This window comes from Mogibacterium diversum (assembly GCF_002998925.1).
Classification (GTDB): Bacteria; Bacillota; Clostridia; order Peptostreptococcales; family Anaerovoracaceae; genus Mogibacterium; species Mogibacterium diversum.
Genome location: NZ_CP027228.1, coordinates 1,095,760 through 1,557,132, shown reverse-complemented (window position 1 = coordinate 1,557,132; position 461,373 = coordinate 1,095,760). Strand labels below are relative to the sequence as shown.

Genomic DNA, 461,373 nt, shown 5'->3' with positions numbered 1-461,373 from the left:
GATCTAATTCTCTCTGGAGCGATTGCCTTATCTGTATCTCTATAGATATCCTTGAGAACTATCTTAGCAAAATCAAGATCTATCTTATTGTTCATAATCTCGGAAAAGCTTATCATGCGGTTCATAGCACCTTCTAGCTCTCTGATATTATACTTGATTTTCTCAGCGATTAGATTGCAAACCTCTTCAATATCACTATCCAGTTCTATATCAGCAAGTTCTATCTTTTTCTTAAGAATCGCTACTCTTGTCTCAAAATCAGCAGGCTGAACATCAGCCGTTATTCCAAATCCAAATCTGGTAGTAAGTCTCTCATCGAGCTTTTGTAGGTTGCTCGGTGGTCTGTCACTAGATATTACAATCTGTTTGTTGTTCTCGTATAGGGTGTTAAATGTATGGAAGAACTCTTCCTGAGTCGCTTCCTTACCTTCTAGGAACTGGATATCATCTATGAGTAGTATATCTATATTTCTGTATTTTTCTTTGAACTGATTGGTATTCTGTGTATTTATCGCCTCGATAAGTTCATTCGTGAAAGTCTCGGATGATATGTACAGAACATTTGAAGTAGGATCATTCTTTATAACCTGAATTCCAATGGCCTGCATGAGGTGAGTCTTACCAAGTCCGGATCCTCCATATAGGAAAAGAGGATTGTAAGCTTCCGCAGGTGACTCGGCAACCGCGAGTGATGCGGCATATGCGAATCTGTTGTTACCTCCAACAACGAAGTTTTCAAAATTAAATTTAGGATTAAAAAGCTTAGAATTATCCTTATAAAGTGACTTTCTTACTTTTTTCTTCTTATCAATTTTGTTGCTTTTATATTCGTCTTTGGATTTTATGACAACTTGAAAATCATCCCCGAGCATTCTCGAGAATATATCTTCGATTTGAACAATGTATTTCTCTCTAAGAAACTTGATAATGCTGATGTCTTCAAGTTGGATATAAATTATCTTATTATCGACATCGAGCTTATAAAGAGATAAATCAGAAAAGAACATATCGAAGCTTAGCTTGCTTGTAGATTTCTTGATTTCCTCTATGAACGAATCCCATATCTTGTTAGTTTCCAAAATACTCCCTCCTAGGTGAATAAACATATTCTACACAAATAAATCCACAACAGCAATAATGCTGAATCCTATAAAATCACTGTATTAGCACTTAATAAAAATAAAGTTATACACATGTTGTGGATAACTTTGTTAATAAGTTAAAGCTACCACTAAATGTAGTATGTGAGAAAATTTTAAAAAAATTTAAATTATTTTTTTCCTAAAGAACACCTTCAAAATGGCGTATACATTGACTTTGTTATGGTTTGAAAGTATAATATCGTGATGTATGTGCCTTTGGAATTTAGAAGACACAACTATATTAGATTATATCAAACGTTGATATGGAAGGAGAAACTAACAATGAAAAGAACTTACCAGCCTAAGAAGAGGCAGAGACTTAAGGAGCACGGCTTCAGAAAGAGAATGGCAACTGCAAGTGGCAGAAAGGTTCTCAAGAGAAGAAGAGCTAGAGGTAGAAAGAGCCTTACAGCTTAATAGCTGATATAAGGTAAAGTGATCATGCTCAAGGAATCAACGCTAAGGAATCAGCTTGACTTTAAGGTTGTATATAACAAAGGCAAATCTAAAGTCTCAAGATTCATGGTAATTATATACAAAAAGAACGGGCTTAAGTATTCGAGATTAGCTTATGTTTCTAGTAAAAAGGTTGGAAACAGCGTTAGACGCAACAGATCGAGAAGACTCATGAGAGAGGCTTATAGATTACTAGGCTGCGAAGTTAAGAACGGGTACGACGTTATTTTTATAGCTAGAAATTCTATCAATGATCACAAGTGTGAAGAAGTTAGAAGGTCAATGTACGGGGTTCTTCGTTCGGAACACCTTCTAGACAAGTAAGGGCTTTTACAATGATAAAGCTTTTAAAGAACATTATTAAACGCATATTGATAATTATCATCAGAGGATATCAGAAATTTATTTCGCCTTTATTCCCTTCAACGTGTAGATTCTATCCTACATGCAGCACGTATTTTATACAGGCGCTCGAGAAGTACGGACCATTTAAGGGAACGTATTTAGGAATAAAGAGAATACTTAGATGTCATCCGGGAAATCCCGGAGGATATGATCCTCTAAGATAAGAAAGGACAGAATATGGGATTTATTGCGGTGCCTTTGGGTTATCTACTAACGTTTATCTACAAATTAGTTGGTAACTACGGTATTTCACTAATAATACTAACGGTACTCGTTAAGCTGCTCCTCTATCCTCTCTACTTCAAACAGATTAAATCGACAGCTTCGATGTCTTCGCTTCAGCCTAAAATGAAGGCTATTCAGGAGAAGTATAAGAACGACAAAGAGAAGATGAACGAAGAGATGGCTAAGCTTTATAAGGAAGAGAATTTTAATCCGATGGGTGGTTGTCTTCCGATGCTTATCCAGTTGCCTATCATTATGGGGCTTTTCACGCTTCTCAGAAATCCTATGAGGTATATAGCTGATGAGAATATGATTTTCGCTGTTCATCAGTCGTTCCTATGGATTAAAGACCTCGGACAGCCTGACCTTTGGATTCTTCCAATTGCTGCAGCTGTTTCAACATACATCTCTTTTGCGATGACACAACAGCTTACAGGCCAGAATGAGATGATGGGTGGCCAGGGAAAATCAATGAACATGATAATGAAGTATTTTTTCCCACTCAGTATCTTATGGCTTGCTAGAGCTTACCCAGCTGGACTTGCTATATATTGGGCAGGTGGACAGTTCATTCAGATTTTCTTGAACATCAGAATGAATAAGTTCCGCGCTAAGCTCAAGGAAGAGCAGGAACTTGAAGAAAAGAGAAGACGCGCTGAGAAACAGCTTGAGAAGATGAAGAAAGCAAGGATGAAAGGATAATGATGAAAGCTTCAGAAAAATGGGGAGTTGATGTCGACACAGCCGTAGAGCTTGCGCTTCAGGAACTCAAACTCACCAGAGATGAAGTCAACGTTGAAATCCTTGAGGAATCGAGCAAAGGTTTCCTCGGTATAGGATCTAAACTTGCTAAAGTGAGAGTTACTCCCAAGAATGACGGTGCTGATAAAGCACATAAAGAAAAAGCAACTTTCGATGATATAGACAGAATCCTCGCTGGTCTTCCTGAGAATAACACTGTTGTTGTTCCTGATGAGATCAGAAAAGACTACGATAAGTACGAAGAGGAAGAGCTTGAGGATGCTCGTGCAAGCGAGCGTGCTAGACAAGGCGAGAAGAGAAAATCTTCTAGACCTAAGAAGAATAGAGAGAGAAGCAAGAAAAATCATGGTAATTTTGAAGCAACTCTACTTCTTGATGTCGATAAGCTAACACCGGTGCAGGATCATCCAGTTGAAGCATTCCTAAAAGAAATCACAAAAGAGATGGGCATTGACCTCGATTTCGAAGTTAAGGAAGGCAAGGATCTTATCTATGTAAATGTTACTGGTGCAGACACTGGTACAATCATCGGCAAGAGAGGACAGACACTCGATGCTGTTCAGTATCTAGCTAGCCTCGTTGTTAACAAGGAAAATGGCGGATACACAAGAGTGGTTATGGACGCTGAGAATTACAGAGCTAAGAGAGAACAGACTCTTGTAAGTCTTGCAAATAGACTAGCTGGTAAGGTGGAGCGTTCCGAGAGAAAGATTACTCTTGAACCAATGAATCCTTACGAGCGTAAGGTTATTCATTCAACACTTCAGAACCATCCAAGTGTAACGACTAGGAGTGAGGGTAAGGACCCTTATAGAAGAGTTATAATCGAGAAGAAATAACACTGAGAGCCCATCTTTGATGGGCTCTTTTCGTCAATAGGAGAATTTATGGCAGATACTATTGCTGCAATTGCAACGCCTCTAGGGGAGGGTGGAGTAGGTATAGTTCGTGTGAGTGGACCTAATTCACTATCCATTATGAAAAGCATATATCGTGAATGTCCTGATGAGGTAATTCCTCGTCACGTTTACTATGGTCATGCTGTCGACAATAAAGGAACAGTTATAGATGACATGGTATCGATATACATGAAAGCTCCTCATACCTTTACAGGTGATGATGTTGTTGAATTTCAGGCGCATGGAAGCAATGTATCTCTAAAGCTTATCCTAAGAAGTGTAATCGCTTCTGGGGCAAGACTTGCAGATCCAGGTGAGTTTACTAAAAACGCTTTTCTTAATGGTAGACTAGACCTATCTCAAGCAGAAGCTGTGATTGATCTCATAAAAGCGAGAAGTGAGAAACCACTTAGCATTGCTTCTGAGCAGCTTAATGGTAGCCTAGGTCAGGAAATCATAGATATTCGTAATCATATTAAAGACGTGCTAGCTCAGATGGCTGTGAATATAGATTTTCCAGATGAAGATATAGAGCAAGTTTCGTATGATGAGTTCTTAGCGGAACTTATGAAGCAACAAGGTAGGTTAGGGAAGCTTATTAAATCTGCTGAATTTGGCAAGCTTGCAAGAGAAGGGATAAAATTAGCGCTCGTTGGTCGTACAAACGTTGGGAAATCATCTCTTATGAATGGATTGTTAGGAGAGGATAGAGCGATAGTAACTAATATACCGGGAACTACGCGCGATACGATTGAGGAGAGTGCAACAATCGGGGGCTATCCGATTGTGATTGTTGATACTGCCGGGATTAGAGACACTGATGACGTGATAGAGCAGATTGGTATCGAAAGATCTAAGAGTCAGATTGATATTGCTGATCTAGTGGTTATGGTTATCGATGGCAGCGGTTGTCTTGAAGACGAGGATTTTGAAATTGCCCAGCATATCGAAGGAAAACAGGTGCTTCTTGTTATAAACAAAGAGGACCTTGGTATTAATATATCCGAGAGTGAGTTTGAGAGAATTAAAAGTATACTTAACTGTAAAGGTGTAGTTTATACCACTGTAAAGACTATCGAGGGAATCGGGAGAGTGCGTGAGGCGATAGAAAATATTTTTACAGAAGGATTTGTTAAGAGTGATGGAGGAAATATCGTCACAAACGAGAGGCATAAAGAAGCTCTCGTAAGAGCAAGTGAATCACTAACTCAGGGTATAGAACTTTTAGAAATGTGTGAACCACTTGAAATTGCTGAAATAGAGGCGCGTGATGCCTTTCAGATATTAGGAGAGATAATAGGAGAAACTGCGAATGAAGAGATTCTCGACACAGTTTTCTCTAAGTTTTGTTTGGGAAAATAAATATGAATTTGCAGGAAATTAAAAATTCAAATAAATATAGTATGATGGGTGAATACGATGTAGTTGTCGTAGGAGCTGGACACGCAGGGTGTGAGGCTGGTCTTGCTGCTGCAAGAATAGGATGTGAGACACTCCTTCTCTCGATGAACCTCGAATCTGTAGCGATGATGCCTTGTAATCCTTCTATTGGAGGAACTGGCAAGGGACACCTCGTGTGTGAGATAGATGCTCTCGGTGGAGAGATGGGGCTTAATATCGATAAGACCTTTATCCAGAGCAAGATGCTCAACACTTCTAAGGGACCAGCTGTTCATTCTCTCCGTGCGCAGGCGGATAAGACGAGATATCATCTCGAGATGAAGAAGACCATCGAGAATGAAGAAAGACTAAGTCTTAAGCAGGCGGAGGTCGTCGACCTTATAATCGATGATGGTGCGGTATGCGGAGTAGTAACGAGAACCAACTCTATTTATTTGTGTAAAGCGGTCATTATGTGTACAGGAACATTCCTGGCTGGCAAGGTATTTATAGGCGAAAGCGCGTATTACAGTGGTCCGAGTGGTCTAGCTCCTTCGATGGAGCTTGCGGATAAGCTGCACGAATATGGTCTCCCGATGCGTAGATTCAAGACTGGGACCCCTGCTCGCATGCTTGCCTCGACACTTGATTATGACAAAATGAAGCAGCAGGATGGAGACGAAGAGATTATTCCGTTTTCATTTATGAATGAAGGAGAAAAACTTGGAAGAAATCAGATATCATGCTGGCTCTCTTATACAAATAGTGATACGCATAGGATTATCCTTGAAAATATAGAGCGTTCGGCGATGTACTCCGGCAACATTGTAGGTGTCGGTCCAAGATATTGTCCTTCTATTGAAGATAAGGTTTCGAGATTTAAGGATAGGGATAGACATCAGTTATTCGTTGAGCCAGAGGGTCTGGATACTGAGGAGATGTATATACAAGGTATGTCTTCTAGTTTACCAGAAGATATTCAGGAAGAGTTTTATCACACTATTCCTGGACTTGAAAATGCTGAAATTGTCAGACCAGCTTATGCCATAGAGTACGATTGTGTTGATCCAACAACTCTGAAGCCTAGTCTTGAGAGCAAGCTTATAGATAATATGTTCTGTGCTGGACAGTTTAATGGAAGCTCTGGATATGAGGAAGCAGCTGCACAAGGTCTTATAGCTGGAATTAACGCTGCTCGCAAGATTAATGGTGAAAATCCTCTAGTGCTCGGAAGAAACGAGGCTTATATTGGCGTTCTAATCGACGATTTAGTGACTAAAGGTACTATGGAGCCTTATAGAATAATGACGTCTAGAGCGGAATTTAGACTTATTCTGAGACAAGACAACGCAGATCGACGTCTGACAGAGATTGGCTATGAGTATGGACTAGTTTCTGATGAGAGATATTCTAAGTTTATCACGAAGAAAAAACTTGTAGATGGAGAGATAGAGAGACTTAGAAATAAGTATGCTGAATTTAGTAAACTTAATGAATTTCTAGCATCTCAAGGTAGTCATGAGGCAACGAATAATAATATTACTTTCTATGATCTTCTAAGAAGACCGGAGATTTCGTATGAAGCATTAAAGGTAATAGATGATGAAACCAGACCAGAGCTTAATAGAGCTGAGAGGTACGAAGTTGAAGTTAGAATTAAGTATGCAGGCTATATCGATAAGCAGCTAGCTCAAGTTGAAAAAATGAAAAAGCTTGAGAATAAAAAGCTTCCAGAAAATATAAATTATAATGTAATCAATGGGCTCAGGCTTGAGGCTAGGCAGAAGCTTTCTGAGATTAATCCAATTAGTATAGGTCAAGCGAGTAGGATTAGCGGAGTTTCTCCGGCGGATATAAATGTACTTCTAATTTATTTAGAGAAAGAAAGAAGAAGTAATGAACGAAGCGAGAGGAATGAGTATGAAGGATAATTTAATCTCAGAACTGAGTGGTAGATATGGGGATGATAAGACTGATAAGCTAGTCAGATACATGCAGAGAATTCGGGATATTAATGAGCATATAAACCTTACGGCAGTTAGGGAAGAGGGTGAATTCCTCGAGAAGCATATTGTGGACTCTCTAGCTTGTAACGATTATGAGGAATTTCAGAGAGCCAAGCTTGTTGTTGATATGGGTACTGGTGGCGGATTTCCTGGCATTCCGCTTGCTGTAACAAATCCAGATAAAAAGTTCATTCTGGTAGATTCCCTCAATAAGCGACTTAAAGTAATCGATCAAGTTGCCGAGGAACTTGGGATTAGAAATATTGAGCTTGTTCATGTGAGAGCTGAAGATATGGGGCACAATGTTAAGTATCGAGAGAAGGTAGATGTGTGCGTATCTCGTGCAGTTGCTTCTCTGGATATATTATCTGAATGGTGTCTTCCACTAGTGAAAAAAGGGGGGTATTTTATTCCGTATAAGGGGGAAAGTGCAGAAGATGAACTTACTTCTGCTGATGCTGCTATTAGGGTTCTTGGTGGCAATGTTGAAAAGATAGAGAATCCCTCGCAGGATAAGAACGCTATATCTGGACATAGGCTTATTTTTATAAGGAAGTGCAATAGTACCCCGAAGAGGTTTCCTCGCAAACCGGGAATTGCAAAAAAGAGCCCTATACGTTAAAAGGGCTTAATCCTATAATGTAATAGATTAAATTGTAGTAGTGGGAAAGTAAAATGTTTCACGTGAAACATTTTGACTACCCACTACATATTGTTTCACGTGAAACATTGAGAAAGTTTTTCACTAAAAACTCACGCAAATATAAGAAGAAATAGATGAGAATTGTGGATAGAAAAGCCATAATATTATATAATTACACTAGTGAAATCTCAAAAAGGAGACTTATATGGGAAAGGCAATAGCAATATTTAATCAAAAGGGTGGAGTTGGCAAAACAACTACCAACATAAACCTAAGTGCCTGCCTCGCTGTACAAGGCAAAAAGGTTCTAGTAATCGATATAGATCCACAGGGCAACACCACTAGTGGAATAGGAATTAAGAAAAGAAAATTAACTGATACATTATACGATGTATTGGTTAATAAAGATTATGATGTCCATAAAGCTATACTTCAAACGAAGACAGCTAATCTGGACATTATTCCTGCGAGTGTAGATTTGGCTGGAGCTGAAATTGAGCTAGTAAATATTGAGGGAAGAGAAAGAAGACTAAAAAAAGCAATCGAGCAGGTTAGAGGAGAATATGATTACATATTCATAGACTGTCCTCCTTCACTTGGATTATTGACAATTAACTCGCTGACAGCAGTAGACAGTGTACTAATCCCAATTCAGTGTGAATTTTACGCATTAGAGGGAGTTAGTCAGCTTATGAGCACTGTTGAGCTTGTGAAAAAGAATATGAATCCAGACCTTCAGATTGAAGGAGTAATACTTAGCATGTTTGACGGTAGAACGAATTTGGCAATCCAGGTAGTACAAGAAGTTAAGAAATACTTTGGAAAATACGTATTTTCAACTGTAATCCCAAGAAACGTAAGGCTCGCAGAGGCACCAAGCTACGGAATGCCTATTGTTAAGTACGATCCTTCGTCGGCGGGTGCAAAAGCATATAACAAATTTGCATTAGAGTTCCTAGATAGAGAAAAGAGGAGAAAGAAGAAAAATGGCTAAAAGAAAAGGTGGTCTAGGAAGAGGGCTCGATGCACTCTTCGCAGATGCAGCTCCTCTGTTCGAAGAAGACTTGGAACAAAATGAGGAAGAGAATACAGACACGAAACTGCTAGACATCATCGATGATGTAACAGGAGATAAGAGCAGAGAACGTTTTGATTCGAAAAGTAAGGCTAAGAGCAACAAAAATCATAAGACAAAATCAGATAGAGACGAAACAAAAGGAAATAATTTAAACAGCACCAAAGAAGACAAGACTCCAAGGGAACATGCTGTTCAGTTGGAAGAAAGAAATATAAAAGATTCAAAGGGTGAAACTTCCCAAACGCAAGTAGATTCAGCGAAAATTGAGGCTGATGAAGACAGGGTTTTATATATCGACATTAACGACATCAAACCTAATAAAGACCAGCCACGAAAGACCTTCAATGAAGAAAAGCTAAAAGACCTTGCGAACTCCATCAAGGAGAATGGGGTAATTCAGCCTCTAATCATCAGAAAGGCACAGAATGGTTACGAGCTTGTTGCTGGTGAAAGAAGATGGCGAGCAGCTAGGATTGCTGAAATCAAAAAGGTTCCTTGTATAATAAGGGATTTTGACGAAAAGCAGAATATGATAGTCGCTATCATAGAAAATATGCAGCGAGAAAATCTCGATCCGATTGAAGAAGCACTTGGTCTTAATGAGATGATCAAACGATTCGAGTTCACACAAGAGCAGGTTTCAAACGCTTTAGGAAAAAGTAGAGCATATATAGCAAACTCGCTTAGGCTATTGAAGCTACCTGAAAAGATACAGAATATGATCATAGAGGGACGCATCTCTGCCGCACACGGAAGAACGATTATCACAATCAAGGATGAAAATAAACAGATAGAAGTTTGCGATAAGATAATTAGAAATGGGCTATCTGTAAGGGCGGCGGAAAGGCTTACTGAAAAGATAAAGGACGATGCAAGACCTGAGCGTAAGAAGAGAAAGCCTGGCGTCAATGCGGAAATTGCAGCAGTAGAAGATGAATTAAGAAAGATATTTGGCACAAAAGTCAACATAAATGGGGAAGCGTCAACTGGAAAGATTGAAATTGAATATTACAGTATAGATGAATTGAACAGGTTGATAGACATGCTTAGGGGCATAGAGTAGCCAAAGATAGGAGCAGAAGATTTATGAACAAAAACGCAGGAAATATAGCAGGCGCAGAGTTTCTGGAGAGCTTGCCAGTGCCGGCGTGTATGGTCAATAAAGAAGGAGCCGTTGTATATGCGAATTCGCTCATAAAGAACGTGTTTGCATATGATGACATAGTGGATGGAAATTTCTTTGCGCTTACGGGAAGTAAGCTTGAAGATCTCGAAGACGCTCGAGATACAGGCACAGAGGTTAAGATAAAGCGCAATGAGCAAATTTTTGTATTAAACACAACTCGTGAGGAGCGAGAAGATGGCATAATAACAGTTTTCTTCAACAATGTAACTGAACGTGAGACACTACGTTCAAACTACAGAGATGAACATGTGTGCCAGATGTACATCAGCCTAGATAACTATGATGAACTGATTTCAAATTCGCCTTCAGACAGCAAGATGACAGTGCCAGCAGAGGTGGATAAGATTCTGAGTAAATGGGCTGAATCTAACAACGCAGCTATAGAAAGTATCAGCGAGGACACGTATCTTGCTACACTTTACAGGCGAGACGTTGATAACTTGATTGAAGGAAGATTTTCGATTTTGGATACAATTAGAGGTATCCAGACCAAAGACGATTTTCCAGTTAGTCTCAGTATAGGCGTTGGAATGGGAGTACGAAACCTGCAGGATGCTACAGAGCTTGCGGAAGCAGCACTTGATCTCGCTATGGGACGTGGCGGAGACCAGGCGGTAGTCAAGAACGGTGATAGAACTCATTACTATGGCGGAAAGCTCCAGTCTATGGAGAAAAACAACAAAGGAAAGTCGAGAATTATCGCACATGCGTTAAAGCAGTTGGTTAGAGAGAGCTCAAATGTAATCGTAATGGGGCATCGTTGGCCGGACATGGACTGCTTTGGCTCTGGAATAGGGGCTTATAAAATTGCAAAGTATATGGAGAAGGATGTTGCGATCGTAATCGAGGAGTACAACGAGGCGCTACAGGCGATTTACAAGCAAGCTGTTGAGACCGATGACTACGAGATTGTAAACAGGGAAAAAGCGATAGAGCTTTGCGAAGAGAAGACCCTTGTAATTGTTGTAGATACACATAGACCGGGAATGGTTGAATGTCCTGAAATCCTTGAGAAGGCTGATAAAATCGTAGTTATCGATCACCACAGATTATCCGATGATTCAATAGACAATGCGATACTATCATACGTTGAGTCATATGCGTCTTCTGCAAGCGAACTCATGACGGAGATTATCCAGTACACTTCTAACAAGAAGATTGTCAACAAGTTTGAAGCGGAAGCGTTATTGGCCGGAATAACGGTGGATACGAATAGGTATTCCATTAAAACTGGGGTGAGGACATTTGAAGCCTCCGCGTGGTTAAGGCGTGTAGGCGCTGACACCACTGAGGTTAAGAGGTTCTTTCAGTCGGAGGTTACATCGTTCCAGATGAGAGCAGAGGCTGTTGCTAATGCTGAATATATGGACGAAGGCGTTGCGCTTTCGATTTCTCAGGGATATTCGACAGATGCACAGATTATCAATGCGCAGGTTGCAGACGAGCTATTAATGGTTAAAGGCGTGAAAGCTTCGTTTGCTGCTGGAAAGAATGATAAGGGCAAGACAGTGATAAGTGCGAGATCTCTCGGAGAAGTTAATGTTCAGGTGATTATGGAGAGGTTCAATGGAGGAGGGCATCTTAATTCAGCAGGTGCTCAAACTGATATGGAGCCAGAAGAAGTAATAGCGGAGCTTAAGAAGATAGTACCAGAGTATCTAGGAACAGATGGCGAAGAGTCGGATGCCTACGGACAGGAGTAAGGGATAGAGCTTCGGAAGTGTCCAAATAGGCGAGGAATGTCTATAAGATTGAAAATGTGTTAGTAAAATAAAAAAGGATTTACAAGAACAACAAGAATCCAAGCGATGGGAATTAGTAAAATAAAGATGATAGGAAATTGCACAGGAGAAATAGGAGGGCAATATGCAGATTATTTTAAAGAAAGACGTTAAAGGAACGGGTAAAGCCGGAGACGTTGTTAAGGTAAGTGACGGTTACGCAAGAAATCGCTTAATTCCAGGTGGATTTGCAATTGAGGCTACTCCTTCAAATCTCACGAAAGTTATGAGAGATAAGGCTAACCGCGAAGAGCAGATTGCACTAGATAAGGCAGAAGCTAATCAGGTGAAAAAGGTACTCGAAGGAGAGGTTATCAAGCTTAAGACTAAGGTTGGTGAAGGCGGCAAGCTATTCGGATCGATTACCTCGATGGATATTGCTAATGCAATCAAGGAGCAGACAAAGCTCGATGTCGACAAGAAGAAAATAGTGCTGATCAAGCCAATTAAGGAAATCGGCGAACATGAAGTTGATATTAAGCTATACACTGAGATTACAGCTCGCATCAAGGTGGCTGTTACTGAGGAATAAACATGCCAAATGAAATAAACAGTCAACTTTCGGAGGCCCTAGAGCCTCCGAAAGACATAGAAGCGGAGAAGGCGGTTCTAGGGTCTATGATGCTAAGCGACGATGCCGTTCAGGATGTCGTGGACATACTTAAACCAGAGGATTTTTACCTCAAGGAACATCAAGAGATATATAAGATGTTCATGAGTATGTTCAGAAGAAGCATAACTATCGATCTTATGACGACGAGAGCGGAGCTTAACAAGGTACATCAACTTGAGCTAGTCGGTGGTATGACATATCTGAGCAGACTGTCAGGTGATACGATAAACCCTTCAAATGCCAAGTTCTATGCGCTCACCGTCGTTGATAAATCGAAGATGCGAAAGCTCATCAAGTCGGCCGACACTATGCGAAAGAATGCATACGATGGAAGCATGGACAGTGAGCAGATTCTCGATGAGGCAGAAAAGGAAATTTTTTCAATAGCACAGGCTTCACAGCGCAAGAACTACTCTCCTATTCAGGAAGTGTTGCAGACCAATATTCTCCAGATAAATGAGCTGGTGAGGAACAAGGGACAGCTTCCTGGTATTACAACTGGATTTAGAGATATTGATAAAATGCTCGGCGGTCTCAAGAAGACCGACCTTGTTGTGCTTGCGGCTAGACCTGGTATGGGAAAGACTGCGTTTGCGCTTAACGTAGCAGAAAATGCGGCGATGGCAGGTCATTCGGTGCTCGTGTTCAGCATGGAGATGTCCAAGGAGCAGCTGGGACAGAGAATGCTCGCCATGTCAGCAAGAGTCGATATGGAGCACATCAAGAATGGAACAATCGAAGACGACGAATGGTTCAGCATCGACACAGCTCAGGAGAAATTCGAGAGCGTGAATCTCAATATCGACGATACAGCGCAGATCTCGATTCTCGAGATGAAGAACAAGTGCCGAAGACTCAAGGAGAAGAGTGGGCTTGACCTCGTAGTCATTGACTACCTGCAGCTCATGTCCCTCGGATATGGCGGAGATAACAGAACTAATGAAATAAGTGCGATTACCAGAAGCATCAAGATTCTTGCAAAAGAACTTGACGTATGCGTAATCCTGTTATCGCAGCTTTCCCGTGCTTCTGAGCAGCGTAAGGATCATCGCCCGATGCTGTCTGACCTCAGAGAGTCTGGTTCAATCGAGCAGGATGCAGATATCGTAGTATTCCTAAAAAGGGATGACTATTATCAAAATGAGGATGAAGAGGCTGATACTTCATCGGGGAACACATGTGAAGTAATTATTGCCAAGCACAGGAGCGGTCCTACGGGAACCGTTAACCTGGCATGGATTGCAAGGTACACGAAGTTCGGAAACCTCGAGTACACAGTATAGATTTGTATAAATAAGTTTTTTCAAGGAGAACCATGAACAACACTGAGTTTGTTATAGAACAGAATAAAGACGTCTACCTGTTTAGTACGGAAGTCGAGAACCTCATGATAAACGAGTTCTTTACCAGTGCGAACGGTGACTATGTAAAAGTGTATTTGCTTGGTTTGATGCGTGCAAAACACGGGATAGTAGAGGACAGAAGTAAGACTGCAAATGTTCTTGGCATCACTCCAGATGAAATCGATGCGGCGTGGGACTACTGGGAAAGCGTTGGCGTTATAAGACGAGACTATATGCCTGACGACTCATATAGAGTGGTTTTTCTGAGCCAGATTTCAAGGTTTTACGGAAACAAGAAAAGTAGAAGCTCTGGAAGTGAGTCAGAAGAACAGGATTCACGCCTTGTAAATCTCGATCTAAAACACCTATATGACACTTACGAGAGTGCGAGCGGAAGAAGCATACCTTCTAGTGATGCCCGCAAGATAGCTGATACTATTGGTACATTCGGGGTTTCGCCGGAGGTGTACGCTTATGCGATAAAATACAGCAGTGATAACGGTCACAACGATGTTCGTTATATAAACAAAGTCGCCATTAATTGGCACAAGGAAGGATGCAATACCGAGGCAGACGTAAAGGCGCTTTTGGATAAGGACGCGAAACGAAGATACCTCTATGGCAGGATATTCAAAGAGATTGGATTTAATCGCCAATGGAATTCCGGGGACTGCGAGATGATGGATCGCTGGTTCGACAAGTTTGGATACAATATAGAGGAAGTTCTTGAGGCTGTGAAGCTCACTGCAGGAAAGCGTGAGCCATCACTTAGATACGTCGATGCCGTCTTGGAAAACAAATATCGCAAAGCTGGAGGGATTGAGCCTAGCTACAAAGCTAATAACCAGAACGGTGCTCAAGGTCCTGGACCTGCGGGCGGCAAGTCGACGCAAGCAGAAAAGGCGAGAAATACAAATTCGGAAGGCAGTGTAAACGTCAGCAAGCGAGTCCTCGAGGAGTACTATAAGTACCTAAGAGAAAAGGCTATACATGATCAGAAGGAAAAACAGCAGAAACTTGAAACAGAAATGCCTGTAATGCAGAAATTTGCAAGCATTGAGGCGGATATCAAAGAAAAGCTACTCGCTGGACTTGGAAGCATAGGTAAGGAAAAGCGGACGGAACTACTGCAGAGACAGAAGGAGCTCATAGAGCAAAAGAAGGAGTTCCTTGCGGTGAACGGGTATCCAGAGGATTATTTAGAAGTTAAATACAAGTGTCCGATATGCAAGGACCACGGAATTATGGACGATGGAATGCGCTGCTCTTGCGTTAAAGAGAGAGCAGATGAGGCTTATAGATGGAACAAAGACAGGCAAACAAAGTAGACAATAAAGAAAATAATTTACAGAATGTAGAGAATATGGAGAAAAAGCAAAAGGCTCCCTCTAAGGCAGAGAGGAAGGCAGCAAAAAAGGCGGTTGACAAACAATCCAAGGAAGCCAAGAGGGAGAAAGCCAAAGCAGCCAAGAAGGCGAAGAAACAAGCTAAGCAGGACAAGGTCAGAGCAATAGAGCAAAAGAAAAGTGAAGCCAGGGCAGAGAGGAAGGCGGCAAGAGCAGCAAAGGGACCTACAGTATGGAATAAAATTGGTTCTGCGATGGCTACGGCAGCGGCTGCACCAATCTATCTGCATGACAGGATCCAAGATGCTTCCGACAAGTTCTTTATCGGCTGTGGCTACAGTCTAGCCACTGAGTATCATGACATGCGTGTCAGATATAAGGGAAGTGGCGCCAAGATGGTGAGTGGGCTTTTTGCTTTAATTATCATGGTCTGTGGTGTGTTACTGACGATGCAGCATTACACAGTCTATGAATATGCATATAACGGGCGTGTACTCGGTTATGTAAAATCTGAGGATAGTGTTGTTGGGCTTTTGGACGTTGCCGGAGACCACATGTCTTCTAATAACAATGGAGCACGCATTAAGTTTATCGCTGGTAACAATGTGACATTTAGGAAGGTTTCAGCAGCAGAAAAGGATTTAGATGATGCTGACACTGTTATGAATAAGCTGACCTATATGACAGACATTGAAGTTTCTGCTTATGGCGTCTATCAGGACGGCAAACTGCTGACGGTTGTAGAGACGAGGGGAACAGCGGACTCTTTAGTTAAGGAAACTCTTGCTCACTATAAAAAACCTGCAAAAGGTATGAAGCTTGAACAGATTAAGTTTGCTAAGAAGGTAGAGGTTAAACAGCTGGATGTAATGCTTACTAGCGTTCAGAGTAAAAAGCAGGCTTCGGAGCAACTCCTTAACGGCGGAAATATTAACATGAGTCACATCATAAAAGAAGGCGAGAGCATAAACAGCGTCGCTAAGAAGTACGATGTAAACGTCAAGGATATGAGTGGCAAGAATAGCGAGCAATCCGTGAATAACCTTAAGCCGGGAGACCTTGTAAACATGGAAAAGAAGGTTTCACCGCTTGAAGTTAGAACCGTTGAAACTGGAAAGATGTCTGAGACAATTCCATATGAAACGGAGAAACAAGAGACAAAGGATCTCTACAAGGGAGAGTCTCTAGTCGCACAGGAAGGTGTTGACGGAAGGCAGATAATCAGCGGAACAATTACTAAAGTAAACGGAAAAGAAGTAAATAGAAATATTAAGCACAAAGAGGTAGTTGTTCAACCGATTAAGAAAATCGTTAAGGTCGGAATCAACGATAAACCTAAAACTGCATCGAGTGGCTCGTATGCAGTGCCTATCAAGAACAATTACGTTATCAACAGCAACGGAAAATTCGGAAGCAGATGGGGTAGAATGCACGAAGGACTAGACTTCTCTTGTCCAACAGGAACACCTATTTATGCTGCCGATGGAGGAACTATTACGAAGGCCGGCACGTTCGGTGGCTACGGAAACTGTGTAATTATCAAGCATGATAATGGACAGGAAACACTCTATGGACACTGCAGCAAGATAAACGTAAGCGTCGGTGATAAGGTATATAAGGGACAAGTAGTTGCAAACGTAGGAAATACAGGTCGAAGCACGGGCTCCCACCTTCACTTCGAGGTTCATGTCGGAGGAAAGGCTGTGGATCCATGGAGCTACATATTCTAATTACAGGGACGACAGATTTTAATGTGCAAAAGCAGAAAGAAGAACAGAGAGCTGAGGTCATCCGATAGGGTGGCCACAGCCTCAACTGAAAGCAGAGAAACTAGGCAGACGACTAGGGAAAAACAGAAAAAGAAGAAATTCGGTACAAGAGGAATTTTTTCAAAACCTGCAAACAGGCGCAATTTGATAATTGTGGCTGTGGTTTTGCTGTTGCTCGCGGCGTCAGTTCGCAATATAGTCAAACTTGAGCTCGAGAATAGAAGGCTTAAGCATAAGCAGAAAGAGCTCATAGAACAGAGAAAAGAACTCAAAATTGAGCTCAGGAATGTAAACAGCAAGGAGTATATAGAGGAACAGGCTCGAAAGCAGCTAAGGCTTGTTGATCCAGATGAAATCCTATTTGTATTTCCTAATGAGAAGGATAAGGATAATGCAAAAGACAAATAATTTGGAGAGAGCGGATAGGCTGATCATAAACGAGGCGATAGTCGTAGAAGGTCGTGACGATGTCGATGCTGTAGCAAAAGCTTGCGATGCGCTAATTATTGCAACGCATGGATTTGGAATAACGAGTGAGACCTGGGGGCTGATCGAGAAAGCATATAACGAAAAAGGTATTATTATCTTGACTGATCCCGACTATTCTGGTGAGGAAATAAGGCGAAAGTTAACGGCAAAATTTCCGAAAGCATTGCATGCATATTTACCAAAATCAGAGGCAATTAGGGACGATGATATCGGAGTTGAAAATGCGGCGCCAGAGGCCATTAGAGATGCGTTAACTAAGGTTCATGGCATCACCAAGAGTGCTAAGCAAGATAACATAACTATGGACGATCTTAATGAACTGGAGCTCGTCGGAGGACAGCAGGCTTCGGTGCTTCGAGAACATGTGGGGGCAGAGCTCGGAATAGGGTATGGAAACGGAAAAGCATTTCTAAGAAAGCTGAACGGATTTGGAATATCTAAAACAGATCTTGAAGCAGCACTTATAAAGGTCAAGGCAGAAAATTTAAATACTAATGCACAAAACTGAGAAATAGAGAGAAAAAATTGGGAAATAAATCGAAACACAAAGGGAAGTATAATACCGGTAGCGGACGGGCACCGCATGGCTTTAAGCACGCGAAGAGTCTCGGACAGAACTTCCTAAATGACCAAAGCGTAATAGACGACATAGTAGAGGGTAGTGAAATAGATGAGCAGACCTTGGTTGTCGAAATCGGGCCGGGTGAAGGTGCTCTTACATCAGAGCTCATAGATGATGCTGGCTACGTTATCGCAATAGAGCTTGATGATAGGCTAATACCTATCCTGCGCACCAAGTTTGCACTGCACGATAACTTTGAAGTTATCCACGAGGATATTCTAAAAGTTGATATCAAATCAATTGTGGACGAAAGCATGAGAGCCCATGGACTTACGAAGACGAGGATAGTCGGAAATCTACCATACTACATAACGACGCCGATAATCACTAAGCTGATTGAGTCGAAGGCGAGATTTGAAAGCCTTACTGTTATGATGCAGAAGGAGGTCGGAGATAGAATTGCGGCCGAGCCGGGAACTAAGCTAGCTGGAGCGATTACATATGCGGTTCATTATAGGTGTACAGTGGATAAGGTTTGCGATGTTTCACGCGAATCATTCTATCCGGTGCCAAAAGTGGATTCGGTGGTACTCAGACTCAATATGAGAGATAAGCTAGCGGTACAAGTTAACGATGAAAACAATTTCTTTAGGTGCATAAAAGCAGGTTTTTCGATGAGGCGCAAGACGCTTCTAAATTCCCTACAAGCACTAGATGATGTTAACAAAGACGTCATAAAGCATGCACTTGAAAGTGCTAATATAGACCCATCGCGCAGGGCGGAAACGCTTACGATGGAAGAATTTGCGGAATTATCCAATTCCATTTGGAAGGAGTAACTTAATATGAAAGTTAAGAATTTCTGTAGAGGGGTTCTGGCAAAGATAAAGGGTGGCGCACACAAGGTGCATGACAAGTACCGTGCGAAATTTCCAAAGAAGGTGCCGAAATTAAATGACGGAAAGCTACATGATCGAAAGTTCATTTTAAAGCTTGCAATTGCATCAATTTTGATGAATTTATACATCGAGACATTCGCACGAATTACGAGTGGGGTCTTCGATGGAGCTATGTTTTTATTCAAGCATCCGATTATTTTCTTATATAACTGTTTGATTATCTTCGCAACGATGTGCCTCGCGCTTATGTTCAGAAAGCGTGGCTTTGCATTCCTGATACTATGTACAGTCTGGGGGATTCTAGGAACTGTCAACGGTGTCATCTTGCTCAAGCGAATGACTCCATTCACACTTTATGATTTGCAAAACACAAAGGACGGCTTCTCGCTGCTAACCACATATTATTCGAAGGCCCAGATAACCCTAGGCGCTGCGATTATTGGTGTTGCACTGCTCATAGTCGTGCTTTATTACATAAATTGCTATAAGTGGACAAACTTAAATTACAAGAAAGAGCTAGGTATAATCGTTGTAGTAATTGCAACATGCTTTGGTGGCACTTTCGGTCTGATTGAGACTAAGGCGCTAAGCACGTTCTTCGGAAATCTCAACTATGCGTATAGAGATTATGGATTTGCGTATTGTTTCTTAAATACCTCTGTAAATAAAGGAATCAGGAAGCCAAACCATTACTCAAAGAAAGAAATTCAATCAATCCTTGAAAATTACACTAAGAATGGTACAAATACCAAACTAGTGCAGAAAAATGATGCAAAGAAATATCCTAATATCATCATCTTGCAGCTTGAGTCGTTCTCTTATGCACAGGATTATAAGAATATCAAGGTTTCAAATGACCCAACGCCGAACTTCACCAATCTAATGAAGAACTACTCTACAGGTTGGTTTAAGGTTCCGGCATGCGGAGCAGGAACGGCCAACACGGAGTTCGAGGTGCTAACAGGTATCAGCTCTAGGTTCTTTGGACCGGGAGAATATCCATATAAGGGCAAGCTTCGCGAGCAATCTCTCGAGAGTCTCGGATATGTGCTAAAGAGTCACGGATATGATACGCACGCAATGCACGACCACAGAGCATTGTTCTATAACCGTAATGAGGTATATGCATCGCTCGGATTTGACAACTTCACATCACTCGAATACATGAACAACATCGTCAAAACGCCAACTGGCTGGGCGAAGGATAAGGTCATGACCGACGATATTATGAATATAATTAAGAGGTCAGATACGAGAGATTTACTTCATATCATCTCAGTACAAGGGCATGGTGCATATCCGACGGAGCGAGTGTTCAAGGATCCATATACAACGGTAACTGCAAAGGATGAAGCTACTAAGTGGAAGTACGAATACTACGTGAATGAACTCCACGAGATGGATGAGTTTACAGGAGACTTGTTAAAGAAGATAGAAGAATCTGGCGAGCCTACCGTCGTGCTAATCTACGGAGACCACATCCCTGCACTCGATATCAAGGAGTCTGAGTACGGCACAGGAGACCTCTACCAGACCAGATATGTAATATGGGACAATATCGGTCTTAAAAAGAAGGACAAGGATATCACGTCATATGAGGTTACTGCGGATATTCTTAAGAATGTCGGGCTAGGTCATCAAGGTGTAATCTTTGATTACGAACAGACTGCGGACAAGAACTCTAAAGACTACGAAAAGAACCTGAAGGCGCTCGCTTATGACATGCTATATGGGAAGAACTATGTATTTGGCGGTAAGAATCCATATAAGCGGACAAAGATGCGCATGGGATACAAGAAAATCAAGATTGATGGCATAATTTCAATCGGCAAGAAATACTACATAAAAGGACAGAATTTCACGGAGCACAGTACAGTCAGCCTAGATGGAAAAGTGCTAAAGACAGTATATCTAAGTCCGACATTACTCGGCCTCAGTGAAAAAATCGACCAAAAGGACGTTAAGAAGCTACGAGTGAGCCAGATTGACTCCAAAGATGAGACAATCTTATCAACGATAGGCGGCAATGAGGAGCTATAGTCCTGGGAGGAACAATGGAAAAAGAAAAGAAAAGCACAGCTAAGGAGTCAGCAGTGGCTACGAAAGCTAAAAAGACCACAAAAAAAACAAAGGAAGCGGAAGCTCGTGAAAGCACTGAAACATATGACTCTGCAGAGGCTTCCTTAGTAGGTGAAGCTTTCGCTTCGAGCGAAACTGAAACGCTAAATGACAAAGCAATTAATTCTGAAGAGGTTGAGGCTGGAGCGAATGAAGAGTCCTCTGATGCCTCAGATGAAACCAAAGTAACAGAAATCGTACAAGAGCGTCCAGAGGTCGAGGGAATCCTCGATATCGCAGAAGCGGGATTTGGATTCCTGAGATTCAACAACTTTCTGACATCCGAGAAGGATATCTATGTGTCACAGACTCAGATTAGAAGGTTCGGTCTCAGAACTGGCGATAAGATTCGCTGTATCTCGAGGCATCCTAATCAGGGTGAGAGATTCGGAGCACTCCTATACGTAAAGGAAGTGAACGGAGAGACGCCGATTAGCGCGAGGAGAAGACCTCATTTTGATAGACTGACACCGATTTTCCCGAATGAGAGAATCGTCCTCGAAGACACCAGCATCAAGCTGGCTATGAGAGCCATGGATTTAGTTGCACCTATCGGCAAGGGACAGAGAGGTCTTATCGTAGCTCAGCCTAAGGCGGGTAAAACGGTTCTGCTCAAACAGATAGCAGCGAGCATAGAGAAGAAATATCCAGAGATTGAGATGATTGTACTCCTCGTAGACGAGAGACCTGAAGAGGTTACGGATATGAAGAGGGCGCTCACTCGTTCTGAGGTAATATATTCGACATTCGACGAACTGCCTGCGCACCACGTAAAGGTTGCTGAGATGGTAATCCAGAGGGCGAAGCGACTAGCCGAAGAGGGTAAAGACGTAGTCATTCTACTGGACAGCATCACAAGGCTCGCTCGCGCATACAATATGGAGACGCCATCGTCGGGAAGAACGCTATCTGGCGGACTTGATCCTGGGGCTCTTCATGCTCCAAAGAAATTTTTTGGTGCGGCACGTAACCTCGAGGAGGGCGGCAGTATAACGATACTCGCAACTGCACTCGTCGACACGGGAAGCAGGATGGACGATGTAATATATGAGGAATTCAAAGGTACAGGTAACATGGAGCTTCACCTCGATAGACAGTTAAGCGAGCGCAGAATATTCCCTGCGATCGACTTGGCAAAGTCCAGCACGAGAAAGGAAGAGCTACTCTTAGATGATAACGAATATCTCGTGATGAACATGATGAGAAGAGAGATGGCTGCGGGAAATCCTGCTGATGTTGCGGAGAAGGTGCTCGACAACCTGAGCCATACCAAGTGCAATAAGGACTTCGTAGATGTGATGCTCAAGGAGCTGAATTTCTAACAGTCGGAGGGAAGATGGATTATAGTAAGATTTTCATCAAGGACGCTAAGCCGACCAAGATTGGCGGTCAGGCGGTAATGGAAGGCGTAATGATGCGCGGTGCGGACAAACAGGCACTTGCGGTCAGACTTCCTAATGGAGATATAAAACTAGAGATAGAGGATATCAAGACACCTTCTAAGGTGACGAAGGTACCGTTTGTGAGAGGAGTGGTGAGTTTTTTCTCATCGCTGATCTCTGGGATGAAGACTCTTATGCGCTCATCCGAAATCCTCGAAGAAGCAATGCCTGAAGAGGAACAAGAAGAGCCTAGTAAGCTCGACCAGTGGCTGGAGAGAAAGTTCAGCCCTAAGACAGTGTGGAATGTTATGCTTGGCATCTCGGTGGCGATATCGCTGCTCATCACAGTTGTCGTGTTCGTAATCATGCCGACTTATAGCGTAAATCTGCTTAAGCACGTGACCAAGAACACGGTACTGCTCAACCTAGCGGAAGGTGTACTGAGGCTAGCTGTTTTCGTGCTGTATGTGCTGGCAATTTCCAAGATGAATGACGTCAAGAGACTGTTTCAGTATCACGGTGCGGAGCACGAGACGATTCACTGCTTTGAGAATGGTCTTGAGCTAACTCCTGCAAATGCCAAGGAGTTTTACACGCTTCATCCTCGCTGCGGGACTAGTTTCCTCATGTTCGTAATGATTATCAGCCTTGTGCTGTTCTCATTTCTCGGATGGCCAAATCTAGCATGGCGAATCATATCTAGGCTTCTTCTGATGCCAGTAATCGCAGGTATCAGCTACGAGCTCCTAAGGTGGGCGGGCAGAAGTGATAATGCGGTCGTTAGGGTGCTAAGCTGGCCAGGCCTCATGATGCAGAAGCTAACAACTAGAGAGCCAGACGAAGAGCAGCTTGAAGTTGCGATAACATCACTTAAGGCTGTGCTTGGTGAACTTGAACCGGGTGTAATCAGCAAACAGGATGAAGATATCAGCGACGACCTAGAGGCGGCAAATGAAGAGGAAGAGCGCGATTCGATTTTCGACAATCTTGAAGATAAGAGGTATAGCGAAGACGAAACGATGGTCAAGAACCTAGTTCGCGCTGGTAGGGCGAAGCTAGGAGAAGCAGGCATCAGCAATCCAAACGGAGATGCGGATGATATATTCTGCTACGTAACTGGATTTACACATAATGAGATAATAACGAGAGACACAGAGCTGCTCGATAGTTCTGACGTAGAAGCATATAGGGAGAGAATCGACCAGCGTGCGGCGGGAGTTCCGCTTCAGTACATCACAAAGGTACAGGAATTCATGGGTCTGCCGTTCTGTGTAAATGAAAATGTCCTCATCCCAAGACTCGACACGGAGGTGCTCGTAGAACAGGTGCTCGGCATCATCAGTGGCATGGAGCTCGAGAGCCCAGAGGTACTCGATATGTGTACAGGTAGCGGTGCGATTGGAATTTCGATTGCGAGCCTAGCTCCAGGTGCTCGTGTCAAGCTTGCGGACATCAGTGAGAAAGCACTAGAGGTCGCAAGAAAGAATGCAGAAATTAACGATGTGCTGGATAGGGTAAGCTTTGCACTCGGCAACATGTTCTCGTCACTTGATACAGATGAGAAGTTCGACCTAATCGTCAGCAACCCACCTTACATCAAGTCAGAGATCATCGAGACGCTCGACCCAGAGGTGAAGGATCACGAACCAAGACTTGCACTGGACGGTGGTGAGGATGGACTTGATGCATATAAGGTTATTGCAAATAACGCTGCTGCCCACCTCAAGGAAGGTGGAGTGCTCGCACTTGAGATCGGATATGATCAGGGTGAGGCTGTTTCATTCCTGCTAGAGAGAACGCACTACTATAAGCCAGCGGCGATTATCAAGGATTTGGCTGGAATGAACAGAGTTGTGATAGCCGAGAAAAAACCGATAGAAGAAAAGTAAATATTTTAAGGCAAGCTACCCGTAGTATAGAACGTGTGCGGATAACTTAGCCATTCACCAGATATGGGAGGTTAATGATGAATATTGCAGTTATATTTGGAGGAAGGTCCGATGAGCATGAGGTGTCGCGAAGTTCAGCGGTAAATGTCATCAAGGGGCTCGATTCTGACCGCTACGAAATTACTAAAATTGGAATAACCAAAGAGGGCAGATGGTATCTGACCGAGGCAAGTACAGGCGAAATCGCTAGCGGTGCTTGGGAAAATAGACCTGATAACAGACAGGCGTGCATCCCTGCGGATCCGACGGTACACGGAATCCTCGTTTTCGACGAAGAGGATAGAGCGACCGCAAAGCGTATAGACTGCATCATACCAGTGCTCCACGGAGACAACGGAGAAGACGGAACAGTACAGGGCCTCTTTGAGCTCGCTGAGATTCCTTACGTTGGTCCTGGCGTAAAGGCTTCTGCAAATGGAATGGATAAATCAGTTACCAAGATCATCGTGGGCGAGACTGGCATCACTCAGGCGAAGTACTGCGTGATTAAGAAGAAGGATTTTGCCGATGACCGTGAGGGCGAAATCATGAATGCTCTTAGCACGAATGACGGAAAGCTACCGCTGTTCGTTAAGCCATCTTCGGCGGGATCCTCGGTTGGAGCTTCCAAAGTCGAGAAGAAGTCGGAGCTCGAAGGGGCTATTGAAAATGCATTTAAGTATGATGACAAAGTCCTCGTCGAAGAGATGATTGTCGGTAGAGAGATGGAAGTTGCGGTTCTCGGCAATCACAATCCGAAGGCTTCTTGCGTGGGTGAGATTCTATCAGCTGGTGAATTCTATGATTACGATGCGAAGTACAACAACCCTGAATCACAGACGAGAGTTGTCGACGATATCCCGATGAGCAAGCAGAAGGAGATTAGAAATAGCGCCGTTGAAATATTCAAGGTGATGGACTGCCGCGGACTATCGAGGGTTGACTTCTTCTATACTGAAGACGGCAGAGTTGTATTTAATGAGATTAATACGCTGCCAGGATTTACGAATATCAGCATGTATCCACAGCTGTGGGAAGCGATGGGCATAGATCAGCCAACCCTGCTAGACAGTTTGATTAAGCTGGCGATTGAAGAGCATACGTATGATGAGAAATATTAATTGAGATGTATAAAGCCTAGGAGTGAGCTCCTGGGCTTTTGTTGTATAAGGAAGACTGCTATACGCATAAAGATCAACGCGCATAGCAATAAAAAGTCATTTATAAATTCTGCTTCGATGTCCTATATCAATGAGCACTAGTACAAGTCGCTCATCCTGTATCTCCGCTAAAATTCTGTAGTCACCTACTCGATAACGCCATTGCCCACTTCTATTCGAAGTCAGTCCCTTGCCATGAATACGTGGGTCTATGCAGTGCATGAGATTTTTATCAATCCAAGCTTTTATAATCTTTTGAGTTTGCCTATCTAGTTTCTTAAAAGCTTTGTCGAATCTGTCAGTTGTAACTAGCTGATAAATCATAAGTCAATTTCATCCCAAAGCTCACTGATTGGATGGGTCTTTAATGTTCCAGCTGCTTTTTCTGCTTCATAATCCGTAAAAACTTGAAGGTCGTATTCTTCCTCAATTCGTTCAAGCAGAGTAGTTCTGATAATTTCCGACAGAGTTTTGTTATTGTGCTGAGCATAGGATTTAAAAATCTTTAGTTCATCTTCCGGAACTCGCAAGCTTACAGTAGACATATCCGTCCTCCTTTCTTGTGTAATACAATCGTATTACACAAGAAAGTGTTTGTCAAATTAAAATAGGAATCATGGACTATACAAGATAACTTGCTAAATGAAGACTAGTTCTCAGAAGCATATCCAATATAAATACTTGATAGTGTACCGTCATATATGATAGAGTGTCACTGAAATTTATATCTAATAAAAATTGGAGAAGTGTGTATCATGATAAAGAAGATTTCATCTATTGTTATTTTAGTCTGCATTATTTTATTTAATATCAAACCGATCGTTATGGCAGCCGACTATGCCGAACTTGGTGATTCATCAGCAGCAAGCGGAAGCTTATCAGAAGAAACAGAACAAGAAGCAAATAACACACCTAGCATGAGTGGTGTGAATGTTTCTGGTGACTTTAATGAGGGTACTCGTGGTCCCGACTATTTTAAGAATATCAAAATTGATTTGATAGGAGAGAATCTTACGGGCGATAACTTCCTAACTGAAGAAGGCCTTAGATGGACGGATAAAACAGAAGTTGAGCTCATATCAGGCACAGAGGTTGGACATCTCAATCGTAGCTCTAATTTTGGCTCTGAGAGACCTAGTATTCCTGTTAAGTTGTATCTAAACTGACAAAGAAGCTGAAAACATTATTTAAAAGGAAGTAGATTAAGCATGAAGAGAAGTAGCATAATAGCGCTAATTATGGGGATATTGTTAATAATTGCTAACCTATACATAGACTACAACCTCAGAAAATATTCCGTTTACTATGCCCACAACATAGTGCATAAGGAGGGTACACATCCAGAGATGGCCATGGTATTAGAAAACTACGATTTAGTATATGAACCTGATATAAAAGGAATAGAGTATCGAACAGATGGCGGACATATGATATACAATCACAAGAATAGCATAGGAAATCTAGTTCCAACAATCACATTTAATAGAACCCATGAGAAAGGACAGTATTCTTACTATGACAATATAAATGCGAATTATGAATTTGATGAATCGTTTACCCTGATTTATTTCCGTGATAAATCAAAGAGCTTGGATCGCATGAATCCCAAAACAATCAATCAAAAAGCTCTGTACAAAGACATATACAAGAATTTCGGTTTCCTCGTTGAAGCCAACGTCAATCGCAAACCTCTAATTAACATGCAGAAAGAGTTTAACAAGAAGTACTACAAGCGGTTCAACTAAAGAAATTGCACTAAGAAAAGGAGTAAACTATGCTCAGCAAGTTGCTAAAGAGGATGCTTATAATTACTTGTTGCTTGCTCGTAGGAGTAGGAGTGGTTTTTGTAAGATGGTATGTAAAAGGAAACCTGACAGAAAACTCGGTTTATTATGCAATGCATATTCAACATTCAAAGGGTACACATCCAGATTTTGCAATGGTGATAGACAATATGAATACTATTAAGCAGCCAAAGGTAGACAAGGTCGTCTACAGACCAGAAAGTGGAAAAGAGGGCGCATTTAGCGGTAGAGTTTATATTTATAACGAAGCCTATTCCGTTGATGGTAAAACGCCGGAGCTCTACATGGGGCATGGTGATGATGATGCCTATATCTATATTGACAATAGAGGGATAAGATATGAATTCGATAAAGCTTTTAAGTTGAGAAGAGCATCTGATTATGATACTTATGATGAAATAGATATACATACGATAGATGAGAAAGCTATCAGTGATGAGCTGTATAAGTATTTCGGATTCCTTATAAAGGCTAATGATAAAAAGCCAAAGGTTAATTTGCAATGGCTTTTTAACAAGAAATACTATAAACGATTCAATTAAAAATTACAGGAGTAAAATAAGAAGGTGCAAACCATGCAAAATGCACAACTTAAGAAGATACTAATCATAACTTGCTGCTTGCTTGTAGGAGTAGGGGTGGTTTTTATAAGATGGTACATCAAAAGTAATATAGATAGGCATTCAGTTTATTATGTGCGGAATATCTCACACGATAGAGATGCGCATCCAGAGTTTGCGATGTTGCTTGATAATATTGATAGTATGGAGCAACCAGATAAACAGAAAGTTAGATATAAACCGGAAAGTGGTGCTTCTGGGGTATTTAGTGATAGATTTTATATTTATAATGGAGCTAATGCGCTTAATGATGAGGAACCTATTTTGTTAAAAGAAGATGATTTTGATGGAGATGCCTACGTCTATCATGACAATAGAGGAAGAATATATACATTCGATAAGACATTCAAGGTAAGAAGCGCATATGACTATAAAAATCATGCTGATATCGATATAAAAACAATAGACCAAAAGGCCCTTTGCGATGAAATATATAAAGATTTTGGCTTCCTTATAAAGGCTAATGACAAGAAGCCAATGATCAATCTACAGTGGCTTTTCAACAAGAAGTACTATAAGCGATTCAACTAATAATTGAATATAGAATTTGAATAAATGCAAAAGAACCCCAGTTAAGTACTGCTAAGCTGGGGTTCTTTAAATATCAACTACTTCTTAAACATATGCAGCCTCTCAGCCCTACGTACATCATTTTCGATAAAATCAGAAGCTGCGAAGGAGCTGTCGTACTCGAGACCTGGTGGTAGCATTGGCGAGCAAGGTCTTGAGATGACTGCTCCGAGCTGGCTTTGTGTCAGCTTGCGGCCGTACTCCGCTTGGTACTCCTGCTCGAGTATGCGAAGGATGTCCCGAGCATTCTCGAGGCAGGTAATCGAATACCTATATACCTTATCCATATCGTTTTCGCCCACGAAGCTAAAAGTCGTATATGGCAGCATCAAGTTAATCGTCCTATGCTCCTTAGAGCCGTCGACTAGCTCGATGCTGTCACCACCAAAGAATGGATAGCTGTCATGCTCATTTATCCAAATCGAGATATCCGGTAGAAAATAAGCTCCGTTGACCGAGATGCCTCGTTCCTTCATAGTATCTAACGCTCTGCCAGTGAGAACTCCGACGATTACCTTGCGAAGGTCAATTCCCTCGTCCTTAATCAGAGGTGCGATGTGGTTTAAACGCTGACCATTATGAAGGAAGTCGTCAACTAATATCACAGGCTTTTCAAAGGACTTGATAGTTTTTATCTGCTCCTGTAGCGGTGCGTAGTTACGGTATTCTCGGATAGTGAATCCTGATAAATCATTCTTAAAGTACTTATCTGTCCTAAGCGCCTTTGTTACGGTATTAGGTATGACCACGTCCGAAAGTGCCTTGCCGTATGGAACCGCCATATAAGGTCCGCGCTTCTTTAGGGGATCGGAAGCTGCAGGCACGCCGTTTTCAGATGTAACCATATTTACGATACGGCTATATACTGCCCTAGGGTTAAAAGTGAGTATCAGCTTGCCAGGGAACAGCTCGTTAAAAGTCCTGAGGAGCTTTGCATGAGCATCATCCGCAGCCTTAATAATCCTAGGGTTCTTATTGAACGGAGCCTTGATACACGCTTCGACATCTCTAAATAGCACGATAGGAGCTTTCATATCCACTGCGTAGATAGGTTCTTCCTCACTACTAGAGATATTGACAAATCCATGGTGGATTAAAAGGTCAATTGTATCCTCGTCCATACCTGCAGGATTTACAGGGCGATAGATTACGTAAGTGTAATCTTCATCGAGGAGTTCCGTCATGATCTCCGTGAGCAGAATCTGCTTAAGGTTGGAGACACCTACAGTTGCATCCTCTTTTGCATAAAATGCACCGATTGAAGCTATCGAGCCAAGCGCACTCTTTCTAATTGTAGAAGCTACTTCACTGCTACCGAATTCCTCGAGCAGGTCATTAGCACGAAGCTTTCTAGCCGATGCAAACGCAGAGAGCACAGGTTCTTCTCGTTCTCCTGGCCTAGCTTCTATCAGGATTGATTTCGTTGCTGGGTCATCAAGGTATTCGCTAAGAACCACGGGGTCGTAGCCAGCCTTCTCCAAATCATCGCTAAGTGGCATGGTGAAGCCTGCATCCATGTGTTCAAAGACGCTGAAGCTGATATCGCTAGCTGTAAGTACTTCCTTATATGCAGGCTCATGCTTATAGAGGTTCATGTCGTATATGTAGTTCTGCACAACTGGGTCGAGCAGCGTGCCGATATCTCGTCCGAGGTCAATATTGTTACGAATCCTGGCGGAGCTTACATCTTCAGAATACTTCTTGAGGTGCAGCTTTATAATCTCGCCCGTGATTGGGTAGCTATCTCCGCTATCTCTATAAGAATCATCGCTCGACTCTCTATCGAACACAATGTGACCTAGCGAGTGAATCGAGTATTCGCTTGGGGCAGCCTTGTAGCAAGCGGCATTTGCAAGAGCATCTGAGCCTGTAACTATGTATAAATCTTTGCCTGCAAAAAGCTCTCTCAGTCTCCGCATATCATCCGAATTAGCGAGGTTAACCTGCATATCGTCTGGGAATAGATTTAAGCCCTCTTCGCTGCTAATGGACATCGCGAGAATGTTCCTGCGCAGTGCATGAGGCAGCATCCTCTTGGTCCAAGAAAGCTCGTCTAGTGCCAGATACACTTCAAATCCCATGTCCCTTATAGTCGTTGCAATTGCTTTGTGTCCAAGAGTGAACGGATCAAACGAGCCAGGGAAGAATGCAATTTTGTCATACTCCGCAAACTCAAATTGCCCAACTTCATCGACGTATGTAGCGATGAATCTGTATATGTAATTTAGCACTGCTGCATTGTTGTAAAACTCTAGCCCAATATCGTCACCAATTAGCGGAATCACAGCAGCTAGTCTCTTGAAGCAGTGAGATGCAGCCCATCCCTTTGACCCTAGAGTCATGACTTCACTGCCAAATATTCTCATCCCAAGCACCCGGAGTGCTTCCTGCGACAGCGCAGTATTGTAATGACTGATAGCCTTGATAATCATGCCGAGAAGTCTCTTCTTGTACTTCTCCGCATTCTTGCTAGCTTCAGGTAACTTGTCGTAGTTCTCTAATAGCACTGCCATAGTGCTTAGTGATGCAGCTGCTGACTTGCTATTCCCCGTATATAACATAGTTTCAAGCGCTTCGATTGCCTCACTCTGTTCGCTGTCAGGCTGATACATCATGAGCTGCCCTAGATAGCCAGGAATGTACTTAAGGAACTGGTAATCGCTTAGCTCTAGACCGTTGAAGAGGTCGATGCAAAGCTCGTTTATCTGGTCGCTAGGCATACGGCTCGCAAGCTCTATCAAGCAGTCGCCAGCATGTTTACGAACTACGATGGCCTCGCTGACTTTGATAAGGTTTACAAAATGCGTTGCGATATGCATAACATTGTATCCCTGCTTTGCTACTTTGAACATGTAATCTATGTTAGCGAGCTTAGACATCCATGATGTGCTAGTCTTTAGATTGTCCAGAAATAATGACGAAGGCACCGATTCAGTAATATCTCTTCCTGCTGATACTCCAAGAATGCTCAGGCGTCTTGCATCTACATCTATGCCTGAGTCAGGGAAGAATCGCTCAATCACAGCGAGTGCAAGGAGATCAGTATCCTGACTGTAGCTGTTAAGGATATCCTTTGTAAAGAACATTAGGCTCTCAAGGAACGATTCCGGCATCAGATCCTTATCGATACTTAGTGCAGTGCTGCATAGAACGATAATTGTCTGCTCATCGAGGTCAGCTACGTGGTAATAGTCCTCGAGGACATCAAAATACTTGCTGCGACACGAAGGTCGGCAGTTTTTAACGACTTCATTTACAAAATCAGGCGTCGCCTCGATGATACGCTTCCTATGAAAATCAGTATGCTTTCTAGATGGCATGAGAATCTTCTCGAGGTAACTAGAAAACTGCGTGATATTAGTGGTGTCGGAATCCCTTGTAGGCACCGACTTAGGTAGCTCCTTCTTATATTCCTCGCGAAATCTTGCGACTATCTGACCCATTATCTGAGCAGCCTGCTCTCTGAGGTCGCTCTCTCTGTTAAAAAGCATGTCGTACATGAAATCGAGGACTATTACCTTCTGATCCTCCGTCATGTAGGATTTGTATTCGCCGAGAATGTTCAAATAAGTTCTGATATTGCTCCACTGAGACTCGCTCCTAGCGCGTTCAAGAAGACTGGAGAACTCAGCTGGACTATTGAAGATCTTCATGAGGCGAATATTGTGCTCGATTGCTCTAAACTTGAGCTGAGAAGTAGCCTCAGATCCACTTAAGAGGGCTAGCTCTCTGACCTTTGGAGCACGCCTAAAGTGCGGGGTCTCTGCCCAATCCTCTGGGAGGTCAGTAGTTACACCGTTTTCGCGCATGAAATCCTCGAAGTCGAGAAGTCTGTTATACACCCTCTCGTATCTGTGGTTCTTGGCTTCGTTTATATTGTCAAATTTATTGAGGACTACATCGAATGCTTCTTCCAATGTAAAGAAGTTTATGGTCTCTTGATCATCCTCGTCCCTTATGCTCCTCACGCGGAAATCGGCGTATATGAGTAGTAGTGACTCTACGGATAGATTATCTAGCTCGAGGTCCCAAGTCGAGTGATTTGCAGCGATGTGCATGATGGTCGGCAGTCCAAATCTAGTCAGGCAGTAGTCCGTGTAATAGTAATGAAGATAAGGCACACGGCGCTCTTCTTCCTTGCGGCAGCCGTATTTACCAATATCGTGAGAAGCTGCAGCGGCAGAAACGAGCCCGAGATCGACGTTAATTCCCGCATCGTAAAGCTGCCTCGCTGTGTACATAGCAACGTAGTGAACTCCGCTTACATGGCCGAGCGTATTAAAAGGTGAAATATCGGAGCTAAGTCTCATGAATTCGTAGACATAATTGCTCTTAACGAGTTTATTAAATCTGAGATACTCATCAGTAAACCCCTTGCTCATAATCTCTTCATCGCTGAGAAGGTGGATGTCATAGCAAGGATCGAAGGGAAGAGTCTTCCTTTCATACTCGTACACGCCACGCATGAGCTGTAGCAAGATGTTTCTACCAGCTTTGAATTTATCTGGGTCTTGTGGTCCATCTAGGTGAGGGAATAGCAAGTTGAGGAGATATAGCCTCGTATGCTCGAGCCAACCTTCACGCGGAGCGACCTCAAGCTCTGGTGTATAGCGTGAGCATATGCTTAGAATTACTTTACTGTCGAACCGTCCGTGATTACCCGAATGGTAATACAGCTCGTACACCATCTCGACGAAATCCTCGCGTGCTGTACGCACCTCCATTACATCGCTATCTAATCCAGCAGCTTCGATGAAGTCGGGGTTCAGTAGAGCTCCCTTGATTGTGTTTATCATTATTGCTTTGTTGTCCATCTCTAATACCGTTTATCAATTTTCAATAACTCGTCTGGCAAAAGCTTCTATCGTACTTAATAGCTTAAATCGGAACTTAAACCTGAACATAAACCGGAATAATACGATTAACCAAGCTTCTGACTAAGTACTTTGGCCTTATCGATAATCGCCATCGCTGTATCGAATTTACTGAGCTTACCCAGCTCTGTCTCGTCATCCTTGGTGATAATAGTAACTATATTGGTGTCCCCACCGAAGCCAGCGCCTGCATCCCTAAGGCTGTTCGCACATATCATGTCGAGACATTTGCGCTCGAGCTTACTGCGGGAGTTTTCAAGCAAGTTTTGAGTTTCCATCGAGAAGCCACAGATTATCTGCTCAGGTTTTCTAATCTTCCTTAGCTCAGCCAAGATATCAGAGGTTCTCCTCAGCTCTATGACCATGTTGCCGTCCTGTTTCTTAATCTTCTCATCAGATGTATAAACTGGCGCATAGTCTGAAACTGCAGCAGCCTTAAATATGTAATCCGCCTTAGGCGCATGCTTTAGCACTTCCTCGCACATTTCGGCAGAAGTAGTAATCTCAATCGTATTCACATAAGGAATTGGCTCTAAATTAGTCTTGCCGGTGATGAGCGTAACCTGCGCTCCCCTGTAAGCGGCAGCTTTAGCTAGGGCATATCCCATGCGCCCGGTCGAATGATTGGTGATATATCTGACTGGGTCAATTGCTTCCTGCGTAGCGCCCGCGGTGACGAGTACCTTCTTGCCAGCGAGGTCTTTTGCGTATGCTAGATCAAATAGGATTTCTTCCAAAATAGCATCTGGCTCAGGCATCTTTCCGACACCCACATCTCCGCAGGCGAGCACTCCGCTCGATGGCTGCATGACTCTGATTCCAACCTTGAAGAGTCTCATGATATTGCCCTGAGTGATAGGGTTAAGGAACATCTGCGTATTCATCGCAGGTACAACCAGCTTAGGGCAGTTCGCAGCGAGGAAAGTAGTTGTGAGCATATCGTCAGCCATTCCGTACGATGCCTTGGCGATAAAATTCGCAGTTGCCGGAGCAACGACAAAGTAATCTGCCGCCTTCGCGATAGATATGTGCGCTACATCGAATTTAAAGTCCCTGTCAAATGTATCAGTCATGCACTTGTTGCCCGTAAGTGTCTCGAAGACCAGCGGCGAGATGAATTCCGTCGCATTTTTAGTCATAATCACGTGCACATCCGCACGCTCCTTCTTGAGAGCGCTGACTAGAGATGCCGTTTTATACGCAGCAATTCCGCCTGTGACACCGACAACAACACATTTATCTTTAAGCATGTGATCCCTCCTGTTATCTACATCTTGTGGTTAAATAATATAATATACTTTCATCTGCGATTTCTCAATCATAAACAAAGTATTAATCGTATCAAAATGGCTAAAATTCAATACTTACTAGAGTTTTCCCTTGCACAAGATGCTCTGCTTTGTTATAATAACAAGGCTATTGGGATAGCACGCGAGTGCGCACGATAGACTTTTAAGAAAAGGAGAGCTAGCATGAAGGAAGGAATCCATCCTGATTATAAGGAATGTAAAGTTACTTGCGCATGTGGTAATACCTTTACTACACTTTCGAACACTGACACTATGAGAGTCGAAGTATGCTCAGAGTGCCACCCATTCTTCACAGGTCAGCAGAAGTTTGCTAACCGTGGTGGACGTGTAGAGAAGTTCAAGAACAAATACAACCTTTAGGGAATCAATATTTAGAGGACGCTGTTTGCAGCGTCCTCATTTTAGAGCGTTTGGAACCACAGGCGGTGGTTTTCCTGACGCTTTTTTCATAGGTGACAAGCAAAGCTGCTCGGAATACTTCGGCGAGTGATAATCGCGGAGCATTTGCAAGGGCTGATAAATATATAAAACTAAGAATCTACAACTTATAAGTAAAGGATGTAATTATGTTTGATAAGCTAGATTTTATACTTGAGAAATACGAGGAGCTATCGAAGAAGGTTTCTGACCCCGATGTTATCGCTAAGCAGAAGGAATGGCAGAAGCTGATGAAGGAGATGAGCGACCTCGAGCCAATCGTCAAGGAATACACTGCGTATAAGAAGGCAAAGGAAGAGCTTGAAGAAGCTAAGGAAATCCTCGATATGGAGGATGACGAAGAGCTGCGTGAGATGGCGCGTGAGGAGCTCAAGGCTAACGAAGCAGCGATTGAGGAGTTCACAGAGAACCTCAAGATTCTGCTTCTTCCAAAGGACCCTAACGATGATAAAAACGTAATCCTAGAGATCAGAGCGGGTACGGGCGGAGATGAGGCTGCGCTATTTGGAAGCGACCTGCTTCGTATGTATCTCAGATATGCTGAGAGAATGCGCTGGAAGACAGAGCTCATAGAGAGCAATGAGACTGAAATCGGCGGTGTTAAAGAAGTTGTTATGCTCGTCAAAGGTAAGGGTGCGTATTCCAGACTCAAGTACGAGAGTGGCGTCCACAGAGTACAGAGAGTTCCAGAGACTGAGTCGGGCGGCAGAGTGCATACATCGGCAGCTTCAGTTGCGGTAATGCCAGAAGTCGATGACGTTGAGGTTAACCTAGACCCTAACGACGTACGTGTAGACGTATATAGAGCATCTGGTAACGGTGGACAGTGTGTAAATACTACGGACTCTGCAGTTAGACTTACTCATATGCCAACTGGTCTCGTGGTAACTTGTCAGGACGAGAAGTCGCAGATTAAGAATAAGGAAAAGGCTTTCAAGGTTCTTAAGTCAAGATTATTCGATCTCATGCAGCAGGAGCAGAACGACAAGATTGCAGCAGAGAGAAAGTCACAGATCGGATCTGGAGACAGGTCAGAGAGAATTAGAACTTATAACTTCCCTCAGAGCAGGATCACGGACCACAGAATCAACCTGACTCTGTACAAGCTTGATTCGTTCCTCGACGGTGACCTCGATGAAGTGATCGATGCACTGATTACCGAGGATCAGGCGGAGAAGATGAGAGATTTCTAAAGCGAGAGAGGCATCCAATGAAGACGAGAATTATCCTTCCTGACACCGATGGAATCTCTGAAGCTGGGGCTATCCTGCGCTCTGGCGGACTCGTGGCCTTTCCGACTGAGACGGTATATGGACTGGGGGCAAATGCCCTAGATGCGACTGCTACAAAGCATATATATGAGGCAAAGGGAAGACCTAGTGATAATCCGATGATCGTCCATGTGGCGAACATAGATATGCTTAACGGAGTAGCTTCAGGAGTAACCGATGCGCAGAAAGCCATTATGAGCAAGCTCTGGCCCGGGCCTATTACTTTCGTGCTTCACAAGAATCCAGCAGTTCCTGATGTTACAACAGGAGGGCTTGATACAGTTGCGGTCAGATGGCCGTCACGGCGCGAGGCTGCTGAGATTATTGAGGCGGCAGGCGTTCCAATTGCTGCGCCGAGTGCCAACCTATCTGGTAAACCGAGCCCGACTACATTCGAAGACGTTGCCGAGGATATGGACGGCAGAATCGATGCGATAGTCAAAGGCGAGAGGACAGCGATAGGTATAGAATCGACAGTTTTAGACCTAACGTCGGAAGTTCCTACAATACTTAGACCAGGATTCATAACGAAGAGCCAGATTGAAGAGGCTGTAGACGGTGAGGTTCAGTATGATCCATCTCTATTCAAAAAGCCTGGAGCAGATGACTTCCATCCGAAGTCACCAGGCATGAAGTATAAGCATTATGCACCGAAGGCTGCAGTTAGAATCGTAGAAGGCAGCAAGAGCGCGGTCTCTGCAGCAATCGCTGAACTAGAGACTGAGGCAGTGTCGAACAACATGAAGACAGCGGTACTTGACTATATGGGGAATGGTGACAAGGCGGCGAATAACTTTTTTGCAGACCTAAGGCAGTGCGACAGAGACGGTGTGGATATAATTTACATCGCTGCGTACGACTGGGATGAAGTCGGGTTTTCCGTTATGAACAGAATGGTCAAGTCGGCAGGTTACGACATCGTGAATGTCTAAAATATTTAGAGCATTTACACACAGAGAGAAGATATAATTTATATTATTTATATGACATATATCGCTATATCATCGGAGTGCATTCTATATATAGCGAAGATATGCGAGGAGGAATTATATGAAGATTGCTATTGGCTGCGATCACGCAGGGTATCCGCTCAAGGTGGCAGTTAAGGACAAGCTGCTCAAGGAAGGGTTCGAAGTAGTTGATTTTGGAACTGATTCGGTAGAGTCTGTTGATTACCCAGGTTATGGAAAAGCTGTTGGAAAAGCAGTCGCTGATGGAGAGGCTGAAAAGGGAATCGTTATCTGTGGCTCTGGCATAGGAATTTCTATCGCAGCGAATAAAGTCAAAGGCGTTAGATGTGCGCTCTGCACTTCCGTAGAGATGGCAGAGATGTCGAGAAGGCACAACGATGCGAACGTACTCGCGATGGGTGCCAGAATGATCGAACAGGACTTGGCATTTAAAATTGTCGATAAGTGGCTGGAGACAGATTTTGAAGGCGGAAAGCACCTTCGTCGTATAAACATGCTTGATGAATAACGTATTTGGTATATACTTAATGATAAGTGAATTGAGATAATCAGGAGGATTATAATGGCTAACAGAGAAGGCAAGGTATATGTGTTTGATCATCCGCTGATTCAGCACAAGACAGCTCTCATGAGAGATGTAAACACTAGTGTAAAGGAGTTCCGCGAGCTCGCTACTGAGGTGGCGATGCTGATGGGCTTCGAAGCGACAAGAGATTTGCCGCTTGAAGAGGTTGATATCGAAACACCTATGTGCAAGACTACAGTTAAGATGCTTGAGGGAGAAGATATTGCAATCGTTCCTATCTTAAGAGCTGGTCTTGGCTTTGTGGACGGAATGCTTGCGCTCGTTCCAAATGCAAAGGTAGGGCACGTTGGATTATACCGCGACCCAGACACACATCTTCCTGTTGAATATTATTGCAAGCTGCCTACAGACATCGAGAAGAGAAAGATTTTCGCTGTGGACCCAATGCTTGCAACTGGTGGAAGTGCTATCGCAGCAATCGATTCTATCAAGAACAGAGGCGGACATGATATAGCGTTCCTGTGCCTGATAGCAGCACCAGAAGGAATTGATGCCCTGCATAAGGCTCATCCTGATATTGACATCTACATTGCAGCAAAGGACGAGAGACTCAACGAAAACGCTTACATCCTCCCAGGACTTGGAGATGCAGGCGACAGACTTTACGGTACAAAGTAATCTCGGCAAGCTAATGATATTAAGCCTGCGGCGAGAGCTGCAGGTTGTTTTTATAGGAGGGACACGATGATACAGATTCCAGATAATGTGAGTAAGTACACCAACGTATATGATGTACTTGAAGAAAGAGGCCTGATTGAGCAGTGCACAGACCCAAAGGCTATGCGCGACCTACTCGGAAGCGAGAAGATCAAGTTCTACGTAGGATTTGACCCAACTGCAGACTGTCTGCATGTTGGACACCTGATTCAGATTATTATATTTGCGTATATGCTCAAATATGGCCATACACCAGTGGCTCTCGTCGGCGGTGGAACTGTAATGATCGGAGATCCTTCTGGCAGAACTGACCTACGCCGCATGATGGACGTTGAAGAAATCGATGCAAACGGCAAGAAGTTCAAAGACCTATTTGACCGCTTCCTACCGTTCGATGACGAGTGGGAGTACACTGGTAACGGTGGTGTAATGAAACCGGGGCACCAGAACAGAGAGCCTAAGCCGGGCCTTGCGGTAAGCGTTAATAACGCGCAATGGCTAAGAAACCTCAACTATATCGAGTTCGCTCGTGAGATTGGCTCGGTATTTAACGTAAACGACATGCTGAGAGCAGAGTGCTATAAGAGAAGACTCAAGGAAGGACTTACTTTCCTAGAGTTCAATTACATGCTAATGCAAGGTTACGACTTCTACGTAATGGCGAGAGACTTCGGACTCAAGGCGCAGTTCGGAGGCAACGACCAGTGGTCCAACATCATCGCTGGTGTCAATATCGCTAAGAAGAAGTCAGACCTAGACGTATACGGTATGACTTTCTCGCTTCTCACCAAGAGCGATGGCGAGAAGATGGGCAAAACTGCAGGCGGTGCGCTCTGGCTCAATGAAGAAAGAGTTTCAGTGTTCGACTTCTTCCAGTACTGGCGAAATGTCGCAGATGCGGACGTTAACAAGTGCCTCCGTATGCTCACATTCCTGCCAATGGATGAGGTAAATAGACTATCTTCCCTCGAGGGCGCAGAGATTAATCAGGCAAAAGAAATTCTCGCTTACGAAGTCACTAAGCTAGTGCACGGCGAGGATAAGGCTAAGAAAGCACTAGAAGATGCTCGTGCGGTATTTGCTAGTGGAGGCACTAATGCAGCGACTATGCCATCCGTTGAACTAGACAAGGCTTCATTTGAAGGTGAAGGCTTCGGCCTAGCTAGCCTACTTAAGGAACTTGGACTAGCCCAGTCTAACGGTGACGCATTTAGAACGATAGAGCAGGGTGGTGCTAGAATCAACGGAGAGCAGGTTACCGACAGAAAGAGAAGAGTAACTCTCGCAGACTTCGAAGATGGAAAGCTTACAATTCAAAAGGGTAAGAAGAAATTCATTGCGGTGACACTGAAGTAGCAAGTTAATAGTGAGTAGCTTGCACTGTGGTGATTAAAGCAAATAAAGGTAAGCGCGCAGCGATGCGCGCTTTGGCTATTGGAGAAATATATATCTGTACATGCATAAAATTATAATATTTATACATTTGGGAGGTACAATATGGTTAAAGAAGTAAATTTTGAAGATGTAAAGCGTGATGTAATACATGCATTCACAAACGGATGCATGTGCTCAGAATCCGTAATTACGATTGCAAACAAGCATTGGGATCTCGGGATGGGAGACGACATAATGGCCATCGCAACTGGCTTCCCATTCGGTTTTGGTGATGGCGGAAATGTATGCGGAGCTGTAGCTGCAGCGACGATGTCGCTCGGAAAAGTATTTGGCAGAGTAATCCCTGGAGATCCAAGCTATGAGAAATGCACATCGCTCGTAAGAGAACTCAATGACGATGTCATAGCGAAGTTTGGCAGTGCACTATGTCCAGACTTACTAGAGGGTTATGAATTTGCAACACCGGTTCGCAAGGAACACTGCACCGAAATAGTGGTAACAGTGCTTGAGTCATTCGCTCGCATAATGGAACGTGAATGTGGGGTTCATGTCTGTTGGTAAATATGATATATTTATGAAGACTAATTAATATTAGATCATACAAGGATTTAAGGTTACGAATATATTACTGTAATCGCAAATATATTGAGTTGAAATAACAGATAATATGTGTAGAAAGAGGCAGTTTATGGCTAAGAAACAATCAAAATACGAGAGGCCGGGTGGCGCTAAAAAGGGCAGAATTGCAGTAGTCATATTTATCATAGTAGCTGCAATTACAGATGCTATTATGATTCGTGCGTACTTCACAGGTGGCAAAAGTGCTATGGTTGGCGCCATGATTATACTGATGACAGCGATGTATGTTTTTATCGCTTATAGCCTAATTAAGCTCGTTAAAATGATGGAAGAACAGATGGTTAAGGATGCTGAGGCAGAGAAGGACGCTGAAGAGAAGGCAAAACACATCGGAAAGGGTGCTGCGTACAAGACTCTCAAGAAAAAGTCCAAGAACTAAAGGGATAGTCTGGTAATGGATAAATAAAGAAAACTCTCAGTGTAAGTTTTAAACTTAGCTACTACTATGAAATAAAATGTAGTACAAATAAGCGTTTGTGAGATGCACAAATGTGATATCGCAAACAACCTTATAGATAATTATTATCGATTGTAAAAATTTGATAACAATAATAATAAATCAAACAGCTACGTAAAAAAGCGAGGACATGCGTCCTCGCTTTCTTTGTATGGATATTCTATGGATGGATTGTGTAATAACAGCGAAGGTATTGAAATAACCTGTGCTGTACCTTTATAATAAACTTGAGAACAAAGCATGTAAAATTAATTAAAATGAGTTAATTGATAAAAATAAATAATTGCGGTCCTCGATGGAGGTATTATGGAAAATCGTAACGTAGCGACCTTTATAAAGGTTGTAGAGATGAATAATTTTACTAGGGCAGCAGAGAGTCTCGGGTACTCTCAGGCAGCCGTAACTGCCCAGATAAAGCAACTCGAGCATGAACTCGGAGCACCTTTATTTGATAGAATCGGCAAGAGGATAAATCTTACTAGAGCGGGAGAGACATTCCTCCCATATGCTTTTCGTCTGCTTAAGGCGGAGGATGAAGCAGTTGCAAGCATCAGAGAGCAGGAAGGTCTCAGCGGAACGCTGACAATCGGAACATCTTCAAGTCTATCGATTGGAGCACTTCCACATATCGCTATTGATTTCATCAAGGAGTATCCTGATGTAAATGTAGTTATCAAGGTATCCGACTTTACTCAGGACCTGAGGGAAAAGCTCATCGCAGGAACTATGGACCTTGTGTTCACTATGGCGGAGAACTCCAATCCGCAGAATTTTCAGCGCATGCTTGAAAAGGATGTGCCGATGGTGTTCGTGGCTCATCCAGATCATCCTCTTATAGGCAAGAAGGTGCCGCTGCGCAAAATTCTCTCTGAACAGCTGATTGTTGCGGATAGAGAGGTTGGATATACATTCTATCTAAATAAATTTGCAAATGATATCGGTATGCAGCTCGAACCTGCACTTGAAGTCGGTTCAGTAGCAGCAATTGTCAATATACTAGAGGGCGGATACGGAGTGTCTTACCTCCCGTGGTTCGTCGTTGAGAAGCCAGTGGCAGATGGTAAGCTGGCGACAATTGATGTTACATGTCCGGATCCAGAGCTCAAGAGCAGCATAATCTGTCATAAGAGCAAGTGGATTGACCCGGTGATTAAGAAGTTCATCGAGTATGTCGATGCCGGTATAAAGTAAGCAGTATAGGGCTTAAAATCTAAGAATGCATAAACGTATAATAGGAGGATATCTAATTATTATCAACTTGTAATTAGATTATTGTTCAAATGATTATGAATAGAATTATTTTAATTGTGGTGCTAATATGTCTTTCTATTTTCAGAGTTTTTCTGTATAAGAATTGGAAAGTGAACAATAAGAAAATTTTTAATATTTCTTATTGTATTGCAATGATTTTAGGGGTTGTCGCGCTATTAATAGATTTGTTATAAGTTATTACTGTTCAAATTTACAAGTTAAAAGCTTATAGATAAATTTAATAGTAGCTATAATTAATATATTTAACTTGCAATAAAAGAAGTTCTAGCTTAACAGCTCCTGCCTTAGATCTTCGCAAATTTCCGCCATCTCGCGCATATCCTCCTCTGGAACGAGTTCAGAAAGGTCATACTCAAGTGGATTCTTCGAAAAGTCGGAAAGAGCTTTATTCAAAAGCTCATAATCATCTGGTGTAGCAATAATATTTATCTTGCGAGAATCTGTATCATATGGCTCTAAGTCGTGTAAATCAACACTGCCATTTACTTTGCATTCTAATAATATCGCAGCAAGGTCGGTTAATATATCAATGGCGAAAGTAAAATCAAGATAGATTCCCATAGAATTAGTAAAACCTAAAGGGGAAGTGGTTCTTCTAAAGTTTCCATCATGTTTGTTAAGGCCTAAAGCTTGCAGTATGTCGGAAAACTCTATCTCGTCGCTACTTTGATCTTCTAAAAAAGCGATAAGGTTAAGACTATCGTCAGTATCTCCGATATAGTTGTTCCAATATTTGTTTTCAATATACATCAAGGATCCTCCGCAAATATCAATTTATCGATTAGTTATTGCAATTATATCATCATGCAATATTATGTCATACCTCAAGTTGATAGTAATTAGAAATTATTACACATAATCTAAAAGGGCTACTCCCATAGGAATAGCCCTTTAGTTATATGTTCGCTCACATTGTCTTAAAAGACTTTTACTTCTCGATTTTTCCTGCTAGAATTGCCGCCCCATACGCTCCAGCATATCGGCCATTAGGAAGCGGAGTGACTGTTCGCCCTAGCTTCTTAGAGAGAAGCTCTGCAAAATAATCATTTCCGCTTAGTCCGCCGGTTATCACGCACTTATCTGCGATAGCTTTCTTTTGACAAAGTGTCACGACCTTAGTCGCAACGCTATCGATTACACCAGCTGCAATCTCTTCCTTAGGGCGACCTTCACCCATGTAGTTGATAACCTCAGATTCTGCGAAAACCGTGCATATTGAGCTAATCGGTATCGGATCACCCCGTTTAGCCTCATCGAATAGTTCTTCGATTGTAAGGCCGAGGCGATTTGCCATAACCTCGATAAATTTGCCCGTTCCAGCGGCACACTTGTCATTCATAAGGAAGTCAACGGCCCTGCCATCTTGAACCAAGATATACTTGGTGTCCTGACCGCCGACATCGATGATAGAGCAATCTTCCTGCCCCGCCATCTCATAGCCACCGCGTCCGTGGCAAGTGATCTCGGTGATTACTTTATCCGCGTAGTCTACTGAGATTCGTCCGTACCCAGTTGCTACAATCTTAGCGCTCTCTAAATCTATGCCGAGCTTCTCAAGGTTTTCCTTGATTATGCCAGCAGTAATCTTGCTGTTCCAGCCCGTAGGTAACACCTCGAAGCGAGGCCTATCATCTTCTCCAATCACGCAGACCTTAGAAGCGGTAGATCCAATATCAATTCCAATTCTAGTCATTTAAAATCCTTCTCATTTTGCCTAATCACATCTGACTTAGAACACGCCAAATCGTCAAGCTTTATCTAACATATTAAGTATATAAAGTATATCAAGTATACCAAGTATGCCAAGCTACAGCTAGTCGTACGTAGCTCTAGACGTACTTGACTGAACTTAGCGAGACCTACCCATATCTATGCCTGCTACTGTTGAATTCGTTATCTAGTCCGTTTATAGATATGTATCTTAGCTGCTGCTCTTCGGCAAGCTCCTTTATAAAAGGCACATCTTCTTCCTTGACCAGTAGCGACACACCGCAGCAAACGCTTAATTCACGCGGAGTCGGGCTAATCTGGGCGTAATGTGAAGTTGCTTTTATAGCACGATACATCTCCATGGCATCCGTGTGATTATCGAACAAAACATAATAGTGGAGCATTTTAGCCTAGCACCTCGATAAATGCCTCGATACGTGTCTTGAGCTGCTGTGCATCGCTGTCAGTGTAGTCTGTCTCGATTCCGAGCACTGGGATTCCAGCTTCCTTGAGTTTGTCCTCAAGCAGGTAACCCTCGATGTCGTATGTCTGGCAGAACTTTAGGTTAACGTCGATTACAGCATCTACGTCGTATTCCTTAGCAAGTCTAATTATATCGTCGAAACGACCTGAATTAGGAGTGAAGCAAGCGCAATTAATCTTCATGTAACGGTCAGCTATATTTGAAACCATCTCGTCGAGATTCTCACCTGATTCATCTACAAAGTTCTCAAAGTAACGAGTTCCAGTACATGTCTCTTCACAGACAACAGCTGCACCAGAGGTCTCAATTAGATTATGCATCTTCCAGTTTGGAATAGCCATAGGAGTTCCAGAAATCATGATGCGCTTAGTTCCTGCAGGAAATACTGAAACGCCATCAGCAACTCTCTTCTCGAGCTCGTCACAGAGTTTGTTAACCATAGTTGTAAATCTCTCAGGGTCATCGTAGTAAGCAATCTGGGAGATGAGAAGCGTGTCAGTTCCGCTGATAGGAACGTTCTTGTTTTTGCGTAGGTCGTACAGTCTCTTGAGAGCAGCACGCTTAGCATTAATCTTCTTGATGTTCTCAGCAAGTTTCTCAGGAGTGATCTTGTTGCCAGTTTCCTTCTCAACCATCTCGAGTAGGTCATGACACTCGTCAGCCCACTTTTCGATATCCTTAGGTCTCTTCATCTGAGGAAGATCCATGATGTGCATCTGAACATCAGTGCCGAGGATTTCGTACGCCTTCTTCTTGCCATCACAGGTGTTCTCGCCTATATAGATGTCTGCGAGTCTATAGAAAGGACATGTTCTGTCAAATCTAGCTCCGAGCATAGCCTTGATGAGCGGACATGTATTTGCTGGCAAATATCTCTCTCCACCTGGAACCCAGAATTGAGAGCCTGCGCAAAGACCAGTAGCTATGCCGTTACCTGCAAAGATAATTTCGTCAGGAACATATGTACAGAATGTTCCGAATACCTTGCCGCCATTCTTCTTAAACTCGACGAGCTCAGCTGGACGTAGGCCGTGAACATCAGCGAGAACCATGTCAAAATAATCCATGGCTTCAGGTCTATTTTCCTGAGATAGAAATACGTCACCAATTGCTCCAGGAAGAACGCTACATAGTAGGTCGTGATTCTCCACGTCCATACCTAGATCTTCCCACATCTTACGATAATCTGCCATTTTCATAACCTCCATAATAATAAGTCAAATATACTGATAAAATTATATCAACTAATGGGTAGATGCACCTATTGAATAAAGTGATAGATTTTGCGCAATGCATAGATAGCGTTAATAATAATTTGACAAAACTATGATAACCGTTGTTAAAGCCTATACTAAAAGGCTAATCCTTATTCAAGTCTATGCAAAGTATGAAGCATAAAGAGTAGGAGATTACACGGAACATGAACTGATAAAGAAACAGAGTATTTTTAAAAAAATATTGACAACGGAATTCAATGTGATACAATTGAATTGTTCAAAAGACATTTAATAAAACTAATTAATATATGAGATATTCATAGGAGGATATGAGATGGCACAGATTTATGATTTTAAGCTAGCTAGACCTGATGGAAGTGAGCTAAACCTAGCTGATAACAAGGGCAAGGTAATGCTCATCGTTAACACTGCAACTGGATGTGGATTCACACCTCAGTACGAGCCACTAGAGGCACTTTACAAGGAGCTACACGAGTCCGGACTAGAGATTATCGATATCCCTTGCAACCAGTTCGGTGGACAGGCACCTGGATCAGATGATGAGATCCATGAGTTCTGCACACTCAATTACAACACTACATTCCCACAGCTTAAGAAGTCAGATGTAAACGGCGAGAATGAGCTTCCGCTTTACACATTCCTCAAGAGCCAGAAGGGCTTTGAGGGCTTCGGAGACTTCCCAGACAGAGAGAAGTTTGAAGAGTTTGTTGCAATGGGCAATCCTGATTTCAGAAACAATGCTAACATCAAGTGGAACTTCACTAAGTTCGTTGTAGATAGAGAAGGAAACGTAGTTGCTAGATTCGAGCCAACAGCTGATATGGGTGAGGTTGCTGCCTTCGTAAAGAGCCTTATCTAATCTATAAGAACTATTTTAAACAATAAATAGCATAAGCACACATATGGACCCAGCAATGGGCTTAGATTAAAGTTATAAGTGTGAAAATGTATAGAGCTAAAAATGGTGTCCGCCGAGTGAATTCGGCGGGCGCTTTTGTTTTGTAGTTTATTGTGCGGGTAGATAGTTATCTAGACTGGATAATGATTAAATGATGATTATTCGGGTGAAAAATGCGTAATTGATTGAATGTTCGTTTAAAAAATGTAAAATTGTCTTATCGGAGTGATATCATGAAATGCGAGATTACGACGGATTAAAGGAAATGATTAAGAAAAATGGAATTAGCCTAAAATTTAATTACCTCATACATATTGGCATAGGATTACTTCTTGCGTCTTCATTTAATGTATGGCTTGTAATTAGTGGGTCAGATATCGGTTTTGTTAAATACCTTACAACTGCAGCTCTTTCATACCTTGTTGCAGTAATATTTGTTAGAGTATTATCTCCTGTCAAATACATCGTGAATAGCCTGATATGGAAATCAAAAGAGAGCAAGCAGTCAGCATATGCCTTCTGGATATTCGTATATCTCAATGGTCGCATTAACCACTCATCGCAGTTATACATGATAAATGAACTCTTTATTCCAGATAAATACCTGCGATGCTCAATGAAGAATCTGAGCTATGAAGAAATAAGATTAGAATTACGAAGAGTGGAGATACTGACGGAAATCGTTATGTTCATTCTGTACAGCTGTATTTCATTTGCAATTTACAGGATTAGCAGCATGCCGCTCTATTTGATTCCGCTTGCTGGAATGGCTATAGATATAGCAAATTCGAATATTGAAATGGAAATATTTAGAGGTAAATTCACTAAACTTCGTGACTCAAAATATTTTGAATACTATATAATTAGAGAGCGGTTGCTCGCGGACTCTAATGATGAAGAAGCGATTAAAAGATTTGTAGAGCTCGAAGCTGAGAACTTTGAAAACAGAGAAAGAATTCACGAGAGGATATCAATCTGGAGCAGGATAGTCGTAGGAAAAGCTCTGAACAGAGAAACTCTTACAGAAGAGATGAAGTTCTTGCTAGAGAGAAAATATCTCGAAGTTATCTGGGAGTTATTTGTAACACATGAGACATTAAATTTGCTGAATCTATATATTACATATGCCGCAATAATAGGTGAATTGAACACAGAGAAGGTCGCATTAAATATCCTAAATAGATGGAAAACTCAGGATATAGGGTCTAGGTTAAAGGCTAAATTTGAATATTCTGAACAGGCCTTTGCTGGAGATAAAGCAAAGTTAGAGGACCTAAGGCTGCGAGCTGGAGAGTTCTATGAGGAGTTTGCCGAATGCAGAAATGATGTTGATGAAGTTAAGATGGCGTATCTCAAATTAATAGAATTGGAAAGTTAATATTACAGTTAAAAGATAAATGAATAAAATGATAAAACTCGTTTGCCGTCAAGCACGGCAAACGAGTTTTACTTTTAGAAATTGTGATAATTGTGATTCGCCTAAACAGCTGATACTATCTAGCCGCTTCTGCAATCGCTTCCACAAATGTTGGGTGTGGATGGATTGTGGAAGCTACATCTTCGAGTGTCAGCTTATTTGAAATAGCTAGCGCCAATTCGCCTACGAGGTCGGTAGCGCGGCCGCACATGAGTTGTGCGCCGAGCAGTATATGGCTGTCTGCGTCGGCAATCAGCTTGATGGTGCCGCGGCCGAGGTCTTCGAGGACTGTCTTGCCATTTGCTCCCATAGCGTACTTCTTAGTGATGATTTCAATACCCTGCTCCTTGGCCTCGTCCGCGGAGATGCCGACGGACGCAATCTCAGGCACCGAGTAGATGCAGGTTGGAACGGTCTCCATGCGAATTGGTGGCTCCTGTCCGTTCATGTGGGCAACTGCATTTCTGCCTTCGGCAGTTGCTGTATGAGCTAGCTCGATGCCGCCGATTGCGTCACCGATGCCATAGATGCTCGGACTCGCCGCCTGGTAGTGCTCATTAACGGCGAGACGGCCGCGCTCTCCTGCAAGATGCTGGAGCTGTTCAGATAACAGACTAGGAACATCAGATCTTCTGCCAACAGCCATGAGAACAGCATCTGCAGGGATTGATTTCTCCTCATCCTTTTCAGTGTAAACAACCGCAAGTCTTCCGTCCGCCTGCTCAATCCTTACAACAGGGCACTTAGTTAGAACATCGATGCCATCTTTCTGCAGGCTCATCTTCAGACTGCGGGCCAGTTCCTTATCAACAGTAGGAATGAGACGGTCTAGAGCCTCAACAACAGTTACGTGTGAGCCAAAACCATTATATACAGTAGCAAACTCAACCCCAATAACGCCGCCGCCGATGATTACGAAATCATCGAAGGGCGTACCGCCCTGCTCGAGGAGCTCGGTCGAGTCCATAACGCCCTCGAGCTCGGCGCCCGGAATAGGCGGAATAAACGGATTGCCACCAGTTGCGATCAGGATAAACTTACCAGTTACCTCATGCGATTCGCCCTCTCTATCAGTGTACGATACAGTGTGCTCATCTTTGACTAGCGCGAGGCCATGTAGTAGATCAATCTTAGCCTTTGCAAGGCCGGTTTCAATGCCCTCGCGTAGGGTATCAAGCACCTCGTCCTTACGAGCTCTAACAGCGTCGAGGTCAACCTTAACATCAGCAGCATTAACGCCGATTTTAGCACCCTCTCTAGCTTCCTTAGCGAGCTCGGACGAGCGCATGATAGTTTTTGTAGGCACACAGCCTCTGTTGAGGCAGGTGCCACCAACTCTATCTTTCTCAATTACAGCAACCTTCATGCCGTACTTAACAGCGTCAAAAGCAGCCTCATAGCCACCAGGGCCAGCACCAATAACAACTAGATCATAATTAAATTCAGCCATATCTTCCTCTTTTCATAACGATAGTGCAGATGCACCAAGATATACCTATATAATGCTACATAATGCCTTCAGCAATCAGATTAATGATGTCACAGCAAATCTGATATTCCTTGCTGTTAGGTGCATATGGCAGAGCACTTTCAACGAGTGTAGCCATTGCGGACTTGCTGTATTTGCAGCCTATTAGCTTTTCCTTTAGAACTCCAAAGACCTCAGTCTCGAGCGAATCAGAGAAGATTCCGCAGTCCTTAATCACGCCACCTTCAACCTGCAGCTCGACATCTACACCACCCCAATCAAGTCTCTCGGAGATCGAAGTTGTGAATGGTATCTTGCGGCCGAATCGCCATTCCTCAGACGAGTACTTGTCGATTAGAGCTTTAAGCTCAGGATCAGACTCAGCAGTAGGGATGTCGAAGCGTTCAACCTCTCCTCCGTAAACCTTTGCAAATGCATCATAGAGTGCTTTCTTGAGCTCCTCAAGTGTAACGTCAGGCTTGTGGTTGATGAGATTAGTGATTCTTGAACGAACTGACTTTACACCTTTTGATTTTAGCTTAGAAGCGGAAACGTTGAGATACTCTCCAAGTGGAGTTGGATCTACATTGAACATAATCGTTCCATGGTGGTAGCAGTAGCCATTGCTCTGGTAGTATGCGTGGCCGGAGAACTTCATGCCATCGATAGTGAGGTCATTTCTTCCAGTTTTTTCAGCATTTATACCTAGCAAACGAACAGCTTCGAGGATTACCTCTGTCTGCTTAGGGATATCGTATTCATCTTCTCTTGCAATGAATGTAAAATTGAGGTTTCCAAGGTCGTGATACACAGCTTCGCCGCCAGAGATTCTTCTAGCTAGCTTGCAGTCTCCTTCTCTCATGGACTCAACTCTGCATTCACGCCAAGGGTTCTGGTTCTTGCCGATTACTACAGTGTTAGCGTTTTGCCATAGGTACATAGTAACTTCGCCTTCAGCTGCGCGGAAAGTCATATATTCCTCAGTAGCGAGGTTGATAAACGGATTGGTACAATCAGTTTCGGTATATCTTAATTTCATGTGTTTGTAGCTCCTTGCTATCAGATTTAAGTTAAATCAAGCCTAGACAGACAGTCGCGTACAACGCAGGCTAAAATCTGTCCAGGCTTTAATTTTTATGTAGCCGGAAGGAATGTCACTCATTAATCAAAAAAGTGATATTCGACTCGTAAGTAGCCGACCTTCCGGCAAGGTTTTATGAAAACTCGTATTTTAGAACTGGCTCTCTCGCTGCCTTAACTTCGTCCAATCTGCGCATTGGAGTAGTAACAGGCGAAGCAGAAACAGAGGCAGGTGAACTGATAATCGAGTCATAAATCTTTCTAAATGCAGCGATTGCATCATCGAGAGTCTCACGCGACTCAGTCTCAGTAGGTTCAACCATGAGAGCTTCGCTTACGATGAGTGGGAAGTACATCGTAGGTGGGTGAATTCCAAAGTCGAGAAGTGCCTTCGCAACGTCAAGTGCGGAGACATTGTTCTCTTTGTGGAATTTCTCGAGGCTCATTACGAACTCGTGCATGCAAGTGCAATCGTAAGCCATTGGGTAGAGATCCTTTAGCTTCTCCATCATGTAGTTAGCATTTAGAACAGCGTTGTGAGCGAGTTCAGGAACTCCGTCACCGCCGATGTATGTGAGGTATACGAGAGCTCTTAAGCTAACGAGGAAGTTACCGTAGAATCCAGTAACGCTACCGATGCTCTTCTCTGCACGAACGTACTTGCCATCCTTAACAGTTAGACCAGGTAGGTATTTTCCGAGGAAATCTTTGCATCCGCAAGGACCGCTTCCTGGACCGCCTCCACCGTGAGGTGTTGAGAATGTCTTATGTAGGTTGAGGTGGATTACATCGAAACCTATATCTCCAGGTCTTACTAGTCCAATTACAGCATTTAGGTTAGCTCCATCGTAGTAGCAGAGACCACCAGCCTCATGAACAAGCTCTGTAATCTCGAAGATGTTTTCGTCAAAGATACCAACCGTGTTAGGGTTTGTGAGCATGAGACCAGCTGTATTCTCGTTAATCTTAGACTTGAAGTCGTCCATATCTATGCTTCCGTGCTCGTTAGACTTAACAACTACAACCTTAAAGCCTGCCATTGCAGCACTTGCAGGGTTTGTTCCGTGAGCAGCGTCCGGGATTAGAATCTCGTTCTTATGTCCGAGGCCCTTGTCACGTAGATAAGCCTTTATGAGAAGAAGTCCTGTGAACTCTCCTTGTGAGCCAGCTGCTGGTTGGAATGTTACATGATCCATACCTGTGATTTCGCATAAATAGGACTCTAGTGTGTCTATCGCCTCTGTGCAGCCTTCTACTGTTTCAGCTGGCTGAAGAGGGTGGATGTTAGTGAATCCTCTGAGCGATGCAATTGCATCATCAATCTTAGGGTTATGCTTCATAGTGCAAGAACCTAGTGGATAGAATCCGTCGTTAACACCGTGAGCTTCCTTAGCAAGAGCTGTGTAGTGACGACCCATTTCGTTCTCAGGAACTTCTGGAAGGTTAGGGGCACTAGCTCTCATCGGAACTTCAGGTAGCGTTACAGGAACGTCGCAAGCAGGGAATAAATCCTGACCTCTGCCAGGGATACTTCTTTCAAATATAAGTTTCATTACTTGCTCACCCCCTTAACGATTTCTATTACTTCATCCATCTGTTCCTTAGTATTGAGCTCTGTAGCGCACCAGAGAATCTCTGTGTCGCTTAGCTTAAGTCCGCCGAGGATGCCCTTGTCGGCAAGTGCCTTAAGGATAGCATCTGAATCAGCGCAAACCGTTACGAACTCATGGAAGAATGGCTTGTCAAATTTTAGCGAAAGTCCTGCGCTTACAAGTCCTTCAGCTAGATAGTGTGCCTTTGATGAGCAAAGCGTTGCAACTTGCTTGATTCCAGCAGGACCAACAGCTGTCATGTATACGCCAGCCTTCAGAGCACAGAGCGCCTGGTTGGAGCAAACGTTGCTGCTAGCCTTTTCTCTACGGATATGCTGTTCTCTAGCCTGTAGAGTTAGTACGAATCCACGCTCGCCGCGGGAGTCAACTGTCTCGCCGACAAGTCTGCCTACAATCTTACGAGTGTTCTTAGCAGTCGTTGCCAGTATTCCTAGGTAAGGGCCACCATATGCGAGGCCAAGTCCGAGTGGCTGACCCTCTCCGCAAACGATGTCTGCACCAATCTCACCAGGAGTCTTCAGGACTCCGAGTGCTATTGGATTAACGCTCATGATAAGCTGTGCACCAGCTTCGTGAACTATTTCAGCAATTTCGTCAGCGTCTTCGACGACACCATAGTAGTTAGGATACTGCATCAGGAAGCAAGCAGCTGACTTGTCCTCTGTAAGAGCAGCCTTAAGCGCTTCTACATCAGTAACGCCGCCGCACTCGCATGCTGGAACAACCTTTACCTCAGTGTCTCTTCCAAAAGAGTATGTCCTTATTACTTCAAGAACTCTAGCATCTACAGTTTCCGATACGTAGATTGTGCTACGCTTACGGTCCTTTGTCATAGCGCATGCTTCTGCAGCTGCCGAAGCACCGTCATAAAGCGAAGCATTCGACACATCCATGCCAGTAAGTTCACATATCATGGTCTGATACTCGAAAATCGACTGAAGTATACCCTGACTAATCTCAGCCTGATAAGGGGTATAAGCAGTGATGAACTCCTCTTTGCTTACTACTGCATTAACTGCAGCCGGGATGTAGTGATTGTAAGCACCAGCACCGCGGAAAATTGAATCATATACCACGTTGCGGTTTGCCATTTTCTCCATAATTTGAGCAGTTTCCAGCTCTGATTTTCCAGCTGGAATGTTGAGCTCACCCTTGATTCTAGCTGCAGCGGGGATGTCCTTAAATAGATCATCCCAATCTTTGTAGCCGATATCGTTTAACATCTGGAGCTGTTCTTCTTTAGTGTTAGGAATAAATGTACCCAATTCGAACCTCCTTGTACGAAAGTGTTAAGGTAAATACGGTTTATGCTTCTTCCGACTCTACAAATGCGTCGTATTCGTCTGAGGTTAGAAGCTCCTCTGTCTCAGCTACGTCCTTAACCTTGATCAGCCAAGAACCGTATGGGTCCTCGTTGATTGTCTCAGGTGCATCAAATAGGCTCTCGTTGATCTCAGCAACGATTCCTGTAACAGGGGATAGCACATCGGATACAGCCTTTACAGACTCGATGTCACCAAATGCATCACCAACTGTTACTTCATCGTCAACCTCAGGGAGGTTGATGAATACGATGTCACCAAGGCTATGCTGAGCATAGTCAGAAATACCGATAACGCATAGACCGTCTTCTTCAGCGATCCACTCATGCGACTTTGAATACTTTAAATCTGCCATTTTATTTCTCCTTTTGTATATATTATTTAGATATAAAATATTATTTTTAACAAGTACAGATTATATTACTGCTCTCTCTTATAGAAAGGAAGCTTTACCATCTCTGCATCAATCTTGCGACCACGAACATCTACCTGAACAGCTGCACCGATTTCACGCTTTGCAGAGTCAACGATAGCCATCCCGTAAGATCCGTTCAGATATGGTAGGAATGTTCCAGAAGTGATATATCCGATCTTCTCGCCATCTCTGTAAACGTCACACTCTTCTCTGATGATTCCGCGACCAGTAACCTTGATTCCAACTCTTCTCTCTTTGAGCGGAGTTGCAGCTTCGATTGCAGCCTTGCCGATGAAATCAGGCTTGTCCATCTTGATTGCAAATCCAAGACCTGCGATCTTAGGTGAAATGTCATCGTTCATATCGTGTCCGTATAGTGGCATTGCAGCTTCCATACGAAGCGTATCACGAGCTCCGAGTCCACAAGGAATCAGACCTTCTTCTTTGCCAGCTTCAATTAGGATTTCCCATACATCTGCAGCCTTATCAGCTGGCATATATATCTCAAATCCATCTTCGCCTGTATAGCCGGTTCTGGAAAGAACGCAAGGAATTCCTTTTATCGAGCCATCGAAATTAGCTGTGTAGTAACCAGCAGGGATGAGCGAAGGATCAGCAACCTTAGCGAGAATAGCATCTGCCTTAGGTCCCTGAAGAGCGAGCTGACCCCAGTCCTCGGAAACGTTTGTGATCTCAACGCCATCAATCTTATGATCAACCATCCAAGCGAAATCCTTCTCTATATTTGCTGCGTTAACAACAACGAAATAGTCGTCCTCGCCACGCTTGTACACGATTAGGTCATCTACAGTTCCGCCGTGCTCGTTGCACATTGGGCTGTATCTTGCCTGACCAACTTTGAGGTCGGTGAAATCATTAGTTAGTACGTAGTTAAGATATTCAACAGACTTAGGTCCGCTTACGACGATTTCTCCCATGTGGGATACATCGAATAGACCACACGCTGTACGAACTGCCATGTGTTCTTGTTTGATACCTGACTCATACTGAATCGGGAGTAAAAATCCGCCAAATGGTACGATTTTACCACCGTATTTAACATGGGTATCATATAGTGGTGTTTTCTTATCCATCAAGACTACCTCCTTGAGTGTTTTCGATTAGATACATTGAATATACTCAAAATATAGCATAGTAAAACATTGCAATCAATGAACAAAAGCACGACATCAAAAGTTTATTTTGTGTCATGCTTTTTCTTATAGAAATATTAAATATATAACCTGCGCATAAAGTAGATTAATGGGTTTGCATCATAAAGGTATCCTGCGATATAAGAGTTGTTTAATTGTTCGTTTAATGTATGAATATACTGCGGTGCAAACAGCGATGTAAGCGGAAACATGAGGGCAAGGAGCAAAAATATGATGATTGCCCCCTTGATAGAACCGAACAGAAGTCCAACACTTGAGTCCACGGTTCCGAGCAAGTTTTTGCTCTTACGTCCACGCATAATCCTTTTTCTTAAGTGCGAAGAAATAATCCATACAACAGACACTATGAGCGAGAAAGAGATAATCGTAATGGAGAGATTTGTAAATCTATTCACGGTCGTAGTAATGCCATCAAGACCAAATGCTTCGAATTTGGTGCGTATCACTTTAGGGATGAACTGTAGTAAATCCATCTCTTGTCCATTGAATCTCTTCGTTAGCTTGCCCTTCATAAAATCATCGATAGGGAGTGTAAAGAGAAGTGATCTAATCCTATCCGTATTCAGGATGCCAATTATGACCCCGCCAGAAACCGCAGCTAGTCTGACAAGGGATTCGAGAAACCCTTGCGACTTGCCACGCAGTGCACATATTAAGAAAATTAATACAATTATAATATCTAATACCATGACTAAATTATCTAACATCTGAGGCATATTATCAATACCACTATTCGTCACCAAAACGGCACAAAAGGGTGCTAGAATGAACTTGTTAAATTATTGCTATTATTTAAGCTTATACATTTTATGGTTAGGGGGCTATTATGACAGCAGCGGCAGAAAGAATTGCTCAGCTAAGAAAGCTTATGGCAGAGCGAGGTATAGACGCATACGTTATCCCGATGGCAGATTTTCATCAGAGCGAGTATGTAGGCGAACATTTTAAAGCGATTAGATTCGTGACAGGGTTTTCCGGTTCATATGCGACTGTGGCTATTACCAAGGACAAGGCTGGTCTATGGACCGATGGCAGGTACTTTACTCAGGTTCTCACAGAATGTGAGGGCAGTGGCATCGAGCTCATGAAGATGTTTGTTGACGATACACCAGGAACTGTTGAGTGGGTTGCACAGCAAGTCTCTGATGGCGGAAAGGTTGCTTTTGACGGAAGAGTGCTATCGATGGGCGATGGGCAGGCATACGAGGAAGCTTTTGCGGGTAGAAATGTAGAAATTGATTACGAACAGGCTCTAGTCGAGGAAATTTGGAAAGACAGACCGAGGTTATCCGAAGAGCCAGCATGGTTCCTAGAAGAAAAGTATAGCGGAGAAAGCACCGGCAGCAAGCTAAATAGAGTTCGTGAGGAGATGAAGAAAGCTGGAGCAAACATCCATCTGGTTGCATCTCTTGATGATGTAGCATGGCTTCTCAATATGCGTGGCAACGATATTGATTTCTTCCCTCTTGTTCTAGCATATGTAATTGTTAGGGAGGATAGTGCGGATTTATATGTTGAAGAGAAAAAATTAAACGACGACCTCCGCAAGATGCTCAAAGAGAACAATGTAAATGTTCATCCATACAATGATATATATGAGGATGCTAAGAAGGTCGACGCTAGTGCAACAGCGCTGATTGACCCTATGAAGATGAATTACGCACTTTATAAGAATCTACCATGTAAGGTCGTTCAAGGGGCAAATCCTACAATACTTATGAAGGCTATCAAGAATGAAACCGAGATTAGGAATGTCAGAAATGCAGAGCTAAAGGACAGCGTAGCGCTCACAAAGTTCATCTACTGGCTCAAGAATAACTACGACAAGATGAAGATTACCGAGCTCAGCGCCTCCGAGAAGCTGACTCAGCTGAGAAGCGAGCAGGAAGGGTATGTTAGGGATTCCTTTGAACCTCTACATGCATTTGGGGCACATGCTGCGATGATGCACTACTCTCCAACACCAGAGTCTGATGTAGAACTAAAAGGCGGACAGATGCTGCTGTCGGATACAGGTGGTGGCTACCTAGAGGGATCGACAGACATCACTAGAACTACGATTCTTGGCTCAATCAGCGATGAGATGAAAAAGTATTACACTGCTGTATATAAATCCATGCAGCACCTATCGGCAGCAAATTTCCTATATGGAAATCACGGATGGTCACTCGACGTACTCGCTAGACAGCCAATCTGGGACTTGAACAAGGATTTTCAGTGCGGAACTGGACACGGCTTTGGCTACCTCGGCAGTATTCACGAGCCACCAACAGGATTCCGCTGGTACATAGTTCCTTCCAAGAATGAGCACCATCAGTTTGAAGAAGGCATGATGGTAACGGACGAACCTGGAATCTATGAAGAGGGTGAGTTCGGAATTCGTATCGAGAACAACTTGCTCACTGTAAAAGGAGAGAAGAATAAGTACGGACAATTTATGCATTTCGAGACATTGAATTTTGTGCCTATTGATCTCGACGGAATAGATCCATCTGAGCTTACTAGATCCGAGAAGGAATGGCTCAACGAATATCACAAGGAGTGCTTTGAAAAGCTTTCACCATATATGAATGATGAAGAGCGCGCTTGGCTCGAGGAGTATACGAGAGAGATTTAGAGCTTTACGTGGAAGAGTAAATTTTACATCTTAACTGATGGGAAAATCTGACAATCGTCAGTAACTTAAGAAATATTTGGGTAATTATTCAGATATTTTGATTAATTTTTGCCAAATGTATATTAAATCATATGGCAGGGATGTATAATAAATGTATATTTGTACATGCATGAATGCACAATAGAAATGGAGGAACATTATGCTTAATAAGTCTAAGCTAGAGAGAGTTGTTGCAAAGATGAAAGAGCAGGATATGCCACAGATGATCATCACTGATCCAGTTAGCATCTTCTATATGCTCGACAAGTGGATTATTCCTGGTGAGAGAATGCTCGCACTATACATCAATGTAAATGGAGATGTACAGCTTGTACTCAACAAGCTCTTCCCACAGACAGAAGACCTTGGTGTACCGCTAACATATTATGACGATATCGAGGAGCCTGTTGGAATTCTAGCTAAGTTCATTGAGAAGGATAAGACTATTGGTATTGATAAGAACTGGCCAGCAAGATTCCTTCTTAAGCTTCAGGATTTAGGTGCTGGAAGCAAGTTCGTAAACGGATCTGTAATCGTTGATAAGGTTAGACAGATTAAGGACGAGCATGAGCGTCAGATCATGAGAGAGTCTGCAAAGATGATTGACGAGGTTATGGATAAGCTTATTCCTTGGGTTGCTAAGGGCCTAACAGAGAGAGAGCTAAATGCTAAGTGTGTTGAGCTCTGCAAGGAAGTTGGATTCCAGGGTCTATCATTCGATCCTATCACAGCATACGGCAAGGGTGGAGCTGATCCACATCACGTAACTGATGATAGCAAGGGTAAGTACGGAGACTCCGTAGTACTTGATATCGGTGGTATGTGGAATAACTACGCATCCGATACTACAAGAACAGTATTTATCGGAGAGATTAACGACAGACAGAGAGAAGTTTATAATGTCGTTCTTGAAGCTAACAAGAGAGGTATCGCTGCTGCTAAGCCTGGCAACAAGATGAGCGATGTCGATAAGGCTGCAAGAGACTATATCACAGAGAAGGGCTTTGGCGAGTACTTCACACATAGAACTGGTCACTCAATCGGACTTGAGGATCACGAGGTTGGTGACGTATCTCTCGTAAATGACGAGATTATCGAGCCAGGACAGTGCTTCTCCGTAGAGCCTGGTATCTATCTATATGATGAGGGAATCGGTGTTCGTATTGAGGACATCCTATACATCACAGAAGATGGATGCGAAGTACTAAACGGATATCCTAAGGAAGAGCCAATCGTTGTTCCTGTGGAGAAATAAAAAATCAATTAAAGGGAGAGATCAATTAATGGCAAAGGTTACAGAAGGTTATATGCCTTTTCTCGGTTTCGAAACTTATTACAGAGTCGTAGGCGAGAGAAAAGACAATGGCAAAGCACCGCTCATCTGTTTGCACGGTGGACCTGGTTCAACACACAACTACTACGAGGTTCTAGACAATCTCGCGGATGATGATGATCGTCAGATCATCATGTACGACCAGATTGGTTGCGGAAATTCATATCTAGATGGTCATAAGGAATTATGGACTCAGGATACATGGCTAGATGAGCTAGAGGCTCTAAGAGAGCACCTAGGACTAGACGAGTGCCATATCATCGGACAGTCATGGGGCGGCATGATGCAGATTGCATATGCTATCGAAAGAAAGCCTAAGGGTGTTAAGTCATTCGTTATTTCCAGTGGACATCCATCAAGCAGCCTCTGGGAGAAAGAAGGTCTAAGACGTATTAAGATGATGCCTCAGAATATGCAGGATGCAATCAATCACGCTCTTGAGACTGGAGATTTCTCTGGAGAGGCTTATGATGAAGCGGTAGCTGAGTATATGCACAGATACTGTGACTACTGGATTGGCGAAGATGCACCAGAGTGCTGTACACGTCCTAAGAAGGCTGGCGGCGAGGCATACCTATACGGATGGGGTCCAAATGAATTCGCCCCTACAGGTTCGCTAAAGGACTTCGAATATGTTGATAGACTAGGCGAGATTAAGATTCCTTCGCTTGTATGCAACGGAATCTCCGATCTCTGCTCACCGCTAATAGCTAAGACTATCGCAGATGGAATTCCAAACTCAGAGTGGATTCTCTGGGAGAACGCAAGACACACATGCTTCGTAGATAGACATGATGATTACTGCAAAGTGCTCATCGAGTGGCTCAACAAGTACGACAAGTAATCGGCAGCCCCGAAACTAGCTGATTAATTTGTAAGCATGCAAATATTGCAAAAGAAAAGGCGCAGCAATCGCTGCGCTTTTCTAGTGGTCAATTATTTGTACGTTTTATCTATATTCATAGTGTCCCGGCACATCGACCTTCCATTCCGGTCTAGTAACCCAGCCTTTAGGCAGATGGTCACCTTTGCACTCGAAGTTAGGATCGGTTTTGCGTTTCTCGGCTATGTACTCATTCCGGTGTGCAGCCTGTTCAGCAGGACTATTAAACTCTCTCCCGCACCTACATTTGAAAACCTTTTTCTGTTCGTAATGACCTTGTTCTGGAACCCAGACCTTGTGCTTAGCTGTTGCTGATGATGAACTGGAAGAGGAACTTGAAGTACTTGAGCTGCTTGAAGAACTTGATTTCTCATTCTTCTTACTCTTATCCTTTTCCTTGTCTTTGCTCTTATCCTTGGAATTCCCTTTATCTGAGCCCTTTTCGGCGCTTGAACTCGATGAACTGTCGGAACTCCCTGAACCCCCTTTGGCATCAGTAGAAGTAGCTTCTGTCTGTTTATGCTTCTTCGCATTAGAGTTCTCTTTGGACGTAGCTGAATCACAACCTGTGAGAGCTACTGCGATAATCAGAAGCATCGACAAGATGAAGGCAATTCCAATTCGCCCACGATTCTTTATTCTCAATTTAGAAATTCTGCCCATAATTTTCTCTATCCCCTATGTATATTTTACTTACCTCATATCATCCAAATGTGTATGTAGATGTGTAGAAAACATACGCGCATACCTGGTAGTAAAATAAAAATATTTGTTATTATAGCATTTAAAATTGCTGATTTATCCCAATAAAGTAGACTATAAGTATTATCAATATAAGCTGTTTAACATATATAAAACTTCAATCTGAATATTTATGCAGGCAGAGAGTAATATCGCTGGATACATTGTAAAATGTACAGATAATATTACATATATACATCTTATATTCATCTCACATTTATTTAATGGAAAAGAAGGACAAAGACATGAAGAAAATTTTGCTTTCGCTCCTATTAGTGGTGACCTTAGCGATTCCACTGCCCGCATTTGCGGGAGCAACAGGAGCAGAATCCCAGGCTGGTGCTGAGGCGCAAACAGAAGCACCTACAAGTAACAGTACGGATTTTGAGAAATGGACTAGTGAGGACTTCACTTATACAGACATGAGCAAGACTATTTACGGGTGCGACTATACCAGAACCGTAAATATCGAAGGAAAGGCGATAAGTGGCTTCTCGGCAAAGGGAGAAGCGAAGTTTGCCAAGAACAAGAAGCTCGTGCTGCCATCAAAGGATGATAAGGGTAATACGCTCGTTGGTGTTGCTAGCAATGCCTTCCAGAAGAAGGGCGTTGAGTCGGTGACTTTCCCGTCGGGCATGCTCGCGTCATACAACGATACAGTTACGCACAAGATTACTCGCAGAGGTAACTTCGTGATTGCAGAGGGAGCTTTTGAGGGGAATAACTTGACCAATGTAAATCTGCCGGACGGCGTGCTTGCAGTTCTTCCAAATGCTTTCATGAATAACAAGATTAAGACCGTGACCCTGCCGAGAACTATCTGGTGGCTCGAGACACAAGCTTTCTCGAACAACCAGATCAGCAAGGTTAATTTTCCGCTGACAACTTATTTCCAGCTGGAAATGCACGGCATGACCTTTGCAAATAACAAGATTAAGTCTGTCAGACTGCCCGACTATACAGCGGTAGTTAACAAGTTTGTATTTGTTGGGAATCCGGGCATGGAAGAGCTTTCGGCAGAGGGCAAGGCTGCGCTCAAAGGCAATTTTGCAAATAGCGGCGTGGTATACATGTACTCCGAGAACTACGATCATAAGAATATGGATAGAATCCATACGACGGACAAGACGACCGCTAATACTAAGTCTTGGGTACAGAAGCTAATCACAAACGAAGGAACTCCGGAAACCACCAACAATGACACTGAGTCGTGGAATGTAAATGACTTTACATTTGACGGGCAGAAGATAACCGGTCTCAGCGAGAGCGGTAAGGCGAAGCGCAAGGTTAACAAGGCTCTCGTGCTCCCTGACTATAATTCGGAGCTGGATAAAGTTACCGAGATTGCGGATACGGATTCGGCAACTGGACTATTTGCAACTGCGGACGAGAAGTTCGATTCTGTAACACTTCCTATGGACCTAGAGAAGGTTGGTAAGAACGCATTCCGCGATTCGGGACTCAAAGAGGTGGCTTTCTCACCAGTCCTCAAGAGCATTGGAGATACTGCGTTCCAGGGTAATGGTATCAAGACTGTAGTTCTGCCTGATACCTTGACGTCGCTAGGCAGGGGCGCATTTGCGACAAATCCTGCTCTTGAGAAAATAGACCTACCTAATGGGCTGACAGAGATTCCTGACAGCGCATTCGGTTGCAGTGATAACAAGAACTGGATGGCAGGACTCACTTCCATTGAGATTCCATCCAGCGTCAAGAAGATAGGTGCTAGAGCGTTTGCAGGAAACAACTTCTCGAGTATCACAGTTCCTAAGGGCGTTACAGAGATTGGCGAATATGCTTTTGCTACCAAGAACTACCTTCTGAAGGATGCTGAGATATGTAAGCTTGAGCTACCAGAGGGACTTACTTCTATCGGTAGATATGCGTTTAGAAATAAGAAAATAGCCGAAGTTAAGCTTCCAGAAACTGTAGAGGCACTGCCAAAGAACGTATTTGCTAAGGAAGTTACTTCCGCATCAGGAAAGACAGAGGCATACAGCCTAGTGACAAAGGTGTATGTTGATGACGTTACAAAGTATACAGATACAAGTAAATTCCCAAAATCTGAATTCCACAAAATACTCTCTGATGACGTAAACGTGTGGAATGCAGAGGATTTCACATACGCAGACATTACTCTAGACAGCAACAATTCACCTGCACCAGCGCAGGATAACATGAACATCATCACTGGAACTATCCACGTTGTAAGCGGTCTCACAGATAGCGGCAAAGCAAAGCTTGCAAACAACAAGAACCTAGTAGTCCCAGCCGTAGATGATGATGGACACAAAGTTCAGGGCGTTGGAAATAGTGCTTTTAAGGGGCTCGGCCTAGAGAGCGTTGAGCTACCTAAGAATGTAAAGGCCCCAAGCAAAGGTCTATGGGATAGTAGCGTGACTACGCGAGGTGACTTCTTTATCGGAGCAAGTGCATTTCAGGGCAACAGCCTGACAGAGCTTACAGTTCCAGAAGGAGTAATCTATATCGGAAGTAACGCATTCAGCAAGAACAAGCTAAAGTCGGCTCGCTTCCCATCGACACTTATGATGATTGGTAATGGGGCATTTTCAAATAATGAGATTGCAAACCTTGATTTCTCTAAGGCTACGGATTATCCGCTCTCTATCGATAACATGGCGTTTGCTATTAACAACATTGAATCTGTTCAGCTACCTGATAAAACCGAAAAGGTGTCGAAGTGGGCATTTCTCAGAAATGCAGGAAAGGCTCCTGTTACAACGGGCAATGCTAACGAGAAAAAGGGCGGCATCGTGTACATGTACATAAACGATCCAGGTTCACTCGTTGAGGATATCGGAAATGGAAAGTCTAACGTACAGCTTCTCAAGGCAAATCAGAACATTCCAAGTGACGAATCTCCTTGGAACAGCGATGATTTCACATATAATGCCGCTGGAACTGTGGTTACAGGACTAACAGAATCCGGCAAAGCTAAGCTCAAGAAGAATGACACACTCGTGATTCCTGAGACCAGCACAAGCGGAGTTAATATAGTTGCAGTTGGAAACGGTGTTAACAATGCGCTTGCTAGTAACGGTCAGATTGGAACATTCGGATTTGCAGATGCGGGTAAGGTGTATGTGCCAAAGGCTGTTAAGCTGCCATCGACAATAAAGCAGATCGGCGACTTTGCATTTGCAGGGACTATCGACAACACGGCTAAGAAGGTATATGGAGTGACTAATGTAAATCTGCCGGATGGACTTGAGTCGATTGGTAATTCTGCATTCCTCAATGCTAGGCTAACATCCATTGTCCTTCCAAATTCAGTTACAAAGCTCGGAACTGGTGCGTTTAACGGAACTGATTTGGCAGAGAAGATAGTTATCTCGAAGTCGCTGAAGGAAATACCTGATGTGGCATTCGGGAGAACTAACGACACAGTGGGGCTTGCTGACAAGGCGGCGGTTACTGACATCGTAATCCCTGAAGGCGTTACAGATATTGGAAGAAGAGCGTTTGTCGGCTGTAAAGCCACTACAGTTAGCCTCCCAGAGAGCCTGAAGAAGATAGGTGACAATGCATTTATGAACAATCAGCTTTCAGAGGTCACTATCCCAGGAGGCGTTACGAGCATAGGAAAATCTGCGTTTGAGAAGACTGCAGAGGCAATCCCAGCTTCGCTGAAATCACTCAAGCTCAAGGAAGGCTTCAATGGAGCTATAGGTTCAAATGCGTTCAGAGGACAGCTTTTGTCATCGGTTGAGCTACCTAAGTCATTCACGAATATTAGCGGAATAGACAAGAGGGCATTTAGAGATAACCCAGTAAAACCAACACTGCTGACAGAAAGCAAGTCGGTAGTGGATGCTTATAACAGCCTCCCTAACAAAGCGGATCTCACATACGTTATAAAGTACGACAATCTAGTTGGCAGCGGCTGGACTAGCGAGGACTTCACATATAGCGCTGACGGAGCGACTATCACGGGGCTTACAGCAAGCGGAATTGCGAAGAGAAACGGTGGAAACCACAACCTGGTTCTTCCAAATGAATCACCATCAGGCGTGGTGATTACGGCTATAGGTGATGCTGCATTTGCGATCCCTGAAGCAGAGGTAACTGTTGGAAAGTACGATTTCACCTCGGAGAACGGATTTGAATCGGTTAAGTTACCTAATAAGCTGAAGTCTATAGGTGCAAGAGCATTCGAATACAACATGCTTAAGGGTGTCGACCTCGAGGCGGCTACAGAGCTAACGAAGATTGGAACCAGCGCATTCCACGGCAATCACATCGTGAAGCTGCACATTCCAGATTCAGTTAATGAGCTCGGCGAGGGAGCTTTCACAGCGAATTCAATCGTTGACCTGAAGCTATCAAGGAACGTTACAAAGATTCCGCAAGCTGCATTCTCGATGAACATTCGTCTTCGTGAGATTGAGATTCCGAATACAGTTACAGAGATCGGTCAGATGGCATTTGCAGGAGCTAGACTTGAATCACTCAATATTCCAGCGTCTGTAAGAAAGATTGGTGAGAAGGCGTTCCACCTCCATCACCTAACCGAGCTGACTATACCTGGAACAGTTAAGGAAATCGGGGACTCTGCATTTGAAGGAACATATAAATCTCTGACGCTGACAAGCCTCAAAATCGAGGAAGGTGTTGAGCACATCGGAAAGTTCGCATTTAAGGAAGGTCTCCTGACAAGCGTTGACCTACCAAAGTCACTCAAGACTTTAGGTAGTGAGCCTTTCATGAACAACACAGGAACTGATGCAAACCACGTCGTAATCTTGAGAACTGTAAATCCGGACCACCTGGCATTCAACACTGGTGCAACAACTCACCGTGTGATGATGTCTAAGGCGATGATCACATTCGATGCAAATGGCGGTACAGTTGAGAAAGGTTACGCTGTACTCGATGACAACGGCAGAGTAGATAGCCTACCAACACCGACAGCTCCGGATGCACTGCATGAATTCGAAGGCTGGTTTACAGAGCGTGAAGGCGGCAAGAAGGCAACTGCATCCGAGAAGTTCGATGATGGAACAAAGCTATATGCTCACTGGAAAGAGAACACTTCCTGGAATGAAAAGGACTTCACTGCTAATGGAGATACGATCACCGGTCTATCAGAGGTAGGAAAGGCAAAGCTCGCTGTAAATCCAAACCTCAAACTTCCTGCGGTAGTAAATGGTACTGCAATTAAGAAGATAGGAACTGGAGCATTTGCTCCTGCTAAGACAGGTGGAAATCCAATCAACTCAGTAGTAATCCCTGAGGGTGTAGCTGAGATTGGACAGGCGGCATTCTCTGGTGCAAATCTAAAGTCACTAGAGCTTCCAAAGTCAGTGAAGACAATCGGCAAAATGGCATTTAGCGGCGCTCCTCTCGAGAACGTTGAGTTCTCCGAGGGTCTTGAAAGTATCGGCGACAATGCATTTGAAGGACACAAGCTCACCAAGGTTAAGCTGCCAGATAGCCTAAAGGCTATCGGCAAGTCTGCATTCAAGAGCAGATCGCCAGAGCGTGCAAGCATCAAGGAAGTTGAGCTCGGTAAGTCGCTGCAGTCGATAGGAAGGGAAGCATTTGCTAACCAGAACATCAAGGAGATAAAGGTACCAGAGACTCTAAAGGATGTTCCCGCTAACGCATTCAAAGGTAACGTTTTGGATGGCAAGGATGCTAAGGTTAAGCTAATATCTTCTAATAAAGATCAGCGCAAGGGTGCTGGTGCTTACGCCAACTTCAAGGTAAAGGATCCAGCGGCAACATTCTATGTACCATATAAGGTGGAGCTTCTATCCAATGACGAAGATGCCAAGACGACAGAACTAACCACAGATGAAAACGGAAAGGTTACGCTAAACGCACTGCCTAACAAGGATGCGTGCACGACATTTAAGGGCTGGTTCACAGCTAAGACTGGTGGCACTAAGGTAGATGGCACAGAGGCGTTTACAGAAGACACTAAGCTATATGCACACTGGCTCGTGAGCCATGACCTCGAGGAGATTGCAGCAACTGAGCCAACAACTGACGCAGATGGAAATATCAGGTACTGGCACTGCAAGAAATGCGATAAATACTACCGTGACAGCGACGCAAAGCATGAGATTAAGAAGTCAGAAACAGTGATTCCAAAGATCACTTATAACTTCGAGACTGGAGACAATGCTCTTTGGACAAAGGGCGATGGCGACCTCCTCTTCGTCGTAAAGCGTAGCGTGGATGATGCGAATACATTTGATAACTACTATAACGATAAGGTTCTTCTCGATGGAAATGAGCTCGTAAAGGATGTTGACTATACAGCTGCAAAGGGGAGCGTAAGAGTTACCCTTAAGAAAGCAGTTCTCGATAGACAGAGCACAGGTAGCCATACCTTGACAGTCGCTTTCAAGGATAAGAGAGGTGGAGCTTCGACAAGCTTTACTATCAGAACTAAGAATCAGCCAATTGTAAATGGCAATACTTCAAGTTCAAATGGTAACAGAAATGCGAGAGCTAAGTATCGCGGATACAGAGTATCCAGAGCAGTGAAAACTGGTGATACAACAGCAATTGCGCTGTATCTGGCTATGATAGCTATTGCATCAGGCTCACTCGCAGTATTCTCAAGGAAGAGGAAGAGTGAAAAATAGTCATTCGGAATAGAAAGCTGCATAAATAAAGGACTATTTATGAGCAAAACAGGCAGGATTTAAAATTTCTGCCTGTTTTTTTATTTTTTTGTAAAAAAGCGAATGCGCAAAGTGACAAAACTACATTATGTCGGTATGGTCACTTTGCGTGATTACTATATATTGTGTCGAAAAAATTTAAACTCCCCAATATATATGATGTCTAAAATCGAATAAACTTGTCGTAAACTGACAAAAAACAAAAATTTTTAAAGCAAATCACCAAATTCCGATAAAAAATTATCAAAAACTGATTTTCTTGAAGTTTGCCTATTTGACATATAAATATCTATAAATGATAATAAATCCAACAGGTTTAGCAGCTCAAATGATATCTAAGGATTGACTGAGCGCATGGAATATATAAGAAAAATACGTTAATCGAGATAATATAGTGAACTAATTATCAAAACCATGCAGACCAAATTACTTGTAAGGAGCTGTTAGTAACAAGCGTAATAAAAATAATAGGGTTATATGAAAGGAAGGTATCATCAATGGAAGGCAAGAAGAAGGTAAAAGCCGTCAGTCTTGAAACATTCGTATTCTTGTTCATATTTATCGGAGGATTCTCATGGCTAGGACATAAGATGGGCGTCGGCAACATGTTTAAGACCATGATGGCAACAGCACATGACCTCCTCCTCTCCACCGTATTTCTAATAATGGCGATGGCTGTACTCGCTGGTGCTATCAGCGGACTGCTTTCGGAGTTCGGTGCAATTGCGCTTATCAATAAGATTTTTGCACCACTAATGAAACCAATATGGGGGCTGCCAGGAGCGAGTATCACGGGAGCAGTCGCTACATATCTATCAGATAACCCAGCAATTATACCGTTTGCAAAGGATCAAACGTTTACTCAGTATTTCCGCAAGTATCAAGTGCCGGCACTTTGTAATCTTGGAACTTCTTTCGGAATGGGGCTTATCGTTACGACATTTATGATTGCGCAAGGTAAACAGTTTATAGCCCCAGCGCTATTAGGCAATGTTGCAGCTATTATAGGGTCGGTTATCAGTGTAAGGCTTATGCTTTGGCAGACTAAAAAATTCTACGGCGATGAAGCTATGGAACCATATGCAAAGCATTTCTCAGTAGAAGATCTCAAGACTGAAGGAGAATACAGACTTATACGTGAAGGAAACATGTTCCAAAGAGTGCTCGACTCATTGCTAGAGGGTGGTAAGAACGGCGTTGAGATGGGGCTTGCGATTATACCAGGAGTTTTAATCGTGTGCACATTCGTAATGATGTTCACATTCGGACCTGGAAAGAGCGGATATACAGGCGCAGCATACGAGGGCATAAAGCTGCTACCGTATCTAGGACAGAAGATTAACTTCATAATCGAGCCACTGTTCGGTTTCCACTCACCAGAAGCTATTTCATTCCCAATCACATCGCTAGGAGCTGTAGGAGCTGCTATCTCTCTAGTGCCTGAATTCATTAAGACAGGCAAGGTTTCGCCTAACGATATCGCAGTATTTACAGCAATGGGTATGTGCTGGTCAGGATATCTCAGCACACATATCGGAATGATGGATGCGCTTAAGTCGAGAGCTCTTGCAGGAAAGGCTATCCTATCTCATACAATTGGAGGTCTCTGCGCTGGTATAGTTGCACATCTACTGTACGTGCTGCTGATTCACTAGCAATGTTGCAGGTTTATAAAAAATTGCGTATTACATTATTTAACACACATGACACAGAAAACTGGCCAGACATATGTCTGGCTTGTTTTCTTGTTGAAAAATGCACGTCTCTATGATAAAGTAAACTGATATGCGAGATAACAATTTCTACATGAAAGAAGCTTTAAAAGAAGCCTATATAGCTGCAGAGCTCGGAGAAGTTCCGGTCGGAGCCATCGTAGTGAAGGACGATGAAATTATCGCCAGAGCTCACAACATGGTGGAAGCATACGCATCTTCATCAGCTCACGCTGAGATGTTGGCGATGGATGCAGCCGAAGCAAAGCTCGGAAGTAAATGGCTGAGCGGATGTGAGCTGTATGTGACACTTGAGCCGTGCTCGATGTGTGCTGGAGCGATGGTGCTCTCAAGGCTGGATAAGCTTTACATAGGAACGATGGATCCTAAGAATGGAGCTGCAGGCTCTATATTTGATATTACTAACGAGGCACAGCTTAACCACAGTATATATGTAGAACGAGGGATACTTGCCGAGAAGTGCGCGGAGGTGTTAACCAGCTTTTTTAGAGAGCTTAGGGTTTCTAAGGCACAGCTTCGCAAGAAGAATATAGATGCAGTCGAAAACGAAGTTGATATATTGGAGGAAAATTAGATGAAAAGAAAAGGGCTAATTGCAGTTCTATCGATGCTTATGGTTGTTCTTAGCACAGCTATGTGCTTCGCAGCAGATGATACTACTTTTGCGCTGAAGTCTTCATACCCTAAGGATGGGCAGAAGAACACTTCAATCGAGAACCTAGGGGTTAAGCTTTACTTTAATCATTCTGTATCAAGTAAGGCAGCGCAGGCCAATAACAAAAATAGTGTCAAAATTGTTGATAAGGACGGTAAAAAGATTCCAATAAAGGTTCTGACTGCTAACGATGATTCCGGACTAGTGCTCGTACTTGGGGACAGCACTAACAAGAAATTCAAGGTTAAGAATAACTCGGAGTACAAGCTCGTAATCGAGAAGGATTTTGTGGACGATAATGGCAATACCCTTGGAAAAGAGACTACTGTAAGCTTTAAGACTTTTAACCAGACTCTGAACACAACTATCAATATGGTTATGATGGTAATAATGTTCGGTGGTATCATGGTTGTGACGATTAGACAGCAGCACAATAAGGATGATGACGATAAGGTTGAGAAGGAGAAATCCGGAGAATCCACATTCAATCCTTATAAAGAGGCGAAGAAGACTGGAAAGTCAGTCGAAGAAGTAATCGCTGAAGAGAAAAAGAGAGTTGCTAAAGCTGAGAGAAGGGCTAAGAGAAAAGGCACAAAAAAGGTTGAGGAGAAACTTGAGATAAGCGAACTTCTACCTAATGTATATAAGGTCCATAAGCCAAGTCCAATCAAAGGCCGTAAAGCAGGGGGCAAAAAATCCTCGAAGTAATTCGAAAAATCACAAATAACATATACATTTATGTATGATAAATAGTACAATATATGCGAGGGTGCACAGCATCCTCGCATTTTTTAGAATCTAAGGCGGGATAAATGAGTAGAGAAGATATGAAGCCTTCTGAAATCGAACTCAAAGCGTACGCGAAAATAAACCTTTCGTTGTATGTGCTATCTAGAAGATCGGACGGCTATCACGATATAAAGTCATTAATGCAAAGTATCAATATTTTCGATGTATTAAAAATAAGAACTAAATTAATAAATAGTTGCGATTATAATTGTTTTTTTGCAGAAACTAACATATACTTATCATCAACAAATAAGAATATTCCATTAACTGCAGACAATCTAGCTGTCAAGGGCGCAATCTCCGTTATAGAGGCAATTTCTAGTCGATATAATCTCACGGAACTTATGGAAGAGAGAGGCGCTGAGTGCATCTCGATCGAGATTGATAAGAAGCTACCCGTAGCAGCTGGGATTGCAGGTGGCAGTGGAAATGCAGCAGTGGTTATGCTCGGCGTGAACCACCTGCTCGGCAGCCCTTTGTCTATGAGGGATCTCATGGCGGTGGGCGTTAAGGTCGGTGCGGATGTGCCTTTTTCTATAATGATGAATGCATTTCTTAATGCTGATGAACTGAAGGGTCTACCACAGCTCGAAGAGGCGAGCTGCGCTGCGATAGTTTCTGGAATAGGCGAAGTGGTTGAAGCAGTTATGCCGAGACCATATTTCGTGATTTTATTTAACCCTGGCATTGCTGTATCTACTAAGGAAGTGTATGAGGCAATTGACAGGAAACTTGAAGGCGCAGAGCTTGCGCAAAGAGAAGCAGATGTTAATCGCTTCTATAATGAACTTGAGCTGTATACACTTACGCATTACCGAGAAGTGCAGAACTTGGTGTCGCGGATACGCGAGCATTTGCACGCTGATGAAGTTTTGATGAGCGGTAGCGGACCCACCGTGGCAGCTTACTATACCGAAGAAACTAGATTCGAAGCTGACTGTGAGGCTTTAGAATCTGCTAGATGGGTTGAACCGACTTGGCGATACTGGAAGACAAAGAGCGGAGGACTTAACTTATGGAGTTAGATTTTCAGATTCAGAAACCATTAAGAGAGCTAGTGTACTTAGAGCTCAAGAGACGAATTCTAACGGGTGAAATAGATGCGCACACAAGGCTCATGGAAATTGACCTGGCGGAGAAGATGAACGTAAGCAGAACACCTATCAGAGAGGCGATTCGTAAACTTGCTAACGAAGGCTTGGTTGTTATCGAGCCACGTCACGGCGCATATGTATCTGAGATTTCCATCAAAGATCTAGAGGACGTCTTTGAGGTGAGAGAAACTCTGGGCGGACTCGCAGCTTCTATTGCCGCAGTTAAGGCGAGCGATGAGGATAAAGCAGCTTTACAGAAGCTTCTCAGGCTAAGTGAGCTCGCGATGGAAAATGGCGAGATGGACGAAATGGTAGAGTACGACGTTAAGCTTCATAGCTATATAGTGCAGTGTAGTGGCAATAAGACTCTCATCCAGATGGTTAAGCAGGTTCAAGAACTATCGATGAGATTCCGTTACGTATACTATGAGAGTCAGAGCAAGTACATGATTCAGCCGATTGAGCATAAGAAGATTGTAGATGCTATCGTAGCTGGCGATTCGGAAGCGGCAAGGAAAGCAGCATCAGATCATATCAATACACTTAGAAAGTTTGTCGTAGAGAAAGACAAAGGAAACGGCATGATATAGTCATCCGATTGAAATGGGTAGCCTAGAGCTACCCGTTTTTTGTGCGCATTTTGTGATGTTCCCGAGAATATACATAGAAAACACCGATATAGGTGCTGAAAGCCTTGAAAATGACCATGAGTTAGGGAAACAAAACAAAAGTTAATGTTGACTAGCGAATTTTATAAGTGATATATTTGATACAATCAATATAATTATGGAAGAATTAAGACTAGGAGGTTTATTATGAAATTTTTAGGTAAGCAGAGCTGTGTTGGTATTGGATGCGTTGCAGCAGGATTCCTCGCTGGAACAGTTGGCAAGCTAATCCTTACAAGCAAGGATGCTAAGAAAGTATATACACACTGCACAGCTGCAGTTCTACGTGGCAAGGATACTCTTATGGAGACAACAACAACTCTAAGAGAGAACTGTGAAGATATCTACGAAGATGCTATGGATATGAATGCTATTCGTTATGCTGAAGAAGAGATGCTAATGGTTGAGAGCGCTAGAGCAATTGTTGAAGCATACGACGAGGATGAAGAAGCTGCTGAGGAGCAGGTAGAAGAAGCTAAGGACGCAGAATAATGCGATTTGTAATACTTCACGAATCGAGCTCTAGGATACGTGTGCGTGTTCCAAAGTACAATATGACTATGGAACAGGCCGATATACTAGAGTACTACCTGAGAAATAAACCCTTCGTCGTGCAAGCGACAGTTCACGATAGAACGAGCGATGCATCGATTAGATATAGAGGTGGCGCAGAGGGAAGAAAGGCTCTTCTCGAGGCACTGAGAGGATTTTCGTTCAGTGACGAGAAGGCTATCGCACTAGTTCCAGAACAGACAAGCAGGGCGCTTGATCATAAGTACCAGGAGAAAATGGTGAGCATGGTCATGTTTAGAACCCTGAGAAATATCTTCCTGCCAATCTGGCTTCGTAATGGCATTACAATCGTTAAGAGCGCAGGATTCATCGCTAAGGGTATAAAATCGCTCTCTAAGGGTAAGTTAGAAGTTGCAACGCTTGATGCTACTGCAATTACGGTGTCGATGCTTAGAAATGACTTTGACACTGCTTCATCCGTAATGTTCCTACTTGACATAGGAGATACGCTAGGCGAGTGGACTCGTCGCAAGTCGGTCACAGATCTAGCAAGCGTGATGTCTCTTAATGTAACAAAGGTATGGAAGAAGACGGAAGACGTCGATGTATTGGTCGATGTAAAAGAAGTAAAGCCAGGAGACAAAATCGTAGTTCGCACATCTAATGTAATTCCGCTAGATGGTAAGGTCGTTGAGGGCTCAGCATCTGTAAATCAGGCGACTATGACTGGTGAATCTATTCCAGTTCGCAAGGAGCCTGGCGGATACGTATATGCTGGAACTGTAGTTGAAGATGGAAGCTGCGTCATAGAGGTTGCTCAGTCTGCAGGTACCGGTAAGTACGACCAGATTGTAAAGATTATCGAGGAGTCGGAGAAGCTCAAGTCAGAAACTGAGGAGAAGGCTTTCCATCTCGCTGATAGACTTGTTCCGTATTCTTTGGCAGGAACTGTAATAACTTATCTCTTGACTAGAAATGCGACAAGAGCGCTATCGTTCCTGATGGTAGATTTCTCTTGTGCTTTAAACCTGTCGATGCCGCTTTCGATGCTTTCTGCAATTAAGGAGGCGAGCAAGTATGATATCTCTGTAAAGGGAGGCAAGTTCCTCGAAGCGACTGCAACTGCAGATACTGTAATATTTGATAAGACAGGGACGCTGACACACGCCACACCGTCCGTAGTAGACATTATTACTTTTGGCGATGCAAAAGAAGAGGAGAGTTTGCGTATTGCGGCTTGCCTCGAAGAGCACTACCCACATTCCGTTGCAAATGCAGTAGTTGAAGAGGCCAAGAAGCGTCATATCTCGCACGAAGAGATGCATTCGAAGGTTGACTACGTGGTTGCTCATGGAATCTCGAGTAATATCGACGGGAAAAATGCGATTATTGGTAGCTACCATTTCGTAGTTGAAGACAGTAAGAGCGTAGTGCCAGATGGCGAAGAGGGTAAGATCGATACACTGCCAACAGAGTATTCGCATCTGTACCTAGCTATCGACGGAGTGCTGCAGGCTGTAATCTGTATATTTGACCCTCTTAGAGAAGAGGCTGCCGATGTGATCAAGGAGCTCTATGAACTCGGAGTGTCAAAGGTATGCATGCTCACGGGAGACAATGAGAGAACGGCTGCTGCAGTGGCTAAGAAGCTCGACCTAACAGAGTATCGCGCAGAGGTGCTTCCGGAAGATAAGCTCGCATTTATAAAAGCTGAGCATGCAGCAGGCCGAAAGGTAATCATGGTTGGAGATGGTGTAAACGATGCACCTGCTCTATCTGAATCAGATGTTGGAATCGCTGTAAATGAAGGTGCTGCGATTGCAAGAGAGATTGCCGATATAACTATTTCATCGGATGACCTGCGCAGAATCGTACTTCTGAGAAGAATAAGCATGCAGCTGATGGAGAGAATAGATAACAACTACAAGTTCATCGTTGCATTCAATGCAGGGCTTATTGGACTAGGAGTTGCAGGAATTTTAAAACCTTCCTCATCTGCGTTATTCCACAACGGATCGACTATACTGAGCGGACTATATAGTACAACACCGCTGTTAAGTGAGTCGGAAGAAGATATCAAGGAGTTGGATTATGAAGAAGCATAAGTTTTTCGCATGGGCAACAGTTTTCTGCTTTGCTATGACGATGGTAACTGGATATAAGAAACGCTAAGCTACGTATTATTGTATCAGGCTAATAATAAAGTTGCTAAAAATTAAGACAGAACCCTTCGGATGATGGGTTCTGTCTTTTTGTGCTTAGTATGCGTAAATCTGCATGATAACCAACATGATATCACAGTTTATTTCTTAATCTCCGCCGAACTCTGCAGCTTCACGGAAATCGTCATCTCTTTGCCGTCTCGTATTATTCCGAGCTTAACTGTTTCGCCTATACGGTGGCTCTGGATGGCTGAAATTACACCTTCTGCAGTGGATACCTTTTCGTTATCTACGGAGATAATCTGGTCGCCCTTCTTTAGACCTGCGGCCTTAGCGTTTGAGCCATTCACCTCAGCGATGAGAACAGCAGCGGTACTCTTGCCCGTAGTCTTATCCTTGACATCGCCGTCATAGATGGAAATTCCGGCCATCGGCTTACCTGTTATCGTGCCATGTTCGATGATGTCATCGATGGATGAAGCGACGGAGTCGATTGGGATTGCGAACCCCAGACCCTCGATGCCGGTTCCTGAACCCTTGGCCACCACTATTCCGACGAGCTCGCCCTTGCTGTTAAATAGCGCGCCGCCAGAGTTGCCCTCGTTGATGGACGCGTCTGTCTGTATAAGCGTACGAGTCCTATTCTCGAGCTCAATCTTACGATCCTTGGCGCTTATGATGCCAGCCGTTACAGTTCCACCGAGCTTTCCGAGTGGGTTACCGATAACGACAGCTAGATCACCTACCGAGAGTTTGCTACTCCTCCCGATTGTAACGGCGTTTAGCTTAGTAGCATCTATCTTGAGGACGGCTATATCAGTCTGTTCATCGTAGCCTACTATACTAGCAGAATAGTTTTTGCCACTATGAAGTCTAACTACGATAGTCGTAGCTCCGTCAATCACGTGGTAATTCGTGACTATGTAGCCATTAGATTTTACGATAACTCCACTTCCTGCCCCTTCGCTAGTACCACCAGAAGTAGTCATGATTTCAACAACCGCATCGGCATTTTTGCTAGCGATCTCATCTATGGTAAGCTTACCGCCTGTAGCACTCTGTAGAGAGGAGGTCGAAAGGTTTTTATAGGAAGGAGTTCTATTTGAGAAGAACACCACAAGCCATGAACTGACTATCGACGTGAGCATCATCGAAATTATAAGCGTGATAACAAAGAACCTCTTTGTAACATACTTAGGATTCCTCTGTGTCGGAGGATTTCCGCCGTTAAAGTCTGTGGCATAAGCGTGTGCTCCCTGTGCTTCGGGACTTCCATTTTGTCCTGCATATTCATTTTGATATGTATAGCCTGTGCCGTTATAAACTCCGTTTTCGGGAGCTGCGTGCTTACCATATGACCCTTCAAATGAGTCATCTGCAGCGTGCTTAGCATAGCTTTCGTAATCACCTCTAGCGAATCTACTTCTCGGTGCAGGGACGTTGCTATTTTCGTCAATCAGAACGAAATTCGGCTCCTCGCCGTCTCTTGGAAGGAAGTCTCCAGCATTCTCTGGTGCGTAGCTACCCCATTCCTTCTTAACTGGAGTGTCTTCGGGAAGCTGCACGTTTTTCACATCATAGATGGAGCCATCATCGCGCCAGTATTCGTTAGAATCCTCGTGAATCTCTTCTACGCCTTGTGTATTAGAACCGGCCTCTGTGCAGCGTGCATCCTGCGCATCAGACCGCTCATCAACCTGATTAGAATTATCATTTTCTGTCGGAATAGCATGATCAAAATCGCTCATAGATATTCTCCTTGAATAATAGTTTAGTCTTGCTGTTATTATATAGTGAAAATAATTTTTTCATAGCAATTTATATGTATTTTATGTGAGAAATTGCCCCAAGTGTGACAATATAAGTTGCTGAACTATATACCAAAGTAGTATAATCTATTGATATGATTTATGCATGATTTGCATTCTAATTTAGTTTACAGGGGGTACAAAATGCATTGCGTTTACAAGGTAACAGATAAGATTTGGTGGATTGGCGGTAACGAGCGTAAGCTTTCAGTCTTCGAAGGAGTTATTCCTATGAACGATGGTATGGCGTACAATTCATATTTTATAGATGACGAGAAGACAGTTGTGCTTGATGCAGTTGATAAATCAGTTTCAGGCGTTTTTTATGAGAATGTTGATCACATGCTTAACGGCAGACCACTCGACTATGTAATTGTGAATCACGTTGAGCCAGATCACAGCGCTTCGCTAGAAGAACTAATTATGAGACATCCAGAGGCGAAGGTAGTCGGCAGCAAGAAGATCAAGGCTATGGTTAAGCAATATGTGACTTGGGATGTTGACAAGTATTTCGAGGAAATCAAGGAAGGCGACGAGCTATGTACGGGGTCGCACACCTTCACATTCTACATGGCGCCTATGGTTCACTGGCCAGAGGTAATGGTTACTTACGAGAAGTCAACAGGTTCACTGTTCTCGGCTGATGCGTTCGGAATCTTTGGCGCACACGATGGAAACATCTTTGCTGACGCTTACGATTTTGAGCTAGAGTGGCTGCCATCAGCACGTAAGTATTACACAACAATTGTTGGTAAATACGGAACTTTCACCGAGAAGCTTCTCGGCAAGGTTGGCGGTCTTGATATCAAGAGGATTTGTCCGCTTCACGGATTCATCATCCGTAAGGATTTTGAGAAATATATAAATGCATACCTAACTTGGGCGCGTTATGAGTCCGAGGAGAATGGCGTTCTCATTCTATATGCTTCACCTTATGGCAACACCAAGAACGCAGCTGAAATTCTAGCTTGTGAGCTTGCCGAAGATGGCGTTACTCGTATGAAGCTGATGGACGTATCGCACTGGGATCCAATGGATGTGCTCCCACAGGCATTTAGATACAACCACATCGTAATTGCTTGTACAACATATAACAATGGAATCTTCGTCAAGATGGAAGAAGCTCTCGGAGAGATGAAGTCTATGGGAGTATGCAACAAGAAGGTAAGCATCATAGAGAATGGTTCGTGGAATCCAGTGAGCGGAAAGCTCATCAAGGCGTTCTTTGAGGATATGAAGGATATCGAATTTGTAGGAGATATCGTAACAATTAAGTCCTCAGTGAAAGAGGATTCCGCACAGGCTGTTGCAGAGCTAGCGAAGGTGATCGCAGCATCTGTACAGGCTCAGGCATAAGAGGGAATTAATGGCAGAGAAGAAAAGTATAAATCTAGTAATCTCAAACAACCAGTATTCTGAGAAGCTCATTCCTACTGGACAAACATATAAGCGTGTACTCATACTGGAAGATAATATCGAAGTGACTACTGAGGGATTCTTATACAACAAAGGGAAATCCATGTACATCACATATGATGAGGTTGCAGATGGTGGACTAGAGAATACCAAGACCATAGTGAAGCTCGAAGGTGAGGACAAGCTCCAGATTAGAAGATACGGTAAGGATGACGGTGCTGGCATGATGGATATGCGTCTTGAAGAGGGCGTGCTTAATATCACGAGGTATGTTATACCTACTGGTAATCTTGAAATGGAGATTTACACCAATAAGATTGAGAACTCGCTTGATGAGGATGGATTTGGGAAGATTTCTGCGGATTATAAGATTAAGATGGAGCCGTACGTCAATCTCAGGAATAAGCTTGAAATTGAGGTTAAGCCTTGCTAATGCATAATATCTAGTGGGGCTTTCGACTATATAGGGTTAATTATTGTTGTTTAATTGGATTTAGAAAGGACCAGAAACAAATGGGAAGTGTCGGTTTTAGTGCGGAGAAGTACATCGAAGAACAGTCAAAGTATATCTTGGAGAGGATTCAGGCTGGAGACGGGAGACTTTACCTCGAATTCGGAGGGAAACTCGTTCAGGATAAGCACGCGATGAGAGTTCTGCCTGGCTTCGATGAGAATGCCAAGATTAAACTTTTGAACCGCATGAAGGACCAGACGGAAATAATCATCTGCATATATGCAGGGGACATAATTTCCAGCAAGACGAGACAGGATTTCGGGATTACGTACGATCTCGAGGTAATGAGGCTCATCGATGCTTTCCGCAGTTATGACCTTGAGATAAATTCGGTTGTCGTGACTAGATACGAGAATAATCCAGCGGTTAATATGTTTATAAACAAGCTGGAAAGAAGAGGCATTCGCACTTACAAGCACAATTATACTAAAGGATATCCGACGGATGTCGACACTATCGTCAGCGACGAGGGATACGGTGCTAACCCTTACATCGAGGTCACTAAGCCTCTAATAGTGGTTACCGGTCCTGGTGGTGGTTCAGGCAAGCTGGCGACCGCTTTATCTCAGGTATATCATGAGTATAGACGCGGAACTAAGGCAAGATATGCTAAGTTTGAGACTTTCCCGATTTGGAGCATTCCACTTAAGCATCCTGTAAATATCGCTTATGAAGCGGCAACAGCAGATCTTAAGGATGTGAACATGATAGACCCATTCCACCTGGAGGCATATGGGGTTACAGCGGTCAACTACAACAGGGATATCGAGGCATTTCCAGTTCTCAAGAGGATTCTCGACAAGATCACAGGCGATGCGAGCGTATACCAGTCTCCAACCGACATGGGCGTTAACCGTGCGGGCTTCGGCATCATCGATGATGATATCTGCCGCGAGGCAGCTAAGCAGGAGATAATCAGAAGGTATCTGCTCGCTGAAGTTTCGTATAAGAAGGGTAAGATTGATGAATCTGTGCTAGAGCGTACAAAGCTTCTCATGGAAGAGGTTGGCGCTACTCGCTACGATAGAAAAGTTGTCGCACCTGCGGAGGAATACGCAGAGATGAAGCGTGCGGAGAATGAGCGCTATGAGAATGTAATCGTGGCAGCCATTGAGCTACCCGATGGTAGAATAGTTACTGGCAGAAGTTCGCACAGGATGGCAGCTTCGGCAGCTATGATTCTCAACGCGGTAAAGACTTTAGCAGGTCTTGCTGATGACATTCCAGTTATCTCAGCGCAGGTACTAGAGAACCTGCAGAAGATGAATGTGGAATTCTTCGGGGATAAATCCTCTCTCAACTGCGAAGAGATTATCATGGCTCTGACTATGTCGACTATGACGAATCCAACGGCAGATTACGCACTCAAAGAGCTGTATAAGCTGCGCGGCTGCAGAGCTCACAGTACAGCAATTTTAAGCGATAGAGATGAGCAGACGCTTAAGTCGCTGGGAATAGACATGACTTCGAACCCAGAGTTTTCGACTAGTGATCTGTACTCGAAGTAATTGATTTATAGAGGGATATATTGGGCAGCAGTTCTATTCAGAGCTGCTGCTTTTTGTCCAAAGAGAAGCAGGAAGGAATAGATATGGCTGCAAAGCGCAGTTTAGATAAGAGCTACGTTGTTCGCAACATCAGGCAGAAACAGAGATTTAAATATATGCTCATACTAGAGGGGATAGCAGTTGGTTCGATTGTCGGACTGGTCATTGCCTTGTTCAGAATTATGATTGTGAAGGCTGATCAGGCTCGTCAGATGGCAGTTCATCTGGTCAAGGTGAAGCCGATATATGCTTTTGCAGTTTTGCTGGTGCTGATTTTAATCGCCTGGATTTTAGATAAGCTCATTAGATTTGAACCGGATATATCGGGGTCTGGCATCCCGCAAATCGAAGGTGAGCTAAAGGGTCTTGAAGATCAGAACTGGCGCAAGGTGCTGATTGCTAAATTTGCGGGATGCGTTCTGGCTATTGGCGGCGGCTTGGCTCTCGGTAGAGAGGGCCCGAGCATTCAGCTGGGTGGCATGATAGGCAAGGGCTTCGCGCGCCGGAAGAATGCACTTCTGACTGAGGAGAGAATGCTGATGAGCTGTGGCGCCGGCGCGGGCCTAGCCGCCGCGTTTGGAGCTCCGCTAGCTGGAGTGCTATTTGCTCTTGAAGAGCTTCACAAGAACTTCTCAGCAGAAGTTCTCGTATCCACGATGGCAGCTAGCGCAGTTGCCGACTATATAGCTGTAAATATAATCGGACTTAGACCTGTGTTTGATTTTGATGTTGAACACAGAATTCCATTACGCCTATACTGGGCCGTAGTACTGCTTGGCGTAATACTTGGAATCCTCGGTGTTCTATACAATAAGCTACTAGACAAGATGCAGGATTTCTTTGATAAGTTCGATAGCAAGTTCATCAGTATCGGAATCATGCTCGTGATTTCATTTCTGATGATGTTCATCTATCCGACTGTGCTCGGCAGTGGAAACAACCTCGTGAAGGTCATAAGTGATGGCAAATTTACACTAATGGCGCTTGCTGTACTGTTCGTAGCAAAGCTGTTCTTCTCGACCGGCAGCTTCGGAACGGGAACTCCCGGCGGCATCTTCTTGCCACTACTCGTCATCGGAGCAATTACGGGAGGACTTTATTCTACGTTTTTAAGCACGGCATTTGGCGTAGAGGAATACTATATCAAAGGCTTCGTAATCATCGCTATGGCAGGCTTCTTCTCAGCTATTGTAAGAGCTCCAATCACAGGGGTTATCCTCATCACAGAGATGACTGGAAATTTCATGACACTACTATCACTCGTGTCAGCATCTCTTGTTGCATATGTAGTGGCTGACCTTCTAGGCGGAGAACCAGTATACGATCAGCTTATGCACAGGAGACAGCGAAAGAAGGTGGAGAGCGGATCAGGCACACCCGACCATGATTATTTGGCGGATGTTTATAGTAAGAGTGACAAGAAGTACGTCAAGAAGCGCATCTCGGTTAGAGAACGCAAGGTCGTAATCGATTCTAGCATTCATATCGGTTCAATGATGGATGGTCACAAGGTCATGGAACTTGGGCTTCCTGAAGGTAGCCTGATTGTCTCAGTCATGAGAGATGGCAAAGAGGTAATTCCTAATGGTTCCACCATTCTAAATGGTGGTGACGACCTAGAGATACTGTGCAGGCTCAAGGACATTGCAGCAACAGAGGCGGTCCTCGATGAGAAGTGCAAGGCGATAGATACAGATTAGATTATCTAACATAGTGGCATAAACCAGACTGCCCTAGAGGTACAAAAAAAGGAGATAAAGGGTCATGAATACAGTAAAAATTAGAAATATTGAAATCGGCTCCGGTCTACCCAAGATTTGTGCACCAATCGTTGGCACAACTAAAGACGATATAATGGCAGAGGCAGAGAACATAGGACGTTTGCCTGTAGATATAGCTGAATGGCGTGTCGATTGGTTTGAGCATGCATGTGATTTCAGTAAGGTAGAAGACGTACTGAAGGATTTAAGAACAGCCCTTGGAGAGACTCCGCTGTTAATGACATTTCGCACATCGAATGAGGGTGGTGAAAAGTCTATTAAATATGATGATTATGCAGAGCTTGTAATAAGGGCTGCAGAGACCGGATACGTTGACATGGTCGATGTGGAAGTTTTTATAGGAACAGATATCGTGAAAGAAATTATAGCTGGTGCTCACAATGCCGGTGTCAAGGTTATCGGATCGAATCACAATTTTAATAAGACTCCAGACAAAGACGAGATTGTAGAAAGGCTCCGCAATATGCAGGAGCTAGGCGTAGATATACCTAAGATTGCAGTTATGCCAAAAGACATGAAGGATGTAATCACACTACTCGCCGCTACAGAGGAGATGCATAGAGAATTTGCCGACCGTCCTATCGTAACGATTTCGATGTCTGAAACAGGAGTGCTATCTAGGATTTATGGTGAAGCTCTCGGGTCAGCGGTTACCTTTGGCGCAGCCAAGAATGTATCGGCGCCCGGTCAGATGGAAGTGAATGATCTCAGTACAGCAATAAAATTGCTGCACGAGTATCTATGATAAATAGGCGATATATAGAGCGTTCTAATTGAAGAAAATCAACTTAAAAGCTCAATCGACAAGGTGCAGTTAACATGGCGCAATTAAGCCAAGACGCATTATAAAAGCAATGCCTTATAGACCAAGACATTGCTATATATCACAATTTATTCTGAACTGCGCAGCTTCCAAGCTGTCATCTACCCTGAACTTGATACTTAGTTCGGGGTACTTTTTTTCAAAATAGTTCTTATTTTCACTGTTATTACCAACGACATTTGAAAACCACTTAGGAGAAGAGAAAACATCGACTTTTACCCGAGATAGCCTCTGCTGATTAAAACTTTCATTTACCAAGTCCCTGCCTTGCAAATGGTTAGCTGTGAGTTCGCCTGACTTCTCGCGACGCTCTCTGATCTCGTCTATAATCCTATCTAGCTGCGGCTCAATCTCATCCCGTGCTATCCGTCCTTCGACTAGCTGCCTGAAAGCAGGGTGATACGTTCCTCCGTTTATCGATCCGCCTTCACCAATTATATCAGTGCTCTTGAGTCCAACTCGCATAATCGTGATACCTGCATCATCGAGTATCTTATACATTGCCGCCGTCCTCGTAACTGCTTCCTCCCTGCTTAGCGGCTGATATTCGCCACGCTCATACATTTCTAGTAGCTCCGTGTCATCAATAACGATGGTCGGGTATAACCTAGTCAGTGAAGGCTTTAGCTTGACGGTCTCTTTTGCCGAATAGATACACGTTTCAAGTGAATCTCCCGGAAGCCCAATCATCAGCTGGATTCCGAATTCAAATCCATATTCTTTAATCAGTGAGACAGCCTCGTATACAGATGCGCTTGTATGTCCGCGATTCGACTTACGAAGCACCTCATCGTCGAAAGACTGAACTCCGAGCTCAATCGTATCAACCGAATATACCTTTAGATTATACAAAATGTCTCTATCTATATAGTCGGGGCGTGTCGACAGATGGATTTTGTCGATGAGGCCTCTATCCTTGTATCCCTTGGCAATGGCGAGGTACGAACTCTGTTCCTCTAGCTCTAGCCCAGTAAAGCTTCCACCGTAAAAAGCAATTTCGACCGTCGGAACTTCTCCGAGTGTCGTAAGCCATGTGTCGATCGTATTTTTTACCTCATCCACAGTCGGGGCAGTCGTGCGAGCAGTGATTTTCCGTTGGTTGCAGAAGACGCAGTCGTTGGGACAACCTCGGTGCGGTATGAATATTGGAATAATAGCGTGTTTCTTCATATATATCCTTAGTCAGCATCAGATTTTGTAACCGTAATTATTGAGCCGATATCCTCGAGCTCGTATGATTCAAACCACTTGCAGCCGAGGCCTCGCTCCTCTATGAAAGCGGTAATTTCCCTAAAGTTTGGATGTACCGAGAGGTCGCCGTTAAATACTATTTCACCGTCTACACGGCCACTTGCACCTCCTATAAACCCAGTATCGGCACCGCGCAGCTTCACGAAGCCTGGTTTGACTAGAAGCACGTTCATGCCTGCTGCTTCACAAGGCTTTGCAATTCCTTTATCGTAAGTGATGATAGAGTTTTCATCTACTATGATAGTACTGCACTTTGTATATCCCTGACGGACATCTATAAGCTGCAGCTCATCTCCGCAGCTCGCCTTTGCGGCATTTAGAAGACCTGCGTCAGTTACATCTAGTTTGTGGATAAAAAACTTTCCAGTACATGCCGCATTGTATCTGCAGTCGCCTGGATAGAGCGGACTTAATTCGTTAGGAGCACCTTCATAGATAGGAGATTCAGGCTTTGCTCCTAGCTTGCACAGCAGTACGTCTGGATGATTTGCAACTAGGCTAGATACCGTGCGGAGTTCGGGGAAATTGTGGATAACATGACCAGCATTTTCAAGATAAGTGCATAGGGCAGGGTGAGCAAGCGATGATAGATATGCTACCTTCATTAGTCTAGCTCTCCGCGCAGGTCGGTCTCTATGAGCCTGCTGATCTCACTGTGCTCTAGGCCTAGGCTGAAGAGGTAGTAGAGCTTAGCAACTGTCGCTTCTGTAGTCATATTTGAACCAGATACCGCACCTGCCTTTGCAAGCTCTGAACTCGTTTCATATGCCCCGAGCCTTACTGTTCCCTGCGAGCACTGCGTGCAGACTACCACTGTAGTGCCATTTTTAATAGCACGAGCGATGAGAGGTGGCAGAGCTTCATCATAATTAGGGATGTTGCCTGTGCCAAAGGTCTCAAGTACAAGAGCATCGAGTCCGCGCGTTACGATTGGGGCAAATAGTTCAAACTGAATTCCCGGGAAAAGCTTGATAACGCCGACCTTTGCTGGCTTGATCGACTGCACGAGAAGATCACCGCGAGGCTTTTGCATAAGGCGAGGCTCGTTATAGTTGATGTCTATGCCCGCTTCAGCAAGCGGTGGATAATTCGGCGAAGAAAAGGCGATAAGTCCATCCGCTGAAGCTTTCATAGCACGGTTTCCGCGTAAGAGTTTGTGCCCAAAGTAAAGCGCAACTTCGTTTACCTTGCCAGAAGCAGCAATCAATATGGAAGTTATGAGGTTATCCTTGCCATCACTTCTTAGCTCACAAAGTGGAATTTGTGACCCGGTAAAAATCACAGGTTTACCGAGATTCTCAAGCATGAAAGAAAGTGCCGAGGTACTGTAAGCCATGGTATCTGTCCCATGTAGCACGACAAATCCATCGTAGTCATCGTAACGGGATGCAATCGACTCGGCAACCATGTTCCACTGCACGTAAGTTATGTTGGAAGAATCGAGGAGTGGCGTGAACTCAACAAGCTCATACTTAGGCATCCCATCAGCACGAAGGTCGTCGATGCGTTCTAGCTCGTGCTGAAAGTGTCCCGCTATTGGTGCGTAACCACTGTCCGTTCTGGACATGCCGATTGTTCCACCTGTATATATGAGGCAAATTTTCTTATCTTCTATTCTCTTTGATTGTTCTGTTCCGGCCATAGGGCACCTCTCAATTCATGCACAACTTTAAATATTCATATACATATGTACATATGCCACGACAATAGTGGCACTCTCTGTGATTGATTATATCACGCAGCAATTTGAAAATGAAAATGCAACATTGATAAGTAAATGATTTTATTATATACTTTATTGGTAACTCCATATGCTGCTGTGGCTCAATGGTAGAGCACTTCACTCGTAATGAAGTGGTTGCGAGTTCGATTCTCGCCAGCAGCTCCAAAAGTAAAAGCCTTGTAAATGCTGTAATTTCAAGCATATATAAGGCTTTTTTATTTAAGCAAAAGACAACAAATGATATGGCTAATGGTCTAAATTGGCACGAATTGACATATGAAGTGTTGCACCCAATGTTGCACCTTATACTTTGCCGTAGTTGAAACAAGAAAAAATATAATATATAATCACCATCGAACGTACATAGATGACCTTTGGGCTCTATGTCTAATTTAGGACTGGGCAGTGTGATGCCCTACCCACATATACCCATGAATATGTGGTTCTGCGCCGCCTAAAAGCTAGCATATACGGCGGTAGCAAGATAATAACGGTAGCTAGGGGCGAGAAATTGCCCACAGCAGACCTTTATTATATAGCGTTTATAGTAGTAGTCGCTGCACTGATCAGCAGGCGGAAGAGGCTATAAACTTAATAGCACCTAGCAATAAGACGCTCGCGGAATGCCAGCGCTGTAAGTCTAGGAAAGGCCAGAGAGAACCGTACTGATTACGGTTGAGAGATGCCGCCGTTGCGGCGGTATCTTTTACTTTATAAAAGTAAAATAAATAGCAAAAGGAGATATGCAGTCATGAAATTAAAAGATAGGATTTCTAGATTCTTCAATAAAAACAAGAAGGTAAGATACTCGACTTCCCACAATAAAGTTGTTAAAAGACTAGATCCGTCTTTAGATGCGAAAAATATCCGCTCTGACTGGGAAAAGGTGGGTAACTCGATAAGCGCAGGGATAAACCAATATAAGAAAGAAATAGACATAGACCTTTCAGGATGCGAAGTAATCGGATATAGAGACAAAGAAGGGTATTTAGTTTTACCAAAAGAATACGATTATTAAAAAGTACACGCACGAGCGTGTACTTTTACTTTGCGTTAATCATATCCCAGCTATCATCTAGACTATCTAATGTTGTATGTGTATAGATATTAGCAGTCATCTTAATATCAGAGTGACCCATCAAGTATTGAGCGGTGCGAATATCAACGCCTTTCTTCTGCAGATTGGTACAATACGTATGCCTGAGTGAATACGTGGATAAATCATCACCGAAAGGATAAGGCGGTATAAGCTGATTCCTGTACATCTTGCAGCCCATCTCTATATTTATATCCCGAACAAGACTTTTCCATGCGAACAATCTCTTTTTATGGGATAAAGTATTATTTTGTGATGTAGTGATTAAATAGCCAGTAGATCCGGTGAGTAAATCACTTAACATATCTGGAAGAGGTACATATCTATCGGCTGCTGCGCTCTTAGTTCCTCGTACGTGAATATATTTACGCTCTTTACTAACAACTATATCTTCATACTTTATCTTTGCTGCCTCGGAAGGGCGGCAGCCACATAGGTAAATTAGCATAAAGTATATAGCGTACTGATGCTTTAAAGCACATTTAACAAATACATCTTGTTCCTCAGCGGTTAGTGAGCGCCTTTTATTCAAGGTGCCTGTAGGTTTAGATATATCTGCAGCCGGATTAGAATTAATCAAACCATTATCTACGGCTTTTCTAAATATAAAATTAAGCTTCTGATACACTTGCCCTATAGTGTATTTACTCATACCCTCATACTTATTAATAAGAGATTGGCACATTATAGGACGTACATCCTTAAGCTTATAATGACCAATCTCACTAACTATATATTTCTCTGTAAAATCTAAATACCTATCACGAGCATCTTCACTAGAACTAGTTTTATATGTTTCAACGCATTTCCTCGCCCAGTCTCCAAGTGTCATATTAGAATTAATAATCACATGGTTAGCCTTAAGATCCTCGAGCTTTTTCTGATATTTCATTCCAAGCTCTAGCTCAGAGTTTGCCCGGATGTAATACCGCTTACCGTCATATGTAAATGTTTTAGTAAATTTATATCTTTTCATCAAGCCCTCGCAGCATAACTATTAATTAAAAAGGAACCAACAGGGAAGCAGGCAAGACCCCCTACTGTTGCAAAAAGTTCATAATTAAAATTAATTAGGTGCCAATATCCAGGAATTATGAAAAGCCCACACACAGGAAATATAAACATATAAAGAAATGGACCTTGCGAATTAAAAAAACCGACAGTGAGCATAGCAAACACAAGATAGTTAGCCGATAAAACATAATATTCCGGCTTAAATATAGCCAAGAACATAAATGCTGTAGGGAATATGTAATCAAATAACGCCCATTTAATTTTCTCTGATGTGCTACCCATTTTAATACCACCTTTCGAATCACGAGTATAAAGAAACAATATAGCCATTGAAATTCAAACATTTAGACAATGAATCGCAATGCCAAATTGCTAAAATCACGAGCAAATCACGAGCAATAACCAATGCGGTGAAGTCGCCGCGATGGTTTGATTGCAAATATAATACGCAGTGTTATTTAAGTTTTTTTATTTCCTTATCAAAGTCCGAAAAGATTTTCTGATTCTTATTGTATATATCAAATTCTTCATTAGCTTTGTTAACAGCTGCCTTGTTTGAAATCCTTCCTTTGTCGTGCAGAATATCATACTTGCGAAATGCAAGAAACGCATTAACGCTATTTACGAACTCTTCCATCGTAAACGTATTTTCACGCTCAATTAAATCTTCTATATAGTCAAAATATCCAGAAACAGTCCTTTCTAACCTTCGTATTTCTTCTTGAGAAAGATAATTTTTTGCAACAGAAACATCTTTTTTTAATATCCGTCCATCCGGAGCGTTTTTCCAAGTAGTAAGTCCCATATAATCCTTCGTATGGTCAGCATTTGAATATATGATTTCAGCTGCGGTTTTACCAGTAATGGCATAATGGAATTTGTTTTGAATCATAGCATAGAAATCATTTGTAGTAGGGGACTGCCTATCGTAGTCTATGCTGCATTCTGCATATATGTCAGTTATTTGCTGATATATTCTTCTTTCGCTGGCACGAATGGAACGAACTCTTTCGAGAAGCTCTTTAAAATAATCCTTACCGAAAGGCTTTCCGTTCTTCAACATATCATCATTTAGTACGAAGCCTTTAGTAATATATTCTTTAAGTGTGGCAGTTGCCCATTGGCGAAAACGAGTAGCTTGCTTTGAATTAACCCTGTATCCCACAGCAATAATAGCGTCGAGATTATAGAAGTTGGTATTGTAATTCTTCCCATCTCTCGCAGTTGTTTCCATTTTGGAAATTACTGAAGATTCGTTTAATTCACCGTCAATGAAAATATTATTCAAATGCTTACTGATTGCAGGAACACCAACTCCAAATAGTTCAGACATAGCCTTTTGAGTTAACCAAAATGTTTCATCTTTAAATGTAACAGAAACAGTCTCTTGGTGATTTTCCATCTCGTATAAAATAATGTTCCCAAAACCTTCCATATAAACCTCCTAATTAATTCCACATCTACACATACTTATGCAACACTCCGATACATCGCCCGATTATTCTCACTTCTTCGTAGTCAGTAACCATTGCATGATACTCAGGATTACAAGGATTAAGTATCAACGTATCGCCATCCTGCGTAACTCTCTTTAGAGAAGCTTCGTTGTAATCTAATCTTTCAATCGCATATATTTGATCTTGAACAAAATCATAAGACTTTGAAATAAAGACGATATCTCCATCATAGATATTGGCACCAATCATACTGTCACCGTGCACCTTCAAACAGTAATCCGCTTTAACATCTATATCTACTATAAACGTACCCTGGTAATCATCTTCGCATACAACACCATCTCCTGCGCATATAGTACCCATAATGGGGAGTTTGTGCGCTGAAGGCAGAATAATGTTAGATGGAAGAGGTCGAGAGGATACTTTCTTTTGTGAACTATCGTCAAACCCCATCAAATAAGAAATAGAGACGTTTAATGCAGATGATAACTTCTCTAATGCGATTTGTTTAGGGAAATACCTTCCAGACAAATAGGAAGATAACGCACCTTTATTTATATTGGCTTTCTCGCAAAGCTCGCTTTGCGAGAGCCCAGAAGCGTGAAAAGCTTCATTTAATCTCTTAGTTCTTATATCCATCGTAAATTCCTTTCTGCTTAAGGTGATACCATTATACACAAGCAGTTTAGAAAATCAAACATTATTTTTTAGAAAATTAAACAAAAGTGTTGACAGACGGAATAATGTGCGATATAGTTTAGAAAACTAAACAAAGGAGAAAGTGATGAATTACGATTATACAAACCTTAAATCACGCATTAAAACCAAGTACACCACGTTCGAAAAGTTTGCGGATGCTTTAGAAATTGGCAGATCTACGCTATCGCTTAAGTTGAACAATAATGCGGAATGGAGCCAGGCTGAAATGAGCAGAGCTATGAAATTGCTAGATATTCCAGAAACAGATATAGATAAATATTTTTTTTGCCACTAGGTTTAGAAAACTAAATCTGTAGACAGATAAAACTGAAGAGGTTTAAGAATGAAACAATCAAAAAAGAAAATAGTTCTTAAAGTAAGAAATATAAAAATTGAATCAGTTAACCCGGGAATTATAGGGTTCGTTGGTGATTTTTTATCCGAAATTCCATTTTGGATACATGGAGGTCTAATGCGTCTCGAAAAATCAAAGCACAAAAACTTAATAGAGTTTTGCATCAGCTGTATTTCGGCAGTAATAGGAAGTCTCTTAGCCCTCCTCATTTTACGAAAAACTGGGTGGCTATAAGAGAAGTTATAAAAGCTACAACAATAGGGGTTGCTACCGATTTAAAAATAAACTCTATAAATTTAGCTAATAGATCCTCTCGATAAAAAAGACCATTACAAGAAATATCGAAATAAGAAGGTAATCCATTCTGATCCATCTTAAGTTCAGAAAGATAATTGTGCTCGTGGAGAGAAATTACTGCTTTTACAACTTTATCTACAGATTTTTTCTCTACTAAATCATTGAGGTCATTGTAACTGTGAGCGTTTTTATTTCGGCAGCGATTCAGAATCGTTCGTCTAATACCTATTAGTAAGTACATGTTAAAACTCCCTTTTTAAAACAAAAATTACACTGAAATTATATCAGAAAGGAAAAGCGAAATGGAATCACCAATTACCAAATTAAGAGCCACAGAAAAAATGCTAGAAGAAACTCGAAACGAACTAGCTCGCACAAGAGAAGAATTACACAATGCCAAAAAAAGAATTGAAGAAGTAACGGCTAATAGGCGTTCTGGATATGTAGGAAAAAATATAACTCTTCCAGATTATGTACTAAAAGAAGCTCAAATTATTACTGAGATACAAGAGTTACTAGCTGATGAAATTAAGGCTCAACTATCAAAGGGTGCGTGTACAAGAGAAGTTGCACAGCTGGTCGAATCATTAGCCAAGCTAAAATAAATAGCTAACAACAGAGGTGAATAAAAATGACAAAAGAAATGAGAAAATCCTTATTTCCATTACTCAGGGAAATTAAGAAATTAAGAAAAATGGGGATAAGGGTTGACTACATAGTTAAATTTTCAAAGGAGAAATAGCCTTGTCATACCGCTGACAAGGCTACAGAAAAACTGTTTATCTGTAGAAGGAGAAAAACATAATGGATACAAACACCACAAGACAAATTATCTGTACAGCAATAAGAGATACCCTACACGCAATGAATGCATGCAAGGACCTCGATATGATAATCGTTACACCAGATAAGGACGAAGTGCTTTTATCATACGGAGATAAGGCGCTGCGCGTAGATATTCAGGATATCCCGGAAGAAGAACTACCGAGATTCTTAATTGCAAAGATTAACTATGAACAAAAAATGACGCTAAATGACTATCAGCACGAAACGCTGAGAACAGGAAAAGAAGTAGGCGTAATCGAATCAGTAATGGGAATGTGCGAAGAGATCGGGGAAGTGGTCGGCAAAATCAATAAGGCTACATTTAGAGGGCATGATGCAGATGTGGGAGAACTAATTGATGAACTAGGAGATGTCCTATGGTACTTATCCATCACCGCATATAACGCAGGTGTACCGCTAGAATCAGTTGCAAAACTCAACCTAGCAAAGCTAAAGCTAAGATACCCAGATGGATTCGACATAGAAAGATCCAAACACGAAGAGGAATAAAAATGGATAGGCAAGCAATATTAAACGATCTTAAAAAAGAATATGGTAGCTTTCCGACTATATCAGATATATCAAGATATCTAAAAATTAGCCGTGCAAGTGTAAGAGACCTGATGAACGGCGTTGAGTGCTTGCCGGACGGAAGAAGCAAGAAATATTTTGCAGGGGATGTAGCAGACAAAATCTACAAGAATAGGAGCATGTAATGAGCAATAAAGAGTTATTCAAAGCTGTATTTTCGGACGAGGAAGGTAACTTCCAGGTAATAAACCTAATCGGAACTATCTGCCTAGCGCTGCTATTCCCTACGCTGCACATATTCCTATATGCGCTAGGGTGCAGATAAAAGCGAGGTTAAACGTGGATAAGTCTAAACCTATTGAACCTTGCATTATCAAAGTGATTAAGCTAGCGCATGAAATGGTCGATAGCGGCACGATTGCAGGAGCGAAAATAACAACATCAGATGGATATGTAAATCTCAAACGCATAGATGGCAAGGTGACTGTACAAAGAGAGGCGCGACATGGATATTGAAAGACGAAGAAAATATTTTAAAGGAATTGTATCTGAATCAGCTATTACTAGAGAGTTCACTGATTATGAAGAACCTAGACTAGAAGTATGCGAAGAAAAAAGTGTGTTGTCAAATATAGAACCTTGGAGCGATGAAGAATTGCAAACAATTACATTCGATTAGGAGACTAGCCAAATGATGGAGTATTACAAAACATGCGCCTATCCAAAGCCGCAGACCAGGAAGAAAAAGAAGAAGCAAAACGGATATAAGGATAAAGCAAGTAGATTCTGCGCGTATTGTGGAAAACCTTATGCTGAAAGGCATGAGGTTTTCGGAGGGTCTAATCGCCAAATAAGTATAGATCTAGGCTTTCAAGTGGACGTGTGCCATGAGCACCACGAAGAGCTACATATGAACTGCAGCAAGTGGGCACAAGAAGAGAACATCAAACTAAGACGCTTTTATCAAAAGAAATACGAAGAAGAAAAGATAGACGAGGGAATGACGCCAGAACAAGCTCGTAATGACTGGATGATCCTTATAGGAAGGAACTATTTATGAATAGATGGAAATCAACGACAACCATCCCAAGTATAAATTTAAATGTAAATCAAATACTACATAAGGCAGATTCAATAGACGACACGTTAACGTATGAGTCTGTGAAAAAAGGGATTGCCTATGTAGCAAATAAGGAAGAATTCTTAATTTTGAGTGCGTCAAATGGCTACCTCAGAATGACTTATGAGGAGCTAGAGGAAGTTAGAAAAGAAATAGCAGGAATCTTAGAGGAAGTAGATCGCAAAAGATGGTAAACGTAGGATGTGTGTGTGACAGGTGCGGACACGAACACGGAACACCAAATGACAACAGGTCGTTTCGTTGGTGCAGGCGAATTAAGGGGACCATCTGTGGTAAATGTTGTAATGAATGCGAATACTGTAATGATTGGCGCTGCACCTACGACCCAGCAGGAAGAGAAAAAATGCGAATGCTGGTATACGCAAACAGGGAAGCCGAAAGAAGAATCTTAAAAAATAAAGACATTATAAAAAAAGTAAGCACCACAACAAGAAGAATGATTGAACAAGTTAACGAAAACCTAAAAGCGGAGATAAACGCTAGAGAAGAAGAATACGACAAACTACGCGCCAGGGAAGGCGAAGAACCAGAAATGTTTTAAGGAGATAAGCATGAGCTACGAAACAAACGACGAAATAACAATGGATGCGTACATTGAAGAAAAATTAAACACAAAGTTACCTAAACTATTTTTTATCTCGCAGCCAATGGCGGGCAAAACGGATGTAGAAATAGCTGCAGAAAGAACAATGATTAAAGAAAGAATTAAGAGAGAAATTAATCCTGCGGCAACCTTTATAGATTCGGTACTAGATAAAAACAAGGTTGAAAAAGAAATCAAAGATAAGAACGTGAAATCGGAATCACTATACTATCTGGCGGAATCATTAAAACTACTATCTACTGCAGATATGGCGGTATTCGCGCATGATTGGCTAGTAGCTAGAGGTTGCCGAATTGAAGAAACAGCAGCTAGACAGTATGGAATTGATGTGCACTACATATAGGAGAAGCAATGAATATAAATTACTGTGAGCTTTGCGGTTGCGGTACCGCAAGAGAGAAGCGAGAAATACTTATACTGGAAAATTCAGACGGAAAGCAAGAAGTACACGTTCTATGTAAGGCGTGCGCTGATGCATTAAAGAGACAGTTAACAAGGAATAGCAAATGGACTACAAAATCATAGAAGAACTAGCCACTCTATCAACAGATAGCAAGGGCAGAAAAAAGAAACTTATAAAAATATCCTGGTATGGAAAAGAACCGGGATATGAAATAAGGACCTTTGATAAAGACGGAACGCCACTTAAAAGAGCAATGCTAACAGAAGATGAATATCAGGAGTTAGCAAAATTCATGATAGGGAACTATTAATTGGAGATGCAGATGACTAATTATGAACTAATCCAAGAAATGGAACCATATCAGCTTGCCGAGTTTTTACGCAAGGTGAGCGATGGCGAAACAGAATTTACGGTTTGTGATAGAGAATGTGAATCCTGTGCTAATGATATAGAAATGTGCGAAGCGCTAATAGAGCGCTGGTTAAAAGAGGATTGCGAGAATCTAATTGCAGAAAAACCAATAGAGCTTGAACCTTGGCGAAAAATAATAACAAGACCACTAAATGACGAGGAAAAGGAAGAATACAAAGAACTCGGGTGGGATTATATATTAGAAAATTTACCAAGTTATGAAGAGGACGTACTTGTTACAGATGGTGACAATGTATGGGTGGATTACTTCGAAAAAGATGAAAACGGATGCGTATATCTTGGTGGAACTGACGAATGTGTAGACGGCGTTGTGGCGTGGATGCCAATTAGGAAGTACGAACTGTAAATTTTGACAACTAAGGAGAAATGCAAAATGAAAACGCTACTTAAGTATCCAGGAGCTAAAAATCGATTAGCACCGTGGATAATAAAGCACATACCATCTCACAAGGTGTACTGCGAACCATTTCTAGGAAGTGGTGCAGTGTTCCTAAACAAAGAGCCTGCGTACAACGAGATTTTGAATGACATTGACGATGATATTTACAACTTTTTTAAGGTTGTTAGAAAAAATTCTGAAGAACTCTGTAGATTGATAGATGCTACGCCATACTCGCGTACCGAATACACAATGGTGTATGTAGAGAGCGAAGAAGAGGCGTTATCTATCGAGCGTGCAAGAAGATTTGCCGTTAAGTGCTGGCAGGGGTTCGGATGTGGCAACAAGTATAAGAACGGTTACAGGCGAGGTATAGGCACTACAAGCCCCAACCCCGCAAAAGCGTGGGCAAAGCTCCCAGAAACGATACAGCTTGCAGCCGAAAGGCTAAAAAATGCACAGATTGAAAATAAGGATGCACTCGAACTTATAACTGACTTATATGGCAAAGACACATTTATCTATATTGACCCACCGTATCTGCAGGACACGCGGAAGAAGTACCTTTACAATCACGAAATGACAGACGAGCAGCACATGAAGCTGCTAAAAATTGCCAAAGAAAGTGACTGTAAGATTATGATTTCTGCGTATGAAAACGAGATTTACAACAACACTCTCGTTGATTGGCGAAAAGAATATAAAACGACAACTGCAGAGTGTTCGAGAAAGCGGACAGAAGTTATATACATGAACTATTAAGGAGCGAACAATGGACGAAAGAAAATTTATAAAGAAGTGCAAAGAATTTGTAAGAAATTATTACAACGACAGAGTGGAATCAACCGACAAGAACGGCAAAATCACAACAGATGATGTATTTGTTGTTTGGTTCTGTAAAACCTTGCAGAACGCAAAGGCTTTAGTTAGCACCAACGTATCAGACGGCATGTATTACGAAATTACATATAACGGAGATAAGAATGAGTGCTATCTTGACGCCTATAAAAAGTGGCAGAACGTTTGTATTGAAATGTAGTAAAAGGAGTACGAAATGGAAGGATTTTGTAGAGATTGTGGGCAACTACATTTAGTTGCAGCAGAAACACAAGAGGAAGCGGATGAAATCGCAACAGCAAGATGCGATTGCGAGAATGAAGAGAAGTGGCACAGGCTCATGAACGCAAATGTTGAGATGCTATGTGGCGAGCAATCGAGGGAAATGCAACTTCAACCGTTGTGCAATTCCGGTATTGAACTTGTGAAGAGAACATGCGAGCTCGTAAGAGCTAATGTGATCGATAAATCGAAAGTTAATATCGCAAACAGCGAAATAACGATAACGAGGAAGAATGACAAAATCGATATCAAGAGAGTGAAAAAGCAAACAAACCAAATGATGATTTAGGGCAGTAGAGCGAAACAAACAACATAAAAATAATATGCTATGTAAGTAGCGGACACCATAAGTTATTTTTATAAGGCAAACAATGATGTAAAAATGATAATCTCTCAAACCAACGTCCGCTACTTCATATATATAGGAGTAAACAATGATCGACTTAATACTTACATTATGGATATTAGGAATTATAGCAGGCGTTAACGCATTGTTATTCACTGCGCTAAACAAAATGGAAAAAGCAAACAAACTATATCTAGCAGCAGATTTACTTATCTCTGCAGGATGCATAGTGATCCTATATTGGATATACATATAACTAAATCGCTATGACGGCGGCGAACATAAAGATCCTTTCTAAAAAATAAATATACATATAAGAGCACAACATAATTAAGTAGTCATATTCGCCGCCTCATATATATAGGAAGAAAAATATAAAAAACGAGAAAACAACCACCAGCCACGAGCTGGTTTAAAAGTTCAATTGAGTATTAACAAGTTAGCGAAAATATAGATATGATTAGAACTAAAAAATATAACTGCGGAAATTATCAAGAAATAGAAATATTTAATGTATCGCCAAGAAAAAGAAAATATGAGAGAGCAAGGAAGGTAAAAGAATCTACACCGGCACAAAAAAATCTCAACTCTAAAAGAGCACAGAGATATTTTGCAAGATTGTGCAATCTTAATTTTAGCGAAGGCGATTACAGCGTAGACGCTACATACGATGATGCACATCTTCCGGCTAACAGAGATGAGGCATTAAGAGACGTTAGAAATTACGCGCGCCGCGTTAGATACGAAATGGCAAAGCGTGGAAAAGAAGATGTTGAATTTGTATATGTAATTTCAAATCACAAAGGAGATGATACAGGTTCAAAAGCAAGATGCCACATCCACATAATTTTTAAAGGGGCAGATAGAGATGTTCTAGAAAAAAAGTGGAAAGCCGGATACTGCAATACAGATAAACTTAGATTTAGCGAAACAGGAATTACAGGAAAAGCCTTGTATATGGCAAGACAAGGAAAAAGCAAAAGATGTTGGGGCGGTTCTTTAGGTTTAAAAAAACCAGAACCGATTGTTTCGGATAGAACATTTACAAGGGGGCAAGTAGAGAGAATCATAAACGATCCCGGAGACGGAAGATTTATTTCAAAGTTAATAAATAAAAATAATAAAACTAAATATGTATTCACAGATTGCATAGTTGAACACGACGGCAGGCAGGTCGGATTCTTTTCAGAAGATCCAGGGGACGGCCTCGGATTTAGCGTGCTAATCAGAATGAGGAGGGAATGATGAGCTATTACATTAAATGCCCCTTCTTTATGGCGCATAAAGAAAACACGATCACGTGTGAAGGTTGCATGCATTTTTTTGACACAAAGAAAAAACACCGAAAACAGATTGAAAAATGTGAAGAAGGGGGAACTGAATGTAGATACGCCAAGAAACTTTTTGAGTGCTACGAAATCTACCAAGATTCCCCAGATTTAGAATTAAGATTGCACGAAGTTTATAGCGATGAAATGAGAAATCAAATATCAACGCTCGTGTGGAGATTAGCTAGAGAAAAGAATAACCAAAAGAAACTCAAAGAAAATTACGAGCGTGCTCTCGAAATCAAAACAAAAGATATAAACAGACTCACTAGGCAGCTAATGCTAGATAGAAAAAAAGTAGCAATCAATGAAAAAACAATCCTAGCGTTAATGCATGAGAACAATCTCAGTATGGCGAACATTAGCGAGCTTGTGGATAAGTATAGAGATAGCGAATTAATTTTTGATGCAAAAAGCGGAAAGGTGGAAAAGAAATGAACGCATTAATGGATGGTATTATATTTATAATGTTAAATGCTCAAGTAGGTATAGAAATAGGCGCTACAGGCTGGAGCTATTTTTAAGCAAGAAAAAACGAGGGGGATCCCCTCGTTTTTATTAAGCCGCCTTTATAATTTCCTGTGGTGTGAATGAGAAGTATAAATCACTGCCAGCTTCCGAACTCTCACGCTCGTATAATACTATTGCCCTATCAGGTGCAGCAGATAGCTTTATCTTTTCAATTGCGCTCTCTTTAGTTTCAAAAGCTCCAATGCGCACACCGTTTTCAAGATCTCCTGCATATGGAACGGATGACACTCCGTCAGAATCTTTCATGAACCAGTAAGCCGTGTAATACTCTTCACCATTTGGTCTAATTCCGTACCAGCAATCTAGCGAGTTCAAATATTCTTTGCAGTTGATTTTCTTTGTAGTTTCGTTTAACATAATTATAGCTCCTTTTAATTATCAGGGGTGGTAATTTTTAGGGTGTTTCGAGCCGTTGCAGCGGCTCGATTTTTTATTTTTTGTTTTTTTGAATCTGCTCAACCAACAGAGATTCTATAAAATTGCTTAGTGTTCTACCTTCCTTTGCTGCTAGTTCTGTGGCAGCTTCTTTAATTCTTGGGGTAGTTTTTAAGTGTATGTGTGCTGTTCGTTTATCCACGTTTTACTCACCTCTTCCTTTAGCTTGTCTAAAGTATATCACCACATTAACACCTTGTCAACACCTTTTCAAAACTTTTTTAAAAAATTTTGAAGCAGGCGAAAAAACGTATATCGATAGGCATAATAAAGCTGGAGGAAATCATGGATTGGAACAAGCTCGAAGTAGAATACATAACAACGAATACATCATATGCGAAACTGGCTGCTAAATACCAAACATCGGCGCGCACCGTTTCAGAATACGCACGCCGTCACGAGTGGAAAGAAAAGCGCAGGAAATATGTATCAGATACTGTCGGAAAAGCTGTAGAGCGCGTATCTAAATTAGAATCTATAGACTTGTCTAAAGAAATAGGCATAGTACATAACTTGTCTAATATAATGAGCGACGCTCTTTTAGATCCAAAGCAGTTCAATAGATATCTGGTTGAAGAAACTGAATACAATTCAGATGGTTTTCCTGTATCAAAGAAAACCGTTGAGAAGAAATATAAGAGAGTAGATTTTAAGCAGGTAAAAGATGCGGCTAATGCACTGCAGGCGATTGAAAAAATGAGGCGGTCAATGGAGACTATCCTCACGTTCCAAGAAAAAGAAAATCTTAAGCTTGCGAAGAAAAGAATTAGACTCGAAGAGAGAAAAGTTAAGCTACTTGAAGCCGAGGCAGAAAACAAAAATATCAGCGTTGAAGAGGCTGAAAGTATCGTACTTGTTAATTTGAGCGATGAAGAGGTTGCGGAGGTAGAAGAATGAAAATAGCATGGGAGCCGCAGCCACGTCAAAAAGTATTTATGAGCCGTCCAGAGTACGAAGTATTATATGGCGGTGCAGCTGGAGGCGGAAAGAGTGACGCTATACTATGCGAGGCACTAAGGCAAGTGCATATATCAAGTTATAAAGGACTAATCTTAAGGCGTACATTTCCGCAGCTCTCGGAGCTTATGGATAGATCCATAAACCTATATTCAAAAGCCTTTCCGAGTGCAAAATTCAACGAGTCTAAATATGTCTGGAAATTCGAAAGTGGAGCAAAAATATATTTTGGAAATCTGCAAAGAGAAACAGATAAATATAACTATCAAGGTAAGGCATATGACTTTATCGCATTCGATGAGCTAACGCATTTTACGCGTACACAGTACATGTATCTAATGTCACGTAATAGACCGACAGCACCGGGAACGAGGGTGTATATAAGAGCTAGCGCAAACCCTGGGGGAGTTGGTCATGGCTGGGTAAAAAAGAGATTTATAACACCTGCGCCGCCTATGACTCGCATTAAGGGAGTATATAAAATCGTTACCCCAACAGGCGAGCTAATAGAGCGCGTACGTAGCCGCATGTTTGTACCATCAACTGTCTTTGATAATAAAAAGCTACTAGAAAACGATCCGTACTACATCGCAAATCTAGCCATGCTCCCGGAGGCAGACAAAAAAGCACTGCTGTACGGAGACTGGAATTCATTTAGCGGACAGGTATTCACAGAATGGAGCGACGAGATAGAGCACTATTTAGACCGTAAGTGGACGCATGTCATAAGTCCGTTCAAGATTCCTGAAACATGGAGAATATTTAGAGGTTTTGACTGGGGATACTCAAAGCCATTTAGTGTAGGTTGGTACGCAGTAGATAACGACAATAGGCTATACAGAATCAACGAACTATACGGCTGTACAGACCAGCCAAACACCGGCGTTAAATGGACTACTGAAAAGATTGCCAAAGCAATAAAGGAAATCGAGGAATCAGATCCGAATTTAAAAGGCAGAACTATAGCAGCAGTTGCAGATCCTGCGATATTCCAGGAAAACGGCGGTAAATCAATAGCCGATTCCTTCATGGAAGCTGGTGTGTACTGGGAGAAGGGAGACCATACACGAATACCCGGTAAAATGCAGTGCCATTATAGATTAGCTTTTGACGAAAACGGAATACCAATGTTCTACTGTTTTTCGAATTGCAAGGACTTCATAAGAACGGTACCAGAATTAATTTACAGTGAAACCAAGGTAGAGGATATCAATACCGAAATGGAAGACCATATATACGACGAATGGAGATACGTATGCATGGAATCACCTATAAATGAGCGACGAGACGCCAGAGCAAAGCTATACGAGGGAACAGACGGAACACACGACCCATTAAATATGATTCCTGCACAGCTAGGACGATACGACTTTTTCAAATACATGTAAGGAGCGAATATGAAAGACAAGAAGAAACTAAAAGAGCAAAACGCTAAAGAAGTTGAGAAGGCTAAACCATTAAGAGATCCTGAACCGATTGAGGATGATGAACCCGAAGAAGATCCGGCGCAAGCCGAGGGAGATAAACAGCTTATGAAGAGGCTAGGAATAAACCCAAAGAAAGCAGCCGAAGAACCTATCGAAGATGAAGAGGAAGAGCCAGACTATATAGAGCAGGAACCAGAACCAACATCACTAGATGCGAAGGAAGAGCCGGAAACGGATTACGGAGCATTTAACGAAGATGAAGGCAAAGAGTGGGACCCGAACTATGGCCGAAAAGGAATCATTGATGAAGAGGTTATAGGAGAGGCAAAGAACACGTATGAAAAGTACAAGCAGAATCTTGAAAAGTTCAAGAAACGCATCGTTGAGAATGAAAAGTGGTGGCAGTTCAAACAGTGGGAAGTTATAGGCGATGCACAAGGTAAAGAAAACGATCCAAAGCCTGAAAGTGCATGGATGTTTAATTCGCTTGCCAACAAACACGCTGACGCTATGGATAACTATCCTATGCCTAACCTACTTCCACGTGAAGAGAGTGACAAAGGTTCTGCATTGTCGTTATCAAAGATTGTGCCATGCATCCTAGACAACTGCGACTTTCAGCAAATATATAGTGATGCGTGGTGGTATAAGTTAAAACAAGGGTTCTGCGTATATGCTACGTACTGGGATAACACAAGAGATAACGGCGCCGGTGATATCGCCGTAAAGCAAATAGATGTTCTAAATCTATTATGGGAGCCAGGAATTAAATATATCCAGGATTCGCCAAACATATTTCTAATAGACGCCGTGGATAACGATATCCTTGTAGGGATGTATCCAGACCTAGAAGGCGTGCTATCAAATTCTGCAGGTGCTGAAATCGTGAAGTATGATACAGAGCGTGACGATTCAGCATCAAACAGGACAGTCGTATATGACTGGTACTACAAGCAGACTGTAGAGGGTAGAACGATAGTACACTACTGCAAATTTATAGACGGTCACGTACTCTTTGCATCTGAAAACTGCGAAGAGTATCTAGAGAGCGGATATTACATTTCAGGCGAATATCCGTTCGTTGTGGATAACCTATTCCCGGTTGAATCTGAAATGCTAGGCTTCGGATATATCGATGTTATGAAATCTCCTCAGATGGTCATAAACAAGATGGATCAGATTGTCGCAAAGAATGCTGCTCTTGTTGGCAAACCAAGATGGGCTATTAACAAGAATTCAGGAGTAAACCCAGAGCAAGTAGCTGATTATTCACAAGACTTCTTTGAGGTAAACGGCAGAATTGAAGAAGGGAATATCAAACAGTTTCAAACAACGCCGCTACCATCGCTTGTTATGAATTACCTCGAGATGAAAAAAGAAGAGCTAAAAGAAACCTCGGGCAATCGCGACTTCTCGCAGGGAAGTACGGCCGCAGGTGTAACGGCGGCTAGCGCCATTGCAGCACTGCAAGAGGCAGGTTCAAAGCTATCTCGTGACATGATAGGTGGCTCGTACAGAGCGTACGTTAGGCTGGTTAAGCAGATTATAGAATTAATCAGACAGTTCTATGATGAGCCTCGTTGTTTCAGAATTGACGGAGAGGGCGGATCATACGAATTCATTAGTTTTGAAAATTCACTGCTCAAGGAAACAACAATAGATGACGTTACAGGACAGCCAGAGATCGTAAAGAAACCTATATTCGATGTTAAAATCTCCGCTGCCAAAAAGAACGCGTTTAATAGAGCATCGCAAAATGAGACGGTCAAAGAGCTGTACGGAATGGGGGTATTCAATCCAAACAACTATGTACAAGCAGGAATGCTGTTAGACGCTATGGACTTTGAAGGAGTGGAAGAACTCCGCAGGAAGGTGGGAGAAAACGGAAATCTAAATGAAAAACTGAATCAGTTAGCTGGCATCGCCATGCAGATGGCAGGAATGCTAGACCAGACAGTTGGAGCAGGCGAATTCACATCTCAGGTACAGCAGGCTCTAGGAATGGAAGTAGCGCCGCAGTTAAACGCTGCCGCATATGAGGCTAGGCGCGGTATAGATAGGCCGGTAAACACTAGAGCGGCAAACATCAGAGATAGAGCAAGTAACCAGGCAAGCGTAGGAGAAGGTCATGACATCAGCAAAACTGACGAGTAAGAGAGATGAACAAGGCAAAATCACGTATGCGCTAGATATCAAAGAGCACGCGGACGAAAGTCACGTGTGCTTTGCAATAAGCACGCTGGTGCATACAGTGTCGGATATGGTCGAAAGATTAGAAAGCTCAATCGATATTAATCCAGGCGATGTAGTAATTAGCTTTACATCGCATCCGGACAACGTAAATGAAATGATATACGCAAGAATCATATATACATTTGCATGCAAAATGTTAACGATTCTTGAAGAGGGATACCCCAAAAACATCAAAGTGATTATGCCGTAGTCGAATAATAAATAATTTTTTTATATCATAAATCCGTAAAGATAAATGCTCGCGGGTAAGCCGCAGGAGGAACAATGACATATAGAGATTTTTACCTCTTCGATGGAGAGGGCGGCGAAGGAACAAGCGGTAATACTGGTGTCGCTACCAGTGGTGAAGAGGGCACAGCCCTTGAAGAAAAGAAAGATGATGATTTGTTTGACGATAGCTATGACGATAGCGAAGAAGCAGACGATGAATCATCAGAGGGCGAAAACGCCGATGAGCCCAAAGACCTATCTGCAGAGTTCGAAGAACTAATCAAAGGAAAGTATAAAGACTTATACGATGCGCGCGTTAAGGACACGCTTTCAAAGAGATTTAAGAACGCAGAAGCAGATAGAAGCCGACTTGGTGAATATGAAGATGCGCTATTTGTACTATATGACAAGTACGATATCGAGCCTGGTAATCTTAACGGACTCAAAGAAGCAATCGCAAAAGATGGCGAATTGCTAGAAGAAAGAGCAGAAAGAGAAGGCTTGTCAGTCGAGCAGTACAAATACCAGAAGAAACTCGAGGCGGAAAACAGAAGGCTTGAAGCAGAACAGAGAAAAAGAGCTGCTAAAGAGCAAGCAGACGCACTGTATGAGCAGTGGGAATCAGAATCCGCTGAACTAAGAAATGTGTATCCACACTTCAACCTTAAGAAAGAGGCTAGCGAGAATCCTGAATTCATGAGCTACCTTGAATCTGGAATGAGTGTAAGAAAAGCTTTTGAAGCAGCACATATACAGGAGCTAATCTCTGGCGCTATTCAGATGGCTACCAAGGAAACCAGGAAGAACACTATTGACACGGTGAGAGCAAGAGGCTTGAGGCCGCGCGAAAACGGCATGCAGTCTAAAGCTCCGCTAAAGGTCAAGAAGAACATTAGCAATCTCAGTAACGAAGATATGGATAGAATCAATAAGCGAGTAGCTAGAGGTGAAACCGTTACCTTCTAACTGAGGAAAAGGGGGAAAAATGAATATCAGAGACTATTTCCTTTTCGGAAATCCAAACACAAATATCACTACAGATAGCAATCTGACGCCGGATATGAAGGAGTACTACGATAAAAATCTTATCAGGCTCACAGGTCCGCAGCTAATTCACGACCAGTTTGCACAGAAGAGACCAATTCCAAAGAATGGCGGTAAGGTTATTAAATTCAGACAGTACAAGCCGTTTCCAAAGGCACTAACACCACTTACAGAGGGTGTAACACCGGACGGAAGAAAGCTCCAGATGACAGAGGTATCTGCAACAATCAAGCAGTACGGCGATTACGTAACTCTATCAGACATGCTGCTTCTCACGGCACTAGATAACAACCTTCTAGAGTCACAGCAGCTACTATCTGACCAGGCAGGAAGAACACTTGATACAGTTACAAGAGAGGTTATGCACTCAGGCACCAACGTACTTTACGCAGGCGGCAAGTCGGCAAGAGCGGCACTAACCAAGGATGACAAACTAACAGTAGATACAGTCAAGAGAGCTGCTAGAATTCTTAAGAATGCTAACGCGCCAAAGATTGACAAGTACTACGTTGCTATCATCAATCCTGATACCTCGTACGACCTACAGTCTGATGAGGCATGGATTGATGCATCGAAGTATGCAGGTTCAACTCAGATCTTCGAGGGAGAGGTTGGAAAGATTGCAGGAGTAAGATTTATCGAGTCTACAGAGGCTAAAATCTTCAACGAGAAGAGCACATCCGGAGCTAGAATCTATGGAACACTATTCCTAGGTGCTAACGCATACGGAACTACCGAGATTGAAGGTGGCGGACTCGAGATGATTGTTAAGCAGAAGGGTTCAGCAGGAACGGCAGATCCACTCAATCAGAGAGCAACTGCTGGATGGAAGGCTGCAAAAACTGCAGAGCTTCTAGTTAGCCCTTACATCGTAAGATGTGAGCACTGCGTAACACTGGAATCTGATCCAAACTAATTCATAAAGCTAGCCTGTAATTCTGCAGGCTAGCAATATTGATATAAGGAGAAAGAATTATGGCAAATATGGCAAAGAAAAATGAAGAGCTAGAAGCTGTTGAAACTATGACAGATGAAGAGGCTACTGAGGCAGTAGAAAATACTGCAGATGAAGAGGTTACTGAAAATACTGCTCCGGTAAGCGATGATTACCTAGAAGAACTTGTTGAGATTATGCTGTTCAAGGATTCAGACAAATACTCTGATGATCTAGTAGTTACACTTAACGGCAAGAACTATCAGATTAAGAGAGGTGTCAAGGTTATGGTACCGAGAAAGGTACAGCTTGTTATTGAGGACTCGATGAAGCAGGCAGGACTTGCCGCTGACTACGAAGAAGAGGCACAGCAGCAGTACAAGGAACTCGAGAATAGGCTATAAGGCAGCTATAACGCTGTGTAAAGCGAGGGCTGAGGCTCTCGCTTAATTTATTAAGGAGACAATATGAAAAGAATCAGCGTAACGGTAGATGTAAACAAAGTGAAGTCCATTATTGTTAATGGCCTGGTACAGTTCGATGACGATGCAGCAATAGATGATATCAAACTGCTTAATGGCAGCAGCTCGTTCGACTTTTCGGAGTATACCGCTGTAACAATCGAAATTATCCGTCCGGACGGAAAAGCTTTTGTTGATTGCATAGGAGACCACTTAACAGTCGAAGATGCAGCACAAGGATTTCTAACATATAAGCCGGTTCCAGAAGTCACAAAACTTGTAGGTTTGTACTTCGTGGATATTTCCATATACACAAACGGCAAGAAGATGACTACATCAAGATTCACATATAACGTATCAGATGGAAACATAGATAATACTGAAATTGAAAAGGAAGAGTATTATCCGGTACTTCTTGCGCTTGTAAAAGAGGTATCAACATACAAGGCGGCCGAAGAAGCAAGGGAACGAGCAGAGAAGTTAAGAGCAAGCGAAACCGCAGGTATCATCGCACAGGCAAATAAGATTCTAGATAACATCCAGGAAAAACAAGGATATCTAGATGACTTGTATAGCGCATTTGTGCAGATAGCTAACGAGATAACCGGCAGTAACTTCGATGTTACATCGCTTATAACAGCATCTAGCCTTGAAACTAGATTAAAGGGTATCTATCCAATCAAGGACGGTAAAGATGGAATTGAAGAAGGACAGCTAGGATTTGATAAGTCAAAAGGCTTACTTTACATAGGCGGTGCAGAAGTTAAGGTATTAAATAAGCCGGAAGTTGCTATATCAGGAACTGAACCAGAAGATAAGAGTTTGCTCTGGCTAGATAGCGTAAGCGGTAAGGTTAAATACTATGCTGGCGGTGCATGGAGTGAGGCTAAATGCTTTGCAGTATATAAGTAGGTGATGATATGGCAACAACTCTATTTAATCAATGGGTGATACATAGTGGACCCAGAATCAGACTTACTGCCACAACAGATTATTATCGTGATGGCGCATATATGTATTACCGTATAAACACATATATCCACGGTTTAGACTATAGGCAGTCGTGGTATGGGTGGTATTTAGATATGGCGGTGTACGTAGACGGACAATATATGGGCACTACGAGGTTAAAACAGAATAAGCCTATAAGATGGTCAGGTATTAGTAATTCGACGCCGTATTATGCTGTTAAACGTGTTTCTGGCAATGCCCATATCAAGATTGTACTAACATCAAACAAACCTAGATACGGACAGAGAGTGTGGGAAAGCGGCGGAGCTTTACCGGCACCGCCATTAAGCACAGCCGGACTATTAACACTAAAAGATATTACTGAATCCGGAATGATAGTTAATATAAGCGGACTACCTACAGGATATGAAAAAGAGCTCCGTTTTTGGCATAAGGCAAAAGGTGAGGCATGGAAACATATTGGAAATAAAACCGTATCTAACAGCAGTAGAGATTGCAGCAGGGCATTTAATGACCTTATAGCTAACACTAGCTATGAAATATCAGTAGAGGAATTCGTAGATGGTTACAAAATAACTTCGTTTGACTCAGTGATTGCACTACCTACCGCAAAAGGAGAGCTGACTACAACTACTACAGAAAGCGAACTAATAGCGGTTGAAGAGGTTAATTCAAACATTTCATACACTAGAACGCTAGAGTGGTATATAAGACCAGCAGGTGCAGGAAATTTTCAGTACATGGGAGAAGAAGAACTACCTGCAGGTGTAAGCACAAAGGCGAGAAAGTTTGAAAAACTCACAACAGGCTGTAGATATGATGTTAGAACGCTTATTAAACGCAAGGACAACGTTTTAAAAGAGACTGTTGTATCCGATTCACTTAAACCAAGTAGCGCAGTTATAAAAGCTGAATCAGATACATATAGTAGCATCCAGGTAAACGTATCTCACATGGTGAATACCGGGTGGGAACGCACTATAAAAGCGAAGTACAAAGCTGCGCAGGAATCAGAATATAGAGAAGAGAGCGTGACAACAGGAAATGAAAGCGCATTTGTAAACCTAAAGAACCTCAAAGCTTTTACTGACTATGAAGTCGTAGTTGAAATCTATAGAGATTCCCAGGTTATAAAGTCATGGGCTGAAACTGTTAAGACAAGAGAAATGGGGTTTGTTGCAATTCCTGTTATCAAAAGCATTGAATCTGTTATCAGAACTAAAGATGCTGTTATCAATTGGCTTGTAAATGATGACAGAGACGAAATGAGCTACGATGTTGAATATAAGATTGGTGAAAGAGAGTGGACGAGGCTTATAACAACTAAGTATAAACCGAAGCTCACAATAACTCTGCCTAGCGGTAATACTGAATACCTAATCAGGATAAAAGGCTATGCTACAGATTCAACAAAGATATCTTATTCTCTAGCGGTACCAGTGTATACATATCATCGCTTCGAGTATGACAGCGTTGTTAATGCGCAAAACGAAATCGACTTAACAAGTACTGAGGTAAACAGACTTATACGCTTTATCAATAAAAAAATTGGTAGCAGCTTAATGTTTATTGAAGAGGACGAACTTATCACGCTTGAAAAGCATAATGAATTAAGAAGGACACTAGCTTTAAACGTAATTTCTGGTGGAGACATTAAAGCTACTGACTGGGTATCGCTCAAAAACAAGGTAAATGAGGGTTAAATATGAATACAGCAGAAGTAATTAAGACGGTTAACGATCGTTGTCCGAACACGTGCACTGACGAAGAAAAGATAGCGTATGTTAACGAGATAGAAAATATAGTTCAGAGAGAGCTGCTAAATCTCGAAGAAAAAGACATGAAGAGGCAGGTAACTAGCGACACGCAAACAGAAGAGCTGCTACTAGAAAAGCCGTTTGATTTAATTTATGTGTACTATGTGGCAGCTATGACTTGTCAAGCGATGGAAGAGTGGGATTCATTTAATGCATGGCTGAGCTTATATAATAGCCGAGCAGTAGACGCACGTAACTATTACATCACAAAAAGCAACAGATACAAGAACTTAAGAATTAAAAACTACTTCTAGGAGGCAATATGCTACTCAAGGAAATACAGCCAAAAATAAACGGCAAACAGTCGGTGTTGCAGTTCAAAGGATATAACGCAAACGCTGTAATAGATGACGGCGAAATGCGAGATATGTATAACTTGTCATCTGATAAGTACCCGGTGTTATCTCAAAGAGCACCAAGGAATATCATAGATATGCCAGTGCAACATCCAAGAGATATCATCGTAAAAAACAATGTGCCATACATCATAGATAGATACGAGGTAGACGGAGAGATAAGGACGTTTATCAAATATTCTAAAGGTGGCACGGATTACCAAAAGCGAATAAACAATATCATGCCTAAAACTATGGTTGCACATAATAACAAAATCTGCATATGGCCAGACAAGGTGTATTTAGATATTACAGATAACACTGTAAAACACATGGACGCATCAGTGCAGGGCACGGCAACAATTAAGCCAGGCAGCATATATTTAGTTGGCGCAGATCTATCTGAATTTTCTGTTGGTGATGCGATTGAAATATCAGGGTGCAAAAAGCAACCAGGCAATAACACGGTAATCGTGATTAAGAGTATAGAAGGTAGCACAATTACCACTTACGAGAATTCATTTAGAATGCCAAGCGATGATGTGACTCAGGAGTCATATGTTGAAGAGGAAGTAAAACTAGCACGAGAGATTCCAGACCTTGATTACGTCATGGAAAGCAATAATAGATTGTGGGGCTGTAGGAGTGAGGACAACACAATCTATGCTAGTAAGTTGGGAGACCCACTTAACTGGAATTACTTCCAGTCGCTAGCAAACGATTCATACGCGCTAGAGGTCGGTTCAGATGGTGAGTTTACAGGGTGTGCTGCATATCCTACGCACCTAATCTTTTTTAAAGAACATCATATGCATAAAGTGTTCGGAAGCATGCCAAGCCAATATCAGCTATACAGCACTGAGTGCTTCGGAATAAGAAAAGGCTCTGATAAATCGGCTGTAATCGTGAATGGTGTATTGTACTATCATTCATTAACAGGCGTAATGGCTTATGATGGCGGAACATATCCGGTAATGATATCCGAAGCGTTCGGAGATTATCGTTTTAAATCTGCTGTCGGTGGCAGCAATGGCAAGAAGTATTATATTTCAATGCTAAATGAAAACGAAAACAAATATAACATCTTTACTTACGATATACTTCGCAGACTATGGCACAAGGAAGATGAAACAAAAGTAACAGCCTTTGCTAATGTGAATAACGAGCTTATATACATAGCAGATGGCAATATTTGGACTACTACAGGAAAGCGCCCAGAAGATGATATTAAGTGGTTTGCTGTATTCGGACCGTTCGATGAATTCGTAGAGAATATGAAGTCCTATAAGAAAATAAATATGAGACTAGATATGCAGCCGGGAGCACAACTAAGGATAAGTACTCAAAGTAGTAACGGTGAATGGGAGCCAATATACGAGTGCGAAACAGAGCGAGGGAAAACGCTTAGTGTTCCAATTATCCCTAATAGGCAAGCGAAACTCTCTATAAAAATTGAGGGAGTGGGAAGAACAGATATTGAATCACTTACAAGATACTATAGAGGTAGGAGTGATAGAACATGATAACTGTACCAAATAGAACAGATATGTCAGATGAAAGCCTTGCACTCAGGACGATAGATGAAAACTTGCGAAAACTCGCAGATGAAGTTCTTATGGAAATCATGAACGTATCAAAAGAACCAAGCAAGAAAAAAGAAACATCTGAAAGCAAGGTGAATAAAGAAGCACCTAGAGTCCATATCGCTTATGCAAGTAGTGGAGATGGCACAGTGGGGTTTAGCACCACGGATAGCACCGGAAGAACATATATAGGAATCTACACAGATTTTAAAGATGTAGCTAGCGCAGATCCTAAAGCGTATAAGTGGACGAAAGTCAAAGGCGATAATGGCGTAAGCGTAAGCTCCTATACTAGGTGGTATTATTTAGCGGTAGAGACCCCAGAGAAACCAGCGCTTAAAGTTCCACCTAGCCCGTGGACTATAACAGAACCTAACTACATAGAAGGGAGTACAAACAATCTATACTATGTGGACCAAAGCGTTTTCTCGGACGGAAGCTTTTACTACTCGGATGTTCAGGTGTCAAGCTCATATGCTGCAGCTAAAAATGCATTTATCAAGACTTTAGAAAATCATCAAAAGACACTAAAGCAACTTGAAGACTTAAGCAGACAGACGAAAAAAGAAATTGCAGATGCAGCGGACAGCATATCTAGGAAAATTAAGACGGAATATTACTCATCAGCCGATATGGACGACAAGATTGCTAATATTGAATCGCAAATAACACAAACGGATAATGCTGTAAATGTTAAGTTTAGCGAAGCTCTCAAAAACATAAATGATCTAAAGTTTGATTCGGATAAAAAGTATAGCGAGATTATAAGTACTATAAGACTAGATAAGAATGGAATATCTATAGGCAAAAGCGGTAACAGAATATCCATGAATCTAGATAATGACAAACTGAGGTTCATGCAAGAAGGAATAGAAGTTGCGTATATGAGCGATAACAAACTGTATATACAAAATGCGGAGGTCCTCAGCAGTATAAAGCTTGGCAAATTTGCGTTCATGCCTGATACCGAAACAGGCAGTTTATCATTTGGAAAGGTAGAAGATTAATGACAAATACATGCATATATGAATTCATCCCGGTAGATAAAAAATACAGCTCTCTTGAAGAGGGATACGGATGCATTATACCAGGATACTCAACGGTAACACCAGTGGTTCATGGCACGCTTACAGATAAAATGAAGCCTTACTATTTGTATGCGTCAACCTACGATGAAGAGGTAAGGCTAAAAACAGTTACTATTTGTGAAAACAAAAAAGTAAACGTGAATGAATTAAAGAGTCCAAATTCATACTTTATAACTGAAAGCGGAGATGAATTAAATTATAGATTTGAACTCCCAGATGTGCTAGTGCCTACTCACTATTTTTCGCCAGCATATCATGAATATGAACCGCTAATAGCATACATCAGCGCTGCAAACGAAAAGAATACATTAAATGAAAGTGGTAAATGCATTACAAAATTAGCACTTTATGGCGAACCAAGAATCACGGTAGTTAAAAATCCTTACGAGTCAAATGCAGATGGAACGGCGAAAAAAGGCGGAAGCTATCGAACTGCACAGGTTCAAGTTGGGTGGTTCCCTATAAACGTGAGTGGCGCTGCAAAGAAAGTAGATAAAATAACCTTATCCGGCAAAATCAAAAGGTCGAATGAATCAGCTTACAAACCGACCAACATCACCACAAAACTAATCAAAACAGATACTGATGAATCTGGGTGGGTTACATCAACATATGATGTAACTGTGGCAGTTAATAAATCGTATACACACAGTTTTGCACTGTATGCATCAGATGGACTAGGTGGTGATGGAGTGAGCCACATGTTTTTTCAATCTGCTTTCAAACTGTTTGATTTCAGAACAACCGGAAGGGGGTTTGCGCTTGGCAAACCATCCGAAAGAGATGCATTTGAATGTGATTTAGATTTAGTTGTATCGAAAGGTGCGGAATTCAAAAAAGAAACAGTGTTCAGAGGTCCTGTTAGAGGGCATAGAAACGGAGTGGTAATTATTGATATAGAAATTGCTAAAAACTCTGTGCTAATGGATTCAACTAGATTCCCTGGAGCGAAATACATATTTGAACTAGCACTACCTAGAGATACGGTAGGAGAACAAATAGATGAGAAATGGCTCCCAGAGCTATATCCTGAAAAGATTTGCCCAGAGCTATATCCTATATGTGCACTAGAGACAAGCACAGAGTCGGGACTGTACGAGCAATCAGCTAACGATATCTACCTTAAGGTATACCTAACGAGAGAGCCTAAAGAAGATATCAGAATCAATTGCAAGTTTACAAAATCTATGAGTTTAGAAGCGCAGGACGCTGCAGGAGGTAATTAATGAGCATAGGTTCAGTACATGGAGCAACGAAAGAAATAAAAACCGTAACCAAAGATGTGGTTGTGGCTACAAACGGCGGAGTAGCAATGAGGTCTGTCCCACAATCAGAACTAGGAATGCCTCCGGACAGCAAAGTAATACTTGCACAAGTTCATCCAAAACACAGAGCTGGAGTAGACGATGTGTGGACTGCGGTATTCTACGGCTATTCTTGGGATGATAAAAAAAGAAGTGTTGAAATTGCAGTAAATGGAAGATTAACAGGGCTGCAGAAACAAGAATTTGAAGTAAATGTTTTATACTACTAGGAGGAAGTTATGATAGGTATAGTACATGGGGGGGGTAGAACAAAAACCCAAGAACGCGTTACACTAGGCGGTACGTGGACTGCGCCGCAGAATGGAACGCTTGTATGCACTGGACGAGCACAAGCTGACTCGGCATATAATTTCATCAAAGACAAAAATATTGATGCATATATCGGAATGCACACTATAGAGCGCAATCAACATTACGGTACGATAACAGTGCCCGTAGTGGCAGGACATGTGTATGAAGTTAGGCGAGGGTCCTGGCAAGCTCAAAGTGATTTATTCATATACGAATCATAATTTTGTTAATCGACTACCACGTTGTAGTAGGATGTACTGGAAACGTCATCAACTGTTAAGTTGGTGGCGTTTTCTGCATTATGAAGAGAGCGAAAAATCATAAATACAAGTGTAATATGTAATAAAAAAGAAAACCAGGAGGAAGGCATGGCAAATAAAGATCCATTTAAAAGCGCATACAGCGAGCAGATTGCAGCGCTTGTACAGAAGGCACAGGATAACACAGCTAATTTCAAGTACGATCCTATGACAGATGCGTCATATCAGGCACTTGCTAAAGAGTATGCAAGGCTAGGTGACAGGGCTAATGAAAATACAATTGCAAACCAAGCAGCATTAACAGGTGGTAGGGCTAGTTCTTATGCGGTAAGTGCAGCGGCACAGGCACAGAATCAGTACAATCAAGCTTTAACAGATAAGATACCAGAGCTTGAACGTTTAGCATATGACAGATTTAATGCAGATAGAAACTACGGACTAAATCTACTTGGAACCATGAAGTCATTAGATGATTCGGCGTTCAATAGATTTACTGATCAGAGGAACTTTAATTATCAGCAGGGAAGAGACAATGTCGCTGATCAACACTGGGATAAAACATTTGATTACCAGAAGTTGCGAGACAGCGTTGCTGATTCACATTGGGACAAGAATTTTGATTACCAAAAACAAAGAGATAATGTATCAGATAGTCACTGGGAAAGAAACTTTAACTATCAGCAAGGAAGAGACAGCGTGAGCGACTCACACTGGGAAAGAGAGTATCAGTTAAAAAAAGACTCAGCCTCTAGAGCAGGTCGGCGCTCTGGGGGCGGTAGACACGGCCGAAAAGGAAGAAGAGGAAGAGGTGGAAGTTATCAAGAGCAATCAACACAAGTTGTATCATATGTTCCTAGTGTTGCTGCTCAAATTGCCCAGAATGCAGTGAAGGGGATTTTAACAGGTAAGGCTAAAAAAAGTAAGTCGGTTAAATCTCAAACGTATAAAAAGGCTGCCAGAATGGGATACGCTCCTATAGCGTTTAGAAGAAATACACCTGCAGAGGCAAGAGCAGCTGCAAGAAAAGCAGTAAAGAGAATTATCTACGGAGATAACAAGCATTATGTAAGCAAAGATCCTGTTAGGCGTGCAAATGATATATTCAACAATACCCAGATGGCAGGTGTAAATAATAATTCGGATAGACGTGCGCTATATGCTCTTAAAGGCTTAGTTGAATCTAAAAAATCTGACCTGCTTAACGCAGCGTGGACTGTTACCTCGACACCTACACTCGATCCTAAGAGTATGCATCAGGATCTAAAGAGGTACAGCGAACTAGGATACATCAAGAACGGAATGCTAGACGCTGACAAGCTGTCAAAAGATGCTAGAGATGCATTTAGTGGATTTTATAAATACGTAGAAAAAACGAGGCAAAAAGCCGAAGCGCTTAACTACATGGCGAAAGAGGCAGGTATTTATAAAACAGAGCTGCAGTACGACACCAAAGCAGGTAAGTTTAAGAGGAAACTATACTTAAAAGATAAAAACGGCAACGAACCAAGAGAGGGCGTAATTGAAAAGCCTAGCGCTGGTCAGAAGTTTGCTATAGATATTGCGCAAGGAACGCTAGGCTTCCTTGCTGATTTAGCTGTAGGTAAATTTACAGGTGTAGGAATACTGCCTGTAATGGGCGTAAACGCGTTCGGACAAGGCGCAGGAGATGCAAGAGCTGCAGGCGCCGGTATATATTCTCAGTGGGGCACAGGATTAACAAACGCAGGAATCAATATCGGAACTGAAAAAATGTGGAGTACATCAAATATCATGAGAAACTCTACAGGTAGAGGACTCTTGGATAACAGCGCGGAAAAGTTTGCTAACAAAATGGCTGCTAGATTTGCAAAGGGAACCGCTGCTGACGAGATAAGATACAAAGCAATTAAGCTTGGTCTTGCTGCATCATCCGAAGGTGTGGAAGAATTCATGAATGCAATTCTGCAGCCTATATCTGATAGGTTCTACGACCCTGATGCGTTTAAGAAAATCGCAGAAAATCCTACAGGCTACCTTGCGGATGCTGTGTACCAGGGGATAGTAGGTACAGCGATAGGTGGTATTGTTGGTGGACCTAGCGGAGTAAATATGGATATTGAACTGTCTGCAGAAGATAAAGAAAAAATACTGCAGGCAGGTCTTGCTATGTCTGAAAAGTCCAGTGCAAACAATTTCGCTAGATCGATTGACAAGAACAGGCTTAAGGGCGGTAAAGTTCTGAATAACGCTATTTTGGATTTAAAACATAAAATTGAATCCGGAAGAGAATTAACAGAACATGATCAGGTGCTCTTAAGCGCTGCAAAGAAATCGCGCATAAGAGGCGCAGAGAATGTATCCGGTAGTTTTATTATCAGATCCGAAGAGGGGCTAAACACTGAATACGATAGAGAAAAGGCATCCGTGCTTTTAACTCAAAAGGTTGCGAATAGAGAAAAGGAAGTAAGGAAGTATCTATATGAAGCAGATACTCCTAAAAAGACTGTTGATGAACTATCATTCCCAGTAGCTAGAATATTAGAGGGAACAGGAAGCAGTGCAGATGTAGAAAATGTACTATTCACAGTGGATAACAATCCAGCTCTTGAATTAATCCAAAACGAGACAACACAGGACTTAAACGTAGGAATGCTGCCTAGAATGAACAATGGAATGATAATGGGCGGTGCTAGAGAAACGCAGCACTTCAAGAAAGAATTAAACTCGTTTATGGGAGCGAGATACGAGAGCAATGTTGAAGAAATATTGCCAAAAGCAAAGGATGCAGCCAAAAAAGAAATGCTAGCATCTATTGGCATGAAAACAAATCCTGAGATAGAAAAACTGTTTGATGAAGGCGCAAAGGATGTTAAGGAAGGCGAAGAGTTTATAAACTATGCACACGCATTTAATTACTTCTACGATTCTGGAAGAAGAGGATTAGACTACAAGAATCTTGACAAGGCTATATTCCAAAGCGAGCTAGTACCTGCAGATATCCGTAAAAAGATATATGAGATAGGGAAAGCTGAGAGAGAAGATAACAACATCATTACAAACAAGTCAAAGCTACCGATAGGATTTAAAGCCGGAAGAGTGACTCTTGGTGAGAATGTGAGTATGAGCAATTCAATGATTAACGCATATAGAACACTCGCTAAATCTTTTGGTGTTGAAATATCTCTCGAAGAGAACATCGAAGATTCAGAAGGTAGCGAAGTAAACGGCTATTACAAAACCGGAACTATTCACATCTCCATGAAATCAGATAGCCCAGTTATTGATGTTCTAAAGCACGAGGTAACACACCATATCCAGGTTAATTCACCTAGGCAGTATGCAGCATTTAAAAAATACGTGCTTGATGAATTCTATAACTCAAATCTTGCTGAGTATGAAAACAAACTCAACAAGTACATGAATGACTATAAGGATATATCGCGTGCCGAAGCAGAAGATGAATTGCTAGCGGATGCTACAGATGTATTCTGGAAAGGCGATGCTGATGCAGAAGCAGCAGTCAAAACACTTGTAGAAAAAAATAAAAGCCTTGGAGAGACAATCCTCAAGGCTATTAAGTCTACGGTAGATAAGCTAAACACATTAAGCAAGAATGTTATAAACGCATTAAAAGGGGAATACCGCGGTAAGTGGCTTGAAGAACTAGGAATCCTGGAAAAAGCACAAGAAATGTGGATAGAAGCTTTAATGAATCCTGAAATAGATAAATTTGAAGAGGCTGTTAACAACGATGATGAAATCAAATTCATGTATAAGGGTAAGGATTCAGAGGGCAGAGATGTATTCTCAATTTCTAGCAAAACGAAAAAACTCACAAAAAAAGAAAAGCGAACAGAATTAACAGAGAGATTTGAAAACGGAGAAGTGTTAAATGTTGAATTCGATAACGGCAAAGGTAGAAAGTATACAGCTAAGCCACACGAGGATTTCGCAGGAAAGAATTTTTACGGTGACAAACAAACAAAATCGATTAATGCATTTAATAAAAAGGTGAATCTATTCTATGAAGGAGATTTATCGAAACTGTTACAGAATTCGGAATACATAAGATCCGGACCTGAAAAGAAGGAACACAAAAATGTAATCAAATGGGAGTACTACAAAAAAGAAATTGTAATAGGAGAAACGCCGTATAAATTATTGATTAATGTGCAAAACCGAACTGATGGGGATTTTATTTACAACATTAAATTCGAAAAAATAAAAAAAGACCAACATTGGCAAGCTATCAATGAAGATAGTAAAAATAACGCCCATGTTGGTATTGATAGTGTAAATCTATCACAAAACGATGAAGAGGTCAAGGAAAAATACCAGAGAAAAAACAGCATCTTCGATATCCCTAACAATCAGCAAGCTGATTCTAACACCATCAGGCAGCTTAACAAGAAAATCGATGCGCTGATTCTAAACCAGACTAAAACAAAAGGAACCATACCTAAAAGGTCATCTGTTATTAGTTATCTGAAAGAACTAATAACAGAGGTCGGTTCAGATGTAAAAGCAGAAGATTTACGTATTGATTATCACAATCTTTATAAAGCAGCTAAATCAGGTGATGATGCAACGAAAGAGAGGTTATTAAACGAAATAACAAGAGAGATTGTTAAGAATACCTATGAGACTAATCGCATATCTCCAGAAATAAGGGATGTACAGAGATACCTCAAAAATATGACTATCTCTATCGATGAAGATTTAGAAGCAGAAATCAAGAATAGATACGGTACATTTGGGAAGTTTAAAGATTATATCGATGGTGCTTTCAAAATAAAACTTAAAAAGAATATCGATAGAATGGAATACGCTGTTCCAGTTGATGACATGCTATCTGAAATGAACGAGCTGTTCGGAGACACTATCAAGGTTGACGGACGAAGTCTAGACGATGTTACAGACTTTGTTACAGCTCTAGCTACAATTGCTGAGTATGCATCGGTAAAAGATAATAAAGTCTATCTTTTTGATGGCGGCGCAAACCTAACTCAGTACACCGAAAAAGAAATTGCTGAATATGAAGATGAGCTTATAAAGGATATCAAAGCCAATATAGAAGCTAGCCTTGGCGAGATTAAGCCTATTGTTACTTATGCAGATAAGCAAGAGGCAAGAATCAGTAAGCTGAAAGCTAGCATGAAAAGAACTGCTATGGATAAGCCGGAGCAGGCGAAATCAAAGAAGCTTATTAACAAGTTGATTAATGATACAGGCTCAAAAATGCCAATAGAAGATGGCATGAGACTTTATGAGGAAGTTTGGACGGCCGTACATCAGGCAACACCAAACGCTAGTGCAGCATATTCTGCAGCTGCAAGGCTGTCGAATGCACTCCTTAATTCGAACGAGAATAATATAAAGGAAAACCTACAAACAAAGAAGCAAGTAATAGAGCTACTCAGCGTAGGTAAAATTTATATCTCTCCAGAATTAGCAAAGAAACTAAATTATCAGGAACTAAAGGCTAGATACGGTCACGCGTTAAGATTTACAACAGATATCAACAGTGAGCATACAATGCCTGCTGAATTGGTGTACGACTTCTTCCAAAATAAACTAGGCGAGAAATATCCTGAACTATTCGCATCAGATGCAGCAGATGCAGAAGAAGCTGTAAAGAATCTATGTAACGCTGTAGATATGGTTGAAACATCTGCAGAGACAGACGGTCTAATTAATGGTGAATATAAAAACGTTGCTAGTGATATCACGGAATTAATACTAGATAATGCAATTTCTATGAAACCAGAAATGACCTATGCAGATAAACAGCAAGAGAAGCTTAAAGCTGCTGTAAAAGAAGCGAGAAACAAAATAAAAGAAAGGGAAACTATAAAGAGACAAAAAGCAGAAAAGAAACATGAAGAGGAAATAGCAGAAAAAGACAAGGCTATAGAAGAACTCGAAAATGCTATTGAAGAAGAAAGGGAGTCAGTAAGCGAGCTAAAGCGAGACTTAAGAAAAGAACGTAGCGAACTGAACAGGAAGAGTAAGGCAATTAATAGCATTAAGTGGTACTCAAATAAGCTATCAAATAAGCTGTTAAAACCTACTAATACGCAGTTTATGCCGGAAGAGTTCAGGAAATCTATCGCAAAGGTTCTTCACGAAATGGATTTCTCTACAGAACGTGGTGATGCGTTCTATGAAACGCACGGATATAACAAGACCTATGAAAACTTCATGGAGTTAAAAAACGAATATCGCAAGGTACTTGAAGAAAAGAACGACGGTGACAGTACGTTTAGTTTTGTTGAAGATGAGGATTTCATGAATCAAATTGATTCAGTTCTAGAAGCATTAAAAGAATCAAGGCTTGTTGATATGGATGCCGATACAATCGAAAACGTGAGAGACGTTATTAGAGGCTTAGATAACATTGTCAACAAGCATAACGATATGCTTAAGTATGACCAGTACAAAACAATCAGCGGAACAGGAAACGCAGTAATTAACGAACTCAGTAAAAAGGCAGAAAAGAATCGCTATGCCGGCGGAGCTAGTGCTGTATCCAAGTTTATATTCTCGAGGAACATTAATCCTGCAGATAGATTTGCTGTGCTGGGCGGTACGCTTAATAAACTGTTTAAAGAAATAACAATTGGCTTTGATGATCACGCTATGAATGTTAAGAGCGCTCAAAATGAATTTCAGAGAATTCAAGATGCTGTAGGAGAAGAAGCATTCAATATCATCTGGGAAGATGCGAAAGTAGAATCCTTCAAGCTAGAGTCTGGAAGAACATTAAATCTAACTCATGGGCAGATGGTAACACTATTCCTTCTCAGCGAAAGAAAGCAGGCGTTAGAACACATTCTTACTGGCGGTATTCAGACTGCAGAAGTTAAACCGAAGAAACTCGGCAAAAACACTGTACTTAGAAAAAGCTCCATGCAGAGAGAAAAGATAACGCATAATGATATTATAAATATCGTTAAGAGCTTATCTCCGGAAGAAATAAAATGCGCAAAAATGATTCAGCACTACCTTAATACAGCGGTGTCTGATTGGGGAAATGAAGTATCTATGAAAGTATGGGGTTATAACAAGTTTACAGAAGAAAACTATTTTCCTATCAAAATTGCAAGAGAAACTGTAGATGCTAATGTTGAAGAGGCAGCGGTAACTAAAATTATCAATCCAGGATTTGCAAAGAAGACGAAACCATCAGCAAAGAATGCGGTTGTATTAGATAACGTATTAAGTGCCGCATCAAATCATATAAGCGCTATGAGTGCGTACCAGGCGCTATCTATGCCGCTACAAGACCTAGAGAACGTGTGGAACTACAGAGCCTATGGAGAAGATGGCGTAATTAAAGGCTCTGTTAGAGAGGCGATTGAGCGTGCATATGGTAGAGAGGCCAACGAATACATAGAGAGATTTTTAAAGGATGTAAACGGCAATATCGCAAAAAGCGAGATGCCTATCACAACTAAGATTATAGGAACAGCAAAGCGTGCTGCAATTGCAGCCAACGGAAGAGTAGCCATGCAGCAGCCTATGTCAATCGTTAGAGCATCCGCCGTGATAAATCCAAAATATCTAGCTAGAAGCAAGTATTCACGCGACGCGGTAAAAGAGATGCAACAACACTCAGGTGTCGCTGTGTGGAAAGACCTAGGCTATTATTCGACGGATGTGGGACCAAGTCTTACCAACGCTATGATTAACAAGGAAAATAAACTAGAGAAAGTAACACTTGATATGTACGGTTTCCTTGATAATATGACATGGGGTAAAATCTGGGGTGCTTGTAAGCTCAAAGTTGAAGACACAATGAACATCCATGAAGGAGACGAAGGATACTGGCAAGCAGTAAATGAACAGTTTAGAGAAGTTGTGTATAGAACTCAGGTATTCGACTCTGTACTATCACGATCTGAACTAATGAGGCAAAAGGATGTAGGGTCATCAGTGCTAACAGCATTCTTATCCGAGCCAACTAAAACGCTGTCGCTGTTCATTACTAATACTCAAATTGCAAAGCAAATGTATGATGAGGGCAATGTATCAGAAGCTAGAAAGCTAGTCGCAAAACAGTTTGGTTGGTTCGTAACGTCGGCGGCAGCAATGGCAGTTATGAAATCTGTTTATGACGCTATGATAAGACACATTGCAGACGATGATAAAAAGGATAAGAATTTTGTCGAACGATTCCTTGATGCGCTTCTAGGGGAAAACAAACTCCATACAGATGGAAATCTGTTTGGGGAACTAAATCCTATAGCTATGCTGCCGGTCGGAAAGGATATCCAGTCAGCGCTACAAGGCTACACACCATCAAGATTAGACATGTCTCTGTTCGTAAAAATTAGCGACGCATACAAGGCATGCGTAGATCCTAAAAATAGTTTAGTTACAAAACTTGAAAAGGTCGCTAATGCTGCAGGTGTATTCTTCGGACTTCCTGTAGATGTAGTTTATAGGGATTTAAAGGGTACATTTGCATATTTGGCATCGATACACGACTTTTTCACCGGTGCAAATACAAAGCAAGATTTACTAATGGACTTCTCAAAAATCGAGAAAACATACGAAGGAAACAAAGGCGCCTTCAAGAAAATTGCGACCGACTCTGAAAAGTACGATAGCGATACTAGGGAAAAAGCAGCTAAATACATTCTTAAAAACGATAAAGAATACACAAGAGAGAGAATCGATAAAGAAACGATTAATCGCATTAAGAGAAATCATAATGATGAAATGGATAACTTTATCAAGAAAGGAAAGAATGAAGAGGCTGAAAAACTCGCAAAGAGTCTTGCAGCAAGAAATAGTATGCTGAATGCAGAGGAATACTTCCAAAGCAGAATTAATAAGGTGAAAACCGATCAGCTCAAAAAGATTGAGAATGCTCTCATGAAAGGCAACACTGAAGAGGCTGAAAAGCTCGCAAACAAATTCAACAAGATGAATATCGAAGTTCAAGGAGAGCGCTATACTTCTGAGGTAGCAATGGAAAAATCGAAAGAGTGGATACGGAAGGAATATCTCAAAGGAGTTATTGATGGTTTAAAAGCTCAAAACAACTTAAAGGTTGAAAAACAACTCGCAAAGATAGAACGTATAGATCCGACGAATGTCGACTTCCAACGCGAAGAGGTGTTATATAGTGCAAAACAAAGTATAAGGTATAGCTACTATCCATATATCAACAAGGCACTTGCTCGCGGAGATGTTGAAACTGCGAGAGTATATGCACAAAAAATAGAAGCTCTATATCCAGGAGATCGCAAGTATACTGCAGATGCTGTTATAAAGAGAAGCTATAAATACGCTACTAGAAACAAGAGGAAGAAGAAAAGAAGGTAAATTGTGAGGCTGTCGAAATGACAGCCTCATTTCTTTTAAAATTATTAAAGTAGAATTTATAGAAAGTGTAGGAGGCACATATGGATAAAAACAAAAGAACTAAATTAAGAGATGGTATTGCAATGATTATCACAGGTGCAGTCGCTGTGCTAATGGTATTCGGAGTCAATGTCCCGGTGATTAGTGACACGAATATAGGTAAAATAGCCTATGTGATTGCATTTGCAATATCGTATGCAGTAAATCACTATTTCAATCACAATTACAGTGAAGAGGCTAAACAGTCGCAAGAGCTGCTAGATTACCTAAAAGAAGCTAAAAAAATAAACGAATACGTACAGCATGTTGATAACTACGTAAATAAACAGCCTACTCTAGAGGCGAACACAAATGAAGAGGTTAGCAATGTGGAAAAGACAAGCGAAGATAATGAGGATGAAGAGGAAAGTGAGGCGAAAGGCTAATGGCAACTAGGCAGCAGTTCGTACAGACGGCAGTTAGTTACCTCGGAGCAGTTAGAGGTTCGGCTAAACACCGCCGCCTTATCGATATTTTTAACCAGCATAAACCAGATGGCTGGCCAATGAACTATGTTGCGCCGTGGTGCGCTGCATCTGTATCCGCCTGGGCGTACGAACTAGGTATTGGTAACCTGATTCCGGCTAGCGCTAATTGCGGTACGATGATATCTAAGGCTAAACAGATGGGGATATGGATTGAGAGCGATTCATACACACCAAGCCCTGGAGATCTAATTCTGTATGATTGGCAGGATTCCGGATACGGCGATAACGCAGGTGGACCAGACCATGTAGGCGTGGTCGTATCTGTTGGCGGTGGAATGATTACCGTTATTGAAGGAAACAAGGGCGCATCGTCCGTTGTGGGATATAGAAGCGTACCTATCAACGGCAGATATATAAGAGGATTCGTGAGACCAAATTTTGACGGCGTGAGCACGGCACCGCCAAGTTCTAGTTCAGGAAATTATGGATTATACAAGGTCAATTCGTCCACAGGCCTTAACGTTAGAAAAGGACCTGGAACAAACTATGCAAGGATAGCTACGCTATCAAATGGAACGCCGCTTCGAATTGTGGAAATGAGCGGTAACTGGGGTAGATCTGTAGGAGCTGGCGGCTGGGTTTGTATGGACTATCTCACGAAAACAGGAGCAACATCAGCGCCTACATACACACCTAGTAGCACAAGCGCATACGCTGCAGGTAGAACATATCAATTAATTTCTGATATGCGTGTAAGAACCGGTCCAGGAACAGGATATAGACAGCGTGCATATTCTGAGCTGACCGCAGACGGCAAGAGACACGCACTCGCTGGAAGCCTAGCTTGCTTGCGCGCAGGTACTCAGGTAACCTGTTTAGAAATGCGAGGAGATTGGATGCGCATTCCGTCCGGATGGATTTGCGCTCGTCAGGGAAGCAAGGTGTATATCAAATGATGATAACAGCATGCAACTCTGCGATGGGTACAATTATTGACTTGATTATCGGAGCTATTGTCGGTATGCTAGGAGGGTACATAAGGTACTTGATAAAGAAACAAAAAGCGGAAGACAGCGTGAGAGAATGCCTTGTAGAGGGCATGATGTGGATTCTCCACGATATCCTAGAACCGATGTGCGATGTAGTTATAAATCGAGGCTTTGTATATCTAGATGAATACGAGAACCTAAAATCAAGGTTTGAAATATACGAAGGATTAGGCGGAAAAAACGGAATCAAGCAAAGAATGGTAATGATAGAGATGCTACCGAAAAAACCAAGAGGATGTGAATTAGAGTGATTTTGATAAAACGTGTTGCAATAATCAATGTAATCATTGAAAAATACACGATTCAAAATTAACTCGTAATGAAGTGGTTGCGAGTTCGATTCTCGCCAGCAGCTCCAAAATTAAAAGCCTTGAAAACGCCTTTTGATTGGCGGATTCGAGGCTTTTTCATTTAAATAAATTTTAGTTATAGGACAGAGTTATAGGACAAAATGTGTATGCATAGTCTTCCACTGTCTAAGCTTGATGTTCACCCAGAATCCATAGATTCCAAGCGTCACAATTGTAAGTAGCAGCCACTTTATCCAGTTTCCAAATAGCTGCACAGCGGTACCATCAAATTCGAGGCGCCTACCCTCTATTACAGTGTGCTTTATCTCCCAGTTGTAAATCATGCAGTATGCCCAAGGCAGACAAATTCCGAGAGTTGCAGTTGTAATAAGGGTGCCAAGTATGCTGTAGCCAATGAGCTGAAATAGTCCGCCATCAAAATAAGATTCTTCGTGATTCATAGTTCTGTTCCTCCTTTAATTCTAATAGTAATTTTGCATGAGTTGTAGATTATCACTTATGAGGGTCTGTGTAAATAGGGTAGATATCATTTTTTATTCCTGTTATTCAATAGAAAATGATGAAAATATATGATAACTAAATTGGAGGCGAGCAAACCTTATTAACCGATAAAATACTTGAAAATACAACATCCGTAATATAAAATTATTCTATTACATGATACATGTTTTTCAAGTGAGAGGTTGAAATGGAAAGAAGGAACTATAACTCTATACTGGCGTTTATATGTAGCAGTCTCGTGTTGCTATTTTTTTTGGCCGTATTTTGTCCAATTTATGTAAACGCAGATGAAGAGAATCCAACATGGGATGCTGAGAGCGATAAGGTATATTATCTATCACTTCCGTCAACAGATGGTTCACATAGTGATTGCACTCTCGTTCAAAGCAACGGTAAGTTCGGTATGATCGATGCGTCAAACCCTAGCGAATATGGACCATATGCTGTTCAGGGTGGTAATGGCAAGACCGTAGCGGAATTTATGAGAAAGCTAGGCGTTAAGCATATTGATTTCGCAGTTGCTACGCATGCGCATTCAGACCACATAGGTGGATTTATAGATTTGGTTGACGAGAAGAATTCCGACGGGAACCCGTTCTTCGACTCAGATACCGTTTATATTCATAAGAAATATTTAAATTGGGATCCTAAGTATGAAGATCCGACATGGCAGACGGCTGAATACTTTAAGGAAGTTACACGAAAGCTAACCGAGGCAAAGGTTACTATGGTCGATATCACCTCCGATGATACGAGCGGACTTTCTAAGATAGGTGCAACGATGACGAAGAAGGGCGACTATAGCGACAATATTAGCTTTAAGTTTGGCAACCTAGATATTGCGCTGTACAACCTAGATAGTATTGTCAACAAAGAGGGTTATACGGAGAACGACAACTCCATAATCACGCAGATTACCAAGGGGCTACACAATGCGGTAGTACTCGGAGATGCATCTGCGATGATCGATTATAAATATGGAGAGGTTATTTATAAGAAGTCTGGCACTATAGACACTCTAAGAACTGGTCATCACGGCATCTCAAGTGCAAATGGTAAGCAGTTACTTGAATTCCTGGAACCTAAGAACTTTGTGCTCTCGTCAAATGGACCACTTCGTCAGCTGTCATATAAGCTATATGCAGACAAGCACAATACCCCAGCTTACAAAGCTATCGAAAATGTAGGGGCTATCGTAGAGGACTTTGATAAGTCATCCGCAGATCTGCAGACTTTTGCCGATGAATCTTGCAGAGCTTTAGTAAAGGCAAAGACTTACCATCCTGTTATCAGGGGGTGGCAGATCTGGGGAGATGCTACCGCGCCAGACGGATGGACTTACGCTTATATTAAGGATGACGGCAAGTACGCTACAGGATGGCAGTATATCGAAGGAGCTTGGTACTGCTTCGATTCAGAAGGCTATAACTTAATGCTACAGGACACTGTGTATTACGACAAAGCAGCAAAAAAGAAATATGTATTAACGAGATCTGGGATCATGGGCACTGGCTGGGTGAAAGCCAAGGATAAGTGGTATTTCGCTGATTCGTCGGGTGCACTCAAGACAGGCTGGGTAACGTACGGAAAAGACTGGTGCTTCATGGATAATGATGGCGCTATGCAGACAGGCTGGGTAGAAGACGGTGGTCACAGATATTTCCTTGATGCAAGTGGATTGATGAAAACTGGCTGGCTACAGGATAATGGCAAGTGGTACCTCCTAAACTCCAGCGGTGCAATGCAGAAGGGTTGGCAGTACACTGGCGGCGCTTGGTACTATCTAGGTAACGACGGAGTTATGCAGACTGGCTGGCTACAGGAAGGTGGCAATAGCTATTATCTAAGCTCTAGCGGTGCGATGAAGACCGGCTGGCTACAGGATAACGGCAAGTGGTATCTCCTAAATTCCAGCGGGGCTATGCTGAAGGGCTGGCAGTACACTGGCGGTGCTTGGTACTATCTAGGTAACGACGGAGTTATGCAGACTGGTTGGATACAGGAAGGTGGCAGCAGCTATTATTTAACCTCCAGCGGTGCGATGAAGACCGGCTGGCTACAGGATAACGGCAAGTGGTTCTACCTGAACTCCAGCGGTGCAATGCACAAAGGATGGTTAAAGCATTATGGCGTATGGTATTACCTAGGACAAGACGGCGTAATGTATACAGGCACACATGTGATTGATAACACAACGTATAATTTTGATACAACAGGGGCACTAGCATAGCAAGGCTAGTGCCTCTTGCTATAACAGTAAACCAAACTATGATTCCAAAGGGGGGTTAGAAAAATGGACCAGATTCAGCTAGCGCAGCAGATATGCCAGGAGGCTCACTACGGACAAGTGGACAAGGCAGGAAAGCCTTACTATCTGCATCCATTTGCAGTCGCAGATATGTGTGAAACTGAAGAGGAAAAGGTTACCGCCTACCTTCACGACGTGCTCGAGGATAGTGAGTATGACGAAATGTATTTGCGCATGTGCGGATTTAGCGATAAGGTGATTGAAGCGGTGAAAACCCTTACAAAAGGCGTAGACGAAGACTACATGCAGTACATAGATAGGATCTCGCAAAATAAGCTGGCGACCTCCGTCAAGCTTGCCGACCTAAGCCACAATATGGACATCAGCCGCATAGAGAATCCTGGTGCGGAAGATTATGCGAGAGTCGATAAGTATAGAGAAGCGATGAAGAGACTTTTGCAGGGGAATTCTCACTAAATGGGGAGAATTCAGACATAAGTCATTAAATAAAAGCTCAAAATAATTGCTATTGAAAATATTAATATTTACCGCTAAGTATTAATATTACTGATTTTAATACAAAATCCTTGTTTGATATACTCATGATGATAAATCGATATTATTTAAACAAGGAGGATACAATGAAAAAAGAAAAAAGTACCCTTATGATCATTACTGGGCTCGTGGTCGGCGCGGCTGCAGTGCTTCTCGTTAAGTATGGCAACCCTGCTAACATGGGCTTTTGTATTGCCTGCTTTTTGAGAGACACTACTGGTGCTCTTAAGCTCCACACTGCTCCAGTTGTGCAGTACGTTCGCCCTGAGATAATCGGACTTATTCTTGGCGCATTTATTATGTCCGTTTGCGGAAAAGAGTTTAAGGTTCGCGGTGGTTCATCTCCGATGACAAGATTCGTACTCTCGTTCTTCGTCATGGTAGGAGCTCTCATGTTCCTCGGCTGCCCACTCAGAATGATTCTCAGAATCGCTGGTGGAGACTGGAACGCAATCATCGGTCTGATTGGATTCTTCTGCGGAATTCTCGGCGGAATCGTATATCTCAAGAAGGGCTTCACGCTCAAGAAGTCAGTTCCACTAGGACCAACAGAAGGCATAGCGATGCCAGCGATAACAGTAGTACTGCTTGTTATCCTATGCGCATTCCCAGCACTTCTCGCATTCAGCAAAGAAGGCCCTGGATCTATGCATGCACCGCTCGCAATCTCGCTAATCGCAGGACTTGTTGTCGGCGTATTAGCACAGCGCACCAGACTGTGCATGGTTGGTGGACTCCGTGATGCAGTGCTATTCAAGGATTTCTATCTACTATCCGGATTTATCGCAATATTTGTTGCAGCCCTCATCGGAAACCTAGCACTAGGCTTCTTCCACGCTGGATTTGACAAGCAGCCGATCGCATTCAATGACTCTCTATGGAACTTCCTAGGAATGGTTCTCGTAGGACTAGGCTCCTGCCTACTCGGTGGCTGCCCACTTCGTCAGGTTGTACTTTCAGGAACTGGAAATGCAGACTCGGGAGTTGCAGTTCTCGGTCTAATCGTAGGTGCAGCTTTCTGCCACAACTTCGCACTAGCATCGACACCAATGGGACCAACTCCAAACGGAAAGATTGCAGTTGTGTTCGGAATTATCGTTACTGTAATTATCGGTCTGATGAATATAAGAAAAGCTAAGGAGGCATAAAATGACTAAGGTAGATGCAAGAGGGTACTCGTGCCCTGAACCAGTGATTATGACTCAGAACGCTGTAAAGGCTGGAACACCTGTTGAAGTTCTCGTAGACAGCATGACACCAGTTAAGAATATCTCTAGATATGCAGCTAACAACAAGCTATCTATGGAATACAGTGAAACGCCAGAAGGCGATTACCTGATTACACTCAAGTAATGTTTATCGCAACTTTCCATACGCATTTTGGAGCACAGCAGTTCCACAAGCAACAGAAAAGCATAGACAAAACCGCAACACTTATGCCGGTGCCTAGAGCTCTTAGCGCAGCCTGCGGGATATGCGTTTCGTTCGAGGTGGATAATGTCTCAGAACTCGTAGCAAATCATCCCGAAGATATCGAGGGAATATATCTGAGTGAAGGTTCGGAGTTCAAGGTTCTGTTCGAGGCTCCAGAAGAATAGCGTGATATACGTGATATACGTGATATAAATAAGCAATTTAATCAGGAACTGAAATGACCAGCCGCGTGGCTGGTCATTTGCTTATAAGCTTACTAATAAAACGATTAACATGTTTTAGAACCTACAGTCCTAGATAATCTGCAAATCTACATCTTCTCTGCAAACAGACCTACCTTCGACTTCAGGTCGATAGGACCGTAATATGAAACGGATACGTATGTGCTGCCTTTTCTGAGGAAGAGCAGTTGGTCACGTTTTGCAGCAGCGTCATTTGTATTCTTCTCATCTACGATATATGCCGCGTAGTCGAGGCCCTTATAATCAAAACGGTACTTGTCAAGAGACTTATTTGATACTTTGATGTCCGACTCTTCAAGTGCATTTTTACTGTTGTATTTCATGAATTCAGATGCGACCTTAGAAGACCTTGCCTTGTAGAGATTAACGCTGTAATAAAGGTCCATCACAGTATCTTCATCATTATTAGTATCTCTATCTACCTCAAGCTCTTCAGATACCATCCTAGGCATCAGTAGAGTTTTATCCTGATTTATATCAAAGGTAATCATATCGCCTTTGCCATCGTTGTAGTACTCGATTTTCTTATATACAGTCCTCCATGTATCAGGGTCAAATTCCGAGAAGCGCACAATCTCGTTCCCCTTGTACTTAAGAGCCTGTGTAAAGTCGCCAGATGATGTGATATCCATTGTCCTAGGGATGTCAATGATGCTCCATAGGGTTAGGACGATTGCAGTTATAATAAACGTCGCATTGACACAATACTTAAGTCTAAATCCCGAAGCCCCATAGAAATCCTTCTTTCTGTTCCTATTCAGTATGCTGATATATGTGAGCATACTTTGGAACCAGAACAAAAGCGCCAACGGTAATCCAATAAAAGTTATCGCCAAAGCGGAAAGCGGTTGATCAGCACTGCTGTAGAGAAGTGCTGAAGGTGATATAGTGAATCCTTGCACACTTCGACTGATGCTAAAAAGGGCTTCTGCAAAAAGAATTAGTATCCAAATAAAATTAGTAATCAAGCTCTTTCTATAGTACTTATGCTGACTCTGCACATCTGTAAATGGCTCTGGAGCATCTGGATCATCCGTGTAGAATATCATCACTGAGCCAGAACCATATATCAGATGCCAACCACAAGAAGCATATAAATCCAGTTCCTCCTGCGTTGTCTTGCTAGGCTTGTATGGCAAGATGCGATACCGCCTATCTCTTGGCTCGTCAACGGTGAATCTGCAAGTAAATAGATTATCGTTAGCGAGCAGCAGACCTTTTCTTGCCTGATATTCAAGCCAGTTCTGCTTATAGAACATATCAACTATGCCAAAAGGGCCATACTTTAACTTCGTTTTCTTATCCATGACACACCTCGTATTAAGCATTGTGCGATAACAACTGAATACAATGTAGCTACATCTTTGCTGCGAACAGTCCCACCTTCGACTTCAGATCGATAGGACCACTATATGCAACAACGACATATTTATTTCCCTTTCTGAGGAAAAGCATCTGCGTACCTAATTCATATGCAAATTCATCCTTTTCAGAAGCCCTGATATATGCCGCATAATCAAGACCATCGTATTTAAACCTCATATCTCGTATGCGTTTCTTCGATACGTCGAAGTTCATTCCTTCTAGCTGATTTTCTATATTAGATGGCATAAAGCGTGCGGCAATTTTTGCTGACTTAGCTTTGTATAGCTGAACATGATACATGAGATTTCCCCCAGATTTATCGCGCGTATATGTTCTAGAAGGCGCAGACAAGTCTTCCGAAGACATCTTTGTCATCATGATATTACGGTCATAGCTTGTTTCGTATGTTATGTCAGGATTATCGATATTTTTATTACCATCTCTGACTATCATATTCGCACGGACCTCATCCCAAGCGGATGGGTCAAATTCGGAAAACCTTACAAGCTCAGCATCCTTATATGCCAAAGCTTCTTTAAAGCTGCTTGTCATGATTCTCTTATCTGGAACGAAGATCACATATATAAAGAGACCCACCAGCAGCACGATAATCGCATTAATTAAAATCATATTTACATAACGTCTAACCTTAAAGCCAGAAGTCCTCTTAAAAGCTTCTCTTTTCAGTTGCCATATTAATCTAGCGTACTTAAAGACAATCGTCAGAGAAAACAAGACTAATAGTGGGCATATCACTAAATACAGGCATATAAATGGAGATAGCTGATCAGCTAGCTGATAATAAAAATCAACTGGATTTAAGACAAAGCCCTTCGAGCTGGGTCTTAGAATCCACAGTATGTAAATCGCAGTAACTATAGATGAAATGAGTGCAGAGAACAATCGCTTAGCATAATACTTCTTCTCTGTAACGGCATCTGTAAAAGGCTCTGGTACATTCTGATCGTCTGTATAGAACACAGTCGATGCATGCGTTCCTCGCACACATGTCCATCCACATGACTCATATATATCCAGCTCTTCCTGTTCGATCTTCTTTCTTTTCTCTGGCAGAATTCGGTACCTTCTCTCAGTTGGCTCGCCATATGCAAAGTCGTATATAAGGTAGCCGGTATATGTGAGAAGGAGTCCCTTTCTAGCCATATCCTCCAGCCAATTCTGTTCCTGATATATGTCAGCAAGATCAAAATAACAAATCTTCTGTTTAATCTTATCGCTCATAACTGCACCTCCGTGCATCACTAAGGCATGCTTCTAATCTTCGGATTTCATCCTGATATAACTGCTCTCCGCGCTCTGTAATGCTGTAAGAAATTCTCCTGCCATCTGGGGGCAGCTTCTTAATCAAATCCTCTGCCTGAAAAAGTGAGAGGAGTGAGTACAGAGTCCCTGGTCCTAGCTTGACCCTTCCGTCCGTGAGATCATTTACATAACTCGATATCTCCGTCCCGCACATATCAGAGCGGTGGAAACAAAGCAGTATGTAGAACATCGGCTCGGTTAATGGTTCTAATGATTTTTTGGCCATGTATAGCACCACCCCTTAATCAAATTTGCTGTAAGACTTCCTAATATCGTTAATCGATATTTCTAGCTAAAATATAATATCGTATTACGATATTGTCAATGAGATATGCAAAAAAAAATAGCATGTACTTTTTTAGTACATGCGGGTCATCTATATAAATGGATTTCATTGTCTCTGTTGCTCGATTTTCGAAGCTAAGCGTAGGGCGATATCACTAGCTATATCTTCAGACTGCCTTAGATAGCCGAGATTTTCATGCTTGAACTTAGAATATGTCCATCCTGCCGCACGAAATACTTTTCCGTATGCAGTCCAGACAGCAAGGGTTGCAGCCCTCATGAGGAGCTGTCTTTGAAGCTTAAGCCATCTACCTTGCTTAAAATCTCCTAGTGTATATGATTGGAAAATTACGTGAGGTATCTCATCGTGAAGCATCTGAGCACAGATTCTCTTTAGTGCTGGTGAGTCAGTAGCATCACTGAGAGCTGAGTAATAAGAGAGTGCGATAATCTCTGCGGTTACGAGGGTTACGACCTCAGGACGGAGATCGCTACGTCTACGGAGGCGGCGAAATGTCCTGTCGAGGAAATTGCTCTTGCGTAGCGGAAGCCCGTGATAGCGCATAAATTCACCCAGGTATGAGGAGTGGAAGTTTTCCTCCCTGATAAATAGCCTCATGACCTCGGGATATGTAGGTTCGGCAAACTTGCTAGCAAACGCCTCTGAGACCTTTATCAGGTGAAGTCCGTCGCTGTGCTCACCGATTTGAAATGCAGAAACAGAAGGCAGTATCAGCGCCTTGATATCGGCAGGTAGAGCGGCCTCCTTCGAGAAATCTATCTCCAGCCTGTGCTTGTCGTTTTCTCGGAAAAACTCCAGCCATTCGTCATAACTGTATTTTACCGATGTATCATTTCTGAGTTCGATCATGTGTGCCTCACTTGTTTGGATTTCCTTAATAATTCTTGTATGAAATATTGCAATATATGTTCGTTATTATAGCAGAAGCAATTAATAACATAAAATCCTGCACTATTATACTGAAAAATAAGCCTTTTTAGTGTTCTCTCATATGTTATCATAATGACAGATTAAGTCTCAAAAATTAGGTGATTGACATGATTACAAAGAAACAGTTTCAAACAAAATATAACTTAACGAAGAGAGAAATAGACGGCATCTGTGAATACTATGGGATAAAGAAGGATAAAGGGCAGTTTCAAATTCCTGACGATACCGAACCTGTTTACATACCCGATAAGAGGTTTGTAAAGAAAGAACTGCGTTTATACTTGTTCGTTTCCGACGCAATTCAGAGGAAGGTAAAGCTGGTACCAGAGCTATTCTACTCGACGGACGATGAAGTGCGAACGGTAGTGAGGGTTATGCGTGATAATGGTCTTCTCGTCAGAATTGAAGGTAGGCCAGAAGATAGCCTAGAGCATCAAGATTATATTCTTGGCCCTGAATTTGCGGACTGGAAGAGAAATGCCACTGAAAATTTCAAGCTGGTTAAGGAAATCCTGGGAATAGCAGTTGAGTCTAGCTCGAAGGGCGTGACTTCTGCGGTGCTTGAACACTATACGAGCATGTAAAAGAATTTTGACAAACAAAAACACCGCAACTCGTTAGAATTGCGGTGTTTTTAAATGGTGTCCCGAAGAGGATTCGAACCTCCGACACCCGCTTTAGGAGTACAGCTTAATAATCAGTAATTTCAACGACTGTAGCACCTGTTATCGCAGCGAGTAACACGGTATCACATTAACGCTGCTGCCTGATTTATAATTTCAAAATCAACATGTGTATATATATTGGCTGTCATTTGAATATCGGCATGTCCCATAAGGTACTGAGCAGTTCGAATATCCACACCTCGTTTTTGTAAATTCGTGCAAAATGTGTGGCGCAATGAATAAGCAGAAATATCTGTAGCTAGTGGGAATGGTGGTAGTAGTTGGTTCCTATATACTTTACATCCCATATCAATATTCATTAACCTGCAGAGGTGTGCCCATGCTCGCCTCTTGTTATCTTTATTCAAAGCCTTTCCATATCTATTTTTACAGAGTAGCTCAAAAGGACTAGCTGAAGAGGGAATAAACTGCGCAAGTCCATCTACAATAGGAACGTATCTGTCTGCAGCTTTTGTCTTTGTTCCGCGTATATGTAAATATCTGACATTCTCACGCATTACGATATCTCTGAATTCAACTGATGAAGCTTCCGATGGTCGACATCCAGCATAGTACATTAATGCAAAATAAAGAGGTTCGTAATGTTTACCTAGCACGTTTAAAAAATGTTTCTCTTCCGAAACTGTGAGTGAACGTCTAGGATTATAATATCCAGTTGGTTTTGCGAGGTGCTCCGTTGGGTCACTGTTGATAAATTTATTGATTTTCGCATACTTAAAAATAAAACGTAGCATTTGGTATGTATCATTTATAGTAGCTTTAGACTTATCAGCCTTAAGATTTAATACCTGCTGGCATACGATAGGTGACACATCCTTGAGAAGCATAGAGCCAATTTCATTAAGAACATATGACTGCATCTTTTGCAAATACTTTTCACGAGTGATAGAGCTTTGCCGTACCTTATATGTCTCAACACACTCAATCGCCCATGATGATACTGTTCGTTTTGCAGGATTAACCAATTCGTCATTCTCAAGAGCTTGACGTTTTAATACAAGCTTTTCAATCGCTTCTCGCTCATTCTTTCCATACACACAATACCGTTTACCATTATATGTGAATGACCTACGAATATAATCCATATCAGCCTCCCAAAATTAGGCACAAAAAGTGCCCTGCTTGTAATACAAAGGCATCGCTGATATACTCTTGTTGGAACTTTGTGTATCTAACAACGATGCCAATTTCTACAACCGTACCTGTTGCAGCAGGTGCGGTTATTTGCTATTAAAGATAGTATCAAATAAAAAACTAATGTTGCAAAAATCTAACATTAATGTATAATTTAGTTAACAAAGATAACTTGTGAAGGATAAACACTGGGTCCCAGAATGGGGTAAGCACGATATGCTGAGCATTCCTATGTGCCTGGGGTTATCTTTTTTTATTTGAGTTTTTTAGGCTCTCTACAAATTTCTTTGGATTCTTCTGAATTTCACATACGATAAATTCTACAAATTGTTGTGAATAAGTATAGTGATCTTGATTACCTATAGTATGTTTATAAGCGTACTTAATTTCGCGTTTTATATCATAAAAGTCAATTATTAAATTTAGTACGTATTGATTAAATCCTTTTTCATAGCCTAGCTTTATGCTTTTTTTCTCTAATTTAGTACGAACTGCTTCTATGACGTTCCCGTAAGAATACTTATGTGTGTCTGAAGGATCTTTAAGTTCTTTCATTATTGAAACATTGTTATCTGAGCCAGTGGCAATGCTTACAATGAAGTCAGCTTCAGCTTTCCTTTTTGTTATAAAAAGTTTTTGTTTTATTGGTATGGCAAATTTATCTGAATCATATGTTTCCGTTAACACATCAATGTCATTTGCTTGTTGAATAAGTTTTTCAGCAATTTCAGGTGGATATTTCAACTTAATATCTTCATTAGTCAAATCTTCATACCTAGCTGTTATAGTTAGAAAACCTTGAGAAATATATCTAGTTATATCTTTGCTATGGAAACGATTCAACTCATTCACATAATTTAAAACACATGCTTGAAATAAGGGTGCATACTTAACTTCATAATCTTCTGTTATAAGATGAGTACTGATATTTCTTAAATCAACAATTTTTTCTAAATTCAATCTTATACGAGTATCTTTATCAGAGTAGATTTTTTTAATCGTATCCGATATGCTGATAGTTCTATCTGGTTTCTTTGCATAATAAATATCCTCGCCTCTATTGAGAAGTTCTGCCTTTAACATTAATTCCCAAGCATTTACTATAAAAAAAGAAAATCCTTCAATTCTGTATTTTATTGTTGGTTTGTTGTAAACCTCTAAAGCTAATAAAAACGCTTCGATACTCTTATTTACAAGTTGTGGAACCATTGACCTTGTCTCAATCAATTCTCTTGATTTTTCGCAACTCATTAACTACTCCTTTCTATAATAGATACTCAAAAATAGAATCTCATCTAGCATGATAAGTACCGATACACTCGCCAACAATTAATGATTATTACATAATCTTTATCAAGTGGCTTACTCATCCTCATATCCTTTCTTGTAGTATGGCGATATTTTTTACTTCTTTACTTTTTCAAGCTTCATCTTTTTTTCTACACCTAGTGCAGATGCTTTATAGGTAATATATTTGCCGTCATAGGAGAACTCTTTTGTATCGTCTTGGGATGCCATCAAGGCGCTTTCGTGCTTTTCTTTATTAGCTGTTGAAGTCCATTTATAAACCTTTGTATATTTTGTTGGCTTTTCATATGTTCCAGACCAATATAGCGCTTTTGTGTCATCGCTCATCCAATAGATCTCAATAGTATCATCTGTAACGGTCGCCTGTTGCCATCCATCTTCGTCTCCGTTGACTTGCTTCCATTCGCCTGTTAGGTTATATGGCTTCTTCGGCTTGGATGCTTTCTGTTTGCTGTTGCAAGCTGTCATTCCAAATACAACGGTTAGCATTACTAATAGAGTGATTAATTTCTTCATAATGTTCTCATCCTTTCTTAATCACAGAGCAGGTCCCAACACTCTATAAACGACAATCAATTATCTAGCATGATAGGTGCCTATGCATTCACCAACGATTAGTACGTCATCTACATCAATAAACGCAGCAGTATAATCCGCATTACATGGTTGGAGCATCATCTTATTATCTACCTTGTATAGTTTCTTTAGTGATGCAGATTCCTCAGCACCATAGCATACTGCGTAGATCTCTCCGTCTATGAAGTCAAAATCTTTCTTGAGGAAAGCAACATCACCATCATATATGTTTGCATCAATCATAGAGTCACCTTTAACTTGTAGACAGTAGTCAGCCTTGATAGATCTATCTACCAAGAAATAGCCTTCAAAGTTCTCCTCGCAGTGAATACCGTTGCCCGCACAAATAGTACCCAGGATAGGAATTTGTCGACCAGCTGGCACCATTATGTTTGATGGAAGGGGACGACCTAAAGCCCTCTTCTCGATATCAGTTTCTACTAACTCGCTAATAGATATGTGAAATATATCAGCCAGTTGCCTCAACACTCCCATATTAGGCTCTGAATCGCCAGTTTCCCACTTCTGAATAGTTGTAAAAGACTTATAACCAACCATTTCTGCGAGTTCTTCTTGAGAAAGATTTCTTTGTTTTCTTAAAAATCTGATATTACTTGAAAAACTCATAAAAACTCCTTATTTTCTAATGATTTATATGTGCATACATTATATCTTAAGTAGAAACAAAATCAAGTAAACTTGATAAAAAAACAAGAAAAGTTGAAATAATTTCAAAAAAGCTATTGACACTTGAAATTATTTCATGTAATGTTGTGACAACAAGAATTGAATTTAAGAAAGGAATGGTAAAAATAGAATGAAATACTCATTAAAGGAGTTAAGAGCCAGGCTCTGCTTAACACAAGCAGAAATGGCTGAAAATCTAGGAGTTTCAACACAGACGTACAACTCGTGGGAGAATGATTTTTCGAAAGTGAAAATGAAGGATGCGCTAAAAATAGCAAAGTTATGTGGGATATCAATAGATGAATTTAAGTTTTAATTTTTTTTAGCAGTTACTTGAAATTATTTCATGTAACACAGAAGGAGAAGACTAAGTGATGAAGAGGGAAAACCAAGGAGGAAAAGAAATGATTGATGGAACAATGATAACACTAGTCGGATTACGAAGTCAGGAAGATGCAAAGCGAATAGCAACAGCATTAAGTGAAATTTATGGAGCAAATGTCACATACACGTATAACGATAAGTATCCACATACGCATATCTTTGTAGAGAAAGAAATTCCATTCCATATAAATCACACAGAAGGTGATTTAGAACGTATTGATGAATACTTAAGAAGAGAACCAATAGTGATGTTGGTAAACGGAGAAAAAGAACTTAAAACCTTAAAGACTGATGCAGAAAAGGAATCTGAAAAAGAAGAGAAATCTCTTTCACACTATTTGCGAAAAGAAGCACGAATTATAACTGAGGTGCAAGAAATTCTGGCTAATGAAATAAAGGCCCGACTGTCATCAGATGGATGCACAATTTCTCTTTTGCAACTGGTCGAGCCTCTAGCCAAACTGAGAATTAAAGGCTAATAAGAGACATTCTGATTTTTAGAAATAACATCCTTGTCAGCCTTAACAACAGCTTCATGGATTGCTGTAAACATTTCTCCGATAACCTTACCGTGTTCTTCGCCTAAAAGGGTAATGGTTGATGCGGATAGTGCTGCAACGGTAATGTCTCTAGCAATCTGCAAAGTTGATTCATAATCACAAGCCATTTCAAAAAACTCCTTTCTAAAAACTCGGCTGTTGGAGCAGCCTGTAAAGGGAGTATATCACAAGGAGGAACACGGAGAGAAATGCAACTAGTAACAGTAATAGCAATAGTATCCATAGCACTAAACATAGCGTTACTGATATGGGGAATGGCACAAAAAATTGGGCTTTACGCAACAACATGGATTCTAGTTGAAAAACAAGTTGAAGTTAATGCAAACGACATGCGAAAAGCCCAAGAAAAGGTGATAAAAAAACTATTTAGAATTAAGACTTAAGCTTCTCAATTATTACTTGTGAAGCTACAGACATAATAGCCTGTACTGATGAAGACCCAAGAAAAGACAGTTTCTGCTTAACGGTTTCCCAAGTCGATTGATTGCGGATGTTTTCAAGAAACTGATGACCTTCATAAGTAAGCTGTTGAATCTCATTAACTATAAAGCCTCTATTTACTGGAAAGTCGAAAATCTTTAAAAAACCTCCTTCTTTCAATTTTAAACAGGTGTAGGTTAATTCGTCCTCAGAATAATTAGGCAATAACGAGATTAAATCGGTCATTGGTAAAGAATCGTTTAATGGTAAATGTTCTTCAACTACAAGAAGAACATCTCTCATACAATCAGGATTTAAACGCATAAAAAACTCCTTTCTAAAACAAATAACTATATAGGAGATTATACAGCACAGAAACTGTATCACAAACAAAAGAAAGTATAAGAGGGAAAAGATAGTGATTAAACATTACATAACAAAGTATGAAGAAGACGGAAAGCTATATGCAGAAGCATGGATACAGATAAACATATTTGGAAGATGCTACTGCATATCTAGAAAGAGACTTGAGATTAAGAGCTGAAGAGGGAGAAGGAAATATGAAAGAAAAAGATAAAGGCGAGCAAATATTTGAAAGCCCATTAGAATTAGTGGCCTGTATATTGGGTTCGCTAGTGGGTACAGCTGTAGGGTTTTGGCTTGCTGACGTTATAGGAAGTATTTTTCTATAAATTTCACCAATAGAGCTACAGAGACAGATGTTAAAACACCAGATATAAAGCCAGAAATAAATCGTTTAGTAACACGGTCAAACCAAAATGCTTTTGCATGTTTTAACTCTGGAGAAATGGAAAATCCAACAGTGCACCACGAGTTAACAGAAGGAATTAAATACCCAGCATTGATAAGTCTATCAAGAGAAGCCTTAATTTCAGACTTATCAATGGGAACGCTGTAACGTTTATCTTCAAACAATATTTCGCTTTCGTCAATATCATAGAAGAACTCTGAATCATAAGAATCAGAAATCTTAAGAATAGTTTTTGAAAGCTTGCGATCAATTCTAATCATAAAACACCTCCATAGGGGGATTGTACATCAAAGCGAGTATAAAAGTCGATAAAAAGAATGATGAAGAGGGAGAAGAATATGCATGAAGTAATTAATTATCTTCCATCGGCACCAGATTGGCCGCAGGCAATTGAAGTGCGATTCTATCTATCACGCCACGATTGGTGTGAACTTCAAAAGAAAGAATATTGGAAGAAGGTAGCTGAATATCTGGCCCAACTGGAAACAAAACATAACCAGACGTAGCAGAAAGAGCGGGTATGTTAATAGGTATTTCCATCGAATAATGCTTTTCTTGATTAGTCACAGTTGAACCAGAGCGGCTAGTTCGAGAGAGCACTATATCAGGAACCTCTAAACAATGAATGGGTTTATCTTCAATGATTAAATTAATAGCTGTTATAGCAACAGGTAGAGTTGATTCATTAGAAAAGCTCATATAGAGAAGAATGAAGTTCGTTCTACTTTTAATTAATTTAGACAATATTCTGATTCTTATATTGAGGCGACTCTTTAGCCACATATAGAACCATGAAGAAAAACCACCGAGAAGCCCAATGATAGAAATAGTTATAGAAATCATATCGAAAGTTGTCATTTGAATCCTCCTTATAAAAATTTTGTTAGGAAGATTATACATCAAAGGAAGGACAAGGACATGGACAAACAAGTAATAGTACGAGACATAAAAAGGGAAGTTGGGAACTGGCCATGCCAGTCTGACATAGCTAGGTATCTAGGAAAATCTAGAGACTACGTAATGACTCTAATGGAGGGGTGTGAATACATCACCGACGGAAAGAAAAAGCAATATCTTGCAGCAGATGTAGCAGAGCGACTGATGAGTAAAAGGAGGAGCAACTAATGAAAAACACTATAGAAGCAATCAAGTTTATATTTTCTAACGAAGATGGAGACATTGAACCAATAGCAGTAGTTGGATCAATTGCAGCTGCACTATTCATACCGATGTTGTGGATATTTCTATACGCGGCAGGTTGTAGGTAAGGAGGTCATAAATGGCAATTATGTGCATGGCATTAATCGGTATAGCAATAATGCTCACCGAGATACATCGATACATGGTGTACAAGGGAGAGATTGAACAGGAGGAAAGAAATGGAAGGTTTATGTAAAAACTGCGGGCAGATGCATTTAGTATCTGCAGAGACTCAGGAAGAAGCGGATAGAATCGCTAGTGAATCGTGCGATTGTGAGAACGAGGCAAAATGGCATCGCATGATGGAAGAGAATGTTGAGATGTTATGCGGAGAGCAGTCGAGGGATCTAAACTTCATACCGCTAGATGATACAAGTCTTAGGTATGTGAAAACAACATGCGAACTGATCCATGCAGGATTTATCAGTAATGCAAAATTCAGCGCGGCCAATAGCGAAATCAAAATTAATGGAGTGTTGGGTAAGGTTGATATCAAGCGTACAAAGAAGCAGACAAACCAGATGACAATTTAGGAGGGTAATGTGGATATTGATAGAAGAAAGCGATATTTCGGAGATATCCTCTCCGAAGAACAACTTACAAGAACGGAGCTTCCAGATATTGAAGATGCAATTGTAGAAGAGCTGGCACTTCCGGTTGTTAGTGCTGAAAACAAGAGTGAAGGTAATTTGGGAAAATCCTTATTCCTGTAGTGTGAAATGAAAAGAGAAATATTAGACGAGTATTACCAAACTTGCCCATTTCCTAAACCAAAGACAACAAAGAAAAAGAAAAAAGTCAATGGATGGAAAAACAAGAAGTACAGGAGATGTAAGTATTGCGGAGAAGGGAATGCAGAAAGACATGAAGTATTCTTTGGAGCTAATAGACAAGCATCTATTGATAACAAGTTCCAGGTAGATGTGTGTCGAAAACACCATGAGGAGCTACATGCTAACAGTACAGAGTGGGCAATAAGCGAAAATAAAAAGCTTAGACAACATTATCAACTCAAGTATGAAATTGAGTTGATAGAGAAAGGCTGTACAGCAGAGCAAGCAAGAAGAGAATGGATGAGGCTAATTGGACGCGATTACTTGTAGGAGGTATCAAAATGAACTGGACAGTAGTAACAGTAACGGCAATCGTTTGTCTAACACTAGCATTCATGGTAGCGGTAGGCGATAAGAGAAAATAATGTTTCGCGTTAAATCAGAATGTGATGTGTGTGGTTTTGAGCATCCGACACAAGGAGACAACCGAGCGTTCAGGTGGTGCCGTAGAATACGCGGCACAGTGTGTGATCAGTGCTGTAAGAAGTGCGAGTATAACGACGACTGGCATTGCAGATTTGATCCTATCGGCAAAGCTCGTATGTACGAACTAACCTACGCTAACAATGATGATGAGAGAAGGATATCGAAGTTTGAAGACCGTCTAAGGCAAACGAAAAACGAATCATCAAGAGAATTAATGAACAATATTATTGAGCAGATTAAAGAAAGAATAGCTGAACGAGATAAAGAATACGAGAGTATTCACAGCGGGGAAGTTATTCTGACAAAGGAGTAAATCATGGATAGAATCAACGAAGCAAGAGCGAAAATCACAGAGGAATCGCTAGAAATAAAAGGTGCGTTAGCTACGTTTATAGAAGAAACGATAAACGAACGCTGCACTACAGAAGAAGTAGCAAACAAGATCCTTGATGGCAAGAAGTCCATCAAGGATTTAATAAACAATATAAGAAACAAAGCGAAAGAAAAAGCTGTTAATAACATGGCTGCAATCTCAGATGAAGAAGTGAGAGATATGGTACTGAAGTATTACGAGATTGACGATACAAAGTCGCAGAGTACAGATGTAGTAGATATCCTAGATCTTATTTAAGGAGTCGGTCATGGAATACATATATCGCAATCTAGAGAACATACCTGTTGATATCGAGTATCCGGATGATTTTGAAAACATAGTTACAGATACACTGTGTAAACCAATCATATATAACAGGTTTAAAAAGGTGGCGCATTGTCCCAAGTTCGGAGAAACGTTTGATTACGTGGACACGATAAGAAAGGGAGACTGGTTGCCATACAGAGGTGAAAATAGAACATTCATGCCGCACACATGCCATCCGCTGTTAAGTGGCCAAACATACGTGTGGATGTTCTATAGAGATGAAACAATCTACTTCGTAGTTGTATATGCTTCCTGGATATATAACGGAGAAGAAGTCGCCGATATGAGGGATGTCACACAGATATATATAGAGCAGATTGTGTGCATATCTCAAGAAGAACAATTCATGTATGCAAATCAAGGAACATATCGAGGCGGATGGACGAGATATCAAGATGGTTCAATTCACCTGATAGATAAAGGCTATGTATATAACCTTGTAAATCAAGAACAGCTACAAGATACGTTCCTTAAGTACATGGATATACATGTTAGATGTGCAGACTACATGATAAAGGAAGCTGCAGTATGTGCAAAGTATCCTCAGGTGGAATTTATAAAAAAGGCTGGACTAGAAGAAATTATTGAACGCAAGGTTGTGAAACTACCATCCTACATTGGTCCAAACTGGAGAGCAAAGTCAATTCCTAAATTTTTAGGAATAACTCACCAGGATATAGAGAAGCTTAAAAGCTGGGGGATGTTCGATGTAGACAACATAGCAACTTACAAAATATTAGCCAGTCAAGGTAAAGTGAAAAAGCACCATATTGGACTAGTGAAAAGGGAATTCCAAACATCGGAGCTATATGAGAATAGGAAAAAAGAAAACTTTGTAAGGCTAGCAACATACTTTGATAAGCAAAAGAAACGAATGAAGGAAGATAGTAACTACATCAATCACAGCATTAAGTGGATGTACAGTGATTACATTAAACAGCTAGAGAAACTCGGATATCCGTTAAATGATTATTACAGATACCCAAAGAATCTTAAAGAATCACATGATCGCATATCAGAAGAATATCTAGCTATGAAGGACAAGATAAGGAAGGAAGCGGATAAAGAACGACAAGAGAAGTTTGAAAAAGAGTTTCTGCCGAGATTAGAAAAAATGTGCTGGAGAGATAGTAGGTACTTGATAAGGCCTCTAAGGAACAGAACAGAGTTCAACAAAGAAGGTCGCAACAATCATAACTGCGTAGCCTCCTACTATGAAACAGCAACAGAAGGAGGAACATCGATATTTGTTCTAAGGAAAATCGAAGCTGAAGAGGAATCCTTTGTAACTGTCGAAATTGACCTGCAAAAAGGAAAGTTAAAGCAGTGCTATGGAAAAGGCAACAGACTGCCAGAAAAAGAAGTTAAAGAATGGGTGGAAAAGTGGCTAGTAAGGATGATGAAAAAATTAAAGTACGCTGATAAAGCCACAATGAAAGGAGCAGCATAATGAACGAGATTACAAATGTTGAGTATGAAGTACAGAAAGAGCTGACAGATAAAACAACTGAGGAACTGCAGATAGAAGTTAATGGACTATATCACCAGATGGAGATGATAGGCAACATCGCAATGATGATTGCGGCAAATGCCGGACAGCGCCTGTTGGTGATTAAGGATAGATTAAATCATGGTGAGTTTGAATCATGGTGTGAATCACATCTAGATTTTTCCAAAAGAAAAGCAGAGATGATGATGTCTCTGGCCAAAAGATGTGAAGAAGAAAATAGCTTATTTTCAAAAACGCAAACGTTTGCGGATTTGAGCATTTCCAAGGTGTTTGCGCTTTTAGCGGCACCTGAAGAGGTAGCTGTAGAGGTGGTAGAAAACAATGATATTTCTGAAATGACTGTTAGAGAACTGAAGGAAGAAATTGCAGACCTTAAATCTCAAAATACAGAGATAGTTGAACTAAAAAGCAGAATTAAAGAGCTGGAACAAGAAAAGGCAGAACCAGGAACAAGCTCTGATGAACTCGAGAAAAGAGATAAAGAGATTGAAGAGCTGAAAGAAAAGCTGAAGAAGGAAAAAGAAAAGGCAAAGCAGATCAAGAGCAAGAATGATGAAGAGGTCAAGAAAGCTCTTGAAGAAGCAAGAGTTGAATTAGACAGGGAGGTTGAAAAGGCAGTCGCTACAGCAAAGGTCCAGGCAAAAGCTGAAAACATGAAAACTGAAGAGGAACTATCAAAGGCTAGAGCTGAGGTTGAAAAGCTCAATGCAGCTGTAGCAAGCGGAGAAGTTTTAACAGCATTTAGGATTAATGTTAACAATCTGCAGACTACATTCAATGAGTGCATGAATCAGCTTAGCCAGATGGATAAGGAATCTGCTGAAAAGTTCAAAGGAGCATTGAAGAAGATTCTTACAACTGAACTCGAAACACTATCTAAATAAAGAGGTAAACATGGAAGATGAAGTAATAATGGAATTTCTAGCAAGTGAATTCATAGCTGAGAAAAAGCGACTGCCAGAAGGAACTGAAGTAGATGCACTGGCAATAGGCTTTTTGGCAGGAACTAAATTAATGAATCAGATAACAGAAGGAGCACTACAGATTTATGAAGATTAAGTGGGTAAAGAAAATAGAAAGAATATCAGACGCAGGAGATGTAAAGGAATCGATTTACAAACCTGAAAACGGTAAAGGCGGCATATCCATAGAAACAGTAAAGAAAGCTATCAGACTACAGAGCGGTAGCAGATGGGAAACAAATTCCATAAAGATACATAAAGATGGAGCGGTTCTCAAAACAAACTATGACACGTTTGAGAAAGCATGTGCAGCTGCAGAAAGGATGATGCATTAATCATGAATATGACAACAAAAGAATTTCTAGAAACTGCTAACAAAGAAATGAGCCGCAAGGTGTGGGAACACTATGGAAAAGAAACACAGAAAAAGAAATTCATTGAAGAACTATCGGAGTTAATAACAGCATTGGCCAAAGAAGATAGAAGAGCTATTGGAGAAGAAATGGCAGATGTAAAAGTTATGATAATGCAGTTTGAAAACGGAATGGAGATAGACACACTTCCAATCATGAATTACAAGCTACATAGACAGTTAGCAAGGATAGAAAACGAAAACAACAATAAATAGTTTATAGAGGTGGTGATTATAAATATAAAGCTCCTTAAGTTATATAGATTGTTCAATGCCATAGCGAATCACCACCTTTATATATAAGGAGAAAAAATGAATCAAGTAATACTGATTGGCAGATTAACAAGAGATCCAGAACTTGTGTATACACCAGGCAATCAAACTGCAGTAACACACTTTAGCATTGCAGTAGATAGACATGGAACACAAGGACGAGAGAAACAGACGGACTTCATTCGAATAACAACATTTGGTAAGCAAGCAGAGAACTGCGATAGATATCTACATAAAGGAAAGCAGGTAGCTGTGAATGGAAGAATACAAACAGGCAGCTATAAGAACAAAGAAGGACAGACGATATATACAACAGATGTAATTGCTAACAATGTAGAGTTCCTGGGTAGTAGTCAGCAAGGAACTCCAAGACAGCCAGACGAAGCATATAGCGATAGTGCACCAAACTATCAAGAAGAGCTGCCGGATGGCTTTGAAGCAACTGAAGAGGATATACCATTCTAGGTAGTAAAGGAGAATAACAAAGAGATGGACAAATTAGAAATACTTCAAAAGTCTGACACAGCAAGCGAAACATTCATAATGATATTGGTTGAACGTCAGATAGAAACTATAGCGAATGAAATTTTGCAAATTGGAGAAACTAAATTTAACAAATACATATGTGAAATTACAGAACACGGATACTGGCTATTACAAGAAAAGAGAAGAGGTCCAATAGGAAAAAATGATATGAAACTGTAGCAACAACTTAATAAGGATAAAGAGCACAAAATAGTAGGTAACTTAACTATACAAGCTACAGATCATATAAATCTGCAGATGGTCGCAAGGCCATCTGCATAACCATAGGAAATAAAAACTACATATATATAGAAGAAAAGAAAAGGCGGTGAGAATCCGCCATGAAGGTTCATCAGAGTATTATCACTAGGTTCATCGGGAGAATAACAATGTTAGAAAGAGTCATTAGAGAAACATGCATAGCCGGAGCAGTTATTGATAGATGCATAAAGGCAAGCTTCCCTCGTGGTGGAAAAAGAAAGAAAAAGGAAAAAGCTACATCGGATGCTGTAAAAAAGAATAATGACATGCTAGCGTTAAAGAATTTAACTAGACTAATTAATTTAAACTTTTATCCTGGTGATTTGCATACAACACTTACCTACGCAGAAGAGCTATCACCTGAAAAGGCTAACAGCGAATTGGAAAAGTGGATAAAGAGAATGAGACGCGAATATAAGAAACTTGATAAGGAGTTTTACTATATCGCAGTAACTGAATTTAAGAACAAGCGAATTCACCATCATGTAGTTATGAACTACATAGATTTTCAAGTAATCAATAGACAGTGGAAGATGGGAAGAATTCGCTGTACTCCATTAGATAAAACACGCAACTACAGAGTGCTTGCTGAATACTTGATTAAGGAAACACAGAAGACATTTCGAGAGCCAGAGAATGCTACAAAGCGTAGATGGAAACCAAGTCGCAACTTAAAGCGCCCAGTTGTAAAGAGAGAATGGGTATCAATAAGTCAATTGTTTCAGAATCTTGATGATATAAAACCTCTAAAGGGATATGAGATTGATAGAGATACATTACGCAAGTATACAAATCCAGTAACAAAACTAGATCATCTTGAGTATCAAATGGTATCCAATGAAGCAGTGCCAAGGCTTAGCGTATGGAGAAAAGGAAAGAAGGTTAATCGAAACGAAACGTATAGAAAGATGGATGAGATGCGTCAAATGGATATGGAACTAGAGGACCATGCAGCAGTCTGGGATGTGCTGTAGGAATTTATAGTGTGTTAAAACATATTGCTGAAGAGGTGAGGTAAACATGATGACAGCAAAAGAATTTATGAATGAGTATCGGAGAATTGGCGAGCGAATAACACAGCTCGATAATCAGATTTTTGATATAGAACAAACGCTGGGAGTTAAGGCAGTAAGCTATGATGGAATGCCGGGCGGTGATAGTATTAGCAAGGTAACAGAGGATACAGCTGTTAAACTAGCAACTTTGAGAGAAAAGCAAAAGAAATTAAGAGACGAACTCTGGAAGCAAAGAGTTAAGATTGAAGAGGCTATCTACAAGCTGTCGAATGCAGATCATGCAGAGGTATTGCGCAGAAGATATATAAGAATGCAGACCTTTGAAACAATCGCGGAAGAAATGTATATGACTGAGAGATGGGTATACATCCTACATGGGAGAGCACTACAAGATATAGCAAACCAACAAAATTACAAAACAGTTCAGTAAAATTCATGGTGCACCCATGCTATAGTGTACGTGGAGATAAACCATGAATGACTCCTTAGATAATATTGTTCAAGCGGTGGCGAAAGCTACCGCATTTATTATGCAATTATGATGACGAACGAAGAGAAAAAGAAAGAAGCTAAGAGAAGATATAGCGACGGTTATTCAATATCAGAAATAGCTGTAGAGCTAGAAATAAATGAGAACACTTTGAGGTCGTGGAAAAGACGTGGCGAATGGAAAGCTAGCGCATCAAAGAAAGTTGTGCAGAAAAAAGAACAGCGAAAGGCTGCAACAAAGACCTTAAAGAAAATGCTCAAAGAAGATTCTGAAAATCTTATGCAAAATAATTTTCTTACATCTAAGCAAAAATTATTTTGCGCATATTACTGCAATTGTTTTAATGCTACACAAGCATATCAAAAGGCATATGGATGTAGTCGTAAAACAGCAGGCACAGCCGGATACAATTTATTAAAAAAATTAGAGATTCAGAAGGTCATTGAAGAAATACAGCAAACGAAACTTGCTACTGCGCTGGCAAAAGACACACATGTTAATGAAGCTCAATACCAGTCGGCGCAAGAGATTAGTGAGTCCAATATGGTAGAGAAACCTGCACGGGGTAGCCTAGGAGTAGGGGTCATGCAAAATATACCCCGCCCTGATAAAAATGGCCCCCATAGGGGGTTGTTCGAGAAGAACAAGAAGAGGGTGTATGCCACCCAGTCAGTGTGTGCAATCTGTGGGCACCCGGTGGACTTCTCCCTTAAGTATCCAGATCCAATGTCAGCATGTATAGATCACATAATTCCAATTGTGAAAGGTGGACATCCGAGTGACATAGACAACTTGCAACTAGCTCATTTGACTTGTAATAGACAGAAATCAGATAAGCTTGTTAGAAGTGATCAAGCTGTACCACAAGAGCAGACAGAATTAGGTAACAGAGTTTTACCTCAAAGCGTGGACTGGAGAACTTTTTAAACAATAAAAATTTTTTTTGGTCTAACTTCACAGGGGGCATGGGACCCTCCCTCCCCCTGCTCGCGACCTTCACGCCGTCACTACGAAAAAAAACACACGCTAACCCCAGACGAGGGGGTGTAATGAAAAATTTTTAGGAGAATCAAATGGCATATAGAGGCATAGGATATTTAAGAAATAAATTATCAATCAAGAGAGGCAGAGTTAAGACAAGATACATGTACTATGCCATGAAGCATAATGTACCAGATTTTGGAATTTCAACTCCGCCAAAGCTAAGGAATATGATGTCAACATTAGGCTGGTGCGGGAAAGCAGTAGATAGTATTGCTGATAGGCTTGTGTTTAGAGAATTTGCTGATGATACCTTTGATATAAATGGCATTTATCAGGCGAATAACAGCGATGTGCTTTTTGACAGCGCAATTTTAGGGGCTTTGATAGCATCATGCTCATTTATTTATATATCGGCAGATGAAGAGGGCTTCCCAAGACTGCAAGTAATTAATGGAGATGATGCAACTGGCATACTAGATCCCGTTACAAATATGCTCACAGAAGGCTATGCAGTGCTGAAGAGGGATGATAGCGGTATCCCTCAAATAGAAGCATATTTCACGGCAGAAAGCACAATCATTTATGACAAGCAATCAGGCGCAGAAGTATATGATAATCCAGCACCGTATCCATTGCTCGTTCCGATAATCTATCGCTCTGATGCAGATAGGCCATTTGGAAGGTCGAGGATAAGCCGGGCATGCATGTCTATCCTTGCATCTGCATCAAGAACTGTTAAACGCTCGGAAATATCAGCAGAGTTTTTCAGCTTCCCACAGAAGTGGGTGACAGGACTCAGTCCTGATACGGAAATACTAGATAAATGGAGTGCGGCAATGTCCGCAATGTTTGCGATAACAAGTTCATCAGGAAGAAACGAAAGTGAACCAAAATTTGGACAGTTCACACAGCAGTCAATGCAGCCGCATAACGACCAGCTCAAAATGTTTGCTTCGTTATTTGCTGGTGAAACAGGTTTGACTATGGATGATCTCGGGTTTGTTACTGACAATCCATCTTCGCAGGAAGCTATTAAGGCATCCCACGAGACGTTGAGACTATATGCGAAAAAGGCGCAAAGAAACTTTGGAACAGGTTTTTTGAACGCTGGATATCTAGCTGCATGTGTAAGAGATAATTTCGCATATAAACGCAGAGCGGTGTATAAAACAACACCTAAGTGGGAACCAGTATTTGAACCAGATGCAGCAATGCTGAGCAGCATTGGAGATGGAGCAATAAAGATTAATCAAGCAGTACCTGATTATCTGGATGCGGAAGTGCTAAGAGATATAACGGGAATAGCAAGTAACAAGTAAGGTGGATTCTATGAATGATATAGGCTTAGAGCTTCAGAAAAGGATAGAAACTGCGTTTAATGAGAGATTGGCGATAGATGTTGTTATAAAGGCGATAAGGCTCAAAGTTGAAAACAGCAAAGCGACTCAAAGAGATATTACAATCCTTTGCAAGAGATTGGGGGAGATTGCTTCTAGAGTGCTGATAGACAATATCAAGCCTGAGATGATGCCAAATGACAAAATGTATTGGAATATTGCCGAAAAGGCAATAAAGCCGCTTATGGTAAATATTCATGGCATTGTGAATAAAGTAGCTGCAGAGGTTGTCATGACTGAACGCAAGGCGAATGGAATACATATCAAGCCAATAGAACTGGCATTTCCAGAAGAAAGAATAGAATCGCTTATAAATAATTTTGTAAATGCATATAACGTAGGAATTGAAGAGTATGATTAAAACTCGAAAAGAAATTGCTGAAGAGGCAATAAATAAATATCTTAATGAGCCAATCAAGAATATAACACAAGCTTATTATGATGAGTTTGTCAAAGAAAATGCTGAAAGCTCTGCTCAGGCTGGACTGAAAACTATAGTAAGTCGTAGGGAAATAGGCAGGTGCTGTGATTGGTGTCATAGTCTTGTGGGAGAGTATGAATATGGAGAACAACCAGCAGACTTTTTTAGAAGACACGATTACTGTAAATGCATAGTGCTATTTAGAAACGAAAAAGGCAGATACACTGATGTATGGAGCAAGAAGGAATATAGATCCGAAAAAGATGCAAGAATAGAAAAGGCTAAAGAATTGGAGTCAGAAGATGTATTTAACAAGATGAGTCGAGAAACTTTAAAAAAATATTGGGATAGTGCTACTCCAGGAAGAGGTGAAATTAAAACTGAAGCCGGGTGGGAAAAAGGGCAGAATGGAGATGCTGAAATAAAGTACGCAAAAATTCTACATGATAAATTTGGTGGAGATATAACTTTACTTAAAAAAAGAAAGAGAATATTCCCTGATTACCTATGGAATGGGAGGTTGTGGGAACACAAAAGTGTTCAATCCGCCAATTCGATTGACAAGCAAGTACAAAAAGGGATACATCAAATTGAAACAAATCCTGGTGGATTGATTATTGAGGTCAGAAAAAAACAACCTAAAACAGAGATATATAACATTATCATGAACAGGCTCGTTAGAAGTACTCCATCCGATGTAAAAAATATAGATGTGTTTGTATTTGAAAACGATGAAATGCTCATGGCAATAAATTACATAAAAAAAAGATGAGAAAGCCCAAGACGGGGGCGGATCTCATCTTGAATTAATCCTAAAGGATTAACTCTTAAATAAAGCTTATCAGATATATGACAAAAAGTCAATATGGTGACTGTAGCCAAGTGGTTAAGGCGTTGGATTGTGGCTCCAATATCGCTGGTTCGATTCCAGTCAGTCACCCCAATAAATTTAGGAGGAGTTATGCCAGAGGTACGAATTGGACGGCAGATCCCTACCGAGTTCGTAACATTGCCCTATTATAAAACAAAAGGGGCTGAGGCAATAAAGCTTTACAACAAAACTGGTAGGACTGCACAAGAGTGGCAGGAGCTGCTCATATATGACATATTGGCACAAAATGAAGAAAAGCTGTGGACTCATACAAAATTTGGATATTCAGTGCCAAGACGAAATGGGAAAAATGAAGTTGTGGCCATACGAGAACTGTGGGGGTTAAAAAATGGCGAACACATCATGCACACAGCGCATAGAACTTCTACAACACATGCAGCTTGGGATAGATTACTAAAACTAGTTACAAAAGCAAAGCTGCAGATTAAATCATCTTACAGAGCTTTTGGAAAGGAACATATTGAACTAGAAAATGGTGGAAAAATTGAATTTAGAACTAGAACTGCAAAAGGTGGACTGGGAGAAGGATTCGATTTACTTGTAATAGACGAGGCACAAGAATATACAGATGATCAGGAATCTGCATTAAAGTATGTTGTATCGGATAGTAACAATCCGCAAACAATATATTGTGGTACACCTCCAACCCCAGTAAGCTCTGGAACAGTTTTCTTAAAACTAAGACAAAATGCCTTAGGCGGTAAAACGGTAAATACTGGATGGGCGGAATGGTCCGTAGACAAGAAAACAGATGTAAGAGATAAAGAAGCATGGTATCAGACAAATCCGTCTCTGGGAACAATCCTTACAGAACGAAAAATACTTGATGAAGTTGGGAACGATGATGACGACTTCAATATACAGAGACTTGGGCTGTGGCTAAGATACAATCAAAAGTCGGCAATAAGCTCTAATGAGTGGGCAGAGCTTCAAGTACAGGCAATGCCTAAACTTGTTGGTGGTTTATTCTTGGGAGTTAAATATAGTAAAGATGGAACAAATGTTGCAATGTCTGTTGCATCTCGCACAGATGATGGACGAATATTTGTTGAATGTATAGATTGCAGGCCAACAAGAGCAGGGAATAGCTGGATGATACCATTCATGATGAACCCAAATGTCTATGACATAGTCGTAGACGGTGCTAATGGACAGCAATTGCTAGAAGAGAACATGAGAGAAATGAAACTCAAATCACCGCTGTTACCAACTGTAAAAGAGATAATAGTGGCGAATGCTGCATTTGAGCAAGGCATATTCAGTAAAGAAATATGTCATGCTGGCCAACCATCATTAGCACAAACAGTAAGCAACAGTGAAAAAAGAGCGATTGGCACCAATGGTGGATTTGGTTATAAGTCATTAGCAGATAACATTGAAATCGCTTTAATGGATAGCACAATATTGGCATATTGGCTATGCTCAGAAACTAAAATACATGAAAAACAAAGAATTAGCTATTAATGCAGCCTGAAGAGGCTGCTTTTTAGATATTTACGGGAACCACCTGGTAAGTGGTAGAAAGGTAAGGTGGAACATGAGTGATTTTACACCGATCACAACACAGGATGAGTTCGATGCAGCAATCAGAGAGAGATTGAATCGAGCAGAACAGAAGTTTGCTCAGAAGTATAGTGATTATGACGAAATTAAATCAAATAACGCTACTCTTGAGGAAACTATCGCAACTCAGACAAAGCAGATTGAAGAATTTACTGAAAAGCAGTCCGGACACGAAAAGGAACTTGCAGAGTTGCACAATCGAATCAGCGTTTATGAAAAGAACGACATGAAGATTAGAGTTGCGCACGAGGCAGGTATTCCATATGAGCTTGCAGGTAAGTTATCAGGTGATGATGAAGATGCTTTGCGAAAGGATGCAGAAACTTTTAAATCTTTTTTAGGTAAGCCAAAAACACCGCCATTGAGGGATACAGAACCATCAGGCGGTGATATGAAAAAGGCTGCACTAAAATCAATGCTAGGTAATTTAAGAAAGGAATAAGAAACAATGGCAGAAACACTACAGATGGGAACAATGTTTGCACCAGAGGTGGTAGCAGATCTATTTAACAAAGTAAAGGGACACTCAACACTTGCTCAGCTATCGGGGCAGATTCCAGTAGCATTTACAGGAAGTGACATCTTCACATTCTCGATGGATAGCGAAGTAAATCTCGTTGGAGAAGGTGGCAAGAAGGGCGCAGGTGGCATTAAAGCTGAACCTGTTAAGATTGTACCGCTTAAGGTTGAGTACGGAGCTAGAGTATCTGATGAATTCATGTATGCATCAGAGGAGAAGCAGCTCGATATCCTAACTGCGTTTAACGACGGTTATTCCAAGAAGATTGCACGTGGCCTTGACATCATGGCAATGCATGGAGTTAATCCTAGAGATAAGCAGGTATCTACGCTAATCGGGACAAAGAGCTTTGATACTGCAACAGGTGTTACAAAGGTAGATTATATAGCTGGAACTGAAGAGGCCGTGCTTGAAACGGCAGCGGCAGCAATCGGCGAGTACGATGTAACAGGATTTGCTCTATCAAAGACATTTGGAAGTGAGCTTGCAAAGATTAAGATAAATGGAGTGCCACAGTATCCAGAGTTTAGATTCGGTGCTAGCCCTGGTGCTCTTGGTGGCACTGCGTGTGATGTAAACAGCACGGTTTCATTTGCAAACAAGGCTGTTGGATACGTAGGAGATTTTGCAAATGGGTTTAAGTGGGGATTTGCTAAGGATATTCCACTAGAAGTTATCCCTTACGGTGATCCAGATCAGACAGGAAAGGACCTCAAGGCGTACAACCAGGTGTACCTCAGAGCTGAGACTTATATCGGCTGGGGAATCCTAGATCCATCCGCGTTTGCTAAGATTATTAAGAAGGACTAGTAACATGAGATACAGAAATACAATAAGTGGAGAAGTTATTGAAGTCGATGCACCAATCAGCGGAGAATACTGGGAAGATGCAGATGAAGCAGAAGCTAGAGAAGCTGCTGAAGAGGCTGAAACTGAGGATTCTGAAGAGGCTGAAACTGAAGATGATGAAGCTGATGAGCCTAACAAAAAGGGCGGAAAGAAGGCTTAGAAATGAGCAACTACGCAACTCTTGAAGATATCAACAAGATGTGGCGAAAATTGTTACCGAACGAGCAGGAGCGTGCAGAAGCGCTCCTGCCTATTGTTTGTGACACGCTTAGACATGAAGCGAGTTTAACTGGAAAAGATTTGGACAAGATGATTGAAGCGTCACCAATTCTAGGGAGCATTGCCAAGTCGGTGACAGTAGATGTAATAACAAGAATGCTACTATCATCTACAAAAAATGAACCAATGACACAATTCTCTCAATCGGCGATGGGATACACAACATCTGGCACATATTTAGTCCCTGGCGGTGGTCTGTTTATTAAAGATGCAGAGCTGTCTAGGCTAGGACTAAAAAGACAGAGATTAGGAGTGATTGACATATATGGAGATTAAAGGAATTACCGTAACACTATATGAAAAGGTTGTTACAGGTAAAGATAAATTTGATACAGACATATATGAAGAGCATGCTGTCAACGTTGAGAATGTGCTTGTTGCACCGGTAACATCTGATGATATCACAACAGAAAGATCAATTATGAGCGATAAGGTTATCTATAAACTAGCAATCCCAAAAGGTGATACACACACCTGGACGGATTGCCTTGTTGAATTTTTTGGAAAGAAATTCAAGGTTGTTGGTGAACCTATCGAAGGGATAGAAGAAATGCTTCCACTATCGTGGAATAAACAAGTGCAGGTGGAATGTTATGACTAAGTTTCAGCTAAACAGAAGTGGTGTAAGAGAGTTATTGAGGTCTGATGAGCTTATGGCAGAGTGTAGTAAACACGCAAAAAGAATCCAAAATAGGTGTGGTGATGGTTATGAAATGACTACGCATGTTGGAAAAAATCGTGTAAATGCATCTGTACATGCAAAAACCATTAAAGCACGGAAAGATAACTCGAAAAACAATACACTTCTTAAAGCTATGAGAGGTTAATGATGATTGAGTTAACAGTTTTTGAATGGATAAAAAGGAATTTGTCTGGCATTGAGGTTCACCTTGAAGAACCTAAAGGCGCAGGAGATAAGTTTGTTTTAGTTGAAAAAACAGGAGGGACTGAATCTATAGGGCTGAACTCTGCAACATTTGCTGTACAAGCATATGGCAAGACACGACATGAAGCTGCAGAGCTGAATGAAAAGGTGAAGGAAGCCATGTATAAGATGGCAGGACCTGATAGTGTTGCAACTAAAGTTGAACTCAATTCAGATTATAATTTCACCGATTTAACGACTAAGAGATATAGATTTCAGTCAGTATACGATATTACTTATTACAATTAGGAGGAATACAAATGGCAACAAATGTAAATGCAGCATATGTTACTGCGGGAAAGCCAAAAGTTGGTGGAGCTATCTGGAGAGCGCCAGTAGGAACACCGATTCCAAGTGATGCAAAAACAGCACTTAATGCAGCGTTTAAGTCACTTGGATATATTAGTGATGATGGTGTTAAAAACGAGAACAAGCTAGATACAGATGATGTTAAAGCTTGGGGTGGAAATACCGTAGCATCTCTGCTTAAGGAGAAGACTGATAAGTTTGAAGTAACACTCATTGAGGCACTTAATGTAGAAGTACTGAAAACTGCATTTGGTAGCAAGAATGTAACAGGAACATTAGATGATAAAGTAGTGATTAAATCAAACTCATCTGAAACAGAAGATGCAATCTATGTTATTGAAACGGTACTTAAGGGAGGCTATATCAAGCGCATTGTAGTACCTGCTGGAACGATTTCTGAAGTAGGTGAAGTTGAGTACAAGGATGATGCAGTAATCGGATATGAACTAACCATTACGGCAAAGCCTGATGGCTCTGAAAACACACATTACGAATATATCGAGAAGGCGTAAGGAGGTAAGTCATGGCAGAAAAGAAATATGTTAGCGGTGAAACTGAAAGTGGTTTTGTTTTCAACATTGAAGTAGAACGCCTGGATAACATGGAACTAATTGATGCACTTGCAGAACTCGAAGATGATCCATTGCAGATATCTACTGTTATCAGATTGCTGTTGGGTAAGGAGGATAAAAAGAGACTGTATGATCATGTTAGGACGGATGAGGGCATGGTTCCTAGCGGACTAATCGAAAAAGAACTAGGTGAAATATTCACGTTATCACAAGAGCTAAAAAACTAATCTGCCTTGCTAGCTTCATTAATGTTGATGAGGATGCATTAATATGTGACTTTGTAGAGACTTATCATATATATGATTATCGTGCTCTCCCGGCAAGACTTGTAGCTAAGTTGGCAGCCGGATTAAAAGACTCAAGCAGAATAAAAACCAAAGTATCGGGACTAGTGGTATCTCCCGATACTTTTTTATTAGCGTCGATATTTGACATTGTAAATCTGCTGTTGTGGTCTCGCACAGAGGACGGAGAAAAGGGAAGAAATCGCCCTGCAAGAATATCAGCCAACATGGTGAGTGAATTTGCTAGTGAAAAGATAAATACTCACGAAACGCTTATATTTGACTCTGCAGAGGAGTTTGAGGCAGCAAGGGAAAGATTCAGGAGGGATAAGTAAATGGCAACAGAATTAGGAAAAGCATATGTGCAGGTTATCCCGTCCGCAAAAGGCATTGGAGGGATGCTTAAAAAGTCGATGGGCGGCGATATGGATAGTGCTGGCACATCGCTTGGAAAAGGATTAGGAAGCAAGATAAAAGCAGCGATAATTGCCGCTGGAATTGGAAAAGTATTAAAAACTGCGATATTCGAGGGAGCGAAACTAGAACAGTCGCTAGGCGGTGTAGAAACACTATTTAAAGGGTCTGCTGGCCGAGTGAAGAAGTATGCGGCAGAAGCATATAGAACTGCTGGGATGTCAGGAAATGAATACATGGAAAATGTTACATCGTTTTCTGCAGCTATGATTAGCTCCTTGGGAGGAAATACCAAGAAAGCTGCCAAACTATCAAACCAGGCAATTACAGATATGTCTGACAATGCAAATAAAATGGGAACTGATCTCAGCATGGTTACTCAGACATATCAGTCATTGGCACGTGGACAGTACCAGATGCTTGATAACCTTAAATTAGGTTATGGGGGCACTAAAGGTGAGATGCAGAGGCTTTTAAATGATGCTGAAAAGCTCACCGGTAAGAAGTACGATATCAGCAGTTTCTCAGATGTAACTCAAGCTATTCATGCTATTCAAACGCAGATGGGGATAACTGGAACAACAGCTAAAGAAGCTGCAAGTACAATATCTGGTTCCTTCAACATGATGAAGTCGGCTGCTAAAGATTTTTTAGGCAACTTGACGCTAGGTAGAGATGTAAGCAAGTCAATGGAGAACCTTGTTACATCAACAGGCACATTCCTCAGTAATCTATTGCCAGCATTAGGGAATATCGCGAAGGGACTTGTAAATGTAATTGGTACTACATTTCCGCAGATGTTCAGTAAGATAGGTAATAGCCTTGGGGCAAGCATGCCAGGACTTATATCAAAGGGATTAACTATGGTTACCCAATTCACAGCAAGCTTAAGAAAAAATGCTGGAAAGTTTGTTAGCGCTGGTATGGAAATGCTCTTGAAACTAGCACAGGGATGGGCAAATTCTATGCCTGTGATGATACAAAAAATCCCACAGATAATAACCAATATTGCGGGCCTTATAAATGATAATGCTCCGAAGATAATGATAACTGGTGGGAAAATTATCATTACGTTAGTCAAGGGGTTAATTAATGCAATCCCTACATTGATAGCAAATATACCTCAAATATTGAGGGCAATGTGGAATGCGTTTACAGCATTCAATTGGATGAGTCTAGGCTCAACTATGATAAGTGGCATAGCAGGAGCATTAAGAAGTGGAATTGGCTCGCTGTTTAGTGCAGCGCAAAGTTTATGTGTAACAATAGTTAACGCATTTATCAACTTACCTACAGTGCTGTTTAATGCAGGTGCAACAGCAATTGTACACTTGATTCAAGGTTTTAGATCCGCTTGGGGAGTAATTACTAGTATTGGCGGTCGTATTGTTGTTGCTGTAATATCGGGACTTGTAAGTCTTGCAAGTCGTATGTGGAGTAGTGCAAAGAGTGCTGCATCAAGAATGCTTAGCGCATTTAGAGCCGTAAGCTGGGGAAGCGTTGGCACACACATCATATCTGGGATAATAAGAGGTATTGCTGGCGCAGCTGGTAAATTATTTTCCTCGATGAAGAATCTTGCCTCGAAGGCGCTTTCAGCAGCTAAAAAGGTGCTGGGGATTAATTCTCCATCAAGAGTATTTGCTGCAGAGGTTGGAAGATGGATTCCTGCAGGTATAGCTGTTGGAGTAACCAAAAATTCAGGAATATTAAGTAGTGTTATGGATGATACTGCAAAGAGTATGACAGCTTCATTTAATCCAAATCTTGTACGTAATGCGCAGATTAGCTGGAGCGGAGCAACACAGAATAATGCTGCAAATCAAACAGGAAATGTTGTGCAGAACATCAACATTTACCAGCCTGTGAAGACTCCTGGAGAGACGGCAGAAGCTATAAAGAATACAGCTAAGTATGCATTTGCGGGGGATTATATATAAATGAGGAATAAAGGATATTGTGTTAGAGCCATCCGTAGTGATGGCTTAACATTTAATTATGAAAATGATGATTGGATGATGACATCGCTTGAGGGAGCAGAGTTTCCTCAAATTGAAGTATTTACCGAGGCTAAAGGAATCGGTGATGGTGATTTAATAACTGGGCGACGTAAAGGATCTAGAACGATAGAAGTTGCCACAGTTCCTAGAAATTATGATGATGGAGATTATCGAGAACTGCGCAGAGCGGCACTGTTCTTTCACAACCCTGCATTTACCTATGATGTTGAAATAACATACATGGGAGATGTCAAAATAGCAAAAGGATGTGCAATTAAAGGACTGACATTCCCAACAGAAAGGTACCGAAAAAATGCATCGCTAAAAGTATCCTATCTATCGCCTTATGGCGAACTTTTTGCCGTTGGAGAAGAGCAATCGAACTTATCTAGTGTAACAGCAAGATGGTCAGTTACAAGAGCTTACACATCAGGTAAGAAAATGTTGTACTCAACCGAAGATAGATCAGATAGTGTATTGATAGAATACGAGGGAACTGCAAAAACAAATCCTGTTATTAAAATCATAGCAGATGGTTATGTAAAAGACTTAGTTGTAAAAGTTGGAGATGTAACATGTGTTGCGGAAGTAACTTTGAAAAAGGGAGATATCGTAAGCATTGATGGTTCCAAAGCATACGCAACACTAAATGGTGAGATGATAAAGAGTCCTGTGGACTATAGAAAATTGAAGCTTGTACCAGGTGCAAATTTGATATCTATAACATCACCGAGTGGTACAGCATTTAAGTCTAAAATCACATATACAGGAAGGTATGATGGCATATGATCAACTTTTATGACAAAGCTATGAATCCACTGGAGCCAATTGAGTTTATCGAAATCACATGGAATAGAAAGTGGAATGAAGCTGGAGATTTTACGATATATACCATTGCAAGTGAATGGAATGACAAAATTAAATATGTAAATATAGATGGTCGTCCAGAAACTGGCATTGTAAAAAAGACTGTTATTGAAGAAAAAATAGAGGGAACCTTTGTTACCATAAAAGGGTATTTTTTAGAAAAACTACTAGACCTTGTACAAGCTAGAGAAGACAGCAACGCATTTGCAAAAGCAGCAGATCATACAGAGTGGGAATTCTGGGTGAGCCTCGAAATAGATGCACACGTTCTAGCCAACAATGTAATTGGGTTAACACATCAACCTAGACCATCATTTCTTGGAGGTATTCACCCGGCAGACGGAAGTCCTTGGCCAGATGAAGTCGACCTTTCTATAAAGCAGGGTGACAACATAGGGGAAGCTCTACGCAATTACTTATTGCTACACAACATGTCTCCGATAATTGAAATCAGGAAGTGGCCACTCGCATCTGAACTAGACAAGTGGCTAAAGAATCCAGATGAACCGCACTTCACTTATCTCATCGGACCTAAAGTAGGACGAGATTTAAGCGATAAAATTATCTTTGGTAAAGGCTATGAAAATGTATCAAGAGTTGAATATCAATATGACGATAGCGATGCTTTTCCGTATTATCAAATACTTCAAACTATGGAGACAACCGGATTCTCAAATGAATCAATAATTACAGATGAAGGTGGAAATAGCAGAGGAAGAATTACCGAATTCTATATTGATGAGAATAACAGACCAATAGATGTAGATTACTACCCTAAGAAGGTAATTGAGGGTAATGTATCTGGAATCGAACTTAAGCCTGCGAACGAAGCGCAGATAAGAGAACAAATGCGACAGCAGGCTAAAGTTGACATGCTTAATCATTATAAGCAAGAAACTATAGTGGCTGATATCATTCAGAATAATATTTATTATCTAGATGATTATGATATCGGTGATTTATGCAGTATCTCTTTTGATGAAATTGAGCAGACATTTAAAGCTCGAATTGTAGAAGTTAACGAAACGTATAGCAAAAACAGACTGGAATTAAAGATTACATTTGGTACTCCTAGAAAAGCTAAGTATATTCCAGTCAACATATAGGAAGGAGGGCATATGATAAGTTATCCATTTATCTCAAAAACCACGCCATCTGATCCATATGGGGATAGAGCAATCGACCATAGGATGGAGCGCACATTTAATAAAATGTGCTGGAGTAATGGTGTATTTATGACAAGTGCAGATGGTAGCAACTTGCAGGTTGTAGCAAACGGAGGAATGACAGTAAGTGTAATGCCTGGAGGCTGTCATATCGAAGGAACAAGAGGATATGAGCAAAACAAAAGGATTATCTCTATCAGTGCTGCACATACCTCACTAAAGAGGATAGATAGAATTGTTGCAAGGATGGATGATTCTGATAGTGTAAGAAGCATTGAGATTTATAAGAAGGAGGGTGTATCATCTACGACTCCAACGGCTCCTGAACTTGTGAGAGAATCAAACTACTACGAGATTGCACTTGCTGACATATACGTTATGCCAGGAGCGACAGAGATAACCAATGCTAACATTGTTGATACAAGGCAGGATAGAGATTTATGTGGAATGGTTATTCCAGCGTTCCCAACACCGATGAATCTAGAGTCGATAACGACACAGTATGTTTCGTTGCTGGAGTCAGCAGTTAACAATACTGCGGCTGGAAATTTGCAGAACAAAATTGAAAAGCTAAGAGTTGACATAGTAAATTCAAACATCAACATGAAAGACATATATATCAACAATCCCGCAGTAGAGTCAGAATTAGTTGCATATTTCGGAACAAGCATAAGAGTATAGGAGGTAGATATGATAAGTCTTAATAACACGCTCACAGCCATCATGGATAAATTTAAGAGTATTGATGCGGCGGACACTGGCATCAGGACAAAGGTTATAACTAAGAATCTCAATGTCAAGAAGGGAATAAATCCTCTAGGCAGCATCGGTATCGAAGTGGACAAAATAGTTTCGATTAGCGGAGCAGTTCGGTACGCGAATTATACGCTGCCTCTATCGTATCCAATGCTTAACTATGGTAGCGGAGGATATATCGAGTGGGGGCTAGCTACAATTGTTAGATCTGGGAATCTTGAGCTTGTATCAGGTGCCGAATGGAACAATTGTAAAGTTAAGGTTGTTATCTCCTATATGGGGGGGGTAAAGCTCTTTAAATTCAAGGCTTTCAAGCGATTTGCAAAATTAATAAAGATGGGAGGTGTCGCATAATGATATCTCTCAACAAGTTTATGTTAGAAGTAAAGAATCGTCTGAAGAGGCTTGAGGAAAAACACAACATTAAAGAAAGCATTTCTTTAACGGGAATATGGACAGCTCCACATGATGGAATTGTCACCTGCAACGGAAGAGCCACTGCTGCAGGTGCTTATTTGTTCTGCAAAGATATGACAGAAAATGAATATGTTGGAATGTGCACTATTGCAAATTACCAGCAATATGGCTCTACTTGTTTCGCTGTAATAAAAGGACATGAATATACTTTTATACAACAAAACTGGGGTGAACAGCGCAACGCATACATTCATCAGAACTAGGAGGAATCAAATTGTTAGACTGGACAAGCATTGTAGTAGCTTGCGTATCGGCACTTGGAGCGGGCGGGGGCTCGCTGTATGGTATTCGCAAATCGAGCTGCTTAACTGATTACAAGATAGACAAGCTGACGGAAGAGGTTAGGAAGCATAACGACTTTGCTTCGAGAATTCCTGTAATCGAGGAAAAGCTCAGAGTTATTAATCATCGCATTGATGATTTAGAAAAAAATAAATAAGTTGGTTAGCCGGGCGAAAGCTCGGCATTTTAATTGTCTGAAAGGAGGACAAAATGAATCTAGATTTTATTTCAAAACTGTTTATCCCAATGGTGCTCGTGTTCTGCCTGTGTATTGGCTACCTGATGAAGAATTACATGCCAGCAGATAACAAGATAATCCCAACAGTGCTATTCGTCATAGGCGCTATATGTGGAGTTATCTGCTTGGGCATTAACTTTGAATCTATTGTGCGAGGCGGATTAACAGGGCTAGCCTCTACTGGCTTACACCAAGCGTTTAAGCAGTTTATAAGTAATCCAAAAGTAGGCGGTGAATTCAACAAAATGAGTAGCGCAGAACTGCATGAGGAATTAGATCCAGTCGATGCACCGCTAGAGAATGCGGAGGGATAAGCTATGGCAACAGGTAATCAGGTAATTAATTATGCTAGGCAGTTTTTAGGCGAAAGCTCTGCAAGATTTAGTGACTGGTACTATGGCTCACAAAAGTATCGTGCCTGGGCATGGTGCAATGTCTTTGTATCATATGTGTTGCAACACTGTGGGGTGAATTTTCAGAAAACTGCGTATGTTCCAGCAGCAGAAAGCTGGATGGACTCACATTATAAGTGGGTCAAGATGAGCGAGGCACAGCCAGGAGATGTAATCATATTCTGTTGGAGTGGTGAAGGTAACAACAGTGGCCGTGGCTCACGAGACCATATAGGCTTTCTTATTGCCAATAATGGCAATGGAACATTTACCACAATAGAGGGTAATACCAGCGGCAGCAGGGTCGCTATCAGGACGAGGTCAGCCAAGAACATCCGTAAGATATTCCGACCAACATATGATGGTGCATCAGCTCCTTCAACTCCCGCACCAGCTCCAGCCCCAGCGCCACAAGTAAGTAATAAGGGGCTAGGACTGTACACAGTAACCGCACCTCTCAATTGTAGAAGTGGTGCGGGCACAGGCTTTCCTGTAATACGTACATATCCAGCAGGCACACCTATTCGAGTGCTCAAGATTGAAAACAACTTCGGGTATAGCTCAGGTGCTGGCGGTTGGCTGTGTATGGACTTCTTAAGACCGCAATCAGGAACAGCAAGTGCACCTGCAGTAAGTAGCTCGGGACGTCCGTTAGGAATGTATCACGTGAATGCAGCTGGCGGACTAAACGTAAGGTCGGGACCAGGTACAGGGTATAGGCGAGTTAATTTTTTAAAGAATGGCACTCCACTCCGCATCCTCAAGGTTAGCGGCGATTGGGGTTATTCAAAGGGCGCAGGTGGCTGGGTACACCTGGGCTACTGCAGAAGAGGGTAAGGCAATGTCGATATTCCAAGATATAGGTGTATTCTTTAGCGAAGGGCATTACGTTGCCATGCTAGACGTTATAGGCTGGATGATGTTATAAGATTGAGAGGGTATATCCCTCTCTTTTTTTATTTATCATACTATTTATATGCATGAAATTGCATAAACAGTTATAAACTATAAAATCGATTTTACACAATTTGTAACACGCTTTGTAACACACCAATAACGATAAATATCGGTAAATATTGACAATAGACACTGCGTCAGCAAAAAAGAAAAACACCGCAACCCAGTAGAATTGCAGTGTTTTGAGGTGGTGTCCCGAAGAGGATTCGAACCTCCGACACCCGCTTTAGGAGAGCGGTGCTCTGTCCCCTGAGCTATCGAGACATGGGTTGGGCGCTTGCGGATGACGCCTCCTGTGAACGTAATCCCGGATAAATCTCTGATTAACTACAATCATCAGCGTCAAATGCAAGCTTAATTATAATATCACTGAATAGCATTTAGTACAAGCTATAAGAGTATAAAGGGGGAACCGATGAGAATAGGAGCGATTGACGTGCAATTAAATTTTTTTCAATTAATTTGCCAAAAATGCTTGACCTGAAGCCATTTTTAGTGTAATTCATTATGTAGTGAAATGTTGTTTCAAATTATTTGTGCACAACATAGTCTCAATAAGTGTTATATAAGTTCAATATTGAAAGGCGCAAAAGGGTAAAATGAAAGAGACAAAGGGATTTATCGCAGAGTTTAAGGCATTCATCGCTCGTGGAAACGTGCTAGACATGGCGGTAGGTATCATCATCGGTTCTGCATTCACAGCAATCGTTACCTCGCTTGTTAATAATATTATCATGCCAATCGTAGGTGTAATTATCGGAGGAATTGATTTCTCAGGACTAAAGGTTACAGTTGGAAGCGCCGCTATTAACTATGGTGTATTCATCCAGGCAATCATCAACTTCCTACTCATCGCGCTAACCGTGTTCATCATCATCAAAGCGCTAAGCAAGGCTAAGAGAAAGCAGGCAGAGGAGCCAGTTGAGGAAGAGCCAGCGCCAACGCCAGAGGTTGAACTCCTGACAGAGATAAGAGATCTTCTGTCTAAGCGCGACTAGTTCTGGTATATAGATACGGTATTCACCCGTCGTTATGGTAGCGAGTGGCTAGGTCTATAAAGGATTTTACAAAGTCAAATCAATCAAAAGCGAAGGACATGGGACCACACACCATGTCCTTTTCTAGTGCGGCAATACTCGAGAATCCGCTATGATTCATGGTGCGTCATCTGCCACTGATTGACAAAAATTACTAGAATTCAACACTGAAAGATAAGCAAATATTAAGATTTGAAGAGACTTGAAGAGGCTTAAATGCTTGAAAAAAAGCCATAAATGGGCTAAAATAACTTTGTCCTTTTGCCACAAAAAAGTTTGCGGTAAATAGTGACAATTTAGGAAAACGGAGGGACAACTATGTACGATATCAGTCAAGTGCAGAGTGAATACAAGACTAAGTTAATCGATGCAGATTTCGCTGCCAGCCTTGTTAAAAGCAACTATAGGCTGCACTTCGGCGTGGGAACAGGGAGCTCCATTTACATGGACAGAGCCCTTGGCAAGCGCCTCAAGACCGATACACTCCTTCGCGGATTAGAGATTCAGACTGAAGTTGCTGTGAGAAATGATCTACTAGAGACTTTCAAGGCGACGAGGGACGTAAACACAGTTAGATTTTATTCATCTCATTATACCGCTATGGACAGGATGATGGCAGATGCAGGCAACTGCTGGTATGTACCGATTCTATTCAATGAAGAACCATTATATTGGGGGCAAGAGGGCAACGGATTCGATATCTGCTGCATTCAGGTTGCACCGATGGATAGGTATGGTAACTTTAATTTTGGACCTACTAATGCTGACCTTCTCGGAATTATCAGAAATTCTAAGATTGTCATCGTTGAGGTTAATGAGAAGATGCCGATTGCGCTCGGATATGAGTCGCACATCAATATATCCGATGTAAACTATATAATCGAGGGAGAGAGTCCAGAACTCGCGGAGTTCAAGGCGGCACCGGCTAGCCCTGAAGATAGAAGGATTGCTGAGTCGATAGTAGACCGAATTAGAAATGAAAGTACGCTGCAGCTCGGTATTGGAGCCGTGCCAAATGCTATAGGTGGTCTGCTTGCAGAGTCCGACATACGCGATCTCGGTGGTCACAGCGAGGTAATCGTAGATTCATTTATGAATCTCTATTACGCTGGTAAGCTGACCAACAAGAAGAAGGTTGATAAGGGACTGACCGTATATACGGCAGCAGTCGGCAGTAAGGCACTATACGATTTTATCGATGACAACCCTATCTGCTGCGCGGCACCTGTTGATTACGTCAATAGCGTGCACACCATTTCACAGATAGATAACTTCATCTCGATTAATAGCTGCGTTGGGGTCGATTTGTATGGGCAGGTTTGTTCAGAGAGCTCAGGCTTTAGGCAGCTTACGGGAACTGGCGGACAGCTAGATTTTGTGCTAGGGGCTTTCTTATCCAAGAATGGTAAGAGCTTCATGTGCACGCATTCGACGAGGACGAAGCCTAACGGTGAGGTTGTATCTCTCATTCACCCTACGCTGCCGAGAGGGTCAATTATCACTACGCCTAGGACGGCAACTCATTATGTAGTGACAGAGTACGGTGCAGTTAATCTAAAGGGTAAGTCGACATGGCAGAGAGCCGAGAGTCTCATCAGCGTGGCACATCCTGATTTTAGGGAAGACCTGATTCAGGAAGCCGAGAAGATGGGAATCTGGCGTAATACAAGTAAGATTGAATATATTTAAGGTATATTTAATTCATATTTAATAATCCTCAAGTACTATTAGTGCTGGGGAAGGGATTTATAGCAAGGCTTTACAGAAGGTCGGTTTGCGATGCGAATCGACGGGGTCATAAAGTCGTGGCAGAGGCGCGGTGGCGCAATGCACAAGGAGGTTTTTATGATCACAGCAGTTGTAGGTGCTAATTGGGGCGATGAAGGTAAGGGTAAGATCACAGACGTACTCGCACAGGAATCCGATTATATCGTGAGATTTCAGGGCGGAAGTAACGCTGGTCACACTATCAAGAATGAGTTTGGTAAATTCGGGCTTCACCTCATGCCATCAGGCATTTTTAACAAAGAAGCTGTAAGTGTTCTCGGAAATGGAGTGGCTGTCAACGCCAAGAAGTTCATCGAAGAACTTGCGTCCATTGAGGAAGCGGGCGTTCCGCATGGCAAAATTATCATTTCAGATAGAGCACAACTAGTAATGTCATATCATATGGCGTTTGACGCTTATGAAGAGGAGAGACTTGCGGGGCACTCGTTTGGTTCGACCAAGGCGGGAATCGCACCGTGCTTCTCCGATAAGTATGCCAAAATCGGTTTTCAGGTTGCGGATCTCTATGCGGACAAGGAAGTCCTGATGGCGAGGATTGAGAACGTATGCACTATCAAGAATGTTCTGTTCGAGAACTTGTATCACAAACCACAGATTAAGCCAGAAGATATCTATGAGGAATTAATGGAATATGCTGAAATACTGAGACCATACGTTGCTCATACTTCGCAGGTGCTAAATGATGCGCTTCGTGAGGGCAAAAAAATCTTATTAGAAGGTCAGCTTGGAGCACTTAAGGATACTGACCACGGCATTTATCCGATGGTAACATCATCGTCGACACTTGCAGGCTTCGGTTCTACTGGAGCTGGACTTCCACCATATGCAATTGAGAGGATAGTTACGGTTGTAAAGGCTTACTCTTCTGCGGTTGGAGCAGGAGCTTTCGTAAGCGAACTATTCGGAGATGAGGCAGATGAGCTTCGTAGGCGCGGCGGAGATGGCGGTGAATTTGGAGTAACTACAGGCAGACCTAGGAGAGTCGGCTGGTTTGATGCTGTTGCTACCAGATATGGCTGCATGATGCAGGGAGCCACAGAGGTTGCAGTTACAGTTGTAGATGTTCTCGGATACCTAGATGAGCTCAAAATCTGTGTAGGCTATGAGATCGATGGCGAGGTGACAAAGGACTTTCCTAACACACCGCTCCTCGAGAAGGCTAAGCCAGTATATGAAACGCTTCCAGGCTGGAAGACTGATATAAGAGGTATCAAGAACTACGATGATCTGCCAAGTGAGTGCAAGGCTTACATCGAGAGGATTGAAAAGGAAATCGGAGTTCGTGTATCCATGGTTTCAAACGGGCCAGCGCGCGAAGAACTGATAATTAGGTAATTTGCGAGGGTATGACTTACAATTTGCAAGGGATAACCTGCAGCTTGCATGAAATCATGCAATTTATAAAATATAACCTACTGACAGAGACAGTTCCTGACGGCCTAGCTGTCAGGAACTAAATACTTAAAGGGGTAAAAAATGTATAAGGAATCAATGCGCCAGACGTGGGTGGAAATCGACCTAGCGGCGCTAGACCACAATATCAAAGAAATTAAAAGAGTAATCGGTAATAATGAGATAATAGGCGTTGTAAAGGCAGATGCGTATGGGCACGGAAGTGTGCGCTGTGCGAAAGTGCTTCGTGATAATGGGGTTAAACGCTTTGCGGTTGCCACGATTGAGGAAGCACTCGAGCTACGCGAGGCTGGTTTTAACGAGAGCATACTTATTCTCGGTTTAGTTCCAGAGGATTGCACCGATATAATAATAGAGCAGAACCTTACGATTGTCGTAGGGAGTCTAGACAGAGCCAAGAAAAAGTCCGAAATTGCGGTTAAGAGAGGTGCAGTGATAGACTGCTTCATCGCAATTGACTCTGGTATGGGTAGAATCGGATACAGGATAGAGACTCCGCTGGAAAAGGAATTTGCGAGAACTGAAATCGAGGAGATTGATGAGCTTGAGGGTCTCCGTATCAACGGTATGGTTTCACACTTTGCGACTTCTGATGAAGCTGATTCGACGTACACGAACAAGCAACTTTCGCTATTTAACGACTTCTATGAGGAACTCGCAGGCTGCGGCATCAATGTTCCGATGCTGTGTATAGCTAATAGCGCTGCGATTATGGACTATCCAAAGACTCATTTCGACGCAGTAAGACCCGGGATAATCCTCTATGGATGCTATCCGTCTGAAGAGGTGGATAAGACGAGACTTGATCTAAAGCCAGTTATGTCTGTAAAAGCATATATTATCCATATTAAAACAGTGCCAGCTGGAACTTCAATCAGTTACGGCAGGAGGTTTATAGCGGATAGAGAGAGCAAGATTGCCACAATCTCTATCGGCTATGCGGATGGTTATTCGAGGACACTCACTGGCAAGGCAGAGGTTCTTGTGCATGGTCATAGAGTTCCGGTCGTAGGAAGCATTTGCATGGATCAGTGCATGATAGATGTGACGGATGTACCAGGGGCAGCGGCAGGAGATGAGGTCGTGATCATGGGACGCTCAGGTGATGATGAAATCTCAGCTGAAGAGATTGCTGGTAAAATTGGAACTATCAACTATGAGATTCTGTGCGATTTCGGCATGAGATTACATAAGATATATATTGATAACACAGATGGCGATGAAAATGTAGCTAATTAAGAGTACAGTAGATGGGAGTTTTAAATGTTAGAGACTATTCGAAATTTCGACGGTTCGCTGCTCATAAAGTTTCAACACCTTGCAGTTCATGACTCATTGACACCAGTTGTTAAGGTCTTCACTCACCTCGGAGATGCTGGCATTATGTGGATTGCGATTGCAGTGCTACTTCTGCTTTTTAAGCGTACTAGGAAATATGGGCTGCTGATGTTTGCATCTCTTATACTCACGTACCTAGTAAATAATCTGCTTCTTAAAGATTTAATAGGCAGGACTAGACCATATGAAGTATTTGACGGTGTTCAGAGGCTTATTGGCAAGCAACACGATGCATCTTTCCCGTCAGGTCACTCGGCCAGTTCGTTTGCAGCTGCGATGTGCATATATCTGAACGGACCTAAGAAGTACGGAATACCGGCTCTTTTACTAGCACTCTTGATTGCGCTTTCGAGACTCTATGTAGGCGTTCACTATCCTGGAGATGTAATTGCAGGAGCGATAATAGGTTCGCTCATGGCGTGGCTAGTGTATAAAGTATACGATGCAAGGCAGGAAGCGCTTCATCCAGCAAAGCATCGCAGAAAGTAATTGTTGCTATAGGAGAAATTATGGGTGCAAAAGGACTTAAAATCGGGAATGAGTGGGATACCATACTCGCTGAAGAGATGGAGAAACCGTACTATAGCGAGCTCGAGAGATTTCTCGACGAAGAATACGAGAACCATACAATATTTCCACCGCGCGATGAGATATTTACAGCTTTCAGATACACCCCGTATGACGATGTAAAGGTTCTGCTCCTCGGACAGGATCCATATCATGAGAAAGGACAAGCTCACGGTATGGCTTTCTCGGTTAAGAAAGGCGTTAAGCAACCGCCGTCTCTGGTAAATATTTTTAAAGAGATAAATTCTGACCTTGGGATTGCTCCGCCAGAGATTGATAACGGCTGCCTAATTCCCTGGGCTCAGTCTGGGGTTTTGCTTCTCAACACAGCGCTCACAGTTAGAGAGCACGAGGCTAATTCGCACCGCGGAAAGGGCTGGGAACAACTGACTGATGCGGTTATAAGAAAATTAAATGAACGAGAGAAACCATTGGTATTTATTTTGTGGGGGTCTAACGCTAAGTCTAAGCTGCAGCTTATCACGAATAAAAAGCACCTAGTAATCGCCGGCGTGCATCCGAGCCCGCTATCAGCGTACAGAGGGTTTTTCGGAGGCAAATACTTCTCTCGTGCTAATGATTTCCTCGAGAGACACGGAATATCTGCGGTTAATTGGGATATAGAGCAGTGATATCGTTTGTGATTAGCATTCACATAACAACCACGCGGAATTCATGATATGATATGGACGGGTATGTTATATTTCAAGAGAATTAATAAATATTTTATAAATTTCATTTAAGGAAAGGTTGGAATCATGAACAACAAGAAGCTTAAGACATCAAAGGTTATTATTGGACTTTACGTATGCACAGGAATCGTTTCTGTATATGCGCTATATGCAATTTTCAATTCAATCACATACCTCAGAAACTACTTCAAGACATATGGATCATCAATTGGAGAGCACTTCGGAGATGCCCTTTCTTATATCCTAAATCAGAGCTTGTCATACATCGTATTTGCTGTTCTTCTATTTGCAGCAGCAGCAGTTCTGCATGAGGTTAGAAAGCTAAATCCTGATAACTACCTTAGTCAGGAAGAACTCGAGGTGCTAGCAGTAGAAAAAGCAGAGAAGGCAGCGAAGGCTGCAGAAGCAAAGGCTGATAAGGCAGCTAAGGCTGCAGAGGCTAAAGCAGTGAAGGAGGCTGAAAAGGTAGCTAAGGAAGCTGCGAAGGCTGAGTCAGCAGTAGAATCAGCGAAGCTTGGAGCAGCAGCAGTAGATGAAGAGGTTGAAGAATTAGCTGAAGAAGTAGTTGAAGACGCTTTTAAGGTTAAATAGTAACTGGATTAGATGAGCAATCTAATCAATGATTTATAATGAGATTTTGAGGGTCGATTAATAGCCCTCTGATGATACTTCACTACTATAATTGGGATTTTACTATGATTAAGGCAGAGATTCGTATAAATAGAACGCTCCCCACAGAGCTGATTAAATTAATGAATAAGTGCGGTGAGCGTAAACGTAGTCCGAAGACAGTCATCAAAGCGCTGCGGGACGGCCTATTCATGGTGGGTCTTTATGTAAATGGCGAGCTTGTAGCGTTTGGTAGAGTGTCGGGAGATGGCGCAATGTATTTCCTGATTACCGATGTCATGGTAGATCCAGCGTATGAAGATAGTGGTGCTGATATGCAGCTCTACAAGGAGATTGATGATTATCTCATCGCCGTAGCACCTAACGATAGTAGAATCCTAGCAATGACTAACAAGAAATACGAATCTGTATTCAGAACCTTCGGGTATGAATACATGGACCCAGATTATCGTACGGTGATGATCCGGGAATAACCGATTGATTGTAAGGAGGTGCTGATATCAAGCCGCTAATTTCAGTGATAATTCCGATATATAACGGAGAGCAGTATATAGATAAATGCCTAGAGTCCATCACTAATCAGTATTACCAAAACCTTGAGATACTGTGCGTCGTCAACGGTAGCACGGATGCCTCCGAGAAAATGATTAGAGCGTGGATGGAGAGAGATGACCGCATCAAGCTGCTTGTTACGGAGATTGCTGACCTAGGTCACGCAGCAAATCTGGGAATCGACAATACATCGGGTGAATATATATCCTTCGTTGATGTCGATGACTGGGTTGATCCAGAGTACATTTCAAAGCTATACGCAGGTATAGAGAAGGGGTACAGCCTATGCAAGGCTAACTGCATAATGTATGATGGCAAGACAAATGCACCAGCATACAAAGGCCGTCACTCTGGGGAAGTTTCCATAAGAAGCGCCATGTGGCTACTGCCATGCCGAACAATTTCGATGTACGATAGAGAGCTTTTTGGCAAAGTTCGCTACCTAGAACACTCATACTACGAAGATCTCTCGTTATGGCCGATATTGGTAGCTTTAGCTGGTTCTGTATACTACATAGACGATGCCCTATACTACTATAATCAGACAAATGAGTCTTCGATAATGACTGTGCGTGACGAGAAGCATCTGGTGCTCGATAAGGTGTTTGCACACATATTTGAGAGCATCACACCTGATATGAATCAGGAGGTTAATCTGCTGATTTCAGCGCTGTTCATACAGTCGTTCTGGAGCTCTAATGTGAAGTATGTGCCTAAGGATAAGGTTGGGGATGAATACTTAGAGAGACTCAAGAAGGTTATTGATGGAAAGCTTGTGGGCTATTACTATCTAGTAGACAGGCTGCCGGTATCAGACGATATGAAGAAGCGGATGATTCACTTCTATCAATCGAATATATAAATGCATAACATAGATAGATAAATGGATATAGACCCACTATTAGTTAATAGTGATATGCACCCTCCTTGCTGGACGACCAGTGAGGAGGTTTTTTAGTGTTCTACGGTTTCGAGTATAAATTAATATTCATTGAGGTGTGCTAGCAAGAGATCATAGCAGGAATTCTATTAATATGCACTACTTGGAGCAGATAGTTTGAAATATTGGCGATAATAATAAAAGGTGGAACAAATATAAGTGAATACAAAATAAGATAGTGCAAAATATAATTGTATTAAAAATAATGCTGTACAAGTGCACCAATAAAGTGTATAATCTCGATAAACTACTAAACGCATAACTATTGGCGCATAAGGAGATTAAAATGACTAAGAGAATTAACAAGCGTAGGAGGAAAATGTTAAAGGCAACAGCCGTAGGTGTGTCTCTAATGATGGCACCTTCTTTGGCTGTTAATGTGTATGCAGATGATGCTGTTACAGCTAATGAGCAATCTGCAATAAATAACTTCGTGGCGACTGAACCTGCAGATGGTGCAACAACTAGTCTAGGTAACTCAACTGTTTCTAATACTACCAGCGGATACAGATTCCCAGGCAAGGACAATTACACATCGGTTTTCGAGTCGCGAGCAAGGAAGGGAAGGCTTACACAGGATTATGATCTAACCGTGGACTCGAGTGATTCGCATTCTGGAAATACTGTAAAGGTTAAGGACTGGAGAAATCTGGATACCTATGTTGTGCACAGCGCTACAGAAGGAAATCCGCAGGATCCACAGACGTATTATGATACTATGTATTACGCTAAGGAAGCTATCCTGATTGATCAGAGCGATAACACTGAATACACTGTGAAGAATATAATTATCGATCCAGGTAGCATGTACGTGTTTTATACTAGAGTGTTACTTGATTTCCCTATTGAGGATGCAGATTCAAGGTTTAAGACGAGAATTGACGATGCAGAGTCAGTTGCATTATTTGAAGGCTCTGGGTACTGGAGTATAACCGCAGAGGTTAAGGAGGAAACTCCATATGAGACTATCGTTAAGATAGATGCAGCTTTAAAGGCAAATCAGGTAATCGTTGATTCCGTAGGTTCAAATGGTAGCAAGGATGCTAAATTCAATATTGATCTAAATTTTATGAATGGAATGAATGATTCAAATTACAGGGATTACACTTCGGATGTCATCTATAATGATGTGAAGGCACTAGTAACAGATAGCGCACAGGTTGGCAGCGAGAATCAATTTGGATGGGGTACAAGTACTCTCGAATCTATTACAACATCTAATGCTGTAAACCGTATAATCCGCGTAGGTATAGATTTTACGCACTATGTTACAGAAGATGGAACGGAGTTAAAACCTACAAAGTTTGGGATACATGGCAGTGAGAATATCGCTGGATATGAGCTTGCATCGACTCGCGAGGAAGCAAATGGAGACAAGGTGTACGTGTACAAGGCTGTAACAACACAGACTACTCCGTCAGTGCCAGCAACGCCATCTACACCAACAACACCATCTACACCATCTACACCATCTGCTACAACACCAGCTGTACCTCAGGCATCAGCTACTACAACTACGCAGTCTAAGCAGGCTCCAGCAGTTAAGACTACACCTGCAAGAAAGCACAATGTTCCAAAGACTGGAGATGCTGACACTATCCTGGCATATGCAGCTACACTATTTATGAGTGTGATTGGTCTTGGAGTAGCGCTATTCGCTAGAAAGAAGAGAGAGCAGTAATATTTAGGAAACTAAATAGCTTAAGCATAGATATCTGAAAATTTCAGATATGATATGAGAAAACAAAACATGATTGATGAGAGAATCTCGTCAATCATGTTTTTTGGGTAATCAAAGTTTTTTCGAGGCTAGTTTTCGGGGCAGATTGTATATGGAAAGCGAGGCAATGTTACGCTTGCCTCGCTTTTCACTTTCTCATAATATGTTTTTGGGTAAACATCACATAGAAGACAACGACCTTGAGCTATTATCTTGCGAAATTCAAGGGTTAAAGAAAATTGTTACTTTTGGAAGTGTATCTACACCCCAATTCTGTCCGAAGTGCTCTTACAAAATGCATTCTCAAGAGATCAAAACTAGGACAATCAATCATCCCGTACTTCAAGATGGATATCAACTAGTAATGCAACTTTAATGAATACCTAACCCTACAGTAATCATAAAATTTAACGATAGAAACATAACCGTCATGTTAGCAGCTTTCTTTTCTTTCTCGTCTTTCTCGAGCATTTTATATGTATATATTAAGACTAATATAATGGATATTGCAGATCCAGTTTTAATAGCAGAATGTAATGGGGATACATCAAACATGTTATATATTCCATAAGCCATAAAGAAAACAGCTTCATAGATATATATTATATTTTTATATAATTTACTCATTTTTTCATAAACCTCATTTTCGTGAAACACCCGCTATTTCGTATGAATATCTAACCAAACGCATTCCAGCTCTATATCTCACATGTCTGTATTTTTTCATTTTTATTATTATTCCATGGTAAGGACTTTTTGATCCAATCCCTAGTTGTATTACTGTAACTATTCCACCGATTATTGATACGACTCCTGCTATTGGATTAGCCGCAGTTATTCCAACATAACCTAGAATTGTTAAAATTGCACCTGCAATTGATGCGGCAGAAGAGGATGATGTTACTAATTTTGAAAGTTGTTTATAGCTTATAAACTGATTTACCGTTCCAACATATCCACTTCTTCCAGCTTTTAATAATCTATTTTGAACTAGTGTTGAATTACTATCTTTTTGAAGCATAGTATCATCATTAAAAAGTTCTTTTATATCAACCGTATTTTTTGTTTCAGAAGAATAGATTTTACCAGTAGCTTTATCTGCAATAAAATAAGAGTTTTTCTCTGGATTCTTTTCACTAACTTTTACAGTTATCTTATTATCTGACTCAACAATAGAAATTAATGCTTCATCTTTTCCATCTATAACTTTCACTTTATTTTTTGAAATTTTTTTAATTATGAGCTTATTATTTGAATCTAATTTAGTCGGTTCTCCTGCAAAAGATATTGTTGGAAATAACGAAATTATAAGCACAACTACTAAAAATATAGATATAATGTTTATAGTATTACTATTTTTCATCGACATATGATTTGCTCCTTTCTTATTTAGTGCTAATTAGATATATCTAACTGGTAAAATTATCACATGCATTCATATCTTTGTCAATATCATTTATGCCTTAACTTTTAAATAGATAATGCAAAAGCTTAAAAGGGGATAGATAGTAATCATAATGACAATTAGCACATTGAAAAACCAGGAGCTGGTACTCCTGGTTTTTCATGCATATATTTTGCCTATGGGCGAACCGAAGTCTATTGTGACCTAGAGACCTGAAAATCGTGTACGTGGTGAGATCTCGAGGCTTGGGTTCTGTGCAATCTGAAGCTGCGTCCGAAATGGATGGTGGCGAGATTAATAAATCTGAGATCTGGTCCAGAGTCCGAAGATTAGGTAATTATAAATGGCCTGGGGCTAACCGAAGGTGAAGCCCATATAAGGAGGGCACTCGCCAGTAGCGGCGCTGTAGATCTCAGCAAGCTCTTCGTAGCTGGCCGAGATCATCCCAAGCGCGGCAGACGTTTCGCTCCCAAATCTGCTAGGCATCATGTAGTCGCATCGCTGAGCGCCGCATCTAGTGGCGAGTGCCTTGGCAATTGCAATCCCGAGCTCCTTATGACCGCCATCTTCACTGAAGGTGAGGAGCTCGGCCGCAGCGAGAGAGTCCGCTCCTGCGGCCTCACACGCTGCGATTGCCAAAGGCTCAGCGCCATCGGAAATTAGCAAGAATCCAGAACCATCAGGTGCTCCTGATTCAGCTTCCCAGCCAGGCGCAGAGCCCGCCCAATCAGCTGATCCAGCATCAAGAGTAGGCAGAGAGCCCGAGGTATAAGGAGCTACCAGCCCAGCTGCGAATCTAAGAGCTCCTTCTGACAGCTTGATATGAACGCGGTTTGTCAAAATCGTTTCTCTATAATTATTATATTCCTGCGGTGTTAGTACCTTAGTCTGAAGATGGGAGAATTCAAAATCAACATGCTCGGATGCCATGACAGAACCCTGCTCGGCATACATGAACTTCTTATATTCTAGAGGTTCATAGAAATTTATTAGGCTAGGTTCAGCTGGTGAGAGCATCGATAGTTTTCTGCTGCTCTCGGCAATCTCTCTGGCATATACGGTTATGTGTGATCCGTAACCTTTTCCTCGTGCCGCAGGGTCGGTGCATATTGCGTAGCTCATCTCTATTGATTTACCAGCTATATCTGAAACTTTGCCCTCAGGAACAACTAATTTTCCCATGTCGAACTGGGTGAGGGATGCCTGAAGCACCTCGCTGCCATCTTGATCCTCGACAATCAGAAAATCCAGATAGTCATCTCGGAAGCAAGCATCAAAGAATTCGATAAACCCCTCATCATCTCCGAAAACTTTTCTGCGTAGTGAGACAAAATCCTTGAGGTCGGAAGCCTCCCTAGGCCTTATTATGTAGTTATTTTTCATAAGCTGTGTATTTCATGAGAAGGACATCAGGATGATAGCTTTCCTTGGCTTTCCTAAGACCTTCAAGCCCCATGTCCTCTTCGCGGTTAATGTATTCTACATCAGGGAATTTCTCGGAGATTGCCCTTACGAATTCACGGTTAATCATAGTATATGCGCCTTCAACACCAGGAAGAGCCTTCTCAAAATGCACATCCATGGTGAGCTGGTCGAGCTGAGTAGCAGCAGTGAAGGCAACAGGTTCACCATTCTGATATAGGAGCCCACCAAAGAAACCGAGCGCCTCATAGTTTTCGAACATCTGCTCGATAGCATCCGCTTCTTTGACAAGGTCAGGATCTCCCTTCTCCTTGTAGAATTCAGCGACGAATGCTCTTGCAGAATCTATATCTTCGCCATTTTCGATGAGCTTAAATTCCCATTCGCCATTTCTCTCAAAATGTTTGATGTGATTGCGCTTCGACGAAAGCTTGCGTCCCCTGAGGTCACGCAGCTTCTCAACTGTGTATATGTAGTCAGCATCTTCACGATTTTCCTCTATGGTGAAACGGTCTCCGTATACAGGCTCAAACTCTTCGAGCGTTTTAGGCGTGAGACCACGCATTATCAGTTTCTGGTCGCGCGAATGTGCGTCTTCTAACAGTTCATCGATAATTGGCTTAACATCCCCGCTTCCCTTAGGATAAGCGAAAATGTATCCATACTTAGGCATTCTTATGATCATACGCTCGCCGATGAAAGCGATTTCTGGCTCGTATGCATGCCTCCAGATATATAAATTAGCGAAACTGTAGTCAGCACCATGACATCCGCTCGAACAGATTACGGTTTTTGCAAAGTCCTGGTCATCTAATCTGACAGGTCTAAATTCTAGCATTAGTCTCTCCCTTTTTAATTTCTTAACCAAATTATACGATTCTATTTTACAAAATTAACATCTCATTATAGCACTAAAAACCAACATGTAAAGTGAATTCCGAGTGAATAAGTAGGAATTTAAAAAGATACTTTATTAGTATTGATTTTATAGCTTCAAAATGTTACTGTTGCAATAGAAAAATATAAATGACATTCGGAAAGGGGATGAAAGATAAATGGCTAAGATTACAAAGGATATGATTATCGGTGATGTTATCAACGAGAATCCAGATTTAATTCAGGTATTCTTCCAGAACGGAATGATGTGCATCGGTTGCCCTGCTTCTCAGGGAGAGTCAATCGGACAGGCTGCTCAGGTTCACGGACTTGATGGAGATCACCTGGTGAACGCTCTTAATGCTGCACTTGACGCATAAACTGCCGACATTCCAGATATGGATTAGGATTTCGTATATCGCAGGGCGTGATTGCCCTGCTTTTACTTTTGGGGGATTGGTATAGATTAGGATGAAGAGAGAATTGAATCACCATTATATAGGTGAATCTTATGGTGGCAATCAGGACTGGTTTCGCACGTTCTGGATGCGCATAGGTGGATGTGGTGCGGAGACTGCGTGTGAGAGCAGTTTGTACTTTGCGCGCGAGTTTGGATTCACGAAGCTATATCCATTTGACGCTGGTGATGTTAAGCGAGAAGAGTACGTAGACTTTGCGCATATGATGGAGGACTATCTATGGCCTAGATTCACCGGAATTAATAAACTTTCGATTTATATAAATGGATATGTCAAATACCTTAGGGATGCCGGCGAGTACCGCGTGGATGTGAGCGAATTTTCGGGAGATCATACTTACGAGGAGGCGGCGGAAAAGGTGAAGGAGCAGATAGATGCAGGGCTACCGATTCCGTTCCTTACGCTCAGGCACAAGGATGCAAGGTACAGCGACTATGTATGGCATTGGTATCTTGTAAATGGATATGATGATACCGAGGACGGATTCAAGGTTAAGGCCGTGACATACAGCGGTTATAAGTGGCTTGATTTTGAGGGATTATGGAATACGGGATGTAAACCGACTGGCGGGATGATTATATATACTGTAAATGAAGAAACTCCAGGGCTTTAATTTGTACTGAAGCACTGCATGCTGAATATGATTATCGCAGTGCTGCGAATAGGCAGGACATAACAGAATAGTGGCACGAAAAAAACGACTGTGAGGCGAAAACGCATTTCTCACAGTCGTTTTTGATTGTAATTATCTATAGCGATAAGCTCTATTAAAGTGCTGTTAAATAAAGCTTAATCATCATATCTTAGAATCTCTTGCGCTTATAAACTACAGCACCTAGAGCTGTAAGCGATGCGCAGAGCACTATTAAGCTTGCCGCTGATGTTGAATCGGATGTCTTAGGAGAGAGGTGTCTCTTCTTAACAACCTTAGCTTTTTTTGCTGGTGTGCTGCTAGCGTTACTGCCCGAAGCATCCCTTGCGGAAACCTTTACCTTAGTGGTGATGGAGATTGTCTTTCCATCAGCTAATCTATAGGTGTATGTGACATGGTATGTGCCAGCAACTGCAGTGTTTACATTCGAAGTAACAGTCAGATCTGAATATGGGATCGGGCTGCCATTAACAGGATTTACTGCAGAAATCAGATTCTGCTCAGCATTAAAGCTATCCCCAACCTTTAAATTCACTACGTCAGGCGCATCTAGTACCTTTATAATCTGTGCGTAGAAGTTAAGGCCGTAATCCGATACGCTTACTGGGCTTCCGCTTGCATCCTTAAGTGTCAAACTACCATTAGTGTAATAAGCGTAGATTGGGAGAAGCGTGTTATCGTTTCTAACTAGCGTTGTGTAACCATCATTATGGATAGCGTTAAATATATCTAGTGTTGAAATCGAGTATGCTGAGTTGCTTGTTAACACTCCGTCAGCTGGTGAATTCTCATACGTGCTTAGAATCTGCATTAGGAAGTTGTTGAACTTCGTATTGCTAGATGTCGCATTAGGCATAAGGTCCTGAACCTTCTTCTCGGCAACCGTGTATGAACCATCGCTGTTTCTATAGGTAGCTAGGATTCTAGTGTTAAGAACAGACGAAACCAGTTCGTTCCTGTTGATGCTCTTGAAGATAAGAGAAGCAGTTCTGTATACTCCTCCAGATGTGTTACCGAAGAGGAATGTATAAGTTGATTTTGCACCAGCCTTCGCAGTCAGCTTAAGTGGAACATTGTACTTAACGCTTTCATTAGGCTGAAGATTTCCAGAGATATTGATTCGTGTCAAATCGCTCCAGGTATAACCAGTTGGAAGCCCGCTTGCGAGAACATTAGCCCTAGTAGTCGTAGTTGTTCCGAGAGCGGTATTTTTGAACTGGTACTCGATATTTATATCTGATCTAGTTGAAGCATCGAAAATATCATTTCCACGCACTCTTGCTGCGTCTACCGACCAATCATCAGCATAGTTGGTTGCAGAAGGTGTGAATCCGTTGTTGTCGAGTCTAAGAGAAACGTTTGCTACAGTAGCAGATGAATTTGTATTGGTGATATTCGCATGTAGCGTTATATCCTTAGAATTAACATCTATAAGGTCACCAGCGTTTGCAACTGTACTATATACATATGTGGAAGCTGGTGTGCTGCCATATGGATTATCTGCTGCCTTGCTGGAATTGCTCGTAACACCGTTAAGGCTTGCGCTAACATATGCATCTATATTGATTCCTCTGCTAGTCTGAGAGTTTCTGCCGGCCTGGTTGAGCTCATTTTGATAAATAGGTTTTATCGTCTGCGAAGTCGCGTTAACTGTCATGGTCGAAGCAAACATAGCGATTAGCAGACTGCATGTCGTTAGACAAGCTAATAGTTTTTTCTTCATAATCCCTCCTTTTTATAACATCATTCATATATACATGATATATAAGAAATGAATAGCACTTATATATGACCGTAAATTAATGATATACCTTTCTATTATACGCTTTGAAAGGGCAGATTTTTCATGAAAATATATAATTAAAGAATAAAAAATTCTATTGAACTGAAACCATTAATTGTTAAAGCCCCATTTACTGTAGACTAGCAAATGGGGCTTTAACAGTGTGAGTACCTGTATATCCATAACTTTATCAAACGTTTTGATAATTGATGAATAGAAGCCTACCTTATAAACTTAGCTCTTCTAATCACCAATTCTGCAACTACGCCGATGGCAACTCCTGCTATCGTTCCAGAGATCATCAGTACCGGTAGGTAGTAGAAGATTCTGATATCATTGATGAGTAATGCCGCAATTGCGAGCTGTCCCATATTATGCAGGAAACCACCTGCCATACTGACACCGGTAATGCTGAAGAGGTCGGTCTTCTTGAGCAAAATCATTCCTATCAAGCTGATCGTCGCACCTGCGAGAGAGTAGAGCATGCCGAACACACCGGTAAAAAGCAGTCCAGCGACTACTATTCTAATGACATTTAACATAACTGCGTATTTGGCAGAGAGCTTATACAGCGCAACAACAGCTACTAAGTTAGCTATCCCTAATTTGATCCCCGGAATGCCTGGAGTATATGGTATAATAGCTTCGACGTACGATAAAATTAGCGCCAGTGAAGCTAGAAGCGCAACTGTTGCAACATTGTTGCTGCGGCCGCGAGGAGTCCTCCGTGAAGGCTCGGTTGAGTGTTTAACTCGAGACTGAGTCATACTTGTGTGCCTCCTTTCCGCTTATCGAAACGACCACTTTATTAGGAAGGCAGATTATGCTTTCCCCGGTCTTGCTTATAGCTTTGTGCTTTACGCACACCTGATTTTCGCATGATGCTTCGGACATGGTCACGTAGCCGTGCTTAATTCTGATTACATTTAGCTTATTCCCCTGCTTTACAGCGATAGTTTTATCCTCGGACAAGCTGTACACTCCGTACTTCTTGCCATCTACTGTCACGGTGACTTTGTCTCCTGAATGACTCGTCGTGCTGAGCCATACCGAGGAGGCGATACCAAGTGAAATGAGGATTATAAAGAGGACGATATCAGCTTTTCTTATAAATCCTTTTAACATTATTCGTTATTCCCTGTAACCCCTTAACTGTGAGGTAATGAATTGATTAAATTTAGCAAACAAACCATAAAACTTTCGTTAATATTCGCAATAATCGCAACGGTTATTATAACACAGACAGCCTGCAAGAACACCAAGGATGTTGAGCCAGTATCAAAGGAGGGCTTCTATCTCGATACAGTGTGCAAGATTTCGATATATGACATGGATGGAGATCTGGACAAGGAGAAGGCAGAGGCTGCAATCAACAAGGCTTATAAAAGATGCCGCGAGCTCGAGAATACCCTCAGCAATACAATCGAGACGAGTGAAGTCAGTCAGATCAACAATGCTGGTGGAAATTGGGTGACTGTTGGAAAGGATACGCTCAAGGTCGTGAAGGCTGGTGTAAAGTATGGTGAGCTATCCGATGGCGATTTTGATATAACTATCGGATCTGTTTCAGGATTATGGGATTTCCAGTCTGAGAACCCAGTAGTTCCAGAGCAGTCTAAGATTACCGAGGCTCTTAAACACGTAAACTATAAGAATATTCAGTTCGATGGAAACAAGATAAGAATCATAGATCCTAAGGCTAAGCTCGACCTCGGCGGTATTGCCAAGGGATATGTTGCTGATGAACTTACGATTCTGCTCGAGAAGGAAGGCGTAACATCTGCTGTAATTAACCTTGGAGGTAACATTTCCACGATAGGGGGTAAACCAGACGGCAGCCCATTTATCATCGGAATAGAGAAGCCATATACTGACAGGACCGAAATCATCGGAACTACGACAGCGGATAACCAGACCGTCGTTACTTCAGGAATATATGAGAGGCAGTTTCAAAAGGATGGTAAGATTTACCACCATGTGCTAAGCAGCAAGACGGGATATCCTGTCGAGACGCAGCTTGAGGCTGTCAGCTTGGTGGCTAAGAAAGGTCGCTCGATGGATGTAGATGCCATGAGTACAATCTGCCTGATGAAGGGTGTAGATGGAGGGAAGGCATTTATCAAGAAGCAGAAGGGAGTTGAGGCTGTCTTCAGCGCACAGGGCAAGGAAGTTGCCAAGACTAAGGGCATGAAGTTCACAGCTGAATAGCTAATTAACGCACGGCTGTCAGATGATTATAATATCAAGCGTAGCAGCATAGCAGGCAGCATACAGATTACAGATATTAAGTAAGTAGGAGGTGTATATTTTGAATAAGAGCAAAATACTAGTCGATATGCACCTACACACCACGGCATCAGATGGGTCATTTAGCCCCTCGGAGGTCGTTCAGAAGGTGAAATCGTCTGGTGTCAAAGTGTTTTCGCTGACTGATCACGATACGACTGCCGGCGTGCACGAAGTCGAAGATGATATACCGGAGGGAATGGAATTTTTCAAGGGCATTGAATTCTCCTGCAAAGCCGGAGACATCAAGTGCCATATCCTCGGCTACTCGTATGACGATAATCACCCTGATTTTATGAAAGCACTCGCCGCTGCAGAGGCGAAGAGAGAAGATAAGCTCGCGATTAGAATTGAACACCTTAGGGAAGTGGATGGCATAGAGCTAACTGCAGACGAGATTGCAGAGTTAGAGGCGATTCCTTCAGCTGGGAAGCCCCATATAGCTAATATCCTCATGCGGAGAGGAATCCCAGGTACCAGAACAGAGGTTATAAACAGATATCTTGAATTTGGAGTGGAAAGCAGGATTCCTGCCGAGCTAGCGATCGGAGCGATTAAGTCATCTGGTGGAGTCGCAATCTGGGCTCATCCTCTCGGTGGGGAGAATGAAATCCATATGAACAGAGAGGAGCTTGAGGAGAAGCTAGGTGTCCTGCAAGGTATAGGAATAGAGGGACTAGAGTGCTTTTATTCTAGGTACGATGAGGACGAGATAGCGATGCTGCTAGATATTGCGGAGAGTCGGGGGCTTCTCGTGAGTGGTGGCAGTGATTTTCATGGCAAGAATAAAAACGTAGAAATCGGTGAACTCGGTGTGAGTAAGAGACCTGTCTTCGATTCAGATCTTAGCCTTATAGCAGAACTCAGGAGGAGAAAGCGATAGAGAGTTGTTCCATATAAAGTGCACCCTTATATCGCATTAATTAAATTATAGTATTGAATGACAGTGCCAGTTTATATATAATACGCAAGTTCGTAAAAACGATAATTTTTTTTATATAAAGTAAAGGGGCAATAACATGAGTGAAAAGACAGCAAAAAAGTTAGGCTGGGCAGGAACATGCATGTCCATTCTAATGTACGTAGCATACATAGCTCAGATAATGAGCAATCTTAACGGGAACAAGGGCAGCTTCATCCAGCCACTAGCAGCAACAATAAACTGCACGCTGTGGGTGACATACGGATTCTGCAAGAAGGACAGAGATTACCCAATTATATGTGCTAATGTGCCAGGTATCTTATTCGGTCTAGGAGCAGTTATAACATCATTTTAAAGATAATATACATGAGCATGAAAATGCCACTCCAGAGTGCTGGAGTGGCATTTTTTATATATGGAAAATTTGACTATAATGTGTTAATTAGAGTGTTTATATATCTGTGTTTTATGAATTCTGCTCACTGATTCTATCAAGAAACTCAAACACCCTCTTATAGTAGTCCTCTAGTATCTCATCAGTTCCATTATATAGCTCGTGCTTAGCGCCTTCGTATATGATGAACTCGGTGTTCGGCGTACTATATGCGAATTTATAGTGGCCTTTTGAATCCACAAGCGCATCGCTTCCAGATGTAAGGAGCAAAACAGGTATATCTATCTTGCCAGCGTCCTTTAGAATTTTAGGAGTGGTGCGGAAACTCGCGTAGCCCCAGCCGTTAGACATCATATTTGTATGATAGTGGTTGTCTTCAAGGCGCTGATTAAATATATACCTGTACCTAGGCTCTGACATTGCACTGCTCTTCTCGTAAGTGGGGATACCATCCCAGCGTTTGCCACCGGGAAACGGCAGCTTCTCCTGACGCAGCAGCTTGATTTTAGCTAGCATGAGGCTGATTAAAAACTTAGGCGTGCCATCAGTTTTTATCTCGAACATGGGGGAACTTAGGATTGCAGCGTCGAATATCCCAGGATGCTGCTCTAAGTATAGAGCACCGATTGCACCTCCCATGGAGTGTGCGAACATGATGCATGTGAGATTCCCGATGCGAGGCTTAGCAATCTCAATCATGAATTGATGGAGATCGCTCGTGTAATCGTTATAGCTATTCACATGGACGATATCATCCTCGTCTATCTGTCTGCCCGAATAGCCGTGACCACGGTGCTCCAGAAAGAAAACCTCGTAGCCAGCTAGCCAGTAATATTCGGCCATCTCATGAAATTTTCCCCAGAAGCCGCAGTAACCGTGGAGCATGACGATGCAGCCCTTCGGAGAACTCTCCTGCGGTGCATGGTAGTACTGAATAGAAATGCCGTCATATGCGGTAAACTGTCCTTCGGTCACATGGTCTTCTCGCCAGCGCTTGTTGGTAGTGACCATATGATCATCGTACTCACTCTCCCTGACGATGGTGATGCCAGCTGGAAGCTTCGCATCGCTCAGATTCTGGGCTTCAGAGGTGTTTACCCTTGTTACCCTTGCTTGCGTATGAACCTTCATATCAGCCTCCTGATTGTTTCAAGTGTTTTATCAGGGTAGTTGGTAATAATGGCGTCGACGCCAGCTCTGCATGACATCTCTATATACTCATCCTGGTCAACCGTCCATACGTTGACAGCAATGCCGCTCTTATGGCACTCTTCCATAAAGCCCGGAAACTGTATGTTGTATAGCGCTGGGTGTAGAGCTTGAACTCCGTATTTTAGCGCATATGCAGGCATACCGATTGTTCCGTCGGCATAGAGGAATCCTAGCTTCGCCTCAGGTGATATTTCTCGCATGTGCTTTATCGTGTAGTGGTTAAAGGACGAATAGATGACCCTATCTGAGAATCCGCATTCGCTGGCCAATTTTAGAAGCTTTTCTGCCATGCCTGGGTAAAAAACAATTCCTGTCTTAAGCTCTATGTTTATCATTATGTCGGCATCATCAAGCAGGTCAAATACCTCGCGCATAGTCGGTATAGTGGTTCCTGAGAAATCTTTTTTGCCATAGGAGAAATCCAGAGCCTTCAATTCTGCGAGCGTTTTGTCCTTAATCCAGCCACTGCCGTTTGAGGTCCTATCTATCGTCTCGTCATGACAAACGACGAGTTCGCCATCTCTGGTCATCTGCACGTCTAACTCAATGCCATCTGCCCCTAGTTCAATTGCTCTCTGAAATGCCGGTAGAGTGTTCTCAGGACAATACCCGCTTGCACCGCGGTGTGCCCACACGAGTGGGCTGTTCTCGGACTTGGAATTTTGCTGCTCTATATGAGCATCAGTATTGGTCATATGTGTTCACCTCTTGTTTTATCATTGTAAGCCAATTCTAGTGATTTACGATCTGATCTTATGTTCGTTTGACGTCTTCCACAAATCCTCGTATTTGAAACCCGTTACACGTTCGAGTATTCGCTTCTCGTCGTCTGATGCGATGCTGCCATCGGTGCCGCGCCTTCTACCTATTTCCTTCTTTACAATATCGAACTCCTTATTTGTTATCGGGAAGATGTATCCGAATATCAGCAGTAATACTACGAGAATAGCTGGTATTACGATGAAAATCATAGCGATTCCGCGCTGCGTTGTTAAAGCTTGACTAACTCCTGAATGCGCGAGTTTAGCATCGTAGCCTACTAGCGATAGTAGGATTCCGATGAACCACACCGATAGGCCTGCAGAGATTTTTCTCGCAAATGTCGCCATCCCGGATACGATGCCTGGACGCCTTGTGGAAGTGATAAGTTCATCTATATCCGCCATATCGGCCAGAATTGCAAATATGCTCGTCAAAGTTGCTGCGTTTCCAATTCCCACTCCGGCGGAGAGTAGAAGGACTGGAACAATTGGGGCACCTGCATACGAAAACGCAAGTAGTCCAAGAGTTGAAGCTAACCTTATAGGAGCACCGATGAGGATGGTGGTGCGCTTTGAGGTTCTGGTCATTATCGGTGTGAAGATTAGCATTCCGATAAGCTGAGATGAGAGAAGCACTCCCATCAGCATGGTCAGGTATCCCTTATCATATCCTCCTAAAACATCGTCGACATAGTAAATGGCCATACCCGAAACGAAGTCCATCGCACACTGACCGGAGAGGTATATGCCGATGAAAATCTTGAAGGAACGGCTTTTGAATACTGACGATGCCTCGGAGAAGCTATCGCGAAGCTTCGTCTTAACTGGTGACTTTACCTTTTCCCAAGTTCCAATAAATGTTACCACTGCTGCAAAGCCGAACAGGATGCCGAAAATGATCGCTACCTTGAGATACATGCTCGTGTTCAAAGTATCTTTTATCATTAACGTTGGAACGAGTCCAGCCAAGATGGCTCCTACAGTAGACCAAATCATCCTGAGACTCGAGAACTTTGAGCGAATATCATAGCTATCAACCATGTCCGGCAGGAGACCGTTGTAAGGGACCATTATGATTGTGAAGCACGTCGAAAATAAGCAGTACATAACTATGTAGTAGATAAACTGCAATGTAGTGCTTCGCGTTGGAATCGTCGTCCAGAGCGATACAAATGCGATAGCAGATAGGATTCCGCCTATCAATATGTATAGCCTCTTAGGTCCAAATCTTGAGGATGTCCTATCGGTGATATTTCCCATCATCGGATCGGTAATGGCATCCCATACCTTTCCTACCATTGGAATAGCGCCAGCGAGTGCAGCGGGCATGCCAAGAGCTTTAGTCAGGAAGACTAAAAAGAAGGTGTTGATGATTACGAAAGCGCCACCTCCGTAGAACTCAGCCATTCCGTACATGAGACCAGCCTTTACTCCTGTGCCGCGGAATTTTCCTGCGATTTTATCGTTCATTATGACCTCCGGTAACAATTGTCATCAATATGTATTGCTGTCATTAATGATAATTAACGACTAACTGCGGTATTTTCATTTACGATTATCCATGCCATTTTACCATATGCTGAGTTACAAAAGGGCTGCAAACGCATAAATAGTTAAATTTTTTTAAATAAATCAAATCCTGATAATGGATGGATACAAAACATCAAATAATTACAAACAAAACAATAAGCCGGGAACTTGCGCTCCCGACTACATGTCGTTAAAACATATGGCTACATGCCTAGCGGATTAACCGCGAATGGCTGAAATTAAATCTCCAAGTAATGGTTCGAACTTTACACCGTACCAGTGCTCTTTGTCATCTATCGTATTCTTGATGCAGCTGAGGACGTATTCGCCAGCAATTCTAGCTGCTTCAGCCTTATCTTTGCCTGCGAGGTAAGATCCTACAAATGCAGATGCGAACACATCACCCGTTCCGTGGCAAGAAATAGGCATCTTCTCGTGCCTTATGTAATTTATGCCGTTTTCGTCTGAAACGAGGATTCCTGTGCTCTCATCATTATAGCTGACACCAGTCATGATGACGGTCTTGGCACCTAGCTCATGCAAGCCCTTTACGAGCTTCTCAGTATACTCTTCGTCGTAGCTTTCCTTGTACTCATTACCTGTTAGAAGTGAAGCCTCCGTTATATTAGGAAGTGTTACGTCAGCTACAGCGACAAGCGACTTCATAACCTCCACGAAGTCCATGTCAAATGCTGGATAGAGCTTGCCGCCATCCGCCATCGCTGGGTCTACTATCCGTAGACCGGACGGAGATACAAGCCTTGCAAATATATCCTTGACATATGCAATCTGCTCGCTGCTTCCGAGGTATCCCGTATATGCTCCATCGAATGTAATTCCCTCGATCTCCCATTGCTTGATGATATCAGGCATATCGCTAGTTAAGTCGCGGCAAGTAAAACCTTTAAATCCACCAGTGTGATTCGAAAGTACGGCTGCTGGTAAAATTGCTGTCTCGTGTCCGCATGCCGAAAGTATAGGTAGTGCGACGGTCAGCGAGCACTGTCCGACGCATGATATATCTTGTACAGATAATATTCTCTTATATTCCATCTATTAACCTCGATTTCTGTAAATGACTTCTGAATGTTCTGTGATTAAAGAGAAGTTCTCTTATAATAGAAGCTTCTTCCTAGTGCCGTCTTGCCTAATGCCACAGAAACTATGATAGCAACAACTGCACCAACAGTTGCCTGTAGGACATTGCCGGGAACATCAGCGAGTGGGGCAGCCCAGTTTCCATATATGAAGCCCTGCGCTGCGTAGTAACCAGATACAGTCCAGAGAACTGCAAGTACGTATGCGAATAGCTCTGAAAAAGGTAGTCCTGCAACCTTAGCTACATGACCTCCGTTTGCCGCACGCTTATTCAGTAGATCAAAGAATAGCTGCACAATCAGCACCATAACGATTTTAATTACCAATGTCCAAGGTGCCCAAACGGCATAACCACCATAGATGTCTGCTAGCCCAGCACCAACACCGCCAGCGAAGCAGGCGTACTTCTTAGGCAAGATGATCGCTGCGAGAAGCACGAATCCGTCACCAAGGTGAATGTATCCCATTGCATTAGGAATCTTGAAGAATGTAGTTGCGATCATAACCATAGCAGTCATCATAGCAGTGGTTACTAGAATTAAAGTCTTATCGCTTCTGTCGGCACGGCTGGTGCCGTTTGTCTGGTTTTTAGTTTCAATCATACTTTTTATCCTCCATATAGCAATCTATAATTCCTTATAGAAATGCTGTTTTTATTATCGAATTGTCGTTGTGCACTCTTTCGACAAGTATTATAATAACAACATAGTGCAATTATAAAAATATACAATTTATGCAAATTTTTAGAATACAGATAGGGGAAAACAGACGATGAGAAGCATTATTTTCGATTTTGCCGATAATAATGAACAAAATCTATATACAGATTTTTGATTACATAAAGGGTAAAATTCTTTCCGGCGAGTTTGAGCTCGGCATGAAGCTGCCATCGCTACGTCAGCTTGCGAAGGAAAATGGTATCAGTGTCACTACTGTTGAGACCGCATACAATCAGCTGCTCGTAGAGGGTTACATAGAGAGCAGACCCAAGTCAGGCTACTATGTCAGTGATGATATATCTGGTGCGGTCGGAAATGGAAGTGCAGATGGAGAACTCACACTGGACGAGCTTCTCCCCCCAGAGAGCACCAAGACTGTTAAGGAGCGCTCGCTCATCTACGACGAGGAGAGTTTCGAGTTCTCGAAGTGGAAGAAGTGCATGAGCAAGGTGTTCAATGAGTATGCCTACGCACTGCAGTCTGAAGCTGATGTACAGGGTGAAGCAGCACTTCGCTACGAAATCGCAAAATATCTATATGCTGGTAGAGGTGTGAAATGTTCGCCAGACCAAGTTGTGATAGGCGCAGGCTCACAGCAGCTCGCAACGCATCTCATACGTATCCTAAGAGAGCTCGGCATCAGCAACGCTGCGATGGAATCTCCGGGGTATGGCCCCGTTCGGGAGATATTCAAGGATGAAGGTGTCAGCCTATCTAATATCCCAGTTCAAGATAATGGAATTGTGATTGAGCGTCTTCCAGTGAATATGCGAAGCCTCGTTTATGTAAATCCGTCAAATCAGTTTCCGTCAGGTGCCGTTATGCCGATTGGCCGTAGATATGAACTGATTAAATGGGCGGAAGCCAACGACAGCTATATCCTAGAGGATGATTACGATAGCGAACTCAGGTACTTTGGGAAACCTATACCAGCCTTACAGGGCCTCGACAGGTCGGGGAGAGTCGTGTATCTTGGGTCGTTCTCGTCGACACTTTTTGCATCGATTAAGATAAGCTACATGGTGCTGCCGAAGGAACTCATGGAGATATTTGACAGAATCAAGAGCAAGTATTCGCAGACGTGTTCCAAGGCGGAGCAGATTTGCTTAGCTCTGTACATGGACAATGGCTATTACTACAGGCATATCAAGAAGTGCAGAAAAAGAAATTCTGAAAAGCTTCACACCACTATGGAGATGTTTAGGGAATATGGAGAAGGACTGATTGAGGCACTTGACTCTAAGTCTGGATTAGCGGTTATGCTGCGCATCAAAGCTCCTGTGCCGGTTGAACAACTATGCAAGGTAGGCAAGGATGTTGGGCTTATGATGAATCCAGTTACAGATCTCTGCACAGAGGACGAACAAGTTTTGTACTTCTATTTCTATAGAGTGTCTGAACCGCTGCTACGGCTGCTTATAAAGATGTTTGTCGGTAATATCAAGAAGGGAATGAGGAATATCAATGCTTAGAATATTAGTTAGCAACGATGATGGAATAGATGCGCACGGAATCCGCACATTGGTACGTTTTCTTTCGCACATGGCAGAGGTATATGTTGTGGCTCCTGACAAGCAGCGGAGTGCTAGCGGGCAGGCGATTACGTTTGGTGGCAAAGTGACTGCTAAGCAGGTAGAGATGGATGGAGCCAAGAAGGCAATTGCCTTATCTGGAACTCCTGCAGACTGCGCTAAGTTCGGTATAGATATGATGAAGGAGGCGGGGACGCCACCAGACTTTGTCATAGGCGGAATCAATCACGGCGGAAATGCTGGTGCAGATATAAACTATTCCGGAACGTTCGCGATTGCAAACGAAGGCGCTTTGAACGGGTATAGTGCGCTTGCACTGTCCGTGACAAACAGAAAAGCGACGCACTTTGAATTCATCTGCGAGATGATACCGGAGCTGCTCGAAGTAGCGAAGAAGCTGCAGCCTGGGAGCATTCTCAATGTAAATGCACCTGACCTTCCTAAGTGGCAGATTAAGGGTGTGAGATATGCCGAGGCTGGCATCTGTGGTTTCAACAACAAATTTGAGAGGGTCATGGAAGAAAACCTAGATAGCGAGGATGAGGAGCACGAAAATAAACCTTTTTCAGAAGGAGAATATAAGTATAACGGTGAGGTGACGGATGGCAGTGTTCAGCCGCCAAATACTGATCTTTACTGCCTGGCAAATGGATATGCGACCATCACTCCATATAAGGTGAACCGCGTGGATAACGGCTTGCTCGCAAAGCTCCGTGGTCTTAGCTCGGATAGTACAATGTGCATAATCATGGATGTCCAGGGGCACACAGTGTCAAAGGTTCGTAAGAGCGAGAAGTTCATGGGGAACATATTAAAGCTAGCAAAATGCCTCAAGATACTGGAGCTTCCAACGCTCCTAACAGAGCAGTTCGGCCACGATACAGAGCCAGTTTTAGGTGAACTTAAGAGTGAGTTACATAGCTTTGAGAAGCTGGATAAGGTTGATTTTGACTGTACATCTTCCCCAGACATGGAGAGCTTGCTACAGTCTCATAAAGGTAAACGCATTGTGCTCGCTGGCCTAGAGGCACATATTGGGATACTGCAGAGCGCTAGGAGCCTTATAGAGAAGGGGTATGATGTTCAGGTCATCAAGGATTGCTGTGCTTCCAAGCAGAAGGATGACCTCGAGGAGGCGATGAAAACACTCAGGGATATCGGATGCACGATTACAACTTTAGAATCATTCATATATGATGAAATCGGTAGTACAACCAACTTCTCATACAGGAAGGTGAAGAAGGTTCTCGAAGCATAAATAAAAAGTTATGTGCCTGATATGATAATAATTGCTAGAAAATACACGTAAAAAATGTTATTATATTTTGCATTGGCGCTCAGCGTAGAGCTATGGAGCGTTAAATTATATAAGCGCTACATAGAGGTAATGGCAGCGCAATTAGGTAAGGACAGGTGGTTTAAGAAATGAATAACAACAAAAGATGGTTGTACCTCGGAATGGCGACTATTTCAACGCTGTTCCTCGGACTTATTTACGCATGGTCACTGTTTAGAACTCCTTTTGCAGAGGTATTCAAGACATGGACAGTAGCACAGATGTCGATGACATTCACTATATCGATGATCATGTTCTGCTTGGGCGGACTCATCGGAGGTCATCTCGGCAAGATTTTCGGTGTAAAGCTCAGAATTCTCATCTCTGGAGCACTGCTTCTCATCGGATTCTTTATGGTTTCGACTTTGAATCCAGCAGATGCATCAGGAAGTCTCACGAAGCTTTATATATTCTACGGCGTATTCGGTGGCGGCGGCGTAGGTGTTGGATATAATGCCGTTATCACCACTATCACTAAGTGGTTCCCAGACAAGGTTGGTCTTGCTTCGGGAATTATGCTCATGGGATTCGGTCTAGGTGGACTTGCCCTAGGAAGTGTTGTAACTAAGTTCATTGCGAAGTATGGAATTTTCTCAACATTCAAGATTCTAGCTATCACAATTTTCGTAGTAATGGTTGTCGCAGCTATTATCATTAAGGCTCCAGAAGCGCCTGCAGCAGGTGCAAGCAAGGCTGCAGCATCTGATGACAAGGTTCATCACTATTCAGCTGCAGAGATGATGAAGACAGGTAGATTCTGGGTGTTCTTCATCTGGGCTGTTGCTCTAAACTCAGCAGGTCTGATGGTTATCAATAGCGCAGCTAATATCTCGCTTGCTTACGGTGGATCTGCGGTACTCGGAATGATCGTTTCGCTGTTTAACGGAGCAGGAAGAATCGTTACAGGTAATAACTTTGATAAGTTTGGCAGAAAGACGACTGCTATTGTAAATAACTTATTCATGTTTATAGCAGGTGTTCTGCTTGTAATCGGCGGCATGAGTCACTCGCTAATCGCAATCGTAGTTGGACTTATCTTCGTAGGTCTAGCTTATGGAGGAACTCCAACTCTAACATCTGCATACATCAATAAGGCGTTCGGTCATAAGTATTTTCCAACTAACTTCAGTATCGCAAACTTCTCTCTAATCCCAGCAGCTATAATCGGACCTAATATCTCTGCTAAGCTGCTCGAGGCTGCAGGTGGAAAGTATGATTCGAACTTCTATGCGCTAATCGTATTTACCTTGGTAGCATTCGTGCTATGGGTTGCACTTAATGTGACAAGTAAGAAGAGCGATAATGAGGGATATAAGTAAGATTTAATTATTGAGAAGATTTATCTGATGAATTAATAGAAAAAGTAAATATAAACCAAAGAATCAGCAATAGAGTAGTAACATATGCATATCATGCATTGCAAAATCTATAATTGCTGATTTTTTTATTTTACTCGATTTTTTAGTATGAAAAAGTGTAAAATCAAGCTAGGGCTAGTAGATATAGTTAATGAAATGATTCGTGTATACATGACTAGAACTATGGAGATACTTATGAAGAGAAGGATTTTGATCGTTGAAGATGATAATAGCCTAGCCGAACTTATAAAGATATATTTAATGGCTGAAGAATGGGAAACAGAAGTTGCACCTACAGGGTGCGATGCAATAACCATGATGCTAGAAGATAAGTTTGATTTAATTTTATTAGACCTACTATTACCAGATATTAGTGGTCTAGAGGTGTGTCTTAAAATTAGAGCGTATTCCACCATACCTATTATAATGGTAACGGCTCTTGAGGGTTCTGCCCATCGAATATATGGCTTAAATATGGGCGCAGATGATTACATAGTAAAACCCTTTGAACCGTATGAACTGATTGCTCGGATAAAATCACAATTTAGAAGGACTTATGAGTATTCTAAAAAAGATAGCGAAAAAAACGATTATGAAAGGGAAATTAGTGACTTAAAGTTAAGTAAAAAGACCCATAAAGCATACTATAAAAAACATAATATAGATTTAACACCAAAGGAATTTGAAATACTATGGCTTCTTATGGAAGACCCTGACAAGATTTATAATATGAATGATATTCATTATGTAATATGGGGGGATCAAGTTCTAGAATCCGAGGTAAATCCTGTGATGGTGCACATTAGACGAATAAGGAGCAAATTTGAAAAATTAGGGGCTGGTTCAATTATTGCCACTGTGTGGGGAGTTGGGTATAAAATAAATGTTTAAAAATAAAGGATATTTTATAGAGACCGTTGTTTATCAAATAATTTGGATTGTTGCAAGTTCTGTTATAAGCATAGTTATATTTGAATGTGTTGATATTGCAGTATACAACAGTCTCTCAAGTAAACGTTTTAATAGCTTACATTCTGCATACTTTAGATTTGGAAGGTATGGCATTATAATCTTTTTTTTATTACTAATGATATGTGGGCTATTTTATATTCAAAAGAGGAGACATGATAAATACAATCGATACATTAGGGCAGGGTTCTTGTATCTAACACGGGAAGGTAATGATTTAATTGATTTTCACGAATCATTAGCACTAGAGAGAGAGATGTTCGTTGAGCTAAAAAATTACAACAATGAATTAATGGATAAATACGAAAGGGAATATCAAGAGAAGACGGATCTTCTAACATACCTTGCCCATGATATTAAAACTCCTATAGCTAATATGGTTGGATACATTACGCTTCTTAATGAAGAAAAGGAAATCTCTGAACAGAGCAAAAGTAAATTCATTAACATTATTTATGAAAATGTTCAATATCTGAACCAATTAACAGAAGAGTTCTTTTCGTATCTAAAATTTAGTTTAAACGATATACCTTTAAACCTAATAACTTTCAATATAGGTATATTCTTTAAACAGTGGGAAGATGAAAAAAGAATTATAATTAAACACCATAAATTAAAGCTCAAAATTGCAGAAAAAGACTGCATCGATGTTAAAATGGATCCTCAGTTGCTCTTAAGGATTCTAGATAATCTAACAACCAATGCGATAAATTATTCTAGTGATGGCTCAGAAATAGAAGTAAATGTGGAGATTGCTAAAGACATACTTAATATAGGGATTATTAATACTATTAAGAGTGATGTGATTATAAATTGGGACATGGTAAAAACTAAGTTTTACAGAGGTGATTTATCAAGGCGAAGAGGAGGAAATGGATCAGGATTAGGTCTTACCATTGTAAATGAGTTAGTGAATCATCTCGGTGGTGATTTTGAAATTAATGAAAGCAGTGGAAAGGTTTTTGCTAATGTAAAGTTGCCATACAAAAAATGAAAAGCAAAGAAAAAGCAAGAAATAAAAAAAGAAAATGTAACCAAACCGAACGAAGGATATCCTAAAAATAAATATAGGATATCCTTTTTAGTTTATTGACAAGAGATGGAGGGCTTAATATGAAAGACGAATTCATTTTAGATTAACTTACTATTAGTGATAGATTACTTTTACATGTATTTTTCAATTATTAACAAAGGAGATAAATTATGAAAAAGAAAGTAATACTGGCGGTAATGATAGTGATTGTTTTATCGTTTTCTGTACCAACATTTGCGACGGAGAACATAGATTTGCCATATGTTGAAAATTTGGGATACGAAGTAGTAATTCCAGATGCAGATTATAGTAAACTGATGCCAGCAAACTATAATAGTGGCTGGAAAAAATTTCTAGGCGGTTCATGGATACATGGTGTTGGTAATAGGTATGTGTGGTCAAAGTATGATCATAAATATAAAGTCCACAAAACAACAGTTCAAGGAGCTGGTGGAAGGCTGTCGTCTTCTGGATGGACCGTTGCTGGAAGGAGGGCTGAGGCATCATGGGAAAGAGCAGTATTCGGTAACAAAGCGTGGGCTACGGTTAAGTAAACGTTATTTTAATATTTGAGATATGGAAACACTGATTCACTTCAGTGTTTCCAATATTTAATAATAAATTATGGAGAAAAGACATGAAGAAGATTATTTGGGGCATAACGGTTTTGCTAATTATGATAATTAGCATTGGTAAATTCTATGAAGAAGATGACGTCTTCTTAAATTATTTTCTTCATGAGTTTGACACTACTATTAACATAACATCAAATGAACATGCAAATAAAAATTCAATTATAAAACTTGAAGGGATAGCCCAAAATAATAATATTAGCTTCATAAAATCTGAACGAAAACCAATGAATGGTACCAGAGAACGCCAAACTTTAAAATTATATATTTATTTAAATGATGTAAACTGGTTTCAGGATAGCTATTGGAATATCAAGATAAATAAAAAGGAGAATAAGCTAAATAAATTCTCTAGTGGAGAAATTAAAAGTTTGCTTACAAGAAAAAAAGTTCAGTTAAAGTCTTTTGAAAAAATGAATGAAGTAAGTTTTAGTGGGGATTATCATGTCAGGGGCACGGAAAAAGAAATAAATGAATTTGTTAAAGAAATTAATAGATCTAAAGAAATGACTGCGGTGATTGATAAAAGCTATGTTGTGACAAGTGGAATCACATGGAACCAAGTGGTTTTATATATGATCCTTGTAGGATGCATTATATCCATATTCGTTGTTTCGTGCATCTTATTTAACAATCTAATTTCGAAAGAATTGGCTGTTGAAGGACTTCTTGGTTACAACTACTTTGGGTTATCAATAAGAAAAACAATTGATATCCTATTACTTCCTAGCTGTATAGGAGTAGTGGGCTCTATAGCAGTTATTATGCTATTAATAAATGAATATATGAATTTTGAATGCGTATTTCTTATGAAAGATATATATGTGGCTATCAGTAAGATAATTGCCGTGCTATTTTTTGCCGAGTGGATTCTGTTATATAGAAAGATAAAATCAATAAATTTAATTAAATGGTTAAAAGGTTACAGAAAATACTCTATCAGAAACTCTAAATTAACGAAAATAATTGTGACTGCTATAACCATATATTTTGCAACTATAAGTGTCATGTCTTATAAAGAATACATAAGTCTGAGAGGGTGTCTTGAAAATTGGAGAGATTCAAAGCATTATACGAATACCGCTTGTACTTGGTCATGGGCTTATGTCGAAGATGATGACAAGTTTAATAATGTAGTTGCCCCTAAACTAAATAAGCTTTGGAATCAGCTTGATAACAAAGGGGGGATACTATTCTTTGCACCTAATCCAGAATATGGAAGCACTGGCTATGATGATAAATATATGAAAGATCAAGCTTTTTATGGGAAATATGCGTATGTAAATGATAATTATTTAAGAACAACAAACATAGTGGACATAAGCGGGAACAAAATAAATAGGAATACAGTAAATGAAAATGAGTGGATTATATATGTGCCAGATGACCTAAAAGTAAGCAAAAAGGATAAAGCAAAAATCCGAGAAGATCATAGATTTCAAAGCCTAAAAAAAGAAAATTTGAAGGAAAAATATATTTTTATAAAATCTAATCAAGAAACATTTTCCTATGATATAAATAAAAGGATTGATAGAGCTAAAGTTAAGGGGTACGTCCTAGTTGCAGTTCGAGGATCGGATATGTCGCCATACGAAGGAGTGAAGTTACCAGTATTAGTAAATGGGCAATTTCATCCATATGTTCTTCATCCAGAAAAGCCATATGATGAAATAAAAAACATTGCTAAAAAAACTCAAGCAGAACAATTTATATTATATTCAAAGTCTGTTTACAACGAAGTTGTGGATATGATTAGCTCGTTTAAAATAGAGTTTATTATATATTTAATAAGTTCAATTTTATTAATGATAATCCTATTCATTTCGCTCAAATTAGATAATGATACTTATTATTATAAAAACAGACAAAAAATTGCTGTATCAAATCTTTTAGGATACCGATTTTATGATGTACATAAAAATAGATTGGCAAGTATCATCAAGGATAATATCGCAAGTTTAATCGTAGTATGTGTATTGATTATGTATCCTAAAATTACAGGGTCATTAGATATTTTTGAGCCACGGGATGGATGGGCTAATTCACAAATTGCTGTAAATATAGTAATTGGAGCACTCTTCATATTGATATGTTCTTGCATTGAACTGATTCTACTTTTAAAAAACGAAAATATGGTTGCAAAAAGGCTAAGGGAGGGTAATTAAATGAATGATTCGACTAATCTGCAAATCTCATTAAAAAATATAGCAAAGAGATATAATAATCATAAGGTTTTAAATAATATTACCCTAGATATATATAAAGGAGATTTTATCTGCATTTACGGTTTGAGTGGAAGTGGAAAATCCACATTACTCAATATTATTGGTGCGCTAGAGGACTTCAATAGTGGTGAATATAAATGTTTTTCTAAACTAAATCCTGCCAGAAAAAAGAAAGATGCAGAACTTTTAAGAAGAGAGAAGATTGCCTATTTGTTTCAGAATTTCGCTCTAGTAGATAAGATGACTGTAAAGGAGAACATGTTATTAGCTACAAGGTATGTTAAAGAGAGAAACAAAGAAGAAATAATAAATTCAGCATTGAATGAATTAGGGGTACTAGATAAAATAAATGCATATGTATATGAACTATCAGGAGGGGAACAGCAACGAGTTGCTATGGCAAGAAATATGGTGAAACCATATGATATATTGTTAGCTGATGAACCTACAGGTTCCTTGGATATAAAAAATAAAAATATTGTCACCAATAAACTCATTGAACTTAATGAAAAAGGTAAAACGATTATAGTTGTGAGCCACGACGCTGATTTTCAAAAAGTTGCCAAAAGAAATTACCTAATAGAAGATGGTATGCTCAAGGGGTTTTGAAGCGGAAATACTAGTAATGAAGAAATTAGAAAAGATAAAACCCTATAGCAACTCTAGATTTAAATAAATATGTATTAAATTAAATAATAAAAGCAAGGTCCGGTACATCATTAATAATGTGCCGGGCCTTTGGTACAAATAATACATTTTATTTTAAAGAAATCATAATAAATACAATCGGATTTCTTATGCCAAATGATATATACTTCTATTACAGACATGACTTAAGGAGGGTATACCGTGAAAATTCTAGTTTGTGACGATGATAGAGAAATCGCTAGAGCTATAGAGATATATCTAAATAATGAAGGCTTTGAGGTTGTGAAAGCCCACGACGGATTCGAAGCGCTTAACGTGGTGAAAAGCGAGGATGTTAAACTCGCCATCATGGACGTTATGATGCCTAAGCTCGATGGAATTCAGGCCACGCAGATGATTAGAAATGAAAAGGATATTCCTATTATCATGCTGTCTGCAAAGTCCGAGGATTATGACAAGATTATCGGGCTCAATATCGGGGCAGATGATTACGTTACCAAGCCTTTTAACCCAATGGAGCTTGTTGCGAGAGTTAAATCGCAGCTTCGCAGGTATACTCAGTTCGGGAATGCAAAGGAGTCAGCTGAAGAAGGTATCTATAGAGTGGGCGGACTCACCGTGGATGATAATAGCAAAAAAGTTACTGTAGACGGACGAAGTGTCACGCTGACAGCTACTGAATTTGGCATATTGAAGCTTTTAGCGCAGAGCCCTGACAGAGTATTTTCAATGGAGCAGATATATGAATCCGTATGGGATGAGCCTGCTTACAACCCTGAGAATACAGTTGCGGTGCATATCAGACACATAAGGGAGAAAATCGAGATAAACCCTAAAGATCCTAGATACATAAAGGTAGTTTGGGGCACAGGATATAAGCTTGAAGGAGATAACTAATGAGGGAACAAGTCGTAAGGGACGAGTTTCGTGGACTTAAATCCAAGTTCGCCACCTTGGTGGCGACTGTGAGCATGGTGTTCCTCATCGTCTCAGCAAATAGAATTATCGTATATGAGGCGTATACGAGCGAATACTTCAACAGATATGTTGACAAGAATAAGCTAGTTGGCATACTGACGACGAATTTCATACTTCTCATAGTGTTTGGTGCTTTTACGATTGCGGGAGTGATATTCGCGATATATTTCGCTGGTAAATATGACAGAAAAGGTAGGGTTCAGTTAAATCTGCTCGATCGAATATTCCCGGAGCTACGAATTCTAGGAATTTTTATAATGGGAGTTGGTGTCGCTACCTCGGAAGAAATATTCTACGTATATATCTCGTCAGGAAAATCGCTTGACCACATACTCAAGACCATTGTAAAGAAAGGATTTTCAGTCAAGGAACTCACCAAGCAAAGTGATATGCTGCTGGGTAGACAGTATTCGACATTTAAACCAGAGTGGGTGCAAGGCTTCGGTTCGTTGGCACTGATGGCTGTGTGCGTGCTATTAGCCATGATTCTGCTCACTTCGCTCGTAAAAAACATCAAGAATGATGATTTCTTTGAACGCTCAATCATCGGAAAAGTTCTGATGGGTATATATAATATATTCGTGTCGAAGGATATCACGATGAAGAGGCTATATCTCCTCATAATTGCGATTTTTGCACCTGTATATATCTGGCATGGATGGATTTTTGTAGCGATGATTCTAATAATCATATTCGTTCCACGGTACTACCATGACTACGCGAGAGTAAGACAAGGTCTAAGAGCTATTAAGGAAGGCGACTTCGATAAGAAAGTTGTCGTTAGACATAGGGGCGAGTTCGAGCGTCTTGCAAATGACATAAATGAAATCGCCAAGGCGGAAGAGATTGCCCTCGAAAATGAACTGCGAAGCCAGAGGCTGCGTAATGAACTCATTTCAAACGTATCGCATGATCTCAAGACACCACTTACATCGATGGTTACTTACATAGATTTACTCAAGATGCAGGGGCTCGATAGTCCAGATGCGATGTCTTACCTCGAGATTATCGATCAGAAGACCAAGAGACTTCAGAAACTGAGCGGTGACCTATTTGAAGCGACTAAGGCATCAAGTGGGGCTATGCCTATCAGCATCGAAGTTATAGATCTAAACGGTATGGCTCAGCAAATCGTCGGGGAGCTTAACGATATCTTCGTAGCTGCAGATGTAGAGGTTCACTGCGAAAAGAACGATGAACATGTATACGTAAATGCCGACGGGAAGATGCTATGGCGTGTAATCGAGAACCTGCTGACCAATGTCAGCAAGTATAGTATGCCTGGGACAAGGGCATACGTGAAGGTAAGAGAGATGGGCAAATTTGCTGCACTCGAGATCAGCAACGTGTCGAGAGATGCTCTCGATATGGAACCAGATGAGCTGATGGAGAGATTTAAGCGAGGTGATAAGTCAAGAAACACTGAGGGCAGTGGACTTGGGCTTGCTATCGCCAGAGACCTAATGCACATGATGGATGGAGATGTCAGACTGGGAATCGACGGAGACCTGTTTAAAGCTAGGGTTCTGATTCCGCGTGTTGGGCAGAGGTAGGAGATGGAGGAGTCCGTGGGAGTATCATATGCAGACAAGTTTATAAGTTTTGAAGGTGCACTAACGGATAGAGATATAAAGACCTTGGTGTCAGAGAGCAGGCGCGATACTATCCTTCAGACGAATTATATGCCACTCGACACAGCTACTCTGCAGGAGCTTAATAGAAGATATTTTGCTAAATTTAGAGATGCAACCTTACGGATTTATTGTTCGCATGACTGTGATATCAAGACTGTTGAGTGTATGAGCGCGGTTAGACATCTAATTGTCGAGTCATCAACAGAAATCTTGAATTTGGATGTCCTATATGAACTTAACAATCTGCGTAGCCTGTGTATAGAGGCTCCGAAGGTTTCTGACAAGGACTTTCTAAAAAGACTTCCTTCAGGCATAAAATCGCTGGATCTTAACATCTCAAGTAAGGCATTTGACTTAAAGAACCTTAATCGCTTCATCGAATTAGAGATACTCAGCCTGCATAAGTGCTGTAAGAACCTAGGAGTTATATCTGAACTTAAACAGCTGCAAGCGTTAAAGCTACACGGAATTACACCGGAGTCGTACGCGTATATAAATAGCCTGCCAAAACTAAAGAGGCTCTCTATTAGTGGAGGAAATGCTGGAGATTTATCAGGATTATACGGAAACGAAATGATTACAGGGCTGTATTTGTTCAGACTTGCGAAATTTGAAAATTTATCGGTACTGGCAGGATTGCCGAACCTTCGCACTGCTGAGATAGGGCAACTAACAAATGTAAAGAACTTGCCTAATCTGTCTGAGTCATATATTGAGAATCTGTGTTTCGAAAACATGAAGGGGCTTCTAGACTTTACATCCTTAGAGGCAGCTCCTCATATCAAAACAGTTACTGAGACTGTCTGCCCTACTACACTTGATGTAGATACGATTTTACCTGTCTTAAGAAATGAAAATCTAGAAAAGTGTGCGTTCTATACTAGCAGCGACAAGCGTAACAAAGCGATTTCGCAAGCGATTGAAGCGCATGGTAAAGTTTGCGAATCAAATGTATATAAAGTCAGGCGGGAATTGTTCCCTGATGGTTGGATGTAGTTAGCATTCGCAATTATGTTCTACTGTTTTAGCGCATCGGCAGTAGATTAATAGGGGTCATTAAAAAAGCGCAAGCAATTGCAAAACGAAATAGAACATCAACTGTCAGAGTTTTAAGAAGTACAAAATTTTCAAGAGAGTTGTGGAGAGGTACAGGTGCAACGCTTATGAATTTCGGTGCATCAGTTCTAGGTGTTGATACTGTAATAAATCAATGCTATTTCTAGATGAAAGAAGGTGATGTTATGTCTAAAAGAATGATGTTAAAATTTGGTATATGTGTATTGTACATCGTATCAATTATATGTGCCATATTATTCAAAAATGAATCAATAAAATATGCCTTTTCAGCAGTGGCGCTTGTAATTATAGGTGGGTATAACACGCTTGACTACAAGTCTTATGGTAAGAAAAGCTCCTTAGCATTCGCAATTATGTTCTACTGCTTTAGCGCGTCGTCGATAGCATTCGCTATAATATCAACTATACTGGCATAGCGGAAACTACATTTAATTAATATCGATTAGGGATTGGCAGTGCCAATCCCTTTTATAATGCAATGCAAAAACTTTAAAAATGCATAAAATACGAACGGTTGTACTCAAACGTTCGGAGATACTTCGGTAAAATACTAAAATTCCGCATAAAAATCTACAATAGACACAATAAAATACGGATTTAGAAAGCCTTGATTGTTGACATTGATGACGCATGTGATAAATTTAAATTACGGTATAAATAGAGATTGTATCCGTGCCGAGGAAGCTGAAAGTATCAGCTGCCAAAGTGTTAAAAGCATATTGATTAAAGGAGAGTAAAAGACTCTCATGTTGATAATTAAAGATGGAGGTAAGAGAATTATGAAAAAAGTAGCAGTAATCATGGGCAGTGACAGCGATCTGCCAGTAGTTGAGAAATGCATCAACGAGCTAAAGAAATACGGGATACCTACAGAAGTACACGTATACTCTGCGCACAGAACGCCAGATGAAGCGATTGGATTTGCAAAGACTGCTGAAGAGAATGGCTTTGGGGTTATAATTTCTGCAGCAGGTAAGGCAGCTCACCTTGGTGGAGTTCTTGCGGCAAATACAGTCCTGCCAGTAGTTGGAATTCCGATTAAGGCTTCCGCGCTTGATGGAATGGATGCACTCTTATCCACTGTCCAGATGCCACCGGGAATCCCTGTTGCATCCATTGCAATAGACGGCGCTAAGAATGCAGCTATATTCGCAGCTGAAATTCTCGCGGTTTCCGATGAACAGCTTAGAATCAAGCTCAGAGAAGAGCGCAAGAAGGCCCACGATGCAGTAATCGAGAAGGATGCGGCAGTATGCGCAAAATTCAACTAAAATTTTCTTAGTTGTGGCAGAATCAGGTGCTGATTAAAATCGCTTAGAATAAACGGATTTCAGCAGGTAAATCAAAAGTATTTAACAGATTATATTAAGGTTAGGAATAGTATGAGTGAGTTAAGAGAAGAATGTGGAGTAGTGGGCGTTTTCTCTCCAAGGGAGACGTATGAGATAGGCAGAACTGTCTATTATGGTCTTTACTCGTTACAGCACCGCGGACAGGAGAGCTGCGGAATCGTGGTTAACGATGATGGTGTATTTGCGAGCCACAAGGATTTGGGCTTGGTAAACGATGTGTTTAACAACAGCACCCTCGATGAGCTAGGGGTTGGAAGCCTCGCTGTCGGTCATGTGCGCTACGGAACTACGGGCAAGAATGAGCGTGCAAATGCTCAGCCTATAGTTGTAAATCACATCAAGGGAAGCATGGCTGTCGCACATAACGGCAATATCGTAAATTCCGGCGATTTGAGAAGAGAGCTTGAGCTTGAGGGTTCTATCTTCCAGACCACAAGTGACACTGAGGTAATCGCATATCTGATCACCAAGGAGAGACTCCGCACAGATTGTATAGAGAATGCAATCAATGCAGCGATGCATAGGTTAAAAGGTGCATATTCGCTGTGTGTGATGTCACCTAATAAGTTAATCGCCGTTCGTGATGATAGGGGCTTTAGACCACTATGTTACGGTCTCACAGAAGACGGCAGATACGTCGTGGCGTCCGAGTCATGTGCACTCGATGCGGTAGGAGCAAAATTCGTCAGAGACATAGAGCCTGGCGAAATAGTTATTTTCAACCATGATGGTATTCGTAGTATCAAGGATCACTGTAACAAGAATCCTAAGTCTATATGTATCTTTGAATACATCTACTTCGCAAGACCTGACTCCAAGATCGACGGTATCAGCGTTCACCGCGCTAGAGTTGAAGCTGGTAGGGCGCTAGCGATTGACTATCCAGTCGATGCGGACATCGTAATCGGAGTACCTGACTCAGGCCTTGATGCAGCTGTAGGATATGCGCGCGAGTCTGGAATTCCTTACGGCATGGGCTTTGTAAAGAACAAGTACATCGGACGAACATTTATCGCACCTGGGCAGGCACAGCGTGAGAAGCTTGTAAACATCAAGCTCAACGTAATCGAAGAGACTGTAAGAGGTAAGAGGGTTGTCATGATCGACGACTCCATCGTTAGAGGAACGACTTCAAGGAATATCGTCGAGAAGCTCAGACATGCAGGAGCAAAAGAAGTACATCTCATGCTGACAGCACCTCCATTCGTTGACGAGTGTTACTATGGCACCGACGTGTCGGACAAGTCACAGCTTATAGCTGCGAACCATACCGTGGATGAGATTTGCACGCTAATCGGCTGCGATTCAATCGGATTCCTCAAGATGGAGAGACTTCACGAGATGATTGGAACAGCGCCTAATGTGGGATACTGCGATGCATGTTTTGGTGGCGAGTACCCTGCAGGCAGAGCTACCACAGGGAAATTCAAATTCGAGACTAAGCTAAGCGAAAGCAAGAAAAAGGAGAACTAAGATGAAGAGCCAGAGCGAGAGCTACAAGGAAGCGGGAGTAGATATCACCAGCGGATATAGAGCGGTAGAGCTCATGAAGGAGCACGTGGGCAAGACCATGAAGTTCGGAAATACAGCTCCTGTAGGTGGCTTCGGCGGACTGCTGCAGCCAGATCTCACAGGCATGAGCGAGCCAATCCTAGTCAGTGGAACCGACGGCGTGGGAACTAAGCTCAAGCTTGCTTTCCTGCAGGACAAGCACGACACGGTGGGCATCGACTGCGTTGCGATGTGTGTTAACGACATCATCTGTGTGGGTGCAAAGCCCCTGTTCTTCCTCGACTATATAGCTTGTGGCAAGAACGTTCCTGAGAAAATAGCATCCATAGTAAAGGGTGTTGCCGATGGCTGTATCCAGTCCGAGTGCTGCCTAATCGGTGGCGAGACGGCTGAGATGCCAGGCTTCTATCCTGAAGACGAGTATGACCTAGCTGGATTTGCGGTTGGAATCGTAGATAAGAGCAAGGTTATCGATATAGAGAAGGTGAGCGAGGGCGATGTCATAATCGGAATCGCATCATCGGGAATTCATTCAAATGGATATTCGCTAGTCAGAAAGGTTTTCGACGTTGAGAACGTAGATCTCACGGCAAAGAGAGACGATCTCGGAGGAAAGTCCCTAGGAGAGGCACTTATCGAGCCAACTAAGATTTACGTGAAGCCGATGACTGAGCTATTCAAGGAGATGACTCCGCACGCAGTAATGCATATCACAGGCGGAGGTTTTTATGAGAACATCCCTCGCGCACTGCCAGAAGGCATGACAGCTAAGATAGACAAGAACAGTCTTGAGATACCAGCGATTTTCAAGGTTCTAGCTGAGACAGGAAACATCCCAGAGCGCGACATGTTCAACACTTACAATATGGGTATTGGCATGACTGTAGTTGTGCCTCGTGAGGACTCTGAGAGGGCACTCGAGATCATAAACGGTGCTGGCGAGAAGGCGTATGTAATCGGAGAAATCGTTAAAGGAGACGAAGGCGTAATTATCGAAGGATAATTAGCCTTGCATATACACGGCAAGGAGTGAAGATGAGTAGTTTTGCAAGGGTCGCAGTTCTAATATCTGGAGGAGGCACCAACCTGCAGGCTATCATAGATAGGTTGGCAGAAGGTGAGCTTCCGCATGTGGAGCTCGCACTGGTAGCTTCGTCTCGCAAGAATGCGGGAGGTCTTGATAGAGCTGAGAGAGCAGGTATAAAGCATGTTTATATCGGCAAGGAGAATTTTGAGCAGGATCTAATAAAACTTCTAGATGAGCATGAGATAGACATCATCGTGCTGGCGGGATTTCTTAAGATCCTTAGCAGCGATTTTGTCAGCAGATACCCAGACAGGATTATCAATGTGCATCCATCACTCATTCCGTCATTTTGTGGCGACGGCTTCTACGGACTTCGCGTTCACGAGGCCGCACTTTCATACGGTGTAAAGGTGACAGGTGCAACTGTTCATTTCGTAAATGAAGTTACGGATGGTGGCAAGATTATCGCTCAGCGTGCAGTAGATGTTAAGGATGGCGACACGCCAGAAATTCTCCAGAGACGAGTTATGGAGGAAGCTGAGTGGAAACTTCTACCGGCGGCAGTCGAAAAGGTCGCAGCAGAGATAGTGGCAAGGAGAGGATAATGAATATTGCAGTAATTGGTGGCGGCGGTAGAGAGCACGCCATAATCAGGAGTCTAAAGCGTAGCAATGATGTATCGCATATCTATGCACTGCCAGGTAACGGCGGTATAGCTGAAGATGCGGAATGCGTGGCGATTGGTGCAAAAGACCTGGATGCGATTGTCGATTTTGCAGTAGAAAAAAAGCTAGACTACGTTGTCGTAGCTCCCGACGATCCGCTAGTTCTTGGACTCGTGGACATGCTCGAAGAAAAGGGAATTCCCTGCTTCGGTCCAAATAAAGCAGCGGCGATTATAGAGGGAAGTAAAGCGTTTTCCAAGAAGCTCATGAAGAAGTATGAAATACCGACTGCTGAGTATGAGATTTTCAGCGATATGAAAGCTGCTCTCGAATACATCGAAACTTGCCCGATTCCGACGGTAATCAAGGCTGATGGGCTTGCGCTAGGTAAGGGTGTAATCATTGCTGAAACTCGCGAAGAGGCTAGAGATGGACTCCGCACAATAATGGAAGACCATAAGTTCGGCGCGAGCGGAGACACTGTAGTCATAGAGGAATTTCTAGAAGGTCCTGAGGTAAGCGTGCTATCGTTCACTGACGGCAAGGTAGTTAGACCGATGGTTTCCTCGATGGACCACAAGAGAGCTCTAGATGGAGACAAGGGACTAAATACTGGAGGCATGGGCACCGTTGCTCCTAACCCTTACTACACAGAGGAGATTAGCGAGCAGTGCATGGAGCAGATATTTAGGCCTACTATTGAAGCTATGGCAGCTGAGGGAAGGGCTTTTAAGGGCTGCCTTTACTTTGGTCTCATGCTCACCAAGGATGGACCGAAGGTCATCGAATACAACAGTAGATTTGGCGATCCTGAGACACAGGTGGTGCTTCCACTCCTAGAGGGAGACCTTCTAGAAATCATGAGGGCGACTACAGACGGCACACTGGCTGATGTGAAGTTCTCATTTAGAGATGAAGCCGCATGCTGCGTAGTAGCTGCCTCAGATGGATACCCTGCATCATATGAAAAGGGATTTGAGATAAAGCTTCCGGAGGAGCATGAGCACATATACATTGCAGGCAGTAAGCTCAAAGATGGCAAGCAGGTGACAAGCGGCGGCAGAGTGCTCGGTGTGGTTGAGACAGCTCCGACACTCGATGAAGCGGTGGATAAAGCCTATGCGAAGCTAGGAGAAGTGCATTTCGATAATATGTATTTTAGAAGAGATATCGGAGCGAAGGCGCTCGCAGCACGAAGATAACGGACGCTTAACTAAGCACTTATATTTAAAACTATAACAATAATAAATGACTGATTAGAGACAGGAGTAATGGCATGGTCAAAGCTTTATACGTAGAGAAGAAGCCGGAATTCGCAAATAGGGCAAATGAGCTTATCAAGGAGTTCAGAGAAAACCTGCAGATTGCGAGCTTGACGAACATCAGAGTGATCAATAGATACCTAATCGAGGACTTATCAGATAAGGCTTTTGAAGAGGCTCGCGGAACGATTTTTTCAGAACCGCCAACTGATACTAGCTACACGGATATGGACTTTCGTAAACAGGTTGTAATCGCTGTAGAGTACCTACCTGGCCAGTTCGACCAGAGAGCGAGCTCAGCAGAGGAGTGCCTACAGTTTATCGCTCCAGACGAGAAGCCGACAGTAAAGTCAGCGGTTATATATATCCTAGAGGGTGAGCTATCCAATAAAGAGCTCGAGAAGATTAAGAACTACCTGATTAATCCAGTTGAGTCGCGCGAAGCTTCGCTTGGAGTTCCTGCTACACTAAAGGCAAAGTATCCTGAGCCAGCACCAGTTGCGACAATCAAGAACTTTACAAATTATACAGACGCAGACCTCGAGACTTACCTCGCGGCAAATTCGCTTGCGATGGACATTGAGGATCTCAAGATGTGCCGTGAGTATTTCAAAGAGGAGGGCAGAGATCCGAGCGTTGCCGAGATTAAGGTTATCGACACGTACTGGTCAGATCACTGCCGTCACACCACTTTCAACACGACCATCAGGGGTGTTGTATTTAAGGATGAGACTATCAATAAGACATTTAGCGAATACCAAGAACTTCGTAAGCAGCTAGGAGTGCACAAGCCTATCAGCCTGATGAACGTTGCGACTATTGCGGTTAAGGCACTCAAGGAGAACGGCAAGATGGTAGATGTCGTGGAGTCGGAGGAAATTAACGCATGCACAGTTGATTTTAAGGCGAATATCGACGGAGAAGAGCAGGATTGGGTTCTGCTGTTCAAGAACGAGACGCACAATCACCCTACGGAAATCGAGCCATTTGGTGGAGCTGCGACTTGTATCGGTGGAGCTATTAGAGACCCACTGTCAGGCAGAAGCTACGTATATGCAGCGATGCGTGTGACGGGCGCGGGGAATCCGCTCACGCCTGAGTCAGAGACGAGACCGGGAAAGCTCTCGCAAAAGAAGATTACGACAACAGCTGCCTCAGGATACAGCTCATACGGAAACCAGATTGGACTCACGACTGGTCTCGTGGATGAGGTGTATCACGAAGGATACGTGGCAAAGAGAATGGAAGTTGGTGCGGTGATTGCGGCTGCTCCAGCAGAGAATATCAGGAGAGAGAGGCCAGAAGCAGGTGACGTTATCATCCTGCTGGGCGGCAGAACTGGTAGAGACGGAATCGGCGGAGCTACAGGCTCATCCAAGTCTCACAGCATGGAATCACTAGAGTCGTGCGAGGCGGAGGTTCAGAAGGGCAACGCTCCTGAGGAGAGAAAGATTCAAAGACTGTTCAGAAACCCAGAGGCGACTACGCTCATTAAGCGCTGCAATGACTTCGGTGCAGGTGGAGTTTCAGTTGCTATCGGCGAGCTAGCAGATGGCCTAGAAGTGACTCTTGACAACGTGCCTAAGAAGTACGACGGACTGGATGGAACTGAACTCGCAATCAGCGAGTCTCAGGAGAGAATGGCTGTTGTAGTTGCAGCATCCGATTCAGATAAATTCAAGAAGCTCGCGGAGAGCGAGAATCTCGAGGCGACGACAGTAGCTACTGTTACAGAAAAGGCTTACCTCACGATGAATTTCAGAGGTCAGCAGATTGTAAATATTTCCAGAGAATTCCTAGACACTAACGGTGCGGAGAAAGAAGCTGACGTCGTAGTTGAGGGTGCTCGAAGATTCGATAAAGAGATACCAAGAGATTTTGAGAAAGGTATGAAGGAACTCGTATCCGACCTCAATGTCTGCTCGAAGAGAGGACTTTCTGAACGTTTTGACTCGACAATCGGCGGAAATACAGTCCTGATGCCTTTTGGCGGAATCAAGCAGAGAACACCTATTCAGGCTATGGTTCACAAGATTCCAATGCTCGAGGGCGAGTGCAGTACCGTATCGATGATGTCGTACGGTTTCAATCCATATATCCTAGAGCAGAGCCCTTACCACGGTGCATATCTTGCAATCGTGGAGAGTGTTGCGAAGCTCGTAGCAACAGGCGCTAGCTATGACCACATATATCTAAGCCTTCAGGAATATTTCGAGAAGCTAGGTGATAACGACAAGTCTTGGGGCAAGGCATTCAGCGCAGTTCTAGGTGCGTTCAGAGCACAGATGGAGCTTGGCATCGGAGCAATCGGTGGTAAGGATTCCATGAGCGGAACTTTCGAGGATATTCACGTTCCACCAACTCTTATTTCTTTTGCAGTAACTACAGATGAACTCTGCAAAGTGGTTTCACCAGAGTTCAAGGGCAGAGGGCACGAAGTCGTGTGGCTTAGACCAGAGCTTGGTGAGGACGGGCTACCAAAGGCTGAATCGCTCATCAAGAACTTTAAGCTAGTTAGAACGCTCGTTGATAACGGGCTGGTTGCAGCATGCTATACGCCTGGATTCGGCGGACCCGCAGAGGCGGTCTTCAAAATGGCAATCGGCAACAACATCGGCTTCGAGTTCGATGAGGGCATATCCATGAGAGAGATGTTCGGTTATGCGTACGGAAGCTTTATCATTGAGACTAGCAAGGATATAGATTTGACAGCGGATATGAAGCTTCTGGGCAAGACAGTTTCCCGCGAATCAATCGGCAGCAAGAAGGGACGCGTGCGCCTACTAGCTCTTAACGCGCTCTACGAGGGCAAGCTAGAGCCTGTGTATAGCTGCAATATCAAGACTTCAGATGAAAGCATCCCTGAGATGATATATAGAACAAGAAGCGATGAGGCTCCAAGAAGCACTGTGGATAAACCAAGGTTCTTAATCCCTGTATTCCCAGGTACGAACTGCGAATACGATACGGCTAGAGCCGTTGAGAAGGCCGGTGGAGAGGCGGAGATATTCGTTGTTAACAACCTCACTGCAGACCATCTAAAGCGCTCTGTAAAGGAGTTTGCAGCAGCACTATCTAAGGCGAACGTCTTATTTATCCCAGGAGGTTTCTCGGGTGCTGACGAGCCAGATGGCTCTGGTAAGTTCATCACTTCGTTCCTAAGAAATGAAGCAATTTCTGTAGAGCTCATGAAGCTGCTAAACGAACGAGATGGACTAGTTGCAGGAATCTGTAACGGATTCCAGGCACTAATCAAGCTCGGATTGCTACCATATGGAGAGATCGGCGTGCAGAAGGAAAACAGCCCAACTCTAACGTTCAATAATATCGGCAGACACCAGTCTAAGCTCGTGAGAACTAAGGTGTGCTCAACAAGGTCACCTTGGCTTAGGAAAGCGAGCGTTGGACAGATACTGACTGTGCCAATCTCACACGGCGAGGGTAGGTTTGTAGCTAACACTAACGATATAGATACAATGCTCGAGAATGGGCAGATCCTGACGCAGTACGTTGATTTTGAAGGAAATCCAACTATGGACATCCAGTTCAATCCAAACGGTTCATCTATGGCTATCGAGGGAATACTCTCGCCAGACGGAAGGATTCTCGGCAAGATGGGACACTCCGAAAGAATAGGAGATGGCCTTTACAAGAACGTACCGGGTGAGTTTGAGCTGGGACTATTTGAGTCGGCGGTTTCGTACTTTAGAGGCGAATAATAGGGATAGTGAAAAAACGTTCAGGTTAGTGCTGACATTGAGGCCTGCGAGTGTGATATACTACTTTTCGTAATACGAAGGTAACGTATGTATAATATATTTAGAAAGGGAAACTGGAAAAATGAGTAAGGAAAGAATTCTTGTGCTTAATCTAGGATCTACATCAAGTAAGATTGCTGTATACGATGATGCTCAGGAGGTTTTTAAGGAAACAATCAGACATACACAGGAGGAGATGGCTCAGTTCGATGATGTGCTTGAGCAGTTTAACTTCCGCAATGAGAAGGTTAGAGAGGCTCTTGAGAGCAACGGTATCGGAGTTGATACACTTACAGCAGTATGCTCGAGAGGTGGAAATATTATCGCTTGCCCTCACGGCGCTATCGGAATTGACCAGGAGATGATCGATTATCTGACGAGACCAGAGGACACAGCGAAGCATGCGTCGCTACTTGGCAGCATGATTGCTTTTGACCTCAAAAAAGAGTTTGGAATCCCTGCGTGCATCTATGATGCAATCGGAACAGATGAGATGCAGGCAGTAGCAAGAGTTTCCGGCGTTCCGGAGATTCCTCGTTACACTGTTGGACACACGTTAAACACGAGAGCGATGGCTATCAAGTGCGCTGATGAAGTGCTCAAGAAGCCATTTGATGAGTGCACATTTATCGTTGCTCACATGGGTGGCGGAAGCTCAATTAGACTTTATCACAATGGTGTAAATATCGACTGCGTAAACGACGATGAAGGAAACTTCTCACCAGAGCGTGGTGGGGCAGTAGGTTGTAAGGATCTTGTAAATTATTGCTTTACATCAGGCAATGATGCAAAGACTGTAATGAAGAAGTTCCACGGTGCAGGCGGACTCAAAGCTCATCTCGGCACTACAGATGCTATAGAGGTGGAGAAGATGATAGATGCAGGCAACGAGTATGCGAAGGTCGTATACGAGGCAATGGCATATGAAATCGCTAAGGATATCGCTAAACTATCTGCTCCAGTGGCTGGCAAGGTTGATAGAATCATCCTCACAGGCGGAGTAGCTTACTCCAAGTTCCTTACAGATATCATCGAGGGCATGGTAAGCTGGATTGCTCCAGTTGAGATGATGCCTGGCGAATACGAGATGGAAGCTTTGGCAGCTGGAGCTTTAAGAGTTCTGAGAGGCGAAGAGAAGCTTCAGGACTTCGGTGAAATCAAGGCTGCGGCAGTTGACAGAATCCGCATCTGCAAAGGTGTAGAGCCTTATACAACTCCAGCGAAGTAAGTCGCAAGACTAAGAAATTAGATGAATATATATCCTTGAGATTAATCTGAAAGACACCGACCATGATATTATGATGGTCAGTGTCTTTTTGGCTGAAAGCTGTTTGCGAAGTATTGAAAAAACAATATATAAATATATCTTCATAAATTTTATCAATGGGGATTTAAATCATCACTGATATATAATCCATAAAAGAGAAGGTGCCTTTGAACTAACGTGAGTCTATTCACTTAGCGTAGGTGTTTCAATTAATCTCATAAGTTATATCTGTTTGATTAAGAAAAGGGACAATTAGTAATGAAGAAAAAAATCTTTGCAGTGACAACTATTTTAGTCTTTGCTCTTTCTATGCTAACGGCATGTGGAAACAAATCCGAAGAGAAAGCAAAACCAGTGTCAGCGCCTGCTGTTAAAGAGAGACAGGTGTACGTAACTCCTAAGTGGGTTAAGAGTGTAATCGACAAAAACCAGAAGGGTTACGAAGATTATGTAGTAGCGGAAGTAGGCTACCCAGCGAAAGCCTCAAAGGATAAAGATTTCGTTAAGGGTCATATAAAAGGATCCATATATGTATCGGATCAGGAAGTTGAAGATGCGACTGGATCTAAGGAAGGTGCATACAACCTACTATCACCTGAGAAGGTAAGAGATAATATGCTTGCGCACGGAATCACTAAGGATACAAAAGTTATCCTTTATGGAAAGGATACTTCCGGTGTTGCAAGAGTGGCATTTGCATATATCTGGTGCGGAGTTTCAGATGTTAAGATTCTAGATGGTGGCATCGCTGCATGGGAAAAGGCAGGATATGAAACTGTTAAGGGTGACCCTGCGAAGCGTAAAAAGGCAACCGACTTTGGTGTAGCGGTTCCAGCACATCCTGAATATTATACAAGCATCCAGGACGTTAGACAGAAGCTTGGTAAGGACCCGAACTTCAAGCTTGTCAGCATCAGATCAAAGAATGAGTGGCTTGGAAAGACAAGTGGATACGACTACATAGATAAGGCTGGAGAGCCAGAAGGTGCAGTTTGGGGTAAAGGTGCAAACAGTGCAGCCGACGTAGCACAGTTCGTTAATAAGGATGGAACTATAAAATCCCTAAAGGGATTCCAGGAAGTATGGAAAGACTGCGACTTTACACTTGATAATCACCTAGCATTCTACTGCGGAACTGGTTGGAGAGCATGCCCACCATTCCTCGTACTATATCAGAATGGATATAATAATATATCAGTTTATGATGGTGGCTGGTATGAGTGGCAGATGCACGACGATTATCCAGTTCAGGTTGGAGATCCTAAGAGCTCAAATGTCAAGCACACAACTGCTGGACAGCTAGAGACTGGTAAAGCTACAAAGAAAAAGTAAGCAAAAATTTAGCTATAAGTCGCTGTTAGATTTTACTGACAGCGGCTTTATTTCATATATAATAGAAACGATAATAGATAATACTCAATTTGAATTTTTGATAAGAGAAAGAGAAAATGAAAATAAGAAAATCACACTTAATAATGGACTTTCTAGCCATCATCATGTTTGTTGGTGCATACTACTGCAAGATGTTCGCAGATACCAAGTTGGGTTTTGTGAGGTGGCTTAATTATAACGGTAGTAAGCTGGCAGCGGCAGTCCCAATTGCTCGTATAAAATTCGTCACTTTCTTGATAATTGCAGTAATCGCTGTACTGGCAATTGGTAGAATTTTAAGAGGGAAAAGGAACTTTCGGATTGTAGATATAGCAATAGCCGTTGCGACACTGATTGTGACATTATTTTACCTATATGCTACGATCACATTCACATATGATTATTCAGAAGCGTACTTCCTATTGCTGCCGCTAATTGCTCTTGGCACACTATTCACTGCGATACGATGCTTAATTAGCAGTAAGGTGCACAAAGATGAAAAATAAAAAGCTGTGGGTATTTGTCGGAACAGTTGTATTAATAGTGCTTATAAATCACTTCTTTGGCATATCTGAATGGTTAGGTGGAGATAAGGGACTGAGCTTTCTAAAAAAGCTCGTTGAAGAAAACCTTATGCTCGCAATATTAATCTACATAGTTGTAACCATAATTAGCTGCGTGGTTTTTGCTCTTCCTGGAGTAACATTTGCAATAGCCGCGAGTGTTCTCTTTGGCCCTATACTTGGAACAATTTGCTGCGTAATAGCGACTACGCTTGGTGCTATGCTTGCTTTCTTGACAGGAAGATATTTTTTAAAGGACAGCATCAAACCGACTGTTCAAAAAAATAAGTATTTAAAAAAGTGGCTGTTCGATGAGTCAGGGCAAAATGAATTCTTCGTTTTGATGATTACCAGGCTAGTACCGATTTTTCCGTACAACCTGCAGAATTTTGCATATGGCATAACGGATATTTCATTTGCATCATACTCTATAGGTACTCTAATTTTTATTTTGCCGGGGACTGCGATGTATACGGTGGGATTCTCTGGTTTCACAGAGACCAGTGGAAATAGATGGGTGTACTTCGCCATATCCATTGCTCTTGCAGTTGTAGTAATCGGTATTTCTATGTGGTTAAAGAAAAGATACGTAGTCAAAGAGACTGGGGCCAGTGACAGAGGCTCGGGGAAAGCACCGTATATAGGAGCTGACAAAGATTCTTCTCTAGATTTGACAAGGTGCATCCATTGTCATAAGTGTCAAAATAACTGCAAGTTTCTTGCAAAACATAGAATAGATATTGGTGATGGTGATAAGCTTAATGATCTAGCATATCACTGCTTTCTATGCGGTGAATGCACGGCGGTATGTCCGATGAAAATTGACGGACGAGAAGTCGTATTGCGTTTTAGGCAGAGTGCGGTCGATGATCTGGCAGGCGAGGAGCAGATTAGCAAAAGATATAAGGGCATGCTGCTTGAAAAGAGGAAGTATATATTTAAAAATTACAGACATGCTGGAAATGGGCACGCGGCCTTCTTCCCTGGATGCAATTTTGTATCTATGTATCCTAAAACCACGAAGCATGTTGTCGCACTTCTTAAAGAAGTAAATATAGGCGTCATTTATGATTGCTGCGGGAAACCAGTAGCAGAGCTCGGGCTTGCTGAAGATGAGCAAAGAATAATAAGTGATATAGATAATAGGTTGAGAGAATTAGGCATAAGCGAGCTTGTTACAGCCTGTCCAAACTGTTATGATTTTCTGGGAGGCAAGCTAGAAGCCAAAGTTGTGAGCATCTATGATAAGCTGGCTGAACTTGGCATTGGAGCAGAAGTCGAGGGTGGCAAAAAGATGTTCATGCCATGCCCAGATAGAAATAAGGGAGAGCTTTTATCTCAGATTGAAGAGAATTTTGCAAAGAAGCCTTTTGAGAAGATTGATGGAGTGCAGTGCTGTGGACTGGGAGGAAGTGCAGGAGCCTGTGAACCTGAGCTTGCAAAGAATATGACCAAAAAGCTTGAGGACGGCATATGGGTATATTGCGCAACATGTGCAGGTAAAATCACTCGTGATGGGCATAAAGATGTAAAGCATGTTCTTCCAGAAATCCTTGGAACGTGTGAAAGTCCAGATACAAAGAAATCATATTTTAACAGGGTGTTTACGAAATTTAAATGAAGCAAAAACTAGACAACATAAAATCAGATAAAGCTGTAATATTGTTCACACGAATTCCAGAGCCTGGCAAAGTAAAGACGCGAATGATGCCTTATTTAAGCCCAAGTGAGTGTGCAGAACTTCAAGAATGCTGTATAAAGGATTCGTTGGAAATGCTTCGAGAAGTAGATGTAGATAAATTCATTTGTTATGAGCCTTCTGGGGACAGGAATTTGCTTGCAGAGCTATGTAAAGAGACAAATTTTATTGTTCAGCGTGGTGATGACATAGGGGCACGAATGAAAAATGGTCTCAGCGATGTGTTCGATATTGGTTACAAGTCAGTCTTGCTCATGGGATCGGACATACCTGAGGTTAAGTCGTCAGATATAACGGATGCATTTTCGCAGCTACAATCATGTGATACCGTCATTGGCCCTTCACAGGATGGTGGCTACTATCTTATAGGCATGAATGACATTAAACCAGAGTTATTTGCTCAATCATCGTATGGGCACGGCAAGGTGCTTGATGAACTCTTGCACATCGCTGCGGATAACAATATTCACGTTACTTTAGTGGCGGAACACCGTGATTTGGATACAAAAGATGATATTTTGTATTTTAGGGAGCATATTCGACATCAACACCATCTTATGGAAAGTGAAGTAGGGAAATTCGTTACAAAGGTACTGCGGGTTTCTGTAATTGTTCCGACTTACAATGAGGAAAAGCGAATTGACAAGCTTATAAAGCAGCTTGATGACATCTGTGATGATGCTGAGATTGTCATAGTAGATGGCGGTAGCACGGACTCTACATTAGCTCATATTCCTGATAGATATCGTATTGTAAAAAGTGATAAGGGAAGAGCTCTTCAGCTAAATGCAGGTGCAAGGGCAGCTAGCGGCGAGGTGCTGTTCTTCATGCACGCTGACAGTGAGCTACCTAACAAGCCAATACATGAAATAAGAGAGGTTATGAAAACCTACAATGCAGGGTGTTTCGGCATAGAGTTTCAATCAGATAATCTGCTGATGAAAATCAACGCAGCCATTTCAAATGACAGAGCATTTCGCAGACAGATAGCTTTCGGAGATCAAGGCATGTTCATGACCCGAGAAGTGTTTGAAGGAGTCGGGGGATTTCCAGAAATTCCCATTATGGAGGACTACCAGTTGTCGCTAACACTTAGGGAAATGGGAATAAGAATAGGTGCTACAAGAGGTAGAATTTGCACCTCTGATAGACGGTACCCGAAAGGAAATATTAAAAAGCTACGACTCATGTTCAAGATGTGGCTTTTGCGCAGAAAATACAGGATGGGGATAGATCCGTATCAAATTGCTAAAGAGTACAAGGATATTAGATAAATGAGCAAATCAACAATCGAAAGTGGACTAAAGCGAATAGCTGCCTCGAAACCATATAGAGAGGCTCTTGGACTCCCTGATGAAGTAACCGAGGAATACAACCTTTTGGCCCAAGGAGAGTACAATATCAACTATATATTTACTCATCCTATAACGGGCAAGAAACTTGTTCTTAGGGTGAATTGCGGGTCCCAGATGCATTTAGAGAATCAGATAACCTATGAATATCGGGCACTAGAATTGCTCGAACAATCTGGTAGAACACCTGCTGTTTATTATGTTGATGATACAAAGCAATTTATAAATAATGGCGTACTTGTAATGGAATATTTATCGGGACACTCGCTTATATATGAGAAAGAGATGGATAAGGCGCTAGCTGTTTTAGCGGATATCCACAGCGTTAATATAGAACCTCAGAATAAAGGTGAGGAGACCGTAAGCATAAGTGGCACAACGCTACTGGCTCCGAGAGAACCTCTCAAAGCTATTCTTGAAGAGTGTGAGCAGATGGCTGCTAAGTTCTTTGATTATGAGCAGGCTGATATCATGATTAAACAAAAAATCAGAAAGCTACTCGACTACGGCTGGAAGAGACTAGGCAGAAGAACCGGGGTCTCTCCGTATAACTGCATTATAAACACAGAATTGAACTCCACAAACTTCCTAATCAATGGACCTGGAGAACAGAGTTACCTTATTGACTGGGAAAAGCCTTTGTTCGGTGACCCAGCTCAGGACCTCGGGCACTTTCTTGCGCCGACTACTACTTTTTGGAAAACTGATACGATTTTTACGCCACAGGAAATTGATTATTATATAGATGAGTATATATATGCAGTTGCAGGCAGGTACATTACAGCAGAATTAAAGGAGAGAACTCACGATTTTGTGCCTATAACGTGTCTCAGGGGTGTAACATGGTGTGCTATGGCATGGGTAGAATACAGACAGCCGGGTAGAGATATTACTAATGAAAGTACAGCGCGGAAGCTGGAACAGTACATCAATCCAGAGTTTTTGGATAGAATTGAAGAGTTAATTGAGGCATAACATGAATATAGAAAAACATGAAACTGTGAGCAAGAAGAGAAAAAACATAATAAAAAAGGCTGTTTTGCTGACGGTACTATTGATATGCATAATATGCTACATAGCCGTTCCAAGTATACACAACACTATTAATAGAGTGTTTGAAATGTTCAAGAGTGGGGATTTTATGGTTGTGAAGGATTTCGTTAAATCATATGGTCCTTACGCCGCAGTTATATCGTTCCTTCTCATGATACTGCAGTCTATCGCAGCACCATTACCTTCATTTCTGATTACTTTTGCAAATGCAAATCTATTTGGTTGGGTGAAAGGCGCAATTCTTTCGTGGACAAGTGCTATGGTGGGGGCGACGCTATGCTTTTACATAGCTAGAATACTAGGGCGTGATGCAGTTGAGAAACTTACTAGCAAAAGAGGATTAGAACAGATTGACGAGTTCTTTCAGAGGCACGGAAGAATGAGCATTTTGATTGCCAGGCTGCTACCTTTTATAAGCTTTGATATCGTAAGCTATGCTGCTGGATTGACGTCGATTTCGTTTCTAGAGTTCATAGTAGCAACAGGACTAGGGCAGTTGCCAGCGACGATAATATATTCATACGTTGGAGGAATGCTTACTGGAGGGGCAAAGCTACTTGTAACAGGTCTGTTTATCCTGTTTGGTGTGTCGGGAATAATTTTCCTCATCAGGCAGGTATACATAGAGAAAAATAAAGAAAAGTAATAGTAATTAGCGCATCACTTATGCGCAAAGGAGGGTAAAATGAATACTTATTATAATCCTGATGATTTGGCAAAATTCCCTACAATTGGTGAAGAAGCACCAGAACTATGGGATGCATTTCTTAAATACTATGGACCAGTAATGGCGGAAGGTGCGCTTACTGCTAGGGAAAAGGCGCTTATAGCGCTTGCAGTTGCGCATTCTGAGATGTGCCCATACTGCATCGATTCATACACACAGACACTTCTTGAGATGGGTGTAGACGAAGAAGAAATGACAGAAGCTGTTCACGTTGCAGCGGCTATGAAAGCTGGAATTACATTGGTTCATGGCGTGCAGATGAAAAACGTTGTTGGAAAGCTAGAGCAGAAATAGGCAACTCAGTTACTGATATGAGCTGCAACATGCGTTGCAGCTCATGCTCTTGGAGAAATACATAGGTATGAAAGATAGATTTAAAGAACTAGATAATGTGCCAGATTTTCAAGCAAATATTGAAAATCCAAAGGTACAAAAAACGGATGATATGAAAGTGCTTCAGATTAATGTTGGCAGATTATGCAATCTTGCATGTAAGCATTGTCATGTTGAGGCTGGGCCAAGCCGCACTGAGATTATGAGCAAAGAAGTTATGGATGCCTGTCTAAAGACTTATAATAAATGGGGATTTGACACGATTGACATCACTGGTGGTGCCCCAGAAATGAATCCTAATTTTAGATGGTTTGTTGAGGAATGTTGCCGAATCAGCAATCATGTAATCGTTAGATCTAGCATGGTTATCATGCTTGAAGAAGGCTATGAGGACTTACCTGAGTTTTATGCACGCAACAAGGTGGAACTTGTGGTTTCACTTCCGCATTACAAAGCGAAGAAGACAAATAAACAACGTGGAGACTCTGTTTTTGAAGGTTCCATTGAGATGCTTAAGAAGCTAAACGCGCTTGGATATGGTACAGATTCAGATCTCGTTCTAAATATGGTGTATAACCCGAGCGGTGCATTCTTTCCTCCTAATCAGCAAGCTATGGAGACAGAGTATAAGGAAAAGCTGGGAAGAGAGTACGGGATATCGTTCAATAATCTGTTTTGTATAACTAACAATCCTATCGGAAGATTTGGGAAATTTCTCGTTCAATCGGGTAATTTTGAAGGATATATGTATAAACTGTACGATGCGTTTAATCCTGAAACACTAGAGAATATGATGTGTAGATATCAGATTTCAGTAGGCTGGGATGGCAAAGTTTATGATTGTGACTTCAACCAAGCAGAAGGGATAGAGATATCTACAAAGCAGACGATTTTTGATATTGCAGACTCAGACTATGAAGTTCGAAATATATGCTTTGACAAACATTGCTATGCATGTACGGCAGGATCTGGTTCTAGTTGCGGTGGTACGACAGAGTAAGGAGGGGCGATAAGATGGATAAGGGAAATATAGCTGAACTATTTGGTAGAGGTCAGGATTGCGGACAGATTGTTGTGGAGCATTTTGCAAATAAGATAGGGGTCTCCAAAGAGGAGGCAAATCGAATGGCTGCGGCATTTGGTGGAGGACTTGGTGTTGGTGAAACATGTGGTGCAGTAATGGGGGCAATGATTGTGCTAGGGCTAAAATATGGCCATAATGGACCTGACGATAATGAAAGAAAAGGTGAAATGAACGAGAAAAGAGCAGAATTTCTTGCTCTATGGAATGAAAAATATGGTAAGGTTCGCTGTGAAGATCTGCTTGGAAATAATATTGGCACACAAGAAGGGCTAACGAAGATACTTGATGAAGGGCTGCTATTCAGTTTCTGTCCTTCGCTAGTTGATGATGCTATTAAAATGCTTGAAAAACTAGCATAGGTGACTGTCATGAAAGCGGATTTTTACGATGCGTCCAACGAGGCGATATTCACACCTGAATCATTTTATGGACCAAGAGGTGATTTTGCAGACATCTGCATTCCTGTTCTGTCATTTGAAATTCATGACTATATATTAAATGCGTTTGAATGTGTAAAGTGTGGACAGCTCATTGCCTGCAACATAAACACACCTATATATGTGTTTGAATACGACAAAAAACGAATTGCATTTTACCAATCCTCGATGGGTTCAGCGATAGCATCACATCAGTTAATAGAAGCAAATTGGATAACAGGTGCAGAAAAATTTGTCATGTTTGGCTCAGCAGGGACACTTGATTTTGAGCAAACTGATGGTAAATACATAGTACCAAGCAAGGCATATAGGGGTGAAGGACTTTCTTTCTACTACTGTCCAGCAGGAGATTATATAGAAGTTAAGTGTTCAGGAGTTGTTTCTGATATCTTTTGTAAAGCAAATATCCCATATACCGAAGGTGCTATATGGACAACTGACTCGATGTATAGAGAAACAAAAGCATTAGTAGATGCCAGAAAGCAAGAAGGGTGCATTGCAGTTGAAATGGAGGTTGCCGGGGTGCAGTCTGTGTGCGACTTCCATAATTGGAAGTTGTACAGCTTCTTGTGTGCAGGTGACGTTATATCAGATGAAAGCTATAGTGTAGGAGAACTGTCTGAAGCAAATCACGGACTAGATAAACTAAATGCAGCATTAACGATAATAGAGGCACTTTAAAAAGGGAGACTTAGTTGGTGTGATAGTCTTAGTGTGTCAGCTAAGTCTAATTAAAATAGTAACATTTTGTGTTGGTGATATAGTATAAAATAAAAGTGTCAAAAGATGCTGATTTGTCATAACTCAGGCAATATTGACAGCATGTATTATTTCGTGTACTATTCTTGTATACGTGCTGTTGTAGCTCAGTTGGTAGAGCACTTCCTTGGTAAGGAAGAGGTTCGGCAGTTCGAGTCTGCTCAACAGCTCCAATTATTTTAAATTTAATCACAATTCTAAGGAGGATATCATGGCAAAGCAGAAGTATGAGAGAACCAAGCCACATATCAACATCGGTACAATCGGCCACGTTGACCACGGCAAGACAACTCTAACAGCAGCAATCACAAAGACTCTTCACAACAGATATGGACTCGGAGCAGACGTAGCATTCGACCAGATCGACAAGGCACCAGAAGAGAAGGCAAGAGGAATCACGATTTCCTCAGCACACGTAGAGTATGAGACACCAAACAGACACTACGCACACGTAGACTGCCCAGGACACGCTGACTATGTAAAGAACATGATTACAGGAGCAGCTCAGATGGACGGAGCTATTCTAGTAGTAGCAGCAACAGATGGACCAATGCCTCAGACAAGAGAGCACATCCTGCTATCTAGACAGGTAGGCGTACCATACATCATCGTATTCCTGAACAAGTGCGATATGGTAGATGACGAGGAGCTACTAGACCTAGTAGAGATGGAAGTAAGAGAGCTACTAGACGAGTATGAGTTCCCAGGAGATGACACACCAATCATCAGAGGATCTGCACTAAAGGCACTAGAGGATCCAAGCGGTGAGTGGGGAGATAAGATTTGTGAGCTAATGGAAGCAGTAGACACATACATTCCAGAGCCACAGAGAGCAAACGATCAGCCATTCCTAATGCCAATCGAGGACGTATTCTCAATCACAGGACGTGGAACAGTAGCAACAGGAAGAGTTGAGAGAGGAACACTCAAGGTAGGAGACGAAGTAGAGCTCGTAGGACTAAGCGACGAGAAGAGAAAGGTAGTTGTAACTGGAGTAGAGATGTTCAAGAAGACTCTTGACGCAGCAGAAACAGGAGACAACATCGGAGCACTACTAAGAGGAATTCAGAGAGACGAAATCGAAAGAGGACAGGTACTCTCGAAGCCAGGCTCAATTCACCCACACACAAAGTTCAAGGGACAGGTATACGTACTAAAGAAGGAAGAGGGTGGAAGACACACACCATTCTTCAATGGATACAGACCACAGTTCTACCTAAGAACAACAGACGTAACAGGAGATCTAAAGCTACCAGAGGGTACAGAGATGTGCATGCCTGGAGATAACGTAGTAATGGAGATCGAACTGATTACACCAGTAGCTATCGAAGAGGGACTACGTTTCGCTATCAGAGAAGGTGGAAGAACAGTAGGATCCGGAGTAGTTACAGAGATCATCGAGTAATCATAGATTACGAGGGAATACCACCAGATAACTAATGACAGGGGCGCATGCGCCCCTGTTTTTAAGTTACTTACTTTGTATAACTGGCATACTAACTTGGATATTATTGATTTCTTTATACTGAATCACTACAATAAATATGTGACAGAAAGTATAATGAATACATTAGTGAAATCAGTATCCAGGCAAATTGTCGGGAGTATAACGAGGTGAAATATGTCTATAGAAAAGATTTACGATTATTTTAGAAGCTACGACAAAGAAACTTATCAGGTTTTCGCATGTGGAGATGACACGCCGTCAGAACAAGATATAGAAGCTTTTGAGAGCGAGTTCAATATAAAGCTGCCGGAGGATTTCAAAGAGTTTACGATGTCTCCGCTTGGTGGTCTATACATGGAAGTAAGAGAAGAAATCTGGCCTATGGCACAGGAGTATGAAGTTGCACCATTTTGGGAATTTTGCCGCGGAATCATGGTTTACGGCATCTCAAGTGAAGTCCCAGAGTACCTAGACTTACGTGCAAATACAAGGGCTTTCCATGAAAGTGGGCTATCTGACTGCATCCCGTTCTTCTCGGTAATAGGTGACGGTGAGCAGATATTCTGTTTCGATAGAGAAGGCAAGATAGTTGTTTTCGATGGCTATGAGATGCATGATGTTGAAGGCGATTTTGAGAGCTTTTTACTTGGTCAAATCGCTGAGCTAGAGGAACGTAAGGATAAGAAGGTCGAGAAGCTGAAGAATAGAGCTGGCAGATAAGAATTCAGATATTATAGCATCGGCGATAAGATGATACTAAAATTCAGCGGCTCTTGACATGTCCTGCTGGACATTTTATATTGGGGCTTTCAACAGAGTCAGCCAATTTCGGCGAGACTCTTCTAATAATTACCATAGAAGGCTAATTACAGAAAAAGTTTCACACACTCCACCCAAGGGCTGGCCTTGGGTGATTCTACTTGAATTATTAAATTTTATAGTTTGCAATACCTATTTACTTAGATTAACACTTATTATTTTCTTTGCCTCTAACAAGAAAGCTTTTATCTTATTTACCGGTAGCTTCGAAAACTCACTGCTCTTAAGCGTCTGCCTATAATACTCTATTCCTGTATCTTTTGCAATGTACTTTGCAATTATGCCCGCCTCTACTAAATCGTCAATATATCCTTCGAATTCGTCCTCGTGAATCCTGTAAAGCTGGACGCATACATCAAATTCATTCATTATTGCTCGCACAATACTTATATAAATTTTATCTCCCTTATATGCTCTATTTTGGGTATACGGAGCCTTAGCACTTGAAGGTATATCATACTGCCCTGTCTTTTCATTCAGCTTTGCCCCTCTAATTAGGTTTTTATCGCACCAAGCTCTAACGGTGCTATCTAAAACGTTTTTTCTAGAGCAAACTCCTTGATTGTCATAGTATATCTCCTATTTTATCTATTTGTAGAAATCGACTTTTGCATCTCCATTTTCAGACCTTACGTTGTAGTACTTTTTATCTTCCTTAAACTCCCTAGAATAATCCGACTCTTCCCCTTTTAGCTTAGCATGTATGTCTCCGTTTTTTGATTCAGCTATTAGACTGCGTAAATCCGCCTTAATTGAAAAATCTCCATTATTTAGATATGTTTCAGCTAAATAGACTTTGACGTCTTCAATAGACACATCACCATTTTCGCTATGCACTGTTATCGCTAAATCTTCATTGTTTATTGATTTGATGGTGCTATCGCCATTATCGTTTAAAACATTAAGTACTAATATGTTTTTGGGAACCTTTACGACAATCTTCTTTGATGAGGTGTTAAAGAGAAAGCCAAAGATTGAGCTTTCGTGTTTGCTTTTATAAACTACTTGACCTAATTCATCCCTAGGTGCATCACTCTTTCCGTTCCCGTAGTATGTTATATGAACTTTGTCATCACTTGATGGCTCAACTATTACATCCCGATTTCCCTCATTTATGTACACTTCTATGGTATCAGGTGATGAGACGAACTCCTGCTTTGATGCGATAGATTTATGTATCAATAGAAAAGCCATTCCTAAAAGTACGAGTACAATTATTATTATTGAAATCACTGGTATAATTACTTTATTTTTCATTGTAGGTATCCTCCGTAAAGATTATTTTATGCTTTTTATTAAATTAATCTTTTGCCTGATTTTAGGTTTTAATTCCCTAACTACATTAGTCTATCTCTTCCCATCCTCCTGCCTGGGCATCATATTTTGCAAACTCACCGGTATCCGTAAATTCAGATGCCGTCATTCCCACTTCAAAAATACAATCAAAGTCATATGAAGTCGAAAAAATATAGAGCTCTGTCCGTCAAAAATGCTTCTCCAAAACTTGCATGTTCAAATATTTTTCCGTCACTGTAATTGCTCATTCTAAAGACAAACTTATTGTTTTTCTTGCAATAAATATACATTATCATACACCCTATAAACATTAGTGTTATTGAGAGTGCTGCCCCTTCCAAGCCAAAGTTTTTATCAAAGACAAAACTGCTTGTCGCGAAATTTATATCCATCATAAAAACGGAATATTTAGCTACTGTTCCACTATTTGGTAGCCCAAATAGAATGTTTTAGGTTCAATATTTCAAACTTGTAAAAAGTAAGCTTAATATCACCGTGTAAAATTGCAACTAATGCACAAAATCCGTTTAATACAAAGCCAATCAAAAAACCTAACATCAATATTTTAAAATTATTGTTAAAATAATTCGGTAAGGGAAATGGATCTATGAGGCTTGAAATAAACTGTCCCACGAATAATAATGCAATCCCTAAAAAAACATATCCATATTAAGTTGTCCCTTAGCAGCTCCCTTATCGATTTCTTCATATGCAAAATGCCATTCTTTATCACTCTATATAATGGTAGCTTCGGTTGCTTTGGATAGCTCGTACAGTTCTTTTCTCAGAGCATTCACCTCTACTGCCATATCCTTGATTTCATCTTCACCCATCATATCACTTAGGTCATATTCTAATGGATTTTGGACAAAATCTGATAGCACCTTGTCCAAAGCATTATATTCTTCCGGTGTAACAATGATGCGGATATTGCGCGATGGCGAATCGTACTCGTCAAGTTCATGAAGATTTACGACTTTGTTCACCTTACACTCAAGCAAGATTGCAGCAAGATCTGTTATCACATCTATGGCGAAGTAAAAATCTATTTCCACACCATTAGAGTGAGTAAAGCCAAGATATTCTACGGTCTGTCGAAAATTCCAGTTCAGCTTATTTAAACCTATCTTGTCAAATATTTCGCTAAGAGAGATTTCTTCTTTCTTCTGATCTTCTAAAAACGCAACCAGATTTAGACTGTCATCAGAACCACCAATATATTCATCCCAGTATTTTTCAATATACATTCCTTATCCTCCGTAAATAATTCAACTTTTGAAATGTCCTATCCTTGTCTTCTGTTTGTGTTTTGGCGAAATAGCTCTGATAGTTCTTTTGTCAGCAAGCCTTCTTCCTCGAGTCGGTTTACAAAATTTTCTTCATATCGCTCAAAATCCTCTGCACAACCTACATTCTCTGCAAGAAGTAACAATGCTTCGGGTAATATCTTTGATTTTTGATTTTTCATAAACTCATTCTCTATACATTTACAAAGCCTATCTAAAATCTCATAGTTTTCCTTGTCCGCCTTTTCAAAATCAGTATCCCAGTCTATCGAATCAATTCTATTTTTAAAATAAATTAAATCTTTGTTATCCATTTCTCTCCAAATCATACTTCTTTGAGTTTTATAATATTATTATATAATATACCATACAAAAATGTATGATAAACTATAGGCGTAAGGGAGGGATTAATGGTGTTTGATACTATTGACTTTAATAATTTTTGGAAAGAAAGCGATTATATAAGTGAGGTTTGCACAGGTGAAAATCTTACAGATGAAATGGTGCAATATGCAGAACAAAAACTCGGATACAAGTTTCCTGAATCGTATATAGTGCTAATGAAAACACGAAACGGTGGCAAACCACTAAATACTGTTTGGTTTGATGACAGAAATCGTTATCGTGTTGATGTAGATGAAATCTTCAGCATATCAGAAGATAAAAAGGATTCCCTATTTGGAACCTATGGCAATGAGTTTTGGTACGAAGAATGGGAATATCCTAGGAATGTTGGTATTATTATAGCTGACACAATATCAGGTGGTCACGAAATGATATATCTGGACTATAGAGGTTGCGGCAAGAATGGAGAACCAAAAGTATCGCTCTGCTCAGCAGAAGACGACCATGAGATAATTGTACTCGCAAACAGCTTTGAGGAATTTATATTGGGGCTTACTCCTTCGGAAGAAATTTATTATCAAAATTTATAAGTCTTTATAAAGGGGCTGTTGCAGAATAGGTGATTCTATTCCGCACCCCCCCCCGCTCGAAAAAGTTTCACACACTCGCCTAAGTTAATGCAAACATTGTCTGTTGTTACAACATTATTTACAGGAATACCTCCATTCTGGTGTTTAATAAGTTCGATATATGACTCAGGAAGCTTATATCCAGTCTCTTTATATAGCCTCCTAATAATTTCACTTGCTAATAATTTAGAATCTCGTCTCTAGTCATACCCACTAGCTCGTTTACCCATAGTCCGAGAATATCCGAAATAATCCCGTCGCATGCAAACTCTTCGTCACCATCTCCGAACTTGCAGGTGAATAGTGGCTCTCTGCTGGCAGCTTCGTAAAATCTCTTCGCGTACTCGGGGAGCTTACCAGGATTATACTCGAGCGATAACTTCTTCGCAATCTCGCCTCTAATCTCGTCGAAATCAGCGCCTTTCTCATTATATGACTTACGTGATTTCTCGATGTAACCGCTGCAAAATGCGGATAACAGCTCATCGCTTTTGTAGATGTATTTACAGCTAAAATCCGAAATGCATCCCGCATGAATTAGAAACTTAAGTAAATCCTCCATGCTTTCAGCAACTCTTCCGACGCTCCCCTCGCTGCTAATATATCCGATGCTGCCGTCTTCAAGCTTTACATATTCGCCGCCGCTTCCGTCAACTGCAAATGTCTCAAACGAAGACGAATATAATTCGCCGTGCCCCGAATACTCAGTATCTCGAGGCTTATCGCAGAAGAATATATCGCATTCTCGCATCAGGGCTTCATTTAAGCCTGCTGTTTTTAAAATCGCATCCGCTAAATTAATCGTCATATGTCTACCTTAATAAATCGTAATAAGTGCATGTCCTCCGGCTTCGAGAACCTTCTTATAGAAGTCTCTAAGACCTTCGATGTAATCCGAGATTTCCTCTATTAGCTCATCGACCAAGTCCTCATCATCTTTATCCCATATGTTTGGATACAGGCCAGCATTTGCACAATCTTCCATATTGAAATCTTCAAGAGCCTTTTCATAATCGAAATCCTCTAGCGCCGAAATGATTTCAGGGACACGGTCATTTTTTACACATGCGACGAATTGGCTTAAATCTTCAAATAAGTCCACGCCGATAACTGCCACGCTGAGGGGGTTATCACTAGACCTCTCATCGGTGCTCACTCCTGTTAGAACGAAGTGCATCACATCCCACATTTTATCAGTATCAAGGAAAATTTCAGCTTCTTCGTTTAAATCTTCAATAGTTTCAAAAACTTCTTCTTCATCATCGAGATTCGCGAGGCGCAGAAGTACGTCGAGGTTTGCGTCATCAATATATTGGTAGTTAGCAATCAATCCCATTGGTTTATCCTCCGTAAAAAGCAAATAACTGGTTTATAGCTCCACCTACGAGCTTTACAATACATTAATTATTTAACTAAATTGTACACTCAGTGAGGTGAGTTTGGAATACAAATTTTGTAGAATATTGCAAAGAGGTGTATATTTAGTATTGAAATAATTTATAAGGAAAACAGTCTGCGGCTAGAGGCTAAAGAAAATAGAAAGGTATCACATAATATGAATAATAGAGAGTTAAAAAAGCTAGGATTATACGATGATAGCGTATTCATCGCTGATGGTGTGCAGCTTAGCGGGCCTGAGAATATTAAAATTGGTAAGGATGTGAATATCTGGTACAATTCTGTGCTGCGCTCTAGTGGCAAAGATATTGTTATCGGTGACAGAACTAATATCCAGGATGGCTCTGTAATTCATATCGCGACAAATGGCGGGACATACATAGGAGCTGATGTGACAATAGGTCATATGTCGATTATTCACGGCTGTACGATAGGCGATTCGACGCTTATAGGTATGGGTTCGATAATAATGGATGATGCAAAAATCGGGTGTGAATGCATCGTCGGAGCGGGTTCTCTCGTCACTCAGGGCAAAGAATTTCCCGATGGCGTTCTCATAATGGGTCGTCCGGCCAAAGTGATTAGGGAACTTACTACCGAGGAAAGGGAAGGAATCGCTGGTGAAGCAGCTTCGTATGTGGAGACAGCTCGTAAAGAGATGAAAAGCATTCGTGATTAGATAGCCTATGAAGAATCAAAATCGAGTCCCGATGACATGAAAAACACATTTTTGTGTCATTCGGAACATAAAATGTGCATTTCATTACATCAACGAACTTTATGTGACACACTTATGCTAGTATTTAGACACAATAAGTGTGTTAAATATAAAACCGCCAAAGGGCGCTTAGGACCTCTACCGTGCAGAGGTCCTTTTAATTTTTTGCTTCTAAATTTTAATTCACATCATAAAATCCGCATTAAAACTAATATTTCTAGGTCGCTTTAAATCGTATTATAAAAACTCTCATAAAAGGGATAATCTCACTATTTATAGTGCACTTCTTGCATTGTTGTCAGCTCCACAGGAACCATATAATTTACATGAAAGTGAGGTGCGATAGCACCGTGTATAAATGGAAGGAGTTTTAGAATGGCAACTAACAATGAAAGAAGTGTAACCTACAAGATTTTGGATCACATCGGGGTACTGGCTACCTATAAGAACAATTGGAGCAAGGAGCTTAACCTTATTCAGTGGAATGACAGAACACCGAAGTTCGATATTCGTGACTGGGACTCTGATCACGAGCATATGAGCAGAGGGATTACTTTGCATGAGGATGAAGCTAGGGAACTCTCGAGGCTTCTTGCTGATAGGTTCGAGGATATGCCAGCTTCAGAAGATGAAGGCAATTAGAGCTGGATGTTGAGGTGAGCAATGAATATTAAACGTATTTATAATTGCATCGTCTCGATGCTGTGTATAGTGATGCTTCTTGGAACATCGCAGGTTTTTGCGCTAAGTTCAGGTAAAGCTCCTGATGGCAGTGTAAATATCATTCCGCCTGATACGGCTGCGAGGCTTCAGTTCAAAGTAACTGGAAGTGGGGCGAAGCTTTCAGCTTTGAAGTCTGGGACTTCAGATACTACCAATCTATCAAATGGAGAGACTTTTGCCCGGAGTGCAAGGACGGGAGATGAGTACCAGATTAATTACAAGCTGGATAGAGGTGTAATTCTTGAAATTATAGCTCTCGATGGTGGAAAGAATGCGAGCGTGTACGGTGATGTGGATATGAAAGGAGACTCGGCTACTCACTTTATAAATAAAAGTAGCGAGGGGAAATTCATCATTAAGCTGACAGGTGGTCATGCGAATTTCACCATCAAAGCGGTGAATAGCAACGAAGTTGTAAGCGGAGCAGATTCATCTAATAGCGAGTCAGATGGTAATGCGCGTAGTGCCGAGTCGAACATCGTAATGGAAGGCGAGTTTGATAACGAAGCAGGCAGAAGAGGAAATGTTCATAATACTAATACTTTAGAGCGAATACCAGAGTCTGCATCATATGATAATGTCAGCAGAAGGATGACCATGAGCGTAGGGGCAACAGCTCCTAGAGGTGCCTCCTCATTTAGGTCTGTGGCAGCAAGTCCAGAGGCTGGACTAACGAGAGGAACCGTAACATGGCATAAGCAGTACAAGGATAACAATCGCAATCATGCGAGTATATTCAAGGTGAATATCGATGGGCTTATCCATGATGCGGCATGTGCAGATGGTAAGAACTTTAGAACTGCAGAAGCAGGGCAGGTCGTTACACTTACAAAGCAGGCATCTGATTCTCTGTTTACAAAATTCGCGTACCTTGCCAGTACAGATAAGTGGCAGAAGAACAACTATGATGAGAAAGAGTATTACTTTGCATTAGTATGTGCGGCTAGAAGAGTTAATGGGAGACCTGCATATGAAAGAGTTAACTCAAGACCTCTAATCAATCGCATGATGCAGGATGTGAAGGCCTACAAGGGCGAAATTCCTGAAAACTTCAAGTCATATCTCGCTTATCCAACTAATGGTTCACAGATGATGCTAGCATGGGGGCTTAAACCATATGGAAAGATCGAAGTTGTTAAATCCATCGGCAACAATATCAAGATTGCTGGAGAGTGCAAAGGCACATATTCTCTAGCTGGTGCAGTGTATACGGTTTATGATGAAGGAGGAACGGCAGTCGGAAAACTGACGACAGACGAGAAGGGTAGAACAGGAACTTTGGAAGTGAAGCCTGGTAAATACACTGTAAAGGAGACGACAGCCCCAGTAGGCTATGAGCTAGACAAGACTGTTTATAAGGTGGAGAGCAAGGCTGAAACTACGAGCACAGTGCAGTCATATGATTCACCTGTGTTTGCGCCCGTTAAGATTTTTCTCGAGAAAAAAGCTAGTGGTGATAGTTACATGAATCCTAGCGACATGACTGGTGCTGAATTTGAAGTTAAGTATTATGATACTATTGGACCTGTTGAAAACGCAAAGGTTGTTCGCACATGGAAACTAAGAACGACTAAGGATGCTTCTGGTAAATACACTGCAGAGCTCAGAGATAAGAACCTCGCAAAGGGCAGCGATCCTCTCTTTGTTACAGAGCAGGGCGATGCTGTACTGCCTCGCGGAACAGTGACTATTCGCGAGACTAAGGCGCCGGCGGGATATCTTCTAGATAAAACTTTATATACCAAGAAAATCGATGGTGATGGAGCTGGTGCGGCTGTATATTTCAACTCAGGAGAGCCATCTTCGCATGTCAACAACCCTGCTATCCCTAAAATCGGAACTAAGGCTATGGACATTGCGACAGAGGATTCACTTGCAATGTATGGTCCGAAGACTAAGGTTAAGGACGTTGTGAGCTTCTCTAACTTGTATGAAGGTGAAACATATACTCTCGAAGGGGTGCTGATGGATAAGAGTACAGGAAAGCCACTTGAGGAGAATGGCAGCAGGATTACTTCTCAGAAGGAGTTCACGGTTACCGCGCAGAATTCGACGATTTCTGACAGCATTGCAAGCGGAGAGGTAGGGCTCGAGTTCACCTTTGATACTACTAAGCTAGCTGGAAAGGACACTGTTGTCTTTGAGACATTAAAGTATAAAGGCAAAGAGATTGCAAATCACCGCGATATAAACGATGACAACCAGACTCTTCGTCATCCGGAGATTAAAACGAAGGCACATTCAGTTGAGTCTGGCACAAATACAGGTGCCCCTAGCAAGGAAGAAAAAATCATCGACAAGGTTAAGTACAAGAACCTTATCATCGGTAAAAAATATAAGGTAACAGGAGTCCTAATGGACAAGGATAAGAATAAACCTATCCTTGATAAGGATGACAAAGAGATTACTGCAGAAAAAGAATTTACAGCGGAGAACGGAGACGGAGAAATAGAGCTCGAATTCAGATATGACTCGACTCTCCGCCAGGATAAGGTGACCGTAGTATTTGAAACATTAACTTATAGAAACGTTCCTGTCGCAGTTCATGCTGATATCAATGATTCTGCTCAGTCCATCTACTACCCAGCTATTGGAACCAAGATGACTGGTAAGGGAGGAGCGAAGATAATTTCAAAGGCAAAGAATGTATCGCTTGTTGACGCAGTGAGGTACGAGAATCTGATTTCGGGACGTAGCTACACTGTAAGAGGTATCCTAATGGATAAGAAGACTGGCAAGCCTTACGAAGAAGACGGAAAAGTTGTGACAGGAAGTACCACTTTTACAAGTGAAGGAAATGGCACAGCATCAGTATCATTTAAACTTAATACGTCCAAGATTGCTGGCAAGGAGCTCGTAGCATACGAAAAGGTGTATGACGATAAAGGGAAGCTCGTTGCAACACATGAAGATATAAATAACCGAGATCAAACGATCAGAGTTGCACAGCCGACAATTCCAAGAACTGGAGATGGTTCACTGCTATATATGTATCTTGGACTATTTCTATTGTCATTCATCGCCTTAGCCTCGTTGACCGTTATAAAGAGGTGTGTTAGACTTTAACCCATCATTGTAAAGGACGGTTAACACATATGAAGATTGCTTTTCATACGCTTGGATGCAAGGTGAATCAATATGAGACAGAGGCTATGAAAGAAGAGTTCCTTTCCCGCGGTGCAGAAATCGTGGGGGAAGATGAAGCTGCTGACGCCTATGTCATCAATACTTGCACTGTGACAAGCGTTGCTGATAGCAAGTCGAGAAAGTATATAAGGCGCATGAAGAAGCTCAGCCCTGATTCTGTGATGGTGGTTACTGGCTGCTATGCCCAGACTGCTAGCGAAGAGCTTGAGGCCATGCCTGATGTTGATATCGTTATTGGAAATAACCTTAAGTCTACTATCTGCGAAGAGGTTATGAATGCTTTGGAGCTTAGAAAGACTGGCAAAGAGCCTGATACTGAAACCAGAGTACTTCCTTTTAGCGAGCTTGTTGGCTATGAGGAGACTGGCATCGTAATCTCAAGTGAGTCACAGATGCAGAGGGCATATATAAAGATTGAAGAAGGTTGCAACCGATTCTGCTCCTACTGCAAGATTCCTTATGCAAGGGGTGCGGTCAGAAGCAGAGGGATAGAGGAGATTATTGCTGAGGCGAAAGCTCTTGTAGATAGAGGTTACAAGGAAATTGTGCTTACGGGCATCAATACCGCTCTATATGGAAGCGAAAAAGGCTTTGCATTTAAGAGACAAAATGATGAAGAAGGTCTTTCAGGAATTGAAGCGGTGCTGAAGAGGCTTGATGAATTAGAAGGAGATTTCAGAGTAAGACTGAGCTCACTTGAACCTAACGTTGTAGACAAGGAACACGTTGAGCGAATCGTCAAGTACAAGAGACTTTGCAGACATCTGCACCTATCTATACAAAGTGGCAGTAACAATGTTCTAAAGGGCATGAAACGCAGATACACTAGAGATGAATACCTCGCGATTGTCGAGGCTATACGAAGCGTTGATTCGCTATACGGAATCACGACGGATATAATAGTTGGATTTCCTGGGGAGACGAAAGAAGATTTCGCAGACACTCTAGACGTCGTTAACAAAGCCACTTTCGGCAGAGTTCATGCATTCAAATTCTCGCCTAGGCAGGGCACTGAGGCTGCGAAGTATAAGGAAACAGTGACGCCGGCAGACAAGACGGCTCGTGTAAATGAGCTGATTAACAGAGCGGGACACGTCGCACAGGAGTTCCAAAAACGCAACTTTGGCGTAGTACACAGAGTGCTCGTGGAAACTTTTGAAGAAGATTACGCTACAGGATATACATCTAACTACATAAAGGTGTATATTAAGGATAAGGAGCGAAAGCTGACCTCAGGCGAATTCGTTGAGGTTCGGTTAATCTCTAATTACAAGGAAGGCTGCTTAGCTGAAGTGGTCTAGAAAGGAGGAGTCATATGGAAGATTGCATTTTCTGCAAGCTTGCAAAAGGTGAGATACCTACTGATATGGTATACGAGGATGACCTTATTTCGGTTTTCCGTGATGCTGCTCCAGAGGCACCTGTACATGTTTTGATGGTTCCCAAGAAGCACGTTGCATCTCTTAATGATTTAGAAGACGCAGATAGAGAGCTTATGGGACACATGATGCTCAAGATTAAGGATATCGCAGCTCAAGAAGGTCTAGATAATGGATATAGAACCGTTATCAATACTGGAGAAGATGGGCAGCAAACTGTTCACCATCTGCACATTCATATTCTTGGACGTAGAAAGATGACTTGGCCACCAGGCTAGAGGATTGTTAGAGACATATAGAAGAGCAAGTAAACATAAGAAAACATAAGCGGAAGGCCATCGCCTTCCGCTTATGCTTTTCTATGAAATCTGTGACCAATTATTCTAATCAATCTATATCAACCAGTACAAAGCTCCTGAGGCAGACTATTTGGTGGCATACCCCCCTGATCATACAATATTAGTTTAACTCGTTAACCCAGAAGCCGTGGATATTGCAATACTCGTATGCTGCTACAACTTTTTCTCCGTCCTGGATGGCAAATGTTGCAACAGGCTCTCCATCAACCTTTAGAGCTTTTCTTTGGAATCCTAGATTGGTTTCAAGTATTATGAACTGAATATGATGCTCCTCTGTCATAGGGTGAAGTGTGCTACCAACAGTAACCTTAACGAGATTGCCGTCACACTCAACCACAGGAACGTGCTTTTCAGTAGCAGAATCAGCGGTCTTTGGCACAAGCTCTTCCATATCTTCCCCACAACATGCGAGAACTCCACCATCATCAAATACCTTGCCTACAATAGTACCGCAACTTTTACTCTTATATAACTTTTTCATTTTGTTAATACTCCTTTCAGAAATACTGAAACTCAATATCTTATAAGAGAATTGTATCATATATGCAGTCGTATAGTATCGATATGAGAATCAAATACATATAGAAACATAAAATATAAATAGACGATAAAAGACTACTAAGGCGTGTTTGGAAAATACCAACTGCTAAATAATGTATTTTTTATGTATTTTTGAGAAAACATATCAATTATTCATATTCGATCAGCTGAGTCAAATGAACGAAACAAACCCTAAAATAGTGCAATTTATACAAAAAACATAAAAAAACGAATAGTTTTTGATGAAATATCAACACCAAGGAAACGCACGTAGCCGTGTTAGTGTGGAGCCACCTGTAACACTTGAAAACACTGTAATTACTTTCTTAAAAAAGTACAAAAAAGCCTTGCATTGTAAATTCTTGCCATGTATAATTTAAAAGCTTGTTTAAGGCGATGAAGCAGGAAGTTGCTGAGCTATCAGGTAATTTCTGCGGAGAATTGTCCTCGCTAGACGAGGGCGAGGGGGTTCGCCATTTTTGATTTGTGTAAACCTTTAGGAAACGCACGAAAGAGTGTAAGTGCCATGGTGAAGCAAGTAAAAACGGGCGAAGTCCTGTACAAGCATAGCGAAAACAGTACAAAACAAACAGGAGGAACTACTAATGAGCGAACTACAGAAAATCAGAATCAGACTGAAGGCTTATGACCATGCTCTATTGGATAAGTCGGCAGCAAAGATTGTTGAGACTGCTGAGAGAACAGGCGCTACAGTATCTGGCCCTATTCCACTTCCAACAGAGAAGGAAGTCGTAACAATCATCAGAGCTGTTCACAAGTACAAGGACAGCAGAGAGCAGTTTGAGCAGAGAACACACAAGCGTCTTATCGATATTACTAATGCTTCGACTAAGACAACAGACGCTCTTGCTAAGCTCGATATGCCAGCAGGCATTGACATTGAAATCAAGCTCTAAGCTAGATTTTAGAAAGATCGCATGAGAGGGCAATTCGGCCAAACCAGGGCGATCCGCTGTAAGACACTAGGAGGAGAATTATGAAAACACTTTTAGGCAAGAAGATCGGCATGACACAGATCTTCAATGAGAACGGTGCTGTAGTACCAGTTACCGTAATCGAAGCCGGACCTGAGGTAGTAACGCAGGTTAAGACAGTAGAGACCGACGGCTACAATGCTGTACAGGTTGGCTACGAGGAGCAGAAGGCACACAGACTCAACAAGCCAGAGACTGGTCATTTTGAGAAGTGCGGAGTAGCTCCTAAGAAGTACCTCGCTGAGTTCAGAGTCGAAGATGGCGAGACTTACGAGGTAGGACAGGAAATCACAGTTGCTGATTTCGAAGAGGGAATGAAGCTTGACGTTACAGGCGTTTCCAAAGGTAAGGGAACTCAGGGTAACATCAAGAGACACGGACACCGCAGAGGACCTATGACTCACGGTTCCAAGCATAAGAGACTTGCAGGTGCTCTTGCCGCTGGTACATACCCATCAAGAGTCTTCAAGGGCAACAAGGCCCCAGGAAGAATGGGTAGAGACACAGTTACAGTACAGAACATCGTTCTCGTAAAGGTTATTGCTGATCGCAACCTACTTCTCGTTAAGGGAGCTGTTCCTGGAAAGAAGGGCGGACTCCTTAAGGTTAAGGGTGCGGTAAAAGGACAGAATAAATAAGAGGCAGAAAGGAGGAATCACTAATGGCAAAAGTAAAGATGCTTAATATGGCCGGTGCTGAGGTTGGCGAAGTTACATTGAATGATGAAATCTTTGGAATCGAACCAAACGAAATCGCAGTACAGACTGTAGTCAAGAATTACTTGGCAAACCAGAGACAGGGAACCCAATCTGCCAAGACAAGAAGTGAAGTAAGAGGAGGCGGACGCAAGCCTTTCAGACAGAAGGGTACAGGTCGCCACAGACAGGGAAGCACAACAGATCCTACGCAGGTAGGTGGTGGAATTGTTTTCGCACCAAAGCCAAGGGACTACAGATATGCAGTTCCTAAGAAGGTAAAGAGACTTGCTCTTAAGTCCGTACTTTCTGCTAAGGTTGCTGACAAGGAAATCATCGTACTAGATGAGCTAAAGTTCGCTGAACCAAAGACTAAGGAAATGGTTAAGGTTCTCGAGAATATCAAGGCTGATAAGAAGGCCCTCATCGTAATGGATGAGAAGGATGAGAACGTTGTTAGATCTGCTTCTAACATTCAGGGTGTGAGAACTGCACTTGTAAGCACAATGAATGTATATGAGATCATCAATCATTACAGCCTCGTGCTCACTAAGGCAGCAGCTGAGAGAATTGAGGAGGTATACGCATAATGAAGAGCGGTTACGACGTAATACTTAAGCCTATCATCACCGAGCAGAGCATGGACATGTCGGCTGACAAGAAGTATGTTTTCAAGGTTGCTGATACAGCTAACAAGACCGAAGTTAGACAGGCTGTCGAAGAAATCTTCGGAGTTGATGTTGCTAAGGTTAATATCATGAACGTTAATGGAAAAGTTAAGAGAATGGGAAGAACAGTAGGAAGAACAGCTTCTTATAAGAAGGCAATCGTTACTCTCGCTGCGGATAGCAAAGAGATCGAGATCTTCCAGGGACTGTAAAATAGGAGGAGTAAATAATGGGAATTAAGAAGTATAATCCAACCACTCCTGGTCTGAGAGGCATGACTGTTTCGACTTTCGAGGAGATAACAGTTAGCAAGCCAGAAAAATCCCTTACTAAAACTCTGAAGAAGCATTCAGGAAGAAATGTAAGAGGTAAGATCACCGTTAGACATAGAGGTGGCGGATACAGACCTAAGTACAGAATTATCGACTTTAAGAGAACTAAAGACGGTATTCCAGCAACAGTTAAGACTATCGAGTACGATCCAAATAGAACAGCGAATATCGCTCTTCTAGTTTACGCAGATGGAGAGAAGAGATACATTGTTGCTCCTAACAAGCTGCGCGTTGGAGACGTAGTTGAATCTGGACCAGATTCGGATATCAAGGTAGGAAACGCACTACCAATCGCGAATATCCCAGTAGGTACAATCATTCACAACATCGAGCTAAAGCCTGGAAAGGGTGCTCAGCTTGTAAGATCAGCTGGTAACGGCGCTCAGCTCATGGCTAAGGAAGGCAATTATGCTCAGGTAAGGCTACCATCCGGCGAAGTAAGAATGGTAAGAATCAACTGCAGAGCTACAATCGGAGAAGTTGGTAACATTGACCACGCTAACATCCAGATTGGTAAGGCTGGTAGAAAGAGACACATGGGATGGAGACCTACAGTAAGAGGTTCCGTAATGAACCCTAACGATCACCCACACGGCGGTGGTGAAGGTAGAGCACCAGTTGGACGTAAGAGCCCAGTTACACCTTGGGGTAAACCAACTCTTGGTTACAAGACACGTAACAAGCACAAGGATTCCAACAAGTACATCGTTAGAAGAAGAAATGCTAAATAAGAAAGGAGCATATAATGGGAAGATCGCTAAAAAAGGGCCCTTTCGTCGAAAAGAAACTCATCAAGAGAATCGAAGCGATGAACGAGTCTAATGAAAAAAGTGTAATCAAGACATGGTCGAGACCATCGACGATTTTTCCTCAGATGGTTGGACATACGATCGCTGTTCACGACGGTCGTAAGCATGTTCCTGTATACATCACAGAAGATATGGTAGGTCACAGACTTGGAGAGTTCGCTCCAACTAGAACTTACAAGGGTCACGCTGGTGACAAGGCGAAATAAAGAAAGGAGAAACTGATATGGAAGCAAAAGCACTTGCTAAATATGTAAGAATGTCTCCTAGCAAACTAAAGCCTGTTACTGACCTAGTAAGAGGAAAAGATTTGAACGAGGCATTAACAATCCTCAAGTTCACACCTGGAAAGGGTGCAGAGCTTGTAGAGAAGGTAGTTCAGTCCGCAGCAGCAAATGCTGAAAACAACTTTGATATGAACCGTGATGAGCTATACGTCGCAGAGGTTTATGCAAACCAGGGTCCTACAATGAAGAGATTCAGAGCAGGCGCTCAGGGTAGAGCATCCATGATCCTCAAGAGAACAAGCCACATTGGAGTAACTCTTAAGGAGAGAGAAGCTGTAAAGGCAGTAGAAACAGTAGAAGGAGGTCAGCCAGATGGGTCAGAAGGTTAATCCACATGGATTCAGAGTTGGAGTCAACAAGAATTGGAACTCAAAGTGGTTTGCTGACAAGAGCAACTTCGCTGATTTCCTAGTTGAAGACAACAAGGTTAGAAACTATGTTAAGAAGAAGCTTTACGCTGCCGGCGTTGCAAGTGTCGTAATTGAGAGACCTGCAGCTGACAAGGTAAAGGTAATCATCGCAACAGCTAGACCAGGAATGGTAATCGGAAGATCTGGAGATGGAATTGACGAGCTCAAGAAGAACCTCGTTAAGCTAACAGGTAAGACTGTAGATATTTCCATCGAAGAGGTTAGAAGAGCTGAGCTTGATGCACAGCTAACAGCTGAGAGCATTGCACAGGCACTCGAGAGAAGAGTTTCTTTCAGAAGAGCTATGAAGTCCGCAATCCAGAGAACTATGAAGTCTGGAGCTAAGGGTATCAAGGTTCTTGTTTCCGGAAGACTTGGTGGTGCCGAGATTGCTAGAAGCGAGAAGTACAGCGAAGGAAATGTTCCTCTACACACTCTCAGAGCTGATATCGATTATGGATTTGCAGAGGCAGACACTACTTACGGAAAAATTGGTGTTAAGGTTTGGGTTAACCACGGCGAGATTCTAGATAAGGGTCTCAAGGAGGCTATTCCAGAGCAGTCCAGAAACGATAGAAGAGATCGTAAGCAGAGAAGAAACGATAAGAGAGATAAGAAGAGAAGCTTCGGAAACAGAAGAAATGATAACCGCGAAAGCAGACCAGAGGTTAAGCCAGCAACTACAAGAGTTAGAAAGGCTCCAAAGGTAACTGAGGCGGCTCCTGCTCCTGAAGTAGTTGAAACTGCACAGGGAACAGAAGAATAATCATAGAAAGGAGAGACTTGCCATGTTAATGCCAAAGCGCGTTAAACGCAGAAGAGTCCACAGAGGCAGAATGAAGGGTGTTGCAACAAAGGGTAACACCGTTACATATGGTCAGTTCGGTCTAGTTGCTGAAGAGCCAGCATGGATTGACTCAAAGCAGATCGAGGCTGCCAGAATCGCGATGACAAGATCCATCAAGAGAGGCGGAAAGGTTTATATCAAAATCTTCCCACATAAGCCAATCACAAAGAAACCAGCAGAAGTAAGAATGGGTTCCGGAAAAGGTTCACCTGAGTATTGGGTGGCTGTAGTTAAGCCGGGCAGAGTAATGTTCGAGCTTGAGGGCGTAACTGAAGCACAGGCTAAGGAGGCTTTGAGACTTGCTTCTCACAAGCTACCAGTAAGGTGCAAGTTCGTTGTCAAGAACCAGGAAGCAAAGGGTGGTGACGAATAATGGATCTGAATACAATAAGAAAAATGACTGATCAGGAGAGAACCGCCGAGCTCGCAAGAATGAAGCAGGAGCTATTCAATCTGAGATTCCAGCACGTTACCGGACAGCTCGACAACCCTGTGAAGATGAGAGAAATCAGAAGAGATATTGCCAGAGTTAAGACCATAATCAGGGAAATGGAAAAGCCTGAAGCTTAAAGGAAGGAGGATGTACAATGGAAAGAAATAGCAGAAAGACCAGAACTGGAGTAGTTGTAAGCGACAAGATGGATAAGACAATTGTTGTTGCTACAAAGGATTCAGTAAGACATTCTCTTTACGGTAAGGCTGTTAAGAGAACTAAAAAGTTCAAGGTTCACGACGAGAACAATGAGTGTGGCATCGGCGATAGAGTAAAGATTATGGAGACAAAGCCTCTTTCAAAGGATAAGAGATGGAGACTTGTTGAGATCGTTGAGAAAGCTAAATAGGGAGGCGACAAATCATGATACAGACAGAAACAAGATTGAGAGTTGCCGACAATTCCGGAGCGAAGGAGCTCCTTTGCATTCGTATCCTTGGTGGTACAGGCCGCAAGTATGCGAATATTGGAGACATCATCGTTTGCTCCGTTAAGGATGCTGCTCCAGGTGGAGTTGTTAAGAAAGGTGACGTTGTAAAGGCAGTAGTTGTTAGATCAAAGAGTGGCGCTAGAAGAGATGATGGTAGCTACGTAAAATTTGACCAGAATGCTGCTGTAATTATCAAAGACAGAAGCGATAAGAACCCTGTAGGAACACGTATCTTCGGACCTGTTGCTAGGGAACTTAGAGATAACGGCTTTATGAAGATTGTGTCTTTGGCACCGGAAGTATTATAGGGGGTGTACAAATGCAGATTAGAAAAGGCGATACAGTAGTAGTTATCTCGGGCAAGGATAAGGGCAAGGTTGGAACGGTTCTAAGAGCTATTCCAAAGGCTAACAAGGTTGTTGTTGAGGGTGTAAACGTGCAGACTAAGCACGCAAAGGCTACAAGAACATCCGCATCCGAGATTAAGCACATAGAAGGTCCTATCGATGCATCAAATGTTATGTTCTACGAAAAGGAGAGCAAGCAGGGTGTAAGACTTGGAACTAAGATTGAGAACGGCAAGAAGGTTAGATACTCAAAGAAGACCAACGCCGTAGTAGACTAGGAAAGGAGGAGAGACAGTGGCAAATAGACTAAGAACAAAGTATGACGAGAGTGTTTTTGCAGCACTTAAGGAAAAGTTCAACTACTCCAACGCAATGGAAGTGCCAAAGCTGGAGAAGATCACAATCAACATGGGTCTTGGCGAGGCTAAGGATAATTCAAAGATCCTCGAGAGCGCTGTAAAGGAACTTTCACTCATCTCCGGACAGAGACCTGTTGTTACAAAGGCTAGAAAATCCATCGCTAACTTCAAGGTTAGACAGGGAATGCCTGTAGGAGCTAAGGTTACTCTAAGAGGTGACAGAATGTATGCATTTGCAGATAAGTTCTTCAATCTTTCTCTTCCTAGAGTTAGAGACTTTAAGGGTGTAAGCAAGAATTCATTCGATGGAAGAGGTAACTACTCCATGGGAATTAGAGAGCAGCTCATCTTCCCAGAAATCGTTTACGATGATGTAGAGACCATCAAGGGAATGAACATTGTATTCACTACAACAGCTAAGACAGATGAGGAAGCACAGGCACTACTTGAGCTCCTCGGAATGCCTTTTGAGAAGTAATTTAGGAGGGGAACATGGCTAAGACTTCGCTGAAAGTTAAGCAGACCAGAAAGCCTAAGTATTCAACAAGGGCTTATACAAGATGCAAGATTTGTGGAAGACCACATTCGGTTCTGAAGAAGTATGGCATATGCCGTATCTGCTTCAGAGAGCTTGCTTACAAGGGTGAAATCCCAGGTGTAAGAAAAGCAAGCTGGTAGGTTATTTTGCGCAGGCCTGTCACGCATGAAGCGCGCAGGAACCACGTGGAGAAAGGAGAAAAACTGTAATGGCAATGACAGATCCAATAGCAGATATGCTAACTAGAATTAGAAATGCCAACACAGCCGGACACGCTAAGGTAGAAATCCCAGCGTCCAAGATGAAGAAGTCTATCGCAGAAATCCTTAAGAACGAGGGATTTATCAAGGACTTTTCAGTAGCTCAGGACAACGCACAGGGAACTATCACTGTAGAGTTAAAGTACGGCCCAAATAAGGAAAAGACAATCTACGGGATCAAGAAAATCTCGAAGCCAGGTCTCAGAGTTTATGCTAAGGCTGATCAGGTACCTAAGGTGCTTGGCGGTCTAGGAATCGCTATCGTTTCAACATCTAAGGGTGTTATAAGCGACAAAGAAGCTCGTAAGCTCGGAGTTGGCGGAGAAGTTATTTGTTACGTTTGGTAGGAGGTATAAAATATGTCAAGAATAGGCGTTAGACCAATTACAATCCCTGCCGGCGTAGAAGTAACGGTTGAGGATAATAATGTAATTAAGGTAAAAGGCCCTAAGGGCGAGCTGTGCCAGCCAATCGCTGAAAACCTAACTGTTGAGATCGAAGAAAACGTTCTAACAGTTAAGAGACCATCCGACTCAAAGCAGGATAAGTCTCAGCACGGACTCGGAAGAACACTTATCCACAATATGGTAGAGGGTGTTTCAAAGGGTTATGAAGTAAAGATGACAGTTAACGGTGTTGGATATACTGTTGCAAAGCAGGGAGACACACTCGTTATGAAGCTAGGTTTCTCGCACCCTGTAGAGATGAAGGACCCAGCAGGAATCACAACAGAGACTCCTGATGCTACAACAATCATCGTTAAGGGCTGCGACAAGGCAGAGGTAGGAAACTATGCTGCTAATATCAGAGCTTGGAGAAAGCCTGAGCCATATAAGGGCAAGGGTATCATCTACGATGGAGAAGTTGTACACAAGAAGGAAGGAAAGAGCGGAGCTTCCGCATAGAGAAGGGAGGATTTGAGAAATGGCAAAAGCAAGCAGAAATGACAGAAGACTCAAGAGACATGCCAGAGTCAGAAAAGACGTTTTTGGAACTCCCGAGAAGCCAAGACTGTGCGTATTTAGATCGAACAGCAATATTTCAGCTCAGGTCATCGATGACGTTAACGGAACAACTCTTGTATCCGCATCGTCTCTCGATAAGGAACTTAAGGCAAGTATTGCAAACGGTGGAAATAAAGACGCAGCTAAGCAGGTAGGCAAAGCGGTAGGCGAAAAGGCTGTAGCTAAGGGCATCAAAGAGGTTTGCTTCGATAGAGGCGGATACCTTTATCATGGCAGAGTTAAGGAACTCGCTGATGGTGCACGTGAAGCAGGATTAGAATTCTAAGGGAGGATACAGAATGCGCACGAGAATAGATGCATCTAAGCTTGAACTTACTGAAACCATCGTTAACATCAGACGTGTTTCGAAGACTGTAAAGGGCGGAAAGAACATGAAGTTCTCCGTTACTCTCGTAGTTGGAGATGGCGCAGGCCACGTAGGTATTGGCCTTGGAAAGGCTCAGGAGATTCCTGAAGCTGTAAGAAAAGCAACTGAAGATGCTAAGAAGAAACTAATATTCGTACCTATGGTAGGAACAACAGTTCCTCACCAGACTGTAGGAATTTTCGGAGCAGGCAAAGTTTTAATCATGCCTTCAGCAGAAGGTACTGGAGTTATCGCAGGTTCATCTGTACGTACAGTACTAGAAGCTTGTGGACTCAAGGATGTTAGAGCTAAGTCGCTTGGTTCGAGTAACACAGGAAACATGGCACTTGCAACTCTAGAAGGACTGAGAAGTCTCACAACTGTAGAGGAAGTTGCTAAGCGTCGTGGTAAGACACCTGAAGAAATTTTAGGATAGGAGGAAGACGCAAATGGCAAAGGCATTAAAGATTACTTTAGTTAAGAGTGTTATTGGCGCAACTCCTAAGCAGAAGAAGACAGTAGAAGCTCTTGGCCTCAAGAAGCTACATCATTCGGTTGAGCTAGCTGATTCGTCCGCAACACGCGGCGCAATTGCTAAGGTTTCTCATCTTCTAGATGTAGAAGAGCTATAGGAGGTGCAGGACAATGAGACTTCACGAATTAAAGGCAGCTGAGGGTGCAACCAAAGCTCGCAAGAGAAGAGGTCGCGGTCAGGGTACTGGTCTCGGAACTACTGGCGGCAGAGGTATGAACGGTCAGAACTCCAGAAGCGGCGGCGGTGTTCGTCTAGGCTTCGAGGGTGGCCAGATGCCACTATACAGAAGAATTCCTAAGAGAGGATTTACAAATCGTTTCGCTAAGGAATATGCAGAAGTTAATGTTGCAGATCTAAATAGATTTGAAGATGGAACAGTCGTAGACTTCGACCTAATGCTTCAGTCCGGGCTTGTTAAGCAGGTAAAAGATGGAGTTAAGGTTCTAGGAAACGGCGAACTAGAGAAGAAGCTAACTGTAAAGGCTGAGAAATTCAGCAAGAGCGCTGCTGAAAAGATTGAAAAGGCAGGCGGAAAGGCAGAGGTTATCTAATCATGGAACTTCTCAAGACACTCTCTAATGCATGGCATGTAAAGGAAATTCGTTCGAAAATTCTTTTTACACTCATGATAATGCTTGTTTTCAGAATTGGATCAAATATACCAGTTCCAGGAATCAATAGAGATTATCTTGCTCAGATGTTCCAGGGTCAGACAGGGCTTCTCGACTTGTTTGATTTATTTTCCGGAGGAGCATTCAGCAATTTCACAATATTTGCTTTGAGTATCACTCCGTATGTAACCGCTTCGATTATCGTTCAGCTTCTTACAATAGCATTTCCTTACTTCGAGAGGCTTTCGAAGGAAGGAAATGAAGGCCGTAAGAAAATGGCGACAATTACGAGATATTTAACCGTAGTGTTAGGATTGATTCAGGCAACAGGTTTGACGATTGGTCTTTTTAGAAGGGCAATTGTCAACCAGAATGCCTTTTCGATGATAGTAATCATAACAGTCCTGACAGCAGGAACCGCGTTCCTAATGTGGCTAGGAGAACAGATTAACGAATATGGTGTCGGAAACGGCATCTCGCTGATCATTTTCGGCGGCATTATCGCAAGAATTCCAACAGCAGTTAGAGGAATTCACACGCAGGTGAAAGAAGGAGCACTAAGTGTAGTTGCTGTTATTGCATTAATAGTTGTGGCAGTTTTAATCACTGTCGTAATCATACTGATGCAGCAGGGGACAAGAAAAATTCCAGTACAGTACGCAAAGCGTATGGTTGGAAGAAAGATGTATGGCGGCCAGTCAACCCATATTCCAATTAAGGTTAACCAGGCAGGAGTAATTCCTATTATCTTCTCGCTATCATTACTTCAGTTCCCATTGACGATAACTTACTTCGTTCCACAGTCTTCATTTGCTCAGTGGATGTCGAAGTACCTATCTCCATCAGGAAATCCAGGAATTTGGGTTTACGCAATACTAAATATCACGCTGACACTGTTCTTCACATACTTCTACACGGCTATCACATTTAAGCCAGAAGAAGTTGCAGACAATATGAGACAGAGTGGCGGTTTCGTTCCGGGAATTAGACCTGGTGCAGCAACTGAGGAATACTTATCTAGAATTATGTCAAGACTATGCCTTGTAGGAGGAATATTCTTGGCAGGTGTAGCTACTATTCCAACTGTAGTCAGTGAATTTACACCGTTACAGCTTTCGTTCGGTGGAACTTCACTTCTAATCGCAGTAGGCGTAGCGCTAGATACAGTGCAACAGATTGAGAATCAAATGCTCAACAGAAATTATCAAGGATTTCTTAAATAATCGTTTAGGAAAGGATGGCACATAACATGCTACGAGCTGTTTTACTTGGCCCTCCTGGAGCTGGTAAAGGCACGCAGGCGGCTAAGGTAATAGAAAAATACAATGTTCCACATATCTCAACAGGAGATATATTCCGCGCTAACATCAAGGAAGGAACAGAGCTTGGTAAAAAGGCAAAGGGATACATGGACGAGGGTAAGCTGGTACCGGATGAACTAGTAGTTAATTTGGTTACAGACAGACTTCAGAAAGACGACTGTAAGGAGGGATTTCTCCTAGATGGCTTCCCAAGAACTATCTTCCAGGCCGAGCAGCTGGATAAATTCCTATCTGAAAACGGTCAAAAGCTAGATATAGTTCTTAACTTCAAAGTTAGAAAGGACGTTCTCATAGAGCGTATTGCAGGAAGACGAGTATGCAAATCCTGCGGTGCAAGCTTCCATGTAGTGAATGTTCCGCCTAAGAAGGAAGGAATATGCGATGTGTGCGGTGGAGAATTATTCCAGCGCAAGGATGATAATCGCGAAACTGTAGAAAACAGAATTAATGTGTACGAGAGCGAAACTGCTCCACTCATTGGATATTATGAGAAGCAGAACGTACTCGCCAACTTCGACGGAGAGAAAACTCATAACGAGGTTTTCGAAGATGTCGTAAAGGCAATTGAGGCAAAATAGTCATGATAATAATTAAGTCGAAAAGAGAAATTGACATCATGCGTGAAGCTGCCAAGGTTACAGGTGAGATCCTTCGAGATATCGAGGGATTCATCAAACCTGGCATGACAACACATGCAATCGATAATTTTGTAGAGGAGAGAATACTTCACTACAAGATGAAGCCAACCTTTAAGGGATATGGCGGATTTCCTGCTGCGGCTTGCGTATCTGTTAATGATGAGGTAGTACATGGAATCCCTTCTAGAGACAGAGTGCTCAAGGAAGGCGATATTGTAAGCGTTGATACAGGTTCAACATACAAGGGCTATTGTAGCGATGCAGCTAGAACATATGCTGTAGGCGAAATCAGTGACGAGGCTCGTAAACTGATTGACGTAACGAAGCAAAGCTTTTTTGAAGGCGTTAAATATGCGATGGTAGGATACAGACTGCACGACATAGGACACGCTGTTCAGGAATATGCTGAGTCCAATGGATTCGGTGTCATTAGAGAGTATTTAGGACACGGGATTGGACGTGATCTTCACGAAGACCCGCAAGTTCCTAATTATGGGGATGCTCACACTGGGCCACACCTCAAAGAGGGAATGGTTCTGGCAATTGAGCCGATGATTACACAAGGTTCCTACGGAACCAGAGTTCTCGGTAATGACTGGACGGTCGTTACTGACGATGGACTGCTGGCAGCTCACTATGAGAATACCGTAGTAATCACAGACGGAGAGCCTGAGCTGCTCACGTTGATATAAGGAGACTGAATTTATGTCGAAAAAGAATTCGATAGAAGTAATGGGCACGGTCATCGACGCACAGCCAAACGCAATGTTCAAGGTTAAGCTAGAGAACGGCTTCGAAGTCCTCGCCCACATTTCCGGTAAGATCAGGATGAATTACATCAGAATTCTGCCGGGTGACAAAGTAAAGGTAGAATTATCACCTTATGATTTAACACGTGGGAGGATCACGTGGCGTGATAAGAACTAATTAAAGGAGGAGCTAATATGAAAGTTAGAGCTTCAGTAAAGCCAATTTGCGAAAAGTGCAAGGTAATCAAGAGACATGGAAAAGTCATGGTAATCTGTGAAAATCCTAAGCATAAGCAGAGACAAGGCTAGTAAAATAGGTTATAATATTATGACGTGCTGTTTTGCCGGGAACTCAGTACAGCTTTATTAAATGTAACCCCTGTCTATATCACCCCCGGGTTGGTGACGGAAGATAGGAAAGGAGGAAGAAATGGCAAGAATTGCCGGAGTTGACCTACCTAGAGATAAGAGAATCGAAATCGGTCTTACTTATATCTATGGAATCGGTCTAGTAACATCCAAGGACATCCTCGCTAAAGCAGGAGTGGATGGTGACATCAGAGTAAGAGATCTTACAGAAGAAGATGCCGGAAAGATTAGAAAGGTCATTGAGACTGAGCATATCGTAGAAGGTGATCTTAGAAGAGAAGTTTCCCTCAACATCAAGAGACTGATGGAGATCGGAAGCTACAGAGGAATCAGACACAGAAGAGGTCTCCCAGTTAGAGGCCAGAAGACCAAGACAAACGCAAGAACTCGTAAGGGTCCTAAGCGTCTTGCTGGCAAGAAGAAATAAGGACAAGGAGGTAGAGAAATATGGCAGCTGTTAAGAAGACAGTTAGAAAGAAGAAAAGAGAACGTAAAAACGTTGAAAGAGGCCAGGCTCACATCCAGTCCACATTTAACAACACACTAGTTACTCTAACAGATATGGACGGAAACGCACTATCATGGTCAAGTGCTGGCTCAAATGGCTTCAGAGGTTCGAGAAAGTCGACACCTTTTGCTGCACAGAGCGCTGCTGAGGTTGCAGCAAAGGCAGCTATGGAGCATGGTCTAAAGACAGTAGAGGTATACGTAAAGGGTCCTGGTTCCGGTAGAGAAGCTGCTATCAGAGCACTTCAGACTGCTGGACTCAATGTAACAATGATTAAGGATATTACGCCAATTCCTCACAATGGATGCAGGCCACCTAAGAAGAGAAGAGTCTAAGCGGAAGGAGGAGTAACAATACATGGCTAGAAATAGAGAACCAGTACTGAAGAGAGCTAAGGCACTAGGCATTGAGCCACAGTACATGGGTATAAATAAGAAATCTAAGAGACAGGCTCAGCAGAGCAGAAGAAAGAAGAGCGAGTACGGTCTTCAGCTCAACGAGAAGCAGAAGGTTAAGTTCGTATACGGACTTCAGGAGAAGCAGTTCAGAAATCTATATGCTAAGGCTGAAAAGAGACCTGGACAGGTTGGTACAAACCTTCTCGTAATGCTCGAGAGCAGATTCGACAACGTTGTATTCAGAATGGGTTTTGCAGCTACAAGAAGAGAAGCTAGACAGCTAGTTAACCACGGACACTTCCTAGTTAATGGCAAGAAGGCTAACATCCCTTCAATGGAACTCAAGGCTGGAGATGTAATCACTGTAAAGGAAAAGTCTCAGTCATCTCCTAAGTTCAAGGAGCTTAAGGATATGGTTATCACAACTCCACAGTGGATTAGCATTGATCTAGACAAGCTTGAGGGTAAAATCGTTACAGCACCAAGCCGTGAAGACATTGATCTACCAATCGCAGAGCACAGCATCGTTGAGTTCTACTCAAGATAGTCGCTCGATTAATTAATACGTTTGCATACGATGCACTAATTATTAATCGTCAGATCAGTAGATTTATGGGAGGAACAAAATGATTGAGATAGTAAAGCCAACAATTACTAAGGAAATCGATGAAAATGGACAGTACGGAAAGTTCGTTGTAGAACCTCTCGAGAGAGGATACGGTACAACGCTCGGAAACTGCATGAGAAGAATTCTTCTCAGCTCTTTACCAGGAGCAGCTATCACTTCTGTCAAGATTGACGGTGTACTCCATGAGTTCTCAACTATTCCAGGCGTCAAGGAAGATGTTACAGAGATTATCTTGAACCTCAAGAGACTTGCTGTAAGAATCAATGGCGACGAAGAGAAGAGAGCGATTATCAATGCTGTTGGTGCTAGAGAAGTAACAGCAGCGGATATCATCGTTGATTCCGATACGGAGATTTTCAATCCAGATTTACACATTGCAACTCTAGCAGAGAATGCAACTTTGGTAATGGAGATGAACATCGCTTCGGGAAGAGGATATGTACCTGCAGAGCAGAATAAGACAGATTCAACTCCTATAGCAGTTATTCCAGTAGACTCAATATTCACACCTGTTAAGAAGGTTAACTTCACAGTTGAGAATACAAGAGTTGGGCAGGTGACTGATTACGATAAGCTAACGCTTGAGCTTTGGACAGATGGTTCAATCACTCCAGAAGAGGGTGTTTCCATCGGTGCAAAGATCATGCTAGAGCACCTCAACCTATTCATTGGATTAGGATCTGAGGTGAACGAGATGGACTTCATGGTCGAGAAGAGTGAAGCTCGTAAGGAAAAGGCACTTGAGATGACAATTGAAGAGCTAGAGCTCTCAGTTCGTTCGTTTAACTGCCTCAAGAGAGCTTCAATCAACACAGTTCAGGAGCTAACTCAGCGTACTGAAGAAGACATGATGAAGGTTAGAAACCTCGGAATGAAGTCGCTTGTAGAAGTAAAGAATAAGCTTACAGAGCTCGGATTGAGCCTTAAGCCTAATGACGAAAACTAACTGAAAGGAGTAGAGACTGATGAATGGTTACAAGAAGCTGGGCAGAAATTCTGCACACAGAAAATCCATGCTAAGAAACCTCGTAACCGATCTATTCAGAGAAGGTAGAATTACTACAACTCTAGATAGAGCGAAGGAAGCAGGTCGTGAAGCTGAGAAGCTAATTACACTAGCTAAACGTGGAGATCTTCATGCAAGAAGACAGGTTCTCGCATACGTTTTCGATGAAGATGTAGTTACAAAGCTCTTTGATGAGATCGCACCAGAGTACGCTGAGCGTAATGGCGGATATACAAGAGTTCTTAAGCTAGGACCTAGACAGGGAGATAATGCGGAGGTCGTATATCTCGAGCTCGTATAGAGCTGTCGTCTAATCGATATAATTATAATAAAGAGTTCTCCGAGAGGAGGACTCTTTTTATGTTTAATTACAAGAAAATCACTATATTAGTATGAAAAATCACTATTTTTGCACAGGTATTGACACATGAGTAAATATAATGAGATAATACAATTATAAAAAAATTATGGTGTTTATGTGTTGGAATTAACATAAAACTGATTTTACGCTATGCAATAGCACTAATCAGAAATGCAAATTCCAGAATAGGTAGGGTAAAATTGAAAAAACGTACAATCACATCATTACTACTTGCTTTCATTCTTGTTACCTCGTTACTAGTAACAGGATGTTCAAAAGGAGGAAGTTCGAACACAGAGAAGAGTTCGTCATCGGGTACTATTGCTATCGTCAATCAGGATATAGGGGTTGAGAGCTCTGGTAAGACTGTTAACTACTCAGAGGAATTTATCAAAACACTTGATAAGAAGAAGTACAAAGTTGTTTCCAGCGCCTCTGCAGAGGAAGGCATCAAGAAGGGGACATATGCTGGAGCTATTTTCTTTCCTTCTGACTTGTCGGCTAATATTCTAAATATTAACTACCAGAACCCACAGCCAATAAAGCTAGAGTATAAGATTAGTAACAAGCTGAACAAAGCATCTCATGATGGAACACAAGATCGTGTCTTTGAGACATACAAGAAATTCAACGATAAGCTCGCATACGCATATGTTAACGCGATACTTGACGAGGTGGAACTAGGACAGTACAACGTAAGTGCTATCTTTAATAATGATGGTAGCAACCTGGCAGCTGCGAGAAAGCTTGCATCAGGAAATTACAATGCTGATTTCAAAATGCCTAACATGCCTGAGCAGAATGTTAAATACAATAATCAGGACACACGCAGACTCGCTGAAAACGGAAAATCATATGCTGCAGATTTAAACACATTATATAAAGAGGCATATGCTAAAAATTACGATACAATACGTGATGAACTATTATCGCCAACATTGTCTTATGCTGTATATGAGAAACTTGATCTAGTAAAGCGTGATATCGATGCTGCTGTAAATTACATTAACAATGTAAATAGATATAAAGAAGCAGTAGCAAAGTACAAAGAGGAAGTAGATAAATATCTTGCTACAGGAACAAACCGTGCTGATTTAGACGCTGCTAGAACAAAGGTCGATGATGCAGAGAGAATAGTTACGGATTCTGCTCCATCGTCGTCCGATATAGCAAATCATAAAAATGATTTAGTAAATGCCGTTAGAAACTATCAAGGAACTATGGGTGACCTGTCATCAAAGCTCAGCCCTGAAACTATGACAAGGAATAGTAATGCTGGAGTAAGCTCATCTGGAGCAACATACGAAAAGGCAATAAAGTATAGAATGGATGACTTCTTACAGATTCTAAATAGCACAACAGAGCAGCTTAACAAGGTTCAGAATGAGAATGTTTCGAAGCTAACTGCAGCATATTCAGAAAATAGCAAATTCACAATGGATACTGTAAAAGTTATGAACGAGACAAATGCTAAGAACCATGCAGCGCTTGATGCATCGGTAAATGCATTCAATAGAACTGCTGAAGCAAACAGCCTTGATACAAAAACAAGACTCAAGGCATTTAGCGAAATTCTGTCCAACGCTAAGGTTGAAGGCAGAGTAAGCAGTGATGTTATAAAGTTTTTAATACAGCCAACAATGCTGGTTGAAAAGAAGTAAAGCAAAGTCACTAAGGAGGAAGACATGACACAGATTAGACTAAATGCAGAAGGCCTATCACAGGCATCTTCAACTCTCAGATCACAGGGCAATGAGCTCGAAGGGCTTATTACACAGATGCAGAACGTTATTAACACTCTGCCTGATAGCTGGGAGGGTGCAGCTGCTAACGCATATGTTGAGCAGTTTGCCGGACTAAAGCCAGGACTAGACAAGACTAGAGAGCTAGTTGAGACAATCGCTAGACAGATTGACCAGTCTCTAGCCGCTGCACAGGAGCTTGACGCAAACATCGCAGGACAGTTCATATAAGCATTGTTGTCCTTCGGCATCTTATGGTGCCGAAGGATTTTTTGATGTTTAGGGGGTTAATATAACCGCTTATCAGAATTAATTTGGAGGTTAATATAACCGCTTATCAGAATTAATTTGGAGGTTAATATAACCGCTAATTAGAATTAAAAGGAAGGAATAATGAACATTACTGATAAAGTAAAGGGTAGAGGTAATGTGAATCGTATCGTTTTGATCACAACGATACTTTTTCTGGTGTTCACAGCATTCTCTTCCATATATGCATATGCAGATGGAACAGGCATATCACTAGATCCTGAGAGCATAAGTGGAGAGCATGGAAAAGAGGGAAATATTCTATCTCAATACGGATTCGCTGTCTTTACTGATGAAAGTATGGCGAATATGAAGGATATTAAAGAAAAGAAAGAAGCGGACCAGAAGCAGATGGTTTCTAATCTGTTTGCCGTAGATTGGCAAGGGACAGGAAGCTATGACAAAGAGGTACGAGATACTATAAATGAAGGGAAGCTATTTACGAAGGTAAACACGGGAGTAGAGAGCTCTTCGAAGACGGGGCATATCGGTATCGACACAATGAGAGTTATAGATGTATTGATCGTAGGAACTATGATGTGTCTTATCTCGGTAATATTTATTAGGTGGAGAAGGAAGAAACATGAAAATATCCATAACAATAGCGCAAGGTGACACTGAAACGAGTGTAATTATAGATGACAGGAGAAGAATCTCCGATGTTATAGGTGAGCTTGCACGACAGGGGTATTTACCAAGAAATTGCAAAGCATTCATGAGATCGGCTGTGCAGGAGCGAGTAATCAGCACTATTAACACCTTTCAGGAAGAAGGTATTTATTCGGGTGATAGAATTACGGAGATAAAGTAACTATGATTAAAATAAAAAAGAAAAAGAAAGCTGAGAGTAGTCCAGCTATTAATATAGAAGAAGCTAGCAGCGATAAGAATTATACTATACGCCACCTGAAGACGGATTATCCCGTTGGAGAGGATAGAATTAAGCAACTTGCACTTACAAGTAAGAGGCTTGTTCCGTGCGAGATAACGAGTGAGGATGACTACTATGTGTTTTCCTATGAGATAAAGGGACTTAAGACGCTCGATAGGGTAAAAAGTGCAAGATTGATTGATAAATATGAGCTTTTGATCAACGTGAGCTTCTTGGAGGAGCTTACTGATATATATTCATTTTCGCTTAATCCAGACAATTTGATGATTGATATAGGCTTTAGAGCATATGTACTGGATAGAACGTTCCAGACAAATGACAGTACTTTCTTAGCCGAGTATAAGGCTCTTGCCGGAGCAGTACTAGATGGGTCGCATTCGTATGAAGATTTTTTGAAAGGGGGAAATGATTTATTCTCCCAGACTGATGTGCTAAGCAAGGTACTAGCTGCAGATTCGGTAAACGGAGTAGTAAAAGCGGTAACTGAAGAGGCAGCTATTGAGCAGAAAAATTTAGACGAAAATTTCGTCACAGTGAAGAAAGAGGATATAACAAGACACAAGGTACTGCTACCGGTGCTATGTACCATTATGATTATCGCACTTTCGCTCCTCGGATACGAATATTTCTATAAAGGCAGAACTAATAAGAAAATCTTGAATGCTACAGAACAGTATTTTGCTGAAGATTACGGTTCGGTTGGTAAGACGCTAACATCGCTTAATGAAGGGAAAATGACGGATTCCACAAGATATATGGCAGCGGTTTCAGCCGTCAGAAGCAGTGGGCTTACAGCAGTGCAGAAGGATAACATTTTAAAGGCTATCAATAGATATAAGACGAACAAGGATTACCTAAACTACTGGGTGATGATTGGAAGAGAAGACTATATCGCTGCTGACGATTATGCTCAGAAGTTTGGAGATAATGAGCATCGTGTATTTGCACTAGCTCAGAGGCGTGCACAGGTGAGCAAGGATTCATCAATGTCAGGTGCGAAGAAGACGGCGACGATTAACAAGTTAGATGAAGAGATTAAAAAGCTTCTTGAAGCAATAAAAGAAGACAAGTATGGTCTGACTAACAAATCGGGAGATTCGAGAGCGTCGGCGCAATCAACTACCGAGGCAAGTAGTTCTAATGCGAGCAGCGCAAATTCAAGTGGTGATAATTCAAGCGACGAACCGAAGCTTCTTAATTAGAAGCATTGATCATAAATAAATTGCAGTAGGAAGATAATATGGATTACAGACTTTTATTGTTCGAAGATGGCAAGTATACGGAGAGGGTAGTAGATGGAAAGTCACTAGGTGAGGTGACGCTGTTTTGCCGTGCCATTAATGAAGCGGGAGAGACAGAACTTGCACTTCCCAACCAGTACGAAGCGCTTGCTACAAGAGGGAAGCAAGTGGTGAAAATAGGGAATGCGGTGTCATGCGTAATTCGTCCTAACTCCGAAACTCCTTACACCGTCATAACAGGCAGAAGCCTCGAATCACATGGAGAAGTCTATGTTAATGGAGAAAAAGTTGCAGTGGCAGATCTTACTCCAGGAGATAAGATTCTGATTGGCGAAACTGAATTTATATACCACGAAGAGTGGCTAGAAATATGCGGAGTTTGTGGAGAAACATACGAAACAGATCTGATTTCATATATCGGCAAGCCAGAGCGTTTCGAAGATTTTCCAATATACAAGCGTTCACCTAGAATAATCAAGACAGAGCCTTATGCTAAGATTCAGATTAAGACACCAGATAAAGAAGAACGTCAGAAGAGAGGCGAACTCGTTAAGCGCATACTTCCTAGCTGCGTGATGATAATAGCTACGATTCTCATGAGCGTGTTCATGAGACGTGGCATGTTCATGATGGTTATGGTTGCGGCAACAGGTGCAACCATGATAATCACGGTTGTTACGTATATTGATGATAAGAAAGCTAAGGCTGCAGAGAAAAAGGAGCGCACCGAGGCATACGAGGAGTATCTACTCAAGAAGAGGAAAGAACTCTATGATAGAACCGAAGAATTTAAGGAGTCAAAGAGGTACCACAACCTAAGCCTAGTGAAGATCGAGGACGAGGTAAAGCACTATTCAAATAGGATTTACGAGAGGAATTTCAACGATGAGGACTTCTTAACCATATCGCTTGGCACAGCACCGGGAGTTCCTAGCTTCAAAATCGAGTGTGATGATGAAGGGTACGGTAGAGCTGGAGACAAGCTGTATAGTGAGATGCTTGATATATATAATAATTTCAAAGATGTTCAAGACCTCCCATATGTCGTTGATCTCAAGAAATCTCACCTAGGAATCGTTGGAAGGCCTGAATACTGTAGAGCGAGACTGAGAGATATCGTAACACAGACGGCATTCTTTCAGAGTTACCACGATGTCTGCATCGTACCAGTTGTCGGAGAGGCAAATAACTCAGAATATGACTGGATGCACTGGTTACCGCATACAGAGATTAGAAGTATCAATGTTTCTGGCGTAATCATAGGGGAAAATCAGAGAGATCAGGTGCTCGGGCACATCGCAAGAGAACTCAAGGCGAGAAGCTTGACCCGCGATGAGTCGAGGAAGGAAACTAGATTCACTCCTCACTATGTATTTCTCATCGATGAGTCAAAGCTTATTATAAATCACAGCATCATGGAGCACCTCAAGGAGGAAGGCTCGGAGCTTGGATTTACCCTTATATACATAACGCAGACGGAGAAGAATCTACCTGAGAATGTTAAGACGATACTAGAAGTAGAGGCTAAGAACGAGGGGAAGGTTCTCATGGACGAAGGGCATCTTATCAATAAGAAGCTCGAGTTTGACATGGCAAATATTGACTATGAGACATTTGCAAGACGCCTAAAACCGCTCATTCATAACAAAGGCGTTACCACGCAGATTCCAGAGAATATTTCGTTCCTTGAGCTATACGGCGTGAAATCACCTGCGGAAATAGATGTCAGGAATTTGTGGAACAGCAACGCGACTCATAGGTCGCTATCGGTACCTCTCGGTGTACGTGGCAAAGGAGATATCGTAACTCTCGACTTACACGAGAAGGCGCATGGACCACACGGACTTGTCGCGGGTACGACGGGCTCTGGAAAGTCGGAGATATTGCAGTCATACATACTGTCTTTGGCATGCAACTTCCATCCTCACGACGTTGGATTCCTGCTCATAGACTATAAGGGTGGAGGAATGGCAAACCTGTTTAGGAAACTGCCACATCTGCTCGGAACGATTACGAACCTTGATGGGGCAGAGAGCATGAGAGCGCTCGCATCTATCAAGAGTGAGCTCAAGAGACGTCAGGATGTATTTAATAGAAACGGTGTAAATAATATAAACAAATACTCGGAGAAATTCAGAGCTGGTCAGGCGACGGAGCCAATGCCACACCTCTTTATAATCTCCGACGAGTTTGCTGAGCTCAAGAAGGAGCAACCTGAGTTCATGGCAGAGCTAGTGTCGACAGCGAGAGTCGGCCGAAGCCTCGGAGTGCATCTCATACTTGCGACGCAGAAACCTACGGGCATAGTGGATGATCAGATATGGAGCAACTCAAGGTTTAAGCTGTGCCTCAAGGTTCAGAACGAAGCGGACAGCCGTGAACTTCTACATAGCGGTGATGCAGCCAATATCACAAATCCAGGACGTGCGTATCTGCAGGTAGGAAACAACGAGATATTTGAGCTCTTCCAGTCTGCATATAGTGGAGGTGCATACAGCGTTGAGAAAGAGCAGAGCGAAGCCGATGAGAGGATCTTCGTTCTCAATGAGCTCGGTCAGGGTAGGCTAATCAATGAAGATCTGAGCCTCGGCGAATCGAGCGACATAAACAAGGTTACGCAGCTCGATGCAGTTGTAGACCATATCAGGGATATATACGAAGCAGAACCATGCACAGAAGTTATGAAGCCATGGCTACCACCACTTGCTACGGAGATAATAAACCCTAATATTGCTAACATAGAGGTGGGAGAACTCCCTGATACTTCATTTGATGTCGGCATTATTGACATGCCTGATAAGCAGAAGCAGGAAGTGTATACCCATGACTTCTCGAAGTCCGGAAACATGGCGATATTCGGCACATCAAAGGTGGGAAAGTCTACAGCAGCAACTAATGCGATTCTATCGCTCTCAGCTAAGAATTCGCCAAATACACTTAATATGTACATCGTGGACTTCGGTAACACGGCGCTTTTCGCTCTTAAGGATTTGCCACAGGTTGCCGACTATATCTCCTTTGACGATACGGAGAAGTTTAGAAAGCTAAGGAATATTCTTTCAGATGAGATATCTGCGAGAAAGAAAAAGTTCGCCCGCTATAATGTCACAACCCTAGAGATGTACAATGCTTCAGGCAGTGAAATCATGCCGGCGATTGTTGTAGTTATAGATAATTACGACGTCATCAAGGAGATTGATTACGATCTGGAGAACTACTTCACCCAGCTGACAAGAGACGGAGTCGGAGTAGGAATCTACACACTTGTGACAGCAACAAGAGCAAATGCTATGAAGTATGCGGTGCTAAATAACTTTGGAGCTAGAATCTGCAACTTCATGTCCGATAGCAGCGAGATTGTTTCGCTCATCGGACGCAGTGAATACAAGTTGTCAGATATTAAGGGTCGCGCTCTAGTGAGCAAGGATAATGTGTATTTGATGCAGGAGTTTTTGCCAGTTAGATGTGAGCATAAGTCTCATTACAACACAGAATTGCAACGTATGGTTGAGGCCATTAAGAACGCGAATATTGGTACAACAGCAGAGAAGATTTCCGTCTTGCCAGATGAGGTCAACTTTGAAGAGATTATATTAGATAAGGTAGATGGAGATAACCGAATCGCAATAGGTCTTGATAGTGAGAAAGTGGCACCTTACTATATTGATAATAGATCTCAAGTTAAACTCATTCTGGGTCCTGTGCAGTCAGGAAAGACTAATGCTCTTAAAGTTATTTTGGAGCAGCTAAATAATGAGAAAATCTTTCTATTTGATTCAAGGACAAGAGATTTGGATGACTACGAGAATAGCAATAATGTGGTATATGCTGATCCAGCAAGTGATATTGGAGAATTTATTGCTAACTTTGAAGATATCATCCAGACGAGAGAGAGGGCATATAGCAAATATGATGGAAACCTCAAGATGAAAGAATTCTACGCATCATTAGATCCTATATCACTTATCGTAGAGGATGTAGATATTTGTGTTGAAGTACTAGGAAGCAAAGTAACAGAATTCAATTCACTTCTATGCAGAGGTCTTGCAACTCAGATCCATGTTTATGCAACTGCAATGTCAAATAAGCTAAAAGGATTTGATGCAGTCTCAAAAACAGTAAGAGATAACGCACAAAGTGGAATAGTACTGGGAGATCCACAATCACAGCAAATATTTGCTATTAGAAAAAATGAACTTGGTAAAGAGCGTGGGATGTCATATGTATACGAAAATGGGGTTATAGCAATGGTTAAAATTCCCCGTATGTAGAGGAGATTAATATGAGCAGCAAAGAAATATTAATAAATAGTAATACGATGAAAGGTATGGAGAAGGATGTAGCTTCATCGACAATGGGAATAAAAGAAGTCACTGCAAGAGACTATGAAACAACAATAGCCGGAAATGCAAATAGCATAGAATGTTACGAAGCTTGTAACAACGTAGTAACAGCTATGAATAATGCACTTAACAGAGATGCTAAAAAAATTGCAAAGGCGCATAATGGTTTTAAGGATTTTGATAATAAAGTTGCCAAATGCTTTGGAAAGAAATAACTATAAAATAATTGCTTAAAACAATTATAAAGGGTGAAAGTGATGTATAACAAAACAAATAAGCAAAATGACCAGCTTGAAAAGATGGAGGTTTTCTATAAAGAAATGGAAAACAATCAATTTGAAGATGATTTTGAAAGAAGAAGGGACATTGCAGGAGTAGAAGGTCAAATTGATTATTGGAAATCAGATAAGACATTAAGAAGTGTTCTTAGTGAGCAGCAGGAGCTGCTAGTTGCAGAAAAGCAAGGTCAGGAGGAGCTGATGAATTCAATGTGTGTAGAATTAAAGCGACTTCGAAAAATATGCAAAGAAAAAGAAGGAGAAAGAAGTTAATGGGCAGAATTGTTAATCCAACGCTAATGCGTATGGGAATGAATGCAATAAAAAAGAATGTAGATTCATATGAATCTAATTATCGCAAGGCTAAATCGACACTTGCTAGATATTCAAATGAAGCAATATCAGCAAAGGGAGAAGCCGTAGATGCTATGATAAATCAAGTGTTATGCTATGAATCAGTTATGGATATGTTTATCGTGGTTGCTGAAAGTATGATAAAAGACTGCGATGAAATGTCGATAAGAGTTGGTAATGAGTACCTCAATGAAGATAGCATACTCGAGATGCTTAAAGTACAAAAGGAGATAAGGCAGAGGTGCTCCGAGCGAATTGAGGACTACCGCAACAAGCAAACTCAATTTGCGATAGCATCACCACTTGCAGAACATTGCAGGATGCAGGTTAACCTCAATTCTGCAGCAAAAGAGCGAGCAGATATAGCTATTACTGCGCTGAATAACAAGATAAAGAAGATTGACGAGATTGAAAGTAATACGAACAATCTGTTTTTAGAATCGAAATCAGCTCTCGCAGAGCTGAATAAGTGCATTTCAGAGCTAGAAAAGTCTGGAAAAGGTGGATTCACATACGATAACATGCCGGCCTGGGCAGTGGCAATGAACAGTGATCTACTAGACAAGTATACGAAGAGCATGCTATCTAAAGGCAGACTAAATGAGGACTTCGTAAAGAAGTTTTCCAATCTGACCATAGCAGAGATGACGCCAGTCGAGAAAGCTGTATATAATAAATATACCGACTTCTTGCTATTCGATGCGAAGCCAGAGGATATGAATAAGGTTGTGAAGCATTATTATAAACGCACAATCGATGGTGTTCTAGAGCGAAAAAAGAGTGCAGATGAGTTGGTTGCTGCTCTTAATCTTAAAATGAATATACACTGCATGACCTCACCAAAAGATGTAGGCTCTAGAATACTTGAAAGATGCACTATACTAAGTGTGGCTCTTACTAGATCTGATGCCTATAAGATAGGGGATATCACATTGGAAGATGGACACTATCATTATAAGTACACAAAGTATCGATATTCTGACTCAAATAATGCGACACCAATAACAAGTCATGAGGAGTATACAACTGATGAAGTTTCAAGTACACCTACACTTGGTGCAGATAATCTATCTAAGCATAAAGTTGAGTACTTAAAAAAGCTGCTCAGAAAGGACCTCAAGGAAGAACTTATTAAAATGACAATAAATGTTGGATATGACTTTGCTATGCCTGAGTTAAGAATAAGCGAGAAGCTACTAAAGGGCGGGATAGAAACATACCTGGAATGTAGTGAAACAGCAGGAAAGAAAGGAGAGTTTGGAATAGACTCTGGAGGAATATCCACCGTGTCAAACAGTTTCAAACTTAGAACATCTATGGCAATTCCTGAAACGAAGGAAGGAGAGCTAATATATAATATGTATCCAACAAACGAAACGGCTGATAGAGTTAATTTTTATAATGAAGTCTTTAAGCACTATGGTAAAGATCCTATAAAGTTGGATGAGGCGCTCAATTATCCTGAAGATGCGAATAAAAACTTGAAGAACCTTGAGGCGCAGATGAAGAAAAAACCATATAAATATAATAATGATGATTTTAAGGACTTGGGCAGACTAAACGAGGCATATCTAAAAAAATAAACATGAAATAGTATTATCTGATAGGAGAATAAATAAGTGAAAAGAATAAAATACAAAGTAGAAATTTCAGTAATTATATTGTCTATAATAGTAGTGCTATGTGGCTGCAATTTATTCGTTACAGATAAAGATAAGTTCTATATGGATGAAAATCTAGACTACAGTCTTTCGAGGATAGATATAGAGAAAGCAGGAAAAGATATCTCAATCCCAGCGAAGGTTGGGGATAAAACAGTGTGGAGAATAGATCTTACAGACCCATACTATTCCCAAATTGATTCGCTAGATGTCAGCAGAGTAAAAGAACTAGAATCATTTGAATTAGTGTTATATGCAGAAAAGAATAAGTCTAAATTAAAAAAGCTTGATTTTAGCAAAAATAAGAAACTGAGACTTATAGTAATTGGTCAAACTAAGGCTTTAAAAAATATTAAATTTAATAATAAGTGTGATTACATTTATTTAAAAGGGACCTCTATTAAAAAAATAGACCTACAATCACTGGAAAAGCTTGATAATTTTTCATATTTTAATGGACCTCTTGAAGAACTAGATATTTCAAACAATCCAAACCTTGAACATATATGGATTAAAAATACAAATATTAAGGTTTTAGACGTATCAAAGAATCCAAAACTAAAGAAAATAACTGTCGATGAAGGTACTCAAATAATTGGACCAACGAATGCACAGATAGAGTATAACAAAAAGACTGAATAGTCTGATGGCATGAAAGTTGTTAAAGTAAAGATTTTACTTTCATGTCGACGCAGACCAAAGTAATCACTCTTATGTATTACAGGCGGTATGTTAGAAAGAGTGGGAATAAAGATATAGGCATAGTTATAAGCGGAACGATAACTATGCCTATATTTGCATAAACTCACTAGTGCTCGTAAGGATAAGATGACTACCGCCACAAACAAACTCAATTTGCAACATTGACACCACTTGCGGAACATTGCAGAATGCAGGTAAACCTCAATTATGTAGCAAAGGAGCGAGCAGATGTAGGAGTAGTATACAACTGATGAAGTCTCAATTGCACCTACACTTGATGCGGATAATCTATTGTAAAAGCTACATATTTCTGATTCATGTCTGATTGACACTAGTTAATATAGATAATATAATATTCAAGTGCTCTTAGGCAGCTTGCGGTTTGTAGGGGGTCCTGCGCAATGGGATACTGTGAACCATGTCAGGTCCGAGAGGAAGCAGCATTAAGCGGGACATCTCATGTGCCGCAGATTCGCCTCCTACTGATCGCAAGGTGTCTAAGAGCTCGATTAATATATGGGATTGCGTAATATGAGACGCATCCGATTACTACGAGGAGGTACGATATGCATCTGGCACTATATAGGTCTGAAAGACCGGAACGCTTTGAAGAGATAATCGGACAGAAGCATATTGTGAAGATACTTCGCAATCAGATCAAGAAGGGAACGGTGAGCCAATCGTATCTGTTTGCGGGAACCCGAGGCACGGGTAAGACGACGACAGCGAGGATTCTTGCAAAAGCAGTTAACTGCACCTGCAGCGAGCCCGGCGTAGACCTACCGTGTGGTGAGTGCGCTAATTGTAGGGCGATTACAGAGGGGAGATTTCTCGATGTCGTAGAGCTGGACGCAGCATCCAACAATGGTGTGGAGAGCCTAAGGCAGATTACCGAATCAGTGCAATATCCGCCAACCGTTGGAAAGTACAAGGTCTACATCATAGACGAGGCGCACATGCTCACCGATTCGGCGGAAAATGCTTTCCTCAAGACACTTGAAGAGCCACCAGCGCATGTAATATTCATACTGGCGACGACCAACCCGGAGAAGATCAAAGCGACGATAAAATCAAGATGCTTAACGCTGAACTTCAGGCATGTCTCGGAAAATGATCTGCTGGACGGCATGAGAAGGATTTGCCAGAAGAAGGCGATTAACATAGAAGAAGATGCCCTAGCCGTTATTGCCCGCAAGGCAGACGGTTCCGTACGAGATGCGCTCAGTCTGCTCGAGCAGTGTATAAACGCTGGTGATGAGCTTATAACCAGAGAGCTGGTGCTGGAGTATACGGGCGGCGCAGGAGATGATTTCTATATAGAGCTAACAGATGCGATTAGGACAGGGGAAGCTGGAACGGCGCTCGCTGATATAGACAGCATGGTGAGGATAGGTAAGGATGCCAAGCAGCTGCTTTCGGACTGGCTAATGCACTACAGGAATCTCATGATTTGCAAGTACGTGCAGGACCCTTCGGAGCTTGTAAATGCCTCAAGCGAGAACACTGTGAGAATCGTCGCACAGGCAAAGTCTCTGAGTGACGAAGCGATAAATTATGGCATTCGCTTGCTTTCGGACACCGTCAATAAGGCAAAGTTCTCGACTATGCCGAGGATTTTGCTAGAGACATGTGTTATTAAACTTATCGTAGGTGAGAGTGCGGAAGTCAGGACTGAGCCAGTTCGTATAAATGCGAATATCTCTATGAGCGCTAGGACTCCAAGGACCGAGGCAGGGACTGCACCAGCGACGAGTAGTGCACAGCGGTTGAATGCCAAGGCAGAGAACCATAGACCAGAGTCAATAAGCGCAGAAGCTTCGCAATCAGGAACACCAAAGGAGGAGCCGCAAGCTACAAATGCTTACGAGAAGCAGGTTCAGCCTCGTCCAAATGCCAGTGCGGAGAGAGCGCAGGATGTAGAGGAACCACAGCCTCTATTCGAACAGAAATTTAACCCACTCGAGGGGGCACCACCAGATAGGCACATCGTGGAGTTTGAAGCAAATCATAATCTTGATGAGATGTGGGATAGAATCTGTGACCAGATGGCTAGAACAGATGCGATGTTCATGGCGATGGTTGCGAAGTACACGAGACTGGTCGATTTACACGGTAGCGAACTTACCGTAGAGGTTAAGAAGACCAAGAGCCTGATGGCTGATGATGCACTAGACGAGCTCAACAGGATAACTAAGGCCTTATATGGTGATAAGTTCTACATCACGCTTAGAGTTGTGGAGTATAATCCGGCGGATGCAAGGGAGCTTAGCCAAGTTGAAGAACCTGGGCTTCAGAGGTTCGATGAGGAACTCATTGATGCAGCAGAGGAAAAAGACGAGATAGCCAAGGAAGTGGCGAAGGATGTAGCTGACTTTTTTGGCGTAGATAAGATAGACATTAAATAGCACATATTGGAGGAGAAAATCATGGGAAAAGGTATGAGAGCAGGTAAGAAAAAGAAGGTTGGCGGTGGTGCTGGTAACATGCAGCAGCAGATGAAGCAGCTTCAGGCTATGCAGCGCGATATGGAGGCTGCGCAGGCTTCTATCGCTGAGCAGGAGACAACTGCAACTGCTGGCGGCGGTGCAGTTGAGGTTACTGTTAACGGTAACAAGGAGATCACAAAGCTCGTAATCGATAGAGACGTTGTTGATCCAGATGATGTAGAAATGCTTCAGGATCTCATCATGGCGGCTGTAAATGAGGGTATGCGCCAGATCGATGCAATCGCTGAGAATGAGATGGGCAAAGTAACAGGCGGGCTCAACATCCCTGGACTAGGACTGTAGAAAGGCGTTCAGATGAGGCAGTATCCAAAGCCACTGAACAAGTTAATAAATGAGCTGTCTAAGCTGCCTGGAATTGGTGGCAAGACCGCACAGCGTTTAGCGTTCCACATTCTTGCGCTTGAGGAGAGCGAGGCAACAGCTCTTGCAAATTCAATCGTGAACGCCAAGAGAAGCCTTCATTACTGCTCGGTGTGCGGCAACTTGACAGATACCGATCCGTGTGAGATTTGCAGTGATGAATCGCGGGATAGGACTAAGGTATGTGTTGTCGAGACACCGCAGGATGTGATTGCGATGGAGCGGGTAAGGGAATTTAAAGGACTGTATCATGTGCTTCACGGTGCTATTTCGCCGGTAGAGGGCATCGGGCCTAACGAGATTAATCTCAAATCGCTGATTACTAGGCTCCAGCAGCACGACGAGGTAGGCGAGATAATCGTGGCAACTAACCCCAATATCGAGGGTGAGGCGACTGCCATGTACATAGCTAGGCTGCTAAAGCCATCTGGCATCAAGGTGACGAGAATTGCGCACGGTATTCCAGTAGGTGGAGACCTAGAGTATGCCGATGAAGTCACGCTTCTCAAGGCGATGGAAGGAAGACGAGAGATATAACTGAAGATGAGTCGGTGCATGAGACAGACTAAAGGCTGTGCACCGACTATTTTATTTGCATTATTTCACTCGGTGTGTATTATAATTAGTTTGAAGGGAGTAGCCAAGATGCCTGAACTAGTAGAGGTTGAAACTGCGAGAAGGATTCTCGCACCACAAGTAAGTGGCTGCACAATCGAAGATGCCGAGGTGAGACTGGCAAAGAGTATCAAGAATTACAGTCCCGAAGAGTTCAAGAAGCTGGTGCTCGGTAGTAAGTTTGATACCGTACTGCGCCGTGGTAAATTTCTGATTTTCAACATGCTCACACCGAAGCATGAAGGTGCGCCAGAGGAGCTCAAACTCGTAGCTCACTACCGCATGACTGGCGTTCTCTTGGTGACGCCACCTGGGTATGAGGAACTCAAGCACACGCATATTGTGTTTAAGCTGCGAGATGATGACGGCACCGAGAAAGAGCTCCGCTATATCGACCAGAGGCAATTTGGCGGTATATGGGCTATAACGACAGGTGCAGAATTTAGAGCGACCGGTATCGGGCAGCTCGGAGCAGAGGCGACGGACGATACACTTGAAGGAGAGTATCTGAAGGGTCATCTAGCGAAGAGAAAGTCTGCCATCAAGACGGGGCTCCTTGACCAAAGCGTTATCGCAGGCCTTGGAAATATTTACACCGACGAAATCCTATACCGCTGCGGAATTATTCCGACTAGAGCTTGTAATTCGCTTACTGATGATGAGTGGCAGGCTCTCGCCAGTGAGATTCCGAAGATGATAAATTTCATGATAGAAAAGAATCAGATTTCTGAAGAGGACTATTTGGCAGGAAAAGGGACGGATTATAGAAATACTCCATTTCTGCAGGTATATAATCATGCTGGAGAGGAATGTCAAAAGTGCGGAAGCAAGCTTGAGAGAGCTGTGATTGCAGGCAGGAGCAGTGTGTACTGCCCTGAGTGTCAGGAGTGATTCTTGTGATATGATTAAGGTTAGGAGCGATGAAATATGGACAAAGTTTACGAGATAGAATATATAAATCATAGGTTGTCAAATTTATTTATGATTCCACTAGGTGCAGCTGCACTTTTCGTTGCTGATAAATTACCTATAATTGAAAATTTATTGATTAATATGGCATGCAATATAATTTTTGTTTTTCTTGTTTGCATAATATTTAGTCGTATTTCAAATTTTTTCTTTCGAAAAAATGGAGTTGTAAAACTCACTAATAGTGAGCTAAAAGTCACTCTTGACAACAAAGAATACGATTATTATCTATCAGATATAAAAGAGATAATTATGGCTTATAGGGCCCCTTTTGGGATAGGGTTATTAGGTAACTGCATTACTCTCATAATAAAACCTAAAGAGGGTAAATCACTAAGCATTATATCAGTTAGAAATTTTAATAAAAAAAGAATGGAAGACCATAAATATTCGAAAATATTTAATCATATAAAGGAACTTAATCCTACAATGGATTTTGAAGCATCCATAACGGGTAATTTTTTCGTATTAAAGAATCACTCGTGCAAATAAAAATATATGTTCAACGCGTAAATGCTGTCAGGGAGATTAAAGTGTGATATATCAAGATCGTGAAAATACTTTGATTCCCACAACAAAAGGTGGACTTAATGTCCACCTTTTGTTCGTTTTCGTGAATCGAAGCCCGTGAGATTCTTCACGACTTCGCTAGCTATTGCAAGCCCCGCAGCAGCAGGGACAAATGGGGTTGAGCCAGGAGCCACTCTGCCTGCAGTTCCTTTGCACTCAGCCTCTCCGCCCTCCGGGATGACTGGCACGATAGGCTCCTCAGTGGAACAGAGAACTTTTACACCTTTAATTCGCCTATCTTTGAGTCCTTTCCGTATAACCTTGGCAAGCGGATCCATCGATGTCTTGGTGATGTCCATAATGGCTAGCTTCGTAGGATCTATTCGGTTTCCACACCCCATGCAGGAAATTATCGGAACTTCCACACTTTTGCATCTCTCGATGATATCGAGCTTAGCTGATACAGTGTCGACGGCATCCACAACATAGTCGTACTTGGTGAAGTCAAAATTCTCCGCAGTTTCAGGCAAGTAGAACATCTGGTGTCCGCGCACCTCGCAGTCTGGGTTCAGTGTCTTAATTCGCGACTCACACACCGCTACCTTGCTTTCGCCGATAGTATCATGGGTAGCGATTATCTGCCTATTTATATTTGTCAGGCTGACATTGTCGTTATCGATGATGTCAAGAGCACCAACACCAGCTCTAGCGAGCGCTTCCACCACGTAGCCACCGACGCCGCCAACGCCAAACACCGCAACTCGGCAGCCCTTCAGGGTCTCGATTGCGTCTTTTCCATATATTAATTCACTTCTTGAAAATTGATTAATCATATACTCGCAGGGGACTCGAACCCCTGTGCTTTATACCAAAATTTACAAAGTCAAATCGCTAAAATATATTGCAATAAATCACTGAAATATCTTACATTATTATGCAAAAAACGTCCAGTTAGTGATATAATTTCGTTCGTATGCACTGGAGGTTTTAACGATGCTTAAATATATCGCTGCTCCGCTAATCGGAGCACTTATAGGATATTGTACCAATTATATTGCGGTCAAGATGCTGTTCAGGCCGCGCCATGAGAAATACATCTTCGGTCACAAGGTGCCGCTGACCCCTGGAGCTATTCCGAAGGGGAAAACTAGGCTTGCAAAGTCCGTCGGAAATGTGATATCGAATCACCTCGTCACGAGTGAAGATATCGAGAGTAAGGCGCTTAATGAAGAGACAGAAGCAGCTGTTACTGAGCGAATCATGAAGATGCTGAAATCAGATATCGATAGTGGGTTTAGAGCAATTTCATCCTCTGAAGAGGAGTACGAGATGATTACGACGAATCTCGACTATGCGGTAACTCTACGAATGGCGGATGCGGTTAAGAGTATTAATTTCTCAGATATAATCAAGGTGAAGGGCGGTCAGATAATCGGAGAGCAGCTCGGAGGATCTATGCTTGGGATGTTCATAAATCCGGAGATGATAGATAGCATTCTTGGTTCGATTTCGGATAATATCGGAAGGTATGTGGATGACCACTGTTACAACTTCTTAGCACCTGAGGTTAGCCGCAGTATGGAGAAGCTTCGTGGTGATAACATTTATGACATGATAACGAGTAATGGTGTGAGCGACGAGGAACTGAGGGCGAAGGTAAGAGAGATTTATAGGAAAACTATCAAAGCTGTGATTCCGGAGCTTATCGCTAAAATGGATATCGCTAGTATGGTCAGTCAGAAAATCGAGGACATGGAAGTTGAACAGCTCGAGGACATGGTCATGGAGGTGATGTCGAAGGAGCTAACTACTATCGTCAATCTAGGTGCGCTAATTGGATTTATACTAGGTCTTGTTAACCTTATTTTTTAGCTAAAAAATACCGAAAAAAAGCTAAAGAGTGATTATTTTTAAATAAAGCTTATTGTATCTTGCGGCGAACATATGCATGATGTAAAATTAATAAAGTTGAACAAATTAGCATTTGATTTTTGTATAAAATGAAGGAGATATAGATGAAACATTTCGTAATTGAGATGGAAAATGGTGCTACCATGAGTGGCGAGCTCTACGAGGATATCGCACCTAAATCAGTTGAAAATTTCGTAGAACTTTGTGAAAAGGGTTTCTATGACGGTCTTATTTTCCACAGAGTTATTCCAGGCTTCATGATTCAGGGCGGATGCCCAGATGGAACTGGCATGGGAGGCCCTGGATACAGCATTCCAGGAGAGTTCTCATCTAACGGATTCAAGAACGACCTGAGGCACACTAGAGGTGTTCTCTCTATGGCTAGATCGATGAATCCTAACTCAGCTGGCTCACAGTTCTTTATCATGGTTGAGGATGCACCGCATCTGGACGGACAGTATGCTGCATTTGGAAAGGTTACAGAAGGCATGGAAGAAGCAGACCGCATCGTTTCTGTTCCACGTAACATGATGGATAAGCCTAACGAAGATCAGGTAATCAAGACTATTACAATTAAGTAATAATGCCTTCATATGCAGGTATCGGAGCATTTCGAACTGCTATATACGAAGTTCCGCCGCACTCCTACGAGTGTGGCGTTCCCAATTTTTAAGATATCCGGAGGTGCCCGTGGAATCCGATAAGAAGATAATAATAATTGGACATAAGAATCCCGACACCGATTCTATTTGCTCAGCGATTGGCTATGCTGAGATTAAGAATCGAATTACGAATACCAACAATTACGTCGCTCGCCGCGCTGGTGAAATCAATGGAGAGACGGAATTTGTGCTACAGAGATTTGGTATTAAAGTTCCTGAATACGTGGATAATGTCGCTACTCAGGTCAGGGATATGGAGATTAGGCACACCCCGGGAGTTCCTAAGGAGATGACTATTAAGGAAGCCTGGAGCATCATGGGCAAAAGCGAGGCTGTAACCCAGCCAATTACCGAGGCTGACAAGGTTATCGGGCTCATTACGAAGGGTGATATCGCGCGTACATTTATGGATGCGGAGAGCAGCTCTTTTCTTTCGAGCACATCACCTAGGTTTAGCGATATTGCCGCTACGATTGACGGACATATCGTAGTCGGTGATGGGGAGCTTCACTTCGACAAGGGCAAGGTCCTAGTAGGAGCGGCGCTGGTCGAAAGAATGCAGGGCGTCGTTCAGGAGCACGATTTAGTAATCCTTGTTGACCGCAAGGAAAACCAAATTGGGGCACTCGAGGCAGGCGCAGGATGCATTATCCTGTGTCTTGGTGCGAAGGCCTCTAAGGAAGTCGCAGAACTTGCAAAAGCCAAGGAGGCAGTTATCATTGAAACTGACCTTGATACGTTCTCAGTATCGAGGGAAATCAACAAGAGTGTACCGCTAGAAGCATTTATGACATCTGATGGAATCGAAGGTTTTAAGCTGGACGACTATACGGACAGCGTCAAAGCTGAGATGGGAGCTACGAGGCATCGAGCGTTTCCGGTTACAGATAGCAAAGGTCGCTACGTAGGAACAGTTTCGAGACGTAATCTGCTCAATATCAGGAAGAAACAGGTAATTCTCGTAGACCATAATGAGAAGTCACAGGCAGTGGACAATATCGATGATGCGGACATACTTGAGATTGTGGATCACCACAGGCTAGGGACTATCCAGACGCTTCAGCCGATATTCTTCAATCTTCAGCCAGTCGGATGCACTGCTACAATCCTGTACCAGATGTATATAGAGCGTGGCATAGATGTACCTAAGCACATTGCAGGGCTACTCTGTGCGGCAATCGTATCTGATACGCTTATGTTCAGATCACCGACATGTACAACGCAGGATAAGATGGCTGCGGGTGCACTCGCATTAATTGCGGGCATCGATATCGAGTCTTTTGCAGCTGAGATGTTCGAGGCAGGATCAGACCTCAAGGATAAGTCAGCAGAAGAAATTTTCTATCAAGATTACAAAAAGTTTACATTCGGAAGCTCGAGCTTCGGAGTTGGACAGATAAGCTCGATGAACGAAGGTGAGCTGAGCAATATCAAGGAGATGTTACTTCCGCTCATGGAGCATGAGTGTGGCAAGAACAAAGTCTCGATGGTATTTTTCCTACTAACTGATATCAAGCACTCCTCGTCAGAGATGCTTTATGCCGGTGAACACGCTCGAGAGATGATAATGAATGCATTTCCAGGGGCCGTTCCGACAGATGGCGGATTTAAGATAGACGGGCTGCTATCTAGAAAGAAACAGCTCATACCAGCGTTTATGGACGCTATTCAAGGCGTTTAATTATTATTTTTTTAGGAAAGGAAAGAAATGGATTACAAGAGGATTCTTAAGGAAATTCTGAACATCGGCAGAGAGATGCTCCGTGCAGGCGCTGATGTGAGCAGAGTTGAGGACAGTATGTACAGAATGTGTAAGAGCTATGGCTTCAAACATGCAGATATCTGGGTTATCTACAGCAACATTCAGGCAACAGTTGAGACAGCGGAGGGCGATATCATAACGCAGATTAGACATATAGCGTCTACTTCATCGAACTTTGATAAACTCGATTATCTCAACAATTTATCGAGACGCGTATGTCGTCAGACACCAAGCCCAGATGAGGTTGCAAACATGCTACAAGAGGTTCTGGACAGGACACCTCAGCCTGCATACCTAGAGTATCTGGCAGGAATCCTTGGGGGAACAGGATTCGGCGTATTCTTTAACTGCGGGGTTAAGGATGCAATTATCGCTGCCATATCTTCGATAATCATTGTTTTCCTAGGCAGGAGATTGGCGAAGACAGAGAATAATCCTCTGATTTCCAACTTCATTCAGTCATTTATCGCAGAGGTATTCATCATCCTTTCTGTATATGTTGGATTTGCAGAAAAGTCAGGTAACATCACGGTCGGTGTAGTAATGCTCCTAGTCAGTGCGCTCGGATTTACGAATGGAATCAGCGACCTGCTTCACAAGGATACACTTGCTGGAATACTTAACATTTCAAACGCTATAATCGGAGCAGCGGGAATCGCCTTCGGAATAGTTTCAGCAATTCTATTATTCAAGGGGGTGCTCTAAGATGACCGAATTACATCCAAGTATAATAGTACAATTTATTTCTTGTACCGCTGCCTGTGTGGGCTTCGCTCTATGGTTTAACGTTAAAGGCAAGCAGGTGCTCTTCTGCGGAATCGGGGCATTCTGCACATGGGGTATGTACGTAATTAGTGATGGAATTCTCCATAACTACTTCTTGGCGACGCTTGTCAGCGCTATATTTGTAGCTGGCTACGCGCAGGTTATGGCGAGAGTCAATAAAGCACCTGCAACGATATTCCAAAGCGTTTGTGCATTTCCGTTGGTACCGGGAAATAACCTTTACTTCGTAATGTACGCTATGGTTATGGACATGCCTAAGGAAACTGCGAGTGAAGGCAAGCAGCTAGTTCTGAACTGCCTCGGAATTGCGATGGGATTTATGGTAATAGAGATCGTGAATAAGTACGGAACTTTATTCTATCGCAAACTCAAAAAGGCATAAAAAAATTCATGAATTAGATTAAAAAAAATAGCCACAAAAAGGTTGTATAGGTGGTACTATATAGTCTAAGGATTTACCTGAAAGGGGAAATATGGCTAGAGTAAAAAATAATAAGCAAGCTACAAATGTAGCGAGAGAATACATAAAGGACATGAATAAGAATAAAGTGGCAAGTATCATCTTGCTGCTTTTTCTTGTCGTTTTTTTATTCAACCTACTGAAGTTCAACCGCAAGGTACCGGTAGGAAAGGATGAGATTGAGAAGAATAAGAAGAGCGTTGAGGCACTGCAGAAGAGCTCTGTAACTAGCGTTGAAGAGGCTGTTTCTGCACTCGGCGGAGAGGTGTCTGCAAATGGGAAGAGCAACAAGGCTAGATACATGAGCAAGTTCAAGGGCAGCATCGTTGTCGGTGACTCTGTTACTGAAGGCCTCAGCGTGTATGGCTGGTTGAGCGATGATCAGGTATTTAGCAAGATTGGTTCAAGCGTAATGACTGGAGATGACCTGTTCTCGAGTGCTGCGGGAACTTATCCAAGCACTGCGTTCTTTGCATTTGGCATGAACGATATGGGTAATTACAGAGGTGATGAAAAAGCATTTATCAAGAAGTATGAAGCAAGGTTAAAGGCTTTCCACAAGGCTTCACCTAAGACGAAGATTTGTGTGTGCGGCATCTCGGCACCTACTGATGCAGCGATGGCAAAGAACAAGTCGATTAGTAATTATAAGAAATTTAACAGCGCAATCAAGAAGATGTGCGCTAAGAACAAGTACGTATATATTCCAACTGCGGATATTCTGCAGAAGCATCCAGAGCTATATGCTGGTGACGGCATTCACGCTCAGGCTACGTATTATCCGTACTGGCTAGATAGGATGATTGAGGAGGCAGAACTGTAGATGAATAGCAAATCACGCAGAGACGTTATAAGATATGGCAGAATCCTCAAATGTGCACTTCTCGTTGTCCTGTTTGCATTTCTAGCTATCGTGTATAGCCGTGAAAATGCAAAGGATGTCTCGATGGACAAGATTGAGGCGCAGCTCATCAAGAAGACTAATATAGAGAAACTGCAGAAGCAGAAGCCTCGTGATCTCGTGCAGTTCATAGGACTAGATGCTAATAATTATGAGGCTGTTCTGTATTACAAGAGCAAGGAGGCCCTGTCTGTTGACGAGGTTCTGGTCATCAAGGTCAAGAATAAGTCTGATGTTAAAGCTGTCAAAGATGCCGTAGAAAAGCGCATCACAAGCCAGATAGAGGCATTTGACAACTACGGACCTGAGCAGGTCAAGGAGCTTAAGAATGCAATCGTAACTTCAAGGGGCAAGTATGTCTTCTATGGAGTTGCCAAGGATCCAGATAAGTATGAGGAGGTGCTATTAAGTGTTATTTAGCAGTATTATCTTCATATTCTATTTCCTTCCGATTACGATGCTCGTGTACTATCTGATTCCGAAGGAACAGACGGGGAAGCGCAACATTGTGCTGCTCGTTGCCAGCTTGTTCTTTTACAGCTGGGGAGAACCGGTATATCTATTCTTGATGCTGTACAGTGCGTTCTTCAACTACTTCATGGCTATTCAGATTCATAATGAGCAGAAGTATGGGGGCACCGGCAGGAGAAATCTGCTGTTTACAGTGGTGGTAGACCTGCTGATACTCGGTTTCTTCAAGTATTTCGGATTCCTCATGGATACGATAACCTCGATTACAGGATGGCATATTCACTATACGTCACTTGCACTGCCAATCGGAATTTCGTTCTACACTTTCCAGGCGATGTCATACGTATTTGACGTGTACAAGGGAAAGGTTGCACCGCAGTATAGCTTGCTCAAGTTCTCGTTATATCTGTCGTTCTTCCCTCAGCTCATCGCAGGACCTATCGTTAAGTATAGAGACGTTGAACTCCAGATAGATAATCGCGAAACCACACTCATTAAATTCGGAGAGGGGTCATCGAGGTTTATCCTTGGACTCGGCAAGAAGGTAATTCTTGCCAACGCGCTCGGTTCGCTCTATACAGAAATTTCGAGTCTGCCACACGGTCAGGTATCGGTGGTACTGTACTGGATTGGAATTGCGGCGTACACCTTGCAAATTTACTTTGACTTTAGCGGATATTCCGACATGGCGATAGGCCTCGGTAAGATGTTCGGTTTCGTGTTTGACGAGAACTTCAACTATCCGTATATCGCGTCGACTATCACTGATTTCTGGCGCAGATGGCACATGTCGCTCTCTACTTGGTTCCGTGAGTACGTGTACATTCCACTCGGAGGAAACAGAGTAAAGGTGCACAGACACATCCTAAACCTGCTAATAGTGTGGTCTCTGACGGGCCTATGGCATGGTGCGAGCTGGAACTTCGTGCTCTGGGGCGCATACTTCGGAGTGCTGCTGATACTCGAGAAGTACGTGTATGGTAAATATCTCGAGAAGGCGCCAAATTGGTTTAGACACACATATGCGATAGTCATAGTCATGGTAAGCTGGGTTTTCTTCAGCATCACAGATATCAGCAAGGCGCTTTCGTATCTCGCTGTCATGTTTGGACTCGGCAAGGTGTCGTTCATAAATGTTACAGCGCTGTATTACATAAGAACGAATTTCATCATCCTAGCTGTTGGTGCTTGCGTGGCAACACCATATCCAATTGAGAAATTCAGAGAGCTCTATAGGAAGAAACCGGCGGTAGGAACTGCGCTGGTGTTCGCAGTTCTCATCGTTTCTGTCGCATATCTGGTATATGGTTCGTATAATCCGTTCCTGTACTTCAGATTCTAGCGTAGAGGAGTAAGTTTTGAAGAAAATTAACCGTTTTAGAAATGAAATAAAGACCGAACTGAAGCAAAGTTCGGAGAACAAGATGGCAGCGTATACCGGTGTCATATTTGTGTTTGTTCTTGCGGCTGTATTCCTTATAAATCTCATAGCTCCAGACAAGTCATTTTCAGCTTCTGAAAACCGTATGCTACAGGAGTTTCCTAGTATATCTGTTTCGAACTATTTCGGCGGTAGGCTAGAATCCAAGATGGAGAGCTACGTGAACGATCAGTTCCTTATGCGCGGGTCTTTTATCAAGGTTAAGTCGGCAGTCGATGTGACTGAAGGAAAGCTCAAAGCTAACGGCGTGTATAGAGCTCGTGATGGATATCTGATCGAGGATATAGTGACTCCAGATCAGAAGACAATTAGCTCTGCTGAAACTGCGCTCAAGAATTTCAAGGCTAAGTATCCTAAGCTAAATATGACCTTCCTTCTCGCTCCAAATGCAGGGAATATCATGTCCGACAAGCTACCGATAACTGTCAGTATGGCGGATCAGAACAAGAGCATAGATGATTTTTACAAGAATATCAAGGCGTCGGGAATTAAGCCAATCGATGTGAGGAAGACTTTCAATAAGAAGAAAGAGGATGTACAGCTCTACTACAGGACTGACCACCACTGGACGAGTGACGGCGCTTACCTCGCGTATAAGGCAATTGTGCCAGCACTAGGCGCAGGTATGCCGATGGAGTTTGAGAGTAAGGTTGTTAAGAACGACTTTGCGGGAACGATGTACTCGAAGAGCGGATTTACAGGTGGAAGATACGATAGTATCAAGATTAATCTGCCTAAGAATAAGAAGGCGGCTAAGCCTTCGGTCATCTATTATGGCGACACTAAGAAGAAGACCACTAAGTTCTATCAGCTTAAGAACCTAGATAAGAAGGATGCGTACACTGTATTCGGAGGCAGCAACCATCCGATGTACACGGTCAAGACTCCGACAGAGTCTAACAGGAGACTGCTCCTGATTAAGGACTCGTATGCGAACAGTGTGATTCCGATGCTGGCGCAGCATTACCGCGAAATCGTGGTCGTGGATCCGAGATATTACTTCGATAATGTCGATGATTTGATTGCGTCGGAAGGAATAACTGATGTGCTGTTCCTTTATAATGCGAATACGTTCTTTGCGGATGATTCGCTTTCAATGATGTTGCAGGAATAATAACAGAAAGTGCGAGCAGCTGGCAGCAGACTGCGTTTACTTGGCAGATTATACAAAGTCTGCGAGACTTGTAATGATAAAACAATTCTCGCCTTTGTTAATCTGCATCGGCGTAAACCGCGGATACGGCCAGAACCTCGCACTTTCTGCTATTTTATTCTAGACGCTTGGGTTGTGATGACTACAGATGTAAATAGCAACGTGTTTCATATACAGTACTTGCTAAAATATAATCATATATGATAAATTAATAAAAAATTTATATCTAATAAAAATTGGAGAAGTGTGTATCATGATAAAGAAGATTTCATCTATTGTTATTTTATTCTGCATTATTTTATTTAATATCAAACCGATCGTTATGGCAGCCGACTATGCCGAACTTGGTGATTCATCAGCAGCAAGCGGAAGCTTATCAGAAGAAACAGAACAAACAGCAGATAACACACCCAGCATAAGTGGTGTGAATATTTCTGGTGACTTTAATGAGGGTACTCGTGGTCCCGACTATTTTAAGAATATCAAAATTGATTTGATAGGAGAGAATCTTACGGACGATAACTTCCTAACAGAAGAAGGTCTTAGATGGACGGATAAAACAGAAGTTGAGCTCATATCAGGCACAGAGGTTGGACATCTTAATTCCAGCTCTAATTTTGGATCTGAAAGACCTAGTGTTCCAGTTAAAATGTTCAGCACAGATAACGGATCATCAGGAAGAATAACTTATGTAGGAAAGACCAAATCTGGAATAGACCTAGATTTAATCTGGGAGATTGAAGATTCAGATAAAGACGATTGGGAAGCTAACTCCGGATTAAATAGGCACGGAAGCATTAGAGGAATAGGCTTCTCAGGAGAGCAGTTCTTTCCTAATGCCATCGGGAACTCTATATCGGTCTTATATAATAATGCCAATAACATTTCTATTAACTACAAAATAGTAAAGCACGGTACTATGGATGAGAACCAAGTAGTACTGAGCTTTATATCTTCAGATATAGATACAGCTCAAGGTGTATCTACTGACCTTGCAAATCTAGCTGAACTAATACCAAGCGCATCTAACCTTGTAAAGGATAACGATATTATCTATGATGTTACGCCTGGGACAGTAGGACTAAATGGTTCCAAGGATTTGCCAAGAGGAGGTTACCTAGGTGCTGGATTCCTGTCTGCATTTAACTATACATTCTATTCTCCTGCACCACCAAGATATGGTAACTCCTTTAATTATTCAATGGCAGTAAGGTATGCCCTGTTCGGTAGCAGCTTGCAGGCAAAATTAGAAACAAAGGTTAATCAGCATATAAGGGTAGAGTATATAGATGAACAAGGAACCCCTATAAAGCAGGCTGCAAATCTAAAAGGGATAACTGGATATAGCTATAGGATAGATAAAGCAGATATACTAAACTACAGCTTAATTGGTGTACAAAAGGATATAAGTAATATAAACAAACCGATAATCCGCTTTGTATATAGGAAAAATCCAGTGCAGGAAAGCACAGCTAACAAAGCAGCACCACAAAATCGTGCAAGAAGAACTAGAAGAAGCATACAGAGTAATACTGTAAAAACTAACAGAACATATAAAGGGGTAACTAGCAGCAGTGCTAAATCATATGCCAAACCTAAGTCATCTAAAAAAGACCCATTCCTAGTAAATACAGGAATGACTGCGGAGGAAAAGAGGGTATTTATACAATACCTCAAAGAGGTAGAGAAGAATGCTAGAAAGAAATACGGGAATAATAGGGATAAGATAAATCATGAAGTTGCAAATGCGATAATATATCCATCTTATGATGAAGATCTTCTTCAAAATCAGGCTAACAGTCTTAAAAAACCACATATTGGGAGAAATACATATTTAAAAGGCAGAGATCTCCTAGCAGACACCAACAAACAAAATATATACAAGATAGATTTTCCACATATGGCATCTCCGTTAGGGAGCTATGAAAGAAGTAGTATACTAAAAGAGCTTACAAAGGGTCTAGCAACTTTGCCAATAACAGTTTATGAAATAAAAGAACTTACAATAGCGAGAGCAAGAAGACCTTTAGTGAGTTATGAAAAAAGTAAGATAATAAAGAAGTTTAAAAAGGTGCTAGCAGCTGGACCATATGCAGTTACAGGAAAAGATAAGTTCTTTTATCTAAATTCTTATACAGGCGATTATTGGACACATCTGGACGAAAAGGATTTGAGATCTGATAAAGACGCATTCATCCTAAAATATCATCCAAAATATAAAGGGAAGCTATATAGCAAAAGCATAATAGACTACTACAGCCAGGATAATCTTGATGAAAAAAGGGATAAGTTTTTCAAAGAAATTTTGGAAAAACAAGCAGGACCCGGGGTAACGGCTGATGAGCAATTGTTTTTAAATAATTTTTCTGCAACATTATCAATAGGTGGTTTTGGGCTACTAATATACTTTGTATATATAAAAAAAGATAAGGAAGCAATTAAAAAAATAAATGCTGCTAAAAAGAATAAGCGTAAAATACTAAAAAAGGCTATTAAGATTTATAAAAAGAAAATAAGCCATTCGTTTATTGGTGAAAGAATAAAAAATATAAAGGCACGAGCAACTAGAGTAATTCGTAGTGTAAAAAAAGGTATAAGAAATAGCGTAAAGGTAATAAAGAAATTAACTAATGTAGCGAAAAATAAGTGCATAAAAATATTAAGGACAGCAAAAAAGTATATAGCAAAACAAAAAAAGAAAATTGTATCTAAGCTGACAAATAAGCTGAAAAAATTATTTAAAAGGAAGTAGATTAAGCATGAATAAAAATAGAATAATAGGCATTAGTATAGTAGTGCTAATTATGGGGATATTATTAATAGTTGCAAACCTATACATAGATTATAATCTCAGAAAATATTCCGTTTACTATGCCCACAATATGGCGCATAAGGAGGGAACACATCCTGAGATGGCCATGGTATTAGAAAACTACGATTTAGTATATGAACCTGATATAAAAGGAATAGAGTATCGAACAGATGGTGGACATATGATATATAATCACAAGAATAGCATAGGAAATCTAGTTCCAACAATCACATTTAATAGAACCCATGAGAAAGGACAGTATTCTTACTATGACAATATAAATGTGAATTATGAATTTGATGAATCGTTTACCCTGATTTATTTCCGTGATAAATCAAAGAGCTTGGATCGCATGAATCCCAAAACAATCAATCAAAAAGCTCTTTACAAAGACATATACAAGAACTTCGGCTTCCTTGTCGAAGCCAACGTCAATCGCAAACCACGAATCAACCTGCAGAAACAGTTCAACAAAAAGTACTATAAGCGATTCAACTAATGGTAAGGTGTGAATTTCGATGAAGAAGAGAATTATAATTGGAACTGTTATAAGCATTTCTATGTGCTTTATATTCATAATTGCTAACCTATACATAGACTACAACCTCAGAAAATACTCAGTTTACTATGCCCATAACATGGAGCATAAGGATGGAACACATCCTGAGATGGCAATGGCATTAGAAAATATGGACGTTATCTATAAGCCTACCAAGAAGAATATACGGTATAGGGACGATGGCGGTTTTATCATTTATAATACATTTTCAGATAGTGAGCGAGTTATCATAAAGTATGGTGTTTCAGAAGAAAAAAGTAGATATATATTTTATGACGTTGTGGATAAAGACTATTTTTTTGATGAAGCCTTCAGATTAGAATATGGATATGATAGCTCAACAGGGTTAGATGAAATAGATATCAAGACGGTAGATCAGGATTCTCTTTACAAAGACATATACAAGAACTTCGGCTTCCTCGTCGAAGCCAACGTCAATCGCAAGCCTCTAATCAATATGCAGAAAGAATTCAACAAGAAGTACTATAAGCGATTCAACTAATGGGAAGGTGTGAATTTCAATGAAGAAGAGAATTATAATTGGAACTGTTATAAGCATTTCTATGTGCTTTATATTCATAATTGCTAACCTATACATCGACTACAATCTCAGGAAATACTCAGTTTACTATGCCCACAACATGGAGCATAAGGGGGGAACACGCCCAGAGCTGGCAATGGCATTAGAAAATATGAACGTTATCTATAAGCCTGACAAGAAAAATATACGGTATAGAGAAGACGGCGGTTTTACCATTTGCAATAATTATACAGATAGTGAACAAGCTATCTTAAGTTGCGATCTAGGAGAAACAGAACTTCGATTTGGTTATTATGATGTCACGTATAAGAGCTACTATTTCGATGATGCCTTTAATCTAACCCTCGTCTATGACTCATCGGTTGGACATGATAAAATAGATATCAAGACTGTAGATCAGGATGCACTTTACAAAGACATATACAATAACTTCGGGTTCATTGTCGAAGCCAACGTCAATCGCAAACCACGAATCAACCTGCAGAAGCAGTTCAACAAGAAGTACTATAAGCGATTCAATTAGCTTCGGGGTCGCAATTTCAACGTCACAAACACAGCAATCGAAACCATGACAAAGTAGATTCCGCATATCACGAGTGCCGTATGCTCGAAGAACGACTGTGGCAGTAAGTTGATGAGGTCGCTCTCGTTCGGGTTAAGCTTCCAGTAATTATTTGCAAATAGCACCTTATGAAATATCATAAATGCTTTATCGAAATTTACAGCCGCTATTCCGACTACCAGCAGGAAGGCGGCATTTGTAATTGTGCATGTATTGATGAATGTCTTGCAAATTGATGAACGGTAAGATGCTCTGTATTTATAGTAAATAAAAATACAGATGAGAGAGATAAAGAATATTAGAGTGGCTATCAGCCTTACCAGATAAGCTTTGAGGAAGATGGCACGCACATCCCTAAGATGAACCTTTTCTCGCGCAGTGTAAAACTCCTGCCGAGTACCATCGGCAGTCACCTCGATATTCAGATTAGAGCGATTTCCGCGCAGATACTCCATCATCTCGCTAAACGCAGACATCACGTTGTCCATATCTATATTGCGGTTCAAGTCGCCGAGCACGTCTTTTTCTTCAAATTGGTGGCGGTAATACCCTGGGATATGATACATAGTTATATCTGCTGCAGTCAGCAGTGCAGCTACCATGAAACTCAGTGCGCATATAATGGCAATGATTTTAATCTTCAATTCGAGGCTCCTTTCTACAGAGTCTAATGTATCATTGCTTTGTGATTCCTGCAAGCTCAGGGAACTATCGCGCCACAGAGGTGAAGCAAATAAACCGGAAAATGTTCTATATATAAAACACAAAATTACTTTACAATTAAATTAAATGTGATACAATCGATTTATAAACAATTGATTACAAAATTAGATTTAATTTTAGAGGAGGATATTGATATGCAGAAGTATGTATGTGACGTTTGTGGATACGTTTATGACCCAGCAGTTGGTGACCCAGATAACGGAATCGAGCCAGGAACTGCATTCGAGGATCTACCAGAAGATTGGGCTTGCCCTCTTTGCGACGTTAGCAAGGATATGTTTTCTGAGACTGACGAATAATTAAATACTCAATATAAATATTTTAACCACTAATGTGCGGCGAGTCATCTCGTCGCACTTTTTATATTCCTTAAGTTTGTACAATGTGTTATTAACTTACAAGGTTATCAATCGATCATAATTTCACTGTTTGAATTTAGCGTGCTAAAGTGATAGTATAGATTCATATCTTATATTGAATTAAATCGAGGTATCGAACATGAATAAAGTTGAATCAAGATGGCTACAGAACTTTGTTGACGCGATTCTGTCGCTAGAGACTGAGGAGGAGTGCATAAAGTTCTTCGAGGACATTTGTACGATTAAAGAATTTCAAGACCTAGCGCACAGGCTTGAGGTAGCTAGACTTCTTACAGATGGCAGAGTTTTTAATGAAATCAGCAAACTTACTGGTGCAAGCTCCGCTACGATTACGAGGGTAAACAAATGCCTTATGTATGGAGGGGGCGGGTACAAAACTGTACTGGATAAAAATAATAATTTTAAAGAAAACGGAGATACAGAAGAACATCAATAGTCATGAGCAGATTTATCAGAGAATTATACAAGGACTTCAAGTCATATACACCGGGCGAGCAGCCCAAGGATAGGAAATATCTCAAGCTCAACACCAACGAGTCGCCGTTCCCACCTGCACCTGCCGTATACCAAGCGATGCGTGATGCTGACATGGAGCAGATGCGCCTTTATCCAGACCCGACAGGCAGGAAACTCAAGGTCAAGATGGCTGAGTTGTACGAAGTGCAGCCAGAGAATGTGTTCCTGTCAAATGGCTCAGATGATATTCTGAACTTCGCTTTCATGGCTTGGAACGACACGAACGACAGCATCGTTATACCCGATGTTACCTATAGCTTCTACGAGGTTGTGGCACGTCTCCATGAGATAAATTATGAGATTAAGCCGCTGCGTGATGACTTGACTCTTGATCTGGAAGGATACATAGGAATAGATAAGAATATAGTTTTACCTAATCCAAACGCTCCGACTGGAATCGCACTCACACGTACCCAGATAGAGGAGCTCGTTAGGTCGAATCCCGATAATGTAGTGATTATAGACGAGGCGTATGCAGGTTTCGGTGCTGAATCGGCGATTCCATTAACTCGCAAATACGACAACCTACTTGTCGTGCAGACTTTCTCGAAGTCGAGGAGCTTTGCAGGAGGAAGGCTTGGTTTTGCGATAGGAGATGCTGCTCTAATCGAAGATCTGACCAAGATGCAGTATTCGACAAATCCTTATGCGGTCAATGCTATGTCACTTATTCTGGCAGAGGCGGCAGTTGATGCGGAGGACTACTATCAGGAGAACCTGCAGAGAATAATTGAGGCGAGGGACTATGCAGCGGATAAGCTGAATGCTCTAGGATTCGAGGTGCTACCATCTCAGGCAAATTTCCTTTACATGAAGCTGGACGGCTTCGGTGGCCGAGAGCTATATGAGAAGCTTAAGGAACGCGGGGTACTTGTGCGCCACTTTGCTAAACCTAGGATAGATGACTATATAAGAGTAACAATAGGAACAAAGGAACAGATGGATGAGCTTGTCGAAGTTATAAAGGCGGTTCTAGGGGATAAGTAGCACGAGGAATTCTGATTAATAACAAGTTGTAAGATAAGAAAGAGCTAGGTCCGATGACCTAGCTCCAGTATTTTTGGCTCCGGTTATTATAGCTAAATGTGAACTGCCCCTACCCCTCATACTTAAAACTATCCATATAGCGCAGCTTGAATAGATTGCGCTCGTGAAGCATATCGATTCGCTCCTTAGTTTTAGGATCCTCGATTTCTCCAGTTCTGATATAGCGGTCGAGGACTTCGTAAGTGAAGCCGAGCTTATCCTCGTCTGTCATTCCGCTAAGACCATCAGAAGGGACCTTCTCAATCAGGACTTCGGGTACTCCAAGCACGCGGCCCATTGCGCGGATTTCGGCAGTTGTAAAAGACGAAATCGGACTAAAGTCACCTGCCGCATCTCCGTATCTAGTTGAGTAGCCGACCCAGTCCTCGGAAAGGTTGCAGGTGTTAGCAACCCTGCCATTTCTCGACTGACCGACGGCGTATAGAGTCGCCATTCTGAGGCGGGGAGCTAGATTGATAAGAGAATCCTTGCTGAGTTCGCCAATTGCGCACTCGATGTCCTTAACTGCACCATTGTAAGCCGCTTCTATGTTGATGACATGGCTCTCTATACCGAGGTGGTTAGTCAGGAGTAGCGCCATGTCCATATCGCTCTGCTCTCCGTTAGGCATCATGATTCCGATTACTCGTTCCTTGCCGAGTGCCTGCACCAGAAGGGCAGCAGTTATCGAGCTGTCCTTACCTCCGCTGATCCCGATTATTGCGTTGCAGCCGGGACCGTTCAACTTAAACCAATCGCTGATCCATTTTACGGTTGCATCAACAGCTTTTTTTGCATCAAAATCCATAATATCCTCCTATATTCCAAACGGGCGAATCGCCCTCTCAAGTATTCCGTTGCAGTATGCGATTACCATTCCGTAGTTCGCGATTGGGATACCTTGCGTGTCCGCCTCGCCGAGTCTATACTGCATCTCGCGCCTGTTTAGCATGCAAGCACCACAGTGAATTATGACCTTATAACCGCTGAGGTCGCGTGGATACTCGCCGCCTGAAGTCCAGTCGAATTCTACATTTGGCTGAATCTTGCGAACTAGCTTAGGTATCTTGACTGTGCCGATATCGTTGCACTGGCGGTGGTGAGTACAGCCTTCGCTGATGAGAATTCTGTCACCAGCCTCAAGTGTATCGAGTGCACGTGCGCCTTGAAGCTGCTGCGCTAGGTCGCCCTTCTGTCTTGCAAATATAATCGAAAAAGACGTAAGTGGCATATCAGGAGGGATGTCGTTTGCCACTGACTTAAACGCCTGTGAGTCGGTGATTACTATATCTGGAGCCTTGCCGAGAGCAGTAATAGCAGCCTTGACTTCCGTCTCCTTGACCACAAGAGCCATTGCCCCCTTATCCAGGATATCTCGAATGACTTGCTGCTGAGGTAGAATCAATCTTCCCTTAGGTGCAGCAGAATCAATCGGAGTGACGAGTAGCACGACATCACCCTTATTGACGATTCCATCCGTTAAACCGATAGGAGAGTCATCCTGCTTTGCACATCTTATAATAGCCTGCTTAAGGTCTTCGATGCCTGAACCGCTGAGTGCATCCGTACAGACGATAGGGACGTCGGCAGGGATGTCAAAGCACTCTCTGTATGAAACTGAATCTTCTATACTCTCGCATTTATTGACCACGACTATAGTGGGCATATTTCTCTTGCGAGATTCTCTAAGGAATTGCTCTGCCATATTTGAGAATTTACCGCCTTGCCTGCTCGCATCGAGCACAAACAGCGCCAGGTCACACTTTCTGAGGGCTTCATATGACTTATCTACACGCTTTAGACCGAGCTCGCCCTCATCGTCGAGCCCTGCCGTATCTACGAACAAGACTGGCCCTATAGGTAGGAGTTCCATGCTTTTAGAGACGGGGTCTGTCGTAGTACCTGCAATGTCCGAGGTAAGCACTAAATCCTGCCCGAGAAGCTTATTTACGAGCGAAGATTTACCGACATTTCGCGGTCCGAATAATCCGATTGTATATCTATTTCCCGAAGGAGTATCATTTAATCCCATTTTCAAGCCCTTTCTTCATGATTTCTATAATTTTACCACATGTCCAAACTGCCCTCAATGGAGGGCGCGTGGTGTGGCGACACCTAGAAAAGTGTTGTATAATCAAAAGGTAAATTTAGGAGGTATACACATGAAAAATGTGAACGTAATAGATATAAAACCGAACACCAATATCACCGACTTCTTTATGATTAAAGCCACTTCGATTAAGGTTGGCTCGAATGGTAAGGAGTATCAGGATGTGATGCTGACCGATGCAACAGGAGACCTCTCCGCCAAGAAGTGGGATGTGGATGAGAATAACATCGAATTTCTGAAGTCTCTCAAGGTCGGAGACCTCGTTAAGGTGAGAGGATCTGTGACTGATTGGAAGGGACAAACTCAGCTGCGCATCAATCAGATTAGGCTTGCCACTGAAGAGGATGATCTAGAGATGAGTGATTTTGTGAAGTCAGCGCCTGAAAAGCCGATAGATATGTATGAATATATTATCGGTGAGATCAACGCTATGCAGGATGAGGATTTCAAGAAGCTATGTCTACATCTATATGAGGGCAATAAAGAGAAACTTATGTACTATCCAGCGGCGATGTCCAACCATCACGCTGAGTACGGCGGTCTGCTCTATCACATCAAGCGCATGATGATGAGTGCTAACAGGCTGTGCGAGGTATACACGAATCTATCCAGAGACCTTCTGGTTGCTGGCGTTGCGATTCACGATATCGAGAAGCTCAATGAGATTCTGTCGGATAAGAACGGCATATCGCCAGGCTATTCGTTTAAGGGACAGATGCTCGGGCATATCGTACAGGGAATTACTCTTGTAAATGACCTTTGCAAGGAACTCGGTATCAGCGAAGAAAAGGCGGTACTGCTCGAACACATGATACTCTCTCATCACTACGAACCCGAGTTTGGAAGCCCTAAGAAGCCACTGTTCCCAGAGGCAGAGATGCTGCACTACCTGGACATTGTCGATGCGAGGATGTTCGATATGGAGGAAGGACTCAAGGGAGTTTCAGACGGTGAGTTCGGTGATCGTGTGTGGCCACTGGATAATAGAAGGCTGTATAAGCGCACGTTTTAGGCAGTGTAATTAAAACGCGGCATTCGGGATAGGCGTCATAATTGCTTAGATGACTTGATTTAAAGAGCCCGATAGCTTGCGAATTAGGATGCGTTAATGGCAGTTACGGAAATCAAGATCGGTAAGATCACGCAAGTAATATACAATAATGAATCCAACGGCTTTGCGATATGCCTCTTCGAGACGGAAGATGAGCAGTTTAAAATCTCAGGGATGTTCCATGCGATAAATCCCGAGATAACGTACAAGCTGGAGGGTAACTTCAAGATTCACCCGCGTTATGGTGAGCAGTTTAACGTATCTGCGTATGAGGAACAGCTACCTGATGATGCGGAAGGTATAAGGGTATTTCTTGCATCTGGAGCTATCAGAGGAATAGGCCCTAATATGGCCAAGAGAATTGTCGATAAGTTCGGCAAAGACGCACTTGATATAATCGAGGAAAATCCAGAGGCGCTGCTATCCATAAATGGTCTAGGACCTAAGACAGTCGAGAAAATCGCAAAGTCATACAAGGAGTCGCGTGAATTTACCAAGATTTCACTTGGTCTCGGAGGGTATGGAATTCAGCCGGCGCAGGCAGTTAAGATATACAAGCTATATGGAGATAAGTCGCTCGAGGTTGTAACAGAAAATCCCTACACGCTAGTCGAAGATATTTACGGCATCAGTTTTAATAAGGCGGATGAGATTGCGGATAGAATCGGAATAGAGGCTGAGAGCGAGTTCCGAATTCAGAGCGGCATCAAGTATGCACTGTCGGTTTTTTCGAATAGTGGCAGCACTTATGTACCTAAGGATATTTTGCTTGAGAGCGCAATAAAGTTACTGGATATATCGAGTGAGTTAATCGAGGAAAACCTTACAACGCTTGCCTTTGCGGGAGAAATTGAGCTAGATTCACTTGATGGTGTACCTGTGGTGTACCAGCATTTCTTCTATCAAGCGGAGCAGAGCGTAACGTATCATATCAAGAGGATTATGAATGGCTATATGCCGCCGCTTGCTGCTGACCCAGACAACCTTATTAACGCCGCAGAAGCGGAGGAGCGGATTCAGCTATCTGGTGACCAGAGAAAGGCAATTCGTGCTGCTCTGACCAACAAGATTACGATTATTACGGGTGGACCTGGAACAGGTAAGACAACGGTTATCAATCTTATCGTAAGGATTTTCAAACAAATGGGCATCTCGGTAGCTCTCGCTGCTCCTACTGGACGTGCAGCTAAGCGCATAACAGAGACCTCTGGCGTTGAGGCGATGACTATACATAGGCTTCTTGAGTACGTGTACTCGGAGGATGAGAACGAGATGGAATTTGGCAGAAATGCAGAAAATCCACTCGAAGAGGATTCCTTCATAGTGGATGAGGCGTCGATGATTGACCTCATGCTGATGGATGGATTTCTGAGTGCTCTTGAGGACGATAGTAGGCTTATAATAGTTGGCGATGCTGACCAGCTACCGTCTGTTGGGGCAGGCAACGTGCTACTAGACATGATTAACAGTGATTATGTTCCGACTATTAGGCTTGAGGAGATATTTAGACAGGCGAGTGAGAGCCGCATCGTTGTGAATGCGCACTCGATTAACAGTGGCGAATATCCTGAAACGGGCGGTAGAGATAGCGATTTCTTCTTCATGCACAGAAGAGGCGAAGAAGAGATCAGAGAGACGATTGAAGAGCTTGTCACTGGAAGGCTTGAAAGTTACTACGACTTCGTTAAGGGCAATGGTGATATTCAGGTGCTTACACCAACCAGAAAAGGTGGCCTTGGAACTGCAAGCCTCAACGAAATGCTGCAGAGCATAATCAATCCTGCTTCGGAAGAGCTAAATGAAAGGAAGTTTGGCTCCAAGGTTTTCCGTGAGGGTGACAAGGTCATGCAGATCAGAAACAACTACCAGATGGAATGGCAGCAGCTCGGAAGGCAGAGTGGACGCGGCATATTCAACGGTGACATGGGCGTAATCAATACTATAGATAATGATAATGCCAAGGTGGTTGTGGATTTTGACGGCAGATTTGTGACCTATGATAGCGAGGAACTCGATGAGCTTGAGCTTGCATATGCGGTAACTGTGCACAAAAGTCAAGGCTGTGAATTCCCTGTGGTAATTATGCCGATATCAGGATTTCCACCGATGCTTGCGACGAGAAACCTACTATATACAGCAATCACTAGGGGTAAGAAGCTTGTGATCCTGGTTGGCTCAGAGGAGCGTATGCATAGGATGATTGATAACAACAGAATAGATGAACGCTATACTGGGCTTGAGGCTAGGCTCAGGGAAGTCGATATGGGCGGTCTTTTGTAAAAATTTAATATTATTTAATATAAAATAAGTATAGAAAATGGTATTTTATACTGTGCTATACTGTGCATAAATGTCATAAGTGCGTGCTTCACTTAAGTCGTTATATCCATCGAGTTACTTACAAGGAGACAAGGGATATGAATTACGATAGAAGAAATGAAGTTAATTTTTACAAAAAAATATCAATTATTTTAGGAACAATACTGGCTATTATAGTGGTGGGGTTGGGAGTGACATTCTATTTTGCTCAATGGAACCTGCATGGAGTTAGTAATATGCCACATTTTGACTGGACAAAGGACAGGTCTTTGGATTTGGTCGGAAAAGTTGAGGGAAAGAATGTTTACAAGTATGGAATTAGCGAAATGACATATTCAACATTTAGTGCTAATAAAATCACCGCTAAAAAGTATTATGAGAAAAGCTGGGTAACTGTTGATATGCTGACTGCCGGCGGATTAGAGACTTCAAGGGAGGGATATAGAACCTATCAGTATGATTGCTACTATATATTGCTTACAGATAAGGCTGTTGTATTTTGTAGCAATGATGTACCGATTAAAGAGGTTGTACAAGCCCTTGGAAAGTAAAACTCTGATTGCCACATATATAAATCTGTGCTGAAGGGAATTCCTTCTACGATATCATAGAATTAAAAGTGATATCGTAGGAGGTTTTTTTATTGATAGATACTTTGTTAGGACTCATATATCCGGACTCATTATATTGTATTTGCTGTGGGAGGCTAATCGACTCATCAGTCCCATACAGCCTGTGCAAGTCTTGTTCAGACAATATAAGCTGGGCGAATGTGCGAACCTGCGACAAATGTGGCAAGCTACTCGGGGACCACAATCCTCTCTCAATTTGTTACAACTGCAGGGAACACGGACACTCATTTGACAGAGGGTATACATGCACCGAGTACGGAATGTACGAGAAGGAGATTATATTCAACCTAAAGTATAAGCGCAAGACGTATATCGCACCGATAATAGCAGAGATTATGTATGACAGGCTTGAAGCTGCAGGTATAGAAGAGTATCCAGATATCATAATCCCAGTTCCCATGTATGTGACTAAGGAGCGAAAACGAGGTTTTAATCAAGCGGCACTTATCGCCAAGGAGCTGGCGAGGCTAATGGGGATAGAGTATAGAGCAGATGTTGTGATGAGGTGCAAGAGCACTGGGGTGATGAAGAGGCTTTCACCCGAGGAGCGCCTCAACAATGTGAGGTCTGCATTTGAGGTATATGAAGGGATGAGGCGGAAAATTTTCGGAAAAAATATATTTATAGTCGATGATATTTACACGACTGGAGCAACTGTTGATTCAATCGCAAGGCTGCTCAAGGCGGCAGGGGTTAGTCGTGCTGACGTCATGACGTTTGCGGCAGGAGCGGACATGGTAAAGGAGGCAGTATAAATGCTGTTTGTAAAGCGGTGTTTAAAATGGTATTCTAGCAAGTAGGATATGGCAAGGTCATGTTCGTGGTTGAAAGTCCAAGCCAGCTACGGGCAAAGGGATCCACGTAAGCTGCTGCGGAGACGGTAGTGATCATGGCGTAGCTTAGAAGTAAGTCCTCCGGGAAACTCGGGTCAAGGCAAGTGTGGGGTCAAAGACCAGGTCGAGTGGCATTGCCTATCCTCTATTTTGCAACTATTAATTCGAAAAGAGGCCTAAATGGAATACAGGATAGAACACGATACGATGGGCGAAGTAAAGGTGCCATCAGATAAACTGTGGGGCGCACAGACACAGCGCAGTTCAATGAACTTCAAGGTTGGTAAGCTTATGCCGATTGAGATTATCCGCGCGTTTGCATACCTTAAAAATGCTGCTGCTTGTGCCAATATGGATCTCGGCAGGCTTGCGCCTGAGAAGGCTTCTTACATAATGATAGTATGCGACCAGATTCTGAACGGTGAGCTAGATGAGAACTTTCCGCTCGTCGTGTACCAGACTGGCAGCGGTACGCAGACCAACATGAATGTAAATGAGGTCATTGCAGGACGTGCAAAGGAGATGGCTGGCGTAGCGGTACTTCATCCAAATGATGATGTCAATATGTCACAGAGTTCCAATGATACATTCCCAACAGCTATGAGCATTGCATCTGTGTTTGTACTCGAAGATAGAGTATTACCAGCACTAAACACTATGATAGTGACGCTCAAATCACTAGAAGCAAAATACATGAAGGTCATCAAGACTGGAAGGACTCATCTACAGGATGCTGTTCCGATGACCTTTGGGCAGGAAATCAGCGGATGGCGTTCGATGCTCGAGCACGACTACGATAACATTCTAAAGTCGCTCGATGGATTAAGAGAGATCGCTCTCGGCGGAACGGCAGTGGGTACTGGGCTAAATGCACCAGATGGATTTGCTGAGCGAGCTGCCGAAGCGCTGACGAGCTTAACAAAGAAAGAATTTATCACAGCACCTAATAAGTTTCATTCTCTAAGCTCCAAGGATGCGTACGTATTTGCACACGGAGCACTGAAGGCCCTTGCTGCTGATTTGATGAAGATGGCCAATGATATCAGATGGCTCTCAAGCGGACCTAGATGTGGGCTCGGAGAGATTCTAATTCCCGAGAACGAACCAGGAAGTTCAATCATGCCAGGCAAGGTAAACCCAACTCAGACTGAATCTGCGACGATGGTGGCTGTACGGGTAATGGGGAATGACACTGTAGTCGGACTGGCAGCTTCGCAGGGTAACTTCGAGCTCAATGTGTTCATGCCAGTGCTTATAGATGCATTTATAGAATCTGCGAATCTACTAGCTGATTCGCTAATTTCGCTTGAAGAAAAGTGCGTAAAAGGCATCACAGTGAATTCTGAAAAGATGGATGAAAACGCACACCGTTCGCTTATGGTAGCTGCCGCACTTAATCTACATATCGGTTATGAGAATGCTGCTAAGGTTGCAAAGAAGGCGCATGCAGACAATTCGACGCTGTGTGAAGCAGGGACTTCACTCGGACTGTTCACTGCTGAAGAATACGACACGTGGATAGATTTAATGGCGATGACTGGGGCGAAAAAGTAAGATTTTCAATTACTAAAAAGGCAAAAATATTTGAAAGCAGATACGTCGCCTGGTAAAGGCCACGCGGCTTATATGCATAGAAAGGTTAACATGGAAAACAACGAACGTGATATATATTATTGCCAGCTACCGATGATAAAGATGCTCTGCAATAGATGGGCAGAAGCGCATCCTACACGAAGGAAGCAGAACAGCGCTGTAGGTGTGACTCTTATACTAGGGGCTGCAATAATTCTGGGAATGCTTTATTACACGATTAAGCATGCGAATGTTCCGCAGTGGTATCTACATGTGTCGATTTGGGTAGCAGCACTTATAATTTTCATGGCAGGAAGACAGCGCAACTTAATCAGCAATCCACCATTTAAGGGATTACTTAATGTTAGATATGAGATGAGCGATGAGGGAATTTATTACATCTATCAGGAAAAGCTTACGGTATACACCTTCTTCATCGCTGATGATGATATTGAGGAAATGATCTATGATGATGAGTTTCAGGTTCTACACATAATCGGAAAAGGCGAAGTGTCTGCTGAAACTCGTAAAGGTGTGACAGAGCCTACTCGTGTAAATGATTACTACTGCTTGCTTCCATATGATGAATTTGATATCGACGATATTCTTAATCCGTATGGAGATATGATAAAGAGAGTACACGGGGATCTGCGTAGAGATTATAGATGCAAATAATTCACTAGGCACATAAGAAATACAGACTGTAGCACCCTCCCTACTGAATGGTTCAGTGGGGAGGGTGTTGTAATAACAGAAAGCAGGTGAAGGGAATATCCCGCTATCAAGGCCGCCTTCGGCGCCGCGTTGCGGGCTACGCACCTTGACAGTGGTTTTCTGGGTGTTTGCTTATGGTAGGATACACCCAGATTCGCCCCCTCTCCGATTGTATAGCTTGCGTCTCATGTTCAATTCCCACTTCGTTATATACAAAAAAACAGACGGATGAACCGTCTGCTTTTTTGCATGGAGCAGGTGAAGGGAATATCCCGCTATCAAGGTCGCCTTCGGCGCCGCGCTGCGGGCTACGCGCCTTGACAGCGGTTTTCTGGGTGTTTGCCTGTGATATGGTACACCCAGATTCGCCCCCTCTCCGATTATATGGCTTGCGTCTCGGGTTCAATTCCACACGAATAACAAAAAGGAGGTGCATTTGCACCTCCTTTGCATGGAGCAGGTGAAGGGAATTGAACCCTCGACGCAAGCTTGGGAAGCTCGAATTTTACCATTAAACTACACCTGCAGATAGATATTGAGATTATGTATGTAATTATACTGCGAATGGCAGAGTTGGTCAAATGAATGAATCATAATATTAACACAATACATATAATTAAGAATCGCATGCAATTATTAATAATCTATTAGCAATATATTAATGAATATGAATATTGTTGAAAACAATTACTTGCCCCATTAAAATCTGATTAAACAACAGGTGTTCTCTATTAAACCATGAGCACAGGAGGAACATATGTCACACATGATTGAGCTACATAAGGTGTCCAAGTATTACACCAACAAGGATACTGTCAGTACAGGACTATCTAGAATAGATCTCAACCTTGACATGGGCGAGTTCGTTGCTATTACAGGGGAGAGTGGAAGCGGAAAATCCACTTTGCTTAACGTAATCTCTGGGCTAGACACTTACGAAGAAGGTGAAATGTTCGTTGGCGGACAGGACACAAGCGCCTTCAAGACGGAGGATTACGAGAGGTATAGGAAGACATTTATCGGTAATATTTTCCAGGATTTTAATCTTGTGAACAGTTATAGCGTGTATCAGAACATCGAACTATCGATGCTGATGTGCGGCATGAAGCACAGCGATTGCAAGGAACGTGTAAATGAACTTATTGAACTCGTAAATCTCGGTGAATACAGAAGGACTAAGGCATCGAGACTTTCCGGCGGACAGAAGCAGCGAGTGGCGATTGCGCGTGCGCTTGCCAAAGATGCACCTATCATAGTTGCGGACGAGCCAACAGGTAATCTAGATACGGCTTCAGCTGCAAAGGTTATTGAAACGCTTTACAGAATCTCCAAGGACAAGCTTGTAGTTATCGTAACTCATAACTACGAGCAGGTTGAAAAATTCGTCACCCGCAAAATAACAGTTCATGACGGAAAGATAATAGAGGATAAGAAGGTCAGAGAACGTCAAATAATAGCATTTCATTCAGATAATGAAGAATTACAGGATAGCGGACAGCAGAGTTCAGTCGAACAGGAGAGTGCTAATATGCAGTATGATCCAGGGATTAGACAGAACGAAGAACAAGAAAGTGAAGTGCTAGGGTCAGAACTAATAATTCCTGGGGTCTCCGAAGGTGAGTTTGAAGCGGCAGATTCTGACGATTTTGAAGTGCCAGAAGATTCTAGATATTCCGATGTTGTAAATAGAATCAAGCAAGAAGAGCTTGAAGGCGATGAGATATCACCGGTCCCTATGCGTAGAGGTAGAGCAGCTAGAAATATGGAGAGAGAAGCTGAAGAAGTGGAGGCTTTAAAAAAGCAAGCCAAAGCAGAACGATCATATACTCCTGAGAGAGCTGAATCACGATCAGAAAGGGCTAAGTGTAATGCATCTAAATTGACTCGTCATGATGAGATGGGGCTTATGAACGAGTTAAGGCTTGGTGTCAGGAATACGTTCAATCTACCGACTAAGTTTATTCTATTGTTCATAATCTATATATTCGTTGCGACATCTGTGCTAGGACAGTATTCGTCCACGAAAGAGTCGCTGCACAGACAAGATATCAATAGCCTTGGCAATCAGTACTTTAGCAACACTAGTGCAGATCGGATAATCGTAAAGAAGTCAGATAACTCTGCGTTTACAGATGAGGATTATGCAAAGATTGAAAAGCTAAAGCATGTCAAAAGCATCATCAAAGAAGATCCCGTTGTTGATTCTAGGATTACACTCGATTCAAATATCTTTATGACAGGACTTCTCTATCCAGGGCAGAAGATAAAGACAAAGGACCTAACGTACGGAAAGCTACCAGAGCAGGAAAATGACATAGTCGTAGTAACAGACAAGTCTACGACGACATACGATGCGCTTAAGGGGAATAAAGATGAGCTCCTCTGCAAGGAATTTGATCTTATGGGAGACGAGGATGGAGAAACCCTTCAAGTTGGAAAGGTCAGAGTGACGGGCGTTATAGTTTATGATGATGCGTTTAAATCCGGAATCAACCCAAGCACTGGAACCGTAAAGTACTACTGCAGCGATGCTCTTGCGAGAAAAGTAGTAATGAACACACTTAGCACAAAATCAAGTGCCGTAGTTGACTTCAGCGGTCAAAAGGTGAAAAAGGCCAATGCCAGGTCATTTATAGAATCGAATCCTAACGTACCAAAGGGTGAAGCATACATCTATGAAGATCAGACTAAGAACTACAAGGACGAAAAATGGCAGAATAAACCGCTTAACATCTCAATCTCAAATATATATTATTCCGCGGATATTGCACTCAAAACTACAAAGAGTGTGAGTAAGAGTAGCGCACAGAAGCTGCTCGGAATTTCGAAGGATGATTATGAGACAAAAAATGCGAGAGTATATATAAATCCTGAAGATTATGACACCTTATACAATCGAGGGAACTATCAGATAAGCGTATTTGCAGATAATGATCTCAATGCGAATGCTCTGGCTTCATCAATCGACAAGTTCGGCGTATACAAGACGTTTTCGATGAAGAAGATGATTACAAAGGATCCTTTACCACAGCTGTTCCTGGTAAAACTGGTTCAGGTTATTTTCACGGCTATAGGATTTGTGGTGCTGTTCTTTATCGCCTATACGATAATAAGACTGATTATGAGATCGAGAAATTCGTACTATGCGACACTAAGAATTCTCGGTGGTACGAGGAAGAATACGAGTGCGATTCTGCGCATCGAATTGTTGATGATGATGGCAATTGCACTTGCGGTAGATTTCGTGGGCATTTATCTTGCCTCGAAGGGTCTGGTGAATGTAAAAGCGCTTAAAAATGCGCTATTATATCTAGAATTTAAGGATTACATCATTCTTACGGTAGCGCTTATGCTCATGTCGCTTCTCATCGCAAACAGATACTCGCGCAAAATTTTCAAGAAGTCGGCGATGAATATTTATAGAGAGGAGGACTAAAAATGATTAAGTTGCAACATGTAAATAAGTTTTTCAATAAGCGTAAAGCTAATGAAATACATGTAATTAACGACACCTCTCTGGAGTTACCGGAGACCGGCATTGTAGCGCTACTCGGACCATCTGGATGTGGCAAGACGACGCTTTTAAATGCTATCGGAGGACTTGATAAGGTTAATTCGGGCAAGATATTTATCGATGATGCTTGCATATCCAAGATGAGAGCATCGAAGGTAGATTCGATACGTAATGCTAAGATAGGGTATATTTTCCAAAACTTTAACCTGCTCGACAGGATGACGGTATTCGAAAATGTCGCAATTGCGCTTAGAATGATTGGGATCAAAGATAAGCATGTAATCAAAGAACGTGTTAATTACTGCCTAAAGTCAGTAGGAATCTATCAGTTTAGAAACAAGACGACCGATGCGCTCTCAGGAGGACAAAGACAGCGCGTCGCAATCGCGCGTGCCATTGTCAAGAATCCGCGCATCATCATAGCCGATGAGCCGACTGGAAACCTCGATAGTGCGAACACAATCGAGGTCATGAATATCATCAAGACTATTTCGAGGGACAGACTAGTTCTGCTCGTAACACACGAGAAGAAAATAGCGGAGTTCTATTCATCGAGAATCATAGACATGAAGGATGGAAAGGTCGTCGGCGATAGAGAAAACGATACTGATAACTATCTTGATTATCAACTAGAGAATAAGATATATCTCAAGGATATGCCTAAACATGATGCATATGGCAACCAAGATATTCAGGTTGATGTTTATAGCGATGGGCTTTCTGAGGCTGGTATAAAGCTAGTCCTTAGAGCTGGTAATCTGTACGTAGATACAGGTGGTAAATATAACGTTGTGGACGAGAATTCCAATATCGAACTAATCGATGACCATTACTCGGCGATGGATTCCAGTATATACGAGAATAATCGCTTCGAGTATGACAAGTATCTGCCTGAAGGATATAAGGCTAGGTACACCTCGCTGTACTCGCCAATCAAGATGTTTACAAACGGGTTCAAGACAGTTGCGAAGTTCAACAGACTCAAGAAACTGTTGCTCATAGGATTTATGTTCGCTTCGATATTCACATTTGTAGCTGTAAGCAATGTGCTCGGAGCTCTGGATATCAAAGAAAAAGACTTTCTCACCACTAATGCGAACTATATAACTGTTAATAACACCAAGAAGGACCCAACACTCGCCGAAACGCTTCGGAACACCAAGGGGGTGAGAGCCGCGTTTACAGGCAATACGCAGGTGATGCTGAGGATGCCATTTACCGAATATCTGCAGAGCTCAAATTACGAGATGCAGTTTGGCGCGTCGATAACACCGATGAGTGTGCTCAAGGAAGAAGAGCTGTATAAGGGCAAGCTTCCGACTGACGATAGAGGCATTGTCATAGATAAACTGCTTGTGGACAAGATGTTCAAGTCGAGAGTTGTTCAGGAAGTCGGTATAATCAAGACATCCGATCTAATTGGTCGAAAAATCAAAGTGAAAAACCTCGGAGAATTCACGATAACAGGGATTTCGAATTTAAATTCACCATCTGCTTTCTTTGCAGACAGCTACTGCCAGGATGTGCTCATGTATAGCCAGTCAACTTCGACACTCGATGCACCTTCTAGCATGCCAATAGAAGATGCGAATGAAGGATCCAATCAAGACAGCGATAATCCAATCACAGATTATGCTTATGCACCTTCGTCAATCAAGATCAAGAAGGGCAAGGCGCCAGCGAATGATTACGAGGTTGTAGTGCGAGATACTCATGAAGAGGATATGCCACTTAACAAAGAGATTTCCGCAAACATAAACAATCATAAGCTCAAGGTAGTCGGATACTACACGACAGATTCACAAGATGACGATGCGTACTACACGACTAATCACACAATCCTGCTAGGATATATATCAAAGCAGAGAGTTGTATCCGTGTACTCGGATGAACCAGGTGTGCTTGCTGACAAACTTACTGAGCAGGGTTATTCGGTGCAAATCAACTATGACCGTGATAAGGAGAAGTATGAGCTTTCAGAAGCACAGAATATCAGAAGCACATTCACTGCAGCGGGGATTATCATCTTAGTTGCGCTAATAGAGCTCTTCTTGATGCTTAGGTCGTCATTCCTCTCTAGAATTAAGGAAGTTGGCACAATGAGAGCCATCGGGCTCAAGAAACGCGACATATATAAGATGTTCATAGGAGAGATTGCAGTAATCACGGCGATTACAGCTATTCCTGGTATAGCGGGCGCTTATTACGTGCTCAGCCATACAACAGCGCTACTTGGAGCGAAGTTCTATATTGCTCCTTGGGTAGCCGTACTGTCATTCCTTGTTCTCATGCTGTTTAACCTAATAGTTGGATTGATGCCGGTCTTCCAGACGATGCGCAAGACACCGGCAGCGATATTGGCAAGGGTGGATATCTAGACCACATAATCTACACAGTGTTTTTAAGGCTTATGGGTTGCTCCACCTTTTGAAAACTGCATGATTATGATATAATTTTAATAAAATTAACGCATTCGCCAAGTTGTGGACGCATCGGGTAACCGAGTGAAGGTTAGCGTTCGTGACTTGGCGAACATGCACTAAACTAAGCCGAGGAGGGCAATGATGGCTACCGATAAAGAGCATTCACTAGAAACTACGATGAGAAGCAATTTCATTCACAACATGATAGATGAGGATTTAGCGGAGGGTAAGTACCAAGAGGTGTATACGAGGTTTCCACCGGAACCTAACGGATATCTGCATATTGGACACGCTAAGTCCATTTGCCTTAACTTCGGAACGGCTAAGAAATATGGCGGGAAATGCAACCTCAGATACGATGATACCAATCCTGTAAAGGAGGATATGGAATACGTAAATTCAATTGAGGAGGATGTGCGTTGGCTCGGCTTCGAGTGGGATGAGAAGAGGTGGGCTTCTGATTACTTCGACACTATGTATGACGCTGCGGTTCAGCTCATCAAGAAGGGCAAGGCTTATGTCTGCGAGCTCACAGCTGAGCAGATGAAGGAGTACAGAGGAACTCTCACTGAACCTGGCAAGGAGAGTCCATATAGAAATCGAACAGCTCAGGAAAACCTAGCTCTATTTGAAGATATGAGAGCTGGGAAGTATGGTGACGGTGAGGCGGTGCTTCGTGCCAAGATTGATATGAGCTCACCTAATATAAATATGCGAGATCCTATTATATATAGAGTTGCACATGCTACTCACCACAACACCGGTGATAAATGGTGCATATATCCTATGTATGATTTCGCTCATCCGATTGAAGATGCGATTGAAGGGATTTCACATTCCATCTGTACGCTCGAGTTCGAGGATCATAGACCACTGTACGATTGGGTGCTTAATGAAGTTGGGTTTTGGAATCCACAGCCAAGACAGATTGAGTTCGCAAGGCTCAACATCACCAATATGCTTATGAGTAAGAGATATCTCAAGAAGCTCGTTGATGAAGGTACTGTTTCAGGATGGGATGATCCACGTATGCCTACAATTGCGGGCATTAGAAGACGTGGATATACACCAGAGGCAATCAGAAGCTTCTGCGATGATATCGGTGTAGCTAAGTCCAACTCGACAGTTGACTTTGCACAGCTCGAGACTAGCGTGCGTGATGATCTCCAGTTTAAGGTTGCTGCTCGTAATGTCGTAATGAATCCGATTAAGGTAGTGATTACAAACTATCCAGAAGGGCAGATTGAGACTTGCGAGGTTGAGAACAATAGAAATGTTCCTGAACTTGGAGAGAGAGAAATTCCGTTTGGTCGTGAACTATGGATAGACGGAGATGATTTCATGGAAGTGCCTGTCAAGAAGTATTTCAGGCTATTCCCTGGCAACGAGGTTAGACTTAAGGGCGGTTATTTTATCACGTGCAACGAGGTTGTTAAGAACGAAGATGGCTCCATCAAGGAACTGCTCTGCACTTACGATCCAGAGACTAAGAGTGGAACCGAAGGCGGAAATCGCAAGGTAAAGGGCACAATTCATTTCGTAGAGGCTTCTACAGCAGTGAAGATTAAGATACGAGAGTATCAGACACTCATGATTGAAGATGAGGAAGGCAATCTAGAGCTAAATCCTGATTCGCTACACGAGACCTGGGGCTATGCTGAACCATCAGTTTCTGATGTCAAAGCTGGCGAGAGATTTCAGTTCTTCCGCAAGGGGTATTATATTGCGGATAGCGAGCTAACGACTGATGACGAGAAGGTGTTTAACAGCATCGTAAGTCTCAAGAGCTCCTGGAAGAAATAGAGATTACTGTAAATGGGGTGGTGACCATAGATAGTTTATTTACATCCGTACTCACTTTTGTCGAGAATAATCCTATTTTCGCAAAATACATAACGACGGCATCAAGGTGGATTTTCGTAATTTTGGCAGTATACATTCTTATGAAGTCCATCATGTCGCTGCTCTCAACTAGGGTGACTCCAGAGGTCTGGGGCTACCTATCTGTTGAGGATGGTGTTACACTTCCAATCACTCATTGGGAGAACATTATCGGCAGATCGTCATCTGTTGACCTGCGTATTGAGCTTGATACGATTTCTAATACGCAGGCACTTTTGATTCGCCGTAAAGACGGAAAATGGATGTTTAAGGATTTGAATTCCAAGAATGGGACCATTATCAATGGTATCCAGCTCATTCCACGTAAGAAATACATAATTAATCCTGGTGACGAAATCACGATGGGCGGTGCAAAGTGCACGCTCGCTGCGATAAGTGTTGAAGAGGAAAAGAATAATGATGCTATGCGCTCGATGGACAAGAAACCTGTCTCGCCATGGCCACTTATGGTTGCTATCACCGCATTTCAGTTTCTGACGATGATACAGCTGATAATTGGCATGGGGACGAATCTCACTCCAGGGGCGCTTCTTTCAATTCCGCTACTTTCTGCTACTATGTGGATTTATGTGATTCTTTTTAGAGCCATGGGCAGCAAGGGTTTTGAAATGGAGATGATAGCTTTCTTCATGTCGACTATAGGACTAGCGGTCACGACTTCTGCCAACCCTGCGCTTACAATGAAGCAGTATATCGCAACGCTTGTCGGGATCTTCATCTTCATATTCATGTGCATATATATGCGAGATCTGAGGAGGACGGAGAAGATTAAGCCGGTGCTCGCTGTGCTCGCTATAGGGCTACTGCTGTTCAATGTAATATTCGGAACGACTAAATTCGGAGCTGCTAACTGGGTTACTGTCGGTGGCATCTCAATTCAGCCTTCTGAAATCGTCAAGCTCGCATTCATATGCATCGGTGCAGCAACCATGGAGAATCTCTTCAACAAGAAAAATCTCTATGGTTTCATGCTATTTTCCTTATTCTGCCTGGCTTGCCTTGCCAAGATGGGAGACTTCGGAGGTGCGCTTATCTTCTTCGTGACCTATCTGGTAATTTCGTTCCTAAGAAGTGGTGATTTTTCGAGGCTTATACTCACGATAGGGGCTGCCGGAATTATGGGCATACTTGTGCTCAGGTTTAAACCGTATATACTGAGCAGATTCAATGCCTGGGGGCATGTGTGGGAACCGGATTTTATCAACGGTATGGGATATCAGCAGACTAGAACCATGTCTTATGCATCTGGTGGAGGTCTCCTCGGCCTTGGTGCAGGTAATGGATCCTTAAAGACCGTTGCAGCCTCCAACACAGACCTTGTGTTTGGGTTTGTAACTGAAGAATGGGGGCTCATAATATCAATTCTGCTCGTTCTGTGTATCATTACCCTCTCGCTGTTTGCGGTAAATTCAATCGTAGCAGGAAGATCAGCGTTTTACACGATAGCAGCATGCGGTGCTGCGACGATGATGATCTTTCAGACCATGCTAAATATATTTGGAGCGGTAGACCTGTTTCCGCTAACTGGAGTTACCTTCCCGTTCGTCTCTACGGGCGGTACTAGTGCGATGTGTTCATGGGCAATGCTAGCCTACTTTAAGGCTGCGGATATGCGTAAGGATGCAAGCCTTGCGATTAAGAGGAGACCGTGATGGGTGCGAAGACAAAAGGAGGTAGCATATGCGGAAACTAGAGCGTAGAGCGAACATCTGTCTGCTACTCGCCGCGGCGCTATTCATAGGAATATTGATTTTTACATGGAGGTTCGTAACAAAGGGACAAGATTGGGCGAGCTTCTATGGAAATAGGCAGATATATACTAATGGTGAAGTCAACCGCGGCACTATCTATGACAGAAATGGCGTGATGCTGCTTAACTGCACAAAGGATGGACTCGTGTATCCTTCTGATGCTTCACTTAGAAAGGCAACTGTACATGCGGTTGGAGATCCAAAGGGCAATATTGCGACAGGTGCAATCAACGTATTTAGACCGCAGCTCATAGGGTATGACCTGCTAAACGGGACCTATGATACCACTAAGGACGGAAGCAAAATCAATTTGACCATAGATGCAAAGGCTAATTTAGCTGCGTACAAGGCGCTAGGTAATCGTCAGGGGATGGTCGGAGTATACAACTATAAAACCGGAGAGATAATGGCCATGGTATGCACGCCATCTGTTGATCCTAAAGGGTCACTTCCGACGAATTCCAGTTCATCTGAATATTTCAATACATTCCTATCGGGAAGGCTCACGCCGGGTTCGACATTTAAGACAGTAACCGCTGCGGCGGCAATTGATAATGTCGATGATATAGATGATTTCAGCTTTAACTGTACTGGTGTTACGTATGTAAATGGGTCACCGATAAAGTGCACGGAGCGACATGGACATGTTGACTTCGAGATGGCGCTCGCAAAGTCTTGTAACGGTGCATTTGGAGAAATCACTCGTAAGGTTGGCGCAAGTGCCATGAAGGATTACGTCAAGAAGATTGGGCTGACAAACTCACTCGATATAAACGGAATTAAGACAGCAAAGGGGACATTCGTTTTTCCAAAGGATGACCCAGTTAAACTTAGTTGGGCGGGAATCGGGCAGGCAGATGATCTCGTAAATCCTGCCTCGATGATGGTCTACATGGGAGCAATTGCCAATGGCGGCAAAGCTATAAATCCTTATATAATAGGTTCATCTAATTTCCTTAAAAAGGTTACTGGCGGTGATTCATTAGGTAATTACCTAAGCAGTGGCACCGCAGGTAAGATGAAGAGCATGATGAAAAATGACGTTAAGGTTACATATGGAGAGAGTAATTTCCGAGGGCTCGACATCTATGCAAAGTCTGGAACAGCAGAGACGGGGAGCGGAACACCTGATGCGTGGTTTGTTGGATTTATAGATGATGCAGATCATCCATATGCTTTCGTAGTATGGGTGAAAAACGGTGGCACAGGCTATAAGGTTGCAGGACCTGTGGCTTACAAGACTTTGCTTGCGCTAGTGCAGAACAACTAGGATGCTGATGGTGCAGATCAGATGATGTATTTTATAGCTACAATGCATATAATCCCGTTTATGCATCTCTGATCGATAAATGAAGAAAGGGAGCTATCACATAGCAGTGATAGCTCCCTTTTTAGTCTTTTTCAGCAAAGTTAAATTAAAGATAATATTTTTCAAAGATCCATCGATAGTACAATTCTTAACCTCGGGCAGTTGCAGTCTCAATAGCCTGAGCTTCGTCAACTACATACGAACCCTCTCTTCTCTTGAAGAAGCGCAGAACCACATATAGTAGTACGAGACCTACCGCGAGTGCAACCCATGGCGATTCCATGATGCCAGCAATTACATAACATACAGCCGATACAGCAAGAACGGTCATAGCATAAGGTAGCTGAGTCTCAACGTGGCTGAGGTGTCTAACAGCTGCACCTGCAGATGACATGATAGTCGTATCGGAGATTGGCGAGCAGTGGTCACCACAAACTCCACCAGCCATGCAGGAAGATATGAGCACAATCATCATATCAGGTCTATTCGCAGTTACTGCAAGTGCTATAGGGATGAGTATTCCGAATGTTCCCCACGACGTGCCAGACGCAAAACCTAGAGCACAAGATACGAGGAAGAACATCGCAGGTATTATCATGATTAATCCGCCAGGAATCTTATCCATCATATTGGCAACGAATTGCGCTAGACCTAGAGAATCGGTCATAGTTTTTAGAGTCCATGCCATTGTCAGAACGAGAATTGGTGAAACCATGGATTTGAATCCCTCTGGAACACATTCCATAAGCTCCGAGAAAGGAACGACTCTTCTAATCATGTAGTAGACAACTGTAATAACAAGTGAAACAACACTTCCGAGCACTAGAGACGTGGATGCATCACAACCTGCAAATGCAGTTACAAATGATTTGCCCCTCCAGAATCCTCCAGTATATAGCATGCCAGTGATGCAAGAGATGATGAGAATTATTACTGGGAACATCAAATCCATCACTATTCCTTTATGTACTGTCTCGGCAGCACTGTCATTCTTCAATGCTGCAGTATCTTGCACTGTAAATAGGTCGCCGTTTTCTACGGCATTTTTCTCATAAGCTGCCATTTTTCCATAGTCGAAGTTCATAGTTATAATCATGAACATCATGGCGATGGTGAGAAGTGCGTAGAAGTTGTAAGGGATAGCCTGAATAAATATGCTTAGACCATTTTTTCCCTCTACAAAACCGCTTACAGCTGCAGCCCAAGATGAAATAGGAGCTAAAATGCAGACTGGCGCTGCAGTTGCATCTATTAAATATGCGAGCTTAGCTCTCGATATGTTGTATTTGTCAGTGAGTGGCTTCATAACACTACCAACAGTTAGACAGTTGAAGTAGTCGTCTACGAAAATGAGAATTCCTAGAGTAACGGTCGAGTACTGTGCGCCACGGCGAGTTTTTATCCTCTGAGCTGCCCAATTTCCGAAAGCAGCGGAACCGCCGGATAGATTCATCATAGCTACGAGCATACCGAGTATAACTAGGAATACTAGGATCCCTACATTTCCCGCTGAAGACAGTGATGAAACGAATCCATCTATCATCACATGATTCATGAATTTAGGGAAATTCATTCCAGAATATACAAGTCCACCTGCAAGAATTCCGATGAACAGCGAGCTGTATACTTCTTTTGTTATGAGTGCTAGTCCGATAGCGACGATAGGCGGTAGAACAGCCCATATCGTTGCATACATTGCTGGCTTACTGTCAGCAGCCATTGCTACAATCGGCACAGCCGCTATGAAGAGTGCGGTAAGCCCGAACACGTACATAATTCTGCTTTTGTTAATGCGTATCATTTTAAAACCTCCGTATAAATAAAATAGCCATGAATAACGTCTGAAACGTATCCATGGTTCGTACGTAAGCAATGCAAAATACACATTAGCTATATACCATTGATAGCGCTCCACATTTTACGATGTGACAGTTCGGCGCATATTCTGCACCGGCCCAGAAAATATCATTGGGGTGATATTCCCTTCGGCGGATTTCCCTTTCCCTAGCAGCAGCTTCCCACGCTGTAGCTGTCAGGTACTCTTGAGCTCCGCGACCTCTATCGAGTCAGTCTTATTCAAAAGCTGTTTATATCTTAATACTAACTTTGGTTTAAAGTCAAGGAAAAATCCAAAAATATTAACTTTCTTTGTGAAATCACACAACAATAGCAGGGAGAATAAACATATAAGTTTTATGATTTTGTATTTCGTATTATTGTGCACATTTCTACAGTACACCCCTTCAGACCCCTTCGGCAGTTTAAAACACAGTGATAAGTGATATAATTCAGTTAGAGGGTAGCTTCATGATTTCTGTAATATCAATATTCTCCTGCATTTTTAAATGTTTTAATGTATGTGTGATACATAAGTGGGCAATTGGCATGATACATGTGTAGAGGAGTGTTAATCTGCCAACTTTGATAAAAAAAGGCATAGAAATGCATGGTAAGAACTAGAAATATAACAAGAAACTGAGGAGAAGAAGGTTAATGAATAAAGCATTCACATCAGATGAGTTTATAAATTTAATAACAGATAGAGATAAATCTGAGAGGCTCCTAGTAGAAGAGAGTATCATCAAGGATACATATCTCGAAGGATTTGACATGACAAATATCACGTTTAAGCTCTGCAGCTTTGAGAACTGCAACCTTAGAGGTGCAGACTTCAGCGGATCCAGCATATCGGGCACACTCTTTCGAGAGTGCCCGATGCACGGATGCAGGTTCGTAGGTTCCGATATGACCGAAGCCATCTTCCGCGATATCGACCTCTCGGACAGCGACCTAAGCGGAGCGAATCTATATGCCGCAGTCCTCGAGGGCGCCAATCTCGATGGCATAATCGTAGACGAAAATACCAAATGGTACAGGATGGTGCCTCCGGAGGAAGGTGCATTTATAGCATGGAAATGCTGCTCTGAGCTCAGAGTAGTTCAGCTCCTAGTTCCAAGAGAGGCACGGCGAGTCTCGGCTACGCGGGAAACCTGCAGATGCGACAAGGCCAAGGTGCTATCAATTAAGAGCATAGATGAGACTATCAGCTACGACTGGGCTCAGTCCACAGTCGATCCAGATTTCTATTATGAACGAGGAAAATGGGTAGAGCCAGCTAACGGATTCGAGCCAGATCGGTGGAAGGATTCATCACGAGGAATACATTTTTTTATGGAAAGAGAACAGTGCATAGCATATCAAACTGTATAATTTGTAAACGGATATTATCCGCTAAATTATTTTCAGCTAAAATGTAAAATTCTTACAAAAATATAATCATAGTCGCATAAATAAAGGCTAAACAAACAAAAATTGTAGTATGACCACATATAATTTTGTCAAAAAGCTACAAAATAGCAAAAAAATAGCAAAAAGACATTGTTTGACGAGCAATATATTCATTTGTATAATTCAATTATATTTATGACAAGTTTAATGCGGTTAAACTTAAGGAGGTAAGTAGATGAAAGTAATTATGTCGGGCAACGAAGCTATTGCTCGCGGCGCATATGAAGGTGGCTGCCAGTTTGCTTCGGCTTATCCCGGTACTCCAAGCACCGAGATCCTCGAGAACATGCCTCAGTACAAGGATGATGTGTACTCAGAGTGGGCTCCTAACGAGAAGGTAGCTGCAGAAGCTGCTATCGGTGCATCAATTGCAGGTGTTAGATCGTTCTGCGCTATGAAGCACGTAGGTGTTAACGTTGCAGCAGACCCTATCTTCACAATCGCATATACTGGAGTTACAGGTGGATTTGTTATCGTATCCGCTGACGACCCAGGTCAGCACAGCTCACAGAATGAGCAGGACAACAGAAACTACGCAAAGGCAGCAAGACTGCTCATGCTAGAACCTTCCAACTCTCAGGAGTGTAAGGATTACATGAAGATGGCATTCGGTCTTTCCGAGAGATTCGATGCTCCAGTTCTTTTCCATGTAACAACTAGAGTCTGTCACTCAAAGGGAATCGTAGAACTCGGCGATAGAGAAGAGCACGAGTACGTTCCTTACAAGAAGCAGATTGAAAAGTACGTTTCCGCACCAGCTAATGCTAAGAAGATGAGAGTTAATCTCGAGACTAAGCTAGCTAACATGGAAGCTTATGCAAATGAAATAGAGATCAACCAGCCTGAATGGCATTCGACTAAGATCGGTGTTGTTACATCTGGTATTTCTTATCAGTATGCTAAGGAAACATTTGGCGAGGATGCTTCATACCTCAAGCTAGGAATGACATTCCCTCTACCTACAGACCTAATCAAGGATTTCTGCAGCAAGGTAGATAAGGTATATGTAATCGAAGAGATGGACCCATATCTACAGGAGTTCCTCGAGATTCACGGAATTGAGTGCATTGGAAATCAGCAGATTCCAAAGTTCGATGAGCTCAACACAGATATCGTAAGAGAGGCGCTCACAGGAGTTAAGCCAGAGTCTTATGAGTCAGACCTACAGTCTGTTGTACGTCCTCCAACGCTATGTGCAGGATGTCCTCACAGAGGATTCTTCCAGGCAATCAAGAAGAAGAAGGGTCTCATGATCAACGGAGACATCGGTTGCTATACACTCGGAGCAAACGCTCCTCTTAGCGCACTTGATACAGCTATTTGTATGGGAGCTTCCCTATCTATGGCTCACGGTGCTGCACAGGCTTACAAGGTTGCAGGTGCAAAGACTAAGGCAGTAGGTGTACTTGGAGACTCCACATTCTTCCACAGCGGTATCACAAGTTTGATGGATGCTGTATACAACCAGAGTGATAGCATCAGCGTTATCCTCGACAACAGAATCACTGGTATGACTGGTCACCAGGAGAACCCTGGAACAGGATTTACACTCATGGGTAAGCCAGCACCAGAGGTTGATATTCCAGCTCTAGTTAAGGCAGTAGGAATCAAGGAAGAGAACATTTACACAGTAAATCCTCTACACCTTGACGAAGTTGATAAGGTCCTCGACGCTTGCATCGCTAGCGAAGAGCCAACAGTTATCATTACAAGATGGCCATGCGTACTCAAGAAGTTCAGCCAGCAGGATCTTGACGAGTTCAAGGGACTACACCAGACTCAGTGCCACATCATTCAGGATAAGTGCAGAAACTGTAAGGCTTGCGTAAGAACAGGTTGCCCAGCTCTCATGTCTTCAAAGGATGATGTTGTTATCGATGTTAATAGCTGCGTAGGCTGTACAGTCTGCAAGCAGGTATGCCCATTTGATGCTATTGAGGAGGTGCAGAGATAATGAGTGATGTTAAGAATATTCTCCTCGTAGGAGTAGGTGGACAGGGAACAATCCTTGCAAGTAAGATTCTTACGAGCGGCCTAATGGAAGCTGGTTACGATGTTAAGATGAGTGAGATTCACGGTATGTCACAGCGTGGCGGAAGTGTAAGCACTCAGGTAAGATACGGTAAAGAAGTTCTTTCCCCAATCGTAGGAAAGGGTTCTGCAGACGTAATCGTAGCATTTGAGAGAATGGAAGCCCTAAGATGGCTCGAGTACCTCAAGGTAGGCGGCAAGATGGTAGTTAACGACTTCAAAATCAACCCTGCTCCAGTAAACCTAGGTAAGGCAGAGTATCCAGATGATATCATCGAGGATCTAAAGTCAAAGTGCCAGGTAACTGCTGTTAAGGCTGGAGAAATCGCTACAGACCTTGGAAATGCTAAGGCTATGAACGTAGTACTCCTCGGAGCGCTCGTTAAGGCTATAGGCTCTCTAGACGATGTAGATTGGGATGTTCAGATTGAGAAGAACGTAAAGCCTAAGTTCGTTGAGCTCAACAAGAAGGCATTCAAGGCAGGATACGATCTATAATGCATCCACCGCTAATCGTTCAAATATTGATTAGCTGCTTTGATGGATGTTTAATAAGATGATTAAGGAGAGGGGAGACCTTCTCCTTTTTTACTAAATCTGTTAAAAAGCTCATGAATTATAGCGGTAATGGTATATATAACTAATGTAATAAGCTGCCTTTATGCTATAATATAGGAGCTTAAGGAAATAACTAGTCCACGGCAGACATACAAAGTAATTGTTATGTTATTTAAGGAGGTAATGTATGTTAAGGAATTTTGCAGAAATGGCAGAAATGGTTAGAAGTAATCCTGTCAAGAAGAGAATTGTCCTAGCTTGCGCTCACGACGAGCACTCTCTAGAGGCTGTAAATGAGGCAGTTAAGGAAGGCATCGTTGAGGCAGTTCTCGTTGGTAAGGAGGATATGATTAGAGAGATTATTAAAGAACATGGTCTAGCTCTAGAAGATGCAACAATCTACAATGCAGATGACGACGTTGAAATCGCTAAGATTGCTGTAAGACTTATCAACGAAGGCAAGGGCGACTTCCTTATGAAGGGTAAGATGCAGACATCTGATCTTCTCAAGCAGGTTGTAAATAAAGAAACTGGTCTCAACATGGGCAAGGTAATGTCTCACGTAGGACTATTCGAAGTTCCTAACTACCACAAGCTAGTGGTTCTGACAGACGGAGGAATGCTCCTTCACCCAACACTAGAACAGAAGGCTCAGATTGTTGAGAATGCAGTTGGAGCTCTTAACAACATGGGATATGAGAACCCTAAGGTTGCAGCACTTTGTGCAGCTGAAAAGCTTAACGAGAAAGCGCCTGAGTCAGTAGACGCAGCAGCTCTTAAGGAAATGAACGAGAAGGGCGAAATAAAGGACTGCGTAATAGAGGGACCAATCTCTTACGACATCGCACTAAGCAAGGAAATAGCTGATTTCAAGGGGTTCGAGAGCCCAGTAGCAGGTGATGCGGACGTTCTACTCGTTCCAGATATGGCTGCAGGAAACTTCATCGGAAAGTCTTGGGTAATCCAGGGCGGCGGTAGAATGACAGGTCTTGTCGTTGGTGCAAAGGCTCCAATCGTACTCACTTCACGTGGTTCCGGTGCTGACGAGAAGTTCTATTCAATCGTATTCGCAGCTGCAGCATCAAAGTAAGGTTTCTATTAGATGTTCGAACAATTTAAGGACAAGTTAGTATGTGACTATAGCACTCGAAATGGCGGGGTGAGCACGGGGTGTTATGACTCGATGAATCTGAGTCTGACGACAGATGATGCCCTTGCAAATATCCTCGAAAATTACAAGCTATGGTGCGGTTCGCTTGGGATTGACACGCGGCAGCTCGTCATGCTTCACCAGACGCATAGTAGCGAGGTAATCCGCGTAGATGAAGAGAACTGCGGTGAAGGACTGTATAAGCCAAGGCGGGCAGGTGTAGATGGGATGGTGACAAATTCTAAGGGTGTCGCACTAATTACGTCGCATGCGGACTGTGCGCCAATCTATATCTATGATCCTGTTAACGAGGCTATAGGACTTAGTCATGCGGGATGGAGAGGAACAACTCTCGAAATTGCAAGACGTACAGTGGAAAAGATGAAGGAAGAGTTCGATTCAAATCCTGCTGAGTTATACGCTGCAATTGGTCCGTGCATTTCAATGAAAAACTTCGAGTGCGGTGAAGATGTAATATCAGCGATTTCGAATATGAGTGTAAAGGATATTCCTGGAGCATATACGTATAATCCAGAACGAGGCAAGTTCTATGTCTCACTGCCGATAGTCAATAAGGCTGTTCTTATGAGTACTGGCATTCCCGAATCACAGATAGAGATTGACGGTAGATGCACGTTTGCCGAGAGAAAAAAGTACTTCTCTCACAGAAGAGATGGACTCAAACGAGGCGGACAGATGGCGGTGCTGATGCTTAAGTAGAATGTCTGATATGTTGGTAACATTGCAAAACCGATTGATGTAAAAACAAATAGAACAGAAGTGCCTTGCGGCACAGAAATAAAAAAGCTTGGGGTATCACCCAAGCTTTTTGCTTCTGGTTGTAGCTACCTCAAGCTTTTCGTCTATATATGAATATATAGATATAATCCATCGAGCATATCGAAATGAATGTCATACTGAATACTGAAAGAGCCATGTCAGATGCTCAATAAGTAAGTGAAGATAATCATTCATAATTCGTGTCTCAATTAGATATAGGCTTGAATCAATCAAAATTACTTAATATTGAGAATCTTCTTTTCGCCTCTTTTTCTGTACTCATGAAGCTCAGCTGTCGCCGTTAGCAGAACATCTGTAGATGAGTTCAGTGCAGTCTCGCAAGAGTCCTGAATTACTCCGCAGATAAATCCAACACCAACAACCTGCATTGAAATGTCCGCAGGTAGCCCGAACAGTGAGCATGCCAGTGGAATCAGCAGCAGTGAGCCTCCTGCAACTCCGGAAGCGCCAGCTGCACTAATTGCAGTCAAGAATATCAGCAAGATTGCAGAAGGGATATCAACCTTTACACCCATAGTATTACAAGCGGCTAATGACATGACTGCGATGGTAACAGCTGCACCAGCCATATTTATGGTTGCTCCTAGTGGAATTGAAATCGGATATGTGTTCACATCTAGACCAAGGTCTTCGCAGAGCTCTAAATTAACTGGAATATTAGCCGCAGAGCTTCGCGTAAAGAATGCCGTAATACCACTATTGCTTAAGCACTTGAATACAAGTGGGTAAGGGTTCTGGTGCGATGCCAAAAATACGATAAGCGGATTAACAACAAGAGCTATAAACACCATAGTTCCAACGAGGAGTAGAATAAGTGATGCGTATTTTGCAAGTGCTCCTATTCCGCTAGTAGAAATGGAGTTAAATACTAGCCCCATTACGCCGATAGGCGCAAACTGGATGATCCAACGAACACACTTAGTAATCGCATCAGATAAATCTGATAAAAGATCCTTAGTAGAGTCAGATGCCGACCTTAGTGCGACACCGATTATAATCGCCCATGCGAGAACGCCGAGGAAGTTTGTATTAACAATTGCGTTGATCGGGTTGTCGATGGCATTTAGAAGGACCGTCTTAAGAACTGATATGATATTGTCAGGTGCAGCAACCTTTTCAGCAGACTTTGCAAGAATAAGAGTCTGTGGGAATAAGAAGCTGGCAACGACAGCACAGAGTCCTGCGGAAAGTGTTCCAACAATATATAGGACAATAACTGTAGACATATTAGTTTTCGTTCCGGATTTATGCTGGGCGATAGCAGCCATTACAAGGATAAATACCATCAGAGGAGCGATTGCTTTGAGTGCCCCAACGAATAGGTCGCCAAATAATGTTAAAAATGCGAGTTGCTTCGGTGCGATAACGGCAAGCGAAATGCCGATAACAAGACCGATGATGATTTGTACAATCAAGCTTAGTTTGTTCCAAGCTCTAAAAATGGATTTCATATAGAACCCCCTCAATTAAATAAAATATTTCGCAACGATATTTATACTATAAATAGCTACGTGGTGCAATTAAAACAATTTTATGACAAATATTTTGTGATAAGGAACAGTCTTGAAATGAGCCAACCTGAAAACGAGTTATGTATAGCTATAAAGGTTCATTGCGGCAAAATAGCGAGTGTGATAAACTTAATAGGTTAGAAATGATTAGGAGGTGCTAGATGAGATTATTAGCTATGATTTCTAGTGCAATAATGGTAATAGTAGGTACGTTCTGTGTTGCCAATTCAACAGCAGCATTTACATCGGTTGCATTTGTTGTAGGTAGCGCGCTGCTTATCATGGGAATATTAGAACTCGTCGTGTTCAGAAATGTTGGATATGAAGAGAACATGATAACAAAGACGTACGTTGTTCAGGCAGTAATCTCTGCATTTTTAGGAGTAATGTTCTTGTCTGGACAGGTGAGTGAGGACGTAGCTGTAACAGCAATCTTTGCTATGATGCTCATGACCAGCGGACTAGCAGCTGACTTTAGTATAAATATCGATATTAAGACAAACTCTTTAAGTGAGAAAAGGACTTTTATCCTCGGTACAGCCATGACATTGCTCGGCGCCTACATGTTCTTCAACAAGAGTGTGCTAAATTTGCACGTGATGCTGCTTATTGGGATTGCGGCCATTCTTATTGGAATAGATAGATTTAGAATCGGTATGAGCTTAGACTATAACAAGCCAGAGTTCTTAAGTAAAAATGAAGAGAAGTTAGAAAGAGCAAAGAGAGAAGAAAAGAGGAATACAAGGATAGCTATTGAGGCTACACGTAGATCTAGAGAGCAGCGCAACAAAATTAAGCAGCTTGAAGAGGAAATCTCTAAAGAAAGATCAAGACGCGAGAGCATAGCTGGAGCAAGAAGAAATAAGAAATAAGAAATAAGAAACAAGAAATAGGAAGTAAAATTTATAGTGCCAAGTGCCAAGTGCCAAGTGCCAAGTGCCAAGTGCCAAGTGCCAAGTACCAAGTGCCAAGTACCAAGAAGCACTAACGCAACTGACGGAAATGGGCAGTCAAAGTTTGATAAAACTATAAAGTCTACAGAAAGAAAACTGTAGAACCGTACATATTGGAAATAATAGAAAAAACAAAGGTGTGGAGAGATTCCGCGCCTTTTTACTTTTTTACGCGAAAAAACCAACAAAGAAAAGACAAAAATACATACATATAGGTAAATGCGTAAATGAGGGCGGTATATATAGAATAAAATGTGTAGCACAGATTAAAGCTATAAAAATCAACAGTACATATATAGGTGAAATATAGATAAGTAATACATATATATAGATATGAAAATATGAAATAGATAAAAATAAAATATGTAGTAATTTAAAGTGCAAAAATCTATTGACCAATAGTGTTATATTTTCTATAATAACAACACTCGTTGCTTTAATTATGTGACGAGTGAGCGGGCCAGGGCGTGGCAAGCAAGAAATCTTAAAAAAGATGAAAAAAGTGCTTGACGAGTCCAAAATGGTGCGCTATAATGATTAAGCTGTCGCGAGAGAGCGGGCAACAAAAATCGCTCAAACGCAGTCAGCAGAACCATGACAACTTCATAGTGTAGAAACTGGTCAAGAGATCGACACGGTGAAAACCGGAGATTAGATCTCAAGATCGTATAAGAGACAAACGATGTACAATATGTCGTATGTCCCTGTACAATTCAAACACAAACAACAATGATTCGGAAATAACGAGTCGAGACGCGATAAGCGTCATCCATTAACAGGATTTGGACGAATCGAAAGATTCTTCAGATAACATTTATTAAGAGTTTGATCCTGGCTCAGGATGAACGCTGGCGGCGTGCCTAATACATGCAAGTCGAGCGAGATGTTAGCGCATGAACCTTCGGGGGATTATGCTAACGGACAGCGGCGGACGGGTGAGTAACGCGTAGGCAACCTGCCCCTGACAGAGGGATAGCCATTGGAAACGATGATTAAAACCTCATGACACCGTAGAAGCACATGCTTCATCGGTCAAAGATTTATCGGTCAGGGATGGGCCTGCGTCTGATTAACTAGTTGGTGAGGTAACGGCTCACCAAGGTGACGATCAGTAGCCGACCTGAGAGGGTGATCGGCCACATTGGAACTGAGACACGGTCCAAACTTCTACGGAAGGCAGCAGTAGGGAATCTTGCACAATGGGCGAAAGCCTGATGCAGCAACGCCGCGTGAAGGATGAAGGCCTTCGGGTTGTAAACTTCTGTTCTAAGGGAAGAAACAAATGACGGTACCTTAGGAGCAAGCCCCGGCTAACTACGTGCCAGCAGCCGCGGTAATACGTAGGGGGCAAGCGTTATCCGGAATTATTGGGCGTAAAGAGTGCGTAGGTGGTTACCTAAGCGCAAGGTTTAATTTAGAGGCTCAACCTCTACTTGCCTTGCGAACTGGGCTACTTGAGTGCAGGAGGGGAAAGCGGAATTCCTAGTGTAGCGGTGAAATGCGTAGATATTAGGAGGAACACCAGCGGCGAAGGCGGCTTTCTGGACTGTAACTGACACTGAGGCACGAAAGCGTGGGTAGCAAACAGGATTAGATACCCTGGTAGTCCACGCCGTAAACGATGAGCACTAGGTGTTGGGCCCGTTAGGGCTCAGTGCCGCAGTTAACGCAATAAGTGCTCCGCCTGGGGAGTACGCTCGCAAGAGTAAAACTCAAAGGAATTGACGGGGACCCGCACAAGCAGCGGAGCATGTGGTTTAATTCGAAGCAACGCGAAGAACCTTACCAGGGCTTGACATCCTGCTGACAGGACCTTAACCGGTCCCTTCTTCGGACAGCAGAGACAGGTGGTGCATGGTTGTCGTCAGCTCGTGTCGTGAGATGTTGGGTTAAGTCCCGCAACGAGCGCAACCCTTGTCGCTAGTTACTAACATTCAGTTGAGGACTCTAGCGAGACTGCCGAGGTCAACTCGGAGGAAGGTGGGGATGACGTCAAATCATCATGCCCCTTATGTTCTGGGCTACACACGTGCTACAATGGTCGGTACAATGAGAGGCAATACTGTGAAGTGGAGCAAATCACCAAAACCGATCCCAGTTCGGATTGTAGGCTGCAACTCGCCTACATGAAGTTGGAGTTGCTAGTAATCGCAGATCAGAATGCTGCGGTGAATGCGTTCCCGGGTCTTGTACACACCGCCCGTCACACCATGGAAGTTGGGGGTGCCCAAAGTCGGTTAATTAATCTATCGCCTAAGGCAAAACCAATGACTGGGGTGAAGTCGTAACAAGGTAGCCGTTCGAGAACGAGCGGCTGGATCACCTCCTTTCTAAGGAGACCTAGTCTCTACACTATGATAGTTTATGGGGAATTAGCTCAGCTGGGAGAGCACCTGCCTTGCACGCAGGGGGTCAAGGGTTCGATCCCCTTATTCTCCACCAGCCGAAAGGCAAATGCCACAGTGTGGCATGATGTACCTTGAAAATTGAATAACACACCAAGTGTAAATGAAGACAAATAGACAACGAATCGAGATACAAGCCGAATCTTCTAGAAGGAGATTCAAATTGGGTAACGATTTCAAACAGACTATTTGTTGAGAGAAACCAGAATTCACTGAGAGAATTACAATAGTGAATAAGACCTAGTTAACGCTAACTAGGCGAGAGAACATCTCGAAAGAGATGAATGGTCAAGTACAAAGAGCATCGGGTGGATGCCTTGGCACTGGGAGCCGATGAAGGACGTGATAAGCTGCGATAAGCTGCGGTAAGGAGCACATATCCGATATACCCGCAGATTTCCGAATGGGGGAACCCACATACGGTAATGCGTATGTATCATTAAGTGAATACATAGCTTAATGAAGGGAACGGGGTGAACTGAAACATCTAAGTAGCCCTAGGAAGAGAAAGAAAAATCGATTTCCTGAGTAGCGGCGAGCGAAAGGGAAAGAGGCCAAACCAAATTGTTTACAGTTTGGGGTTGTGGACCACCGACATTGACGAAGTTATGCGAGCCGAATAGGGTTGGAAAGCTCAAGCAGAGAAGGTAATACTCCTGTAGGCGAAGCAGAAAGCGCATAGGTGGCACCAGAGTAGGACCGGACACGTGTAACCCGGTCTGAAGCAGGAGGGACCACCCTCCAAGCCTAAATACTACCCAGTGACCGATAGCGAATAGTACCGTGAGGGAAAGGTGAAAAGAACCCCGGGAGGGGAGTGAAATAGAATCTGAAACCTGATGCTTACAAGCATAGGGAGCGCAAGTGACCTAGTACTTTTTGTAGAACGGGCCAACGAGTTATGGTATGTAGCGAGGTTAAGTTGCTGGAGCAACGGAGCCGTAGAGAAATCGAGTCTGAATAGGGCGAGAGTTACATGCTGTAGACCCGAAACCGGGTGACCTATCCATGAGCAGGTTGAAGTAACCGTAAAAGGTTATGGAGGACCGAACCTATATCTGTTGAAAAAGGTTAGGATGACTTGTGGATAGCGGTGAAATTCCAATCGAACTCGGATATAGCTGGTTCTCCTCGAAATAGCTTTAGGGCTAGCCTCAAGGTAAAGATACACGGGGGTAGAGCACTGACTGTTCGCGGGGCCTTCACCGGTTACCAACAACTATCAAACTCCGAATACCGTGCTATCATACTTGGGAGTCAGACTATGAGAGATAAGTTCCATGGTCGAAAGGGAAACAGCCCAGATCAACAGCTAAGGTCCCAAAGAGTAAGTTAAGTGGAAAAGGATGTGGGATTGCACAAACAGCTAGGATGTTGGCTTAGAAGCAGCCATACATTTAAAGAGTGCGTAATAGCTCACTAGTCGAGTGATCCTGCGCCGAAGATAAACGGGGCTCAAACTTACCACCGAAGCTTTGGAATTAGTATAACTAATTGGTAGAGGAGCATTCTATACAGGTAGAAGGAGGCGTGTAAGCAAATCTGGACGGTATAGAAGAGAGAATGTTGGCATGAGTAGCGTAAGGCGGGTGAGAATCCCGTCCGCCGAAAATCTAAGGTTTCCTGAGGAAGGTTCGTCCTCTCAGGGTAAGTCGGGACCTAAGCCGAGAGCGAACGCTGTAGGCGATGGACAACAGGTTGATATTCCTGTACCACCAAGGATTGTTTGAATGAAGTGGGGACACAGAAGGATAGATTGAGCACGCCGTTGGTTGAGCGTGTCCAAGCAGCAAGGCTTGAAAGTAGGCAAATCCGCTTTCTACAAGGCTGAGCTGTGATGGGGTGGTCGAATGACCGGTAGCAATCGATTTCACGCTGTCAAGAAAAGCCGCTAATGAGATCCAAGGTGCCCGTACCGCAAACCGACACAGGTAGATGAGGAGAGAATCCTAAGGTGAGCGAGCGAACTATTGTTAAGGAACTCGGCAAAATAACCCCGTAACTTCGGGAGAAGGGGTGCCTGCTTCGGCAGGCCGCAGTGAAGAGGTCCAGGCAACTGTTTACCAAAAACACAGGTCTCTGCTAAAGCGAAAGCTGATGTATAGGGGCTGACGCCTGCCCGGTGCTGGAAGGTTAAGGGGAAGTGTTAGGGCAACCGAAGCACAGAACTTAAGCCCCAGTAAACGGCGGCCGTAACTATAACGGTCCTAAGGTAGCGAAATTCCTTGTCGGGTAAGTTCCGACCCGCACGAAAGGCGTAATGATCTGGACACTGTCTCAACAATAGGCTCGGTGAAATTGTAGTACCGGTAAAGATGCCGGTTACCCGCAGCAGGACGGAAAGACCCCGTGGAGCTTCACTGTAGCTTGATATTGATTTTCGGCATTGCATGTACAGGATAGGTGGGAGACGTTGAGTTCAGCACGCCAGTGTTGGAGGAGTCACCGTTGGGATACCACCCTTGTAATGTTGGAAATCTAACCTAGTACCGTGATCCGGTACAGGGACAGTGTCAGGTGGGCAGTTTGACTGGGGCGGTCGCCTCCTAAAGAGTAACGGAGGCGCCCAAAGGTTCCCTCAGCGCGGACGGAAATCGCGCGAAGAGTGCAAAGGCAAAAGGGAGCTTGACTGCGAGACATACAGGTCGAGCAGGGACGAAAGTCGGGCTTAGTGATCCGGTGGTTCCGAGTGGAAGGGCCATCGCTCAACGGATAAAAGCTACCCCGGGGATAACAGGCTTATACCCCCCAAGAGTTCACATCGACGGGGGTGTTTGGCACCTCGATGTCGGCTCGTCTCATCCTGGGGCTGAAGTAGGTCCCAAGGGTTGGGCTGTTCGCCCATTAAAGAGGTACGCGAGCTGGGTTCAGAACGTCGTGAGACAGTTCGGTCCCTATCCGCTGTGGGCGTTGGAAATTTGAGAGGAGCTATCCTTAGTACGAGAGGACCGGGATGGACATACCTCTGGTGTACCGGTTGTTCTGCCAAGGGCATAGCCGGGTAGCTACGTATGGAAGGGATAAGCGCTGAAAGCATCTAAGTGCGAAGCCCACCTCAAGATAAGATTTCCTCCGAAAGGTAAGACCCGTGAGAGACTATCACGTTGATAGGTCAGAGGTGTAAGTACGGTAACGTATTCAGCTGACTGATACTAATAGGTCGAACACTTGACCAAATGGTTTTAAGCATGAGGTGGTTATTCAATTTTGAGGGTACAGCTCTCAAAAGCGTAGAAGATGATAAAGTACATCTTACTACAAAATATATGAGTAGATTGCGAAACGCGATTTACATAATCCGGTGACAATAGCAGAGAGGTTACACCTGTTCCCATCCCGAACACAGAAGTTAAGCTCTTTAGCGCTGAAGATACTTGGTGGGAAGCTGCCTGGGAAATTAGGACGTCGCCGGTTTTTTTATGTTTTTATTTAGCTTGCCATTAAGGCAGGCTTTTTAATTTATGTAAATATTTAATATTATCTTAATCTGCATTCTATTTTTATAAATGATAGATACTTTAAACTGTGTTTTTATTTATATTTAACTTTATTTATCGTCATCTCCTATTTCTTCTAGCAACCAATTTATGCTCGACTTATGATATTCCTTGTGTTAATCTGAACTTATCTAATATTTATCGTTTTCTGAAAGGAGAACTATTATGTTACATGAATTTAGTTTTCGATCTTATAATAAGAGAGATGATGTTCAGGCTTGGATATACGTTCCTGCCTGTGAACCTAAAGGTATTGTTCAGATAATACATGGGTTTGGTGAGCATTCACGCAGATACCTTTATATGATTGTTAACCTGTTAGATGAGGGTTATATTGTTGCAGCCGATGACCATGTAGGTCATGGCAAAACTGCTATTATTAATGATAACTGGGGTGATTGGGGAGATGAAGGATTCCACACTATGATGGAAGATGAACACACTCTCATGGAGATTACTAAGGAAAAATATCCAAATCTACCATACATGCTATTTGGACATAGCATGGGTTCTTTCATCGCTAGAGATTTTATGTCGAAGTACGGTGATGAACTGACTGCTGTAACGCTATGCGGAACGTCTGGTGTATGGCCAGACCTTCAGGCTAGCATTGATAGTCTGAAAAAAATATTATCCGATGGTAAGGGTAAGGAGTCAGATCCTACTGTTGCAAGTTCGCTTATGGGATGGATGTTTGCTCGCTGCGACGAGGAAGTGACTATAGGAAATGAATGGATTTGCAAGGACCCTTATGTTCAGAGAGATCATGCGGAAGATCCGTTAGATGCTTTTACGAAGCCTACAACTAATCAAGCGTTTCTATACTTCTGCCAGATGATTGATTATATTACTGGGCCAGAATGGGCAGCTAAGGTACCTACCCATATTAAGATATACAATATTGCAGGCGATCAAGACCCTGTAGGGCAGTACGGAAGAGGTGTTTACGAGGTAACAAATTGGCTTATTGACACAGGTCATGATGTCAAGACTACGCTTTATTCGGGTTATCGTCATGAAATACATAACTATCCAGATTTAAAGACAGAAGTTGTGTGGAATCTTGCTGAGTTCTATAATAATGTGCTTGGCTGTGGATTTGAAAGCATGATGGAGAAATATAGCTCGTAAATCATTGGCGTTTTTTTACGTAATACATATCTAATATGAATTAGCCTGAGGGATAAATAGTGCGCTTGCTATATTCTTCAGGCTATTTTTTTAACTTAGTTAGTGTAATAAAGTTTGGTTTAGTGGCAAGCCTATTTCCACATTTACATATAGATTTAATCTATAGCTAGGAATAATATATACGAATTAGACGGGATTTTGTTTTCATTGTATCATTAGGACATCAAAGAGAGAGGAGATATCGCAATGACTTGTGTAACAAATTCAAGAGAGATGCGAATGTGCATGTGGACAACAGAATATTTGAATAAGCAGAACGCCATTTGCGATGTTTTATCTGCTAAGAGCTATAGATAATCAAGTCAGCTAGTTATAATAAGAGCTGAATAATGGAGATCGACTCTTAGCGAAGACAATCATCAAGACTGTAATCGAATGAGCTGTCTGCATGAGATTGTGGGCAGTTTTTTATTGCCTAAAAGTATAATAAGCACGTTAACGCTAAATGAAAAAGAATAGCAAGTAAGCAAATAAGAAAGGAACAAACTAACATGAACATTAAGGGAAAATCAAAGATTAGAATTACAGCAGTCGCACTGCTAGTGGTAATACTCGCATCTGTAGGAGTCCTATCTGGATGTGGAAAGAAATCCGAAAAGGTAACAATCGCTATACCAAACGATGCAACAAACGAAGCAAGAGCACTTCTTCTACTTGAGAAGAATGGATACATCAAGCTAAAGAAGGGTGCTGGCATAACTGCTACTATTAAGGATGTTGAAGATGCTAATGGAATTGAGTTCAAGGAAGTGGAAGCAGCTCAGGTTGCAAATACTCTAAAGGATGTAGACTTCGGTATTATCAACTCAAACTACGCAATCGAAGCTAAGCTTAACCCAGTTAAGGACTCGCTCATAAAGGAAGATAGTGCTGCTGATTACGCGAATATCCTTGCAGTTAAGGAAGGAAATCAGAATAGCGATAAGATTAAAGCGCTTAAGGCTGCTTTAGAGAGCAAAGAAGTTGCTAACTTCATTAAGAAGAAATATGATGGCTCCATAGTAAGTGTTGTCAAGAACCCTACTGATGGTTACGATTCAAGCGTTAACTATGCTGCACTAAAGGGTACAACTATTACAGTTGCTGCATCTCCAACACCACATGCTGAGATTCTACAGGAAGCTAAGAAAATTCTTGCTAAGAAGGGAATTAACCTTGAGATTAAGGAGTTCACAGATTACGTACAGCCTAACAAGGTAGTTGATAGTGGAGAGATTGATGCTAACTACTTCCAGCACGTACCATATCTAGATGACTTTAACAAGAAGCAGGGTACAAAGGTAGTATCTGTAGCTGCAATCCACAATGAGCCAATGGGTCTATATGCTGGAAAGTCAGATTCTCTAGATAAGCTGAAGAAACTCAAGTAAATCAAAATTAAACTTATAATCCGGCGGCCAACGCATGCGATGAGCAAGCTGCTTCTAGCAACTAGCGCGTACAATATGCGATATGGCGCCGGATTGTTGAGTTTAGGGAGGATGATAGAGCATGATAGAGATAAAGAATTTAAACAAGACGTTCAAGACAGAGGTTGGTACTGTCGAGGCATTAAAAAATATTAATTTTACAGTAGAAGACGGTGAAATCTACGGAATTATCGGAATGAGTGGTGCGGGGAAGAGTACGCTCGTACGCTGTATAAATATGATTGAAAAACCAACGTCAGGAGAGGTTCGAATCGATGATGTCGATTTAACCAAACTTCAAGACTGGCAGCTTAGGAATATTCGCCGTGATGTTACGATGATTTTTCAAAGCTTCAATCTACTTATGCAGAAAAACGTTAGAGATAATATTGAACTGCCATTAAAGTTTGCAGGCGTTAATAAAAAGAAGTCGAGAAAAACTGTCAATGAACTTTTGGAGCTAGTAGGCCTAGGAGATAAGGCGTCTGCATATCCAGCACAGTTATCTGGTGGACAGAGGCAGAGAGTTGCGATTGCAAGAGCGCTAGCAACTAATCCTAAGGTTCTGCTCTGTGATGAGGCGACAAGTGCACTCGATCCAAAGACTACAGGCCAGATACTAGAGCTCATTCGTGATATCAATAAAAAACTTGGGATTACAGTGGTTATAATTACGCATCAGATGTCGGTTGTACAGAGCATTTGCGATAAGGTTGCTATAATCGACCATGGAGAGATTGTTGAACGCGGTAAGGTTTCTGAAATTTTCGCAAATCCAAAATCTGAAGCAGCGAAGAGATTAGTATTTCCCGAGAGACAGGAAGCTATTGTGGCTTCAGAAAGCTCGGAGACAATAGAAGTTTTATTTAATGAATCTGAGACTACACACGCTCCACTGATTACTTCTCTAGCGCAAGATAAAGGGATATGTGCGAGTATTATCTATGCGTCCACAAAGTCTGTTGAAGGAAAGGCTTTTGGAAGGATTGTGCTAGAGGTCCCGAATGATCCAAAGATTGTTGATGATGCTGTTAAATATCTCAGTGCAGCTCATGGTGTAACAGTTACTGTTGGTAGCTCAAAATATAGAGACGATAAAAAACCCATAGAAAACAATGATATAGGAGGTGATGCGAATGTTTAGTCCCGAATCTACAAAACTTGCGCTTGATATATTGCAAAATGAAATTCCGTTTGCCATATGGGAGACTGTATATGTAACGATAATCTCTACCTTCCTCGCACTTGTTGTAGGTCTTCCGTTAGGTGTATTGCTCGTAGTCGGAGAAAAGGACGGAATACTGCCATTACCAAAGTCTATACTATCGGTACTTAATGCGGTTATTAACTTGCTTAGGTCCATTCCGTTTCTAATTCTGATGATTATGGTTTTTCCAGTTACGAGGTTTTTCGCACATACAGTTGTCGGGACAGTACCGACTATAGTACCACTTGTATTTGCAGCATTCCCATTCGTAGCCAGACTTGTTGAGAGCAGCCTCAGAGAAGTGGATGGCAATATCATAGAAACCGCAGTGAGCATGGGGGCAAGCCCTTTTCAGATTATCTTCAGGGTTTTGATTCCTGAGAGCGTTCCATCGCTGATATCGAATATAACAATTGCACTTACAACAGTACTTAGCTACTCTGCTATGTCGGGAATTATCGGCGGCGGTGGTCTCGGTAAAATTGCGATTAACTACGGTTACTACCGTTCAGAGAAGCTTGTAATGTTCATCGCTGTATTCTTACTCATTGTGCTAGTGCAGATATTCCAGACTGTTGGAACGAGGCTGGCAATAAATGAAGATAAGCGGATAAGAAGATAATTTGTCTTGCATAAAAGATGCGTAAAATAAGGTTATTGGACATATAGATTGAACTAAAAGGGGTGTTAATACTGGCAGAAGTGGCTGGTATAACGAAATTCGTAAAAAGGGATACACAAAATAATGAAAGGAGAACCAGCGGGTTCTCCTTTTGCTTGTTAGTATATGATTCTGAAAAATCTTTATATGTAGATTAGTCTGTGAGTGATGCTGGGTCTGGCGTCGGTGAGTTGAAGAGGTTTAGCATCTTCTGCCTAGATAAGTCATTTCCGACAAATAGGATTACATCACCTACCTGCACTCTCTCGTAAGGTCCGGGTGATATGTTAGTTTCATCACCGCGCTTTACCGCTACGATTGTGGCTCCGGTCTGCTGCCATATATCGAGTTCCCCAATTGATTTTCCAATGAAATTGCAGTTTTCATCAATCTTCATGTCATGTGGGATAAGGTATGACGTGTTGTGATCCCTCGTGTTTCGAGCTACCAGCTCGTCAAGGAGCTTAGCGAGATGTTCAAGGTCACGGCGCTGAGTAGCTATGGCATCAACAATCTGTTCTCTAGTCTGCGCTATTGATACAGCATCGTGGAATTTCTCAAAATAAAGCTGGGCTTTCTCGCGAGAAGCAACGTAGGTACCACTTCCGTGCTTTACTGTAACTATTCCCATATCAACGAGGACTTGCATAGCTTTTCTAGCAGTCTCTGGTGATACATGAAATGTTGTGGCTATAGTTGAACGTGAGGTGATTCGGTCACCTACTTCATACCAACCTTCGGCGATTTTCTCAGCCATTTCAACGGCAATTTGCTGGTACCTTGATTCGTAAACTCTTGTATCTTCGATTGGTGACATAGGGTGACCTCCTGTAAACACAAACTATATTATTGATTATATCATAATAGTGATAGACCTAATATAATTGAGGTTTCTTTTTAAAAGAAAACAATCCCTTAAAGCGATAAAAGGGATTGTTTATAACATTCTTAGTCAAATAATTGAAAAACAAATGCTGTAGTTCGTAGAATAAATTATTCTGAATCTTTGTTCTTTTCAGCTTGCTGTTTCTCAAGCTGTTCCCCCCAAAGAGATCTTTCAGGAGTGACAACTTTGCCTTTTATGTACTCAACTTTGAAGCCCCAGTACTTAGCCCATTTTTCACCTTCACTACCCTTAGGAGTCTTGATTATTGGGCCTTTGGTATCAGGTGCAGGTAGGTAAAGATTGCTGAAATCTGTAAGTGTACCAGGAATTCTTATGTACTTAAGAGGACGATCACTACCGATTGACTGTGCAATCTGATCGTTAAGCAAAGTATAATCGTTCAGCGTGTTACCAATATGCTGCATGCTATCTGGAATATCTAGGAACTCGATAGGAGAGTTTATAAATAATTTTCCGCCAGCTTTTTCCACAGAATCTCCTAGGTGAACAAATCTGAGCTTGTCATTATTAACAAAAGCACTATCACCGATTTCCTTCACAGTATTAGGAAGGACAATTGCCTCAGCCTTATCCAAATTGGAAAGACCTGATACTGCAACAACAGTTTTCTTAACGTTCCCATCAACTGTCTTAACAGTTATAGTCTTGGGAACTACAACAACCTTAAGTTTATCGTCATCGGGTGATTTTATGCCTGTAATTTTAATGTGATTAACATCTCCATCATCGGCAAGTGTGTATTCGAAAAGCTTACTATCCGTAGTAGGGAACTTTTTGAAATTACTCTTAGTAACTTTCGAGTTGTTGTCAAGCTTCTTTGAATCTGAACTAGATCCCCCGCCACTGCCACAGCCTGTCAACATAATTGTGCAGACTATTAAAAATGCAATAAGTTTTCTTTTCATGTTTCCTCCAAAAAATAAATTTAATCCGCAATAGAACATCATACTTTATTAATTTAATAAAGTATATTGAAACAATTTTATTAGTTTTAAGCGAATTGTCAAGGTGATACAGAAGCGAATTTAATCAATTATTTAGATTGTAATAATAAAAAGAGTATAGATAGTAACAGATACAAAAAATCTTCACACAATAAACTTTTGACAAAGTGAACACATCAAGATACAATAATGTTGTCAGTAGATATTGTCACTTGAAAATCTTGCATTATAACTAGCTATTTCATCAATATAATACGTCTATCAATTAATGGGTTTACAGATTTAGTTATATATCAAAGTATACGAAAGAAACATAACATCGATTATAAACATTTGAAAGGGTGTGTCTTAAATGACGAAAAAATCCGAATTCGACAAGGTATTATCATCGAAAGATATATTAGTGATAGCTTTTGGCGCGATGATTGGTTGGGGATGGGTAATCTCAACTGGTGATTGGATAAATAGAGGCGGTGCTCTAGGAGCAGCAATTGGATTCGCACTTGGTGGCATAATGATTTTCTTTGTTGGACTAACTTATGCAGAGCTTACTGCTGCGATGCCACAGTGTGGCGGAGAGCATGTGTTCAGTTATAAGGCGATGGGAGCAACTGGGTCATTTGTCTGCACATGGGGAATTATACTTGGGTACGTCGGGGTTGTTTGCTTTGAGGCATGTGCATTTCCAACGATTATCTCGTACATCTTTCCTGGATTCTTGAAGGGGTACCTATATACTGTTGCAGGCTTCGATATCTACGCATCGTGGCTTGCTCTGGCTTCTGTCACAGCTGCCTTGATGACTTTTGTCAATATCATGGGAGCTAAGACTGCGGCGATATTTCAGACAATACTTACGGCTATAATCTTTGGCGTAGGCGTGCTTCTCATCGGAACATCAACGGTTAGGGGCGATATGGGTAACCTTATGCCACAACTTTTTGCAGGAAAGGGAAACCAGTCGACTCTAAGTCATGTGATGCATGTAGCGGTAATGACACCTTTCTTCTTCATAGGTTTTGATGTAATACCACAGGCTGCTGAGGAGATTCAAGGCTCGCTCAAGAAGATTGGAAAAATTCTAATCATGTCAATTGTTATGGCGGTTGCATTTTACTCGCTCGTAATACTTGCAGTTGGATATCTGATGAGTTCTTCGGAGATTAATGTATCGATGAGTGGAGCAGGGCTGGTAACGGCTGATGCCATGGCAAAAGCTTATGGAACGAAGAAGATGGCGGATGTAGTTATCATCGGTGGTCTGTGCGGAATCGTAACTAGCTGGAACTCGTTTATGATCGGTGGAAGCCGTGCGATGTACTCGATGGCTGATTCGAACATGATACCAAAGTTGTTCGCAAAGCTGCATCATAAGTATAAGACACCTGTAAATGCACTGCTATTAATCGGAGTTATATCGATGCTCGCTCCTCTTGCGGGTAGACAGATGCTCGTGTGGATATGTGATGCAGGCAATCTCGGATGCTGTCTAGCTTACTGCATGGTGTCAATTTCTTTCCTAATACTAAGACGGAAAGCGCCAGATATGCCAAGACCTTACCGAGTAAAGCACTATAAGTTTGTAGGTATTATGGCGACTATCCTATCTGGAGGAATGGTCTCGATGTACCTGATTCCAGGATCGGGAAGTACGCTTAAGGTACAGGAGTGGCTGATGGCCGGCGGATGGGCCCTGATGGGAGCAATATTCTTTGCACTAAACAAGAGAAAGTACGGAGAGCAGTTTGGTAAACATCTAGATGTTGCGGTAGAGTATTCTGCAGAAGATCTCGAAGCGCTGAGAGCTCATAGAGAAGTGCGCTCGGCATATGATGTGAGAGTTTCGTAAATAGGAACAGAAGAAAGTAGATAGATAAAAAGAGATAGGTTGCTGTCAAGAGAAATGCTTGACAGCGCTTTTCGCTTGTGTTATATTCATACAGTATGAAAGAAAATATAAGCAATGTTGAATATGCGAGCTTGATGTACGACTTTTATGGCAATCTTCTAGATGAGAACAAGCGTGAGATTATGGATCTCTATCATGAGGATAATCTGTCGCTGACAGAGATCGCAGAAGAACTCGGGCTCAGTAGGCAAGGAGTTCACTACGCGCTCAAGAAAGCAGAGAGTAGCCTTGAGAAGTACGAAGCTGCGCTAGGGCTCGTTGCGGAGTGGAAGGCTAATAATGCTCTGATCTTTGAAGCTGATAACCTGCTGGAAAGCATGAGTTCGGTGGATGATGCAGAGGAGCTTCGCGGAGCACTTTCAAAGATGAATGAATTTATGCACAAGGCTCTTGGTCTATAAGAGCCTTCATATATGGAGAGATAAGATAAGATATGGCATTCGAAGGTTTATCGGAAAAATTACAAGAAACATTTCGAAATCTACGAGGCAAAGGCGTTGTAAGCGAGAAGGACATCGATGCAGCTATGCGCGAGGTCAAGCTGGCTCTGCTCGAGGCCGATGTTAACTTCAAGGTCGTAAAGCAATTTGTTGCTACTATCAAGGAGAAGGCGATGGGTGCAGATGTGCTCAAGAGTTTGACTCCAGGGCAGCAAGTGCTCAAGATCGTGAAGGAAGAACTCGTGGACATGATGGGTGGAGCGAACAGCAAGCTCACATATTCGCCAAGTGGATTTACTGTGTATATGATGGTTGGTCTCCAGGGTACTGGTAAGACAACAACCTGCGGAAAGCTGGCTGCTTGGCTAAAGCAGAATGGCAAGAAGCCGATGCTATGTGCATGTGACGTGTATAGACCGGCGGCTATAGATCAGCTAGAGGTAGTTGGTAAGGCTGTAAATACTCCAGTGTTTACCATGAGGGAGTCGAACGAGCCGCTAGTTATCGCTAAGGCTGCTTTAGAAGAAGCTCAGCGTAAGGGCTGTAACGTTCTGATTGTCGATACAGCAGGACGTCTGCAGATAGATGAAGCACTGATGGATGAGTTGGTTCAGCTGAAGAAGGGCATTAGACCTCACGAGATTCTACTTGCAGTTGACGCACTCACAGGTCAGGATGCGGTTAACATCGCAGAGGGATTCAACGAGAAGCTCGGCATAGATGGAATAATCATGACCAAGATGGATGGAGATTCTCGCGGAGGTGCGGCACTATCAACAAAGATGGTGACCGGCAAGCCAATTAAGTTCATGGGTACTGGTGAGAAGTATAATGCTCTCGAACCATTCCACCCAGACAGGATAGCTTCGAGAATTCTCGGAATGGGCGATGTCATGAGCCTCATCGAACAGGCTGAAAATGCTTATACCGAAGAAGAAGCTGCAAGAATGGAAGCGAAGTTTAGGAAGAATCAATTCGACCTCAATGATTTCCTGGAGCAGATGGGACAGATCAGCAAGATGGGCGGAATTGCGAAGCTTATTGATATGATTCCAGGAATCTCAGCAGCTGATAAGAAACAGATTGATTTCGAGAAGGGTAAGAAAGACCTCGATAGAATGAAGGCGATTATCCAATCGATGACCAATGCAGAGCGTGAGAATCCAAATATTTTAAACGCAAGTAGGAGAAAACGTATCGCGGCTGGAAGCGGCCAGACGGTGCAAAGCATCAACCAACTTATCAAGCAGTTTGATGAGATGAAGTCGATGATGAAGAAGTTTAATAATCCGGCGGCACTTAAGAAGAATAAACTTTTTAGAGGACTAATGGGTTAGCTTATAACAAATTTATTTGTTAAGCATAAATATTATATTTTTAAGATAATCAGGAGGAACAAATGGTTAAGATTAGATTAAAGAGAATGGGAGCTCACAAGAAGCCTTTCTACAGAGTAGTAGTTGCAGATTCAAGAACTCCAAGAAACGGAAGATTTATCGAGGAGATTGGTACATACAATCCTCTTAAGGATCCAGCAGAGATCAATATCGATAATGAGGCTGCACAGAAGTGGCTTGCTAACGGAGCACAGCCTACCGACACTGTAAGAGCGCTGCTCAAGAAGTCGGGTTGCTTGAAGTAGGAAGGAAGAGATAATGGCCGGCTTAGTTGAATCAATTGCCAAAGCACTAGTATCAAGGCCTGCCGATGTTGTCGTGACTGAAGAAGTGAACGGCAACGAGATAGTGATTAAACTCAGCGTTGCAAAAGAAGACATGGGTAAGATCATAGGCAAACAGGGACGCATTGCCAAAGCAATTAGAACTGTTGTGAAGGCAGCCGCAATCAAAGAGAATAAGAGAGTCACTGTTGATATCGTTGAAGAATAGCGCGACTCGGGCAATTATCATTATCAAGGCATGCGTGGCTCACGCATGCTTATTTTCTATAATGAGAAAATGGATTTTTAGTGTGGATAGAGGGTGTGAGTGCATCCAAGGAGGAGAATATGTCACTAGCAAAAGACAATACAATGGTTAGTGTTGGAAAAGTGGGAGCTGCAGTTGGTCTAAAGGGGGAGACCAAGGTGCGTCTCTATGCGGAGGAATCCGAAAATCTCTATGAAGGGGCGGTTCTGCTTGTAGATGGCAAGAAATACAGAGAGCTTGGAGGAGATAATGCAGTTTATGGAGTAGATGGGTCAATAGAGCTCGAGGTTAAGAGTATAAGGTACCAAAAGGGAAGGCCTGTAGTGAAGTTCTATAATGTTGCAGATAGGACTGCAGCTGAAAAGTTAACAGGTGCAGAACTTTACATACCAGAAAGTGAACTTGCTGAACTTGAGCCAGGACACTACTATTACCGTGATTTAATCGGGCTACGTGCTCGCGATTCTGAGAGTGGGGAAATCATCGGGGATGTAAATGATATGATTGATAATCCATCTCAGACATTACTAGAGGTGGTTCTAGCTGAGGATAGCAGAAAGGTGTTAATTCCATACGTTGATGCTTTTATAAAGGAAGTTTCGCTGGAAGATGGCACTATTGATATCACGCTTATTCCAGGGTTAATTTAATAATAGATAGAGAATGCAGTAGATGAAAATTAATATTATGACCCTCTTTCCAGAGATGTTTGAACCGATTAGGTCAAGCATGATTGGAAGAGCTGCCGATAATGGAATTATCGAGTTAAATATTGTTAATATAAGGGATTATACTGAAGATAAGCACTGCCGCGTCGACGACACGCCTTTTGGAGGCGGCGCAGGCATGCTTATGCAGGTTCAGCCTATTATTTCTTGTTATAGGCAGAATGAGTTCGCAGGCAGAACTATCTACATGTCGCCTCGCGGGCGCAAGCTCTCTCAGGAGACTGCTGAAGAGCTTGCTGGTGAGGGCGAGCTCACAATCCTATGCGGGCACTATGAGGGTGTTGATGAGCGAGCCCTCACCGAGCTCTCCGCCGAGGAGATTTCGATTGGTGACTATGTGCTGACGGGCGGAGAGCTGCCCGCGATGGTGCTAGTCGATGCGGTTGCCAGATTTATTCCTGGCGTGCTGGCATCAGATGAGTCAGTGCTAGAGGAATCAATATATTCAGGACTCCTGGAATACCCTCAGTACACAAGGCCTAGGACCATGGAAGAGGGTGAAGTCCCAGAGGTTCTGCTCAGCGGCGACCACAAGAAAATCGATCTCTGGAGATTTGAACAAGCCATGAGATTGACGAAAGAAAGAAGACCTGATATGTGGCAGGAATTCGTTGAGAAATTTAGAGCGGATGAAAAGGCTTACTCTAAGAAAGAACGACTCTTAATCGAGTCGGTGATTAGGTATTAGCTGCTGATAAAGCATTGTTATAGCACGCTGTTTCGTGTAAAATCATTCTGTAGAGGTGTGAATGATGAAGAAAAAAAAGACTATGTTCTGGGGAGCGATATATGTGATTGTATTGATTACCGTTTTGGTAATCGTATATGTGCTGCCTTCGGTTGCAGGTCTTTTTGATAGATCTTATGTAGCTAAGTACGGAAACGTTGAAGTTAAAGACGAGACAGAAGGCTACATAGTGAGAAATGAGACTGTTTACACAGCTGGAAAAGCAGGGACTGTTAAGCGTACAGTTACTGAAGGTGAGCTGGTAAAGGGAAACTCTAAAGTTGTCAAGATTTCTGGAGAAGGAGCTAGTAGTTCTAGCGATAAGTATGATTCCCTTCTGAAGAAGATGAAGAAAGAAGATGCGGCTATAAGCACTGATAGTGGAAATACCGAACATCCAGGGTATATCACATATAAGCTGGACGGACTTGAATACCTGAACTCAGATAATATTTTTAACATGTCAGAGAGCGAATTTGAAAAGCTGGGAAAGTCAAAAATTGATGAGCTACCTGACGGAAAAGTAGCTAAGGGTGATCCTGTTTTCAAGGTAATCGAAAATGGTAGCTGGTGGTATATTTTTTATGCGGATTCAGAGACGTCCAAGCACTACGCTAAAGGACAAAATGTTAAGATTTCCATTGCTAATAAGAATATGAATGCTGTTGTCGTTGGTCTTCACAAAGGAAAAGGGAAGAGTACACGCATAATCCTTAGATGCAGACAGTATTTTGACGGTTTTACTACAGGTAGATTTGAGAAAGCTAATGTTACGGCAGCAAGTTCAGACGGCGTCGTGATTTTGACTAAGAGCATTGTCAAGAAAGATGGCAGAAAAGGTGTTATCACCAAGGATAAAATCGGCAGGCTGAGGTTCAAGGCAATCAGTGTCAAAGCTGATAATGGTGAAAAAGCTGCCGTATACGAAGATATCTTCATGGATAGCAAAGGCAATTATGTCAAGACGATTAGCACTTATGATGAAGTTGTTAAATCGCCGAGCAGACGTGATATAAAAAATGCAAAGGATGTTAGCAAATAATGAGTATTCGGGACAATTACTTAGAAATATTGAAACGTAAGGATGCGGCTGCAAAGCGCTCGGGGCGTAATCCGGAGGATGTAATGCTCATGGCTGTAACGAAGAAACATGAGCCAGATGAACTCAGGGAAGCAATCGATGCTGGAGCTACTGACTTTGGTGAGAATAAGGTTCAGGAATTACTGAGCAAATATGATGAGATCCATCCGGAGAGGTGGCATCTCATTGGTCATCTACAGACTAATAAGGTTAGACAGATAATAGACAAGGTGACCATGATTCATTCTGTTGACTCTCTGAAGCTTGCAAGAGAAATCAACAAGAGAGCAAGTGCAGCAGGAATTGTAATGGATGTTCTGATTGAGATTAATCTTGCTGAAGAGGAATCTAAAACAGGAATCTCCAAAGGAGAAGTCCAGGAGCTTATAGAGGCTATTGTGTCTGAATGCGAGTCTGTGCGAGTTCGCGGTATTATGTGCATTCCACCTAGGGCAGATGCCCCAGAGGATTCTCGTAAATACTTTAGGGAGACAAAAGGGATTTTTGAGGAAATCAAGGAACTAGATCTTCCGAAGGAAAGAGCAGATATCGACACACTGTCGATGGGAATGTCGGCAGACTTTGAAATCGCAATTGAGGAAGGCTCTACTATTGTAAGAGTAGGAAGTTCAATTTTTGGACAGCGCGATTACCGTTAATGTGGTAAAATAAGATGATATAGGTGAGAAAATCTCACGCAATTTTCATTGAACGATGAAAATTAAGCATATAATAGTATGGATATTAAATTGACGTAAATGGAGGAAAGAGTCATGGGTTTTAAGGATGCTCTTAAAGCGGCAATCGGAATGGAGTCAGAGGACGAAATCGAAGTTTCAGAAGATGAAATCGCTGAAGAAATGGACAAGATGAGAGGTGACGAGAAGCCAGTCGCTCCAATGAGCCAATCTCGTCCAGAGACCGGTATTCACAAGTCAGATGCGGCTTATGATAAGATTGAGCCACTAATCTCAAAGGGACCACAGAATAAAGCTTATTCGATGAATGGTTCTGGTCCTTTCAAGATGCTCGTAATCGAGCCTAAGAACTTCGACGAGTGTACCAAGCTCGTGGATAATCTTAAGTCGAGAAAGCCTGTGATTATTAACCTGGAACATGTTGAGACTGAGCTAGCTCGCAAGATGTTTGATTTCCTTAGTGGTGCAACATACGCACTCAATGGAAATGTTCAGAGAGTGACATCTAACATATTTATATTTGCACCTGCTAATGTTGATATAGCAGCTAAGGTTAATCGCGAGAGCGCTGAAGGCGGACAGCTTGGTGAGAAAAGCAGCCCTTGGAGGTAGTTGATGGATTTAGTTCTGATAAGGGCCATCACGTGGTTTTGCTCAATACTACAGATGATGCTTGTAGTGACGGCGGTATTAAGCTGGTTTGCAGGAACTAGTGAGTTCATGAGAGGCTTATATCAGATGGGAACCCAGCTTACAAGTCCGCTTGTCGATCCGATTAGAAAGATCTTATATAAGAATGGCCACGCGCAGATGGGACTAGACTGGGCACCGATGATTGCATTTTTGCTAATCAGAGTTTTCCAGGTGCTAGCTACAAGGCTGATAACGAATGTTTTTTAGGCGAAAGCCATAATCATATTTGATTAAGAGAGAAATAGAAGGGAAGGTACCGATACTATGATAATGCCAATAGATATCGATAAGAAAGATTTTACTCGTGACAAAAAAGGATATAACTCAAGAGAGGTTGACGAATTTCTAGATCTTATCATTGTCGACTACGAGAAGGTTCTTAACGACAATAGAAATATGGCTCATAAGATTAAGTTTCTCGAGAAACAGCTTGAGGAGTCGCAGAAGTCTGATACAGCAATGCTCGATACTCTAGAGACAGCTAAGAGACTTATGGCAGATATCTCTGCAAGTGCTGAGAGAAGAGCTGAGCTCATGATGAGAGATGCCGAGCTAGAGGCTGAGAGTATGCTTCTAGAAGCGAAGACTACTGTTAAGAAGCTCAACGACGAGCACCTCGTACTCAAGCAGAAGGTCGAGAGACTTAGAGGAAATTACAGAGCTATGCTTAAGCTAGAGATGGAGAAGCTTGACAACGACGAGTATGGTCTTCTTCCTGACCTAGATAGAAGCGACATTCCTGATATTGATAAGGAGCTCAAGACTCCATTTGGCGGAGACGAGGCTGCAGTTACTCAGGATACTCTCGTTATCAAGAAGAAAGAGGAGAAGGCTGAGGAGAAGACTGAAAAGGCTACAGTTTCAGATCTCAGTGAGAGCCTCAAGAACCTCGCTAAAGAGCAGGGTTCAATTGACGACACTATTATCCTTAAGTAGAATAGAGAAGATTCATGATGCTGGTAATTATAGCGAGTGGGCTGCTGATTATAGATCAGATTACTAAATTCGCTGTGAGAAGCCGCATGGAGATTGGAGAAACGCTCCCCGTTTTCCGTGGCGTATTAGACTTTACATACGTCCAGAATCGGGGAGCTGCTTTTAGCTTATTCCAGAACTCGCAGCTTATCACAGTAATTTTGCCTGTAATAACAATGATAGCAGGGGTGCTATTCTTATTGCACCTGCGAAAGAAAAAAGAGAAGCTCGCAGAGCTTGGTGTGCTTCTGATAATGTCTGGAGGTATTGGGAATCTCATTGATAGAACTGTCATGGGTTTTGTGACGGATATGATTTCAGTGGGAAGCTTCCCTGTGTTTAATGTTGCTGATATCTGCGTGACGGTTGGATGTGCAGTTTTGATACTGTGGGTAATAATTGGAGACAGAAAAGATGCTTAAGCCAAGACAGGACACACCAGATAATATGCTGCGTGCTAGAGAAGATAAGCTAGAAAAATTTATAGATAAAGAGGATAAAGCCGAAGCTTTTACTCAAGCTGAGATGGATTATACCGAAGATGGTGATATCGAAAGCGATGACGATATTGGTGAAGGTTTCGGAGCGCAAGCTGGTGAAATTCCAGAGGTGCGAACTGCAGAGGTCAAGACTCTTACCCCGTCAGAAGCCGACAAGGGTAAGAGACTTGATGCCTATATAGGCGAAGCGACCGACCTCTCGAGGAGCTACGCTCAGAACCTCATCGAGGACGGTCTGGTCAGCGTCTCTGGAAGGAAAGTTGCCAAGAAGTACAAAATCAAGGCGGGCGAAACCATCATGATATCCATTCCAGAGGCGAAGCCTATAGACGCTGCCCCTGAAGATATTCCAATAGATATAATTTATGAAGATGAGGATGTAATAGTGGTTGAAAAGCCACGCGGCATGGTTGTGCATCCGGCTATCGGAAATCCCAGTGGCACGCTCGTCAATGCTATAATGTATCACTGTGGAGATTCGCTCTCGTCCATTAATGGAGCAATAAGACCAGGAATCGTCCACAGAATCGATAAGGATACGAGCGGGCTTCTTATGATAGCCAAGAATGACAGTGCCCATGAGTCGCTTGCCGCGCAGCTCAAGGAGCATTCAGTTACTAGAGAATACATAGCGTTAGTATTTGATAATATCAAGAAGGATAAGCTGACCATAGATGCACCAATCGGTCGTGATGATATCAATAGACTCAGAAAGGCTGTCAATGGAATAGGCTCAAGAGATGCGGTCACGCATATTAGAGTACTGAAGCGTTACGGTAAATACACTCTTGTAGCTGCACGGCTTGAGACAGGGCGCACACACCAGATTAGAGTTCATATGGCTTCTATCAAGCACCCGCTTGTTGGGGATCCACTATATGGACCAAAGAAACAGCCATTTGGACTGAATGGGCAGCTTCTTCACGCTAGACTGCTTGGGTTCATACACCCTAGGACTGGAGAGTATATGGAGTTTTCTAGTGAGATACCTGAGTATTTTCAAGAAGTGCTTGATAAACTAGATGATACGGAGAACAAATGAGCAATAACGAGAAAATCAAGATAAAGCCAGGAACCCTGCTTTATCCGTTACCAGCTGTTATGGTGACTGCTGGTAATGTAGAGAAGAATAATATCATCACGATTGCTTGGACTGGAATTATCAATTCTGACCCTGCGATTCTGTACATTTCTGTAAGAAAATCAAGGTACAGTTATGCGATGATTTCAGAAAATGGAGAGTTTGTAATAAACCTTACCACTGAGAAGCTCGCAAGAGCAACTGATTTTGCTGGGGTGAGATCTGGACGTAATATCGACAAGGCAGGCGAACTCGGTCTTACCTTGATCCCTGGAGTGACCAATGATACTCCGATGATCGCAGAATCACCAATCAACCTTGAGTGCAAGGTTCTAGAAGTTAGAGAGTACCCCACTCACGACATGTTCATAGCTGAAGTCGTGGACGCGCATATAAGTGCTGAATTTGTGGATGAGAACGGTAGCTATGACTTCGGACGCATGAATCTTATCGCTTTCAACCATGGCGGCTACTATGGACTTGATGATCAGGATATGGGGAGATTCGGCTTTTCTGTCATGAAGGAGAAGACTAAGCGCCGCAAGGAGAAGGAAGCAAGGGGCATTAGAAGGCAACAATCAAGGAGTCGTAGGGGTTCTAGTAAGAAACATAATAATGCTATCAAAGCTACTAGTGATATAAATAAAAGAAAAACTATAAGTGATTAAGCATGGCAGCTTAATCACTTTATAGCTATTGCTAAAAAGAACACCTTATGATATGATGACATCGAAGAATAGTTAGATGCATCTAACTAAAAGGGTTTAAATATAAAGGGGGTTCAAAATGTTAGAAAGAGATTTTAATAATTACATTGCTAATCTAGGTGTTATGATATTTAAACTTCATAACATTCATTGGAATGTGGAAGGGTCGCAGTTTGTAGCAGTACATGAGTTCACTGAAAGCCTCTATGATGAGATATTTGAATACTACGATGCCGTTGCTGAGCATCTAAAAATTTACTCGGCATCTCCAGATGTAAAGATGTCTGATTACCTTAAAAATGCATCGATTAAGGAAATTGATGCCAAGAAATTTGAAATAAAAGAATCTCTCGGAATCGTAAAGGAAGACCTTGAAGAACTCCGTAAGCAAGCAACAGGGCTTAGGAATGCTTGTGACAATGAAGGCTGGTTCTCTGGGGTAACTATGTTCGAAGATCAGGTGAATTATTACAATAAGCAGATTTGGTTTATAAGAGCACTCCTAGGTTAAAAATCTCATGAAAGGAATTCCGCCATTCAATTAATCTTTCCAAATGCCGCGATAATTAGCGGCATTTTTTCATGCTTTTAAAACCCGAAGAGAAAGAGATAAATCCAAGAAAGTATTTAATTCAAAATCTCAGTCCAGTGAAAAATATGAAATAACACCAATTAAAGCTTAAAGATATTTAAAAAAGATTTTATTATTCTATTTTTTTGATAAAATAGAAAAGTAGTTTTTTAACAGTAATTATAGGAGGCGACTATGTTAATTATTGGAGTATTTATAGGTCTGTGGGTAGTGCTATTTGCTGCATTTATGGCTTTTTACAGCAAGAAAAAGAAGAACAATGCAAGTTTTGTAAGCGAAAATAGCAATAAGGCTATAGTTCATCTGCACTGCAAGAAGATTAGAATCAATGGACAGGATATTTCCACTTATAATCCTATAACAGGAGAGTATCTTGAAAAAGTGGTTGCACTTGAGCCAGGAAGGTACACAATCTCCGGTATATATCAGACTACAGATAATAGATTAAACAAAACTATAAATGTTAAGTCAGATGATGTTGAGTTTGAACTTGATTTAGAGGGAGGCTGCACTTATTCGGCAGCTATGTATATGTATTCTCCTGAAGAGAGGGAGCAGTACTATAACGGCGATACAGATGAAGCTGTAGCAAGTGTTCCTCTAAGCATTGTTGAAGGAAGCGACTTCATAAAGGCATATGTTATCTGCTACAAAGAAAAATAATAAACAAAAGGGAGCTATCACTGTGATGAAGTGCTTAGCTCCTTTTCGGTTTTTGGTTTGTAATGCATTATCAGGATGATAATGCATTTTTTATTTTCTGTATTGAAAAAATTTAGATATGAAAAGCTAGTCCTTGGCACTACCAGGCAGCTTCGGCGTGACATAAACCGTAGAATTATGCGTGAAAATCACCATTCCTGGCTTTGCGCCGCTTGGCTTCTTGACATACTTTACTAGCGTGTAGTCGACCGGTACGTTATCGCTATCCTTACCCTTGCTGTGATAGGCAGCTATGGAAGCAGCCTCGTATATGGTCTCGGCTGTAATATCCTGAATTGACTCACCTGACTCAGTTACGAGAATTACGTGCGAACCAGGAATTTCTTTGGTATGAAACCATATATCGGTACGACTAGCGGTTTTGGTGGTCAGCTGGTCGTTTTCCTTGTTGTTTCTACCGACGAATGCATGGTGTCCATCAGACAGTCTATATTCGAGTGGTGCCTGCTTTTGTTTATTTCGTTTATGCCCCGGCTTACTTCGATACCTGATGTAACCAGTCTCTACTAATTCTTCTTTAATCTGATCAAGCTCGCCTTCAGTGCTCGCTGCCTCAAGGCTCTGCATTACGCTATCAAGATATGTTATGTCAGCCTCGACCTCTTCAAGCTGAACCGCCTTCTCCTTGATGGCTGTTCTAGCCTTCGAATACTTCTTGAAGTATTGCTGTGCATTCTTAGCTCCAGAAAGTTTCTCTGAAAGCGGAATAGTTATATTAGAACCATCGTAGTAATTTACAACCTCTACAGAGCGGGCGCCAGCCTGAATCAGATGGATGTTAGCTGTCAGGAGCTCGCCGTACAGTCGATACTTATCCGAATTCTCGGCCTTCAGCAGGTCCTCGGATAGTCTTTTTTTCTTGAGTAATGCCTTGTCCAGCGCCGATTTCACAATCTTGTGTAAAGGTACTGATTTCTGCTTGATTATATTAGTGCTTGCGCGGTGTTGATAGTAAAATTCAATGCAGCTACTTAGGCTGTCAAATGTCTTTTGCCTAAGCCCGCAATATTCCGACAAATCCGTTATGTGAAATTCGCGAGGTGTATCATCCTCGTCAAAATAGATAGTAGGTGTAAATAAACCAGTCTCCGCAGATTCAACAATCTCAGCTAGACGAGCTGCAGGCTCTTTAGAAGAAAGGAGCTCTCTAGCGATGGCTGGAGAAATTCCCGATATGCGGTTCATGATTAGCTTTTCACTAAGAAACACACCTTCGCTGTTGACAAAGTCTTTTGTTGATGCTGATTTAAATGGCGTCTTGTCTTGCTTAGGCGGATACACGTATATAACGCCTGGAAGCAGCTGCCTATATCTATTTACATCTATGGAAATCCTCTTGATAGAATCTATGATTTTGCCGGATTCGATATCGATGAGAATTATGTTGCTGTGCTTGCCCATAATCTCAACTATGAGTCTCTTGGATGTGGTGAAACCGAGCTCTGTCTGAGCTTCGATGTCTATCTCTATGATTCGTTCAGAATCTTGCTGCCTAATCGCTGTTATGCGCCCACCTTGAATGTGCTTTCGCATTAACATGCAAAAGTTAGGAGGCTGCATCGGGTTGCTATACTTGTCCTCAGTGAGGCATATGCGCGCCGACTGGCTGCCGCAAGATGCGAGGAGCTTTACATTGCCTTCTCTTGTATGAATCTGTATTAATAAATCTTCGCCAGTTGGCTGGTATATTTTCTCAATCTTACCGAGCGTGATGGTGCTCGATAGCTCGGTGGCTATCGCAGATGTGATGATGCCGTCAAATGCCAATTCGTATTCCTTTCTGGCATCAGAATAATCAGCCCTGATGCCGACACGATGCTAAATAGCATATCACGGAGGTTCGCATTTTTCAAGCTACGTAGACTTTGAGTGCAGAGAAGTTGATGCTGTTTTCATATTAAAGATAGGGCAGTGGTTAAATGTTTTTTAACACAATCCCTGATCTTGTGACATGAGCAACTGAATTGCTATTGTTTACTTTAAAGTGCGTAAAGGATATAATAAATTGGTTAAACACAAGGAGGTGGACACATGGTAAGAAGCATGACAGGCTACGGTAGAGGCATATATAGTGATAACCAGAGAAGTATAACTGTAGAGGTTAAAGCTGTAAATCACAGATACTGTGATATAACCGTAAAGATGCCTAGAAAATACTCTTTTGCAGAAGAGAAAATAAAAGCGGCAGCAAAGGAAGTAATGAGGCGTGGGAAAATTGAAATCGGTGTGTCCATAGATAATTTTGGCAAGAGTGAAACAGATGTAAACCTCAATCTAGAAGTGGCAAAGCGCTATTACGATGCGCTCACTGAACTGAGTCAGAGCTTTGAACTTTCTGGTGATGGACAGGTGCCACTAAGCCTTCTCGCTGGGATGACAGACGTGCTGACCACCGTACCTGCTGCAGATGATGAAGAGGAATTTACAAGAGAGTTGATGGCGGCTCTCAAGGAAGCTCTTGAAGGCATTAGCGCGATGAGAACGGTTGAGGGAGAAAAATTGGCTCTAGATATACTCAAAAGAGCTGATATCATTGAAAATACCAAGAATCTTATAGCAGAGCGAGCGCCTAAGATTGAAAGGGAATATAAGGAGAAGCTAAAAGCGAGAATTACCGAGCTTCTAGACGGAAGTGTGGAGGTTCCAGAGGACAGACTTGCGCTCGAGGCGGCTATTTTCGCAGATAAGGCGAATATAACAGAAGAAATCGTGAGGCTCGGCAGTCACATAGACCAGCTCAGGACTTTCATAAATGGCGATGAAGAGACTGTGGGCAAGAAGATTGACTTCCTCGTTCAGGAGATGAATAGAGAGGCTAATACTATAGGATCCAAGTCAAATGATATGGATATCACATCATGGATGCTAGAGCTCAAAGCTGAGATAGAGAAAATCCGCGAGCAGGTTCAGAATATCGAATAAAGGGAACGACCTCGGAAAAGATATTATGGCATCTAGAGCGATAAGTGTTTTTATGGTATAATATTAGCCAAATATTCAGTACAGGAGACAATGATGGGAAAGTCGAGTCACAATGACGGCAGACTCTTTGTTATATCGGGACCGTCGGGTGCAGGCAAGGGCACTATTTGTAAGAAATTGCTTGAGTCGGTGGATATTTCGATTTCAACTTCGATGACAACTAGGGCGCCAAGGCCAGGTGAAATAGACGGTAAAGACTATTACTTCGTTACAGTAGATGAGTTCGAAGAGAAAATTGCTAATGGCGGGATGCTCGAGTATGCGAGGGTGTTTGATAATATTTATGGAACGCCTAAGGACATGGTCATTAAACAGCTCGAAAGAGGCAGAGACGTCATACTAGAGATTGATGTTCAAGGTGGACTGCAGATAAAGAAGAAGATGCCGGAGCAAGCTGTGCTTGTGTTCGTTTTACCACCAGACCTCACAACGCTTCGCCAGCGGATTATAGATCGAGGCACCGAAACTGAAGAAGTAATCGATAAGAGATTTAACGAGGCAATTAATGAGATAAAATTGATTGGTGAGTATGACTACTATGTGGTCAACGATGAGCTTGACGATGCAGTGTATGATCTCAAGGCTATAATTATGGCAGAGAGAAGACGTGTACCGAACAAGATAATGCCAATCGTTAGAGAATACGAGAAGGAAATCTAGGAGGAAATTCATCATGATGTTATATCCAGCAATTAACGAGCTCAACAAGCTAACAGATAGCAGATACACACTGGTTGTGCTGACAGCAAAGAGAGCTAGAGATATCATTGACGGCAAGCCGGTTCTTACAGATGTTGAAGCAGAGAGACCTGTGAGCCTTGCGACTAACGAGATTGCAGAAGGGCTCATCACTTACAAGAGAAGCGATGAACACGATGAAGAGGCACCAACATTTGAAAACTTTGAACTAGACATTAACTGTGAGGCTGCTGTGGCTTCCGAGGCAGCGCAGGAAGAGACGAGCGATGAGGTTCAGAGTGACGCTGAAGCAGAGGAACCAGCTGTGGATGAGACAGGTTTGGATGCGTAAGCTTGTGGATGTAATATGGTAACTGAAATGGAAGTCGCTTAGATTTCCATTTTTTATATATAGAATGTATCAGGCGGTACGATGGAGAATTACATTACAAATATTCCATTTAAATTGGCAAGCAGGGAGAATCACCCTGAGAATACCATAATAAGAGTCGGGGACGTCAATATCGGAGAGGGGTTGACGCTTATCGCGGGACCTTGTGCAGTTGAATCGGAGACTGCGCTTTTTGAGCTTGCACAGAAAGTCAAAGCATCTGGGGCGAGCATTCTTCGAGGAGGCGCATTTAAGCCTAGAACCTCACCGTATGATTTTCAGGGTATTGGTAAAGAGGGCATAGAGATTCTAGTCAAGGTAAAGGAACTCACTGGTATGCCTGTTGTTAGCGAGATTGTGGATGCCACGGATATAGAACTGTTCAGAGACATAGATATCCTGCAGATTGGATCGCGTAATATGCAGAATTTTAGTCTGCTTAAAGCAGTTGGACGCACAGATAAGGCGGTTCTTCTGAAGCGAGGATATGCTTCGACCTATGAAGACTTTCTTCTTGCGGCAGAGTATATACTTGCAGAGGGCAACAGCAAGGTTATCCTCTGCGAGCGTGGAATAAGAAGCTTTGAGAACTATACGAGAAATACACTGGATATAAACGCTATCCCTGCACTTCATGAACTGACGCATCTCCCAGTGATTGCGGACCCGAGCCACTCGACCGGGAGATCCTCGCTCGTCAGGCCGGCCTCTCTAGCAGCTGTAGCAGCAGGTGCTGATGGACTGATAATAGAGGTTCATCAGGAGCCACAGAATGCGTTATCAGATGGTGCACAGGCAGTTACACCAGAACAGTTTGATGAGATAGCAAGCACAGCAAAGAATATCAGAGAGATTGCTTATGAGAAATAGTGTAGAAGCAGACCTTATGAAGCTACTTGCCGCGCTCGGTGAGAAGCAGGCGAGTGGTCAAGGCGTATTCATAGAAGAGAAGAAATATGGGCTGATTGGAGGCAGTGTAAGCCACAGCTTGTCAAAGAAGCTACATGGATTAATAGGCGGCTACGAATATAAACTAATTGAACTGCGAGATAGTTCAAGGCTAGGAGAAGTCCTGCATATGGCGGGCTTTTACGGTTTCAATATAACTAATCCGTATAAGGAAATCGCGATTGAACATCTTGATGAGCTATCTGAAGAGGCCCTGGCTATACAGGCTGTAAATACAGTAAAGGTGATGCCAGATGGAAAACTCAAGGGCTTTAATACTGATTATCTTGGCCTGATGAAGCTGTTTAAAACAGAGGCTGTAACAGGGAAAAAGGTTGCGATACTGGGAACTGGTGGAGCATCTTTATCTGCTGTATATGCTATGAAAAAGTTAGGCGCTGATGAAATTATAAGAGTTTCTAGAAGCCGAGATAAAGCAGATAGTTTAGTACAGGTAGAGAAGATTGATAACTCGCAAAAGCTAAGTAAAATATATAATTATGAAGATAGCGATTGGCGAGATGCTGAGATTATAATCAATGCTACACCGGTTGGTATGTTCCCAGATAATGGCAAGTCTCCGCTAGATACTTATGATATAAACTGGGAATGCCTAAAGCAAACTGAGATGGCAGTTGATCTCATATACAATCCTCATAGAACTAAGTTTATGCAGGATGCAGAATTAGCAGGGGTAAAAACTATTGGCGGGCTCGGAATGCTCATATGGCAGGGCATATATGCAAGAGACATCTGGGAAGGCAGAGATATGGAGCCGGATTATTCGCTCGCAGCATCTGTCATGGAGAGGCTTCTTAGAGAACAGCTTAATCTGGTGACAGTTGGAATGCCCGGAAGTGGTAAGTCATCTATATCAAGACAAGTTGCGCTTGCTATGAAACGTAAATTTATTGATATAGATAGAGCGGTTGCGCATGAGGAAGGGTGTGCGATAAATCAGATAATTGAGAAATCTGGAGTCGAAGCATTTAGAAACCTAGAGAGCAAGAAGCTTCGGGAAGTGTGCGCTAGAAATCACCAGGTGATTGCGACTGGCGGAGGATCTATCTTAAAGGAAACCAATCGAGAAATAATTCGCGAGAACAGCCTCGTTATATACATTGATAGGCCGACAAAACTTCTTGCTACTAAGAACAGACCGCTAAGCCAGGGGAAAGGTGTCTACAACCTGTACAGGGAAAGGGCGAATTTATACCATGGGATTGCGGATATAAAGGTTAACAACAAGTATAGATTTGGACGCGAAAAGCGCATGGCAGATGAACATGTAGCCTTTAACAAAAAGCGAGAAGTGGATTCGAAGCAATCACAATATATGCGAGATATAAGAAGGTTTGCTAGAAGTGTAGCTAAAAGATATAAGCTGCATATAAGGCATATAGTTGAAAGAGATATATATGGAATTGGCAGATAACAGGCAATTCGGTAATTAAGGGTTATATGACAAAATTATTGGCACTAGCGAACAACACGTTTTGTCCTATAACCCTAAAAAACGACCCTCAGCTCATGCTGAAGGTCGTTTTATATTATTCATTTAATTTACCGAAACGGATGTCTAAAATTCATTTAAAATATGTAGCTTAGAATAGCTTTAATCCGAAGAATGTATTAAGCTGACCGATTAGTATGAAGAATGTGAATACAGGTGCAACCCACTTGAGGCAGAATCTGTAGAACTTCTCAGACTTAAACTCAGAGCCGATATGTACTTCTTCAGGAAGCATATCTGGGTGAATCCAGCCAAATATGATAGTAGTTATGAATGCACCTATTGGCATCAGCACACCTTCTGCAAGGAGGTCGAAACCATCTAACCAGCTGAATTTTCCGAACATAGGAGGAAGATACTTTCCAAGACCATCGTATGCAACGAGTAATCCCATGCAGAGGCAAACTAGTCCGAAGCCCCAAGCGAGCTTCTTACGCTGATTTCCATAGCCCTTCTTGAGACCGTAGTCGATGAACGAACCGATGATCGCTTCGAGTACTGACATAGACGATGTGATAGCTGCGATTACTACGAGTCCATAGAACAGAACACCGAATATAGGACCAAGCTTACCCATGCCATTAAATACTGTCTGCAGAGTCATATACAGAAGACCTGCACCACCCTGAGGGCTCTGTCCGCTTGCGAACACTGCAGGCATGATAGCGAGACCAGCCATAAGTGCGATTACTGTGTCGGCAAAAGGTATAACCAAGCTGCTCTTCTCTATGTTCTGATCCTTCTTCATGTATGATCCGTATGTTACAAGGATACCCATACCTAGTGATAGCGAGAAGAATACCTGACCGCCTGCTGCGGCAAGAACTGTTATCCAGCCTGTACCCTTAAACACTTCGAAGTTAGGCTTAAACAGGAATGAGAGACCTGCAGAAGCACCAGGAAGTGTCACACTTCTGATGATGATAACAAGTAGCATTACGAAAAGTGCGGGCATAGCTACTTTGTTGAACTTTTCAATTCCTTCAGATAGACCACGTGCAACAACTATTATTGTTAAAACAAGGAAAATAGCTGTATAAATTGCTGACTGGGTCTGGTCTGCTGATAGTCTTGCAAAGTACTCAGGACCAGATACACCGTTTACACCCCAGCTTGCGCCGAATAAATCTCCGAGATTCGCTATGGTGTACTTTAGACAATATCCACCTAGATATGAATAGAATCCGAGTATGAAGAATGGAGCGAGTGCACCGAACCATCCTACGATCGTGTACTTCTTGCTCACCTCTCTATAAGCGAGGATGATGGAGCTGTGTGTCTTTCTTCCAAGAGAAAGCTCAGTCATAATGAGTACATATCCTGCGAATACCGCTAGCAATAAATAAAGTATCAAGAAGGCGAAGCCTCCGTTCATTCCCAGCTTATACGGGAATCCCCACATGTTTCCTAGTCCTACGGCAGAACCGATTGCGGCTAGCATAAAGCCCATCGAGCTACCCCAAGACTCTCTTTTTACTTCCTTTTTAGGCATTTTTGTTCCTCCAATTAAATTTCTCTTTTTCGAATGTTGGTATTATACAAGAAAATTTGATACGTTGTCAACATAAACAAAAAAGAAACTCAAATTATTGATAAAAATACAAATTTATTTTTTATTACGTATAAAAAAATTATCATCAATAAAAATTATGTAACTGTATAAAATAATGTTTTGATTTTCCCGTTGACATGAATTATAAGAGGTGCTAATATTACATCATCACATTACTACTTCACTGTGCTAAATTACAAAAGCGAGTGATTTGTAAGGCTTCACAATTAACTAAGAGAGTTTATCTTACTACATATTATATATAGAGGAAAAATGGCGGAGATTAAACCTTATGCGAACAAGTAGTGACATATATATGGTAAACAATTTAGTGATTCATTTAAAATCAGAGATGTAATGGAGAGAAACTATGAAAAGTAAAATAATGAAAAAGAACATGATCAAATGCGCAGCCCTTGTGTTAACTATTATGACAGCAATAGGGCTTGCGGGATGTGGCAAGAATTCTAAATCTGACCTTGAGTATGTCAAGGATAAAGGGACTCTTGTTGTTGGTCTTGATGATACATTTGCGCCTATGGGATTTAGAGATAAGGATGACAAGCTTGTCGGATTTGATATTGACCTGGCTAGGGCTGTCACTAAGAAGATGGGTGTTAAGGTTAAGTTCCAGCCTATCGATTGGTCTGCTAAGGAAGGTGAACTTAAGGCTAAGAACATTGACTGCGTATGGAACGGCATGTCGGCAACTCCTGATAGACAGAAAAGCATGTCTTTATCAAATAAATACCTTAAGAATCGAATACTAATCATGTCGCTCGATCCAAATGTGAAGGTTAATAGTGCCGATGATCTTAAGAATATTAAAATCGGCACACAGGCTGATTCGTCCGCACTAGAGGCGATCAAGAAGAGTGACAAATACAAAGAATTTAAGAACAATATTTCTGAATATAAGACTTATGACGAAGCTATTCTAGATATGAAGGCTGGCCGCATTAAGGCAGTTGCAATCGACGAGGTTTATGCGATTTATAACAATAAGAACAAGGATAAGCTATATGAGTCGCCGTTTAACTTCGGTGCTGACTACTATGCTGTAGGTTTCCGAAAGGGAGATACAAAACTCACTAAAGAATTTAATAAGGCGTTTAAAGAAGTTATTGACAGCGGTGAAGCTCAGAAAATTAGTGAGAAGTGGTTCGGCAAAAACTTGGTTGTATTTGAGGGATACGATAAATAGGAATATTGTTAGTATTTGGAGTTTGAATAGCCAATGCCTAGCTGGCATTGGCTATAGATATTGAAGGAGATTATGATGGCTTACGTAAAGGAGATTTTGCCTGTATTGATGAGTGGAGCGATGATATCGCTTAAGCTATTTGCACTTACATTGATTTTGTCACTACCGCTTGGACTACCTATATGCCTCGGAGAACAAAGTAAGATTGCACCAGTAAGGTGGATCTGCAAGACCTTCGTATTCATATTTAGAGGAACACCGCTTATGCTCCAATTGTTCTTCTTTTATTTCTTCTTTCCTATCCAGCTCGGGATTCGTATGGATGCGTTTCCGACAGCTGTGCTGACGTTCGCGATAAACTATGCCGCGTATTTTGCAGAGATTTACAGAGGCGGATTTAACAGCATAGATAAAGGACAGTATGAGGCTGCATATTCTCTAGGGTTCACACAGAGACAGACTCTGACTAAGGTAGTGATACCGCAAATGTTCCGCATAGTAATTCCACCGATTTCAAATGAGGTAATCACGCTTATAAAGGATACCGCCCTCGCTTCAACGATCACGTTAGCTGAGATGATGAAGGTGTCTCAAGGAATTGTTAACCGTGATGGCACACTCATCCCATATGTAATGGCAGCGGGCATATATCTATTATTTACATTTGTCATGACTATTGGACTAGGAAGGGCGGAAGCAAAGTATTCACAGTACTAAACAGGTATTTGTTTTTTTAATCAGCACGATAATTAAATTAAAAGTTATTGTTTGCATTCAAATGAGTACAAAGCAATTAAGTTGTGCTACAATATAAATAATTAAGAAAATAATTATTTATTTTTACAGAAAGAGATTCGGAGTATGAAATTAAGCAGAAATTCACAGGCGATGGAGTTTTCGCCCATTAGGAAATTTAACCCTATTGCAACTGAAGTTCAAGAGTCCGGTGTTAAGATATATCATTTAAACATCGGGCAGCCTGATATAAAGACTCCTAGATGTTTTATGGATGCTGTTCGTGCATTTGATGAAGATGTGCTTATGTATGAGCAGTCTCAGGGAGACATCAAGTTTCTAGAATCAATCTGTGACTATTATAAGAGAGAGTACGGTGTTGGATATAAGCCTACGGATATCGTTGTTACCATGGGCGCTTCAGAGGCTCTCACTATGACATTTACCACTATTATAGATCCTGGTGATGAAATACTTATTGCTGAACCGTTCTACAGTAATTATCAGACCTTTGCACTTGTTAGAGGTGGAGATATAAGACCGATTCCAACAAGCTCAAAGGAGGGATATCGATACGCAGCCAAAGATAAGCTAGAGGCTGCTCTCACAGATAAAACTAAGGCTATAGTCTGTATCAATCCAGGAAACCCAACAGGACTTGCACTTACGGCTGAAGAGATGGACGTAATAGCAGATTTTGTTATAGAAAACGACCTATGGCTGATTGCAGATGAGGCATATAGAGAATATGTGTATGATGGGATGAAGCCACGAAGCTTTGCTAACATAGATAGGCTTAAAGAAAATTTAATCGTTATCGACTCTGTTTCGAAGAGATTTTCTGCATGTGGAGCGAGAATCGGATTTGTAGCGTCGAAGAATGAAGAATTCATGACAGGAATAATCAAGCTTGCACAATCAAGACTTTGTGTATCTACACTAGAGCAGATCGGATCGACTGAACTATTTAAGCTTCCTAGTTCATATTATGAAGAGATGAAAGAAGAATATTGCAAGAGAAGAGATGCCGCTTATGAGGAGATTATGCAAATTCCTGATGTAATCTGCCATAAGCCAGGTGGAGCATTCTATATGATGGTTGATCTTCCGATAGATGATGCTGAAGATTTTCTTATGTTCCTGCTTACTGAGTATAGGGATAATAATGAAACGGTTATGTTTGCACCTGCCGCTGGTTTCTACTCAACACCTGGCAAAGGTAGGAGCGAGATTCGCATTGCTTACGTTCTAGAGAGTGGCTATATTAAGAGAGCTTGTCAATTGATTCGAACTGGCCTCGAGGCTTATAAGGCTAAGATGTCCAAATAACTTAGTTTATAAATGATATATGATAGACTTACATATATACTATTCAGCCGAGACCGCTTCCGTGAGGGAGCGGTTTTTTATTGCTTTTTATATGATTAATAATTATATAAACTCGATTAAGAGTGTATAATAAAACGATATATTTAAATAAAAAATGATTTAAGACTTAGAAAATATAGGAAGACTCATAGAAGTAGGTAGATGGCGAAGGGTAACAGTAAACGGAAAAACATAAATGGTAATGATATAGAGCTCTTGGTTCCAGCTGGAGGTACAGAGCAATTTCTGGCTGCGGTAGAGAATGGGGCAGATGCGATATATGTTGGCGGTCAGCTCTTTAATGCGCGTGCTGGTGCTCAGAATTTCAACGACGATGAATTAGTGCTAGCACTAGATTATGCTCATAAGCGAGGTGTAAAGGTTTACGTTACTATGAATACCTTGTTAAGTGATGATGAGCTTGAACCAGCGCTTAGATACGCTTCATTTCTGCATGATTCTGGAGTCGATGCTATTATCGTTCAGGACCTTGGGCTCGGGGAACTGGTGCATAGAGCGCTTCCAGACCTTGAACTGCATATGTCTACACAAGCGACTATTACTGATGTGGGGAGCGCAAAGGTAGCTCACGAGCTCGGTTATAAGCGAATTGTGGTAGCTCGTGAGCTGGCCCTGCCAGAAATCGCTGACATATGCAGGGCCGGATCAGATGGCGCATCAGACTTTGAAGTTGAAGTATTCGTACACGGCGCCATCTGCATATGCTACTCCGGCCAGTGCCAGTACAGCAGATACTACGGCGGCCGGAGTGGCAATCGGGGAAGCTGCGCGCAGCCCTGCCGCCTCGCTTATACGAGTTATGGCGAGGGCGGCAGGCGGCTCGCGGCGGCGAGCCACCCGATGAGCCCGCGCGACATGTGTCTGCTCGATCAACTAGGCGGGCTCATCGATGCTGGCGCAGCTTCCTTCAAGATTGAGGGTAGGCTGAAATCAGCTGAGTACGTAGCGGTCGTTACTTCTATATATCGCAAATACATAGATATGTACCTAGAAGAAGGATATATAGAAGTTTCAGATGAAGACCGAGATGCGCTGCTGCAGATATTTAATAGAGGCGAATTTACAGATGCCTATCTGAAGGGTGAAAGTGGAGACTCTCTCATGTCTGGAGACATAGTTAAGAACCAAGGTTTAGAGATAGGCAGAGTCGTTGCCACCAAGAAGGGTTCTACACTAGTGGATATAGAGGCTACTAGTGAACCATCAATCGGAGATGGAGCTGAGATATATGGTAGAGGCGATGCTCCGCTATCTAGTACAGTGCTGAGCTATGTGAAGGAACTGGGACCTAATAGATATAGAGTTGGAGATTTTAGAGGCAGTATAACAGTTGGTGATACAGTGCGAAGGACCTCTAAGAAGTCTCAGCTTGAAGCTGCGCGGCAGTCATATAGAGGGGCGACCTTCTTTGAAGATGAGGATGCTAGAAAGGTGAAACGCCGCCGCAAGATCGATATGGTACTGCAGATAGAGGGCAATACACTGGTACTCAAAGCACGCACAGTAAGGCTTGCTGATGGTGACAGATGGCCGAGCTGCATAGAGAAGAGTGTAAGCGTTGAGACTGGTCCTTTTGATTTCGATTACGAGAGCCCAACACCTCTTGAAAGATATGAATCAGCGCTCACCAAGACGGGCAATACGCCATTTGAACTTAGAGAGCTTAGGATAATAGGTGATTCTCAGATAAGGGTAAAGACTTCAGAGTTAAATTCGCTTCGCAGATACTGTCTATCTGAACTCAGTAAGGTACTGGAGTTTAGAAGAGATAGCCGTGATATAGGAGGGGTTTTTTCTGAACTTCATGATTTAATAGAAAAATCTCGTGAATCAAATGAAGACCAACATAGAGAGAAGTGTAAAGAATCAATGCCTTTTGAACTCTATTTCAGCAGCATGGAAGATTGGCGCACCTTCGAGGCGGATGGTGGAGCTACGAGTCTTAGGTCGATAAATGGCGATGTTACGGGATTATCCTATAAGGTGCTACTACCGATGGCAGGGATAGTGACTGAACTGAATATAGATGGTGATTCTTTGCCACCAGAAATAGTCCCTTATATAGGAAGCGTGACAAAGGGGCGCGAGGAACAGATTTTGCAGGAGAACTATGAACTGGTTGCAAAGCTTGCGCTTATGCGAGGGATATTCGTGTCAAATCTCAATTGGCTTCATAAAATGGTAGAAATAGGAGCTGATGTTACCGCTGATTTTGGGCTGAATGCTTATAATCATATGAGCGTACAAGTGCTTAAGGCACTTGGGGCAAGTGATGTCCGCTGGAGCCTAGAGAAGGCTAGCATTTCGGAAGGGAACTATCCTCTGATGCAGACCGAACATAGATTCCCTGCTGCTAGGCTAAAGAGTAGGCGCGAACATGATGTTAGAATTCTTAATAATGAGTTCAGTAGTCAGTCGGTCGTGCTACCTCATGGAGATGATAGCGATATAGGAGAACGAGTGATTAACTGCTTGCATGAAGGTCATTTTAGGCTATATGTTTAGAACAATATCATAGTATCACTTCGTGCACTTAATTTTATAATTCGTTTGAAGGATACTGGGCACAAGCATATAATAACAGTTTGGAGAATAGAGATGGATACTGGAATTAAAGGTTTTAAGGAAATTATCGTGACAAAAGAGCTTACAGCGATGAGCATGGGGAGTGGAGATTTAGACGTGTATGCGACGCCCTCGATGATCGCGCTCATGGAAGGAACTGCTTCCGAATCTGTAAAGTCAGAACTAGATGAAGGGCAGGGCTCTGTAGGAACGAGTATATCAGTCAAACATTTAGCGGCGACACCTATCGGAATGCGCGTGAGATGTGAATCTGAGCTAGTCGAGGTGGATGGTAGACGATTGGTGTTTAATATCACCGCATATGATGAAAAGGATAAAATCGGCGAAGGAACTCACGAGAGGTTTATAATAACGAACGAAAAGTTCCAAAGCAAGGCTGATAGCAAGTTAAGGGAATAGATATATTGATAAAGTGTGACTGCAGGCAGAGAGTTTGCCGGTGGGTAGGAATATATGAATGAACAGACCAATAGAAATAGAATAATAATCAAAACGAGCATAATCGGTATAGTAGCTAATGCGATTTTGGCAGGATTCAAGGCGGTTATAGGGACTGCCACGAACTCCATAGCTATCGTCATGGATGCTTTAAATAATCTGAGTGATGCATTATCCTCTATTATTACGATTGTGGGAACTAGGCTTGCTGGTAAGGCTCCAGATAGGCACCACCCGCTGGGGCATGGAAGATATGAAGACCTTACAGCTATGGTGATTGCGGTAATCGTCTTGTATGCCGGTATTACAGCTTTTCAAGAGTCGGTGAAGAATATTTTAAGCCCAGAGACACCGTCATATTCGAATGTCTCGCTGATAATAGTCGGAGCGGCTGTTGCTGTAAAGCTACTGCTCGGAAGATATGTAAAATCCGTTGGAACCAAGATTAATTCGGAATCACTTATCGCATCGGGAAGTGATGCATTATTTGATTCTATTATCTCGATTTCAACGCTGGTAGCTGCAGGTATATACATTGTGTCTGGTGTAAGTCTCGAGGCGTATCTAGGTGCGCTTATCGCTGTATTTATCATTAAAGCCGGAATAGATATGCTTCGCGAGAACATAAGCAAGATTCTAGGCGAGAGAGCCGATAGCAGGCTTACAAAAGAGATCAAAGATACAATCCTAGAGATAGATGGGATAAGCGGAGCTTATGATTTACTACTGCACAGCTACGGACCTAATACCGTAATCGGAGAGGTGCACATTGAGGTGCCAGATACATTTACTGCTGCTACGATTGATGACATGACGAGGCAGATTCAGGAAAAGGTATATAATAAATACGGCATTGCCATTGCTACAGTCGGGGTATATTCGATGAATACGACTGATGATAAGGCGCTCAGAATCAAGAGCGATATCACGAGGCTTGTGATGTCGGAGGAGTTTGTGCTGCAGATGCACGGTTTTTATCTTGATGAAGAGAAGATGCTGATGCTATTCGATATAATTGTGGACTTCGACGCCCCAGACAGGATGCAGGTTCGCGATAATATACTAAACAAGATTAAGTCTAAATACCCAGAATACGAAGTGAAAATCACACTTGATCTGGATATAAGTGATTGATCAAAGTGCAAGGGGGGTAAGGAATGGAAGTTATTGCTATTATAGTATTCGTTGTTGTAATCGGACTTATAATCAGCGAAAAGGTGAACAGCGCTGCAGCCGCACTAGCAGGCGCTATGGCTCTGGTTGTCACCGGTGTCATGAGTGCACATAGGGCGCTCTCGTACATAGATTTCAATACTATCGGTCTGCTAGTGGGCATGATGGTGCTCGTTGCCATAATAAGGCAGTCAGGGTTGTTCGAATATGTCGCAATTAAGGCGGCCAAGATGGTTCATGGAGATCCGTGGAAGATAATGATCGCATTTATACTGCTTACTGCGGTACTTTCTGGAATACTCGATAACGTAACGACGGTGCTGCTCGTCGGACCAATGACCATCGCTATTGCCAAGATGCTAGAGATTAATCCGGTGCCATTTTTAATGACACAGATCCTCGCTTCTAATGTCGGCGGTACGGCAACACTCATTGGTGACCCTCCAAATATTATGATCGGTAGTGCAGCAAATCTATCATTCGTAGACTTCCTAAAAAACACGGGATTAGCAGTTGCGCTCGTAATCGTATTCATGATTGTGATGATGCGTTTCGTTTACAAAAAGGAAATTGAAGTCGAAGGACTCGATACCTCTAAAATTATGAACCTTGATCCAGATAAATCGATTACTGATAAACCGCTGCTTATCAAGGGGGTAGTTGTTATCGTACTGGTAATCCTAGGCTTTATATTCCATGATCAGATTGGTATGGAGACATCCGTTATCGCGCTTACAGCCGCTGCAGTTATGCTGATTATAGGTGGTGTAAATGTGGATAATGCTATTCAGGATGTAGAGTGGACAACGATTGCATTCTTCATGGCTCTGTTCGTAGTCGTTGGTGGGCTTACAGAAACCGGAGTTATCAAGCAGGTAGCTGCTGTCATAATAGAGAGGACTGCAGGTCATCCGGTTATGATGATGTTAATACTGCTTTGGGCGTCAGCGCTGCTGTCGTCATTCTTAAACAATATACCGTTTATAGCGACATTGATTCCGTTGGTTCTAGCGCTTAAGGCAGATGGTATGGATGCAGAACCTCTATGGTGGGCTATCTCACTAGGCGCTTGCCTTGGTGGAAATGGAACGATGATAGGAGCTTCGGCAAATGTCGTTCTATCGGACATAAGTACTAAGCATGGATATCCTATTACATTTAAGAGCTATCTGCGCGTTGGAATGCCATTTATGCTGGGATCGGTGCTTATCTCGATGGTATTTCTGCTAGTTAAATATGCAATTTAGCGTTGATTGGGGGTAAAATATGATAAATACACTTACTGCTGATAAAGTCGCAAGCGACATGATCGATATGATGATGAAACAGCTTGGAGCGACAAGCATCAAGAATATGCCGGCCCATATCAATGTATATGAGTTTGATATAAATGGCGAACTGACTATAAAATACATGCTTGATTTGAGGCGTGACCATGCTATGTATCTGCGCAGGGTAACACCTTATCCGATGCTTCTCGGAGTTTTCTATGGGGAAACCGATGTAGTAGATTTTATAAAGCGTGATATAGCTAAATTTAGAAACGCTAGCAAAACTGACAAGTTCAACAAGTTCTTGGAGCTTGCAGATGGGCTCACTCAATTCAACAGAGAGATAGAACAGCTATTCCTAAATAGAAAGGTTCCAACTGCAGCGTTCGAAGAATTTTCAGAAGAGATGGAGCATATTAGAGCTACTATAGAACAAATAGCTCGTGACTGCCCAATGCTCTATGATGACGAAAGATTGATAGAAGACGGTATAAGAAAGTAATTAAACACGTGACAGTGAGCTGATTGTGTGGAAGAAGTTCCTCGCATGAAGAGAAAGTCGAGGTTAAAATGCCTGAATTCAAAGTTCATTCTGAATTTGAGATGATGGGTGATCAGCCCCAGGCTGTTGAGAAAATCGCTGAAAGCATAGAGTCTGGAAATCGTTTCCAGACTCTGCTTGGCGTTACTGGATCTGGCAAGACTTATACGATGGCAAAGATTATCGAGAAGGTGCAGAAACCGACACTGATAATTTCGCACAATAAGACCTTGGCAGCACAGCTCCACGGTGAGATGAAGGAGTTTTTTCCTGATAATGCCGTAGAATACTTCGTATCATACTATGACTTCTACCAACCAGAGGCGTATGTTGCTTCAACTGATACGTATATTGAAAAAGATTCCGATATAAACGACGAAATAGACAAGCTCAGACACTCTGCGACAGCGGCAGTCCTCGAGCGTAGAGATGTTATCATCGTTGCCAGCGTTTCCTGCATCTACGGTCTCGGTAGTCCTGATTCATATAGAAATCAGCTCCTATCCTTGAGACCGGGAATGGAAATGGACAGGACGATGATGATGCGCAAGCTCATCGATATGCAGTATGAACGAAATGATATCGACTTTCACCGTGGTACCTTCCGCGTGCGTGGTGACATCATCGATATATATCCTGCTGGCGGTGAAGAGGCTGTACGCGTTGAGATGTTTGGCGACGAGATAGAGGAAATTAAGGAGATGAACGCTCTGACTGGTGAAATCACTGGTGTTCGCAGCCACATTTCTATCTTCCCAGCATCCCACTACGTCACCAGCAAGGAAGATATGGAGCTCGCCGTAGGCACTATAAAGGAAGAACTCGATGAACGAGTAAAGTGGTTTAAGGAGAATGGCAAACTGCTCGAAGCTGAACGAATCTCTCAGCGTACAAACTACGATATGGAGATGATGATGGAAGTCGGAACCTGCAAGGGAGTCGAGAACTACTCGAGGCATCTGAACTTTCTGAAGCCTGGAGAAAGACCTTATGTTCTTCTCGATTATTTCCCAGATGATTTTCTGACTATCATCGATGAGTCTCACGTAATGCTGCCACAGCTTCGTGCGATGTATAATGGTGACAGGGCTAGAAAGAGTTCGCTTGTTGACTTCGGCTTTAGACTTCCTTCGGCACTAGATAACAGACCGCTCAAGTTTGAGGAGTTCAACGAGGTTACGAACGACCTACTATTTGTAAGTGCGACGCCAGGCAAGTACGAGCTAGAAAATTCACACGGTGTAACGGCAGAGCAGGTTATCAGACCGACTGGATTACTCGACCCGATAATAGAGGTTAGACCGATTGAGGGTCAGATTGATGATATAATCAGCGAGATATATAAAACTGTGGATAAGGGAGAGCGAGTGCTCATCACGACGCTCACCAAGAGGATGGCAGAAGACCTGACGGGATTTCTCAGAAATGAAGGAATCAAAGTCAGATATCTGCATTCTGAAATAGATAATTTTGAGAGACTGGAGATAATTAGGGATCTCCGCCTCGGTAAATTCGACGTGCTCGTCGGCATTAACCTGCTTCGAGAAGGCCTCGACCTACCGGAAGTATCGCTTGTTGCCATCCTTGATGCTGACAAAGAGGGATTTCTTCGTACAGAGACCTCGCTTGTTCAGACTGTAGGCAGAGCTGCACGTAACCAGAACGGCAGGGTTATCATGTATGCAGATCGCATCAGCAAGGCGATGAAGTACACAATTGATGAAACTGCAAGAAGGCGTGAAATACAGGAACGATATAATGAAGAACACGGTATTACGCCACGGACCATCATAAAGCCTATACGCGATGTAATCGAGGCTACGAAGGCGTACACTGGAGACACAGAGCTCAAAAATCCAAAGGAGATGACGACAAAGGAGCTACAGCGTACGATTAAGAATCTCGAGAAGGAGATGAAACAGGCTGCCAAGGATCTTCAGTTCGAGCGAGCAGCAGAGCTCAGGGACCTACTGTTTGACCTACGGAGCAGCAAGAGAGCATAGACATTTTGAAAGGGTATTTCTATGGAGAAAAACATAGTTATTAAAGGTGCAAAGGAGAATAATCTTAAAGGCGTAGATCTTACGATTCCTCGCGATAAGATGATTGTATTTACCGGGCTCTCGGGCTCTGGCAAATCTTCGCTTGCATTCGACACGATATATGCGGAGGGACAGAAGAAGTACGTGGAGTCACTTTCTTCGTATGCGAGACAGTTCCTCGGCCTCATGAAGAAGCCAGATGTGCAACTAATCGAGGGGCTTTCACCGGCGATTTCAATTGACCAGAAGACCACTAACAAGAATCCGAGGTCGACTGTCGGAACTGTTACGGAGATATACGACTACCTGAGACTCTTGTATGCAAGAGTCGGGATTCCTCACTGTCCAGTGTGCGGTAGGGAGATTTCCAGCCAGTCTGTAGACACTATTGTTGACCATATCATGGCTCATGATGAAGGTACCAGACTAACCATCATGGCACCGATTATAAAGGGCCGTAAAGGAGAGCATAAGAATGTAATCTCCCGTATCAAGAGGGATGGATTTATCAGAATCAGACTCGATGGCGAGATGGTTAGAGTCGATGAGCAGGAGGAATTTAACCTAAACAAGAATCTGAAACATACAATAGATATCGTTATCGATAGAATCGTACTAAGACCTGAAAATAGAAGCCGTATCGCTGAAGCGGTGGAACTCGCTGTACGAGAGGGTGAAGGTGCTACCAATGTTCTGTTTCAGTCTAAAGCTGAAGATGGCAAGACGAAGGACGCTGAGGAGACATTCAGCACTCAGCTTGCCTGCCCAGAGCACGGTGTGGGAATCGATGAGATGGAGCCTAGAATGTTTTCGTTCAACGCTCCATATGGATCTTGTGAGACGTGTACGGGTCTAGGGTTTACTTTAAAGATTGACGATGATAACGTCGTGACTGAACCAAGCAAGAGCATCTTAGATGGTGCGATGGGTCAGGTGTTCTCGACGATGGATGCGATGGGCTTCTACCGTCAGATGCTAAACCAGCTGGCAGTAGACCATAAGACAGACCTCAGTGTCCCTTACAAGGATCTGCCGATAGATTTTAAAAATGAGCTACTACATGGAACTGGTAGTCGCAAGCTCAAGTACACATATACCAGCAAGTCTGGTCGTGTATCTCATATGAATCATACTTTCGAAGGTGTTATTCCAAGTCTTGAGCGAAGATACGGCGAGACCAATTCAGACTATATAAAGGAAAAGATTGCTGGCATGATGACAGAGGCGATATGCCCGACTTGTCATGGTAAGAAACTGAAGGATACGGTGCTAGCCGTTACCGTTGGCGGAAAGAATATCATCGAGCTGACTGATCTATCGGTAGAGCAGGCGATTCTATTCTTTGAAAATCTTGAACTGACTCCAAGGGAGCAGCAGATATCGAGGCTCATCACCAAGGAAATTAGAGAGAGGCTGAGATTTCTAAAGCAGGTAGGGCTCGGGTACCTGACGCTGTCACGTGCCGCAGGCACGCTCTCGGGCGGGGAATCCCAGCGAATTAGGCTGGCTACACAGATAGGATCGGGGCTCGTCGGTGTGCTGTATATCCTGGACGAGCCTTCAATTGGACTCCACCAGCGCGATAACGACAAGCTGCTCGGAGCTCTAAGAAACTTGACCGATATGGGTAATACATTAGTCATTGTTGAGCACGATGAGGATACGATGTATGCGGCCGACCATATCGTGGATATCGGACCTGGAGCTGGAATCTACGGTGGAGAGCTGGTTGCTCAGGGAACTGTAGACGATATCAAGGTATGCAAGGAATCCATAACTGGACAGTTCCTATCCGGTGCGCGCAAGATCGAAGTTCCTAATACCAGAAGACTTGGGAACGGTAAATACCTCGAGATTATCGGAGCTAAGCAGAATAATCTTCGCAATATAGATGTTAAGATTCCAGCAGGCAAGCTCGTATGTGTAACTGGTGTATCTGGTTCTGGCAAGTCATCGCTTGTAAATGAAATCCTTTACAAAGGTGTAGCAAGTGTTACAAACAAATTGCAGGAAAAGCCTGGTGCGCATAAGGAGATACGTGGTGTTGAGAACTTCGATAAAGTTATAGATATTGACCAATCACCTATCGGACGCACGCCGAGATCAAACCCTGCGACTTACACGGGAATGTTCGACCCTATTAGAGACCTCTTTGCACAGATGCCAGAGGCTAAGATGAGAGGATATCAGAAGGGACGCTTCAGCTTCAATGTAAAGGGTGGAAGGTGTGAGGCCTGCCGCGGAGACGGTATCACCAAGGTAGAAATGCACTTTCTGCCAGATGTGTATGTACCGTGTGAGGTGTGCGGTGGTGCTAGATACAATCATGAGACACTAGAGGTAAAGTACAAAGGAAAGAATATCTCAGAAGTTCTCGAGATGAGTGTGACAGAGGCACTGCCGTTCTTTGAGAATCACAGGTCTATCGAGAAATATCTGCAGACGCTCGATGATGTAGGCCTCGGATATATCAAACTCGGACAGCCGTCGACTCAGCTATCTGGCGGTGAGGCACAGAGAATCAAGCTAGCGACGGAGCTATCCAAGAAGAGCACCGGCAAGACTCTATACATATTAGATGAGCCGACGACTGGACTTCACTTTGCAGATGTTGAGAAGCTGATGTACGTGCTCAATAGGTTGACTGATGAGGGCAACACCGTGGTGGTAATTGAGCATAATCTTGATGTAATCAAGTGTGCGGATCATATTATCGACCTAGGTCCAGAGGGCGGCAGCGGTGGTGGAACCATTGTGGCTACAGGAACACCTGAAGAGGTTGCTAAGTGCGAGAAGTCATTTACTGGACAGTATCTAAAAAAGATGCTTAGATAGAATAAAGAGCTAGTGAAAAAGGACGAAGACCGTATGCTTCGTCCTTTTATGTTGTGTGCTTAATGGCTTATAGCCCTAGAGAGCAATAAAAGTCTACAGGGTATGAGATACTAAGACTATAGAGCTATATAATATCCTCTCTTCTGTTTTCCAGATCAACCTGGATGCTTGCATTAGTTCCAGCTACTTCCTTGGTAACCTTGGAAGAGGTGTTCTTAAGGCAACTATCATTGTAGCTTCCTTTGCCAGGGATAGGTGACTTGTCAATCTCCGTGTAGTCTCCTATTCCTAGAGCTTCAGAAGCTACGCCGAGATTTGATACGATACTTGCTAAATCTGTAGGCATGAATATCTTGGTTGCACGACCATCTGCGATATCCCTCAGAGCCTCGAGCCCTTTTAGCTTCAGAACTCCCTCGTTGATATTAGCTTCCTTGAGCTTCTCAAGACCTTGAGCCTGCGCTTCGTATACGAGTCTGATTGATTCAGCTTCACCGGCAGCGAGAGCGATTCTAGCTTCTTTCTCAGCTTCGGCAGCGAGAACCTTTGCTTCCTTATCTCCCTCTGCACGAGATACTACAGATTCCTTGTGAGCCTGAGCTTCGAGTACAGTCTGACGTCTTTCTCTTTCTGCTCTCATCTGCTTTGTCATTACTTCTTCGATTTCTTCAGGTGGGATGATATTCTTTAGCTCTACTCGGTTGACCTTGAGTCCCCACGAATCCGTAGCTTTATCTAAAATTACCTCCATATCCTCGTTGATCTGCTCTCTTGAGGATAGGGTGGTGTCGAGCTCCATTCCGCCGATGATGCTTCTGAGTGAAGTTGCAGACAGGTTCTGTAGACCGGCGATTGGATTCTCCACTCCGTATGTATAAAGTTTAGGGTCAAATACCTTTGCAAATACAACTGAGTCCACACGAACAGATACGTTATCCTTCGTAATTACTGGTTGAGGAGGGAAATCCAAAACCTGCTCCTTGAGTGAAATCTTGTTGATTACGTTGTCAATGATAGGAACTTTAAAATGAAGACCTGCGCGCCATGTGCATAAATATTTGCCAAGCCTCTCAATAACGTATGCATGCTCTTGAGGAACTATTTTTATACAGGAAACGAACAAAAATAGTATAAGCAGAACTACTATTATAGAAATAATTGTAGTGATCATGGAAAACCTCCTTGTAGGTAATTGATTTAGCATCTAGTGATATTCTCTATTAACTTCATAATATGAGCATCATATAGAAAAGTCAATGCGAATAGAGTTTAAATTATGTAAGCAATTTATCCATTTTTGCACTAAAATAAATAGATAAAATAACCAATCGTAGGGTGGCGAAAATGGTGAAAATTGCTTACGGATTAACCGATTTTTAATATATTGACATTGTTATACATGACAATATCAATAAAAAATACTGATATTATCAATAAGATTGTTTAATTTCACAATGAAATCTTTATTATTTTATTAACTTTTACCAAAGACTATTGCAGAATAAACCTTGATGCTTTAGAATCAGAACATGTATTTTATATTACTATAAGGAGTTTTTTATGCTTAAAACGATTGTTTCTTACAACGACATGATTAATGCATTCATTTGGGGTGTGCCCTCGATGATCTGCATTATGGGAGTCGGAATTTGGCTGACGCTCAACACGCGTTTTATTCAGTTCAGAAAATTCGGATATACACTGAAGCACACTTTCGGTGCTATGTTCGATAAGAAGGAAGCTGGAGATGGAGCTCTTACTTCATTCCAGTCCGTATGTACCGCGCTGGCGGGAACCGTTGGAACTGGTAATATCGCGGGCGTCGCGGGAGCTATCGCTTTAGGCGGACCAGGAGCAGTTTTCTGGATGTGGCTTTCTGCACTTCTAGGCATGTGTACAAAGTTCGCGGAAGTTACGCTAGCGGTACATTTTAGAGAGCGTAATGACCATGGAGACTGGGTTGGCGGTCCTATGTATTACATAAAGAATGGTCTGAGCAAGAAATGGAGCTGGCTAGCTATACTATACTCGACATTCGGAGTACTTACGGTATTCGGTACAGGTAACGCAACTCAGGTTAACACTATTACGACAGCTATCGATTCAGCATTAACATCGACAGGTGCATTTAAGCACGGTCTTCCATCCGGGGTTAACCTCGGTATTGGCATAGCTATTACACTGCTTGTACTGGTTATTTTAATCGGAGGAATAAAGCGTATCGGGCGTGTAGCGGAGAAGCTAGTTCCATTCATGGCACTGTACTATATAATCTTTGGACTTCTAGTAGTTATTCTGAATTACAAGAATGTTCCAGGCGTTTTCAGAGATATATTTGAAGGCGCATTTGCTCCAAGGGCTATAACAGGCGGTGTTGTAGGCTCTATGTTTATAGCTATGAGGAGAGGTGTTTCGAGAGGTATATTCTCAAATGAAGCAGGTCTTGGTACTGGTTCAATCGCTCACTCTTCGGCTGAAGTGGATCACCCTGTGCAGCAGGGATTATGGGGAATCTTCGAGGTATTTGCAGATACGATTGTAATCTGCACGATTACGGCCCTCGTAATTCTCTGCAGTGGTGTGAAGATCAATTACGGTAAGACAGCAGGTGCCGAGCTCACCATCTCGGGGTTCACAGCTACATTCGGAGGCTGGGTTTCGGTAATGCTAGCCGTAGCACTTTGCTGCTTTGCCTTCTCGACAATATTAGGTTGGGGATTATACGGGTCTAGATGTATCGAATTCTTGTTAGGAAAAGGTGCCATTAAGCCATTTGTTGTTGCTTATTCGCTAGTTGCAATTGTCGGAGCAACGATGGACCTCGGACTGATTTGGAACATCGCCGACACGTTTAACGGACTGATGGTAATTCCAAACTTAATCGCAGTCCTACTCTTATCAGGTACGGTCATCAGGCTTACAAAGGACTATTTCAGTAAAGAAAAGTCTGCTAAATAGATTTGATTTTACAAGTACATAAGAACATTATAAAGACTCTCGTCCGAAAGGACGAGAGTCTTTGTCATATAACGAAATCTCTCAAAAATACGGATTTTAGTGTATAATACAGTGAAGTAACCGCTGGTTGCAACCGTGAGTTGACAAATTTCCAAGCATAGTTGGTGGTGAAGGTTATATCGCTACCATAAAATTAGACCATAGAACGCAGCGCTCTATGAAATGAAAATTAAAAACGAGAAAGAAACTCGAAAGAAGTTCTAATGGATTTGGAAATTTAAAGGCTTCATATCTACAATATAGTATGGAGTCAATAGGAGGGTGTTATGATAATTTCAGAAAAGATAATGAGCCTACGCAAGCAGTATGGTTGGAGCCAAGAAGAGCTGGCTGATCTAGTAGGTGTATCGAGGCAGTCCGTATCTAAATGGGAATTTGCAGCCTCGATGCCAGATATACAGAAGATAATCAAGTTGAGCGAAGTGTTCGGAGTGTCGGTAGACTATCTGCTTAAGGATGAGATGGATTTGCCCGAAAGCTCAAAAGTCGCGAGCACTACAGATATAGGAGCAGATAATGACAATCACATTAGGACTGTATCGCTTGAAGAAGCCAATGATTATATGGCTGATACAGAAAAGCATGCGGCAAGAATTGCCGGTGCTGTGTCGCTGTTTATTCTATCTCCGGTACCAAACCTCATAGTTGAAGCGATGGGAAGAGCAAATGATGGCGATATACTTGAGCGTCTATCTATAGCTTTTTTATGCTTGATGATCGGTGCAGGAGTTGCACTATGCGTGTTATCTGGCTTCAGTATGTCGAAATATGAATATCTGTCAAAAGAACACATAAAGCTTGGATACGGAGTTGAGGCGGCTGTTAAGCGCAAATATGAGCCGTTTAAGCAGTTTATGGGACAGCGAATAGCAGGAGGCGTATTCCTTTGTATCGTCGGAGCTCTACCAAGTATTCTCTTTGATGATAGCGATAAATATGCTTCTGGGCTAGCGAAAATTTCTGCACCGATTATGCTGGTTCTGGTTGCAGCTGCAGTATATATGTTCGTAAAAGTGGGAATAATAAGCAGTGGCTATAGTAAGCTTTTCCAAGAAGGTGATTATACACCGGAGCACAAGCGTGTTGAGCAGAAGATGGAGCCATTTGCTGGCATTTACTGGATTGCTGTAGCATTCATATACCTAATACCAGGATTTTTGCTAGGTTATTGGAACAAGACATGGGTTATATGGCCAGTTGCAGGAGTGATTTACGGAATTATCTATAAGCTATATGAGATGCATCTAAAGAGAAAGTGCGATAAGTAACCCTCTGGCAACAAAACAATTAGTTAAGTGAACTATATATAAAAACTCCCTTTGAAGGATAACCTCAAAGGGAGTTTTGTTTTACTGTTATGTTAATGCGAATTAGATTAAGCTGCTGCCTGACCCTTATCTGACTTAAGCGCATATAGCACAAGTCCTACTACGAATCCAACTACTGCAGGTACAACCCAGTCCATTCCGATATCAGACAGTGGTAGGAAACCACCAACTGACTTTATGAATCCTTCTAGGTGAAGTGCTGAAACGGTTGCTGGAGGTAAACTCTTTATACCGTCAAATAAAGCAGGTACCATAGTGAATCCGATAGACCATCTGTAAACTGTTGAATGATAGTTGAACAGTCCACCGATGAGGCTGACTAGTATGATAACGATAGTTAGCGGATATAAGAACATCAGTACTGGTACCGAGTAAGCGATTATCTTAACTAGTCCAAAGTTTGCAAATGTGAACGAGATGAGTGTGAATACTACCGCCCAAGCCTTGTACGAAAGCTTGTTAGGGAACATCTCGCCAAATGTCTCTGCGCATGCAGTTACAAGTCCGATAGCGGTCTTTAGACAAGCAAGTGTGATCATTAGAGCTAGGAATACTCCGCCTACACCGCCAAAGTAGTGGCTAGCGAGCTTGTTGAGAAGTGTTCCGCCATCTGGCTGCACTTCGAAGATACCTCTTGACTGAGCTCCTGCAACAACTAGAGCGAGGTATATAACAGCCATAAGCACTGCACATCCAACGCCAGCAAGAGCAGTGGATTTAGCTATGTTCTTAGGCTCTTTTACACCGAGGTTTCTAACTGCATTGATTATGATGATTCCAAATGCGAGTGATGCAAGAGCATCCATTGTGTTATATCCTTCGAGGAATCCTCTGAAGAATGGGTGAGCAACGTACTCTCCTGTTGGAGCAGAGCTTGAAACAGAACCCATCGGCTTAACGAAGCACATAACAACTAGAACCGCAAGGAATGCGAGGAATAGCGGATTGATGATCTTACCAACGTTAGTAAGGATGTTCGACGGTCTTAGCGCGAAGAACAGCACTGCTGCGAAGAAGCACAGGGAGAAAACTCCAAGTACAACTGGAGAATCCTTGCCGACAGCAGGAACTACTCCGACAGAGTAAGGTACAGTTGCGGTTCTAGGAAGCGCGAAGAACGGTCCTATAGTAAGGTATAGTAGACACGTAAAGAACAAGCTGTACGGTCTCGACACCTTGCATCCTAGGTCATAGAGACCCTCACTACGTGATAAGGAAATCGCAATAATACCGAGCAATGGCAAACCTACTCCCGTAATGATGAACCCGAAAGTTGCCGCTGCTGTGTGACTGCCTGCCATCTGTCCCATGAGTGCTGGGAATATCAGATTACCTGCTCCGAAGAATAGTCCGAAGAGGAGTGAGGCTAGAACTACATATTCCTTCATAGTGAATTTCTTATCCATTTTTTGTCCCCTTTTTCAAATAATTTGTATAAATTTAATAAAGAGCATAGCATGTTTTATTAAAAATCACAACATATTTTTGGTATTTTTAAAATTTAAACAATACAAAATATAGTTAAAAAAGCTCAGATGTATTGAAAATTAAACGTTTATAGAGAGTGTACAAATTTTCGAAATTAGCTAGCAAACAATTAAACGACATAAGATAGATTGATATCGTTTGATTATAAATCTAAATGGTAAACTTAATTCGAATAATATTGCATTATTATCCGAACAAGAATATACTTATACTGTAGTTAGTTTCGTCTAACTTGATGCAAATCAAAACTCGTGCATGTTACTTTTGTTTCAGTACCAACATGCATTTAAGTTAGAATATACTAACTTAATTTCTACAGTATTCTTTCCTACTATATATAGAGAGAATATTAATGTTTCAGGAGATAATGATGGCTGAGCTTACTTTATCAGAACAGGTGAATAATGAGGATGTGAGACATCTTAACCGAAGAAAGATTAATCCGCTTACATTAATTATCATCAATGCGGTTCTTCCAGTCGTAACTATGTTCTTCCCCACTGATAAAAGCATAATCATCGGACTATGTCTAGGGTATACGGCGTTACTCATCGCTCGCAGATATAAGACTGCTCTTAAGACTCTTATATGGGTATCTTTAGGGATAATATTTATCCTTTTAAATAGCTTCTATATTAAGAGTAGCGTCTTGGGAATGATGATCAATATGACAGTCTACTTTACGCCGTGCATACTAATCGCAGTGTTGATAGTCACAGATTATAATTCGTCAGAAATACTGTCTGCTCTACAGAGGCTACATCTGCCAAAGATATTTATAATCGGACTCACCATCACTATCAGATACATCCCGACATTTAGAAGAGAGTTTCGCATAATAAAGCAGGCTATGCACATCAGGGGTGTCGAGTTTTCAATGAAGCACCCACTAAGAACCTTCGAGTACTTGCTCGTACCACAGCTTTTTAGATGCGTGAGCTTAAGCGCAGAGCTGACAGCAGCAGGACTCACGAAAGGGATTGCAACAAAAGAGAAGAGGACGAGCTATTTTGATAATCGGTTTCATGGAGTGGATTACGTGATGTTTGCAATCGGAGGAGCAGGAATGGTCTTAATCATCGGGGGTTTAATATGAAGGATGTCATGGAGGCGAGAAATCTGACATTCGCTTATGAAGGTGAGCATACTCCCGTACTTAAAGATGTTAACTTTTCAATTGCAGAAGGCAGTATAGTTTTTATATCCGGACTTAGTGGCTCTGGAAAATCTACACTCCTTAATGTAATAAACGGCCTGATCCCAGAGGTTATAGATGGGAAGCTGAGCGGAGAACTGTTTATAGGTGGGAAAAGTAAGGTCACGATGACCGAGCGAAGCATGCTTATCGGAAATGTATTTCAAAATCCGAGAAGTCAGTTCTTTACAACCAATACAACTGCGGAGCTCGTATTTGCGATGGAGAATTTCGGCGTATCGAAGCCGGAGATGGAGATGCGCCTTAAAGCCTTGATTAAGAAGTATAAGCTAGAGCACCTTCTCGATAGAGATATCTATGAACTATCTTCAGGAGAAAGGCAGATGCTCGCGCTGATGTCAGCTCTGATTATGAATCCTAGTATAGTGATATTCGATGAACCGTCTGCAAATCTCGACTACGGAAACGCTATGAGGTTAAGAAGGCAGATTGAAGAACTGAAGAGCGAGGGGATTACCGTGCTAGTAGCGGACCATCGATGTTTCTATCTGCGTGGGCTTATAGACAAGGTGCTGCTTCTTAACGATAATACGGTAACGGAGTATGAAAGTGAAGAGGCTTACTTCAGTAGTGATTACGCGGCGAGAACTGTAAATCTCTTTGACGAGAAATATGAAAGTAGACTAATCGCAAGGGCAGGTCCTGTAGATGTAAGAATAGAGAACGTTTCTTACAAGGGAATCCTGCAAGGGGTGAGTGCTGAGTTTAGGCGTGGTGAAATCTCAACCATCATAGGGGTAAATGGTGCAGGTAAGACCACACTGGCGAGACTCATCTCTGGCGTTATCAACCCAGATAGCGGTAGCGTAGAGATTGAAGGTCAGGCTCTGTATATAATGCAGGATGCAGATTATCAGCTGTTTGGAGCATCTTGCATAAAGGAGCTTGAGATCAGCAGCATGGATGAAGAACTCAATGCTGAAGCCTTGAAGGCCCTAAATCTATATGAATTTAGAGACACTCATCCACACAGCCTTAGCGGTGGTCAGAAGCAGCGGTTACAGATGGCGATAAGCAGGGTGAGTCAGAACAAGGTAATAATACTGGACGAACCGACTAGCGGACTCGACAAAAGGTCGATGCATCGTGTTGTAGATCAACTTGAATCTATGAAGCGAAACCACACTATCATAATCATCTCTCATGATTATGAGTTTATAAGGAACGTTGCAGATAGAATTTTCTATCTCGAGGATGGACGTATAAGGGGAACTTTTTATTTGGACGAGGACAACGTAAGCCAGTTAAATAAAACTTTTGAAGAAATGGAGGCTTTTTATGAATAACAAGCTTAAGACTAAGGATTTTATACTCATTGCGCTGCTTACAGCTGTGTACATGATTATCTACATGGTATCGATGCTCGTAATCACCCCGCTTGGAGCACTAGGACACTCGGTAAGCCCGGGGATATGCGCTATTTTCTCTGGAACCGTCATATATTTTATGGCAAAGAAGCTCGGTAAGATGTGGCAGTACACGATTATGACGGTGCTCGTTATGGCGTGCTTTACGCTTATGGGTGGCGGTTATATACCGTGGTATATAACATCAATTGGTATGGCTATAATTGCCGATTTTATCGCTTCAAGGAAAGGCAAAGAGGTTAGTACTTGTAGGGTTGCTATCGCATCTGGAGTTCTGCACGTAGGACAGGCTTGGGGTGCAATTATTCCTGCAAGCTTCTTTGTCAGCAGATACAAAAGCTATTGGATGCAGAAAGGGCAAACTGAAGCTGAGATGAACAACTACATCAAGTATACCGCAGGCACGTGGGGCGTGATATCGACAGCTATTGTATTCGTAATGGCGGTGATCGGTGCTTACCTTGGATATCTAATACTCAGAAAGCACTTCAAGGAGGCATAGAATGGGTGTATTTAAAAAACTATTTAGCTATGCGGAAGACCGTAAGGGATGCATGGTAGCGGCGATGCTATTATCTGCCGTAGCGACGATTCTGTCGTTCGTTCCGTATTATTTTCTGTGGAAAATGCTTCATGAGATAACAGGGGATGCAGACTACTCGAGGATTAGCAAGCTGTCGTATCTGATATTTGGAACGACAATTATATACATGTTCACGTATATCGCAGCACTCATGTGTAGCCATCTATTTGCTTTCAGACTGGAAACGAACATGAAGAAGAAGGGGCTAAATGCTCTTCTCGACGGATCGTTTTCGTTCTTCGACATGAATTCATCTGGAAAGACTAGAAAAATTATAGATGACAATTCAGGAAATACGCACACAATAGTAGCGCATATACTGCCTGATTCCGTAAATGCAGTGCTGTTCCCGATATGCCTGTTGGTACTCTCGTTCATGGTGAGTAAGTACGTAGGTATCCTGATTGTTGCGGCGGTAATTGCGGCGAGCATCTGTTTTAAATTCATGTATTCTGATTCAGATATGATGAAAGAGTACATGGGAGCACTAGACGACATTAACTCGGAAACGGTCGAGTATGTGCGAGGGATACAGGTGATCAAGATATTTAATATGGTGGTTGAATCATTTGAGCGTCTGTACAAGTCAATTATTAGATACTCTGAGGTTGTTAACAAGGAGTGCCAGATGTGTAGAAGACCATACGTTATATTTCAGGTGTGTATGCTTTCTCTATCAGCACTAATTGTACCGGTTGCATATATCGCGATGCCAAAATCACCACAAGCTAGTGAGACAATCAGCCTGGTGGTGTTCTTCGCAGCTTTTTCGGGGCTTCTGATGAGTGCGTTTATGAAGGTCATGTTTTTCAGTAAGAATTTTGAGATGGCTAACGATGCGATCAGCAAGCTGGAGTCACTATTTGATCAGATGGATAAGAACAAGTTAGCTCATGGGGATGTCGCTGAAATGGCAAGTCATGATATAGAATTTGCAGGGGTGACATTTAGATATGAAGAGGGGGTAGATGTTCTAACAGACTTCAGTCTTAGACTTGAGAGCGGTAAGAAATATGCCCTTGTGGGATCATCGGGCAGTGGAAAATCCACTATTGCCAAGCTAATCTCTGGATTTTACCCAGTATCGAGTGGGGAACTAAAAATCGGTGGAGTGGATATTTCAAAATATAAAAGGGAGACGCTAGAGCATGAAATTGCCTTCGTGTTCCAAAACGCCAAGCTATTTAAAACCAGCATCTATGAAAATGTAAAAATTGGAAGACCCGATGCATCGCGCGAAGAAGTCGTAAAAGCGCTTGACCTTGCGATGTGCGGAAGTATTCTCGATAAGTTTGAAACGCGCGAGGATACGATAATAGGAGCAAAAGGCGTTCACCTATCTGGCGGTGAGACACAGAGAATAGCAATAGCAAGGGCAATCCTCAAAGATGCTCCGATAATAATCCTCGATGAGGCGAGTGCTGCCAGCGACCCGGAAAATGAGTATGAGATGCAGCAGGCCTTTTCGAAGTTAATGGAAGGCAAGACAGTAATCATGATAGCGCACAGGCTTTCAAGTATCAGGAATGTAGATGAGATACTGGTTGTAGAGGACGGAAAAGTCACTGAACGTGGTTCCCATGATGAACTTATCGCAAAGGATAGCAAGTACAAGAATCTGCAGAATCTATACAACCAGGCTAACGAATGGAGGCTATCATAATGAAACGAAAATTACAGAGACATTTTTCGCTTACAGACAAAGGGATTGACAACATGATGAGGGCATCGGTTTCATCGTTTTTCAAGTATGTGACCTTTATGCTTCCACCTATGATTGTGTTCATTTTTCTGAATGATATGATAAATAGCAACCTAAAACCAATAGCGCACTATATCGGGATCATAGTTATCATAGCTATCCTTATGTACCTTGCAACAGCTAGGGAATACAAGCTCACTTACGATGTCACTTACGAAGAGAGCGTAAATCTCCGAATCGAGCTCGCGAAGAAAATCAAGGAGCTGCCGCTCTCGTACTTCTCGACACATAACTTGTCCGATCTCTCGCAGACGATTATGATGGATGTAAGCAATATAGAGATGGCTATATCCCATGCTGTGCCGGAATTTATAGGATTCGTGGTGTTCTTTGCGATTATAAGCATCATGATGTGTATCGGGAATCTTGCTTTAGGGCTTGCAGTGGTCATGCCTATCTGGATGGGGATAGCGCTTATGTTTGTATTCAAGAATTTCCAGACCAGGAAAGTCAAGGTGTATTACAAGCAGCTTCTCGACAATGCCAATGCGTTCCAAGATGCATTCGAAATGCAGCAGGAAATTAAGAGCTATTCCATGCAGGATGAAGTGAGACGCGATGTAACTTCTAAGATAGAAAGCACTGAGAAAATACATACTGCCGCAGAATTTACAATGGCAATAAGTGCTACAGTTTTGCGTGTAGTTCCACTGCTTGGACCAGTGCTAGTAGCTGTAATCGGCGCAACTCTTTATGCAAAAGGTTCTGTAAGCCTTCTGTACTACGTGGGATATCTCATGGCAGTAACCACCATATCTCATCAATATGCGTCACTCTCCGAGTTCATCGCAGCGATATTTTTCTTTGAGGATAGCTATGACAGGATTCGAGATCTCATGGATGAGGAAGTGCAGCCTGGTATAGATAAGGAAGTGCAGAAGTTTGACATCTGCTTTAATGACGTAGAATTTCAATATGGTGATAATAAGGTTATAAATGGGGTTAGCTTTACAGCAAATCAGAATGCTGTTACGGCTATAGTAGGTCCTTCAGGGTGCGGTAAGACTACCGTGCTTAGGTTGCTCTCACGTCTATATGATTACGATAAAGGCGAAGTCACTGTCGGCGGAGAGGATATAAAATCTATAAGTACAGCATCGCTGTTCAGCAAGATATCTATCGTATTTCAGAACGTAGAGCTCTTTAATACGAGCGTAATGGAGAATATCAGGCTAGGGCGTAAGGATGCTACTGATGAAGAGGTTTTTGCAGCTGCGAAGCTCGCTAATGTCGATGAGATAGTAGCGAAAATGCCAGATGGTTACGAAACCCAGATTGGCGAAAACGGATCCAAACTCTCGGGTGGGGAGAGGCAGCGTATATCTATAGCGAGGGCATTTCTGAAGGATGCGCCGATAATACTTCTCGATGAGATATCAGCGTCGCTCGATGTCGAAAATGAGATGGAGATTCAAAATAGCATCAACAAATTAATCGAAAACAAGACTGTAATAATCGTATCTCACAGGATGAAATCGATTGAGAAGGCTGACAAGATTGTGGTCATGGATAACGGCAAAGTTGTTAGTGCTGGAAAGCACGAGGAGCTTATTAAGAGCTCGAAACTCTATGGTGATATGGTTAGAAAATCACAGTTAACCGAGGAGTACATCTATTAGATAATATCGCTTCTCAGAATCAGTAATAGATTTAGCATATGCTTTTTAATATTCTCTAGAAATGCATATGACAAAGTTAATACAGACTCAACTAAAAAGAGGCTGAACCAGCTAATTAAGCTAAGGTCCAGCCTCTTCAAATTTTTAATTATGCAGCCTAGAAGCTACTTGTCTGCAGGAAGCTCGTTGTATTTACTGAGTAGCTCATGCTTCATGTTCCACAGCTTCTTGGATAGGTCAACGTAGTATGTCTGAGGATTTTCAAATCTAAGCATCTCGCTCCATAGAGTCTCAATCTGCTCCATGCAATATGAACGTATGCTCTCGAGGTCTGGGGACTCGTATACGCACTCACCCTTGTCGAAAACCTTTACCATCAGCTCCTTAACCGTGAAGTTTGTCAGCCTCTTGCGCTTCCAGATAGCATTAGGGTCAAATATCTCAACGCCATCTCTCGTTGGAGCCTCTTCATCGTGGAGCGCGATGAGGTCGCCCATGACCTTGCCAGTCTCGTTGTCGAAAAACCTGTAGACTTTCTTGAAACCTGGGTTTGTAATCTTCTCTACGTTCTCTGATATCTTCATCTTAGGAATCATCACGCCGTTACGCTCTATGGCAGCGAGCTTGTACACTCCGCCAAATACAGGTTCAGACTTAGCCGTGATTAGGCGCTCACCAACACCAAATGAGTTAACCTTAGCCCCCTCGAGGATGATATCTCTGATTAGCCACTCGTCAAGAGAATTGGAAACTACTATAGCACAGTCCTCGAGACCGTTAGCATCGAGTATCTCCCTAGTCTTCTTGGTGAGGTAGGAGATATCGCCGCTGTCGATTCTAACGCCCATCTTGGCAGGCTTCATCTCTTTAAATACCTTGATGGCATTAGGAAGCCCTGACTTCAAAACGTTGTATGTATCTATCAGCAGAACTGCGTTGTCAGGATAGATTCTCGCATATTCCTTAAATGCTTCGTATTCGCTGTCAAATGTCTGCACCCAGCTATGTGCCATAGTTCCGAGCGCCGCCACGCCGTAGTCTCTATCAGCAATCGCACACGCAGTGCCTGCGCAGCCGCCTATATAAGCAGCTCTCGCTCCGTATATAGCACCAGATGCGCCCTGTGCTCTTCTAGAACCAAATTCCATGACAGGTCTACCCTGAGCCGCCCTTACGACTCTGCTTGCCTTGGTGGCAACTAGACTCTGATGGTTGATAGTTAGAAGTATAAATGTCTCAACAAACTGCGCCTGAATCAGCGGACCAGTCACCGTGATAATCGGTTCGTGAGGGAATATCGGAGTACCCTCGGGAACAGCCCATACATCACAAGTGAATTTGAAGTCGCGCAGGTAGTCTAGAAACTCTTCGCTAAAAATCCCCTTTGAACGTAGATACTCAATATCTTCTTCTGTGAAATGCAGATTCTTGAGATACTCGATGACCTGCTCGAGTCCCGCCATAATCGCATATCCGCCCTGATCAGGAACTCTGCGGAAGAACATGTCGAAGCAAGCCTCGTAGTCGCGAACATCAGAATGGAAATAGCCGTTAGCCATAGTGATTTCGTAGAAATCAGTCAGCATCGTTAGATTGTAATTATCAAGCATTGATTCTCTCCTATATTATTAGCCTACCAAGTCTGAAATTACAGACTCGACAGACGCCCCTTTCTTAAATGAATAAGTACCCGCATCGATGTCTGACACATCGTGTCCCTGCGCCTTCACATCCGCAGCAAATTGCTTATAATCCGCGAAAAGATTCTTGTCGATAAGATCGGATACATCAGCCTCGCCGCCACCGTTTATAGTAACACTCACGTCCTTCTTGAGAGCACCGTTCTTAAACGCACTTCCATACTTGAGAGTGGAAGCGGAGTTCAGGGTTTCCTCGGACTGCTTGCGGCTTGACTGGCTTGCAAGAACCTGTGGGTATTTCATAATTACATTGAAGCGCCACACTATAACTCCTGCTGCCATCATGACGATTACAAGTGCAATTATAATGTCATTGGTGTTATGAAATAGATCCTTAAAATTCTTCATTCTAAATTCTCCTTCATGCTGCGCCACCAGACGCAACTTTACAGAAAATTATACATTTTTTTGCTAACGATTGCAAACAATAGAAGAGGTGCGACACCTTGTTAATAAGCCGTTTGCATGGTACAATATACGGTACGATTTAGATAGAAAGCAGATATAAATGAAGCAATTTGAGATAAATTCCAACGACGCGGGTAGACGCCTCGACAAATTCATGCGCAGATACCTTCCGAAGGCAACTCTGAGCACCATTTACAAGATCATTCGAAAGGATGTAAAGGTTAATGGTAAGCGCGAGGGCAATAATTATATGCTCGCTGAGGGAGATGTTCTTACGTTGTATATCAGCGATGGACTTATTGAAGAGTGGAGTGCCGCAACTAGGAATGATAATAGACCTAAGGTGCGACGCAATTTCAAAATTGTATACGAAGATGAGGATATCTTAGTTGCCGACAAGCCGTTTGGGCTACTGACTCACGGGGACCAAAGAGAGAAGAAGAATCATTTGGCTAACCAAGTTAAGGATTACCTTATAGAGACGGGAGCTTACAATCCTAGGGAGAAGGTGTTTACACCAGCCCCAGCAAATCGCCTCGACCGAAACACCACAGGTGCGGTGCTGTTCGGCAAGAATAGCGCTTCGCTGAAAGCCCTAGGTGAGATGATTCGTGAGGATAAGGTCGACAAGTTCTATATGACCATCGTGTATGGGCATCTCGAAAAGGAAATCGACATAAAAGGCAGGCTTATCAAGGATCAGAACACCAATACCGTAAAGATTCTGGATGCAGGTGACAGCAGAGGTCGAGAGATAGAGACTATCGCAAGACCTGTGCGCAAGATAGGCGATTTTACGCTCGTTGAGATCAGGCTCGTGACAGGAAGGACTCACCAGATTAGAGCGCATATGGCGTCGGTCGGACATCCTGTAATAGGGGACGTAAAGTACGCTAGAGGTAGAGCTGCTGATGTGAATCGTAGGCTGAAGCAGAGATTCGGTCTCAGCACGCAGCTTCTACACAGCTGCCGGACAACCTTCAAGGAGGGCGTAGGTCCTCTGGAGAGACTCACAGGGCAGTCGATAAAGGTGGATTTGCCAGAGGAATTTGAGAGAATAATAAACGGACTAGAGCTAGTGGCGAGAAGGAAGGGTGCTAACAATGAGTGATTTTGTAAAGAGTTTAATCAAGGATATCATCGGTGCGGCTATACTCACGGCAGTAGTTATATCGTTCGTCAGACCGACAATAGTTAAGCAGACCTCAATGCAGGATACACTTAATCCAAATGATTATATCATCATGTATAGGAGGGCCTACTCAGGTGACAAGGAGCCAAAGCGCGGTGACATCGTCATCTTTAAGTCTGAGCTGCAGGATGAGAATGGCAAGAATAAGCTCCTGATTAAACGTGTAATTGGACTCCCTGGCGACAAGATAACTATCAATGATGGTAAGGTATATATAAACGACAAGGAATACGATGAAAGTTACCTCAAGGACGGATATACAACAGGTTCTGTGAATAACTTCAAGGTGCCAAAAGGCGAGTATTTCGTAATGGGTGATAACAGAGTAGTCAGCATCGACAGCAGATATAGCGAGGTTGGCTGCATCAAGAAGGATGCAATTAAGGGACGGGCAGTTTTGAGACTGTTCCCATTTACCAAGATAAAGAAACTATAATAAAAAACTATAAGAGGAAGGCATGGCAAGAAGCAGGAAGGTAGTAGCTAATAATAAAAAGGCAAGGCATGATTACTTTGTCGAGGAGACCTACGAGGCGGGTATTGCGCTCACGGGAACCGAGATTAAGTCTGTTCGTGCTGGGCGCGTTAGCATCAAGGAGAGCTATGCGCACATCTATAACGGCGAAATCACCATCCTGGGCATGCACATCTCACCGTATGAGCAAGGCAACCGCTTCAACGTAGAGCCTCTTCGCGAACGCAAGCTGCTGATGCATAAGCGGGAGATTTTCAAGCTGGCAGGCCAGATTAAGACAGACGGTCTGACACTCATTCCTCTCAATGTATATATAAATGAAGCAGGTTACTGCAAAGTAGAGATCGGTCTCTGCCGAGGTAAGAAGAATTACGACAAACGTGAGTCTATCGCCAAGAAGGAGGCTACTCGCAAGATGGATAGGGCTATCAAGGATAGCCTTCGCAAGTAGCAGGATTATGGTTATAGCAAAATGCTGATCTAAAATCAAATAAATACAATACAAATACCATACTTGGAATCTGTATAAGCTATGGGGGCGTCAGGTTTCGACAGGAGTGTGGAACAAGGATAAGCGAGCCGTGGAGCCGAGCCACGTAAAAAGCGGCGGTTAAATTCAAACGCTAAACAGAATAACAATTTCGCACTAGCTGCTTAGTTCAGCACCGCGCGTCAACCGGTATTCACCTGCAGGTAACGGATCTGGCGTCGATTATGCAGGAAAACCTTGCGTGAGCTCCCGGTAGCGTAAGGGAACAACGGGATAGTGATTGTGTAGTCTGCTGACGTGACGCCACATGAGCGAATTCTAAAGTATCAGCTGCGCTCGGAGAAAGTCCTTCGGAAATGCTCTTGGACGTGGGTTCAAATCCCACCGCCTCCACCAAAAATCGGCTCTGGTCATAATTGGCCGGAGCTCTTTTTATTAAGGCAATAACGAGATTTATATTCGGATTCTTACTGCTTGGATAATATCCGTAGCTCTGGAGCTACATGCTGTGCTCAATTTGGAGTGCGGATATTTTTATTAGCTTGATATGGCGAAAAGGATATTACCATGTAGGAAGAGTCTTTGTTCTTGATAGATACATTAGGAGCATCACCTTCGACTTTGCCGCAGGTTGAACTCATAATCTTCATCTGCTTTGATTTTGATAGCTTCGAAAATTTATCCAATTCATAAGTCTTGACGATAGCTGATCTAGAGTTGTCAGCTGTTTTCACCACAACTTTGATGTCCGTAGCATTTGTTACGCGATCTTTATCTGCTGTTGGTCTAGATGCAATCTGCAAGATGGCAAATATAAGAAGTAAAATTCCAACAAATATGAATGTAAAGCTAAGTGGCTTACGATAACGACGGTTAGTGTTTGATGACATAGGGCACCTCCGTTTCAACAATTGATGTATATGCTTCCTAAGTTCATATTATTATTAAAAAAAGAAGATATGATAGGAAATACAAAGTGGCACAAAGAATCGGCTATCAATATCAATATTGATATTTTGGATAATGCTAATGTTCTAGTTCCGTACATTGACGGCACGTCGGAATACCCTTATAGTTAATAAATAGGCTATACGGTTTTGCAGATTTCTATAATTATTAAATGAAACTTACAGCTTCTTGCATCGAAGGCTACCGTAACGGTGATATAGTGGCACTTAAAAAAATAAAAGAGGACATAATAAAGCATGAAGAAAGCAAAAATAAGGATAGAGGCAAAGAAGAAAAATGAGCAAATTACCGAGTATACATTTAAATCCAAGGATAGTATAATCCTTACACTCGTGCTTATGGGAGTGCTGATGATGATTGTATTCACTGTAGGCATGCTTATGTATGGTGAAACTCCCATACACAGCAAGAAACTCCCAGCAATAGTAGGAACAACTGCATTTGAAATGTTGTTGGCTGTAGCTCTTATTACGATGATTGACAGTTATCGTGGGTATTTAATCAAAATAGATGAGCGAGGTGTAACAGTTAGAGCAGGAGGAGTTACTCGAATATTTAAACGAAAACCAAAATACAACCTTGTTAGGTGGGAGGAGCTTGATGCAATTATCCAGGTTCGTAAGATTATGCCTGCCGTAACAGGTCGGTTTATCTATAGAAAAAACACATATTGGTTATACATTATCCCTATAAACGGACGTTGCCAGAGTGTAAAAAGAGAATATACTGTTTCAATGGAATTCCTTTCGCCTGATGATGAATATGCGCTTGAAAATATTATCAAAGAATTAAAACCGACTTACATTAAAGAGAAGGAATCTGAAGATCCGTTTGTATTTTACTACTCCAACTCTTTAAATCAGGAAAAGAGACATATAACGGTAGAAAAGTTAAGGAAAAGAACAATTTTTTTCAACAGTATAGCTTTGTGGTATGTGTGCACGTTCATTTTGATGGCTGCTCTACCTGCCTTAAATGAGAATTTTAATAATGATCATTATTACTATAGTAAAATGTATACTGGACCCTATAAAAAGTATGTTATGAAGTTTAGCAAACCAACATATTGGAGGTATGCAAACGATTCTAAGACAGAAGGTATATCAACAGGTTCATATGAGGTAGCATATATAATAGATCACCAAAAGTACCCTGAATTTTACCCTAAAATAAAAGCACAAATTGCTATAGGCAAAGGCTCTTTTAATGAGGCAACAGATTACGACTCGTCGAGTTTTGATGAATGTAGAGAGTCTCAGAGTGAGGATGCAAATAATGAGGAAATCTCGGAGGATAATAAACACAATATAATTAAACAAAGAAATGATATTAATATTACTAAATATCATTATTGCCATTATGGTAGGATGAATGCTTACGATAATGTAAATTTAAAGACTGTAATTATTTTGGATTATAAAGGAGCAATATATCGTATAGTAATAGAAACAGAAGAGCAGAGAGATCGGTTTGGAGAAAACCTTGAGACCAATCTTAAGTTTTTAGCTATGAAGAAGCTCCATAAAAAAACTGTATCTGATGCAATTAAAGCGACGGTAATCGATAAACCATCAAATCTATAGATGATAGAAAAAGCGCCATTTGGCGCTTTTTTACTGTCTATTCCCCCACCGAAACCGCAGTATACGTCACATATTTTTTACTTCCGATAGAGTACTTGATTTCGAAGATACAGAACCAGATGAGGTCTTCTTCATCAGTGGAATCATTACTACTTTCGCTAGCAGCATCATCCGTTTTGGTACTATCTGAATCGCGGAATGTCAGTTTATCTGCTGGTATAAATTCTGACAGATACATGCTCAGTTCATCAGTCTTATGGCCGTAATTGTAGAGCACCCCGATATCTTGTCTCTTTTTTGGATTTACTGGCATTCCTGCTGCTGTGTAGAGAGTTATGCTGTCAATCTCAGGTGTTTTCGCCTTAGACTTCTTATCTTGAAAATGGATCTTGATATGTGAAGTGTCTTTACTCTTGAGGGAAACATTAGGAGCATCACCTTCGACTTTGCCGCAGGTTGAACTTATGATCTTCATCTGCTTTGATTTTGATAGCTTCGTAAATTTATCCAATTCATAAGTCTTGACGATAGCTGATCTAGAATCGTCAGCTGTTTTCACCATAACTTTGATGTCGGTCGCATTTGTTACTCGATCCTTATCTGCTGTTGGTCTAGATGCAATCTGCAAGATAGCAAATATAAGAAGTAACATTACAACAAATATGAATGTAAAGCTAAGTGGCTTACGATAACGACGGTTAGTGTTTGATGACATAGGGCACCTCCGGTTCAATAATTGATGTAAATGCTTCCTAAGCTCATACTATCATTAAAAAAATTTAATAAAAGCGATTTAATAGGAAAATACAAAGTGGTACAAAGGAGCGGCTAGCAATATTGATATTTTGGAAACACTAATGTTCTAGTCTCCGCACATTGACGGCACGTCGGAATACCCGTATAGTTAAGAAAAAGGCTATACGGTTTTTGTTTTATAAGGAGTAATATGCTTAAATCCACTATCAAGCACAAAAATGTCGAATTTACCGAGCTCTTTTATGACCTAGTGTTCGTATATGCTATCTCGAAGACGACTGAGCTGATTCATCATCTGCACGGTGGCGTTGTAGGTGGGGAGGCATTCTTTGCCTTCATTATGACGACGTTCGTGCTAGTTGATGCGTGGATGCTTCAGACTGTGTTCACGAATCAGTATGGAAAAAATTCATTTCTTAACCTCTCGATAATGTTCGTTAAGATGATGATCCTGCTGGTGTTTGCGGGCATGATTGTCGAGGATTGGCACGACCACTTTGACTACCTGTGCTGGACCATCGCATCACTCTCATTCGTGCTGTTCGTGCAGTACTTTGCGCAGTATTACAGTCATGGGCTTACAAAAGCAGAGCGCATTTCAATCCGTGGCTTCCTCGGGGTGACGGGGGTAAGAGTGTTCGGTATGCTTGCGGCGAGTCACTTCCCGATAGCGATAGGCATTTACATATATCTAGTGACGATTATCGTGACGTTCCTTATGCCGATTTATTTCAGAAGGAGGTTTGAGCGTATCGATATAAATTTCGTGCACCTCGTTGAGAGAATCTCCCTACTTACAATTATAAATCTAGGTGAGATGATCATGGGAATCGCCCCTTTTTTCACGCTCAAGACCTTTACGCTTAGTTCAGTCCTTTACTTCACGATAGTTGCATGCTTATTCATGTATTATTTCAGCGTGCTCAATCACAGCATCGACGAACACGCGGATACGAATGGAATGTTCCTCATGTACAGCCATTACCCGATTTATATCGGGCTGATTATGATTACCGTATCGATGAGTTTTATAAGTCACAACGATGCGAACGTGCATTTTGTCACCCTTTTCATGTATGCAGGAATCTTCATGTTACAGTGGGCGGTTATTGCAAATAACATGTACAGCAAGCCACACCTTAGCTTTGATGCGAAGTACTATGCTGTTCAGCTTTGGATTTTCCTATTTGGCAGTGTTGCGAGCTATAATCTTGCACATAATGACGCGGCAGTTCTACACATAACTACGGCGACAATCGCAGCAATTACGGTTCATTCGATTGGGTTCTTTTATATGAGGAATTTGCAGGAGAGAAGGCGTTTAAGAAAAGCTGGATTAGATAAATAGTTCAGAGGTTAAAACCCGCACTGCTAGTGGTATAGTGGTGCGGGTTTTCTATATTTACAAATATGCGATGCTATGATACACTCAAGAAAACACCTAAGTTAACACCCAAGATGATTAAGCCAAAGTGAGCACCCAGATGTACAAACCACCATATAACATAACGGAACAAATGCTCAAGTTAATAAGTGATATCTCTGAGAAAGTCGGTAAGATACAAGGCTATCATACATTGAGCACCCATCCGAATCTGCGGAGAAGTAACAGGATAAGGTCTATTCATTCGTCACTTGCAATCGAAGCAAACTCGCTATCTCTTGCTGAGGTCAGAGACGTAATTGATGGCAGAACTGTCATCGGGAACCGTGACGAGATTAAAGAAGTTCAAAATGCATATCGCGCATACGAAGCTATTCGAGAAATCAATCCATTTAATATGGAAGATTTAAAACGTATGCATGGAGTAATGACCGACGGACTTGTGCCGGAATGTGGCAAATTCAGAAGTGGTGAAGAAGGTGTTTTTGACGGAGATAGATGTATATTCATGGCGCCAACAGCGAAGCTCGTAACTGGACAGATGAACGATTTATTTGAATGGATGAACCGAGAGAAAGAAAACGTTCACCCTCTGATTATGTCATCTGTATTTCATTATGAGTTTGTATTCATTCATCCTTTTGCAGATGGAAATGGTAGGATGGCTAGGCTATGGCAGACTACACTTCTATATGATTGGCGTGAACTTTTTCAGTATGTACCACTTGAGAGTCAGATTAAAAACTTCCAAAGCGAGTATTATGAAGTGATTGCTAGATGCCATAAGAATGGCGATTCTGATGAGTTCATAATGTTCATGCTGAAGCGACTAGATGCGGTGCTCGGGGAAGTGCTGAGTAAACCCGCTGCAATGTATGAAAATACCACTGCTCAGGTAGAGAGACTAATGGAGACTATGGAATTTGATATACCGTATACAGCCGTGCAGCTCATGGGTGCACTTGGCTTAAAGTCGAGAAAGTCTTTTAGAGAGAACTATTTGCAGCCTGCGATAGAGGACGAGATTATAGAGATGACGATTCCAGGCAAGGCGACTAGCAGGAATCAGCGTTATGTAATGAAGAAGAAATAGTGATGCTGTGATATACTGCTTGTAATGAAATTAAGTTATAGATAAATCGCGCTAGTAGTAAGGCGAAGGATACGTAGCGCCAAATGCTAGCGAGAAACACTGATACACAAAGGGAGAATTCGATGACAGATTATAATAAAGAGCTCATATCGTTTCTAGATAAGTCGCCGACAGCTTTTCATGCGATAGCTAATATTAAGGCGAGGCTTGAAGCGGAAGGTTATACTGAGCTTGCAGAGTCTGCAAAATGGGAGCTTTCAGAAGGCGGGAAGTACTTCGTGGTCAGAAATGATTCGAGTATAATTGCGTTTAGGACTCCGATTTTTGATTTTACTGGCTTTATGATCAGCGCTGCTCATTCAGATTCACCAGCGTTTAAGGTTAAGGAAAATCCTGAAATCGTTGAAAACGGATATGTAAAGCTCAATGTCGAAGGCTATGGTGGCATGCTCATGGCTCCGTGGCTCGATAGACCACTGAGCGTTGCTGGCAGGATAATCGTAAAAAATGGTAACAAGTACGAGGTTAGACTAGTCAACGTGGATAGGGATTTGCTGCTCATTCCAAATGTCGCAATTCACATGAACCGCGATGCTAACAAAGGCCAGACGTGGAACGCACAGGTTGACATGCTCCCAGTTCTCGGCTCGGCAGATGAGGCAAAGGGTTCATTTATGAGAATTATAGCAGAGTCTGCTGGCGTATCAGATTCCGATATAATCTCGCATGACCTATTCCTATACGTTCGAGATAAGGGTAAGGTATGGGGAGGCAGCGAGGAGTACATCTCAGCGCCACACCTAGATGATTTGCAGTGTGCGTACGGATGCCTTGAGGGCTTCATAGCCGCGAAGAATTCACACAGCGTCCCAGTTCTAGCGGTTTTCGACAATGAAGAGACTGGTTCTCTAACCAAGCAGGGCGCTGATTCCACTTTCCTAGAGGAGGTGCTGAAGCGCATCTCGCTCGCTTCAGGCAAGGATGAAGAGGGACACTATAGGGTGGTTTCTTCAAGCTTCATGGTGAGTGCAGATAACGCGCATGCAGTGCATCCAAATCATCCCGAGAAGGCAGATCCTATAAATAGACCTATGATAAATAAAGGCATAGTAATCAAGTTCAACGCGGCACAGCACTACACGACAGATGCCGTGAGCTGTGCGGTTTTCCGTGACATCTGCGAGTCGAATGATATACCTGTTCAGGTATTTACAAATAGATCAGACACAAGAGGCGGCAGCACACTAGGGAACGTATCGAATGCTCACGTGTCGCTTAACACTGTAGATATTGGGCTGGCACAGCTGGCGATGCATTCGTGCTACGAAACGGTAGGCGCAAGGGATACGAAGCACCTTGTAGATGCGATGACTATATTCTACTCGAAGACTTTTAGAGTAGATGCTGGTGGTTCATTTGAGCTATTGGACTAATAGGAGGGACACATGGCTAAGAAAAAGAGAAAGACGTTACCTAGCGACTTCTACGAGATACTGCGTAGAGGTGATATTGACGAGATAAAGGCGGTATTCGACAAATGCGAGATTACAGCTTATGCAGGCCGCTGTGACCTCAATACTGCTTTACATCACTATGGAATCCCAGCCGAAATCATACCTTGGCTTGTAGAACAAGGGCTTGATGTCAATACACTGAACTCTTACGGACGCACTCCGCTTAATTTTCACGCTGGAAATAATGCGAAGGTGGTTAAGGTGCTATTTGAACTAGGGGGTGACGTTGCTAAGCCAGACAATTATGGAAACACCCCGCTTCACAACGCTGCAGCTGGATACGTACCAGATAATGTAAAGCTGCTCGTCGAGCAAGGAGTTGACCTAAATGCTAGGGACAATATATGGAAACGAACACCACTCGAGGAGGCGCTTATATCATGCCGAGGAATAGATATAGGAAGATGCGCGAAAGTTGCTGAAATTCTAGTAGATGCAGGAGCTGAGGTGACGCCTGCGGTCAAGGAGTATGTGAGAAAAATTGGTGAGGATGTAGAATTCCATAGAGGAAGCTTCCACCCAGATTACGTAGATGAGATAGATACGGGACTTGCCAAGCTTTACAAGCTATTTGATGTAGAGCCAGTAAAGGCTCGCAAGATCCACGACGGTGTATCTCCGATTGTAGTAGAAGGGCACACTTGGAAGGAACAGTTTGCAGAGCTCTGGGAACTCCTGATACCTTCACATGGTGCAGCAGAGACTCTTCAAGGCGAGGTTGTGAGAATTGCTGGCCGTGTTCAGGACGAGATGAATAGAAATGGTGGCTGCAACTGGAACCGAGATTATCGCATGATGCTAGACGATTTCGTAAAGCATGTAGCAACTGGGGTATCACTGCCTGAGGCGGAACTCGAAGAGGCTAAGAGCCTGGCTTCAAGTATAAGTCCTAGAGGTGATTTTAATGAGGATTCACTAGATAGACTGTGTGAGCTGGCGACTAAGTGGGTGCTTCTAAATCCTGAACCGGTTAAGCTCGAGACGCCGAGGTATAAGAGGTAGATGTAACTACTCAAGAAGTGGGGATATAATATTTAATAAAATAATAATTCAAAACGCCGCGCCACCCACTCGGGCAGCGCGGCATTCTCTTATCTAATTTTAATTTGCCTACTGTTCTTTCTTCGACTTGAAGAAGATTATCGTACCAGCCGTTATTATAATCGCATATCCGATAAAACTATAGATATCTGGGATTTCGCCGAACACCATGAATCCTAACGCAGTTGTGAAGATAATCTGCGAATAATCGTAGATTGAGATTTCCTTTGCAGGGGCATAGCGATATGCACCTGTGATGCTGAACTGACCGCCTGCAGCAGCAAAGCCTGCACAGAGAAGCATGAGGATCTGATATGGGCTCATCGGGGCATGATATTTCAGCACTATCAGCGGGACCATCGCTAGGCAGCTGAAGGCTGAGAAGCAGAAGACGATGACCGCCCGCTGTACTCCGTTAGAGCCGAGCATACGTACCATAGTGTATGCGAGGCCTGCGCCAACACCGCCGATAAGACCAGCGGCCATACCTATAGGATTTCCCGAGAAGCCTGGCTTGATTACGAACAGGGCACCAGTCATGGCGAGCATTAGGCAGAAGACCTGGTATCGCTTGGGAACCTCTTTGAGGAGGATGATCGAAAATATAATCGTCGCAAATGGCGATAGCTTATTGAGCATACTGGCGTCAGCAACCATTATGTGGCTCACTGCGTAGAAATTTCCGAGGATTCCTATAGTGCCTGCAGTCACTCGTACGAACATAGGCATGTAGTTTTTGCGCCCGATTTGTATCGGCTGCTTGTCCTTGATCAGTACGATTGCAGCGATGATGGCGGCGATTAGGTTTCTGAAAAATGCTTTTTCCACAGCTGGCAGGTCACCCGAGAGCTTGACGAATATTCCCATGAGGGCGAAGAAAAATGCTGAAGTGACTATCAGCAAGATGCCCTTGTTCTTATTATGTACTGCTTTTTCCATTTCTGTTTCTTCCATTTAAATATATATACATGCGTGCGATTTATGCACGACTAAGTGATTGCGAATTTGCGTACACACTATCTTATTGTATGTCATTAAATCAGTCAAGTGCGATATATAGTCAACACAAGCGGTTTGTGTTAAAATTTAGATTAATATATTTGCAAAAGGAGAAACAAAATGAGCGAGCACATTACTAGAGAGCAGGCTAATGAGCTGCTACATAAATATGTAAAGGGAGAGAACTACATCACGCATTCGTACGCGGTTGAGGCGATAATGAGGGGGCTTGCAAAGAAGCTTGCTCCTGACGAGATAGAATTTTGGGGTATCTGCGGCTTGCTGCACGACCTAGATGAGGAGACGGCTGACTGGCGTACAGACATGTCCACTCACGGACCGGTTTCGGCGCAGATTCTAAAGGACGAAGGCTACGATGAGCCGGTTATGGCACAGGCTATTTGCGCACATAACCCGGAGTCTGGCGTTGTTGCGAAATCCACACTAGAGATTGCACTCCTTGCTGCTGACCCGATGAGCGGATTCTGCAAGGCTGTTGCGCAGATTTACCCAGATAAGAAGATTGCGAGCGTTAAGCACAAGTCGGTAAATAAAAGGTTTAAGGAAACGAGATTTGCAGCAGGAGCGAACAGACAGTACATGGCGGCTATCGAGGAAATCGGAGTTAGCTTCGATGAGTTTATAGACATTTCGCTGGAAGCTATGCGCGAGATTGCTGACGAGATCGGACTATAACTGTAAAAGCACTTAGCATCCCGAAGATGGGCGCTAAGTGCTATGCTTTTATTTCCGTATGTATATATGTTTCTATCAATTTAAATATTTAATATATAAAAATATTTAAAAACTACTTGTGAGGTGCCTTCGGCAGCTCGATTTTTACATTCTTAGGATTTCTCGCCCTTCTATATAGCACGAAGCGGCGCCCAATTGCTGCGACGAACTCAGCGTGAAGAGTCTCCGCAAGTTCGCTGCACACCTCGGTAGGGTCGAGAAGTGAGCCTTCCTGAATCTGACATTTTACAAGTTCATTCGCCGTAAGATTTTCGTCGATAGAGCGTACGATGTTCTCCGTGAGGTCAGCCTTGCCAATATATACAGTCGGCTCGATCTTCTGCGCGAGCCCCTTTAGATAACTTCTTTGCTTGCCTGTGAGCATGTGTTCTCCTTGATATTTCTGAAATGTAATATAAAATTAATATGTGCACTATATTAACACAACACAGCGCATTAATCCATAGAGAGGTGGGAGAAACATGGCAGATGGAAGATGGGTCATGACGGAAAATGAGCTAAATAGCGTGGTTTCCAGTTTTAACGAGACAGATACAGAGGCTCTGCCAAATGAAGGCAAGCATCTGCCGGTAGATGTCCGAGGAGGCTCTGGCGATGCGTGTAACCGCGAGATGGGATATAATGAGATATGTGCATTTTGCGGATCAGATAAAATGCGCGTGGGATTTGGTAAATACGGCCAAGGCTTTGGCTGCCGCTCGTCCAAGTGCGAGGACTGCGGAGGTATTACGGACTTCGTGTACAAGGATGAAGTGGGGAAGTTTTTTAGATAGAATATAGATGATATATCTTAGTAATATAGAATTGCTATGAAAGAAGGGAATATTATGGCTGATATACAAATTGTAAAAGGTGAAGTGGCGAACACCGCGGCTAGTTTAAGTGCGGGATCCACGCTGGTAATGGTAGATGCGCTTCAGAGAGATGAAGAGTCGACACTAACTGCAGTTGCAAGTGCTCAGACATTGTATGAAGATTTTTCTAAAGTGGTAAACAAGCTTAAGGAGCAGATTGCTGACGATTCTGCAAAGCTATTTAAAACCGACTCGCTGTTTGCACAATGGGATTCAAAGACAGCAAAAAAGTTTGCAGGAAGACATAATCGCAAGGCTGTAAAGTAGAATAAGGATTTTATAATGAGTGTAGATGATAGAAGTGAATTGCTGAATGCAAGAAAAAAGCTTGAAGAACAGATAGAAGAGCTTGAAGCGGCAGAGAAAAAAATCAAAGATAACGAAGATTGTTTTTATGAAACGCATAGAAACATAGGGGTGCTTGAAGAGCAACGTGAAAAGTATTCATATGATAAGGAAATGGTGAATTTACTAGATGAGGCAAATTTAAGTATGCGTGATAGTGAAAGACTATTTGAAAACCTGATTGCTGAAATAAAAGAATCAAAGACAAAAAGTAGAAATAAATTGGAAGCCATTAATGATGATCTGAGATATAAATAGAGGGAGAATGTATGGGCGGAAGAGTCGTAAATCCTCAGTGCATAAAAATGCAGTGTGACAGCATGTTAAAAGGAATTTCCAAGGTTACAGAAGCTACAGAGAAAATTAATTCTACCTTAGATAGCTTTACTTCAAATGGAAATTTAAGTGGTAACTGGTATAGACATGCTTGCACGCACATGATGGGAGTTAAGAAGATAATACATGGACTTTCTTCTCTTGGTGATATTGTAAAAACTGACTGCAATACATTGATAGATGCTGTAGGTGATGAGATCTTAAGGGAAGATGATATCAATGATGATATAAGTAAGCATAAAAATATTATTAAAGGTATAGATACATCGTTGCTTTTGTACATGTTATTGATGATATCTATCCCAGATATAAGTGCGGTCGTTAGTAATACGATGAATACTTTGAGGCATTCTAAAGAAGTTGAACTCAATGTAATAAATGTTCTAGAGAATAAAATTAGGAAAATAGATGAAATAGAGGCTGCTACCAAAGACTTATTCCTCGAATATGGCAATTTGATTTCACTTATGAATACAGGATTATCGGCATTAGCGACCTCAACAGCTAATGGTTTCAACTTGCCTGCGAATCAGAATTGGATAAAAGAAATTGATGAAGCGATCAATACAGCAACCGCAAAGGCCCTAGAAAATGCAAAGGGCAAATATGATATTACTCATGCCTTTAGTAAAGATCCAGTAAACCTATCATCTGGTAATTTTATTTATGAAAAGGATGACTTAGTTATTGATGGCAAGTCGCCTCTAGTATTTGGGCGATTTTATAATTCGATAAACACATATAAAGGGGCGTTTGGAAATAGGTGGAATCATAGCTTTGAAGTAAAACTACTAGTAGAAAGAAATGTAGCAGGTAAGGAAAGCGCTAAGATTATTAGAGAGGATGGCAGAGAGGAATCATTTACCTTCATAGGAGATGAAGGTGTGGTTAATTTTGGCGCAAGCCTTGGAAAGCTAAGGAAAAGTAGCTCAGGATATGTATATGAGACCGAAGCTGGTACAAAATACATATTTAACTTCAAAGGCCAATATATAAAAAGAAAAGACAAAAATCGCACATCTATCGACTTGTCGTATGAAGATGGATTACTCGTTAGCATTAGAAAATCATCGGGTGAAGGATATGCGCTAGAGTATAATACTGAGCGCATGATAGATGCTGTGACTGATCACACAGGACGTACAGTTAAATATGAATATGAAAAAGGTGCGCTTTCAAAAGTAATAATGCCAAATGGAGGCGAGTACAAGTATTTATACGACTCACGCGGCTATCTGTCTGAGATTGTTAACGCAGATAATGTAACTACCATCACAAATAAATATGATTCATATGGAAGGGTAATAAGCCAAACCTTCCCAGATGAGAGCTCTATGTCATATAAATATGATGACGATAGAGGTCGAACCGTGCAAACTGAGCGTAATGGTGCAGTGAGCTATCACTATAATGATAGTCGTTTAAGGACTATCAAAAATGAGTATTGTGATGCCGAAGAATGTTTCAGCTACAACAAGAAAGACAAAAGAACTGCATTTGTTGATAAAAACGGCGGCAGACGGGAATTTCTGTACAATGAAAATGGGGATGTAATAAAAGTAATAGATCCAGTTGGAACAGAAACAATAATAGAGTATGACAGCAAAGGTAAACCAGAAAAGCTCGTCGTTGACGGTAAACTTAAAGTTAAAAACAAGTATAGTATCTTTGGTGAAAGACTAATCGTTACTGAAGATGGTCTTGGTAGAAAGACTTTCTTTAGACATGATAAAAATGGCAATGTATGCGAGATTATGAATGCTGAAGGAAGCATTACATCATTCAGCTTTGATGAACGAGATAATGTAGTTGAAGTTTGTGATGAAAGAGGCGGAAAGCAAACATATGAATGGGACGCTATCAACAGGCTAACAGGCACCATAGATGCTAATGGCAATGCAAGGCAAATTACATACGATGATGACAGTAATATAACTGCAGTAGTCCAGCCAGATAAGAGCAGCATCACTTTTGAATATGATAAATTAGGCAGAATGATTAAAGAAACTGCTCCAAACGGTGCAGAGACAACATACAAATATAACTGCCTAGGTTTTCCGTCTGAAAAAACAGATCCGCTCGGTAGAATCACAACATATACATATGATGAAATGTGGAACCTCAAGGAAGAAATACTTCCTAATGGAGGATGCATTTCTTATGAATATGATAAGAATAATAGGCTGATTCTGCAGATTGACCCTGAAGGAGGGAGACATGCCTATGCGTATGATGGCATGGGTAACCTTATCATGGAGACGGATGAGGTTGGAAATGTAACGGAGTATGAATACAACGGAATAAATAGACTCACTAGTGCGAGATACCCGGATGGATCTGAAGAGAATTTCTGCTATGATGGTTCAGAAAATATAATAAAATACACAGATCGAGGCGGAAATGAGTATTCATTCATATATGATGCAGCAGATCAGCTAATAGAAGAAATCGACCCTCTTGGGAATAGTAAAAAGTATGAGTACACGCCAATCGGCAGAATAGCATCACGAACTGATAGTTCAGGATGTACTACCAGATATGAGTATTATCCTGGTGGTGTTTTGAAACGCATAATTCATCCAGATGGCGCGTCAGAGGACTTCGTTGTTGATCCTGCAGGAAATATCACTGAATACTCAGATGTGAATAATTACAAGAGATATTATAAGTACGACTGCATAAATAGACTTATTGAGGTCAAAGGTGAAAATGGAGAGAGGACAGCATACACCTATGATGCCATGAATAACGTAACGTCTAAGATAAATGCAGACGGAGGAAAGTCGCTTTACGAGTACTCGCTTTCGGGTATGCTCATTAAGGTTACGGATGAGCTCGGCAACGAAGTAGAGTATGATTATGATGACATGGATCAAATCACTGAAGTACGCCGCATCTCTAAGGGAGAAAATGCATCTCGTGTAATGAAGTATGTAAGAGATTTGATGGGAAGGGTGACCAAGTCGATTAATCCAATTGGTGACACTGCATCTTTTAAGTACGATGCAAAAGGTAGACTGATTGAAAAGACTGACAGAGACGGGTTTGTAACCAAGACTAAGTATAACTCGCTCGATAAAATAACTGAGATTATCTATGCGGATGGAAATTTTGCAAGATTCGCATATGATTTGCTTGGAAAAACTACGAAGACAGAAACTCCAAATGGGGCATCACTAATCGAGTATGATTGCGTAGGAAGAATGACAAAGGAGACTTACCCAGATGGACAGGTCGTAAGCTATGGGTATGGCAAATCAGGTGAAAGGACAAGCCTTACTTACCCTGATGGTTCTACGGCACATTATAGGTATGATAACAAACACAGACTTGCTGAAATCATGGATGAAGAAAGTTCTATTTTATATCATTACGATAATCTGAATAGACTGGCAAGGCGTGCTATGCCTAATGGCAGCAGCACGTCATATGAGTACGATAATATCGGCAGACTGCAGATGTTGACTCATGCTAATGACAAAGGAATCATAGATAGGCAGCGTTATGAGTACGATATAAGAGGGAATGTGTCGTGTATAGAAAAGGAGAGAAGAGAATCAAGCGAATACAGTGGCTCCTTTAACTACAAATACGATGCAACAGGCAAGCTGATAGAAGTAGCAAGAGACTCGAAGGTGCTTAGGGAGTATCAGTATGATGATTTCGGCAATAGGATGAGGAAGGCTTCAGATGGCATTGAAACTATATATTCATACAATGAAGCAGACCAACTTATATCCAAGAGAGAAGCAGAATCAGAAACAACATATACATACGACAGACGTGGAAATATCACCGGCATGTGTGTTGATGGAAACACATCTAAGAGATTTGTATATGGCGCAGCAAATAGGCTTGATAAAGTAATAGATAGTAGCGGTCTCGTGTCAGAATACATGTACGATGCGGCTGGGCAGAGGATAAAGGAGCTCATTGGGAATGTAGAAACCGAGTATATAGTTGACCACTCTAAGGAGCACAGCAATCTGATTCAGAGAAAGCGAAATGGCATGAATCAGCGTTTTATATGGGAAGATTCAATCCCGCTAGCTATGAAAGGTGATGAAGAATACTATTATCTAGCGGATATGCAGGGAACACCAATGCACCTTGTGGGTGCTGATAATGCACTCATAGAGAGCTACGCATATGATGAATTTGGTAACGAGCTAAGTGGCATGGATAGAGAAAGCATACAGCCATTCGCTTATACGGGGTATCGCAAAGACGTAGCAAGTGGGACGTACTTTGCACAAGCAAGAGAGTATATGCCTGATGCAGGAAGATTTGCAGGCGAAGATATCGTTAATGGCAGTATCACTAAGCCTCTCGCGATGAATCCATACAATTACTGCCTTGCGTCGCCGCTAATAATGGTTGATAGAAATGGAGCATTCCCAATCGTAGAAACTGTAGTTGATGATACATTCGATTTCCTCGGATGGACTGGAATCTTGCAGGGCAACCCAGAGGGAAAGAACTGGTTATTGTCTAAATCGCGAGAACTAGCAGAGACTCCAATTCCAGGATTTTCATCGACAAATGCAAGTGATTACGCAGCGGCCTTATCTAAATCAAGGATAGGAGAACAGGCTATAGGTGCAACCCTTAATATGGATAGGGACTCTAATGGTGTATATCACGCTAGGCGAAACTGTATACAAAGACATTTTGGTTACAATGATACCTATGACTATGTGTTTAAGTCGTTTACGTCTGCGAAGCCTAAAAAAATGGAGTTTTCAAGTAATGGCAATGATTATGTTCTCTGGATGTGGAAAGGTGATTACTATGGTCTAGGAGCTGGTGCTGAAACAGGAATATACAGAGGCAATGGTTACCACAAACTCACATATCAAGACAGTAAACTCATAATGAAGCTATCTCTGTATGACAAGTCTGGAAGGCAGATAATGAAATACGAACCTGGAGATCCGCAGTGGTGGATAACAGGATTCAATCCTGAATACCAAGATGTCAATTATAAAAATCTTATAGTTGAAGGGATGATTGACTTCAGTAAAGAGCCTGAACTATGGGAGGCGTTTGTAGATAAATATGGGGATAAAACAGAACTGTACGGTATATGTATCGATGAAAAAAATAAAACTATTTATTACAGGTGGTAAAGAGGTGTGCAATGAAGAAAATAATGTGTGCTATGATGTGTCTGCTCATGATTATATCGACAATATTCTGTCTTGGAGGTTGTAAAAGCAGAACAGATGAAATGTTCAATCTTGATAAGTATACTGATAAGCAGATGAATAAAACTAAAAATCAGGTAATCAAGTGTATAAACGCACAAGACAAAGAGGGTCTTAAGAAGCTTTTCTCGAAGGACGCACAAAAACATATAGAGGATTTAGATGGGAAACTTGACAAGCTTATAGGGGCTTTTAACGGGAATAAAATTGAAAGTGAGAAAGGAAGTGGAACGGACTTTGAAGGTTCTATAGATGCGCAACCCCTGCATATATATGGGGATTATGTCCTTAAACTTAGTAATGGAAAAGAATACACTTTATTTATTAGTTTTTGTGATAGGGATGATGAAAATCCTGATAAGAAAGGGTTGATTCAAATTGATTTGAGGACATTTTCTAAAGAGGAGACTCCTAAAGGCTTTCATGGTGGAGTTTATAAAGATGACTACGCCTTATCCATACACACTTTAGAGAACGCACAATAATAATGAACACTCTTTTGCATAAAGGAGTAGATTAATGAAAAAATCAACACTTGTTATGCTATGCCTACTAATGATTTTATCAACTGTGTTCTGTCTTGCAGGCTGTAAAACTAGAACAGATGAAATGGCAGATCAAGAGATTTATACAGAAAAACAGATGAACAAGATGAAAAATAAAGTCATCACGTGTATAAATGAACAAGACAAGGAAGGTCTCAAGAAGCTTTTTTCGAAGGATGCACAAAAACACATAGAGGATTTAGATGGGAAACTTGACCAGCTTATAGGTGCTTTTAACGGAAATAAAATTGAAAGTGCAAAAGGTCTTGGACCCAACTTTAAGGGTTCAATTCAGACACAACCCCTGCATATCTATGGAAAATATCACCTTGTGCTTAACAGTAAAGAAAAGTATCGAATATATATTAGCTTATGCGATAAAAATGATGAAGAGTCGGATAAAGAAGGTGTTTTTCAAATAGAATTGAGAACTTTCAGTAGAGAAGAATCACCTAAAGATTTTAGTGGTGGAGCATATCAAGATGACTATGGAATATTCCTTTATACTCTTCAAAACTATCCAAAGAAATAAATGTTGTTTAATAGCTGAACGAGGTGCGGTGCAATGAGAAAATTAACATGTGCATTACTATGCCTGCTAATGATTTTATCAACAACATTCTGCCTAACAGCCTGCAAAAGCAGAACAGATGAAATGGCAGACCAAGAGATTTATACAGAAAAACAGATGAACAAGATGAAAAATAAAGTCTTCAAGTGTATAAACGAACAGGACAAGGAAGGTCTTAAGAAGCTCTTTTCGAAAGATGCACAAAAACACATAGAGGATTTAGATGGGAAACTTGGCCAGCTTATAGGTGCTTTTAATGGAAATAAAATTGAAAGTGTGGACAGTAAAGAACCTGCGTTTAAGGGGTCTGAACAGACGCAACCGTTGCACATATATGGCAAGTATCATCTTAAGATGGATAATGGGGATAAATATATAATCCTTATAAATATATGTGATATAGATGATGATAACAAAGAAAAAGAGGGATTGTTTAAAATAACATTACTTACTTTCTCTAAAGATGAAATACCTGAGGGGTTTCGAATGAGGAGTAATAAAGATGACTATGGGGTATTTGTTTATACTTTGCAAAACTATCCAAAAAAATAAATTCCACTCAATAGACATATGAGGAGCAGTTTTATGAAAAAAACAACTTGTAGCATACTATGTCTACTGATTATTCTCTCAACAGCATTTTGTCTTGCGGGTTGCAAAACCAGAACCGATGAAATGGCTGACCAAGAGATTTATGCAGAAAAGCAAATAAATGCAGTTAATAAGAAAATTGTAAAATGCATAAATAATAAGGATGAGAAAGGTTTAAAATCACTGTTTTCAAAGAGCGCACAAGAGAATTCAGAAGAAATAGATGGCAAGATTAATAATCTGATAAACATATTTGATGGTGTAAAAATTAAAAGCATTGATGGTGAAGAGCCAGGGTTTAGTGGCGATTCTAATACACAACCTATTAATATTTACGGTAGTTACACGATTAATCTAAACAATGGCGAGAAGTATGTGATGTGGGTACAGTTTTGCTCTATGGATGATGAGAATAAAGAGAACGTTGGACTTTATATGATAGAGATTATAACCTGCACCGAAGATAAGCTTCCAAGTGGCTTTAAGTGGGATGGTGTTAATAGTGGAAAACCAGGCATATTCATCCACTACATCAATTAATCTATAATAGCGGTGACAAAATGAAGAAACTGATAAGTGTTGTAATGTGTCTATTGATAATTTTATCAATAGCATTCTGCCTAACAGCCTGCAAAAGCAGAACAGATGAAATGGCAGATCAAGAGATTTATACAGAAAAACAGATGAACAAGATGAAAAATAAAGTCATCAAGTGTATAAACGAACAGGATAAAGAGGGTCTCAAGAAGCTTTTCTCAAAGGACGCACAAAAACATATTGAGGATTTAGATGGGAAACTTGACCAGCTGATAGGTGCTTTCAATGGGAATAAAATAGAAAGCGCAAAAGGTCTTAGTCCAGCATTTGAAGGATCTGCAGATGCGCAACCCCTGCATATCTATGGTAAATACCATCTTAAACTAAAAAGTGGTGATAAGTATATAATACTTATCGACATATGCGATATAGATGATGAGAATAAGGAGAAAGAGGGCATATTTCAATTAGATTTATTGACCTTCTCAAAAGATGAGGTACCTGAAGGTTTCCATATGGATGGCAGTGAGGACGACTATGGTATATTCATCTATAACAAAGATGGAACTCAGCGATAATAAGTAAGTTAGCTGATTGGTTGGAGGATACAATGAAAAAAGCAACGCTTACTATGCTATGTCTACTAATGATTTTATCAGCTGCGTTCTGTCTTGAAGGCTGTAAAAGTCGTGAACAACGGCTAAGCGAAGAAACTGCATATGAAGATGCACAGATGAATGCAATGAATAAAAAAGTCGTTAAATGCATTAATGAAAAGGATAAAAAAGGGTTAAAGAACCTTTTCTCAAAGAGTGCACAAAAGAATATCGAAGATTTAGATGGCAAGATAGATGAACTTTTTAATGTATTTGATGGGAAAATAATCAAAAGTGTACGAGTAAGTTCTAAAGTAACGGATGGTTCTATTAATGTCCAACCTTTTAGTATTATTGGGAAATGCACATTTTCTCTAAACAGCAAAAGGCAATATATTGGATACATAGATTTTTGTGATAAGGATGATAACAACAAAGATAATGTAGGTCTTTATATGATTGAAGTATGCACGTGCTCACGTGAAGAATTGCCTGAAGAATTTGCTTGGGAAGGTGTTAATAATGGAAAACCCGGCATATTCATTCACTACATCGATTAATATAGTAACGGAGATGAAATTAAGAAATACCTGAAAATTTCTGAAGAAATATAACCGTAGATGATTATAAGTATTCGCATACTCGCTAGGCGGTACTCAACAATTATAAACAAGACTATTTTGTATAGGAGACAAGATGAATCGCAAGGAAATTAGAGAGATTAAGAAGAGATTTAGCCCGGATACGAACAATTTTGGGCATATTTATGGTTGCTACGTCAATGCTGCGCGAGAGATTATCACGTACATGGATTCGCCGACGATGCTCATGGAAAATGAAGAGCGCGAGATGTACATGAAGACTCTAAAGAAGGTGCTGTCTGGCGCACTAGGCAGGAATCTACTAGATGTTGAGTTCTCGACGGCTCAGGTCGAGGATAGCGATGAGCATAGGCTGCTTCAGACGCTGAGGACTTCGCATCTCAGTAACGAGACTATGCGCAAGATTTTATTTCAGAGAATTATCGATAGCGTAGATATGGGAGATACTGGTTACGTTATCTTGCTGGCTGCCGATGCCTATGATGTGCCATATAAGGATAGCGGTAGTGACGAGTGGTCGGAAGAGTCGACGGATCAGTTCGAGTATTTCGTCTGCTGTCTGTGTCCTGTAAAAGACCCGAAGGGTGCACTCAGATACCTTGCCGAGGAGAAAAATTTCCGCGGTGCATCGACTGGCAGCATACTCGGAGCTCCGGACATGGGCTTCATGTTCCCGACCTTCGATGACAGGATGACTAACATATATCAGGCGCTCTATTATACGAGGAGTTCGGCTGACGTTCATAGCGATTTTCTCAAGGCGGTGTTCAACCTAGAAAAGCTACCGATGGCTGCAAATACACAGAAGAATGCATTTGACAGTGCACTCGCTGACTCGCTAAAGGATGAATGTGATATTGACATCGTGAAGGCACTTCATATCCAGATAGATGAGAAAATAGATCTACTTAAGGAAGCAAAATCCGATGAAGCTCCAGAGATTCACATCAATGAGCTAGAGGAAATTCTCATGAAGAGCGGAACCTCTGACGAGGCAATCGAGAAGTTCCATGATACGTGTAAGCAGTATTTTGAAGGGGAAGAATTCTTTAACCCTGAGAACCTCATCAACCGCAGGCAGTTTAAGATAGAGACGCCTGAGGTGAATGTCAGTGTGGATCCAGAGCATGCCTTTGGAATTAGGACGGAGGTTATCGATGGCCGTAGCTATCTGATGATTCCGATTAGCGAAGGAATTACAGTGAATGGTGTGGATGTTAGCATTCCGGATGGAAGCATAGCACCGAACTAATTGAATTGATGTGAATAATAAGAATGAAAACGGAGAGCCTGAACGGATGTTAGGCTCTCCATTTGGTTTATGTGGTTTTCGTGTTTAATTGTGTAAAAGCTTTACAGCGGGTAGTTAGAGGCATATGATGTAGTAAATTTTAATACAGGTGTAAAAAGTGGAGGTGGACTATGAATGCACATGATATTTTAAATAATCCTTTTCTTAATAAAGGAACCGCATTTACTCTAGAGGAGCGTCAGGAACTTGGGCTTATTGGCCTATTGCCACCTTACGTTCAGACCATCGAGGAACAGGCCGCTGAGACTTATGCTCAGCTTCAGACCAAGGCTAATGATCTTGAGAAGAGACTCTTTCTCATGGAAATATTTAATACTAATCGCACACTGTTCTATTATCTTTTCTCACATCATCTAGAAGAGTTCAATCCAATTGTCTATGACCCAACTATTGCCGACACTATCGAGGGATACAGCAACCTCTTTGTAAATCCTCAGTATGCAGGTTACCTCGACATTAATCATCCAGAGCATATTGAGGAAACTCTTAGAAATGCAGCTGGCGGCAGGGATATAAGACTGATTGTAGTAACCGATGCCGAAGAAATCCTCGGAATTGGCGATTGGGGTGCAAATGGTGTGGATATCTCAGTAGGAAAGTTAATGGTGTACACTGGCGCGGCAGGAATTGATCCAGCTACGGTTCTACCACTAGTTATCGATGCAGGAACTAACCGTGAGTCGCTTCGCAATAATCCAAATTACCTCGGAAATCGCCATGAGAGGGTGCGCGGTGATCGTTACTATGACTTCATCGATAAGTTTGTCAATACGGCAGAGAAGCTATTCCCTAAGCTGTATCTGCACTGGGAGGACTTCGGGCGTTCAAATGCCGCAAATATTCTCGAGAAATATCGTAAGGATATTCCTACCTTTAACGATGATATACAGGGAACGGGTATCGTAACTCTTGGCGGAATCTTCGGATCGCTTGCGGTTACAGGTGAGAAACTTACTGACCAGGTATACCTATGCTTTGGCGGTGGAACTGCCGGTGCAGGAATTGCCTCACGTGTACTCCGCGAGATGGTAACTATGGGGCTTTCAGAAGAAGATGCTTACAAGAGGTTCTTTATGGTGGATAAGCAGGGACTTCTCTTCGATGATATGGATGATTTGACTCCTGAGCAGAGACCTTTTGCTAAGAAGCGTTCGGATTATCCTAACGCAGATAAGCTGACAGACTTACTTGAGGTTGTGAAGACAGTAAAGCCAACAATACTTGTTGGAACATCAACAGTGCCAAATACTTTTACGAAGGAAGTTGTTGAGGCTATGTGCGAGAATACTGAACGCCCAATGATTTTCCCTCTATCAAATCCAACGAAACTTGCAGAGGCCACTGCGGAAGATTTAATTGCTTGGTCTGATGGAAAGGCTTTCGTAGCAACTGGAATCCCAGCAGGTACAGTTTCGTATAAGGGTGTTGACTATGTAATTGGACAGGCTAATAATGCGCTAATCTATCCAGGGCTTGGGCTTGGAATGCTCGCATCGGAGGCAAGCTTACTGACAGATGAGATGATTGGGGCTGCAGCTCACTCACTGAGTGGAATCATTGATATGAGCAAGCCAGGAGCACCTGTGCTACCTCCTTTCAAGTACGTAGCGGATGTATCCATTAGAGTTGCCGAAGCAGTTGCTAAGACTGCCCAGAAGCAGGGACTTGCACGTGCTGAAGAAACGGATATGGTCAAGGCTGTTCAGGATATGAAGTGGTATCCAAAGCACTAAAATTAGAGATTAAAATATTCGCGTGAAGGCCGGATTATGTCCGGCTTTCACGGGATATAAAAGGGTTTAGGCTCTAGAAAGGAGCGATATGGAGATATTAATCACCTCTATACAGAGTATTATTCCGATTATTGCGATAATAGCCTTAGGATACTTTCTACAGAATCACGGATGGTTTGGAGAGTCTTTTGGCTCCAACTTATCGCGGTTAATAATGAATGTTGCATTACCGGCGTCTATTTTCGTGTCAGTAATGAAATATCTAACCTTCGATAAACTTGTTAGTCTATCTGAGGGACTCGTCTACACATTTGCTGCATTTGGACTAGGATATGTTGCAGCCTTTATTGCAGTTAAAGCATTTCACGTAAGGCCGGGGCGCAGGGGCACGATGATAAATACCTTTGTAAATGCCAACACCATTTTCATAGGTTTGCCTCTCAATGTAGCGTTGTTTGGGAACAAGGCTTTGCCATATTTCCTCATATACTACATCACTAATACCGTTTCGACCTGGACTTTAGGAGTTTACCTGATGTCTAGCGATAGCAAATCGGGTAAGCATAAGAGCGCAGAAAAGTTCGACTGGAAGAAGCTGCTTCCAGCGCCATTAGTTGGTTTCTTAGTGGCTCTAGTATTCCTCGTTTTGAGGATTCCAGTACCAGCTTTTGCTACTAGCACGCTTACATATGTAGGAAATATCGTAACACCGCTGTCGCTAATCTATATAGGTATAGTCCTTGCAAAGGCTGGCCTTAAGACGATTACACTGGATAAGGATACGATTATAACCCTAGTAGGTCGTTTCGTATTAGGACCTGTAGTTATGGTTGCAATACTTATGCTCACAGCTAAGAATATGCCGGTTGATGAATTTAGGACGTTCGTTATACAGGCGGCTGCACCTGCTCTAGCGGTGCTGCCAATCCTAGCAAGCCATGGAGATGGTGATGTCGAGTTCTCGACTAATGTAGTAACATTAAGTACGATTCTGTTCGTTATAGTAGTGCCGATTGTTGATACACTGCTCGGATTTATGTAAGAGGATTAAAGTCCTCGAGAGAAGGCCGAGTCGCAGAAACAAAATGGAATAATAAGTGATAAAAACGGTTATAGGAAAATGTACCGGCCTTCTAATCGTTAGATTATGGTCTAACTTGAGGTCGGTACATTTATGATTTACTATAGCCTTTTTCTTTATATGCGTTATATACGTTACTTACCGTCTTTATACACCTTGGCATTCTCGAGCTCTACGTACGTGGCGTTTTTATCTTCAGGTAGCGTCTTGAGTGTGAATTTGCCAGATATGACAAATTTCTTGTCCTCAGCTGGTAGCTTCGAAGCTTCACCTTTCTTGAGTTTGAAGAGTAGCCCTTGCTGGCAACATTCGGTTGCATCTGGAATCAGGCAGTACGTATAGCGCTCGCCAGTACCTGGATCGATGCTTACGGTGTAGTATCCCTTTACCTTGATAGTTTTTCCTACGTATTTCTTAGGATCTGTCATCATGTTAGACACTTCAGAGTAGATTGCTGTTGCACTCATGGTACTGAGGTCGATGTCAACATGACCATCCGTCTTCGCCTTATTGTGAGCTACGATATGTAGCGTAACTCCAATGCAGATTGATACAAAAGCCAGTAGCGTGATTATTATTATAATTAGTTTAGTCTTTTTGTTGTTAGTCATTTTATCATCTTTGCATTCTGTAAAATTATCCTCTAGCAGTCACTTTGCCGAGGAGTATAAATATAAGATACATAATTGCATCCACCGTTACAATCGTTGCTCCTACTGGAGTCCCGCCTAGGATTGATATAAACATTCCGGTCAAGGCTGCAACTATTGATAGGATTATAGAGCAGATGGTTACTGCTCTGAAGCTTCCAAATACGCACATCGCCGATAGAGCAGGGAAGATGATGAGCGCGGATATCAAAAGTGAGCCTACCAGGTTCATTCCCAGTACTATTATAACAGCAATGATGATTGCGATGATTAAATTATATGTTTCTGTCTTAGTGCCTGTAGCTTTCGCGTATTCCTCATCAAATGTGACAGCAAAAAGTCTGTTGTACAGAAACACGAAGGAAACTATAACTATTGCCGAGATTACTAGGCATAGGATTACGTCTTCTGTTGTCAGCGTCAATATCGATGTGGAGCCAAATAATGTCGTACATACGTCTCCCGATACGTTTGCCGATGATGAGAATACGTTCATCATCAGATAGCCGAAGGCAAGTGATACGACTGATAGTATCGCCAGCTTGGCATCGCCCATAACCTTGCTATTCTGGCTGCCTCGAAGCAGCAGTATAGCTGCGAGTATAGTGATTGGCATGGTCACATATAGATTGCTCGATACGTGCATAATAGTGCCGACTGTCATCGCGCCAAATGCGACGTGGGAAAGTCCGTCTCCTATAAATGAAAATCTCTTGAGCACCAGCGTTACTCCGACCATAGCTGCGCAGAGGGCTATTGAAACGCCTACGATTAGCGCATACAGGACGAAGGAGTGAGAAAGGTACATGTGTAGTTGTTCTGAAATATTAGACATCTAGAACCTCCTTCCTCTCCGCTTCTGAAGCCAGGTGAGGCTTATCGCTCATTATCAGTAGCTTGTTGGCCGCGGATAGCGCTTTGCTGATATCGTGCGAGATGGTTATGATTGTTGTTCCGTTCTGATTCAGTCTGTTCAGCAGCTGGTACAGATGGGCAGCGGCCACCGGGTCGAGCCCGGTGATCGGCTCGTCCAGAACCAGCACTTTCTTGGAGCCGGCGATGGCGCGTGCTAGGAGCACGCGCTGCCGCTGCCCGCCAGAAAGCTCGCGAAAGCTCTCGTTCTTAATATCCTCGAGGTCAAGCTCTCGGATAGCATCAGCGGCAAGCTTTCGCTCCTTATGCCCATAAAAAGGCTTAAATCCAAGTCTATCCAGGCATCCAGATAGCACGACTTCCCATACGGAAGCCGGGAAATCCTTCTGCATCTCACGTTGCTGCGGCAGGTAGCCGATATCACTCTTATCAATGTCACCGCGCAGCAAGACCTTGCCGCTAATCGCTGGAATCAGACCTACCAAGGTCTTAATCAAGGTCGATTTCCCGGCGCCATTTTCTCCTACAATACAAATATAATCCCCGTTATTAATCTCCAGATCGAATCCATTACAGAGGGGCTTGCCTGAATACCCGACAGCAAGCCCCTCGCAAATGATACTAAATGAAGAGTCTTTACTCTCTCTTACCATTTTGTTCAATTTATTCTCCTAGTAATACCTAATTGTTTAGAACCTCCTGCAAAACTTTGAGGTTATTCTCCATCGTCTTGAGGTAAGTCTTTTTCTTAATGTCGCCCTTCTTCATAGACTGCAGGGAATCAAGAGTTTTGATGTCTCTCTTAGTTCCGTCGGCATTCTTGATTACAGACTTAGCAATCTTGTGATCAGAGTTCTCGATAGTTAAAACATGCTTTATCTTAAGCTGGTTGAGCTTGTTGGATAGGAAGCTAATTGTCTCAAAGCTAGCCTCAGATTCAGCTGAGCAGCCTACAAATGCAGCATAGTAGTTTAGACCATAATCATCTACCATGTAACGGAATGGGAAACGATCTCCGAAGATGAGAGTCTTAACCTTAGCGTTTTTAACAGCCTCAGCATACTTGTTGTCTAGATTCTCTAGCTTTTTAGTGTAGGCATCGAGGTTCTTCTTATAAGTATCTGCGTGCTTCTCATCCTTCTTAGCAATTGCCTGCTCGATAGGCTGGCAGAGCTTAATCGCATTCTTGAGAGATAGCCATACATGCTCATCATACTCTACTTCCTCGGCGTTTTCGTGATGATGGCCGTCACCTTCATCTTCATCTTCCTTCTCTGGTTGCATACCTTCCTTGACTTCTTCAGCCTTCTTACTGTCCTTCATTTCGTCCATGAGGTTGATTGCAACGAGGTCCTTGTTCTTTTTCTTCTTGAGAACGTCCTCAACCCATTCATCTGACTCACCGCCAACATAGACGAAAATGTCAGCATTTGAAATATCCTTTATATCCTGAGCTGAAGGCTGGAAGCTGTGCAAATCAGTACCATTCTTCTGAAGTAGCTTCAGATCAACATCCTTGACTCTGTCGCCTAGAATCTCTCTAACCCAGTCGTATTCAGGAAATGTAGTTACGACAATCTTGAGCTTCTTGGAGTCTGCTTCCTTCTTGCCGCAGCTCGCAAGTGTACCAAGTGAAAGGATTGCAATCATCATAATTGCAAATATTTTAATAAGCTTGTTACGTTTCATAAAAACCTCCATGCTATGTAACGTGAAAAATACAGATTTTGCAAAAATAGTATCGGTTATTGTAATTGTCCGAGCACCGCAATTCTTCTATGAATCGAAGCGTAGACGACATAAAAATGGGGAAATAACCGAAATTAAAAATCATTTTCAGTTTACCACCGGTGATTTATCATGTCAATGTAGAAAGAAAGTTTCACAAAACTATCAAAAAATTTTTAACACCTTGAGGTCAGTGGAGTTCAACAAAAATCATAAAGATTTAGCGGGAAAATAAAAGAACATATGTTTGATTTTTGCCTGTGCCTCCACTATAATTGGGGCAAGCAAAAAAGTCAAGCGGAGTATTTGTCGTCATCAGGGAGTGAAGATGGATGGGAATGCGTCAATCAATATATTTAATAAAGAGGAGGAGCTTGAGGGGAGCAGGACCTACCTGTGCATCGACCTGAAGTCTTATTATGCGTCTGTCGAATGCATAGCTCGAGGGCTTAATCCGCTCGAGGCTAGGCTACTAGTTGCTGATCCAACTAGATCAGACAACACGATTTGCCTAGCGGTTTCACCCGCACTGAAGGCCCTTGGTGTGCCGGGGAGACCTAGATTATTTGAAGCGAAGCAGGCGATAAGAAGAGCGGAGATAGAGTGCGGTCATGAGATTGAATACATCATAGCACCGCCGAGGATGGCTGAGTATGTGCGCATATCATCGGAAATTTATTCCATTTATATGAATTTTGTTTCCCCGGAGGATATTCATGTATACAGCATAGATGAATGCTTTATGGATATAACGCATTACCTTCACATGTATAAGGAGGCAGCGATTTGCCACAAGGTTTCGGCTTCTCGTGAGATGGCGATGACTATAATTAAAGCCGTGCTGTCTGAGACAGGCATAGTTTCAACTGCGGGAATTGGAACTAATATGTATCTTGCTAAGGTTGGTATGGATATAGTTGCCAAGAAGAGCAAAGCCGATGAAGATGGCGTAAGGATTGCAGAGCTCAATGAGACATCTTATAAGTATCTCCTTTGGAACCATAAACCGCTAACTGACTTCTGGCAGATCGGACGTGGTAAAGCCCGAAGGCTCGCTAAAATTGGGGCTTATACGATGGGGGATATAGCTCGCATATCGATTAATGAGGAGGAATACCTATATAAAGCATTTGGTGTAGACGCTGAGATCCTGATTGATCATGCATGGGGTAAGGAACCATGTACCATGTCGGATATCAAGTCTTATAAGCCAGCAGCGCATTCGCTCTCTACTGGGCAGGTTCTGCCTCGTGCATATGCTCATGGAGAAGGTCGCAATATATTTATCGAGATGGCTGATAAGCTATCCATGGATATGGTACGGAAGAAACTAATTGCATCGCATTTTTCTTTTTTCATCAGCTTTGATGGGCAGAGTCTTGAGAGCGGAGAGTATAACGGTCCGGTTGTGGTTGATTTTTACGGAAGATTGATGCCTAAGGGTGTGTCTGGCAATGTTAGGCTACGTATTGCTACGAATAGCACCGCAGAGATTATAGGAAGCTTAAAGAAAGCTTTTGATCGCCTGATAGATCCAGCACTTTACATAAGGCGTATAACCATAGCCGCCAACGATATCAAGGGAGTAGATGAAGATGAGCAGATTGATATATTTTCACTAGACTCTTGTGATACAGATGACTCTAAAGAATGTGAACTGCAAGAGGTTATGTTAGCGATACGAGAGAAGTATGGAAGCAATGCCTTGATAAAAGGCATGAATCTCGAAGAAGGAAGTACATATATAGAGAGAAACAATCAGATAGGAGGTCATAGAGCATAGATGGGTGTATACGATGAAAGAATAATACGGGCAACAAAATTTGAATATGCCGATATTATCAATAGAGTGAGACCAATCCATAAGGCTGATAGATTTTCGTACAAGTATCCGCGGATGAGCAGTGAGAAGCGAGCTAAGATATTCGCACCTTTTGCTGCCTTGTCAGGGTACGATGATGTTTTAGCGGAGAAGGAGGTAATCTACGATATCAAAAGGGTACTTACTGATGATGAGTATTTTGATTTAGATTGCAAGATTGCAACCATATACGAAAAGTGTAGCAATAGCATATTAGCTAGAGAAAATGGTGTTGAGGTCAGAATACTTTACTTTGAACCCCTTGCCAATGATGAGCTGCATGGCAGATATATAGAAATTAGTGGATTAGTCACAAAGGTAAGACCAGATAAAGAGACTATCACAATTCTTGATAAAGAAATTTCTCTGAGATCGATATACAAACTAGAAATATTAAATGCTAGGGGCATCGAGCCACAAGATGAATAAAACTCCCTGCTCTCTCAAGCAGGGAGTGTGGATACGCCTATCTAAATTGACAAATCAGCGATATGTTTTGTCAGACCATAAGGTAGCACATCTTGTCTGTAATGCATATGGGAGAACCTATGATTAAACTCGCGCAATCTGCTCGATTCCTTCAACTGTACCAAGAAGTTCCATGCCAACTGGTCTCCAGTAATCATATATTAGCACAGGACCGCTGTATTCATACAGAAGCCTTATGACTGTATTAAAGAATATAGGATTATTGATGAACATCTTAACGTTGAAATTACAGTCATACTGCTTTTCTTCGGTATACGGATACTTGAAATTAATAATCTGCGACTCCGGTTCGCAGTCATAGTAGCGAAGCTCTAGAAGCTTGTAGCCGGTGAATTTTGACTGGTTATCATCAGCATTTTCACGGCAAGCGATTATTTGATCCGCTCTTGCATCAGTCATAACCTGAATATCGCCGAGGTTATTCTTGCAGAGCTCATATAACTCTCTGACTGTGTTAAGTGCGTGAGGTCTCTCTGCCTCGTTTTCATCTATAGGGATAATTCCTTTGCCGATTAGGTGCTGCAGGAATTCCTCGCATGAGAAAGTACCGAGCGTATAATCCTCTGGTTTGTTGCTGGAATTACATTCGATAGTTACATTTGAATTGTCGATTTCTTTAAAATTGATATATGCCATCTTGTCACCTCTAACCTCTATTAATTAGCATTGGTATTATATCATTAGAGCGAAGTGAGGTCATTAATAAATAAAGAGAGAGGCAGCATTTATTTAAATGCCACCTCTGATGTCACAGACAGGATGTTCAGAAGATTATCTATATTTATAGAAACCTTCACCAGCATTGATGCCGGTCTTACCTTCATCTATGTACTTTTTAAGCATTGCTGCAATCTTGCCTGCATTTGAATCTGGGTTCTTTGACTCAGGGTTGCTGGATACGATGTTGTAAGCAGTTGTTAGTCCGACGATATCGAGTATCTGGAAAGGACCAAGTGGAGAACCTGTTCCTAGCTTCCAAGCGCGGTCGATATTTTCATGATCTCCAATTCCGTTAGCGAGCAGGTACTGTGCAGAATTTAGGAATGGCACCAGCATAGAATTTAACAGATAACCAGGCTGTTCCTTCAGAACCTTAATAGGGACCATGTTGATGGCTTTAGCGAATTCAACTACTTCGTCATATGCGGCCTGGGATGTCTCGCTGTGTCCCATAACCTCACCAATGTTGCTTCTCCAGATGTTGTTAGCAAAGTGAAGTGCGAGGTATCTCTCAGGCTTAGATATATCTTCCTTAAATGTGCTAGGAAGGAATGTCGAAGAATTTGTCATTACGATAGTATTATCGTCGAGCACTTTATCGAGCTTTCTATAGAACTCATGCTTTTCATCAGGAATCTCAGCCATGCTCTCTATATAGTAATCGCAGCCTTTTGCAGAATCCTCTAGAGAAAGAGATAGCTTTAGATTCTTATAAGCAGATTCAACTTTTTCTTGGAGTTCGTTGAGCTTCTCGCTAGTTAGGTCTTCAGCTTTTACCCCGAAACCTCCAGGAACTTGGATTCCAGGCTTGCCTAGATTTTGCCTTAGCGTTTCGATTTCAGATAGATAAATTTTGTATAGCCTGTCTATCTTAGGCTGAGACCTGCCTATGGAGCCTTCGCTTCTTAGCCATATAGTTGTATCAAATCCGGAGAAAGCGCTCTGAAAAGCAATCTGACTGCCTAGTACGCCGCCACCAGCTACTGTAACTTTTTTATTATTCATGGGATCACCTCCTGTGTATAAATAACAACTTGTGTTAGTTTTGTATAACTTGATTATACACCTAAAATTAAATAAAGCCATATAATATTTAATAGTGCGCAATTATTTCTTCAAAACTACACAATTCATAATGATTGCGACTATTGACAGAGCTCAATAATAGTTCTATTATACTTATTAGTTCTTGGTTTATTATCTTTAACTATTTGAACCTAGAACTGATAAATATGGTAATTGACTTCAGGGCAGGGTGTAATTCCCTACCGGCGGTATAGCCCGCGAGCCGAGAGGCATGATTCGGTTAGATTCCGAAGCCGACAGTTAAAGTCTGGATGGGAGAAGCTTTTATTCTGAAGGGTACATTAGGTTGTACAGGGATGAATTGCAGGAGCTCTGAGGGGGCTTCTTTTTTAGTGCATATCCATTCTAATTGAACGGGTCAATTGTATATTTATTCGAATGAGGAGAGAGAAATGTCGTTAGAGAGAGCTGATGAGCTGATGCTACAGGACAAAGAGTATATGCGCCGAGCTATTGAACTGGCCAAGAAAGGCACGGGATGGGTTAATCCTAACCCAAAGGTCGGTGCTGTAATTGTCAAGGAGGGACAGGTCATAGGCGAGGGATACCATGTAAAGTGCGGTCAGATGCACGCTGAAAGGAATGCTATAGCATCGCTTCGCGATTCTGCAGAGGGCGCTACGATGTACGTGACTATGGAGCCTTGTTGTCATTACGGCAAGACACCACCGTGTACGGAGGCAATTATTGAAAACGGAATAGCTAGAGTTGTGATTGGATCCAAGGACCCTAATCCAAAAGTAGCTGGAAAGGGCGTTCAAGCGCTGAGAGATGCTGGCGTTGAAGTCGTAGAAGACTTCATGATGGATGAGTGTGATGCTCTAAATCCGATTTTCTTCCACTACATAACTACTAAGCATCCTTACGTCATGATGAAGTATGCCATGACTGCTGACGGTAAGATTGCGACTAAGACTGGAGCATCAAGGTGGGTTACTGGCCCTGAGGCTATTCACAAGGTGCATGAGATGCGTCATGAATGCATGAGCATCATGGTCGGTGTTGATACGGTTATAGCTGATGATCCTATGCTTAACTGCAGAATTGAGGGTGGCAGAAACCCGGTGAGAATCGTATGCGACAGCAAGCTCAGAATTCCAAATGAATGCCAGTTAGTGAGAACTGCTGATGAGTACGATAGTGAAACAGTTGTCGTTTGCGCAATTGAAGGTCTGCCTATAGGAGAGGTGAGGTTTACTGATAAGGCACCAATCTATTTGGACTATGAGAATACAAATCCGCTTGCAAAGGCTTTAGGCAAGAAGTTTGGCGGAGGAAATTTCATCAAGAAGGCAGTTAAACTTAACGAGATGGGAGTCAGGATTTTTAACTTCCCTGGTCACGATGGAAGAGTCAATCTAAACATGCTGATGGAGTACCTCGGCAGTCTAGAAATAGATAGCTTGCTTCTTGAAGGCGGTGGAAATCTCAATGAAAGTGCGCTGAGAGTTGGAATTATCAGCGAGATGAGAATATTTATCGCACCCAAGGTATTCGGTGGAAAGGCGAAGAGCCCTATTGAGGGTATTGGAGTTGACAATCCTAATATGGCATATAAATTCTCGTTCGACGACGTTGAGAGAATTGGTTCTGATCTCATGATTACATGCAAGAGAATCGATAATCTCAGCACATATATTCCAGAAGATGGAGAAAACTAATGTTTACAGGAATCATTGAAGAGACAGGGAGACTTAGATTGCTAGATATATCTGGGGTGACAGGCCGCATAGAGCTCGAGGCCTCAAAGGTACTAGAAGGCGCTAATATTGGTGATAGCATCGCTGTGAATGGTGTTTGCCTCACTGTAGTAGAACTTCATACTGACGGATTTACCGCAGACGTCATGCCTGAGACCATCTCCAGAACGGGATTCTCGCAGCTCAGAGTGGGCGATAAAGTTAACCTAGAACGGGCGATGGCTGCAAATGGCAGGTTCGGCGGACACATAGTATCTGGTCATATCGATGGCGTTGGAACTGTTGAATCACTCGAGCATGATGGAATTGCTGTATGGGTAAGCATCAAGGCACCAACAGAAATTCTTAAGCTCATAGTTGAGAAGGGGTCCATAGCAATCGATGGAATCAGCCTTACTGTTGCTTATGTGGATAATGAGCGTTTCAAGGTTTCGATTATCCCTCATACAGGTGAGGAGACTACACTGCTGAAGAGGCATGCAGGCGATAAAGTTAATCTTGAAAATGATATTGTAGGCAAATATGTGGAAAAATTATTGGGACTTGGTGAGCCGACTGTATATGGTGGTACTCGGCAAAAGGACGATAATGAAAGTGGACTTACACTTGAGTTCCTGGCGGAGAACGGGTTCTGAAAGGAGATACGATGAGTAGCAGAAAACGCGAATATGATTCAATTGAAAGAGCGCTTGAGGATCTGAGGGCTGGAAAAATAATTCTCTGCACAGATGATCCAGATAGAGAAAATGAAGGTGATATGATCTGTGCTGCGGAGTTTGCAACGCAGGAGAATATCAACATGATGGCTAGTATAGCCAAGGGGCTCATCTGCACACCGATGAGCATTGAGCTCGCAAGGAAGCTCAACTTCCCAGCGATGGTGTCTGAGAACACGGATAACCACGAAACTGCTTTTACAGTTTCAATAGACCATGTTGATACCACGACTGGTATTTCAGCTAAGGAACGAGGATATACGATGAGAAAATGCGTGGATCCAGATTCAAAGCCGGAAGATTTCAGGAGACCTGGACATGTGTTCCCGCTCGTTGCTAAGCGAGGTGGTGTGCTAGTTAGAAACGGACATACAGAGGCAACAGTGGATTTACTTAGACTTGCCGGGCTCAAGGAGTGTGGTGTGTGCTGCGAAATCATGGACGATGACGGCACGATGATGAGAACGCCTAAGCTGTGGGAAATCGCAGAGAAATATGATCTAGCATTTATAACGATCAAGCAACTTCAGGATTATCTGCGCATTAATGAGTGCCACGTAATTCGCGAGGCAGTAGCTAAGCTGCCGACAATGTATGGCGAATTCACAATGTATGGGTATATTAATGATATTACTGGCGAGCATCATGTAGCTCTTGTTAAGGGTGAAATCGGAGATGGTAAGGATGTTCTCTGCCGAGTTCATTCGGAGTGTCTCACAGGGGATACGTTCGGTTCGCTGAGATGCGACTGTGGTCTGCAGCTCGAGAAGTCACTCGAGATGATAGAAAAAGAAGGGCGCGGAGTGCTGCTTTACATGAGACAGGAAGGTCGTGGCATCGGACTCATCAATAAGATTAAGGCATACGCTCTTCAGGAAGAGGGATACGATACAGTCGAGGCTAATGTTAAGCTTGGGTTTGCACCAGACCTAAGGGAATACTGGGTAGGCGCACAGATTTTAAGAGACCTGGGATGCAAGTCGCTAAGGCTTATGACTAACAACCCTGAAAAGGTGTATGGGCTCGGTGACTTTGCTCTGGACATAACTGAGAGAGTTCCGATTGAGATTAAGCCACAGAAGTTCGATTACATGTATCTCAAGACCAAGAAGAGTAAGATGGGACATATTTTCAACGAAATTGATTTAGAGAAGTAGAAAGGAATCGTCATGAACAATATCAATCTATTAGAGGGTAAAGTCGTTGCTAAAGAAGGAATGAAGGTTGGAATCGTGGCTGCTCGTTTCAATGAAATTGTTGTAAGCAAGCTACTAAGCGGTGCGATTGACGGACTTGTACGCCACAACGTCAAGGAAGAGAATATCACAGCTGCTTGGGTGCCTGGAGCATTTGAGCTACCAACCGTTGCGAAGAAGATGGCTGAGTCCGGAAAGTATGATGCTGTAATCGTTCTCGGTGCTGTAATCAGAGGACAGACATCCCACTACGAGCTTGTGTGCAACGAGGCTGCAAAAGGAATCGCTCAGATCTCTATGCAGACTGGTGTGCCAACTATGTTTGGAGTTATCACGACAGAGAATATTGAACAGGCAATCGCTCGTGCAGGAAGCAAGGTTGGAAACAAGGGCTACGACTGTGCACTATCCGCAATTGAGATGGTTAACCTCGTAGATCAGCTATAAGAACAGCTTTATTAATAAAGGTGAGCAGGCATATTTAATAACAGCAAGGCAGACTGTTTCAGTCTGCCTTGTTTTCAAAATGCAAATGGGGATTGGTCGTATACATGGACAAGAGTATGGGAATTAAGAATGGTGAAAGGAAAAATCAAGATAAGAGCAAGGTTATGCTCGTGTTTGACTACGATGGCACCATTCAAGAAACTATTAAGATTTATGCACCAGCTATTTTTGATATAGCGAAAAGGCTGAGGACGATATATGATGTTCCAGTCGAAAATCCTAGCTATGCGCGCATGGAGAGCTGGCTGGGGCTTAAAAATGAAGAAATGTGGGCAGACTTCGCCCCAGCGCTCCCTACGGCCGCTAAGGCGGCCGCATCGGCGCGAGTCGGCGCCTACATGCGCACTCTGGTTCGCGATGGTGCTGATCCATGGTATTCTGGTGCTCGTGACACCCTAGACGAACTTAAAAAACAGGGATACAGGATGATGATACTGAGCAACTCAGATCACGAGTATGCGGAATTCAACAGAAAACGATTCGATACAGATAAATGGTTTGAGAGATATATAGATTGTGAATCCTGGGATTGGCAGTCTAAAGCTGATGTGTTAAGCTCTATAATAAGTAATGAACCTGACTTAACATATGTTATGATTGGGGATAGGTTCAATGACCAAGAGGCGGCAGTGAGGAACAAGATATTGTTTGTCGCATGTGAATATGGATACGGTAAGTCCGGAGAGCTAGATGAGGCTGATGCGAGAGCTTATTCAATTGCTGAGCTACCGGAGATTATTACTAGATTAACTGATTATTAGGGGGTTAAGATGAACATTGTATGCTTAGATATGGAAGGCGTATTGGTACCTGAGATTTGGATTGCCTTTGCAGAAGAGACTGGCATAGAAGAGCTAAAGAAGACTACTAGAGAAGAGCCAGATTACGACAAGCTAATGAATTACAGACTTGATATCTTGAGAGAGCACGGTCTTGGACTCAAGGAGATTCAGGATGTAATCGCTAGAATTGACCCGCTACCAGGAGCAAAGGAATTTTTAGATGAACTTCGTGCAACTACTCAGGCTATAATTCTCAGCGACACATTTTCGCAGTTTGCTCAGCCACTCATGGCAAAGCTAGGATGGCCGGCACTATTCTGCAATGAGCTGATTATTGGCGAAGATGGAATGATAGAAGGCTTCAAGATGCGCTGCGAGAAGTCAAAGCTCACAACAGTTAGAGCTCTTCAGTCATGCGGTTTTGAGACAATCGCAGCAGGAGATAGCTTTAATGACCTAGCTATGATTGAAGCAAGTAAAGCTGGTTTCCTGTTCCGCAGCACAGACTCCATCAAGGCTGACTACCCACATTTCCCAGCTTACGATGAGTTTGATGATCTGCTAGATGCGATTAAGAAGGCATTATAGGGCTGTAAATTTAAAGCAAGTATAGATTACCTTTAATTAACTAGCTAATTATATATAAGAAGACTAAGATGCATCGCCATTACTGGTGGTGCTTTTTAGTGTGCAAAATTTCTAGAAATTTAATCAAAACAAAGTTATGCAAAATCTCGCAATAAAAACAGGTGTGGTTATAGGAATGATTGCTCAAACATTCTTAACCAAAAGCCTTGACTTGCCCTAAGGGCAAAAAAGTATCCTACAGATTATAGAAGGGAGTTTTGCATGACGTTGATAAAAATTAAAAATGCAATGATGGAAACAGGACTAACAAGGAAAGCTCTTCGATATTATGATGAGAAAAAATTGGTAGTTGCTACAAAAATTGCTATTGGTAAGAATAATGCGTGGTACTACACCGAGAATGACATACAAGTTCTTAAAAGGATAAAATTATATCGGGATCTTGATGTTCCTGTCGGGCAAATAAAAGAGATTATTAATAGTAAAAATGGAGAGGCTATTTTCAAAGAGAATATTGCTAGCTTGCTTGCTAAAAGGAAGGACAATCTAAAGAAACAGACAGAAATTGCAAGGAATATTAGTGATAATAGCATTATAGATAGTATGTAAAAAAGGCTTATAAATTGGGTTATGGATGGCTGGTCGATTATTTCAAAGGTATTTCTTGTAGACGCTCTACAAAGGGAGTGGAGCGTCATTATAAATGATTGGAGGTCACAAATGGAAAACAATGAACAGAGAAAGAACGAGAATTATACTATTAAAGAAATTAAGGGTTCAGAAATTCAACAATCTGATAAATTGGGGAATATTCAAGATGTTGCAAACAAAAAAACAAAGAAAGGACTAGGCGCATTTTGGGAAAAAAGTGTTGGGAATAAAATATTAGTTATATTAGTTATTAGTATGATATTTGTGTTGATATTTGCGACAATATTGGCAATATCCATAGCAAATCAAGAGCAAGAAGCACACGCTTGGCCAGATACCGAACTATCAAAATTGATTCCAGAGCCAAATGGTAAAATAACATATGTGAACACAAATGATGATGAACTAGATGCAACAGTGGAAACAAATGCAAAAAAAGCTTATGAGTATAGAACTAAGTGTAAAGAAAAGGGATTTACAAATATTTCTGAAGATGAAAATGATGATAATGATTTTTCGTTTAAAGCTAGAGATACAAACAATAATGAACTTAGTCTCACATACTATGAAGACAATGGGGAACTTGAAATAAAATTAAAGAAACTAGGTCAAAGTGAAGCTTCTACGAGTACTAGCAGTTCTAATTCAACCAACGCGAGCTCTAATTTTAAGGATATGATGGATAGCTATGAAAAGTTTATAGATGAATATATAGCATTTATGAAGAAATACAACAATAGTTCCGATACAACAGCCATGATTGAAGACTATTCCAATTACATTGATAAGTTCTCGGATTTTGCTAATAAGATTGATGCGCTAGATAAAGATGAACTTTCGACAGAAGATTATAAATACTATATTGAAGTAACTACAAGAGTAAAGAAAAAACTTGCGTCTATTGGGGAATAACAAACCAAAAGCAAAATAATATTGCACAAATTTTAATACAATGGTAAATTTAAAACATGATTTACCATTGTATTTTGATTAATGAGAGGTGATAAACATGGAAGATTTAAAAAAAGGCGTCGTGAAGGTTTTAATAAAACTAGGGATTGTTGTATTTATTATACTAGTGATTAGAGGGATTGGATCAAGTATGTAATAATGATGAGGTGTATTATATGAAAAATGACAAGACTATTACGTTAAGCAGGAATAAACTTATAGTTGTTGCAATATTAATTATAGTCGGATTTATAGGCGGTTTTTTGCATCTAGGATGCTATTTTATTCAAGGGTAAGTGCTGGTGAAGTAAAAAGAATAATTAGAGAATCAGATGAACTTACAACTATAATAATAGAGACAAGAGGAAACTCTCCATATGATGATAAAGGACTGCCTATTTTAAATAAAGGAAGCTTTTCAGCTTCATATGTTGCAGAAGTTAGGGTAGGAATAAACCTATCAAAGGTACGGGTTAAGCGTGTAGATAATGTAAAAAAGAGAATATATGTATCTATCCCAAAATCGAAAATACAATCAGTTAAAATAGATCCTAAAACAATAAAGTTTTCAAAAAAAAGATTTGCACTATTCAACTTTGATCAAAGAGAAGACGTCATACGATTTGAAAAAAATCTAGAAAAACAACTCATAAAAAACCCAAGAAAAAAAGACTATAAAAAAGCAGATAAGCAGGCAAAAGTTCTGATAAGGGGCATAATTACATCAGGAGCACCAAGATATGAGGTAGTGTTCATTTAAATTATCTTTAGATGTAATATAGACATTTATTTCATTAACGATTAACAATGGATAAATAAATAGTTTTTGTTTTATTGGTTTCTCCTAAAACTGGAACTAAAAAATCGAGAGCTCAACCATCAGAGCTCTCGATTTTTGTGTCGTTATTCATAGCAATACATCTAGCAAATTGTTAGTTAGATAATTTCAGTTCATCTTTTCTAGTAGCAGAATATATGCATCCGACCACAGCACCAACCAGTGCAGGTACAACCCAGCCAAGCGCAAGCTTAGTGAATGGAAGGCTACCTACGAAACCGAATGGAAGACCGAATCCATTTAGAACTGAAAGTAGGCTCGTAGCAAATGCAGCATAAGCAGCTACACCGCCAACGTATTTGCTTGTAATCCAATTATCAAGTACGGCGAATATTACCAGAACGATAAGCGGTGGATAAAATGCGCTGAGTATCGGTGCTGCAAGCGCGATAATCTTATCCAGTCCAAGGTTGCTCATAAAGAAGCTGAACCCGATAGTAACTAGTATTACTGTGCGGTAGCTAACCTTTCCGTTTGATAAACCAGCAAAGTAGTCGCCGATTACAGAGGAAAGTCCAATCGAAGTTGTTAGACATGCTAGCAGAATTATAATCGCTAGAGCGATAACTCCCCATCCGCCGAGAAGTCTGTTAGTTATAGCGATTAGAAGTGGTGCCTGTGCAAGGCCTGCAAAATGGCTATCGCTTGTAGTCGATGCACCGAGGAATGTTAGACCTCCATATACTAGTCCAAGTAGGACTGTCGAAATGATATCTGCACCAGCTACTAGCTGTTTTACATCTTTCTTATCAGTAAAGCCATATTTCTTTGCAGCAACTATGAGAATGATAGTTACCGTTACTCCGCCAATGCCGTCGAGTGTTTGATAACCGTTAACAATTCCTGTCTGGAATGGAACAAGATCCTTTGTTCCGATAGGTGCACCGATTGGATTTACGATTCCGAGTATGATTAGAATGACCATAACCAGAAGTAAAAGCGGTGTAAGGAACTTTCCTATAACATCTACAACACCAGAAGGATTGAGTGCAAGAATAGCAGTCACTGCAAAGAACACAAGGCTGAATGCCCATAGCGGAACGCCTGGTAGCAGTCCTTTGATACCCATCTCATAAGTCGTAGCGGATGTTCTTGGAATACAGATGATCGGTCCGAGTAGAAGTAGAATGATGGATACGAATACCTTGCCAGGTATGGTTCCAATCTTGTTAGTTACTCCGTCTACCGTTCCTTCTCTGTTAGCAACAACAGAATAAATGGCTAAGGCTGCCAGTCCAACATCCATGATGAAAAATCCTAAAAATCCTACTAGCCAATTGCTTCCAGTCTGCTGGCCGAGGAATGGCGGAAATATAAGGTTACCAGCGCCAAATTGAGTTGCGAAAAGGGCGAGACCCATGGTCACAATAATCGGCCCCTTCGCCTTTGGTTTTGAATTATCTTTCATTGTCCCTCCTATAATAAAAGTAATAATAAAGTGTTTATTTACAATTAAAAAAGATAGTTATTACTATATAGTAACCATTTAAGAACCAGTACCGAAATATAGTCATATGCCTAGTACTTTTTGGAATAACAAGGTTTAATCTACCGTGTTGGTGTGTTATAATCGCTGTAATTTCAAGCATATTACAAATTATGATTAATTTTAGGAAAAAGATAAATGGATTTAATTAAACTAAAATACTTTATTGCTGTTGCAGAATTGTTGAATTTTTCTAAAGCTGCTGAAGCTTGCAACATCACGCAAACTGCAATAGGCAAGTATATTAATAAATTAGAAAATGAAATCGGATGCTCTCTATTCTATCGAACTAATAAGGGTGTCAGCTTGACTGAAGCCGGAGAAAAATTTTATGTAGGAGTAAAGGAGATAACCGAGCAGTATGAGAACTTATTAAAACAAATTGAAAATGAGACAGATAAACTTCTTAGAATTGGAATCGCAGGTGACTATCTGCCAATTAATTTTTTAAGAAAGTATAAAGCTATGAATAGGGACATTTCCTTGGAGGTGGAATTTAAGGATAAAGACCAATTGATTAACATGCTGGAGAGGGAATCGATAGATGCGATGATTATCCCTGATGTTACAATGCTAAGTGAAAATACAATTGGAATAGAGAAGGTGGAGATAGGAGCTGCACATGATGTTTTGTGCTGTTCTCAAGAAAGCGTGATTAAATACGGAAGTGTCGGAAAAGTCATTGAGAATTTACCTCTTATCACCAAAGCAGTTGAAAGTGAATATCATGAGTACTGTAGAGAAAATCTAAAAAGCGTATACAATAGCACTTTTTCGGATGTACGTGTTGTTGATACGGTGTCGAATCAGACTGCTTTAATTGCACTCGGGCAAGGGTTTGCAATCATGCCAAAAGAGGAGATGACACCGATTGAAGACATGTATATGGAAGGGTTAGGTGAGAGATTTACAGAGATTCTACTACTAGTCTATATGTCAAAAAACAAAAATCAGTCGCTTCGCGATTTATTGAAATTTGTAAGCAAAAGTAATAGTGATGGTGAATCCTTATTTGAATAACTTTGGATAATTAAAGAATAGAATAAGACAATTCTTAGCATAAATAAAAAATCCCTGGATTCTGATAGAATCCGGGGATTTTTAAGTTCCGTAAGATTAACGCTTCGAGAACTTAAAATGTGCATTTATCAAGGGTAAATCGCAATTTGTTACTAATATGTTACTTAATTTAACGTATTTATTGCATCTAGTTTTGATTGTAATGTGATATGTGTATATACAGATTCAGTTACACCGTTACCAGCATGACCAACAATTGATTTAATTATACGCTCATCAATCTGATTGTTGGCTAATCTTGATATAAGGGTGTGACGTGCATCATGTGGTTTATGGGTCATCCCGAATCGTTCCATGATTGATTTCCAATATATGCGGTAGTAGTTGGAGTATTCGAATTTATTTAATTTACTATTACATATAAGGTAATCGGAATTTTTACCAAACCAATGATTTATTATTGGTTTGATCACATCAGCAATCGGAACTTGACGGATTCCCGATTCGGTTTTAGATTTGGTCACATTAAAATATGATTCATCAAGATTAACATCTTCTTTTCTCAGTTCGAGAAGTTCGCCAATTCTCACACCAGTATATAATAGTATTAATATAATCATTACACACTCATCGTTTGAATTATCCCATAGGGTTTTTATTTCGCTATCTGTGAACGGTGTTCTATCATATCCGTTCGGGTTTGATTTTCCAATATCAAGATACCTTATCATATCCCGTTTATCCTTGGTTGCTAGTTCGTTTATGACCGCATAATCATACATTAAACCGAACATAATTTTGAACTTCTTTAATGTTGGTGTGTTCTTATTTGATGTATCAACGATATGTTGTAGGTGCATCAATTTAATATCATTAATATTCATATGTTTGATTGATTCGCATAATTTCCAAGATGCCTTGACACCATTTATATTGGATTTTGAAACCTTTTCAAAGTGTTTAGATGACCATAAATTATACAGTTCTTCAAGTGTAAAAGCTTGAATTTCCAACGGGTTTTCATTATACCGTGATAAACCCTCAATCGCTTCTTTTTTAGTTGGATAATATCCAACAAATTTATAAATCGGATACGATTTCTTATTTTCAAAATCATCGTTCCATCCTATGGTTTTTCTTGCACACCACGGGTTGCGACGTTTTCCACTCAGTTTATAAACTGAACCGAATCCATTAGGTAATCTCATAAATATTCACATCCTTTTGTAAAATTTGAGTACACAAAACATTCAGATGTGATATAATATGTATGGATATCACATCCAAAACCGATTGAAAATCTTTTATTCCTAAAACCGTGTTGACCAACTCAGCACGGTTTTTTCTTTAGTTGGTTCAAGATGGTTCAACATCGGTTCAAGATGTAAAATAATCTTGAACCGTATCAACACTAGTAATATCAACGCTTATAGCGTTCGGGTTCAAGATGTTCAACATTTTTCCCTATATTTATATATTTTTGATTTTTGTAATATATTAAACTTTTTTAAAATTATTCAGAAATAAGGGAATTATCTTGAACCTTGAACCGCAAGCACTCAACATCAGTAATATCAACAATCCTAGCGGTTCAAGATTGAAAAATAATCTTGAACCAATCTTGAACCAATCTTGAACCGCTACATAATATCACTTTGGAAAGCTATCGCCTTGCCGATGATTCTGATTTTATCTAGTTCATTATTTAAATAGACCATTGGTTCATATTTGCTATTTTCAGCCTGTAAAATCAGCTTATTATCATTTGGGTAATAATATATTCTTTTTAATGTAACATCATTATCAATCAATACTACACCTATTTCACCATTATTGATTGAATCAGTACGTTGAATAAATACTATATCTCCATCGTTAATTCTAGCATTGATCATTGAATCACCTTTAGCAGTCAAACAATAATCTGCCTTTATATCTGTTCCAACTTCAACATATAGTTCTCTATCCTCAGATGCGAATATGGGTTCTCCACACGCTACTGAACCTAATAACGGTATCTTATGTATATCTATTGGTTGTAACCCATATCGTTCATACATCAATTCAGATTTTAATCTGTTCAAATTCTCATCTGTATCTAAACTAGAAAACCATTCTTCTTTAGTTTTATATTCTGATTCTCCTGTCAGATATTCAACTTGTACATTAAAATAATCAGCGATTTTCTTTAATTTGTCGAGTTTTGGTGATGATTTTCCTTTTTTCCAATCACTGAATGTTGATGGTGGTATTCCTGTAGCCTTTGAAACATCAATATTTCTACAATTCTTTTCTTCTAATAATTCTAAATATTTTTCATACATTTTTTATACCTCTAAAAATAATTTAGGAAATCTCAAAAAAATCACTTGACTATTTAGGAAAACACAAATATAATAATGATGCGGTTAGGAAATCCTAAAAAATGCACAAAAAATGTAGTGCTGATTCAAGCATTAAATTTTTAGAGATTGATTAAGTGATTGCATTATAAAGGAAAACCGAAATATTTTCAATATATTTTATTAAGAAAACCGAAATATTTTAGAAAGGGGGATGTTCTATGAAACCTAGTTATGAAAAATTACAACATCTTTTAATGAAAGAAGATATTAATGTTTCAAAATTGTGTGAAAAAATTAATATTTCTCCTTCCACATTTAGTGATTGGAAAAGCGAAAAGAGTTTTCCAAAAGTAGATAAGTTGTATTTAATAGCAAATTATTTCAATGTACCCATTGAGTATTTTTTAGAAGATAAGGAGTAGCAAATGAAAATAACAATTGAGATTGAAGATTGTAAAAATTATGGATTATGTCCTCATACCGTTTATCGAAAATTAACTCAAGAATATTCGGATAAATTGAAGAAAAATTTAAATTTTAAGGGTTCGTTTTGGCACTATACATCGGAATCGACCAAAGATATGTATTCAAAGATAACTGGTAGAATCCCGAATCTTAGAAATTTAATTTTAACTTATGAGGATGTTGAAATTTGTTTTGAAATATTTAAAGAATTTGCAGATAAGTGGGTGGAGATTTATGAACGGTACGATGAACAGATTGACAGTTCAGAAAGTATCCAAACTTATGAATTGTTCTGAACAGTTCATTCGTAGGGGTTTACAAAAAGGCATATTCCCATGGGGTTATGCGGTTAGAATCTCGGGAACGAGATTCACATATTGGATTTCAAAATCAAAGTTTTCAGAATTTACAGGAATTGAGGTTTAAGAAATGACAAAAGGATTTAAGGTTTTCAACGAAGATTGGACATGCAACGGTTTTCAATATGAAGTGGGTAAAACGTTTGAAATGGAAGATTCTCCGATTTGTTGTAACAGGGGTTTTCACTTTTGTACAAAGTTAAGTGATTGTTTCAACTATTACCCATTCAATAGTGATAACAAGGTTGCAGAAGTCGAAGCGATCGGGGAAGTTGTTAGTGATTCGGGTGATACAAAACATTGTACAAATAAAATCAAAATCGTTCGTGAACTCACGTGGCATGAGGTTCTTGATTTAGTGAATATGGGTAAAGATTGTACGGGATATTGTAACAGCGGTAATCGTAACAGCGGTGATTGGAACAGCGGTAATCGTAACAGCGGTGATTGGAACAGCGGTGATTGTAACAGCGGTAATTGGAACAGCGGTAATCGTAACAGCGGTAATCGTAACAGCGGTAATCGTAACAGCGGTGATTGGAACAGCGGTAATCGTAACAGCGGTGATTGGAACAGCGGTGATTGTAACAGCGGTAATTGGAACAGCGGTAATCGTAACAGCGGTAATTGGAACAGCGGTGATTGTAACAGCGGTGATTGGAACGATACGAGCTTTTCAAATGGGGTTTTCAATACCAAAGAACCGAACATCTATATGTTCGATGAATTAACTGAAATGACGTATCGTGATTGGTTGAATCATCCAGCAAGATTCATTTTAAACGGGGTACCGTTCGATGAAATCAGATGGGTTTATTCGGAAAATATGACCGATGATGAAAAGAAAGAACATCCCGAACATGATGTTACGGGTGGATTCTTAAAAGAATTCGATTATTCAAAGAATCGTCAAAATTGGTGGAATGGGTTAGATAAGGACACTAAAGAAAAAATTAAGTCACTACCAAATTTCGATAAACAGAAGTTTGAAAGGATTACGGGTATCAAAGTTGATTAAGTGTGAATTATATAGAGATTCTATGCAGAATTACAAGAAATACGCTATACGACCAGCACAGTTAATTATCGCTGATGTTCCGTACAACGTAGGAACAAATTCTATGGTTCAAACCCTATGTGGTATAAGGGCGGTGACAATAAGAATGGTGAATCTAAATTTGCGAAAAAAATCAGCGTTCAATAGTGATTTTAACTTCAACTTGTATGAGTATTTTCACTTCTGTTCGAAGATGCTCAAAAAGGATGATGTGAAGTCGGTGGCACGTGGTAGAAGTTCTAACAGCCCATGCATGATAGTGTTCTGTTCATTTGAACAGATACAAACATTAATTGATGCTGGTAAGAAACACGGATTCGTGAATTATATACCGCTAGTGTTCATCAAGAATTATAGCCCTCAAGTTCTAAAAGCTAATATGCGAGTTGTTGGGGCTACAGAATACGCACTTGTACTATATCGTGATAAATTGCCGAAGTTCAGAAACGGTGTTCAAGTTGACGAAAACGGGAAGAACATCAGAGGAACTGGAAGGATGATATTCAACTGGTTCAACTGGGAAAAGGATTCTAAAGACATTCCAAAGATTCATCCAGCACAAAAGCCCGTGAATGTAATCAAACAGTTGATTGAAATATTCACCGATGAAGGTGATGTTGTGATTAATCCTTGTTGTGGCTCGGGTACTACATTGAGAAGTGCATATGAACTTGGAAGAACATCTTATGGTTTCGAGATTGATAGAAACTTCTATCAGAGAGCAAAAGACGAAATGTTAGAAGGAATCTTGACCAATGGTTAATCTATATCAACATCAGATTGATGCACTAGAGCAAACTAAATCAATGAACAGATGTGCGTACTACCTCGATATGGGTCTTGGCAAAACATTCGTTGGTGCTGAAAAACTCATAAGGTTACATGGTGAGAATCAAAGGGATTTGCTGATTTGTCAGAAATCAAAGATTGATGATTGGGTTGATCACTTCAACGAACATTACGACATCCCGACATTTAATTTAACTAATGTTAAAGGATTCAATAAGTTTTGGGAATCTGATAATGGTATCGGAATAATCAACTATGAACTAGCATGGCGAAGAAAAGAACTAATTAAATTGAGTGATTTCACATTAATGCTAGATGAATCTTCTTTGATTCAGAATCATAAAAAGGCAAAACAATCAAAATTTGTTTTGTCACTAAATCCCGAAAATGTGATTCTTCTCAGTGGTACGCCAGTAGGTGGTAAATATGAAAATCTATGGTCACAACTCAAACTTCTAGGTTGGAATATTTCAGAAGAATTGTATGAACGTCAATATGTTAATTGGACGTTAACAGATGATGACGGGTCGGGAATTCGTCACAAGATAGTTGATAAAGATAATCCATACAAGAACGTTGAACGCTTGAAGTATAAGATGCGTAAGTTCGGGGCGGTATTTATGAAAACAGAAGAATGTTTTGAACTACCCGAACAGAGGTTTCAAAGAATCAACGTTCCAAGTTCGAGAGAGTACAAACTATTCATGGAACACTCATACATTTGCATCGGTGAGAATGAACTTGTTGGGGATAATACGTTGTCAATGGTGTTATATGCCCGTCAATTATGCGGTCACTACAATCAAGAGAAGCTTAACGCAGTTCGTGAACTGCTAGAGAGTACAAACGATAGGGTAATTATATTTTATTCGTTCAATGCAGAATTAGAGGAGTTAAAACGAATTTGTGAACATCTGAATCGTTCGGTTTCTGAAATTAACGGACACAATAAGGATTTGACAGCGTACAACGAAGATTCATCGAGTGTAACACTCGTTCAGTATCAAGCTGGTGCGAAGGGTTTAAACCTTCAGAAATGTAACAAAATACTGTATTTCACGTTGCCGTTATCGAGCGAAGATTTTGAACAATCCAAGAAGCGAATACATAGAATCGGACAAAATGAAACGTGTATCTACTATTTAATGATATGTAAGAACAGCATTGAAGAACATATTTTGAGAACACTCGAAATGAGAAAGGACTTCACGGATGAACTTTTTACTTAAATTTACAGGTGTGTTGATCATATATTCCATTGCTGGGGATATCGAAACCGAACCAAATATCAATTGGTCATCGCTATTAATTAAGTTAATTCTAGGGGTGATTTTAATCACTACAAACAAGGGGGTAAAAGATGAATATTGAACTTCTCAATGAAGAAAAGGATTTCAATGAAAACGAATTAATGGTTTTTGAAAAACAGAATCTTGCGTTGTTCAAGGGTCTTGCTGATGCAACAAAGGCTAAAAAGAAACTTGAAGCCGATGAAAAGAAGTTAAAAACGAAACTTGAAAAACTCATGAACGATTATGGTATCAAGTCGATTGATAATCAGTTCATCAAAATCACAAGGGTAAACGGTTCAACTTCAACGAGTATTGATTTAAAAGAGCTTGAGAAAAAAGAACCAAAATTCTATGCGGAACTGTTGGAAGATTATCCGAAAATCACAACACGCAAGGATTCAATCAGATTCGAGGTGAAATAAATATGACACGTTCGGAAATTGCCAAACTCAGACGAAATGTTCAATTGAGATTGGATAAAAAATTAGAGTATGAGAATGTAAAACACAAGCGGTTTAATTCCAAAGAGTATGAAGGTTATAAACTGGGTATTCTAACGGCAAAATCAATAATGAGTGATATATTCGCACGATTGGAGCGTGAAAATGGGTAAAGAAAAATCGTTTGAAACTAAGGTTAAAGATTACATCGAAAATTATGGTGGTTGGTTCATCAAATATTGGGGTGGTGGTAAATATACGAAAACGGGAATCCCCGATTTACTAGCTTGTATAAACGGTGATTTTTACGGAATAGAGCTTAAATCGGAAACGGGAACACCCTCAACACTTCAGTTGATGAATCTAAACAAAATCAATGATGCTGGTGGTTATGCGATTCTTTTATATCCCAAAGATTTTGAGAATTTTAAAAAGTTAATTCACGGTGATAAATCCGTATATGCGGAACTAAAAAAGAGGTGGTTAATTAAATGGGAACAGCTACAGATATTACAGCGATAATATGTGCAACGCTAATCCTTTTAACTTGGATAACGAACAGGAATAAGCGATGAAGATACATTTTTCAACAGTCGAGCAATTCGAAAATTGCGAAATGCGGTACAAATTGCAGTATATCGATAATATAGAAATTATCGATTCTGATGACCCTCAAAATCCGTTAAGGATTGGCACAGCTTTACATAGAGCGATGGAAGTTGATTCAGAAACAGCAATCAAAGAATACTTGATGAGTTATCCAATAATCACAGATAAACATATAGATGAGGTTATCAAGTTAGAATATTGGATTCCTAAAATCAAGAAAATTGTACCCGATGGGTTGCATGAAGTTAACTTCAGCAATGATTGGTACGAAGGGACAGCGGATTTATTAGTTCCATGTGGCAACGGTCAATATGATTTATACGATTATAAGTATTCGAATAATGTTGACCATTATATGGAATCAAGGCAGTTACATGTTTATAAGTATTTCATAAAAGAGATACTTAACATCGATATTCGGAATATGTATTTCGTCTTTGTTCCGAAAACAAACATTAGACTGAAGAAAACTGAAACGCTCAAAGATTTCAGAAGCAGGATAATTGATGAACTGAGTAAACTCGATATAACAATTAAGGAAGTTAAATATCAAGAAAATAAAGTCATCGATTTTCTAAAATCAACAATAAGACTAGAACGAACAGAGGAATTTGAGAAAGTTCAATCATACTTGTGCGATTGGTGTGAGTATCGAGAACTATGTATGGAAGGAGTAAATTATATGATTTTACCTAAGGCAGAACGTAGAGAAGTTGGAACAGCTACAAAACGTAAGTTGTGGCTATATGGTGGAGCATTCAGCGGAAAAACAACATTTATGGATTCCGCACCGATGCCGATAAATCTCAATACAGATGGTAACGTTCAATTCGTTACAATGCAGTATCTACCAATCAAGGATACGTACGAGGGGAGAATCAAAGTTCTTGCGTGGGAAAATTTCAAGAACGCAATCGGGGAATTAGAGAAGAACGATAACAATTTCAAAACAATCGTTGTTGACCTTCTCGAAGATACATACGAATCTTGCAGATTATATATGTATGACAAACTCGGTATTGATCACGAATCAGATGATTCATTCAGAGCGTGGGATAAGGTGAGAACTGAATTTCTATCAACAATCAGAAGATTGATGAATCTTGATTATGAAAACATTGTTCTAATCAGTCATGAAGATACATCGAAGGACATCACCAAGAAAACAGGCGATAAGATTACAGCTATTAAACCAAATATCGCTGAAAAGGTTGCTAATAAAATCGCTGGTATGGTTGATATTGTGGCGAGGGTTGTTGTAGAGGATGACGGAACAAGAACACTAAATTTCAAGTCAAACGAAGTGGTATTTGGTGGTGGTAGATTAAAGAATATCACACATACATCGATACCGCTCGATTGGTCAGAACTATGCAAAGTTTATGACGAAGCAAACGAGAACGTTCACAAGGTCGATAAAACTGAAGAATCTGAAAAGGTCGAAGAACCAAAAAGGGGGAGAAGAAAGAAAGAGGAACTTGAAGAAGAACAGCATGTTCAAACTGAGTTTGAAGAAATCATGGACGATATTCCCGAAGAAGTTGAGGAAGTTGAAGAAGAAAAACCAAAGAGAACTCGAAGAACTAGGAGAGAACGCAATGTTGGTTAGGAAACTCAAAGAGCTTGGATATTGGGATGGATTGGTTAAAACATATCATGAGAGTGGTAAGAATGCAATGCTCAAGGCACTCAACAATCTTATAAACAACAATCATGATTTATCATTCGCATTTAACGCACAGGCTCATGATTTGTGTAAAGACTATATCGTATATCTAATGGAAAGAAATAAAAAAGAGAGGTAAATAAATATGAGTATTTTCGATAAGTGGGATAAGAAGTTTGATATCAAGGCATTATCTGAGGACGTTCAAGAAGTTGAAAAAAACGGTGGAGTTGGAGAATATGAGGAAGTTCCAACGGGTAAATATGAAGTGAACATTGAGAAGATGGAAATCAAGGAAACTAAGAACGGTGACCCGATGTTCAGTTGTTGGATGCGTATCCTTGCTGGGGAATTTGAAAACAAACTTTTATTCTACAATCAAGTAATCACTAAGGGATTTCAGATTGCACTAGTTAATAAGTTCTTGAGAAGTCTTGAAAGTGGTGTTGATGTTGATTCAACGTTTATTGGACATCGTGAGTACAACAATATGATTATGGATATTCATGAAGCTATTGATGATGCTGGTCTTGAATACATGATTGAGTATTCGAAGAACAACAAGGATTATCCAATTTACAAAATCAAAGAGGTATTTGAAGGGTAAACGAACATGTTAGTTTACGATTTCGAAGTAGTCAAGCACGATTGGTTAGTGGTCGTGCTTGACCTACTAAACAAAACGGAACACACAATTGTTAATAATCGTGATGAACTGATTAATCTCTACGAGAAACATAAATCATCCATATGGGTGGGATTCAATTCAAGGCACTATGACCAATTTATATTTAAAGCGATTATATGCGGATTGAATCCGAAAGAGTGTAATGATCATATCATCAAGAACAATCAATCGGGTTATACATTTTCAAAACTGTTCAATAAGATTCCACTAAATAACTATGATGTTATGGAATCGGGAGATGGTGGATTAAAGAAGTTTGAAGGCTTCATGGGTAACAACATCAAAGAATCCTCAATACCGTTCGATATAGATAGGAAATTGACCGATGAGGAACTCAAGGAACTAGCAACATACTGTAGGCATGATGTTCATCAAACTGCTGAAATCCTACTTGAACGCATTTCAGATTTTGAAGCACAGATGGAACTACTGAAGATGTATAAGATGCCATTATCCTATATATCTAAAACAAAAGTTCAGTTGAGTGCTGAAATCTTAGGGGCAACGAAAAGAACATACGATGATGAGTTCGATATACACATACCCGATTGTGCAAGAGTTGAGAAGTACACGCAAATTGTGGATTGGTACACCAATCCTAAAAATCACCGATACAAGGTGGGTAATAAGACTAATCAATTAGAGTTAATCATGGCTGGTATCCCGATGAAATTCGGCTATGGTGGTGTACACGGTGCATTGACTAAATATCATGCGAAGGGTTTTTTCCTAAATATGGATGTTGGTTCACTGTATCCAACACTTATGGCATTGTTCGCTGAATACTGTTTTTCACGCTCAGTTACTAAAGAGGGGCGAGATAGATATATAGGTATATTACATCACAGATTAAAGCTGAAAGCCGAAGGAAAGAAGAAAGAACAAGCACCGTTTAAAATCGTACTGAATGGAACATACGGGGCGATGAAGGATAAATACAATAAATTGTATGACCCTAGAGGGGCAAACAATACTTGTATATTCGGTCAAATTCTCGTTGGTGTTGACCTTCTCGAAAGGCTCGAGGGTAAATGTGAAATCATACAAGTGAACACGGATGGTATTCTAATCAGAATGTTCAACTATGATGATTACGCAATGATTGATGATATTGCCCATGAATGGGAACAGCGAACGGGCTTAACGCTCGAATTTGATGATTATGGATATGGTGAGATTTTTCAAAAAGATGTTAACAACTATCTGATAATAGATGAATGGGGTAATTACAAGGCTAAAGGTGAATACGTTAAGAAACTTAACAGACTTGATTATGATTTGCCTATAGTTAATAAAGCACTTGTTGATTACATGGTCAAGGGCGTTCCAATCGAACGAACAATCAATAGTTGTAACGATTTGAAGGAATTTCAGACGGTCAAAAAGATTTCATCAAAATATGATTCAATCCTTCATGGTGGGTGTTGGTCTAAGGTTCAAAAAATCAATCCAGCAACGGGAAGATTAAAGATGTTCAGAGAATTCACGGGTGAACGGAAGTTACTCAATGAAAAATGTGTGAGAGCGTTCGCATCTATCGATAAAAATGATGGTGGGTTGTGGAAAACAAAGGGTGACAAAATCGAAAAAATCGAAAGTACTCCCGAACATGTATTCATTTATAACGGTGATGTTAATGATGTGAAAGTTCCGAAGAAACTCGATAAGAGTTGGTATATAGGTGTTGCAAAAGATAGATTACATAAATTCGGAGTTGCTTATGAGTAAATGGAACGGTAACGATTTAGTTTTTAAAGGTTACGCAGTCGGCAAGGGTAAAAAACCAATACAAAAAGTTAAAAATGCGAATCTTAAATCATGGGATGATGTGATAGATTCCGAATCGTTCGGTGCAATTCTCAATTCTGAATTCATTGATATATCGTTTGATTCTGAACAACTATCTGATATGTTCCTTGAAATGGCTGATTCTAACAACTGGAATTGTTTAATTCTTGAAAATCCAAGGAATAAGCACATACATACTTATTGGAGAAACCCCGATAAAAGAATCGCAAGAGGTGGGGAAGATAAAAAATTAGCCGTTGGACTGATTGCAGATATTCATTCGGGTTCAACTTATATCCCATTGAGGGTTAACGGGGTGGATAGATTCCCCCCACATTTCGAACCCGATGAAATAGATGTAGTTCCGAACGAATTGTTACCCGTTAATACTAGTATCGATGTTTTGGGATTAACTGAGGGTGACGGAAGGAACGGGGAATTATACAAGTATATATTAGTTCTTCAATCTCAGCTAAATCTTAGTAGGGATGAAATAATCGAGATTTTGAAGAATATAAATAATCATGTATTTGATGAAGCACTAGATGATAACGAAATTGAAACGATTACACGTGATGAAGCGTTTGAAGCACCGATATTCTTTAAGAAAAATGCGTTCTTATTCGATACGTTCGCAAGGTACATCAAGAATCAATATCATATCAAGCGAATCAACAATCAGTTACATATATATGATGATGGTATTTATACCGCATCTTATCGCTTGATTGAATCAAAGATGATTGAGATTATACCGAATCTTAAAGCTACACAGAGAAGTGAAACACTCAAATACTTGGAGATTATTACACCTAATAACGAAGAACCGTTCAGTTCGAATTATTTAGCCTTCAGAAATGGGATATTGAACTTGACAACAAAAGAGTTGTTACCGTTTTCACCCGAATATCCTATAACTAATAAAATACCGTGGGATTATAATCCAAACGCGTATGATCAAACGGTAGATTCAACACTAAATAAAATTGCTTGTAACGATGAATCAATCCGTTCACTACTTGAAGAATGTATCGGTTATTGTTTCTACAGACGTAATGAATTATCAAAATCATTCATCCTAACTGGTACGGGGTCAAATGGTAAATCAACATTTCTCGACATGGTTCGAAACGTTCTAGGGAGAAACAATTATGTATCACTTGATATTGACGAACTATCGGAGAAGTTCAGCACAACAACTATGTTCGGTAAACTTGCCAACATTGGGGATGATATATCTGATGAATTTCTACAGGGAAAAGCAATATCACAGTTCAAGAAGATTGTTAGCGGTAACGATATCAAGGCAGAAAATAAGGGGCAAGATGTATTTTTCTTTAAACCCTCAGTAAAGCTATTATTTAGTGCTAATGAAGTACCAAGAGTGAGAAATAAGGGATTCAAGGCGATAAAACGAAGATTGGTAATCATACCCTTTAATGCTGAGTTCAGCAAAGATGACCCCGATTATAAGTGGAACATCATCAGTTTATTGACTGAACAAACAGCAACAGAATACTTGATTCAGTTAGGTTTACAAGGTTTAGAACGTGTACTAATGAACAACGGATTCACGGATTCGGAAGCGGTAACAAAACAGATTGATGAATTCGAGAAGGATAATAATCCGATTATTCAATTCGTGGACGAGTTCGGAGAAGATGCGATACTCAATGAATCAACATCAGAAGTATTCACAATGTATGATTCCTTCTGTTATAAGAACGGGTTTTCAAAAGTATCACAAAAGAAATTCAGCATGGAAATAAAAAGATTGCTTGGATGTGAGATAGGAGATGTGAAAATCAATGGTAAAAAATGTAGAGTTTTCAAGAATAGAGAATTATAACGTATTTAAATTAAATGTCGATAAATTTAGGGAAAATATCGATAAAGATTACATGTTACTTGGTAAATATAGGATATTCAATAATATCGCATTAAATCGATATAATCCGATACTGTGTCACAACGAAACACAAATTGATTTCAACGATAACGGCTTCACATCGCAGTTTTATGAGGATAAAGAAAAGTTTGTGATAAGTTGTTACGCATATGATGGTATGTGTGGTTTTAGATTCGATAGGGATGCAAAATATTCGACTGATCCCGAATTATCGGGTATTGCTCAAATGACCTTCAATTATATTGATGATTTGTTAGATGCTGGAATAATCGAGGTGATGAAATGAAGTTATATATGATATTGTTCGCAGTTGCTTTAATCCTAGGTGGTGTCGGTGTTCTATACATCGATACCAAACCTAAATTCGCAAATGATGCGTTTCTAGCTTGTGACTTAATTTTAATCGGTTTATTTTCAAAATTATTATGGTGGTGGTTGTCATGACGGTAGAACAATTGATTGAATTATTAATGGTGTATCCTCTTGATTATGAAGCGAGATTATCAACAATGAGATACACGGATGATGGTATTGATTTTGAAACTACACCAGCTATGGATGTTTATCGAGATTCTAAAATGGTGTACATAGAGGGGTAAATTATGTTAGCTAATGATTATCAAAACGCTTGTATGCGTACAGTTACAGAAGAATTTACACTTGCCAACGCTGGTCTTGGCTTGGCTGGGGAGTGTGGGGAAACGGTCGATATTTTAAAGAAATATTTGTATCACGGTCACGATCTCGACCGTGACGAACTAATCAAGGAACTCGGAGATTGCTCATGGTATTTAGCCGTTATTGCTAAAATGTGCGATATAGATTTATCTGAGGTGTTCGAGAAAAATATCGATAAACTAATGAAACGCTATCCCGAAGGGTTCAGCAAAGAAAGGAGTATATACCGTGAAGATTAAAAATATTATGAAAGATATCATTGATTCCGAACGTTCATGGATGTATGAAATTATCGATAATGATATATGCTTGATGAATCCCGAAGGAACAATCGTTTATAGAATCCCGTATGATGAGTTTATGATAAATATTGACTACTTGAAGAAGAAAACAATGAGAGTTTTATTCGCAAAACATGATTTGGAAGAAGTGAATCTACTTCCTCAAGAGAAACAGATTAATAAAATCAAGTGTAATATTTTTAGAAATAATCGAATAAATATACATTGTTCTAAAAATCTTCTGAAAAATTTTAACACAAAAAGTTCAACATTTTGGTGTGAAGGGGAACAACATCCGATTTATATCAAAGAAGATGAAAAAATTGTCGGATTAGTCATGCCTATTAGATTTAGGAAGTAACACAATTTAATACATAAAATTTATAAAAAATAACAACGGGTTCAAGATTGGTTCAAGATTGGTTCAAGATTGGTTCAAGATTATTTTTCAATCTTGAACCGCTAGGATTGTTGATATTACTGATGTTGAGTGCTTGCGGTTCAAGGTTCAAGATAATTCCCTTATTTCTGAATAATTTTAAAAAAGTTTAATATATTACAAAAATCAAAAATATATAAATATAGGGAAAAATGTTGAACATCTTGAACCCGAACGCTATAAGCGTTGATATTACTAGTGTTGATACGGTTCAAGATTATTTTACATCTTGAACCGATGTTGAACCATCTTGAACCACGGTTTTTATAAGAGGTGAATGAATGAATATAAATAAATATTTAATGCAGATTCGATTTTTAAATCGTAAGATTCGTAGACTAAGAGCCGATATAGAAATATTAAGAGAACATTGTGATTTGTGTGCTATCGAACTTGACCCGAACAAAGTTCAGAAATCCCGAAATTTCTCAAACCCGATTGATTATGTAATCGATAAGGAACGAGAACTTAATGATGCAATTCGTGAGGTTGATAATAAGCGTAGCGAGATCATCAAGATGATTGAATTAGTTGAGAATCCGAAGGCATATGAGATTCTATATATGTACTATGTTCAAGAATACGAAATGAAAACGATATGTGAGATTCTTGATATTACGTATTCGTGGGGTTACAAACTGAAAAAGACAGGATTAGACATAATAAGACAAAAAACGACACAATAAGATTGTTGACACCAAGGCTTGACAGCTGATATGATAAAATAGTAAATTATAAAGTTTGAGGACTGCCACAAGTGGCGGTTCTTTTTTTCGTTTTTGGAGTAAATCAATATGACAAACAAACAAAAGAGGTTCATTGAAGAATATTTGATTGACTTCAATGCGACACAATCAGCAATTAGGGCGGGTTATTCGGTTGATACGGCTTATCAGAGTGGAGCCGAAAACCTCAAAAAACCTCAAATAAAAAGTAAGATTGAAAAAGCACTTGCGGAACGTTCAAGAAGAACGGGAATCACACAAGATAGAGTTATACAGGAGCTTGCAAGAATCGCATTCGTTAACTTCAACGATATCGTTGACGAGAACGGGGAGATTAAAACTGATGCTAGTGCTGATGATTTGGCTTGTGTTGAATCGTACAAGGTGGAGAACGGGGATTCAATAAACGGTAGTTCGAGTAAGAGAGAAGTTAAACTTGCTAGTAAGATGAAAGCCCTTGAACTACTCGGTAAACATCTTGGTATGTTTAGTGATAAGTTCGATGTGAACATGAATTTACCCGTGATCATATCGGGAGAAGATGAACTTGAAGAATAGAAGCAAGGGGAATCGGAAAGCACAGAGAAAGAGAAGAAAAGAGCGGTTGAAAAATAAACCGCCAAAGTGTAAGCACAAAGTTCAACTAATTGATGGTAACTTCACATATTACCCCGTTGCATATTGTAAGTATCATCAAGCGTTCATGACTGAGGGATTGATGACAACACACAGATGTGTGAATCGTAAATGTAAGAGGTTGATTCATGGAGATTTATTTACCAAAAGTTGTTGGTAAGGGGTATAAAGAGTTTTGGAACTTCAAGGGAAGATATAGAGTTGTTAAGGGTTCGAGAGCATCGAAGAAATCAAAAACAACCGCATTGTGGTATATCTACAACATGATGAAGTATCCCGAAGCTAATCTATTAGTTGTTCGAAAGACTTATAGAACACTCAAAGAATCATGTTATACCGAACTTAAATGGGCGGTTAATAGATTGGGTGTTGCTAGACATTGGGATTTTAAAGAATCCCCACTGCAAGCAACTTACAAGCCTACAGGGCAGAAGATATATTTCAGAGGTCTTGACGATTCATTAAAGGTTACATCGGTAACCGTTGAACACGGTTATTTGTGTTGGATGTGGATTGAAGAAGCCTATGAGGTTATGCATAAAGAGGATTTTGATACGATAGATGAATCTATACGTGGTGAAGTTCCCGATAACCTCTTCAAGCAAGTAACTATTACATTCAACCCTTGGAATGAAAGGCATTGGCTGAAATCAACGTTCTTTGATAATAACGTGTGTGATGATGATATATTGGCTATCACCACTAATTACTTATGTAATGAGTGGCTAGATAAATCTGATGAAAAGCTGTTCGAGCGAATGAGAGTTCGCAACCCTAGAAGATATCGAACCGCTGGACTTGGTGAATGGGGTAGCGTTGAAGGTGTTGTGTATGAGAATTGGAAGGAACAAGAATTCAAGTTCGTTACACAAGCCGAATATGATGCTGGGGAAGATGGAATAATATCCGATAATCTGAAACCAGCGTTCGGACTTGACTATGGATATACTAATGATCCTTCAGCATTATTTGCGAGCATGGTTGATTTAGAGAATCACAAAATTTATGTGTTCGATGAGTTCTACAAGAAGGGTTTATCGAACAATAAAATCTATAATGAGATTGTCAATATGGGATATGCGAAGGAACGGATAACCGCTGATAGTTCAGAACCTAAATCAAATGATGAGTTAAAGAGTTATGGGTTACATGTTAAGGGTGCGAAGAAGGGTAAAGATTCCGTTAACAACGGTATTCAATGGATTCAGAACTTTGAAATCATTGTACATCCTAGATGTGTTAACTTCATTACTGAGATTAGTAACTACACATGGGCAAAAGATAAGTTCGGTAATCAAACTAACACACCGATTGATGATTTCAATCACCTTATGGATGCTATGAGGTACGGATTGGAGAAATATATTAATTTACGAAAAGGTTGGTTGATATGAGGTTTAAGGCTAATAATCTAACTTGGAATATTGATTTTGTTAATGAAGATAAATCATTGATGAACAGCGATAACGGGATGTATTTCGGCTTAACAGAGTATCAATCGCAAAAGATATCAATACGAACTGGATTGAGTAAGGAAATGACACGAGAAACGGTGATACATGAACTTGTACATTGTTTCTTGTTTTCATTTGGTGTATGTGGATTCACGAGTTTGAATGAAGAACAAGTATGTAATTTCGTAGGCTCACACCTTGATAAGATTTACGATATTACAGAAAAGTTTATGAAGGGGTAATAATGCTAACAGAACAGGAAATAAGGTACTTCATATCTGATGATGCTGGTTCACAGCGTAAGCGAAAAGCAAGAGAAGCACAACGATATTATGAGGGTGAACACGATATTCTGAACTATCGTATGTTCTATTACAACTCAGATGGTGAGTTGGTTGAGGATACAACAAGAAGTAATATCAAGATTTCACATCCGTTCTTTACTGAACTTGTAGACCAGCAAGTTCAATATATGTTGAGTGGTGATGATTCATTCGTTCGTTCAGATGTTGAGGGGTTACAATCGAAGCTTGATGAATACTTTGATGAGGATTTCAAGGCTGAATTGACAGACCTATTGACGGGAACGATTACGAAGGGTTTTGATTATCTATTCGCATATCAGAACGAACATGATAGATTGGCGTTCCAATATGCTGATGCTCTTGGTGTAATCGAAGTTCGTGCGAAAGATACAGATGATAACTGTAATTATGTTATCTATTGGTACATCGACAGAATCGCAAAGAATAACAAGGTAATCAAGCGAATTCAAGTATGGGATGATGAGAAAACAACGTATTATGTTCAGAACGATGAAGGGGGTATTGATTTAGATGAAAGTGTTGATATCAATCCACGCCCTCACGTTATTTATGAGCGTGATAACAGTTTGTATTATAAACCATTTGGTTTCATACCGTTCTTCAGGCTCGATAATAACAAGAAGCAAATATCGAATCTTAAAGCGATTAAGGGTATTATCGATGATTACGATATCATGTCTTGCGGTTTGTCAAATAATCTTGCTGATTTCGACCATCCGTTACATGTTGTGAGAGGGTTTGAGGGTGATAACCTAGATGAGTTATCGCAGAATCTCAAGACGAAGAAAACAATTGGGGTTGATTCTGAAGGTGGTGTGGAAGTTCACACGGTGGATATTCCATATCAAGCGAGATTAACCAAGATGGAACAGGATGAGAAGAACATCTATCGATTCGGTATGGGGTTCAATTCGGCTCAGATTGGTGACGGTAACATAACTAACATCGTTATCAAATCAAGATATGCACTACTTGATTTGAAGTGTAACAAGCTTGAAATCAAGCTAAAACAGTTCTTGAAGAAGATTGTTAAAGTTGTTATTGACGAGATCAACAAGAAAAACAATTCAGCGTATAAAGTTGAAGATGTATGGTTTGATTTCAAACGTGAAGTTATGACCAACGCATCAGATAACGCACAGATTTACAAGACTGAAGCGGAAACAAGACAGATTGAAATCAACACAATACTTGGATTGCATGGGGTTATCGATGACAAGAACGTTATTAAATCGATATGTGATGTTCTTGAACTCGATTATGAGGAAGTGAAGAATAACATCCCCGATGAGTTTGAAGATGACCCGTTGAAGGTTTTAGGCGATGAATAAATGGGAACGAGAAATCACAAAATACCAACTCGAAGATGAAAAGCGAACAATCGCAGAGTTGAAGGCTGTATATTCGAAGGCTAGGGAAGATTTAAAAGCACGTATCGAAGAATTAGGTGTACGATATGATGAAACGGGTTTAGAGTCCGTTATATATCAAAAGAAGTACCAAGAAGCGATTAAATCACAAGTTGATAGTGCATTAAATCATTTACTGACTAAAGAATACACCACCATTGATGATTTCTTAAAAGACAGCTATAACAACGGATTTGTAGGCAATATGTATTTGTTACACCAACAAAAAATACCATTGGCAATACCGATTGATAACAAGTCCGTTGTTAAAGCCTTGCAGACTGATTCAAAGTTATCAAGGCGATATTATAAGGGTAATCCGTTAAGAAATCGTATAAATGAGAACGTTGACGTGCTAAAAACTCGTGTGAGGTCTAACCTATCACGTGGAATCGCACAAGGTCAATCATGGGGTGGTATTGCTGTTAATATTGCTAGTGGTATGAATTCCCCTATGCGTAGAGCATTGAACGATTCGATACGCATAGCGAGGACGGAAGGACATAGAGTTCAGCAACAGGGATTTTTGGATGCAGGATTCGAAGCAATCAAGAACGGTGCTGATGTTCTTAAACAATGGGATGCAACACTTGATGGAAGGACGAGAGATGCACATCGAGAGGTTGACGGAACAATCATCAAGTGGGATGAAGAATTCGATGTTGGTGGTGAAAAAATGGAAGCTCCATCCGTTGGTGGCTCGGCTCGTAACGTATGTAACTGTAGATGTTGCCTATTACAACGTGCAAAATGGGCATTAGATGAAGATGAACTTGAAACACTTCAAGAACGTGCGGATTATTTCGAACTTGATAAATCTGAACAGTTTAAAACGTTCCGCAAGAATTACTTGAAGAATGTATCAAGGCATAGTTCTGAACCCGTTAAATCAAAAGACCTAAACTATATGGGGTTAATTAATGGTGCTAAACGCAACAATATCGTGTATAATCCTATAAAACCGCATGATATAAGACCAAACAAAGAAGAAATAATTAATATATTAGCTGGTGGGGATATGACGGGTGGTTCATGTGCATCGGTCGGACTCGCATATATTGGTCAAACACTTGGATATGATGTTCGAGATTTTCGAGGGGGTGTTAGTCGAGAATTCTTTTCATACACCATTAATTTAATGGAATTATCCCACATGGATGGTATGAAGGTAACAACATCAACGAGAAAAACATCGATCGCATCGGGTAAAGAGTTATTAAATGGTTGCGAAATTGGCAAAGAATATTATTTGTGCGTTGGTAGACACGCTTCAATTGTTCGTAAGAATGATGAAGGTGTGTTACAATATTTAGAATTACAATCTGCAAATAATAGCGGTTGGCAAAATTTCGATGGCAATCTTGGATATACTCTATCATATAGATTTGGTTGTCGGAGTGGTGATGATTCATTCGGAGATTTCATGTTGAATATCACCGATAGTAATCTTGATACTGATGAGTTTAAATCTATATTAGGGTTCTTGAATACAGCAGAGAATAAACAGAATAAGGGTGATCATGGAACAATCAAATAAGTTTTATAAGAATAATGAGAACGATAAAATATGGTGGATTGATAATTCAGACACACAAGTTGGTGTTTGGTTATTCTCATTTGATAAGAAGAAAATATATAATATGTTTTCTGATTATCCGTGGAAGTTGACCAAAGAGGAACGGGAAATATTCGATAAAGAAAATCCATATTGGAAAGACTTTTTCGAAGATAGAAAATAATTAATTTAGGCAACGAGAACGCTCGAAAGAGCGTTCTTTTTGTATATAAAAATTCGTGTGGGAACACGTAAAACATCTATCCGCATTAACGTGACGTAACACGTAAAAATTGTAAAGTGAAAGGATAGAAAAATGACATTACAGGAAATTTTGAGATCAAATGGGTTAACAGATGAACAGGTGGAGAAAATCACAGGTGATATGAAAGCGAACAAGATATTCACCACGAGTGAAGAAAACCTTGATATTCGCTACAACAAACTAAAGGGTGATTATGATGGTAACGCTCAGAAGCTAAAGGAAGCTAACAAGCTTATCGAAGATTTAAAGAAGGATACCACAGATAACTCTGAATTACAGAGTAAAATCACCACGTTTGAATCAACAATCGAGGGATTACAGAAGGAACTCGAACAAACAAAAGTTGAATCAGCTATCAAAGTTGCCCTACTTGATGCAAAGGCTGGGGATATCGACTATCTCACGTACAAGCTGAAGGAAAAGGGGGAACTGAAACTTGATGAAAACGGCGATGTTGCTGGATTATCCGATATGCTCGGAGAACTCAAAACGCAGTATCCTAATCAGTTTGAATCAAGCACGAATCAGAAAACGGATGTTAAGAAACTACCCGATAATGATGGTGATAAAGGCGATTCAATGACTAAAGAGGAATTTGATAAGCTGTCATACGCTAAGAGGTTAGAGCTATTTGAAAACAACAAAGAGTTGTATGACGAGATGACGAAGTAAAGGACGGTAAATAATTATGGCAACAGGAACAACAAAAATTCAGAACCTAGTTAATCCACAGGTTATGGCTGATGCGGTAACAGCAAAGGTAAAGCAGAAGATTGTGGCTACACCATTTGCGAAGGTAGATGATACTCTAGTTGCAAATGCTGGAGATACTATCACAATACCAACATTCGAGTATATCGGTGATGCCGAGGATGTGGCTGAGGGTGTAGAGTGTGGAACTACTATTCTAACTGCTACAACTACAACAGCAAAGGTTAAGAAGGTAATGAAGGCTATAGAGCTAACTGATGAAGCTATTCTATCGGGATACGGTAACCCCGTAGGAGAGGGAACATCACAGCTTGGTAAGTCCATAGCATCTAAGGTTGATGCTGATGTAATTGAGTGTGCAAAGGGTGCACAGCTAAAATATACAGCTGGTGCGACTGCGATCATCGGTTACGCAAGCATCGTTAATGCTATCGACCTATTCGATGAGGAAGTAATTAGCGACAAAGTAATGTTCGTATCACCTAAGCAGATTACACAGCTTAGACTTGATAAAGATTTCATTTCCGCAGACAAGTACAACAACGAAGTAATGATGCGTGGTGAAATCGGCATGATTGGAAGTGCTAGAATAGTGCCTTCAAGAAAGATTAAGGCTGTAGGCGGTGTATACAATTGCCCTATCCTGAAGGTTACTGAGGATAAGGAATCAGAAGATGAAGCACCAGCAGTTACAATCTTCATGAAGCGTGATGTAAATGTTGAAACTGAAAGAAGGTCACTAGCTAGAAAGACTGATATTTCAGCAGATGAGATTTACACAGTAGCAATCACTAATCAGTCAAAGGTAGTTGTTGCACAGTTCAAAGATAAGTAGAGGTTAAATCATGATAGTTTCTATTGAAGAAATAACACGACTATATCCAAACGTTAATACTGATAGTTTACAAATGAAGCTCGATAGTATTGAACAGTTAATTCGCAAATACACTAATAATAATTTCCAAAATAGGAACGTCAGATTTATAGCATCTAGCGAGAATGATACATTGAACGGTTCGTCACCTTTTATTAAGGAAGGTGACACCGTTCAAATTACTAATTCCGCAGTAAACGATGGGTTGTACACCGTTACTACAATTAGTGATGGTAAAACAATCATTGATAAGTCTATTTTTAGTGTAAATCATAATGTAGTCACTAAAGTTGAATACCCCGCTTCAATTAAACAAGGTGTAATTAACTTAATGGCGTGGGAGATGAACAATCGTTCTAAGATTGGTATCAAGTCGGAAACGTTATCCCGTCATTCGGTTACATATTTTGACCTCGACAAGGAGAATCAAATAATGGGTTATCCCGTATCATTGCTTGGTTTCTTAAAACCATATATGAAAGCGAGGTTTTAAATGATTGGTGGGAATGTTGAATTAACCGTTTACAACAAGCTGAGTCACGATAAGAACGAAATCGGAGAGGTTGAACCGTCTAATTCAGAGGGCGAAAAAATCATGGGTTTCCTTGATTACATTAGCGGTTCGGCTGATTTATCGAAGTTTCATGCAAAGGTTGAAGAATCAACACACGTGTTCATATGTGATTATGCTGATAACGCATGGATGTTCAACAGCGGGGTGACGAAATGTGGTGTAACTGGTTATGGTGATTTTCAAATATTACTTGTCGATGACCCTATGGGATTACATCAACATATTGAAGTTTATTTGAAGTATATAGGAGATTTGCACAGTGTCATGTAAGTTTGAAGATTATTCATTCAAGGTTAAAGATGCCATGAAGGATACAGCGATATCATTCCTAGAGGAAGCTGGGGGCGAACTTGAATCACAAGTTAAACGTAACAGTAGAGTTGATACTGGGCAAACCAAGGGTTCATGGCAACATGTGACCGATGAGAGTGGTCTTGAATGCTCGGTTGGTTCGAACCTTGAAAATGCTATATGGGAAGAATTCGGAACGGGTATGTATGCGGTTAAGGGTAATGGCAGAAAATCACCATGGATGTATAAGGATTCACACGGAGTATGGCACAAAACGAGGGGTAAAAAACCTAGTAGAGCGTTTCATAAAGCTTACGTGAGTATGAAAAATAAGATTCAGAGGATGGCTGAAAAGGCTTTTGGAGATTTAAAATGACGGGTGATGCACTAGGATATATTAATCGGTGTATGGAAGAAATCCGAATATGGTATCAATACCTCTATTGGAGTAAGGATTTAACCAACAATTTTTGGGTTGGGGAATATATCGAATCTGAAACAATGGATGAAGATGGTAAACTTCAGAGCGTATTTATTCTAACGGGAACTGGTACACGTTCAATGATTAGTTTAGAAGCTGAAAAAGAAAAGATACGTTCATATTTTGGTAAATACGGTAAAACCGATATATTGCCGAATGGGTCGGGTATAGCGGTATCATACGCTAGTTCAGTTCCAATCAGAACTGATGAAGAAGGTATTTATAGATTACAAGTTAATCTTAATGTTACAGAATGGAGAGATGAATAATGAAGGAAGGTTACACAGGCACAACAGCGGATACACCTAAATCAATAATGTTTGGTGCTGGAACTATCCACAAGGGGTTAAAGTACGCTGGCGGTAAGTGGAATTTTGCAGAATCTTGTATCGGTGCTACACAGAAGGGTTCTAAACTCAATATTGAACCCGATAGACACACAATCGATGTTGATGGTGCGTTAGTTGCTGTTAAGGGGCTTAATATCAAGACGGGTGAGAAAGCTTCAATGGAAATCAATCTAGTTGAAGTTAAGAAGGATATGATCAAGTCCGCATTGATTGGTAAGGAAGGAACATCACAGGATAATACCTATGATTTGATTGAATCCAAACCAAGAATCGAAGCGAATGATTATTTCGAGAACATAGCGTTCGTTGGTAAGAATCTTGAGGGTAAAAACATCATTGTTATACTCGATAACGCACTATGCACTAGTGGATTCGAACTAGAGGGTAAAAATAAGGAAGAAGGGGTGTTGAAACTCAAATTTGAGTGCCATGCTGATTTAACATCTAGCCTTGATACACTACCTTATCACATTTATTATCCAAAAACGACTGCGTAGGTGAGTGATGAAGGTTGAAATTTTAAGGGAATTCATGGATAAGTACACCAACGAAGATTATATCGTTGGTGATGTTATCGATATTGATGAGGAACGTTATAACGAGATTATGGAATATTCCGAATCGCTAATTAGAAAAGTTGAGGTGAAGAATGATGGCGATAGAGTTCAAACAGCTTAAATCAAGTGATATGTTTATCATGTTTAAGATAATCAACAAGATTGGCTTGAACGAGATTAAGAATCAGCTTGAACCAAAAACGATTGAAAAACTTGTAGACGGTTTGAAGGGTAAGGGAAAAGCGAAAGACAACGAATCATTGATGTATTCGGTTGGCTTATCCGTATCAATCGAGATGGTTAACGTCATCATTGGCAACTTACCGAAGTGTGAAGATGAGATTTACACACTTCTATCACGTGTTAGCGGTAAGAGTAAGAAAGAGATTTCTGAACTCGATATGGTAACGTTCACGGAATACATCGTTGAGTTTATCAAAAAGGATGAATTCAAGGATTTTACAAAGGTTGCTTTAAAATTGTTCAACTAGATGAAATTCATTTTATGGACTTGGTATTCAGAGAATATTCAAGTCCATTTTCTTTATTGGACGAAATAATATCAAACGGGATGTTGAACGATTGGATTGATAGATTCTTAAAATCACACAAAGAATCGTTACAATGGGAAGTTTGGATTAATAAAATACATGAACAATCGTGGGCGGATTACCTCGCTGAATCTGAAGCGAATGAAGATTTGGTGAATGCATCATGGGGTGATACGGAGATTGAAGCAACTATATCGGATAATTTCGAAATGATGCAGAATTTCAAACCCGAATAAGGTGGTGAGATATTGGATTTATTTAAACTTATTGGAAAAATCGTTATTAAAAACGAAGATGCCAACAAGGAAATTGACAAAACAACAAAAGAAGCTGAGAAATCATCGGATAAGTTCGGTAAAGCGTTCGAAAAAATCGGAAATTTCGCAAAGAAGATGGGTAAAATTGCACTCATTGGACTTGGTGCGGTTGCAACGGGTTTGATTGCGTTAAGTAAAAAAGCGATTGCAAGCTATGCGGAATATGAACAGCTTGTCGGGGGTGTTGAAACCTTATTTAAGGATTCAGCGGGAACGGTTAAGCGGTACGCAGATGAAGCATATAAAACGGCTGGTTTAAGTGCCAACGATTATATGAAAACCGTTACGGGATTTAGTGCATCGCTATTACAATCACTTGATGGTGATACCAAAAAGGTAGCACAAAAAGCAAATATGGCGGTTATCGATATGGCAGATAATGCCAACAAGATGGGTACTGCGATAGGTGATATTCAAAACGCATATCAGGGATTCGCAAAACAGAATTATACCATGCTCGACAACCTCAAACTTGGATATGGTGGAACTCGTGAAGAAATGCAGAGGTTATTAAGAGATGCCGAAGCGATAAGCGGAATTCACTATGATATATCATCATATGCTGATGTTGTTGATGCTATTCACGTTATCCAAACAAAGATGGGTGTTACTGGTACAACTGCAAAAGAAGCATCTAGCACAATTCAAGGTTCAATCGGACAGATGAAGAGTGCATGGATAAACTTCTTAACAGGTATGGCAGACCCTTCACAGAATTTCGATAAACTTCTGAATAATCTTGTTGATTCTGTAGTAAACGTTGCGAATCAATTAATTCCCCGATTAGCTAAGTTGTTACCTAGATTAGTTGAGGGTATATCTCAGATTATAACTAAGCTTGCCCCACAACTACCAAGTATAATTGAGAAACTTATACCGCCTATATTACAAGGTGCGATGATGGTTCTTCAAGCTATTTTAGAGAATCTACCAGCAATTATCATGGCGATTGTGAGGTCGCTCGGTAAACTTCTGTTGAAGCTAGTTGAACCATTTAAGGGTTTGGGAAAACAATTTGTAGGTGAATTGAAACTAGCGTTCGAGCAAGTCAAGAGTGCTGTTAGAACTGCAATAAATGCAGTTAAGAACGTGTTTGTTGCTGGTTGGAACGGTATTAAATCGGCAGTAATGGCGATTGTGCGTGGTTACGTTCGTGCGTTGGGTGCTGAACTCGGATTTATAAAAGCGGTCGTATCAACAGCCTTAAACGGTGTAAAACACGTATTTAGCACAGTATTCAACGGTGCGTATAACATTGTTCGTAGTGCGATAGCTAAAATCAAGAGTGTGTTCAACTTTAGTTGGAAATTACCGAAGTTGAAATTACCACATATCAAGATTAAGGGTAAATTTAGCTTATCTCCGCCAAGTACACCATCATTCGGTATCGATTGGTACAAAAAGGCTATGGATGGCGGTATGATCATGAACAAACCAACGATATTTGGTTATGATTCCGCAACAAATAATTTCATGGCTGGTGGTGAAGCTGGAAGTGAAACCGTTGTTGGTACAAATTCACTTATGACGATGATTAAAAATGCAGTTTCGGAGAATAACAACGTTATTCTTGTGAGAATCCTCGAAATTCTCGAAAAAATTGATTCAACTTTAGTTGATAAGATTATAGAAGCGTTCAATTCTGTTAATTTCGTGGCTGATGATAGAGAATTAGGAAGGTTTATCAAGAAATATGCTAGATAAAATGACTTTTTGTAATTTTAAGCCGAATGTGCCAGCGTTCGGGAAGTCCAACAATACGATAGAGTTTGGAAATCAAACTCTATCGATTGATGGTAAAAATTATTGGTGTTTTTTAGATAAGAACGGAATCCGTGATTTCGCTTATGAGTATGAATCTGATGTTGGAAAGAGAAATTTCAAGCGAAAAGGTGGAACAAAAACCGTTACTTGTAAAATGCATTCGGTGGATTGTGAAAGTATCAGAAATGAACTGAATAAATTGAGTTATCTCGTTGATAATCAGTTCGATATGATGAATTCATACTATCCAACATCATATTTGGTAATCGGTGAGTGTTATGCGGAAGTTAGATTAGTTGAGGTCAAATTTACCGATTATTTACTAGACGATTACCACACCAAGTTAGAATTCACGTTCTTATCGGATGATTGGATTTGGTACAAAGATACTGTTATCGAATATGACCCGAATTTGTACGCAAATATTGAAGATTTTTGGCGAGATTACAACGGAAATGGTAAACGTGGTTATAACTATGGTTACGGTGGTAGCGGTGATTATGAATCAACTATACACCCTTCACTTGTTAACGTTGCCAACAATTCAACCGCTCATGTTGAGTTATATCTGTATGGATTATTCGACAATCCATATATTATGTTCAACGGTCTTAAAAAAGGTATAACAGGGCGATTGAGTGAAGGTGATTATATTCTTCTGAGTACAAGAAATAAGAGTGTTACGCTGTTTAAGTCTAACGGAAATCAAGAAAATATTTTTTCAAGAAGGTTGAAGGATTCGTATTTTTCTGTATTTAGAAAATTAACATTACCTTGTAATATCACAGTTCCAAGAGGTTTGAAATTCTCACTTGTGATAAGTGAAGAAAGGGGTTCACCACTATGGACTTAATATATACTGCGTGGGATTTTGCCAACAATGGGAATGACCCCATAGAATCTGGTGTTTTAAAACGTGGAACATTCGATTGTGATATCGATGATGGTAATGATTTCTCATTCCTCAGTTCGTATGATGTGGGTGATGACCCTTATTTACCGATGTTGATTGACCAATACATATTTCTCGAAGGTACAGAATACGGGGGGTTAGTTACAAACCGTAAGATTGATAAGCAAGCTAGAACGATTGAATTATCGGGGTTAACATTCCGTGGATACCTTGATACCAAAATCGTAATAGTTCCAAGTGGTAGAGATTTCTATACTGTTAACGCTGATTTGAGGTCAGTAATTCGGGAATTATTCCGTGATTGTTACATGCCAAGTTATTGGATTATCGATGATGTAAGCAATATCACAGTAAGTTATCAATTCGATAGATATTGTACATTGAGTAAGGCACTAAATGATTTATGCGAGAAATATAAATTAAAGATGATGTTCCGTCATGAAAATGATGGCATTCACTTTTCAATTGTCAAACTCGACAATCTAACAAGAGAAGTTGAACTATCTAAAGAGGATTATGATCATATATCACTAACAATCACACAGAAGGGTGATTATCCAAACTTCATGATTGCACTCGGTAAGGGGGAATTACAAGCGAGAGAAGTTTTATATCTAAGTTCTCTCGGTGGTGTGAATCTATCATCAAGGGATGCGATATATGAAGGTGCTAGGGTTATCACATATGAGAATACATCAAGTGATAATTTACTTACAGATGCAACAAATAAGTTCAATGAATTGATGGCTAATTTTGTAGCATCAGAATACGGAAGTTATATCACAACAGCGGAAATCAATTCATATGACGATTCAATCGAGTTAGATATTGGGGATATAGTAAATATATTCGAGCCGATATTTAGCGTTCGTTTGTCCGTTAAAATTACAGGTAAATTGATACGCAAGGTTAATCAAGATAAGGAAGTTATAACGTATAAATTCACAGAGGTACATAATGGCTAATGAAGTTAAGTTAATTACTGGTGCTAGTGGCACAAGACACATCACACCACAAGACGATGCATCACTTATTAGGGGTATTGTTGGTAATGGTGCTTATATACTGAACGATGTTCAGCTTGAAATTAGGTCGAACAACACGATTGTTATTCCAGCGTGTGACCTTGTAATTAATGGTAGGCACATCAGAATCACGAATCCAAAATCCGTTACGATTGAAAATGGTGCGGTTGGTAATTCACGAACCGATACAATCTACCTTCACTATACTAATACGGGTGGAGTTGAGGATGTTGATATCAGAGTAAATAAAGGTGCTGGGGTATCGGGAAGGGTCGAGGATTTCGGAACATCATCCGTAAATCAATTTACCCTTGCAACTGTTACACTTAACGGTATTAATATAACGGGAACGAAGTTGAATCTGAACAAGATACCGTTACAAGAGATTGCTGATAAATTAAAGGGTGATAATGATGAGGTGAAAACCAAATATATTACAAAAAGCGTTAATATTCGTAAGGGTTTGAATTATATAGGGGGTGTCGGGATAAGCACACCGAAAATATTATCTATCACGGGCACAGTTCATTATGCGAACTATGTGTTACCTCTATCATATCCGATGATAAATTATGGTTCGGGTGCGTACATCGAATGGGGTTTATCGGCAATAATGATTGGTGATGTGCTAACAATCGTATCGGGATCAGATTGGGCAAACTGTACGGTTGAGATTGCAATTACATATAGGAATTAGATGAGGGGGTAATTAAATGAAGATAGGTATTTTAACAGCAACGGGGGTAATTGGTGGAGCAATTGCCACATTATATGGGGGTTGGTCAACGGGCATGGCTACACTAGTTATCATGTTAAGTGCTGATTACATCACGGGTCTGATTGTCGCTGGTGTATTCAAGAAATCGAAGAAAAGTGAAAACGGTGCATTAGAATCACGTGCGGGATTCAAGGGTTTGTGTCGCAAATTTACGGTGCTATTGATTGTTGCCCTTGCTTATCGCATGGATGTTACAATCGGAACAACATATATTCAGAACGCTGTAATTATTGGATTTATAGCAAATGAAATGATTTCCATAGTTGAAAATGCTGGACTGATGGGGATTCCAATACCCGATGCAATAACTAGGGGTATTGAAATGTTAGTTGAAAAGAAAAACGAAGAAAATACAGAGGTGCTAGATAATGGGAATTCGCGAACAAATTATTAATACGGCAATCAGATATAATGGGATGCCTTTTCAAGGGGGTTCACATAAAACTCTGATTGACGAATTTAACAAACATAAGCCCGATGGTTGGGCAATGACTTATACTGCGAATTTCTGCGCTACGTGTGCCTCTGCTATAGCTTATTTGTGCGGGGTAGGTGATGTATACCCTTGTTCTGCTAACGTGGGTACAATTGTAGCAAAAGCTAAAAACATGGGTATTTGGGTAGAGAATGACGCATACGTGCCAACAGCGGGTGACTGGATCATATACGCATGGAATGATAGCGGACTAGGTGACAACACCACGGGTGCTAGCCACGTGGGAATTGTCGTATCAGCAGATAGTAGATATATTAATGTGTTTGAGTTTAATATACACAACAACCACAGCACAGGTTATCGTAAGATTGCCACTAATGGTAGGTTTATCAGAGGTTTCGTCGTTCCGAAGTTCCAATCTTATGGTTGGATACAGGATAATCACGGTTGGTGGTATAAGAACAAAGACGGCACATATCCTAAAAATAGTTGGCAGAAAATAGATGGCGAGTGGTACTATTTCAACAGCGGTGGATATGCTGTCACGGGTTGGAACGAGATTGATGGCAAGTGGTACTATTTCAACAGTTATTGCAAGATGGTAACTGGTTGGCAAAACATAAACGGAAAATGGTTCTACCTTGCTTCTGATGGTAGCCTATACATAAATGGACTGCAGGAGATAAACGGCAAGAACTACTACTTTGATAAGGACGGTGTTATGTGTACTGGTTGGGTAAAGGTCAATGACGATTGGCAGTATTTCAATGCAGACGGTAGCCGTGTTGATAAGGGCATAGTTAAGGGTGATAACATCTACATTATCAAGGACGGAAAGTTGGTTGTAGATGATACGGTGACGGTTGAAGCAAATAAAAATGGCGAGGTATCGGTGGTGTAACATGCGGATATTTAACGATATAGCTGTATTTTTTAGCGAAGCACACTACATAGCCGTGATAGATGTAATAGGTTTCAACATGTTATAATCACATCTTAATAAGACGAAAAAATCGGGGATTAATTCCCCGATTTTTTTATTGTTCTAATTTAGCACATGATAAACGTCTAGTTTTAAATCTCCAAGGGGTGACATGGTGACGTTACAAAACACGTTTATACATAATTAATATAACTTACTACTTAATATATTCCCTATAGTTATAAATTGATATTTACATGTCACCATGTCACCCCTAGTTAAACGGAATTTTTGTTACTAGTGTGTTACTAGTTTGTTACTAATATAGATGATTTCGGGGAAACGCAGAGAAAGAAAAATCCCCAAATTCCAACGGAATCGGGGATTTATAAACCTTATTAAATTAACGCTTCGAGAACTGGCTAGCTCTTCTAGCTTTCTTGAGACCGTACTTCTTTCTTTCCTTCATACGAGGGTCTCTCGTTAGGAATCCAGCGGCCTTAAGTGCTGGTCTGTTAGCCTCAGCATCTACTTCACAAAGTGCTCTTGAGATACCATGTCTAAGTGCTCCAGCCTGTCCTGTTGTACCACCACCGTTAACTAGTGCGATTACATCGTACTTTCCAGTTGTTCCAGTGATTTCAAAAGGTCTCTTAACCTCGTTCTTAAGAACTTCAAGTCCGAAGTAATCTTCGAGGTCCTTCTTGTTTACAACGATTCTTCCTGTTCCAGGGAGTAATCTGACTCTAGCAATTGAAGATTTTCTTCTTCCTGTTGCCTGATACATTTCTTTAGCCATCTTCTAATCCTCCCTTCCTAGAATGTCCACTCTTCAGGATTCTGTGCAGCATGTGGGTGCTCAGGTCCTGCGTATACCTTTAGCTTCTTGAACATCTGTCTGCCGAGCTTGCCCTTAGGCATCATGCCCTTAACAGCGTGACGGATGATCTCTTCTGGCTTTTTAGCGCGAAGTTCTGCAAGAGTTGTCTCCTTGAGACCACCTGGATATCCACTGTGGCTCTTGTAAATCTTCTGCTTTTCCTTCTTGCCAGTTACTGCTACCTTCTCAGCGTTTACAACAACTACGTAATCTCCGCAGTCAACGTGAGGTGTGTAGATAGGCTTCTTCTTTCCTCTTAGGATCATTGCAATCTCAGCTGCAACCTTACCTAGAGTCTTGTCCTCTGCATCGATAACATACCACTTGTGGTCGATATCTGCAGGCTTAGCGATGTAAGACTTCATATTCTTTCCTTTCTACCTACTCAGATCCGAAGATCGATTTCGGCACTGTCTACTAGGATCCTAGGATCTTGTTCGACATACTAAAAATAACTTAGTGTCGGAGCTACCGGGTAGAGCCCTGCTCCATTTGCACAATATGCCTAAAAATTATATTACTCAAAGTGTTCAAAGTCAAGCCTTTAAAGCTTTCATTTCGTTCTGTTCATCCCACTCTTCTACCAGAATAGCTCGAAGCTCCATATCGAAATACTCATTGCTTCGTTTTCCGGCTAGCTTGAGTATACCTTCTGTTCTAAAACCTAGCTTAGTGTATAGGTTCGAAGCGACTTTGTCATCAGGAAAATGAGAAACGGTAACTCTATGTGTACCGAGCTCCTCGAAAGCATGGCGAAGAAGCGCTTCCATCGATTCTGTTCCGTAGCCTTTGCCACGAGCCGCTTCGTCAGCGAGATAAATAATGGCGATATTTAGTGAATCATTGATGGGATCAATGTTGGTGATATCAATTTTTCCCAGAGGCTTTTTGCTAGATTTCTCAACTATTGTCATCCATTCGCGAGATGGGTCATGAATGACGTTGTGAAATTCGTCTGTTATCGTATCTAGGTTTCTTTTGCCAGTCGTGCAGAAGTGCTCGATTACGGTTTCTCGCGATTCCCATTCCGCGAAAAGGTCGCAGTCAGCAAAGGATGCCTTGCGAAGTATGATGTGGTCAGTTTCTATCAAGTCGATTCCTCCTCTAGTATCAAGCTTATTGATTTCTTATTATACCAAAAAATTACACATCTTATCATAAAAAATAGCGGAGAGATAGAGAACTACTGAGGAATGAATGCCAGAAGTTTGCGCAAGATAACAATATAATTTAGTGTAATACATACATTTACAGCATGTCCGTAGGCAATAAATTTTCTTTGTATAATAAAATTTAATAATAAAAAGTATCAATAGTTGTACACGGCGATATAAGTATGAATTATTGTTAACACTTTTTCCAGTGCGATAGAATGTTAACATAAAATACGATACATAGTTATGCCGTTATTCGTGAGATGGGCGCGAATCGTGGTACGACTATTGTTGTTTTTTGTACAAATACACTTATTGACTACAATCAATTAGGAAAGGAAAGTAATGGTTACGAAGAAGAAAGAATTAAAGGCGAAGGTCTCAGGAGTATTGCTTACAGCTATCCTGATACTCACCATGATGCCGTGGCATGTAATGGCTGACGATACCTCTGCTGCAGAAGGCACGGCTGCTGCAAATGCTGCAACTACCGAGAGTGAAGGCGTTTCTAGCGAAGCGGCAAGTGCTACTACAAGAGATGCAGCACAGAATAAACCAGCTGCGGCTCCTGCGACACCTGCAGGTGAAAAGCCTTTAGCAACATCTGCATCATCTAAGAAGGTGGTTAAGGCATCCGTAAAAGTCGTATATAAGGATGGAACACCTGTTGAAGACGGAACAGCCTTCACACTTGAAGATCCAGATAACAATGACCAAAAGGATTACGAAGTTAAGAACGGAAAACTAGAGCTTCAGCTAATCTCTGACAAGCAGTATCGACTAGGTCTCTCGTGGGAAGATGAGAAGATGGATACTCACAAAGTCGTTGAAGCTGATGCAAATCTTGGCACAATTCCTGTTGCAATAGCGTCAAACGGCAAGACACTTGTATGGTACGACAGACATAACAAGAAGCTTCTGGAGAATAAACCAGTGACGACCGTCACTCTCAAGGAAATCGAAGACAATGACGAAACCCCATCTGAGCCAAAGCCTGCGGAGAAGAAGAGAGTAGAAAAAGGTGAATTAGCAAACGTTCGTGATATAGATGTAACTCTGGATGATGGAACACCAATGCCTGACGGTGTTCAGCTAGAACTCATAGATATGAGCAGAGTTGCTGATTGGTCATATGAATTTGAAAAATACACTGTTAAGGATGGTAAGATCCACGGCGTTAAGATGAAAGCTGAGACGCAGTATAAGATTGGTATGGATACCGCTAATCCATCATATTCTGACTACACGATCGTTGGCGCTTACAACAGCAAGCATCTGATGCGTATATATGCAAGATATGAAAACGAGTATCCACTATACTACGATTATGACGAGGGTATAGGCGCACCAGAGAAGCCGATTGCAAAGCTTGTATTCCACAAGGTGAAAGAGCAGAGCGAATTAGAGAATCCTAAATCGAATTCCAACATTACAGTTCTAAAGGTTTCTGATGGCGGCTATGTGGCAAAGGCAGGTCTACCTTTCAGATTAGTTCGTAAGGACAACGGCAAGTCGAAGGTTATCTACAGTGAGCAGGGTGAAGTTACAATCAATACCGAAGGAAACGTTCCTTACGAGCTTAAGCTAGATGAGAACGATACCTACGTTATGAAGAACAAGATTGAGTTCACCATGAAGCAGAATAAGCAGGGCAAGTATAACCCTATTATCGAAGGCTATGATGCTAACGATATAAATGGTTATCTGCAGTGCAGTGCTATAGAACTTGTTAGAAAAGACGGCAAGAAGCCAGGGAGCGACATCGTTAAGCCAGGAGAAAATACTGGAAATAACAATATCGAAGATTGCAATCCATGTGGCGAATGCGAGGATTGTGCAAAGTATAAGCCTGAGCAGTATGCGAAGATTTACGAGAAGGAAAAGGTCATTCTCAAGAACATGCCAGTTCTAAGAAAGTCTGGTAACGAGTATAAACCTGTTAATAAGAAGGTTACATTTATCTTCTACAATGCAACAACTCAGACTATTGAGACAAAAGTAGAGTCAAGTAATGGTGTTCTACCTGACGTTGAGATGGTTAAGGGCAATAATTATATCGTATTTGCTGAAGATGGCGACTTTGAAATGCCTAACGCATACATGGTGCTAAATAAGACTGGTGAGAAGCCTGTTCCTTCTAAGGATAACGGAAGAAAAGTAGATGCATTCTACTTGACTCTAAGATCGATGTATGTGAGCAACCCTGAAGCTGCAAAGCGTGTCGCTTATACACTTCCAGTTTTCGATAAGGAC

The 461,373-nt window shown here is 41.7% G+C and carries 481 protein-coding genes, 6 tRNA genes, 3 rRNA genes, 2 other RNA genes and 2 riboswitches (2 of these 494 cut by a window edge); of the genes, 400 read left to right on the top strand and 92 right to left on the bottom strand.

Going from position 1 to position 461,373, the window contains the following annotated elements; all coding sequences use genetic code 11:
• Positions 1–1,079, bottom strand: the 5' portion of a protein-coding gene (gene dnaA / locus C5Q96_RS07485) for a chromosomal replication initiator protein DnaA (protein ID WP_106057756.1). It extends 271 nt beyond the left edge of the window; only the first 1,079 of its 1,350 coding nucleotides appear in the window; the start codon lies at positions 1,077–1,079; the stop codon falls past the left edge of the window.
• Positions 1,080–1,424: 345 nt separating this feature from the next.
• On the opposite strand from dnaA, the gene rpmH reads away from it, so the two are divergent.
• From rpmH to C5Q96_RS07375, 22 genes are all read left to right on the top strand, one after another.
• Positions 1,425–1,559 carry a 50S ribosomal protein L34 gene (rpmH, locus tag C5Q96_RS07480; RefSeq protein ID WP_106057755.1) on the top strand — a complete coding sequence of 45 codons (135 nt, stop codon included), beginning with the start codon at positions 1,425–1,427 and terminating at the stop codon, positions 1,557–1,559.
• A 24-nt stretch (positions 1,560–1,583) separates the two neighbouring features.
• The gene (rnpA, locus tag C5Q96_RS07475; RefSeq protein WP_106057754.1) at positions 1,584–1,922 is read left to right on the top strand and encodes a ribonuclease P protein component; all 339 of its coding nucleotides are present in this window, start codon (positions 1,584–1,586) and stop codon (positions 1,920–1,922) included.
• Positions 1,923–1,933: 11 nt separating this feature from the next.
• On the top strand, positions 1,934–2,167 hold the full coding sequence (yidD, locus tag C5Q96_RS07470; protein WP_094233508.1) for a membrane protein insertion efficiency factor YidD: 234 nt from the start codon (positions 1,934–1,936) through the stop codon (positions 2,165–2,167).
• Positions 2,168–2,180: 13 nt separating this feature from the next.
• On the top strand, positions 2,181–2,930 hold the full coding sequence (locus C5Q96_RS07465) for a YidC/Oxa1 family membrane protein insertase (RefSeq protein ID WP_106057753.1): 750 nt from the start codon (positions 2,181–2,183) through the stop codon (positions 2,928–2,930).
• Positions 2,930–3,829, top strand: a complete 900-nt coding sequence (gene jag, locus C5Q96_RS07460) for an RNA-binding cell elongation regulator Jag/EloR (protein WP_106057752.1) — start codon at positions 2,930–2,932, stop codon at positions 3,827–3,829. Before C5Q96_RS07465 ends, jag begins: the two co-directional genes overlap by 1 nt.
• A 48-nt stretch (positions 3,830–3,877) precedes the next feature.
• The gene (gene mnmE / locus C5Q96_RS07455) at positions 3,878–5,251 is read left to right on the top strand and encodes a tRNA uridine-5-carboxymethylaminomethyl(34) synthesis GTPase MnmE (RefSeq protein WP_106057751.1); all 1,374 of its coding nucleotides are present in this window, start codon (positions 3,878–3,880) and stop codon (positions 5,249–5,251) included.
• Positions 5,252–5,253: 2 nt separating this feature from the next.
• On the top strand, positions 5,254–7,200 hold the full coding sequence (mnmG, locus tag C5Q96_RS07450; RefSeq protein ID WP_277612253.1) for a tRNA uridine-5-carboxymethylaminomethyl(34) synthesis enzyme MnmG: 1,947 nt from the start codon (positions 5,254–5,256) through the stop codon (positions 7,198–7,200).
• Complete coding sequence (rsmG, locus tag C5Q96_RS07445; RefSeq protein ID WP_106057750.1) at positions 7,190–7,897, top strand: 16S rRNA (guanine(527)-N(7))-methyltransferase RsmG; 708 nt, start codon at positions 7,190–7,192, stop codon at positions 7,895–7,897. Before mnmG ends, rsmG begins: the two co-directional genes overlap by 11 nt.
• Positions 7,898–8,123: 226 nt before the next feature.
• The gene (locus C5Q96_RS07440) at positions 8,124–8,912 is read left to right on the top strand and encodes a ParA family protein (protein WP_106057749.1); all 789 of its coding nucleotides are present in this window, start codon (positions 8,124–8,126) and stop codon (positions 8,910–8,912) included.
• Positions 8,905–10,059 carry a ParB/RepB/Spo0J family partition protein gene (locus tag C5Q96_RS07435; RefSeq protein WP_106057748.1) on the top strand — a complete coding sequence of 385 codons (1,155 nt, stop codon included), beginning with the start codon at positions 8,905–8,907 and terminating at the stop codon, positions 10,057–10,059. Before C5Q96_RS07440 ends, C5Q96_RS07435 begins: the two co-directional genes overlap by 8 nt.
• 23 nt (positions 10,060–10,082) lie before the next feature.
• Positions 10,083–11,885, top strand: a complete 1,803-nt coding sequence (locus C5Q96_RS07430; RefSeq protein ID WP_106057747.1) for a DHH family phosphoesterase — start codon at positions 10,083–10,085, stop codon at positions 11,883–11,885.
• Between the two features lie 163 nt (positions 11,886–12,048).
• Complete coding sequence (gene rplI / locus C5Q96_RS07425; protein WP_106057746.1) at positions 12,049–12,495, top strand: 50S ribosomal protein L9; 447 nt, start codon at positions 12,049–12,051, stop codon at positions 12,493–12,495.
• Positions 12,496–12,497: 2 nt separating this feature from the next.
• Entirely contained in the window at positions 12,498–13,859 is a 1,362-nt protein-coding gene (dnaB, locus tag C5Q96_RS07420) for a replicative DNA helicase (protein ID WP_106057745.1), read from the top strand.
• 32 nt (positions 13,860–13,891) lie between these two features.
• Complete coding sequence (locus tag C5Q96_RS07415; RefSeq protein WP_106057744.1) at positions 13,892–15,247, top strand: DnaD domain protein; 1,356 nt, start codon at positions 13,892–13,894, stop codon at positions 15,245–15,247.
• Positions 15,220–16,995 carry a M23 family metallopeptidase gene (locus C5Q96_RS07410; protein ID WP_106057743.1) on the top strand — a complete coding sequence of 592 codons (1,776 nt, stop codon included), beginning with the start codon at positions 15,220–15,222 and terminating at the stop codon, positions 16,993–16,995. The genes C5Q96_RS07415 and C5Q96_RS07410 overlap by 28 nt, the downstream gene beginning before the upstream one ends.
• A gap of 21 nt (positions 16,996–17,016) precedes the next feature.
• The gene (locus C5Q96_RS07405) at positions 17,017–17,442 is read left to right on the top strand and encodes an FtsB family cell division protein (RefSeq protein ID WP_106057742.1); all 426 of its coding nucleotides are present in this window, start codon (positions 17,017–17,019) and stop codon (positions 17,440–17,442) included.
• Complete coding sequence (rnmV, locus tag C5Q96_RS07400) at positions 17,426–18,031, top strand: ribonuclease M5 (RefSeq protein WP_106057741.1); 606 nt, start codon at positions 17,426–17,428, stop codon at positions 18,029–18,031. The genes C5Q96_RS07405 and rnmV overlap by 17 nt, the downstream gene beginning before the upstream one ends.
• 17 nt (positions 18,032–18,048) lie before the next feature.
• Positions 18,049–18,924, top strand: coding sequence for a 16S rRNA (adenine(1518)-N(6)/adenine(1519)-N(6))-dimethyltransferase RsmA (gene rsmA, locus C5Q96_RS07395; protein ID WP_106057740.1), 876 nt, complete (start codon positions 18,049–18,051; stop codon positions 18,922–18,924).
• Positions 18,925–18,930: 6 nt separating this feature from the next.
• Complete coding sequence (locus tag C5Q96_RS07390) at positions 18,931–21,024, top strand: LTA synthase family protein (RefSeq protein ID WP_106057739.1); 2,094 nt, start codon at positions 18,931–18,933, stop codon at positions 21,022–21,024.
• A gap of 14 nt (positions 21,025–21,038) precedes the next feature.
• Complete coding sequence (rho, locus tag C5Q96_RS07385; RefSeq protein ID WP_245905557.1) at positions 21,039–22,424, top strand: transcription termination factor Rho; 1,386 nt, start codon at positions 21,039–21,041, stop codon at positions 22,422–22,424.
• Between the two features lie 14 nt (positions 22,425–22,438).
• Entirely contained in the window at positions 22,439–24,373 is a 1,935-nt protein-coding gene (gene prmC / locus C5Q96_RS07380) for a peptide chain release factor N(5)-glutamine methyltransferase (RefSeq protein WP_106057738.1), read from the top strand.
• A gap of 77 nt (positions 24,374–24,450) precedes the next feature.
• On the top strand, positions 24,451–25,533 hold the full coding sequence (locus C5Q96_RS07375; RefSeq protein WP_106057737.1) for a D-alanine--D-alanine ligase family protein: 1,083 nt from the start codon (positions 24,451–24,453) through the stop codon (positions 25,531–25,533).
• A gap of 96 nt (positions 25,534–25,629) precedes the next feature.
• Here the strand turns inward: C5Q96_RS07375 and C5Q96_RS07370 are convergent, their stop codons facing one another.
• Both C5Q96_RS07370 and relB read right to left on the bottom strand, forming a co-directional pair.
• A complete protein-coding gene (locus C5Q96_RS07370) occupies positions 25,630–25,896 on the bottom strand; it encodes a type II toxin-antitoxin system RelE family toxin (RefSeq protein WP_106057736.1) in 267 nt (88 codons plus the stop codon).
• Positions 25,893–26,117: a type II toxin-antitoxin system RelB family antitoxin gene (relB, locus tag C5Q96_RS07365; protein ID WP_106057735.1), complete on the bottom strand. Its 225-nt coding sequence runs from the start codon at positions 26,115–26,117 to the stop codon at positions 25,893–25,895. The genes C5Q96_RS07370 and relB overlap by 4 nt, the downstream gene beginning before the upstream one ends.
• Before the next feature lie 210 nt (positions 26,118–26,327).
• On the opposite strand from relB, the gene C5Q96_RS07360 reads away from it, so the two are divergent.
• From C5Q96_RS07360 to C5Q96_RS07345, 4 genes are read left to right on the top strand one after another with little or no spacing between them, the layout of a single operon-like run.
• On the top strand, positions 26,328–26,738 hold the full coding sequence (locus tag C5Q96_RS07360; protein ID WP_106057734.1) for a hypothetical protein: 411 nt from the start codon (positions 26,328–26,330) through the stop codon (positions 26,736–26,738).
• 42 nt (positions 26,739–26,780) lie between these two features.
• Positions 26,781–27,317, top strand: coding sequence for a hypothetical protein (locus C5Q96_RS07355; RefSeq protein WP_106057733.1), 537 nt, complete (start codon positions 26,781–26,783; stop codon positions 27,315–27,317).
• A 29-nt stretch (positions 27,318–27,346) separates the two neighbouring features.
• A complete protein-coding gene (locus tag C5Q96_RS07350; protein WP_106057732.1) occupies positions 27,347–27,919 on the top strand; it encodes a hypothetical protein in 573 nt (190 codons plus the stop codon).
• A gap of 33 nt (positions 27,920–27,952) precedes the next feature.
• Positions 27,953–28,528 (top strand): hypothetical protein, encoded by a 576-nt coding sequence (locus C5Q96_RS07345; protein WP_106057731.1) that lies wholly within the window; start codon positions 27,953–27,955, stop codon positions 28,526–28,528.
• 77 nt (positions 28,529–28,605) lie between these two features.
• On the opposite strand, the gene C5Q96_RS07340 is transcribed toward C5Q96_RS07345, so the two are convergent.
• Both C5Q96_RS07340 and coaBC read right to left on the bottom strand, forming a co-directional pair.
• Positions 28,606–33,381 carry a nicotinate-nicotinamide nucleotide adenylyltransferase gene (locus C5Q96_RS07340; RefSeq protein WP_106057730.1) on the bottom strand — a complete coding sequence of 1,592 codons (4,776 nt, stop codon included), beginning with the start codon at positions 33,379–33,381 and terminating at the stop codon, positions 28,606–28,608.
• A 107-nt stretch (positions 33,382–33,488) separates the two neighbouring features.
• On the bottom strand, positions 33,489–34,691 hold the full coding sequence (gene coaBC, locus C5Q96_RS07335) for a bifunctional phosphopantothenoylcysteine decarboxylase/phosphopantothenate--cysteine ligase CoaBC (RefSeq protein WP_106057729.1): 1,203 nt from the start codon (positions 34,689–34,691) through the stop codon (positions 33,489–33,491).
• A gap of 222 nt (positions 34,692–34,913) precedes the next feature.
• Here coaBC and rpmE point away from each other — a divergent pair, with 222 nt between their 5' ends.
• From rpmE to C5Q96_RS07290, 9 genes are all read left to right on the top strand, one after another.
• The gene (gene rpmE, locus C5Q96_RS07330; protein WP_106057728.1) at positions 34,914–35,111 is read left to right on the top strand and encodes a 50S ribosomal protein L31; all 198 of its coding nucleotides are present in this window, start codon (positions 34,914–34,916) and stop codon (positions 35,109–35,111) included.
• Between the two features lie 206 nt (positions 35,112–35,317).
• The gene (gene prfA / locus C5Q96_RS07325; RefSeq protein WP_106057727.1) at positions 35,318–36,382 is read left to right on the top strand and encodes a peptide chain release factor 1; all 1,065 of its coding nucleotides are present in this window, start codon (positions 35,318–35,320) and stop codon (positions 36,380–36,382) included.
• 17 nt (positions 36,383–36,399) lie between these two features.
• Positions 36,400–37,392 carry an L-threonylcarbamoyladenylate synthase gene (locus C5Q96_RS07320; RefSeq protein ID WP_106057726.1) on the top strand — a complete coding sequence of 331 codons (993 nt, stop codon included), beginning with the start codon at positions 36,400–36,402 and terminating at the stop codon, positions 37,390–37,392.
• A 118-nt stretch (positions 37,393–37,510) separates the two neighbouring features.
• Entirely contained in the window at positions 37,511–37,939 is a 429-nt protein-coding gene (gene rpiB / locus C5Q96_RS07315) for a ribose 5-phosphate isomerase B (protein ID WP_106057725.1), read from the top strand.
• Positions 37,940–37,993: 54 nt separating this feature from the next.
• Complete coding sequence (gene upp, locus C5Q96_RS07310; protein ID WP_106057724.1) at positions 37,994–38,635, top strand: uracil phosphoribosyltransferase; 642 nt, start codon at positions 37,994–37,996, stop codon at positions 38,633–38,635.
• Positions 38,636–38,701: 66 nt separating this feature from the next.
• Positions 38,702–40,030 carry a tyrosine--tRNA ligase gene (gene tyrS / locus C5Q96_RS07305; protein ID WP_106057723.1) on the top strand — a complete coding sequence of 443 codons (1,329 nt, stop codon included), beginning with the start codon at positions 38,702–38,704 and terminating at the stop codon, positions 40,028–40,030.
• A 141-nt stretch (positions 40,031–40,171) separates the two neighbouring features.
• On the top strand, positions 40,172–40,630 hold the full coding sequence (locus C5Q96_RS07300; protein WP_106057722.1) for a C-GCAxxG-C-C family protein: 459 nt from the start codon (positions 40,172–40,174) through the stop codon (positions 40,628–40,630).
• 127 nt (positions 40,631–40,757) lie between these two features.
• A complete protein-coding gene (locus C5Q96_RS07295) occupies positions 40,758–41,087 on the top strand; it encodes a hypothetical protein (protein ID WP_106057721.1) in 330 nt (109 codons plus the stop codon).
• 384 nt (positions 41,088–41,471) lie between these two features.
• The gene (locus C5Q96_RS07290) at positions 41,472–42,356 is read left to right on the top strand and encodes a LysR family transcriptional regulator (protein ID WP_106057720.1); all 885 of its coding nucleotides are present in this window, start codon (positions 41,472–41,474) and stop codon (positions 42,354–42,356) included.
• 345 nt (positions 42,357–42,701) lie between these two features.
• Here the strand turns inward: C5Q96_RS07290 and C5Q96_RS07285 are convergent, their stop codons facing one another.
• The 4 genes from C5Q96_RS07285 to C5Q96_RS07270 all read right to left on the bottom strand — a co-directional run bounded on the left by C5Q96_RS07285 (position 42,702) and on the right by C5Q96_RS07270 (position 45,824).
• Positions 42,702–43,187, bottom strand: a complete 486-nt coding sequence (locus C5Q96_RS07285) for an imm68 putative immunity domain-containing protein (protein ID WP_106057719.1) — start codon at positions 43,185–43,187, stop codon at positions 42,702–42,704.
• A 178-nt stretch (positions 43,188–43,365) separates the two neighbouring features.
• A complete protein-coding gene (locus C5Q96_RS07280; protein WP_106057718.1) occupies positions 43,366–44,130 on the bottom strand; it encodes an acyl-CoA dehydratase activase in 765 nt (254 codons plus the stop codon).
• 166 nt (positions 44,131–44,296) lie between these two features.
• Positions 44,297–44,551, bottom strand: coding sequence for a DUF3343 domain-containing protein (locus C5Q96_RS07275; protein ID WP_106057717.1), 255 nt, complete (start codon positions 44,549–44,551; stop codon positions 44,297–44,299).
• Position 44,552: 1 nt separating this feature from the next.
• Positions 44,553–45,824 carry a double-cubane-cluster-containing anaerobic reductase gene (locus C5Q96_RS07270; protein ID WP_106057716.1) on the bottom strand — a complete coding sequence of 424 codons (1,272 nt, stop codon included), beginning with the start codon at positions 45,822–45,824 and terminating at the stop codon, positions 44,553–44,555.
• 358 nt (positions 45,825–46,182) lie between these two features.
• On the opposite strand from C5Q96_RS07270, the gene C5Q96_RS07265 reads away from it, so the two are divergent.
• Together C5Q96_RS07265 and C5Q96_RS07260 are read left to right on the top strand one after the other, a co-directional pair.
• Positions 46,183–46,728: a glutathione peroxidase gene (locus C5Q96_RS07265; protein WP_106057715.1), complete on the top strand. Its 546-nt coding sequence runs from the start codon at positions 46,183–46,185 to the stop codon at positions 46,726–46,728.
• A gap of 277 nt (positions 46,729–47,005) precedes the next feature.
• Positions 47,006–48,145 carry a hypothetical protein gene (locus tag C5Q96_RS07260; protein ID WP_106057714.1) on the top strand — a complete coding sequence of 380 codons (1,140 nt, stop codon included), beginning with the start codon at positions 47,006–47,008 and terminating at the stop codon, positions 48,143–48,145.
• A gap of 115 nt (positions 48,146–48,260) precedes the next feature.
• On the opposite strand, the gene lpdA is transcribed toward C5Q96_RS07260, so the two are convergent.
• From lpdA to C5Q96_RS07225, 7 genes are all read right to left on the bottom strand, one after another.
• Positions 48,261–49,634 carry a dihydrolipoyl dehydrogenase gene (gene lpdA / locus C5Q96_RS07255; protein ID WP_106057713.1) on the bottom strand — a complete coding sequence of 458 codons (1,374 nt, stop codon included), beginning with the start codon at positions 49,632–49,634 and terminating at the stop codon, positions 48,261–48,263.
• Positions 49,635–49,689: 55 nt separating this feature from the next.
• On the bottom strand, positions 49,690–50,691 hold the full coding sequence (locus C5Q96_RS07250; protein WP_106057712.1) for a lipoate--protein ligase: 1,002 nt from the start codon (positions 50,689–50,691) through the stop codon (positions 49,690–49,692).
• Positions 50,692–50,866: 175 nt separating this feature from the next.
• Positions 50,867–52,285 (bottom strand): aminomethyl-transferring glycine dehydrogenase subunit GcvPB, encoded by a 1,419-nt coding sequence (gcvPB, locus tag C5Q96_RS07245; protein WP_106057711.1) that lies wholly within the window; start codon positions 52,283–52,285, stop codon positions 50,867–50,869.
• Positions 52,285–53,610 carry an aminomethyl-transferring glycine dehydrogenase subunit GcvPA gene (gcvPA, locus tag C5Q96_RS07240; protein WP_106057710.1) on the bottom strand — a complete coding sequence of 442 codons (1,326 nt, stop codon included), beginning with the start codon at positions 53,608–53,610 and terminating at the stop codon, positions 52,285–52,287. The genes gcvPB and gcvPA overlap by 1 nt, the downstream gene beginning before the upstream one ends.
• Positions 53,611–53,650: 40 nt before the next feature.
• Entirely contained in the window at positions 53,651–54,022 is a 372-nt protein-coding gene (gene gcvH / locus C5Q96_RS07235) for a glycine cleavage system protein GcvH (protein ID WP_106057709.1), read from the bottom strand.
• A 65-nt stretch (positions 54,023–54,087) separates the two neighbouring features.
• A complete protein-coding gene (gene gcvT / locus C5Q96_RS07230; RefSeq protein WP_106057708.1) occupies positions 54,088–55,176 on the bottom strand; it encodes a glycine cleavage system aminomethyltransferase GcvT in 1,089 nt (362 codons plus the stop codon).
• 137 nt (positions 55,177–55,313) lie between these two features.
• A complete protein-coding gene (locus C5Q96_RS07225) occupies positions 55,314–55,946 on the bottom strand; it encodes a CvpA family protein (RefSeq protein WP_158696721.1) in 633 nt (210 codons plus the stop codon).
• A gap of 137 nt (positions 55,947–56,083) precedes the next feature.
• Here C5Q96_RS07225 and C5Q96_RS07220 point away from each other — a divergent pair, with 137 nt between their 5' ends.
• The 3 genes from C5Q96_RS07220 (at position 56,084) to pepI (ending at position 60,090) form a co-directional block, all read left to right on the top strand.
• Positions 56,084–57,874: an aminopeptidase P family N-terminal domain-containing protein gene (locus C5Q96_RS07220; protein WP_106057706.1), complete on the top strand. Its 1,791-nt coding sequence runs from the start codon at positions 56,084–56,086 to the stop codon at positions 57,872–57,874.
• A 199-nt stretch (positions 57,875–58,073) separates the two neighbouring features.
• Positions 58,074–59,168 (top strand): M24 family metallopeptidase, encoded by a 1,095-nt coding sequence (locus C5Q96_RS07215; RefSeq protein WP_106057705.1) that lies wholly within the window; start codon positions 58,074–58,076, stop codon positions 59,166–59,168.
• 28 nt (positions 59,169–59,196) lie between these two features.
• Positions 59,197–60,090 (top strand): proline iminopeptidase, encoded by an 894-nt coding sequence (pepI, locus tag C5Q96_RS07210; protein WP_106057704.1) that lies wholly within the window; start codon positions 59,197–59,199, stop codon positions 60,088–60,090.
• A 105-nt stretch (positions 60,091–60,195) separates the two neighbouring features.
• Here the strand turns inward: pepI and C5Q96_RS07205 are convergent, their stop codons facing one another.
• Positions 60,196–60,792, bottom strand: a complete 597-nt coding sequence (locus C5Q96_RS07205; protein ID WP_106057703.1) for a hypothetical protein — start codon at positions 60,790–60,792, stop codon at positions 60,196–60,198.
• 323 nt (positions 60,793–61,115) lie between these two features.
• Between C5Q96_RS07205 and C5Q96_RS07200 the strand changes: the two genes are divergently transcribed.
• From C5Q96_RS07200 to C5Q96_RS07165, 8 genes are all read left to right on the top strand, one after another.
• Positions 61,116–67,487 (top strand): leucine-rich repeat protein, encoded by a 6,372-nt coding sequence (locus C5Q96_RS07200; protein ID WP_158696720.1) that lies wholly within the window; start codon positions 61,116–61,118, stop codon positions 67,485–67,487.
• A 536-nt stretch (positions 67,488–68,023) separates the two neighbouring features.
• Positions 68,024–69,181 carry a CD0519/CD1768 family membrane protein gene (locus C5Q96_RS07195; RefSeq protein WP_106057701.1) on the top strand — a complete coding sequence of 386 codons (1,158 nt, stop codon included), beginning with the start codon at positions 68,024–68,026 and terminating at the stop codon, positions 69,179–69,181.
• A gap of 130 nt (positions 69,182–69,311) precedes the next feature.
• Entirely contained in the window at positions 69,312–69,833 is a 522-nt protein-coding gene (locus tag C5Q96_RS07190; protein WP_106057700.1) for a nucleoside deaminase, read from the top strand.
• Entirely contained in the window at positions 69,834–70,622 is a 789-nt protein-coding gene (locus tag C5Q96_RS07185) for an Ig-like domain-containing protein (protein ID WP_106057699.1), read from the top strand.
• A gap of 104 nt (positions 70,623–70,726) precedes the next feature.
• Positions 70,727–71,728 (top strand): 4-(cytidine 5'-diphospho)-2-C-methyl-D-erythritol kinase, encoded by a 1,002-nt coding sequence (locus C5Q96_RS07180; RefSeq protein WP_106057698.1) that lies wholly within the window; start codon positions 70,727–70,729, stop codon positions 71,726–71,728.
• Entirely contained in the window at positions 71,719–72,387 is a 669-nt protein-coding gene (locus tag C5Q96_RS07175; RefSeq protein WP_106057697.1) for a GntR family transcriptional regulator, read from the top strand. Before C5Q96_RS07180 ends, C5Q96_RS07175 begins: the two co-directional genes overlap by 10 nt.
• Before the next feature lie 225 nt (positions 72,388–72,612).
• Positions 72,613–72,957, top strand: a complete 345-nt coding sequence (locus tag C5Q96_RS07170) for a DUF6110 family protein (protein WP_106057696.1) — start codon at positions 72,613–72,615, stop codon at positions 72,955–72,957.
• The gene (locus tag C5Q96_RS07165; RefSeq protein WP_106057695.1) at positions 72,957–75,083 is read left to right on the top strand and encodes a heavy metal translocating P-type ATPase; all 2,127 of its coding nucleotides are present in this window, start codon (positions 72,957–72,959) and stop codon (positions 75,081–75,083) included. The genes C5Q96_RS07170 and C5Q96_RS07165 overlap by 1 nt, the downstream gene beginning before the upstream one ends.
• 197 nt (positions 75,084–75,280) lie before the next feature.
• On the opposite strand, the gene C5Q96_RS07160 is transcribed toward C5Q96_RS07165, so the two are convergent.
• Positions 75,281–76,888: a trypsin-like peptidase domain-containing protein gene (locus C5Q96_RS07160; protein WP_106057694.1), complete on the bottom strand. Its 1,608-nt coding sequence runs from the start codon at positions 76,886–76,888 to the stop codon at positions 75,281–75,283.
• A 204-nt stretch (positions 76,889–77,092) separates the two neighbouring features.
• On the opposite strand from C5Q96_RS07160, the gene C5Q96_RS07155 reads away from it, so the two are divergent.
• From C5Q96_RS07155 to aroD, 5 genes are all read left to right on the top strand, one after another.
• Complete coding sequence (locus C5Q96_RS07155; RefSeq protein WP_106057693.1) at positions 77,093–78,304, top strand: FprA family A-type flavoprotein; 1,212 nt, start codon at positions 77,093–77,095, stop codon at positions 78,302–78,304.
• A gap of 10 nt (positions 78,305–78,314) precedes the next feature.
• Complete coding sequence (locus C5Q96_RS07150) at positions 78,315–78,797, top strand: DUF1934 domain-containing protein (RefSeq protein ID WP_106057692.1); 483 nt, start codon at positions 78,315–78,317, stop codon at positions 78,795–78,797.
• An 80-nt stretch (positions 78,798–78,877) separates the two neighbouring features.
• The gene (locus C5Q96_RS07145; protein ID WP_106057691.1) at positions 78,878–80,386 is read left to right on the top strand and encodes a DUF1846 domain-containing protein; all 1,509 of its coding nucleotides are present in this window, start codon (positions 78,878–78,880) and stop codon (positions 80,384–80,386) included.
• An 83-nt stretch (positions 80,387–80,469) separates the two neighbouring features.
• Positions 80,470–82,125 (top strand): ClC family H(+)/Cl(-) exchange transporter, encoded by a 1,656-nt coding sequence (locus tag C5Q96_RS07140; RefSeq protein ID WP_106057690.1) that lies wholly within the window; start codon positions 80,470–80,472, stop codon positions 82,123–82,125.
• 64 nt (positions 82,126–82,189) lie between these two features.
• The gene (gene aroD / locus C5Q96_RS07135) at positions 82,190–82,951 is read left to right on the top strand and encodes a type I 3-dehydroquinate dehydratase (RefSeq protein WP_106057689.1); all 762 of its coding nucleotides are present in this window, start codon (positions 82,190–82,192) and stop codon (positions 82,949–82,951) included.
• A 132-nt stretch (positions 82,952–83,083) separates the two neighbouring features.
• Here the strand turns inward: aroD and C5Q96_RS07130 are convergent, their stop codons facing one another.
• Genes C5Q96_RS07130 through ansA form a run of 3 tightly spaced genes read right to left on the bottom strand, consistent with a single transcriptional unit; the run spans position 83,084 to position 85,922 of the window.
• Positions 83,084–84,199 (bottom strand): elongator complex protein 3, encoded by a 1,116-nt coding sequence (locus C5Q96_RS07130; protein ID WP_106057688.1) that lies wholly within the window; start codon positions 84,197–84,199, stop codon positions 83,084–83,086.
• A gap of 8 nt (positions 84,200–84,207) precedes the next feature.
• The gene (locus C5Q96_RS07125; RefSeq protein WP_106057687.1) at positions 84,208–84,885 is read right to left on the bottom strand and encodes a DUF6873 family GME fold protein; all 678 of its coding nucleotides are present in this window, start codon (positions 84,883–84,885) and stop codon (positions 84,208–84,210) included.
• On the bottom strand, positions 84,885–85,922 hold the full coding sequence (gene ansA, locus C5Q96_RS07120) for an asparaginase (RefSeq protein WP_106057686.1): 1,038 nt from the start codon (positions 85,920–85,922) through the stop codon (positions 84,885–84,887). The genes C5Q96_RS07125 and ansA overlap by 1 nt, the downstream gene beginning before the upstream one ends.
• Positions 85,923–86,093: 171 nt before the next feature.
• Here ansA and C5Q96_RS07115 point away from each other — a divergent pair.
• Together C5Q96_RS07115 and C5Q96_RS07110 are read left to right on the top strand one after the other, a co-directional pair.
• Positions 86,094–86,168: transfer RNA gene (locus tag C5Q96_RS07115), tRNA-Thr, on the top strand.
• A gap of 586 nt (positions 86,169–86,754) precedes the next feature.
• Complete coding sequence (locus tag C5Q96_RS07110) at positions 86,755–87,021, top strand: hypothetical protein (RefSeq protein ID WP_106057685.1); 267 nt, start codon at positions 86,755–86,757, stop codon at positions 87,019–87,021.
• 25 nt (positions 87,022–87,046) lie between these two features.
• On the opposite strand, the gene C5Q96_RS07105 is transcribed toward C5Q96_RS07110, so the two are convergent.
• From C5Q96_RS07105 to C5Q96_RS07090, 4 genes are all read right to left on the bottom strand, one after another.
• Positions 87,047–88,075 (bottom strand): tyrosine-type recombinase/integrase, encoded by a 1,029-nt coding sequence (locus C5Q96_RS07105; protein WP_106057684.1) that lies wholly within the window; start codon positions 88,073–88,075, stop codon positions 87,047–87,049.
• Positions 88,075–88,395 carry a hypothetical protein gene (locus tag C5Q96_RS07100; protein WP_106057683.1) on the bottom strand — a complete coding sequence of 107 codons (321 nt, stop codon included), beginning with the start codon at positions 88,393–88,395 and terminating at the stop codon, positions 88,075–88,077. Before C5Q96_RS07100 ends, C5Q96_RS07105 begins: the two co-directional genes overlap by 1 nt.
• 172 nt (positions 88,396–88,567) lie before the next feature.
• Positions 88,568–89,548: a virulence RhuM family protein gene (locus C5Q96_RS07095; RefSeq protein ID WP_106057682.1), complete on the bottom strand. Its 981-nt coding sequence runs from the start codon at positions 89,546–89,548 to the stop codon at positions 88,568–88,570.
• A gap of 25 nt (positions 89,549–89,573) precedes the next feature.
• Positions 89,574–90,209 carry a LexA family protein gene (locus C5Q96_RS07090; protein ID WP_106057681.1) on the bottom strand — a complete coding sequence of 212 codons (636 nt, stop codon included), beginning with the start codon at positions 90,207–90,209 and terminating at the stop codon, positions 89,574–89,576.
• A 145-nt stretch (positions 90,210–90,354) separates the two neighbouring features.
• On the opposite strand from C5Q96_RS07090, the gene C5Q96_RS07085 reads away from it, so the two are divergent.
• From C5Q96_RS07085 to C5Q96_RS07005, 21 genes are all read left to right on the top strand, one after another.
• The gene (locus C5Q96_RS07085; RefSeq protein ID WP_106057680.1) at positions 90,355–90,564 is read left to right on the top strand and encodes a DUF739 family protein; all 210 of its coding nucleotides are present in this window, start codon (positions 90,355–90,357) and stop codon (positions 90,562–90,564) included.
• 48 nt (positions 90,565–90,612) lie between these two features.
• Positions 90,613–90,858, top strand: coding sequence for a hypothetical protein (locus C5Q96_RS07080; RefSeq protein WP_106057679.1), 246 nt, complete (start codon positions 90,613–90,615; stop codon positions 90,856–90,858).
• Positions 90,859–91,223: 365 nt separating this feature from the next.
• Positions 91,224–91,526, top strand: a complete 303-nt coding sequence (locus C5Q96_RS07070) for a hypothetical protein (protein WP_106057677.1) — start codon at positions 91,224–91,226, stop codon at positions 91,524–91,526.
• Positions 91,527–91,725: 199 nt separating this feature from the next.
• The gene (locus C5Q96_RS07065) at positions 91,726–92,256 is read left to right on the top strand and encodes a nucleoside triphosphate pyrophosphohydrolase family protein (RefSeq protein ID WP_106057676.1); all 531 of its coding nucleotides are present in this window, start codon (positions 91,726–91,728) and stop codon (positions 92,254–92,256) included.
• A 2-nt stretch (positions 92,257–92,258) separates the two neighbouring features.
• Complete coding sequence (locus tag C5Q96_RS07060; RefSeq protein WP_106057675.1) at positions 92,259–92,462, top strand: NUMOD1 domain-containing DNA-binding protein; 204 nt, start codon at positions 92,259–92,261, stop codon at positions 92,460–92,462.
• The gene (locus C5Q96_RS08730) at positions 92,462–92,602 is read left to right on the top strand and encodes a hypothetical protein (RefSeq protein ID WP_170035504.1); all 141 of its coding nucleotides are present in this window, start codon (positions 92,462–92,464) and stop codon (positions 92,600–92,602) included. The genes C5Q96_RS07060 and C5Q96_RS08730 overlap by 1 nt, the downstream gene beginning before the upstream one ends.
• Before the next feature lie 14 nt (positions 92,603–92,616).
• Entirely contained in the window at positions 92,617–92,793 is a 177-nt protein-coding gene (locus C5Q96_RS08670) for a hypothetical protein (RefSeq protein WP_158696719.1), read from the top strand.
• Positions 92,783–92,956 (top strand): hypothetical protein, encoded by a 174-nt coding sequence (locus C5Q96_RS08665; RefSeq protein WP_158696718.1) that lies wholly within the window; start codon positions 92,783–92,785, stop codon positions 92,954–92,956. The genes C5Q96_RS08670 and C5Q96_RS08665 overlap by 11 nt, the downstream gene beginning before the upstream one ends.
• A gap of 12 nt (positions 92,957–92,968) precedes the next feature.
• Positions 92,969–93,337: a hypothetical protein gene (locus C5Q96_RS07055; protein ID WP_106057674.1), complete on the top strand. Its 369-nt coding sequence runs from the start codon at positions 92,969–92,971 to the stop codon at positions 93,335–93,337.
• A complete protein-coding gene (locus tag C5Q96_RS07050) occupies positions 93,334–93,591 on the top strand; it encodes a hypothetical protein (protein ID WP_106057673.1) in 258 nt (85 codons plus the stop codon). The genes C5Q96_RS07055 and C5Q96_RS07050 overlap by 4 nt, the downstream gene beginning before the upstream one ends.
• A 176-nt stretch (positions 93,592–93,767) precedes the next feature.
• Positions 93,768–93,959, top strand: coding sequence for a hypothetical protein (locus tag C5Q96_RS07045; protein WP_158696717.1), 192 nt, complete (start codon positions 93,768–93,770; stop codon positions 93,957–93,959).
• 10 nt (positions 93,960–93,969) lie between these two features.
• Positions 93,970–94,365 carry a hypothetical protein gene (locus C5Q96_RS07040; protein WP_106057671.1) on the top strand — a complete coding sequence of 132 codons (396 nt, stop codon included), beginning with the start codon at positions 93,970–93,972 and terminating at the stop codon, positions 94,363–94,365.
• An 8-nt stretch (positions 94,366–94,373) separates the two neighbouring features.
• On the top strand, positions 94,374–94,547 hold the full coding sequence (locus C5Q96_RS08660; protein ID WP_158696716.1) for a hypothetical protein: 174 nt from the start codon (positions 94,374–94,376) through the stop codon (positions 94,545–94,547).
• Positions 94,529–94,735: a YdbC family protein gene (locus C5Q96_RS07035; RefSeq protein WP_106057670.1), complete on the top strand. Its 207-nt coding sequence runs from the start codon at positions 94,529–94,531 to the stop codon at positions 94,733–94,735. The genes C5Q96_RS08660 and C5Q96_RS07035 overlap by 19 nt, the downstream gene beginning before the upstream one ends.
• A 12-nt stretch (positions 94,736–94,747) precedes the next feature.
• Entirely contained in the window at positions 94,748–95,203 is a 456-nt protein-coding gene (locus tag C5Q96_RS07030) for a hypothetical protein (RefSeq protein ID WP_106057669.1), read from the top strand.
• A 27-nt stretch (positions 95,204–95,230) separates the two neighbouring features.
• Positions 95,231–95,998, top strand: a complete 768-nt coding sequence (locus tag C5Q96_RS07025) for a DNA adenine methylase (RefSeq protein ID WP_106057668.1) — start codon at positions 95,231–95,233, stop codon at positions 95,996–95,998.
• A 10-nt stretch (positions 95,999–96,008) separates the two neighbouring features.
• Complete coding sequence (locus tag C5Q96_RS07020) at positions 96,009–96,275, top strand: DUF6275 family protein (protein ID WP_106057667.1); 267 nt, start codon at positions 96,009–96,011, stop codon at positions 96,273–96,275.
• Between the two features lie 15 nt (positions 96,276–96,290).
• The gene (locus tag C5Q96_RS07015) at positions 96,291–96,644 is read left to right on the top strand and encodes a hypothetical protein (RefSeq protein ID WP_106057666.1); all 354 of its coding nucleotides are present in this window, start codon (positions 96,291–96,293) and stop codon (positions 96,642–96,644) included.
• A 145-nt stretch (positions 96,645–96,789) separates the two neighbouring features.
• A complete protein-coding gene (locus C5Q96_RS08655; RefSeq protein ID WP_158696715.1) occupies positions 96,790–96,957 on the top strand; it encodes a hypothetical protein in 168 nt (55 codons plus the stop codon).
• Positions 96,958–97,157: 200 nt separating this feature from the next.
• A complete protein-coding gene (locus tag C5Q96_RS07010; protein ID WP_106057665.1) occupies positions 97,158–97,946 on the top strand; it encodes a hypothetical protein in 789 nt (262 codons plus the stop codon).
• On the top strand, positions 97,946–98,467 hold the full coding sequence (locus C5Q96_RS07005) for a hypothetical protein (protein ID WP_106057664.1): 522 nt from the start codon (positions 97,946–97,948) through the stop codon (positions 98,465–98,467). Before C5Q96_RS07010 ends, C5Q96_RS07005 begins: the two co-directional genes overlap by 1 nt.
• A gap of 120 nt (positions 98,468–98,587) precedes the next feature.
• Here the strand turns inward: C5Q96_RS07005 and C5Q96_RS07000 are convergent, their stop codons facing one another.
• Both C5Q96_RS07000 and C5Q96_RS08650 read right to left on the bottom strand, forming a co-directional pair.
• On the bottom strand, positions 98,588–98,917 hold the full coding sequence (locus C5Q96_RS07000) for a hypothetical protein (RefSeq protein WP_106057663.1): 330 nt from the start codon (positions 98,915–98,917) through the stop codon (positions 98,588–98,590).
• A 73-nt stretch (positions 98,918–98,990) separates the two neighbouring features.
• Entirely contained in the window at positions 98,991–99,137 is a 147-nt protein-coding gene (locus tag C5Q96_RS08650) for a hypothetical protein (protein WP_158696714.1), read from the bottom strand.
• Positions 99,138–99,280: 143 nt separating this feature from the next.
• Between C5Q96_RS08650 and C5Q96_RS06995 the strand changes: the two genes are divergently transcribed.
• From C5Q96_RS06995 to C5Q96_RS06905, 19 genes are all read left to right on the top strand, one after another.
• Positions 99,281–99,892, top strand: coding sequence for a hypothetical protein (locus tag C5Q96_RS06995; RefSeq protein ID WP_106057662.1), 612 nt, complete (start codon positions 99,281–99,283; stop codon positions 99,890–99,892).
• Positions 99,889–101,340, top strand: coding sequence for a phage terminase large subunit (locus C5Q96_RS06990; RefSeq protein ID WP_106057661.1), 1,452 nt, complete (start codon positions 99,889–99,891; stop codon positions 101,338–101,340). Before C5Q96_RS06995 ends, C5Q96_RS06990 begins: the two co-directional genes overlap by 4 nt.
• A 9-nt stretch (positions 101,341–101,349) precedes the next feature.
• Positions 101,350–103,533: a portal protein gene (locus C5Q96_RS06985; RefSeq protein WP_106057660.1), complete on the top strand. Its 2,184-nt coding sequence runs from the start codon at positions 101,350–101,352 to the stop codon at positions 103,531–103,533.
• Positions 103,508–103,822: a ribosomal-processing cysteine protease Prp gene (locus C5Q96_RS06980; protein WP_106057659.1), complete on the top strand. Its 315-nt coding sequence runs from the start codon at positions 103,508–103,510 to the stop codon at positions 103,820–103,822. The genes C5Q96_RS06985 and C5Q96_RS06980 overlap by 26 nt, the downstream gene beginning before the upstream one ends.
• 74 nt (positions 103,823–103,896) lie before the next feature.
• Complete coding sequence (locus tag C5Q96_RS06975; protein WP_106057658.1) at positions 103,897–104,808, top strand: hypothetical protein; 912 nt, start codon at positions 103,897–103,899, stop codon at positions 104,806–104,808.
• Between the two features lie 19 nt (positions 104,809–104,827).
• Positions 104,828–105,802 (top strand): N4-gp56 family major capsid protein, encoded by a 975-nt coding sequence (locus tag C5Q96_RS06970; protein ID WP_106057657.1) that lies wholly within the window; start codon positions 104,828–104,830, stop codon positions 105,800–105,802.
• Between the two features lie 59 nt (positions 105,803–105,861).
• Complete coding sequence (locus tag C5Q96_RS06965; RefSeq protein ID WP_106057656.1) at positions 105,862–106,224, top strand: hypothetical protein; 363 nt, start codon at positions 105,862–105,864, stop codon at positions 106,222–106,224.
• A 63-nt stretch (positions 106,225–106,287) separates the two neighbouring features.
• A complete protein-coding gene (locus tag C5Q96_RS06960; RefSeq protein WP_106057655.1) occupies positions 106,288–107,193 on the top strand; it encodes a BppU family phage baseplate upper protein in 906 nt (301 codons plus the stop codon).
• A gap of 8 nt (positions 107,194–107,201) precedes the next feature.
• The gene (locus tag C5Q96_RS06955) at positions 107,202–108,956 is read left to right on the top strand and encodes a fibronectin type III domain-containing protein (protein ID WP_106057654.1); all 1,755 of its coding nucleotides are present in this window, start codon (positions 107,202–107,204) and stop codon (positions 108,954–108,956) included.
• Between the two features lie 2 nt (positions 108,957–108,958).
• Positions 108,959–109,324, top strand: a complete 366-nt coding sequence (locus C5Q96_RS06950) for a hypothetical protein (RefSeq protein WP_106057653.1) — start codon at positions 108,959–108,961, stop codon at positions 109,322–109,324.
• A gap of 8 nt (positions 109,325–109,332) precedes the next feature.
• On the top strand, positions 109,333–110,928 hold the full coding sequence (locus tag C5Q96_RS06945; protein WP_106057652.1) for a hypothetical protein: 1,596 nt from the start codon (positions 109,333–109,335) through the stop codon (positions 110,926–110,928).
• Complete coding sequence (locus tag C5Q96_RS06940) at positions 110,925–111,995, top strand: hypothetical protein (protein WP_106057651.1); 1,071 nt, start codon at positions 110,925–110,927, stop codon at positions 111,993–111,995. The genes C5Q96_RS06945 and C5Q96_RS06940 overlap by 4 nt, the downstream gene beginning before the upstream one ends.
• On the top strand, positions 111,995–113,302 hold the full coding sequence (locus tag C5Q96_RS06935) for a hypothetical protein (RefSeq protein WP_106057650.1): 1,308 nt from the start codon (positions 111,995–111,997) through the stop codon (positions 113,300–113,302). The genes C5Q96_RS06940 and C5Q96_RS06935 overlap by 1 nt, the downstream gene beginning before the upstream one ends.
• Positions 113,302–113,610: a hypothetical protein gene (locus C5Q96_RS06930; protein ID WP_106057649.1), complete on the top strand. Its 309-nt coding sequence runs from the start codon at positions 113,302–113,304 to the stop codon at positions 113,608–113,610. The genes C5Q96_RS06935 and C5Q96_RS06930 overlap by 1 nt, the downstream gene beginning before the upstream one ends.
• Positions 113,611–113,619: 9 nt before the next feature.
• Positions 113,620–113,913, top strand: coding sequence for a hypothetical protein (locus tag C5Q96_RS06925; protein WP_106057648.1), 294 nt, complete (start codon positions 113,620–113,622; stop codon positions 113,911–113,913).
• Positions 113,914–114,060: 147 nt separating this feature from the next.
• A complete protein-coding gene (locus tag C5Q96_RS06920) occupies positions 114,061–123,264 on the top strand; it encodes a hypothetical protein (RefSeq protein ID WP_106057647.1) in 9,204 nt (3,067 codons plus the stop codon).
• Positions 123,265–123,344: 80 nt separating this feature from the next.
• Positions 123,345–123,728: a hypothetical protein gene (locus C5Q96_RS06915; protein ID WP_106057646.1), complete on the top strand. Its 384-nt coding sequence runs from the start codon at positions 123,345–123,347 to the stop codon at positions 123,726–123,728.
• Positions 123,728–124,726 carry an SH3 domain-containing protein gene (locus C5Q96_RS06910; protein ID WP_106057645.1) on the top strand — a complete coding sequence of 333 codons (999 nt, stop codon included), beginning with the start codon at positions 123,728–123,730 and terminating at the stop codon, positions 124,724–124,726. Before C5Q96_RS06915 ends, C5Q96_RS06910 begins: the two co-directional genes overlap by 1 nt.
• Positions 124,723–125,070: a hypothetical protein gene (locus C5Q96_RS06905; protein ID WP_106057644.1), complete on the top strand. Its 348-nt coding sequence runs from the start codon at positions 124,723–124,725 to the stop codon at positions 125,068–125,070. The genes C5Q96_RS06910 and C5Q96_RS06905 overlap by 4 nt, the downstream gene beginning before the upstream one ends.
• A gap of 188 nt (positions 125,071–125,258) precedes the next feature.
• On the opposite strand, the gene C5Q96_RS06900 is transcribed toward C5Q96_RS06905, so the two are convergent.
• A complete protein-coding gene (locus tag C5Q96_RS06900) occupies positions 125,259–125,570 on the bottom strand; it encodes a DUF898 family protein (protein ID WP_106057643.1) in 312 nt (103 codons plus the stop codon).
• Positions 125,571–125,818: 248 nt separating this feature from the next.
• On the opposite strand from C5Q96_RS06900, the gene C5Q96_RS06895 reads away from it, so the two are divergent.
• The 5 genes from C5Q96_RS06895 (at position 125,819) to C5Q96_RS06875 (ending at position 130,032) form a co-directional block, all read left to right on the top strand.
• Positions 125,819–127,861 (top strand): MBL fold metallo-hydrolase, encoded by a 2,043-nt coding sequence (locus C5Q96_RS06895; RefSeq protein ID WP_106057642.1) that lies wholly within the window; start codon positions 125,819–125,821, stop codon positions 127,859–127,861.
• Positions 127,862–127,924: 63 nt separating this feature from the next.
• A complete protein-coding gene (locus tag C5Q96_RS06890; protein WP_106057641.1) occupies positions 127,925–128,356 on the top strand; it encodes a GTP pyrophosphokinase in 432 nt (143 codons plus the stop codon).
• A 164-nt stretch (positions 128,357–128,520) separates the two neighbouring features.
• Positions 128,521–129,582, top strand: coding sequence for a YedE family putative selenium transporter (gene yedE / locus C5Q96_RS06885; RefSeq protein ID WP_106057640.1), 1,062 nt, complete (start codon positions 128,521–128,523; stop codon positions 129,580–129,582).
• A 1-nt stretch (position 129,583) separates the two neighbouring features.
• Entirely contained in the window at positions 129,584–129,787 is a 204-nt protein-coding gene (locus C5Q96_RS06880; RefSeq protein ID WP_106057639.1) for a sulfurtransferase TusA family protein, read from the top strand.
• Positions 129,787–130,032, top strand: coding sequence for a DUF3343 domain-containing protein (locus C5Q96_RS06875; RefSeq protein WP_106057638.1), 246 nt, complete (start codon positions 129,787–129,789; stop codon positions 130,030–130,032). The genes C5Q96_RS06880 and C5Q96_RS06875 overlap by 1 nt, the downstream gene beginning before the upstream one ends.
• Before the next feature lie 146 nt (positions 130,033–130,178).
• On the opposite strand, the gene C5Q96_RS06870 is transcribed toward C5Q96_RS06875, so the two are convergent.
• The 4 genes from C5Q96_RS06870 to C5Q96_RS06855 all read right to left on the bottom strand — a co-directional run bounded on the left by C5Q96_RS06870 (position 130,179) and on the right by C5Q96_RS06855 (position 133,954).
• Positions 130,179–131,417, bottom strand: a complete 1,239-nt coding sequence (locus tag C5Q96_RS06870; protein ID WP_158696713.1) for a DUF2812 domain-containing protein — start codon at positions 131,415–131,417, stop codon at positions 130,179–130,181.
• A gap of 49 nt (positions 131,418–131,466) precedes the next feature.
• The gene (locus C5Q96_RS06865; RefSeq protein WP_158696712.1) at positions 131,467–132,717 is read right to left on the bottom strand and encodes a DUF2812 domain-containing protein; all 1,251 of its coding nucleotides are present in this window, start codon (positions 132,715–132,717) and stop codon (positions 131,467–131,469) included.
• Positions 132,707–133,024: a PadR family transcriptional regulator gene (locus tag C5Q96_RS06860; RefSeq protein ID WP_106057635.1), complete on the bottom strand. Its 318-nt coding sequence runs from the start codon at positions 133,022–133,024 to the stop codon at positions 132,707–132,709. Before C5Q96_RS06860 ends, C5Q96_RS06865 begins: the two co-directional genes overlap by 11 nt.
• 165 nt (positions 133,025–133,189) lie before the next feature.
• The gene (locus tag C5Q96_RS06855; protein ID WP_205763991.1) at positions 133,190–133,954 is read right to left on the bottom strand and encodes a hypothetical protein; all 765 of its coding nucleotides are present in this window, start codon (positions 133,952–133,954) and stop codon (positions 133,190–133,192) included.
• 188 nt (positions 133,955–134,142) lie between these two features.
• Between C5Q96_RS06855 and C5Q96_RS06850 the strand changes: the two genes are divergently transcribed.
• Positions 134,143–134,619 (top strand): hypothetical protein, encoded by a 477-nt coding sequence (locus tag C5Q96_RS06850; protein ID WP_106057634.1) that lies wholly within the window; start codon positions 134,143–134,145, stop codon positions 134,617–134,619.
• A 164-nt stretch (positions 134,620–134,783) separates the two neighbouring features.
• Here the strand turns inward: C5Q96_RS06850 and C5Q96_RS06845 are convergent, their stop codons facing one another.
• From C5Q96_RS06845 to C5Q96_RS06830, 4 genes are all read right to left on the bottom strand, one after another.
• Complete coding sequence (locus C5Q96_RS06845; RefSeq protein ID WP_106057633.1) at positions 134,784–135,806, bottom strand: tyrosine-type recombinase/integrase; 1,023 nt, start codon at positions 135,804–135,806, stop codon at positions 134,784–134,786.
• Between the two features lie 292 nt (positions 135,807–136,098).
• Positions 136,099–137,106 carry a DUF3644 domain-containing protein gene (locus C5Q96_RS06840; RefSeq protein WP_170035502.1) on the bottom strand — a complete coding sequence of 336 codons (1,008 nt, stop codon included), beginning with the start codon at positions 137,104–137,106 and terminating at the stop codon, positions 136,099–136,101.
• A 153-nt stretch (positions 137,107–137,259) separates the two neighbouring features.
• On the bottom strand, positions 137,260–137,679 hold the full coding sequence (locus C5Q96_RS06835) for a hypothetical protein (protein ID WP_106057632.1): 420 nt from the start codon (positions 137,677–137,679) through the stop codon (positions 137,260–137,262).
• Between the two features lie 60 nt (positions 137,680–137,739).
• A complete protein-coding gene (locus C5Q96_RS06830) occupies positions 137,740–138,366 on the bottom strand; it encodes a LexA family protein (RefSeq protein WP_106057631.1) in 627 nt (208 codons plus the stop codon).
• A 190-nt stretch (positions 138,367–138,556) separates the two neighbouring features.
• Between C5Q96_RS06830 and C5Q96_RS06825 the strand changes: the two genes are divergently transcribed.
• Both C5Q96_RS06825 and C5Q96_RS06820 read left to right on the top strand, forming a co-directional pair.
• Positions 138,557–138,742 (top strand): helix-turn-helix transcriptional regulator, encoded by a 186-nt coding sequence (locus C5Q96_RS06825; protein ID WP_106057630.1) that lies wholly within the window; start codon positions 138,557–138,559, stop codon positions 138,740–138,742.
• A gap of 55 nt (positions 138,743–138,797) precedes the next feature.
• On the top strand, positions 138,798–139,289 hold the full coding sequence (locus C5Q96_RS06820) for a hypothetical protein (protein ID WP_158696711.1): 492 nt from the start codon (positions 138,798–138,800) through the stop codon (positions 139,287–139,289).
• Here C5Q96_RS06820 and C5Q96_RS06815 read toward each other — a convergent pair.
• On the bottom strand, positions 139,286–139,477 hold the full coding sequence (locus tag C5Q96_RS06815) for a hypothetical protein (protein ID WP_106057628.1): 192 nt from the start codon (positions 139,475–139,477) through the stop codon (positions 139,286–139,288). The genes C5Q96_RS06820 and C5Q96_RS06815 overlap by 4 nt on opposite strands.
• 81 nt (positions 139,478–139,558) lie before the next feature.
• Between C5Q96_RS06815 and C5Q96_RS06810 the strand changes: the two genes are divergently transcribed.
• Complete coding sequence (locus tag C5Q96_RS06810) at positions 139,559–139,753, top strand: hypothetical protein (protein ID WP_106057627.1); 195 nt, start codon at positions 139,559–139,561, stop codon at positions 139,751–139,753.
• Here the strand turns inward: C5Q96_RS06810 and C5Q96_RS06805 are convergent.
• Positions 139,743–140,114, bottom strand: a complete 372-nt coding sequence (locus tag C5Q96_RS06805) for a DUF2513 domain-containing protein (protein ID WP_106057626.1) — start codon at positions 140,112–140,114, stop codon at positions 139,743–139,745. The genes C5Q96_RS06810 and C5Q96_RS06805 overlap by 11 nt on opposite strands.
• A 94-nt stretch (positions 140,115–140,208) precedes the next feature.
• On the opposite strand from C5Q96_RS06805, the gene C5Q96_RS08830 reads away from it, so the two are divergent.
• Together C5Q96_RS08830 and C5Q96_RS08825 are read left to right on the top strand one after the other, a co-directional pair.
• Entirely contained in the window at positions 140,209–140,334 is a 126-nt protein-coding gene (locus C5Q96_RS08830) for a hypothetical protein (protein ID WP_277612252.1), read from the top strand.
• Between the two features lie 16 nt (positions 140,335–140,350).
• Positions 140,351–140,482: a hypothetical protein gene (locus C5Q96_RS08825; protein ID WP_277612251.1), complete on the top strand. Its 132-nt coding sequence runs from the start codon at positions 140,351–140,353 to the stop codon at positions 140,480–140,482.
• Here the strand turns inward: C5Q96_RS08825 and C5Q96_RS06800 are convergent.
• Both C5Q96_RS06800 and C5Q96_RS06795 read right to left on the bottom strand, forming a co-directional pair.
• Positions 140,460–140,822 (bottom strand): hypothetical protein, encoded by a 363-nt coding sequence (locus C5Q96_RS06800; RefSeq protein WP_106057625.1) that lies wholly within the window; start codon positions 140,820–140,822, stop codon positions 140,460–140,462. The genes C5Q96_RS08825 and C5Q96_RS06800 overlap by 23 nt on opposite strands.
• A 91-nt stretch (positions 140,823–140,913) precedes the next feature.
• A complete protein-coding gene (locus tag C5Q96_RS06795; protein WP_106057624.1) occupies positions 140,914–141,420 on the bottom strand; it encodes a hypothetical protein in 507 nt (168 codons plus the stop codon).
• Between the two features lie 60 nt (positions 141,421–141,480).
• On the opposite strand from C5Q96_RS06795, the gene C5Q96_RS06790 reads away from it, so the two are divergent.
• The 41 genes from C5Q96_RS06790 (at position 141,481) to C5Q96_RS06605 (ending at position 165,594) form a co-directional block, all read left to right on the top strand.
• On the top strand, positions 141,481–141,687 hold the full coding sequence (locus tag C5Q96_RS06790; RefSeq protein WP_106057623.1) for a hypothetical protein: 207 nt from the start codon (positions 141,481–141,483) through the stop codon (positions 141,685–141,687).
• Positions 141,687–141,830, top strand: coding sequence for a hypothetical protein (locus C5Q96_RS08725; RefSeq protein ID WP_170035500.1), 144 nt, complete (start codon positions 141,687–141,689; stop codon positions 141,828–141,830). The genes C5Q96_RS06790 and C5Q96_RS08725 overlap by 1 nt, the downstream gene beginning before the upstream one ends.
• Positions 141,831–141,941: 111 nt before the next feature.
• The gene (locus tag C5Q96_RS06785; RefSeq protein WP_106057622.1) at positions 141,942–142,295 is read left to right on the top strand and encodes a hypothetical protein; all 354 of its coding nucleotides are present in this window, start codon (positions 141,942–141,944) and stop codon (positions 142,293–142,295) included.
• Between the two features lie 9 nt (positions 142,296–142,304).
• Positions 142,305–142,475 carry a hypothetical protein gene (locus tag C5Q96_RS08645; protein ID WP_158696710.1) on the top strand — a complete coding sequence of 57 codons (171 nt, stop codon included), beginning with the start codon at positions 142,305–142,307 and terminating at the stop codon, positions 142,473–142,475.
• A gap of 6 nt (positions 142,476–142,481) precedes the next feature.
• Positions 142,482–142,865, top strand: a complete 384-nt coding sequence (locus tag C5Q96_RS06780; protein WP_106057621.1) for a hypothetical protein — start codon at positions 142,482–142,484, stop codon at positions 142,863–142,865.
• 94 nt (positions 142,866–142,959) lie between these two features.
• On the top strand, positions 142,960–143,334 hold the full coding sequence (locus C5Q96_RS06775; RefSeq protein ID WP_106057620.1) for a hypothetical protein: 375 nt from the start codon (positions 142,960–142,962) through the stop codon (positions 143,332–143,334).
• Positions 143,335–143,337: 3 nt separating this feature from the next.
• Entirely contained in the window at positions 143,338–143,652 is a 315-nt protein-coding gene (locus C5Q96_RS06770; RefSeq protein WP_106057619.1) for a Cas9 inhibitor AcrIIA9 family protein, read from the top strand.
• A 10-nt stretch (positions 143,653–143,662) separates the two neighbouring features.
• On the top strand, positions 143,663–145,171 hold the full coding sequence (locus tag C5Q96_RS06765) for a PcfJ domain-containing protein (protein WP_106057618.1): 1,509 nt from the start codon (positions 143,663–143,665) through the stop codon (positions 145,169–145,171).
• Complete coding sequence (locus C5Q96_RS06760; RefSeq protein ID WP_106057617.1) at positions 145,171–146,115, top strand: DUF3102 domain-containing protein; 945 nt, start codon at positions 145,171–145,173, stop codon at positions 146,113–146,115. Before C5Q96_RS06765 ends, C5Q96_RS06760 begins: the two co-directional genes overlap by 1 nt.
• A gap of 10 nt (positions 146,116–146,125) precedes the next feature.
• Complete coding sequence (locus tag C5Q96_RS08640; RefSeq protein ID WP_158696709.1) at positions 146,126–146,290, top strand: hypothetical protein; 165 nt, start codon at positions 146,126–146,128, stop codon at positions 146,288–146,290.
• Positions 146,280–146,528, top strand: a complete 249-nt coding sequence (locus tag C5Q96_RS06755; protein WP_106057616.1) for a hypothetical protein — start codon at positions 146,280–146,282, stop codon at positions 146,526–146,528. The genes C5Q96_RS08640 and C5Q96_RS06755 overlap by 11 nt, the downstream gene beginning before the upstream one ends.
• Before the next feature lie 2 nt (positions 146,529–146,530).
• Complete coding sequence (locus tag C5Q96_RS06750) at positions 146,531–146,821, top strand: MazG nucleotide pyrophosphohydrolase domain-containing protein (protein WP_106057615.1); 291 nt, start codon at positions 146,531–146,533, stop codon at positions 146,819–146,821.
• A 96-nt stretch (positions 146,822–146,917) separates the two neighbouring features.
• A complete protein-coding gene (locus C5Q96_RS06745) occupies positions 146,918–147,343 on the top strand; it encodes a single-stranded DNA-binding protein (RefSeq protein WP_106057614.1) in 426 nt (141 codons plus the stop codon).
• 24 nt (positions 147,344–147,367) lie between these two features.
• Positions 147,368–147,583 carry a hypothetical protein gene (locus tag C5Q96_RS06740; protein WP_106057613.1) on the top strand — a complete coding sequence of 72 codons (216 nt, stop codon included), beginning with the start codon at positions 147,368–147,370 and terminating at the stop codon, positions 147,581–147,583.
• Positions 147,584–147,792: 209 nt separating this feature from the next.
• The gene (locus tag C5Q96_RS06735; RefSeq protein ID WP_106057612.1) at positions 147,793–148,638 is read left to right on the top strand and encodes a rolling circle replication-associated protein; all 846 of its coding nucleotides are present in this window, start codon (positions 147,793–147,795) and stop codon (positions 148,636–148,638) included.
• 46 nt (positions 148,639–148,684) lie between these two features.
• Entirely contained in the window at positions 148,685–149,110 is a 426-nt protein-coding gene (locus C5Q96_RS06730; protein ID WP_106057611.1) for a DUF1492 domain-containing protein, read from the top strand.
• A gap of 108 nt (positions 149,111–149,218) precedes the next feature.
• Positions 149,219–150,097, top strand: a complete 879-nt coding sequence (locus C5Q96_RS06725; RefSeq protein WP_106057610.1) for a terminase small subunit — start codon at positions 149,219–149,221, stop codon at positions 150,095–150,097.
• A 146-nt stretch (positions 150,098–150,243) separates the two neighbouring features.
• Positions 150,244–151,473, top strand: coding sequence for a phage portal protein (locus tag C5Q96_RS06720; protein WP_106057609.1), 1,230 nt, complete (start codon positions 150,244–150,246; stop codon positions 151,471–151,473).
• Between the two features lie 10 nt (positions 151,474–151,483).
• A complete protein-coding gene (locus C5Q96_RS06715) occupies positions 151,484–151,912 on the top strand; it encodes a hypothetical protein (protein ID WP_106057608.1) in 429 nt (142 codons plus the stop codon).
• On the top strand, positions 151,905–152,744 hold the full coding sequence (locus C5Q96_RS06710) for a hypothetical protein (RefSeq protein ID WP_106057607.1): 840 nt from the start codon (positions 151,905–151,907) through the stop codon (positions 152,742–152,744). Before C5Q96_RS06715 ends, C5Q96_RS06710 begins: the two co-directional genes overlap by 8 nt.
• Before the next feature lie 96 nt (positions 152,745–152,840).
• Positions 152,841–152,915: transfer RNA gene (locus C5Q96_RS06705), tRNA-His, on the top strand.
• An 18-nt stretch (positions 152,916–152,933) separates the two neighbouring features.
• Positions 152,934–154,328: a terminase TerL endonuclease subunit gene (locus C5Q96_RS06700; RefSeq protein WP_106057606.1), complete on the top strand. Its 1,395-nt coding sequence runs from the start codon at positions 152,934–152,936 to the stop codon at positions 154,326–154,328.
• 73 nt (positions 154,329–154,401) lie between these two features.
• Complete coding sequence (locus C5Q96_RS06695; RefSeq protein ID WP_106057605.1) at positions 154,402–154,869, top strand: capsid assembly scaffolding protein Gp46 family protein; 468 nt, start codon at positions 154,402–154,404, stop codon at positions 154,867–154,869.
• Between the two features lie 6 nt (positions 154,870–154,875).
• Entirely contained in the window at positions 154,876–155,757 is an 882-nt protein-coding gene (locus tag C5Q96_RS06690) for a phage major capsid protein (protein WP_106057604.1), read from the top strand.
• A gap of 4 nt (positions 155,758–155,761) precedes the next feature.
• The gene (locus tag C5Q96_RS06685) at positions 155,762–155,956 is read left to right on the top strand and encodes a hypothetical protein (protein WP_106057603.1); all 195 of its coding nucleotides are present in this window, start codon (positions 155,762–155,764) and stop codon (positions 155,954–155,956) included.
• A 2-nt stretch (positions 155,957–155,958) separates the two neighbouring features.
• On the top strand, positions 155,959–156,351 hold the full coding sequence (locus C5Q96_RS06680) for a phage Gp19/Gp15/Gp42 family protein (RefSeq protein ID WP_106057602.1): 393 nt from the start codon (positions 155,959–155,961) through the stop codon (positions 156,349–156,351).
• Positions 156,341–156,676: a hypothetical protein gene (locus C5Q96_RS06675; RefSeq protein ID WP_106057601.1), complete on the top strand. Its 336-nt coding sequence runs from the start codon at positions 156,341–156,343 to the stop codon at positions 156,674–156,676. Before C5Q96_RS06680 ends, C5Q96_RS06675 begins: the two co-directional genes overlap by 11 nt.
• The gene (locus C5Q96_RS06670; protein ID WP_106057600.1) at positions 156,669–156,902 is read left to right on the top strand and encodes a hypothetical protein; all 234 of its coding nucleotides are present in this window, start codon (positions 156,669–156,671) and stop codon (positions 156,900–156,902) included. Before C5Q96_RS06675 ends, C5Q96_RS06670 begins: the two co-directional genes overlap by 8 nt.
• Positions 156,902–157,249 carry a hypothetical protein gene (locus C5Q96_RS06665; protein WP_245905556.1) on the top strand — a complete coding sequence of 116 codons (348 nt, stop codon included), beginning with the start codon at positions 156,902–156,904 and terminating at the stop codon, positions 157,247–157,249. The genes C5Q96_RS06670 and C5Q96_RS06665 overlap by 1 nt, the downstream gene beginning before the upstream one ends.
• Before the next feature lie 11 nt (positions 157,250–157,260).
• A complete protein-coding gene (locus tag C5Q96_RS06660) occupies positions 157,261–157,821 on the top strand; it encodes a phage tail tube protein (protein ID WP_106057599.1) in 561 nt (186 codons plus the stop codon).
• Positions 157,822–157,832: 11 nt separating this feature from the next.
• The gene (locus tag C5Q96_RS06655; RefSeq protein ID WP_106057598.1) at positions 157,833–158,108 is read left to right on the top strand and encodes a hypothetical protein; all 276 of its coding nucleotides are present in this window, start codon (positions 157,833–157,835) and stop codon (positions 158,106–158,108) included.
• A 110-nt stretch (positions 158,109–158,218) separates the two neighbouring features.
• The gene (locus tag C5Q96_RS06650) at positions 158,219–158,500 is read left to right on the top strand and encodes a DUF5361 domain-containing protein (RefSeq protein ID WP_245905555.1); all 282 of its coding nucleotides are present in this window, start codon (positions 158,219–158,221) and stop codon (positions 158,498–158,500) included.
• Entirely contained in the window at positions 158,501–160,519 is a 2,019-nt protein-coding gene (locus tag C5Q96_RS06645; protein ID WP_106057596.1) for a phage tail protein, read from the top strand.
• Positions 160,520–161,368 carry a phage distal tail protein gene (locus C5Q96_RS06640; protein ID WP_106057595.1) on the top strand — a complete coding sequence of 283 codons (849 nt, stop codon included), beginning with the start codon at positions 160,520–160,522 and terminating at the stop codon, positions 161,366–161,368.
• Positions 161,365–162,552: a Gp37-like protein gene (locus C5Q96_RS06635; RefSeq protein WP_106057594.1), complete on the top strand. Its 1,188-nt coding sequence runs from the start codon at positions 161,365–161,367 to the stop codon at positions 162,550–162,552. The genes C5Q96_RS06640 and C5Q96_RS06635 overlap by 4 nt, the downstream gene beginning before the upstream one ends.
• A 12-nt stretch (positions 162,553–162,564) precedes the next feature.
• On the top strand, positions 162,565–163,293 hold the full coding sequence (locus C5Q96_RS06630) for a hypothetical protein (protein WP_106057593.1): 729 nt from the start codon (positions 162,565–162,567) through the stop codon (positions 163,291–163,293).
• 9 nt (positions 163,294–163,302) lie between these two features.
• Positions 163,303–163,722 (top strand): hypothetical protein, encoded by a 420-nt coding sequence (locus C5Q96_RS06625; protein WP_106057592.1) that lies wholly within the window; start codon positions 163,303–163,305, stop codon positions 163,720–163,722.
• Positions 163,722–164,048, top strand: coding sequence for a hypothetical protein (locus tag C5Q96_RS06620; protein ID WP_106057591.1), 327 nt, complete (start codon positions 163,722–163,724; stop codon positions 164,046–164,048). Before C5Q96_RS06625 ends, C5Q96_RS06620 begins: the two co-directional genes overlap by 1 nt.
• Positions 164,049–164,059: 11 nt before the next feature.
• Positions 164,060–164,284 carry a hypothetical protein gene (locus C5Q96_RS06615; protein WP_245905554.1) on the top strand — a complete coding sequence of 75 codons (225 nt, stop codon included), beginning with the start codon at positions 164,060–164,062 and terminating at the stop codon, positions 164,282–164,284.
• Between the two features lie 53 nt (positions 164,285–164,337).
• Positions 164,338–164,679 (top strand): phage holin family protein, encoded by a 342-nt coding sequence (locus C5Q96_RS06610; protein WP_106057590.1) that lies wholly within the window; start codon positions 164,338–164,340, stop codon positions 164,677–164,679.
• A 3-nt stretch (positions 164,680–164,682) separates the two neighbouring features.
• On the top strand, positions 164,683–165,594 hold the full coding sequence (locus tag C5Q96_RS06605) for an SH3 domain-containing protein (RefSeq protein ID WP_106057589.1): 912 nt from the start codon (positions 164,683–164,685) through the stop codon (positions 165,592–165,594).
• A gap of 308 nt (positions 165,595–165,902) precedes the next feature.
• Here C5Q96_RS06605 and C5Q96_RS06600 read toward each other — a convergent pair.
• Positions 165,903–165,978: transfer RNA gene (locus C5Q96_RS06600), tRNA-Arg, on the bottom strand.
• A gap of 335 nt (positions 165,979–166,313) precedes the next feature.
• Between C5Q96_RS06600 and mscL the strand changes: the two genes are divergently transcribed.
• The 10 genes from mscL (at position 166,314) to C5Q96_RS06550 (ending at position 176,352) form a co-directional block, all read left to right on the top strand.
• Positions 166,314–166,712, top strand: a complete 399-nt coding sequence (gene mscL / locus C5Q96_RS06595; RefSeq protein ID WP_106057588.1) for a large-conductance mechanosensitive channel protein MscL — start codon at positions 166,314–166,316, stop codon at positions 166,710–166,712.
• A 357-nt stretch (positions 166,713–167,069) separates the two neighbouring features.
• The gene (locus tag C5Q96_RS06590) at positions 167,070–168,440 is read left to right on the top strand and encodes an acetyl-CoA hydrolase/transferase family protein (protein ID WP_106057587.1); all 1,371 of its coding nucleotides are present in this window, start codon (positions 167,070–167,072) and stop codon (positions 168,438–168,440) included.
• A 156-nt stretch (positions 168,441–168,596) separates the two neighbouring features.
• Complete coding sequence (locus C5Q96_RS06585) at positions 168,597–169,874, top strand: adenylosuccinate synthase (protein ID WP_106057586.1); 1,278 nt, start codon at positions 168,597–168,599, stop codon at positions 169,872–169,874.
• A 141-nt stretch (positions 169,875–170,015) separates the two neighbouring features.
• Positions 170,016–171,191, top strand: coding sequence for an alanine racemase (gene alr, locus C5Q96_RS06580; RefSeq protein ID WP_106057585.1), 1,176 nt, complete (start codon positions 170,016–170,018; stop codon positions 171,189–171,191).
• Between the two features lie 24 nt (positions 171,192–171,215).
• Positions 171,216–171,779, top strand: a complete 564-nt coding sequence (locus C5Q96_RS06575) for a phosphatase PAP2 family protein (RefSeq protein ID WP_106057584.1) — start codon at positions 171,216–171,218, stop codon at positions 171,777–171,779.
• A 20-nt stretch (positions 171,780–171,799) separates the two neighbouring features.
• Entirely contained in the window at positions 171,800–172,489 is a 690-nt protein-coding gene (locus C5Q96_RS06570; RefSeq protein ID WP_106057583.1) for a uracil-DNA glycosylase, read from the top strand.
• Positions 172,490–172,615: 126 nt separating this feature from the next.
• A complete protein-coding gene (locus tag C5Q96_RS06565; RefSeq protein WP_106057582.1) occupies positions 172,616–173,140 on the top strand; it encodes a hypothetical protein in 525 nt (174 codons plus the stop codon).
• 104 nt (positions 173,141–173,244) lie between these two features.
• Positions 173,245–173,652, top strand: a complete 408-nt coding sequence (locus C5Q96_RS06560; RefSeq protein ID WP_158696708.1) for a GNAT family N-acetyltransferase — start codon at positions 173,245–173,247, stop codon at positions 173,650–173,652.
• A gap of 44 nt (positions 173,653–173,696) precedes the next feature.
• Positions 173,697–174,593, top strand: a complete 897-nt coding sequence (locus C5Q96_RS06555; protein WP_158696707.1) for a glycosyltransferase family 2 protein — start codon at positions 173,697–173,699, stop codon at positions 174,591–174,593.
• 364 nt (positions 174,594–174,957) lie between these two features.
• Positions 174,958–176,352, top strand: coding sequence for an LPXTG cell wall anchor domain-containing protein (locus C5Q96_RS06550; protein ID WP_106057579.1), 1,395 nt, complete (start codon positions 174,958–174,960; stop codon positions 176,350–176,352).
• A gap of 411 nt (positions 176,353–176,763) precedes the next feature.
• On the opposite strand, the gene C5Q96_RS06540 is transcribed toward C5Q96_RS06550, so the two are convergent.
• The 4 genes from C5Q96_RS06540 to C5Q96_RS06525 all read right to left on the bottom strand — a co-directional run bounded on the left by C5Q96_RS06540 (position 176,764) and on the right by C5Q96_RS06525 (position 180,056).
• On the bottom strand, positions 176,764–177,018 hold the full coding sequence (locus C5Q96_RS06540) for a hypothetical protein (protein WP_106057577.1): 255 nt from the start codon (positions 177,016–177,018) through the stop codon (positions 176,764–176,766).
• Positions 177,019–177,031: 13 nt separating this feature from the next.
• A complete protein-coding gene (locus C5Q96_RS06535; RefSeq protein ID WP_106057576.1) occupies positions 177,032–177,760 on the bottom strand; it encodes a hypothetical protein in 729 nt (242 codons plus the stop codon).
• A 390-nt stretch (positions 177,761–178,150) separates the two neighbouring features.
• Positions 178,151–179,179 (bottom strand): GNAT family protein, encoded by a 1,029-nt coding sequence (locus C5Q96_RS06530; protein ID WP_106057575.1) that lies wholly within the window; start codon positions 179,177–179,179, stop codon positions 178,151–178,153.
• Complete coding sequence (locus C5Q96_RS06525) at positions 179,169–180,056, bottom strand: DUF2156 domain-containing protein (RefSeq protein WP_106057574.1); 888 nt, start codon at positions 180,054–180,056, stop codon at positions 179,169–179,171. The genes C5Q96_RS06530 and C5Q96_RS06525 overlap by 11 nt, the downstream gene beginning before the upstream one ends.
• Before the next feature lie 217 nt (positions 180,057–180,273).
• On the opposite strand from C5Q96_RS06525, the gene C5Q96_RS06520 reads away from it, so the two are divergent.
• Both C5Q96_RS06520 and C5Q96_RS06515 read left to right on the top strand, forming a co-directional pair.
• Complete coding sequence (locus C5Q96_RS06520; RefSeq protein WP_106057573.1) at positions 180,274–180,474, top strand: DUF1858 domain-containing protein; 201 nt, start codon at positions 180,274–180,276, stop codon at positions 180,472–180,474.
• 91 nt (positions 180,475–180,565) lie between these two features.
• Positions 180,566–181,186: a hypothetical protein gene (locus tag C5Q96_RS06515; protein WP_106057572.1), complete on the top strand. Its 621-nt coding sequence runs from the start codon at positions 180,566–180,568 to the stop codon at positions 181,184–181,186.
• Positions 181,187–181,376: 190 nt separating this feature from the next.
• Here the strand turns inward: C5Q96_RS06515 and C5Q96_RS06510 are convergent, their stop codons facing one another.
• The 3 genes from C5Q96_RS06510 to C5Q96_RS06500 form a co-directional block, all read right to left on the bottom strand.
• The gene (locus tag C5Q96_RS06510) at positions 181,377–182,948 is read right to left on the bottom strand and encodes a bacterial Ig-like domain-containing protein (protein WP_106057571.1); all 1,572 of its coding nucleotides are present in this window, start codon (positions 182,946–182,948) and stop codon (positions 181,377–181,379) included.
• A gap of 281 nt (positions 182,949–183,229) precedes the next feature.
• Positions 183,230–183,775, bottom strand: coding sequence for a Gx transporter family protein (locus C5Q96_RS06505; protein WP_106057570.1), 546 nt, complete (start codon positions 183,773–183,775; stop codon positions 183,230–183,232).
• A complete protein-coding gene (locus tag C5Q96_RS06500; RefSeq protein WP_106057569.1) occupies positions 183,756–184,133 on the bottom strand; it encodes a NusG domain II-containing protein in 378 nt (125 codons plus the stop codon). The genes C5Q96_RS06505 and C5Q96_RS06500 overlap by 20 nt, the downstream gene beginning before the upstream one ends.
• Positions 184,134–184,175: 42 nt before the next feature.
• On the opposite strand from C5Q96_RS06500, the gene C5Q96_RS06495 reads away from it, so the two are divergent.
• The 3 genes from C5Q96_RS06495 (at position 184,176) to C5Q96_RS06485 (ending at position 186,571) form a co-directional block, all read left to right on the top strand.
• The gene (locus tag C5Q96_RS06495; RefSeq protein WP_106057568.1) at positions 184,176–185,216 is read left to right on the top strand and encodes an FAD:protein FMN transferase; all 1,041 of its coding nucleotides are present in this window, start codon (positions 184,176–184,178) and stop codon (positions 185,214–185,216) included.
• Between the two features lie 100 nt (positions 185,217–185,316).
• Positions 185,317–186,177, top strand: coding sequence for a PHP domain-containing protein (locus C5Q96_RS06490; protein WP_106057567.1), 861 nt, complete (start codon positions 185,317–185,319; stop codon positions 186,175–186,177).
• 136 nt (positions 186,178–186,313) lie between these two features.
• Complete coding sequence (locus C5Q96_RS06485; RefSeq protein WP_106057566.1) at positions 186,314–186,571, top strand: SemiSWEET family transporter; 258 nt, start codon at positions 186,314–186,316, stop codon at positions 186,569–186,571.
• A 111-nt stretch (positions 186,572–186,682) separates the two neighbouring features.
• Here C5Q96_RS06485 and C5Q96_RS06480 read toward each other — a convergent pair whose 3' ends face one another.
• From C5Q96_RS06480 to C5Q96_RS06460, 5 genes are all read right to left on the bottom strand, one after another.
• Positions 186,683–187,741, bottom strand: a complete 1,059-nt coding sequence (locus C5Q96_RS06480; protein ID WP_106057565.1) for an alpha/beta fold hydrolase — start codon at positions 187,739–187,741, stop codon at positions 186,683–186,685.
• Positions 187,738–188,517, bottom strand: coding sequence for a glycerophosphodiester phosphodiesterase (locus tag C5Q96_RS06475; RefSeq protein ID WP_106057564.1), 780 nt, complete (start codon positions 188,515–188,517; stop codon positions 187,738–187,740). Before C5Q96_RS06475 ends, C5Q96_RS06480 begins: the two co-directional genes overlap by 4 nt.
• A gap of 45 nt (positions 188,518–188,562) precedes the next feature.
• On the bottom strand, positions 188,563–190,053 hold the full coding sequence (locus C5Q96_RS06470; protein ID WP_106057563.1) for an MFS transporter: 1,491 nt from the start codon (positions 190,051–190,053) through the stop codon (positions 188,563–188,565).
• A gap of 279 nt (positions 190,054–190,332) precedes the next feature.
• The gene (locus tag C5Q96_RS06465; RefSeq protein WP_106057562.1) at positions 190,333–191,166 is read right to left on the bottom strand and encodes a pyridoxamine kinase; all 834 of its coding nucleotides are present in this window, start codon (positions 191,164–191,166) and stop codon (positions 190,333–190,335) included.
• A 44-nt stretch (positions 191,167–191,210) separates the two neighbouring features.
• Complete coding sequence (locus C5Q96_RS06460) at positions 191,211–191,813, bottom strand: ECF transporter S component (RefSeq protein ID WP_106057561.1); 603 nt, start codon at positions 191,811–191,813, stop codon at positions 191,211–191,213.
• Positions 191,814–192,016: 203 nt separating this feature from the next.
• Between C5Q96_RS06460 and pdxR the strand changes: the two genes are divergently transcribed.
• The 31 genes from pdxR to C5Q96_RS06300 all read left to right on the top strand — a co-directional run bounded on the left by pdxR (position 192,017) and on the right by C5Q96_RS06300 (position 227,740).
• Positions 192,017–193,402, top strand: a complete 1,386-nt coding sequence (pdxR, locus tag C5Q96_RS06455) for a MocR-like pyridoxine biosynthesis transcription factor PdxR (RefSeq protein WP_106057560.1) — start codon at positions 192,017–192,019, stop codon at positions 193,400–193,402.
• Positions 193,395–194,720, top strand: a complete 1,326-nt coding sequence (gene surE / locus C5Q96_RS06450; protein ID WP_106057559.1) for a 5'/3'-nucleotidase SurE — start codon at positions 193,395–193,397, stop codon at positions 194,718–194,720. Before pdxR ends, surE begins: the two co-directional genes overlap by 8 nt.
• Before the next feature lie 167 nt (positions 194,721–194,887).
• Positions 194,888–196,117, top strand: a complete 1,230-nt coding sequence (locus C5Q96_RS06445) for an MFS transporter (protein ID WP_106057558.1) — start codon at positions 194,888–194,890, stop codon at positions 196,115–196,117.
• A 234-nt stretch (positions 196,118–196,351) separates the two neighbouring features.
• The gene (locus tag C5Q96_RS06440) at positions 196,352–197,047 is read left to right on the top strand and encodes a response regulator transcription factor (RefSeq protein ID WP_106057557.1); all 696 of its coding nucleotides are present in this window, start codon (positions 196,352–196,354) and stop codon (positions 197,045–197,047) included.
• Positions 197,040–198,119, top strand: coding sequence for a sensor histidine kinase (locus C5Q96_RS06435; RefSeq protein ID WP_106057556.1), 1,080 nt, complete (start codon positions 197,040–197,042; stop codon positions 198,117–198,119). Before C5Q96_RS06440 ends, C5Q96_RS06435 begins: the two co-directional genes overlap by 8 nt.
• Before the next feature lie 209 nt (positions 198,120–198,328).
• Positions 198,329–198,712, top strand: a complete 384-nt coding sequence (locus C5Q96_RS06430; RefSeq protein ID WP_106057555.1) for a lactococcin 972 family bacteriocin — start codon at positions 198,329–198,331, stop codon at positions 198,710–198,712.
• Positions 198,713–198,795: 83 nt separating this feature from the next.
• Positions 198,796–200,955, top strand: coding sequence for a hypothetical protein (locus C5Q96_RS06425; RefSeq protein ID WP_106057554.1), 2,160 nt, complete (start codon positions 198,796–198,798; stop codon positions 200,953–200,955).
• Complete coding sequence (locus tag C5Q96_RS06420) at positions 200,956–201,624, top strand: ATP-binding cassette domain-containing protein (RefSeq protein WP_106057553.1); 669 nt, start codon at positions 200,956–200,958, stop codon at positions 201,622–201,624. It abuts the gene before it with no gap.
• A 240-nt stretch (positions 201,625–201,864) separates the two neighbouring features.
• Positions 201,865–202,560 carry a response regulator transcription factor gene (locus tag C5Q96_RS06415; protein WP_106057552.1) on the top strand — a complete coding sequence of 232 codons (696 nt, stop codon included), beginning with the start codon at positions 201,865–201,867 and terminating at the stop codon, positions 202,558–202,560.
• Positions 202,560–204,194 carry a HAMP domain-containing sensor histidine kinase gene (locus C5Q96_RS06410; RefSeq protein ID WP_106057551.1) on the top strand — a complete coding sequence of 545 codons (1,635 nt, stop codon included), beginning with the start codon at positions 202,560–202,562 and terminating at the stop codon, positions 204,192–204,194. The genes C5Q96_RS06415 and C5Q96_RS06410 overlap by 1 nt, the downstream gene beginning before the upstream one ends.
• Before the next feature lie 15 nt (positions 204,195–204,209).
• Complete coding sequence (locus C5Q96_RS06405; protein WP_106058016.1) at positions 204,210–205,271, top strand: leucine-rich repeat domain-containing protein; 1,062 nt, start codon at positions 204,210–204,212, stop codon at positions 205,269–205,271.
• Positions 205,272–206,131: 860 nt separating this feature from the next.
• Positions 206,132–206,623 carry a 5-(carboxyamino)imidazole ribonucleotide mutase gene (gene purE / locus C5Q96_RS06395; RefSeq protein WP_106058015.1) on the top strand — a complete coding sequence of 164 codons (492 nt, stop codon included), beginning with the start codon at positions 206,132–206,134 and terminating at the stop codon, positions 206,621–206,623.
• 111 nt (positions 206,624–206,734) lie between these two features.
• Positions 206,735–208,177, top strand: coding sequence for an amidophosphoribosyltransferase (purF, locus tag C5Q96_RS06390; RefSeq protein ID WP_106057549.1), 1,443 nt, complete (start codon positions 206,735–206,737; stop codon positions 208,175–208,177).
• A 1-nt stretch (position 208,178) separates the two neighbouring features.
• Positions 208,179–209,219 (top strand): phosphoribosylformylglycinamidine cyclo-ligase, encoded by a 1,041-nt coding sequence (gene purM, locus C5Q96_RS06385; RefSeq protein ID WP_106057548.1) that lies wholly within the window; start codon positions 208,179–208,181, stop codon positions 209,217–209,219.
• Between the two features lie 32 nt (positions 209,220–209,251).
• The gene (gene purN / locus C5Q96_RS06380) at positions 209,252–209,848 is read left to right on the top strand and encodes a phosphoribosylglycinamide formyltransferase (protein WP_106057547.1); all 597 of its coding nucleotides are present in this window, start codon (positions 209,252–209,254) and stop codon (positions 209,846–209,848) included.
• Positions 209,785–211,110: a phosphoribosylamine--glycine ligase gene (gene purD, locus C5Q96_RS06375; protein ID WP_330403788.1), complete on the top strand. Its 1,326-nt coding sequence runs from the start codon at positions 209,785–209,787 to the stop codon at positions 211,108–211,110. Before purN ends, purD begins: the two co-directional genes overlap by 64 nt.
• A 74-nt stretch (positions 211,111–211,184) precedes the next feature.
• Entirely contained in the window at positions 211,185–214,889 is a 3,705-nt protein-coding gene (locus tag C5Q96_RS06370) for a phosphoribosylformylglycinamidine synthase (protein ID WP_106057545.1), read from the top strand.
• 121 nt (positions 214,890–215,010) lie between these two features.
• Positions 215,011–216,156 carry a butyrate kinase gene (buk, locus tag C5Q96_RS06365; protein ID WP_106057544.1) on the top strand — a complete coding sequence of 382 codons (1,146 nt, stop codon included), beginning with the start codon at positions 215,011–215,013 and terminating at the stop codon, positions 216,154–216,156.
• Between the two features lie 297 nt (positions 216,157–216,453).
• Positions 216,454–217,527: a sulfurtransferase gene (locus tag C5Q96_RS06360; protein ID WP_106057543.1), complete on the top strand. Its 1,074-nt coding sequence runs from the start codon at positions 216,454–216,456 to the stop codon at positions 217,525–217,527.
• Positions 217,528–217,643: 116 nt separating this feature from the next.
• The gene (locus C5Q96_RS06355) at positions 217,644–218,072 is read left to right on the top strand and encodes a hypothetical protein (RefSeq protein ID WP_106057542.1); all 429 of its coding nucleotides are present in this window, start codon (positions 217,644–217,646) and stop codon (positions 218,070–218,072) included.
• Positions 218,062–219,750 (top strand): VTT domain-containing protein, encoded by a 1,689-nt coding sequence (locus C5Q96_RS08850; protein ID WP_330403787.1) that lies wholly within the window; start codon positions 218,062–218,064, stop codon positions 219,748–219,750. The genes C5Q96_RS06355 and C5Q96_RS08850 overlap by 11 nt, the downstream gene beginning before the upstream one ends.
• On the top strand, positions 219,747–221,102 hold the full coding sequence (locus C5Q96_RS06345; RefSeq protein WP_106057541.1) for a TIGR04283 family arsenosugar biosynthesis glycosyltransferase: 1,356 nt from the start codon (positions 219,747–219,749) through the stop codon (positions 221,100–221,102). Before C5Q96_RS08850 ends, C5Q96_RS06345 begins: the two co-directional genes overlap by 4 nt.
• A complete protein-coding gene (locus C5Q96_RS06340; protein ID WP_106057540.1) occupies positions 221,103–222,155 on the top strand; it encodes an aminoglycoside phosphotransferase family protein in 1,053 nt (350 codons plus the stop codon).
• Position 222,156: 1 nt separating this feature from the next.
• Positions 222,157–222,879, top strand: a complete 723-nt coding sequence (locus C5Q96_RS06335) for a TVP38/TMEM64 family protein (RefSeq protein WP_106057539.1) — start codon at positions 222,157–222,159, stop codon at positions 222,877–222,879.
• A 39-nt stretch (positions 222,880–222,918) separates the two neighbouring features.
• Complete coding sequence (locus tag C5Q96_RS06330) at positions 222,919–223,254, top strand: arsenosugar biosynthesis-associated peroxidase-like protein (protein WP_106057538.1); 336 nt, start codon at positions 222,919–222,921, stop codon at positions 223,252–223,254.
• A gap of 67 nt (positions 223,255–223,321) precedes the next feature.
• Positions 223,322–224,293 carry an arsenosugar biosynthesis radical SAM (seleno)protein ArsS gene (gene arsS / locus C5Q96_RS06325; protein ID WP_106057537.1) on the top strand — a complete coding sequence of 324 codons (972 nt, stop codon included), beginning with the start codon at positions 223,322–223,324 and terminating at the stop codon, positions 224,291–224,293.
• 14 nt (positions 224,294–224,307) lie between these two features.
• Positions 224,308–224,736 (top strand): C-GCAxxG-C-C family protein, encoded by a 429-nt coding sequence (locus C5Q96_RS06320; protein WP_106057536.1) that lies wholly within the window; start codon positions 224,308–224,310, stop codon positions 224,734–224,736.
• Between the two features lie 9 nt (positions 224,737–224,745).
• Positions 224,746–225,495: a nucleoside phosphorylase gene (locus tag C5Q96_RS06315; RefSeq protein WP_106057535.1), complete on the top strand. Its 750-nt coding sequence runs from the start codon at positions 224,746–224,748 to the stop codon at positions 225,493–225,495.
• A gap of 174 nt (positions 225,496–225,669) precedes the next feature.
• Positions 225,670–225,746 (top strand) — tRNA-Thr (locus tag C5Q96_RS06310).
• A 38-nt stretch (positions 225,747–225,784) separates the two neighbouring features.
• Positions 225,785–226,978 (top strand): elongation factor Tu, encoded by a 1,194-nt coding sequence (gene tuf, locus C5Q96_RS06305; protein WP_106056140.1) that lies wholly within the window; start codon positions 225,785–225,787, stop codon positions 226,976–226,978.
• A 216-nt stretch (positions 226,979–227,194) separates the two neighbouring features.
• Positions 227,195–227,740 (top strand): SMI1/KNR4 family protein, encoded by a 546-nt coding sequence (locus tag C5Q96_RS06300; RefSeq protein ID WP_106057534.1) that lies wholly within the window; start codon positions 227,195–227,197, stop codon positions 227,738–227,740.
• A gap of 231 nt (positions 227,741–227,971) precedes the next feature.
• Here the strand turns inward: C5Q96_RS06300 and C5Q96_RS06295 are convergent, their stop codons facing one another.
• The 4 genes from C5Q96_RS06295 to C5Q96_RS06275 all read right to left on the bottom strand — a co-directional run bounded on the left by C5Q96_RS06295 (position 227,972) and on the right by C5Q96_RS06275 (position 230,735).
• Positions 227,972–228,208 carry a hypothetical protein gene (locus C5Q96_RS06295; protein ID WP_106057533.1) on the bottom strand — a complete coding sequence of 79 codons (237 nt, stop codon included), beginning with the start codon at positions 228,206–228,208 and terminating at the stop codon, positions 227,972–227,974.
• Positions 228,209–228,427: 219 nt separating this feature from the next.
• Positions 228,428–229,096, bottom strand: a complete 669-nt coding sequence (locus tag C5Q96_RS06290; protein ID WP_106057532.1) for a DUF4097 family beta strand repeat-containing protein — start codon at positions 229,094–229,096, stop codon at positions 228,428–228,430.
• Between the two features lie 773 nt (positions 229,097–229,869).
• On the bottom strand, positions 229,870–230,382 hold the full coding sequence (locus tag C5Q96_RS06280) for an imm68 putative immunity domain-containing protein (protein WP_106057531.1): 513 nt from the start codon (positions 230,380–230,382) through the stop codon (positions 229,870–229,872).
• Positions 230,383–230,420: 38 nt separating this feature from the next.
• Positions 230,421–230,735 carry a hypothetical protein gene (locus tag C5Q96_RS06275; RefSeq protein WP_106057530.1) on the bottom strand — a complete coding sequence of 105 codons (315 nt, stop codon included), beginning with the start codon at positions 230,733–230,735 and terminating at the stop codon, positions 230,421–230,423.
• 96 nt (positions 230,736–230,831) lie between these two features.
• Here C5Q96_RS06275 and C5Q96_RS06270 point away from each other — a divergent pair, with 96 nt between their 5' ends.
• Positions 230,832–231,356: an SMI1/KNR4 family protein gene (locus C5Q96_RS06270; RefSeq protein WP_245905553.1), complete on the top strand. Its 525-nt coding sequence runs from the start codon at positions 230,832–230,834 to the stop codon at positions 231,354–231,356.
• A 35-nt stretch (positions 231,357–231,391) separates the two neighbouring features.
• Here C5Q96_RS06270 and C5Q96_RS08870 read toward each other — a convergent pair whose 3' ends face one another.
• From C5Q96_RS08870 to C5Q96_RS06260, 3 genes are read right to left on the bottom strand one after another with little or no spacing between them, the layout of a single operon-like run.
• Positions 231,392–231,562 (bottom strand): SMI1/KNR4 family protein, encoded by a 171-nt coding sequence (locus tag C5Q96_RS08870; protein ID WP_334293715.1) that lies wholly within the window; start codon positions 231,560–231,562, stop codon positions 231,392–231,394.
• Positions 231,563–231,573: 11 nt separating this feature from the next.
• A complete protein-coding gene (locus C5Q96_RS06265; protein WP_106057529.1) occupies positions 231,574–232,203 on the bottom strand; it encodes a hypothetical protein in 630 nt (209 codons plus the stop codon).
• A 9-nt stretch (positions 232,204–232,212) separates the two neighbouring features.
• The gene (locus C5Q96_RS06260) at positions 232,213–232,731 is read right to left on the bottom strand and encodes a YfbM family protein (protein ID WP_106057528.1); all 519 of its coding nucleotides are present in this window, start codon (positions 232,729–232,731) and stop codon (positions 232,213–232,215) included.
• Positions 232,732–232,950: 219 nt separating this feature from the next.
• On the opposite strand from C5Q96_RS06260, the gene C5Q96_RS06255 reads away from it, so the two are divergent.
• From C5Q96_RS06255 to C5Q96_RS06235, 5 genes are all read left to right on the top strand, one after another.
• Positions 232,951–233,472, top strand: a complete 522-nt coding sequence (locus C5Q96_RS06255; protein ID WP_106057527.1) for a gamma carbonic anhydrase family protein — start codon at positions 232,951–232,953, stop codon at positions 233,470–233,472.
• Positions 233,473–233,886: 414 nt separating this feature from the next.
• On the top strand, positions 233,887–234,153 hold the full coding sequence (locus C5Q96_RS06250; RefSeq protein WP_106057526.1) for a YdbC family protein: 267 nt from the start codon (positions 233,887–233,889) through the stop codon (positions 234,151–234,153).
• A gap of 21 nt (positions 234,154–234,174) precedes the next feature.
• Positions 234,175–237,300, top strand: coding sequence for a VaFE repeat-containing surface-anchored protein (locus C5Q96_RS06245; protein ID WP_106057525.1), 3,126 nt, complete (start codon positions 234,175–234,177; stop codon positions 237,298–237,300).
• Positions 237,301–237,329: 29 nt separating this feature from the next.
• A complete protein-coding gene (mtaB, locus tag C5Q96_RS06240; RefSeq protein WP_106057524.1) occupies positions 237,330–238,682 on the top strand; it encodes a tRNA (N(6)-L-threonylcarbamoyladenosine(37)-C(2))-methylthiotransferase MtaB in 1,353 nt (450 codons plus the stop codon).
• A 14-nt stretch (positions 238,683–238,696) separates the two neighbouring features.
• A complete protein-coding gene (locus tag C5Q96_RS06235) occupies positions 238,697–239,038 on the top strand; it encodes a histidine triad nucleotide-binding protein (RefSeq protein ID WP_106057523.1) in 342 nt (113 codons plus the stop codon).
• A 181-nt stretch (positions 239,039–239,219) separates the two neighbouring features.
• Here C5Q96_RS06235 and C5Q96_RS06230 read toward each other — a convergent pair whose 3' ends face one another.
• Complete coding sequence (locus tag C5Q96_RS06230) at positions 239,220–239,600, bottom strand: desulfoferrodoxin family protein (RefSeq protein WP_106057522.1); 381 nt, start codon at positions 239,598–239,600, stop codon at positions 239,220–239,222.
• A 664-nt stretch (positions 239,601–240,264) separates the two neighbouring features.
• Here C5Q96_RS06230 and rpsJ point away from each other — a divergent pair.
• From rpsJ to C5Q96_RS05995, 47 genes are all read left to right on the top strand, one after another.
• The gene (gene rpsJ / locus C5Q96_RS06225) at positions 240,265–240,576 is read left to right on the top strand and encodes a 30S ribosomal protein S10 (RefSeq protein ID WP_009644436.1); all 312 of its coding nucleotides are present in this window, start codon (positions 240,265–240,267) and stop codon (positions 240,574–240,576) included.
• Positions 240,577–240,656: 80 nt separating this feature from the next.
• Positions 240,657–241,292, top strand: a complete 636-nt coding sequence (rplC, locus tag C5Q96_RS06220) for a 50S ribosomal protein L3 (RefSeq protein ID WP_106057521.1) — start codon at positions 240,657–240,659, stop codon at positions 241,290–241,292.
• A gap of 23 nt (positions 241,293–241,315) precedes the next feature.
• Positions 241,316–241,939 carry a 50S ribosomal protein L4 gene (gene rplD / locus C5Q96_RS06215; RefSeq protein WP_106057520.1) on the top strand — a complete coding sequence of 208 codons (624 nt, stop codon included), beginning with the start codon at positions 241,316–241,318 and terminating at the stop codon, positions 241,937–241,939.
• Positions 241,939–242,229 carry a 50S ribosomal protein L23 gene (rplW, locus tag C5Q96_RS06210; RefSeq protein WP_094233379.1) on the top strand — a complete coding sequence of 97 codons (291 nt, stop codon included), beginning with the start codon at positions 241,939–241,941 and terminating at the stop codon, positions 242,227–242,229. The genes rplD and rplW overlap by 1 nt, the downstream gene beginning before the upstream one ends.
• A 17-nt stretch (positions 242,230–242,246) precedes the next feature.
• The gene (gene rplB / locus C5Q96_RS06205; RefSeq protein ID WP_106057519.1) at positions 242,247–243,080 is read left to right on the top strand and encodes a 50S ribosomal protein L2; all 834 of its coding nucleotides are present in this window, start codon (positions 242,247–242,249) and stop codon (positions 243,078–243,080) included.
• A gap of 14 nt (positions 243,081–243,094) precedes the next feature.
• Positions 243,095–243,364, top strand: a complete 270-nt coding sequence (gene rpsS, locus C5Q96_RS06200) for a 30S ribosomal protein S19 (RefSeq protein WP_094233377.1) — start codon at positions 243,095–243,097, stop codon at positions 243,362–243,364.
• A gap of 17 nt (positions 243,365–243,381) precedes the next feature.
• Entirely contained in the window at positions 243,382–243,771 is a 390-nt protein-coding gene (gene rplV / locus C5Q96_RS06195; protein WP_106057518.1) for a 50S ribosomal protein L22, read from the top strand.
• Entirely contained in the window at positions 243,755–244,618 is an 864-nt protein-coding gene (gene rpsC / locus C5Q96_RS06190) for a 30S ribosomal protein S3 (protein WP_106057517.1), read from the top strand. Before rplV ends, rpsC begins: the two co-directional genes overlap by 17 nt.
• Positions 244,619–244,640: 22 nt before the next feature.
• A complete protein-coding gene (gene rplP, locus C5Q96_RS06185; RefSeq protein ID WP_094233374.1) occupies positions 244,641–245,072 on the top strand; it encodes a 50S ribosomal protein L16 in 432 nt (143 codons plus the stop codon).
• The gene (rpmC, locus tag C5Q96_RS06180) at positions 245,072–245,269 is read left to right on the top strand and encodes a 50S ribosomal protein L29 (protein WP_094233373.1); all 198 of its coding nucleotides are present in this window, start codon (positions 245,072–245,074) and stop codon (positions 245,267–245,269) included. Before rplP ends, rpmC begins: the two co-directional genes overlap by 1 nt.
• A gap of 17 nt (positions 245,270–245,286) precedes the next feature.
• Complete coding sequence (gene rpsQ / locus C5Q96_RS06175) at positions 245,287–245,541, top strand: 30S ribosomal protein S17 (RefSeq protein ID WP_106057516.1); 255 nt, start codon at positions 245,287–245,289, stop codon at positions 245,539–245,541.
• 14 nt (positions 245,542–245,555) lie between these two features.
• A complete protein-coding gene (rplN, locus tag C5Q96_RS06170; RefSeq protein WP_009644425.1) occupies positions 245,556–245,930 on the top strand; it encodes a 50S ribosomal protein L14 in 375 nt (124 codons plus the stop codon).
• Positions 245,931–245,941: 11 nt separating this feature from the next.
• Positions 245,942–246,247, top strand: coding sequence for a 50S ribosomal protein L24 (gene rplX, locus C5Q96_RS06165; protein WP_106057515.1), 306 nt, complete (start codon positions 245,942–245,944; stop codon positions 246,245–246,247).
• 16 nt (positions 246,248–246,263) lie between these two features.
• Entirely contained in the window at positions 246,264–246,806 is a 543-nt protein-coding gene (rplE, locus tag C5Q96_RS06160) for a 50S ribosomal protein L5 (protein ID WP_094233369.1), read from the top strand.
• 14 nt (positions 246,807–246,820) lie between these two features.
• Positions 246,821–247,006, top strand: a complete 186-nt coding sequence (locus C5Q96_RS06155) for a type Z 30S ribosomal protein S14 (protein ID WP_094233368.1) — start codon at positions 246,821–246,823, stop codon at positions 247,004–247,006.
• A 68-nt stretch (positions 247,007–247,074) separates the two neighbouring features.
• On the top strand, positions 247,075–247,473 hold the full coding sequence (gene rpsH, locus C5Q96_RS06150; RefSeq protein WP_106057514.1) for a 30S ribosomal protein S8: 399 nt from the start codon (positions 247,075–247,077) through the stop codon (positions 247,471–247,473).
• A 12-nt stretch (positions 247,474–247,485) separates the two neighbouring features.
• Positions 247,486–248,031, top strand: a complete 546-nt coding sequence (rplF, locus tag C5Q96_RS06145; RefSeq protein WP_106057513.1) for a 50S ribosomal protein L6 — start codon at positions 247,486–247,488, stop codon at positions 248,029–248,031.
• A 19-nt stretch (positions 248,032–248,050) separates the two neighbouring features.
• The gene (rplR, locus tag C5Q96_RS06140; protein WP_106057512.1) at positions 248,051–248,416 is read left to right on the top strand and encodes a 50S ribosomal protein L18; all 366 of its coding nucleotides are present in this window, start codon (positions 248,051–248,053) and stop codon (positions 248,414–248,416) included.
• A 13-nt stretch (positions 248,417–248,429) separates the two neighbouring features.
• Positions 248,430–248,933 carry a 30S ribosomal protein S5 gene (rpsE, locus tag C5Q96_RS06135; RefSeq protein ID WP_094233364.1) on the top strand — a complete coding sequence of 168 codons (504 nt, stop codon included), beginning with the start codon at positions 248,430–248,432 and terminating at the stop codon, positions 248,931–248,933.
• Between the two features lie 13 nt (positions 248,934–248,946).
• The gene (rpmD, locus tag C5Q96_RS06130) at positions 248,947–249,129 is read left to right on the top strand and encodes a 50S ribosomal protein L30 (RefSeq protein ID WP_094233363.1); all 183 of its coding nucleotides are present in this window, start codon (positions 248,947–248,949) and stop codon (positions 249,127–249,129) included.
• 13 nt (positions 249,130–249,142) lie between these two features.
• Entirely contained in the window at positions 249,143–249,583 is a 441-nt protein-coding gene (gene rplO, locus C5Q96_RS06125; protein ID WP_106057511.1) for a 50S ribosomal protein L15, read from the top strand.
• A gap of 2 nt (positions 249,584–249,585) precedes the next feature.
• Positions 249,586–250,866 (top strand): preprotein translocase subunit SecY, encoded by a 1,281-nt coding sequence (gene secY / locus C5Q96_RS06120; protein ID WP_106057510.1) that lies wholly within the window; start codon positions 249,586–249,588, stop codon positions 250,864–250,866.
• A 14-nt stretch (positions 250,867–250,880) separates the two neighbouring features.
• Complete coding sequence (locus C5Q96_RS06115) at positions 250,881–251,543, top strand: adenylate kinase (RefSeq protein ID WP_106057509.1); 663 nt, start codon at positions 250,881–250,883, stop codon at positions 251,541–251,543.
• 2 nt (positions 251,544–251,545) lie between these two features.
• The gene (map, locus tag C5Q96_RS06110) at positions 251,546–252,295 is read left to right on the top strand and encodes a type I methionyl aminopeptidase (protein ID WP_106057508.1); all 750 of its coding nucleotides are present in this window, start codon (positions 251,546–251,548) and stop codon (positions 252,293–252,295) included.
• 13 nt (positions 252,296–252,308) lie between these two features.
• Complete coding sequence (infA, locus tag C5Q96_RS06105) at positions 252,309–252,530, top strand: translation initiation factor IF-1 (protein WP_009644424.1); 222 nt, start codon at positions 252,309–252,311, stop codon at positions 252,528–252,530.
• A gap of 17 nt (positions 252,531–252,547) precedes the next feature.
• Positions 252,548–252,661, top strand: coding sequence for a 50S ribosomal protein L36 (rpmJ, locus tag C5Q96_RS06100; RefSeq protein WP_009644389.1), 114 nt, complete (start codon positions 252,548–252,550; stop codon positions 252,659–252,661).
• Positions 252,662–252,782: 121 nt separating this feature from the next.
• The gene (rpsM, locus tag C5Q96_RS06095; RefSeq protein WP_094233358.1) at positions 252,783–253,148 is read left to right on the top strand and encodes a 30S ribosomal protein S13; all 366 of its coding nucleotides are present in this window, start codon (positions 252,783–252,785) and stop codon (positions 253,146–253,148) included.
• Between the two features lie 20 nt (positions 253,149–253,168).
• A complete protein-coding gene (gene rpsK / locus C5Q96_RS06090) occupies positions 253,169–253,564 on the top strand; it encodes a 30S ribosomal protein S11 (RefSeq protein WP_009644391.1) in 396 nt (131 codons plus the stop codon).
• Positions 253,565–253,586: 22 nt separating this feature from the next.
• A complete protein-coding gene (rpsD, locus tag C5Q96_RS06085; RefSeq protein WP_106057507.1) occupies positions 253,587–254,174 on the top strand; it encodes a 30S ribosomal protein S4 in 588 nt (195 codons plus the stop codon).
• A 79-nt stretch (positions 254,175–254,253) separates the two neighbouring features.
• On the top strand, positions 254,254–255,201 hold the full coding sequence (locus tag C5Q96_RS06080; protein ID WP_094233356.1) for a DNA-directed RNA polymerase subunit alpha: 948 nt from the start codon (positions 254,254–254,256) through the stop codon (positions 255,199–255,201).
• Positions 255,202–255,220: 19 nt separating this feature from the next.
• Positions 255,221–255,562, top strand: coding sequence for a 50S ribosomal protein L17 (rplQ, locus tag C5Q96_RS06075; RefSeq protein WP_094233355.1), 342 nt, complete (start codon positions 255,221–255,223; stop codon positions 255,560–255,562).
• Positions 255,563–255,822: 260 nt separating this feature from the next.
• On the top strand, positions 255,823–257,283 hold the full coding sequence (locus C5Q96_RS06070; RefSeq protein ID WP_106057506.1) for a YhgE/Pip domain-containing protein: 1,461 nt from the start codon (positions 255,823–255,825) through the stop codon (positions 257,281–257,283).
• 24 nt (positions 257,284–257,307) lie between these two features.
• Positions 257,308–257,595: a WXG100 family type VII secretion target gene (locus C5Q96_RS06065; protein WP_106057505.1), complete on the top strand. Its 288-nt coding sequence runs from the start codon at positions 257,308–257,310 to the stop codon at positions 257,593–257,595.
• Between the two features lie 162 nt (positions 257,596–257,757).
• A complete protein-coding gene (locus C5Q96_RS06060) occupies positions 257,758–258,288 on the top strand; it encodes a hypothetical protein (protein WP_106057504.1) in 531 nt (176 codons plus the stop codon).
• A complete protein-coding gene (locus C5Q96_RS06055) occupies positions 258,257–258,484 on the top strand; it encodes a hypothetical protein (RefSeq protein WP_106057503.1) in 228 nt (75 codons plus the stop codon). Before C5Q96_RS06060 ends, C5Q96_RS06055 begins: the two co-directional genes overlap by 32 nt.
• 2 nt (positions 258,485–258,486) lie before the next feature.
• Positions 258,487–259,767, top strand: coding sequence for a type VII secretion protein EssB/YukC (locus tag C5Q96_RS06050; RefSeq protein ID WP_106057502.1), 1,281 nt, complete (start codon positions 258,487–258,489; stop codon positions 259,765–259,767).
• A gap of 38 nt (positions 259,768–259,805) precedes the next feature.
• Positions 259,806–264,077, top strand: a complete 4,272-nt coding sequence (gene essC, locus C5Q96_RS06045; RefSeq protein ID WP_106057501.1) for a type VII secretion protein EssC — start codon at positions 259,806–259,808, stop codon at positions 264,075–264,077.
• An 11-nt stretch (positions 264,078–264,088) separates the two neighbouring features.
• On the top strand, positions 264,089–264,364 hold the full coding sequence (locus tag C5Q96_RS06040; protein WP_106057500.1) for a TIGR04197 family type VII secretion effector: 276 nt from the start codon (positions 264,089–264,091) through the stop codon (positions 264,362–264,364).
• Positions 264,365–264,406: 42 nt separating this feature from the next.
• Positions 264,407–264,700 carry a hypothetical protein gene (locus C5Q96_RS06035; protein WP_106057499.1) on the top strand — a complete coding sequence of 98 codons (294 nt, stop codon included), beginning with the start codon at positions 264,407–264,409 and terminating at the stop codon, positions 264,698–264,700.
• A complete protein-coding gene (locus C5Q96_RS06030) occupies positions 264,700–266,364 on the top strand; it encodes a hypothetical protein (RefSeq protein ID WP_106057498.1) in 1,665 nt (554 codons plus the stop codon). The genes C5Q96_RS06035 and C5Q96_RS06030 overlap by 1 nt, the downstream gene beginning before the upstream one ends.
• A 36-nt stretch (positions 266,365–266,400) precedes the next feature.
• On the top strand, positions 266,401–267,084 hold the full coding sequence (locus C5Q96_RS06025) for a hypothetical protein (RefSeq protein ID WP_106057497.1): 684 nt from the start codon (positions 266,401–266,403) through the stop codon (positions 267,082–267,084).
• Between the two features lie 371 nt (positions 267,085–267,455).
• Positions 267,456–267,669, top strand: an RNA gene (gene ffs / locus C5Q96_RS06020) — signal recognition particle sRNA large type.
• Positions 267,670–267,710: 41 nt separating this feature from the next.
• A complete protein-coding gene (dnaX, locus tag C5Q96_RS06015; RefSeq protein WP_106057496.1) occupies positions 267,711–269,549 on the top strand; it encodes a DNA polymerase III subunit gamma/tau in 1,839 nt (612 codons plus the stop codon).
• Positions 269,550–269,570: 21 nt separating this feature from the next.
• The gene (locus C5Q96_RS06010) at positions 269,571–269,933 is read left to right on the top strand and encodes a YbaB/EbfC family nucleoid-associated protein (protein WP_106057495.1); all 363 of its coding nucleotides are present in this window, start codon (positions 269,571–269,573) and stop codon (positions 269,931–269,933) included.
• Between the two features lie 12 nt (positions 269,934–269,945).
• On the top strand, positions 269,946–270,548 hold the full coding sequence (gene recR, locus C5Q96_RS06005; protein ID WP_106057494.1) for a recombination mediator RecR: 603 nt from the start codon (positions 269,946–269,948) through the stop codon (positions 270,546–270,548).
• A gap of 18 nt (positions 270,549–270,566) precedes the next feature.
• Positions 270,567–271,517, top strand: a complete 951-nt coding sequence (gene mutM, locus C5Q96_RS06000) for a bifunctional DNA-formamidopyrimidine glycosylase/DNA-(apurinic or apyrimidinic site) lyase (RefSeq protein WP_158696706.1) — start codon at positions 270,567–270,569, stop codon at positions 271,515–271,517.
• 36 nt (positions 271,518–271,553) lie between these two features.
• Positions 271,554–272,087 carry a hypothetical protein gene (locus tag C5Q96_RS05995; protein ID WP_106057492.1) on the top strand — a complete coding sequence of 178 codons (534 nt, stop codon included), beginning with the start codon at positions 271,554–271,556 and terminating at the stop codon, positions 272,085–272,087.
• Between the two features lie 95 nt (positions 272,088–272,182).
• Here C5Q96_RS05995 and C5Q96_RS05990 read toward each other — a convergent pair whose 3' ends face one another.
• Positions 272,183–272,938 (bottom strand): tRNA threonylcarbamoyladenosine dehydratase, encoded by a 756-nt coding sequence (locus tag C5Q96_RS05990; RefSeq protein ID WP_106057491.1) that lies wholly within the window; start codon positions 272,936–272,938, stop codon positions 272,183–272,185.
• A gap of 160 nt (positions 272,939–273,098) precedes the next feature.
• On the opposite strand from C5Q96_RS05990, the gene C5Q96_RS05985 reads away from it, so the two are divergent.
• From C5Q96_RS05985 to C5Q96_RS05925, 13 genes are all read left to right on the top strand, one after another.
• Positions 273,099–273,977 carry a DUF445 domain-containing protein gene (locus C5Q96_RS05985; RefSeq protein WP_106057490.1) on the top strand — a complete coding sequence of 293 codons (879 nt, stop codon included), beginning with the start codon at positions 273,099–273,101 and terminating at the stop codon, positions 273,975–273,977.
• Positions 273,978–274,120: 143 nt separating this feature from the next.
• Positions 274,121–274,597, top strand: coding sequence for a peptidylprolyl isomerase (locus C5Q96_RS05980; RefSeq protein ID WP_106057489.1), 477 nt, complete (start codon positions 274,121–274,123; stop codon positions 274,595–274,597).
• Positions 274,598–274,706: 109 nt separating this feature from the next.
• On the top strand, positions 274,707–276,359 hold the full coding sequence (locus tag C5Q96_RS05975; protein ID WP_106057488.1) for a putative manganese-dependent inorganic diphosphatase: 1,653 nt from the start codon (positions 274,707–274,709) through the stop codon (positions 276,357–276,359).
• 27 nt (positions 276,360–276,386) lie between these two features.
• The gene (locus tag C5Q96_RS05970) at positions 276,387–277,145 is read left to right on the top strand and encodes a threonine/serine exporter family protein (protein ID WP_106057487.1); all 759 of its coding nucleotides are present in this window, start codon (positions 276,387–276,389) and stop codon (positions 277,143–277,145) included.
• Between the two features lies 1 nt (position 277,146).
• Positions 277,147–277,608 carry a threonine/serine exporter family protein gene (locus C5Q96_RS05965; protein ID WP_106057486.1) on the top strand — a complete coding sequence of 154 codons (462 nt, stop codon included), beginning with the start codon at positions 277,147–277,149 and terminating at the stop codon, positions 277,606–277,608.
• Between the two features lie 91 nt (positions 277,609–277,699).
• Positions 277,700–278,509: an SGNH/GDSL hydrolase family protein gene (locus C5Q96_RS05960; protein ID WP_106057485.1), complete on the top strand. Its 810-nt coding sequence runs from the start codon at positions 277,700–277,702 to the stop codon at positions 278,507–278,509.
• The gene (locus tag C5Q96_RS05955; RefSeq protein WP_106057484.1) at positions 278,510–279,007 is read left to right on the top strand and encodes a DUF4358 domain-containing protein; all 498 of its coding nucleotides are present in this window, start codon (positions 278,510–278,512) and stop codon (positions 279,005–279,007) included.
• Positions 278,997–280,400: an MBOAT family O-acyltransferase gene (locus C5Q96_RS05950; RefSeq protein ID WP_106057483.1), complete on the top strand. Its 1,404-nt coding sequence runs from the start codon at positions 278,997–278,999 to the stop codon at positions 280,398–280,400. Before C5Q96_RS05955 ends, C5Q96_RS05950 begins: the two co-directional genes overlap by 11 nt.
• A 16-nt stretch (positions 280,401–280,416) precedes the next feature.
• Entirely contained in the window at positions 280,417–281,613 is a 1,197-nt protein-coding gene (locus tag C5Q96_RS05945; protein WP_106057482.1) for a DHHW family protein, read from the top strand.
• Positions 281,614–281,905: 292 nt separating this feature from the next.
• Positions 281,906–284,404 carry a MucBP domain-containing protein gene (locus tag C5Q96_RS05940; RefSeq protein ID WP_106057481.1) on the top strand — a complete coding sequence of 833 codons (2,499 nt, stop codon included), beginning with the start codon at positions 281,906–281,908 and terminating at the stop codon, positions 284,402–284,404.
• A gap of 7 nt (positions 284,405–284,411) precedes the next feature.
• Complete coding sequence (locus C5Q96_RS05935; RefSeq protein WP_106057480.1) at positions 284,412–284,963, top strand: hypothetical protein; 552 nt, start codon at positions 284,412–284,414, stop codon at positions 284,961–284,963.
• Between the two features lie 19 nt (positions 284,964–284,982).
• Positions 284,983–285,525: a hypothetical protein gene (locus tag C5Q96_RS05930; RefSeq protein ID WP_106057479.1), complete on the top strand. Its 543-nt coding sequence runs from the start codon at positions 284,983–284,985 to the stop codon at positions 285,523–285,525.
• A gap of 19 nt (positions 285,526–285,544) precedes the next feature.
• Positions 285,545–286,087 carry a hypothetical protein gene (locus C5Q96_RS05925; RefSeq protein WP_106057478.1) on the top strand — a complete coding sequence of 181 codons (543 nt, stop codon included), beginning with the start codon at positions 285,545–285,547 and terminating at the stop codon, positions 286,085–286,087.
• Here the strand turns inward: C5Q96_RS05925 and C5Q96_RS05920 are convergent.
• Complete coding sequence (locus C5Q96_RS05920; RefSeq protein ID WP_106057477.1) at positions 286,084–286,770, bottom strand: TIGR01906 family membrane protein; 687 nt, start codon at positions 286,768–286,770, stop codon at positions 286,084–286,086. The two genes, C5Q96_RS05925 and C5Q96_RS05920, sit on opposite strands and share 4 nt — an antisense overlap.
• 213 nt (positions 286,771–286,983) lie before the next feature.
• Here C5Q96_RS05920 and rd point away from each other — a divergent pair, with 213 nt between their 5' ends.
• The 3 genes from rd to hisC all read left to right on the top strand — a co-directional run bounded on the left by rd (position 286,984) and on the right by hisC (position 288,732).
• Positions 286,984–287,148, top strand: a complete 165-nt coding sequence (rd, locus tag C5Q96_RS05915) for a rubredoxin (protein ID WP_106057476.1) — start codon at positions 286,984–286,986, stop codon at positions 287,146–287,148.
• Positions 287,149–287,347: 199 nt separating this feature from the next.
• The gene (locus tag C5Q96_RS05910; protein WP_106057475.1) at positions 287,348–287,665 is read left to right on the top strand and encodes a YerC/YecD family TrpR-related protein; all 318 of its coding nucleotides are present in this window, start codon (positions 287,348–287,350) and stop codon (positions 287,663–287,665) included.
• Positions 287,666–287,667: 2 nt separating this feature from the next.
• Positions 287,668–288,732, top strand: a complete 1,065-nt coding sequence (gene hisC, locus C5Q96_RS05905; protein WP_106057474.1) for a histidinol-phosphate transaminase — start codon at positions 287,668–287,670, stop codon at positions 288,730–288,732.
• 109 nt (positions 288,733–288,841) lie between these two features.
• On the opposite strand, the gene nadE is transcribed toward hisC, so the two are convergent.
• Entirely contained in the window at positions 288,842–289,579 is a 738-nt protein-coding gene (gene nadE, locus C5Q96_RS05900) for an NAD(+) synthase (RefSeq protein WP_106057473.1), read from the bottom strand.
• 9 nt (positions 289,580–289,588) lie between these two features.
• Positions 289,589–290,803, bottom strand: coding sequence for a [FeFe] hydrogenase H-cluster maturation GTPase HydF (hydF, locus tag C5Q96_RS05895; protein ID WP_106057472.1), 1,215 nt, complete (start codon positions 290,801–290,803; stop codon positions 289,589–289,591).
• 130 nt (positions 290,804–290,933) lie between these two features.
• On the opposite strand from hydF, the gene C5Q96_RS05890 reads away from it, so the two are divergent.
• From C5Q96_RS05890 to C5Q96_RS05865, 6 genes are all read left to right on the top strand, one after another.
• Positions 290,934–291,893: a 3'-5' exoribonuclease YhaM family protein gene (locus tag C5Q96_RS05890; RefSeq protein ID WP_106057471.1), complete on the top strand. Its 960-nt coding sequence runs from the start codon at positions 290,934–290,936 to the stop codon at positions 291,891–291,893.
• A 96-nt stretch (positions 291,894–291,989) separates the two neighbouring features.
• The gene (gene recD2 / locus C5Q96_RS05885; protein ID WP_106057470.1) at positions 291,990–294,212 is read left to right on the top strand and encodes an SF1B family DNA helicase RecD2; all 2,223 of its coding nucleotides are present in this window, start codon (positions 291,990–291,992) and stop codon (positions 294,210–294,212) included.
• Between the two features lie 137 nt (positions 294,213–294,349).
• The gene (locus C5Q96_RS05880; RefSeq protein WP_106057469.1) at positions 294,350–294,802 is read left to right on the top strand and encodes a hypothetical protein; all 453 of its coding nucleotides are present in this window, start codon (positions 294,350–294,352) and stop codon (positions 294,800–294,802) included.
• Positions 294,803–294,894: 92 nt separating this feature from the next.
• Positions 294,895–295,638 (top strand): ComF family protein, encoded by a 744-nt coding sequence (locus C5Q96_RS05875; protein ID WP_158696705.1) that lies wholly within the window; start codon positions 294,895–294,897, stop codon positions 295,636–295,638.
• Positions 295,639–295,896: 258 nt separating this feature from the next.
• Complete coding sequence (gene fumC, locus C5Q96_RS05870; protein ID WP_106057467.1) at positions 295,897–297,270, top strand: class II fumarate hydratase; 1,374 nt, start codon at positions 295,897–295,899, stop codon at positions 297,268–297,270.
• A 90-nt stretch (positions 297,271–297,360) separates the two neighbouring features.
• On the top strand, positions 297,361–297,963 hold the full coding sequence (locus tag C5Q96_RS05865; RefSeq protein ID WP_158696704.1) for a hypothetical protein: 603 nt from the start codon (positions 297,361–297,363) through the stop codon (positions 297,961–297,963).
• A 491-nt stretch (positions 297,964–298,454) separates the two neighbouring features.
• On the opposite strand, the gene C5Q96_RS05855 is transcribed toward C5Q96_RS05865, so the two are convergent.
• Positions 298,455–298,528, bottom strand: a tRNA-Gly gene (locus tag C5Q96_RS05855).
• Between the two features lie 231 nt (positions 298,529–298,759).
• Between C5Q96_RS05855 and C5Q96_RS05850 the strand changes: the two genes are divergently transcribed.
• The 5 genes from C5Q96_RS05850 to C5Q96_RS05830 all read left to right on the top strand — a co-directional run bounded on the left by C5Q96_RS05850 (position 298,760) and on the right by C5Q96_RS05830 (position 308,862).
• Complete coding sequence (locus C5Q96_RS05850; protein WP_106057464.1) at positions 298,760–301,438, top strand: ABC transporter ATP-binding protein/permease; 2,679 nt, start codon at positions 298,760–298,762, stop codon at positions 301,436–301,438.
• A 2-nt stretch (positions 301,439–301,440) separates the two neighbouring features.
• Complete coding sequence (locus C5Q96_RS05845; RefSeq protein ID WP_106057463.1) at positions 301,441–303,894, top strand: ABC transporter ATP-binding protein/permease; 2,454 nt, start codon at positions 301,441–301,443, stop codon at positions 303,892–303,894.
• Positions 303,895–304,080: 186 nt separating this feature from the next.
• A complete protein-coding gene (locus C5Q96_RS05840) occupies positions 304,081–305,742 on the top strand; it encodes a glutamine--tRNA ligase/YqeY domain fusion protein (RefSeq protein ID WP_106057462.1) in 1,662 nt (553 codons plus the stop codon).
• A gap of 122 nt (positions 305,743–305,864) precedes the next feature.
• A complete protein-coding gene (locus tag C5Q96_RS05835; RefSeq protein ID WP_245905552.1) occupies positions 305,865–307,493 on the top strand; it encodes an FtsW/RodA/SpoVE family cell cycle protein in 1,629 nt (542 codons plus the stop codon).
• Between the two features lie 28 nt (positions 307,494–307,521).
• The gene (locus tag C5Q96_RS05830) at positions 307,522–308,862 is read left to right on the top strand and encodes a penicillin-binding transpeptidase domain-containing protein (protein ID WP_106057460.1); all 1,341 of its coding nucleotides are present in this window, start codon (positions 307,522–307,524) and stop codon (positions 308,860–308,862) included.
• 187 nt (positions 308,863–309,049) lie between these two features.
• Here C5Q96_RS05830 and C5Q96_RS05825 read toward each other — a convergent pair whose 3' ends face one another.
• A complete protein-coding gene (locus tag C5Q96_RS05825; protein WP_106057459.1) occupies positions 309,050–310,702 on the bottom strand; it encodes a Na+/H+ antiporter NhaC family protein in 1,653 nt (550 codons plus the stop codon).
• Between the two features lie 95 nt (positions 310,703–310,797).
• Positions 310,798–310,970, bottom strand: a riboswitch (Lysine riboswitch).
• 424 nt (positions 310,971–311,394) lie between these two features.
• On the opposite strand from C5Q96_RS05825, the gene C5Q96_RS05820 reads away from it, so the two are divergent.
• The 5 genes from C5Q96_RS05820 to pgeF all read left to right on the top strand — a co-directional run bounded on the left by C5Q96_RS05820 (position 311,395) and on the right by pgeF (position 316,648).
• Positions 311,395–312,111: a pentapeptide repeat-containing protein gene (locus C5Q96_RS05820; RefSeq protein ID WP_106057458.1), complete on the top strand. Its 717-nt coding sequence runs from the start codon at positions 311,395–311,397 to the stop codon at positions 312,109–312,111.
• Positions 312,112–312,364: 253 nt separating this feature from the next.
• Positions 312,365–314,143, top strand: coding sequence for an indolepyruvate ferredoxin oxidoreductase subunit alpha (gene iorA, locus C5Q96_RS05815; RefSeq protein ID WP_106057457.1), 1,779 nt, complete (start codon positions 312,365–312,367; stop codon positions 314,141–314,143).
• On the top strand, positions 314,143–314,718 hold the full coding sequence (locus tag C5Q96_RS05810) for an indolepyruvate oxidoreductase subunit beta (protein ID WP_106057456.1): 576 nt from the start codon (positions 314,143–314,145) through the stop codon (positions 314,716–314,718). The genes iorA and C5Q96_RS05810 overlap by 1 nt, the downstream gene beginning before the upstream one ends.
• A gap of 247 nt (positions 314,719–314,965) precedes the next feature.
• Complete coding sequence (locus C5Q96_RS05805) at positions 314,966–315,868, top strand: phosphate acyltransferase (protein WP_106057455.1); 903 nt, start codon at positions 314,966–314,968, stop codon at positions 315,866–315,868.
• A 12-nt stretch (positions 315,869–315,880) separates the two neighbouring features.
• Positions 315,881–316,648 carry a peptidoglycan editing factor PgeF gene (gene pgeF / locus C5Q96_RS05800; protein WP_106057454.1) on the top strand — a complete coding sequence of 256 codons (768 nt, stop codon included), beginning with the start codon at positions 315,881–315,883 and terminating at the stop codon, positions 316,646–316,648.
• Between the two features lie 296 nt (positions 316,649–316,944).
• Here pgeF and sstT read toward each other — a convergent pair whose 3' ends face one another.
• Complete coding sequence (sstT, locus tag C5Q96_RS05795) at positions 316,945–318,180, bottom strand: serine/threonine transporter SstT (protein ID WP_106057453.1); 1,236 nt, start codon at positions 318,178–318,180, stop codon at positions 316,945–316,947.
• Positions 318,181–318,401: 221 nt separating this feature from the next.
• On the opposite strand from sstT, the gene C5Q96_RS05790 reads away from it, so the two are divergent.
• The 9 genes from C5Q96_RS05790 to C5Q96_RS05750 all read left to right on the top strand — a co-directional run bounded on the left by C5Q96_RS05790 (position 318,402) and on the right by C5Q96_RS05750 (position 329,524).
• On the top strand, positions 318,402–319,112 hold the full coding sequence (locus tag C5Q96_RS05790; RefSeq protein ID WP_106057452.1) for a DUF308 domain-containing protein: 711 nt from the start codon (positions 318,402–318,404) through the stop codon (positions 319,110–319,112).
• Between the two features lie 894 nt (positions 319,113–320,006).
• A 16S ribosomal RNA gene (locus C5Q96_RS05785) occupies positions 320,007–321,523 on the top strand.
• A gap of 36 nt (positions 321,524–321,559) precedes the next feature.
• Positions 321,560–321,635: transfer RNA gene (locus C5Q96_RS05780), tRNA-Ala, on the top strand.
• Positions 321,636–321,883: 248 nt separating this feature from the next.
• Positions 321,884–324,775, top strand: a 23S ribosomal RNA gene (locus tag C5Q96_RS05775).
• A 120-nt stretch (positions 324,776–324,895) separates the two neighbouring features.
• Positions 324,896–325,012 (top strand): 5S ribosomal RNA (gene rrf, locus C5Q96_RS05770).
• Together the 16S, 23S and 5S rRNA genes with 1 tRNA gene alongside form the textbook arrangement of a ribosomal RNA operon.
• 248 nt (positions 325,013–325,260) lie before the next feature.
• On the top strand, positions 325,261–326,226 hold the full coding sequence (locus tag C5Q96_RS05765; RefSeq protein WP_106057451.1) for an alpha/beta fold hydrolase: 966 nt from the start codon (positions 325,261–325,263) through the stop codon (positions 326,224–326,226).
• A 551-nt stretch (positions 326,227–326,777) separates the two neighbouring features.
• Positions 326,778–327,656: a MetQ/NlpA family ABC transporter substrate-binding protein gene (locus C5Q96_RS05760; protein ID WP_106057450.1), complete on the top strand. Its 879-nt coding sequence runs from the start codon at positions 326,778–326,780 to the stop codon at positions 327,654–327,656.
• A 121-nt stretch (positions 327,657–327,777) separates the two neighbouring features.
• Positions 327,778–328,839, top strand: coding sequence for a methionine ABC transporter ATP-binding protein (locus tag C5Q96_RS05755; RefSeq protein WP_106057449.1), 1,062 nt, complete (start codon positions 327,778–327,780; stop codon positions 328,837–328,839).
• Positions 328,832–329,524: a methionine ABC transporter permease gene (locus C5Q96_RS05750; protein WP_106057448.1), complete on the top strand. Its 693-nt coding sequence runs from the start codon at positions 328,832–328,834 to the stop codon at positions 329,522–329,524. The genes C5Q96_RS05755 and C5Q96_RS05750 overlap by 8 nt, the downstream gene beginning before the upstream one ends.
• 193 nt (positions 329,525–329,717) lie before the next feature.
• On the opposite strand, the gene C5Q96_RS05745 is transcribed toward C5Q96_RS05750, so the two are convergent.
• Together C5Q96_RS05745 and C5Q96_RS05740 are read right to left on the bottom strand one after the other, a co-directional pair.
• The gene (locus tag C5Q96_RS05745; RefSeq protein WP_106057447.1) at positions 329,718–330,380 is read right to left on the bottom strand and encodes a TrkA C-terminal domain-containing protein; all 663 of its coding nucleotides are present in this window, start codon (positions 330,378–330,380) and stop codon (positions 329,718–329,720) included.
• A 176-nt stretch (positions 330,381–330,556) separates the two neighbouring features.
• Positions 330,557–331,375, bottom strand: coding sequence for a leucine-rich repeat protein (locus tag C5Q96_RS05740; RefSeq protein ID WP_158696703.1), 819 nt, complete (start codon positions 331,373–331,375; stop codon positions 330,557–330,559).
• Positions 331,376–331,766: 391 nt separating this feature from the next.
• Here C5Q96_RS05740 and C5Q96_RS05735 point away from each other — a divergent pair, with 391 nt between their 5' ends.
• From C5Q96_RS05735 to C5Q96_RS05655, 17 genes are all read left to right on the top strand, one after another.
• Positions 331,767–333,263 carry an APC family permease gene (locus tag C5Q96_RS05735; RefSeq protein WP_106057445.1) on the top strand — a complete coding sequence of 499 codons (1,497 nt, stop codon included), beginning with the start codon at positions 331,767–331,769 and terminating at the stop codon, positions 333,261–333,263.
• Positions 333,264–333,358: 95 nt separating this feature from the next.
• Entirely contained in the window at positions 333,359–333,724 is a 366-nt protein-coding gene (locus tag C5Q96_RS05730; protein WP_106058012.1) for a sigma factor-like helix-turn-helix DNA-binding protein, read from the top strand.
• A 32-nt stretch (positions 333,725–333,756) separates the two neighbouring features.
• Positions 333,757–335,100, top strand: coding sequence for a signal recognition particle protein (gene ffh, locus C5Q96_RS05725; RefSeq protein ID WP_106057444.1), 1,344 nt, complete (start codon positions 333,757–333,759; stop codon positions 335,098–335,100).
• Between the two features lie 62 nt (positions 335,101–335,162).
• The gene (gene rpsP / locus C5Q96_RS05720) at positions 335,163–335,405 is read left to right on the top strand and encodes a 30S ribosomal protein S16 (RefSeq protein WP_094234694.1); all 243 of its coding nucleotides are present in this window, start codon (positions 335,163–335,165) and stop codon (positions 335,403–335,405) included.
• Between the two features lie 13 nt (positions 335,406–335,418).
• Positions 335,419–335,652: a KH domain-containing protein gene (locus C5Q96_RS05715; protein ID WP_106057443.1), complete on the top strand. Its 234-nt coding sequence runs from the start codon at positions 335,419–335,421 to the stop codon at positions 335,650–335,652.
• Positions 335,653–335,771: 119 nt separating this feature from the next.
• A complete protein-coding gene (gene rimM, locus C5Q96_RS05710) occupies positions 335,772–336,341 on the top strand; it encodes a ribosome maturation factor RimM (protein WP_106057442.1) in 570 nt (189 codons plus the stop codon).
• A 22-nt stretch (positions 336,342–336,363) separates the two neighbouring features.
• A complete protein-coding gene (gene trmD, locus C5Q96_RS05705; protein WP_106057441.1) occupies positions 336,364–337,107 on the top strand; it encodes a tRNA (guanosine(37)-N1)-methyltransferase TrmD in 744 nt (247 codons plus the stop codon).
• Positions 337,108–337,168: 61 nt separating this feature from the next.
• Positions 337,169–338,188, top strand: a complete 1,020-nt coding sequence (locus C5Q96_RS05700; protein ID WP_106057440.1) for an HlyD family efflux transporter periplasmic adaptor subunit — start codon at positions 337,169–337,171, stop codon at positions 338,186–338,188.
• On the top strand, positions 338,188–338,886 hold the full coding sequence (locus tag C5Q96_RS05695; RefSeq protein ID WP_106057439.1) for a YggS family pyridoxal phosphate-dependent enzyme: 699 nt from the start codon (positions 338,188–338,190) through the stop codon (positions 338,884–338,886). Before C5Q96_RS05700 ends, C5Q96_RS05695 begins: the two co-directional genes overlap by 1 nt.
• Before the next feature lie 114 nt (positions 338,887–339,000).
• The gene (locus C5Q96_RS05690; RefSeq protein WP_158696702.1) at positions 339,001–339,537 is read left to right on the top strand and encodes a cell division protein SepF; all 537 of its coding nucleotides are present in this window, start codon (positions 339,001–339,003) and stop codon (positions 339,535–339,537) included.
• Between the two features lie 3 nt (positions 339,538–339,540).
• Complete coding sequence (locus C5Q96_RS05685; protein ID WP_106057437.1) at positions 339,541–339,825, top strand: YggT family protein; 285 nt, start codon at positions 339,541–339,543, stop codon at positions 339,823–339,825.
• Positions 339,826–339,882: 57 nt separating this feature from the next.
• Entirely contained in the window at positions 339,883–340,554 is a 672-nt protein-coding gene (locus C5Q96_RS05680) for a DivIVA domain-containing protein (RefSeq protein WP_106057436.1), read from the top strand.
• Positions 340,555–340,568: 14 nt separating this feature from the next.
• On the top strand, positions 340,569–341,015 hold the full coding sequence (lspA, locus tag C5Q96_RS05675) for a signal peptidase II (protein ID WP_106057435.1): 447 nt from the start codon (positions 340,569–340,571) through the stop codon (positions 341,013–341,015).
• Entirely contained in the window at positions 341,008–342,135 is a 1,128-nt protein-coding gene (locus tag C5Q96_RS05670) for an RluA family pseudouridine synthase (protein ID WP_245905551.1), read from the top strand. The genes lspA and C5Q96_RS05670 overlap by 8 nt, the downstream gene beginning before the upstream one ends.
• Complete coding sequence (locus tag C5Q96_RS05665; protein WP_106057434.1) at positions 342,132–342,842, top strand: flavin reductase family protein; 711 nt, start codon at positions 342,132–342,134, stop codon at positions 342,840–342,842. Before C5Q96_RS05670 ends, C5Q96_RS05665 begins: the two co-directional genes overlap by 4 nt.
• A 118-nt stretch (positions 342,843–342,960) precedes the next feature.
• Positions 342,961–343,392, top strand: a complete 432-nt coding sequence (locus C5Q96_RS05660) for a Dps family protein (protein WP_106057433.1) — start codon at positions 342,961–342,963, stop codon at positions 343,390–343,392.
• A 255-nt stretch (positions 343,393–343,647) separates the two neighbouring features.
• Positions 343,648–344,136, top strand: coding sequence for a hypothetical protein (locus C5Q96_RS05655; RefSeq protein ID WP_106057432.1), 489 nt, complete (start codon positions 343,648–343,650; stop codon positions 344,134–344,136).
• Positions 344,137–344,262: 126 nt separating this feature from the next.
• On the opposite strand, the gene C5Q96_RS05650 is transcribed toward C5Q96_RS05655, so the two are convergent.
• Positions 344,263–345,963: an Rqc2 family fibronectin-binding protein gene (locus C5Q96_RS05650; protein ID WP_106057431.1), complete on the bottom strand. Its 1,701-nt coding sequence runs from the start codon at positions 345,961–345,963 to the stop codon at positions 344,263–344,265.
• Between the two features lie 264 nt (positions 345,964–346,227).
• Between C5Q96_RS05650 and C5Q96_RS05645 the strand changes: the two genes are divergently transcribed.
• From C5Q96_RS05645 to C5Q96_RS05625, 5 genes are all read left to right on the top strand, one after another.
• Positions 346,228–347,118, top strand: a complete 891-nt coding sequence (locus C5Q96_RS05645) for a YicC/YloC family endoribonuclease (protein WP_106057430.1) — start codon at positions 346,228–346,230, stop codon at positions 347,116–347,118.
• 93 nt (positions 347,119–347,211) lie between these two features.
• Positions 347,212–347,838, top strand: a complete 627-nt coding sequence (gmk, locus tag C5Q96_RS05640; RefSeq protein ID WP_106057429.1) for a guanylate kinase — start codon at positions 347,212–347,214, stop codon at positions 347,836–347,838.
• A gap of 13 nt (positions 347,839–347,851) precedes the next feature.
• On the top strand, positions 347,852–348,208 hold the full coding sequence (gene rpoZ, locus C5Q96_RS05635; protein WP_106057428.1) for a DNA-directed RNA polymerase subunit omega: 357 nt from the start codon (positions 347,852–347,854) through the stop codon (positions 348,206–348,208).
• Between the two features lie 81 nt (positions 348,209–348,289).
• The gene (gene aroF / locus C5Q96_RS05630) at positions 348,290–349,117 is read left to right on the top strand and encodes a 3-deoxy-7-phosphoheptulonate synthase (protein WP_106057427.1); all 828 of its coding nucleotides are present in this window, start codon (positions 348,290–348,292) and stop codon (positions 349,115–349,117) included.
• Entirely contained in the window at positions 349,107–350,630 is a 1,524-nt protein-coding gene (locus C5Q96_RS05625) for a shikimate kinase (RefSeq protein WP_106057426.1), read from the top strand. The genes aroF and C5Q96_RS05625 overlap by 11 nt, the downstream gene beginning before the upstream one ends.
• A gap of 169 nt (positions 350,631–350,799) precedes the next feature.
• On the opposite strand, the gene C5Q96_RS05620 is transcribed toward C5Q96_RS05625, so the two are convergent.
• The gene (locus tag C5Q96_RS05620; RefSeq protein ID WP_106057425.1) at positions 350,800–352,200 is read right to left on the bottom strand and encodes a sodium-dependent transporter; all 1,401 of its coding nucleotides are present in this window, start codon (positions 352,198–352,200) and stop codon (positions 350,800–350,802) included.
• A gap of 430 nt (positions 352,201–352,630) precedes the next feature.
• Between C5Q96_RS05620 and C5Q96_RS05615 the strand changes: the two genes are divergently transcribed.
• The 10 genes from C5Q96_RS05615 to uvrA all read left to right on the top strand — a co-directional run bounded on the left by C5Q96_RS05615 (position 352,631) and on the right by uvrA (position 366,474).
• On the top strand, positions 352,631–353,464 hold the full coding sequence (locus C5Q96_RS05615; RefSeq protein WP_106057424.1) for an amino acid ABC transporter substrate-binding protein: 834 nt from the start codon (positions 352,631–352,633) through the stop codon (positions 353,462–353,464).
• Positions 353,465–353,539: 75 nt separating this feature from the next.
• Entirely contained in the window at positions 353,540–354,181 is a 642-nt protein-coding gene (locus C5Q96_RS05610) for an amino acid ABC transporter permease (protein WP_106057423.1), read from the top strand.
• A gap of 144 nt (positions 354,182–354,325) precedes the next feature.
• A complete protein-coding gene (locus tag C5Q96_RS05605) occupies positions 354,326–355,528 on the top strand; it encodes a pyridoxal phosphate-dependent aminotransferase (RefSeq protein ID WP_106057422.1) in 1,203 nt (400 codons plus the stop codon).
• Between the two features lie 201 nt (positions 355,529–355,729).
• Positions 355,730–358,093 carry a peptidase U32 family protein gene (locus C5Q96_RS05600; RefSeq protein WP_106057421.1) on the top strand — a complete coding sequence of 788 codons (2,364 nt, stop codon included), beginning with the start codon at positions 355,730–355,732 and terminating at the stop codon, positions 358,091–358,093.
• A gap of 93 nt (positions 358,094–358,186) precedes the next feature.
• Positions 358,187–358,573 (top strand): thioesterase family protein, encoded by a 387-nt coding sequence (locus C5Q96_RS05595; RefSeq protein ID WP_106057420.1) that lies wholly within the window; start codon positions 358,187–358,189, stop codon positions 358,571–358,573.
• Between the two features lie 54 nt (positions 358,574–358,627).
• Complete coding sequence (locus C5Q96_RS05590) at positions 358,628–359,746, top strand: cation diffusion facilitator family transporter (protein WP_106057419.1); 1,119 nt, start codon at positions 358,628–358,630, stop codon at positions 359,744–359,746.
• 23 nt (positions 359,747–359,769) lie between these two features.
• On the top strand, positions 359,770–361,032 hold the full coding sequence (locus tag C5Q96_RS05585) for an ArsB/NhaD family transporter (RefSeq protein WP_106057418.1): 1,263 nt from the start codon (positions 359,770–359,772) through the stop codon (positions 361,030–361,032).
• Between the two features lie 19 nt (positions 361,033–361,051).
• Complete coding sequence (locus tag C5Q96_RS05580) at positions 361,052–361,558, top strand: hypothetical protein (protein ID WP_106057417.1); 507 nt, start codon at positions 361,052–361,054, stop codon at positions 361,556–361,558.
• 68 nt (positions 361,559–361,626) lie between these two features.
• Positions 361,627–363,600 (top strand): excinuclease ABC subunit UvrB, encoded by a 1,974-nt coding sequence (gene uvrB, locus C5Q96_RS05575; RefSeq protein ID WP_106057416.1) that lies wholly within the window; start codon positions 361,627–361,629, stop codon positions 363,598–363,600.
• A 21-nt stretch (positions 363,601–363,621) separates the two neighbouring features.
• Positions 363,622–366,474 (top strand): excinuclease ABC subunit UvrA, encoded by a 2,853-nt coding sequence (uvrA, locus tag C5Q96_RS05570; RefSeq protein WP_106057415.1) that lies wholly within the window; start codon positions 363,622–363,624, stop codon positions 366,472–366,474.
• 124 nt (positions 366,475–366,598) lie between these two features.
• On the opposite strand, the gene C5Q96_RS05565 is transcribed toward uvrA, so the two are convergent.
• Positions 366,599–367,645 (bottom strand): SPFH domain-containing protein, encoded by a 1,047-nt coding sequence (locus C5Q96_RS05565; RefSeq protein ID WP_170035498.1) that lies wholly within the window; start codon positions 367,643–367,645, stop codon positions 366,599–366,601.
• A 389-nt stretch (positions 367,646–368,034) separates the two neighbouring features.
• Between C5Q96_RS05565 and C5Q96_RS05560 the strand changes: the two genes are divergently transcribed.
• Both C5Q96_RS05560 and C5Q96_RS05555 read left to right on the top strand, forming a co-directional pair.
• On the top strand, positions 368,035–369,432 hold the full coding sequence (locus tag C5Q96_RS05560; protein ID WP_106057414.1) for an alanine/glycine:cation symporter family protein: 1,398 nt from the start codon (positions 368,035–368,037) through the stop codon (positions 369,430–369,432).
• Between the two features lie 326 nt (positions 369,433–369,758).
• On the top strand, positions 369,759–370,760 hold the full coding sequence (locus C5Q96_RS05555; protein WP_106057413.1) for a helix-turn-helix domain-containing protein: 1,002 nt from the start codon (positions 369,759–369,761) through the stop codon (positions 370,758–370,760).
• A 107-nt stretch (positions 370,761–370,867) separates the two neighbouring features.
• Here C5Q96_RS05555 and brnQ (C5Q96_RS05550) read toward each other — a convergent pair whose 3' ends face one another.
• On the bottom strand, positions 370,868–372,226 hold the full coding sequence (gene brnQ / locus C5Q96_RS05550) for a branched-chain amino acid transport system II carrier protein (RefSeq protein WP_106057412.1): 1,359 nt from the start codon (positions 372,224–372,226) through the stop codon (positions 370,868–370,870).
• A gap of 434 nt (positions 372,227–372,660) precedes the next feature.
• Here brnQ (C5Q96_RS05550) and C5Q96_RS05545 point away from each other — a divergent pair, with 434 nt between their 5' ends.
• From C5Q96_RS05545 to C5Q96_RS05525, 5 genes are read left to right on the top strand one after another with little or no spacing between them, the layout of a single operon-like run.
• A complete protein-coding gene (locus C5Q96_RS05545; protein ID WP_245905550.1) occupies positions 372,661–373,404 on the top strand; it encodes an energy-coupling factor transporter transmembrane component T in 744 nt (247 codons plus the stop codon).
• Positions 373,401–374,810, top strand: a complete 1,410-nt coding sequence (locus C5Q96_RS05540) for an ABC transporter ATP-binding protein (RefSeq protein ID WP_106057410.1) — start codon at positions 373,401–373,403, stop codon at positions 374,808–374,810. Before C5Q96_RS05545 ends, C5Q96_RS05540 begins: the two co-directional genes overlap by 4 nt.
• Positions 374,803–375,393: an MptD family putative ECF transporter S component gene (locus C5Q96_RS05535; RefSeq protein ID WP_106057409.1), complete on the top strand. Its 591-nt coding sequence runs from the start codon at positions 374,803–374,805 to the stop codon at positions 375,391–375,393. Before C5Q96_RS05540 ends, C5Q96_RS05535 begins: the two co-directional genes overlap by 8 nt.
• Before the next feature lies 1 nt (position 375,394).
• Positions 375,395–377,137: an ABC transporter ATP-binding protein gene (locus C5Q96_RS05530; RefSeq protein WP_106057408.1), complete on the top strand. Its 1,743-nt coding sequence runs from the start codon at positions 375,395–375,397 to the stop codon at positions 377,135–377,137.
• A complete protein-coding gene (locus C5Q96_RS05525; RefSeq protein ID WP_106057407.1) occupies positions 377,137–378,855 on the top strand; it encodes an ABC transporter ATP-binding protein in 1,719 nt (572 codons plus the stop codon). Before C5Q96_RS05530 ends, C5Q96_RS05525 begins: the two co-directional genes overlap by 1 nt.
• A gap of 164 nt (positions 378,856–379,019) precedes the next feature.
• Here the strand turns inward: C5Q96_RS05525 and C5Q96_RS05520 are convergent, their stop codons facing one another.
• Complete coding sequence (locus C5Q96_RS05520; RefSeq protein WP_106057406.1) at positions 379,020–380,465, bottom strand: nicotinate phosphoribosyltransferase; 1,446 nt, start codon at positions 380,463–380,465, stop codon at positions 379,020–379,022.
• Between the two features lie 18 nt (positions 380,466–380,483).
• Positions 380,484–380,903, bottom strand: a complete 420-nt coding sequence (locus C5Q96_RS05515; RefSeq protein ID WP_106057405.1) for a hypothetical protein — start codon at positions 380,901–380,903, stop codon at positions 380,484–380,486.
• A gap of 160 nt (positions 380,904–381,063) precedes the next feature.
• On the opposite strand from C5Q96_RS05515, the gene C5Q96_RS05510 reads away from it, so the two are divergent.
• The 4 genes from C5Q96_RS05510 to ssrA all read left to right on the top strand — a co-directional run bounded on the left by C5Q96_RS05510 (position 381,064) and on the right by ssrA (position 383,516).
• Entirely contained in the window at positions 381,064–382,074 is a 1,011-nt protein-coding gene (locus tag C5Q96_RS05510) for an RluA family pseudouridine synthase (RefSeq protein WP_106057404.1), read from the top strand.
• Positions 382,067–382,591, top strand: coding sequence for a signal peptidase I (gene lepB, locus C5Q96_RS05505; RefSeq protein WP_106057403.1), 525 nt, complete (start codon positions 382,067–382,069; stop codon positions 382,589–382,591). Before C5Q96_RS05510 ends, lepB begins: the two co-directional genes overlap by 8 nt.
• A 22-nt stretch (positions 382,592–382,613) precedes the next feature.
• A complete protein-coding gene (gene smpB / locus C5Q96_RS05500) occupies positions 382,614–383,081 on the top strand; it encodes an SsrA-binding protein SmpB (RefSeq protein ID WP_106057402.1) in 468 nt (155 codons plus the stop codon).
• 83 nt (positions 383,082–383,164) lie between these two features.
• Positions 383,165–383,516: a transfer-messenger RNA gene (ssrA, locus tag C5Q96_RS05495) on the top strand.
• Between the two features lie 116 nt (positions 383,517–383,632).
• Here the strand turns inward: ssrA and C5Q96_RS05490 are convergent.
• Positions 383,633–384,010, bottom strand: coding sequence for a hypothetical protein (locus C5Q96_RS05490; protein WP_106057401.1), 378 nt, complete (start codon positions 384,008–384,010; stop codon positions 383,633–383,635).
• A 315-nt stretch (positions 384,011–384,325) separates the two neighbouring features.
• On the opposite strand from C5Q96_RS05490, the gene C5Q96_RS05485 reads away from it, so the two are divergent.
• On the top strand, positions 384,326–385,672 hold the full coding sequence (locus C5Q96_RS05485; RefSeq protein ID WP_106057400.1) for a hypothetical protein: 1,347 nt from the start codon (positions 384,326–384,328) through the stop codon (positions 385,670–385,672).
• 37 nt (positions 385,673–385,709) lie between these two features.
• On the opposite strand, the gene C5Q96_RS05480 is transcribed toward C5Q96_RS05485, so the two are convergent.
• A complete protein-coding gene (locus C5Q96_RS05480) occupies positions 385,710–386,387 on the bottom strand; it encodes a hypothetical protein (protein WP_106057399.1) in 678 nt (225 codons plus the stop codon).
• Between the two features lie 231 nt (positions 386,388–386,618).
• Between C5Q96_RS05480 and C5Q96_RS05475 the strand changes: the two genes are divergently transcribed.
• The 4 genes from C5Q96_RS05475 (at position 386,619) to C5Q96_RS05460 (ending at position 391,421) form a co-directional block, all read left to right on the top strand.
• Positions 386,619–387,776 (top strand): low temperature requirement protein A, encoded by a 1,158-nt coding sequence (locus C5Q96_RS05475; protein ID WP_106057398.1) that lies wholly within the window; start codon positions 386,619–386,621, stop codon positions 387,774–387,776.
• 136 nt (positions 387,777–387,912) lie between these two features.
• Positions 387,913–388,905 (top strand): Fic family protein, encoded by a 993-nt coding sequence (locus C5Q96_RS05470; protein WP_106057397.1) that lies wholly within the window; start codon positions 387,913–387,915, stop codon positions 388,903–388,905.
• 122 nt (positions 388,906–389,027) lie between these two features.
• Positions 389,028–390,338 carry a M18 family aminopeptidase gene (locus C5Q96_RS05465; protein ID WP_106057396.1) on the top strand — a complete coding sequence of 437 codons (1,311 nt, stop codon included), beginning with the start codon at positions 389,028–389,030 and terminating at the stop codon, positions 390,336–390,338.
• Positions 390,339–390,350: 12 nt separating this feature from the next.
• Positions 390,351–391,421, top strand: coding sequence for an ankyrin repeat domain-containing protein (locus C5Q96_RS05460; RefSeq protein ID WP_106057395.1), 1,071 nt, complete (start codon positions 390,351–390,353; stop codon positions 391,419–391,421).
• A gap of 108 nt (positions 391,422–391,529) precedes the next feature.
• Here the strand turns inward: C5Q96_RS05460 and C5Q96_RS05455 are convergent, their stop codons facing one another.
• Entirely contained in the window at positions 391,530–392,399 is an 870-nt protein-coding gene (locus tag C5Q96_RS05455; RefSeq protein WP_106057394.1) for a DMT family transporter, read from the bottom strand.
• 180 nt (positions 392,400–392,579) lie between these two features.
• On the opposite strand from C5Q96_RS05455, the gene C5Q96_RS05450 reads away from it, so the two are divergent.
• The gene (locus C5Q96_RS05450) at positions 392,580–393,155 is read left to right on the top strand and encodes an HD domain-containing protein (RefSeq protein ID WP_106057393.1); all 576 of its coding nucleotides are present in this window, start codon (positions 392,580–392,582) and stop codon (positions 393,153–393,155) included.
• 112 nt (positions 393,156–393,267) lie between these two features.
• Here the strand turns inward: C5Q96_RS05450 and C5Q96_RS05445 are convergent, their stop codons facing one another.
• A complete protein-coding gene (locus tag C5Q96_RS05445) occupies positions 393,268–393,579 on the bottom strand; it encodes a YhbY family RNA-binding protein (protein WP_106057392.1) in 312 nt (103 codons plus the stop codon).
• Positions 393,580–393,676: 97 nt separating this feature from the next.
• On the opposite strand from C5Q96_RS05445, the gene C5Q96_RS05440 reads away from it, so the two are divergent.
• From C5Q96_RS05440 to C5Q96_RS05380, 13 genes are all read left to right on the top strand, one after another.
• Positions 393,677–393,988 (top strand): hypothetical protein, encoded by a 312-nt coding sequence (locus C5Q96_RS05440; protein ID WP_106057391.1) that lies wholly within the window; start codon positions 393,677–393,679, stop codon positions 393,986–393,988.
• A gap of 54 nt (positions 393,989–394,042) precedes the next feature.
• On the top strand, positions 394,043–394,336 hold the full coding sequence (locus C5Q96_RS05435) for a TIGR04197 family type VII secretion effector (protein WP_158696701.1): 294 nt from the start codon (positions 394,043–394,045) through the stop codon (positions 394,334–394,336).
• Positions 394,337–394,351: 15 nt separating this feature from the next.
• Positions 394,352–394,672 carry a hypothetical protein gene (locus C5Q96_RS05430; protein WP_106057389.1) on the top strand — a complete coding sequence of 107 codons (321 nt, stop codon included), beginning with the start codon at positions 394,352–394,354 and terminating at the stop codon, positions 394,670–394,672.
• 11 nt (positions 394,673–394,683) lie between these two features.
• A complete protein-coding gene (locus C5Q96_RS05425; protein WP_106057388.1) occupies positions 394,684–399,879 on the top strand; it encodes a DUF6531 domain-containing protein in 5,196 nt (1,731 codons plus the stop codon).
• An 11-nt stretch (positions 399,880–399,890) separates the two neighbouring features.
• Positions 399,891–400,442 (top strand): DUF5104 domain-containing protein, encoded by a 552-nt coding sequence (locus tag C5Q96_RS05420; protein ID WP_106057387.1) that lies wholly within the window; start codon positions 399,891–399,893, stop codon positions 400,440–400,442.
• 34 nt (positions 400,443–400,476) lie between these two features.
• Positions 400,477–401,034: a DUF5104 domain-containing protein gene (locus C5Q96_RS05415; RefSeq protein WP_106057386.1), complete on the top strand. Its 558-nt coding sequence runs from the start codon at positions 400,477–400,479 to the stop codon at positions 401,032–401,034.
• 33 nt (positions 401,035–401,067) lie between these two features.
• A complete protein-coding gene (locus C5Q96_RS05410; RefSeq protein WP_106057385.1) occupies positions 401,068–401,625 on the top strand; it encodes a DUF5104 domain-containing protein in 558 nt (185 codons plus the stop codon).
• Between the two features lie 33 nt (positions 401,626–401,658).
• Positions 401,659–402,204 (top strand): DUF5104 domain-containing protein, encoded by a 546-nt coding sequence (locus C5Q96_RS05405; RefSeq protein ID WP_158696700.1) that lies wholly within the window; start codon positions 401,659–401,661, stop codon positions 402,202–402,204.
• A gap of 20 nt (positions 402,205–402,224) precedes the next feature.
• Positions 402,225–402,779 carry a DUF5104 domain-containing protein gene (locus tag C5Q96_RS05400; RefSeq protein WP_106057383.1) on the top strand — a complete coding sequence of 185 codons (555 nt, stop codon included), beginning with the start codon at positions 402,225–402,227 and terminating at the stop codon, positions 402,777–402,779.
• A 32-nt stretch (positions 402,780–402,811) separates the two neighbouring features.
• Positions 402,812–403,357 carry a DUF5104 domain-containing protein gene (locus C5Q96_RS05395; protein ID WP_106057382.1) on the top strand — a complete coding sequence of 182 codons (546 nt, stop codon included), beginning with the start codon at positions 402,812–402,814 and terminating at the stop codon, positions 403,355–403,357.
• A 136-nt stretch (positions 403,358–403,493) separates the two neighbouring features.
• A complete protein-coding gene (locus C5Q96_RS05390; protein ID WP_106057381.1) occupies positions 403,494–404,651 on the top strand; it encodes a DUF4317 domain-containing protein in 1,158 nt (385 codons plus the stop codon).
• A 170-nt stretch (positions 404,652–404,821) separates the two neighbouring features.
• The gene (locus C5Q96_RS05385; protein ID WP_106057380.1) at positions 404,822–406,444 is read left to right on the top strand and encodes a malolactic enzyme; all 1,623 of its coding nucleotides are present in this window, start codon (positions 404,822–404,824) and stop codon (positions 406,442–406,444) included.
• Positions 406,445–406,532: 88 nt separating this feature from the next.
• On the top strand, positions 406,533–407,486 hold the full coding sequence (locus C5Q96_RS05380) for an AEC family transporter (protein ID WP_106057379.1): 954 nt from the start codon (positions 406,533–406,535) through the stop codon (positions 407,484–407,486).
• 173 nt (positions 407,487–407,659) lie between these two features.
• On the opposite strand, the gene C5Q96_RS05375 is transcribed toward C5Q96_RS05380, so the two are convergent.
• From C5Q96_RS05375 to C5Q96_RS05360, 4 genes are read right to left on the bottom strand one after another with little or no spacing between them, the layout of a single operon-like run.
• A complete protein-coding gene (locus C5Q96_RS05375) occupies positions 407,660–408,136 on the bottom strand; it encodes a hypothetical protein (RefSeq protein WP_106057378.1) in 477 nt (158 codons plus the stop codon).
• Positions 408,137–408,161: 25 nt separating this feature from the next.
• Positions 408,162–409,010, bottom strand: a complete 849-nt coding sequence (locus C5Q96_RS05370; RefSeq protein WP_205763989.1) for a metal ABC transporter permease — start codon at positions 409,008–409,010, stop codon at positions 408,162–408,164.
• Entirely contained in the window at positions 409,003–409,701 is a 699-nt protein-coding gene (locus C5Q96_RS05365) for a metal ABC transporter ATP-binding protein (RefSeq protein ID WP_106058008.1), read from the bottom strand. The genes C5Q96_RS05370 and C5Q96_RS05365 overlap by 8 nt, the downstream gene beginning before the upstream one ends.
• Positions 409,702–409,729: 28 nt before the next feature.
• Positions 409,730–410,737, bottom strand: a complete 1,008-nt coding sequence (locus C5Q96_RS05360; protein WP_106057377.1) for a metal ABC transporter substrate-binding protein — start codon at positions 410,735–410,737, stop codon at positions 409,730–409,732.
• A gap of 367 nt (positions 410,738–411,104) precedes the next feature.
• Between C5Q96_RS05360 and C5Q96_RS05355 the strand changes: the two genes are divergently transcribed.
• The gene (locus C5Q96_RS05355; protein WP_106057376.1) at positions 411,105–412,559 is read left to right on the top strand and encodes a Y-family DNA polymerase; all 1,455 of its coding nucleotides are present in this window, start codon (positions 411,105–411,107) and stop codon (positions 412,557–412,559) included.
• Positions 412,560–413,066 carry a hypothetical protein gene (locus C5Q96_RS05350; protein WP_106057375.1) on the top strand — a complete coding sequence of 169 codons (507 nt, stop codon included), beginning with the start codon at positions 412,560–412,562 and terminating at the stop codon, positions 413,064–413,066. It begins immediately after the preceding gene.
• Positions 413,067–413,189: 123 nt separating this feature from the next.
• Here C5Q96_RS05350 and C5Q96_RS05345 read toward each other — a convergent pair whose 3' ends face one another.
• A complete protein-coding gene (locus C5Q96_RS05345; RefSeq protein ID WP_106057374.1) occupies positions 413,190–413,762 on the bottom strand; it encodes a hypothetical protein in 573 nt (190 codons plus the stop codon).
• A 135-nt stretch (positions 413,763–413,897) separates the two neighbouring features.
• Positions 413,898–414,851, bottom strand: a complete 954-nt coding sequence (locus C5Q96_RS05340) for a 3-hydroxyacyl-CoA dehydrogenase (protein WP_106057373.1) — start codon at positions 414,849–414,851, stop codon at positions 413,898–413,900.
• A gap of 232 nt (positions 414,852–415,083) precedes the next feature.
• Positions 415,084–415,199: riboswitch (FMN riboswitch) on the top strand.
• 125 nt (positions 415,200–415,324) lie between these two features.
• Between C5Q96_RS05340 and ribD the strand changes: the two genes are divergently transcribed.
• The 9 genes from ribD to C5Q96_RS05295 all read left to right on the top strand — a co-directional run bounded on the left by ribD (position 415,325) and on the right by C5Q96_RS05295 (position 422,783).
• Positions 415,325–416,593 carry a bifunctional diaminohydroxyphosphoribosylaminopyrimidine deaminase/5-amino-6-(5-phosphoribosylamino)uracil reductase RibD gene (gene ribD / locus C5Q96_RS05335; protein ID WP_106057372.1) on the top strand — a complete coding sequence of 423 codons (1,269 nt, stop codon included), beginning with the start codon at positions 415,325–415,327 and terminating at the stop codon, positions 416,591–416,593.
• A complete protein-coding gene (locus C5Q96_RS05330) occupies positions 416,593–417,267 on the top strand; it encodes a riboflavin synthase (protein ID WP_106057371.1) in 675 nt (224 codons plus the stop codon). Before ribD ends, C5Q96_RS05330 begins: the two co-directional genes overlap by 1 nt.
• A gap of 11 nt (positions 417,268–417,278) precedes the next feature.
• Positions 417,279–418,505 (top strand): bifunctional 3,4-dihydroxy-2-butanone-4-phosphate synthase/GTP cyclohydrolase II, encoded by a 1,227-nt coding sequence (locus tag C5Q96_RS05325; protein WP_106057370.1) that lies wholly within the window; start codon positions 417,279–417,281, stop codon positions 418,503–418,505.
• Positions 418,506–418,517: 12 nt separating this feature from the next.
• A complete protein-coding gene (ribH, locus tag C5Q96_RS05320; protein ID WP_106057369.1) occupies positions 418,518–418,991 on the top strand; it encodes a 6,7-dimethyl-8-ribityllumazine synthase in 474 nt (157 codons plus the stop codon).
• 116 nt (positions 418,992–419,107) lie between these two features.
• Positions 419,108–419,812, top strand: a complete 705-nt coding sequence (locus C5Q96_RS05315; protein WP_158696699.1) for an HAD family hydrolase — start codon at positions 419,108–419,110, stop codon at positions 419,810–419,812.
• A gap of 9 nt (positions 419,813–419,821) precedes the next feature.
• Complete coding sequence (gene thrH / locus C5Q96_RS05310) at positions 419,822–420,421, top strand: bifunctional phosphoserine phosphatase/homoserine phosphotransferase ThrH (protein WP_106057367.1); 600 nt, start codon at positions 419,822–419,824, stop codon at positions 420,419–420,421.
• Between the two features lie 261 nt (positions 420,422–420,682).
• On the top strand, positions 420,683–421,030 hold the full coding sequence (locus C5Q96_RS05305; RefSeq protein WP_106057366.1) for a MerR family transcriptional regulator: 348 nt from the start codon (positions 420,683–420,685) through the stop codon (positions 421,028–421,030).
• 111 nt (positions 421,031–421,141) lie between these two features.
• Entirely contained in the window at positions 421,142–421,984 is an 843-nt protein-coding gene (locus C5Q96_RS05300) for a DUF6591 domain-containing protein (RefSeq protein WP_106057365.1), read from the top strand.
• Between the two features lie 313 nt (positions 421,985–422,297).
• The gene (locus C5Q96_RS05295) at positions 422,298–422,783 is read left to right on the top strand and encodes a DUF4230 domain-containing protein (protein WP_106057364.1); all 486 of its coding nucleotides are present in this window, start codon (positions 422,298–422,300) and stop codon (positions 422,781–422,783) included.
• 172 nt (positions 422,784–422,955) lie between these two features.
• On the opposite strand, the gene brnQ (C5Q96_RS05290) is transcribed toward C5Q96_RS05295, so the two are convergent.
• Entirely contained in the window at positions 422,956–424,269 is a 1,314-nt protein-coding gene (gene brnQ / locus C5Q96_RS05290; RefSeq protein ID WP_106057363.1) for a branched-chain amino acid transport system II carrier protein, read from the bottom strand.
• A 216-nt stretch (positions 424,270–424,485) separates the two neighbouring features.
• On the opposite strand from brnQ (C5Q96_RS05290), the gene C5Q96_RS05285 reads away from it, so the two are divergent.
• Positions 424,486–425,367, top strand: a complete 882-nt coding sequence (locus C5Q96_RS05285) for a LysR family transcriptional regulator (RefSeq protein ID WP_106057362.1) — start codon at positions 424,486–424,488, stop codon at positions 425,365–425,367.
• Between the two features lie 164 nt (positions 425,368–425,531).
• Here C5Q96_RS05285 and C5Q96_RS05280 read toward each other — a convergent pair whose 3' ends face one another.
• Positions 425,532–426,575, bottom strand: coding sequence for a tyrosine-type recombinase/integrase (locus C5Q96_RS05280; protein WP_106057361.1), 1,044 nt, complete (start codon positions 426,573–426,575; stop codon positions 425,532–425,534).
• A gap of 432 nt (positions 426,576–427,007) precedes the next feature.
• Complete coding sequence (locus C5Q96_RS05275; protein ID WP_106057360.1) at positions 427,008–427,691, bottom strand: S24 family peptidase; 684 nt, start codon at positions 427,689–427,691, stop codon at positions 427,008–427,010.
• 239 nt (positions 427,692–427,930) lie between these two features.
• Here C5Q96_RS05275 and C5Q96_RS05270 point away from each other — a divergent pair, with 239 nt between their 5' ends.
• From C5Q96_RS05270 to C5Q96_RS05085, 38 genes are all read left to right on the top strand, one after another.
• On the top strand, positions 427,931–428,134 hold the full coding sequence (locus C5Q96_RS05270; RefSeq protein WP_106057359.1) for a helix-turn-helix domain-containing protein: 204 nt from the start codon (positions 427,931–427,933) through the stop codon (positions 428,132–428,134).
• A gap of 3 nt (positions 428,135–428,137) precedes the next feature.
• Positions 428,138–428,473 carry a hypothetical protein gene (locus C5Q96_RS05265; RefSeq protein WP_106057358.1) on the top strand — a complete coding sequence of 112 codons (336 nt, stop codon included), beginning with the start codon at positions 428,138–428,140 and terminating at the stop codon, positions 428,471–428,473.
• A gap of 133 nt (positions 428,474–428,606) precedes the next feature.
• Complete coding sequence (locus C5Q96_RS05260) at positions 428,607–429,554, top strand: DUF7666 domain-containing protein (RefSeq protein WP_106057357.1); 948 nt, start codon at positions 428,607–428,609, stop codon at positions 429,552–429,554.
• A 22-nt stretch (positions 429,555–429,576) separates the two neighbouring features.
• Positions 429,577–430,356, top strand: coding sequence for a DNA-methyltransferase (locus C5Q96_RS05255; protein WP_106057356.1), 780 nt, complete (start codon positions 429,577–429,579; stop codon positions 430,354–430,356).
• Positions 430,349–431,611, top strand: a complete 1,263-nt coding sequence (locus tag C5Q96_RS05250) for an SNF2-related protein (protein ID WP_170035496.1) — start codon at positions 430,349–430,351, stop codon at positions 431,609–431,611. The genes C5Q96_RS05255 and C5Q96_RS05250 overlap by 8 nt, the downstream gene beginning before the upstream one ends.
• A gap of 131 nt (positions 431,612–431,742) precedes the next feature.
• A complete protein-coding gene (locus C5Q96_RS05245) occupies positions 431,743–432,096 on the top strand; it encodes a hypothetical protein (protein WP_106057355.1) in 354 nt (117 codons plus the stop codon).
• A 183-nt stretch (positions 432,097–432,279) separates the two neighbouring features.
• A complete protein-coding gene (locus tag C5Q96_RS05235; protein WP_205763988.1) occupies positions 432,280–432,636 on the top strand; it encodes a VRR-NUC domain-containing protein in 357 nt (118 codons plus the stop codon).
• A gap of 49 nt (positions 432,637–432,685) precedes the next feature.
• Positions 432,686–434,332: an AAA family ATPase gene (locus C5Q96_RS05230; RefSeq protein WP_106057353.1), complete on the top strand. Its 1,647-nt coding sequence runs from the start codon at positions 432,686–432,688 to the stop codon at positions 434,330–434,332.
• Complete coding sequence (locus tag C5Q96_RS05225; protein WP_106057352.1) at positions 434,322–434,528, top strand: hypothetical protein; 207 nt, start codon at positions 434,322–434,324, stop codon at positions 434,526–434,528. The genes C5Q96_RS05230 and C5Q96_RS05225 overlap by 11 nt, the downstream gene beginning before the upstream one ends.
• Positions 434,529–434,534: 6 nt before the next feature.
• Entirely contained in the window at positions 434,535–434,996 is a 462-nt protein-coding gene (locus C5Q96_RS05220; RefSeq protein ID WP_106057351.1) for a DUF669 domain-containing protein, read from the top strand.
• Positions 434,997–435,002: 6 nt separating this feature from the next.
• The gene (locus C5Q96_RS05215) at positions 435,003–436,805 is read left to right on the top strand and encodes a hypothetical protein (RefSeq protein ID WP_106057350.1); all 1,803 of its coding nucleotides are present in this window, start codon (positions 435,003–435,005) and stop codon (positions 436,803–436,805) included.
• Positions 436,798–438,714: a DNA primase family protein gene (locus tag C5Q96_RS05210; RefSeq protein WP_106057349.1), complete on the top strand. Its 1,917-nt coding sequence runs from the start codon at positions 436,798–436,800 to the stop codon at positions 438,712–438,714. Before C5Q96_RS05215 ends, C5Q96_RS05210 begins: the two co-directional genes overlap by 8 nt.
• Positions 438,674–439,060 carry a hypothetical protein gene (locus tag C5Q96_RS05205; RefSeq protein ID WP_106057348.1) on the top strand — a complete coding sequence of 129 codons (387 nt, stop codon included), beginning with the start codon at positions 438,674–438,676 and terminating at the stop codon, positions 439,058–439,060. The genes C5Q96_RS05210 and C5Q96_RS05205 overlap by 41 nt, the downstream gene beginning before the upstream one ends.
• Positions 439,061–439,214: 154 nt before the next feature.
• Entirely contained in the window at positions 439,215–439,373 is a 159-nt protein-coding gene (locus C5Q96_RS08630; RefSeq protein ID WP_158696698.1) for a hypothetical protein, read from the top strand.
• Between the two features lie 3 nt (positions 439,374–439,376).
• Complete coding sequence (locus tag C5Q96_RS05200) at positions 439,377–439,691, top strand: nucleoside triphosphate pyrophosphohydrolase family protein (protein WP_106057347.1); 315 nt, start codon at positions 439,377–439,379, stop codon at positions 439,689–439,691.
• Positions 439,681–440,094: a hypothetical protein gene (locus C5Q96_RS05195; protein ID WP_106057346.1), complete on the top strand. Its 414-nt coding sequence runs from the start codon at positions 439,681–439,683 to the stop codon at positions 440,092–440,094. Before C5Q96_RS05200 ends, C5Q96_RS05195 begins: the two co-directional genes overlap by 11 nt.
• A gap of 359 nt (positions 440,095–440,453) precedes the next feature.
• Entirely contained in the window at positions 440,454–440,858 is a 405-nt protein-coding gene (locus C5Q96_RS05190) for a DUF1492 domain-containing protein (protein WP_106057345.1), read from the top strand.
• Positions 440,859–440,966: 108 nt separating this feature from the next.
• Positions 440,967–441,455, top strand: a complete 489-nt coding sequence (locus C5Q96_RS05185) for a terminase small subunit (protein ID WP_106057344.1) — start codon at positions 440,967–440,969, stop codon at positions 441,453–441,455.
• A gap of 206 nt (positions 441,456–441,661) precedes the next feature.
• Positions 441,662–442,927 (top strand): PBSX family phage terminase large subunit, encoded by a 1,266-nt coding sequence (locus C5Q96_RS05180; protein WP_106057343.1) that lies wholly within the window; start codon positions 441,662–441,664, stop codon positions 442,925–442,927.
• Between the two features lie 304 nt (positions 442,928–443,231).
• The gene (locus C5Q96_RS05170; protein ID WP_106057341.1) at positions 443,232–444,644 is read left to right on the top strand and encodes a phage portal protein; all 1,413 of its coding nucleotides are present in this window, start codon (positions 443,232–443,234) and stop codon (positions 444,642–444,644) included.
• Positions 444,637–446,259, top strand: a complete 1,623-nt coding sequence (locus C5Q96_RS05165; protein ID WP_106057340.1) for a phage minor head protein — start codon at positions 444,637–444,639, stop codon at positions 446,257–446,259. Before C5Q96_RS05170 ends, C5Q96_RS05165 begins: the two co-directional genes overlap by 8 nt.
• Positions 446,243–446,461 carry a DUF7675 family protein gene (locus C5Q96_RS05160; RefSeq protein WP_106057339.1) on the top strand — a complete coding sequence of 73 codons (219 nt, stop codon included), beginning with the start codon at positions 446,243–446,245 and terminating at the stop codon, positions 446,459–446,461. Before C5Q96_RS05165 ends, C5Q96_RS05160 begins: the two co-directional genes overlap by 17 nt.
• A gap of 132 nt (positions 446,462–446,593) precedes the next feature.
• Complete coding sequence (locus tag C5Q96_RS05155; RefSeq protein WP_106057338.1) at positions 446,594–447,214, top strand: phage scaffolding protein; 621 nt, start codon at positions 446,594–446,596, stop codon at positions 447,212–447,214.
• A gap of 16 nt (positions 447,215–447,230) precedes the next feature.
• The gene (locus tag C5Q96_RS05150; RefSeq protein ID WP_106057337.1) at positions 447,231–448,088 is read left to right on the top strand and encodes a N4-gp56 family major capsid protein; all 858 of its coding nucleotides are present in this window, start codon (positions 447,231–447,233) and stop codon (positions 448,086–448,088) included.
• 73 nt (positions 448,089–448,161) lie between these two features.
• Positions 448,162–448,620, top strand: coding sequence for a hypothetical protein (locus C5Q96_RS05145; protein WP_158696697.1), 459 nt, complete (start codon positions 448,162–448,164; stop codon positions 448,618–448,620).
• Positions 448,621–448,971: a hypothetical protein gene (locus C5Q96_RS05140; RefSeq protein ID WP_106057335.1), complete on the top strand. Its 351-nt coding sequence runs from the start codon at positions 448,621–448,623 to the stop codon at positions 448,969–448,971.
• Positions 448,961–449,368, top strand: a complete 408-nt coding sequence (locus C5Q96_RS05135) for an HK97 gp10 family phage protein (RefSeq protein ID WP_106057334.1) — start codon at positions 448,961–448,963, stop codon at positions 449,366–449,368. Before C5Q96_RS05140 ends, C5Q96_RS05135 begins: the two co-directional genes overlap by 11 nt.
• On the top strand, positions 449,365–449,742 hold the full coding sequence (locus tag C5Q96_RS05130) for a hypothetical protein (protein WP_106057333.1): 378 nt from the start codon (positions 449,365–449,367) through the stop codon (positions 449,740–449,742). The genes C5Q96_RS05135 and C5Q96_RS05130 overlap by 4 nt, the downstream gene beginning before the upstream one ends.
• On the top strand, positions 449,742–450,320 hold the full coding sequence (locus tag C5Q96_RS05125) for a hypothetical protein (RefSeq protein ID WP_106057332.1): 579 nt from the start codon (positions 449,742–449,744) through the stop codon (positions 450,318–450,320). The genes C5Q96_RS05130 and C5Q96_RS05125 overlap by 1 nt, the downstream gene beginning before the upstream one ends.
• A 7-nt stretch (positions 450,321–450,327) precedes the next feature.
• The gene (locus C5Q96_RS08625; RefSeq protein ID WP_158696696.1) at positions 450,328–450,501 is read left to right on the top strand and encodes a hypothetical protein; all 174 of its coding nucleotides are present in this window, start codon (positions 450,328–450,330) and stop codon (positions 450,499–450,501) included.
• Positions 450,473–450,871, top strand: coding sequence for a hypothetical protein (locus tag C5Q96_RS05120; protein ID WP_158696695.1), 399 nt, complete (start codon positions 450,473–450,475; stop codon positions 450,869–450,871). The genes C5Q96_RS08625 and C5Q96_RS05120 overlap by 29 nt, the downstream gene beginning before the upstream one ends.
• Positions 450,872–450,954: 83 nt before the next feature.
• Entirely contained in the window at positions 450,955–451,167 is a 213-nt protein-coding gene (locus tag C5Q96_RS05115) for a hypothetical protein (protein WP_158696694.1), read from the top strand.
• Between the two features lie 12 nt (positions 451,168–451,179).
• Positions 451,180–452,952, top strand: coding sequence for a phage tail protein (locus tag C5Q96_RS08745; protein ID WP_205763987.1), 1,773 nt, complete (start codon positions 451,180–451,182; stop codon positions 452,950–452,952).
• The gene (locus C5Q96_RS05105) at positions 452,942–453,865 is read left to right on the top strand and encodes a hypothetical protein (protein WP_106057329.1); all 924 of its coding nucleotides are present in this window, start codon (positions 452,942–452,944) and stop codon (positions 453,863–453,865) included. Before C5Q96_RS08745 ends, C5Q96_RS05105 begins: the two co-directional genes overlap by 11 nt.
• Positions 453,856–454,890, top strand: coding sequence for a Gp37-like protein (locus tag C5Q96_RS05100; protein ID WP_106057328.1), 1,035 nt, complete (start codon positions 453,856–453,858; stop codon positions 454,888–454,890). The genes C5Q96_RS05105 and C5Q96_RS05100 overlap by 10 nt, the downstream gene beginning before the upstream one ends.
• Entirely contained in the window at positions 454,883–455,647 is a 765-nt protein-coding gene (locus C5Q96_RS05095; RefSeq protein WP_106057327.1) for a hypothetical protein, read from the top strand. The genes C5Q96_RS05100 and C5Q96_RS05095 overlap by 8 nt, the downstream gene beginning before the upstream one ends.
• Positions 455,648–455,663: 16 nt before the next feature.
• Complete coding sequence (locus C5Q96_RS05090; protein WP_106057326.1) at positions 455,664–456,122, top strand: phage holin family protein; 459 nt, start codon at positions 455,664–455,666, stop codon at positions 456,120–456,122.
• Complete coding sequence (locus C5Q96_RS05085; protein ID WP_106057325.1) at positions 456,097–457,065, top strand: N-acetylmuramoyl-L-alanine amidase family protein; 969 nt, start codon at positions 456,097–456,099, stop codon at positions 457,063–457,065. The genes C5Q96_RS05090 and C5Q96_RS05085 overlap by 26 nt, the downstream gene beginning before the upstream one ends.
• A gap of 424 nt (positions 457,066–457,489) precedes the next feature.
• Here C5Q96_RS05085 and rpsI read toward each other — a convergent pair whose 3' ends face one another.
• The 3 genes from rpsI to C5Q96_RS05070 all read right to left on the bottom strand — a co-directional run bounded on the left by rpsI (position 457,490) and on the right by C5Q96_RS05070 (position 459,057).
• Positions 457,490–457,885, bottom strand: a complete 396-nt coding sequence (gene rpsI, locus C5Q96_RS05080) for a 30S ribosomal protein S9 (protein ID WP_106057324.1) — start codon at positions 457,883–457,885, stop codon at positions 457,490–457,492.
• 17 nt (positions 457,886–457,902) lie between these two features.
• On the bottom strand, positions 457,903–458,331 hold the full coding sequence (rplM, locus tag C5Q96_RS05075) for a 50S ribosomal protein L13 (protein ID WP_106057323.1): 429 nt from the start codon (positions 458,329–458,331) through the stop codon (positions 457,903–457,905).
• A gap of 171 nt (positions 458,332–458,502) precedes the next feature.
• Positions 458,503–459,057 carry a GNAT family N-acetyltransferase gene (locus C5Q96_RS05070; protein WP_158696693.1) on the bottom strand — a complete coding sequence of 185 codons (555 nt, stop codon included), beginning with the start codon at positions 459,055–459,057 and terminating at the stop codon, positions 458,503–458,505.
• Positions 459,058–459,465: 408 nt separating this feature from the next.
• On the opposite strand from C5Q96_RS05070, the gene C5Q96_RS05065 reads away from it, so the two are divergent.
• On the top strand, positions 459,466–461,373 hold the 5' portion of the coding sequence (locus C5Q96_RS05065) for a hypothetical protein (protein ID WP_106057321.1). It continues 1,263 nt past the right edge of the window; 1,908 of the gene's 3,171 nt are visible here — the first part of the coding sequence; the start codon lies at positions 459,466–459,468; its stop codon lies off the right edge, out of view.

Coding starts and splice junctions, on each gene's coding strand:
- rpmH (WP_106057755.1), top strand. CDS start 1,425: ATGAAAAGAACTTACCAGCCTAAGAAGAGGCAGAGACTTAAGGAGCAC.
- rnpA (WP_106057754.1), top strand. CDS start 1,584: ATGCTCAAGGAATCAACGCTAAGGAATCAGCTTGACTTTAAGGTTGTA.
- yidD (WP_094233508.1), top strand. CDS start 1,934: ATGATAAAGCTTTTAAAGAACATTATTAAACGCATATTGATAATTATC.
- C5Q96_RS07465 (WP_106057753.1), top strand. CDS start 2,181: ATGGGATTTATTGCGGTGCCTTTGGGTTATCTACTAACGTTTATCTAC.
- jag (WP_106057752.1), top strand. CDS start 2,930: ATGATGAAAGCTTCAGAAAAATGGGGAGTTGATGTCGACACAGCCGTA.
- mnmE (WP_106057751.1), top strand. CDS start 3,878: ATGGCAGATACTATTGCTGCAATTGCAACGCCTCTAGGGGAGGGTGGA.
- mnmG (WP_277612253.1), top strand. CDS start 5,254: ATGAATTTGCAGGAAATTAAAAATTCAAATAAATATAGTATGATGGGT.
- rsmG (WP_106057750.1), top strand. CDS start 7,190: ATGAAGGATAATTTAATCTCAGAACTGAGTGGTAGATATGGGGATGAT.
- C5Q96_RS07440 (WP_106057749.1), top strand. CDS start 8,124: ATGGGAAAGGCAATAGCAATATTTAATCAAAAGGGTGGAGTTGGCAAA.
- C5Q96_RS07435 (WP_106057748.1), top strand. CDS start 8,905: ATGGCTAAAAGAAAAGGTGGTCTAGGAAGAGGGCTCGATGCACTCTTC.
- C5Q96_RS07430 (WP_106057747.1), top strand. CDS start 10,083: ATGAACAAAAACGCAGGAAATATAGCAGGCGCAGAGTTTCTGGAGAGC.
- rplI (WP_106057746.1), top strand. CDS start 12,049: ATGCAGATTATTTTAAAGAAAGACGTTAAAGGAACGGGTAAAGCCGGA.
- dnaB (WP_106057745.1), top strand. CDS start 12,498: ATGCCAAATGAAATAAACAGTCAACTTTCGGAGGCCCTAGAGCCTCCG.
- C5Q96_RS07415 (WP_106057744.1), top strand. CDS start 13,892: ATGAACAACACTGAGTTTGTTATAGAACAGAATAAAGACGTCTACCTG.
- C5Q96_RS07410 (WP_106057743.1), top strand. CDS start 15,220: ATGGAACAAAGACAGGCAAACAAAGTAGACAATAAAGAAAATAATTTA.
- C5Q96_RS07405 (WP_106057742.1), top strand. CDS start 17,017: ATGTGCAAAAGCAGAAAGAAGAACAGAGAGCTGAGGTCATCCGATAGG.
- rnmV (WP_106057741.1), top strand. CDS start 17,426: ATGCAAAAGACAAATAATTTGGAGAGAGCGGATAGGCTGATCATAAAC.
- C5Q96_RS07390 (WP_106057739.1), top strand. CDS start 18,931: ATGAAAGTTAAGAATTTCTGTAGAGGGGTTCTGGCAAAGATAAAGGGT.
- rho (WP_245905557.1), top strand. CDS start 21,039: ATGGAAAAAGAAAAGAAAAGCACAGCTAAGGAGTCAGCAGTGGCTACG.
- prmC (WP_106057738.1), top strand. CDS start 22,439: ATGGATTATAGTAAGATTTTCATCAAGGACGCTAAGCCGACCAAGATT.
- C5Q96_RS07375 (WP_106057737.1), top strand. CDS start 24,451: ATGAATATTGCAGTTATATTTGGAGGAAGGTCCGATGAGCATGAGGTG.
- C5Q96_RS07370 (WP_106057736.1), bottom strand. CDS start 25,896: ATGATTTATCAGCTAGTTACAACTGACAGATTCGACAAAGCTTTTAAG.
- relB (WP_106057735.1), bottom strand. CDS start 26,117: ATGTCTACTGTAAGCTTGCGAGTTCCGGAAGATGAACTAAAGATTTTT.
- C5Q96_RS07360 (WP_106057734.1), top strand. CDS start 26,328: ATGATAAAGAAGATTTCATCTATTGTTATTTTAGTCTGCATTATTTTA.
- C5Q96_RS07355 (WP_106057733.1), top strand. CDS start 26,781: ATGAAGAGAAGTAGCATAATAGCGCTAATTATGGGGATATTGTTAATA.
- C5Q96_RS07350 (WP_106057732.1), top strand. CDS start 27,347: ATGCTCAGCAAGTTGCTAAAGAGGATGCTTATAATTACTTGTTGCTTG.
- C5Q96_RS07345 (WP_106057731.1), top strand. CDS start 27,953: ATGCAAAATGCACAACTTAAGAAGATACTAATCATAACTTGCTGCTTG.
- C5Q96_RS07340 (WP_106057730.1), bottom strand. CDS start 33,381: ATGGACAACAAAGCAATAATGATAAACACAATCAAGGGAGCTCTACTG.
- coaBC (WP_106057729.1), bottom strand. CDS start 34,691: ATGCTTAAAGATAAATGTGTTGTTGTCGGTGTCACAGGCGGAATTGCT.
- rpmE (WP_106057728.1), top strand. CDS start 34,914: ATGAAGGAAGGAATCCATCCTGATTATAAGGAATGTAAAGTTACTTGC.
- prfA (WP_106057727.1), top strand. CDS start 35,318: ATGTTTGATAAGCTAGATTTTATACTTGAGAAATACGAGGAGCTATCG.
- C5Q96_RS07320 (WP_106057726.1), top strand. CDS start 36,400: ATGAAGACGAGAATTATCCTTCCTGACACCGATGGAATCTCTGAAGCT.
- rpiB (WP_106057725.1), top strand. CDS start 37,511: ATGAAGATTGCTATTGGCTGCGATCACGCAGGGTATCCGCTCAAGGTG.
- upp (WP_106057724.1), top strand. CDS start 37,994: ATGGCTAACAGAGAAGGCAAGGTATATGTGTTTGATCATCCGCTGATT.
- tyrS (WP_106057723.1), top strand. CDS start 38,702: ATGATACAGATTCCAGATAATGTGAGTAAGTACACCAACGTATATGAT.
- C5Q96_RS07300 (WP_106057722.1), top strand. CDS start 40,172: ATGGTTAAAGAAGTAAATTTTGAAGATGTAAAGCGTGATGTAATACAT.
- C5Q96_RS07295 (WP_106057721.1), top strand. CDS start 40,758: ATGGCTAAGAAACAATCAAAATACGAGAGGCCGGGTGGCGCTAAAAAG.
- C5Q96_RS07290 (WP_106057720.1), top strand. CDS start 41,472: ATGGAAAATCGTAACGTAGCGACCTTTATAAAGGTTGTAGAGATGAAT.
- C5Q96_RS07285 (WP_106057719.1), bottom strand. CDS start 43,187: ATGTATATTGAAAACAAATATTGGAACAACTATATCGGAGATACTGAC.
- C5Q96_RS07280 (WP_106057718.1), bottom strand. CDS start 44,130: ATGACTAGAATTGGAATTGATATTGGATCTACCGCTTCTAAGGTCTGC.
- C5Q96_RS07275 (WP_106057717.1), bottom strand. CDS start 44,551: ATGCTCCACTATTATGTTTTGTTCGATAATCACACGGATGCCATGGAG.
- C5Q96_RS07270 (WP_106057716.1), bottom strand. CDS start 45,824: ATGGCAGATTATCGTAAGATGTGGGAAGATCTAGGTATGGACGTGGAG.
- C5Q96_RS07265 (WP_106057715.1), top strand. CDS start 46,183: ATGGCACAGATTTATGATTTTAAGCTAGCTAGACCTGATGGAAGTGAG.
- C5Q96_RS07260 (WP_106057714.1), top strand. CDS start 47,006: ATGCGAGATTACGACGGATTAAAGGAAATGATTAAGAAAAATGGAATT.
- lpdA (WP_106057713.1), bottom strand. CDS start 49,634: ATGGCTGAATTTAATTATGATCTAGTTGTTATTGGTGCTGGCCCTGGT.
- C5Q96_RS07250 (WP_106057712.1), bottom strand. CDS start 50,691: ATGAAATTAAGATATACCGAAACTGATTGTACCAATCCGTTTATCAAC.
- gcvPB (WP_106057711.1), bottom strand. CDS start 52,285: ATGAAACTTATATTTGAAAGAAGTATCCCTGGCAGAGGTCAGGATTTA.
- gcvH (WP_106057709.1), bottom strand. CDS start 54,022: ATGGCAGATTTAAAGTATTCAAAGTCGCATGAGTGGATCGCTGAAGAA.
- gcvT (WP_106057708.1), bottom strand. CDS start 55,176: ATGGATAAGAAAACACCACTATATGATACCCATGTTAAATACGGTGGT.
- C5Q96_RS07225 (WP_158696721.1), bottom strand. CDS start 55,946: ATGGTATTAGATATTATAATTGTATTAATTTTCTTAATATGTGCACTG.
- C5Q96_RS07220 (WP_106057706.1), top strand. CDS start 56,084: ATGACAGCAGCGGCAGAAAGAATTGCTCAGCTAAGAAAGCTTATGGCA.
- C5Q96_RS07215 (WP_106057705.1), top strand. CDS start 58,074: ATGCTTAATAAGTCTAAGCTAGAGAGAGTTGTTGCAAAGATGAAAGAG.
- pepI (WP_106057704.1), top strand. CDS start 59,197: ATGGCAAAGGTTACAGAAGGTTATATGCCTTTTCTCGGTTTCGAAACT.
- C5Q96_RS07205 (WP_106057703.1), bottom strand. CDS start 60,792: ATGGGCAGAATTTCTAAATTGAGAATAAAGAATCGTGGGCGAATTGGA.
- C5Q96_RS07200 (WP_158696720.1), top strand. CDS start 61,116: ATGAAGAAAATTTTGCTTTCGCTCCTATTAGTGGTGACCTTAGCGATT.
- C5Q96_RS07195 (WP_106057701.1), top strand. CDS start 68,024: ATGGAAGGCAAGAAGAAGGTAAAAGCCGTCAGTCTTGAAACATTCGTA.
- C5Q96_RS07190 (WP_106057700.1), top strand. CDS start 69,312: ATGCGAGATAACAATTTCTACATGAAAGAAGCTTTAAAAGAAGCCTAT.
- C5Q96_RS07185 (WP_106057699.1), top strand. CDS start 69,834: ATGAAAAGAAAAGGGCTAATTGCAGTTCTATCGATGCTTATGGTTGTT.
- C5Q96_RS07180 (WP_106057698.1), top strand. CDS start 70,727: ATGAGTAGAGAAGATATGAAGCCTTCTGAAATCGAACTCAAAGCGTAC.
- C5Q96_RS07175 (WP_106057697.1), top strand. CDS start 71,719: ATGGAGTTAGATTTTCAGATTCAGAAACCATTAAGAGAGCTAGTGTAC.
- C5Q96_RS07170 (WP_106057696.1), top strand. CDS start 72,613: ATGAAATTTTTAGGTAAGCAGAGCTGTGTTGGTATTGGATGCGTTGCA.
- C5Q96_RS07165 (WP_106057695.1), top strand. CDS start 72,957: ATGCGATTTGTAATACTTCACGAATCGAGCTCTAGGATACGTGTGCGT.
- C5Q96_RS07160 (WP_106057694.1), bottom strand. CDS start 76,888: ATGAGCGATTTTGATCATGCTATTCCGACAGAAAATGATAATTCTAAT.
- C5Q96_RS07155 (WP_106057693.1), top strand. CDS start 77,093: ATGCATTGCGTTTACAAGGTAACAGATAAGATTTGGTGGATTGGCGGT.
- C5Q96_RS07150 (WP_106057692.1), top strand. CDS start 78,315: ATGGCAGAGAAGAAAAGTATAAATCTAGTAATCTCAAACAACCAGTAT.
- C5Q96_RS07145 (WP_106057691.1), top strand. CDS start 78,878: ATGGGAAGTGTCGGTTTTAGTGCGGAGAAGTACATCGAAGAACAGTCA.
- C5Q96_RS07140 (WP_106057690.1), top strand. CDS start 80,470: ATGGCTGCAAAGCGCAGTTTAGATAAGAGCTACGTTGTTCGCAACATC.
- aroD (WP_106057689.1), top strand. CDS start 82,190: ATGAATACAGTAAAAATTAGAAATATTGAAATCGGCTCCGGTCTACCC.
- C5Q96_RS07130 (WP_106057688.1), bottom strand. CDS start 84,199: ATGAAGAAACACGCTATTATTCCAATATTCATACCGCACCGAGGTTGT.
- C5Q96_RS07125 (WP_106057687.1), bottom strand. CDS start 84,885: ATGAAGGTAGCATATCTATCATCGCTTGCTCACCCTGCCCTATGCACT.
- ansA (WP_106057686.1), bottom strand. CDS start 85,922: ATGGCCGGAACAGAACAATCAAAGAGAATAGAAGATAAGAAAATTTGC.
- C5Q96_RS07110 (WP_106057685.1), top strand. CDS start 86,755: ATGAAATTAAAAGATAGGATTTCTAGATTCTTCAATAAAAACAAGAAG.
- C5Q96_RS07105 (WP_106057684.1), bottom strand. CDS start 88,075: ATGAAAAGATATAAATTTACTAAAACATTTACATATGACGGTAAGCGG.
- C5Q96_RS07100 (WP_106057683.1), bottom strand. CDS start 88,395: ATGGGTAGCACATCAGAGAAAATTAAATGGGCGTTATTTGATTACATA.
- C5Q96_RS07095 (WP_106057682.1), bottom strand. CDS start 89,548: ATGGAAGGTTTTGGGAACATTATTTTATACGAGATGGAAAATCACCAA.
- C5Q96_RS07090 (WP_106057681.1), bottom strand. CDS start 90,209: ATGGATATAAGAACTAAGAGATTAAATGAAGCTTTTCACGCTTCTGGG.
- C5Q96_RS07085 (WP_106057680.1), top strand. CDS start 90,355: ATGAATTACGATTATACAAACCTTAAATCACGCATTAAAACCAAGTAC.
- C5Q96_RS07080 (WP_106057679.1), top strand. CDS start 90,613: ATGAAACAATCAAAAAAGAAAATAGTTCTTAAAGTAAGAAATATAAAA.
- C5Q96_RS07070 (WP_106057677.1), top strand. CDS start 91,224: ATGGAATCACCAATTACCAAATTAAGAGCCACAGAAAAAATGCTAGAA.
- C5Q96_RS07065 (WP_106057676.1), top strand. CDS start 91,726: ATGGATACAAACACCACAAGACAAATTATCTGTACAGCAATAAGAGAT.
- C5Q96_RS07060 (WP_106057675.1), top strand. CDS start 92,259: ATGGATAGGCAAGCAATATTAAACGATCTTAAAAAAGAATATGGTAGC.
- C5Q96_RS08730 (WP_170035504.1), top strand. CDS start 92,462: ATGAGCAATAAAGAGTTATTCAAAGCTGTATTTTCGGACGAGGAAGGT.
- C5Q96_RS08665 (WP_158696718.1), top strand. CDS start 92,783: ATGGATATTGAAAGACGAAGAAAATATTTTAAAGGAATTGTATCTGAA.
- C5Q96_RS07055 (WP_106057674.1), top strand. CDS start 92,969: ATGATGGAGTATTACAAAACATGCGCCTATCCAAAGCCGCAGACCAGG.
- C5Q96_RS07050 (WP_106057673.1), top strand. CDS start 93,334: ATGAATAGATGGAAATCAACGACAACCATCCCAAGTATAAATTTAAAT.
- C5Q96_RS07045 (WP_158696717.1), top strand. CDS start 93,768: ATGCTGGTATACGCAAACAGGGAAGCCGAAAGAAGAATCTTAAAAAAT.
- C5Q96_RS07040 (WP_106057671.1), top strand. CDS start 93,970: ATGAGCTACGAAACAAACGACGAAATAACAATGGATGCGTACATTGAA.
- C5Q96_RS08660 (WP_158696716.1), top strand. CDS start 94,374: ATGAATATAAATTACTGTGAGCTTTGCGGTTGCGGTACCGCAAGAGAG.
- C5Q96_RS07035 (WP_106057670.1), top strand. CDS start 94,529: ATGGACTACAAAATCATAGAAGAACTAGCCACTCTATCAACAGATAGC.
- C5Q96_RS07030 (WP_106057669.1), top strand. CDS start 94,748: ATGACTAATTATGAACTAATCCAAGAAATGGAACCATATCAGCTTGCC.
- C5Q96_RS07025 (WP_106057668.1), top strand. CDS start 95,231: ATGAAAACGCTACTTAAGTATCCAGGAGCTAAAAATCGATTAGCACCG.
- C5Q96_RS07020 (WP_106057667.1), top strand. CDS start 96,009: ATGGACGAAAGAAAATTTATAAAGAAGTGCAAAGAATTTGTAAGAAAT.
- C5Q96_RS07015 (WP_106057666.1), top strand. CDS start 96,291: ATGGAAGGATTTTGTAGAGATTGTGGGCAACTACATTTAGTTGCAGCA.
- C5Q96_RS08655 (WP_158696715.1), top strand. CDS start 96,790: ATGATCGACTTAATACTTACATTATGGATATTAGGAATTATAGCAGGC.
- C5Q96_RS07010 (WP_106057665.1), top strand. CDS start 97,158: ATGATTAGAACTAAAAAATATAACTGCGGAAATTATCAAGAAATAGAA.
- C5Q96_RS07005 (WP_106057664.1), top strand. CDS start 97,946: ATGAGCTATTACATTAAATGCCCCTTCTTTATGGCGCATAAAGAAAAC.
- C5Q96_RS07000 (WP_106057663.1), bottom strand. CDS start 98,917: ATGTTAAACGAAACTACAAAGAAAATCAACTGCAAAGAATATTTGAAC.
- C5Q96_RS06995 (WP_106057662.1), top strand. CDS start 99,281: ATGGATTGGAACAAGCTCGAAGTAGAATACATAACAACGAATACATCA.
- C5Q96_RS06990 (WP_106057661.1), top strand. CDS start 99,889: ATGAAAATAGCATGGGAGCCGCAGCCACGTCAAAAAGTATTTATGAGC.
- C5Q96_RS06985 (WP_106057660.1), top strand. CDS start 101,350: ATGAAAGACAAGAAGAAACTAAAAGAGCAAAACGCTAAAGAAGTTGAG.
- C5Q96_RS06980 (WP_106057659.1), top strand. CDS start 103,508: ATGACATCAGCAAAACTGACGAGTAAGAGAGATGAACAAGGCAAAATC.
- C5Q96_RS06975 (WP_106057658.1), top strand. CDS start 103,897: ATGACATATAGAGATTTTTACCTCTTCGATGGAGAGGGCGGCGAAGGA.
- C5Q96_RS06970 (WP_106057657.1), top strand. CDS start 104,828: ATGAATATCAGAGACTATTTCCTTTTCGGAAATCCAAACACAAATATC.
- C5Q96_RS06965 (WP_106057656.1), top strand. CDS start 105,862: ATGGCAAATATGGCAAAGAAAAATGAAGAGCTAGAAGCTGTTGAAACT.
- C5Q96_RS06960 (WP_106057655.1), top strand. CDS start 106,288: ATGAAAAGAATCAGCGTAACGGTAGATGTAAACAAAGTGAAGTCCATT.
- C5Q96_RS06955 (WP_106057654.1), top strand. CDS start 107,202: ATGGCAACAACTCTATTTAATCAATGGGTGATACATAGTGGACCCAGA.
- C5Q96_RS06950 (WP_106057653.1), top strand. CDS start 108,959: ATGAATACAGCAGAAGTAATTAAGACGGTTAACGATCGTTGTCCGAAC.
- C5Q96_RS06945 (WP_106057652.1), top strand. CDS start 109,333: ATGCTACTCAAGGAAATACAGCCAAAAATAAACGGCAAACAGTCGGTG.
- C5Q96_RS06940 (WP_106057651.1), top strand. CDS start 110,925: ATGATAACTGTACCAAATAGAACAGATATGTCAGATGAAAGCCTTGCA.
- C5Q96_RS06935 (WP_106057650.1), top strand. CDS start 111,995: ATGACAAATACATGCATATATGAATTCATCCCGGTAGATAAAAAATAC.
- C5Q96_RS06930 (WP_106057649.1), top strand. CDS start 113,302: ATGAGCATAGGTTCAGTACATGGAGCAACGAAAGAAATAAAAACCGTA.
- C5Q96_RS06925 (WP_106057648.1), top strand. CDS start 113,620: ATGATAGGTATAGTACATGGGGGGGGTAGAACAAAAACCCAAGAACGC.
- C5Q96_RS06920 (WP_106057647.1), top strand. CDS start 114,061: ATGGCAAATAAAGATCCATTTAAAAGCGCATACAGCGAGCAGATTGCA.
- C5Q96_RS06915 (WP_106057646.1), top strand. CDS start 123,345: ATGGATAAAAACAAAAGAACTAAATTAAGAGATGGTATTGCAATGATT.
- C5Q96_RS06910 (WP_106057645.1), top strand. CDS start 123,728: ATGGCAACTAGGCAGCAGTTCGTACAGACGGCAGTTAGTTACCTCGGA.
- C5Q96_RS06905 (WP_106057644.1), top strand. CDS start 124,723: ATGATGATAACAGCATGCAACTCTGCGATGGGTACAATTATTGACTTG.
- C5Q96_RS06900 (WP_106057643.1), bottom strand. CDS start 125,570: ATGAATCACGAAGAATCTTATTTTGATGGCGGACTATTTCAGCTCATT.
- C5Q96_RS06895 (WP_106057642.1), top strand. CDS start 125,819: ATGGAAAGAAGGAACTATAACTCTATACTGGCGTTTATATGTAGCAGT.
- C5Q96_RS06890 (WP_106057641.1), top strand. CDS start 127,925: ATGGACCAGATTCAGCTAGCGCAGCAGATATGCCAGGAGGCTCACTAC.
- yedE (WP_106057640.1), top strand. CDS start 128,521: ATGAAAAAAGAAAAAAGTACCCTTATGATCATTACTGGGCTCGTGGTC.
- C5Q96_RS06880 (WP_106057639.1), top strand. CDS start 129,584: ATGACTAAGGTAGATGCAAGAGGGTACTCGTGCCCTGAACCAGTGATT.
- C5Q96_RS06875 (WP_106057638.1), top strand. CDS start 129,787: ATGTTTATCGCAACTTTCCATACGCATTTTGGAGCACAGCAGTTCCAC.
- C5Q96_RS06870 (WP_158696713.1), bottom strand. CDS start 131,417: ATGGATAAGAAAACGAAGTTAAAGTATGGCCCTTTTGGCATAGTTGAT.
- C5Q96_RS06865 (WP_158696712.1), bottom strand. CDS start 132,717: ATGAGCGATAAGATTAAACAGAAGATTTGTTATTTTGATCTTGCTGAC.
- C5Q96_RS06860 (WP_106057635.1), bottom strand. CDS start 133,024: ATGGCCAAAAAATCATTAGAACCATTAACCGAGCCGATGTTCTACATA.
- C5Q96_RS06855 (WP_205763991.1), bottom strand. CDS start 133,954: ATGATCGAACTCAGAAATGATACATCGGTAAAATACAGTTATGACGAA.
- C5Q96_RS06850 (WP_106057634.1), top strand. CDS start 134,143: ATGATTACAAAGAAACAGTTTCAAACAAAATATAACTTAACGAAGAGA.
- C5Q96_RS06845 (WP_106057633.1), bottom strand. CDS start 135,806: ATGGATTATATTCGTAGGTCATTCACATATAATGGTAAACGGTATTGT.
- C5Q96_RS06840 (WP_170035502.1), bottom strand. CDS start 137,106: ATGAGTTGCGAAAAATCAAGAGAATTGATTGAGACAAGGTCAATGGTT.
- C5Q96_RS06835 (WP_106057632.1), bottom strand. CDS start 137,679: ATGAAGAAATTAATCACTCTATTAGTAATGCTAACCGTTGTATTTGGA.
- C5Q96_RS06830 (WP_106057631.1), bottom strand. CDS start 138,366: ATGAGTTTTTCAAGTAATATCAGATTTTTAAGAAAACAAAGAAATCTT.
- C5Q96_RS06825 (WP_106057630.1), top strand. CDS start 138,557: ATGAAATACTCATTAAAGGAGTTAAGAGCCAGGCTCTGCTTAACACAA.
- C5Q96_RS06815 (WP_106057628.1), bottom strand. CDS start 139,477: ATGGCTTGTGATTATGAATCAACTTTGCAGATTGCTAGAGACATTACC.
- C5Q96_RS06810 (WP_106057627.1), top strand. CDS start 139,559: ATGCAACTAGTAACAGTAATAGCAATAGTATCCATAGCACTAAACATA.
- C5Q96_RS06805 (WP_106057626.1), bottom strand. CDS start 140,114: ATGCGTTTAAATCCTGATTGTATGAGAGATGTTCTTCTTGTAGTTGAA.
- C5Q96_RS08825 (WP_277612251.1), top strand. CDS start 140,351: ATGAAAGAAAAAGATAAAGGCGAGCAAATATTTGAAAGCCCATTAGAA.
- C5Q96_RS06800 (WP_106057625.1), bottom strand. CDS start 140,822: ATGATTAGAATTGATCGCAAGCTTTCAAAAACTATTCTTAAGATTTCT.
- C5Q96_RS06795 (WP_106057624.1), bottom strand. CDS start 141,420: ATGACAACTTTCGATATGATTTCTATAACTATTTCTATCATTGGGCTT.
- C5Q96_RS06790 (WP_106057623.1), top strand. CDS start 141,481: ATGGACAAACAAGTAATAGTACGAGACATAAAAAGGGAAGTTGGGAAC.
- C5Q96_RS08725 (WP_170035500.1), top strand. CDS start 141,687: ATGAAAAACACTATAGAAGCAATCAAGTTTATATTTTCTAACGAAGAT.
- C5Q96_RS06785 (WP_106057622.1), top strand. CDS start 141,942: ATGGAAGGTTTATGTAAAAACTGCGGGCAGATGCATTTAGTATCTGCA.
- C5Q96_RS06780 (WP_106057621.1), top strand. CDS start 142,482: ATGAAAAGAGAAATATTAGACGAGTATTACCAAACTTGCCCATTTCCT.
- C5Q96_RS06775 (WP_106057620.1), top strand. CDS start 142,960: ATGTTTCGCGTTAAATCAGAATGTGATGTGTGTGGTTTTGAGCATCCG.
- C5Q96_RS06770 (WP_106057619.1), top strand. CDS start 143,338: ATGGATAGAATCAACGAAGCAAGAGCGAAAATCACAGAGGAATCGCTA.
- C5Q96_RS06765 (WP_106057618.1), top strand. CDS start 143,663: ATGGAATACATATATCGCAATCTAGAGAACATACCTGTTGATATCGAG.
- C5Q96_RS06760 (WP_106057617.1), top strand. CDS start 145,171: ATGAACGAGATTACAAATGTTGAGTATGAAGTACAGAAAGAGCTGACA.
- C5Q96_RS08640 (WP_158696709.1), top strand. CDS start 146,126: ATGGAAGATGAAGTAATAATGGAATTTCTAGCAAGTGAATTCATAGCT.
- C5Q96_RS06755 (WP_106057616.1), top strand. CDS start 146,280: ATGAAGATTAAGTGGGTAAAGAAAATAGAAAGAATATCAGACGCAGGA.
- C5Q96_RS06750 (WP_106057615.1), top strand. CDS start 146,531: ATGAATATGACAACAAAAGAATTTCTAGAAACTGCTAACAAAGAAATG.
- C5Q96_RS06745 (WP_106057614.1), top strand. CDS start 146,918: ATGAATCAAGTAATACTGATTGGCAGATTAACAAGAGATCCAGAACTT.
- C5Q96_RS06740 (WP_106057613.1), top strand. CDS start 147,368: ATGGACAAATTAGAAATACTTCAAAAGTCTGACACAGCAAGCGAAACA.
- C5Q96_RS06735 (WP_106057612.1), top strand. CDS start 147,793: ATGTTAGAAAGAGTCATTAGAGAAACATGCATAGCCGGAGCAGTTATT.
- C5Q96_RS06730 (WP_106057611.1), top strand. CDS start 148,685: ATGATGACAGCAAAAGAATTTATGAATGAGTATCGGAGAATTGGCGAG.
- C5Q96_RS06725 (WP_106057610.1), top strand. CDS start 149,219: ATGATGACGAACGAAGAGAAAAAGAAAGAAGCTAAGAGAAGATATAGC.
- C5Q96_RS06720 (WP_106057609.1), top strand. CDS start 150,244: ATGGCATATAGAGGCATAGGATATTTAAGAAATAAATTATCAATCAAG.
- C5Q96_RS06715 (WP_106057608.1), top strand. CDS start 151,484: ATGAATGATATAGGCTTAGAGCTTCAGAAAAGGATAGAAACTGCGTTT.
- C5Q96_RS06710 (WP_106057607.1), top strand. CDS start 151,905: ATGATTAAAACTCGAAAAGAAATTGCTGAAGAGGCAATAAATAAATAT.
- C5Q96_RS06700 (WP_106057606.1), top strand. CDS start 152,934: ATGCCAGAGGTACGAATTGGACGGCAGATCCCTACCGAGTTCGTAACA.
- C5Q96_RS06695 (WP_106057605.1), top strand. CDS start 154,402: ATGAGTGATTTTACACCGATCACAACACAGGATGAGTTCGATGCAGCA.
- C5Q96_RS06690 (WP_106057604.1), top strand. CDS start 154,876: ATGGCAGAAACACTACAGATGGGAACAATGTTTGCACCAGAGGTGGTA.
- C5Q96_RS06685 (WP_106057603.1), top strand. CDS start 155,762: ATGAGATACAGAAATACAATAAGTGGAGAAGTTATTGAAGTCGATGCA.
- C5Q96_RS06680 (WP_106057602.1), top strand. CDS start 155,959: ATGAGCAACTACGCAACTCTTGAAGATATCAACAAGATGTGGCGAAAA.
- C5Q96_RS06675 (WP_106057601.1), top strand. CDS start 156,341: ATGGAGATTAAAGGAATTACCGTAACACTATATGAAAAGGTTGTTACA.
- C5Q96_RS06670 (WP_106057600.1), top strand. CDS start 156,669: ATGACTAAGTTTCAGCTAAACAGAAGTGGTGTAAGAGAGTTATTGAGG.
- C5Q96_RS06665 (WP_245905556.1), top strand. CDS start 156,902: ATGATGATTGAGTTAACAGTTTTTGAATGGATAAAAAGGAATTTGTCT.
- C5Q96_RS06660 (WP_106057599.1), top strand. CDS start 157,261: ATGGCAACAAATGTAAATGCAGCATATGTTACTGCGGGAAAGCCAAAA.
- C5Q96_RS06655 (WP_106057598.1), top strand. CDS start 157,833: ATGGCAGAAAAGAAATATGTTAGCGGTGAAACTGAAAGTGGTTTTGTT.
- C5Q96_RS06645 (WP_106057596.1), top strand. CDS start 158,501: ATGGCAACAGAATTAGGAAAAGCATATGTGCAGGTTATCCCGTCCGCA.
- C5Q96_RS06640 (WP_106057595.1), top strand. CDS start 160,520: ATGAGGAATAAAGGATATTGTGTTAGAGCCATCCGTAGTGATGGCTTA.
- C5Q96_RS06635 (WP_106057594.1), top strand. CDS start 161,365: ATGATCAACTTTTATGACAAAGCTATGAATCCACTGGAGCCAATTGAG.
- C5Q96_RS06630 (WP_106057593.1), top strand. CDS start 162,565: ATGATAAGTTATCCATTTATCTCAAAAACCACGCCATCTGATCCATAT.
- C5Q96_RS06625 (WP_106057592.1), top strand. CDS start 163,303: ATGATAAGTCTTAATAACACGCTCACAGCCATCATGGATAAATTTAAG.
- C5Q96_RS06620 (WP_106057591.1), top strand. CDS start 163,722: ATGATATCTCTCAACAAGTTTATGTTAGAAGTAAAGAATCGTCTGAAG.
- C5Q96_RS06610 (WP_106057590.1), top strand. CDS start 164,338: ATGAATCTAGATTTTATTTCAAAACTGTTTATCCCAATGGTGCTCGTG.
- C5Q96_RS06605 (WP_106057589.1), top strand. CDS start 164,683: ATGGCAACAGGTAATCAGGTAATTAATTATGCTAGGCAGTTTTTAGGC.
- mscL (WP_106057588.1), top strand. CDS start 166,314: ATGAAAGAGACAAAGGGATTTATCGCAGAGTTTAAGGCATTCATCGCT.
- C5Q96_RS06590 (WP_106057587.1), top strand. CDS start 167,070: ATGTACGATATCAGTCAAGTGCAGAGTGAATACAAGACTAAGTTAATC.
- C5Q96_RS06585 (WP_106057586.1), top strand. CDS start 168,597: ATGATCACAGCAGTTGTAGGTGCTAATTGGGGCGATGAAGGTAAGGGT.
- alr (WP_106057585.1), top strand. CDS start 170,016: ATGTATAAGGAATCAATGCGCCAGACGTGGGTGGAAATCGACCTAGCG.
- C5Q96_RS06575 (WP_106057584.1), top strand. CDS start 171,216: ATGTTAGAGACTATTCGAAATTTCGACGGTTCGCTGCTCATAAAGTTT.
- C5Q96_RS06570 (WP_106057583.1), top strand. CDS start 171,800: ATGGGTGCAAAAGGACTTAAAATCGGGAATGAGTGGGATACCATACTC.
- C5Q96_RS06565 (WP_106057582.1), top strand. CDS start 172,616: ATGAACAACAAGAAGCTTAAGACATCAAAGGTTATTATTGGACTTTAC.
- C5Q96_RS06560 (WP_158696708.1), top strand. CDS start 173,245: ATGATTAAGGCAGAGATTCGTATAAATAGAACGCTCCCCACAGAGCTG.
- C5Q96_RS06550 (WP_106057579.1), top strand. CDS start 174,958: ATGACTAAGAGAATTAACAAGCGTAGGAGGAAAATGTTAAAGGCAACA.
- C5Q96_RS06540 (WP_106057577.1), bottom strand. CDS start 177,018: ATGAGTAAATTATATAAAAATATAATATATATCTATGAAGCTGTTTTC.
- C5Q96_RS06535 (WP_106057576.1), bottom strand. CDS start 177,760: ATGTCGATGAAAAATAGTAATACTATAAACATTATATCTATATTTTTA.
- C5Q96_RS06530 (WP_106057575.1), bottom strand. CDS start 179,179: ATGAAAAATAACTACATAATAAGGCCTAGGGAGGCTTCCGACCTCAAG.
- C5Q96_RS06525 (WP_106057574.1), bottom strand. CDS start 180,056: ATGCTAGAATTTAGACCTGTCAGATTAGATGACCAGGACTTTGCAAAA.
- C5Q96_RS06520 (WP_106057573.1), top strand. CDS start 180,274: ATGGCTAAGATTACAAAGGATATGATTATCGGTGATGTTATCAACGAG.
- C5Q96_RS06515 (WP_106057572.1), top strand. CDS start 180,566: ATGAAGAGAGAATTGAATCACCATTATATAGGTGAATCTTATGGTGGC.
- C5Q96_RS06510 (WP_106057571.1), bottom strand. CDS start 182,948: ATGAAGAAAAAACTATTAGCTTGTCTAACGACATGCAGTCTGCTAATC.
- C5Q96_RS06505 (WP_106057570.1), bottom strand. CDS start 183,775: ATGACTCAGTCTCGAGTTAAACACTCAACCGAGCCTTCACGGAGGACT.
- C5Q96_RS06500 (WP_106057569.1), bottom strand. CDS start 184,133: ATGTTAAAAGGATTTATAAGAAAAGCTGATATCGTCCTCTTTATAATC.
- C5Q96_RS06485 (WP_106057566.1), top strand. CDS start 186,314: ATGAGTGAAAAGACAGCAAAAAAGTTAGGCTGGGCAGGAACATGCATG.
- C5Q96_RS06480 (WP_106057565.1), bottom strand. CDS start 187,741: ATGAAGGTTCATACGCAAGCAAGGGTAACAAGGGTAAACACCTCTGAA.
- C5Q96_RS06475 (WP_106057564.1), bottom strand. CDS start 188,517: ATGACCAATACTGATGCTCATATAGAGCAGCAAAATTCCAAGTCCGAG.
- C5Q96_RS06470 (WP_106057563.1), bottom strand. CDS start 190,053: ATGAACGATAAAATCGCAGGAAAATTCCGCGGCACAGGAGTAAAGGCT.
- C5Q96_RS06465 (WP_106057562.1), bottom strand. CDS start 191,166: ATGGAATATAAGAGAATATTATCTGTACAAGATATATCATGCGTCGGA.
- C5Q96_RS06460 (WP_106057561.1), bottom strand. CDS start 191,813: ATGATTGAAACTAAAAACCAGACAAACGGCACCAGCCGTGCCGACAGA.
- pdxR (WP_106057560.1), top strand. CDS start 192,017: ATGAACAAAATCTATATACAGATTTTTGATTACATAAAGGGTAAAATT.
- surE (WP_106057559.1), top strand. CDS start 193,395: ATGCTTAGAATATTAGTTAGCAACGATGATGGAATAGATGCGCACGGA.
- C5Q96_RS06445 (WP_106057558.1), top strand. CDS start 194,888: ATGAATAACAACAAAAGATGGTTGTACCTCGGAATGGCGACTATTTCA.
- C5Q96_RS06440 (WP_106057557.1), top strand. CDS start 196,352: ATGAAGAGAAGGATTTTGATCGTTGAAGATGATAATAGCCTAGCCGAA.
- C5Q96_RS06435 (WP_106057556.1), top strand. CDS start 197,040: ATGTTTAAAAATAAAGGATATTTTATAGAGACCGTTGTTTATCAAATA.
- C5Q96_RS06430 (WP_106057555.1), top strand. CDS start 198,329: ATGAAAAAGAAAGTAATACTGGCGGTAATGATAGTGATTGTTTTATCG.
- C5Q96_RS06425 (WP_106057554.1), top strand. CDS start 198,796: ATGAAGAAGATTATTTGGGGCATAACGGTTTTGCTAATTATGATAATT.
- C5Q96_RS06420 (WP_106057553.1), top strand. CDS start 200,956: ATGAATGATTCGACTAATCTGCAAATCTCATTAAAAAATATAGCAAAG.
- C5Q96_RS06410 (WP_106057551.1), top strand. CDS start 202,560: ATGAGGGAACAAGTCGTAAGGGACGAGTTTCGTGGACTTAAATCCAAG.
- purE (WP_106058015.1), top strand. CDS start 206,132: ATGAAAAAAGTAGCAGTAATCATGGGCAGTGACAGCGATCTGCCAGTA.
- purF (WP_106057549.1), top strand. CDS start 206,735: ATGAGTGAGTTAAGAGAAGAATGTGGAGTAGTGGGCGTTTTCTCTCCA.
- purM (WP_106057548.1), top strand. CDS start 208,179: ATGAAGAGCCAGAGCGAGAGCTACAAGGAAGCGGGAGTAGATATCACC.
- purN (WP_106057547.1), top strand. CDS start 209,252: ATGAGTAGTTTTGCAAGGGTCGCAGTTCTAATATCTGGAGGAGGCACC.
- C5Q96_RS06370 (WP_106057545.1), top strand. CDS start 211,185: ATGGTCAAAGCTTTATACGTAGAGAAGAAGCCGGAATTCGCAAATAGG.
- buk (WP_106057544.1), top strand. CDS start 215,011: ATGAGTAAGGAAAGAATTCTTGTGCTTAATCTAGGATCTACATCAAGT.
- C5Q96_RS06360 (WP_106057543.1), top strand. CDS start 216,454: ATGAAGAAAAAAATCTTTGCAGTGACAACTATTTTAGTCTTTGCTCTT.
- C5Q96_RS06355 (WP_106057542.1), top strand. CDS start 217,644: ATGAAAATAAGAAAATCACACTTAATAATGGACTTTCTAGCCATCATC.
- C5Q96_RS08850 (WP_330403787.1), top strand. CDS start 218,062: ATGAAAAATAAAAAGCTGTGGGTATTTGTCGGAACAGTTGTATTAATA.
- C5Q96_RS06345 (WP_106057541.1), top strand. CDS start 219,747: ATGAAGCAAAAACTAGACAACATAAAATCAGATAAAGCTGTAATATTG.
- C5Q96_RS06340 (WP_106057540.1), top strand. CDS start 221,103: ATGAGCAAATCAACAATCGAAAGTGGACTAAAGCGAATAGCTGCCTCG.
- C5Q96_RS06335 (WP_106057539.1), top strand. CDS start 222,157: ATGAATATAGAAAAACATGAAACTGTGAGCAAGAAGAGAAAAAACATA.
- C5Q96_RS06330 (WP_106057538.1), top strand. CDS start 222,919: ATGAATACTTATTATAATCCTGATGATTTGGCAAAATTCCCTACAATT.
- arsS (WP_106057537.1), top strand. CDS start 223,322: ATGAAAGATAGATTTAAAGAACTAGATAATGTGCCAGATTTTCAAGCA.
- C5Q96_RS06320 (WP_106057536.1), top strand. CDS start 224,308: ATGGATAAGGGAAATATAGCTGAACTATTTGGTAGAGGTCAGGATTGC.
- C5Q96_RS06315 (WP_106057535.1), top strand. CDS start 224,746: ATGAAAGCGGATTTTTACGATGCGTCCAACGAGGCGATATTCACACCT.
- tuf (WP_106056140.1), top strand. CDS start 225,785: ATGGCAAAGCAGAAGTATGAGAGAACCAAGCCACATATCAACATCGGT.
- C5Q96_RS06300 (WP_106057534.1), top strand. CDS start 227,195: ATGTCTATAGAAAAGATTTACGATTATTTTAGAAGCTACGACAAAGAA.
- C5Q96_RS06295 (WP_106057533.1), bottom strand. CDS start 228,208: ATGAATGAATTTGATGTATGCGTCCAGCTTTACAGGATTCACGAGGAC.
- C5Q96_RS06290 (WP_106057532.1), bottom strand. CDS start 229,096: ATGAAAAATAAAGTAATTATACCAGTGATTTCAATAATAATAATTGTA.
- C5Q96_RS06280 (WP_106057531.1), bottom strand. CDS start 230,382: ATGTATATTGAAAAATACTGGGATGAATATATTGGTGGTTCTGATGAC.
- C5Q96_RS06275 (WP_106057530.1), bottom strand. CDS start 230,735: ATGGATAACAAAGATTTAATTTATTTTAAAAATAGAATTGATTCGATA.
- C5Q96_RS06270 (WP_245905553.1), top strand. CDS start 230,832: ATGGTGTTTGATACTATTGACTTTAATAATTTTTGGAAAGAAAGCGAT.
- C5Q96_RS06265 (WP_106057529.1), bottom strand. CDS start 232,203: ATGACGATTAATTTAGCGGATGCGATTTTAAAAACAGCAGGCTTAAAT.
- C5Q96_RS06260 (WP_106057528.1), bottom strand. CDS start 232,731: ATGGGATTGATTGCTAACTACCAATATATTGATGACGCAAACCTCGAC.
- C5Q96_RS06255 (WP_106057527.1), top strand. CDS start 232,951: ATGAATAATAGAGAGTTAAAAAAGCTAGGATTATACGATGATAGCGTA.
- C5Q96_RS06250 (WP_106057526.1), top strand. CDS start 233,887: ATGGCAACTAACAATGAAAGAAGTGTAACCTACAAGATTTTGGATCAC.
- C5Q96_RS06245 (WP_106057525.1), top strand. CDS start 234,175: ATGAATATTAAACGTATTTATAATTGCATCGTCTCGATGCTGTGTATA.
- mtaB (WP_106057524.1), top strand. CDS start 237,330: ATGAAGATTGCTTTTCATACGCTTGGATGCAAGGTGAATCAATATGAG.
- C5Q96_RS06235 (WP_106057523.1), top strand. CDS start 238,697: ATGGAAGATTGCATTTTCTGCAAGCTTGCAAAAGGTGAGATACCTACT.
- C5Q96_RS06230 (WP_106057522.1), bottom strand. CDS start 239,600: ATGAAAAAGTTATATAAGAGTAAAAGTTGCGGTACTATTGTAGGCAAG.
- rpsJ (WP_009644436.1), top strand. CDS start 240,265: ATGAGCGAACTACAGAAAATCAGAATCAGACTGAAGGCTTATGACCAT.
- rplC (WP_106057521.1), top strand. CDS start 240,657: ATGAAAACACTTTTAGGCAAGAAGATCGGCATGACACAGATCTTCAAT.
- rplD (WP_106057520.1), top strand. CDS start 241,316: ATGGCAAAAGTAAAGATGCTTAATATGGCCGGTGCTGAGGTTGGCGAA.
- rplW (WP_094233379.1), top strand. CDS start 241,939: ATGAAGAGCGGTTACGACGTAATACTTAAGCCTATCATCACCGAGCAG.
- rplB (WP_106057519.1), top strand. CDS start 242,247: ATGGGAATTAAGAAGTATAATCCAACCACTCCTGGTCTGAGAGGCATG.
- rpsS (WP_094233377.1), top strand. CDS start 243,095: ATGGGAAGATCGCTAAAAAAGGGCCCTTTCGTCGAAAAGAAACTCATC.
- rplV (WP_106057518.1), top strand. CDS start 243,382: ATGGAAGCAAAAGCACTTGCTAAATATGTAAGAATGTCTCCTAGCAAA.
- rpsC (WP_106057517.1), top strand. CDS start 243,755: ATGGGTCAGAAGGTTAATCCACATGGATTCAGAGTTGGAGTCAACAAG.
- rplP (WP_094233374.1), top strand. CDS start 244,641: ATGTTAATGCCAAAGCGCGTTAAACGCAGAAGAGTCCACAGAGGCAGA.
- rpmC (WP_094233373.1), top strand. CDS start 245,072: ATGGATCTGAATACAATAAGAAAAATGACTGATCAGGAGAGAACCGCC.
- rpsQ (WP_106057516.1), top strand. CDS start 245,287: ATGGAAAGAAATAGCAGAAAGACCAGAACTGGAGTAGTTGTAAGCGAC.
- rplN (WP_009644425.1), top strand. CDS start 245,556: ATGATACAGACAGAAACAAGATTGAGAGTTGCCGACAATTCCGGAGCG.
- rplX (WP_106057515.1), top strand. CDS start 245,942: ATGCAGATTAGAAAAGGCGATACAGTAGTAGTTATCTCGGGCAAGGAT.
- C5Q96_RS06155 (WP_094233368.1), top strand. CDS start 246,821: ATGGCTAAGACTTCGCTGAAAGTTAAGCAGACCAGAAAGCCTAAGTAT.
- rpsH (WP_106057514.1), top strand. CDS start 247,075: ATGGCAATGACAGATCCAATAGCAGATATGCTAACTAGAATTAGAAAT.
- rplF (WP_106057513.1), top strand. CDS start 247,486: ATGTCAAGAATAGGCGTTAGACCAATTACAATCCCTGCCGGCGTAGAA.
- rplR (WP_106057512.1), top strand. CDS start 248,051: ATGGCAAAAGCAAGCAGAAATGACAGAAGACTCAAGAGACATGCCAGA.
- rpsE (WP_094233364.1), top strand. CDS start 248,430: ATGCGCACGAGAATAGATGCATCTAAGCTTGAACTTACTGAAACCATC.
- rpmD (WP_094233363.1), top strand. CDS start 248,947: ATGGCAAAGGCATTAAAGATTACTTTAGTTAAGAGTGTTATTGGCGCA.
- rplO (WP_106057511.1), top strand. CDS start 249,143: ATGAGACTTCACGAATTAAAGGCAGCTGAGGGTGCAACCAAAGCTCGC.
- secY (WP_106057510.1), top strand. CDS start 249,586: ATGGAACTTCTCAAGACACTCTCTAATGCATGGCATGTAAAGGAAATT.
- C5Q96_RS06115 (WP_106057509.1), top strand. CDS start 250,881: ATGGCACATAACATGCTACGAGCTGTTTTACTTGGCCCTCCTGGAGCT.
- map (WP_106057508.1), top strand. CDS start 251,546: ATGATAATAATTAAGTCGAAAAGAGAAATTGACATCATGCGTGAAGCT.
- infA (WP_009644424.1), top strand. CDS start 252,309: ATGTCGAAAAAGAATTCGATAGAAGTAATGGGCACGGTCATCGACGCA.
- rpmJ (WP_009644389.1), top strand. CDS start 252,548: ATGAAAGTTAGAGCTTCAGTAAAGCCAATTTGCGAAAAGTGCAAGGTA.
- rpsM (WP_094233358.1), top strand. CDS start 252,783: ATGGCAAGAATTGCCGGAGTTGACCTACCTAGAGATAAGAGAATCGAA.
- rpsK (WP_009644391.1), top strand. CDS start 253,169: ATGGCAGCTGTTAAGAAGACAGTTAGAAAGAAGAAAAGAGAACGTAAA.
- rpsD (WP_106057507.1), top strand. CDS start 253,587: ATGGCTAGAAATAGAGAACCAGTACTGAAGAGAGCTAAGGCACTAGGC.
- C5Q96_RS06080 (WP_094233356.1), top strand. CDS start 254,254: ATGATTGAGATAGTAAAGCCAACAATTACTAAGGAAATCGATGAAAAT.
- rplQ (WP_094233355.1), top strand. CDS start 255,221: ATGAATGGTTACAAGAAGCTGGGCAGAAATTCTGCACACAGAAAATCC.
- C5Q96_RS06065 (WP_106057505.1), top strand. CDS start 257,308: ATGACACAGATTAGACTAAATGCAGAAGGCCTATCACAGGCATCTTCA.
- C5Q96_RS06060 (WP_106057504.1), top strand. CDS start 257,758: ATGAACATTACTGATAAAGTAAAGGGTAGAGGTAATGTGAATCGTATC.
- C5Q96_RS06055 (WP_106057503.1), top strand. CDS start 258,257: ATGAAAATATCCATAACAATAGCGCAAGGTGACACTGAAACGAGTGTA.
- C5Q96_RS06050 (WP_106057502.1), top strand. CDS start 258,487: ATGATTAAAATAAAAAAGAAAAAGAAAGCTGAGAGTAGTCCAGCTATT.
- essC (WP_106057501.1), top strand. CDS start 259,806: ATGGATTACAGACTTTTATTGTTCGAAGATGGCAAGTATACGGAGAGG.
- C5Q96_RS06040 (WP_106057500.1), top strand. CDS start 264,089: ATGAGCAGCAAAGAAATATTAATAAATAGTAATACGATGAAAGGTATG.
- C5Q96_RS06035 (WP_106057499.1), top strand. CDS start 264,407: ATGTATAACAAAACAAATAAGCAAAATGACCAGCTTGAAAAGATGGAG.
- C5Q96_RS06030 (WP_106057498.1), top strand. CDS start 264,700: ATGGGCAGAATTGTTAATCCAACGCTAATGCGTATGGGAATGAATGCA.
- dnaX (WP_106057496.1), top strand. CDS start 267,711: ATGCATCTGGCACTATATAGGTCTGAAAGACCGGAACGCTTTGAAGAG.
- C5Q96_RS06010 (WP_106057495.1), top strand. CDS start 269,571: ATGGGAAAAGGTATGAGAGCAGGTAAGAAAAAGAAGGTTGGCGGTGGT.
- recR (WP_106057494.1), top strand. CDS start 269,946: ATGAGGCAGTATCCAAAGCCACTGAACAAGTTAATAAATGAGCTGTCT.
- mutM (WP_158696706.1), top strand. CDS start 270,567: ATGAGACAGACTAAAGGCTGTGCACCGACTATTTTATTTGCATTATTT.
- C5Q96_RS05995 (WP_106057492.1), top strand. CDS start 271,554: ATGGACAAAGTTTACGAGATAGAATATATAAATCATAGGTTGTCAAAT.
- C5Q96_RS05990 (WP_106057491.1), bottom strand. CDS start 272,938: ATGATTAATCAATTTTCAAGAAGTGAATTAATATATGGAAAAGACGCA.
- C5Q96_RS05985 (WP_106057490.1), top strand. CDS start 273,099: ATGCTTAAATATATCGCTGCTCCGCTAATCGGAGCACTTATAGGATAT.
- C5Q96_RS05980 (WP_106057489.1), top strand. CDS start 274,121: ATGAAACATTTCGTAATTGAGATGGAAAATGGTGCTACCATGAGTGGC.
- C5Q96_RS05970 (WP_106057487.1), top strand. CDS start 276,387: ATGGATTACAAGAGGATTCTTAAGGAAATTCTGAACATCGGCAGAGAG.
- C5Q96_RS05965 (WP_106057486.1), top strand. CDS start 277,147: ATGACCGAATTACATCCAAGTATAATAGTACAATTTATTTCTTGTACC.
- C5Q96_RS05960 (WP_106057485.1), top strand. CDS start 277,700: ATGGCTAGAGTAAAAAATAATAAGCAAGCTACAAATGTAGCGAGAGAA.
- C5Q96_RS05955 (WP_106057484.1), top strand. CDS start 278,510: ATGAATAGCAAATCACGCAGAGACGTTATAAGATATGGCAGAATCCTC.
- C5Q96_RS05940 (WP_106057481.1), top strand. CDS start 281,906: ATGATAAAGAAGATTTCATCTATTGTTATTTTATTCTGCATTATTTTA.
- C5Q96_RS05935 (WP_106057480.1), top strand. CDS start 284,412: ATGAATAAAAATAGAATAATAGGCATTAGTATAGTAGTGCTAATTATG.
- C5Q96_RS05930 (WP_106057479.1), top strand. CDS start 284,983: ATGAAGAAGAGAATTATAATTGGAACTGTTATAAGCATTTCTATGTGC.
- C5Q96_RS05925 (WP_106057478.1), top strand. CDS start 285,545: ATGAAGAAGAGAATTATAATTGGAACTGTTATAAGCATTTCTATGTGC.
- rd (WP_106057476.1), top strand. CDS start 286,984: ATGCAGAAGTATGTATGTGACGTTTGTGGATACGTTTATGACCCAGCA.
- C5Q96_RS05910 (WP_106057475.1), top strand. CDS start 287,348: ATGAATAAAGTTGAATCAAGATGGCTACAGAACTTTGTTGACGCGATT.
- hisC (WP_106057474.1), top strand. CDS start 287,668: ATGAGCAGATTTATCAGAGAATTATACAAGGACTTCAAGTCATATACA.
- nadE (WP_106057473.1), bottom strand. CDS start 289,579: ATGGATTTTGATGCAAAAAAAGCTGTTGATGCAACCGTAAAATGGATC.
- hydF (WP_106057472.1), bottom strand. CDS start 290,803: ATGGGATTAAATGATACTCCTTCGGGAAATAGATATACAATCGGATTA.
- C5Q96_RS05890 (WP_106057471.1), top strand. CDS start 290,934: ATGAAAAATGTGAACGTAATAGATATAAAACCGAACACCAATATCACC.
- recD2 (WP_106057470.1), top strand. CDS start 291,990: ATGGCAGTTACGGAAATCAAGATCGGTAAGATCACGCAAGTAATATAC.
- C5Q96_RS05880 (WP_106057469.1), top strand. CDS start 294,350: ATGAATTACGATAGAAGAAATGAAGTTAATTTTTACAAAAAAATATCA.
- fumC (WP_106057467.1), top strand. CDS start 295,897: ATGGAATACAGGATAGAACACGATACGATGGGCGAAGTAAAGGTGCCA.
- C5Q96_RS05865 (WP_158696704.1), top strand. CDS start 297,361: ATGGAAAACAACGAACGTGATATATATTATTGCCAGCTACCGATGATA.
- C5Q96_RS05850 (WP_106057464.1), top strand. CDS start 298,760: ATGTCACACATGATTGAGCTACATAAGGTGTCCAAGTATTACACCAAC.
- C5Q96_RS05845 (WP_106057463.1), top strand. CDS start 301,441: ATGATTAAGTTGCAACATGTAAATAAGTTTTTCAATAAGCGTAAAGCT.
- C5Q96_RS05840 (WP_106057462.1), top strand. CDS start 304,081: ATGGCTACCGATAAAGAGCATTCACTAGAAACTACGATGAGAAGCAAT.
- C5Q96_RS05830 (WP_106057460.1), top strand. CDS start 307,522: ATGCGGAAACTAGAGCGTAGAGCGAACATCTGTCTGCTACTCGCCGCG.
- C5Q96_RS05825 (WP_106057459.1), bottom strand. CDS start 310,702: ATGATACGCATTAACAAAAGCAGAATTATGTACGTGTTCGGGCTTACC.
- C5Q96_RS05820 (WP_106057458.1), top strand. CDS start 311,395: ATGAATAAAGCATTCACATCAGATGAGTTTATAAATTTAATAACAGAT.
- iorA (WP_106057457.1), top strand. CDS start 312,365: ATGAAAGTAATTATGTCGGGCAACGAAGCTATTGCTCGCGGCGCATAT.
- C5Q96_RS05810 (WP_106057456.1), top strand. CDS start 314,143: ATGAGTGATGTTAAGAATATTCTCCTCGTAGGAGTAGGTGGACAGGGA.
- C5Q96_RS05805 (WP_106057455.1), top strand. CDS start 314,966: ATGTTAAGGAATTTTGCAGAAATGGCAGAAATGGTTAGAAGTAATCCT.
- pgeF (WP_106057454.1), top strand. CDS start 315,881: ATGTTCGAACAATTTAAGGACAAGTTAGTATGTGACTATAGCACTCGA.
- sstT (WP_106057453.1), bottom strand. CDS start 318,180: ATGAAATCCATTTTTAGAGCTTGGAACAAACTAAGCTTGATTGTACAA.
- C5Q96_RS05790 (WP_106057452.1), top strand. CDS start 318,402: ATGAGATTATTAGCTATGATTTCTAGTGCAATAATGGTAATAGTAGGT.
- C5Q96_RS05765 (WP_106057451.1), top strand. CDS start 325,261: ATGTTACATGAATTTAGTTTTCGATCTTATAATAAGAGAGATGATGTT.
- C5Q96_RS05760 (WP_106057450.1), top strand. CDS start 326,778: ATGAACATTAAGGGAAAATCAAAGATTAGAATTACAGCAGTCGCACTG.
- C5Q96_RS05755 (WP_106057449.1), top strand. CDS start 327,778: ATGATAGAGATAAAGAATTTAAACAAGACGTTCAAGACAGAGGTTGGT.
- C5Q96_RS05750 (WP_106057448.1), top strand. CDS start 328,832: ATGTTTAGTCCCGAATCTACAAAACTTGCGCTTGATATATTGCAAAAT.
- C5Q96_RS05745 (WP_106057447.1), bottom strand. CDS start 330,380: ATGTCACCAATCGAAGATACAAGAGTTTACGAATCAAGGTACCAGCAA.
- C5Q96_RS05740 (WP_158696703.1), bottom strand. CDS start 331,375: ATGAAAAGAAAACTTATTGCATTTTTAATAGTCTGCACAATTATGTTG.
- C5Q96_RS05735 (WP_106057445.1), top strand. CDS start 331,767: ATGACGAAAAAATCCGAATTCGACAAGGTATTATCATCGAAAGATATA.
- C5Q96_RS05730 (WP_106058012.1), top strand. CDS start 333,359: ATGAAAGAAAATATAAGCAATGTTGAATATGCGAGCTTGATGTACGAC.
- ffh (WP_106057444.1), top strand. CDS start 333,757: ATGGCATTCGAAGGTTTATCGGAAAAATTACAAGAAACATTTCGAAAT.
- rpsP (WP_094234694.1), top strand. CDS start 335,163: ATGGTTAAGATTAGATTAAAGAGAATGGGAGCTCACAAGAAGCCTTTC.
- C5Q96_RS05715 (WP_106057443.1), top strand. CDS start 335,419: ATGGCCGGCTTAGTTGAATCAATTGCCAAAGCACTAGTATCAAGGCCT.
- rimM (WP_106057442.1), top strand. CDS start 335,772: ATGTCACTAGCAAAAGACAATACAATGGTTAGTGTTGGAAAAGTGGGA.
- trmD (WP_106057441.1), top strand. CDS start 336,364: ATGAAAATTAATATTATGACCCTCTTTCCAGAGATGTTTGAACCGATT.
- C5Q96_RS05700 (WP_106057440.1), top strand. CDS start 337,169: ATGATGAAGAAAAAAAAGACTATGTTCTGGGGAGCGATATATGTGATT.
- C5Q96_RS05695 (WP_106057439.1), top strand. CDS start 338,188: ATGAGTATTCGGGACAATTACTTAGAAATATTGAAACGTAAGGATGCG.
- C5Q96_RS05690 (WP_158696702.1), top strand. CDS start 339,001: ATGGGTTTTAAGGATGCTCTTAAAGCGGCAATCGGAATGGAGTCAGAG.
- C5Q96_RS05685 (WP_106057437.1), top strand. CDS start 339,541: ATGGATTTAGTTCTGATAAGGGCCATCACGTGGTTTTGCTCAATACTA.
- C5Q96_RS05680 (WP_106057436.1), top strand. CDS start 339,883: ATGATAATGCCAATAGATATCGATAAGAAAGATTTTACTCGTGACAAA.
- lspA (WP_106057435.1), top strand. CDS start 340,569: ATGATGCTGGTAATTATAGCGAGTGGGCTGCTGATTATAGATCAGATT.
- C5Q96_RS05670 (WP_245905551.1), top strand. CDS start 341,008: ATGCTTAAGCCAAGACAGGACACACCAGATAATATGCTGCGTGCTAGA.
- C5Q96_RS05665 (WP_106057434.1), top strand. CDS start 342,132: ATGAGCAATAACGAGAAAATCAAGATAAAGCCAGGAACCCTGCTTTAT.
- C5Q96_RS05660 (WP_106057433.1), top strand. CDS start 342,961: ATGTTAGAAAGAGATTTTAATAATTACATTGCTAATCTAGGTGTTATG.
- C5Q96_RS05655 (WP_106057432.1), top strand. CDS start 343,648: ATGTTAATTATTGGAGTATTTATAGGTCTGTGGGTAGTGCTATTTGCT.
- C5Q96_RS05645 (WP_106057430.1), top strand. CDS start 346,228: ATGGTAAGAAGCATGACAGGCTACGGTAGAGGCATATATAGTGATAAC.
- gmk (WP_106057429.1), top strand. CDS start 347,212: ATGGGAAAGTCGAGTCACAATGACGGCAGACTCTTTGTTATATCGGGA.
- rpoZ (WP_106057428.1), top strand. CDS start 347,852: ATGATGTTATATCCAGCAATTAACGAGCTCAACAAGCTAACAGATAGC.
- aroF (WP_106057427.1), top strand. CDS start 348,290: ATGGAGAATTACATTACAAATATTCCATTTAAATTGGCAAGCAGGGAG.
- C5Q96_RS05625 (WP_106057426.1), top strand. CDS start 349,107: ATGAGAAATAGTGTAGAAGCAGACCTTATGAAGCTACTTGCCGCGCTC.
- C5Q96_RS05620 (WP_106057425.1), bottom strand. CDS start 352,200: ATGCCTAAAAAGGAAGTAAAAAGAGAGTCTTGGGGTAGCTCGATGGGC.
- C5Q96_RS05615 (WP_106057424.1), top strand. CDS start 352,631: ATGAAAAGTAAAATAATGAAAAAGAACATGATCAAATGCGCAGCCCTT.
- C5Q96_RS05610 (WP_106057423.1), top strand. CDS start 353,540: ATGGCTTACGTAAAGGAGATTTTGCCTGTATTGATGAGTGGAGCGATG.
- C5Q96_RS05605 (WP_106057422.1), top strand. CDS start 354,326: ATGAAATTAAGCAGAAATTCACAGGCGATGGAGTTTTCGCCCATTAGG.
- C5Q96_RS05600 (WP_106057421.1), top strand. CDS start 355,730: ATGGCGAAGGGTAACAGTAAACGGAAAAACATAAATGGTAATGATATA.
- C5Q96_RS05595 (WP_106057420.1), top strand. CDS start 358,187: ATGGATACTGGAATTAAAGGTTTTAAGGAAATTATCGTGACAAAAGAG.
- C5Q96_RS05590 (WP_106057419.1), top strand. CDS start 358,628: ATGAATGAACAGACCAATAGAAATAGAATAATAATCAAAACGAGCATA.
- C5Q96_RS05585 (WP_106057418.1), top strand. CDS start 359,770: ATGGAAGTTATTGCTATTATAGTATTCGTTGTTGTAATCGGACTTATA.
- C5Q96_RS05580 (WP_106057417.1), top strand. CDS start 361,052: ATGATAAATACACTTACTGCTGATAAAGTCGCAAGCGACATGATCGAT.
- uvrB (WP_106057416.1), top strand. CDS start 361,627: ATGCCTGAATTCAAAGTTCATTCTGAATTTGAGATGATGGGTGATCAG.
- uvrA (WP_106057415.1), top strand. CDS start 363,622: ATGGAGAAAAACATAGTTATTAAAGGTGCAAAGGAGAATAATCTTAAA.
- C5Q96_RS05565 (WP_170035498.1), bottom strand. CDS start 367,645: ATGATCACTACAATTATTTCTATAATAGTAGTTCTGCTTATACTATTT.
- C5Q96_RS05560 (WP_106057414.1), top strand. CDS start 368,035: ATGCTTAAAACGATTGTTTCTTACAACGACATGATTAATGCATTCATT.
- C5Q96_RS05555 (WP_106057413.1), top strand. CDS start 369,759: ATGATAATTTCAGAAAAGATAATGAGCCTACGCAAGCAGTATGGTTGG.
- brnQ (WP_106057412.1), bottom strand. CDS start 372,226: ATGGATAAGAAATTCACTATGAAGGAATATGTAGTTCTAGCCTCACTC.
- C5Q96_RS05545 (WP_245905550.1), top strand. CDS start 372,661: ATGTTTCAGGAGATAATGATGGCTGAGCTTACTTTATCAGAACAGGTG.
- C5Q96_RS05540 (WP_106057410.1), top strand. CDS start 373,401: ATGAAGGATGTCATGGAGGCGAGAAATCTGACATTCGCTTATGAAGGT.
- C5Q96_RS05535 (WP_106057409.1), top strand. CDS start 374,803: ATGAATAACAAGCTTAAGACTAAGGATTTTATACTCATTGCGCTGCTT.
- C5Q96_RS05530 (WP_106057408.1), top strand. CDS start 375,395: ATGGGTGTATTTAAAAAACTATTTAGCTATGCGGAAGACCGTAAGGGA.
- C5Q96_RS05525 (WP_106057407.1), top strand. CDS start 377,137: ATGAAACGAAAATTACAGAGACATTTTTCGCTTACAGACAAAGGGATT.
- C5Q96_RS05520 (WP_106057406.1), bottom strand. CDS start 380,465: ATGCTTGATAATTACAATCTAACGATGCTGACTGATTTCTACGAAATC.
- C5Q96_RS05515 (WP_106057405.1), bottom strand. CDS start 380,903: ATGAAGAATTTTAAGGATCTATTTCATAACACCAATGACATTATAATT.
- C5Q96_RS05510 (WP_106057404.1), top strand. CDS start 381,064: ATGAAGCAATTTGAGATAAATTCCAACGACGCGGGTAGACGCCTCGAC.
- lepB (WP_106057403.1), top strand. CDS start 382,067: ATGAGTGATTTTGTAAAGAGTTTAATCAAGGATATCATCGGTGCGGCT.
- smpB (WP_106057402.1), top strand. CDS start 382,614: ATGGCAAGAAGCAGGAAGGTAGTAGCTAATAATAAAAAGGCAAGGCAT.
- C5Q96_RS05490 (WP_106057401.1), bottom strand. CDS start 384,010: ATGTCATCAAACACTAACCGTCGTTATCGTAAGCCACTTAGCTTTACA.
- C5Q96_RS05485 (WP_106057400.1), top strand. CDS start 384,326: ATGAAGAAAGCAAAAATAAGGATAGAGGCAAAGAAGAAAAATGAGCAA.
- C5Q96_RS05480 (WP_106057399.1), bottom strand. CDS start 386,387: ATGTCATCAAACACTAACCGTCGTTATCGTAAGCCACTTAGCTTTACA.
- C5Q96_RS05475 (WP_106057398.1), top strand. CDS start 386,619: ATGCTTAAATCCACTATCAAGCACAAAAATGTCGAATTTACCGAGCTC.
- C5Q96_RS05470 (WP_106057397.1), top strand. CDS start 387,913: ATGTACAAACCACCATATAACATAACGGAACAAATGCTCAAGTTAATA.
- C5Q96_RS05465 (WP_106057396.1), top strand. CDS start 389,028: ATGACAGATTATAATAAAGAGCTCATATCGTTTCTAGATAAGTCGCCG.
- C5Q96_RS05460 (WP_106057395.1), top strand. CDS start 390,351: ATGGCTAAGAAAAAGAGAAAGACGTTACCTAGCGACTTCTACGAGATA.
- C5Q96_RS05455 (WP_106057394.1), bottom strand. CDS start 392,399: ATGGAAAAAGCAGTACATAATAAGAACAAGGGCATCTTGCTGATAGTC.
- C5Q96_RS05450 (WP_106057393.1), top strand. CDS start 392,580: ATGAGCGAGCACATTACTAGAGAGCAGGCTAATGAGCTGCTACATAAA.
- C5Q96_RS05445 (WP_106057392.1), bottom strand. CDS start 393,579: ATGCTCACAGGCAAGCAAAGAAGTTATCTAAAGGGGCTCGCGCAGAAG.
- C5Q96_RS05440 (WP_106057391.1), top strand. CDS start 393,677: ATGGCAGATGGAAGATGGGTCATGACGGAAAATGAGCTAAATAGCGTG.
- C5Q96_RS05435 (WP_158696701.1), top strand. CDS start 394,043: ATGGCTGATATACAAATTGTAAAAGGTGAAGTGGCGAACACCGCGGCT.
- C5Q96_RS05430 (WP_106057389.1), top strand. CDS start 394,352: ATGAGTGTAGATGATAGAAGTGAATTGCTGAATGCAAGAAAAAAGCTT.
- C5Q96_RS05425 (WP_106057388.1), top strand. CDS start 394,684: ATGGGCGGAAGAGTCGTAAATCCTCAGTGCATAAAAATGCAGTGTGAC.
- C5Q96_RS05420 (WP_106057387.1), top strand. CDS start 399,891: ATGAAGAAAATAATGTGTGCTATGATGTGTCTGCTCATGATTATATCG.
- C5Q96_RS05415 (WP_106057386.1), top strand. CDS start 400,477: ATGAAAAAATCAACACTTGTTATGCTATGCCTACTAATGATTTTATCA.
- C5Q96_RS05410 (WP_106057385.1), top strand. CDS start 401,068: ATGAGAAAATTAACATGTGCATTACTATGCCTGCTAATGATTTTATCA.
- C5Q96_RS05405 (WP_158696700.1), top strand. CDS start 401,659: ATGAAAAAAACAACTTGTAGCATACTATGTCTACTGATTATTCTCTCA.
- C5Q96_RS05400 (WP_106057383.1), top strand. CDS start 402,225: ATGAAGAAACTGATAAGTGTTGTAATGTGTCTATTGATAATTTTATCA.
- C5Q96_RS05395 (WP_106057382.1), top strand. CDS start 402,812: ATGAAAAAAGCAACGCTTACTATGCTATGTCTACTAATGATTTTATCA.
- C5Q96_RS05390 (WP_106057381.1), top strand. CDS start 403,494: ATGAATCGCAAGGAAATTAGAGAGATTAAGAAGAGATTTAGCCCGGAT.
- C5Q96_RS05385 (WP_106057380.1), top strand. CDS start 404,822: ATGAATGCACATGATATTTTAAATAATCCTTTTCTTAATAAAGGAACC.
- C5Q96_RS05380 (WP_106057379.1), top strand. CDS start 406,533: ATGGAGATATTAATCACCTCTATACAGAGTATTATTCCGATTATTGCG.
- C5Q96_RS05375 (WP_106057378.1), bottom strand. CDS start 408,136: ATGACTAACAACAAAAAGACTAAACTAATTATAATAATAATCACGCTA.
- C5Q96_RS05370 (WP_205763989.1), bottom strand. CDS start 409,010: ATGTCTAATATTTCAGAACAACTACACATGTACCTTTCTCACTCCTTC.
- C5Q96_RS05365 (WP_106058008.1), bottom strand. CDS start 409,701: ATGGTAAGAGAGAGTAAAGACTCTTCATTTAGTATCATTTGCGAGGGG.
- C5Q96_RS05360 (WP_106057377.1), bottom strand. CDS start 410,737: ATGAAACGTAACAAGCTTATTAAAATATTTGCAATTATGATGATTGCA.
- C5Q96_RS05355 (WP_106057376.1), top strand. CDS start 411,105: ATGGATGGGAATGCGTCAATCAATATATTTAATAAAGAGGAGGAGCTT.
- C5Q96_RS05350 (WP_106057375.1), top strand. CDS start 412,560: ATGGGTGTATACGATGAAAGAATAATACGGGCAACAAAATTTGAATAT.
- C5Q96_RS05345 (WP_106057374.1), bottom strand. CDS start 413,762: ATGGCATATATCAATTTTAAAGAAATCGACAATTCAAATGTAACTATC.
- C5Q96_RS05340 (WP_106057373.1), bottom strand. CDS start 414,851: ATGAATAATAAAAAAGTTACAGTAGCTGGTGGCGGCGTACTAGGCAGT.
- ribD (WP_106057372.1), top strand. CDS start 415,325: ATGTCGTTAGAGAGAGCTGATGAGCTGATGCTACAGGACAAAGAGTAT.
- C5Q96_RS05330 (WP_106057371.1), top strand. CDS start 416,593: ATGTTTACAGGAATCATTGAAGAGACAGGGAGACTTAGATTGCTAGAT.
- C5Q96_RS05325 (WP_106057370.1), top strand. CDS start 417,279: ATGAGTAGCAGAAAACGCGAATATGATTCAATTGAAAGAGCGCTTGAG.
- ribH (WP_106057369.1), top strand. CDS start 418,518: ATGAACAATATCAATCTATTAGAGGGTAAAGTCGTTGCTAAAGAAGGA.
- C5Q96_RS05315 (WP_158696699.1), top strand. CDS start 419,108: ATGGGAATTAAGAATGGTGAAAGGAAAAATCAAGATAAGAGCAAGGTT.
- thrH (WP_106057367.1), top strand. CDS start 419,822: ATGAACATTGTATGCTTAGATATGGAAGGCGTATTGGTACCTGAGATT.
- C5Q96_RS05305 (WP_106057366.1), top strand. CDS start 420,683: ATGACGTTGATAAAAATTAAAAATGCAATGATGGAAACAGGACTAACA.
- C5Q96_RS05300 (WP_106057365.1), top strand. CDS start 421,142: ATGGAAAACAATGAACAGAGAAAGAACGAGAATTATACTATTAAAGAA.
- C5Q96_RS05295 (WP_106057364.1), top strand. CDS start 422,298: ATGCTATTTTATTCAAGGGTAAGTGCTGGTGAAGTAAAAAGAATAATT.
- brnQ (WP_106057363.1), bottom strand. CDS start 424,269: ATGAAAGATAATTCAAAACCAAAGGCGAAGGGGCCGATTATTGTGACC.
- C5Q96_RS05285 (WP_106057362.1), top strand. CDS start 424,486: ATGGATTTAATTAAACTAAAATACTTTATTGCTGTTGCAGAATTGTTG.
- C5Q96_RS05280 (WP_106057361.1), bottom strand. CDS start 426,575: ATGAGATTACCTAATGGATTCGGTTCAGTTTATAAACTGAGTGGAAAA.
- C5Q96_RS05275 (WP_106057360.1), bottom strand. CDS start 427,691: ATGTATGAAAAATATTTAGAATTATTAGAAGAAAAGAATTGTAGAAAT.
- C5Q96_RS05270 (WP_106057359.1), top strand. CDS start 427,931: ATGAAACCTAGTTATGAAAAATTACAACATCTTTTAATGAAAGAAGAT.
- C5Q96_RS05265 (WP_106057358.1), top strand. CDS start 428,138: ATGAAAATAACAATTGAGATTGAAGATTGTAAAAATTATGGATTATGT.
- C5Q96_RS05260 (WP_106057357.1), top strand. CDS start 428,607: ATGACAAAAGGATTTAAGGTTTTCAACGAAGATTGGACATGCAACGGT.
- C5Q96_RS05255 (WP_106057356.1), top strand. CDS start 429,577: ATGCAGAATTACAAGAAATACGCTATACGACCAGCACAGTTAATTATC.
- C5Q96_RS05250 (WP_170035496.1), top strand. CDS start 430,349: ATGGTTAATCTATATCAACATCAGATTGATGCACTAGAGCAAACTAAA.
- C5Q96_RS05245 (WP_106057355.1), top strand. CDS start 431,743: ATGAATATTGAACTTCTCAATGAAGAAAAGGATTTCAATGAAAACGAA.
- C5Q96_RS05235 (WP_205763988.1), top strand. CDS start 432,280: ATGGGTAAAGAAAAATCGTTTGAAACTAAGGTTAAAGATTACATCGAA.
- C5Q96_RS05230 (WP_106057353.1), top strand. CDS start 432,686: ATGAAGATACATTTTTCAACAGTCGAGCAATTCGAAAATTGCGAAATG.
- C5Q96_RS05225 (WP_106057352.1), top strand. CDS start 434,322: ATGTTGGTTAGGAAACTCAAAGAGCTTGGATATTGGGATGGATTGGTT.
- C5Q96_RS05220 (WP_106057351.1), top strand. CDS start 434,535: ATGAGTATTTTCGATAAGTGGGATAAGAAGTTTGATATCAAGGCATTA.
- C5Q96_RS05215 (WP_106057350.1), top strand. CDS start 435,003: ATGTTAGTTTACGATTTCGAAGTAGTCAAGCACGATTGGTTAGTGGTC.
- C5Q96_RS05210 (WP_106057349.1), top strand. CDS start 436,798: ATGAGTAAATGGAACGGTAACGATTTAGTTTTTAAAGGTTACGCAGTC.
- C5Q96_RS05205 (WP_106057348.1), top strand. CDS start 438,674: ATGGTAAAAAATGTAGAGTTTTCAAGAATAGAGAATTATAACGTATTT.
- C5Q96_RS08630 (WP_158696698.1), top strand. CDS start 439,215: ATGACGGTAGAACAATTGATTGAATTATTAATGGTGTATCCTCTTGAT.
- C5Q96_RS05200 (WP_106057347.1), top strand. CDS start 439,377: ATGTTAGCTAATGATTATCAAAACGCTTGTATGCGTACAGTTACAGAA.
- C5Q96_RS05190 (WP_106057345.1), top strand. CDS start 440,454: ATGAATATAAATAAATATTTAATGCAGATTCGATTTTTAAATCGTAAG.
- C5Q96_RS05185 (WP_106057344.1), top strand. CDS start 440,967: ATGACAAACAAACAAAAGAGGTTCATTGAAGAATATTTGATTGACTTC.
- C5Q96_RS05180 (WP_106057343.1), top strand. CDS start 441,662: ATGGAGATTTATTTACCAAAAGTTGTTGGTAAGGGGTATAAAGAGTTT.
- C5Q96_RS05170 (WP_106057341.1), top strand. CDS start 443,232: ATGCTAACAGAACAGGAAATAAGGTACTTCATATCTGATGATGCTGGT.
- C5Q96_RS05165 (WP_106057340.1), top strand. CDS start 444,637: ATGAATAAATGGGAACGAGAAATCACAAAATACCAACTCGAAGATGAA.
- C5Q96_RS05160 (WP_106057339.1), top strand. CDS start 446,243: ATGGAACAATCAAATAAGTTTTATAAGAATAATGAGAACGATAAAATA.
- C5Q96_RS05155 (WP_106057338.1), top strand. CDS start 446,594: ATGACATTACAGGAAATTTTGAGATCAAATGGGTTAACAGATGAACAG.
- C5Q96_RS05150 (WP_106057337.1), top strand. CDS start 447,231: ATGGCAACAGGAACAACAAAAATTCAGAACCTAGTTAATCCACAGGTT.
- C5Q96_RS05145 (WP_158696697.1), top strand. CDS start 448,162: ATGAAGCTCGATAGTATTGAACAGTTAATTCGCAAATACACTAATAAT.
- C5Q96_RS05140 (WP_106057335.1), top strand. CDS start 448,621: ATGATTGGTGGGAATGTTGAATTAACCGTTTACAACAAGCTGAGTCAC.
- C5Q96_RS05130 (WP_106057333.1), top strand. CDS start 449,365: ATGACGGGTGATGCACTAGGATATATTAATCGGTGTATGGAAGAAATC.
- C5Q96_RS05125 (WP_106057332.1), top strand. CDS start 449,742: ATGAAGGAAGGTTACACAGGCACAACAGCGGATACACCTAAATCAATA.
- C5Q96_RS08625 (WP_158696696.1), top strand. CDS start 450,328: ATGAAGGTTGAAATTTTAAGGGAATTCATGGATAAGTACACCAACGAA.
- C5Q96_RS05120 (WP_158696695.1), top strand. CDS start 450,473: ATGATGGCGATAGAGTTCAAACAGCTTAAATCAAGTGATATGTTTATC.
- C5Q96_RS05105 (WP_106057329.1), top strand. CDS start 452,942: ATGCTAGATAAAATGACTTTTTGTAATTTTAAGCCGAATGTGCCAGCG.
- C5Q96_RS05100 (WP_106057328.1), top strand. CDS start 453,856: ATGGACTTAATATATACTGCGTGGGATTTTGCCAACAATGGGAATGAC.
- C5Q96_RS05095 (WP_106057327.1), top strand. CDS start 454,883: ATGGCTAATGAAGTTAAGTTAATTACTGGTGCTAGTGGCACAAGACAC.
- C5Q96_RS05090 (WP_106057326.1), top strand. CDS start 455,664: ATGAAGATAGGTATTTTAACAGCAACGGGGGTAATTGGTGGAGCAATT.
- C5Q96_RS05085 (WP_106057325.1), top strand. CDS start 456,097: ATGGGAATTCGCGAACAAATTATTAATACGGCAATCAGATATAATGGG.
- rpsI (WP_106057324.1), bottom strand. CDS start 457,885: ATGGCTAAAGAAATGTATCAGGCAACAGGAAGAAGAAAATCTTCAATT.
- rplM (WP_106057323.1), bottom strand. CDS start 458,331: ATGAAGTCTTACATCGCTAAGCCTGCAGATATCGACCACAAGTGGTAT.